Below are 461373 nucleotides of genomic sequence, written 5' to 3' on the forward strand. Positions count from 1 at the left end.
TTCTTTAGCCTTTGCTATTTCTTGGGCTTTCGCTTCTTCTTTAGCCTTTGCTATTTCTTGGGCTTTCGCTTCTTCTTTAGCCTTTGCTATTTCTTGGGCTTTCGCTTCTTCCTTAACTTTTTCTACCTCTTTTACTTTTGCTTCTTCCTTAGCCTTTGCTATTTCTTGGGCTTTTGCTTCTTCTTTAACTTTTTCTACCTCTTTTACTTTTGCTTCTTCCTTAGGCTTCGCTATTTCTTGTACTTTTGTTTCTTCTTTAGGCTTCGCTATTTCTTGCACTTTCTTTTCTTCCTTACCTTTTGCTACTTCTTGTACTTTTACTTCTTCCAGCACTTTTGTTGTTTCTTTCGTTTTTGCTATTTCCTGTATTTTTGCTACTTTCTGCGTTTTGTCTTCTTCCTTAGCTTTTACCGCTTTTTGTACTTTCGCTACTTGCTTCGTTTTCTCTCCAGCTTTCTTTTCACTTGGTGCTGTACTTGATAGGAAAGAAACATTTGCATAAGCTGTTTTTCCTTTATACTCAAATTGTAGCCATCCGTCTTTTGCTTGATGCGTTGATTCAATTACATCATCTTTTTTCAGTCTACCAAGAATTTCTGATTCTGTGTTTGCTTCAGAGCGTACATTTAACAAGTTTGCTGTTACATGATAAATATCTTTTGTAAACTCCGAACTTACAAACAATTCTTTACCATTTAAATCAATTTTTGACCATCCTTCTTCGGTATTTATTACTTTTAACTTTTGTCCTTCTTTTACTTTTTCGATAACTTTTGATTCCGTAGTTGGCTTTTCACGTACGTTGAGTACATCCGCTGTTACGATCGTTTCTGCGATAGCAGATGTAGTAAAAGCCCCCAATCCAAAAACTGTTGCTGTTGCTGCGCCAATTATTTTTTTCATATTAGCCTCCATTGCTTTTTTTGGGTTTTATGAAATGCTCCCATAAAATTAGGTAATTTCACGGAATATCAAAACATTTGCAACGATATATTTATACTGCCTAATATACCGTTATTAAAACCCTTTACTCCAATAGTATCAAATTCTCATTTTTAATTCTATAAATTATCAATCTCTTTATCTTATATAAACGTTTCTAATCCTTTTTCTTTTTACTAAATAGTCGTTGCAATTCCTGCCAGAAATAAACTTACAATTGCTAAAAATGAAGTACCGACTATAGCCCCTCTTAAATGGAACATGTAATCTTTATATCCCTTCATCCCATCCGTACAAGGAATAACAACAAACCTCGGAGTAATCCAGCAAAAAATAAGCCAATCAATTATAATTAAATCTACTAAATTGAAGATCATTAAAATTCCTAAAGTATGTAAATAAGCTTCAATATACAATAATTTTTCTTGTTGATGTAGTATATATGTAGAAACGAAAGGAGTACCGAAAAGAATTATATTGTATGCAATATTAAAGTAAATCGTTTGCTTTTTTTCATGAATTGATTTCGGAAGAACTACCTTTTGAATATCTTTCGGATAATCATTTAATGATAGACGAGGATTATAATATACAGACCCCAATATCATTACGGAAAGTACAATAGACATAATGACACCCACGTACATCATTTGCTCAAATTGACTCATAAGCCTCATTCACTCTTTTCTGTAATTCCTATGTAAGTCATTCACTTAATTACACATTGTATGTACGGACACAACTAAAAATTAAAAATTATCTTTTTTGCCAAATCAAATTCCTTGTAATATAAATACAGTTTTTATACAGTGAAAGCCTAATTAGTACAGATAGGATTGGTGGAACCTATGAAAATTGAACATATCGCAATTTGGGTAAATGATTTAGAATTAATGCGTGATTTTTATATAAAATACTTTAACGGTAAATCAAACTCTTTATATCTTAATGAAGCGAAACAATTTGAATCTTATTTTATTACGTTCGAATCTGGAGCAAGGATCGAACTAATGCGTAAAAAAGGTATAGAAAACCAGCCTAACCTTCATATAACTGGCTATGCACATATGGCTTTTTCTGTCGGTAGTGAAGAACGTGTAAATACATTTACTACAACATTACAAGATGATGGTTACCCTTTATTAAGTGGACCTCGTTTCACTGGAGATGGATATTACGAAAGTGTGATAGGCGATCCGGAAGGTAATCAAATTGAAATTACGATTTAGCTTACTTCTTCTTTTCTGAAGAACAAATAAAAATTGGTTTGGAGGAATATTATGCAAAAGCTATATTTTACTAAATATGGAGCAACAGATTTCAATCAATATTTCCAACTCGTATCAAATGAAGAAGTGATGGCGCAAATTACCGAGCGTGCCATTCCGTTAGATGAGGCACAAAATAACTTTGAAAAATTGTTAAAGCGCAACGAAAAGCATCGGCTATTTGGCTCCTATAAAGTGTATGACTCTATTACAAATGAATATATCGGCCTTGGACACGTTACACTCAGTGAGGAAAATGAAAAAGAGGCTGAAATTGGTTATATGATTTTGCCAGGATACTGGGGAAAGAGATATGGTAGTGCGATTGCAAAGGAATTAATGCATATAGCGAAGCAAACAGAAGTAAACGTATTAAAAGCAATTATTGATCCGAATAATATCCCCTCTCGTAAAATATTATTAAACTTCGGTTTTACATCTGAAAAAATTTGCGAGATTGATGGATTGCCTGGGGAGATTTTGAGTACATATATTTAACTATATAAAAAAGCAGTGCTACATTTGAACTAACCGTAGCATTGCTTTTATCTTTTATTATTATAAAAGTCCATTTTCACTTTAATACGAACTAAATCATTATTTCTTTATCTCGTCTACTACACTTTGAACTAAAGAGATAAGAGCTTCCTTTGTATCCTCATCTGTTACCTTTGCATCATCACTAAATTTAGTGCGCACTGATGGGATTAATAGCGAACCATTTTGAACGACAATTGTATCTAGCATACCTAGCGTAAGTAATAATGATTCATGAGCTTTATCCCCTCCAGCAATCGACGGTGAAGCTGTTATAATAGCAACTGGCTTTTTATAAAGTTCCACTGATGAAACAAGCCATTCTAATGCATTCTTCAAAACTCCTGGAATACTTTTTGCGTACTCTGGTGTACAAATAATAAGTGCATGTGCCTCACTTAATGTCTTTCGAAATTTTTCAACAACAATCGGTGCTCCAACTCGATCTACATCCGGATTAAAATGAGGTAGTTCCCCTATCCCATTATAAATAGTGTAATCTATACCTTCTGGAATAAATGCTGCTAAAGTTTTTAATACGTTTGTGTTGGATGACCCTTCCCTAATACTTCCTGAAATCGCTATGACCCTTTTGTGTTTACACATATGATCCCCCCTAAGAACATCATACTGATACAGCCATAAAAAAATCAAAAATATTGAATCATTTAACAAATGTACATCCGTTAAATTTGTATACATAATAATATTATGAGTATAAAAAACGAATCAGTTATTACTTTCACCGTTTTTCATGTAGTCTCTACATACCACGCACTATTCCACCACCGAAAGTAAAACTTTCTCAAGCTCTTTTTTAGACAACATACTATCGTTTATATACACTTGGTATGCATTTCTTCCTTCTTTTGCAGGTACTACTATTTTTTTATTTTAACATGCTGGATATGCATTAGAACCCAAATAACGTTCTTTTATAATTTGACGATGATGAAGCTCATGACCAGCGATAATGTTTGCTAATGCAAGAACCGTGACTTCAGAATTGTTCGCGATTCCCCTTTGTAACCAGGCTTCTTTATCTAAACTTTTAAGCAAATGCACAGTAGATTGGCGAACAACTGTTAAATTCTCAAGAAGATCTTGAGCTGCTCTAAGAACATACATATCATCGTTATATCCAGGAAGTTCTGCTGTCTCGCCTCTTGCTATGGAAAGCAATCGATATGCCATAATACGTTCAGTATCCACAATATGACCGATTACTTCTTTTATACTCCATTTATTAGGAGCATATCGAAAATGTCCCTCACTATCAGGAATATCTTTCAATAAAAGATTTGTTTCCTTCATTTGTTGCTCTAGAATACGTATGATATCTCCATTTGGTATTAAATTTATGTACGTTGAATAATACGGATTATATTCATTTGCGTCTGGTCTCTTTTGCATGCTTATCATCCTTTTTGTCTTATCTTTATATACAACTTATCATAAATTATTATCATATTAATCAGATAATTTAAATTCTAAAACAAAAGGTCCCCTTCCTATAGAATTACATTAACAAAGCGACTCATCCCCAAGCTTCCAACTAAACCATCTCCCATGCCCTTCCGTTTCCCCAACAGTTTCACGATATTCGTTTCCGTTAATATAATAATCAATATGAAGATCACGATCCCACATGTTGTTATATAGGTGGAATACATCACGTTTTGCACCAATTTCTTTAATTTGTTTTTCTAGCGTATGTTTTACATTTTCAGGTATTTGGTTTGCCACATGTGTATGGAAAATACAAATAACAGCATCTTCCCTTATTTGATTTACAATGGCCGGAAGAAGCGCTACACCGTCACCTTCAATTAATTGCACTGATTTTTCTTTTACAAGCATCGCTGCTTGGTCAAACATTTAAAGCCTTTCTTTATGTTCTGGCCAAATGAGTGCACGTAGCCATAAATAATCTTCTTCATTATGTAAATCATTCACATGTAAATCAAGCCCGATTCTTTCTACGACAGGCGGACTTTGTTTTAGAAAACACGGCACATTCTCCCCTCTTATTTCAGAAGTTACATGCACATTTGAATTTACACTTCCGTACATTTCATCCGTTCCGTACGAATAACGGTATTGGTCCCAGAGCAATTGTAATCCAGAGCTTGTCCCAATTTCAATTAATGCTACTGGTTTATTCACTTTGTTAAATATGTAACAGAAACTTGGGTATAAGTATGCACACCTTCTTACTTCATTTGTTTGAACGAGTTTTGTTTGTAACAAAGTAATGATTTCTTCTCGGTATTCTTTACAGAAACCTTTAAAATAATCAAAAGCTTTATCTAAATTTGTTTCGGCATTTTCAACTAAACTACTATAATACGTTTTTAAATGATGTTCTTTCCCTGCAAGCAATAAATAATGTACTGCACCTAATAATAAGTTTGGGACTGGTTGACCTACCTGAGCATAGGACGATAGTGTAAGTACTTCCTCATCTTCAGCAATTTTCATTGATAAATATTCATATAAATCACTTGACCCTTTACATTCCTTTATTGAAAAGTTTCGAAATAAGTTTGAAATTTGCTCTTTTGTACGCATTAAAGTCCCTACTTTTCATTTTCCAGAATAATCTCACCATTACCAAGAGAAAAATCCCATAAAAAGGTACTCGATTTAGTCACTTAAGGATACGTAAGCTTTTTCGAGATAATTTCAAACTTTAATTTTTTTCTATTCATTAACTGAAAAGTGCTTGTTAAATAAGAATTTTGGCAAATAAAACGTTAAATAGTTTAAAATTATCAGATAACACTAGATATTTTAGTCTATTAATTATTATAATAGAGTATGAGATGGTTATATAATTGAGACAAAAAAGGTATACACCTAGGTGGGGCCTAGGCGGTGTTTCTCTTTTACGGCTTAGACATAGAAAACACCTACTCTTTTTTGCCAATATAGGGGATGGAGAGATTATCATGAGCAACATGCAGCAAAAAACAGACGTTATCTTAATTGGTGCAGGAATTATGAGTGCAACGTTAGGCTCATTACTAAAAGAATTAGCACCTGAATGGGAAATTAAAGTTTTTGAAAAACTCGCAAGTGCCGGGGAAGAAAGCTCTAACGAATGGAATAATGCAGGTACAGGGCATTCTGCGCTATGCGAACTGAACTATACTTCCGAAAAATCTGACGGATCTATAGATATTAGTAAGGCTGTAAAAGTGAATGAGCAATTCCAGCTTTCAAGACAATTTTGGGCATATCTTGTAAAAAGCAAATTAATTCGTAATCCACAAGATTTTATTATGCCACTTCCTCATATGAGTTTAGTAGAAGGGGAAAAAAATGTAGAGTTTCTAAAAAACCGTTTTGAAGCGCTTTCAAAAAATCCACTGTTTCAAGGAATGGAGTTTTCTGATGCTCCTGAAACATTAAAAAAATGGCTTCCTCTCATTATGGAAGGTCGTACATCTAATGAACCGATGGCTGCAACGAAGATTGACTCTGGAACAGATGTTAACTTCGGTGCATTAACACGTATGTTGTTTGATTACTTACAAACGAAAAATGTCGAGCTAAACTACAAACATAGTGTCGAAAATATTAAACGCACGAAAAATGGTTTGTGGGAAGTAAAAGTACACGATATGAATAGTGGTAAAATTGAGCATCATACTGCAAAATTTGTCTTTATCGGTGGCGGTGGCGGTAGCCTACCTCTACTACAAAAGACAGGTATTCCTGAATCAAAACATATCGGTGGATTCCCGGTAAGTGGACTATTTATGGTATGTAAAAATCAAAAAGTAATTGAGCAACATCATGCAAAAGTATACGGTAAAGCTAAAGTTGGTGCTCCACCAATGTCTGTACCTCATCTAGATACGAGATATATAGATAATAAAAAAGCTTTACTGTTCGGACCGTTCGCAGGGTTCTCACCTAAATTCTTAAAAACTGGTTCAAATCTTGACTTAATCGGTTCTGTAAAACCGAATAACGTCTTAACGATGTTAGCTGCTGGTGTAAAAGAAATGGGACTAACAAAATACTTAATTCAACAAGTTATGTTATCACATGAAAAACGTATGGAAGAATTACGCGAATTCATTCCGAACGCAAAAAGTGAAGATTGGGATATTGTAGTTGCTGGGCAACGTGTACAAGTAATTAAAGATACTGATGCTGGCGGTAAAGGCACACTTCAATTCGGTACAGAAGTTGTAAGTGCAGCTGACGGGTCAATCGCTGCATTACTAGGTGCTTCACCAGGTGCTTCTACTGCCGTTCACGTCATGCTTGAAGTATTAGAAAAATGTTTCCCTGATCGTATATTAGGATGGGAAGAAAAAATAAAAGAAATGATTCCTTCTTATGGCATTTCTCTTACTGAAAATCCAAGACTATTCCAAGATTTACACACTTCAACTGGACGTACACTTGGATTAAACGAAAAAGAAACTGTTCATAATTAATGAATACATTCACAAAATGACATAATAAAAACGTCCGATATATTCGGACGTTTTTTCTTCTTTAAAAATTATACTTATCAATATTATCTTTCGTAAAGACAACTCGCTCTGGTAATACGATAATTCCGTTTCCTTCTGCCTCATAGTCATATCCTTGTATGGAGTTAGGCTCTACTTTCACTTTTCCGATACCTTTTACTTCGAAGCTATCCCCTACTTTTAACTTCTTCCCTTTTACAACAATTTCATTTGCTACATATGTTGCGAGAGCCCCTTGCTGTTTTACATCCCATAATCCAAATTGTTGTACTGTTCCTCGTTTTACATAATCACGCATAACGTTCGGCGTAGAAAATCCAGTTACAACTACTTTTTTATCCATTTTTAAATTTTCTGCTGCTTGTGCCATTGCTGGAAGTGCTGTTGCATCTGGACAAATGACTGCGTTTATATCAGGATACGTTTTTAATATGTTCTCCCCTACTGACAAAGACTTTTGCGCATTATTTTCACCATACTGAGTCGTTACAATTTCCCAGTTCGGATATTTCTTTTTAATTATTTCTTTCGCCTTCGTTACCCATTGGTTTTGATCCGTTACAGTTGGACTTGAATAAAAGAATGCTACTTTTCCTTTATCTCCAATTTGCTTTGAAGTCATTTCAATCAATACATTAGCAAGTTGATCTGGGGTTCCTTGACTTATATAAAAAGAACGATCTTTCGGATTCACATCAGAATCCCACGTTAACACTGTCATCCCTTTTTTCTTAGCACGTTGCAGTGATTGTGATAGGCCGTCCACCGACGTAGAAGAAACCATTAGTGCATCATAGTTTTGGTTAATAAAATTGTTTATATATTTTACTTGTCCTGATACACTCGCTTCAGACGGTCCATCATATTTTACTTGTACACCTAGCTTATCCCCCATCTCTTTCGCGCCTTCACCACCTGATGTGAAGAAACCAACTCCAGTTAATTTCGGGATGAATGCAAATTTTACATCATCAGCCTTTTTCTTATCTGCTGTTTGACTAGAGCAAGCAATTAAACCGATTAAACAAATACATACAATAATAACAATCCCCAGTTTTCTCTTCATGACATTTCCCCCTTATGCAAATTCCTTCTTTTTCCCGCTAAGAATGGATGTACTTTGAAATGCCTCATAATAACTGAAAGAATAAGGATAATACCAATTACTACATTGGATTGTTCATTAGTTAAGCCTGTCATTTGCAAGCCATACTGCATTAGTCCTATAAATACACTCGCTAGTACAGTACCGATAATACTTCCTTTTCCCCCTGTAATAAGTGTCCCGCCTAATACGACTGCTGTAATGATCGGTAAAATCGTTTCACTTCCCATATCAGCACGTGCGGAACCAAAATATGCAGTTAAGAAAGCTCCCCCTAATCCACCTCCTAACCCAGAAATTATATAAGCGATGATGACTACTTTCTCCGTTTTGATTCCGGTGTATTTCGCTGTATTTTCGTTTGCGCCTGTTAATTTTACGTGGCGCCCATATATGGTACGATGAAACAATACAGTGCATAAAACAGTTAATACGATAAGGATCCATAATAGATTAGGTATTCCTATTAAACTACCATTTGCCAGTTGCACATACGCATCAGGTAAGCCACTTATTCCTTCGTATCCAGAAGCGCCCGCACCTCCTGAAATGACGAGCGCAATTCCTCCGTATAAAAACATCGTTCCGAGTGTAACGACAAGTGGTTCTACACCTGTCATTTTTATAATGATTCCGTTTAAAGCGCCTGCTAAGGAACTTATTATTAGGGCGATTATGACAGCAAACAAAATAGGTATTCCGCTCATCCAAAGTACACCAATCAAAATTGAAGTGAGCCCCATTATTGAGCCGACCGATACATCAATTCCTCCTGTTACAATAACGAAAGTCATTGGTATCGCCGCGATTGCGATAAATAGGAAATCATTTGTACTAAAAAGGAGATTACTAACGTTGAAGAAATCACTATTTAGAAAACTAAAGAGAATGAATTCTATAAGAAGGAATACGATTAGAACACCTTCCCATCTGTAAACATGCTTCATATATTCATCCTCCTTTCTGCTCTCCACTTTTTCATTACACTATCTAATATAATAATAAGTAATAGTAAAAATCCTGAAATAGCATTATTCCAAAATGCTGGTATTTTTAAAAAGACGAGTGAACTGCTTATTGCTTCTAAAAATAATGCTCCTAATGCGGCCCCAAATATAGAACCTGTTCCCCCTTTTAAATGAATTCCTCCTAGCACAGCAGCTGCGATAACCTGTAGTTCTATCCCTGTACCTGTTTGATTTGGAATGAACCCGATATTCATAACAAAAATGCAACCAGCAAGTGCCGCACTTATGCCCGATATAATAAACGCATTTATCTTCACTTTATTAACAGGTATCCCAATGAGTCTTGCACCATTTTCATTATCACCTACCGCATAAAAGTATCTTCCGTACGGCACTTTCATTAAAAAGAAATAGAGTAGTAGTAAAATAATAAGAACAATCCATACAGTTATCGGTAGACCAAGTATGACGATAGATGACAGCTGCTTAAAATCGTTTGGTATATCTTCAATCCACTTCCCGCCTGTGAAGATTAACATTGCACCTCTAATAATTCCTAGCATGCCTAATGTCATAATAATGGCTGGTACCCGAAACTTCGCAACGCCAATCCCGTTTACGAAACCGATAATAGTGCCAAGTATAATAGTAGCAACGATTGAAAAGAATGCACTATACCCGTTCGTTAACAACATTCCGCAAACCGCTGCGCTTAATCCCATAATCGAGCCAACTGATACGTCTATATTTTTCGTAAATAAGACGAAAGATTGGCCAATTGCTAGAACGACTAAAATAACGCTTGATTTCATCATTAAAGATAACGAGTTAAACTGAACAAAACTAGGATTTATCATTCCGACAATGGCTATATACATAAGTAGTAACAGTATGATAGACGTTTCGTGCATTTTATACATGCGTTTCATTCCGTTACACCCCCGTATGCAAGACGTGTAACTTCACCTACACTCATTTGTTCTTTCTCTAAATGAGAAACAAATTGACCATTTCGCATTACATATACACGGTTAGAAAATTGGACAATTTCCTCAATATCTGAAGAGATAATTAATATGGCGAGTCCTTCCCCTTTCATTTTTTCTATCGCTCCATACACTTCAAGTCTTGCTTTTGCATCAATTCCGCGCGTCGGTTCATCGAGAATAATAATTTTTGGGTTACATGCTAAATATTTCGCAAGCACGACTTTTTGCTGATTACCTCCTGATAAAGATGCCAGTTCTTCATTCATGTTTGGCACAACAATTCGAAACTGGTCTATATACGACTTCACTAAAGCGCTTTCTTTTTCTCGGCTAATAAAAAAACGATTATTTTGCTGTAAACATGCTGCTGTAATATTTTCTGTAACAGATGCGATTGAGAAAATCCCATTCCTCGCCCTATCCTCTGGCACATAAACGATTCCTTCGCCTAGCCTTTTATGCAAAGAAAATGTATCAATAGATTTTCCTTCTAATAAAATAGACCCTGTTTTTATAGATTTCAATCCAAATATCGCTTCTGCTAATTCAGTTCTACCTGATCCAACGATGCCAGCAATACCTACAATTTCTCCAGCGTGTACAGCGAATGATATATTTGAAAATGCGTGGCCAGTTACATTCGTTACTTCTAATATTTTTTTCGTCCTTTCTATCTCTTGAACTACTTCTCTTTTTTCTTCCTGTTTATATCCTTTTGGCAATAGTCCCTCCATCAGCATGTCATAAGTATAGTCACATACATCTCCTTGGCTTATAATCATTCCATCACGTAATATCGCTACTTTATTAGCAATTTCAAAGATTTCTGGAAAACGATGCGTAATGTATATCATCCCAATTCCTTTTTCTTGTAAACTTTTCATCAACACAAAAAGACTCTTCATTTCGTGAGTTGTTAATGTCGATGTTGGCTCATCTAAAATAAGAATCTCGGCTTCTCGTATTAATCCCCTAACGATTTCTACTAATTGTTGCTGCGCAATGGATAACGATGCTCCTAGCTCATAAAGGGCAATATCCCAACCTAAACTGTCCATTAATTGCTGAATCTTTACTTTCAGTTCCTTTTTCTTTCTGTTTAGCCCAATACATATATTTTCTTCAATAGTCATATGCGGAAAAATGAGTGGTTCTTGTGGTATTAAATACATACGTTCTCGATGTGCTTCTGACGGATTTGAAAATTGTTGCCTCTTTCCTTTTACATACATTTCTCCACTATCATACGAATATAACCCCGTTAATATTTTCATTAATGTTGATTTTCCAGCACCATTTCCCCCAACTAAAGCGTATATATCTCCACGCTCTACTTGTAAGTTCACTTCTTTTAGCACAAGTTGATTTGAAAACGCCTTACTCATTTTCTTTACTTGTAATAAGGGCATGTTCTCCACATGATGTCACCTGCCTTTATCCCGCTATTTACTACCCGTTCATGCCCGATTGGTGCGGGCTGAAAATCAGTGGAATGAATAAAACCCCCACTAATTACAGTTTCACTTTATGCAGAACATTTTTTGAGAAAATGATTATTTGTTCTACTTGTTTTGTAGCATTGTATATTCCTTTTTTCATATCTAGAACACTTTTTTCACCAGACGTTTCATCGTTTCAACTGGAATAAACAAAATATGTGGCACATATGTTTAAGCATTGGTCAATTGTTGAAAGGGATGAAGAGTATGCCACAGCTGAACTTTGAAGAAAATTTGTTAACAAAAGTCGCTTGGTACTATTATAAAGATCAATTAACACAACAAGAAATCGCTTCACTTCTTCACATTTCAAGAAATAAAGTGGTTCGGTTATTAGATAAGGCGCGCAGTGAAGGAATCGTTACTTTTCACGTAAAAGGGACTGGTTTACACTGTTTGAGCATTGAGCGTGACCTAATGAAAAAATTCAACCTAAAAGATGCTTTCATTATCCCTACTCCAATAAACAATTATGCCACTTCTCTCGGAAAAGCTGCTGCACAATATTTAGAGACTCAGCTCCAGCAAGGCGATTTACTCGGTATTGGCTGGGGAGAAACGATTAGCAAAATGCTAGAAAACATTCATTTTGAAAGTTCTATTAATCTTTCAATCGTAACGCTAACAGGCGGAGTCAACCACTACCTCCCAAGAAAACAAAATTATTTACATTACATGCAAGGTGATCTTCATATTATCCCCACTCCTTTTCTTGCATCTACTACTGAAATGGCAAAAAGTATTTTATCAGAACCGAGTGTGAAAGATATGCTTCATGTCGCTTCACTTGCACAAACGGCAGTTGTCGGTATTGGAGGGTTATCTCAAGATGCTACCATTGTGAGAGAAGAAAAATTAACACTACGTGAAATGACATATATTCGTAGCCAAAACGGTACTGGCGATATTTTAGGACAGTTTTATAATACGAATGGCGATTTATTGGAGCTTCCGCATCACAATCGTCTTATTGGCACGCCGCTCTCTATTCTTCGCAATATGAAACATGTCATTGGTGTTGCTGGAGGTACAGAAAAGATAGATGCAATTTATGGTGCCTTAAAAGGAAAGTTCATTCATACATTAATTACAGATGAGGAAACAGCCCTCTCCTTATTACGAAAGGATGGTGATTGTTAATGTCTACTTTATTAGCTTTTGATGCTGGTACGGGAAGTATTCGAGCTGTACTTTTTGATTTACTCGGTAATCAAATTGCGGTCAGTCAAAAAGAATGGGTTCATAAAACCGACCCTCTTTACCCAGGATCTATGAATTTTGATGTAATTGAAAACTGGGAGCTAGTACAACAGTGCACGAAAGAAGTTCTACAAAAAAGTAATGTCTTTCCTTCTTCTATTCAAGCTATTAGCGCTACTAGTATGCGAGAAGGTTTTGTTTTATATGATAAAGATGGGCAAGAAATATGGGCTTGTGCAAATGTTGATGGGCGCGCATCCGCTGAAGTTAGTGAACTAAAAGAAATTCGGTCACATCTTGAAGAAGATTTATATACAAGATCTGGGCAAACTTTTTCATTAGGGGCTTTACCTCGCCTACTTTGGATTAAAAAACATGAACCTGAAGTCTATAGCAATATTCATTCTTTTACGATGTTAAATGATTGGATTTTATATAAATTAAGCGGCGTACTGCAAATCGACCCTTCAAACGGTTGTACGTCCGGAATTTTTGATTTACACAATAGAACTTGGGATAACGATGTCGCTAAAGAGTGCGGGATAACTTTACCGTTTTCACCAAAAGTAAATGAAGCTGGCACCGTGATTGGTAATGTTACAAAAGAGTGTGCAGCATTAACTGGTTTACGCGAAGGAATTCCTGTAATCGCCGGGGGCGGAGATGCTCAAATGGCATCACTCGGAACTGGAGTCGTGAAGCCTAATCAAACATTAATATGCGGGGGCAGCTTTTGGCAACAAGAAGTGAATATTACTAAACCAATAACAGATCCGCATGCTGCGATTCGCGTAAATTGCCACGTCGTTCCAAACCTATGGCAATATGAAACGATTGCCTTTTTCCCAGGTCTCGTTATGCGCTGGTTTCGAGATGCCTTTTGCCAAGAAGAAAAGAAACTTGCAGAAAAACTCGGTGTAGATGCTTATGAATTGTTAGAAGAACAAGCGAAAGACGTACCGGTCGGTTCACATGGCATTATCCCTACTTTTTCAAACGTCATGAACTACATTTCTTGGCGTCATGCCGCACCTTCTTTTTTAAATTTAAGCTTAGATGCTGACAAATGTGGAAAAAAAGAAATGTTCCGCGCTATCGAAGAAAATGCCGCCTTCGTTACACTTGGTAACTTAAAATTAATAGAAAATCTAACTGGTACGTTCCCTTCTGAAGTTATTTTTGCTGGCGGCGCCGCTAAAGGAAAACTTTGGCCACAAATTCTTTCAGACGTACTCGGAATTCCTGTTAAAGTACCTGTTGTGAAAGAAGCAGCTGCTTTAGGAACTGCGATTGCTGCTGGTGTTGGTGTTGGCATATATTCATCTATAGGAGAGACTGCCGAACAGTTTGTACAGTGGGAAAATACATTCGAACCAGTTACTGAAAATCACGAACTGTATAAGGCGTTCTATGAAACTTGGAAAACTGTGTATGACAGTCAGCTCACTTTAGCTGATATAGGACTTACATCACATATGTGGATCGCACCAGGTGCACTGTAACACATTACATAAAGGAGTGAAATGTATGCGAAAAGCGAATGAAAATGATTTCTCCTATCGCTTCGGTGATAACGGGCCGAAATATTTAATACAAGGTCCAAATATTGATCTTGGCCTTGTTGTCATTCAGCCTGGGCAAGAGTTTCAAAATCATTACCATACAACATGCGAGGAAGTCTTTTATGCATTAGAAGGAGAAATAGACTTCTATGTAAATAATGAAAGAGTTCCAATTAAACAAGGTGATGTCTTACAAGTTCGTCCTCATGAATCTCATTATCTTATTAACCATTCTGACAAACCTTTTAAAGCTGTTTTTATAAAGTCACCATATTTACCAAATAAAGATACTGTACAAACGGAAAATCCAACATTAACGAAGGAGTGATTTCGAATGACTTGGGGATTTAAAAATCGATTAAATACAATTTTACCTGATGGAAGAGCGGTTATGTTAGCGATCGACCATGGCTATTTTTTAGGACCGATTCACGGACTAGAACAACCATTAGAAACAGTTAAAAACTTACTTCCTTATACAGATTCCCTTTTTTTAACGCGCGGTGTACTTAGCTCTTGTATTCCTGAAAACTGCAGCACACCGATGGTTATGCGTGTATCTGGCGGAGCTACTGTCGTCGGTAAAGATTTAGCGAACGAAACTATTGTTACACCTGTGAAAGAAGCAGTAAAACAAAACGCAATTGGCGTCGGCGTTTCTGTCTTTGTTGGATCAGACTATGAAACACAAACGGTTTCAAATCTCGCAAACGTAGTTTCAGAAGCTCATGATTACGGATTACCAGTTCTCGGCATTACCGCGGTCGCAAAAGAACTACAAAAAAGAGAGGCACGCTTCCTCGCACTCGCTTCCCGCGTATGTGTTGAAATGGGTGCTGACATTATTAAAACGTACTACTGCGAAGGATTTGAAAAAATAACGAGCACATGCCCTGCCCCAGTCGTCATCGCCGGTGGACCGAAACTAGATTCAATCGAAGACGCATTAAACATTACGTACAATGCACTGCAAGAAGGTGCAATTGGAGTAGACATGGGCCGAAACATATGGCAATCCGAACACCCCGCTGCGATGATTCAAGCGATTCATGGTATTGTGAAGAACGGATTGAATGTGAAAGAGGCGCTGGAATTATATGATGATGTAAAAAACTAAGGTAAAAGATAGACTATTACACTTAAATATATACAAAATCAATATTTACTATTAGGAAAAGCCCATATCTAACATATGGGCTTTCTTTTACATTTTTAATTGTTCCGAATCTAATCCGATTTCTACAGATCGCGTACGTTCCAAACAATCTCACCTCGTTCACCAAACGTACTGTGATGCCGCTTAAATCCTATCTTTTCTAATACCCGGAAGGACGCCGTATTCCAAGCACCTACAGTTGACCAAAGTCTTTTACGACCCGTAGCAATCGCAGCCTCCAGTACCGCTGATGCCGCCTCTGTCGCATAACCCATGCGATGAGCACTGCGGAACAACTCATATGCAATCTCCGGCTCTTCAAGCGTGGAACGACCGATAATTAAGCCGCAGTATCCGATAAAATCGCCTTCGTCTCGTCTACGAATAGTGAGAAGAGAAATACCATTTTCAGCTGCTTTCTTGCGCTTCTCAATAAGATCGTTACGAACAGATTCAACGGTTGGCATTTCCACTCCACGTTCACCAATTAGTTCTCTAAGCCAGACTGCATCCGATTCCTCCCACATATTCAGATCGAGTCGTTCCGTTCTTAGATGGAACGCCATATCTTTAAATACAGATGTCATAGTAGTAACCTCCTATTTATATCACTGTACTACTTATAATAGTTTTGTACTGTACCATATGGGAAACCTGCTTGATTCTCTAGATTTTTTGCATTAAGAAACATTATTGCTATTTTATGCATAAGCAATTCCTTTGCAAAATAGACCTTGTTATGAAACTTCATTTTAAATCTACAATATTTGATTTATGAATAATTTTAAGTTTTCACTTAATTTTTATATTTAAAAATGTATCATTATTTCTTTTTTGTTAAAATGAAGAAAAGGAGGAACGATTATGAAACGAATGTCTTTTGAACGCCCTACTGATTATTACGATGAAAAATTATATACTATCGATGAAAAGATTTGCGCCCTATTAAAAGAACGAAAAGAACTTTCATGTGGTAATCCAGGTTTTCCACATGATGAAGCAATTTATAAATGGGCAAAGCAATACGGATTTTATCCAGACTATCTAAATTCATTATTCTCTACCCTGATGGACGAAGCGGAATTTAAACCTCGCGTTGCACCAACTAATTTCAAAAAACATATACCTGTTTTTAAAGCTTATGAACATAAAGGCATCATGTATACGGTAACTTTTATTCGGCAATATGCCAATGCTAGTGTAATTTATTTATATAGCGATTGGGATTCCACAAATGAAGCTATTAATGCAGAAAAGCCTCTTAGTTTCTTCCAATTATCAATAGATGATACATATGATTGCTGGCCAGAAGGTGGTGGCGGAACTGATGGACATATGAATCATCAATATGTTGTATCTCCTGCCCTTCCTGATAATTTGTCTGGAATAAGCTTACGATTTAAAGAACTCAATATGCCGTTTAGGAAAGATCAAGCTGTGCTTGAATTTGAAATTCAGATAGATTAATAAAGATACTATCTCACAAATCGTTTTCCAAATCCGCTTATTTTTACTTTTATGTCCCTTAAAATGATCCAGCCCCTTTCCAAACTGGATAAGGGGCTATACTTACTTCTTCATACAATTTACTCTTGTTAATTGTTATTAAATTTTCTTACCGTCTTTATAGTCAAGGCAAGACACTTCAATTAACAATCCATTAAACATTGTAAAATAAAAACCATAACTACTTCCTCTCATTGCATACGGTTCCTTGTCTATTTCAATACCACCAGCTACTAAACGATTATATGCTTGATCAACTTCATTTGGAGTATCCACTAAAAAACCAATATGAAAAGCTTCTGGATACACCACTTCCTTATTCCCCTTAAATGCTTTTGGATCACTTAGCACAAGTATAAATCCACTCTCATCGCTCATCACTACAAGTGCCTTTCCTTTTTGCTCCAAAAATTGAAAATCAAAAAAAGTTTCAAAGAAATGTCTCGCTTCTGATAAATCATCAACACATAGATTCAAATGATTTAACTTCATTCACTCATCTCCTTTTAAGTACAGGGTATGTAGACTCATTTTCATAACACTTAAATATGTAAGGTAAGATATTCAAGCGTTCCATCTAAGACTATGCTTTATAGTCTAATACTTTTCTCTATAGCCTAGAACGTTTTTTTAATATGAATGCAATTACATGAATCATTCGACGTGCAATATTAATGTACCTATATATAATAGCCATATTATTTACTTTTCAAATTGTGTAAAACCCACTCAATCAAGAAAATTGCTGAAGAAATACGCTTTATTGTATCCCCTAAAAATAATTTATGAAGTAATGTCTCCAAATGGATTGGTTTATTCGGCAACGCTTGAATATACCTTAAAACAGATCCCGCTGGCGGTGTAGGTTTGTTATTAATAGCCCATATCCCTTCTATCAATGTCCAAGTTGACGTATGAACTATGTATGAAGCTTTTAACTCATCATTTGCTTTCAAAGCAGACTGAATTTTAATGAGCGAACTATGTAACCAATGAGAAATGCCCTTTACTTTATCACTAGCAACTCGATAGTTTTCAAATTTTTGTTTTGCTATTGCCTTTAATTCTTTCAATTCACCGCTTTTATCAAACAAAATTTTCCCTTCTAAAAATGAATATAGTTCCATCTGATTATTTTTAAAGTTTACTTGTATTTGATTAAAATCAGCATACTTATATTCAACTAAAATATCTTCTCTCATTTCAGAATAAAATCGCTTCTTTTGTCCGTCTTCTAAAAGAATATATAAGTCTAAATCCGAATCAGGATATGCATCACCTCTTGCGACAGAACCGATGAGCATAAATCCGGTTACTTTTTCTATAGATAAACATTCGTTTAAAATTATTTCCACTATTTCTTTATGTTTTTCATATGTAATAAATGAAAGGTTTTCTATCACTTACATCCCTCCAGTACTAAAAAAGAGGATACATGTTAATTTCTACAACATGTATCCTCTGCTTATATTTTACGACTGCTGATAAGCCGCTTTCGATGATTTCACATAATAAACACCGTGTTCAACGTTAATGATATGATCTGGTTTTGGTTTACCACGGCCCGCTCTATGTCCAGCTAAATGTTCTTCACTCGTTTCCCAGTTTTTCCATGCCTCTTCAGATTCCCAGCGAATCATAACGACAACTTCTTCATCGCCGCGTCTTACTTTTTTCACAAGAACACTTAAGTCAATGAAGCCTTCAAATTTTTCAATTATGCCTTCTCCAGTGAAACGTTCTACAACTATATTTGATGTACCTTCTTTTACAGTAAATGTTTTCGTTTCGATAAACATATATCCCACTCCCTCTTTGTAATTCGAATACTAGTATTCTTCTATTATAGTTGATTATGATAATTATTTTCAATTACAAAGTTTTAAATCTTTTGAATTATGCTGTTTTCTCTTCAACTGCCTCATCTGAAAATTTAAAATATGGGAGTAATATTCCTATTAAAGAAGTGACACATATAATCGCACCGATGATAAGGTATAGTGCTCTAACTCCCCACATTTCACTTAGTATGCCTCCTACTAACACACCTAACGGCATAGCGGATCGTATGAAAAATAGTCGAACTGAAAATACTTTTCCTATCATATTGTTCGGGACAGTTTGTTGGCATATTGTCGTGTTATGAACATTGAAAAATGCGATGCAAACACCTGCAATCACTTCAGTTATTACCGCAATTATTATACTATGATTGAACCCTAGAGAAATGTATGTGAGCCCTCCTATAAACAATCCACCAAGCATAAGTATACGCCGGCTTTTATATATTACTTTTCCGACTAGTATAGATCCAACTACATAGCCAAGCGGGAAACCAGCCATAAAATAACCAAACTCCGCATATCCTGCGGACAACTCGTCTTTTATATAAGGAAGATTTGTAACCATCGTTACCCCTACTCCAAACTGTACGAAAGTAAGAAATACACCGAGCCAAACGATGATTGGTTTTGTGAAAAAGTATGTAAAACCGTGAAGAAACTGTTCTAGCCACGTTTTTCTCAATTCTTGTTTTACTCTTTTTTCTTTTATGAAAAGTAACAATCCCCCACTAATGAATAGACAAACACAAACGAACAACATTGTTAATTTGATTCCAATGAATGTAATAACGATACCACCTAATAGTGGCGCAAGAAACATCATAAGACGAGTCATTCCATCAATATACGCATTTGCATCTTGAAGTTGTTCTTTACTTACAATGCTCGGTGTAATTGCTTGACTTGCAGGTGTATAAAGCGGTGTAATGAGCCCAATTATAATTTGAACGACATACACGTGCCAAACTTCTATATTACTAGTAACTACCATGACTAAAGGTAGTAAGAAAACAGATGCCCGCATCCATTGCGAAAAAATCATAATCCACTTTCGGCTCCATTTATCAATAAATGGTCCGCTTATTAGTTGCAGTATGAGAGATGGGATAAAATATAATAACCACATACTACTTAATGCTGTTTTTGATCCCGTTAACTCATAAACAAGAATTGAATTACACAACGTCCCGAAAGCTCCGCCTAATTCCGAAATTGCGCTACCAATCCACATAAAAAAGAATGAACGATTTTTCAATACACTCTTCACTATAGCTCACCAACTTTTCTATTTAATTCCTCCCTTTATGTACATTCTCGTTGTATATTATCTATTTAAAAATACATCTAATTCTTTCGCTAACGACTGCACTGCTTTTTTTCTCAATACATATTTTCCGTCATGTATATCAACTAACTTAGCCGAACGTAATAATTTTAAATGATGATGCACTGTCGATTTACCAAGTTGCAGTCTCTCCGTAATTTCCTGCAATGTACGTTCTTTTTCAAACAACATTTTTACAATTCGTAATCTCGCTTCATCCCCAAGTGCTTTATGTTTTTGAACTAAAAAATAATTCGGCTCATACGGATCTTCTGGATGTATACTTTCATTTGCGACAGGATAATGAAACACTTTCGTATCTTCAATATCAGCTTCTATATTCCACGGCCTGTACGTCAGTTGCGGGATAAGAAGTACGTAATGAACACTTGGCTCTGGCATATAGTTAACGCCACCAGTCGCCCACTCGACAAACTCTTCCGGTTTCATCTTTTTATTCATTTCATTCTTTTCTTCATAGTCTCGCTTTAATATAGAAAGTAATTGCTCTTCCTCTTTTTTAATAACACTCTCATACCATCCTGTCATAACGGCGATAAAATGGTCCTTTAGTTCTTGTATATCACTATTACATATAAAGCTAATATACGTAGAGAAAAACTGATGATCCTGTGTCAGTTCCTTTAATTTTTGTATTGCAGTTACGTCTCCATTTCCTGCTAAACGTCTTTTTTCTTCATACTTCTCTCCTACAAAGGGTAAACATATATACTTTAAATCTTCTTCTGAAAGCGAATCGATATTCGCAATAAACTGTGATAGATTTTGAAAATCTCCTTCATACAACAACTGAAGCAGCGCTTTCCACGTATTATGCTCTTCTACAAACTGTAAGTGCTCCCTCATTTCTTCTGTTAATGATTGTCTAATTTCTTCCCATTCGCTTTGGGATTTTTCAAGTGTGTCTATTAACCTTTTATGAGTAATTGCCGCAATGCCAAGTGCACATTCGAAAAGTATCGAATACTTCATTTGAATATGGTACGTTTCCCTCTTTCTACTCGTTACATGAAAGACTTCCATTTGATCCCCTCCTTATTGGCTATATATTTAATTCTATAATTATCGAATAATACCTTCTATATTTTTAGAATTATATTACAATTACCGAAAACTAAAGACTATGATAATCTTTTTAATCCTTACTCCATTAAAACGCCGATTGTTAAATACCTTATTAATAATGGAGGTTCCTTTTTTTAGCTCTTTTATACGTTGCAGTTCATATTCTTGTTCTACACTATAGGGCAGGCATATTGAAGAGAAAGGAGAATGTATTACATGGAGAAAAATAATGTAGAAAGCGTATGTTTATTTTTGCAATTACTAAAGTTAAGAGTACAAAAGATATTTATTAAAAAAGAATTAAAAAAGTATACTTGGCAACAAACAGTAAAGCGAACGCTTCAAGTACATGATGCCTTACAATCTTCATTAACATCTCTTCAAGAAGCAGAACTGGATCAACCGATTCCTTCTCTACCTGTTTGGCAACAATATATGAATATCCTTTTGCACGATGCTTATCATACAGGACAAATTATACAACTTCGGAAACTCCAAGGTTCATGGCCAACTCATCGTTCTTATTTATAAATAATGATTAAAATTGCTTAAGTTTAACATGCCACAAAACAATTGAACGCAGTTAACTGTTACATCAATTTCTCTCCCGTAATTACTACTATTACCCAAGATAAAGTAATAAGAAAAAGAGCATCGTAACAGACATAGTCTAGATACGAACCGAAAGAAGTGAAAACGTTAGGTTTTATAAAATTACTTTTATTGCTACAGATAATAAGTGGGAATCTACCGAAGGACCTTTTTATATCAATGTCCCACATTACAAAGAACTAAATGGGCCTGCTGTAGATAATGGACAATTATTTGATTTTACATTAGCTGAATAAATTCAAAAAAAGCAAATGAGATGCTAGCTCTCATTTGCTTTTTTGTAAATCTATGTTTATTAATAGTATAAAATATTAGCCCAAACCAATCGGGTATTTCCAGACCGTAATCCCCCATCTAACTTCTTCACATGCGCCGCTTATTGATTCATTTGCGCATCGTTCAATAGCTCAATTATTTCACTTAACATTTCTTCTGTAAATGCGCCTGCACTAAAGTTTACTAACGCTCGTAACGGCATGTAATTTAGCATAGCATCCATCATTTCAGAGGCATCACTATCCCCTTCAGCCATACTTGCAAACGGGCTGTCTTTTAATGTTTTTTCCATAAGCTCTTTTGCAATTGGTGCTAACATTCGGTCCGTAAATATGTCCCCTAGTAACGTATTCCGATGCACTGTTTTTTTAATTATAGTCGTTGATTGAACGAATATGTTATCTTGTAAAACAATCTCTCTTGAAGACTTTCCTACTAAAATTTCGAATTCACCTGTTTCAACATGCCAGTCCTTCAATTCAACATTATAATAAGCAAATGACCTGTTATTTAAAGTAAAACTAACCGTTTTTTCTTCTCCCGGTTGCAACTCTACTTTTTCAAATCCTTTTAATTCTTTTTCAGGACGAATCATACTACTTTCAACATCTTTTATATACAGCTGAACAATTTCTTTCCCAGCTATACTACCAGCATTTTTCACATTTACAAGAACAGAAACAGTATCCGTATCCTTTATCTCGTTTTTACTTATTGAAAGTTTACTATACTCAAAGTTTGTATAACTTAACCCAAAGCCAAATGGGAACAATGGTTCAATATTTTTTGCATCATAATAACGGTATCCAACGAACACGCCTTCTTTATATTCTACTTTATCACCTTCACCCGGGAAGTTTAAGTAAGAAGGATTATCGCTTAAAACTTCCGGGAATGTTTCTGCTAGTTTCCCACTTGGATTCGCATCACCAAATAATAAATCAGCAATTGCTCCGCCTAATGCTTGGCCACCTAAATAGCCTTCAAGTATTCCTTTTACTTTACCTATCCATGGCATTTCAATTGGCGCACCATTACTTAAAACTACAACGATATTACTTTGAACTTCAGCAATAGCCTCAATTAATTGCACGTGATTTTCTGGCATTTGTAAATGTTTTCGATCAAAGCCTTCTGATTCATAACGATCTGGAAGCCCAACGAAAAGGACAGCTGTATCTGCGCTCTCAGCTATTTTTTTTGCTTCATTAATCAAGTTTTCATCTACGTCATCGCTTGCAAGATCATAACCTTGTGCAAATAAAATGTTCGTTTTTTCACCTGATACCATTTCAAGTTCTTCAAAAATACTTTCAAGCTTTGTTGGATTAATATGAGAGCTTCCGCCGCCTTGATAACGTGGTTGCTTTGCAAATTCTCCAATTACCGCTACCATCCCCTCTTTTTTTAGCGGAAGAATGGAATCTTCATTTTGTAACATAACCATACTTTCACTTGCAACTTCCCTTGCAAGCTGATGATGCGTGTCCTTACTATACGTAGCGTTTTCTAATTGATTATCATAAGCTTTAAAAATAATGTAAAGAAGACGCTCAACTGCTTGATTAAGCTTTTCTACACTTAGCTCACCACAATTAATTGCATCAATAATTTTCTTCTCACCAATTCCAAAGCTTGAAGGCATTTCTAACTCTAAACCGTTCGCTAAACTTGCAACACGTTCATTTACTGCGCCCCAATCAGATACGACAAAGCCTTCAAATCCCCATTCATCTTTTAAAATATCATGTAACAAATAGTTATTTTCCGAAGCGTATTCACCATTTACTTTATTGTAAGCACTCATTACTGTCCAAGGCTGTGCTTCCTTAATAACATCTTCAAAGCTTGCAAGGTAAATTTCACGTAAAGTTCTTTCATCAACAATTGCATCTACAGACATTCTGCGATGCTCTTGATTATTAGCTGCGAAATGCTTTAATGACGTTCCAACGCCTTGACTTTGGACGCCTTTAACATGATTTATAGCCATTTGCGATGATAAATACGGGTCCTCTGAAAAATATTCAAAATTTCTTCCGCATAGCGGTGAACGTTTAATATTTGCACCTGGTCCAAGGAGAACACCTACATGTTCAGCCTGACATTCTTCTCCTAATGCAACTCCTACTTCATGTATTAAGTCTTTATTCCATGTACTTGCTAACCCTACTGCTGAAGGGAAACAAGTCGATGAAATACTGTTATAAATCCCTAAGTGATCTGCTCCCTCTGCCTGTTTTCTTAGACCATGTGGTCCATCAGTTACCATAATTGATGGAATCCCTAATCGTTCAATCCCTTTTGTATTCCAAAAGTCTAATCCAGAACATAGACTTGCCTTTTCTTCTAGCGTCATTTCAGAAATGATTTTCTTAATATCTCTTTTCATGATAGCCCTCCTAAAAAACATATAAGTAAACGCTTTCTTAATGATATTATAGTTATTATCTTTTAGATATTATGGTATATTTTTTAGAATGCTTGTAAAAATTTTAGCTGTTTTTTAAAGAATAGAGGTTAAAATAATGAATTGCTCCAAACGAGAAGATCTATATTATATTTGTAAGCTAGTCTTTGATCTACATAAAACACCTATCTATTTTCTTACTAACAAAGGAGATTTAGTATTTGAAATCTCGTCCAATATTCTGCATAACCCTATGTATTCTTCCAAAGAGGCAATACTGAATGAACTATATAAGGAACAGCCTTCCTATACTTTTCCGTCACTAGTAGAGACCGCCTTTCTCGAAAACTTTTTCGCAATTCATCTGCGTTTGAACGACCAAATTAGTGGGAATATAATTGTTGGACCAGTCCTTTATTCCAGGCTATCAGAAACATCAATTAACGGCATTATTAATGATCTTCAACTAAAAATAAACAAAGAAGAAATGATTCGATATTATCGTTCTCTACCCGTATTAAATAATATGAGTTTTTTAAATGTAAGTTTAGTGCTTTATTACATGCTATATCAGAAACAGTTGGACATAGCTGATATACTGCAAAAAAACATGCTAATAAAAAAGGTGGAATTTGAAATTGAACAGCCTGATGTACATATATCAGAGCAACGACAAAGTACATTAACTCATATCGATCCACTAGCCGAGAGGAAAATATTTGAATGTATTAAGCAAGGGAAAAAGGAGGAGTTAATTAAAAATCTAAGGAGATTACCTGAATCAGGAGAACTTGGGGTGTTATCAAAGACAAGTCACCTGCGAAGCCAAAAGAATTCTGCCATTGCAGCTATTACACTTGCAACTAGATCTGCTATTGAAGGCGGAGTTTTCCCTGAAATCGCATATACTATTAGTGATTTATTTATACAAAAACTCGAAGAAATACATAAAAATGAAGCAATACCCCCTTTTTTAGAGAATGCTTTACTTGAGTTTGCAGAACGTGTCAAAAATAGTACAATGCAGCAACATTCAAAACATATAAACGTATGTCAAAATTATATATTCACTCATCTTTATGGTGATATTACACTAAATATCCTTGCAGAAATAGTCACATTAAACCCTAGTTATTTATCTTCCCTTTTCAAAAAAGAAGTTGGAATTTCTTTAAATGAATATATTCAGCGTGCGAAAGTCGATGAGTCAAAAAAGTTAATGACATATACGAGACATTCTATATCCGAAATTTCTACATTACTAAATTTTCACGACCAAAGTCATTTTACAAAGGTATTTAAAAAACATAATGGTATTTCGCCTAAACAATTTAAAAATGGATGCAGTTATTAGTTATCCTTCGTTCCGTCAATAGATTTAATTTGTTGCTTTACATTCCTAATACATATACTTTATAAAGCGAAAACATTAATTGGTAGTACATTAATTGAAATAGATGAATGCTAAACATAATTCACATTCTTCATAACTCCTGATCATAATCCAAATTTGGAAGAATAGAGGCTTTTTTATATACAAATAATAAGCCTCAAGGAGTTGTTGACATGCATTTCATATTAAATATGTTAGGGATTTTTGTTGTAATATTAATCGTCTTCCTTTGTTCGCCTAATAAAAGAAAAATAAAATGGAGACCAATCGTTATTCTAATCATATTGGAGCTTTTTATTACGTGGTTTATGTTAGGCACCAAATTGGGCAGTATTATCATTAATAAAATTGCGTCATTTTTCAGTTGGCTACTATCGTGCGCGAATGAAGGTATTCGTTTTGCATTTCCTTCAGCTATGGAAAATCAAACAGTTGATTTCTTCTTTAGCGCCTTACTTCCTATCATTTTTGTTATCACTTTTTTTGATATCCTTTCCTATTTTGGAGTCTTAACTTGGATCATTGATAAAGTTGGTGCACTTATTTCTAAGATTTCTCGTTTACCAAAGTTAGAAAGTTTCTTTTCCATTCAAATGATGTTTTTAGGAAATACGGAAGCACTTGCGGTTGTTCGTGATCAATTATCTGTTTTAAAAGAAAATCGTTTGTTGACTTTTGGAATTATGAGTATGAGTAGTGTCAGCGGATCCATTCTTGGTGCTTATCTATCAATGGTTCCAGCAACATATATTTTCAGCGCTATTCCTTTAAACTGTATTAACGCATTAATTTTAGCGAATGTTTTAAATCCTATTGAAGTTACGAAAGAAGAAGATGTTGTTTATAAACCTTCAAAAAATGAAAAAAAAGATTTCTTTTCTACTATTTCAAACAGTATGTTAGTCGGAATGAATATGGTAATCGTTATTTTAGCTATGGTAATTGGATATGTAGCTTTAACAGCATGTTTAAATGGTATTTTAAGCTTTTTTGTAGCAGGTTTAACAATTCAAAAAATCTTCTCCATTATCTTTAGCCCCTTTGCTTTTTTACTCGGTTTAACAGGTAAAGATGCTATGTATGTAGCTGAATTAATGGGAATCAAAATCACAACGAATGAATTTGTTGCCATGATGGATTTAAAATCAAACTTAAAGTCTTTACAACCGCATACGATTGCTGTTGCAACTACATTTCTAGCCTCTTTCGCTAACTTTAGTACAGTAGGTATGATATACGGAACTTACAATTCATTATTTGGCGGAGAAAAATCATCAATAATCGGTAAAAATGTTTGGAAGCTTCTTGTTAGCGGAATGGCTGTTTCCTTGTTAAGTGCTATGCTCGTAGGGCTTTTTGTGTGGTAAATCAATACTTATAATAACGAAAGACACCTAAATGAAATTGGGTGTCTTTCGTTATTATTTCACTTTTTCTTTTATAATTTTTTATCCCCGAATCTGTCCATTCCCACGAATCACATATTTTGTAGAAGTTAATGCAGGAAGCCCCATTGGTCCCCTTACGTGTAGCTTTTGCGTACTGATGCCAATTTCTGCGCCAAATCCGAATTCAGATCCATCCGTAAAACGAGTCGATGCATTATGATAAAGTGCTGCGGCATCAACGGATGTGAAAAACTTGCTGACGTTTTCCTCGTTTTCTGAAATAATCGCTTCAGAATGCATAGATCCATACGTATTTATGTGATGAATCGCTTCTTCTACTGTAGAAACGACTTTAACTGCTAGCGTGAGAGATAAAAACTCAGTTTCCCAATCCTCTTCTGAAGCGAATGCAATAGAAGAATCAATTGCCAATGCTTTCTTATCACCACGTAGCTCCACGCCTCCTTCCTTCAATAAAGAAAACAGTTCGCTACCAAATTGCTGCGCCCACTTTTCATGAAGTATAATCGTTTCAATTGCATTACATACAGATGGACGCTGCGTTTTTGCATTTATAATAATATTAAATGCCATTTGTTTATCCGCTGTTTCATCAATGAAAATATGACAATTTCCCGCACCTGTTTCAAGTACTGGAACAGACGCTTCTCTTACTACAGTATCGATTAATTGCTTGCCACCTCTTGGGATAAGAACATCCAAGTAGTCATTTAATGTAAATAACTGCTTCGCGCTATCTCGCGTCGTATCTTCTATGAGCTGTACACTTTCTTGAGGCAAGCTCGTTTGTTTGAGCGCTCGGTGAATTACAGCAACGATCGCTTTATTAGAATGGATAGCGGAAGAGCTACCACGCAATATGACTGCATTTCCTGTTTTCAAACAAATTGTAGCAGCATCTACTGTCACATTCGGCCTTGCCTCATAAATCATCCCGACAACACCAAGTGGTACTCGCATCTCCTGAATAGATAGTCCATTTGGTCTTTCCCATGCACTTACACATTCCCCAACAGGATCACGTAAATCAATTAGCTGCTTAATTCCCTCAGTCATATCAATGATACGTTGTTCATTCAGCATAAGACGATCAAGGAGTGACTCAGAAAATCCTTTTGCCTTACCTTCTTCAATATCCCGTTTGTTTTCCTCTACAATATAAGCTGTTTCTACTATCAACTGATCAGCAATTGCGGTAAGTGCTTCATTTTTTTGATTTGTAGATGTAAGCACAAGTTCTCTAGCAACCTCTTTCGCTTTTTTCCCCTTTGCCAACACTTCATTCATTTTTATTTCCTCCTTTTTAAAGGTTAATCAGTATATTATTTGAGAACCATTTAACACGAGTATCTAAAACTAACCTGCCCATTCAAATTTGCGTGCTCTCTTTTCTTAAAATGAAACCCAATGATCTCTATGGATGACTTCATAATTATGCCTTTCGCCTCTTGCTTGAATATCTTGGCTTTGCATACCTTTTAAATTCCTTAGTTCCTCCGCGCTATATGTGCATTGTCCTTTTCCTATTACGCGCCCTTGTTGCGTAATTACTTCCACGACTTCACCCACTTGGAAAAATCCTGACACATTTGTAACACCAGCAGGAAGAAGGCTCTTTCCATGTTGAATGATAGCAGTAGCTGCCCCGGCATCTACTTCAATTTGACCGCTAACAAGCGAATGCAAGGCGATCCATTGCTTGTTCATTTTAATTACTTTTTGAGGAGCATTACCGATATACGTTCCATCACCTTTGCCCTTCAAAACATCTAAAAACTTTTCCTGTCCACGTCCTGTTCCGATAAATACACTCACTCCAAGAGATAGTGCCGTCTTTGCAGCATCGATTTTTGATTTCATACCGCCAGTCCCAAGTTTTGAACCAGCATCTCCAGCAAGAGAAGCGATTTCTTCCGTAACTTCAGGAAGAAAATAATATTTTTTCGCATCCGTATTTTTTTGAGGATTTTTGTCATATAAACCGTTCACATCCGTAAAAATCATAAGCATATCTGCCGACACAAGTCCGCTTACTAAAGCTGACAGCATATCATTATCACCGAACGTCAGCTCCTCTAAAGAAATGGAATCATTTTCATTGATGATAGGAAGAGCGGAACGGTTTAGTAGCTCTCCTAAAGTAGCGTACGCGTTACTGTATTGTTCTTTTCTAGAAAAATCACTTCTCGTTAATAAAAGTTGTGCAGTAACAATATCATATTTACGGAACTCCTCTGTGTACGCCTGCATTAATAAACTTTGTCCGACAGCTGCTGCAGCCTGTTTCCCTTTAGTTGTCACTGGTCTGCTAGGATACCCAAGAGCAGAAAAACCTGCTGCGACGGCTCCAGATGTAATTAACAAAACTTCATGCCCTTCCTGTTTCAGTCGTGCCAATGCGGCAACGTGATCTGAAAGTTGTTCTTTAGAAATGCCTCCATGACTATCTGCCAAGGAACTACTCCCTATCTTTACAACAATTCGTTGTTTTTTCACTTTTGTAACCCCCAAGTCTAAAATCAAAGTTTTTATACATTACACTTCTATTCATTCAGTTTGCAGCTATATTTATTCTCATCCATGCTGCCCTGTAGTATGAAAGAGCAAAATAAAAATGACCGCTTCGCCCTTAATAAAATAATAAGGACGAAACGGTCATTGTTCCGCGGTACCACCTTGATTGATATACATAGATATCCACTTGACGCCTATAACGCAGGCGAACGCCTAAACTTTCATTTAAGACTCAGGGATAGGTTCGATACATTCTATACGAGGAATCTTTCAGCCGGTGAATTCCACTCTCTTTCGTAAGAAGACATATGTACTAATTCCCTTCAACGATTTTCGATCTGATTTTTTTATATTATGCGATATAGTTCGATTCGGTGTCAAGAGGTATTTTTAAAAATAAATAGAGCCGCAAGTTACTTGTATGAAATTATCGCCCTACTGAATGAAAATAAAAATTGATATAAGTTTAACTCATATTCATAAGCATAAAACCTTAAATTATAGTGTATATATTTACATAATGTCGAATATAATTAATTTTTATCTTTTAGTGTTGCAAAAAGGAATATATTCTCTTAGAATGTTTCTTTATATTGCACAGGGATGTTATTCTTATTCTAAGATAATAATATCAAACCGATATAATTAATTATAAAAGGAGCAAGATCGAGTTATTATGAACAAACAAATTGGATTCATCGGATGCGGAAATATGGGGATGGCTATAATTGGCGGTATGATAAACAATAATATAGTATCTTCAAATAAAATCATGTGTTCAGATTTGAACACTATGAATTTAAAAAATGCTAGTGAAAAATACGGGATAACTACAACTACTGACAACAATGAAGTAGCTAAAAATGCTGATATTTTAATTTTATCAATCAAACCAGACTTATACTCCTCCGTAATTAATGAAATAAAAGAAGTAATCAAAAACGACGTTATCGTCGTAACAATCGCTGCAGGGAAAAGCATTAATAGTACTGAAGATGCCTTTGATAAAAAATTAAAGGTTGTGAGAGTAATGCCTAATACTCCTGCTCTTGTTGGAGAAGGAATGTCTGCTTTATGCCCTAACGAAATGGTTACAGAAAAAGATTTAGAAGATGTACTAAACATTTTCAATAGTTTTGGTCAAACAGAGATCGTAAGCGAAAAATTAATGGATGTTGTAACATCTGTAAGTGGTTCTTCGCCAGCATACGTATATATGATTATAGAAGCGATGGCAGATGCTGCTGTACTAGATGGTATGCCAAGAAATCAAGCATATAAATTCGCAGCTCAAGCTGTGTTAGGTTCTGCAAAAATGGTATTGGAAACAGGAATACATCCAGGTGCATTGAAAGATATGGTTTGTTCCCCAGGCGGAACGACAATAGAGGCTGTAGCAACATTAGAAGAAAAAGGCTTGCGAACAGCCATCATTTCAGCTATGCAACGTTGCACGCAAAAGTCTATTGAATTATCTAATCAAACTAAAAAGTAAACACTAATTACAAACTGTTTTTGACTATATACACATGTAGTTTACATACCCCTATTTTCGCCAAAAGATAAACGGACAAATTCATAAATGATTGAGTTTGCCCGTTTTGTTTTTATTATATTAAAATAATTATATTCAAATCCTCTTTTTGGCTTCTATTTCTATACCTTCTGAATGTTATGTTTTCCATTCATTCACTTTTATACACACCTAACTATGACTGTGTAATTTTATTAGATACAAGTAATTTTTCAATACATATCGGTAACATATCGAATAGCGTTTCAAATGCGTAATTTACGTCTAGACGCTCTGTCCATTGATGTGCATCTTTTCCTACCGGCCCCATATTTAATACTGGAACGTCAAACTCTTCTAATTCCTGAAGTGGAATTGAATAGCCTTTATCCCATAATGGCATATTGTCTACAAGAGAACTCATTGAATCCAATGGGTTCTGTAAGCCCACATAGCTTAAATCTGAAATTCCTCCAAAATAATTTTGATTTTCAAATGTAATGCTATGATTGTATTGGGCATACTTTTCCATTTCTACAACTACCTCTTTAATGAAAGGATTGTTGCGTGAACTCACAGCTGGATAGTACGGCGGAGCGAAGAAAAGTACAATCATCGGCGCTTTTTCTTTACATAATATAGCTAATTTATCAACTAAATCGATTGTTACTGCACGATCATCTTTATCTTCTCTATTTTTTATAATATTAGATTGAATATCATTTATTGTCTCTTTTCCATGTTGTTCAATTGCATACGCGATAAGCTCTTCATACGTTAATACATTTACTTTAAGATTAGGAGGTATGAACGGATTATATTTAGAAAAACGATATGCTTGCTTCTCGTAAGACTCTTCGATTTTCTCTGCTACTTTCGTTACTTTTTGACGCAGCAACGAAACGACATCTGTCATCGATTTTTCTAGTAAAAACAAATTAAATAGTGTGACTGCACGATGCGGAATTTGTACAGAATAGTCCTCTTTTAAGTCTCTTTGAAGCAAGTTAGTTGGTGGAGGACTCGCTTCACCATCTACAATATCACAAAGGTCCGTATTCAACTCTAATTCTGCTGTTAATAATGCAGCCATATAACTCCCATTTAAGCCTGCAAAAGGTTCACCTACATGTGTCTCTTTTCCATAGCAAAGGAAACCAGGTAACACCTTCCCAATAGAACCAGTATAAATATACTTATTTTGGTCCCCAGGATGCCTTGAAAACATAGGCTCTGAATTTAGAACCGTTTTAAATTCTAAATCATGTTCTCTTGCTAAATCTAATAATCTCGGAACAGCTGCTCTCATCCCTACGGAGTTCACTTCTTCATCTGGAACAGCTAATAAAAGAACATTCCCATCAAATCTTCCTTCACAAGCTTGCTCAACCATTGCCATTTGTAAAGCTAGACCACATTTCATATCCATTGTCCCTCTACCAAATAGCCAATCTCCCTGTTCTATATCTTCACGTACATGATCTGGTAGTTCATCTTTATGAGAGTAAAACATAGATGTTAACTTTTTAGGATGAAATGCATCTTCTTTCCACACTCCATAATCTTGTACATCTACAACATCAAAATGACTAACAAGAATTACAGTATTTTTCGTACTATCACTTTTCTTTACTAGGGCGGTAACAAAATATCGTCCATCCCCCGTCGGATTTTTTTGCAAATGATGCGGATTTTGTTTGAAATACTGTAAGTCAGATAATTGTTCTACAACAAAGTCTGGTAATATAACTTCAGCTTCTGAACCTGTAATACTAGGAATTTCAACAAGATTGCTTAATAACTGAATCAATTGTTCTTTTGATTGCCACTTTGACATAGTACCCCCCCTATTTTTCCGCATTATGAAAATCAATTCCAATATATGAATAAAAAATAACGACAGTTATCAAAATTATAATTCTGATGTACTGCCGATTTTTATTGAAATTTCATGAGCTGCTTCTTTTACCTTACTAATAAGAAAAGATAGTCGATCATCATTAATACGATGACTAATTAACCCAACACTTAATGCTCCTACTACTTTATGATTGAATCCGATAATAGGTGCAGCTACTGAAGCTGTCCCTTCTGTTTTTTCACCATAACTTACAGCATATCCTTCATTTTCTATTTGTTTTATTTGATTAAGAAGAATTTGCTTTTGTTCTGGTAAAGAAGAAAGTAATTGTTCTACAATGTATTCCATTTCATTCGTTTTCATATTGGCAAGCATCGTTTTATTTGCGGCGCCAATCGAAAGTGGAATCTGTTCCCCTAAGTTATCGATAACCCGAATTTTTAAAGGGCTATCAATTCTTTCAATAATAATAGAATGAGTTCCATTTGGAATGTTCAAATAGACACTTTCTTCCACTTCAGCGGCCAATCGCTTCATCACTTCCCTTGCAACAGATCTATAGTCTACCTTCTCCAATTGACGTAATCCTATTTCCATCCACATTGGCCCAATCTTGTACTGCTTTGTTTCTGAAATTTGTGTAACTAACCCATGCTCCATTAGAGAATTAAGTAATCTATGTACTGTACTAACCGGAAGATGTGTTCCATCAGCTATATCAGAAATAGCCCAATACTCTTTTTCATTTGTAGAATTTAATAGCTTAATAATACTTATCGCTCGATCAATGGACTGTACCATAATTCGCCTCAACTTTACTTGTAGTATGTTTAGCTTAATTAACTATCAATTTATCAAAAATTCAAACTGAAATCAATCAATTTATTTAATTTTCAAAATAAACAAAAGATACGCTATCAACATTTTGAAAACGCAAACAAAAAAATATTGACTTTTCTTTTTAATTATCTGAAAATTAGAACAATATTTCACATCACGGAATACATTCCATAATACGGAAAAACATCAATTTTCATACTACCAATTTTGAAAGTGAGGAAAACAATGACGCAAGTAAACAATACAAACAATGAATTAAAGCGCACAATGAAAAGTAGACATTTATTCATGATTGCACTCGGTGGTGTGATTGGAACGGGGTTATTTAACGGATCTGGTTTTATTATAAGTAAAGCTGGACCTGGCGGATCCGTACTTGCCTTTATGGCCGGTGGATTATTAATGTATCTCGTTATGCTATGTCTTGGTGAGCTTGCTGTAGCCATGCCTGTTTCAGGTTCTTTCCAGGAATATGCCACCAAGTTCATTAATCCTGCAACTGGGTTTACAATCGGATGGTTGTATTGGTTAAGCTGGGCGAATACGACCGGTCTTGAATTTACAACTGCCGGAATTACGATGCAGCGCTGGTTTCCTGATATTCCTGTCTGGGTTTGGTGTTTAATATTTGGTGTTACCATATTCACTATAAACGCATTATCTGCTCGTAGTTATGCAGAAACAGAGTTTTGGTTTTCAAGCATTAAAGTATCTGCCATTATCGCTTTCATTATTCTTGGCGGCGCCGCTATGTTCGGTTTTATTGATTTAAAAGGAAACGAACCAGCCCCGCTATTTTCAAATTTCATAAATCACGGTGGTTTATTCCCAAATGGACTTGCCGCTATCCTATTAACAATGGTTACAGTCAATTATTCCTTCCAAGGTACAGAACTTGTCGGAATCGCAGCTGGTGAAAGTGAAGATCCAGCAAAGACTTTGCCTCGTTCTATTAGAAATATTATATGGCGCACGATGTTTTTCTTCGTTTTAGCAATTTTTGTTCTCGTAGCTTTAATTCCTTGGGAAGAAGCAGGATTAACAAAGAGCCCATTCGTTGCTGTTTTTGATAATATCGGTATTCCGTATGCAGCTGATATTATGAACTTTGTTATTCTTACCGCTGTTCTTTCTGTCGCAAACTCAGGACTGTACGCCGCAACTCGCATGCTTTGGTCATTATCAAAAAATGAAATGGCGCCAGCCTTTTTAAAGAAATTATCATCACGAGGAATACCACTAAACGCTTTAATCTTGACGATAGCTATTTCTGCTTTTTCTCTTTTGACAAGCGTGGTAGCTGCTGAAACGGTTTATTTATGGCTTATTTCAATTTCTGGAGTCATTACAATCATTGTTTGGATGTCAATTTGTGTTTCTCAATTCTTTTTCCGTAAACGCTATTTAGCTGAAGGTGGAAAATTAGAAGACTTAAAATTCAAAACTCCACTTTATCCACTTGTACCCATTCTTGGTTTTGGATTGTATGGCATTATATTAGTAAGTCTTATCTTTATCCCCGATCAAAGACTAGGAATCTACTGTACTGTACCATTTATCATCTTTTGCTACACTTACTATCACTTTAAGATTAAGAAAAAAATCACCAGTAGCACTCATAAAGAAGGTAAAATTAGCGAACCTTTGTAGTACTGTACGATACAGAGAAGACCGCGCATGGATTTCACCTCATGTGCGGTCTTTTATCATTCCTTCATTCATTTTCTCAGGAACAATTCCCCTATTTCTTCTATACTATTGAAATGATTATTTATAGCACTTCGTGTTTTGAATTGTTCAGGAGGTTTTTGCGTTCAAGTGTTATCCTCAAACGGGTCAGTATTGCTACACTCCTTTCCTTTACTTTGGTTTCAAAGATGATGTCGGTATAATTAATGTAGGAAATGCTGTTAGCAATTATTATTTTTTTATTGTTCATAAGTTAATGCTTTTCCTTACTATTACCACTTTGTTTTGATATATTAAATTTATACTACGTCACATTAAAAATTTTAAAATAGACAGGAGTTATATAAGATGATCAAAGGATTCGGAGGAATATTTTGGAGAACTAAAAATATTGATGTTATAAAAAAATGGTACAGCGAAGTATTGAAGATTGAAATAGAAAATTGGAATGGGACTGTGATTAAACCCGAATCAGGAACTGAGACTATCTTTTCTTTCTTCAATGAAGATGACAATTATTTTCCAACAGAACAACAAGTGATGTTAAATTTCCAAGTACATAATCTACATGAGACTATTCACCATCTTGAACAAATTGGTATACCTCTTGAAAAGAAAGAAGAGGTTAGTGAATTTGGAAAGTTTATTTGGATTAAAGATCCTGAAGGACGACTCATCGAGCTTTGGGAGAAATAGTCGATTGTAATCATTCGCTATTAAGATAACGGATAATTTCGTTCAGCCGATGTCTTCGGCTATCCATAATAGATTCCTGTTGCAAATTTGTAGCAGGCTCTATTTTCACTTCATCATTTTCATTTAAACGAGAATCAATTATCCTTAACGACATTTCCTAATCCTTCGTAATTACAATTTGAAATCCCCTCCTCATCAATCATCTACTATTTAAACAAAAACTCCCCTTAAATCAAAAATGATTAAGGGGAGTTTTTCATATGCGATGAAGTTATAGTTCAGATTTCACTCGAACAGAAACATTATTTTTAATTATATTTTTGACATCTTTAAAGCTAACAAAATTGTTACTTTTCTCATCCCAAAGACGGAAACGTAGTGATTGTAAGCTTGTAGCAAGCGTAATCGTTGGTACATTTTTTAACGGAAGCGTATTATTATGTGCCTCTTCTAGTTTATAGTTAGGTACTCTTGGGCTTAAATGGTGAACATGATGGAATCCAATATTACCAGTTAAGAATTGCAAAATTTTTGGAAGCTTATAAAAAGAACTTCCTTCCACTGCCGCTTTCACATATTCCCAATCTTTATCCTCTTCAAAATAAGAATCCTCAAATGTGTGCTGTACGTAAAACAGCCAAATACCTATTGAGCCTGCTATTAAGAATATAGTACCATGTACGAAAAGGAACGATTGCCATCCGATTGCCCAGCAAAGTACCCCTATTAAAGCAACGATTAATATATTCGTCAAATAAGTATTCATACGTTCTTTCTGTCTTGCACCTTTTCGGTTAAATCTATTTTTAAGCAAGAAAACATAAATCGGACCTAATCCAAACATAACAAATGGATTGCGATATAAACGATATGCTAAACGAAGTCTAAATGGTGCAGCTACATATTCATCAACTGTAAGCGTCCAAATATCCCCTGTACCCCTCTTATCCAAATTACCACTCGTAGCGTGGTGAATAGAATGCTCATGCCCCCATTGATCAAATGGGAATAAAGTTAAAACACCCATACATGTTCCAACTATTCTATTTGCACGTCGACTTTTAAAAAAGGAATAATGGGTGCAATCATGAAAAATAATGAAAATTCGTGTCATAAATCCAGCGGCTAACAGAGATGGAACTAATGTTAACCAATAAGAAACTGACAAACTTTTATAAGCAAGGTACCATAAAATAATAAATGGAACTATTGTGTTGATAAGTTGCCAAACACTTTTTTTAATCGTTGATTTTTCAAAAGGAGCAACTTGTTTTTTTAAATTTTTAGTATTTTGTAAGGTCATTTTTCTAATTCCTTTCCTGTATGTTGCTAATTCATATTATAGCATACTATTAGTATCAGGTGTTATGTGTAGATATAATAAATATTTTATACAATGAAAATCTCTTTTTTCTTACTCATTTCTTACAAATTACTTACGTCCAAAATAGCTTCTATAATAATAAAGAAGGAGCATTTGTGCCGATAATTCGAGTTTTTTTTCCAATAAATACATAAAAAAACACAGTGCTTTTTCACATCTGTGTTTCTTATGTTCATTCCAATGAAAACCAAGTAAATTTAGGATTTATACTTTTTTGATAAAAATAACAATTACATACATTCTATACTATATAATCTATGGGTTTACCATATTACTCAATATTTTCATTATTACAAGCTAAAAGTGGTTCGTACATCATTATAGCGTGATTCTCCGTTACATATTGATCTTCTATAAACTGCTTCTGTTGATTATATACTCTGCGTTGAATCACATTATGTCGTATATAACCACCCCAGTATGCAGGCTGAATGGCGTGTTCTTTTTCATAAACTTCATATTGATAAAGTTGCAGAAAGACTGTTCTACAAACGAAATTCTTTATTTTAAGAAAAAAATAAAATTTCCCTTTTGCATTTATATAAGTCTCATCCGGAAAATTTTGCGGCAGCATCCAAACATCACTATTTACAGGACACAACATAATAAAATTGCCAACCAGTTAGCTTAGCAAGGTTAACTAGTTGGCAATTTTTTAACGAGAATGCTTTACAAATAATTGAATTGCTTCTTCCGGTACATAGAACTTCCCATTACTCTCTACAATAATACTTTCTAATTCATACTCTTTATCATTAATACGAATTATATTTTTATTAACACTTAATTGAGCTTCCACTTTATTATGATTTACTACGAGCACTGGGTTTGCTACATCGGTTTTGTCGATTGATACAGTGGCACCAATTCTCTTAAAGGCTTGTTCACTCTCTAAAAATATTTTATTTGTTACTTCTTCTAAGTTAAAGCCCATTGCTTTCGCCATCGTCTTCGCAATGTCTATATTTTGGATTAAGCCTTCTGGTTTTTGTGGTCCATAAGAGTATAAGAATACATCCTCACCTGTATGTCCTCCTGTCGTAAAGCCAATATTTGCACGATTAGCCAATAACGTAGTAAGGATTCGACCTACATCCATTTTCTTTTTTGCCGCTTTTAACTTTTCTTTTTCATCATGAGTTAGATTGTCCAAACCGTATAGTTTAGCTACACCTTCTACATTTGATAAATCAGATTTCAGTTTATTTGTAGTCCCTTCAAGTGTCATTTTCGCCTTTTTCAATGGGGCAATGTATGCAGATACAGGTGTAGTATTATATCCCTTTGTCGTATTCATATTGCCAATAGAGATACCACTGTTGCCATGGTCAGCTACAGCAATGAGCATCGTATTACCGTCTTTCTTCGCAAATTTTAATGCTTCTGCAACCGCATTATCAAATGCCAATACATCACTAATAATCCCAATCGGATCATTCGCATGGGCTGCCCAATCTGGCTTACTTCCTTCTACAAATAAAAAGAAGCCATCTTTATCTTTTGATAATGTTTGAATTGCTTTTTCCGTCATTTGAGAAAGTGTTGGTTGCTCTGGATTTGTTGCTTCACGATCCATATCGAACGCAAGGGCATTATGTGAGAAAGAGCCCCAAATTTTATCAGATTTAGAGTTCAATAATGCATCTTTCGTTTCAACTAAGTCGTATCCTTTATCTTGAATCACTTTTACTAAATCTTCACCATCTTTACGGATTCCATTTCTTTTCACAGGCTGTAGTGCTGCTTTTCCCCCGCCTAATACGACATCTATATTTTGATACACTTGCTGCTTCGCAATTATGTCAAAATGCTTGCGGTTAGCATGATGGGCTGAGAAACCAGCAGGAGTAGCATGTTGAATTTCAGATGTAGCAACAATTCCAGTTGCCCGACCAGAGCGGTTTGCACCTTCTAGAACGTTCGCAACTGGCCGCAGCTTCTCCTCTTCTTTAATTGGTTTTAAGCCAGGTGAATTCACAATAGATGGCAATACACCTACATATCCTGAATTCGATTTATTCCCTGTCGCTAAAGCTGTAGCTGCTGGGGCTGAGTCTGTAATAGCCGATTCTGCTGAATACGTGCGAACACCTCCTGTTACGATTTCATCTAATGCAAGCGGTGCACCTTTATACAAGCGAGCTAACGTTGTTGCTGAAGAGCTCGTTCCATCCATAACCATCATAATTATATTTTTTGGTTGATGCTCTACTTGTTCCACCTTAGCTTCGGCCGCCTGATAATTCATCATGCTTTCAGTACTTAATACACTTAATGTTACAGTTGATACTAATAATATCCCCTTCACTTTTTTACTCAATTTCATCATTTTTGTTCCTCCATAAACTTCACATTCATTTATATACAAGATCCAATTTCCCATTACGTTTATACAAACTTATATATGTTCTTTTTTATTAGTTCCCTATTGTCATAAAGCTAACAACAATTACCGTCACTTTCGTTCATTAATTAAATAATGTTATATGTCACAGCCCTATATTCTCTACTATTAAAGTGTCATTATTCTCTTCATCATATAAAAATTTGTTTATCAATAAAAACACGATTAAATGAAATAAAAATTTATTGTTAAACAATAAATTACATGTTAAATTATATAGATAATAATTAAATGAGGTGCTTTTTATGAAACAAGGATCAACACTCTTTTTAAAGACGGCTGTTATTCTTATGGGAATTCCTGTTCTTGCTATGTGCATTTTTTTAGTTCCTAAAATAGGGAATTTCGCTGCAGAATTATATCCTGATATTGCATATATTAAATATCTTGTATTTATCAACTTATACGCAACAGCAATACCTTACTATTTCGCACTGTACCAAACGTTTAAGCTGTTAAACTATATTGACAAAAACAACGCATTCTCAAAATTGTCTGTAAAAGCGTTAAAAAATATTAAGAACAGTGCATTAACAATTAGTGTATTATATGTATTAGGCATGCCGCTTTTCTATCTCGTGGCAGAGAGAGATGACGCCCCGGGCATTATTATTATTGGAATGATTATGATTTTTGCTTCATTGGTTATCGCTGTCTTTGCTGCCGTTCTCCAAAGACTATTAAAAGATGCTATTAATATAAAATCAGAAAATGATTTAACGGTCTGAGGTGAATAATATGGCAATAATAATTAATATTGATGTAATGTTAGCGAAAAGAAAAATGAGTGTAACAGAGCTTTCGGAGAAGGTTGGAATTACAATGGCTAACCTTTCTATTTTGAAAAACGGAAAAGCAAAAGCGATTCGATTTTCAACTTTAGAAGCAATTTGTAAAGCATTAGAATGCCAACCAGGAGATATTTTAGAATATCAACCTGAAGATACCGAATAAAAAGAGTCCTTCTCACATGAAGGACTCTTTTTATTGCACATTACGGTGCGAAATTAATTTGACCAGTAAACAATAAGATAATCGTGATAATCCAAAATATAAAAAATGATGAGGACAGTATGAATGAAAGAATACCTATCCCCTTCTTCTCTGTTTTTTTCGTCATTATAATTATTGAAAGTATGATACCTACGCCTGTAAGAGCAATGGTAATATAATCTCCCACTATATTACTCACATTCGCTATCCTCGTTGGAGTTATAAAAACGAATAAAAGACATAAAATTCCGATAAGTAAAGATATATAGCTTATTATACTGTACTTCTTTTTGGGGACTATTTCGATTTTCATCATAACCCACCCCTTCTGTATAGCTATGATTTCATACTAGCACGAATAACCATAATTTGATTTTATTTTACCGCCTATAGTGCTTTTATTGAGTTAATTTCTTTTTAATACTTTTTTAAAAAAGCATATTGGACCTACTACCAAATATGCTGGGTTTGATAAGAAAGTCGGCTTCTTACCTTCAATTGCATGACCTACAAATTGAAAAATCCATCCTAATATAAATAATGATAGCCCTAATTTCCAATTCACAAATAAAATGAATATAGAAGTGATAATCGTAGGAATACCAATAAAGTGAAAAAATTTATTCATTGGATGTTGATGGTCGTCTCGATATTTTTTAAACATTTTTTGAAAGTCCATATCTTACCCCCTCTCCATTATTAAAAATCTTATTTTAATTTGAAACTAACGAAAGTAAATTTTCTTCTACTAATATATATGCAGGTGTACCATGAATAACCTATACAGCCAATCTTTTTAAAAAAACTAAAAAAGCTTCTGAAATAATTAACCTACTACATACAAAACATAGAAAATAACCTCTACTTTTTGTATGAAAAGTAGAGGTTATTTTCAAACCATTTATAAAGAAACCTCTCTATCAATCACTATCTTAAAAAATTCCGAGTAATGTGCCAAAGAATAATCCGCTACATCACAAATCCCTTGATACATGCATGTTGAAATACCTAATTCCTTTGCCGGTAATAAATCTAACTCTCTATCTCCAATAGCTAAATCAATATTGTACTTTTTATGTAAATAATTATACGCTAAAGAATTCGGTTTTCGAGGGAAACCATCGTCAATTGTAACCATATCGACGAAATATTTGTCCCATCCGTAATATTTTAAAATTTCCATAACCCCTGCTTTATGTTTATGGGTCATGATTACATTTTTATCTGCAAATTTCAAAACCTTTTCGACACCAGCAAAAGGCTTCATATCTTTTGGAGTAAATTTCTTCTTCAAAATTTTAATCTTTTCTTCCTGCTCACATGAAATATTATAATAATGAATTGCGTGAGAATATGATATTTTCAAGTTTTTGTATATTTCTTGTTCATCTACTGTATCACCTAATATTTCAGAAAGCATCTTCGTATATGCAGGATACGTATCAAATAACGTCCCATCAAAATCCCACAAAATATTCATTGTATTCACCCTTCTATTTTCGAATCATTGTATGACTAAATCCGCCCTATCCTTCGGCAATTCCATTTCTAAATAATACTCCTCTGCTTTCCAATACCTGTTTTGAAACTTTGAAAGTTTCTTTTGTGTCTCTTCGCTTTCACGCTGAAACCTTGTTTCCCTTGGACAGTCCAAATACACCATATAATGAAAGAAATCTCTCCATTCTTTTCGCTGTAGAAAAACTCCTTCAATTACAATTACACCTACAATAGGGATCTGGACTTTTTTCATTTCACATGAATCTGTATCATCATAATAGAAAGGCAATTTCAATTTCGTTTCATGTTGTAACTTTTGAAAAAATTTCTGCCGCAAGTATGCAATATCCCACTGTAAATAATAGTACTCATACCATTCTTCATATCCTGTATGATAGCGTTTATTACGCTCCACTATATGATCATCAATATGGAAAATATGAAACGGAATGCCTTCTTGTTTCATATTTTCTTTTAATTTTGTTGCGAATGTTGTTTTTCCTGAACGACTTAAACCATCTATTCCGATAATGAATCGGTTTTCTTTATGTTTCTTCATTATACTTATAATTTCACTCGTACTCATTGCTTCTTCCACTCTTCTTTTAATAAAGAAAATAAAATGGTATCATGAGCAACTCCATTTTGAATCATATGTTTTCGAAGTAATCCCTCTTCTTGAAACCCTGCTTTTTTTAGCAATTTTTGAGATGCCTTATTTTCTACATATACGACAGCTGCGATTCTTATAAGTTGCAGCTTTTCAAATCCGTAAGTTAAGATGGCTTGTAATGCTTCGGATGCATATCCCTTTCCCCAATATATATCATCTAATTCATAACCAATTTCAGCTCGTTTATGATGATTGTTAATTAAATGAAATCCGCACGTTCCGATTAATTGGTCCGTCCCTTTTTTCTCTATTCCCCAGCGAAACACATTGCCTTCTTCATAACGATTTTTAAACGTTTGAATCGTTGTTTTCGCTTGCTCAATATTTTCGAAAGAATCCATTCCGAAATATCGTATAACAGATTCTTTCGAAAAATATTGGAACATCATTTCTGCATCTAATAGTGTAAGTTCTCTTAAAAGTAAACGTTCAGTTTCTAGTTTCGGAAATTCCATCTCTTTTTCTCCCTCTATTCTAATGAACTGCAAATTTCAATATAATTTCCATCTGGATCAGCAATATAGGCAATTGTTTGTCCCCACGGTTTCACAATTGGCTCAACTAAAACTTTAATGCCTTGCTCTCTGAAATGCTCAATTGTTTCTTGTACATTCTCAACTACGAATCCCAATTCGAAGTGAGAAGATTGTAATTCACCTTCTGTAAGCGGTAGTCCTGTTAATTCTTTCACGTCTTCTCGTGTATTCATCGCTAATATTGTAGATCCAGTATTAAATTCAATATATGTACCATGCTCAGCTTTTATAGGTAACTGTAAAGTATCTTTATAGAATCTTAAACATTCTTCAAACTTTTCTACATATAAAATGATGTATTTCATTTTTAAATTCATGTTACATCCCCCTTTTGTATTCATCCCTAAAAATTCGACAAAAACTACAAAAAAACCTTGTTCTTCCTACAAATGAACATAAAAAAATGAGGCCGATTTCTCGGCCTCCCAGCTTATTGGCATAAAACAGGAGATTTGGTTTGGACATAACCAGTTCGTACTTTTATTATATTTTATTTTTTCTGAATTTTAAATACTTTAAACACCTATTTATATTGAGAAAGTTTTTTTACTTGCATAAAATTATACTGTTTAAGAAATGCTACAAATGGAGGTGTATACATATGGAACCAATGCTTTGTCCAAGCTGTAAAACAAATCGTACTCGCTTTAACATTCTTGAGCAACAAGTAAAACCAGTAAAGTTAAATCCTCAAACTGGTCAAGTAGAAGAAGAGTACACTAATGAAACGATGAATGCTTTTCATATGGCTTATCAAGGACCTACATACCGAGTCCAATGCGCTGTATGCGGACTTGTTGAAAACCCTGAACAATTTATTAAACCCGCGCAAAATCAGTCTTTCTAATAAAAACATGATTGTCCCTTGTAGAAATAGACTTTTCTATAAGGGATTTTTCCGTTTAATATGGTAACAAAAAACGTATTCCTTCCTTATTATATGTTAAACCTCATACCCTTTTAGTAATATTTACAGAAGAGAATTAAAACAAATGATTTTAAATAACAAGTGAATGATTCCATCTACATTTCTACTATTAACTTGTCACATAGTAATCTTTTACTTTTGGATCTTCGATTGGAAGAAAATAACGACTTCTTACGGTCTAACAATATGGATTCTTTCTACTATTTGTGGTCTTTTACTTTATTACCATTTTAAAAATCAAAAATCTAATAAAGTGATATTAATTGCTAGTTCGTTATTATTAATTATTTCTTCTTCATTTATGATTTTTTTAGGTATTGTTACTGGTAGTTATCTTTGTAACTTTTAATTCTATGACTTAAAAAGGTCGTCTTTTATTATGTAAAAAAGAATGAACAAAATAAATATATATAAAGATTTGAGAAGATGATTCCTAGACAATAATTATCTTCTCTAATAATATCACTCTTTGTTATAATATTTCCTTTTTCAACTTTTTAATCTTCAAATATAAATTAATAAGTATATATACATATACGAAACCAAAAAAGCCTACCATACCTTTATATAATCCAGATTCTGATATACCAAGAAAACATAAGTAAAGCGCTGGCATTAACGTTACAAACATAATCGCAACGAACTGTTACAACTCAGTAAGTTTTTGTACCCTCGTTTCCTTGTCTGAATATATGTCAGGCAACTTATTTTCCTCTTCTACTTCTTTACAAAAATAATTCCATTTCGCAAAACTCGTTACATGTTTCCACCCACACATTTCATATATTTCAATATATTCTTTTTGTTTTTCTTTTGTATCTTTATAATCTAATCTAAAATCTGCTTTATATATTACATCTTTCGGTTTTGTTTCCTTAAACGTATACATTATATTATATTTTTGTAATGCCCAACCTTGTTGATGCATTTTTCTTAAAAAGGCTTCCTCTTTTTCTAAACTCCATCCAGCGAAAAATTTAAATACCTTCTTTGTCTCCATCTTCCATTCACTCCCCTAATATCCTATTTCCATTCCTTACAGATCTCTGTAACCTGTTATATTCTAGCTCTAACACTTCTCTCCCAAACGACGTTAACTCATAGCACTTCTTTCTGTCTGTAGAGGCCACTTCAACAATTAACTTCTCTTTTAGTAACTTCGTCGTATTCCCATATAAAGTACCAGGACCGAGCTTTACTTCCCCTTTTGTCATCTCTTCAACCATTTGCATAATTCCATATCCGTGCATTGGTTTCACTAATGACAAAAGTATGTAATACGTCGCCTCTGTTAACGGAATATATTTTTGTGCTTTTGCATTCATTATACCTACCTCCGATACATCGTCTTATGATATATCGATTTACGATACATCGTATAACGATATTGTATAATCATATTCCAAAATATACAAGTATAATTTAATAATTAAATATCCATTTCTTTAAATTGAAAAATACTACCAATTTTCAGAATAATTTGTTAAAATGTAGAAACATTAACTCTTTTATACTGAAAGGAATGATACATATGATTCATAAATTAAAAGAAAATATAAGGTCTGTGTTTGTTGGTAAGGAAAATGTTATTGATCTACTACTCGTTTCTCTACTTGCTGATGGACATGTACTGCTTGAAGATGTGCCTGGTACTGGGAAAACGTTACTTGCGAAAACAATTTCAAAAAGTATTGGTGGTAATTTCTCTCGTGTTCAATTTACCCCTGATGTACTTCCGAGTGATGTAACAGGTATTGAATATTTCAACCCAAAAACGAGCGAATTCGAATTAAGACTTGGACCAGTTATAACGAACATTTTACTAGCAGATGAAATTAACCGTGCTATGCCGAGAACACAGTCTAGTTTGTTAGAAGCGATGGAAGAACGACAAGTGACGCTTGAAAAGCAGTCCACTCCTCTTCCGAAACCGTTCTTTGTTATTGCGACGCAAAATCCAATTGAATCACAAGGAACTTTCCCTCTTCCTGATGCACAGCTCGATCGTTTTTTAATGACAATTTCAATCGGTTATCCGGCTCCAGAAGATGAGCTACAAATGATGCGACGTTTTCGTAACGATACACCATTAGAAAATGTAACCTCTGTAATCTCTTTAGAAACTATTTTAGAAGCACAGAAACGAGTAAAAGAAATTTTCGTATCAGAACCGTTGGAACATTATATAATTAAACTTGCTCACGCTACAAGAAATCATGATTACATCACTAACGGTGTAAGCCCGCGTGCCACTTTATCTTTAGTACGCGCTGTTCAAGCGTTAGCCTTTTTACGTGGCAGAGAATATTGTACGCCTGAAGATATACAATTTTTAGTTCCTTCTGTTTGGAATCACCGTATCGTCTTATCGATGGAAGGTGCATTACGCACAACAAAAAATGAAATTATGCAAAGAATTTTAAAAGAAGTTGATGTACCAGTGGAGATTGAGCAAGCATGAATGGTCAACGCGTTGTAACTGTACCTTTATTTTTTCAGCTTCATATTATTCAATTAACTGTGCCCGTCGCGTTACTTTTCACATTCTTTTTCCCGCAACGCATGCTTATGTTTCTCTTTTTCTTTTATTATTTATTTGCGATTTTCATTTATAAATACGTCGCTTTCATAGAGAAAAAGTTTCAAGTTATAAATGAGAAACAAACGACTCGGCTATTTCCTGATGAATCTGGACAGTTTTTTATTCATTTGAAAAACGGGGGAAGCATACCACTCGTTAATGGTGTTTGTTATTTTCATTTACATTCATCTCTTATACCGCATAAAGATCAAGGAATTGAACAAATATCAAAGACGTTATTTTCTTTCCCATTTTCACAACCTGCACATTCAGCGCAAAAATGGGATTTAACATTAACTGCAACGAAGCGTGGTGTGTTTCAAATTGAACAGTTCGAATGTGTATTAAAAGATCCATTTCATCTATTGACTGTACATTTACCTGTTTTTGATAAATTAAGGACAGAAATTATTGTGTACCCTTCTCCTACAGAAGTAGCAGGTTTGCAAGAACTTCAGCAACTATTAAATGGTTCATATCGAACGAATTTTTCTTTTTACAATGATGAAACATCTATTATCGGTGTGAAACGATATGAACGTGAATCATTCCGCTCTATTCATTGGAAAGCATCTGCTAAAATGCAGGAATTACAAGCAAAGCAATATGAACCCGTAAAAAATTATAGCTGGACGATTTGTCTTTCTTTAGCAGCGAATCGCGGGTTTGGTTGGAGAGATAACATAGAAGAACTTATTTCATATGCAACATACATTTGCCAATACGCAACGAAGCATCAAATACCGTTTGAATTGTTTATAAGTGTATTAGCAGAAGGCGGTGCATTACATTTACCGTTAAATGAAGGACAAGCACATTACGGAAAGGCATTAGAGGAATTGGCGCGTATTTCAGATGATAGTACGCTTCTTCCGAAACAAGGATTTCTTCACTATGTGACGAGAAAAAGAGAACGCTCGTCTACGATGATTTACATCGGTATACAGAAGAATGAGCTCCCTCTTCTAACGCAACCTACATTTCTCATAAATATTGAAGGGATGGTGGAAGCAGTTGAAAACTTGGCTCTATCACGTTAATGACTTTATTCTGCTGCTTCTCCTTTCGTTATTAACGGAAAGAGACGAAATAGTTGGTATTGCTATATTTTTAGCGACCGGTTATGTAGGAGTACTTCTTATTAATAAATTAATGAAGAAAAAAACAACAGGATTTGTAATACTGTTAGTTGCTCAAATAGTCGGTTGTTCTTTCATCCTACCTTTTTCTCTTTTTGGCACAATTATGTTACCGCTTTTCTTCTTTATCGTACATGCAATTGGACCTGGGTATCCGGTGCAAAAGTCGTTAAGCGGTATTTTATGGTTTGTATTTTCAGCTATATTTCATGCCCCTTTTCCACCGTTATGGAAATTGTTATTATTAGTTTTACACATTATGATTACATTTTGGCAAACAGGTTCAAATCGTAATCAACAGCTATTACGTTTCACTTCTATTATTGCTATTGGAACAATTAGTGCTTTACTTATTCCGGTATTCCCTTATATTCGTCTTGTTTTTTCTTATATCGTTCAAGTAGTTGCGTTAGGATTCGGATACGCTATCAATCCGTTGTTTTCGGCAGCTGCATTAAAAGAAACAGATGATTTTTGGTCGAATAAAGGGAATCTAAAAGATCCTACTATTAAAGATGATCTGGAGCCACTTCCTTTTGATCCAACTCTTATAAATAGCATAACCATAATAGTCTGTACCACCATCGCCATTTATATCGTTTGGAAAATAATAAAACATCGAAAACATTTAAGTTTACCAAATATACCAGTCTTCGAATCTACAATCATTACTGATAAAGAAGGTATGAGCCAAAAACGAATGAAGCGAAATAAACCACCACATAATGAAATTCGAAAAGAAATTTTCAAACTTGAAAGTAAATTATCCCCTACTTTAAACCGGGAACGAGGAGAAACAGTTGAAGCGTGGTTAGAAAGAATTCATGATAATGAAGGTATACATATTCAGAGGGATATTATTATAGATGCGTATAATGCAGTACGTTATTCAAATGATGAAAACACTGTACTTCTGAATGAATTTAAGGAAGAGGTTCATAAGCTTTATGCGTATGAGAAGAGTTTGAAGAAAAAGAGAAAATGATGTATACAAAAAGACTCCTATTAAACTAGGAGTCTTTTTGTAAAAGTCCACGTTGCTTTTCACAAATTATGCTTTTTTTCCTGCTTCAATTTCTAAAGATTCTTCATGCCACCAAAGTGTTTCTTCCGGATCCTCTTTAGCGATTTGGCGTGCTTCTTTTTTCGATTCTACTGTAGGATATGAACCTTTTAGCGCACGTCCTGATGTTGTAACGAATAGTACACTAAATACGACTAATCCAATTATACTTACACCTGCTAAATAAAATGCTGGTGCGAGCGGATTACCGGTTGCATGAACTAAGTATGAACATACGAGCGGTGTTGTTCCACCGAATATAGATACAGAAATATTAAAGGAGATCGAGAGTGCTCGATAACGTACATCGGTGAAAAAGAGTGATGGTAATAACGAAGGTAGTGTTCCTTCATACACACTTAGGAAGAAACCTAATACGAAAATACCTGCAAATATAGCTGCAATATGTCCGTTACCTATTAGTAAAAATGCTGGAATTGCAAATACGCTTAAACCAAGTAAACCAATTTGCACGACGCGTTTATTACCAATTTTATCACTTAATTTACCGAAATAAAGTGCTAATGGAATCATAAGTGCCATCGTAATTGAAATAATTAATAAGCCAGTTGTTTCTTTGACTTTAAGTACTTGAGTTAAATAAGAAGGAATATACGAAAGAATCATATAATTCGTAATATTAAAGAAGGCGACAATTACTGTGCTTAATAAGAAGTCTTTTTTGTGATATTTAATAATATCCATAAATGAAAATTGTTCATTGTCTTCAGATTCCTCTTGTGCTTTTTCCATCTCTTCAAAGATGGGAGATTCATCTAAATGACGGCGTAAATATAAACCGACCAAGCCTATTGGTGCAGCTATTAAGAAAGGAATACGCCAGCCCCAGCTGAGCATTTGCTCATCTGTTAACAATAACGTTAAAATGGTAACAATTACCGAAGCAGCAATGTAACCTGAGAGTGTTCCAATTTCAAGACCACTACCGAGTATACCACGCTTTTTATCTGGAGAAGATTCTGCGATATAAACCATTGCTCCTGAATATTCGCCTCCTGTAGAGAAGCCTTGAATCATTCGGGCAACTAAAAGTAGTATTGGTGCCCATACACCAATTTGTTCATAGGTTGGTAGTAATGCGATGAATAATGTAGAAAGTGCCATTAAAATAATAGTAGTACTTAATACGATTTTTCGGCCATACTTATCTCCTATTCTACCAAAGAATACACCTCCGATTGGTCGAACGAGAAAGGCCGCTGCAAATGTACCAAATGTAAGTACAAGCTGCAAACCACTATTATTAACACCTGAGAAGAATAATTGACTTAAAATTACCGCTAAATACGCGTATAATCCGAAGTCAAACCACTCCATTGCATTCCCTATACCAGTAGCAACCACTGCTTTCCTGGCTTGTTTAGGATTGACAATATTAACGTCTTGAGGTTCAAAATTTAAATCATTATTTTGTTGCATATAATAAAACAGCTCCTTGTTTAATTTAACTTCTTTAAGCACACCTTCTCTTATTGAATAAAATTAATTCGAAGCACTTAAGGAAAATTAATGTCTCCTTATCTGTTATTATTGTTTCACATAATTAATTATTTGTCCAATGAGATGCTCTCTATGTTAAGTAATTTACTATTTTAAAAAGCTGAAGAAGGCGCTAAAATAGCGCCTTCTTCAGCTTTTTATATTTTTTTAAATACTTGCTGTAGCTGCTATGCTATGAACACAGGAAATAAACTCATAAGTGAATGCGTCAATTTCCTCTTTCGTAATAATATACGGCGGAAGTAATCGAATAATATTCCCTTGTGTTACATCAACTAACATTCCTTTATTCATTAGCTCCATCTGTAATTTCTTCACATTTTCATTCGTGTCATTCACACTTATCCCAAACATCATCCCCGCATGACGCACTTCCTGAATATAATAAGAATTTTCTTTCTGAATGTCTTGCAGTTTGTCATTCAAATATAGTGACGTTTCATAAGCTTCTTCCATTAAACCATCATCAATTAATGTTGTTAATACCGTTAAACCTAAAGCTGTTCCCATTGATGAATGAGCAAATGTTGTGCCATGATCTCCGGGTGAAAATACATCGCATAGCTTTTCACCTACAATAATTCCCCCTAGCGGTATTCCTCCTCCTGCACCTTTACCAATTTGAATAATATCCGGTGTAATATTGGAATTTTGATAAGCGAACAATTTCCCCGTTCTCCCCATGCCACTTTGTACTTCATCAACGATAAGCAGCACATTATATTTATCACAAAGATGTTGAACACCATGTAAATATTCACTTGATAAAGAATATATCCCGCCGCTTCCTAATACAGGCTCTAACATAATTGCAATAGGCTTTTCATTTAAAATTGTTTCTTCTAATTGCTCTATATTCTCACGCTCTACTTCGTATACAGGAATAGATGTTTTAGGGAAACTTTGATATACATTTTCTTGTCTCGTAAAATGAAGTGCCCCTAACGTTCGCCCGTGGAAACTACCTTTGAGCACAACGACACCTTCTCGCTCTTCATTCGTAATAGATCTATATTTATCAATTAATTTCAACGTTGTTTCTGTCGCTTCCGTACCAGAGTTTGTAAAAAATACTTTGCCGTTTTTTAAAGAGTACTCAACTAATTTCTTTGCATACTCAATCGCAACTGGGTTTAAAAAGTGAAATGGAAGATGCAAAGATTTCGTAACTTGCTCCATTGTCGTTTGCACAATTTTAGGATGATTGTATCCTAATACATTTACTCCTACGCCAGAAAACATATCTAAATACTCTTTTCCATTCACATCATACAGTTGACAACCTTCTCCTCTTTCTATTGCAACCTCCGTACGGCAATACGTAGGCATCATATATTCTTTATCTAATTGAAACCAATCCGACATGTTCATTTCCTCCTAGTTATTTTTACTATTTTTTTAATGACCATTATCTATAAAGTTATTTATCAATTAATTTTTAAGATTAAAATTTTAATAGTGTGTTTTCTCTTTCCGATATTCATTTTTCCATAATTTCTTCTATTTCAACAGGTCCACTCTATATGCGTTTTTTTCATCTAGCGGTATGTTACTACTTTGAACTTTGTATGTAATACATAATCAAGGCTATAGAATCATATTTAGTAACAATCGAAGAAAAAATTTGGAGGCTATATCGATGAATGAAAAATATAATAAAAAGAGGCAACCCTTATTAGGAGAAGACCTTAATCAAAATCGAGAACTTAATGAACAAGCTACACTTCACTCTCAAACAGTCGGTTCACGTGGACCTGTTCTCAAGCAAGATAGTGTACTGCATGAAACCTTACAAGAATTTATACATGAAAAAATTGTAGAAAGACCTGTTCATGTAAAAGGTTTTGGGGCATTCGGTTATTTTCAAACGATCTATCCGATGTCTGAACATACAAAGCTAAGTTTTTTACAACATTCTAATGAGAAAGTTCCTGTTATGGTACGGTTTTCGTTAGCTGTTAGTACGAAAGGAACACCAGATACTTCTAGAAATGTACGCGGCTTTTCCACAAAATTTTATACAAAAGAAGGCGTTTTCGATCTTTTATGTAATCACATTCCTGTCTTTTCCGTTCGTGATCCGATGCGTTTCCCTGAAACGATTAAAGCGTTGTTGCCTTCACCTAAAAATAACTTAATAGATCCGGATAGATTTTGGAATTTTGTCGCTAGAGCACCCGAATCCATTCATTTTGTTGTCCGTTTATACTCTAATGTCGGTACGGTAAAAAGTCTTCGTCACATCCCAGGACATAGTGTAAATACATACGTTTGGAGAAATGCTGAAGGCAATCGAAAGTACGTAAAGTATCATTGGTATCCTTTTGAAGGTGTACAATTCATTACTAGTAAGGAAGCTACTAAACTAGCTGCTGAAAATCCAGATTATAGTGGGAAAGATTTATATGATGCAATTGAGGCTGGTAAATCAGTGGAGTATGGTTTATATGTCCAGCTCATGGATCCAAAAGATGAAGTACATCTTTCTTATGATCCGCTAGATGATACAAAAGTATGGGATGAAAAGATGTACCCTCTTATACCAGTCGGTAAAATGGTATTAAATAAAAACCCTGAAAATTATATGGAACAAGTAGAAAAAGTCGCCTTCTCCCCTTCTAATTTACTAGATGGTGCAGAACTATCTGATGATAAAATGTTGCAAGGGCGTGCTAACATTTATAGCGATTCTCAAAGAAGAAGAATTGGACCTGAATTTCGAAAATTAGCGATTAACCAACAGCAAAATTGGACACCTGCTAATCAAATAACAAGCGGTGATGGAAGGTATGTTGAAGGTAAACTTGAAAGAGCTCCTATAACGAAACAGAATGACTTTACGCAGGCTGGTGAATTTTATACGCAGTTAAAACCAATAGAAAAAGAATATCTTGCTGAAAATTTAGCTAATGATTTGAAAGGTATATCTGATGATATTAGGAAGATCGTTTTGGAGTATTTCAATCGAGTATCCACTGATTTGAAAACAAAAATTGAGACAAAAATGAAAGAGCATTAAGAAGATTAAAACATACTTTCCGAATGAGAATTCAAATCTATATTAATTATTTTCTTGTCAAAATCCAATGAGTTTATTTAATTAAAAAATGTAAAGCCAATATATCCCTGTTCTATAATTAGAACAGGGATATATTGAAGTAGTTTAATGTTTAACATTAAATACTTTATTTCGCTAAAAAATGCAATAAGTAGCCTTTCAAAACAAACTATAGTAAACTACTTTACTTGTACCGTATAATTCCCTGTTCCACCACCATACTTATATACACTTAAGTAATATTTCCCTGGCTTTGCATTATAATTTCCAAGCAATTTGTTTCCATCACGTTTTGTTGCATAAGCTACATAATTGTTTAGATCTGATTCAGAATATAATACCCAGTTCAGTCCAAGATTTTGTTCGTTCGTAACAGAAATTTGTAAATCTTTTTGATCCTTTACATCAATAACAAATTTATCTCCCTGATCTTGATCACTTAAGTTTCCTCTTAATAACGTATTTAAAAATAGTGGATTGGCTGTTTCAAATGAATTATTCGGCTCTTTTTCTACAGCCGTACCTTCTTCCGTATTTACTCCGCTAAACACAACATCATATTCAAATTGTCCAGCATGATTAACACGGTAATTTATAAAATAAGCAGTCAATGTTTTATATCCAGTCCACTCTTTTCCTGAAAGACGTTTCAACATATCATTTGTTGCTTCATTCATCACTTTCCAGTCCTCAACTTCTCCTTTAGCCACACTTCCTGTATATGTCCCCTGTAGTGTAAATGTATTAAAGAATTGTGATTTATTCTTTGTTACTTTCACATCTTTTAACTTTGCTTCATTCGTAATATCTGAAGTAATGTCCGAAAGCGATTTTGGATCATGCTGCGCTAAGTACTCATCTGATACTTGTGGGATTGTATACTTATCACGATTATCTATAAGCATTTGCATATAAGATTGATATTCTTCATTTAAGTTGTTATCTTTGCTTAATGCAGAACGGTATGCGTCGTAACTTGAAACATCATTTGCACGAATTAAATCATGCACTTTATCGAACATTTCAGGACGTTTATTATACATATATGATTGCAATGCAAACGAATAGTTATAAAAATCCCACGTTCCATATTTCGCATTTAATGTTTGGGATGCTGTATAACGTTTTGCAGGATCATTAGATAACCCACCAATTATACTTTTTCGCGGTACTACACTATTTAATCGCGTTGAACCTGCAAAGAACTCTGCATTTCCTTCTTCAAACCATGTTAAACGTTCATTTTGATACATTTCCCCTTGGCCCCATAATCCCTGAACCTCGTACCTTCCTTGTAAGTAGTGTGTAAATTCATGGCGGAACAATTCTTCCAAACTATAAATACTTTGCTCTGGTGTACGTTCATAAGTAAAGAAAGTTCCCGTTCCTTCAATATAAATTCCACCATTATTCGTTTCATATCCGTACAGTTGACGATTAAATTGATACTCATCTGGACTATTATAAATAACCATCGTTAATACATCATCAGCATGTCCACTTTCAAGTGGTTTATCGCTACCAACTGTACGATAAAATTGAGAACGTACTTCTTTTGCCGCCCAGTATAGACGTTTAATTTTCTCTTCGCTAACTTTATCCCCAGCTTTAAAGACAATTGCTCCATCATCAAACGTATACGTTTTCGGTAAATATTTCTTTTTACCCTCTTCTCGAATTTGATCTAAATTTACAGTTTTTCCGTTCGCATCTATTCCTCCATAATTTGTAGTAATTTGTTCTGCCGCAACAAAGTATTGCTCTCCTAAAAATGGATAAATTCGCATTGCATCTGTAACAACTTGTTGTCCTTTTGTCGGCGTGCTATGAAGCTTGCCCAATCGGCCAGCATAGTAAATTCCGTTATTTATTAACCATCCATTTTTATCTGATACAGTACCAAGTAGTGCGAAACGACTTACTTCATTAATAAAGTTATCGATATTTCGATACCATATCGTATCTTTCGGCTCTTTTCCAGTCGTGTACATATCCGTCTGAATATCAAAGTCAATTCCCTTCATCAACTCATATATAGCGTCTCCTTTTGTTCGGTCTTCAATGAAAGTTGCAAGATTATCGTTATATTGTTTAAAAATTTCACCTGCATATAAAACCGTTTCAACATCTGCTGATGCATTTCCAATTAATTTTCCATATGATGAAATTACTTTATTTTGTTCTGATGTACCAAGTTTGAAATTTGGATTTTTTGCAATTGTTTTTAAAGCTGGTAAACATTTATCATGGTAGCTACGCTCATTTAGTTTGCTTAATTCATCATGGTAAAAACCTAAATAAAATGCTGCACGTAGCGCTTCTACTAATGTTTCAATCCCTTTTGAGTCATCTTTCGTATAAGCTTGTCCTTGTTCTGCTAGTTTATTAATAATCGCTTGCATTCGGCTATCATCTTGATAGAATTTAAGACTATCACTATTAAACTGAAATAATTCCGGAATTTGATACCATTTAATAGTCACAAGAAGATCAGTTAATTGTTTGTTACTTAATTGATTTAACTCAGCCATCGAATACTTTTTTTCTTCAGCTAACGGTTTAATATTATCGGTTGGTGCTAGTGGACGCTGCGATAAATCCGCTAACTTTAACCGTTTTGTAAAAGATGCATTTTCTTGTACTTTTGAAGGGTGCGCCAATTCATCAACAGATTTCTGTATGCCAACCGGCTCCATTTGTAATACGTTCTTCACATTTTTCTCTTTTGTCTCTGCTTGAATTTGCAAACCATTACATGTTATTGTCACTAGTCCAACACCAAGAATCCACTTAGAAATTTTCGAATATTTAACCATACCATTACCCCCTAATAATTTTAAAGAAAATTCTGAATTTTATATTTAAAAAACCATTTATTTGTATGTATTTACAGTTCCGCTATAAATACAACTATGATCAATAATGCAATAGCAGCTTGTTTTATACTATTACGAGTACAGATTCCTTACATACAATCTCCCTTCCTTACATGTAATACAAGCAAAAACTGTGCCAATCATATTTCTTATGAATAGCCAACATTCTTTTATAAATACTGTAGAATAAAATATACATAGGTGGTTCGGCAATGTATAAATCATTTGACACAAAATCTAATGTTTATGAAGAACAAATGCATTGAATGTTATAAGTTCATTAGCCAGTACATAATTTCCAACTAACAACATCCCAAATTATTAATTCTCACAAAAAAAGGTAAACAAACATATTCCATAAAGCTAATATGTTCGTTTACCTTTTCCTATTTCAAATCAACAGCGAAATATCGTTGAATAAAAACAGCACTAATAAGTATTTTGTTATTCATTTCTCTTTTTCAGATAATCTTTTTCACATTGCAACGGCTTGAATTTCACTTTTTTCCCTTTCTTCTTTTTCGTTTTTATAACGAACCATTCCCCTTTTTCAACGTCTAGTTTTAGGCGTTTCATTACATTGATATTATCGTTTTCTTTATAAAATAAAAATGCCTCTTGCGCCCTCACAAATAAGCTGGGCTGCTCGCTAAATCCACCACTATCATAAATTTTAGTTAGCGAATTATAATAAGAATCTTTTTCCTTTCCACCATACATCAAATGGGCAGCCTCCAGATCTCTTTTACTTACTTCCCAAAAACTATGTTCATCAATATTTAAATTAAATGTGGATTTAATGTCCTGTATTATATTCTTCACATACTTTTCATCTCGAATTTTCCTTTTTTCAAGACAATCCGAAGATAACCTTGGTGCATCTGATTGGGAATGTACAACATGTTGTATCGATACACACAGAATAAATATGCTTAAAATGTAAAATATTTTTTTCATATTTACATATCACCTCAAATGATTTAGATACTATATCATTTGAGGCTTACAATATTCTTATGCTAATAATAAGAAAGATCCTATAAAATAAAATTTTTATAGGATCTTTCCTTTTAATATTGCTTTATCAAATTCACGGGCGGGGCAACTACCTTACTACTTTTCACATCATATAATCCTATAGGTGTTACTCGTATAAAAGGCAAGTGCGTCGCAGAAAAGAATAAAATGGTAAATGCCGGATCATTATAAGCATAGCCTCGCTCTTGTAGTAATTTCACCATCGGTTTCTCTTCCTGTATTAATTCACTCATTTTTAAATTAGACATAATACCGAGCAACGGCAATGCTATTTCGTGTAACACTTCATTGTTTTCTGCTATGACCAGTCCACCACCGAGCTCTTTTACTCTACGAAAAGCTGTAAGCATATCTTCTTTCCTTTTTCCGATAAGAATGATGTCACCTGTACCAGAATAAGAACTTACAAGACCTCCTAATTCATTTACAAAACCTTTCACAACTGTATTCACTCGCCAAGTACCATCACGGGCAATCATCATTAGGAAACATTCATCATGTTCCATGGAAAGTTCATCACAGTCTAAATCGATTTCGCTAACATATGGTTTTGTTATAACATTGTTTAACAAATGTATACCCGTTTTATCAGAAAAAATCATATCTTCTTTTTCTATGGTCCAGTCTAAAGTTAATGGAGTTACTTTAAAGTTACTCCACTCTATAAGTAATGAATCATTTTTGTTTACTCCGTCACGCTTCACCCATTTTCCCTTTGCAATTATACTAATTGGCACCGGATTTTCTTTACTTTCCAAAATATTAATATTGGCGATTCTCCCCGTTGCAATGGAGCCATGTAAATGCTCCATATTATAATAACGAGCAATGTTATAGCTTGCCATATGGTAAGCATCTATTGCCGGAATTCCTTGCTCAATCGCTATTTCTATCAACCTATTCGTCATTCCATTTTCATAAAATGACGGATGTGAACCGTCTGTTGTAAAAATGAATCTATCAAATTGCTTAACACCTAATTCTAGTAGTTCTTTCAATAAAACTTCTAAATCTGGACGGATTGAAGAATTTCTAAGGGAAACAGTGTAACCTTGCATAAGGCGAGTGAAAGCTTCCTGTCCTGTCATCGCTTCATGATCGCAATCCGTACCTAACAACTTTAACTTTGCTAAAGTCGTTTCAGACGCTCCTGGAAAATGACCTTCTACTTTCTTCTGTAATCGTTTTGTTTCCTGTACCCAATTTAACATTTCCTCATCGCCATGTAGTAGTTTTGGCCATGCTGTTAACTCACCGCCTTGAAGAACTGCTTCATGCTTTAGCCACTCTATTATTTCTTCACTATTAAATACAGATTCCCCGTTTTGCAGCTCAGTTTGTCCATCAAAACGACACCACCAATACATACTTGCCGGAATCTTTTTAAATTCATCTAATAAACGAAATGCTTCTTCACGTTGTAATGTGAAAAATAAAGTTAAATTATCATTAATAAAAGTTGTCGTCCCAAATTGCATCGCATGATTCGCTAACGTCTCTGGATTATACAATTGATATGGATGTGCATGTGGTTCTATGTAACTAGGAACTACATACTTTCCATCGCAATCAATCACTTCACATTCACTTAGTTGCTCTGGCAGTTGCTCCCCTACGTATACAATTCGATCATTATATATCCAAATGTTCGCTGTCATCCACTCGCACATATAGGAATTTAAATACGTTGCATTCTTTAATAAAATGTGCGGACTTCTCTTGCCATCTAATACTTCGACATGCTCTCGTAATTGTTTATTACTCCATTTAAAATGATTTTGTCCCATTGTATTCAACTCCAAATCAACTCATAATTATTTTGATTAAAACGAGAAATATTTAACTAACTAAAGTATTTCCCATTCATAACTCCCCAATTGGCACCCCTATATCCTTCATTATATGGAACAATTTCAAAAATAACAATTTTCAGAACTATCTGCATACCTCTTTTATCTAAAATAAAAAGAATGTCATGCAACTGACATCCTTTTTATTTTTATCGTAAGCATTAAGATTGATTTTAACTTTGAAATACACTTGATGCCATATCATAAATGCAACTACTGTCCATAGTTGCGAACTTAAAAAAGCACCTCTTTTAAATACAACTATAACAAAATTCCATTCATTTTCTTTTCATCTATTTATTAAATTCAATTTGCATCATTTTATTAAACTGCGAAACAATATCGACCTCATCTAAAGAGTTAATACTGACAGCCAATGTATGTTTACCACCAATTACTCCGCCAGCAAAAGTTGTAAACCCGGGAATTCCTCCTCCGTGACCCCAAACTGAAACACCGTTTGGAAGTTTAGTCTCATAGATTCCAAGACCATACCCATCACCAACCGCTTTTCCTTCTACAGGAACTGTAGTAAGCATTTCTTTTAGCTCTCGTTCCTTCAATAACTTACCACTGAGTAAAGATGAAAAGAATTTATTTAAATCATCCGCATTAGAAATCATATCTCCAGCTGAATTAGCTAAACTCGGATTATAATACGTAATGTCTTTCAACTCGCTCGTTCCTTCGGTTTTCACATACCCACGAGCATGATTCTTTCCTGGGATGACAGGTGAATTACCTGGTAAAAACGTATTTGACAAGTCCAAAGGTTCAATAATTCGCTTTTCGATTTCTTCCGCATAACTATTACCAGTTATTTTTTCAGTAAGCATTCCTAGTATTACGTATCCTGTGTTTGAATACGACCAGCCTTTACCTGGCGAAAAATCCGGAGGCAGCGCAAGTCCTATTTTCACTATTTCTTCTGCTGTATACGTTTTTTTCGAATTCATTATGTCAGCATCTTTTGACTTTAAATATTCAGCTATACCACTCGTATGATTCAAAAGTTGGCGTATCGTAATTTGATTACCATCATACCCATTTCCTTGAATGAGGCCCGGTAGCCACTTTTCAATTGAATCGTCAAGTTGAACGCGATTTTCTCCAACTAATTGCAGAACAGTCGTGGCAGTAAAAGTTTTCGTCACACTACCAACCCGAAAGCGATAATCTGATTTCACCGGTTTCTTTGTACTTAAATCTGCTACGCCAGCAGTATAACTACTAGTTTTTCCGTTATTATACGCCTTAGCTAATATCCCTGGAGCGCCAAGCTGTACTGTTTCCTGCATTACTCGCTTCCAACCATTCCGATTCTTTTGATCATGCGCTTTTGACAAATTAGAGATATTTTGAGTAGACTCCGCTTTCACAGTAAAACCTGGTGTGATTAGAGTAGTACCCGCCAATAAAACTGCCAAACTTGCTACCTTAATTGAATTACATTTTTTCATAAGGCTTTCTCTCCTCCATTAATATCGGATTGATTCAAGCTATACTTTCATCCTATATGATAAATCTCTCTTTTTTCTTATCCATTCCTTACGAAATACTTACGTTTAAATTTAAATACGGTAAACTGAGGAAGAGTTATGCATGCAAATAAAAAGAGAACATGTTTTCATTTTTTATGTAAACATGTTCTCATAAACATTTAAAATTCTATATCAACTTGTCATTCTATTCTTTACACAACTAATCTAAATTCCTTTTTACCAGCCCGCACTAGCATTCATACCATTTCCAATAATAGAAAGTAATAGCGGCCATAATACTGGTCCCAATGTAAGAAATACATTTAGAAGTATGAGCATTTTATATCCAACGGTGAAATTGTGATTTTTACGATTAACAAATACTAAACTGATTAATGATATTATAGTCGTTAAAAATAATACTAACATTAGCAACCAATACCACACCATTAAACTAAGACTCCATGGTGTTAATAGCTCATGTATGATACAAAATGAGATTCCTAATACAGCAAAACTAAAACTAGTCACCGATGTTTTTATAAGCCATTTATTTATTTTTTTATCGTATGTATTTTTACAATATAAATCTATTAAAGTATATAAAGATAAATATGCCATTAATACACCTATCCAAGACAATAACCAGTCTCCGTCCCCTTTGAATAATACGTACAGTAACCAACACATACCTACTGCAGAAAAAACAAAGGAAATAAGTATGCTTTTTAATACCGATTTCATTACATTTTCACACCCTTAAAAAACCAAAAATTAATTATAATTTATAAAAATTAAGTATAGGTTAACATGTAATGAAGTATAAGTAAATAAAGTTAATTTTGTTTACCTATTTGAATACGGTTTCATATAAGAAAATAATTCATGTTAATCAAATTTCCATATAAAAAAGAAAAGGTGGATATTTATGTATCCACCTTCCCATCTCCCTCTACCCACTTCATTATTTCTTCCACATCTAAATCCGTATACGTCTTTTCACCATAACGAACAGACTCATATAACGAGATAATATCCCTTGTTCTACAAATTCTTTTTAACCATTGTTGCATCGTTTCATAGGACCTTCTCTGTTCATGAAATGGTAATGTTCTTTCCCATTCAACTAACGTTTTTCTTATCTTATCTGTCGGTAACGGCTGTTCTAACTGATGAATGACTTTTTCATTCTTTATGCTTCTTACCGCAGTTTGCTTTGTGATCGATTCTTTCTCCTGTACTATTTCTGTTTTCGTCAACCTTTTCCTAATATACTTGTAGATGGCATATATAATTGATATTGCGATTATTACATAAAAAACTATAGTAATCCATGCATTTGAAAGAACAGAAAGCACGTCACTCCATAGACTTTCTCTTTCGAAAGGCTGAAATTTTCTATCCGTTTTCGTTCTTATACCTGTATCTCCTACTTCTTCATCTTCATCTTTTTCGGACTCATCTAAATTTCCCCCTATACTAGTAACATCATAATTTCTTTCCGATATTGTCTTAGTCTCACTGGAAAAACGTTCTTTCACTATATCTTGTATATACACCACACCTTGTGATAACGTGATTGCACTAACCGCAAAGAAAAGTATAATTAAAGCTCTTACACTCCACAACTTCACTTTCATATGTCGCTCTTTATTAGCCATGAAATAAACCCCTTCTTATTCTTTCATTACAACCCATTTATTCGTTCTACTGTATTTCTTTGGTGAAGTACCAATAATTAAAGGAACCGCATCCAGTTCCTTTCGACGAAAACCAGCTGTGTAAAAATAAGAAGAAGATATAGGCGTATCTTGGTCTGATATCGAGGCAAGTATCCTTAATACATTTTGCAAATGTTTCCGATTATCCCCATTTTTTATATGTAGCAAACCGTTATCTTTTACACTATTGATCCATACTTCAAATGAACAGTTTTGCATGAGCAATTGTTTACATATACCCGCCGTTAATTCGATTAGTTCCTCTGTATCATTTCGCAAAGAAACACCACTTTTATTTTGCAAGTTGAGATAAATCGCGTATTTATCACATTGTGTTCGCTCATACTTTTTCGCAGTTATCGTCCCTGTTTTCGCCGTTGCACTCCAGTGGATGGAACGAAAATCTTCATTCTCATAAGACTTCACTCCCATTACTTTCGTTTCATCATATAGCGGTGATGACATCGCTTTTCGAAATCCTCGTGACCATTCTTGTAATTCCGGAACTTGTATTTTCGGAACAGCTGGTAAGACTAAATAAGAGGGCGTATCAACTTGTTTATATGTTATATGGTTCGTTATAAATCCAAAGAGATCGGTAATCACAATTTCAACTTCTTCCCATTTCGCGATGCCTCTTTTTAACGCTACAGCTTGCAAATCAAATGAAACTGACTCCTTTCCTTTTAAATTAAAATTCATATAATAATTTGAACCTGTACTATGATTTTTGTTTATTTCATCATGATTCCAAGTTAGCTTATTTTCACATTTAAATCGAAATACGATATTAAGAATAGGAAATATCGACTTGTTTGAAATTTTCATTTTGCACATATTCGTTTCACCTATAAAAACGTTCGAATTCCCCTGACTGTATTCCCATTCAACACGAGATACTTTACGTATATATACATGTATAGCACCTATTAAAATTACATATAAAAATACGAGAGATAAAAACAGTAGATTACTTGAAAATACACTTAAAATAACGGCTACAACTGACATAACCCCCATTACGAAAGGCTCCGCTAAAGGTGTATACACAAGCTGTTGATTCATCGTACATTCTCCACTGGCACACTAATCGTATGAAGAATTTCTTTCATAATTTGTTCTTTCGTCGTTTTCATCTCTCCCTCAATCGTTAACGTTAAACGATGAGCACAAACTGATGCAGCGAGCGTCTTAATATCATCTGGCGTACAGTAATCTCTTTCATTTAATATTGCCCGTGCTTGAATTGCTCTCATAAATGCCAACGTTCCCCGAGGGCTTACACCAATTTCAATTAACTCATGGTTACGAGTTGCTTCAATAATTTCAAGGAGATAATCTTGCACATCATTCCCTACTAACACTTCTCTTGCACGCTTTTGCATCGTAATAATTTCTTCACTTGAAATAATAGAATGTAACGTTCCTAATGGATCATTCATTTGAAACCGATTCATCATTTCCTTTTCAGCTTCTCTCGTAGGATAACCTTGGCGTATTGTGAGTAAAAACCGGTCTAACTGAGCATCTGGTAACGGAAATGTGCCCGCTGATTCGAGTGGATTTTGCGTTGCTATAACTAAAAAAGGTTCTGGTAATGAATGTGTCTGTTTCGCAATTGTAACAGTACGCTCTTCCATAACCTCAAGTAACGAAGATTGTGTTCTCGGTACAGCCCGATTAATTTCATCCACTAATACTATATTTGCAAAAATAGGCCCTAACCTTGTTTTAAATTCTGATTCCTTCACATCTAAATATTCGAGTCCAATTACATCTCCAGGTAAAGTATCCGCTGTAAATTGTATTCTTTGAAATTTAGCGTCTACACTTTTAGCCAAACTTTTCGCTAATGTTGTTTTCCCAGTCCCAGGTACATCTTCTAATAAAATGTGCCCTCTTGCTATTAGAGCAATGGCTGCTAGTTCTATCGATTCGTCTTTTCCTATAATAACCTTCGAAATATTGTTAGTAATTTTCTTTAATGTACTCATATAGTAATCTACCACCTTTTAATTATCTAAAAATTAAGAATATATTTTTTCCAAATTATAACATGTATTTCAAAGATGAAATAGAGTGAAAATGAATCTTTTATTTTTTCTTCATTGCACGCAAAAAAGCACCTATTGTCGTATATTGACAATGAGGTGCTTAACTCACGTAATTTTCATATTGGGTATTTAACACCTTATATACATTCACTATCTTTCTATTTCACTCCAAATATCAATATCACTTTCATTTAAAATCGATTTAATTTCGTCTTTCTCAAAAACTACTAAATAATTATAAGGTAAAGCTAGTACTTGAATAATTGCAGGTTTCATTTTTAATAATTCGTAGGCGTATATGGTCTCTAATTCTCCTGATACTTCTTCATTGATAGGACCTATATACCAACCCGAATCATCTTCATCACAACCACTAGATCTTTGTAAATAAAACTCTTCTTGTTGCAACACGTCTTTCGCTATCACAATCTTATCATTAAATTTTATTAATTCCCCCTCCATATTTAATCGGCGTAAGCAATATGATTGCTCAAGTTGTACCCATAATGCAATCGTTAAGTCTTCCGTCGTATCTTTAAAAGGATTTTTAGTATAATCCCGGGTAATAATTTGATAATACTCTTCATACTTATATAAACTATAAACAGACCATCCAATTTGTATTGAAAATCCATCTATTAATTTATCTTCTACTTTAGATAATAAATTAAATAGTGTTTCTACATGAAAAATTAAAGGTTCTTCTACTTTAGCTTTTATATTTTTATTACCTATATTTTTGATTATTGTTTTCAAATAAATGTTCTCCACTTCTATTGAATTTGCTCACTCAATCTACATTCCTCAACTTGCCTTATATAGACTTTCGTTATAAACACCAATAATATTTCTAATATTAAAACTCTTCTCCCCACACTACTGTATTTCCTATTTCTAACTCGACATAATATTCTCGACCTTCAATTGGATTTTCTCCATTCCAACTACCTTTTCTATGTCGTGCCAACTACTACGTTAAAACTTACGAATTTGTACGAGTTCATTAGTTTAATATACATTCCATCTGTTTATATTCATCCCCCAGTAAAATATCATCTTGCCTAAGCTCGTACTTCTTTTTCTTTTCTATCATTGTACATAGTACTCTATGATGGTTCAACCATCATAGAGTACTGACTTTCAAACACCCTTTCACTTTCTTATTCCACTTAAAGACTCTCTTTTTCACTCTTGATCATCATAAGCATCTCCAAGCGATTCAAATTCACTCTTTAGCCAATACCAATATTGTCCATTGTTCTTAATAAGTTTTTCAAGTAATTCAGTGAATGAAGTTGCGATAATTTGCGTCTCCCCAACTATTCCATGTCGATCAAAGAAACTATCATAACATCTACCTAATCTCTCTTCACTAAGATCTATTGTTAAATATTCACCCTTACCATCATTGCATATAATATACCAATTTGATGAAATATCTTCTTCACATAACTCTCCTACAATTACGGGATTAGCCAAAATAAACTCCTCTGGGGTAACAATATGAATAGGATATTCCTCATTTTCAAATAAAGTTAGACCACCACAAAGACTATAAAATTCTTTTAAATCGCCTGGTAGCATATGCTTATTCTTATCAATTATCGGTAATTCTGTAGGCTCCTGAACTCGACAATTAGGTAATGATTTTACTTTTTTAATCAACTGATTAATATTTTCCATCTAAATTACTCCCTAAAATTATATTGATTAAAGGCCCTTTAATACTCTTGTCTAGCTAAACGTGGTACATTCGCAGCATTAAACATTTTTTCCGTCAATTCTTGTATTTCTTTTGGTGAAACAGATTTCCAATCTACTTTACCTCCAACTTTTTTCCCTGTTTTTTCAAAGAGTCATTGTCTATAAACAGCTTTAGTAGCATTGTGTTGCTCTTTAGTTAAAGCTTGGAGTATTCGCCCCTCTACTAACATAATCAGGGACATTATGTTTAGCCCATACATCCATAACGCCATGATGATTTTCTAATGGTGAATTGCTTGGCCTATACGGTACTATATCGTATGGTTCTGTAGTCTTACCATCTTTAGACTTCGCAAACTTATAATAAGCTTCTATCAATTCGCCTTGAGGTATTTTGGTTACGAAAGTTCCACCAACACTAGAGAATGCATAGGAAGCATTTCTCTTAAATGATTGTAACATTTCAAACGTAGTCTTCAATTCTTTCGCTAGTTTTACTGCATTAGCAAATGTACTTACTCCACTTGATGCTTTTGCTCCTTTTGTGATATGGCCTACTTTATTTAGTGCCCTATCGCCTAATATTGTGGTAACTATTTGTGTTAATCTCAGGAGTAATATAATATTTGTTTTAAAATGGTAGAAAAAGAAATCAACACTTATGAATTGTAGTTTCATTTAATAGATAACTATTATTCTGTAAGTTTTGTCGCTATATTTGAATATCAATTTACTATTATAAGTTTTGATTTACATGTGAAATTTTCAAAAAGTAAAACCTTTTAGTTTACTAAAAAACCTTGAAAGGCATTTAGCCAGTCAAGGTTTTTAACTTACTTTAAAAAATCTAATATTGAATTTACACTTTCTTCAAAACGACTTGGGTTTCTTTCTTTAATACTAGTTAATTGAGAAACAACATATTTCTGAATATCATTGTTTAATGTAGGGATGATTTTTTTATAAATATTCCTCGATGGTTCATGATTCAATATTCTTTTGTGAAGTATCTTTAACCATTCCTTAGCATGAGGAATCATCTTAGGAATAGAATTAGCTAACACTTTCAGCGAAACTTCAGAACTAACAATCTTGTCATACGACTCTATAGCATGAATTAAACCAAACATTACTTCATCATTTTCAGTTAAATCATCAAAGCCTTGACACAATACTTCTATATGGTTAACATCCTCCATTTCTAAAATATTCCCAATAGATTTTTCAAATTTTTCTACTTCATTCTCATCTCTTAATAAACGACTATTCTTTAATTCGGTAAGTTCGACTAAAATGTCCAACTTTCCCCACCTCCTATTGTCTGTCAAAAATATTTGGGTACTTTGTTTTATTTAATTTTATTACTTCCAATAGTCCTGAACGTATCTCAGGAGTGTAAAGTCCTTCTTTTATATAAATATTCCTTGCATCAATTATATCACGTGCTAAAGCGTCACGTGGTTCAAGGTTAAGATAGGCATCTAATTTCTTACCAGTCATTCCGTATGTTTCAGTTTGACGGTGTCTGCCCCCTTTCCCTGGATGAGGGTGCTCCATATTCATACTTACTCCATCATTTTTATGTACCTCTGCTTTTGTTTTCATATATTTTGCAGACGGCATATGGTGAGGAGTTATATTGTCTCCACGTGTTCCTGCATCAATTAATTCTTCATATGTTCCAACTTTCCCTTCACCTGGTAGTAAAGGATTATCTATCCCCTTAGCAACCCCCGCACTCCCAGACGTTGCTTTCTTCACATCTCCAACCTTTTTTAAATCATGAAGTTTATCAACTATTTTTACACCTTTCCCATATGGAGTCATCATCCCAACTGCTAGGAGTTTTTCACCATAGGTAGCTTCTGGGTCAAAGAGTGTGAAAAGATCACCAAAGAGAAAATCGAATCCAAACTTCGCCACACCAATTAAAAAAGGATCGAGTACTGGTCTTTTACCACCGACTGGCTGGCCAAAAATGTTATGCTCCATTTCATAATCATCGGTTTCAACTTGGAAATCCTCACCTATATTCCCTTTTATTGTACCATTTTTAATTCCTTCAAGATATTTTTGTGTCGCTTGTATCTCTTCTTTTGTAAATCTATTGTTGATAGATATATTTTCGCTACTTATTCCTTCAATGTCGTTATACACATTGTGCTCTAAGTCTACGCTTTTTCCAATACCATTGTCAGATTTCCGTATTTTCTCTTCTATAATTATTTGAATTTGCTTTGCCCATTCCATATTTAACTTTTCACTATGAAACGTCCCACTCACAGGACTAAATCCTTTCCCGCTTTGCACTTCAGCGAGTCCGGCTGTGATGCTAGCTGCTAATTGGAGAGCGGTGCTGTAGTTGTTGCTGGATGAATGATTGAATTCATATAAATGCTCTAGTTTTTCTTCCAGTTTTTTTCTCATTGTACCTAATACCGTTACAATTGCACCTACTCCGGGCATTGGTGTAAGTACTTCTATTGCTTCTATACTTGTAATCGATTGATTAATTCCCCTTATTTGTTCTCTTATTTCTTGTTCAATCACATCTGTCGAAGCAACTTTCGCTTGGAACTCATTTGGAAATGCTTCATTTTGGCGAATTAATTCTTCACATAAGCATATGATTCCTTGCGCTAATGGCCGAAATGTTTGGACAAGGTAGGCTTTTGCACTACTGTATGTTTGTCCTTGTAATACTGTGTCTATCGCAAATGCATCAATAGATTGAATGGCTTGTTCCATACTTTGAATCGTAGCATTACATATAGCGTTCATTCTTTGAGTTTGACTTTGTACTTCTCCCAAATACATGTTTAAACTCATGTATTGGCCTCCCTTTGTAGTTGCTGCTATTCATAGGAAAGGTCGTTTTCTTTCTCACTGAGATGCCGTTTTTCTTTAAGCAACGTCTCCTTTTCATTTTCTAATTCGAATGTAAGTTTTCTTTCATACTGTCCGATTTCTTGCCGCATATTCGTAAAAAAGTGAAATACTTCTTTTTCGCCGTGCCAAGTTTCTAGTATTCGGTTAAATAAACGATTGCTTCTATTTTTCCATTCATGAAAACTAGCCTCAGCTCGTTCTTGATTTTGCAGCGCAATTCGGTTTTTATTTTGTTCTTCAAATATAATTCGTAATTTTTGATTACATTGACTGATTCTCGTTTCAATTTCTTGACCCATCTTTTCTCCCTACCTTTTCCCCTTTACGTAGGCTGTTACATTATTGAAAAGTCTTTTGAAGTCCTGTATCCATTTTCTCAAATTCATTTGCTACGGAATGGATATTATCAATTGTTTGTTGAAAAGCAGCACAAAATTGTTTCGTGATCTGTAAATTTTGTTGATTTGCTTCTTGTGCTTTGAAGTTCACAGATAGTGTAGTACGCGTTGCCTTATTTATAGAGCGACTAGTAGCACTTTGCATTCTATTTGAAGCAGTTCTCATTTTCGTTGCAAGTTGCGTTGCTCTATGCAAATTACTTTGAAATTCTCCCATCACTTACTCCCCTCTACCTTTTATTCACAAGAAAATTATACCATGGAAAAATATTCCAATAAACTGAATGTTCGAACTTGACATTCAATTCATCGATGTTAGTAAGGAGAAAAGCAACACTTATCTTTCAACATAACTGTTTCGAAAGTCGCTTCCACTTATACAAAAAAAGATGACCTCAGCCATTCGCTAAAGTCATCTTTTTCTAACTTATTATTTCACTAACTCTCCATTATAAGCTTTTATATCAAGCGGAGCAGTTAAAAATTGTGCTGCTTTACTAACGAAAGATGTGAAGTGTTCACTCGTATTATGGCTCGCAACTGCTGCTTCATCTTTCCATACTTCTACCATCGTATAAACACTTTCTTTTTCTGAATCTTTATATAAGTCATAAGATACATTTCCACTTTCTTCTCTTGAACCATGAATGAGTGGCTGAATTTCTTCTAAAAATGCTTGTTGTTTCGCTGGATCTACTTGAAATATTGCGTGAATAATAATCATGGTGCTTCCCCTCTCATCTTTCACTTATTGAAGTTCTTTTATAAAATTATTTCCACTCTGCAACTTTTTCAATTGGAAGACGCACTGATTGGTAACCACTGTCAGCAGCTTTCCCGATTGAAATTAGCATTACTGGTACGTAGCGTTCTTTATCTAATCCGAAAGCTTCTGCAATTTGGCCTTTTTCAAATCCACCAATTGGACAAGTGTCATAACCGTGCGCACGAGCTGCTAGCATAAATTGCATCGCTACAAGACCACCATCAATTAATACTGTATCTTTCATTACTTCTGGTGTAACCATAGAGAAGTAAGCTGAAAGTTTTTTCATTTGATCTTCTTTTACTTCTGCTGGCATAAGTCCACGCTCTACTGCTGTACCGTAAATTTCTTCTGCGTTATCGAAGTTGTTTAAATCACCAAATAAAGCGATCATTGCTGAAGATGTTTCTACTTGAGATTGATTGAATTTCGCAAGTGGCGCAAGTGTTGCTTTCGCTTCGTCACTTTCAATCACTACGAATCTCCATGGTTGCATGTTTACTGAAGATGGTGCAAGTGTTGCTTCTGTAAGAATTTCAGTCATTTCTTCTTTACTAATTTTCACTGAAGGGTCGTACTTACGAATAGAACGGCGTCCTGTTAAAATTTCGTTAAAATCATTTGTTTTTACTGAGTTAGTCATAGTTGTATTCTCCCTTTTTTATAATTCTTTTATATTTTCTTGAATGTGATTTAACATATTTAAAAGATTATCGCGTTCTTCCTCACTTAATCCTTTAAAGGCAGATGCTGCAAAACGTTCTTTTTCCTCTTGAAACGCTTGAATTTTATTTCGCCCCTCTTCAGTAAGAGAAACTAACGTAATTCTGTTATCATCTGGATTTTTACGTCTTACAATCATTTCATTTGCTTCAAGCTGCTTTAAATGCCTTGTTATCGCAGCATTATCAATATTCACTTCTTGTTGAAGTGCTTTTTGACTAATTTCACCTACTTCAAATAATTGAAGTATAAGTTCTAATCGAGACTGGCTCATACCCGTACACCCTTCAAATTTCGAACTTACTTCTTTATTTAGAAAGTGTAATTTATATAAAATAATCGCTTCTTTTGAGCATGAACTTGTCAAATTACCCCTCCTTTACATCCAAATCAAAAACGTTTGATGTATCAATAGTTGATATGTCAATTAATATAATCTATATCGATTTAGAATGCAAGCATTTTGTTTTCATTCTATTTTTTCCAAATTAAGGCGCTTTGTAGCGTTACAAAAAATGTAAATTACATTATAATAGTAATAATTTAAATGACTGGAGAGTGATTGTAATGCGGCAATACACAAATAGAAATGAGGAAATGAAAATGGAAAATGAAATGAGGATATTTATATATGACAACAATAAATATAGGGATTGTCGCGCACGTAGACGCTGGCAAGACGAGTTTGACTGAGCGTATTCTTTATGAAACGAATGTGATTAAAGAAATTGGCCGAGTTGATAGTGGTAATACGCAAACTGACTCAATGGAATTAGAAAGACAACGCGGAATTACGATTAAAGCATCTGTCGTTTCTTTCTTTATTGATGATGTAAAAGTAAATGTCATTGATACACCTGGACACGCTGATTTTATCGCTGAAGTGGAGCGATCATTCCGCGTTCTAGACGGTGCGATTTTAGTTATCTCTGCCGTTGAAGGTGTGCAAGCACAAACAAAAATTTTAATGCAAACATTACAGAAACTAAGCATACCGACTATTTTATTCGTTAATAAAATTGATCGTAGTGGCGCAAACACCGAAAAAGTCATGAAACAAATAAAAGAGGTTCTTTCAAATGAAGCATTCCCCTTCTACTCTGTTCTAAACGAAGGAACGAAAGAAGCCCGGATCATTGAATACAAATCATATGACGATTGTATGGAACTGTTAGCACCATTTAATGAATCATTACTTGAATCATATGTAAATAACGAAATAATACCGGACGCACTATTAAGAGAAAAACTAGAACAGCAAATACAGCAAGCAAATGTGTATCCAATCTTTTTCGGCTCAGCAATGACAGGTATAGGAGTAACTGAACTACTTGAAAAACTTCCTGCCCTAATGCCAGCTCATACATCGGTACAAGAGGAACTATTATCCGGTGTTGTTTTTAAAATTGAACGTGAACCTTCTGGAGAAAAGGTTGCTTATGTAAGAGTTTTTTCAGGTAGCTTACACGTTAGAAAATATGTTGATATACAGCGCAGTCAGTCTCTATCTCACAAAGAAAAGATAAAAAAAATGTGCCTATTTCATAATGGAGATGCCGTTCAAACTTCTACCGTTCCTAGCGGTGAATTTTGTAAAGTATGGGGACTGAGTGATATTAAAATTGGTGATATTATCGGTGAACGGACAGATTATATAAAGGATATTCACTTTGCCGAACCGCAAATGGAAGCTGCCATTGATGCTGTACCTAAAGAGAGAATTCATGATTTATACGCTGCACTTATGGAACTATGTGAAGAAGATCCACTTATTAAAGTGTGGAAAGATGATGTTCATAATGAACTTTATATTCGCCTTTTCGGTGAAGTACAAAAAGAGGTTATCGAAACAATACTTTATGAGAAATATAACTTACAGGTTACTTTCTCAAATACGCGAGTTGTATGTATTGAAAAGCCAATTGACATTGGAAATTCCGTTGAAGTCATGGGTGAAAAAGCGAATACATTTTACGCAACAGTCGGATTCAAAGTTGAACGTGGTGAACTTAATTGTGGCATAACATATAAATTAGGTGTTGAGCTCGGCTCACTACCTTTAGCATTCCATAAAGCGATTGAGGATACGGTATTTCAAACGTTAAAACAAGGATTATATGGATGGGAAGTTACAGATATTATCGTCACGTTAACACATACTGGTTATGCTAGTCCTGTTACAACAGCGAGTGACTTTAGAAATTTGACACCGATCGTATTAATGGATGCTTTAAAGCAAGCTGAAACATATGTATATGAACCAGTAAATGAGTTTGAATTAACTGTACCGGAGTACGCAATTAGTACTGCAATGTATAAACTCGCTGCCGTTCCAGCAACTTTTGCAGAGCCTATATTCAATAACAATGCTTATCAGTTAACAGGATCATTACCTGTTGCGAAAACAGAGAGTTTCAAACGAATACTACATTCATTTACAGAAGGAGAAGGCATATTTACAACGAAGCCAGCTGGTTTCACAAAGCTTATGGCTCCCTTCCCTACTCGAAAACGTGTTGACTTTAATCCGCTGAATCGAAAGGATTATTTGCTTCATGTGTTGAAGGCTTATTAATCCAAACAACTAATAAGCGCCCTCTAGTATGATACTTTTCCTTACTAGAGGGCGCCTTTTTATATACAAACTTAAGGTAAAGCTGGTTCAAACTCTCCTGTAATTGTTTGAAATCCATTATTGCTCTCATATTCCTGTTTCCGCTCTAACCCGAATTTTTCTAAAATCGGAAGGTCATTTGTGGAAAATACATAACTAGTTTCAAACGCAACGTGTTCGTGCCATGCCCAGTTTGGTACAACAAAGAAGTCTCCTTTAGACCAATCGAAGCGAACACCATTAATAATTGTATATCCTGCCCCTTCATGCACATGGTAGATTGATGCATGTGTATGGCGATGTGCTTTTCCTCTGAATCCCTTCGGCAATTTTTGCATCCAAGCTGCAATCGTTGGACATGCTGTCTCACCGTTTGATGGATTTATATATTCAACCGCATAACCATCGTAAGCATCTGGCTCAAAACGGCTTAATCCGTTAAGCGCTGCTTCCGTTCCTGCCCATTTGTAGGAACTAAGAGGGGCTTTCTTTGTATATCGGTCCGAAACCGGTCGAACCATTCCACCTTCATAACGCTGAGCAGTATAATTATCCGGCACATTTGGCTGTTCAATTTTCTCTGGATACGGCTCAAAGAACGTACCACCGAGATAATAAATAGTCGGTATATCAAGGCAATCCATCCAAATCATCGGTTTGTCACCTGTGTGGCCATGTCCATGCCACAGTCCATTTGGAGTTGTTAAGAAGTCTCCTCGTTCCATGAAAATACGCTCTCCTTGCACAATTGAGTAAGCCCCTTCTCCTTCCATGACGAAACGTAACGCATTTTGAACATGCCGATGTGACGGAGCGGTTTCTCCAGGTTGTATTAATTGAACCGCAGCATATAACGTTTGGGTAGTCGATGCCCATCCCCAAGGTTTTCTATAATTAAGTCCTGGATTTTGTAAATAGATGGCCCGGCGTTCTCCACCACGATCTGGTGTAAATATTTGCGTCGCTTCTGTTAACTTTTTATGGAGTAATTCCGCTTTCCAAAGGTATGCTTGTGCATGAGGTTCTGGTGTATGCTTCATTAAATCTGGAATAGCGTTCCATAGCGGGCCTAGATGGTATTGTTCGATATCACGATTGAAATCTTGTACCAAATCACTTTCATAAAAAGTATTTTTTTCTGCCATTTTATTTTCCTCCTTTATCCTGGTTATACTTCGATACATTCCGCTCGATTTGTTTATAATGCTTTTCTGTATGTTCTACGATGAGGTGATTCACAATAAAGTTAATCGGTTTGTTTTCGAAACGAGGATTGCGACTTGGAGCTTGTATATGTAACTCTTCGTCAGTTAATGTATGAAGTACATTTTCTATCGTGATTGGTATAGAAGAAAGCTGCTCTATGACTTCTTCTACTGTTTTCCTATTTATATTCTCTTCTGAAACTGCTTGCAGGCGCACTTCATCTGTTAAGCCGCGGCCCCATAAGTTTTCATTACTTAATTTAATATTGCTTATTTCCTTTGCCCAATACGGAATTGCTTCTGCTACATGTGTAATAATTTGCATTACTGACCATTCATCTTTTGAAGGTTTCCAACGAATTATTTCCTCTGGTAACGACTTAACAATCGTTTTTACCTTATTGATTGAGTCATAAATAGATTCGACCGCATAGATTTGCACGTTTTTCGTCATAGTACTGGCACCTCTACTGTTTGTCTTACTCTATTTTCAAGTACGCCTACTCGATCAATTTCAATTCGAACGATGTCTCCATCTTTAAGAAATACTTGTGGATTACGGGCAACACCTACCCCACCCGGTGTCCCAGTTAATATGACATCCCCTGGCTCTAATGTCATTAAACCGGATAAGAATGAAACGAGATATTGTACCGAGAATACTAGATTAGCAGTATTAGACTGTTGACGTTTTTCTCCATTCACTGTTAAGACAATGTTTAGTCCAGATGGATTCGTTAATTCATCTGAAGTAAGTAACCAAGGACCCATTGGAGCGCTACCTTCAACTGTTTTTCCTTGAAGCCATTGAATTGTACGACGCTGAATATCACGGTAAGTAATATCATTCACAATTGTGTAACCTGCTACATAATGAAGGGCGTCTTCTTCTGAAATATTCCGGGCACGCTTTCCGATTACGAAAGCAAATTCAGCTTCGTAATCTAGTTGTTCTGAAATGGGATAATACGGAATATCATCTTCTGGACCGACTACCGTATTCGCAAACTTCGCAAAGATGACCGGAAATGCAGGTAATTCGCGTTTCATTTCCAAAATATGTTCACGATAATTGTGACCTACACATATAATTTTTCCTGGCGCAGGTACTGGAGCTTCTATTTTTACTTCGCCTTCCTCAAATACCAACTTATCTTCATGTTTTTTCATAAGTGCATAAGCGATCGTATCTTTTGCTAGATTCATACTTTCTGTTCCGCCTTGTAAAAATCCATTCATATCCTTTGGTATATACGCCTCTGCAATTTGAGCAGCCCGAAGATTTCCTTCACTTATTAATTTCGCTTTAAAAGCAGCATGCAAATCAATCAATTTCCCATTTTCTAAAGCAGCAATTCTTGTATCTCCATTATGTGTAAAAGTAACAAGTTTCATATTACTCATCCTTTCCTATAAAACAAGTGAAATTCTACCTTCTCAAATAATCGAAAATGATAATAATGTATGACTTTCCGGCCCTACTCTTTGTTATAAAAGATAAAAAGTATTTCCTTCTGGTCCAAGTGGCACATGTCCCATTTCTATTAACTCTATAATTGGGAGACACACATTCTTTTCTTCAGCTAATTCAGCAGCACATGCAAGAACACTTACGTACATCGCATGCCCGACGAGAAATTTCACTGTTTTTTCCTCTCCAAAAATTTCGAACGCTTCTTTATAAACACCATGAAAGATTGCTTCTGGTACTTTATCTACTACATCTACAAGAAGTTTTTCGTTACCAGCGCGCTCAATTTTTTCTTTCAATTGATCAGGCACTGCTGCTAGTGCCCCCCATAAATCGTTATCTTCAAATGAAATCCGCTCAATTTTTTCATTTAATTGTTTTCTTGAAATCCATTTGATTTCATATTCACTAATGTTTAGACAACTCATAAATTGATCAATTTTCTTCTCAGCCTCTACATTTTGCTGTCCAATGTTGCAATACCAGTTCATCGTCATTAACCGTTCAATCATTCCATTTGTAGAATGTGCATGTGAACCATACTTTTCTTCATTCATGAATTGAGACAAAGCCATTTCTTATCGCTCCTTTCATATTGTTCATATTACCGATCTAACTTTTAATATTTCGTTGTCAGTTCAGGAGGTCCAAATTTCGGTCCGTACGGTCCCTCATCGAGCCACCTTCCAAGCCTTGGAACAATTGATACCATTGATGCTGCAATATCACGTTTCATGTTCATTTCAGGAGAGTTCCCCTGAAGGTGATGAAGTGCAGTAGTTGAAGCATCTCGGTTCCATTTAGCTGCAATTCGGCGTTCGTTTGCAGCTGCTTCAACCGCGTTTATCCGCTCTTCTTCAGAGTTAGATTGTAGCGCCTTCTCAATACCTCGCGCAGCAAGAACAGCATCTGGAATTCCAGAATTTAATCCACGTGCACCAAATGGGGCAAACAAATGCGCAGCTTCTCCAGCAAGAAGGATACGACGTTTTGCATCAGTAAATGAATTTGCCACTACTTGATGGAAACGATAAGAAGACACCCATGTAATCCTCTCCGCATATTTCGCATCCATTACTTTCGGCAACCATTTCTTAACACTTTCAATATTTGTATAATCATCTGGGTTATCTGACTCAAGCAATTGTAAATCTACACGCCATCCACCTTTAAACGGAACAAACATTACATTTCTTCCCTCCATAGCTGGATGTTGATAATGGAATATTCTTTCTAAAGGAAGTGGATTTGTTTCATCTTCTTTTGCATCTACGACGATAAAAGTATCTGCTGTACGTGGACCTTCAAACGTTAATCCCGCTTGCTCTCTTACAATTGAACGTGCTCCATCACATCCAATTACATACTGCGCCTTTATGATTTCGTCATTTGTGATTGTTACTTCTACTTCAAAGTCTGTAATGTGCAACTTCTTAACTGGGGCATCCCAAAGGAATTCCACGCCGGCTTTTATACACGCCTCATACATATGCCTTTCGATCTCATCTTGATGAAGAGCTGTGAAATGAGGCAAGCGGTTTGACTTAAGGTTTTCATCCTTACCATAATCTCGTACATATACTTCTTTTCCTTTATAAAACGTTCGTTTTACTGGCCAAATAATTCCGTTATGAGCAAGTGTAAAACCAAGACCTTCTGCAGTCTCCTCCAGTAGCTTTAACGAAGCACTGTGCAAATAAATTGCTCTACTTCCTGGACGTGGTCTTCCGAATGAATCTCCCTCTATTACTAATGTTGATATGCCCTTCTTTTGTAATGAAAGTCCTGCTACAAGTCCTACTGGGCCCGCACCAACAACAATGGCATTATATTTTTTTTCTTTTCCCATCACTATCTCCCCTTCACTAACAATTTCCCATTATGATATCCTTACTTGTTCTTCTTTAACTTCCTACAGTTTTTATCTCTGGCATCATCTTCTTCCGAATATCCTCAGGTATTGGATACGCTTTTGCTTTTTCTTTGAAAGAAGTCCAGGCACGAGTTTCATAACCTTCTGCCACAATCTGTTCCCCTTTTACAAAAACATGTTGAATTGTAAAAACTTTATTACGCAATTCGTTGACAGTACTTTTCACAACTACTTGGTCTTCAAAACGAAGAGGTGACTTAAATTGGCATTTTGCTTCTAGTAAAGGCAATCCAATTTGTTGTTCTTCGTAAAGTTCGACTGAAGGAAAACCAATTTTTTTAAAATATTCATGGGTCGCTTCGTCCATCCATTTATAAAAGTTAGGATAATACACAATGCCCGCAGCATCAGTATCTCCCCACCTTACTTGAAAAGTATACTCTTCCATTACGCCTTCGACTCCTATCTATTAAACTGTAGGACTACTATTTGAAGATACTTGTTCTCTCAATTTCAACTTTTGAATTTTCCCACTTGCTGTGACAGGAAATTCCTCTGTAAAGATTACTTTCTCCGGTAGTTTATAAATTGCCATTTTCTCTTTAAGATAAAGTTTTATTTCTTCTTCGGAACTTACTTCTCCATTTTTTAACCGTATGACCGCACATGCGACTTCTCCCAGTACTTTATCTGGAAGACCTACAACTGCTGCTTCTATTACTTTTGGATGTTTCATAATGACTGCTTCAATTTCTTGAGGATAAACGTTAAGTCCACCCCTTATAATCATCTCTTTCTTTCTTCCTACAAATCTTAAATATCCTTGAGAATCAAGTGTGCCTAAATCTCCTGAATAATACCAATCTTCATTATCTAAAACCTGCTTTGTCTGTTCAGGCATATTATAATAACCTTTCATTACTCCAAATCCCTTAACTGCGATTTCTCCCACTTCCCCAGGCGGGAGCGCTACTCTATTTTCATCTACAATTTTTAATGTTACTCCTGGGATTGCCTTCCCGAGAGTTTCTGTTATATTCTGCTTTGTATCATCATACGAGGTCATCGTAATCGAAACCGTTTCAGTTATCCCAAATGATTGGCAAAGGTTAATGCCCATCCGTTCTCGAATCTCCGTCACTGTTTTTACTGATATAGGTGCTGCACCAACTAACCCGGCACGTAATGAAGATAAATCATATTTATCAAAGTCCTCTAACTCTAGTTCCTTTATAAACATAGTTGGTACACCTTTTTGGATAGTTACCTTTTCTTGTTCAATTAATTGTAAAGTTTCTCGCGGGTGGAATTTTTCTTGTAATACGATCCTTCCTCCCATCGCTACTGCGCAAAGCATATTAATTGCCATACCGAAAATATGAAATAGTGGTGCTGAAATAATAAATACATCCTCTTGTGTACAATGCAGCTCTATTCCTATCGTTTGCGCAGATTGTACAACAGCACGGTGTGTAACCATTACACCTTTTGGAGTTCCCGTCGTCCCTGACGTATATAATATACAAAACAAATCTTCATTCACATTTATATTTACTGGTTCAATATTCATTGTTTCCGTACGCATTAACTGCTCATATGAACAGTAATTTTCTTGCGAAAACCGTACTGTAATAACCTTTCGTACCTTGTTAAAAACTTTTTCAAATCCAAAATTCTTTTCAAATTCCCCTGAAGCTATTAATAGCTTTGGAGCTGAACTTTCCAATATATATTCAATTTCATATGATTTATATTTAGGGTTAAATGGAACGATTATCGCTCCTAATTTCGCAGCTGCAAAATAGATAACTACTGTTTCGGACCAATTTGGTAGCGATACGGCGATACGGTCTGCTTTACCTACTCCTAGTCTCTTAAATGCCATAGCTAAACAATCTACTTCCTGTTTCAATTGTTTGTATGTAATTCGCCTCGTTACATCATATATTGCTTCTTTTTCACCGTAAGTTGCAGTAACCGTTTCTAACAGCTCATACACCGATAATAAGTTTTTATCCTTTTTCATTGTCTCACTCACTTTCTATCTTCTTACCAACTAGCCCGAATCTCTCATCACATACTGATAACATGAGAAACGATGTAGCTAAAACCAGGAAGGACTCTTCCTGGTTTTTTCTCTAGTACAACGCTTCCCAAATCGCTGCAATTCCTTGACCTCCGCCAATACAAACAGCCGATACTCCATATTTTTTATTTCTTCTTCTTAATTCATAAATTAAGGATAGAGAAATTCTCGTTCCACTCGCAGCAAGTGGATGGCCTATCGCAATTGCCCCACCATTTACATTTGCCTTATCAAGGTCGAATCCTAATTCTTTTTGACAAGCTAAGTACTGCGCAGAGAATGCTTCATTAATTTCAATCAAATCTAAGTCTTCTAAAGTTAAATTCGCTTTTTCTAATGCACTTTGAATAGCTGGAACCGGTCCGATTCCCATATACTTCGGTTCCACTCCAACAACAGCCCAAGAAACGAGCTTAGCAATCGGTTGTAATCCTCTATCCTTTGCAAAGTCACTAGATGCTAAAACAACTGCTGCTGCACCATCCACCATGCCGCTTGCACTTCCAGGAGTCACTACACCATTCTCCACAAAGCGTGGCTTTAACTTTGCTAATTTTTCTAAACTCGTATGACGGATATGCTCATCTTCTTCAATTACCTGTTCTCCTTTTCTTCCTTTCACCGTTACAGGAACAATTTCTTCTTTTAAATACCCTTTCTCTCTTGCCAAAAGAGCGCGCTCATGACTAGAAAGTGCATGCTGATCTACTTCTTCTCTCGTTAAGTTATATTTTGCAGCCAAGTTTTCTGCTGTTTCTCCCATCGTACATTTGCCGTACGTATCATAAAGGCCATCCCATAACCAATCTTCTATAGCTGGACCACCGAGTGGGCTTCCCCATCTCATTCCGGGTATTACGTGTGGCACTTGGCTCATATTCTCCGTTCCACCGGCAAGTGCAACTTCTGCTTCTCCGCTTAATATATAACGAGCAGCCGTTAAAATAGATTCAACACCCGTTCCGCAAAGTCGATTGATCGTCAAAGCAGGGACATGAATAGGCGCTCCGGCTTTTAAACCAACATGCCTCGCCAATAAATGTGCGTCTTTACTAGATTGCTGAACGTTACCAAATACAACTTGATCAATATCTTCAGCAGATATTGAAGCTTTTCGTATGGCTTCCTTAGTGGCAATTGCCCCTAATTCTGTTGCATTCATCCCCCGAAATGATCCCGAAATTTCAGCAAACGGAGTCCTCGCTCCCTCTAATAAAACAATTTCTTTCATATCCTTTTCACCTCATTATTTCCCTAAATAAACTGGTTTTCTTTTTTCAACGAATGCTTGTAATCCCTCTTTACGATCCTCTGTTGCGAAAGCATTTCCAAAACAGGTACTTTCAATGATTAAGCCTGTTTCAAGATCAGCATTACTTCCTACATTTACTGCCGTTTTTAACATTTGAAGTGCTACTGGTGGTTTTTTTGCCAATTTATATGCCCATTCCTTTGCAAACTCAAATAACTCTTCCGCAGGTACTACTTTGTTAACAATATGTAAATCGAAAGCACGCTCTGCATCAAACATATCTCCGAAGTAAAGTAATTCTTTCACTACACCTTGGCCGACAATCTTTTGAAGACGCTGTGTCCCCCCGCCTCCAGGAATAATTCCGAGTCCTACTTCTGGAAAGGCGAATTTTGCTTGATCCGAACAAATGCGTAAGTCACATGCGAGTGCAAGTTCAAAACCACCACCAAGAGCTAATCCATTTATCGCAGCAATAACTGGTTTTGACATATTTTCAATTTTGCTAAATACTGTTCGTGAAGTTTTATTCATTTTGTTTACACCGACAAGGTCAAGTGCTGCCATTTCATTAATATCAGCGCCAGCGACAAAAGCTTTCCTTCCGCTCCCTGTAAGAACAATTACTCGTACTTCTTCATTCGCCTCTAATTCGCCAAATAGACTGGAAAGTTCATGAAACACTTGTGTATTTAGTGGATTTACAGGTGGTCGATTAATCGTAACGATCGCAACTTTATTTTCAATTTCACAAATTAAAAACTCATAATTCATAACTTAATCCCCCATTCTTTATTCATAATCATAAAAACCTGCACCTGATTTTTTACCGTGTCTACCTGCTCTAACTAGTTGTTTTAAAAGAAGCGGCGGCGCGTATTGATCATTATTTAATTCTTCTTTGAAGTACTCCATCACATGATACCCAATATCTACACCTGCAAAATCTTGTAGTGCAAATGGACCCATCGGATAATTGAGGCCAAGTGTAACAGCCTTATCAATATCTTCTGCAGAGGCAACCCCATCTTCAAGCAATTTAATTGCTTCAATAAATTGCGGAATCATAATTCGATTTACAATAAATCCAGGTGAATCTTTCTTTACTTCAACTGGTTCTTTCGAAAGTTTTTTAGATAACGCTTTCAATTCTTCAACTGTTTCATCACTCGTTTTATAGCCACGAACAACTTCTACAAGTTTCATAAGTTGTGCAGGGTTAAAGAAATGCATACCTGCCACACGTTCTGGACGATTCGTTGCTGACGCAATCTCTGTTATTGACATAGAGGATGTATTTGTCGCCAATATAACCCCTTCAGGAACGATTCGATCAAGAGCTGCAAACACTTCCCTCTTCAAATCTAACTTCTCTAACACGGCCTCAATAACTACATCCGCATTCTTCATATCTTCTAAAGTTGTAGTGAGTCGAATTCGGTCAAGTGCCTTTTCTTTATCTTTTTCCGTCATCTTTCCTCTCGTAACACTTTTCGTCATAAAACCATTCATACGTTGCATTGCACTATCTAAATAACGCTCTTCAATATCATGTAAAATAACTGTAAATCCATGTAATGCAGCTAAATTTGCAATGCCAGAACCCATAGATCCTGCACCGACAATACCAATTGTTTGAATTGCCATTTTGCTACCTCCTTGAATAACTTTTTAAATGTTCTGTAAATAAATTATATCTATATCCAAAAAGTTTTTGTATATACATAGTGTAGGAAATACATATATTTCTTTCGTGCATTTTGATGGTATCCACTTCGGTGCAAACCGCTTTATTTTCCATTTAGTGAGAAGTACAGTTATTTTTCATATAAAAAGTGCGCACCTCAAAAGAAATAATGTTTTCTTGAGGTACGCACTCTATGATGTGAATTTCGAAACTATATGTTATCGTTCTTTACCATTTGATGAAATAACTTCTTTATACCAATAGAAGCTCTGTTTCTTTATTCTTTTTAAATCTTTTAAATCGTCTTCATCACGATTTATATAAATAAAACCATATCTTTTTCTAAACCCTTGATGCGTAGAAATTAAATCGATTGCGGCCCAAGGGCAGTAACCCATTACATCCACTCCATCTGCAATTGCCAATTCCATCTGTTCAATATGTTTTTTCAAATAATCAATTCGGTAATGATCTTGTACAGATCCATCTTCATCTACTTTGTCGTAAGCACCTATTCCATTCTCTGTAATGATAATTGGTAAGTGATAACGATCATTCACTTCTCTTAATGTAGCTCGGAAGCCGATTGGATCAATCTCCCAACCAAAATCGGTTAATTCTAGAAATTCATTATCATTACCCATAAAGAATCCTTCTTCACCCACTTCAATCTGTTGATCACCAGCATCATCAATTACAAAGTTTTCATCATACTCACTAACAGTAATAGAAGAATAATAGTTAAAAGCGATATAATCTGGTTTTGAACTAGCTAGAATCTCCATATCTCCCTCTAGAATGACTGGTTCTATATTTTTGCTTTTCATGAAATTCCACGCTATATTGTTATATCGTCCATGTACAGCCATATCTAGATATAGCCAATTACGAATTGCATTACAATTTTGAGCTGCAATTATATCATTCGGCTTACATGTTTTCGGATACACATAACTAATATTTGGTGCTGGACCAATTTTAGCGTCTTGTATCATTTTGTGACATAAGTTCGTAACCTTAGCCTCTGCTAAAAGCATGTGATGATTTTGCTGATATAACTCTTTTTGAGATAATACAGATGTACCAATAGCACCACCATGTAAAATCATCATATTTTGCTCATTAATTGTTAACCAATTCTTAACCCTATCTCCAAATCGTTCAAATAGAATTTCACAATATGTAACAAAAGCATCGATGGTATCTCGATTACTCCAGCCACCCTTTTTCTCTAATTCATACGGTAAATCAAAATGATACATCGTTATTAACGGTACGATATCATGCTTCAGCAATTCATCAATAAGATTGCTATAGAATGTAATACCCTTTTCATTCACTTCTCCAGTACCATTTGGAAGAATACGAGTCCAGGCTATAGAAAAACGATAAACGTTTAATCCTAATTCTGCAAAAAGCTTTACATCTTCTTTAAAATGATGATAATGATCACTACAAACTTTAAAATCTGATGTACCTTCAGGAATAACTTTCACATCTTGAACAGAACGGCCTTTTCCATCTTCATTATAGGCACCTTCTACTTGATAGGCGCTTGTCGAAGCGCCCCATAAAAAGTCTTTTTTAAATGTAGTATTGAGCATATTTACCTTTCCTTTTCAAAAATAGTATTGTTATCGTTTATTTCTACTAGTTTTGTTTCACTAAAAATGTTTCATAAACACTTATAAGCTCTTCTGCAATGATTTTAAATCCTTCTGCACTCATTAATTGATCTTCTGCATGCGCCAATAATAAGCTTACTTCTACTTTTTCACCAGCTGCTTCTTTACTAATCAATCCAGCATGTGCTCTATGGCCTTCAATAAAAGTTTCACTGCCTTCATTCATCAATTGTCTTGCTTGTTCAAAGTTACCCATTTTTGCTTCTTGAATTGCTTCAATATACGAAGATCGTGCGCTACCTACAGCTGATATAATTTGAAATACTACTAATTCATTTTGTTCCATAACGATTCTCCTAACATTTTTTTATTTTTATAGTCTTATAAATCGAGATTGCAATCAGTGAAGTCCATCCCCACTGATTACTATCCCGTCCAATCAAACTTTTGTGGAATAAATTATTATTGTTGTGATGCTGCTTGTTGTTCTGCCTCGTAAGCTTTCCTATCTCCCATTTTAAAGAACGGATAATATAATAGAATTTGAGAGACAATAATTAATACTGTCATGATGAATAGTAACCAACCACCAGAAATATAAGCTGCAAATGGTGCTGGTGTTACCCATGGTAATTCAATAAGTGGATTAAAGTTAGATAAAATCCCTGTAATGTTAAGGAATACGATACCAATTAATCCGCCTACTATTGAAGATGTTATTAATGGAATAAAGTAGATTGGATTTAGAACAAGTGGTAAGCCAAAGACAATTGGCTCATTTATATTAAAGATATTTGGGACGATACCAATTTTTCCAAGTGATTTATATTGCTCTGATTTCGCAAATAATAGATTTATTGCTAAACCTAACGTATTTCCTGTTCCACCAATAACGACTGCAAAATGCATTAAAGTAAATGCTAAGTAAGGAATTTCTGAAAAAGGTGTTCCTGAAGCAAAAGCTGTAATAGCTGCCGTAAATAATGGAGCTGTCGCACTATACCATACATTTATGATTGGTGCTGGGTGTAAACCGAAGAACCAACATATATTCATGAATGTAAAGATAGCAATTACTGACCATACAGACGATCCGATGAATTTTACAGGTAACGCTATAACTTGACTTACAAAGTTAAAAATATTTTCATATGGCGTATAGCCAAATATTATTCTTATAAAGAAGATAAGCGTGAAAATGATGATTGAAATAAACACTGGATTAATCGCATCAGCTACCATAGGAGGTACTGATTCTGGCAATTTCACTCCAATATTTTTTCTTTTCAATGAACAATACAGTTTACTAGTGAAAACACCGACAAACATAGCAACGAATATGCCATCACTACCTAAGTACTGATTTAATATAGCAGAAATTTGTTCTTCTCCTACCTTAATAGACATTGGCATTAAGCATAAGAAACTGCCTAGCGCTATAACAGCAGCTGTCATTCCATTCATGCCTTCCTCTTTTGCATAGGAATAAGCGATAATGACAACCATATATACTGCTAACAAGCTTAATGTCGCACTAATCATGTCTTGCATATGCGTATATATACCAATTTGGATTAAAAATTCTTTCCACCCTTCAAATGGTAGATTACCTAAAATAGCAAACAATGTAACACCGATCGTAACAGGAATTGTCATCATCATCCCTGATGTAATCGCATTGACTACTTTGCTATTTCCGAGATAATTAGTTAGTGGTGTAATGATTCGTTCTAGTCCGTTTTTAGTCCCTTCTAACAGTTTCATAATTACCTCCAACATTTACATATTTTATTAAGTCTATTTTTTACCTTTTTCTACATAGCTCATATCATTTACAGAATGAACTTTATATTTCCCATCTTTATATACAACTTTTGAAACACTTGCATTTTCTAATCCTTCTTCAACCTCATTTAAAGATTCAGGAGATATTGAATATAATAGATCCATTAAAGATATACCATGTGATACAACAAGAACTTTACCGCCGCCATCTTCTGCTACTTCTTTTGCCATTTGATCAACTTCTTTTTTCATTCTCTTTGTGACAGTTTCAGTATCTTCAGCCTGTTTACTCGTATCAATCTTCGCTGTAGTTTTTTGCATAATATCGATGTCGAAATTATTCATAAATTCTTCATAGGTCATATTATTTGCTTGTGCAAGTTTTTCCCTGAACGTATGATTTAACTCCCCTTCAAACTCACCGAAACACACTTCACGTAACTTTTGACTTTGATTAATATTCATATCTTTATTTCCACTTTGATCTAACACAATTTTCGCTGTTTCTATTGCACGTCCACTATCGCTACTATATGCTTTATCAAACTTAGTCCCTTTCAAACCTTTTCCAAGGTATTCCGCTACTGCAACACCATCTTTCGTAAGTGGTGCATCCGCCCAACCTTGTACTCTATCCGTCGTATTTAACATCGTTTTTCCATGTCTTACTAAATAAAACTCAACTGGTTTTTCTTCTTTTTTCTCCTTACCTTGTTCTGTTTTATTAGGTGAACACCCAAATAGAGAAACGGTCAAAGAAGCTATCAGGCAGAACGACAACATTTTTTTATTCATTATGAACTCTCCTTAAGGGCTTATGGGCTTATAAAAATATGCATACACCACATGAGTAACATGATATTTTTATAATAAAGATATTTAAAAATTATTTTGACTGATTAAACAACCAATTTATCATCTCTTTATCTTGCAAAGCTGGTACCCAAGAAAAGTGTCCCATTGGTTTAACGATTCCAATTGGATATTCTGTATATTTAACAAAAGAACCACCTAGTTCTTTAATAGCTTGTACAGCATCTCTGCTATATCTCACATCAACTAGCGGATCATCTTCTGCATGGAAAACCCAAATCGGCATATCTTTAATATCCTTGAATACGGAATTATCGTGCATCGGTTCATATTCACCAACAAGCGTATTTCCTGGCAAATCTCCTATTCCACAAATCGGAACAGCAGCTGCGAAAAGATTCGGGTTCTTCTTAATAACATTCCAAGTCCCAATTCCACCATTGGACATACCGACAACATATATGCGATTTTTATCAATATCATATTTATCGATAGTTTCTTTGAGTAAATTCAACATAGTAGTATAGTTAGGTTCCTCGGTCCAATACGCTGTAAGAGTTTCAGCTGCTTCAACCTGAGGAGCTAACACATAGGCAGGATTTTTCTTTTGCTGTTCTGGATTCGCCCACGCTACAGCGCCCTCATTTCCTACGACTTGCATATAGTTGTCATTTCCTCGTTCACCTGATCCATGTAAAAATAAGACTAATGGATATTTTTTGTTAGATTCTTTTTTAGGCTCAAAAAGTCTGTATTGCATTTTGCTTCCAGATGCATCTTGATATACCCCTTTTTTAAAATCATCTACAACAGGAGTAACTACTTTTGCAATTTTATTCTTCTGTTCGGATGCTTTAAAAGTTGTCCCTTCTTTTGTTTTAATTTCTTTCGTAAGAGATAACTTATAATCTAAGTTATCTCTTGTACTTAAAAATTTTTCTTCATTAAACGTTGAGGTAGATGCATGTTTATCGCTTTCATCTAATTCGATTACGACGTATTGTCCGTCTTTTGAAGTCTCTGATACTTCAGCTTTATTATTTGTATACACTTTAGTTATTTTTCTATTTTGAGGTTTCCCATTCACTTCCACCTCAACTTCAAAACTATCTTTTGTTAATTTTGAGCTATCTATTGTATCTCCAAAATCACAAACGACGGTAGCCCCTACTTCTCCATACGGAAGAACATTCGTAATAAGTGTTATATCTGAATCTTTTAAAGCCTTATCTTTGCTTTCTGATGTACATCCTGACAGTACCAAACCACCTGCCAGGCTCCCTACTACCATACATAAAATTGGAAATTCCCTTATCTTTTTCAGACGATGACCTCCCTCAGAATATGTACTTTTCAAAACTGACATAAATCGTGTAAGGCTCGTAAATCGTTCCCCATGTATAAACTATTAATCACCTAAAACCTTTTTCACTTGTTCAATTACTTTTTTCCCATCTAACATGCCATAAGCTGCCATATCAATCACTTCAATATGCTTTTCTGGCAATTGACTTTTCACATTATTTAATGCATATCGAACTTGTGGTCCTAATAAAATGATGTCTGCCGCTTTCCCAACGTTTTTCGCTTCAGTTAATGCATAAGCATTAATTTCACAGTTATAATTCGCTGATTCTGCATATCCTCTCATTTTGTTCATTAACATACTTGTAGACATACCTGCATTACATAAAAGTACAATGTTTCTCATAATAAAAACCTCCAATATTTATTTTAAGTGCTTTGCATACTCTCTATTTCTGCAAGCGCTTTCTTTATAGATTCAATATAAACTATGGTCTAAGACTAGGGTCAATAGCTTAATTTAATTAATCCATTTATTATGTATAATTTGTATAAATCGCAACTTCAATCAACGGGATTTTGTTCATTCCCCACTGATTATCAGCCCCTACCAATCGGGCGTTTACTGCCCACAAATAGCTGGGTAAACCTAGCTAAACACCGTGTGAAAACTCTTTTGTTTCAAAAAAAATGCATGTAACTGTAGACTGTGTCTAACAATTACATGCATTTTTTTCATGTCCTTCTCTACTTCAAGTCAGTTTGTACCGTTTGATTTAATAATAGGAATCATAATAATATAATGTTCAACTGTTTTGTCTTGACTCTTTGTTTCACAAACATATCGACATAAGACATCTCCGTTAAGAGCGTATCCCTGTTCCTGCATAATATGGAATGGTTCATCTAATATCAAAGATGATAACGGTTCATCCACATTTTTTTCATATAAATAATGCAAGCACTCTCCCATAGGTATTTGAATAACCGAATCATCCATAGGTAATTGACATTCTTTCACCTTTGATTCAGAGATCGCCATTACCCAGTAACTATTCTCTATATTTTTCATTTTATATTCTTCAAGTGGAATGCATAATGCCGTGGAAACTGTTGGCAAGAAATTTAACCATGTCTTTAATAGAGGATTTACACATAACGTTCCTTCATTTAGATGAACATGTTTGAGAAAATAATAAGTCTCAGCTTGTTTTATAACCCATCTCCTATCTTCCCGCTTATATTCTTGTAATAAGTTCATAAATTCATTTATTTGCTTTGTTTCTAACTCTAACTGTTTTATCGCTTCATTTTTTTCAGCTATTTTATCATTACATTTTTTCATTATGTCATCATATTCTAAACCGTTAAACACCGATCCAATTTCCTTAACATGAAATCCCATTTGTCTAAAGCTTCTAATTGCTAAAAATACTCCAAAATCCTCATATGTATAAAATCTAAAACCGTTATCTTTGTCTTTTTGTGGTTTTAGGAATCCTTTCTTTTCATAAAACCGTAAAGCATCTATTGAAACTCCAAATTCCTTTCCTACTTCTCCTATCTTATATTTCTTCATGCATATCACCTTCAACTCTATAATTCCTTTACATACTTATATATTTTAACAAGTTTTGAAAAACAATTATATAAAAATAAAAGGAGATTTCGTGCAAAAGCAAACTCTCCTTTTATCAAATAGAACATCACTGAAAATATAAACTTCTATTACCCTACTACTTCACCATGCATATCATAAAGCTTTAGCGCCATCATTAAATTAAATCTCACTTCAGCATCATTTAAATCAACTGAAATGAGTGATTCTATTTTTTCTAACCTGTACAAGAGAGAGCTTCTATGAATAAAAAGTTCTTCTGCAGCACTTTTTACATTTCCATTGTTTTGTAAGAACACGTGTAATGTGTTATATAAATCAATATTCTTCCCTTCGGAATATTCAATTAATGGACCAATTTGTTTCTTAACAAAAAGATCTACGACTGTTGAATGATTTAAATGATGTAAAATAGCATATGAACCTAGATCCTCAAATAGCGCAAATCCCTTTTTTCGGAAGCGACTATCTAAAATATTTAGAGTCTGTATAGCTTGCTGATAACTAGTATAATAGTCTTCCAATTGTTTTGTAACACCGCCAACTCCTAATAAAACTCGACACCCAATAGGTGATGAATATATCCATTTTTGCATACTAGAAAATACCGATTCCCAAAATGTATTAATTTCCTTCTTCTGCTCTTCTATTGGAACAATTAAAAGTTGTTCATCATTATGGGATACTGCTAAAATGCCTGTCCCTAGTTCTGGAAGACGAGTCTTAATCAAGTCCCATATAAGTGACTTTTTCGCTTGTTGTTCGAGTAGGTTTCCTTTCTTTAATTCGTTCTCATCGAGTGAAATGGATAATACCCCGACTCGATGTTTTGTGAAAAGATTCCATTGATATAAGTTAGCATATTGCAAAATATTATCTCGGTCCTCAATTTTTTCAGTTAATAATTTACTAATAAAGCTGTCTTTCATCTGTTCTTTCGTATCTAGAACGAGCTTTTGTTTAATAAACTGGATGGAGCATATATTTCGGGCTAAATCGACCGTTAATTGATCAAATTCATCCATCCCCCCATTCGCTCTTCGTACTGCTAAATATCCTAAAAAATTACCGCCCCCATTAATAATCCAAAATGAAAAACAATAATCACTATTATTCGGATCATGAATTTGGAACGTATCAGTAAATCTTTTCTTTTTACGCTCTTCTCTTGTTAATTCAGCTAATTGTTCCGCTAAGCGACTATCCTTTTCATCATGAAATGCTATTGGTTGCATAAATCTATCAAAAATAAACACTGTATCTTGAAATAAACTACCGAGCATTGTTGTAATACCTTCAAAATTATTATCATCGACCGTTTCTTTTAATAAAGCTTGCTGATAATCTAATAGAAAATGAAGACGTTGCTTATGTTCTTTCTCACCATTATATAACCTTGCATTATCTAGTATAGTTGCTAAATGATTTGCAATCATTTCAAGTGATTTTGAATCTGCCTCCGTAAAAACCCCTTCGCATTCCTTTTCAATATGTAATACTCCAATTGGTTTCATATCAATAATGATTGGAGCAGTATACTGTTCACCACCAATCGTTTCAAAAAATGGAAAGTGTTCTTTTAATACATATTTATCCTCAACCATAATTTTGTATGGCTTTCTCATTTCTCCATATGCAGGTGCTTGAAAAACAAAACAGTTTTCAGTCTCGTTATATAAATAAACACATGCAAAATTCGAATTTGTTTCATTTCCGGCTTTAGAAGTTACCTCATAAACATGCTTTTCTAACGGAACATCTAACGACAGGTTTTTACTGATCCACCCAAAACCTTCAATCTTTTTCATCTGCGATTCTTTTTGTCTAGCCACAGCTATCGCCACTGCTATATCTCTTCCAAACTCTTCAAATGATATTTCCATATCTAAAAGTGGAACGTAACTTGAAAATGCAACAACACAAAAACCAAAATGCTGGATATCATCCTTTAATGGGACTGTAAACCAAGTCTCCACCCCAGCACTTTTCAATGTTTCAGCTAGAAGACACACTTCTGGTAAATCTGCCGTTTGATCCGTTATGCTTTGATATTGTAGTTTAGAAGAACATTCATCAGAATGAAGCGGAAACGCTGAAGCTAAAGAAGTTAAATTACCACTCCAAGCTTTTGGCAAAAACTGTCCACCTTCATTAAAAATGACAGCTACGAAATCACAATGTAATTCTGCACAAAAGGAATGAGTTAAATACTGAAGTGCCTCTTCTTCCGTATCGATTTTAATAAGCTGGCGTGATGTATTTCGCAAATGATATTCTATTCTTTTCCTTAATCTCTCTCTCTTATTACTAGACACGCCCCATCCCCCTTTTCTCTCTATTGTATAAGAAACGTTACACAAAAGAAAAGCAAACATTCTAACTATTAACTAAACAAATACGAATCCCGAAGAAATATATCCCCGGGATTGATTATTCACTATTTTGCTGTAGTTACATTGTTATTTCCACTAGCAATTTCTTTTTTCTCTTTATAATAAATTCCATGTTCTTCTTTAACAAATAACAATGCTATGCCACCAATTACAGCAGCAGTCGCAATTGCTGCAAAATTATATTGAGGCAATAAATGCATGGAAAGAAGAATACCTACCAAAGTTGGAGCTACCACACCTCCAAGACGCCCAAAAGCCATTGTACTTCCTACCGCTGTTGAGCGCATATTACTAGGATAATATTGAGAAACAAATGCATTTGACATATTTTGTAGTCCGACAGAAGAAGCACCAATGACTGAAATTAACAAAAATCCAATAAACATATTATTTACAAATCCAATGAGTGATAACGCAATTGCTCCACAGAAAAATAATGGGACAAGTACTTTTTTAAATCCGATTTTATCTACTATTGGACCGAATATGAGTGTTCCAATAATAGCTCCAATTTGCATGACAGCTGTAAATGTGAGACTTGATTTGAGATCGTATCCTGACTGCATCATAAGCCTTGGTAACCATGTACTCATAGAATAAATGAGTACGAAAGCACTAAAACATGAAATCCAAAACATAATTGTACTTACGGCGCGCTTCTCCTCAAATAATTTAACTACAGGAGATCCAGCTTCTTTAGTTGGTGATATTATAAATTCAATTGTCACATCTTTACTTAATTGTGGATTTATCTTCGCTATTACTTTTTTAGCTTCTTCTATTTTTCCTTTCATTAATAGAAAACCAACAGACTCAGGAATACTTTTCATTAAAAAGGGGATAAACAATAATGGAACTCCCGCTAACCAAAAAACAGGCTCCCATCCTGCTGTTGTAAGAAGGGAACGACTTGTAAGCGCCGCTGCCATTGCTCCAATTGAATATCCGCAAAAAACAAAAGATACGATAGCAGTTCGAACTCGTTTCGGTGAGAATTCTGTTGCTATAGCAATTACATTCGGCATAACTCCACCAAGCCCTATACCTGCGATAACACGGAAAACCGCAAACATTACAGGACCGTTCGCAAAACCAGCTAAACAGGTAAATAGACTGAATAAGATTGTAGTTACTATTATGATATTTTTACGACCTATTTTATCAGCTAATAAACCAAAAAAAGCAGCTCCAATTGCTGTTCCTATAGCTGTATAACTACCAATTGCCCCTGCTGTAACATCCGATATTCCCCACTCCTTAATGAGCGAAGGTACTGTTGCTCCATAAATAACAGCATCATATCCATCAAATGCAATTACGATAAACAACCAAAATATTAACCAAATATGCATGGAATGAATACGACTCTCGTCTATCACATTCATCGGGTTAATCGATTTCATCTTAATAGCCTCCTTATATGAGAATGTTCCTTTCTTGTACCCCAACAACAGTAAACGCTTTCAATACCCCCCTCTCGAGTTCCTAAAGATTCTTCTGAATTTTATGTATTTAAATTGTAATAACTATAACTAAAAATTGTTATCCGTTTTTTATAGGAAATAGAAAAGTAATATTCCTCTTTAATGCGGGTGTTGCTTCATAGGAATTAAAGCTTGAACATAAAAAAAAGAGGTGCAATAAGCACCTCTTTTACATGTATATTACTCATTCAAACTGTAATTATTTCTTCAAGTTTCCTTATCATTTTTGCTATAACTGTAATTGAATTCTCTGTTTCAAATTCCCCAACATTTAAAGAATGGTTAGCGTTCTTAACAACATCAATTCTTAAATTCGTTTTATATAATTGATTAATTTGATCTACATTGTATTGGTGATCTTTATCCCCAATTACCAATAGCCCTTCGTGTCGACTATGTAAGATAGAATCAAAAATCGAATTAAAAGTTAACAATGGTGTAAGTAATATCATTTTTGACTGTGAAAATTCTTCTCTCTTCATTAAATCATTCGCAATTGGAATTGTTCCAAGTGATTTTCCTAAAAACATCGAATCGTTGTATTGTCCACTTTTTAGCACTTCATTAATGATAGGGTTAATATCATCCATCATTACTTTCGTTACTACTTCCATTGGTTTTTCCATTAATTGTCCATCGTAGGAATAATGAATATGTACTACATCTATTTTATGTTCAAGCATTAACATCGTTGCATAATAAAATAACGGCTTGTCATAATTATAGCCTGAACCTGAGAACATAAAACAAATTATATTAGAACCTTTTTCAATATGTGTGTAACGAATTACTTTATCATCTTATATGTATCTCTTTTTTAGTCCCCTTCACCGTTTTCCCCTCCGGACATGTTTACTTTTGTAAAACGATATGTTCTGTATGAACTGGTAAATCCTTTACTTTCTCTTTTATAAACGCTGGCTGTAAGTTGTATGCATCTAACTCTTCTATCGGCACCCACTTAAACATATATGTTCTATCCTCTTCATTCAGAATATATTGATCTGCCCCATTTGCAGGTAATTCTTTCAGCTCTACTTCATAGTAAAAACTAATTTCATGGAACTTTCGCTCAGAAAGTGTAAAGAAATTTTCTACTGACCATATTAATCTCTTTACTTCAATTGGAACAGCTAGTTCTTCAGCAAGCTCTCGTTTTAACGCATCTTCACTATTTTCTAGCATTTTCACGCGTCCACCCGGTACGTACCAAAAATCTTCACCGTCACCTTGCAGAATGAGTATTTTATTATCATGTTTACAAATTGCTCCGACTCGGTAATTAAAACATGTTTCCTCTACTTTAAACGTAAGGTCCATCCCGAATTCCCCCTATTTATTAAATATCGAATTATTGCAAAACAATTATGTAATTACTGTAAAGATAAGGTTACTAAATTTATCCACTTCATTCAATCATTTTCGAATTTTCCAAACGCTTATTTTTCATCATTACAAGTGTATATACATATGTTACAATCACATTGCATACTAGAAAAATATGATGGGGGTACGAATGGAAACGTTATTAATCCAGCAAACTGAGAAATCAAATAAGTTTTGGAAAATCGTTGTGAAAGAAAGCGACTACGTTGTGTTTTACGGGAAAATTGGCACAGCTGGTAGCGTGAAAGCGAAAGAGTTTGAAACAGAAGAAGAGTGCATAAAAGAAGCTAACAAACTAGTTGCTTCCAAACGTAAAAAAGGATATACAAACCCGTGCCCTGGGGAAGATTATATAAAAGAAAAAACGATAACAGAAGAAGAATTTTGGGGGCTACTCGCTCGCGCTAAAACGAAAGGTGAAGACCAGGAAGAACAAATAGAATGGCTTACTTCTCATCTCTCTAAGCGTACAGTACATGAAATTGTTGCTTTTGATACACATATGCATCATATATTAAAAGCTTCCTATACATCTCGCTTATGGGCAGCAGCCTATATTATTTTAGGCGGTTGTTCGGATGATTGTTTTGATTATTTCCGCGGGTGGTTATTATATCAAGGAAAAGAAACTTACGAAGCGTGTATTGAAGATCCAGAACGGTTAATACATGTATTAGAAAATTTGAGTGAGTATGACGTACCAAACATTGAAGAACTTTCTCTATATTTCGGTTTCACTGTATATGCAGAAAAAACTGGAGATGAAGAAGACACTTACTTTACACTTTACCATGTACTAACTGATGAAAGAGCTCATAATGACGACATTGAATTCGACTGGGATCAAGATGACGAAGAAGGTCTGAAAAAGATGTTTCCTAAGCTGTGGGAACTGTACGGAGAAGAACCGATTGAGTGGTAGATTTACATACGAAAAACGCCTTGTTTTTTTAGTAACAAGGCGTTTTTTATTGATACTATGTTTAAATTGTTATCTTCCCACTCTCCCACCACTCCATAAAAGGCTTTAAAGAAGGAGCAATCCACGTTCTACTATCATTTTCATGATTCCACACATATATATCATCTCTTTGTACCATTCCATTCAAAATAGAATAGCCAAACAAATCACCATTTCCGCCATCAGCAAAAAATAATAAACAGTCAAAAGGCATATATAAATCTTTAAAATCCACTATATTTCTCATATTCATATTTTCAGTTTTAATTTTTGAAGCTGACCATATAAAGTCCCCGTACTCACCTTCTATACCGTTTGTTTCCTGTAATAATTGATATAACTCATTAGGTAACTCCACGTGTAACCATTTTTGTATATCAGCAAGTTCATCCTTCGTTGCTGGGTTTTTCATACTTAAGTTTAAAGAAATACTTCGAATGATATTTTTCCACATAACCTTTTATCCTTCCTATAGTCCTTCATGTTCAATCAAGTTTATACCAATAATCAAATTGGGTATGTACTTGGATTATATATGTTATTATCTCTGGATCACTAGGTTGTTTTTCCTTCTTTTTATCTCTAATATCATATTCATTTACATAACGAGTATCTCCTATCTTATCTCGGTAATAATTCCCCTTTTCGGTTTCTACTACTGTACTATCATCTAAAAAATAGAGCTGAATTTCTACACCAGCCTCGTTAGAATTTGGATACTTTAACTTCCCTTTTTTTTGATAGAATGAGATTACTTCTGCCTTCGATTGCTTCGTTTCTATAACACGATTCGCTACCACTTCCCAATATCCGCCATTTGCTAATTCAATCCAATTCTTCTCATCTGCTTCATAATCTTTAATTAGCTTACTATCCAAAGGCATCGGCAATTGAAAAAATTCAGAAGAAAAGGAATGAGAGATATACCACGTACTATTTCCTACGAGAATGACCGTTAGCAAGAGCATTATAACTGTTGAAATTGTCGTCCTTTTTCTAACCTTTTTTAATTGACGTATCATATTTCTCTCCATTCCTATTATCTATAAAAACTATCCATTCCACTTTTCTAATAATTCTTTCTCCCTTTCAACTGAAATACCTGCCTTTAATCCCCTCTCTTTCATTTCATTCACCCAGTCATACACATCTGTAACAGTATCTTCTAATCTTCTAAAAGTAAGCCCTGCTTTAACAGCATTCTCAATACTAATAGAAAATCCACCTTTCCACGGCTTCGTTTCCCCTTCTAATGGAAAAGTTTCCGGAAGCCATAAAGGCATCTCTGTCCAAGGCTGTGCTTTATGTTCCTTCATAAAAGATTCATCGACCCAAACGAATTCAGCATCACTATTCGTAACCTTTTTACACGTATTTAATAGCTCTTCCATCGTCAATTCATCATTTGGACCCGTTATATTGAATGTACCGGCTTTATTATTTTCTACCATGTTTAGTCCAAAGCTTGCGACGTCTTTTATATCAACTAATTGCACTGGACGATCTTTTCTTCCTGGTACTAACACTTTCCCTCCCTTTGCTACACGCTGAACCCAGTATGGAAGGCGATCTGTATAATCAAACATTCCCGAAAGAAGTCCTGCTCTTACATGTAAAACACGCCCCGGCCAATACTTCTCTGCTTCTTTTTCACATAATACCTTTAGCGCACCATAATGCTCATAAGGCGATATTTCACCATTCTCTACAGCCTTTATCCGATCACTTGTTGGTTCAGGTTGTAATATATAGTCTTCTTTTATATGATGCAGAATCCAATCTTTATATACGGAAAGGCTTGAGATGAATATATAATGCTTTACATTATCTTTTAATACTTCGCCAACATTCCGAATATGGTGCGGAGAAAACCCACACATATCTATGACAACGTCCCATTTTCGATTTTCTAAACTTGAGACATCATTATTTCTGTCACCGATTAACTGCTCTACTTCAGGAAAAATTTCTTTATTTGTTCCGCGATTAAATAATGTAACTTCATGCCCTCTTTTTAAAGCCTCTTCTACAAAAGCTCTTCCTAAAAATCGCGTACCACCTAGAATTAAAATCTTCATAGTTCTCCCCCATTCGTGATTGAAAATCCTTTCTTTTGTTAAACGAATTTTTGTTGTGAAAAGTTACGGGGTTGGTCTAACTTTTTTCACAAGTTCAACATATGTAATTTCCATTTCATATATAATTAAAATATCGGATATTTGATTAATCACTTATACAAGTAAGTAGGTGAAAAATATAAATAGAAATATAGTTTATCATTCAACTCTATGTATTTATTTTCTTACATCGTTTGTATATATCATCTTACTGAACATAGAAAATGGTCGTAATTATTTAGGGTTTACGATGGTTATTCCGCTTTTAGCTGCTATTTTATATCAGAAATTATATAAGAAACAAAAAATGGTTCATACATTTGGAATTTCACGTCCAAAAATAAAACCATTAATTTTCTCCATATTATTGCCACTACTTCTAGGGCTATGTCTACATTTCTATTTTTATATTTATAATATAAAATTCTTATTTAATCATTGTAATGAATTGGGATTTCTCCTACTCATTGGTCTTACAATTGCTGCTTTGTCTGCATTTTTAGAAGAAATCATATGGCGCGGAAATTTTCATTACCATTTACGAAAAAAATATTCATTAAAACAAACAGCAATCATTACTGCATCGCTTTGGTCTTTATGGCATTTACCAGTATCAATCTTTTATAAAAACTATGAATTATGGTTTGTAGGAATATTAAGCTATCTCTCGTTATTATTTATTTTATCTATAATTTTGACGTATACGAGAGAGTATAGCCATTCTGTGATAACACCTGCAATTTTACATGGCATGTTCAATGTATTTTATTTAACAGATGGAGTAGAAACAAAATGCGATATTAGCCTAATGGAATTAGTTAAATTTAGCTTGCTGGCAATTGTGTTTTGCATGATTTATCTAATACATCGAAAAGTTAAAAAATAGTTAAAAGTGCCTAAACAAATTATAAAGCACTTCAACACCTTGCAATTATTCAATAATCGTATAGGTGTTGAAGTTTTCTAACTATAGTTGAACAACTTTGTTCTCACAACACTTATTTCAATCATGGAGAATATAACAAGTATAACTTAACCTTTTATTCTTATTTTTATAAAAATAACCATATTAATCTTTTAAATAAGGAAATATGGACTCTTTAATTAACTTCCATCTATCCTCTGCATTCGGTATGACTTCAGAAGCAATCACCACAACCAATTCCTTCTCCGGTACACAACAAATCACATTTCCACCATCGCCCATGGCACAGTATGAAAAGATACCACCCTCTTCTCGTAACCACCATAAGTAACCATATCGATTTGGATTCATCGCCGTTGATTCTTGTATCCACGACTTTGAAAGAATTTGCTTTCTATTATAAGTACCTTCATTCAAATACAAACGTCCAAACTTAGCCATATCCCTAACCGTTAACGTCAGTCCCCATCCGCCAGTTGTAATATCATTTGGATCGTGAACCCATCCTTTTACATCTTTTCCGAATAAGTCATCAAATCCAAATGCTTTCATATTGTAGTTTGGAATTTCTCTCATACCGAGTGGCTGAAATAGCTGTTCATTCGCAAATTCACGCGCACTTTTTCCTGTTGCACTCGAAATAATTGCTGATAGTACATGTGCTCCTGCAGAAGAATATTTAAAAGATCCAATTTCTCCGCCGTTCCCCATTCTATTAAGTGTATACTGTACCCAATTCTGTTGTGTACATAGTTCTTCTAACGGTTCTTGCCAGTCTACAAAAGGATATGGAGCTGTCATTGTAAGTAGGTGTCGCACTGTTACTTCTGATGACTTAACGTTATATTCAGGAAAAAACTCTATTACTTTTTGATCAACACTTTTTATATAGCCTTTATCTATACATATCCCAATGAGCGCAGAGATTACCGTTTTTGTGACAGACGCTACATGGTATGCATCATCTGGACCGTAACCATTATAATAGTTTTCAAAAACAACATTACCTTTATGCACTACTAACATACCGTTTATATTTTTATAGTCTTCTTTTATCTTGTAATCCAACTCTTCAAAAGTTTTCATCATTCTTCCCCCTTAATCTATGATTAAAAAGGTTCGATCGGTACATATATATCCACTATATGTTTATGTTCTGGATGCTTTCTTGGATCATTTCTATATACTTCAAAAGGATACGCATCTCTCGGTTTATATCCGCTATTTGGGAGCCATTCGCCGTATAAAAAGTCCCATGCACCTTTATATTCATCTTGACGTATTTCAAAATGGCCTACCGCATATTTCCCTGAAGGTATTACCATTATTCCAATATCACTCGTTCCTACTGCGGATTCATCTGGAATTGTTATACATAAACTTGTTCTTAAATGATAGTCCTCAGTAAACTCATGATGGTCATGGTAAATTGTTAATACTTTCGTATCCCCAAATATATGATAGTTTTGCTCCGCTGCATAACGAAATAATTTCTCTATCATTTTTGGAAAAACTATAGTTAACTCTTCATATGTACCGATATGTCTTATGTATGCGACGTTTCTATCGTCCGCTGTTACAATTTCAACATTTCCTCGAACCTTCTTACATTCATTGTATTGAGAAGGTTCACTTACGTCTTTGCAATTCTTGCTATTGTAGTTTCGATATTGAGATGGACTTACTCCGTAATAATTTTTAAATGTACGGGAGAAAACTGCTGAATCTGTGAAACCGAAGTGATACGCAATGTCTGTGATCGTCATATCCGGACGATATGTAATAAGGTGAGTTGCCCTTTCTAGTTTCAAGCGATTTACATACCGAGATAACGGCTCATCTACTATCCCTTTAAAAATTCTATGAAAATGAAACTTTGAAAATCCTGCTACATCGGCTAACGCTTCAATTGAAAGTGCATCATTTATATGTAATTCTATATAATCTTGCACTTTATAGATGCGACGTAAGTACTCATCTTTACTTTGAACACTCTCCATATACTTTCCTCCTCACAACAAAAAGGCTAACTTCGCGCTAGCCTACTTTACACATGTTTTAAAAATAAAACTCTACTCCCGCCATTCCCATCATAATTTGTATGTACGGATACACCTTCTATTTCATCATCCCCAGCCTCAATTCGAAAGCCGATTTCTTGATGAAATAGTATCGATTTTTTATTTACTGGTGACGTGATTGCTTTTACAACTTTACGGTTGCTTGCACGAGTGACATCAAAGAAATAAGAATACAATGTCGATGCAATTCCTTTTCTTCTATATTTCGGATTGACACCGATAAAATGAGCGTACGCTTCCTCTTTATGTGTTTGTGAAAAGAATCCGCATAAGAAACCTAACGTTTCGCCATCTTCTTCAATGATAAAACTCGTTTCTTGAAAATGAACGAAAAATAATTTTGGCAACATAGCAGCCATGTCTCTCCCGCCCCACCATTCATTTAAAACAGAATGAATCTTTACATAATCTTCCCCTTGGATGTTTCTTACTCGCATATGTTTCTCCCTCTCACTCACTTCATTTTTTCATAAATTTTAATGACTGTTTCTACTAATAGGATGAATACCCATATCCCGCAAAATACAAGAACAGACTGGAATATCGATCCAATTATCATAACACCAACTGCACCTGTTATTGAAAATGTTATTCCGCCAAGTCCTGGATCCTGTATAAGTGCTCCGGCAGAAAAAGCTGTTATAATAGATATGATTAAATAAATAACACTCATTATTTTTAATATTTTTATAGAAAGATAAGAATTTTGTCCTTTCTCCACTTGTGATAATTCGATTTCCCCGCTCGCAATTCCTTTTTGAAGACAATCTTCACACAAAAATTCTTCCTTAATTTTTTTAGCCCCATGTATTGTACCCGTTATTTCTTTACACCTTGAACATTTTCGATTTATCATTTTGATATCACTCCAATCAACAAGGATTACCTTAATACAATTCGTCATTTACCTTATTATCCCTTTTATGTATTTTATAGAGAAAGGTCGTGTTTTATGATTTCAAAGCTTACATTTGGTTCTAAAAATCCCACTGTTCATTATGTATTACAGCCTAGTTGCTATGCGGTTATTTTCCATTCATCTTCTTTAATGATTGCTGTTATCCAAAAAGGAGACCGTTACTTTTTACCTGGTGGCGGTATGGAAGGTAATGAAACAAAAGAAGAATGTTTGCACCGCGAACTACTAGAGGAATTAGGATGGACAATTGAAATTAATCAATATATTGGTAATGCAGCTCGATATTTTTATGCAGAAAAGGAAGATACATATTATTTGAATGATGGGTTCTTTTATATTACAAACATGGTGCAGAAACAAACTGAAAACTGTGAGGAGGATCATGTTCTAAGGTGGATATCTCCATTGCATGCTGTAGAATTTCTACTTCATGATCATCAAAAATGGGCCATTGAACAAGCTCTTTTATTACGAAAACAAAAATGATCTCCTTCTATATGAAAGAGATCATTTTTACTGTTAACTTACTTTTTTCAAATTGAGAGCTGGCTTTTTGATTCCGCCTTTTTTTACAACATATAAACCCACAAATATTATAAGTCCGCCAACAAGTTGCATCATATTGATTTGCTCTCCAATTGTTACAGCTGCAAAGATCACTGCGAATAATGGTACGAGATACATATAAACCATTACTTTTGTTGAGCCTATTTTACTAATGCCGACATACCACATCGCAAGTCCGAAGATTGTCGCAAAGATGATTGAATATGCTAGTGAACCCCAGCTTGGCATGTCTACTGGCCACGTTAATGTGTTTACGTTGAATAAACAATATATAACAAGAGGTACAATTCCAATTAATGTAGACCATGATGTAACTCTCATTGCAGAGTATTTTGTAATAAGAGGTTGTGCTAAAATTGGATACCATCCCCACGCAATTGCTGCGACTAATCCAATTATATTTCCAAGCCACGCATACTCGTAAGTAGCTCCTCCTGTATGCCCTGTTAATAAAACGAATGCTGCACCAATAAACGCTACTATTGAACCAATTTGTACTTTCATCGAAAAACGTTCTTGTTTGTGTAATACCGCTAATATCCCTGTAAAAATAGGTGACATCGCAATTAATAATGAGGCGTTCGTTGCTGAAGTATATTTCACAGATAACATAAACATCGTTTGATACATTGTCGTTCCAACGATGCCGACTGCTACTAATCGTAACCAATCATTTCTTTCAATACGTAATGAGCGTTCCATTAAAAATGTAATAAGTAATAATACCGGTGATGCTACTAAAAATCGTAAACTATTAAATTGAATGGATGACATAAATGCCACGCCATACTTTCCAATTGTATAATTTGCTCCCCATACTAATGCTACTGATACTAGGAGCCATTCCATTTGCCATCTTTTCATCCGAATCTCCCCTTCCATATTTAGCATAGTAAAATTGGCTGGATATAACACCGTCCAATTGGCTGTTTTTTTACCCAGCCAATTTGCTATACTGGATTTATATAAAAGATACGGAGGCATTTTTATGGAATGGAAGCTAGATAGTGACAGTAAAATCCCTATTTATCAGCAAGTTGTTGACTTTATTGAAAAACGTATTACATATGGAGAACTTCCTCCAGGTAGCTTCCTCCCTTCCGAACGGAAATTAGCTACACAGTTAAATGTAAACCGAAGTACAGTAACGACTGCTTATAATGAACTACGTGCTATGGGAATTGTAGAAAGTACAACTGGTAAAGGTACACGTGTAAGTACACATATGTGGGGTGTTTCTCCAACATTAACACCAAACTGGAGAAACTTCGTAGAAGGTGGTACGTTTTTACCAAACTTACCGTTACTTCGCCATATTCGGGCAGAAGTACAACAAAATGAAAATATTATAGATTTTGCAAACGGAGAACTCGGTTGTAATCTCTATCCTCATGATCAACTACAAGCGATTTTGCGAGAACAACCGTTAACGCATTCATTAAGTTATGATCACCCGCAAGGTTATCTCCCATTAAGACAAGCGGTAGTAAAATATATGAAGGAATATTTAAAAGTGGAAGCGACTGAACAATCCATTATGATTACATCCGGCGCTCAACAAGCACTTCATCTTATCGTACAATGTTTATTAAATCCAGGTGATGCTGTTGCTTTCGAAAGTCCTTCACACTGTTATTCCCTGCCTCTATTCCAATCAGCAGGTATTCGTATTTTCCCATTACCTGTCGATGAACATGGGATTAACCCAGATGATGTACAGGAGTTATATAGAAAACACCGTATTAAAATGATCTTTTTAAATCCAAATTTCCAAAACCCTACGGGAACGATGCTTCATCCAAACCGTAGAAAAAAACTATTATCACTTTGCGCAGATTTACGAATTGCAATCGTTGAAGATGATCCATCCAGCTTGCTTACGTTAGAAAAGAAACAACCTTGCCCTAGTTTGAAATCGATTGATGAAAATGGAACAGTCATTTATGTACATTCCTTATCAAAGATGATTGCACCAGGATTACGAGTCGGCTGGCTCGTCGCCCCGCAGTCTGTAGTAGAAAGGTTATCCGACGCAAGGCATCAAATGGAATTAGGTATGAGCATTTTCCCGCAGTGGCTTATGCAACAATTTTTCGAAACTGTACCATTTCAGTCTCATATCGTACCGTTACGAAAACAATTAGCGGAAAAAAGAGACGTTATCGTTCGCGCCTTAAATGAGCAACTTCACGACAAAATCTCTTTTTCAAACCCGACCGGCGGTATATACATATGGGGAAAATTAAACGAACCGATAAACGAAAAACAACTCATTATGCAAAGTTTAAAACAAGAAATCGCCTTTATGCCAGGCAGTATTTTCGGCGCGAAAGATGGTTATATTCGTTTATCTTATGGAAAAGTGAATATTAATCAAATTGAGGAAGGGATTTCTCGTTTACGTGAGGCTATTTTGGTTTGCGGGAAATAAAATAACTTTTTAATACATTTAAAACTTCTTTATTCATTAACTCCAGATAATAAGTTAGCAAAAAATAATGAAAAGAAGCTTCATTCCAAAATTAAATTATAAGAAAGCTCCTGATGATTGATACAGGGGGCTTTCTTTTCCAAATTTTTCGTTTTTCTCTATATTTCTTCCCTACTTCTAAGAATGATTCTTATAAATTGTAACTCATTATGATTAATTCACCTTTCCGCCCATCCTTAATAGTCCTCTTTCATATTCCTAACTACACATTTATTATAAATAGAGAAAATCAACTCTCCATTCTCACAATCTAGCTGTATACTTAATAAATACTATGGGATTTGAAGTTTTTATCTCCGCATTCTCACCCTCAAATATATATATTTGTTTATTTTCAATATCAATAAATGCCATAAGTCCATTCTCATTATATGCTTCTGAATATTCACCATCTATTTTTATTCTTTCAAAAGAAGAAAAAGGAGAATGTACTACTTGATATTCGGAAAGCTTCATCATTCGCTTTCCTTCCGGTACGTGTACAATTTTCGGATCATCATCGGGTAAATATTCTAGTCCGATTTTATTCGGCGCAACGAAAATTAATAGATGCAATGGTTCCATTTCATTATTTTTATAGCCATGTATATGGTTCTTCCATCCAAACACTACCTCTCCTTTTGATGCACGAATTATTTTTTTATTTGAAATATAATAATCCAAATGACCTGACAACACAACGGCACAATCTTCTCCAAACGGATGGCTATGAGGTGGTATTCCTTCTTGCAATTGAAAAATCACTTCATACACCCAATACTTATCATCATTCGTTTTATAAATAAGATCATTTTTTGATATATTAATAGTTGTTTGTGATAAATCTAAACTCCTCATTCGGCCCTCCTGATTAATTTCAGACTTACTTATCTTTTGAAACCATTGCATAGAGCAGTAACATGAAATGATCCTCTAATTTAAAATACATTTTATTTATATATATTCAATCGCCATTTTATCCAAATAAACGCTATTAAAAATCAATCCGCAGAATGAAATTCAATTAAAACTTCCTAATACTTTCGTATTAAGAAATTTTCACATCACTACATATAACCACTTATTAAAATCTATAGTACATTCGTTATTTAGTTCGAAATATTCGTTTATCTTATAAAAATACATACGTATTAAATTGCGGAAGATATTACTCGTTTGACAAAACCTAAATCTACCATTATTATCAACACGAACCTAGTTATAGGAGTGATAATAATGAAAATTTACGTTGATGCAGATGCTTGTCCTGTAAAAGATGTAATTATTTTTGAAGCTACGAATGCAGAAATCCCTGTAACCCTCGTTACTAGCTTTTCTCATTATTCTAATGCGGAACAACCAAAAGGTGTGGAAACAATATATGTTGATTCCGGAGCAGATGCTGCAGATTACCGAATTATGCAATTAGCAAAAAAAGAAGATTTAATCGTAACACAAGATTATGGTCTTGCTTCACTCGCTTTAGCAAAAGGCTGTATCGTACTACACCATAAAGGCTATAAGTATACGAATGATAACATTGAACAATTGTTACAAACACGATATTTAAGTGCAATGGTTCGAAAAAGTGGTAAACGTACAAAGGGACCGAAACCATTTACAGCAGAAGATAAAGAGAAATTTAGAGCACTCTTTAAAAGTATGATCGCACTTTAAAAATGAATCGTCTATTTGCAAGGAAAACTTCGCAAAACAAAGAAGAGAATCTCCAAATGAACATTCTCTTCTTGAGGTTTACCCGTTTAAAATGAAGGTAAATTATCTAAATTATTTTCTTTTATTCCATCAGGTTCACTACGTATAATATCTCTGCCATACTTATGAAATACATCCACATGAGCTAACTTCCCTGATTTTGCTTCACTAAGAGCAGTCATATAATCTAACTCTCTCCCGCTACTTGTTTTAAACGCTATTAAATCACCATCATCATTTTTACGAACAGCAACAATTTGTTCTGCTCCTGAAGTAACTTCCTGAGCTATTTCAAATTGAGCTTGCTCTTCTCCTTGATGTAAATAATCATTATACACTTTTTCAAAGTCTTTTTTGTCCATAAAACTCACCTCCAACACATTTTATTAGTATGGTTGGGATGTAGTGGTTTTATGTACTTTTCTCTTAGAAAAACGTATTTTTAATACCTACGCAACCCCTTCAAAGTCTCCAATATATCATCTGTAAAGGCTGTACTACCTTCTGTCTCTAAAACTCTGAAATAAAAACTTCTTAGGAAAGTTCTAATGTTTTGTACTAAAATAGCATGCTGCGGATGTCGGATGTCTTCAACAGTTGCTATGCTATGTAGCCAATTGCTCCACTCTTCTTCAGTTAAAAGATTTTGGTTACGTAACGACATAATTGGCGCTACTAATCTCTCATCTTCAAAGTGGACATATACGTAATCACTTAATCGAACCTTCTGACGAACAGCAGCTAGTATTGCATATGAGAACTCACGATTTTGGATTGTACGTGCTAAAGCATCGAGTGCATCTGCTGCATGTGCAATAGAGTGTGCCCAGCCTTTTCCTTCTACGTAGCCTCTTACATCTTCTTCTAAATATACATATTCCAACACTTGTTCTGCCACACTGTACAATTGTTCTTCCGATAACAACGGTTCTCTTTCATGAACAGATAAAATAAGTGGTGGAATTAATACAGAGAATGCACGTTTAAAAACAGAGTCTGTTCCCTTTTCACCAATTTTATAAAATAAATAATCAGGGCTAATTGCTTGTAGCATTAACCCTCGTAATTCTTTTTGTCTAAACACATCATTTGTAATCCATTTGTGAAGCGTACTATATATCAAATCATCACGCAGTTCAGCATCAGGTGATCCGATATAATCTAACATCCACTGTGCATATGGATATGCATCTACGTCTTCTGGTACAGCATAATTATTATTTTTAATTTGTAGTAGTTCTTCTTTTAGTTCTAGTACTTCATTCATTATATTTCTTGTCCCCTTTTTGCGTTTTTTATTGTCTTATCCCCTTTTATTTGCTTCATAAAATTAATTTAATTATAACAATAAACAAAAGGCTATACATATATTTCTGATTATGTATTACGCTCTTTCATGAAATATAACTTCTGGATTTCCTAAATCACTATTCTGAAATATAACATCCGTACACTCTTTCGGATTATGCTCATCTATATACATCTTACAGGCCGCATGATATCTGTTTAAAAACATCTTCTCTGCTTCTTCATAACCTCCAAAAGCTTCAGTTTCCCGCTTAGCACCACGTTTTCTCGCAATCTCAAAATCTGTATCTACAAAGATTTTGTAATCAAATAAATGTGCAACGTCTTTTTTCAATAGAAACGTTCCATCTACTATTAATATCATATTTTGTGTGGCCAATAGCGGCTCATTATGTACAGGCATATCCGTTATTAAGTTATGAGAAATCGTTTCATACTGTAAATTCCCGTTAGGTCCTAAAGGCATTAATAATCTTTCTTTGAAAGCTGTATAATCGTGTGCATCTTCATAATACCCTCTTGCAGATTCTTTTCCTTTTGCATAGCGAATCACTCTTGGATTATGAAAATCATCAATGCTGGCGCGTGTTACTGGTAATCCTCGTTTTTTTATTTCTTCCGCTAGTTCGTTTGCAAATGTTGTTTTTCCTGATGCTGTAATACCACTTACTCCAACTCTTGTTGGATAGGTTAAGTTTAGCTTTACAATATGATCTGCAATTTCTTTGATTCGTTGTTTTCGGTTCATGATATCTCCCTTTATAATTAGTTTACATAATATAATTATAAGTAATAATTCGTGTCATTATTTGTCGGTAAATCGATATCTTTTGTCGAATCGTTGATATATTTTAAGTTATGATAGATATATTTGAAAAATCGTTGATATATTATTAGCTTACTTCCCCTTAAACCCTCGATATAAAGCAGTCCGTAATTCTTGTTTGTATTCTTCAATTTCTGGCATATCGAGTTCTTCTGCTAGCCTGATAGCTAATTCAATATCATACGGTACTCGTACGAATTGGATGGAAAAGCTCGCTGCTTCTTTGTCATTGTAAGTTCCTTCGAATATTAAATAAGAAGCTTGTGTAATTTCAAGCGGATTTCCTACGCTACCAGCATTACATAGCGTTTTCCCTCTGAAATTTTGAACGAACGCTTGGTGAACGTCACCGTAGCAAACGACATCTGGTGTTCTTTCCCCTTCTATATTCTCTGTGAGATCACTATTTTCGAACATACTAATACGTTCTTCTCTTGAAGCGTGTGGTTGAATTCTTTCATATAAACTTCTTGGTGAGGCGTGGAACATACGAATGAGTTTTCCGCTCATAAAAAATTCGATCGAAAATGGTAAGCTTCTTAAATATTCATTTTGTTCTTCCGATAATTGTTTTTGATGCCATTTTAACGCTTCAAATTCAGTCGGTTTTGTAATGAAATCATCCCAATTCCCCATTACAACGCCTTCGCATTCTTTACGAATGATTTCAATTACTTCGCTTGAATGAGGGCCTTTTCCTACTAAATCTCCAAGACAAATAATGCGCTCGATTCCTCTTAATTTAATATCTTTCAGCACAGATTCTAATGCCGGAATATTACCATGAATATCTGAAATTACCGCTATTTTATCCAAATGAATCCCTCCGTTATTTATTTTTCATTATATCCATATGATAGGATTGATACCATCTTGGAACATAGGACGAAAAATGATTATGTTCTTCTAAAATTCCATTTAGTCTTTCCTTCATATCAATTACTAGGTGCGGTGTACTTCGGTTTGTCCAAACGATGTCCGCTGGGAATGTCATTGCTGCATATAAGGAATACAGTTGCCAAAAATGAAGCGACGGATTACCTCCGCAATAACCGTGAACTTGTCCAACCGCAAATGGTTTACTTATTCTTGTAGTAAAAATCGCTACATTATAAAAATCGTGTATTGGATCACCAAAATCATATCCTCCAAAATCGATAACGATAAACTCCTTGTTATGAATCATACTATTTGCTGGATGGAAGTCATCATGTAAAAGTGTAACTGGACGATTTTTTAATAAGTCTTTATGGTTTTCTACAAAGGTTAATACTGGCTTCAAATCCAGAAAATTCACCTCGTAATCTGCTAGTGTCTCTATGTATTTTTCGTATTTATTCCATCTAAATGTTTCCCATTTATTACTTGCACTTTCTCTTTCAATTGAGTGAATTCTCCTTAATACTTCTCCTGCTTTTCTTCCTACATCATACTGTTCTTCCACCGATAGCTTCCGTAAGCTCTCTTCACCATTTACTCCGTCAATCCATTCAAATACTTGAACACATTTATTTAATTCTTCAAGTTTTATAAAATGAATTAACTTGGGCGTTGGAATATGTAATAACTCTATTTGTTTCATATACGTATATTCTTCTAGTTTTCGTTCATAATTAGCAGAATCACACACTTTTACAAAATACGTTTCACGATTCTCTAGTTCAATTTTATATTTCTCCTCATACGAAAAACCTTTTGTAATGGCTATACATTTTACAATACAGGGCCACTCTAGTTTTCTTTCTATCTCTCTTACTATTTCTTCCAAAATATCCCCTCTATTCATATATGTACAAACTACCTAACACTTCATACTCTCGTTTATTCTCCCCTTTAAACTCCACTGCAAAAGGATATTCACCATTCCTAATCAAGTGTTCTTTCACTAGCCCTTCCCCAATCGGTTCACAAAACTGTACATGAATGTCACCAAACGCTACACTTTGGCACTCAGCATTCCATTTTTCATTTTTTGTGACTGAACTTGCAGTTAGCCCCATTACTTCTTTCCACTTTCGCACTGTGTCTCGAACATTTTTCACTGCATAATGGATCACTTCAATGTGTTGCACTTTGTTTTTATGTTCCGTGATCGTCCCTATGTTGCGTAAGTCGTTTCTTCTTTCTTCATCGGTTTCATTCCACTGTATAAAGAAAGGTAATCTCGGCCCGCTTTCTTCTTGCTTTACAAATAACATTTTCCATTCTAAAAGCCGGCCATCTTTTCTCATACGTTTCCCTTCAAATGGCCCTATCGTATGTAAGCCATGCTTACTAAACTTAACTGCTAGTTCTTCAATTGCATCTGTTCGAATTGCAATTTGTAGCATTCCTTCTCCATTTTGTAATTTCACCACCGTTTCTTGTACTAATGGATTTTCTGCTTCTTTCGCTTTTTCTTCATGCTGCACAGCTAAAAATTCTATGTATGATAAATCAAAATAACATAAACTATTCCAAGTTCCCCAGTTCGTATGCTCTCCGCCTAATACAGTATGAAATCCACGCTCTTGCATTTGTTTTGCTGCTTCCTCCGGTGTACAAGGCACTGCGTGAACGAGATGATCAAATCGTAACATGTCTTTCTCCCCTTTCTCTCCATCCTTTTATTGTATATTTTATTTTTCTTTCATTCAATTCAAAAAACTTAAAAACCTAGTTGATTTATATGATTAATATGTATTATAATGAAACAAATTTAATTATTGCTGATTGGAAAAACCAAAGGCACTTTTCTCATACGGGAAAAGTGCTTTTTTCATTTATTATTACAGGGGGATTATTTATGCAGAAATTAATTGTCTTTGCTATTATTGGATTTTTCGCTCAATTGATTGATGGGGCACTTGGAATGGCGTATGGGGTAACATCTACCTCACTATTATTAATGTTTGGTATTGCACCAGCTGTAGCATCCGCATCTGTTCACTTAGCTGAAGTCGTTACAACCGCAGCTTCTGGTGCATCGCACATCAAATTTGGAAACGTTGATAAATATACAGTTTCCAGATTAACATTACCCGGAGCAATTGGGGCATTTGTTGGGGCATGTTTTTTAAGTAATTTACCTGGCGATGTGATTAAACCGTACATTTCAATATTTTTATTCACTTTAGGCGTTTATATTTTATTACGATTCATTATTCAAAAACAAATTGTTACTTCCAAAAAGCGCATGTCTGCCAAACAACTTGTGCCACTCGGCTTATTCGCTGGATTCGTCGATTCAACTGGTGGCGGTGGCTGGGGTCCAATTACGACACCTGTACTGCTAGCAAGAGGAAATGAAGCTAGAAAAGTTATTGGATCTGTAGATACGAGTGAGTTTCCTGTTTCACTCGCTGCAACAATTGGTTTCTTCATCTCACTTGGCTGGGAACAAGTAAGCTGGGTTTGGGTATTCGCCTTAATGCTTGGCGGTATTGTCGCAGCTCCAATTGCCGCATGGTTAGTACGTATCGTTCCACCTCATTTACTTGGGGTATTAGTTGGTGGCCTTATTATCTTTACGAATATTCGTACACTACTTACAACATTTAAAGTGGATCCAACTATTATTTCACTTTCTTACGTGGCAGTTGGTCTTGTCGTTATTATTTCTATTTTCATTGCTGTCCGTAATCATTCCAATCGTTCTAACGCATCAACAGGCGGCTATCCGAAAGATCAAAAACAAATGCTACCATAATGATAAAAAATACCGCTCGAACTATATCGAGCGGTATTTTTTATTTTTCTATTTTCCAATTAATCATCGTATCTGTTGTATCTACTCTCTTCATATGTAATTTCTCTAATACACGAATCGAACTACCATTTTCAAAGAGTGTCTCCGCAATAATTGTATCTACCTTTCCTGTCTGGAAAGCCCACTTTATTAATTCATCTACAGATTCTGTAGCATACCCTTTATTCCAATATTTCTCAATAAAACCGTAACCAATTTCTACTGTACGTTTCTCGTTCGGTTTCCCTTTAAATCCTATATCCCCTAGTACGATGTTATCTTCTTTTCGAATGACATACCACGCACCCCACGGTAATACATCCTTATCTTGTTTTATATTTTCTACATGCCCTGCAATATGCGGGCCGCTATTGTATCCTTGATTCTTCGCAATCTGAACCCATTCTTCCGTACACGGGATAATATGTAATCTTTCTGTTTCTAATTTCATAACGATGTCCCCTTTTTAATTAAACAGTACTTCAATTTTACCACAAAAAGAAAGAATATTCACTCTTTTGATTTGCACATATGTTTTTTCTTTGGAACAAAATAAAAGAAGTGATACCCTTCAATCGTTATGTCGAATTATATTTTCTGAATTTTCTTTTAATTTTAAAGGGTTTTTCATTATTTTTTGCGAAACATTTGTATAACAATTTTTTCTTTGTTTATTGCTACATAATAGTAGGTTCGGGTGGAGTTTTGCAAGCGTTTCCTATACAATAACCGATATTTTTTGACTTTTCCTAACAAAATTCCTTGCAATATATTCAGAAACTCATTACAATTGCCATATATTAAATATCTTAGCAATATATAAATCCTCATCAATCCGATGAGGTAGAGGTTGCGACTTTTAAAAGTAAGACGGACGAGACACAGAGAATGTCACTGACTCCGTTTGAAAGGAAAAGTTGCCGAAGTTTGTATTTCTTCTCTGGAAGTATGAGCTGGGGCTGTCTCCGAAAGGAACAGAACTGTCACGTTTACAAAATTACCGTGTAAACGTGGGGTGCTATCTTAACGGAAGGGTATGATGGGGTGGTTATTTGTGAAACGTTCCGCCTAATTCCTTTGGCGGTTTTTTGTATTTTTCTCCCCCGCTCCTTCCTAACCTACAAGAAAAGGAGTGTTGAACATGAATAGCGCAACAAATCAATCTACCTCTAAAACGCAAACTACACAAGGACAAGGTGAATTAAAACGCGGATTAAAATCTCGTCACCTTACGATGATTTCTCTCGGTGGTACAATCGGTACCGGACTATTTCTTGCCAGCGGTGGTGTAATCCATTCAGCTGGTCCTGGCGGTGCACTAATCGCATACGCCGCAATTGGAATTATGGTGTATTTCTTAATGACAAGCTTAGCTGAACTTGCAGCATACATGCCTGTTACTGGATCTTTTAGCACGTATGCAACAAAATTTGTTGATCCATCACTTGGCTTTGCACTTGGATGGAACTATTGGTATAACTGGGCGATTACAATTGCGGCAGAACTAGCGGCCGTAACATTAATTATGAAATTTTGGTTCCCTGATACCCCTTCCCTCATTTGGAGTGGATTATGCTTAGCTATTATTTTTCTCTTAAACTATTTATCTGTTAAAGGTTTTGGTGAATCTGAATATTGGTTCGCACTTATTAAAGTAGTTACTATTATTATCTTCTTAGTTGTCGGCTTCATGATGATTTTTGGAATTATGGGCGGCGAATCTGTCGGCTTTAAAAACTTCACTGTTGCAGATGCTCCATTTAACGGCGGTATCATGGCAATTATCGGTGTATTTATGGCTGCTGGTTTCTCCTTCCAAGGAACTGAATTATTAGGTGTAGCTGCTGGTGAAACGTCTGATCCAGAACGCAATATCCCAAAAGCAATTCGTTCGATCTTTTGGCGCATTCTTTTATTCTATATCCTTGCAATTCTCGTTATCGGTTTATTAATTCCTTATACAACTGAAAGTCTTGCAGCAAGTGATGTTACAGTAAGTCCATTTACACTTGTATTTGAAAAAGCGGGCGTTGCCTTTGCTGCTTCTGTTATGAACGCTGTCATTTTAACGGCAGTTTTATCTGCTGGTAACTCTGGCATGTACGCATCAACTCGTATGCTTTGGGATTTAGCTCGTCAAGGAAAAGCACCGAAGTTTTTAGGCAAATTAGATAGCCGTGGTGTACCTGTTAACGCTCTAATCGCAACATCAGTAGTTGGTAGCGTCGCTTTCATCGCTTCTTTATTCGGTGACGGTGTTGTATATATTTGGTTATTAAACGCTTCTGGTATGTCTGGCTTTATCGCATGGGTTGGTATTGCAATTAGTCATTACCGCTTCCGTAAAGCATATATCGCACAAGGAAAAGATTTAAAAGACTTACCATATAGAGCAAAATGGTTCCCATTCGGTCCAATCTTCGCATTTACACTTTGCGTCATCGTAATTTTAGGACAAAACTACGGCGCATTTATGGGTGAATCAATCGATTGGAACGGCGTACTCGTTTCTTACATCGGTTTACCGCTCTTCTTAGTACTATGGTTAGGATATAAATTTACAAAGAAAACAAAAGTGATTCCACTTGATAAATGTGAACTAAAATAAAGTAGAGCGAGCAAACAATTTTGTTTGCTCGTTTTTTTACAATTCTCTTTACTTCCCTATTTCTTTTGTTTTTGCAATAATAAAAGAAATAAAAATAAAGGTTGGGATACAATGAACATTCGTATTACTGATGAAGCAAAAGCAGCTATACATAGATTAGAACGTGAAGATAAAAAGGTCATTCGCATTAGAGGAACAATGACAAACTCTTGTAGCATTTTCGTTGATGTTGATTTAGTTTGGGATACATACAATGCAGATGATATTGTATATGAGGATGAAATGCTTATTGTACAAATGGACTCATTCACGAAAGATTACACTGGTGATACAGTGAAACTTGATTATAAGACGACTGGTTTTAGTATTACGACTCCTAGTGAGACGTTAGTTTATGGATTGTCGATTAAAAAATAAAAATTATTTTCAACTGACCAATGAGGTGGAAAAATGGGTAAATACGTTCCATTAAAATTTTTATTTAATGATGAATTAGCAGAAAAAATGGCTGATTCTATTTGTAAACACGATTCTACTTTCTCTAAAAAAAACTTTATAGCCTCCGTAACATGTAAAGTTGAAGGTTTAGAGTTAAAGCAACGGATTGAAGTAATAGCAGATGAATTACACAATGCTTTACAAAAAGATTTTAATGAAGCAATACATATATTACTGAAAACATTGGGACCAGAAAATACAACAGAAGTAGGTACATTTACAAACGGCTATATGTACATGCCTATCGCAAAATACGTTGAAAAATATGGGCTTAACGATTTTGACTCCTCATTCCACGCAATGTATGAAATAACAAAAAGGAATACTGCTGAATATGCCATTCGGCCTTTTCTTGAAACGTACCATGAAGACACACTAAATATTTTACAACAGTGGATTCATGACGAAAACAGCCACATTAGGAGACTAGTTTCTGAAGGTACAAGACCAAGACTTCCTTGGGCAAAAAAAACAGGAGCTCTAAAAGGTAACTTTAAGAACAATTTACAGCTTCTTGAACCATTAATGAATGACCCTTCTAAGTATGTTCAAAAATCTGTAGCCAATCATATTAACGATATTACGAAGGAAGATAAAGAACTCGTTTTTCAATGGTTGCAGCAATTACGTGATAAACAGCATCCTGTTAACCCTTGGATTATAAAACATGGGTTAAGAACGGTGATAAAAAATGGTACTTTACCAAAAGATTTTTATTTTTAAGTATTTTTAAATGAAAACGGCCAAAACAAAAACGCTTATGCTTCAAGAATGAAGTATAAGCGTTTTTTCTCTTTAAAACATTATCCCTGCCTTAAAATATTTTGAAACATTTCCGGTTTATTTTGTTTAAAACTCTCTATTATTTCTTTTCCAAATATCGTTATACTCTTCTCCCAAGGATGGCCTAAATACCCCCACTTAAAGTCTTTCTGAATAAAGAAATAGTAATCACCATTCGGAAATATTGGTATACGCCACTCATAAAATTCATTTCTTTCAAACTCTAAGTGTGGATTTACCCAATAACACTCATGTTGCCAATCTAGTGCCATCATATATTCATTCAATGCTGTATTCTCTTTGAAAACTTTTAATGCTTTTTCTTCAAGTTCATCATATACATTTAAATCTACCGATTCTCCAAAATAATGAGAGATGTCATATGTGATAAACGGTCCTGGTACTTTAAACGATGGAAATATTGAAACACTTGGTGAAAATTCATAGTCACTATATACTTTATCCCAAATTCGATCGTACTCTTTATCTGTAAACTCAATCCAATTTTTCATTAAATATCTACCTTCTCTTTATATTTCAAAGGAATTCCACTCAAAAATCCCGAATATATAAATAATCATTCTCGCAAGGAGCGAATTTATATGCATCTATTCGAACACGAAACGTAAATCCGTTTCACTTTTATAAGAGGTCCTCCTTTTTACTTTTCTCATCATATCATTCATTTACAAAATAGGAGGGTACAATTATGAAACGTGATCCATTATTTTTAACTTTATTAGACAGTGCAAATACAAATTTTAGCGGCTGGGATTTTTCTTTCATTTCAGAAACGAGTCGAATGAAAAGTGAGCCTTTATCGTGGTCGTACGGTAGCACTGCTTTCCAGCTTATACAACACGCAAAATCAATGCTAGATATGGGCACTGGCGGTGGAGAGCTTTTATCTATGTTACAACCGTTCCCGCCAACTATTTATGCTACTGAGGGCTACGCTCAAAACGTGCCAATTGCCCGAAAGAAATTAGAGCCTTTAGGGGTTATTGTTGTAGAAGTAAAGGATGATGATGCCCTACCGCTTCAAGATGCTCAATTTGATTTAATTGTGAACCAACATGAATCCTATGCTGCTTCTGAGGTAAACCGAATCCTTTCTCCTAATGGAATATTTCTTACACAACAAGCTGGTGGTCTTGATTGCGCAGAACTTAATAAGCAGTTTGGCACACCACTAAATAGCGAATTTGCAAGTTGGTCACTCGAAACTGCCTGTAATGAGCTAAAGGAAAATGGATTTACTATTTTAGATGCAAAGGAAGAATTCCCTCTTCAACGCTTTTATGATATTGGCGCTATCGTCTATTATTTAAAAGCGATTCCGTGGCAAATTCCTGATTTTACTGTCGAAAGGTATTATGAGGAATTATATTGCATACATGAGATTATGTTGCAAAAAGGCTATTTTGATGTGAAGCAACATCGCTTTATCATTAAAGCGATTCGCAACTAATCATGGAGCATACGAAAACAAAAAAGAGATGGATATGCCATCTCTTTTTTGTTCTAATTTAAGTAACGAAAGTTTGTGTTACAACTTTGGCTAATAAAGTATATTTTTTCAGCATGTAATCACCTAACATATATATTTTTTCAACTAAAGTATAAGTGTAGTTTTTCATCCTATCTTCTATTGAGAAACGAGTTGTTTTTCATATCGTTTGTTCGCATCATCTTCTGTCAAAAATGCAGTTGTGTAATTAATAATATTCCGGTTATCGTACGTGAATATATGCTCTAACATATTTTCTTCTGTTAATATTAGCGGTAAGTATTTTGATAAATTACTAACTACACCTCTATTATTCTCATCTAATATCCATCCAATTTCCTTCCACTCTAATATACCTTCATCAGTACTTAACGGTGTATCCATTTGTACTCCCTCTGGCAAATCAGCAAGGAATACGTACATCCCTTCACTACCTCGAGGCTCGTCCTTACTTTTAAAAATCACATTCCCTTTATACGTTACACTTGGAAGACCTATGCCTGTTTCCTCAAGCGTTTCTCTAATTATTCCTTCATATGGCGTTTCATTATCTTCAATTTTTCCCCCAACACCATTCCACATTCCCATATTCGGCTTTTTATTTCTATTTAGTAAGAGTATTTTATTTCCTTTTCTAATGAAGCAAATTGTGTATGTATACATACTATTATTTCCTTTCAATTACACCTTCTTTTGTAAACAATTGATTTTCCACATGAGTTATTTGGCTTATTTTCAAGTGAAAACACTCGCCTTACAATTCCTTATCACATAATATATAGTACAACTTTCATACGTAAATACTTTACGTCAAACGAAAGAATCCTTTTTAGAAAGGAGCATTTAAAATCGATACTACAAGCAGTGAATTTTTAAAACAGTATTACGACAGCCACGTTTGGTTAAAAGATACCTACTGGTTCGGTGTTCCCATCTGCAAACTTCCCTCTGATCTCTTTTTGTATCAAGAAATCATTTATGAATTAAAGCCCGATTTAATTATTGAATGCGGGACTTTTCATGGTGGTAGTGCACTGTATTTAGCTTCTATGTTAGATTTAATCGGAAAAGGTCACGTACTTACTATCGATATAACTCCGCAGCCAAATCGGCCATCACATAATCGGATTACGTATTTAACAGCATCTTCTGTTTCTGTGCAGGCCGTCCAAACAATAGTAAGTATGCGCAAACCTGATGATGTGATTTTAGTTATTTTAGATTCTGATCATAGTAAAGAACATGTATCAAAAGAACTCTTACTTTATAAATCTATTGTAACCACTGGTAGTTACATTATTGTAGAGGATACATGTATTAACGGAAATCCTCTCCTTCCAGATTGGGGCCCTGGCCCGATGGAAGCCGTGGAAGAGTTTTTAGCTAAAAATAACAATTTCATAATCGATGAATCTAAACATAAATTTTTCATATCTTTTAATCCAAAAGGTTTTTTAAAGAAAATAAAGTGAAACTTTAATAAGTGGGGCTTTATGAATTCCCCACTTATTCTATAATTTTCATTTTTGAAAAAGGATAATACACAAATTCTACTTTTCCTATCACGTTATCTTCTTCAATATATCCTAAGCCATTGCGACTATCCCTACTAAGTTCACGGTTATCTCCCATGACAAATAGCTTATTTGGTGGAATCTTTGTCTTTTGGAAATTGTAAAATACTTGTGTATTGTTGAATAAATCTTTATTTGTATACGGCTCTACTTGTTTTTTATCATTTACATATACAGTTCCATTCGTTATGTTAATTACGTCACCAGGTAGCCCTATTACCCTTTTCACATAATATTTCGATTCGTCCTCTTCTTTAATAATGACAATTTCCCCGTGCTGTATGTTAGAAAAATGTACTGCTGCTTTATTTACAAATACGTAGTCTTCTTCATTTAAAGTCGGCTGCATGGATTTCCCTTCTACCTTACATAACGTAAAAGAATGATAGGCTATTACCATAACAAGTATAAATAGTATGTACTTCCCCCAACCTCTCTTAATCTCCTCTTTCATATCCATTCCCACCTTATAAAATAACTCAAAAAATATATCACTGCACAATATATTCCTGTGCAGTGATATTATTTTTACTGGGCCTTGTTCGGCTGTTCTACCGGGACTGAATTTGCATTTGATCTTTTCGCTTTCAAGTCAAAATACGCATCCAAAATTTCTTTACCAATCGCGGAATTAACCCCTGATTTATCATTATTCACCCATGGTACAACAACTGAAAAAGCTACTTCCGGATCAGCATCATATGGCGCATAGCCGGCAAGAGTTAAATTATAACATTTTTTTCGGTTATAGTTCTCATCTCTTCCAATATCACTTTCTCCACCATATACCGTCTCAGCTGTTCCTGTTTTTCCAGCTGGTTTATACGGTAAGCCTTTAAACGTTCCTGTACCTGTTCCGTCAGCTTCTTGAAAAACTCTTCTAAACCCTTCTTTTACATGATTAATGTATGACGTGTCCATATCCACTCGATTTAAAACAACCGGTTCAATTGATCGAATAACTTTTCCGACATCCTCTGGGCGGTTTGGCTGCTCTCTAATTTCTTGCACAATTTGTGGTTTCATTCGGTAACCGCCATTTGCAATTGTTGAAATATATTGAGCAAGCTGTAGCGGTGTATATGTATCATATTGTCCAATTGCATAATCAAGTAAAAAGCCTGGTATATTATCAGTTCTACCCATTTGACCAATTGATTCATTTGGCAAGTCAATACCAGTCGATACACCTAAACCAAATTGTCTAAAATAGTAACGCATTTTATTAAATGTCTCTTGTTTAATATCTAACGGATTGTTTGGCACATAATTAATCCCCGCCATTTTTAATGCTGTATTAAACATATAAACGTTCGACGAAACTTGTAAAGCTCTTAAATCATCAATATCACCAAAATCTTTCCATGATTTTTTCGGCTTAGTGCTTCCTTTAAAGTACATTGGCGCATCAAAGAAATGCGTAAACGGTTTAATCGCTTCTGCTTGGTATCCAGATAATAAAGTAGCCCCTTTCACAGTTGATCCTAACTCATAGGAACTTGTCATCGTCCCTAATGCGTAGTCTTCTATTTGCATCACGCCATCTTTATTTACAATTTTCTTTCCTGCCATTGATAAAATTTGACCGTTTTTCGGATTCATCATTACAACGAAAGCACGATCCATCATCGGTTCTGAAGAATGATACGCTCGTAAATTTTTTTCAAGACTTTCCTCTACCTTTTTTTGCAAATCCATATCAACCGTTAACATTAAGTTATTTCCACTTTTTCCTTCAGTCACTTTTTCAGTCCGAATAATATTCCCTGCTTTATCTGTAATATTTCTAGATTGTTCTTTCGTTCCATGTAATGCATCTTCGTATTGCTTTTCGATGTAACTCTTACCAATACGATCATTTCGGTTGTAATCACGAACTAAATAATACTCTAATTGTTCTCTTGGCAATCCCTCATTTTCATTAGAAACGCTACCAAGTATAGAACGAAGGATTTTATCATTTGGATATTCACGTTCCCAATCTACTGTCGTATCTATCCCCGGCAAGCTTGCTAATCTTTCACTAACGATTGCATATTCATTTTGACTTACATCTTTTTTAACGATTTGCGGCGTCATTTTATATCCCGCATTCATTTTACTTTTAATTGTTAATACTTCTAAATCATCTTTTGAAAGCTCCTTTAATTCTTCTTGTGTAATTCTCTCCCGACGCAACTCTTCTACTTTTTTATCTAATTCTTTCCCTTCTATTTCCTGCTTCCTAAATTTACTCTCATCTGCTTTCGTTACTTTTTCTGCAGCCCTTTTTTCATTTAACTGCATCCAAAAATCTTTTTTATCTGTCTCTGTTAACTTATCCATATCCTCTTGCGACATTTCAATTAGCCCTGCTAACTCTCTCGCTACTTTTAAAACTTCTTTCGAGTCTACTCCTTTCATTTTCGTATATGTAACGGTTCGTAGCGGTTTGTTATTTACAATCACTTTGCCTTCTCGATCAAACATTTTCCCTCTAGGAACAGGCGTGCTCACCGTCACATCTTCCTTTTTATTCACTTCATTTCGATACGTTTCTCCATCAATGATTTGCACTTTACCTAGTTGAATAATAATAGCTGAAAATAAAAGAAAGACGATAAAAAATAGTACATTTAACCGAAATGGAATATGAGTCTTTTTCTTTTTCGGCTGTTTCTTTTTCTCCTTGTTCTGTCTCATTTCGCTCCCTCGCTTCATTCTATTAACTTCTACGCATAAATTGAAACTTTAAACAGAGTGGTCCTCTGTTTATTAGCCCACACCAATCGGGCTTTTACAAGCAGGTAATCTTCCACCTAACTTCTTCTCCTGTGCCGAATTTTTCAGATGGGGAGTCTTACTGCTCGCAAATAACGGGATAACTCATTATGTATCAAATTTATTTATATGATATATATAGAATTTTATATTAGTTACAAAAGAAAGAAAAGATTTAATTTTCAGTTTTCAGATTTTGCATCCTATTTATTACCATTCCCCTTACAATACAATATCATGAATACAAAAAACTGAGGTAGATACATTGCACCTCAGTTTTTTTACGATAACTTATTTATTTGAAGATAACCCTTCAACAAATTCACCAATCTTTTGTCGAAAAACAAAATCAAAGTTATATTCCTGCCCTGTTAACTCTTCATTTACTAAAATGGTTGTTGCTCCAATTTCCCTCTTTGCAATTTCCGGGAATGATGCGACAGGCTGTACTTTTAATGACGTTCCCATAACGAGAAACACATCTGTTTCATATAAACGTGTAATCGCATTTTGATATTGCGGCAGTGTATCTCCGTATAAAACAACATCTGGATTTAAAATGAAATTACACTTCTCGCAGCGCGGTACTTCATGATCAATCATATATTGTAAATCATAACCCGTTTTACACTTCGGACAATGTGCTGTTTGAAGTGTTCCGTGTAAATCAATGACATGTTTACTACCACCTAATTGATGTAAACCGTCGATATTTTGCGTTAAAATTGTTATATCTTTCCCTTGTTCTTCTAGCTCAGCTAAAAAGCGATGTCCACGATTAGCTTTATATTGATGAAACGTATTAATTTGAAATATTTCTTTATAATGCTTCCAAAACTCTTTCGGACTTCTGTTATAGTACCCTCTCGATAAGTACATCTCCACATTCGCATCAGCATACAACCCATTTGCTGAGCGAAAATCTGGGATGCCACTTTCTGTACTGGCTCCTGCGCCTGTTAATACAGTAATTTTCTTCGCTTTTTCTAAAATTGAACGAACTTCTTCAAATTGCACAAAAATCACCTCTATGTATATTCCTATACTTATTATACCAGTTGTTTACAGGAGGTGTTGTATGATTCGTTTTATTTAATGCGTCGCGCCCCCAATTTCTACAATATCTACCTCTACTTCCGCCGTTACTTCGATTGCCAATTCTATCCCTTTACTAATAGTAGAAAGTGACATACTCGGTTGCCCTGGGTAGCTACTCGCTTGTTCTGGTAAGAACGGAATGTGAATGAATCCGCCTTTTATTTTCATATCATGTTTTTCTAGTTCATACATAAGTCCATAGAATAAGTGATTACAAACGAATGTACCTGCCGTTTGTGAAACAGATGACGGTATGCCTTCTTCGCGAAGTTTTTTTACGATTGCTTTCATCGGAAGCGTGGACCAATAGGCAGCAGGTCCTTCCTCAACAACCGGTACATCCACCGGCTGATTCCCTTCATTGTCAGCAATTCTTGCATCATCAATATTAATTGCGACACGCTCTATCGTAATATCTAGTCTACCCCCAGCTTGTCCGATACATATAATCATTTCCGGCGACAGTTCTTCTATATATTCTTTTAAAACTTTTATTGATTTATGAAATACAGTTGGAACTTGTTTACTTATAATCTTGTACTCTCCGATTGTTTTTTCATGTAAGCTTTTTGCGACTTCCCAAGCTGGATTGATACTTTCTCCGCCGAACGGATCGAACCCTGTTAATAATACTGTTTTCATCGTTTTCCCTCCTAATTAGAAACGATATACTAAGCCGTACATAATAAACATATTTATGATAAAGATTGAAAGCGCGATGGGTACTTGCGCTTTAATAACAGCATTTTTATCTTTTAACTCTAAAAGCATTGCTGGAACGATATTAAAGTTTGCTGCCATTGGCGTAAGCAGTGTTCCGCAATATCCAGCAAACATGCCGAGTGCGGCCATAATCGCTGGATTCCCACCGTGCATTTGAACAATTAAAGGTAATCCGATTCCGCCAGTGATTACTGCAAACGCTGCGAATGCATTCCCCATTACAACTGTGAAAAGCATCATTCCTAAACAGTACGCCATAACAGCAACGAATGGATACTCTGTCGGTAACACTTTTCCAACTAAATCAGAAACGACTTGTCCAACACCAGACTTCGCAAAAATACCGCCAAGTGCTGCTAACATTTGTGGTAAAATAACTGCCCAACCAACAGCTTGTAATAATCTACTTCCTTCTTGAACAGGCGTCGTTATTTTCGATTTTGTAATACGCATCGCCGCAACGAATGCGAGTAATGCTCCTAACGCTAATGCAACTAACGTTACTTTATCTGGATCTACAAGGGATACATTTCCCCATTTGATTTTCCCTAACGTTAACGTACCGATAATTGTAAAAATAGGAATTAAAAGTGCAGGCATGAAAATTTTATTTTTTAATTTCTCAGCATGTTTCACACGTTCTTGTACAGGTACTTCTTTCTCCTGAGATTTTGTTACTTTATTCAATGAAGCTAACACGACCATAGCGAGCACGATACACCCAACGTAAAACGAAGGTATTACATTTCCGAATAAAAATGTAACTGCGAATAATGCCCAAAATAAGCTAGAACCGAATCGGTTTGGATGTTCACGATCGAATGCGATACGCACAGCGATAAAGGCAACGATTATACCTAATACATAATAAATTGTATCCATAGTTATGATGTTCATCTTATATAGCCTCCTTCTCTTGTTTTCCTTCTGCCTTCATTGTTTTCGCTATATATTTATCAAACCTTCTGAATCTAATCCAGCTTACGATTAGTGCGGATATTGCTGTTGGAATACCCCAAAGCGCCATATCCCATACTCCGACATGCATACCTACTGAATCGAAGAATCCTTTCATTAATAAAATCGCACCAGTTGCGATAAAAATATCTTCTCCGAAAAACCAAGCTGTATTTTCCGCAGCAGCTGCGTTTGCTTTAATCTTTTCTCTTAATTTTTCCGGAAGTTTACCGTATTTACCTTGTGCCGCTCCTTCTGCCATTGGTGCAACGAGCGGTCTTACTGTTTGCGCATGACCACCAATATTCAGCCCTAGTGCCGCTGATGATTCTCTTATTGTAAAATATGACATTAATACTCTTCCAGTTGTTGCCCCTTTTGATTTCGTTATAAGTGCTTCTGCTCTTTCTTTTAAACCATAACGCTCTAAAATTCCGATTACAGGTAAAGTTAGTATAATAGGCATAGACATATATCTATTTTCTATAAAAAATTTACCGAACATACTGATGACGTCATAAAAACTTAATCCTGAAACCATACCAGTAACAATTCCCGCAACCATTACTACTAATAGTGTATTTAACCTAAATAGAAAGCCAACTGCAACAAGTAGTATCCCAATTAATTTAATCATTTCCAGCACTTCCCCTCATTTTTTATTTCGGTGCACATATAGAAACACCATTAAGTTCGAATGTTCTGTATATTCTCTCCGCAAATTGTACCGCTTTCTCTCCATCGCCATGCAAACAAATTGTTTGCGCCTGAACTATTACTTTCTCTCCATTCACCGCTTCTACATATCCTTCTTTTACCATTTGAAGCACTTGTTTTATCGCTTCGCCTTCATCTGTTATAAGTGCATTTTTTTCTGTACGACTTGTTAATGTCCCATCTTGCTTATACGTACGATCAGCAAAAACTTCTTGCATGAATGTTACTCTATATTTTTCTGCAGCTTGTATAAACGCCTCGCTATTTGCTAATCCGTAAAGTAATAGATCCGGGTTCATATGAGAAATTGCCTTTACGATTGCATCTGCAATTGCTGGGTCAGTTGCCGCCATATTATATAGGGCACCGTGCGGTTTCACATGATGCATCTTCGCGCCTGCCGCTTTCACAAACCCGTCTAATGCACCAATTTGATATAAAACGTAATCATATACTTCACTTGCTGAAACATTCATGTTTCTTCTTCCAAATCCAATTAAATCAGGAAATCCAGGATGCGCCCCTATTGCTACGTTATGTTTCAAAGCTTTTTCAACTGTTTGACGCATAACGATCGGATCACCCGCATGAAAACCACAAGCAACATTTATAGAGGAAACGAACGGAAGAATCTCATCATCATTCCCCATTTTATAAGCTCCAAAACTTTCTCCTAAATCACAATTCAAATCGATTGTCGTCACGATATTTCCCTCCTACTCTCAGCTTCGTAAAGCGATGAACTTCTTTAATAGTTTCATATTTTCTTCCTGCTCTATGTACAATTGCTCCGCTTCTTCTATAGAAACTTTTTCAAAAGTTACATAGTCCCCTGGTTTCAGCTGGGCAAGCAAAGGTAAATCTACTGAAATGACATTTCCGATTCTCGGATAGCCACCTGTCGTTTGCCTATCTGCCATTAATATAATAGGCTGCCCACCATTTGGAACTTGAATGGTTCCAAATGTAACAGGACTTGATAGAATTTCTTGTTCTATTTCTCTATTTAAAACTTCCCCATCAAACCTATATCCCATGCGATCAGCATAATTGGACACTTTATACTCTTTCATAAAAAATGACTCTTTACTTTTTTCTGTAAACTGATTATATTCAAAATCTGTTATGACACGAAGCGTAGGATGCTTCTTATATTTTGGTAAGACGTTATTACGAATTGCCCATTTTGTTTTTATTCGCTCTTCCTTTTGTAAGTTCTGAATGAAACCACTCGCCATTTCTGCGTGCGTACCAATTTGAAAATAGTCACCCTTTTTGAGCATCCTTCCTTCAATCCCGCCAATAGCAGCTCGCATATATGTACCTTTACTTCCCATTGTATGATCAATATGAATACCACCCGCAAATGTTACATATGCTCTGCACCCACGTTTCGCTTTTCCAAAACAAAGCATGCTGCCTTCTTCTGCTAAAATAGGACGCCATAACGGAATTCGTTCTCCATTCAATAACGGTTCCAAATCCGCTCCGCCAATCGCGAGCAAAGTCGTTTTCTTTAGTAACAATTTAGGTCCCATTATCGTCATTTCTAAACCTGCTTCATTTTCTTCATTACCGACTAACATATTGATTAGCCTAAGTGCATTTTTATCCATCGCACCGCCAACTGGTACACCATACTGTTGATAATGAAATCGTCCTAAATCTTGGACTGTTGTAAGCATCCCCGCATGTAAAACCTCTACATCCATTCTTTAGCCCCCTCTAGCGATACGTATTCTTCCTTTGTTACCGGGATAAAACGTAAATACATACCACTTTGAATATAGGTAGGTGATTCTTCTCTTGGATTAAATAATGAAATCGGTGTTCGGCCGATAATATTCCATCCACCCGGTGTTTCAAGCGGATAAATACCTGTTTGATTTCCACCAATCCCTACCGAACCAGGAGCAATTTGTAACCGTGGTGTTTCTTTTCTAGGTGTTTCTAATTTTTTTGATAGTCCCCCTAAATATGGAAATCCTGGTGTGAAACCTAACATATACACAAAATATGTTGTTTCGCTATGTATACGAATAACATCCTCTACTTGCAAACCTTGATAATGTGCGACCTCTTCTAAATCCGGCCCATATTCGCCTCCGTAGCAAACTGGTATAGAAATATGTTTCACTTTCTGGTTCACTTCTTCTTTATATGAATCACACAGCTCCTGTATATATTGGCAAACGTAATCATATGACCTTTCACCTCTCTCATTTTGCATCCATACTTCGTACAAATTATAGTAAATTGCTAATGAAGTAAACGATGGCACACATTCAACCATTCCTGTAAATGGATGTTGTTTCAACGCTTGAAATAATCGCTGCACTTTTCCGTATATATCCATCCTAATTTCTTCACCAAATGTAACAATAATTGCTTGATCCCCTAACGCAGAAAATTTCATCCCATTCCCTCTTTCTATGCCAAAAAGCCGAGTTCTTTCGAAATGCGGTATGCTGTTTCTTTCACTTTCGCAGTAAAATATGAAATGTTACTTTCGCCATACTCAATTGCTAAACCTGAAATACTAATACCTGCTACAACCGTTCCATCATTCGCAAAAATCGGAGCTGCTATAGCCGCTGTATGATTTTCTAATTCAGAATAACTAATTGTGTAACCTTCCTTTTTCGCTAGTTGTAATACTTCTAGCAAATGTTCCTTATTCACAATTGTTCCATCCGCAAACTGTTTTAAATCGGTTTCCTCTATGTACTTCCTTTTCTCTTCCTCAGAAAAATAAGATAGTAAAATTCTCGGACATGCCCCCGCATAAAGAGGTGCTCTTCTTCCAACTGCTGTATAAACACGTACCGTCTGAACTCCTTCCATCTTTTCAACGTAAATTGCATCATTACCATCTTGAATAATTAAATTAACTGCCTGCCCTAAACTATCTCTAAGCTCTTTCATATATGGAATCGCAATATTCCTTACTGATAATCTTTGTGAAACAAGTTGCCCAAACCGTAAAAAAACGAATCCAAGACGATATTTCCCCTTCTCATTTTTTTGTAAAAGCTCCATTTCTTCTAGCGAACCGATTAAACGATAAACAGATGTTTTCGGCATATTTGTAAGCTGAACCATCTCTGTTAAACTTAACTCTTCATGCTCATAAAATAACTCTAAAATATCCATTGTCTTCACTGCCGTTTTATTTATACTCATCCTATCTCCTTTTTGTTCCGAATTTCGGAACTTCAATTCCATTTTTCGAAACAAAGATATAATTTAAAATTATAAAATATTCTTTCAATTCTATCAATATTTTTTTCACGTACATAATCCGATATATTTTGTCCGCTATTAAAAAAACACAAATAATAAGTGATTTATATAAAATGAAAGGCTCTTGAATGATTGACAAAACTTTAACACGTGAAGAACGAACTATTAGAATAAAAGTTACAATAAAAAGTACGGAAGTTTAGATTTGAAATAAAATTTGATCACTTTTCATTAATAACACTACTATAAAAGAAAATATAAAGAGCATGTTTGAATCAATTTTTGATCAAAACATGCTCTTCTCATTGTTATTCACAGTATTCTTTTTTAACTTGATTGATTGATTGATTGTTCCTTCGTTCAACTAACAAGTCTATTAGGTACATATTACTTATTTTTCAAAATCGTTCTTTTAGCTTTTTTAATAATTCTACTAGTTGATTTTATGTCAGTATCCTTTTCCCATTCTTCACACAGGTCCATTACCCAATCCGGTTTCGTTTTACTTGCATCATTTAACCAGTTTCCAACCGAATCTTGGACATATTTTGATGGATCTGATTTAAGTAAATTAAGAATAGGAAGTGCTTTTTCAGGTTCTTGTTTTAATATTTCAATATGTTTACTCCATACACCTCGAGGACGAATAGATTCTACAGAGAACCTACGAATATTCTCATCTTCACTTTTTGCCCATTCTACTAACAACTCCACACTTTTTTCTATATTCTGTGAAAGATCTTCTCTAATAGACATCCAAGCAATTTCTCGAACACCAAAATGATGATCCGCTGCAAAAGGTCGAATGTACGTTAATGTATCTTTTAATGTGTTATTTGATTTTTTATTCATAAACGCTGCCCAACATCGTACACTATCTGAAATATGATTAGATAATTTTAACAATACATCTTCCTTGTTTCCTTCATTCTCTTTGAGTATAATTTCATCCAATAAAGTTCCTGTTATTCGTATGACTTTCATTCCTGTTTCCACGTTCTGTTTTTCTAATTCAGCTACTATGCTTTCCAAACTATTCTTGAGTCCTATTGATGGTAAGACATTTTTGAGTAGTTCAATATGATTTATAGCCAGCCATTCTGTTAGATTAACACTTTCTAATTTCCCTTGCTGTAGTAATTGTAAGACCTCTTTAGGAATTTCGTTTACTTTCCTGGCTCCTTTCCTGTTTAAGATAACTTCTGCTTCTTTCGTTATCATTTAAATTCCCTCCTTGCAACACTATCTTCAAATAAACAGAGGCCATTTTGAAAAATAATAATCAAAATGACCTCTGTCTTTCTTAAATGAACATTCAGTTTTACAAAAAATGTGATTTAAATCCACAAGAAGAACATTTCTCCCATACTTGCTCTATAATGCTCTTACTTGTTTCAACGGCCAAAAAACAGCTTGTCCTTTTCCGACAATTTCATCTTCTGAAATAAATCCGAACATACGACCGTCTTTAGAAACTTCACGGTTATCTCCTAAAACAAACACTTGGCCTTCTGGCACTTTCGTTTTCCCTGTGATTTGTTCTAATGTAAAGTCTGGAGTTAATACACGGCCAGCTGCTTTTTCTTTAAACTCTTTTAAATACGGTTCTTCCATCGCTTTTCCGTTTACGTATAAAACATCGTTTTTATACTCAACTGTATCACCTGGTAAACCAATTACTCGTTTTACTAAGTCGTACCCTTCTTTTCCGTGGAAGACGATAACATCGAAGCGATCTAATCCACTTATACTATAACCAATCTTATTCACGAGAACGCGCTCATTATTTTCTAACGTTGGCATCATCGATTCACCTTGCACTAAAGAAGGTGTAAATAAAACACCGCGAATAATTACAATTAGTACAAGGGTAAACCCTATTGTTTTAACCCAAGAGAATAATTCTTTCTTCGTATTTTCCTTCATCGTTTCTCCTCTTTCTTATGCACTTATTTTATTATTTCAACTAATTCTCGCACTAAACTTCGATCAATTTCAGAAAAACATGATTTACCTTCTCTTACCGCTGTACCGACATGAGCTTGCGAAATTCCAGTTTCATCTAATAACTGCTTTATATTTTCTTTCGTTACACCACTTCCAGCTACAAGTTGAATTTGACCATCGCTTACCTTTTGCATATCTTTAAGCACTGGAATATTATCTACTATATTTCCTTGTCCACCTGAAGTTAACACGTGAGTCACTTTATGGAATTCCTTTAAAGTTCTCATCGCTTCTACTAGGTTTTCTATATCATCTATCGCACGGTGATACGTTACATTTATTCCATCTACAACAGATAACAAATCTGCTAGCTTCTCTTTATCAACTTCTTTTTGTTCGTTTAATACGCCTAATACAACGCCTGCTGCACCTAACTTCTGCGCAACGCTAATGTCTTCTTTCATCATTTCAATTTCTTCTTCCGTATATGTAAAAGACTTCGCATGCGGACGAATCATAACGTGAATCGGTATATTTACTGCTTCTACCGCTTTTTTAATAAATGCATAACTCGGCGTTAATCCACCTTCTGTATAAGATGAAATTAATTCAATCCGCTTCCCACCCGCGCTTTCAATTCGTTTCACATCTTCTAAACATGTTGCAATAACCTCTAGCATGAGATAACCTCTTTTCGTGCTTTTTTCTTATTATACATTAGTAAAAATAAGAAGCCTAGCTTTCTCCTATAAAACTATAAAAAGAAGAATGAAAAGAAAGATTTTTTCAATTGATAACACTTATTTGTAATGTGCTATTTTTCATGAACAATACTGCTAAAAAGAGAAAAAGATATACATCTTACAAAAGAACATTCCATTATCTCTCGTTCAGATGTATTTTTTAGAATTGAGTTCTTCGAAGCTATTCAAGGGATGCTGCCCATTGCTATCAAGCTAATATTTTGGAGCATCCTCAAAACAAAAAATTGTACATCCTCATCTGGAGATGTCAATTTTCTCGCTTTGGAGTAGTTGCTCTTCTTAGTTTGATGAGCATAGGGTAGCTCAGGAAAATACGAATTTACAACGTTAAAGAAATTCCAAAATTAAAAGCCAAATTTCTCAATATTAAAATTAAGGAAATTGGCTTTTTTGTCGCTCTGGAGAAGCGCCCTTTTATTGAATAATAAATTTCTTCAAATTGAGAAGAATTAGCATATAACGTTTTCACAGAGAAGTTGCCTGAATCTCTTCCCTGCTTCTTCCCCGGCGACCAAGTGGTTCGGAGAGTCCTGTCATGACGTACCATACTTCTTAAAGTTACTTTCACACCACTATTCTGTTTCAATTTTCACTTCAGTAATATATTTCAGTAAAGTTTTTTATAAAACTTCACTTTCTTATTTGTTACCGAGTTGTTCCGCCAAACCGATTAGAATCCCTTCGGTTCCACGAATGTAACAGAGTCGATACGAGTCCTCGTACTGAACCACTTCGCCAACGAGCTGAGCACCACACTTAGTCGTGAGTCTGTATACCATTTCGTCAATGTCTTCAACAGTGAACATGACGCGTAAATAACCGAGGGCGTTTACAGGAGCAGTCCGGTGATCTGATTTAGTAGGTGGGGTGAGAAATCGCGAAAGTTCAATTCGGCTGTGGCCATCTGGCGTAACCATCATAGCAATCTCTACGCACTGGGAGCCCAGTCCGGTTACGCGACCAGCCCATTCACCTTCGACAGTAGCTCGCCCTTCGAGTTTCAAGCCAATCTCCTCGAAGAAAGAGATTGCGTCATCAAGAGATTCTACAACGATACTGACATTGTCCATTCTTAGTAATTTGTTCTTTTCCATAGTTTTATCTCCTTAAGTGTAAACATTTATTATCTAATCATCTTCATAAATTATTCTATTAAAAGTTACAAATTCCTTCCCAACAAAAAACACCTTATCACCGTTTACATTCAAACTGCGGTTTTTCGACGTACAAGGGATTACCTACATTATTAGTCACTGTCTAAATTGTAATCCTCGTTTATCATTTCTGTTCCTGTTTTTTAACTTTGCAACAGAACTATGTTTAGTTTCTTACAGAATGAAACCAAGGCAATTGTTTAATATATGTATCGCCATGACATATGCAATGGATCTTTTAGAAATAAGATAAGCAATAGTAAGTATCACCGCACCAGGTAAATAAATAGCAAGATCCGAAAGCTTGTTCGTATGAAGAACTGTAAAAATTATAATCGAAATGATAGATGCAATAGCAGTACCAATATAATTTCAAGCATTTCTTTCTTCAGTTTTCATATCAATATCTAATTGATTTTCCAATAATTTTACGCCCTTCTTTGTAAGATGAACCGCTCGACTCTTATCCGTTTTTGTAATCCATCCCTGTTCAAAAAACAGTTTTGCTATTTCAGACCCTAACCAACCAGAAATATGGTAGCGTCGTTCACTCCAATCAAGACAAGGTTTTGCAAATACTCTCCTTTTTGTCTCTGCCTTTTCAATATTTATTCCAAAATTCAGAAACCATCCTTTCCCTTGTTCCGTTACAATATATTCTCCATCTTTTAAAGTTATTAATTCCCTAACTAGTAATTTTTCAGCTATCTCTACACCAAGTTTGCCTGCAAGATGATCGTAACAAGTTCGAGCATAACGAACTTGTTTTAATTGACCCGATTGTTTTAAAGAGCGAACTTGAACTGTTGGTGCGATTGTTCCTAACTTTTCAAGAACTTCCGCTACCTCTTGATTAGCAAGTCGATAGTAACGATGTCTACCATGTTGTTCAACTGTAAGTAGATTCCCCTCTACTAATTTAGAAAGATGAGAACTAATTGTTGGATGTGACACTTTTGCCATATAAGCTAATTCACTAGCAGGCAGCGCCTGATTATTCATTAGACAATCTAAGATGATTGCTCTTGTAGGTTCAGCAATTAATTTAGCTACATATGAGATATTCGGATATACATTCATATTTCGATGATACCCTAACTGTTAAATTGATACAATTATTTTAAATTTAATTGTAAAGGGGATTTTAAAATGAATGCAATTGATCTTAGTATTTTAAATTTAAAAGAAACGAGAAGACGCTCAGAAAAATTATGGAGTTCTCTTCCCAATAACTTTCTTACTTGGAAACCTGATAATGAAGCTATGTCCTTTGGTGAGATGATTCGTCATGTATGGAGCTCAACTTTTTACTATCATATGATTTTAAAAAACATCGGATCGATAAACGACATACAAATTCCGTATGATAACGAACCAATTATTTGTGTTAAAAAAGAGATTGCACTAGCACAATCATACTTCACTGAATTCATAGAATATGTTCAATCAATAAACGTAACAGAGTTAAATTCAACACTTATTGATCGAAGCGATGTTGGCTATCAACGATATTTAGGAGATATGCTTTTACGAATTGCCTATCATGATGCAGTCCATGCAGGTCAATTTTTACAATATTTGCGAATGATAAATTTGGAAAGACCCTTAATTTGGGATTAAATCTAGTAAGTATTTACAAGATTTCCAAACCGGCATTACAATAAATATTTTTCATCTAGGAACATTCATCAAATCATGATAATCATTTATATGAAAACACTACATTTCAAACTAGGATGGCAAACAAATAAAAAGCACGTGTTCGATTACTAATCAAACACGTGCTTTCAAAACAACTATATTGTCCATAAACAATAACATTTAAATTCATAAGCTCTATCCCTAAAACATCACGACCGAAATGCTGCATCCGCCAGTATAGACAATGTTGCATCATCCATCGGCGGATTGTGTAAACCCGCTCTGACATTTAAGTAATAACGATGAAGTGGATTTTTTTCTGATAAACTTTTTGCCCCTACGATACGCATTGCTTTATCTACTATAGATATCGCCGCATTTGTTACTGCGTATTTCACTGCCGCTAGTTCTGCTTGTAGTGATAGTTTATCTTCTGCCTCATCGTACTTTTTCGCAATTTGATATAAAAAGACGCGAGCTTGCATAAGCTCAAGCTCTATTTCTCCAACTAATCTTCTAACACTCGGTAATAAACTAATAGAATGGTTTAAACTATTTGGCTTGTATGATTCCGCAAACTGAACTGCATAATTTCTTGCTGATTGTGCGATTCCTAAATAACATGCTGGTATATGTAGCAACCAGCCAATACCCTTTTGTTTCACTTTCCCGCCCAATACATTCGTAAAGAAGCGGTTTTCTATTTCCACATTTTTTAAGACAAGGTCGTGGCTAGCAGTTCCTCGCATCGCAACGCTATCCCATGTTTCTTCAATTGATACACCGAGCGCATTTCTTGGAATGACAAACTCACCAACTTCTTCTCGGCCTTCCATACTTGCTGAAATAATAAAATAATCAAGTACTGGTGCCATCGTTGTAAAAGTTTTCCTTCCATTTATAATCCACTTCTCGCCTTGTTGCACCGCGATTGTTTCTGGTTTACCACCACGCGTCGGACTTCCTGTTTTCGGTTCTGTTGCTGCCCGATTAAAGAGTGCACCATTACGCACTTCTTCGCAAAACCATTTGAACATTCCATCATTCCAAGAGCGATTTTCAGCTAGCTCTTTTACAATACCGATATGCCATCCAATCGATAATGCAGTAGCTCCACAGCCTTCTGCAATTTTCTCTTGAAATAAAACGAAGTCATATAAAGAAATCGCACTACCACCAAATTCCTTCGGTAACGTTATTTTCGTATATCCGATATCTTTTAAATTATTAATATTTTCATACGGAAATGATCCTAATTCACTTAATTGATGCTCCCTTTCCATGAACTTCGGAATCAATTTATTTATTTGTTCAATAATGAAAGATTGTTCTTCTGTTTCAACAAATGAGAGTGCCATACTATAATCTCCTTTATCCCGCTATTTGCGGGCAGTAAAACTCCCACCCAAAAATTCAGGTGGAGCAAAGAAGTTCAGTGGGAGTCGGGCTGCCCGTAAATGCTCGATTCATAAACCGTTCATTTTGTCATTATGATTATATGAAGCTACCTCTCTATTGTTTCACTATTCCGATAAAAATACAATGTTTTTGGATTATAAGAAAAATCCCTATAGAAAAACAGGTCCTTTTCTTATATTAATCCCCCTTCAATGCCTTTAGCGGCAAAGAGGTTACATATCCAATATACGAGAATAATTCTTTAAAAAAGAATGGAATTTCTGTATCTAACGTTTTATATGCTGATGTTGGAGTCGGTGAAGCATATGCCTCAATGTTAATATGTTTTGCGATTCTCATTGCGCGTTTCATATGAAGTGGATCACTTACAATCGTGTATGAGTGTATTCCGTTCTCTATTCCAACTTCCTTCGCATTCTTTAAATTTTCTTCAGTGAAAAGGGATTTTGTTTCAATTAAAATATCCTCCTCTTTTACACCTTGTTTCAATGCATATACTCTAGCAGTGCGAGCTTCCTCAAGCTCCGCTTCAAACTTTGTACCACCTGTAAAAATAATTTTCTTAATGTTTCCGTTTTTATATAGAGAAATCGCGTGATTAATTCTTTCCTTAAATACAGGAGATGGTTTTCCGTTCCATGAAGCTGCTCCTAGCACGATACCAGCATCTGTCTTCACATCATCATCCGTTTTAAAGCGATAACTCCAAATATCGTAAGCTGCATAGCTCACGTACAAAATAGCAGAACAAATCATTAATAAAAACACTTGAAAGATTCGTCTTTTTTTACTCTTCTTATTTTCTTTCATTTGTAATTGCCTCCGTACATCATCCATACTTCTATAAAAAAACATTTATATCAAATCGTTTTGTTTGAGTTTGTTTAAAAGAAGGTATTTTACTTATTATATATAAAAGGGTTTTCATTTAAAATTGAGGATTATCAATTCATTTTTCATTTGCGGTTTACATTACAATTTTAATTCATTAGTTTATTACCATACAACTACATTGTAACGAATTTTTTCTCAGAAGGGAATGATGAAACAAAAGTAAATTAAATAAGTTAGTGTTTTGTAAGAAAAAAAGGTATATTATTCGCAAATTACGATCATATACCTTACAAAATACGAATTATAGCTTTTCTTTGTATAACTCTAATTTTTCTAACAATTCTTCTTTCACGCCTGACCATTCACTCGCAATAATACTGTACACAACTGCATCTCTCACATGACCGCTCGGCAATCTTCTTTCATTTCTTAGCACACCTTCTTTTACCGCGCCTAACCTTTCAATTGCTCGTTGTGCTTTTTCATTTCTTACATCCGTCTTAATTTGCACTCGTAGCATATGCAGTTTTTCAAAAGCATACTGAAGAAGCATATACTTACATTCTGTATTTATACTCGTACGTTGCACACTTGGATGGTACCACGTCTGCCCTAACTCCACTGTTTTATCTTCTACTGAAATATTATATAAACGTGTACTCCCTACAATCTTGTTCGTCTGTTGATCCACTACAGCGAAAGGGATTTGTGTACCCTTTCCATAACTCTTTATCGCTTTTTGAACATATTGCTGCATATCTTGAACAGTTTCCATTTTAGAGATTAAATACGCCCAAATTTGCCTATTTCCTTCTACAATCGAAAACAAAGTTTCGACATCACCACTATCCATTAACCGTAATTTTGCTCTTTCGTGAATGATTTCCATTTGTAAGCCCCCTTCTTTTGTTACTATAACATACGAATTAAAATCGCAAAATTAATATACAATGATTTTAACAACAAAAACCCTCGCTCACATAGAAAGCGAGGGTTTCCAATTAAAGCACCAAATAAGCAATCGGCGTAATAATAAGCAACGTTAATATCGTTCTCTGCACGTACAAAATAATAAGTTCAGATACTTTTAACGGAATATCTGTCGATAATATACAAGGGATTGAAGCGGAGAAAAACAAAATAGATGATACCGAAACAACCGCAATGACAAACTTTGTCACGAGCGGCGCACTTACAACTAATAATGATGGTAAAAACATTTCTGCAATACCAACTGATACCGCTTTAGCAGCTAAGTCTGCTTCTGGTAATTGTAAAACCCATGTAAATGGATAAAAAATATAACTGATCCAATCAAATATTGGCGTGAACTTCGCTAAGACGATACCAATTAACCCTACTGACATAATAGATGGTAAAATTCCCATCGTCATAATAAAACCGTCTTTTAAGTTCACTGCAATATTTTTCATAATGCTCGGTGCAGATTTTGATACTTCTAATGCATCTTCCCAAGCACGTTCTAACATTTTTTCCTTATAAACGGGCTCTGGGAACCCTTCTTTCGTAATATATGTATCGGGTTTTCTACTAAGAGGTGGGATTCTTACGGTGATAGCAGTCACGATGAATGTTACTATAAGTGTAGTCCAAAAATAAACATTCCATAAATGCATAATGTCTAATGTTTTTGCGATGATGATCATAAATGTTGCGGATACTGTAGAAAATCCTGTAGCGATAATGGCTGCTTCTTTTGTCGTATACTTTCCTTCTTTATATACGCGGTTCGTAATTAATAAGGCTAGTGAATAACTTCCAACGAAGGAGGCAACCGCATCAATTGCCGATCGTCCCGGCGTATTCCATAAAGGTCTCATAATCGGACGGCAAAATGTACCGATAAATTCAAGCAACCCATATCCGACTAATAACGCTAAAAACGCCGAACCAATTGGAACGAGTAAACTTACCGATATAACTAGTTTCTCATACAAAAACGGCCCAACATCTGGTGCAAAAAACCAAGCTGGTCCCACTTTAAAACAATATAATACGCCAAAAACAACACCAACTACTTTTAAAATAGAAAAGCAAATGTCTACGATAGATGCATTCCATTTCTTCGTATAAAATGGATAAATCGCACCAATCACCATAACAAACAATGCATAATAAGGTACTACGCCCGGAACTGAAGTACGGATCCACGATACGATATGATCAATCATAATAGAAGAAGCTCCATTTATCGTAACAGGTACGAAAAACATAAACATCCCAACGAGACTAGCGAGTATAAACCGAAGAATCATACTCCTCTCTCTTCCTGTCTTAATTACATTACTTTTTAATTCAATTTCACTCAAAATTCGACACCTCCTATTATCTAAATATTCTGTATAATATAGTTTTTTTCCTTCTTTTGATCTTGAATATTTAATCATATGAAAAAGCCTAATTTGAAACATATCGATCAAATTAGGCTTTTTATATACTTTTTAGATATTCTCATTTAAGGCACAAAGTAGAGTTTAAAATCATCGCTCAAAGTAGGAGTCTTTCTTACTATGCTTCAATATAAAACTCCCCATCTCAATCGCTAAATCTTCACTTTGAGGATAGACACCTACATTATCTCCATACGCGTGCCCTAAACCACGATAGAGAATCGTTTCAGTATCCACTCCTTGTTTCTTCAATTTAGCTGCATACGCTAAACATTCAATCATTAAAAAATCATGTTCTCCTACCGTAATAAATGTACTTGGATAATCTGAAGATACATCAACGTATGGACTTAAATACTTCGAATGAATGTCTTCCGTACCAAGTATTTCTGCCATCCCTCCGACCATTGCATGCATCATATTAAGCATTTTTTCTAATCCTTTTTTATATTTCGGAGCAATCTCATATTTATCTATACTCCAAGAATAAAACTCGTCTTCATAGTCACACATGTTAAGTGTAGGATACAGAAGTAATTGCCCTTTAACGAAGTTTCTACCATCTTCCATATCTCTCGTTGTACAATACTGTGTTAAGTTCCCTCCAGCACTATCACCCGCAACAAAAATATTATTCTTATCACCGCCGAATGCTTCAGCATTCTCATAAATCCATTTTAAAGTAGTGTAACAATCTGTATGTCCAGTTGGAAAAGGATGTTCTGGAGCTAATCGATAATCTACAGAAAAGGCTAGTATATCTGTTTTTTCTACTATTAATTTCACAAGTTCTTCTACCACATCTGGTGATCCTGCCATAAATCCGCCACCATGAATAAAATATAAAATTGGTGCGTTCTCTCGTTTTGAAATACTATTATAAATCCTTATCGGAATGTCATATCCATCTTCCGCTTTAACTGTTTCATTCGTAATATTTATATCTTTCGTTACGATTGGAACGCTTTTAATACCATTAAACTGCTTTCTCATATTCTTTACCGATTTTTCGGAAGCGTCCATTTTCATCATATTTTTAGGCATAAACCTCATTATATTCATTTGAACCTTCATATCTTTATAAAGACGTGGATCCATTGCTCCCTTTTCATCGCAATCTGGTATGTTTTTCACTATTACTTCTGCGCCTTGTACATTGATGGTTTCTTGTTTTTCTTGAATCTTTTCTAATAAATCTAAGCTATATTTTCTAGACATTCACTATTCCCCCATCTCTTTTTTAACGCTTTCATTTTCCGAAAAATTATATAACCGTATACATTTCCATTTACTAAATAAAAATACGTTCCATGTACAAAATGTAACATGGAACGTATTTTTATTGTTGTTCATATTTGATTCAATTATTGTCATTTTTTGATATAATATTTTTTCTATACTGTAATGGTGTATACCCATATTTCCCTTTAAACTGCGAAATGAATGACTTCACATTGGGAAATCCATGTTTCACTGCTATATCTTGTATAGAATTCGTACTGCTAATAATATCTTCATACGCTTTATGAAGCCTGTATCTCGTTAAAAAAGAGGTGAAATTTGATCCGAAAGATTTCTTGAACATCCGAGAAAAATGTTCCTCACTTACAAAAAAGTGTTTCGCTACATCTTTCATTTTAAGCTTTTCATCATAATGTTCATACATATATGTAATTATCTCTTTTTGTTTATTTCCAAATTGAAAATCATTATCTTCTTTTTTTCTATCTTTACAGTGGCGCAATAGAATATAAACAATCTCATAAATTAAACTATTCATTTTTATATAACTTAACTCATCAAAATTTGTGACTAACTCCTTTAATTCATAAAATATTTGTTGGAGCTTTTCTTTCTGCACAAATGATGCTTGTAGAGTAAATCTATATTTATCAAAATCAGCATTTAGCTCTTTAAGAAATTCATACGAAACTATTAACATCATTACTGCACAACTTGCATTCTCAACTTTTTCAAATTCGTGCACATCTCCACTGTTTACAAAAATAAACTCGCCAGCTGATACTTTCTTTTTTTGCCCATTTACATACAAAAAAACGTCTCCATATATTACCAAACTAATTTCAATACTTCTATGCCAGTGTGGAGGGATATAGTAGTGAAAATCAGCCGGAAGTCTTGTGCTCTCTATATATTCAACCATACCTGGAATTCTATCACGCAATTTTACCTCTTCATATTTCCCTTGCCTGACTTTCAATTATGTTCCCTCCTTTTTATTGCATAGTAAACGTCAAATAACTTCAATCAAAACTTGTGCTACACATTACTATTTTCATCTCATTTTATAATCATCCACAATCACTTGGATTACACGATATGCTTCCTCAGCTACTTTTTCATTACTATTTCTATTCGCATCATATGTAATTAACGCCTTCCAAAGCGCCCATCCTCTCGCTCTATCCCACGTTTCCTCATCCATCCTCAACACTTCTTTAAATACATTTCTACTATTTTCATCAAAAAATGTCCATGCCATCGCCGCGTCACACGAAGGATCACCTACTCCTAGTATACCAAAATCAATTACGGCACAAAGCTTTCCATCTTTAACGAGTAAATTCCCTGGCGCAACATCTCCATGAATCCAAACTGGTGTGCGTTCCCATTTTGATCGGAGCGCTAAATCCCAAAGGTGCTTTAACAATGCCTCATCAAAAGCGTCTTTATTGTTTTCAATAGCTACTCTCGCTTCTTCATCGTATACAGATATAAACCCGCCTCGGTAAAAGTTATGCGTTCCAGCTATTGGTCCGTTACTAGAATCAATGGATTGCAATTCTAGTAGAAATGATCCTAAGTCCGCTGCGAATTCATGTAAGTCACGAACATTTTCTTTCGTAACTGTCTCTCCCTCTATCCACTTATTAATAGACCATGGCCACGGATACTCTTCAGACGGATGCCCTTTTGCAATTGGTGCAGAAATTGGTAAAGAAAGTTCCTTATTTAATATAGGAAGCCACTTGTTTTCTTTCTCTACTTGCGGTGCATATGCTGCATCACTTGGTAATCTAACACTCATCTGATCTCCTAAGTGAAACGTTCTATTATCATGCCCACTAAACTTTACAGGTTTCACTTCTAAATGTGCCCATTCAGGAAACTGTTTCTGTATTAACTTCTTAACTAAACTTACGTTAATTGGATTCATTTATTTTCTCCTTTTCTTTTGAAACTTACTAAGCCCATCCGTACTGCCCACATACTCAAAATCATTTTTCTTATAAAAATCATTCAACGTACGATTATGTCCCACACAATCTAACTTCAAGTACTCTTTATCACACTGTACATTTTCTTCTACCCACTGCAAAATCGATTCTCCTATTCCATTCCCCTTATACTTCCGTCTCACCGCAAATCTATGAATATATACTGAATCCGAAACTTCCTCTTTGCCAAAAATATGTTCATCCCATTCATTTTGTTTAGGAGATGCTGTAATCGTACCAACAATTTCATCTTCTTTCATAACAATATACGTATATTTATTTCTTATACATTCTAATATTTCAGCTGTAGCCTCTCCTCCTAACAGATACTGCCATTGGTCTACTTCTTTATGTTGTAACCACTCTGCTACTTCTCTTAATAGAGTAATAATGCTATCGCTCTCCTCTTCAGTAGCAGTTCGTATCGTATATTCTTTAACTGTATTTCTCTCCATATTGCCGTTCCCCTTTCAAATTACTACTATACTGATAAACGCGTTCTACCGTCATTTTCGTCTGTAACGTATTCAACATAAAAACCTTGATTCAGTGCGTTTTCATACATCAATTCAATCACTTTTTGGTCTTTCGCATAAATGTGTATATAATCACCGTCCGCTACTAATACGACTACTTCACACTTGCTCTCTGTGAACTCTTCATATGTTTCAATCTCTTCTAATACTTCTCCTTTTGGATACGCTTTTAAATCTGCAAAAATGAGATAATATATGTTGTCTTTTATTAATTTTTTCAATTCTAATCCACTCATTACCTTGTTATCTTCTGAGAATAATTCTGATCCTAATCCATCAGGTAATCTGAAATAAGATTCCTCATTTTCCACTCGCCAATCAAATAACGTAATATCGATCGGCTTTAACACTTTCCAAAGTAGATTATCATATTCATTTGGAATATCTACAATAATTCCTCTTTTCATTTATTTGCTCCTAGCTTATTTATTTTCGTTTTCATTTCATACATTATATACCAAATTCAACTACTATATTTTGACGATACCTCTGTAAATTGTATTTCACCGCGAAAAAACCGTCCCACTACTTATGAAACGGTTTCTTTCTGCTTATATTTAAGTTTTTCATTCAATTGTTGCACTGCGCTTTAAAATAATTTCTAATATATTCATCACATCAGCCATCATTCTTTATATTTACTTCGTCTTCACAAAATAATATAAAAACCACACCGCATGGTTTTGCTCATCAGCAGCTATTCTGCGCAATAACTCTTTCAAATGTGCATCCGATGTTTCATCTGAAATTTCTAAGTAAAAATCTACTGTCTTCTGTTCATCTTGTATAGCGAATTCTAATCCTTGTAAGTGCGTATTTGGACATTCTTCCGTAATTTGTGGTTTCGGCTGCTGACCAGTTAAATTTGTATAGATTTGTACAAACTGATGAAAATGCTTTATTTCATCGTTACGAATTTCAAGAATTTGATTTCGTTCCGCCGCATTTGGAGCCATGTTGGCTAATTTTGCGTAGCAGCTTATAGCGCTATACTCTCCGTTTATAGCTTTTTCAATATCACTTATCAACTTATCATTTTGCCTATACCAATCATGATAATTCGAATTATACATCGTATCCCCTCCATAATTTCGCATAACATTTTATGCACTTTGAAATAGTAGGAGCATGTATACAAAAAGAACCACAAATACGAACTTTTCATTTCCCTATAGACTAATAATCATTTCACCACAAAAAAACGCTTCACTACGAGTGAAACGTTCTTTTTTCTAAGCGTTTAATTCTGTTTTATGTTCCTTTATTGCACTACGTTTGAAAGCAGTCACTAAAATAATAACTATACTTACCACACCAATCCAAACGAGCACAGTAACAGGTGTATTCCAGCTTAACCCTTTTCCGAAGAAGAAGATCTCCCTGAGTCCTTCGATCATAAATTTCATTGGTAACCAAGGATAAACCCAATCTTGATAAAATGGCGACAACATTTCAGGTGCTAATGATAATAACGGTGCCCCGAAGAATAGTAAGAGTGCGAATAAACCGATACCTTTTAGCCCAACTAATGAAAGTACCGCCGATATCATTAAGAAGAAGCTAAAAGACGTGATGGATAAGAACAACGCTGTCTCCGTGAAATTCGAAATATTTAACCCTACCATCCCATCTGCAATCCACGTAAGGCCAAAACCAATTACAAGTGTCGCAACTGCTCCAGCTACTATTTGTTTTAGTTTTAATCCAAAGTTTTCTTTTCTTGTACGTACCGGCATTTTACTAATCGCAATAAAAATAATTGCTGCGCTAGCTAAACTTGCAATCCATAACGGCTGGAATAATGACATTGGTGAGTTACCGTTCGCACTGTTTTTTCCGACCTCATTCACATTTTTCACGTGCTTTACAATAGGTGTTACTAATTTCGAAGCTTGATCTGTTGTTAAAGTAGCTCCCCTTGCTTTCAATCCATCTAATATTTGTGTGCGAACATTGTTGCTCATATTATCCACTACACCATTTAACATTTGCCCTGCCATAGTTGATGCAGCCATATTCATTCCTTGATTAATTAATATTTCTACTTCTGGTGAAGATGGCTGCGGTGTTCGTAATGAAGCCTGTTTCATACTAAATTCTTTCGGAATGACAAATGCGGCATAATACTCTTGATTATTTAAACCTTTTTGAACTGCTTCCTTATTTTTCACTTCTACCCACTTCACCGCAGGTTCTTCATCTGATTTCGCTGTTTTTTTGATATTATCAACAATTGTTTGCCCCATATTCATTTTCGGTTGATTTGGAACTTCTACACCTTGATCCTCATTTACAATTGCTATTGGCAAGTTTTTTGGCTTTGGTTGAACAGTTGGGAATAATGTTAATGAAAAAATAAAAACAACAAGTAGTGCAATAACTGGTGCTAACAATAAAAGTTTGTTTTTAAACATTTTCTTTTCTCCTCCTTTAATTTTCGTTACAATAAATGAACAACGTGTTGTTTATTTATATTTTGAATTATATGTTTGAGCTAAATCTTATTCAATAATCAAAAATCGTGAATGTGTCGGTTATAAGACACTTTTGCTAAATGTGTTGAGTAAAATTAAGGAGGGACATGCTTTGCGTGATAGTAATTTAGATTTACGTGTTATTCGTACGAAAACGGCTATACGAAATGCACTAGTGGAGCTTATTGAAGAAAAAGGTTTTGACGCCATTACAGTAAAAGATATTACAACGAAAGCGAACATAAATCGCGGTACATTTTATGCGCACTATCAAGATAAATTTGATTTAATGACGAAATGCCAAGAAGAAATTATGCATGAGTTTTCTAGCATTGCCAAACAAAAATTCCCTGAAGTGATTGCCGATCTTGGCTCAAACCCTTCCCCAACGACGCCATTTGTACTTATCGCTTCTATTCTTGAATTTCTAAATGAAAATAGTGATTTTATGAAAGCTGTGTTAAGTCCAAAAGGAGATTTATCTTTCCAAACAAAACTGAAAGACTTTATGTGGAAAACACTATTTGAAGATACGAATGGGGCTCTTATTGATAAAGAGAGTTTGCTTGTTCCAAGCGAATACCTAACTTCTTATATGGCATCTGCTCATATAGGTGTCATTCAGCAATGGTTAAATAATGGCCAAAAAGAAACACCTAAGGAAATTGCTCGTATTTTATCAACTATCGCAGTTCACGGCCCGTTTTATGCGGCTGGTTTAAAGAAGTAAGCCAACCTGCATAGAAATATATTTTAATCAATCTGGACATCAACTAATTGCTTAATGAAATTTATGTTTCTATGAAAAAAGCTGTTGAAAGGAATCCCCTTCAACAGCTTCTCCATTATTAACGATATAAACGAACTGCACCTGCAGAATTATCATCTGCTTGTCCAACTACTTCAAATTTCAATCCAAACTTCGGTAATTTACGTCCTGCATCTGGGATTAAATCATTTATATACAATTTAGAATCATCAAACTTCGTTACACCTGGTAATCCTTTGTAATCATATGTTCCGCGTGTTGGAGATACAACTTTCCATGCTGGCGTCTGGTTAAAGGAGAATGCAGCATCTGCGATTTGGTATCGTGTACTACCTTGAACAGTTGGTTTGCCGTTTAGCGTTCCAACAATTGCCTCTGGGTGAGAGTCAACAACCCCTAAGAAACCTTCTCCTGGATGAATACCAACCCAATTATCTGTAAAGCTAGAGTCTGCATACCATACAACAAGACCTGTATTATACGGTACACCGCTGCTATATTTTAATGCTTGGTCAGCACCAGCGTAGTTTCTCCACTCTAAATAGTAGTTATGTTTCTTCTTATCAAAACCGTTTGCTACAACGAAACCATTTAATTTTAATTTCGATTCGCCTTCTGCATCATCAGAGAAGACAACATTTCCATCTACAGTTAATGTAGCGTTATCAAAAGTAAAACCGTTCGGTGCTAAGCCACCATCTGTAATGTATTCAAATACTAGTTTTACTTTTTGACCTTTAAATTTGCTTAAGTCATATGACTTATCTACCCATTTACCATCCGTTGTATCTAGACCATTTTTCACATTATTTTCGCCAATTCGATCGACTAACGTTTTCTTATTATCCTCTGTCACTGCATATACTTCAAGGAAGTCATAATCTGTTTCAATTTCATACAATGACTTGTAATCAAACTTCGCCAGTGTTGCATTTGTTAAATCAAACACTGGTGTTTCTAATGTTGTATGAAGATTATCGCCTTTTGTACTATAGTAATATTTCTTACCGAATGCAGGCTGAATACCTTTCACTTCTTTATCTGGTAAGTTAACGCGAATTAGACCAGGACGAGCTGATTTCGTTACACTTTGGTCTAAGTACGTTGCAAAACCGATACCACGATTTAATTTATCATAGTCTACCTCTACAATATTTGCCCAGTTTCCACCCATGTTCTTTTGAAAGAACTCTTTGTTTTGCGGAGAGAAACTCGGTGGCGTTGTACCTGCAATTTTACCAGCCCAGCTGCCGCCACTCATAACAGACCAAGAGTTAATTGGCTCCCCTGCTCCTGAATACTTCGTATCATACTCATCCGGAAGGCCTAAATCATGACCAAATTCATGTGCGAATACACCAACTGCTCCGTCTTCTGGCTCAATTGTGTAATCGTACGCTGCCATTTTACCGCCCCAGTTATCAACTTTTGCTTTTGTTCCTTCAATTGGATATGGTGTTCCAAGGTGCCAACGATGCGACCAAATTGCATCATCACCTAGTCTACCACCGCCTCCATCTTGCCCAACTCCAGCGTGAATGACCATTAAGTGATCAATCAGACCATCTGGTTCATTTTTATTGCCATCACCATTATTGTCATATTGATCGTATTCGTCAAATTCAGATAAATCAATACCACTTTCTACAGCCGCATTTAATGCTTCTTTTACAAAATCACGAGGTCCTTTTGGTCCTTTATTATCATGGCCGCCATCTCCTGCATCTGCGCCATAATCTGCCGCATTACCAGGAACTGTCAACCACTTTGTTACTGTGCCATCTACTGTATAACTACCACCAGATTGCTCTTCATAATATTGTTTAAATGTTGGTACTTTTGAACCATCAAAGAGTGTAAATGGCTCATTACCAAATAACATTTTTTGATAATGTTCTGGATTAAAATCATTTGAATACATATAACCTGGTACTTGATCAATATTGTTATGCTTAAAGTCAGCAAACTCCACCAACAATACAAGCACTTTATCTTTACGGACATCACCATTATATTGTTTTTGCTTCGCTGAAGTAGTTGGTACTTTGCCGTTTAATCCCCCTTTAACCGGCTCTTGTCCAACTACCAGGCCACTAGCAGGTTGATCAGCTTTTTCTTTCGCATCTGCTTTTGCATCTTTCACTTTTTTCAAAAAGTCAAACGCTTCTCTCGAGACACTATCCCCTGTTGCTGGTTCTTTCCCAGCATTTTCGCCTTTTTTCTTCTCTACATATTTTTCAACAGCTTTTAATGTGTCTTCTTTCGACGCAGAATTATTAATTACACCGCGTTTCTTGAGCGCATCTGCTAGACGGTCCTCTTGAATTAAATTTTCATCAATCGGACTTAAAGATCCTACATTAGACGGCGTTGCCGCATAAACAGATTGACTACCTACCCCAAATGTGCAACTAAGCACTGCTGCCGCCGCAAGCGTAGACAGCACTTTAAAAGGCTTTTTCTTCATCCCTATTCCTCCCCAATATTAAATACGTTATAACGCTTATATAATAATGAAAATTCAGATAATTTACAATATGTTGTCTGAATTTGTAATATTTTTGAAAATATTCTTTGTTTTAGATTGATGTACATTCTAATTCATCAATCTTCATGGTTGCTTCTTGCATGTGAATGAGTATCGTAGCATGTATGTCTCCTTCTACGACAGGGGCATTCAAAGAAATCCAATTCATATGCTCATTTTTATTTTAATTTTCAGTTTCAGGTGGGTGATAGCAGCAAGCTTAAAATCATAAAAAGATCGTCCGCTATATTTAGTGGACGATCTTTTTATTTAAAATATAACTACACTATCTCAATATATCCTTCTGTTCCATGTACCCGAATTCGTTGCCCGTCTTTTATTCGTTTCGTAGCATTCTCTACCCCGACGACTGCTGGTAATCCATATTCACGCGCAATCACTGCCCCGTGTGTCATGAGTCCGCCAACTTCCGTAACTAACCCTTTTATCGACACAAACAATGGCGTCCAGCCAGGATCAGTAAATGCCGTAACTAATATATCTCCATCTTCTAAACTTGCATCTTCCATATTTAAAATAACCCGAGCTCTCCCTTCTATCACTCCAGAAGAAACAGGCAAACCTACTATTGCTTCGGTAGGGAGATTTTCTCGTTTATATTTACCTATAATAATTTCACCATCAGAAGTAATAACACGCGGAGGTGTTAGTTTTTCATATAATTTGTACTCATTTTTTCGTCTATGAATAACTTTGTAATTCAGTTTATTCGTGCGGACGACTTCGTGAAGTTCTTCAAAAGTAAGATAGTATATATCTTCTATTTCAGTAATAACGTTATTTCGCACGAGTTGCTCGGCTTCTTTTAGTAATGCCTGCTTATATATGAAATAGCGATTAATCATTCCGTATTTTGGGTATTCACGATAGCCAGCGAAATTCCGAATTATACTGATCATTCGCTTCGTCTCTTCTACTTTTTGTTCGCCATCTGCTAAATACTGCAATTTGTCTAATAACTCTTCTTCTCTTTTTAAAGCCTCCTGCAGCCCTTCTTCAAACTTCCGCTTACTAGCACCAGCTTCAAAATCTCTTATATTATTTAAAATCATCGGGATAATTGTAGTTGGTTTTTCACTCCAGCGCGTTTTCGTAATATCGATTTCGCCGCTGCATCTCATTCCGTATTTATTTAGAAACGCCCCGATTGCATCTCGAACTTTTTCCCCGTCTTTAAACTGAACTAGTTCATCTAAAAAGCTGTCATCTTCTATATGCTGTAAATACGCAATGACTTCTGGATACGGACGAATCACATCTGCGACATCCAATAATGCTAAACCCATTTCTGAAGTAATATTATTTTGTACAGATTGAGAAAGTGTGTCTGCTGCATTTTTTTCTCCTAGCCATTGCTCCATCTTTTCATTGATCCATGATAAAGCATTCATACCTGCCATAATGACAGCCATACTTTGCGGGTGAAATAATATTTTCTTTAATTGCTGAATATCTTCTAAAATAAAATCAAGTACATCTGATCCTGATTTCGTTTGAATACTTTGTTTTAACTCTTCTATCGATGCTTGACTGTTCTTGATTAAATCCGTAACGATTGTTGGGTCGTTTTCGATTTGTGGTTGCGAGCTTGCAGGTGGCATACTTTTACCAAGACTTTTTTCTTCTTCATCCGGTAACAATTTAATAAAATTATCTCGCTCTATTACAGTCATTAATGCATCTTTAATAAGCGGCTCTGATTCTCCTATTGTATTTAATAAAAATTCTCTACTAGCAGGTGAGGCCAATCTTTGTGCAACATCAACAAACAGCCTTCCCCCAGCTTGAAACCTCGGTCCAAAGGATGTTAACTGGAATAAAGACATTCCTAATGGCTTCAAAGGATCCGTCATCATTTGCTGGTGACCGACCGATACATACACATGATTTTCCTGATCATTCGCTTCTGGAATTGGATACAAAGTCGTTATCGGCCTACTTTGAACAATATAAAATGTATCATCAACTAAACACCATTCAATATCTTGCGGACAACCAAAATAAGCTTCAATCTGTCTTCCGATGCGTGCTAGTTGTAAAATTTGTTGTTCAATAAGTGTTTGAACTTTTTGCTGATTAGGAGCAATTTTCTTTGTCTCTGTTCCGCCTTCTTTTCGTCCATAGATGGCTAATTTTTTCGTTGCGATGACCTTTTTGACGATTTCGTCTTCTTTTACCTTATAATTATCGGCAGAAACCAATCCAGATACTAGCGCCTCGCCAAGTCCAAAGCTGGCATCGATTGATAACACCTTCCTATTAGAAGTAATCGGATCCGCAGTAAATAAAATCCCTGAAGCCACAGGGAAAACCATTTTTTGAACGACAACACATATAGAAACTTGATTATGATCAAAGCCGTTTTGCATTCGGTATATAACCGCTCGATCTGTAAATAAAGAAGCCCAACACTTTCTTACATGCTGCAAAACCGCTTCTTTTCCGATGATATTTAAATACGTATCTTGCTGACCAGCAAACGAGGCATACGGTAAATCTTCAGCAGTAGCACTAGAACGCACTGCATATGCATGTTCATTTCCAAAACGCGAGAGATAATGAGCTACTGATTCCACTACATCAACTGGAATTTCCACTGCCATAATGGCTTCTCTAATTTTCTTACTAATTTCACTAATTTGATCTCGGTCCTCAATTTTTAGTATGGCTAGTTGATTCAACAAAGTATGAAACACTTCAATTTGTTCAATGGCTTTTTCATACCCTACTGTTGTAACACAAAATCCTTCTGGCAATTGTATACCTTGAATGTTTGATAACTCCCCTAAATTCAATCCTTTTCCACCAACGAGAAAAAGCTGCGTTTTTTCTATTTCCTGAAAATCGAGAACGAAAGAACTCATTTAACATCTCTCCTTACTAGTCATGTGTTCTTGATTTTAGCAGTAGTAAATAAGAATAAACAGTCTATTTCGAACGTTAATTACATGATATAATTAAGTTAGGAAGAGATATAGAAAATAAAAATGGATTCACCTAAGCTGACTTACTATTATTGATTTAAGAAGCTTCTTATTAAAATATAAAGTTACTAAAAGAAAAAAAACAATCCAGACAGATTGATAATGTAAAAATATCTATTGAAATAAAAATAAGAACAGCCTTCTTCGTTGAATGGCTGTTCTTATTTTTGTTACCATTATTTATGGCTAATCCCTTCAAATAACTGTATCGCACAGATTACTTCGATTTTTCAATTCATTAGTTAGCAAAAAGGTTTTTATTTTAGTTAACTCTCTTTAACCTTCTATATAAATAAGCTCCTATCAACATTAATCCACCACCAAAAACGGATAACCAATTCGTATCATGTCCTGTAGCAGGTAATATCTGTTCCTTCTTAACAATTTGTTTATTCAATGCGTTATTTTTAGTAATTTGCGAATTCACTCGATCTGTTCCTTCACCTTTTGGATCTGTCACTTCCCCTTTGGGATCTGTTACTTCACTTTTCGGATCTGTCACTTCTCCTTTTGGATCTGTTACTTCTCCTTTTGGTTCTGTTACTTCTCCTTTTGGTTCTGTCACTTCACTTTTCGGATCTGTCACTTCTCCTTTTGGTTCTGTTACTTCTCCTTTTGGTTCTGTCACTTCTCCTTTCGGTTCTGTTACTTCTCCTTTTGGTTCTGTCACTTCTCCTTTTGGATCTGTTACTTCTCCTTTTGGTTCTGTCACTTCTCCTTTTGGTTCTGTCACTTCTCCTTTTGGTTCTGTCACTTCTCCTTTTGGTTCTGTCACTTCTCCTTTTGGTTCTGTCACTTCTCCTTTTGGATCTGTCACTTCTCCCGATACTTTATCCACAACATTTTGTATTACTGTACCAGTGTAAAAGATGCCTGTATCAGCAAATGGATCTTTTACTCCAAACTCATATACTTTCTCACCTAACGTATTCCATGTAATTACACCATTATTATAAGTGCCGCCATCACTTTTTAAACGGATTTTTGTAGAGATTTCACCGTCTTTTTCATAAATAGGTACTTTCACTTCTTTATTTACTTCTACGTCTTCTAAAAAGACCTTTTGATTTTGAATATTAATGTATGCTTGCTTACTTAATTCGATAACAGGTCTAACGTCACGAATTTCATTCGCAACAAGGCTTAAAAACGTTAATTTTTTCAACTGACTAATTGGTGATAAATCAGAAATATAATTTGCCTCTAAATCAAGCTTTTGCAAGTTTACTAAATTTGATAATGGAGTAATATCCTTTAACTCATTATTAGGTACATCTAATACTTTAAGATGAGTCATTTTAGTAAGTGGTGTCACGTCTTCAATTTGATTTTTCCCAATCCATAATTCATCTAATTGATTCAATTGGTCAATGCCCGATAAATCTTTAACCTTATTACGCGTTAATACTAAATCTTTTAAAGGTAATGCATATAACGGTGTAATATCTTCAACTTGATTACCCGCTAAAGTTAAGTATGTTACATTTTTTAACGATCTTAATGGAGCAACGTTCGTAATTTTATTATTTGCTAAATTCAAGTAATCTAGTTGTCCCATTTTTGCTAATGCTGTTACATCTTCAATTTGATTGCCTGCTACATATAAACTTTTCACATTCTTCATTTCAGTTAGTGGTGCAACGTTCGTAATTTTATTATTACTTAAATCAAGAGATTCTAAATTATCCATTTTAATAAGCGGTGTTACATCTACAATTTCATTACCGCGCAAAGCTAAATGGTTCAATTGTTTTAAGTTCGCAAAGAACGACGGATCTGTTATCTTTGCATTAGCAACTGTTAAAGACTTTAAATTTGGCATATATTTCAATCCACTATAGTCGAGGATCTCATTCGTATTTAAAAATAAGTTTTTTACTTGTAATAACTCTTCTTTCGTAATTGGTGTATGTAAATCTTTTCTATTAAATACTTTTTTATTAACAAGTTCCCTTAATTTTTTGTCCGTTATCATATTTTGACTATCAATTTGATGATCCGTTTCCTTATCACCTGCATTAGAATTATCATCTGGTTTCTCAGTTTCTTTGTTATTTGCTGTCGGATCTGAAATTTCAAATTGAACTTGATATTTATGATCATATCCAATAGCAGGAATGAGAATATGCATTTGCATATTATATCTCTTCGAAAATTCTCCTATTTCAAACTGAACTACTTTCGTCCCATTTTTCCTCTTATCTTCTGACAATACTTTCACATCGTGAAATACACCTGGTTGATTTCTATCTTCTATTCTAAGATATTGGAAATAATCGCTATCTTGTACTGTTGCAGTAACAACTTTTTTCCCATTTTCAATCTTAACTTTGGGATCTTTTATGTATTGAGACACCATGGATGGCTCATCTTTTTGATCTTTATATATTTTGATTTCAACATTATATACACGATCTGTTACCATAACTCCTGCTTTATTTTCTGCTATTTTTTCCGCTGCTTGCACTGGGCTAGAATAAACAGCAAAAGGAATAGCTAATGTTGTAGCTACTACTAACGCTCTCATATTATTTTTTTTCAAAGCAATATCTCCCTTTATACAAATAAATTATCTCTCAAATAAATGATAATGATTTTCATTATCATTGTCAATGAGATTTTTTCTTTTTATTTCTTGAAGTCCACACTTTAAACAAACCGTTAGAGTGTTTAAAGTGTGGCCCTCCATGCTAAAAAAGCTATTCTATTCCATTTCAATTAAATCACCGAATTTAAAAGTACGTTTATGCCCAAAAGCATCTGTACAAATAATCGTCTCATTTAATGGATTAATATCAACTACTGTTATATAATTTTTATATAAGTAGCCACCTTTATAATATGTAAGTAAAATCTCTTCCTCACCTAAATAGGAACATAACAACTTATTTTCAAGCACTTCTTTTGCATCCTCTGTTAAGATCGGACGCGTGACTTTCGTTTTCGCATGTATCATTTCTTTAATAACTGCGAATTGCTCTGGCATACTAGCGAACGGTTGCCACTTTACCATCCATCTTTCTTTTGGCATATTAGCATTCTTCACGGTTTATGTCCTCCTAATAATGTGTTTCTATATCTTGCTGTTGCGACGCTTGTGTAGGAAATCCCACGTAAAATACTGTTCTTACCAAACCGTGTTCGAATTTCATCCATAACTTTCGTTAATCGGATTTCTTTTTCCCTTTGTACAATGTTATCGAAAAGCGAAATTTGCTCTTCACCTTCATTAATAAGGTTTGTTAATGAGACACTTAACGATCTAATCGGTTCTCCTGTATAGCGCTCATATAAAAAATATGTACAAACATTGTAAATATCCATCGTTACATTTGTTGCCCGATTTAACGTATGCGCCTTTTTTATTCCCCCATCGTATTCCTTGCTATATCCAATTGAAAAATGAATTGTTTGTGCATATTTCTTTTCTCTTCTCAACCTATAACAAACTTCTTCTATATGCTCTAATAAAATAACTACGAACTCTCCTATCGAATAATCCCGTAATAATATTTGGCTTTTCGCTATAGATGTTGTAGCTGGAACGTATTTCACTGCTATTCTGCTAAAATCAATCCCGTTACTATGTAAATGTAATTCTTCCCCTATTACACCGAAAGATTGCTTTAAATATTTCAAAGGATACTGAGCTAATTCTCCAATTGTATGTATACCTTTTCGATTCAATTTCATTTCAGTTTTGTACGATATACCTCAAAATTTACTGAGTGGTCTAATACTCCATAACTTCTCGGGTATATCGTCATACGTCCAGTGCGCTATTCCATCTTTACTCTTTTTCGCTTCAATATCCATCGCTACTTTACTCAATAATAAATTAGCCCCTATACCAATCGTACTTTCAATCCGTGTACGTTCATATATTTCTCGCTTGAGCTTTAATGCGAATTCGCGCGGATTACTCGCAAACAAATGAATACTTGCAGTCATATCCATGAAAAACTCATCGATACTATATTGATGAAAATCTTCCGGCGCAACATACTGCAAAGCTAAACTAGTTATGAAAGTTGAACATTTCATATACGTATGCATAATCGGATTTACAATAATAATATCTGGCCACTTCGGTATTTCGTACAACCTGCCATTTTCTTAATCCCTAACGCTTTTAATGGCGGTGTTGCTGCTAATACGATTGATCCACTCCGATTTACATCTCCTACGACAGCCAATTTTGTATAACGTGGATCCAGTCCTTTTTTAATACATGACACACTTGCATAGAAGCTACGAAGGTATACACAAAGAATAATACGATTCGGTAAAAGAGAATAATCATACAAGGTTATCACCCCTAATAAAGAACATTCGTTCTTATTACATGCGAACTAATGTTCTTTTAAAGGGTATTTCTATGAAAATTTTGGTTAAAATAACCGTAATTTAATAATTTGTTTAAGAAAAACATAAGGAATTCCCTTCTATATTCATAAGAGGTTTTTTCTATACTTAAAAATATAAATAGATACAAGGAGAAACAACTGAATTCTTCTTGTATAAGCAAGGTATTTTAGAACCCATTCTTTTGTATTCAAAAAAGTCTTGTTTTTAAATAGATATGTTCATAGTAGCAATATACTTATATAAGAAAGACTTATTTCGAAAAAAATACTATTTAGCAGTACTTTTTATAGAAAATAAAATATTATTGGTTATTTTCTCACCGTTGTTTTTCTAGTTTTATCATTCAAATTTAGACACATATTTATCTAACCTACATAGACTAAAAGCGTATAATTACATACTTTATAGATTTTTTATAACAATATCTCGAACGGACTATCATGAATCATAAATTTAATAACTCGAATATACTAATCATTTTCGAATAAATTCTAAATATTTAAATAATATAACGTACATTTCTTTTAAAATAAACATTGAATAAATTAAAATTACAGCCTGTTTTTTTAATGTTGAAGAAAGATTGTTTATCTGTATTTCATCAATCAAATCTCTAATTACATAATTTTGTACGAGAAAGGGATTGAATTTATGCAAAATTTTAATTTCATTTGTGAACAATTTGCTACAATACTTAAAGGGAAAAGGAAAATAAGTCAAGGTGGTTGTTCGGTGTCTTTTCACCGCGATTTTAGGGTGCTTGTTCAAGGAAAACCGAGTACCTATGTAGTACCCGTCGGAGTAAGTTTTGAATCGTTGGATCAAAATGGTAATGCATTAAATTTAGGCGAAATCGCTATTCTACAAGAAGAGACTCCTGCATTTATGAAATCAATTGTACAACAAGGAATTATTGTAAGTGCTTTACATAATCACTGGCTGTACATGAATCCCTTAATTATGTATATTCATATCCAATCTGTAGAGCCTCCATTACATTTTGCACAAAAGTTAGCCAATTCTTTTTTGTCCTTAAGTAGCTATCCTATCGCTAATAATGAGGGGCAATAATTGGTGTTTAGGATATATTTATACATTACACTTTTCATATGTACAAACATAATAAAATCATTTCACTTTATACTCAAAGGAAAAAAACTGCCTATCAAATTTTTAGATAGGCAGTTGTTCAATCTATTAAAATAAAGTACCCTACTATTTTATAAAATACTATCCTCCAAACAAAAAATACAGATTTCCAATTCACTTTAGCCTTCTTATCTCATATATTCCCCTAAAGTTAGTTTTTCCTTGTATATTTTTTCAGCATCATCCCCTACATAGCCAATGTGCCAAGGTTCATACGCATAACCAATTACATTCTCTTTTTCCTTTGGATAGCGAATAATAAATCCTGCACGATGCGCATTTTCTTTCAGCCATTTCCCTTCCTTCGTCTTAGCAAATGATAACTCTAGTTCATTATTTATATTTTTAACATCCATCGTTAAGCCTGTTTGATGTTCGCTATGTCCCGTTTTTTCAAAAAAAGACTCCCTGTATGTACAGGATATCGACTTTTGTTTATTTCAATTTTTTTCGGCACTCTGCATCTAGACGGTATAGCCATTGGCCACAGTAAGACTCTATTTCAAATCCAAAACAACTAGATTACCTGCACACTAAAAAGTACAGGTAATCTAGTTGTTTTTAAGATTAATAAAAAACTAATTTATTCTTTGAATTCTTCCATCAATAATAGGTTGAATTGGTTCTTTTGATTTTTTTATATAATTTACTAATGCTTCAAAATCAGTTGGTCCTGTTTCAGCATCTTTCCCATTTTTAAAGGACACAAATCCATCTCCACCTGACGCTAGAAATGCGTTCGCAACGACGCTGTAAGTTTTAGAAGTAATAATTTCTTCTCCATTTGTTAAGCGAATACTTGTTACTTTTTCTCCATTAGGCTTGTTCGCATCCCAAGTGTATTGGATCCCTGAAATTTGAAGCATTCTTGTTATATCTTTTTGCCATTGTTGATTTAAAATATCACGAATGTCTTGACCTGTTAAATTTACTTTTATTAATTGATTTCCGAATGGTTGAATACCATATATCTCTCCCCATGTAATATCACCAGCATCTAAGTCATTACGAATACCACCAGGATTCATAAGTGCAATTTGGGATTGCATTGTTGCACGCTGGGCATCAGCAACCAAATTTCCGAGAGTAGATTCACCAGCCGCATTGAGTTTGCGATCCAGTGGAGCAATAGACTTACCTACAACTTCATTAACAAGAGGTGCGATTTTTGCTTGATATTTCTCCATCTTCTTCTTTATTTTTTTATCAGGCTCCATGCCTTCATGGTAAGTTGTAACAATTTCTGCTTTTTTCTCAACAATATCTTGTGTCTTACGATCAATCTTTACATCAACATCAGCAAAAGCCATACCATAAGAATTTGCTTGTACGACAAGTTTATTATTAACAGTTCCATTTACATAAGTGTGGCTATGGCCACCAAAAATAACATCGACTTCTGGATCAGTCTCATTTGCTAATCGGACGATATCACCATTTGTTACGCCGTTCCCATCTGTTGTACCTCCGTTATGTGCAAGAACAACGATAGATTTAACGCCTAGTTTTTTTAATTGCTTTACGGATTTGTTAATAGCTTCAACTTCATCTGTAATTTCTACATTCTTTAGCATAGTAGGCATAACAAGGTTAGGAACATCCGTTGTTACGACTCCGATAAAGCCAACAGGAACTCCTTGTACCTTTTTTATAGTGAATGGTGGTAAAAATAAACGACCGGTGGATTTATTATAGAAATTCGCAGCAACATATGGGAATTTTGCTCCTTTAAAATTACCTGTTTTCTCATGGTATCCACCATAAATAAGGCGATGCATTTCCTCAACACCTTCATCAAATTCATGATTTCCTATCGTTCCAACATCGAATTTCAAATCATTTAGAAATTCAATTGTAGGTTCGTCTTGTAATAATGCTGAAACAGGAGTACTTGCTCCAACAACATCGCCAGCATGTACCTTTAATGTATTCGGATTTTGTTTTTCACGATCACGTAAATAAGCCCCTAAGTACTCGATTCCCCCTGCATCTTTATTGTTAATTTTTTTTACAGTGTCTAGTTGCCCATGAAAATCGTTAATACCGAGCATTTGCACATCTATGTAGCGGTTTTGTTCTGTACTTGCTTGGATTGAAGGCGCAGCAAATACACTAGTAAAAGTAACTGTACTTAATGCTAAAGCAACTGGAATGATTTTTTTCAACATAAAATTTCTCTCCCCTAATTAAAATCTGACATAATACGATGTTATTTTAATATATTAAGAGAATTATTTCCATAAAAATTCTACCAATTATAAAAATTAATAAGATTTTATTGTTTTCTGACAATATATTTCTTCCTCAAAAAAATGTATATTTCTTTGTTTTGAGGATTATTCAAAATATTATCTTGATAGTAATATAACAATACTTCTAAGAAATCTAAAAACTCTAATCAATACATTTTAGCTGTTAAGAAGAGTATTCAATCCAAAATTAATGGAGATTTATCAGCCTAACATCTCAATATCACCATTTAAAAAGATGCTCCTGGATTTATCCAAGAGCATCTTTTATAAAGCTTTATTTTTTACTTGTTTATAATTTATCAACTAACAATTATATAGTTATAATCAGTCCTTTAAAAATAATAGGAGTGCTTCATTAAATTCTTTAGCATGCGTTGCATTTAGCCCATGTGGACCACCCTTTATTAATGCTACTTTAGAATTAGGAATTGCTTCATGTGTTAATTTCCCACTATATTCATATGGTACAGTTGCATCTGAATCACCATGAATAACAAGGGTAGGTATATTAACCTTGGCTAAATCGCCTCTGAAGTCTGTTTTGCTGAAAGCAGCGATACAATCTAGTGTTCCTTTAGGTGATGCACCCGCAGCGATATCCCTATTGTAAAGTCGAAATGGTTCACTAACTAAGTCAGTTCGATCTCCAGCAGCAAAAAATCCTTTCGTAAACTCATCAAGGAATGCTAGGCGATCATTTTTTACTCCATTTTCAAATCCTTGAATTGCTACATCATCTAATACACCCTCAGGATGATCTGCTGACTTGTAAAGGTATGGTGGTACAGCTCCTGCAAATACAGCCTTCTCTACTCTATTGGTTCCATATTTTCCAATATACCGGGCTACCTCGCCTCCACCCATAGAAAAACCAACAAGTGTGACATTTTGAAGCTCTAACTGTTCTAATAGTTGATGTAAATCAGAAGTAAAGGTATCATAGTCATACCCTTCCCACGGCTGAGATGATTTTCCAAATCCTCTACGATCATATGTTATAACTCTGTATCCAGCCTCAACAAGAGCGGGAACTTGGTATTCCCAAGATCGACCACTTAACGGCCAACCATGAATTAGTACAACTGGTTTTCCTATGCCATGGTCCTCATAATATATCTCAATTGGTGCTTGATTTTCGGTTCCTACAGTAATTTTAGCCATGCTTCTACCTCCAAAAAATATTCTAATATGTATCCTTTTCTTCAATGAATCCGGATGAATCTCATAACCTATTCATGCACGTTTATGTTGTGAACTCTAAGTATGAAACTCTATTGTTCCAATGCATTCATTTTCTCCTTTTGGAACAATCCCCCCTCTAATACCTTTTTCATCATAAAATAATTACTGAACATTCCTCCTATTCAATTCTAATAACAAAAATAGGTGACTATCAATATCGTTCTATCTATAGAATGTATAGGTAAAATCAATCTATTTTATAGTGAAAACAACTATAGTTACGACCTATACGAATTATAGATAATTTAGAATTGATTAACGAATCAGTTTTCAAATACTATAAATTTGTATAGCACTTCATGTTCTGTGAATGCTGCTATAACTCATATTAACGGTCAGTTTAGTTACAAACTAATCGTAACAAACGAAGAAATTTGGTAATATTCTACTGTTTAAACTTTCTTCGATTACTTAATTTTTAGGAGGAATACATAATGACTGATCTCTATTCTCGTATTAACAAAGATGATGCTGTTGTGCTTTTAGTAGATCATCAAACTGGTCTTATGTCTGGACTAGTACGTGACTATGGTGTTGATGAATTCAAAAACAATGTTTTAGCTCTTGCTCACACTGCTAAATTTTTTGATTTACCAGTTATTTTAACAACAAGCTTTGAAAACGGACCTAACGGACCTTTAATGCAAGAATTGGTTGATCTCTTTCCTCACGCACAAAAAATAGCTCGACCTGGACAAATTAACGCATGGGATAATGATGATTTTGTAAAAGCAATCGAAGAAACTGGAAAAAAGCAACTTATCATCGCGGGCGTAGTTACGGACGTTTGTGTTGCTTTCCCGGCACTTTCCGCTATAAAAGCTGGATATGAAGTATTTGCTGTTACTGATGCTTCGGGAACTTTCAGTAAACAAGTTGCAGATGCTGCAAATACTCGCATGGCACATAGTGGCGTGCAACTTATGAACTGGTTTAGCGTAGCTTGCGAATTACAACGCGATTGGCGCAACGATGTCGAAGGTTTTGGCAATTTGCTTGCTAGTAATCTTCCAGGCTATCAAAATATAATTGGAAGCTATATGGGCGCGCAGCGAGATCTTAGTAAACAAAATGCATAATAACTTTTCTTTCAAAAAAATAGATAGTATACATTTAGTGCTGATTAAATCAGCACTCTCTTTTAAATTAAAAGGTATAGCAAATATTTTATTTTTACGATTACAGGTTTAATTAACAGAAAATATATTTTTTCAATAATATTAATTTTAAACAATTAAAAAAGGAGCTGTTTATTATGAGTAATTTAGAATTGTTAAATCCGGAGAACAGTGCATTAATTTTAATTGATTTTCAACCTCAAATGACTTTTGGAGTTGCAAGTATTGATAGACAAACATTGATTAATAACGTTATGCTGCTTGCTAAATCAGCAAAAACTTTTAACGTACCTACTATTCTTACTACAGTTGAAACACGCAGCTTTTCTGGTTATTTTTGGCCACAAATTCTTGATATATTCCCAAACCATGAAATTATAGAACGTAGTTCAATGAACTCTTGGGAAGACCCGAAATTTGTTGAGGCAGTTAAAGCAACCGGTAGAAAGAAATTAATATTTGCAGCACTTTGGACTGAAGTTTGCCTTGCATTCCCTGTGCTTGAAGCAATTAAAGCTGGCTATGAGGTATATGCAGTTGATGATGCTTCAGGTGGTACTAGTTTGACAGCACATAACGCTGCTATGCGTCGTGTAGAACAAGCTGGTGCAATTCCAGTGACAGCAATTCAAGTTTTACTTGAATACCAACGTGACTGGGCACACAAAGACACTTATGATGCTGTAATGGAGATTGTAAAGGAACACACTGGTGCTTATGGTCAAGGTGTAGAATACGCATATACTATGGTGCATGGCGCGCTTCCAAGCAGGAAAATATGAAACAAGAAGGAGTAGCTGTCGAAGAGACTTATACAGGGAACACGATGGATGCCGGCAATCCAGTAACAACGATTGTTACATGGGAAATTCAAGAAGGTAGAGAAAAACAGTTTGAAACATGGAGACATGAAATTGAGGCTGCGGCTACTAAATTCCCAGGACATTTAGGTGTAAATCTAATAGTCCCAAGTAACGAATCCAGAGAGTATACTGTTATTTTTCGCTTTGATACGTATGAGCATCTATGTGCTTGGCAAGAATCAGATGTTCGCCGGGATTTGTTAAAAACGGCGGAGCAACTTCAAGCCACTAATCCAACTTACAAAACTGAAAGCAGTTTGGCTTATTGGTTTGTTACTCCGAAAACGCCAGTTCCACCGCCAAAATGGAAAATGTCTATCGTTACCCTTCTGGGTGTATGGCCTCTTAGCATGTTAGTTCCTAAAGTGATAGGACCTATTATAAAACATATGAATCCTATTATGTCAGCTTTTTTTGTTTCTGTATGTATAGTGTCCTTGCTATCATGGGTAGTCATGCCGATTTTCGGTAAATTATTTCATCCATGGTTACAAAATAATAGAAAGTAGACGAGGTGTGAACATGAATTTACCGGATATGATCTTATACAACGGAAAAATTACTACCCTTGACCCTTCTCAGCCTGAGGTATCTGCTATCGCCATAACCGATGGTTTAGTCACTGCAGTAGGTGGAGATGAGCTTCTTAATAGTGCTACGGAAAAAACAAAAAAAATAGACCTAAAAAGAAAGAGAGCTATTCCAGGCCTGAATGACTCTCATATACACGTTATTCGTGGTGGTCTGCATTATAATATGGAATTACGTTGGGAAGGCGTGCCATCACTTTTTATTGCTCTAGAAATGCTCAAAGAACAGGCAAGGCGTACACCTGCTCCTCAGTGGGTAAGAGTAGTTGGAGGTTGGTCTGAATTTCAATTTAAAGAGAGACGGATGCCAACATTAGAAGAGATTAATGCTGTTTCTGAAGACACGCCTGTCTTTGTGCTACATCTTTACGATAGAGCACTTGTAAATCGTGCAGGGCTACGTGCACTGGGATACACGAAAGATACCCCAGACCCTCCAGGTTGTTTAATTGAACGGGATAAACGAGGTAATCCAACGGGCCTTTTAATTGCAAATCCTAACGCTTCTATTCTTTATTCAAGTTTGGGTAAAGCTCCAATACTTAATTTTGACGACCAAATTAATTCAACTCGCCATTTTATGCGCGAATTAAATAGATTAGGTATTACAAGTGCCATTGACGCAGGTGGTGGTTTCCAAAATTATCCTGATGACTACAAAGTTGTTGAACATTTAGCCGAGAAGGAACAATTAACTTTGCGTATTGCTTATAATCTATTTACACAAAATCCAAATCATGAATATGAAGACTTTGCTTCATGGACAAAAATTGTTTCTCCAGGTCAAGGAAATGATAAGTATAAAATGAATGGTGCCGGAGAAATGTTAGTATTCTCGGCAGCCGATTTTGAAAAATTTCAAATGCCACAGCCCGAACTAGCTACGATGATGGAAGCTGACTTAAAGAAAGTAATTTCTCTATTGGTAGAAAATCGTTGGCCATTCCGTTTACATGCAACTTATGACGAGTCAATCACACGATTCTTAAATGTATTTGAGGAAGTCAACAAAGAAATTCCTTTTAATGGTCTACGATGGTGGTTTGACCATGCAGAAACAATCTCAGATCGTAGTATGGAACGTGTTAAGGCTTTAAATGGCGGTATTGCTATCCAAGACCGCATGGCTTTTCAAGGTGAATACTTTGTTGATTTATACGGAAAGGAAGCTGCAAAGCGTACTCCTCCGATTTATCGTATGTTAGACCTAGGTATACCTGTTGGCGCAGGGAGTGATGCAACTAGGGTTTCCAGCTATAACCCTTGGGTCGCTCTTTACTGGATGGTTGCCGGAAAAACCATTGGTGGTCTTTCGATATACGACGAAAAAAATAAACTTGATAGAAAAGTAGCTCTGGAATTATATTCAAAAGGAAGTGCGTGGTTCTCTGGTGATGAAGGTAAAAAGGGAACCCTTGCAGTAGGTCAGTTTGCTGATATTGCTGTATTGTCTGCTGATTACTTTACTGTGCCAGAAGAAGAAATCAAAGATCTTGAATCATTACTCACCATTATGGGTGGGCAGGTTGTTTATGGAAATGATGAATTTAAAAATTTATCACCTGAATTGCCGCCAGCATCCCCTGATTGGTCACCGACGGGCGTTTATGGTTATGGTGGTGCTAACCTAGACAACACTATACTTTCTCACGATTCCTATGATAACAAGTTACATAGTTGTAGTAACCCTCTCCATCAACACACTCATACCGTAATAGGAAAAGATGGAACTAAATGGGGTATTGGTTGTACTTGCTTTGCTTTCTAAATCAAAACCACCGGTATAATGCCGGTGGTTTTCTTTCTACAATAAGGATATATAGATTCAGAATAGCAGTGTATATCCCTATATGGAATCTGTTACTATGCGATAAGAGCGAAGAATTAATTGATTAACTTGACTTGTTTTTAACAGCCTTCTCTCCTTGCAAAGTCTGCCCTTTTTCCCTTAAGTAAAAGTCCATGGTATTCCCTTTTGAAGCGACTACACCACACATATAAATCTACTTGCCCTTTGACTGTAATTTGGGTCTTATCCTAAGAATTATGTATCATTTTTAATTCCCACACTATAATCATTATTATTTCTATTATACTAATACTTTTTTAGGTTCATTTAACTTCTGCATAAAGATACGTGCTGCAAAACTTAAAAATTTATCATCAAAGTGAATAAGATTAATATTTTGACTTGGTGTTGGGTCAATAATACGAACTATGCTCAAAGTATCATTATTAACGAAGTTAACCAGTGAAAGAGGTATTATGGCAACCCCATGTCCATTGTATACAAGGCTCAATAGAGAAATAGAAGATTTTGTTTCTATATTTGCTTCAGATAAAGATAACCCTAAACTCTCACAATATATTTTAATAGATTCACGACAACTACATGAAACCATTATTCTACTCAGTCCTACTAATTCTCGAAAAGAAACAAATGATGTTTCATTCAAAGGATGATTTTTTGGAATGACAAGGACAAGCTCTTCGCTATACAAAAGGGTGCTTGTTAATGTGTCTGGAATTTGAGCACTACGCGTGATGCCTATATCAATATTTTTATCAACGATTTGATTTACAGCAACTTCAGATTCTATAATTTTTACTACGATGTTAGGATAATGTTGTTGAAACTTCATAATATAAGGTGTTAAATAAGTGAGATCCTCTAATAAACCTCCTATAGTAATTACCCCTCTTTTTACCCCCTTTAATTCAAAAATTTCATTATAAACGTCATCAAATTGTTGCATGATAAATTTTCCTTTATCAAATAGCAACTTACCCGCTTCTGTCATTTTGATACCTCTTCCAACTCGATGAAACAAGGGTGTATCAAGTTCACCTTCTAACACACGGATTTGTTGGCTTAAAGTCGGCTGTGAAATACCTAGAACTTCCGCAGCTTTAGTAAAACTATTATTATTACAAACTTGAATAAAATACTCTAAATGACGTAATTCCATTCTTGATACCCACTCCCACTCTCCGCTTTATGAAAGATTTATAATGAAAAGGACAATATGTATACGTTATGCATAACAACTATCTTTCCTACTATATCAATTGCAATTACATAATTTCTTTATTTTGTACTACAATACATTTACTACTATTTATTAATTTTCCCTCCTATTTATTTAATTTATATTTAATTAGGATATTACTAAACAGAAATAACCTCTAAAAACTTACAATTTCTGTGCGTAATATCCTAACTTTTTCAACTGTTTCATTATCATTTTTTCTCAATATAGTCCAAACTACCAAATATTTGCCGAATCCCCTCTTTATGCTGAGGAAAAATTAGTGTCACCAATTCAATACTTTCTGAAGTAATTAATGCATACGTGACACGGCGGTCTTTAGGACATGGTTTCACCTCTTCTTTTCCAACCTATCCACTACATACGTGATACAAAAACTTGCAAGTAATATTTTGGTCTCCAAGTTTTTGTATAGGCTGATCGCCTTTACTGTATAGTAGCTTAAGCACTGCAAATTCAGTTGGATTAAGTCCATAAATTTTTATATCCTTTTCAATACGTTTAGTGATTGGCTGTAATTCCCTTGATAATATAACAAATAACTTTAAAGATAGGCTCTCATCGTTAATCACGCTCTTAATTACCAATCCTTTACAAATTATCTTGAATTCGAGATTTATTATATTATCGTCAAAATATTATGTCAATCATTCATTTTAGCTTTATCAACCCACTTATAATTTATTTCTCAACATATGACATATGGAATTAGAAGAAAACAATTGTTACTATATAAGTATCTCAATTACGTTATTTCTTTTAAAGAGAGCTTGTTTTTAATCGCAAGTTCTCTTTTGCCATATTCTAAATTGAATCCGGACAAATTTCAGATGATGAGTCTGCCCCCATGTATATGATATAGTTTTTAAACAAAAATTAGAGCCCTCCTACAAGAGGGAGAGCTCTAATCTTTCATATAAATATTCACCATTTTTATCATTGCGGGGACATCAAAACTTTAACTTGATGGGGATATGGTACTACCTCAATTAATAAATATTACAAACCATATATCTATGGTTAATATCTATCATATTTTTTATAAACAGGATTAATTAGATTTAAAAAATGATTTCTTTTTCTTTACTCGTAATAAGTCACCTGTCCATCCTTTGAATCGCATATACATATACATACCCCCTGTTGTGAAAATAATAAATAAGAGAGCGATTAAATAGCTATATTTCCATTCTAGTTCAGGCATGTATTTAAAATTCATACCCCATAATGCTCCTAAGGCTGTCAAAGGCGTACTCACAGCAGTTAATACAGTAAGAGCTTTCATAATTTCATTCCCACGATGAGAAGAAACAACTTCTTGTAAATGAATCATCGTGTCTAATTCTTCTTGATACTCTTTAACAAGTTGTAATCCACGCTCTAATTTTACCTGTGTTTGTTTATAACAAAGGGTGTTTGTTAGGTTTTCTAACCAAGCTTCTTTCAGGCCTTGTAACACTTCTTGTATTAAGCGAAACACATGTGTGTTCATAAATAATTCATGACGAATATGATAAATTCTTTCTAAAACTGCTATGTTATTATGATGATAAAAATCCCATAATACATTTCTGAAATTGTTTTCGAAATAGTCAACCTTTCGTAAGTAGTGAGATATAAACATTGATAAGATAGCACATAATCCTTCAGCGGAACTATTACAATTTTTTACACTAAAAGAGGAATTATGTATTAATTTTTGAAAATCCTCTTCCTCTTTTTCTTGGACCGTTATCAGTATTCCATGAGCTACGAAATAATGAAGAAAGTTTTGAATTTTGGCGTCCTTTTTATCTTGATCATATAAAAACGAACCATATACACAAGTTTGACTTGGTGATAACGTATAAACATATAATCCATTTTCACAGGGAGAACTTATTTTCTTTACAAATTGAGAGAAATGAGATGTTACATCACGAGGGATTATAGAAGAAAGATTTTCAAGCTCACTAGTTTTCACATGATACCAACTCCATTTCGGCATTTTTAGGCATTCCATATTATTCTTCCTTTCTAAATAGTTTTATGTTCGATCGAATCATATCCGTAATATGAAATTTGTATGTAGGTATTCATGTCTTGGAGGAAAAGTTTTTTGATCAACTAAATTACAAAATAAATGGCATAGGAGGTCTTATTCTGTTAAAAGGAAGACCCCCTATATATTAGCTATTTTTATTCTCAATTTTAAACATTTCCTCTATACAAGCACTTTTTATCTTTTCTTATAAAGAATTTATTATATGTGGAAAAGAAGCTACATAATTTGGTACGTCTATTCAACAAACTCCATTTCGGTCGTTATTAGAATTTAGATTCATATGCAGATTGATTGGTGATGTCGTCAAATACTTGACTTCCAATAATGTAGTATCCATGAAGTGCAGCTTCTTTCGAAGCGTCTACCATACGGAAAGAAGAAATTTCACCTTGCATTTTTTCAATTCGTTTTTTGTGGAGATCTACTATTCCTCCTGTCCAAATAATAGTATCATACTGTTCTAACTTAAATTGTTCTTGTAATACACGCATGACGTCTTGGAAGTGTGCATCCAACTCTTTTTGAATCAAAGTATGAACCTGACTTGTCTGATGATTTTCTTCTCGACATCCATATCTTTTTTCTAATATTTTTGGCATGTCGTTAATATGCAAGTGATTACTTTCACCCGCATGATTCTGCAGGATATTCTTAATATTTTTCAAAGGCTTGTTACATCCTAGTTCCGTCTCATAATGATTTAAAATGACATTCTGTTTCATATCTGTCATTTCTAATGTACGAAATCCACCATCAATAATTAAGATACGATCTCGTTCCTGAATGATTCCCTCTTTTAAGAAATAGGCATGTAAAGCGACTGGTTGCTGAAGAATCAAAGCATTTTCCACCGTAATATTAATAAATTTCCCATCAATTTGCACGGAAGTTTCTTTTTTTAGTGCACGTTGTAATTGCTCATGCTGACTACCAAAACAAGTAACGGGAAGCCCGGTAACAACTAAAGGTAACACGACATTTTCTTTATAATCCTTTGCAATGCAACCAAATATTTGTTGTTTGAACCGTTCGCTTTCATAATAATTTTCTATTTCTTCGTCAAATGGAGGAAGAAATGATGCGTCAGATTGATGTGCTTCATTTCCCATGTAGTATGCAAAATCTAAGTCTATAAAACTTACTTTTGTTAAATCTTCACTTTCAGCATGATTAGGTACAGGGGCTAGCGTGGAAGCTTCACTCTTAATCGTCACCTCAGAATCTACATCCTGTCGATATGCCCGCTTGGTAAAACCAATTCCTACATCAATCGCATACAGAGATTTCATACTTTTTTCCTCACTTTCTCTTTTTAGAATTAAATCTAAGCACTCTCTTCTTTCCCTTCTTTCATATATTTCTTTTCATTTTTCGTTTTTTCTCCGTCTATGTCCTTACTATTTTCATTTATTTCGTAATCCTGTTCATCTTTTTTCTTTTTGTTATTTTCGTTTTCTGTTAAATCTTTAATGGTAGAAATGACAACTGGTGTGGCTGTAAGCAGTTGTGGTAATGTTTGTTTTGCAACATTAGCTGCAGTTACAGAGAATTGTTTACTTGTCTCAGTTACCTTCTCTAATGTTTCCTTTATGTTTCCTTCCTGTAGTTTGTCTTTTACGCTTTTTCCTGTAGTTTGTATAGCTTTCCGGTTTTCTTTTTTTAATAGGGAGACCATGACTCCAGTCGTAATCCCAATCACAGCATATTTAAATATTGTATGTTTCATTTTCCTCATCCTTCTCTACTTTTATTTTTTTCAATGCTACAACCTAAAATAATTACCTTACCTATTTATCAGATGTTGCCAATCTATTAGAGAGAATGATAGTTTTGCGTCTGCCTATCACTCGCCGTTGGTGTTTCAGCTGTTACTAGGAGTAAAATTCTCCCTTGATCTAGTTTTTCTTCATATAAGTTAGCTTCCTCCTTCGACAACCCCATTTCCCCCATTTGATTTCGGAGTTCGTCCCCTTTTTTGGAGAAAAAGTTAATAATACTTGTGCCCAATCCTTGTTCTTTTACTCCAATCGTATTTGTGTTTGTATCATCCGCAATCCTTTTTGTTAAATGTTTGTCATGTGCTAAAACATAAAGTGAAACTTTAATCAGTGGGGTTTTGTTCATCCCCCACTGATTATTAGTTGAACCAATCGGGCTTTTACGGGCAGTTAATCCCCCACCTAACTTCTTTGCTTCCACTGAATTTTGAGGTGGGGGTCTTACTGACCGTTAATGCGGGATAAATATCATCTTGGCGAATCCCTTGCAATTCTAGCTCTTTTACTTTCATAACTACTTCCTGCTCATTTTGATATTCATGAACCACCGGGTTTCTTTCATTCTTATTCATGGTATTTTTCCTCCTTTAGATTTTTTATTTAGTTGTTATGTAATATGTAATACACCTATTTTAAAGATGTTAAACCTAAATTTTCAAAAAATTTAATACAATAGGTTATTAATGTTTTTGAATATCAAAGTGATGTCACGAGAACTTTGCTTTGATAAAAGTGTTACAAATAACGATTTGTTTGGAAGGCAAGCCCTTTATTTTATAGAAAATTTCTATATAGAAAAAGTTACAAAAGGAGTACAAGATACTTTTTTCGTTAATTAAATCCAAGAAAAATAAAAAACCAAATAACCTACCATCAAAAAATAAAGAAAACAGGTTATTTGGTTATTCATTCCGTAAGCTTAATGCTCAAGTTAGTCTTTTTTCACACGGTTAAACTTTATTAAGAAAACATTAAGAAATTTCCCTCTATATTCATAAGAATTTTTTCCTATACTTAAAAATAAGTAAATTAACAAAAGGAGAAACAATCATGAAGAAATTTTTACTTTGCATATTAGGAATAGGCCTCCTTATATACTTACTACCGTTCATATTACGCGGGGATTTGGACCGATTTAATCCACTTGCTGAAGAAAAACATGTATATGCCGTTGCGAAAGGGTATGGTGTTCCAGATTACCATCATAAAGGAAGAGCTATATACTCACTAAAAGGTATTGATGAATCCGGGAATGAAATAGAATATACAGTAGGAACAAACACTCCTAATGATTTTATAAGAAAAACGTACTTAAAGGTTCATGTGAAAGGCAAGTATGTCTATTCTTACGACGTTATTTCTGAAAAGGACATTCCGGAGAAACTAAGAGGGAAATTGGAGATAGAAGTTAAATAAAAGAGCCTACTCGTATGAGTTGGCTCTTTATTACCTCTCCCGTCTATCATTGTTTTAACAACCATTCTTCCATTACTTTAACTGTTTCATCTTGTTGTGCTTTTGACGTAATTAAGCTAGCATTATCACCTTTTTGCTCGCCATACATGCCGAAATTAGCATGATTCCCCCCTTTTATCATGTGCATAGTTGTATTCTTTGACATTAACTTTTTATTGTTCTCTATTTTTTCTACAGTTGCTAAAGCATCTACTTCTCCATAAATAGATAACATTGGAATCGATTTGGTAGAGAAATCATCTGCGGGATAAGAACCTAAGAAAATGATTCCATCTACCTTTTCTTCATGCTGAAAAGCATATTTAGAAATCATAGCTCCGCCCATTGAATGCCCTGCAACATACCATTTCTGAACTTCAGGATACTGTTCCATTACACTGTCTACTGCATTGATTCCAAGTATCGCTAAATTTAATGGTAACTTAGGCATTACTACAAAATGCCCATCTTTTGCAAGAGCTTCTCCTAAATAACTATAAGCTTCAGCTTCTACTTTAGCTCCTTGATAAAAAATAACTCCTATTTTAGCATCTTTCTCTCCAAAAACTATATTCTCTTCATCTTTTTTATTATCTACTAGAGACAAAGCCTCTTTCGTTGGTTTATAAGTAAACTGAGACCAAGTCAAAAAAGTAATACTTCCGATAATTAAAATACCTAATACAGAGTACAGAACAATTTTTATCCATTTCTTCACATATATGACCTCCCTAAGATGTGTATATTCTATACTTTAGATTATCATTAATAAAGTGAAAATTTAATCAGCCCTCACCAATCGGGCTTTTACGGGCAGCCCGATCCCCACCTAACTTCTTTGCTTTCGCTGAATTTTGAGGTGGAGGTCTTACTGCCCGTTAATGCGGGATAAACATAAAAACTCGAGCATTTTTATTATGCTCAAGTTTTCATTTACGTCTTTAATTTATACTATAAATTGTCCAAGATAAATATGTAGCAAATGCAGCCCATAAAAAATATGGGATTAGCAACCATGCCGATACTTTAGATAAATTGGAAGAAAACATAATGAGAAGTAACGTAGTAATAGCGACTAGTAAACAATCTACTGTTGCTAAAAACAAATTCTTTTGGCTAAATTGAAAGTAGCTGAACGCTTGATTGAATATATAATTTAAAAAGAATAAAAACCAAAATGTTTTTGGCTTGAATCCATAGTTGTTGTAAATAATTGCAACTGATAATGCAATAAGTCCAAATAATACAGCCCATATCATTCCGATTGTCATACCAGGAGGTGTCCAAGACGGCTTTTCTAACGCATTATACCAAGTACGATCAATAGGGAATAAAACACTAGAAACATAAAACAAACCATATGTTAGTAAGAACACTATAATACTAGATTTTTTCATAAACATTCTCCTTTTTTACTAGAAGGTTTTAGAAACTCTATATGATTCGTATGTTCTTTCAATGAATGCAACTTTAATACACAAATAGACATTCTTATACTTTTCATTATACCCTTTACATATCAAATTCATATTGACTCGTGTATTTTATATAAATTCTTTCATACTTTTATATGCACAAAGTGCTCTCTCCCGCGCTGCCTTATGATCAACAACTGGCAAAGGATATGTATGACCAAGCTGTATATTGGCCTTTTGTAAAATATGCTCAGGTGCTTCCCACGGCTTATGTATATATTTATTCGGTATATCTCTTAATTCTGGCACCCATCTTCTTATATACTCCCCATTTTTATCAAACTTTTCTCCTTGTGTAATCGGGTTAAAAATACGAAAGTATGGTGATGCATCCGCTCCACTTCCAGCAACCCATTGCCACCCCATTGTATTATTTGCAATATCAGCATCTAATAGTGTATCCATAAACCATTTTGCTCCTTCTTGCCATGGGATTAATAAATGCTTTACAAGAAAAGAAGCTACAGCCATTCTTGCTCGATTATGCATAAAACCTGTTTGCCACAGTTCCCGCATTCCCGCATCAATAAACGGATAACCAGTTTCACCTTTCTGCCATACTGTTAATAACTCATCTTCATTATTCCACGGAAAATGTTCAAAGCTCTTATTAAGAGGTTTATATACTGTAAACGGATAATGATATAGTAAATAATAAGAAAACTCTCGCCAAATTAATTGACGTATAAAGCTATTCACTTGTTTTTCAAAAAGACTACATTGTCTTTCGGTACTTTTATTTATTAAGTAATGATACATCAACCTCACTGATATTTGACCAAATGAAAGATAAGGTGCCAACATCGAATGAGCATTTTGATTTGGAAAATCTCTTCCTTCACTATAAGAGGCTAATTTGCTAGAGAAAAATTTCTTACATGTTTTGTATGCCCCTTCTTCTGTAGGCTCCCATATTGATTCAATATGAGATGTCCACGGTATAGTAGGCAGCAAGTGTAATTCTGAAACAGATAAGCTTGCTGGTAAAGAGTTTCCTCCCTTTATACTCTGCACTTTACTAATAGGTTTAGGTATTATCTGCTTTTGAAATGCATTATAAAAAGGCGTAAACACCTTATATTCAGTGTTATCTTTCTTTTTAATAATCCACGGTTCTAATAATAAATGCGAATTAAATTCCTTACAGATAATACCTTTATCCTCTAACATCATTTTCATTTTTTGATTAGATTGTAATCTGTCCGGATCATAACAAATATTCCAATATACAGCCGTTATACGTAATTGTTCTATGAGAGAACGTATTTCTTCCTCCGTACGTCCTTTACGAATTATTAAAGTAGAGCCCAATGCCTCAAGTTGCTTCTTTACATCTATTACAGCATGGTGCAACCACCACTTTGATGCACTTCCCATTGAAAAAGTTTCGTCATGTACATATACCGGAACAACCTCACCGGACTGAGCAGCTTCAAATAAAGCTAGGTTATCATATAAGCGAAAATCTTTTTGAAACATAACAATAATTTTGTTTTGCATAACTATCCCTTCTAATTCTTAAAACATATTAAATTTTATTATATAACAGTAATTTATACCTAAGAATTTATTTGTCCCTAATAGATTAGTTAATGTATTCAACTACTTTATTAGCAGAAACTTTTGCAACCGTTTCTTTTCCACCTGTTCTATCAATCATGAAACCATGAACTTTAATATCAGAAGGTACTAACGGATGCTGACGAATCATATCTATACTCTTCTTAATATTTTCACTAACATTTTCTTGTCCACTTAGCCATGCATTCAGGCTACCACTTGAAAATTCAGGCATGCAATTTTTAAAGAGATAGTCTAATTCTATATTATCTTTTATGAAATCATGTTGAGTTTGTAGATTAACTGAAGAAGTTTCTTTATCCTCTATTCCTACAACAAAAATTTCTTCAACATTTTCTTGATAAATAGCAATAATAATAGATCTCATTATATCTCCATAAGGATGTACAATTACAGAATCGTAGCTGTGTATAGTCAACATGTTTTCTTGTTGAATGTTAGTTACTTGTTGGATAATAGGCTCTATTCCATGTTCAATGTCTGTTAACAATAAAACTTTTTTATTCTTTGAATTCATATGGAGCACTCCTTCTTCATTATTGTATTTATGAAATTTTTAAGCTAGTAACAATAGTTGATTATGCATTGCATGATTGTTACCAGTTTTTCCAGCGTCCCTCTGGATCAACACTTGCAAGTCTAACCCATCTATTTTGAACTTTTTCTCGAAATGCGAAATCATTATTTAGCAAACGCTCTATATATTCAATAGGCGCTTGAATTACAATTAGTAAACGAAGTGGTGAATGATACGTCTCACTATCTGACTGCATAACGGATTGCCAAGGTAAGCCTGTCAACAAATCACTTGCATTTCCCTGCATAACACCAAGACCCGCCGTTACGGTTTGGGTTGTTTTGTTTCCACTACCATAATAATGAGGAGCTACAGTTGAAGCGTAGTATTGTAGATTTATCCACTGAGCTACTGTTCCTGGTCCTGCAATAATGTTAGCTAATATATCGCCACTTTCATCCTGTTTCCAATCATAATTATGGAGGAAAGCCCTACCTTCTAAGTCACAATCCTGAGTTAATTCTCGTTGCCCGATAATAAAAGATGCATTACGAGCTAATCCCCATTCTGGACGTATTTCACTCCAATCTTCTGCAAATCGATGCGCCTCTTTACTCGCATTTTTTATTTTCGTTTTAAAATTTGGTAATTGCGTTAAACGCTCTCTACTTGCATGTTGGCTCACATTTGGCATAATCGACTCGATACAATCAAATGCTTCTTGCGCAGTTTCCGAAAGTTCTGGGACGTAAATCCATTCCAATTCATCCACTGTTGTTTTATGTTCAGCTGCTGCAAAAATGGTATCCTCAGGAATTTTAATACCTTCAGCAAACAACGCCTCTCTCACTTCTGGAAGATTACATAAAGTAGCAAAAACTCTTGCATTGAATCCCCCTGCTGCTCCGCCACACGCACCACACTCAAGTGCTGCAGCATAAGGATTGTTCGTACTTTGACTACTATGTCCGCACATTACAACTAAAGGAGCAAATTTTTCTGTCAGTCCCACCATTTTTAAAGCTTGACGCACATAGTTCACTTTTTCTTCTTTAGTAAAACCGATAGGTATCTCACCCTTTGTGTCATGAACATGATTAAGCGAGAATGTTGTATCAGGTTTTTGTAACATCGTTTTACGAAGGTTACGAATGAAACCACCAACTCCTCTTGGGACAAAACTTCTTGTCACCATCTGTAGACCAAGTAAAGGACCACTTAACTCAGGTAGCGCCATACTTGTCAGTACGTTCTGTTTCATCGTTTTAAATGTATAACGTATCGAACTGCCTACCCTCTTACGTTGCTCATAAGATTTAAGTTCATTTTCATTTGTGAGCTCTTTTATTTGATGTTTCGGTTTGAGTATAACTGGCAAAGAAGGATGATTGTTATTACTACCTAGTTCACTAGTTGCAATTGGTAAGCCAAAGAAACCAGCTATCCCAAATGTTTCAAACGGACCTAATTTTTCAAGATGGCGACGAAACGGTTCTGAACGTACATCAATACAGAATGCTAATTGAGCTAATACACGCTTTTTATCATCGGTTGCACGTTGTTTAGAAGCAATCTTCTCCCTTAATTGCTCTGCATGCGTTTGTTCCCAAGCTTCCAGCCAAAGTTTTCTGCGAATATTTTCATCAAAACGATAAGCGAATACTAATAATTCACTTTGTTCAGCAGTAGGCATTTGTAACCATTCCCGTGTTGAAATATTCCCCCAATAGATCCAAGAAGCTATAAGTGGGACGATCGAAACTTTTTTCTCAACCTTTTGATTTTTTAAAGGTAAATAAGGTTTTGCAATAGCCAGCTCCATAGAAATTCGAACTGCTAAATATTCTATGAGAAGTTCCTGTTCCTGAATTGATTGTTGTGAGCGCCATCGTATCATTCCTGCCCACCCAGGCAAAGAAAGTAAGTGCCCTTCAAGGTAAGCTTGTATATTAGATTCAGAAATTCCTAGTTCAGATAATGCTCTCGCTAAAGCTACTTCGGCATCTTGTGGCCAATCTTTTACAACTTTACGCTCATTTTTACTGAGCGCTGGATCAAATTTAATAAGGTGGTGCCATGCACGATAAAAACCTTTCTCTCGATTTGGCATCGTCCAACTTGATCCGGAGTCATCAAGATATAATTTACACCATTTAATGATATGATAATTAAGAACATCAGATAGGTTTTCACTATTTTGATTCTCTATAAGCGAACTTATTGGCTGCATAACAGAGGCTTTCATACTTGCTGTATTTATATAACTCATTTCTTCTGCCAATTTATTTACTTCTGGCGATGATAATAGACTAGAAGGTAATTTTTCTAACTTTAAAGCGGCTTGGCAAAATCGCTCTGCTTTCTCTCGCGGAATATGAAAAGATTGTGAATCAAGCCAACGAGACAAGCCAATTTGTAAAAATGATTCCTCAATCTCACCTTTTGCCTTTGCCGAATGAATCATGGAGGCACTAGGATAAATATCTACATTACGAGCTTCTTTTAACCAATTTGCGACTTGTTCAAATGATTGCTTTTCAAGCCCCATCCAAGGGTGATGAGCCGCAAACGTAGAGATAGGCCAAAGTGGTGCAATAACTCGGCTAGCAGATGCAACTAAATCATTTATAGTATTTTCTTGCATATCAATGTTTGTATCTTTCTTTAATATTGATGGTATGCTCATCACGAATTACCTCCCTTTGATACATAATGTTTCAGATAGCTTGGGTGACTTTCTACTGACTTTCGTCTCGCCTCACCTACTCGAACTAACCAAAGATAAAGTACAGCGAATAAAGTAGAAGATTGATGACGAGTAACGAAAGTACTAATAACACTACTAAATAGTAAAATACATATAACAAAGATAACGGCTGGAGCTGAAGGTTGAACACTTTGATAAATATTAGTATGCAACCATTTATAAAGAGAATTATGAACAGTAAAGTAAATTTGAGAGAATCCAATCAAAACAATTAAGCCAGCAATTCGTCCCATTCTTCCCTCTCCAAAAACAACAAGCTGTTTCCATGAAAAGTATAGTGACCACCCTAATATTAACGCACTAACTAGTTGATACCCCTCTCCAGAAGTCATAAACCAGAAAGTAATTGCTATAAATAATCCTAAAACACGCCCGACTATAATCCATAAATTGGACATCTTTTCATTAGACTGCTTCACTACCCCAAAACGTTCTACTGAAGAACCAGCTTGTAAAAACAGTGTAGCTTTAAACAAACCATGTAAAATTAAATGAATAACAGCCGCTAAATAGGCGCCTAATGCACATTGAATCAGCATAAATCCCATTTGCGCAATAGTTGAACCTACTAGCTGACGTTTATAATCAACTTGGACTAAACTAATTCCTGTACCTATTAAGACAGAAATACTAGAGAAAATTAGTAAAATGATTTGTGCAATATCATCATGAAAAAGAGGTGAAAATCTAGTTAACATGATACCGCCAGCATTTACTAAACCCGCATGCATAATAGCAGAAACAGGAGTTGGAGCAACAGCAGACTCAATTAACCACCTTTGAAAAGGCCATTGTGCTGCTGGAATCATCACAGCCAATATAATTAATAAATTGATTGCTGTTCTTTCCAATGTTCCATGTTGCACTAAATTTTCATTCGCTAAAACTGATGTTAACTGCCACTGTCCAGTTATTTGAAACAGCCAGATGATAGCTGATAGTAAGGCAATCCAACTTATTGTAAATAAATAGCCAGAGATTTTTGTTGCTTCACTAACTACTTTCCACCCTTTATTTAGCCCTATGAGTAGAACCAATCCTATAAGCGTTGCGCCCCAACAAATAATCATTATACGAAGATCATCACTTAACCATGCAACAGAAGATACACCTGTAGTAAATGTAAAAAGTGCAAAGTATTTTCGATATGAGCGATCCCCCATTAAGTAACGTACAGAAAAGCGCTGAATGATTAAACCAATTGTAAGAACAAAGAAAGCCATTAACCAAGCTAAAGTATCTAGACGCCAAGGCCCCACAACTCTATCTCCATTGTTATTAACAAGTGCAAGCAAAGAAACCAATGAAGGCACAGCAGCGATACCAATATGGATATGAACAAAACGTAAAGGCATCCTTGCATTTAAAAACAATAATCCACTTAGCCAAGAAGCACTAAGCGCGATAAAAAATAATGTTAACAGTGTTAATGAACTTAGCGAAATTAACATGTAAAATACTCCCTTCCAAACGAAAATAACCTATAAAAATTCCTTTTAATTACGATAGTTTTTTTAATTTCAATTTTTATTCACTCTTTTTAGTACATCGTTTTTTCCATAAAAAAAACCGACAACTTCCATAATTCAATGATTTTATATCATCATTGAATTATGGAGATTGTCGGTTTCACTTCAACTAACTTCAATAAAGTTTTTTGAAGAGCTCCCATTTTATAGAGGATAGTAATGTATGTATTACTCCTATTAAAAATAACAGTATATCTCTGATCTCCTAGATTATGCAATCAATATATCAATTTATGTTATGCGCTATCTTTCAATTAAGAAACTTTTTCATTTAGTCAATATTACATATTAAAAAAATGCTAAAGCCTTAATTATAGCAAACAGTTAAAATAAGCATCTATTAATTTTTAAAACAATTATAAGATAAATCATATTAAGCAGTTTGTCAATTTATTTATCCATTTTTTCAAGCGTTATTTCAATGAAAATTCATTATACGTAAATAATTTCAAGTTTTTAATTATTATCATGTTAATAAATGTAAATAAAGTGCAAAACTTTTAGGCTTCTTAATTCTCCCACTACGTTTTTAATTTATCTTCCCCTAACCTTAAGATGTTTTTTATTTTTAAAATTTTTCTTCAAGATTATGAAACAATTTAAAAATCATTACTCGTTCACCTGTACGAGAACTTATATCAGTATGAAAGCTTTTCACTTTTTCTCCAGTCAATTCGAGTATAATCTCTTTCAGATCTTCAATTCCAGATTCAACTAACTCCGAACGATTTTTCTTTATCGTTAACATACCGTCTTTCGTTTCGCAAACAGTATATTCAGCCGGCGTTAAAATTCCTTGTAAATTTACGATAATCATATCCCGTAATATATCTGTCTTAACGGATATAGATCCGCGTCCTAGGTAGTCCTTTTCCCAGTGAGTAATTGCTTTGCTTATCTCTGATTCAATAGAGCCTTTTGAGTTTTTCATCTATGTATCCTCCTTCAATAAAATGTAATTACATTTATAATTACAATAACAATATAATAATCTGGATTGATTTTATTTTCAATTATTGAGAAAAATTTATAGGAATCGTTGTAAGGTATCCTTTAGGATTAAACTAATTTTTCATATTGCAATATATGTTTTTTGGGGTTATTCCCAACAAGATACTCTTACTATAAAGACTCTGTTGCATGCATTTCTAAAAAGGACATTCCGGAGAAAATAAGAAAGCTCTTGTAACGTAATATATAAACGAAATAGCCTACACTGGTGAGTAGGCTATTTCTCTTTTTATTTTAGTCAAAAAGCTATTCATACCCTCATTCGAACACATTATCCGATTAGGTTTATGCATATTTCCTTCGAATTTTACCAACCACCAATAATAGTAAAGGAATTCCTAGCTCATAGACGGGAAATGCAATTGGAATTACAAAAAATATGTAGTAATAATGGGTAAATGTTTGGATATTTTTAACTGATACAGCTATGATGAACGAAATAGGAGCAAGAACCAAAGCTACTTTTCGCCAATCCTTTAAATGAAATATTTGTGCTGTTCCATAACAAGCGATAAACATGTATAACGCCAGTTTAACAAAAATACTAAAAAACCAAATAATAACTATCAAAATATCTACATTTTGAATGAACTCCATGACGGATATGTACCGGCTCAAATCGTAAACCGGATACAAAAAACTTGAAGATAGATTCGGACCGAATGTTAAAATGACCGCTAATGTTCCGATCGTTACCATGAAAACGGCCAGCCCTACTCCCCACATCGCCCGCGATGACGCTTGTTCTGGTTTGTCCATAAAGAAAACAAACATCATCATCATGACAGCCTCCCCGAAAAATGCAGCTACAGGAGTATAGGAGCCTTTAAGTATGGGAAGCCATCCAGAATCATGATAAATAGGCCGCATATAATCCCAATTCATATTGCCAACATTCAAAATGATTACAAACGTTATCATTAAAAGTACAATTGGCCCTATGATTTCACTTAAACGTCCAATACCTTCCACCCCGCCTTGGTAAATAATAAAAATGAGCAATAACATTGCAGTCAAGACAATAACCCACAAAGGTGTATTATGAAACAAAGCGATAATAATGAACTCACCAAATTCGCGGACGGTTATCCAAATTATCATGTACCATCCAAAGAAGTAAGGAATCATCAGTATCTTTCCTATCCATTTACCAAGAATGGTTTGACTAAATTCAATTAGCGTTTGTTTCGGATAGAGCGAACCAAGTGTAGTTGCCAAAAAAGTAAGAGCAACCCCTATCCCCCCTGCAATCAAGATCGAAATCCATGCATCTTGTTTGGCAGTGCGAATCGTCGCTGGAATAACTAGAAGGAGTGATTGTCCCACTTCAAATGTGAACATCATCCAAAAGATTTGCCTGCCAGAGATTTTCATTGAATTTCTCACACTCTATATTCCTCCTTATTTTTTCATTTCATTTTTCTTTAACTGCAACGGTGGTCCAGTCAGTCCTACTCGCCGAATAGTAAGCTTTGTATGAACAGAAACCTGCACTTTTCGAAATTGTTTACTCCAATTCTTTTTTAGCCCTTTCCATTCGGATGGATATTTTCGATGAATGGCTTCCCCAAATCCAAAGATATCGGTTCCGTATTGTTTTTGAACCTTTTTAATAGTTTGGAGAGCTTGCTTTTCAGATTGTTTTTCCAATACATGTTCTAAAAGAGTTATATTTTTTGGCTGCGAAAGATCTAAATTCGTATTATTCTCCTGAATTGTTCCTTCGCCAGAAAAAACAATATCACACTTAATTGTGTCCCCTTGTATAGTAGGTATAATTTTTCTATTGATTTTTGTCATATATAAACTTGCACTACCATTTCCTTTAGAGGCGCTTGCTGTAACCGTCTGTTTACTTAAACGATTCACTATCCAAAGAGTAGTTAACCATTCCTGCATGTTTATATACCCTACCAATTTGAAATCGTTGTTAAATATAGCACCACCTACAATTTGAAACCCTTTGACCTCAGTTTTTCCTTTTTTATGAGACACATTTAGTTTAATAACAGGTAAAATCGGAGTGATTCCATCACTCGTACTAGCAATAAGAAAATTTAATAAAGACATATCTCCTAACGCCTCTATTTGCATATGCTCTTTCAGTGCCCCAAGTGCCGGGATAGATTCTAAGGGGATGGATGCTTTCAAAAACTCTTTTGCAGTATGCCCCTTTATTACAAACGCATCTGCTCGTAATCGAATGTCAGGATCGCGGCTATATGCATCTAAAACTGAAGCGAGGCCATTTTTAGCCATTTTTTCTCCAATCAATATTACACGCTGGTGCCCTCGAAAGATTTCTCTCGACATTTTTGTTTGCATCATTTGTACAGCTTCATGTGTATCCTTTCCAATTCCTGATTCTATAAAAACCGATTTTCCTGCATTACTTCTTCCACTCTGTCCCATTCCCATTTTTGATGGGATAATAAACTGAGCACTAATTTCAACCTTATTATTCTTCGCTTGATCAAGTCCCCACCCTAATTCAATCGCCAGATCATTTAACTCCGTACGATCCCAACATCCCGTCAAGAAGCATAATGAAACGACCAGTATCATACAGAGCGCCTTGTGCAGACTCATTCCGTTTCTCCTCCCCGTTTCGCATCTGGCTTTTGTCCATCTGGAAAACGAACTTTCTCTTCACCAGATACCATTATTGGGCGGTGTGTCATATTCCAACGAGGTGTTCGGAGAAAAACATCCTTTAAATCACGCGGAGTCTGAGGCGCAACTGGACTTAAATACGGAATACCAAAAGAACGAATATTAGTTAAATGAATCAAAATCGCAAGGGTACTTATTGCTATACCGTATAGCCCAAGCATCCCTGCCAATAACAGCATAGGAAAGCGTAACATCCGGTAAGCTGTTCCTAGGTTGTAGCGCGGGAACGCAAATGACGCAATACCGGTTGTCGCCACAACAATAACTAAAGGTGCGGAAATAATACCTGCTTGGACAGCAGCTTGCCCGATAACAAGTGCCCCCACAATGCTAACTGCCGATCCAACGGGTTTTGGTAACCGAACGCCCGCTTCCCTCAAACCTTCAAATAAAAATTCCATCATTAGCGCTTCTATAACGGCAGGAAAAGGAATACCTTCTCGCGCAGCTGCAATACTAATAAGCAAATTTGTCGGAATTAATTTCGGGTGAAAAGTTGTAATAGCAACATAGAGAGACGGAAGAAATAATGAAATATTAATTAATATTAAACGTATCCATCGAACAAAAGTCGTGTAGATGGAGCGCTCATAATAATCCTCCGCTGCTTGCAAACCTGTCCAAAATGTCATAGGAACGATTAAAACGAAAGGTGTATTATCGACTAAAATGGCGACTTTCCCCTCTAACAAACTTGCACAAACTGCATCTGGCCGCTCGGTATTTTGAATTTGCGGAAAGGGAGAAAAGGGTTGATCCTCGATAAACTCTTCAATAAAAGCTGACTCCAATACCCCATCAATTTGAATTCGCTTGACCCTTTGGCGAACTTCATCCAAAATCGAATCGGGTGCAATGCCCTCAATATAGGCAATTACCACATCTGTCTGTGATAATTCCCCAATGGAATAAGGCTCCATTTTTAGTTTTTGACTCCGAATCCTTCGGCGAATTAGGCTCGTATTCACCCTTAACGTTTCGGTAAATCCGTCCCGAGGGCCACGAACAGAGATCTCGGCAGCCGGTTCTTCAATACCTCGTTTTTCAAACCCTTTTAAATCAGCGACTAGAGCTTGACTCTCTCCTTCTGTTAAAATGACGATATTCGCTTTCAATATCGCTTCTATAACCTCATGAACTTTTGAAATCGTCTTTACTTGAGAAACCGCAATAAGCTGTTTTTGTATAATTTCTCCTACCGAATCCTCACTCTTTACTCCACTAGGCAAACCTTCAAACATCATTGGTTTGAAAACAACTTGTTCCACAATCTTAGTGTCAATTAATCCATCTATATAAATAAAAAGAATTTTAGTTTGACTATTTATGAGAAGTGGACGAAATACAATATCGGAACAATTTTCAAAAACTTGTCTCAAAACTTCTTCATTCGCACATACACTCTGCTTGAGTTCACACTCTTGATCATTTTGGATCTGCATACTTGCACTCTCAAGTTCCTGAATATCTTTTCTCAAACGATTTCTACTAAGTTTTTTCATCATACTACCCCATTTATCGAATGGTTTATGTTTTTATACTTAAACTTTAGTGTTAGTGATTTCTTGACAGAAAAGCTTTAGTGACCGTTCCACCACATGGTTTTTGGGTAAGTAATCATTTGTCTAGAAAACAACAGGAAAATATCCCCTCTATCTCCTTCTTAAAATCTCCTTACACATGAAAATTATTCAATTTTTTCTATAAGTTAGTTATTCTAAAATGAGGTTCCATAAAGTAACTTGTAACTGATGATTTGTTAAATTGGTACTAATACACTTATAGAAACGAGCAAAAAAAGCATGCTCTGAAGAAAGATAAATCAGAACATGCTCTTAATTTATTTAATGGAATCACTGTTTTAGAAAAAACTAGGATCATTTCTTTAATCCTTCTTTCACTAAAATACTCTTTAATGAAATCATCTCATTTTTTAATAACCTTGTTGATACTATAGACGTTGATCTTTCTGGAAGTTTAGACGAAAATGATTCGCTTCATTTTAAACAATATTTTCATACTAGCATGCTAGTATAAAGATAAAATACAGAGATAGCCTTACTATTGAAATTCTATTATAATTTTGTAATTACAATTCATTTGAATCAAATAAAAAATCAGAAGAAATAACATTATTTGGAGGTACTCCGATGAACCTTTTAATTAGAAAGTTAGAAAAAAATGATTTAGACAATTTCCCGGAGATTGATGATAGTTTTATAGTGAATGCTCGGTTAATTCTTTCTCTTTCCAAAGTAAATAGACGCATAGAATATACAGTAGAAGACGTTCCAAGTTATGAAAAAAGTTATTTACAAAATCAATATGATAATGAAGAACTTGCTTACAATGACTATATAAATAAACCGAATCAAGTAATTTACATAGCACTGTTACATAACCAAATCATTGGATTCATAGTATTGAAGAAGAATTGGAATAACTATGCTTACATAGAAGATATAACGGTGGATAAAAAATATCGTACACTCGGGGTTGGTAAAAGATTAGTTGCTCAAGCAAAGAAGTGGACAAAAGAAGGCAATATGCCAGGTATCATGCTTGAAACGCAAAATAATAATGTCGCAGCATGTAAGTTCTATGAAAAATGCGGATTTGTAATTGGTGGATTTGATTTTCTTGTTTATACAGGTTTGGATAAGACAAGTGATGAAGTTGCAATTTATTGGTATTTGCATTTCGAATGAAACTGTTTTTAACATGAAACAAAGTCAAAATAAAAACCCCAATCTCTCTATATTAAAACTGAGAAACTGGGGTTAAGTTACTTAACAATATTTTTCATTTAAAACAAGTAACTAATTAACAATCCTGCTGATAATAAGAAGCCAAAAATCGTATTTGTCATCGCTGTTGATTTCATTGCAATGCGCATATACCCAGGATTCTTTTTCCCTTTTTGGAAACTTTGAATTGCAGAAATTGGCTTTTTCAAACCTAGGAACATAACTAATGCCCAAGGGCTTATATAACCCATTAATACAATTACAGCAATCCATAAATAAGCAATGAAAAAGGCTATAGCCAGTGTTACCACTGCTTTTTCCCTCCCAAGGAGGATTACCAATGTCTTTCTTCCACCTTTAATATCTTCTTCGATATCTCGGATGTTATTTGACATATTGATTGCACCTACTAAAATTCCAATTGGAATGGAAATCAATACACTTTCAATCGTTACAGTATTCGCTTGGATAAAGAAAGCAATGAGTACAAAACATGTCCCCATTAACAATCCAGAAACTAATTCTCCAAACGGGGTGTACGCAATTGGTAATGGACCGCCTGTATATAAATAGCCAACTGCCATCCCAATTAAACCAATGACAACTAACCACCAGCTGCTATTCATACAAATATAAATGCCAATAAAAGCTGCTACCACATACAATAAAAGCGCAACTGTTAAAACATTTTTCGGCTTCAATCCATGACGGACAATCCCGCCACCAATTCCAACAGAATCAGCAGTATCTAATCCACGTTTGAAATCATAGTACTCATTAAATAAATTCGTTGCTATTTGCAATGCTAAACATGCAAACATCATCGCAATAAATAAAAGCCAATGAATCTCGGCAACATAAAGTGATGCCACAGTCCCTAATATTACAGGAGAAAACGTGGCCGTTAATGTGTGTGGGCGCGTCATCTTCCATATTAATTTAGCGGAACTAATCTCTTTTTCTGTCCCCATAACTCTGTTCAATCTCCCTACATTTTAAGTATAAAATCGCTAGAAGTATCTTTCTATCTATTGCCTACTTCACATCCATTCATTATATCAATTAATGATTATCCTTTCTAACAAATCTACTATTAATAAAGTAAAAAGTTATAAAATGAAACTCTAATCAGTATGAGTTTTGTCATCCCCACTGATTATTAGTACATATCCATTGGGCTTTTACGGGCAGCCCTCCCTCCCATTCGCTGAATTTTGAGGTGGGAGTCTTACTACCATTTAAAATAGGATAAAAAAGAAGTCAAATTACTTCCAGACAACACCTCGCCTCTCATATTCCATTCTATATTCAACGGCAGCTGCAATTTTAGGATTTGCGAATCTTTCCGTGATCCAAAGTCCCAAATCAACTCCTGAAGTGACCCCTCTTGCAGTAATAATATCGCCTTGATCCACAATTCTGTAAGGAAGAAGTTCTGCTCCATATTTATTAATTTCACTCTGCGCCAAATGATGCATTGTTGCCTTTTTATCATTCAATATACCGGATTCAGCTAGTAGCATCCCTCCTGTACAAACGCCAGCAACAATCGTTCCTTCATTGTGCATCGCCCTAATCATTTTAGTCACAGTTCCAAGCTCTGCTTGCTTTCGTGCCCCATATTCAGCTTTATGATTCCAGCCACCACCAGGTACAATTAACAAATCTGGACGGTTATCCATCCGTAAAAAATCATGTACTTTAACTGCAACTCCAAACGAAGTAGTAACTTCTTGTTTTGGTTCACTCGAGACGAATTCAATCATAAATGGAGCCCCTTCTTCTATCGCTCTTTTGAGTACCTCAAATGGTGCGAATGAGACAAGTTCTCCAAAACCATCAAACAATATAATTTGTAATTTCATTTTTAGAACACCTCATATGTTTTGTTTTATAAATCTCAAAGGAGAAGAAAGGTTATCTACAAATTAATAATGAAGACAACCTCTCTCCCCTTACTCTATAAACTTTCAAATGCTCCTCTAACCGCCTCGCATCATCTAATACACTTAGCGTTTTCTTTACAAAATTCCAATTCAAACTACCGGATAACCATAACAATGAAGAAAGTCTCTCATAATCATTTGGTGTTAAAATATTATGAGCCTTATATCCTTCTAAAAATGAACTAGCAACACTTGAACACACTTCATGTGACTGTATTCCTTCTGTTCGAGAATACCATTTTATTAAAAAGGCTAGTCCTTCAATGCGATCTACATATCCAATTGATTCAAAATCTACAATTCCTTTTACCTGTTGATTTGAGTCCCATAAAACATTCAAAGGATTTAAGTCTGTTTGTACGATAAACTCTAATTCACTCGTATATGCGCACTCTATATGATATTTAGCTAGATTTATATACTCCCGTACGTCTTTACATGCGCTCGCCTTACTTTCTAACATACTTTTAAACTGGGCATACCCATCCAAATGAGATTTCTTTTGAAAAATCGAGCTTTGAAATGTACTAGAAATATCATGAATCTTTCTTGCCGTCTTTCCAAACGATTCTGCAATAGATTCTGTGCCGTGTGTAAGATGCTCTCCTTTAATCCAATTTGCCAATACAAATCGGTACTGTTCATCATTCCAAGTGACTACTGTAAATGAATCCCCTGACCTATTCTTGTTAATTTTCATAAAAGGAATTCCATGCTCACGTAAATAATATGTAAAGCGTACTTGCTCTTTCAATTGTTCATTTGATAACGTTCCAAAAGCTGGATTGATTGTTCGTTTACTATTTATAAACCTTGCGGAATATCGCTTTCCATTCACCTTAATTTTATAGTGTAAATCTGTATTCCAACTATTATTATGTAATTCTTCTTCGAGTACTAATGAGTCGATTTCTTTAAAATAATTTATTAATACATTCCTAATTATGTGTTTCACCCCGTTCTCTCCTTCCATACAAAAAATTAGGGTACAAGCAATTCATCCTATTCCCCATAGCAAAATTTATTTCACTTAATTAAGCATAGCTAGGATATTTCAAATAGGAAATAGAATTATAGAAAATAGTAGATGGGAGGCATATTATTGAAGACCTTAAAATTCGGTATAATTGGAGCATTAAGTATCACCTTATTAATTGGATGTACAAGTAATTCAAATGAAACGAAAGCTTCCAATAAAGAAGCATCCACAGCAGTGAAAGAAAAAGAAATTGTATATGAAAACGTTATGTTTGAACAAAAAGAAGTGAGAAAACTTGAGATTAGTCCTGTAAATTCAAAAAGTAGTAATCAAGTAGTAAATAAAGAAAATATGAAAACAATTTTCACAAGTATGGAAAGCGCAGAGAAAAAAACACTCCTTCTAGATCAAGAGGCCAAAAACTATATACATTCAAAAATGAAGGTTACTTATCAAAATAATTCTATACAAGAATTCTTTGTTTGGATAGAATCTGATGGTGACATCGTAATAGCAAAAGCGAGCGATGAAACGCACGGCGAAGGTTATGATCTACGTGAGGATAATTCTAAAAAAATCATTCAGTTTTTCAAAAAAGAATCCTAAAACTAATTACGACACAAATAAAAAAGCCGCATTTGCGGCTCATAAACTTATAGAACTAACTCATGCCTATCGTTTCATCGCATCAACAAATTATTCATCAAATAGAAAATAATATCCTACATAGTTACATACATTTGTAAACCCTACATTTTCCACAACTGCGACAGAAGGCTTGTTCAATTCCATACAGTCCCAATATGGAGTAATGTTATTCTCTAAACAATCTTTCACAAAACTATGAGCTATCTTTTGAGCTAATTTTTTCCCTTGGTGCCCTTCTATTGTTTCAATATCTATGCAGTGTATATTGTCAAATACAAACCCTGAAAAACAAACACTCACAATTAGATCATCATAGACAATGCAATAACCGATTCCCTCATTGAAAAAACGATCCGGTGAAGACCAAAACTCTAAAATTTTTGATTGTAAAAATTCAATATTCTTCAATATGTTTCCTTTATTTTCATAGAGAGCTTTACTCATTTTTAGCACTGTATATCCTTCTTCAATTTTAGGTCCATAATGATCTTCATAATCTTCTTTTTTTTGCGTATACACTCTTTGATTCCAACTCTTTAAGTTACGGTGCTGAAATATTCTTTCAATTGTTTTGTTCCACTTTGAATGATTACCAATTGCTTCAAAACAATTTAGTCCAACCTTTCTCGCCTCAGGCTCTATCACATTATCAATAAAACTATTAATTTCATTATTAAACTTTTCATTTTCTGCACTTCCTATAAAAAAGAAGCCATCATTATTGCCTAACCAAATAAGACCCGAATTAGGGGAAGATATGTTATCTACAAATATACGACCAGGATTCATCCCTGCAATTACAGCTTTGACTTCTACTTGGCCTTGTTCATTTATTAAACTACTACATTTATAAAAATCATCCTTGCTTAATTCAGAAATCATAAGTTAAACCACCTTTATGAAACCGCTTTATTCTAACTTTACCACTATGACAGAATATTCTCTATTCTTTTTAATAGTTGTTTTAAACCAATGAAATATATAATAAAAAAGAGCCAATCTCCAACACACTAGAAGATTGACTCTTTTCTTTATTTACTCCCCTGTTTCAGAAAATCGTTTTATACGTTCTCCAATTTCATCGCGAACACGTTGAAATTCAGACCATTCTTTTCCTGCTGGATCATCAAATCCCCAGTGAACACGATTCACATGCGGCGGAGTAGATGGGCATACAGCATCTGCATGACTACAAAGCGTAACGACTAAATCAGCACTATTTAAAATGTTTGCATCAATTATATCTGATGTTTGATTTGTTATGTCTATATTTACTTCATTCATTGCTTTAATTGCGTTTGGATTTACTCCATGTGCTTCGATTCCTGCAGAATACACATTCCACTTATCTCCTAAATATTTCTTTCCCCATGCTTCTGCCATTTGGCTTCGGCATGAATTTCCTGTACATAAGAAATAGATTGTCTTTTTGTTTTCCATGGTATTTTCCACCTTTATTTTTTAATTTAGACTGGTTGGTCATTAAAATATTTACGTTTAAACCAAAAAGCAACGTTTACAAGTGCAATCATTACAGGTACTTCAACTAAAGGACCGATAACAGCTGCGAATGCTGCGCCCGAATGAATACCAAACACACCAACTGCTACAGCAATCGCTAATTCAAAGTTATTACTACCTGCTGTAAATGCTAATGTTGTAGTCACCGGATAATTTGCACCAATTTTTCTTCCCATAAAGAAAGAAACAAAAAACATTACAATAAAATAAATGAGTAATGGAATTGCTATTCTTACTACATCTAGTGGTACGCTAACAATCATTTCCCCTTTTAAAGAGAACATAACGATGATTGTAAATAGTAATGCGAGTAGTGTAAGTGGACTAATCTTAGGTATAAATACCTTTTCATACCACTGTCTTCCTTTTAGCTTAACTAGTACAAAGCGTGTCAACATACCTGCTATAAAAGGAATTCCCAAATAGATAAATACCGATTTTGCTACTTCAATCATTGTAATATCGACAATAGCACCTTCAATTCCTAACCATTCTGGAATTACGGTTACAAACACGTATGCATAAACTGAGAAGAATAACATTTGAAATACCGAATTAAAAGCAACTAAACCTGCCGCATACTCTTTATCTCCATCGGCAAGATCGTTCCAAACAATGACCATTGCAATACAACGTGCTAACCCAATCATAATGAGACCAACCATGTATTCTGGTTTATCAGGAAGAAAAATAATTGCTAAAACAAACATAAGTACCGGACCAATAATCCAGTTTTGTACTAAAGATAGAACTAACACTTTAACATCTTTAAATACTCGGCCCATTTCCTCATAGCGAACTTTCGCTAATGGTGGATACATCATTACAATTAAACCAACAGCAAGTGGAATAGACGTCGTTCCAACTTGTAATGTATTCAGTCCGTCTACTACACTAGGAAACACAAACCCTAAACCAATCCCAACAGCCATCGCTAGAAAAATCCATAGTGTTAAATATCGGTCTAGAAAAGATAAACGTTTCATTTTATTTTCCATCTCCTACTAACAACAAGAATTTTTAGCTACCTCATTTGAAGTCGTGCAACAAGATGATTCTTCTATTTTGTGAACATCACTATCTGCTTTCGTATAAAAGAATTCCCACTCATTCCCATCAGGGTCTGTTAGCCAAAACTTATCTTGAACCGCATAGCAACAAGTTGTATCCATCTCATCACGCGCAAAGAAACCTTCTTTTTCTAATCTTTCTTTATGTAATGTGATTTCTTCAGCTGTATCCACTTGGAAACCAAAGTGATTTACCTGATTTCCCTTCACCTCATCTCGTACGTTCAGCGTAAAATTAAGCCCTGGCGTCTCTAATAAAAATTTTGCATAATCCGTTTTCACCTTAACTGGTGAAACACCAAATACCTTTTCATAAAATTCAATAGACTTCTCTAAATTCGTAACGTTTATACCAACGTGAACATATCTCATACCTTATTCCTCCTCTTTATATATCATTAATCAATTTTTTTTGATTAATAAATTAAAATTTTAACAGCAGCTACCTTTGCCTGTTTTTCTAAAGATACAACACAATTCTTCTGATAATAAATTATTTACTTCCGCATCATTTAAATCATAATAACTCCACGTACCTTTTGTTTCTTTTACAATTAAACCTGCATCTAATAAAATCTTTAAATGATAGGACAACTTAGATTGTGTCATTTCAAAAACTTCAGTTAAATCACATACACACGTCTGGCCTCGCTGACAAAGCTCATACATGATTTCTAAACGTTTTTGATCTGCCAACGCTTTAAATTTTTTCTCATAGAGCTGAAAATCTTGTGCCACTTTAGTTCACTCTCCCTTCATCAACTTTTTTTGATGTTTATAGTATATACACTGTTTAGTTCTTTATGCAACTAATTAATCAATTTTTTTTGATTTATAAAAACCTCCCTCGCATCATATCTTTGCTACAATTAAAAAGACCATAGCTTTTTCAAAAGTGAAAAACTACGGTTCTTTTTACAACTTAATAGTTACAATATTTCGGAGGAATGGAGTCTTTATAACTGTTTTTAATTTTAATTTGACCATTATAGAGTAGTGCCCCATCACTATCAAGCTAAGAAAAACAAATACCCCCTAAACGAAAAAATAAGCCGTTTTCTATTAAAAATACACGAAATTTTCATCCTGGGGGTGTTATAAAATTCTTAAGTTGATGGGTATGGGGTGGGACCCCAATAAGAACGGTATCTAAGGTTGTATGAGAGGTGTTTGTTCCATTCCAGAGATCTCAGCTGATGATTAACTCAAGTACCGGTTTCGGATGCCCCCCATGTGATGAAGTTCGTGTCCTGCGATGCCGTACGCGAGGGCGCGCGCCGTAATGCTTAGGTTGTTGGCTGTGCCCTTGCGGGTCCACGCCTCCGCCGGTAGCCCGCGCAGCAATGTGATCGTTGATTGCCGTACGGCCCGGTAGTCTTCGGCCAATTGCGCGGTTGTCCAGCTTCCGAAAGGAGGCATGAACAATTCCTGATCGAAACCGGTCAGAGACGTCTGGTCCCCTCTTGCGAACCGGAGCAGGCGGTAGGTCATGACGCGTTCCGCGTCTGCAATGTGGCCCACGACTTCTTTCAGCGTCCATTTTCCTTCCGCATACCGATATGCGGCCTGGCTTTCGGTCAACGATGCCAGGAGCTCGGTCATTTGCTTTTCCTGGGCGAGCAGAATGTCGATGATGTTACCGTCCGGCACCAAACGGATATATTCGCCGGAGCCCCCGGCGTATTCTTCTTCTGACGGTCTTTGATTCATGCGTAGTCACCTCTTTATGTAGATATAGAAAATTATAGCACTCGTCTATGTCTAATCAATTCGCGAAATGATAGAACTTCCCTTCTAATAATTGAGGATAAGCAACTATATAGTCGGTCGCCACACTATCCTGATTCGTTAGCACAATAAACAATGCTAATCATAATGCATAAAAATTTTCTGTTATACAATATTTCGAAGTTATTAATATATAAAGGTAACACCTTCTTTTTTTAATTTAAAGATGAATTTTCAATTATATTTTGAAATGAACCGAAGTAAAACACACTAGTCTAACTACTTTTCTATACAAGATTTTATGCAAAAAAGAATAGCGAAGATCCCTAGAATCCCCGCTATATCAATGATGTATAAAATCTTGTATAAGAGATAGATAGACATAGAGACAAAAAATTTAGTAAAAACAAGGATTCTATGAAAAACTTGCTACCGATAATGAGACGTTATGTTAATTAGATATGTATAGGATATACAAGAATAAAAGGTTTTCCTTACTTTTATCAAGAATATATTTATGTTCTTGATTTGTTAATTAAAAAGGAGCGTTAATAATGAAATTTAATAAATTATTTTTATTTATTATTGGAGTATTTGTATCTAATTTAATATTTAATTTTGTTACAGGTAAATTTGAATGGAGTATTTTTTTCTTATTGACACTAGGAGCAATTTTAGGTTATCAAATCGGTAAAAATGAAGTCGAAAATAAGTAAACAATATAAATTTAAAAAAGAAAAAGGCAAATTCCTTTTGAAAGTAGAGATTCGTCTTTTTCTTACTACCAATAACGAGAATTATGTAAATAAGCTGTCCATGTGGACAGCTTATTGTTTTTTTTTTCTTAGCGTGCAAAATTCGCGTCTTGTTGGCAGTACTCCATGTCCATCAACCTAACAGATCAGGTTGCCCCAAAACGATAAAATGAACTTCATTGCTATAAAAGACTCAAATTTTTCGTTTTGGAGCATTATAAAATTTTAACTTGATGGTGATGGGATGGGACCCCAAACAGTACAATTTTATTTCAAAGACACAACGATCTTACTACACACTTTTTATTTATCCCACACTCTCATCTGCTAATATTACTATTTTTTATTACTAATGTTGCCGTTTCACTCGGATGGCTAAGAGGAAAATGATGGCCATATGGAACAAAATCAACCTTACCAAGATGCGATGGAGCAGAATAGCCTCTGTCATAATCCCCCCAAATAATGTGAAGATTATACTTTGTTACTTCATTGAAATCACCTTGATCGTTTTTCAGTAGTAAACTGTTAAGCTGAACCGTAGTATTTAAAATTCTAGGAGAAGTAAAACTGTTACTTATTTTTTCAATATACTGTTCAGGGATGCTCTCCATACTTTCAAACAAACCATTACTTAATAAATAACGCCCTATCAAATTAGTAGTTGCCAATTTTAATGTCCATTTGTTCATAAATTGAGGAATATTTAGCGATTTAGCATTTTTTTTAGCAACAGGTGGCTGAAGTAAAGTGATTGCATACTTCTTATCTATGTACTCTTGTACCAATGCTTCCAGAAGAATAAACGCACCGAATGAATGGCCAATTAGATGTGCACCATTAGTAGCTTTCTCCAATAACTTTTTCACTACATTCAAATAGATATCTAGAAGATTTTTCTCTAGTTTAAAAGGAGAACGTCCCAAACCTGGAAGATCCAAGACCCATACAGGTTGACCAGTTTTTTCATGAAGCTCTTGTGCTAAAGGAAATAAATCTTCTCCATCGCTCAATAAACCATGTAATAAAATAAACGGTTTACCCTCTCCTTGTAATTGGTAAAGGGTAGTGTTATCGCATAATGTTCGTTTAAATAAATGATTATGCTGGCCATTTTGATACATCATTCGATAATCCAGATCAGCTACTACGGCAGGGAAAAATTTCATTACACTCGCCTTCTTAAACCAATCTCCTCCCATAATTTTTTTCGCTGAAACATTTGAAAATTTTCGTTTTGTAATAAAATTCAGTCCATCAGAAGGAATTTTTGTTATTTTACTTACTCCACTATTCATAATTGCTTTCATAAGTGGCATTGGGACAGAGATTTTTGGTGCCCTCATATTCATACTTTCCGACATAATACTTAATAATTCAGCAATGTTCTGATCGTGCTGTTTGTCTTCAACAAGTGTATATGTTTGAATAGTCGGTTGTTCCAATCTGAAAACCTGCACAATAAACTTCGCAAGCTCATCGTTTGAAATAAGTGGTAACCTATATCCCTTACCCCCAGGAATCACTGGCATGAGCCCTCTTCGCATGCTCATCACAAGCAAACCTAATCCTGCTATCTGCTCTGTACTCCCTGTTTTACTACTACCGACTACAGTTGGCGGATTAATTACAGAAAGCGGATAACCTACTGCTGCTGCCTGGTGACGGATATAAAGATCTGCTAAAAATTTTGTTCTCTCATATGGATTTTTTATTTTCAAATAATTGTTTCCTTCTTGAAACACATCAATTGCAATCTTGCTATTTTTATCATCAAAGGGGCTCATATAACCTACAACATGAATAAATTGTTGCAAGCCCTTCAATTGATGAATACTTTTAGCTAATTCACTAATATGTTTTGCGCCATTTAAAAATACGGAAGCTGCCTCTTTACTTGTCGCTTGAATATCCATGGGGCCTCCTGCGTGAATAATCACATCCGTTTTCAATACCCTCTCCTTATCTTCAGCACTTAGACCTAAATCTATTTTCGTCAAATCACCTTCAATAAAGTGCATAACTTCCTTTTTTAAGATGCCTCTTTCTTGAAAAAGGCGTATTGCTTTACTTTTCGACCTCACTAAAAGAAGAATTTTAACATCCTCTTTGGCTAATTCTTTCACTAATTGCTTTCCAATAAAGCCTGTTCCACCAATTAAAAATACTGTTCTCATATAAGATCTCCTTTTTAGTACTAATCAGTACTAATTTGATGTAAAAAAAATGCTTCTTTTATCGAAGCAATTTTAAAAAATGATCTGCTGTTTTCGTGATTACAGTTGCATCTTTCAATGTTTCTGAAATAAATAACGCTCCTTCAAGATTTGTAATAAACAGTGATGCAACCTCATCAATATTAATCGTATTTCTGAATTCTCCATTCTCTACCCCTTGTTTAAGTAATAGAGAAACTTTCTTTTGTAATCCTGTAAAAAAAAGACCTATTTTTTCTTTTATTTGCGTGGCCTGTTTAGGACTTTGAATATAAAGAGTAATAAATGGACAGCTCCCCTTATACTCTCTCGATTGAACTCCTTGTGATAATTGCTTTAAAAACAGTTGGATACGATCTTCAACTAAAAATTGGTTCTGAGAAAGTACGTCATCAATTGCAGATTGATACATTTCAATCCAATAATCAACGACCCCTTCTAATAATACTTCCTTATTAGAAAAATGATAATACACATTAGACTTTGAAACTTTGCTTACACGTACTAATTCATCCATACTTGTATAAGCAAACCCTTTTTCTAAAAATAATGTTGCAGCTACTTCAATCACACGTTTTTGATTCATTAATTTTACCTTTGTCATAACTAGAACTATATAGTACTAATCTAAACATTGCAAGTATTTATGTTAATTTAGAAAAAAATTTGATAAAAAAATTCCACTAACATTGATTTTACTGTAAAGAAATCTTATTTTGAATAAAGTTGAACTGAACCCCGAAATTGTTAATTCACTATCGTCTAATAGAAGTCACCATACATGCCCATCAACTTAAGAAAAAGAAATGCCCCCAAAACGAAAAAATGAGCGGCTTCTCAGAATAGCTATCTGTAGAGAAAGAAAATTTTAATTTAGGGGGATATGAAAGTATTAGCTTGATGGTGATGTGGTGCTTCCCCATCGCTATCAAGCTAATATTCTGAAGTACGTCCAAAATGGGAATTTTATATTTCTATGGTTAATTAGATCTTAGTTATTTTAGGAATCTTAAATTTCCTCAGTCCAATTTAGAAGTTCTTTTCAAAAAATAGGGTTCTTAAGATACTTATCTTAAGAACCCTATTTTTTGATTTAGCATGGAAAGTATAATCTTTTCTAATTCAGCTTTATTTAAAACATCCTCAATAATTACAACTTGACAGGCATTGTCCTTTCCTTTTGCAGGAACAATCATTTTCATCCCCTTTATATTCCTTCCAGTTCATAATTCTCTATCTTGTCATTGTCATTAATCATAAATAAAATGGATCTTCTCCTGGTTCTATAGTGATGGTTTTTTCCTTGTTCTAAAATAGCGGATTGATAAATAAATTTTCTTAAAATTAAAGAAATTGAGCGCGCAAGCAATGAAAATAAACTATTCTTTTCATAGAAATATATAGAAAGTTCGACAATCCTAATTATAAAAATTCACTCCTTTATCATTGACAGAAAATTCAAATTTATTATATAATTTTGGTATTACCAATGTCTTGAACATGTATTACCATAAAATAAAGGAGACGATGACTTGAAAGAAAAGGAACGCACCTCAGATAAAATTGTGAACGAATTAATTAAATCCATATTGGCCGGTGTTTATTCTATAGGAAGCACTTTACCGCCGGAAAGAGAGCTTGCGAAAGAATTTGGTGTTGGTCGCCCAACTATTCGTGAGGCGCTTCAACGTTTAGGAAGAAGTGGATGGATAACAGGGAGAAAAGGAATGCCATCGATTATTAATGATTATTGGAGCAATGGTAATCTAACGACTCTTATTAATATTGTTGAGAATCATCATACCATTACAGATGAATTTATTATGTATTTATTAGAATTTAGAAGTTCGTTGACTCCGACTTATATTCGTAATGCTGTTACGTTTAATCAACCTAAAGTGGTTGCTCTCCTTGCTAATCTTGAGCAACTTGAAGATAGTGCAGAAAGCTATGCAGCATTTGATTGGGATTTGCAAAAAAGGTGTGCTGGGCTTGCTGCCAATCCAATCTTTCTACTCATTTTAAATAGCTTTGATTCCATTTATGTAGATATGGCAAAAAGGTATTTTTCTGTAAAAGATCATCGTGAGTTATCCTTCAACTATTATCACGATTTATTAAAAGCTGCATTAAAGGGAGATGCGATTGAAGCAGAAAGATTGTGTAAGACAACATTGGAGAAAAGCTTGGCTCTTTGGAAAGATAGAAAAAAAATAAAGAAAGCTGGAGGCGTGATAAATGAAACTAAAATATTTTAAAGAATATTTTTCCTATCCTGATATTTTGATTATGAGCTGTCTTTTCCTCACTAGCTTTGGATTTATGATTTTACATTTAACCTCTATCGGAATTTGGGGTGCTTTTATTTTGGGAATGATTATGTATTCCTTAGCTGAGTACGCTACTCACAGGTTTATTTTTCATCTAAAGCCACCAAAGAATGCATTTTTATTAAAAACGCTTAAGCGCCTACATTATGACCATCATACAAATCCGAATGAATTACATTTATTATTTTTACCCTTATGGTATAGTGTGCCAAACATTGTAATTTCAGGAGCGATTTTTTATTTTCTTTCATCCAGCTTTGTCATGACAAACGCATTTATTGCAGGTATTATGCTCTTTTTATTATTTTATGAGTGGAAGCATTATATCGCGCATCGCCCCCTTCAACCAATATCACCATGGGGGCGATGGATGAAAAAAGTTCATTTATGGCATCACTTCAAAAATGAAAATTACTGGTATGGTGTTACGAATCCAGCCTATGATTTTCTCATGGGAACCTTTAAAGACCAAAAAGATGTTGCCCAAAGTAAAACTGCTAAAAACCTAGAGAAACGTGGTGACCAGAAAATAGAATTATAAAAAATAATCCATTGTCATCATCCTGGAAATGTTGAATGAATTTTGCAGATTCGACATTTCTCAGGGAGTGGCAGGCATTTTTTCCTATTGAGTAGTACGCATGGTAATAGATTGCGTAAGGATCTTTTGAAAGTTTGTTCTGATTATTTACGAACTTACGTTCTTTTTAGAGGTATTTGTTGGAATGTCTATTGATCAATGAAAGATGAAAAATGAATGTGAAAATAAAAAAGAACTCTTTCATCTGTTGAGGAGTTCTTTTCATATAAATTACGATTGTGGTACCGTCACATCACCATCAAGCTAAGAAATGCAAATACCCCCAAAACGAAAAATAAGCTGCCTTCTGTCAAAAATACACGAAATTTTTAGCTTGAGGTGTTATAAAATTTTTAAGTTGATAGGTAGGGTCAATACCCCATCGCCATCACCTTAAGAATTCAGAATTACCCCAAGACGAAAAAATGAGCGTTTTTGTTACAAGTTAACACAAAATTTCGTTCTGGGGGTACTATAAAATTTAAGGTTCATAGCGATGTGACGGTACTCCTATTAAAGACATTTCTCCTTCTAAAGTAGACAGTACTTGCAATCTTAGTACGAATCACAGTTGAATTCATGTTACTTAATCGTTCCCATTCCGCCAATTTTAATGTTAACCTTGACGTTTACATCACCCTTTGCTAATTCATTATTCCATTTATTTTGGACTTTTTTCCATTCTGGATATGTGTAAGTTCTTGCATATTCTCCAAGCCCAATAGGATCAATTTTGGCGGTTTGTATTTTTTGTATTAATTGCTTGAAATCAGCTTCAAGCTTGGTTTCAATTGCCTTTTGTAATTTTTCTGCGTCCTTTCTTGTATTAAAGGAAAAAAGTCGTTCTGTAATACCAATTCTCATCTTTACATCTATATTAAATATAAAATGCTCATCATATCTTGTCTTTGTCTTTACTTTAATTCCGTAGGCAGTAAAACTTATCAAATCTTTATCTTGACTATCCGAATTTAGCTTAATTGGAACTGTAAATGAAAACTCCCCTGTAGTTCCTTGTTGCAAAATGCGTAAGAGTTTGTTTTCATCAGGTTTTAGCGTTAATTTATATTTTCCTTTTTCATCCAATAAAGCGGTACCTGTCACCCATATTTTATTCTTTTTTTTCACTTCAGTAATATTTGCTGTTAGCCCTTTGTCTGCTCTTTGCTCATATAGTTCTTGAAGAGTTGTTTTTACTGTGATATTTCTTAAAAAAGCGGTATCAACTAGTTTTGTTAAATATATAGGAAGTCGTGGCTTATCCTTTGGGCTATAGAAGATAACGTCCGAAACAGGTCCATCTACAGCGAGAACCCTTGCAGTAACTGTATTTTTTGGATCACGGTAAAATGGATCGAGGTAATTTTCCCAGTTTTTTTGTTTCAGTAACCTTTTTCCAACTAAAATAACCTGTGTTTTACTTCCCGCAGTAAGCGCCATAACCGTAGCATCAAATTGGTCTCTAGCTTTTCGGACCGTAGCAGATTTCACACCAGTTGTTTCTTCTTTTATTTTTGCTTCTTTATTGAAAACAGGGCTTGATATATACACTAATAAATTATCATTACGATCTAAATCGAGACCAAGAATAAGAGTAAGAGAAACATCTTCAACATTTCTTTGATCGAAGCATCCAGTCATCATGAACACCAATAACAAAATACAACATAGTACTTTTCTTTTCAATGTATCCTCCCCTGGCGAAACTTCTCGTATAGACAGCAATATAGCCACAAAATAATAGGTGATATATATGTTAATCCTAATCCAGCATTTGATAATACCTGTTGCCAAATTTCGGCTTCATTCCAACTAGGATGAGTCCAAAATGTGAATCCGATAATAAGTAATAAGAGAACAACTACATGAGAGCTGTGATCTTGTTTTCTAAGTAATTGGCTTGAACAAAATACAGAACAGTATAGGGCAGGAATCCATGATGTTGAAACAATGGTTAAGTAAACAGCCAATAAAATCATGTCAAAACGTTCTAAAAAACGAAATTCAATTACTTTCAGTAAATTTATTACCGGTTGATTATATTGCGTAATGCTATCAGGGCTAAAATAGGCAAAGCAAACAATAGTAGCAAATAAATAAAATAACATCGTTAAGGTGTTTGCTATAATCATTCCATGGACTGCATACTGTTTTTTTTGTAAAAACGGATATAAAAAGAAAGCAATATCAAACCCTAAATAAGCAAAAACAGTGCTTGGTACAGCCGTTAATATCGGTTTCCATCCTTCTTTTAAAAGCGGAAAGAAGGGCATCCAACTTCCATTCTCTTTAAGAGGGATCAAAAAAAATATCGGAATCCAAAGCGCCATATAAAAGAAAAGTTCTGAGTATCGCCCTAGAATGCTAGGACCGTTACGTGCAACAAAATAGGTAGGAATCGAAAATAACAAGATAACTATATAGTCAGGTGTTTTCGGGAGAAGCCATCCCTTAAGGTAAAGCATAGCGTTTATAAGAACGATACAAGAATAAAAAGCGAAGTACATCATGTAAATAACAACGAATGCTTTCCCTACTATTTTTCCAAACAATCGTATAAGAATATCATAAATCGTATCCTCAGGATATCTTGCAGCTGTTTTCACTATAAACACACCTGATATTGTGGAGAAAATCCAACCAATCAATATAGCTATCCATCCATCTGTTCCAGCCTTTTCTGCAAGCACACGTGGAAGCGATAAAACGCCAGTGCCCACCTGCACTCCATTAATTAAAATAATATACTGCATAAGAGTGATTTCATTATAGGCATACTTTTTCATAATTTCACCTTTTATTACGATTCTTTCCTTGTCGAATAGTTTGATTGGTTCCATTCCCCTTAGGACGCCTTCTTATTGTTCAGACTGAAACAAGGATCGTTTCATATCTAGTAATTTACTTGATTAGCTTGATGGGTATGGAGTAGTGCCCCTATAAACAAAACCCTCCAGAAACATCTATAATCTGCCCCGTTACCCAGCGGCTATCAGAAGAAGCAAGGAATGCTACTGCATCTGCAATATCTTCAACTTGTCCTATTCGTCCAAACACAGATGAATTCGTAGCAAAATTTCGTATTTCCGGATTAACTAGCAATTTCACATTCATATCAGTCTTCGTATATCCAGGCATAATTGTATTCACTGTTATACCTCTTTCTCCAAGATGTTTAGCTAGAGGAAGTGTCATCGTATTGAGTGCACCTTTACTTAAACCGTATGCAATGGATCCTGTAAAACCAAGTCTTACTTCAGCTGATGAAATGTTAATAACGCGCCCCTCTGCTCGTAGTAACGGTAATGTTTGCTGAATTAAAAAGAATGGCGCCTTAATATTTACGGCCATAATTTCATCAAAAAATTCTTCTGTCGTATTTTCAATCGTTCCTTGTGTACCTATCCCTGCATTGTTTACTAGAATATCAATCTCTGATGTACCAACTCTTATTTGTAATTCATTTTTTAATTGTTCTACTAGCTTTTTGACACCATCCATTGAATTGAGCTCAGCTTCAATTAAGAACGCTTTTCCTCCATTAGATTCAATCTCACTAATCGTTTCATCTGCAGCTGTTTTATTTCGGCCGTAGTGAATCGCAACTAATGCACCATCTTTCGCCAATCTCATTGCAATGGCACGGCCAATGCCGCGACTCGCTCCTGTTACTAACGCTACTTTCCCATCAAGATTCTTCATTTTTTCCATCCTTCCTAAATTTCCGTTTGATAAAAACCTATACTTATATTTTCATGCAAACACCAATCATTTTAAATATAGATTTATAGGTAATTTAGTTCGTTCACTTATGATATTATAGTTATAATTTGTGATTCACTTAAAAAACAAAATAAGGAGGCTACACAATGCAAAACGCAGTAAAATTGGATGAAATTGACCATAAAATTATGAACTTGTTATATGAAAATGCGAGAATTTCCGTTTCAGAAATCGGACGGATCATATCCATGACACAGCCTGCTGTAAAGGAACGTATGAATAAACTTGAAGATCAAGGAGTTATCGCAGCTTACCGAACAAAATTTGAGCCTTCCAAAATTAATAAAAACATTCAAGCATTCATCATGTTTAAAACGAGCCAATGCTCTGATTTTATCCAATATTGTAATGCCGCTCCTGAAGTAACAGATTTATATCGAATTAGCGGGGAATTTAATTATATGATGAAGGTCATGAGCGATTCGATGGATTCTCTCGCTACATTTTTAGACTCGTTAATGCAATTCGGATTATCATCTCCTTTAATTGTTTTAAAGAGTGAGTTTGAGGAGAAATTGTCGTTCTGATAAAGGGATACGTATTATCTCCCGCTAACAGTAAAAGTTTTTCCTTTATGAGAAAAACCAACAAAATCAATGATTAGTAAACAAAAAAGAACATTGATATTTCAATGTTCTTTTTTTATATCTCTACTTATTAATTAGATTGCTATTCGAAAAGAGCACCTTAATTCCCTTATCCCTGGTTCCTCTGCGCCTCTCTAAACTCTTCCTTCACCTTCTCTAACAACCCTTCTTCCGTAATTAATCGATACGCCGTATTTGCTAATGCTTTTGCCGATGTAATTAACGCTTTATCTCCTAGTTCTGAACGGGCTGCTTCTCTAAATTCATTCGTATGCGCAATTAAGTCATCTGGACCGATTTTAATGTACGGGTGAATAGTCGGTACGACTTGACTGACGTTTCCGGCGTCGGTTGAGCCGATGCCGATTCTTTCTTTACGATTTACCTCTTCACCTAGTAGTTCTAGTTCTTCCGCTACGATGTCGTTATATGTTTTTGTTACGAGTAGTTCATCGATTTCATTTTGGAATTGATGAATTTTTACTTTTGCACCTGTTGCTAACGCTGCTCCTTGTGCTATATTTCTTACTTTTTCTGTTACTTCCGCACATCTTTTTCGCGTAGCTGCACGGATGAAGAACCTTGCTGCGGCGTAGTCAGGAATAATGTTAGGTGCTTTTCCGCCTTCTGTAATGACGCCATGAATTTTCACGTCTGAGGGAAGTTGTTGGCGAAGTGCATTAATACTGTTGTAAAGCTGAATCACCGCATCTAATGCGTTAATCCCTTCTTCAGGTGAAGCTGCGGCATGAGCTGTTTTTCCGTAAAAATGAAAATCAAGTGGATCGACTGCTAGTGAAGGGCTCGTCGTCGCTGTCTTTCCGCTCGGATGAATCATAAGCGCCGCATCAATGTTTTTAAATAACCCAGCTTTTACATAACTCGACTTTGCGCTACCATTAGGCCCGCCCTCTTCTGCTGGTGTTCCAAACACGACAACTTCTCCGCCGATTTCTTCAAGCGTTTCTGATAATGCGATTGCTGCTGCAACGCTAATTGTGCCAATTAAATTGTGACCACACGCATGACCGAGTCCTGGTAAAGCATCATATTCCGCTAAAAATGCGATAACTGGTCCTTGTTTTCCTGAACTTTTTCGTGCGATAAAACCTGTTTCATGCCCAGCTATATTATGCTGCAGCTGAAAACCAGCACTACCTAGTAATAAACTTAACGTTCTTGATGCATAAAATTCTTGATTACCAATCTCTGGATTCGCATGAATATCATGACTTGTTTTTATGTACTTTTCCTTATTTCTTTCTATGCTCTCTTCAATTGTTTTTCTTTGTGACGTTACTCCTGTCGCTCCCATTTTTCTTCCTCCTTTTATTTTCACGTAAAAAAGCCTCTTTCTAAAAGATAGAAAGAGGCTTCTGTATATACAGTCAAAATGAGCTTCTTTCTTATCTTTCAAGTTACCTTGCTGGAATTGGCACAGTATTCGTAAAGAATCCGCTGCCGAGGTGTCATAGGGCCAGTCCCTCAACCTCTCGTGATAAGAATTTTCATAAAATTGTATTAAATTATTTTCATTCTAAGTTCATTCCAAGCAAAAGTCAAGGAATTCCTATGCGAATTTACCGAATATCTAAAAATCCTTTTAATACACCAATTGTCTCAGGTGCTTGTAGTCTTGCACATATGTACGGAAATTCCGTACTACCTTCAAACATCATTTGAGATGTGAGTGGTGCCCCTGCCCAAAAGATTTCATCATCGATTAATACAAATGGGAATGCTTTATTTTGTCTTTGTAACTTTACATTTTTCAATGGAACTGGTCCATCACTATAAACCGTTATTTGTGCATTTGTACGCATTAACGCTTGCCATACTCGTTTATCTACTTGCTTCGTACTTGGAAGTGAAATAATGATTTTTCGTTTTGCGGCTAAAATATCTTTTAATAGCCCTTTCGTTTCCTCCAGATTCATTTCCATAAACCAGCGTAATCGTTTCGATATTTTCCGCTCCCATAATTGTCTGGATGTCGTGCGATCATACACATCCCCGTGACGTTCTATATGAGCTGTTAATTGTGATAACGCTTGTTTTCTCGAAAGATTTTTACGCATATAATGGCAATCCGATAATTGAATGAACTTCCCTCTCGCTCTCGTTACTGCTACATTGACGAGGCGATGATTTTTATGGTCAAAGAATAACACACCAGGTCGTTCTTGTGGATAACTATCAACTGTATCAAAGATCATCATATCTCTTTCAGAACCTTGAAACTTATGAACTGTCGCCGCTAATACTGGTATCTTTTGATATTTCGTTCTCTGCAACATTTCCCTGATACACGTTGATAAAAAGCGTGACTGCGCCCTGTAAGGCGTAACCACACCGATAGATTGCACACCATCTAGCAGTCCGATTAACATCATTTGCATCGCTACTAAACCAGACATAATATTAAAACGAGAACCCGAAGCAGCATCTTTTAACGAAAATGCTCCCATTAAACTCGTATCAAATAAAACACTCGCCTCATTTGCGAACGGCTGTAACTGTGCAAGTTCTTTACGCTCTGAAACAGACGGATGATCGTATACTCTATTTTTATAAATAAATGAATTCGTAAACTTCGATATGTCCGCATGCATACGTCTTTGTTCCTGCAACATAAAAAGGTTGGGATGTGCTTCTGATTTATTTACAGAATCAACAATGCCGGCATGATAAAACATTTCTTCGCCGAGCCATTTGCGAACGAGTTCATGGTTCGCCATCGCAATCGGAGGTAACTGTAAAAAGTCACCACAAACGACGATACGTTTTCCGAGTGAAGCAGCTAATGCGATTTGCGGAACGAACGCCATACTCACTTCATCTACGACAACTAAATCAAATGTACGCTCATAAATAAGTGAATCAATTGCACATTTTGATAAAGTCGCACCAATTACTTTCGCATTTTCAATATATTCTTTTTCTACTTCTTTAATTTTCGCTTTTTGCTTTCGAAGATCACTTTCAATCTCTTGTATACGCTTCTTATCAGCAGATGTTGCTTTATACGATAAAATCTTTTCACGAAGTTCTTGGCGTGTTTCTTCTAAGTAGAGTCTTTCCTCACCCCATGATCCGTTCGTCGTTTCAACTAACTTCGACGCAAGTAACGTTTCATGATTTCGTATATGTTCATGTTGACTATAACCGTAACGAACAATTTCGCCAGGCGTCCATTTCTTTTTCTTTTCAATTTGCTTCGTTACTTCACTCATTAATACGTCCACTGCCGCATTACTATGAGCTAACACAAGTACCGACTTTCCTTTTTGGTAATGAGCCGAAATAATACGTGATAAATTGTACGACTTCCCTGTTCCAGGCGGTCCCCATACGTACGTTGTCGGATTGTAAAATGAACGATACGCCAATTCATTTTTCGTATTTTTCATCTTCTCAATATGCTTGGGACTACTCGTCCCATCGACAAGACGCTTTATACGATTACGTTTCAGTTTATCTTTTCGCGCTTCTTTCAATCTCTCTTGCAGTTGCTCTAACAATTGCCACGGTTCACTATATAAAACCGCTTCTCTTATTTCGCCTTGTATATAATCATTTAATTTCAGTTCTATTTCTAATCCATGTACAGATAATACTTCCCCTGTCGCTTCCTCACCATCGAACTCAATTCGAATTGGTGAACCTTCAGGTAAGCTTACTTCCGAAATAAGCTGAAATACATACACTGTATTTTCATAATCTGTATATAAAAAACGACCGTTCATGATAGAAATTTTACTACCGCCTATCGTTTTCCAATGTTTAATTTCATATGCTAATGCATAATGCCACTCTTTCATCGTTTCCGATAATGAAGGAGTTTGAGTAGGTGTATTCATCGTATAATCTCCTTCCTTCTCCCCAAACATACTTTCTCACTATACCATATAACACGCTAAAATTTGTAAGGTTTTTATCTTGCTTATTTTCTTAATTTTCAATATCATTTTACATATAAAATTTTCAGAAAGAAGGAATCTACATGCCAGTTAGAAGAATAGAACACGTTGGACTTATGGTTGCAAACTTAGAAACATCTATTACTTTTTATGAAAAAGTAGTCGGCTTACAGCTCATTAAACGTATGGGGCACCCGAATCCAGATTTAAAACTCGCCTTTTTAGGTGTGGAAGAATCGAAGGAAACGATACTGGAACTCATCGAAGGTTATAACTCTTCTCTTCCAGCAGAAGGAAAAGTACATCATATTTGCTTTAAAGTGGATTCATTAGAAGATGAAATTGAAAGAATTCAAAAACACGGCGTAACATTTTTACTAGGAGAAGAAATCGAAACATTACCAGATGGAACACGTTACATATTCTTCGCTGGCCCTGATGGCGAGTGGATTGAGTTTTTTGAGACGGAGAGATAAAGTAAGACTTTATTTTGCAGGATAGAAAAAGAGCCGGAATTCCGGCCCTTGTTTTTAACCAGTAATAAGGAAACATATCTTCAATCCGAAGAATGAGCTATATTAAAACAATCATTTTATTAGGAGTAAAGAATGATAAATATAATCTATATTATTGTTTTTTGGATTCTTATACTATTCCCTATTCTGTATGTAATTAAGATAAAGCATTGGAATTTAAAAGTAGTTGCCGTATTTGTTGGAAGAATCCTATTAAGTATTATCTTTTTCATAAATGGAATGGTGTTAGGACTGCAGCGAAATTGGGTAGAACCTCCCTATGAAACAGAATGGGATTTCTTTGTAAAGTCTTTACAACATGGGAAAACTGATGCGCTTATAGAAGTATTACTTCTAATTATTATCATCATTTTTGATTTACTAATTATATTTTATTATAAAAATAAAAAGAAATAAGTTAATTTCTTTCCTTTCATCTTGGACCATATTGATGAGCGAGAGAAAAATTCCCCCACAGTACTTTCACGTCACTTTCACAAATGTAAGAACTCTCATATATTACACTTCATACATCCTTTTCCAAGAAACAATATACCGATACACAAATCCCCTCACCATCAATTTAAGAATTTAAAAAAGAGGGGATTATCCCCCTCCTTTTACGCTTCCTCCGACTGTCGAAATTATTTAATATACCCACGATTCAGTTCCGTTAACTTTTCATTGATGTTAAAAATTCTTACTCTAATATTTTTAACACCAACTGCTTCAAGTCTGTTCTTGTGCATTTCAGCGTATTTTTCAGCATCTTGTTTTTCCTCAAATACATAAATGCCTCCAGCTTCTTTTGTTTCTTCATTCTCAGTCCATATTTTCCAGTGGAATCCTTCTTCTTCGTTAATACTATTTGCTAAATCCCAAAATGCTTCTTCCATTTCTTCACCAAAAGGACCTTCAAACGGAAAATCAACTTGTAATAAATACGCCATTTTTACTCACTCCTATTTTTAATATAAAATTCATCAGGAATTCCTTTGTATAAAAATCCTTCCCATTCTTTTACTAATTATGATTCGAATAATAGTAATGTCTAAATTCGTATTGCTATTATTATTCAAGCATTAATTTGAGAATCCCCCTATTTGTAAAAAAATCACAAAATGTTAGCAACTTGAACTCATACAGTTTAACGGCTTCAGGTTATGTTTAAAAAATATGATAACAACTTATTCCTATACTAAGGACAAACAAAACAAGTGCAGGTATCGCTTTCTTAAAGGAATCTCTCGCTAATACAATAAGAGTTAATGCAGCTGCAAGCATCGTACCGCCTAACAATAATCCTGCTAATAAAGCTACTATTGGAATCCAAATTCCTATCAACATTCCAATTGCTCCTACAATTTCAAAAGCTCCAGTTAAGAAATTAAAAAACGAAGGTAAACCAAATCGTTTGAACTCCTCTGCCATTTTCCCAGAAATAATTTTCGTACCTGTCATTAAAAAGAACACAAACAACAAAACTTTTACAATATTGATGAAAATTAAAATAGTAATCACACCTTTCTTATTATTTGATCAAAACTCAGTATTGTTCAGGCAGTAGTCACTACCTATACCCTATTTCCTGAGATTGATCATAGAGAAATTGCTTCAATTTTAAAGGAGTGAAAATTATATGCTATAGCATATATAATACAGAAATTTGACTGGTACTAGATAAAAAAGTGATCCTGAATCACATATCATAGAAAATAAAGCTACCTTCTCCTTCCTCTAAACAAATGAAATTATATGCTATAGCATATATAATACATAAAACAAAGTTTGTTCCTTATGAATAGCATAGTATTAATAAGGAACAAGTATTAATAGCGTGTATCATACAATTTGTTTAATAATGATTGTAATACTTTAATCTCTTCCTCGCTCAAATTACTCGTAACGAAATGGTGAGCGTCTTTCACTACAGGCAAGATGGTTTTCTTTAACTCGTCACCTTTTTCAGTTAAAAAAAGGTTATGTGAACGCCTATCTTGGTCATTCAAAGCCTTCTTTACAATCCCTTTTCTCTCCATTGACTGTATCATTCTTACGACAGTAGTTTGATCTTTATCAATAGCTTCTGCTAACTCTTTTTGAGTAGTGCCCCTTTGGCTACAAAGAACACTAATAATTCCCCACTGCTCTGGTGTAACTCCATAAGGCTTTAATTTCTTAGTAAAATAATTAGTCATTTTCACATCAGTACGATGAACAAGATAGCCTATTAAATCATGTAAGTTCATGGATCACCTCTATAAATTAAGATATAAAAGGATATAGCATACCAGTCAATTATTCACAGTGAATGTATTTGTTTCACTATTTATATGCTATGACATATATATTAAATTAGGTCATTTTAATTGTCAAATGAATTACCTATTGTTTTCAAAGTCAAAATCTATTCCATACATTCCTCTGGTGTGATTTCTGCTGACTATTTCTTCTCCATTCTACAGAAGTTCCGTAGATCTCCCCGCTTAATATGACCACAGTAATTTTTAGCGCTTCATCCTCTTTCTTTTTATGATGTTCTTATAACATTTTATAAAATTTGATATCTACAGGCAGCCACACATTTTCCACCGACGAATCCTTCTTGTCCGCCGATAATTCTTGCAAACTGTTGACAAATTGATTCCTCATTAATCGCCATACCTTTCATCATCGCCCCTTTTACTGTTAGGTTATGAATGAATACATAGGTCTGAAACGGTAATGAATCTATGCTATTATAAAAAAGACGATGGGAATCTAACGAAATCTATTAGCTCAATTATTCTTGATCATTTGTATTGTTACCAGAGTTTAAATGGTGCAGAATTTTTATTTTATCCCGCAGTAACGGGCAGTAACGCTCCCACCTCAAAATTTAGTGAAAACAAAGAAGTTAGGTGGAGGATCAACTGCCCGTAACAGCCCGATTGGTGAGGGCTAATAATCAGTGAGGGATATACACCCCACTGATTAAACTTTCACTTTATAAGGTGTTTTTCCTTTTATGCTTGCTGGGCGACTGAAGATAAAACTCGGCTATTATATGTTAAGATATTTTTAGAGGGCATAAAAAAACACCCTAAGGTGCCATCCTCTGACTTGAGAATCATATCTATGTATGGAAAAAATCAGAAAAAACAAATACAAAAGAGAAGCTTCTAACTATAATTTATAGAGTTCTTATGGCATTAATTACTTACATACATATTTCATTATTTACCGGAAGAAGAATCCCCGTTATATTACTTTCTAATCAGTCTCGTTAAAGCCATCCCAAGAAATCCAGTACCCATTCCTATTAGCCATCCAGTTTGAGTACTTCCTAACATAGATCCCACTCCTCCACCAAGAAACATGCAGCCAACGAATACTAATCCTCCAATTCCCCAATTCGGCCTTTCCATAATTCAAACACACCCTTTCAATAAAACATATGCTATTAGCTACCTAAACTTTCTTGCATAGGATATGTTAATTATTTCTCTAGAGAGGGTATCGTTATTTAGCTTAAGTTTAGCAACTTTCAGGGAATTCAAAAGACGCGGAGATTGACCGATTTGAAGGGATTACAGGAGAAGATTTTTTGTATTATAATAACTTAATGGTTGTGGAACAAATTCTTCTTCAACTAACCAGCTAATAAAAATCTGGAGGTTTTCCACAATCGAAGCTCATCGCCATCAAGTTAACATACCTCACCCAGTTCTTATTGTTGCAAGATAAGCAGCATATAATCAATTAAAATAATGTAACAGCCGACATTAGCGGCAAAATTATTAAGAAAAGACATTCCAAATATGGAACGCCTTCTTTTTTATAAAATCATTCACTTAAATTTATTCTAAAAAATTCCAATTAATAAAATCAAACATTTAACGAAAGAAATTTGTTACTTGCATAACGCTCTTCTAACTTTTTTTGCGAAAATTAGTGGATCATCAACGTCTTCGATATTAACGTAAATCAAATTCGGATTATCACATAACCATTCATTGTGTATAGACGAAACAACTATACCTTGTTTAATAATTGTAGCAACAAATTCAGTAACTTCCTTTTGCAAGAGTGCTACTCGGCCTAGGCATAATGCCCGTCCAGTTTTATGATCTCTTGATTCAAATGAGAAGGAAGTTGTTACTCTAAAACGTTTTCCTAAGATTGTTGCTCGTATTTCCTCCCGATTTATTGTTGCTACACATTTTCCACCGGCGAATCCTTCTTGTCCACCGATAATTCTGGCAAACTGTCGACAAATTGATTCCTCATTACTCGCCATATTTTCAATCATCCCCCTTTTACTGTTAGGTTATGAATTCATACATAAGTCTGAAACGGTAATGAATCTATTCGGTTACAAAAAGATGATGGCACTCTAATAAAATCTGTTAGCCCAAGTATTCTTGGTTATATGAATTATTACTAGATTGTAAATGATGGGAGTTTTACTACCCGCAAATAGCGGGATGAATTTCCAAAAGTAAAACCCCAGAAATCCAAAGGTCTCTGGGGCTTCATTATATATTTAGCTCTTTTTGCTTTTTATTTTGTTTATGTCTATAAAGCAATTTTCGACTTATGAGAGAAATCAGTAATAAGATCAGTACTAGTACGAAAAGTTGCATATATGATAAATTAAAATATTTAGCACCTGTAACAAGTAAAAGTGTAGAAATCGTACCTTTTACAATGAAAAAAATAATAATCCATAATCCGCCTTTTTTCCAGTTCATTTTTACTTACCCTTTCCTACGTTTAAATTCATAAAAAAATTAGTGATAGTTCTTGAAAGTGACATTTTAATTGAAATCTATTACATTAATAAAAAAGTAGACTTTTTTTCACAAAAATCATATCCAATTACATGGGACGATTCCATAATAAATGCAAATGATATTCATTGTCAATTTTATTCAACATTTTTAATTCCGATCGTCTACATTGTTCTTTCAGATAGTGACATTTCTTTTTTGTTTCTACAACCGCGACACATCTTTGCAGAAGGAAATCACTTATCTATTTTCACAAGCTGTTTGCCTTGTTCTTGTAGCTTATATGCTAATTATACTTCATTACATTGCTTGGAAATATTAAAAATCACAAGGAAAAGAAGCTAACAATAAATTGTTAACTTCTCAGCTTAAGGAAAAATAGTATCTTTCCTTATTTTTTAATATCTAGGTTGTGATTTAATATTGGTAAGATGAGCATCAAACATATCAATGATTTCAAGAAATCTATCCGCTTCACGAAATACATGATCTGCTAATAATGGATGAATGATACTCTTTATTTTACATTGCTCAATTAAATCACGTGCCGTTTTCTTAAAATCCCGAAGAGATGTGACTGACACACGATTTTGATCTAAAAATTGATCTAAAAGAGAAACTGTTTGAGATTGTGGTTTCATAGATTCTAAGTCAATTGCTTGATACATTAATTCATCAAAATCATTGCTAAAATTCCGTGCTGTATCTACAAGCTTTCTTTCCGATGGATCAAGAAGATGACCAATAAATTTAGCATGGTCTGCCATAATCCTTAAAAAGAAAACATTTTCTTTAATAATAGCATCAGGAAGGGCATCTAATTTATCTTCATTTAATTCAATTAAACGTTTTCTAAAATAATCAGCTTCCCTACTTGTATGATCAACTAACAGTGGAAAATTATTTTGCCCTGGCAATTTACACGTGAGAATTAATCCTAAAATTTTTCTTTTAAATCCCCAAATATTAGTTGCAGCTTGTTGTACTTCTGCATTAAATCTTTTTATTTGCTCAGGATCTGTTTCATTTGTATAGGAATACGCTATTTGTTCGATATGTTCAAACAATCGATAAAATTGATTAGCTTCTTCGATTAGTTGGGTATCCTCACATCTAAACCCCAATCGAAGAAAAAAAGAATGCTCCTTCATGATTCTAGACCAAAAACGAATTTCATTTAATGATCGTTCAACAAACATGACAGACGTAACACCCGTATCAGGATGTAATGAGGTCTCATCCCTATTCATTCTTAATCCCCCCAGTAAATACTAAGCTAGTTCTATTCTTATGAGTAAAAAAATATATAAATGCCATCAATAAAAATTCATGATGATATTAAGCAAGTTCTTTTGGAAATAAAGAAAAGATACCATCAGATGCCTTTCTCTGAATTGATAACCACATGTTATGTTTAAATGTACCTAGATAACAGTTCCCCCCGCACACGAGAAGTACATAGTATACATAATAAAAAAGAAGCAGAAAATCACTCACGATTTTCTGCTTCTTTTTTTAATTTAAGTTCTTCTTACATACATCGCTTCACGCAAGATTGCTATTTTCTAGTACACGATAACTGGATCATACGTGTTCAAATTATCATACACAGTTTTTGCAACATTAGGAAGAAGGTTAACACACCCACCTGATCCCCCTGTTAAATAGGCATTATTCGCCCAGTTTGTTCGCCAGCCAGCATCATGGAATCCTTGACCGCTATTTGTGAATGGTACCCAGTAATCTACTTTAACTGCATAATCAGCTTTACCTACTGCGCTGCCTTTCAACGTGTATGGTGTTCGTTTATACAGAACGTACCACACACCTGGTGATGTATCTTCACTCGTGCTATGTTTACCAGTTACTACATTTGTTGTGACTGCTAATTTGCCATCTTTATAAATCCAAATTTGTTGATCTGCAATTGAAACTTCCGCATACGTGTCTCCAATACCGTTATTCGCTGTTGTTTCATAACCGATACCTTCCTTCTCCCAACCATTTCCGTGAATATTAGAAGCAGATAGCGATTTTTCACCCTTTTCAAAAGCTTGTTGAACTTGTTTTGTTTCTTTTTCAACATCTAGTGCCCAGCCGTAGCCTTGTCCTTTTACTGATATAACCGAACCGGAATGGGTTTTAAAGCTGAAATTTTTATTTAATGTTGATTTAGCATTATTAATTTCAGTAATCTTTTTCTTAATGTCACTCGCATCGATTGTCACTTTCATATCCTTTGACATAGAGGCATTTTGAATTAAATCTTTCGCTTTTAAAGGATACACTTCATTCTGTACTTTATATTCAACGGACTGCCCAAGAAGATTCTGTAGTGCTTGCTCCTCTTTTTTGATAATTGGATCGTCTTCTTTAATAGGCTGTATGTATGTAGACTTCAGATGAATTTCGCTTTTATATTTCTGTTTGTCGTAATCTTTCAATAGACTAGTAACGTCATACTGTTTTCCATCAACGCTCTTCGAAATAACAATTTTTCCTTGTTCAAGCTTCGCCATAGCATCTTCAGGTGCTTTTAATTCTTTATTCATAGAAACGAGCTTTTCTTCTACAAGTTTTTTCATCGTTTCACTACGATACTGATCCGCCTTTTCCGGTAGCACTGAATAATTTTTTTCCTTTGAGGAAGGGAAAAATGTCCACTGGCTTTTTAATAGTTTCTTAACTTGAGGCAAATCTTTTTCCGTAAGTTCTGTTTTTGTCTCTTTTTCATCTAAAATTTGTTGTTGATCGACATAGACTTTATTTGCTAGTCCAGATGTTTTTAATTTCTGTATTGCCTGATCAGCACTCATACCACCAACTTTGGTGTCATTAATCGTAACATTCGAATTGAAGTGAGTTGCCTGATAATAACTCACTCCCCCAACGAGAAGCGCAATTATACCAACACCCGCTGCGATAAATTTCCAATTCGGAGAACGTTTTCTTGATCTTACTCGTTTTTTATGAACTTCTTCAACTGATTCATTTACTGTATTGTTGTTCATCAATTTTTCCCCCATAGACATTAACGTCAATCGATTTTAAACCAAAACCATTGACTAGTGTACCTTATTTTTCCTGAAATTTCATTATTTTTGACAAGATTTTATCGCATTTATTTAATCAAACTTAGTTTTTTAATAGAACGGCCCTACTCTATGTGTAACACTCTAATTTAGTTTCATATGAGATTTTTTCTTTTTCTACAATATCAGTCCAGCTTATTAAAAAATAGAAAAATCCCGTATTCCATAAAAAATACGGGATTTTTATCCATACGTTTATTTTGTAAAGTAACATTTAGTCGAAAGAAGTTCATTCGTTACATATTACTTATCTAATTAAGGATCATTTATATTCCAGTCCAAACATCTTTCCCGTATCGTCCTTCATGTTGCAAATGATCCAACCAATTCCTTGCTTCTTGTTCACTAACTTCATGAATTTCTTCATATGCTTGACAAAGGGTATCTTCTACATCCGGAGCCATTTTACTTCCATCACCACATATATAAAGATGAGCTCCATTATCTAATAACGAAATTAAATTGATTCTATCTTGTTTTATTAAATGCTGTACATATGTTTTTGGATGTCCCTCTAGACGAGAAAAAGCTGTGTGTAAAGAGATTAATCCATCTCTTTCATCATTTTCTAGTTCTGTACGATAAAGATAATCTTTTTCAGGATGACGACAACCAAAATATAGATGCGCTTGTCCTAAGTTAATACCTTTTTGCTTTTGAACACGACGCGCTTGTAAGAATCCACGGAATGGTGCAATTCCAGTACCTGGCCCCACCATGATAATTGGTGTTTCTGGATTTTCAGGCAATTGAAAGTTTGATTGTGGCGTTCGAATGAAACAGATAATTTCATCTTTATTATGACGCTGAGCTAAATAATTAGAAGCGACTCCTTCATATGTCCCTTCCCCACTCCATGCAGGTGCATTAACAACACCAACCGTAATGCTCAGACGATCCTGTGCAACGAGTGGCGAGCTTGAAATAGAATAGTAACGCGGTTTGAGCGCAGGAAGAAGTTCTAAAAATCGTTCAAATCGGATTTCACAAGCCTCATACTTTTCAAGAAGATCCAACATTGAAATACGTTTCTTTAATATTCTTTCATGATAAACTCCTTCTTCCAATAATGATTCCAATTCCTTTTTATGAGGAGGGCATGCTGTGAATGTCACCATTTCTCGTATTTGTGCTCGAGTGGCTGCTTCTTGCACTTCGACACTATAACTAATAAGGTCAAACAAACTAACAGGACTGTCTAAAGGTATGTGATTTACACTGCGCCCACTTGCGCTCAGTATGACTTGATCCTTCCCATTTAATCCAAAGCGTTCTAAAATTCGGTTAACATTTTTCTCGCTATTAATTGGCAGCACTCCAAGGTGGTCTCCTTCTTGATACGTAGCCCCTTCTGGCAAGGATACCTCGATATGCCGCGTACTTCTATCACTGCTGGATGATTGGAGTTCACGATTTTCTAGTATAGATGCATAAACTGCTTCATATGTTCGGGCAAGAGGAGATCCTCCAAGACGACTAACAAATTGCAGACTCAAAGTACTGCGCTCTTTTTCCATATTTTTGTTAAGTTCTAGTCCAAATGCCCTCATCGCATCAGACCACATGCTTTGTTTCCATTGCTCGAGTTGTTCCTCAAAATCACCACTTGCATCTGCTTCTCCGCGTTTAGAAAATCTTGTTGCTCCTTTTTGAGCCATTTGCTCATCAATGTATCTTGGAATCCGCTGATAAGTACTAGCCCAATTGTGATCTCCACAACCAAAAACTGCGTATTGAACACCTTTTAGCTCATCCGATTTTAATTCCTCCAACCACTGCACAAACTGCCCTGCATTACTTGGCGGCTTTCCATTATAAGAAGAAGTCACAATAAGAACTGCTCCTTCTTTTGGCAGACTTCCAATTCGCTCGTTAAGAGCTACCACTTCCGTTTGAACACCTTCTAAACTAGCTGTATCTGCTAGTTCTCTTGCAATACCTTCTGCTACCCCTGTATCCGAGCCATACAGAACAAGCAGCGAAAGATTATCAGCTCCAATAATAGAAGGAGTCTTCTGAACTTGCTGCTTGATTTCATGGTCTTTCTGCTTCTCTTCTATAGGTGCAAGGACAGTAGGATGGCTGATCGTTTGATTTCGGGCAAGGATCCTAATCTTAAAATCACCGGGCTTTAGCGTTAATGTTTGTTTTACGTCCAGCTGATAGTTTTGATAATCGATTAATTCAAAATGTTGAAGAAGCATTCCCATTACGAGAGTGGCTTCATGAAGTGCAAACTGCATACCGATACATGCTCGTTGACCATTTCCAAATGGCTTATAAGCATGATGAGGAACCTTATCCGGCTCTTCAAATCGTTCAGGTTGGAATTCTTCCACATTGTCTCCCCATGCGTCTTTATCCCTATGTAGCTGTGGAATAAGAACAGAAATACGATCTTCTCCTTTCTTAATTGGATATTTCCCACCAATTACTGTATCTTCTTTTGCATAGAGACTGAATGCTGGAGCAGTAGGCCATAGACGTAGCGATTCATTTAAAATCATCCGTATGTACTTAAGTTTCATAACTTGTTGATATGTTGGAGTAGGATCTGTCAATACCCGATCTACTTCTTCATAGGCTTTTTTCAACTTATCCGGATTCTTTAATAAAAAATAGATTGCAAAAGATAACAATCCACTTGTTGTCTCATGCCCAGCTATTAAAAAAGTGATAATTTGAAAACGAATATTTTCATCATCTAATTTTTCACCAGTTTCCGGATCCTGCACATTTAACATACGGGCAAGTAAATCATTTTCTTCTTGATTTCCATTACTTTTACGTTCAGCAATAATATTATCTACTAAAGAAAACATGGATTGGATATCATGCTGAAATTGACGTTTCGTTCTCCACATGAGTTTGTCTTCTATATCCAGTCGCTGTAATTGGTGCATCGCTTCATCTAGAGCACGGCTCATGCTAGTGATAAAAGGATGAGAGGTCTCACGATAAAAGCTATTAAATCGGTAATTAAAACCACATAGACCAATTGTATCCAATGTAAGGCGGGTCATATCCTCCGGAACATCTACGTTTTCATTCGGATTCAGTCTTGCCCATTTTTGAACGAGTTGTACAGCAATATCAACCATCATGCCATGATAATCTTTCATTGCCCGTTGGCTGAATGTAGGCATCAAAATATTATGAGCTTTTTTCCAGTTAGGCTCGTCAGTCTCACTTGTAAATAACCCGTCCCCAGCAAAGGCGCGAACTTTTGCTAAAGCACCATCTATACTTTTATCGAACCGTGTTTCGTCACAGACTTCTGCTACCAGTTCATGTCCAGAAACGACAATGATAGTATCACTTAAAGTTTGAATTTGAAAAATAGGACCATACTCTTCCGCTATCTTGATAAAAGATAAGGTCGGTTTATCTTTGTCGATTAATGGGAGATTCCCCAGCGGTCCATATGTTTTCGGCTGAGGAATGGCAGATACTTTTTTATCCATTAAAAACACCCTTTCAAAAAGCATGAAATAAAGTGAAACTTTAATCAGCCCTCACCAATCGGGCTTTTACGGGCAGCCCGACCCCCACCTAACTTCTTTGCTTCCGCTGAATTTTGAGGTGGGGGTCTTACTGTCCGGCAAATAGCGGGATAAAATATCCCATTCAATAAAGAGCAGATAGCAAGCAATCGCCTGGGATACAGATATGTAATTGATTACCTTATTTTATCTTTTCCCTAACTATTCATGATTATGATATTGCTTATAAGGTTGGTAATCTAAGTTGTTTGTTGACATTAGATTTATAATTTGCAGAAAAAAATACTAACTTACAATGAAGCAAATTATTATAATTGGAGCATTATAATGTTGGTGTTAAAAGATAATCTAAAAACTCCCCACATATTTTGATCACACTTTATTTTACAGCTACAGTTGCACTACATATCCGTCAAGCTAAGAAAAGCGAATACCCAAAACAAAGAAGTTGATGAGCTTAAGATTGTAGTATTTGGAAAGCCCATAGTTTTTAATGTCCAGTCAAACAAATACGATAAGTAAGTAATGTTTGACTAGTGAAACTATTCCCAGAGAGTTCCGATGCTAAAAAATAGTTCGTCTCTTGCTTTATAGTAAATTTATCCAACAACATTTATACGTAGTGCTTTCCATGTTACAATTTACTATAAGTGAGGAAGGTGTCTTATGAAAATATCTGTTTATGTTGCAAGTGCATTTAGCAAGGATCATAAAGGCGGAAATAAAGCAGGATTGGTATTTATGGAGAATACATTGACCACTACTCAAAAAATGGCAATAGCCAAACAACTGGGCTATGCGGAAACCGCATTTATATCAGAATCTGAAATTGCTGATTATAAAATTGAATATTTTACACCAAAAGAAGAAGTTGATTTATGTGGGCATGCCACAATTGGCTCTTTCACGATACTGATGCATTTAAATAAACTTTTCAAGAATCGCTATACGATTGAAACGAACAGCGGTGTTCTTACTATTACCATAAAAGAGGACATCATATTCATGGAACAAAACGAACCGATATTCTATGATGTTATATCTCCAAATGAGTTTATCGACTGCTTTGACATTAAAGATATAGACAATAAATACCCAATTCAAATTGTCTCCACGGGCTTAAAAGATATTTTAATTCCTATAAAAAGCGAAACACAATTACATACAATGCAACCTAATTTTGAAAAAATTAAAAAAATCAGCAAGTATTATAATGTTGTCGGGATGCATCTATATACTTTTAATGACAATCGAATTATATGCAGAAACTTTGCTCCACTATACGATATCAATGAAGAAGCAGCGACTGGAACTTCAAACGGTGCATTAGCTTGCTACCTTTATGAACAGCACTACTTACAAAAAGAAGTCTATGTATTTGAACAAGGTTATTCTTTACACTCGCCTTCCGAAATATTAGTTAAATTAGCAACCAATAGCAAGAATGAAATAGAAAAAGTTTATGTTGGCGGCAAAGGCTATTACTGTGAAACTAAGTGTTTACATGTAGAAAATATTGAGTAAAAATAAAAAAACACCGAATAAAAAGGTTGAGAAGGATAGAGAAATAGATAAAAAACAAACACATTATTTAATTGAACAATGTGTTTGTCTTCAATCTGAAAGGATCTGATATGAATATTAGATCCTTTTTACTATATGTAATTATTTCACTGGTTCTTTTCCAGCTTTAAATACCGACGCCTTAGCAACAAAAAATTGTATTTCTTCACAGCCTAACTAATCAGCAAAAAACTTATAGGAATCATTATCAAGAGTTTTTTTGCTTTAACGATTTAACCTCTCGACAGCTTCCGCACTTGTATCTACACGTTTAACGAAAAAAACTAATAGTAGTGCAACAACATTCATGCCAAGCGCTACATAGAATGAATGCTGAATTCCGGATAATAAAGCCTTCTGCGTTAACATTGCCTTCGTAGCTTCTGTGAAGGTTGTTGGATCTACATCAGCCATTAGACTTTCAGCTTTTGTTTTTGTTACAGAATTCATAATCGTAATAAGAATAGCAGTACCAATCGAACCGGACACTTGTTGAGCTGTATTATTAACAGCTGTACCGTGCGGATTTAAGCGAGTTGGCAATTGATTAAGACCATTTGTCATAAGCGGCATCATCACCATCGCCATCCCAAACATCCGCAGTGTGTAAATAAGAATAATATGCGTGTGACTAGAGTCGAGTTGTAGGTTTGCCAGCATATAAGTTGAAACAGCTGTAATGGAAAGTCCTACTATGCCAAGAATCCGAGGGCCATATTTATCAAATAGTTTACCTGTAATTGGTGACATAACCCCCATTATTACCGCACCCGGAAGCATCATCAGCCCAGAGTTCAGCGGCGAAATGCCACGGACGTTTTGTACATAAGCTGGTGTTAAAATCATACCTGAAAACATGGCCACCGCATTGACAATTGCAATTACAGACGCAAGTGCAAACATTGGGTACTTGTAAACACGTAAATCCAATAACGGCTCATCCATTTTTAATTGACGAATAATGAAAGCAATTAGGGCAATAGCGCCTATGATTAAGGTTGTTAAAACAACTTTATTCGTCCAACCATCGGAGCTTGCAGAACTGAATCCATATAACAAACCGCCAAAACCGACAGAAGATAATAGCAATGAGAGATAATCAAGTTTTGCATTTTTATTTTGTTTCATGACATTTTCAGATTTCCAAACCCCTAATAGTAAGCTAATGATTGCTAACGGTAAAATCATTTCAAAAAGCAAACGCCAGTCATAATACTCTACAATATAACCTGATAGTGTCGGTCCAATTGCTGGAGCTGTAATCATAACTAGTCCAAAAATCCCCATTGCTGTTCCCCTTTTTTCTCTCGGAAAGCTTACTAGCATAATATTCATTAACAAAGGTCCCATAACTGAAGATCCTGCCGCTTGAACCATCCGACCAGTAAGTAATAAACCAAAGTTCGGTGCTACAGCCGCTAAGGCAGTACCAAGAATAAAAATCACCATAGATGTAATAAATAAGCTCCTATTTGAGAAGCGGGTTATTAAAAATGCTGATGCCGGAATTAATATACCACTAACAAGCATATATCCTGTAGAAAGCCACTGGATCGTTGAATAATCTTGAATGTCTAAATCTTTCATTATTGATGGCAAAGCTACATTTAAAAGCGAGTTATTTAGAAATGAAACAAAGGCCCCAATAAAAAGAATTACAAGCATTAAATATGGTGGTTTTCTTTTATGTAATGTTTCACTCATATATTTGTTTGCTCCCTCATTATAAATTTCATTGATTCGTTTAAATCGTTTGCATATCTGCACAAGAATACTTTATCCTTGCAGTATTTTGCCAAACTCTTCGAATAGATATTCTCTTTTTAGCAATTCCCTTTTCTCAACATAACATTTTAAAATCTTCTTTATTGACTAAATCCTTTATACACATGTAAATAAAATTTTGAAGGAATATATAAATGAACTTTTTTTGAAAATGACAAAATATTTAAGTAGGCCACATAAAACGATCAATCTTTTTTATAAAAATGTAAAGAATCTAAAATTAAAACCCAAACATTTTGATTAAATTGTTTGGGTTTCTTCTATTTATAAAGTCAATATTTGTAGCAATACTTTAATCAAACTAACACCTATAACTTTTTAAAACTTATTGAATTTATCACTTGCTAATCTAGTAATAAAATACTGAACATCAAACAAAACAGTAGCAAACAGAACGAACTTTATACATACTAAGGCCCATCTCATAACATTTTTAAACAATCAATTATAACGATATCTGAATTACTTTACATTTGAACCCATGTAATCCACTTCTCACCTTCTAACAATTCCGCTATATAACAAAAAAAAGCATTGGATACCCAATGCTTTTTACACTTACGCAAATAGAGATGTGTTCGCATATAAAGCTGGCGAGCCACCTGAATGTACGAATAAAATGTTATCTTCTTTATTAAATGTACCTTTTCTAATTAAGTCAATTAGTCCCGCTACTGCTTTACCTGTATACACTGGATCAAGTAAAATACCTTCAGTTTTCGCAAGTAACTGTACTGCTTCAACCATTTCTGGTGTTGGTAAAGCGTATCCTGGTCCTACATATTCATCAAAGCATGTAACGGCTTCGCGCGGGATAAAGTTTGGGATACCAACGTGAGCTGAAGTTTCATCTACAAGTTTTGCTACTTTCTCTTCTTGCTCAGCTTTTCCTCTACTTACGTTAATTCCGATTACAGGAATCTGGCTTTGCGTTCCAGAAAAACCAGTAATTAAACCAGCATGCATACCCGCGCTACCACTTACACAAACAACTGTACTGAAATCAATTCCTTGCTCGAATGATTGCGCCATAATTTCTTGCGCACAAGCAACGTATCCCATTGCGCCAGTAGGGTTTGATCCACCAACCGGTATTACATATGGTGTACTACCTTTTTCACCTACTTCTTTTGCTATCTTCTGCATCTCTTCCATAAGATCTGCTCCGTTTGGTACAACAATTACGTTTTCAGCACCTAATAAGTGATATAAGAAATAGTTTCCGTTAAAGTCTGGCTTCTCTTCTGGCTCAAGCCCTTCCTCTAAAACAAGGATACATTTCATTTTCTCTTTTACCGCAGCTGCCAGTGTCAGGCGGCAATGATTTGACTGAATACCACCAGCTGTAATTAACGTATCTGCACCCTTTTCCTGTGCATCCGCAACTAGAAACTCTAACTTTCTTGTCTTATTACCACCAGCTGTTAAACCAAGTAAATCATCTCGTTTAAAATAAATAGTCGGCCCACCAAGTACTTCAGAAAAATTGTTTAACTTTTCAATTGGTGTATATGATTCTGTATATTTTTTTCTCGGGAATTTAGCTAAATTCATTGTAACGCTCCTTTTGTACTTCTTTCACAATATATGTAACGTTACTATTATTACACGTAAAAATGATGAAGTCACCTTTCTGGGTTAAAAATGTATTAGAATTTCATTTTGATAAGTAAAACCGTATTAATGATTTTAACTTAATTACGGTACATGAAATTTATATCAACGATTTTTTAAATATATCGTTCATTACTTACAATATATCAACGGTTTTTCAAATATATCGATCGTAACTTGCAATATATCAACGATTTTCTTAATACATCGATCTATCGACAAAAAACGACAGACAAGCACCCATTTCTCATCAACAAAAAAAGAGCCCACACATTCAAATGTGGACTCCCTCCAATCACTTATTTACCGAAAAACGAAGTAACTGCGTTAATCCCGGCTCTAAATTCATTTCACCTTTATGACGTACGTATACAGTTTTATCTCCATCAAATTTCGGAGGATTTGCTTTATTATACGTATACCACTCATTCGTTCCTTCTATAGAGTACTCCATGTATTCAGTTGCACCGGCAATTACGTTTTTACTATCATCAGCTGTTACATTTGGTGCCATTTGCGCAACTTTTGAATCACTAACTAATAATTTCTTAATATCCTTATCACGTTTATAATCGTAAGCCGTTACGACAACATCGTTACCGTATGCTTTCACTTGCAGTCCTTGTTTAAATGAATATCCATCAGGAGCAGTTTTCTCTCCACCATTTGGTCCTGCTGACATCCAGCCTGTTTCAATCCCGCCCGTATTTACAACAGTGAAACCTTTTTCATCTCCGCCTTTAATTTTCTTTTTACCAGCCCAGTCAGGTAAGTTTAAATCCCAATGCGTATGACTCGTGAAGAAAACAACTTGCGGATAGTCTTTTAATATATCGTACAATTTATCCACGTTTAAATAATCTTGTAAATATGGTGATTGTTTCGATCCGGATACCGTATCAGGTAAAACGTGATGAGAGAAAATGAAAATTGGTTTATTTTTATCTTTTTGACTATACTCTTCTAAATTTTGTTTAAGCCAACCTAATTGCTCATCACTCATATATACTTCGTCCCACATTTTTGAATCGTGGTATTTCATATATTTTTCAGTTCCTAAAAATAAAAGCGGATAACCGTCTAATTCTTTTTTATGATATACCTTTTCTTGCCCACTGAATTTCAGATAACGGTTAAATAGCGTTTCCTCAGTTACACCATTTGGCCATGTATTTTGAGAAAATTTCCCATCAGCTGTCCATTTACCAGCATAAAACTCATGATTCCCAACAGTTGACCATACATTTTCTGGATGCTTATTTTTGTTTAACACACGCTTCACATCATCATATTGTGACTGTTGTCCCGTTGGCGTTATATCCCCATTCATAATAAGCGCTCTAGAAAGTGGTGTCACTTTGTTCATATCCTTTAATACGTGATCAAAATCCCCCAAATCCCCTTGAATATCACTAATAACGTTAAAAGTTGTAGCTGATTTTCGAACTTGCTCTTTCCCTTCCGCATGTGCTGAAAATGTCGGTAATAATGCCGCCATAACAGCTAATGAAGCAACTGTCTTTTTCATACAAATTCTCCCCCTACTAATAGAATGTGCAAACTGACATGTTCTGCTTTCTCTTAGGTGCTTGTCCAATTCATATTATAGGGAGAGATTGTAAAGGCTGATGGAGTGAAAAATTAATTGTTTTTTAAGAGATTTTGTCTTTTCATTGCACTCCACAATTCGAGATTCGCGCCAATCTAGCTTTCTAGCCTTTAACATTACATACATGTAAATTTTGATGTTAAATCTTTTCGTTTCATACGTTGTTTTTTATTACTTTTAATTTTCGGGAAAAATCCACTAATTACTAATGTTATAATCCATACCATTATTAGAATAAAATTTATTGTATTACCGGAATTCAAGCTGAAAACTCTCCACAAATAGGCAGCACAAAATACGAGGATAGCAGTAATAATAAGTAAAAATGTCCTAACTACTAATCCGATGTAGGATCTCTTCTCTTGCTTAAAAATGAAAGTTCTTCTACCTTTGTATAATCTAATCACAAATAGCAGCAAATATAAACCAAGTGTGGCTCCAATAACAATTGATGTAATAGAGTTGTTTTTTCTCTGCTCAGCTAGAGAGAAGTAACTTTCAGGTAATTTTCCCGTTTCATATTCAATCCATGCGTGGTAAATATCCTGTCGTAAGTCTATACCACCTTCACCATTTGTAAGGATTACCAATCCATCCTTTGTATTAGGAATGAAACCATAAAAAGAATGCCAGCCTCGATTGTCACCAGAATGATAAAGTAATTTCCATTGATTAGATAGTTTTTTTTCAAATATACCTAAACCATTCTCCCCTAATACTAGCTTTTGCATTTCTTCAACATGTTCACTTTTGATGACACCATTCCCTTTATTATTTGCATCCATGCTTGCAAGTATCAATGTCATCATATCCGTAACATTTGTCTTAAGACCTGCAGCAGCCTGTTCGGTAAATTGGTAACTAGGGAGCTCCTCTCCAAAATATCCATAAGCTTTCGAAAGGTTATGGTTTTCAGGACGTTGTAAGAATGAACTAGATTTTATTCCTAAAGGTTTCATAATTTGTTCTTCCATATAACGATCAAACGGTATTCCGGTAACCTCTTCAATTACAAGTTGTAAAATTGTATATCCGCCACCAGAGTAAATTGTTTCTGAACCTGGTTTATTGGTAACCTCCACTGGTTCATTAAGCCATCCTTTTCCAGACAGAGATTCCTCAATAGAGTCAAGATGTTTCCCTGGTGCAACCCCGAGGTATCCTTTATGTGCAGACAGCCCTGCTGTATGACTTAACAATCTTCTTATCGTGACTTCATTATTATTAAACTCTGAATTAGGTAATTTCCATTTGGTCAGATATTTTCCAACGGGATCATCTAGTGATAAACGACCTTCATCTACAAGATGCAAGATTCCCCACGCTGTAAGGCTTTTAGATATAGAACCAGCTTGAAACAATGTATCATCACTCACCGCTTTTTTTGTCTTTTTGTCTACATAACCGTAGTTAAGTGTATAAGCAATACGCCCCTCATGTACGATACCTATTGCAGCCCCTGGTACCTCATAATTCTCCTGCCATTTTGGTACCTGTTCATCCATCTTTTTTTTGAAATTCTCTATACTCCTATCAGTCAACGTGCCCGATTCTGCCCTCACCACATTTGTAAACCATGCTTCATTCATAATGAATATACAAATCATTAAACATAAAATACTTTTGCATATTATCGATGCTTTTTGTCTATTCTTCATTTGCTACACCCCTTTTTTTCAGAATATTCTACCCATCGATTAGAATATCCCATTCTAATATCCTATTCTATCGATTTTTATTACTTAACCTTACAAAATTGTAATAAAAATCAAAGAGCTGAAGTTTTACTGTTCTTTATCTAAAGACAATGAAATTCATCAACAAGATAGACATGAGGTTATATTTATGGTTTCAGTTAATGTCCCTAAAATACTAGTTCGGTTAATCAATTGGGTATATTCCACACTACAAATATTCATTTTATAAAAAGAAGAACCCCACACATTTTGATTAAAATGTGTGGAGTTCTTCTGGCTTCCCTAAGTTTTTATGAAAAGATTGATTATTTTATGTAGCTTACTAAAAAAACATTTTGTTCAATCAACTAACAAAACAAGATTAAACACTTATAACTCCTACAAATTATGAATCTTATTCCTTTTTTGCTTAAAAGCGATGTTTTTTTGCCATCGGTTCTATATATGTATTTAATATCCACATTAATACTTTCCATACCTTTTGTTGGCTAGGTGGTAAATGAGCGTTATATACATAACTGTATTCAATTTGCTGTGTTGCACCACGATTTCGTTTGAACTCTCCAGCCCCAGCACTACAATGACAAATTAAATCTTTTTCGATAGAATCCATTGTAATAAGGAGGGAAAGTATACGGTATAAACCTTGTTGCTGGTCAGAGTTTGTATGATAGCCAAGGATTGGCGTTGTCATAACTCCATCCCTAATAAAATAAGCAATGACACCATCAATTGTATCCCCTTTTTTTATGGCCTTTATCTCAAATAAACGATGCTGAAGAGCATTCCATAAATAAGCGGGTGTAAACATTGGGTTATGGGCGGAATATTTTTCAATATATAGTTGGTTGTATAGCTGGGAAATTTGTAAAATATCATCTTTTGTTAATTCTTCATTCGTAATAATTTCATAATTGCTTTTCTCTAATAAACTTTTATCATTTAATAAGTCTTTTCGTTTTTTTCGATTCATTTTTTTATAGTGTTTCGGATCAAATAAGTATATAGAACGAGACATAATTTTATTGTAACCGACTGTAGATAGTGCTTCTGTCGTTGCGGGATATAATTTGTTATTTAAAGAGCGAAATAGAATGGTATGCTCTGGAAATTTCTCAACTAATACTTTCGTTATTTGTTCGATCTGTTGTTCGTTGATAGAGTGATAAAGATTTGTTGAAAGCATCCAATTATTTACGACAATTACTTTATTAATATTCGTTCGTCTTAGCCAATTTCCCATAAGATGAATCGGATAGGTTAATAGCTTCTCTAGCCATGTTTTTTTCAACTCCCATAGCTCTTCTAACGCATAAGATATGTAATGTGTATAAGGAGAACATACATATGAATTTTCGAACTCTGCGTTATTAAGAGTGACTGGCAAGATGAGATCATCAATTTCTAATAGAAAGAGCTGCGTGTTAACATTTTCAATAAATGCTGTAACGCCCTTTTGAAAAAGAGGCAAGAAACTATCTCGTACATACGCTCCATCTTTTTTGGATTCCCAATCAATGCTATCCAAAGAATGAACATCATGTAACTGAATCATTTATGTTCACCACGCTTTACAAAACTTTCTATTCTTTTTAATTTTTTATCATATACTTGAATATCGTAATGTGAAAAGAAAAAATGTGGTATCGCACACTTTTTAGTAGACCATAGTGTATGTAATTCTTGCATTACCTTTGATTGACATAATTCGAGATTTTCAGGTAGTGCTTTAAGTTTAATTTCAATTTTGTCTACGCTATGTTGTATTACTTTAAATTCTTGAATGTCACTAGATGCAAACAAAATTGCTCTTCTAATGAAATCTGGAAAAATAAATATTTCGCTATGATCCACTTCACTTATTCCAATAAATATATCGTCACATCGACCATCAATACGTTCTAATGCTAAGAAAGGTGAGCCACAGCTGCACGGCGTCTTTTTCTCAATTAATATGTCATTGAGACGATATCGTATAATCGGCTGTGTTTTCCTCATGAAATCAGTAATAATGGGAACAAATATCCCTTTCTCTTGATCTAAGTATTCTTTTTCAATATGAACGAGGTCTTCATTCATGTGTAATGTCCCCTGCTTGCAGGTGGTAGCAAGAAAACCTTCTGTACATTGGTAAACTTGGTGTACTGTCTGCTTGAAAGTTGCAGAAATAAAGTCTCTATCAATATCTTCAAGCACTTCTGCTACAGAGATAATTTTCTTAGGACAAATTGTAATCAGTCCTTCTTGCTGCCAGTAAGCAATTTTCCGTAACATAGACGGAGGTGCAATTAAAATAGATGGCTTTACTTCATTTAATCGCGTGATATGCTGTTGAAACGGATCTAGTAAATCAAAAAAATGAAATGAGATTCGCTTATTTTTTGTCGCTTCGTATAAATTGCTATTTGCACGTAAGAAAAAAGCAATCGTGTGTTTATGTAGAATGCTAGAAGGAAGCACCTTTCCAATAATCGAGCCAGCCCACAACGTTTGTTCTTCCTCGGAAACGAGAAAAACCCCACGATTTCCACTAGTTCCTGATGATAAACCGACAGTTATATTACGAATGGTTGGTGAGAAATTCCGGGTCTTTTCTGCTTCAAATGCTACATGAAACGCTTCTTTCTTTGAAATATGTACTGTATTTAGTGTATCAAAATGTTCCATCATTACTTCTTTATCAATAATGGGGAGTGCAGACAAATTCCCTTTTTGAATTTCATGTAAAAACGGCTTATATAACTGGCGATAAAAAGGCGACGCCTCTATCGTGAACAAAAGTTGTTTTTCTATTTGTCGTTTATGAAACTGTTCCAATTGTTTGCGATTTGAAAATCTCAAGCCATATTTTGTTTTCAAGTATTGCTTGAGAATCCGTAGTTTATTCATAGTACACCCCTGCTTTAATTTTATCCCATGTATGTTCACAATGAGTTGGTACAATTTCAATCTCAGGTGATGTTTGTGATAAATGGTGTAACTTCTCAATATTCTTCCGGTAAGACTTTGGATGGCTCGTTAAAAGGTTTGCAACCTTACTAGGAAATACAAGGTTTTGATACGTTTTACTTAGCCACACTGCGTCTGCACAAAGAAAGACAATTTTATTACTCTGTAAATGGACGAATATACCAAATTGACCAGTTGCATGTCCTGTTAAGTCAACAGCAAATAATGAGCCATCATCAAATACATCATAGCCCTCTTCAAACTTTCCATATGTAGAAGGTAAGTTAAGGGATGGAGTTTGATCAATGAATGACATCCTCTGCTCTAAATCCACCGGCAGTGTATCTTTTAAACACCCTTTTAATAGAGCACCAAATTTACTTCTCTTTTTAATATCCTCATAAGCTTTTGCGAAGGTTAATATTTTCGCTTTTGGAAAATCGGGTAAACCCGCTGTATGATCGCCATGAAAATGAGAAAGAATAATATATTTAATTTCTTCTGGCTGAATACCATCAAGAAGAAGTTGCCGTTTAATAGATTGCTCTTCCGTAAAATGAACAGGCGTCAGTTTTGCATATACAGAGTAAGGGAATTTTTTTGTCGCTTCTTTAAAGTGTCCTGCATATCCAGTATCAAATAAAATATATCCTAATTCTGGATGCTGGAGTAATCCTACTGTTGCTGGAAAACAGATTTGTTTCCAACTGCCCTTGGAATATGCGATTTTTTCTGGATGTGTGCAATATCCTGTATCATATAGCTTTAAAGATTTGATTTTCATTGTATTTTCCACCAGTCTACAAATTTTGTAATTCCTTCTTCTATACTGACCTTTGGAGCATATCCTAGTTCTTCTTTAGCTTTATCAATACTTAACGTCTGGCTTTTTGAAAGGACGCTAACAGTATACTTTGTAAGAATAGGTTCTTTTCCGAATAAAATAGTTTTTGAGATTCCTTCTAATATAGCCGCTAGTGTAAAAGCAGTTTTGTAGGAAATTTTTTTATATCGTACTTCCTTATCAAGACGCTTCATTACATTTTCTATGACCTCATATAAATTGATACGTTCGTCATTTGTTATATTGTACTTTTGCCCTAATGTATGTTTTGGCGAATGCATACAAAGAAGTAAAGCATCTACAACATTCTCAACATACGTAATATCAACAAGAACATTTTCTGTACCAATTCTCGGTAAAGCCCCTTTTTCACATACTTTAATAAGACGAGGAAGAATCGCGTTATCTCCTGGTCCAAATAAAGCGCGCGGGCGTATTGTGATAACTGGTAAACCATGCGCGAAAGCTTGATCAATAGCTTGTTCAGCCATGTACTTCGTTGTTGCATAGTGATTTACAAACGTATCAGGAAGTTTCGCATTTTCTACTACATTTTGTCGCTCATCATAATAGAAATAAATGCTTGGTGTTGATACGTGGATAAGGCGTTTTATACCGTACTTTTGACTTCCCTCGATAATATGTTTCGTTCCTAACACATTTGCATTATAAAAATCTTCATATTTGCCCCAAGGGGAAGAAAGTGCACCGCTATGAAAGATATAATCTTTATCTTTACAAACTTTTAGCACACGCTCCCTGTCTTCAAGAGGACAATGAACAAACTCGATTCCATTTTGTTCTAATACCTTACCGATTGTTTTATTTCTTCCCGTTGCCGTTACTTCATAGCCCATATTCTTCAGTCGAAAGGCGAGTTTTTGTCCTAGAAAGCCCGTTCCACCAGTTACTAGCATTTTCATAAATCTTCACCATCCCACGATATGTCATATGTTGTTTGCTCTAAAATAGTCCGTTCATATTTATAACTTTCACGCCATAATTTATACATGCTAAAAAACTGATAAAAAAATGGTTTCCAATCATTGTGACGATAAACGATATCTGGATAAGAGCATAGAACTTTTAACCATCGTTTACGTTTTTGTTTACTTTTTAAATAAGGAAATCCATATAGAAGCATCGCTAACCGAATTGCACACTCTGAATTTTGTTTTGGAATGAATGAATTGTTTACTTTTTCATTAAAAAAAGCGGGCAATATTTCCTCATCGAATAAATGTAATCCACTTGTAGTACGTGGATTACATTCAATTGGAATCGCATCTCCATTCTGTGTAACGATAAAATCAAAGGCAATTTGTCCTGAGAAATTTAACTCTTTTACAATATGCGTAACAAACTGATCAATTTTAGGATGATTCATATGCTGAAACGCAATGGTAGCACCTAAGCCTGCCGTGAATTCCGTTTTATACGTAGAGTGAGCTAACACTTCCCCAGATTGTGCAATACTGTAGGAACAATGCTGCGTTCCTTGTATAAACTCTTGCATAATATAATTCGACTTATGTATCATGCTTTCTTTTAGAGCAGCCTCTTTTGTAATAAATTCCACTTTATCAGAAAACCGGGAGTAAATCGGCTTTAATACAAAAGGAGTATGAGCTGGTGTTTTGTGCATCATTGACCTTATCGCTTCTTCATTATTTATTCTATATGTTGCAGGTACTTGCCACCCTAAATTTTCTACGAACTGAATAAATTCCCACTTATTATGCAGTAATAAAAGTTTTTGAAAATCATCTACTAATACATGACAAAATGCACTTAATTCCTCTTTATATTTAGATATATAAAATACTTCTTCACACGTTGGAATAAGCAAATCTACATTGTGACGTTGAATAATGGATAGTAGCGCACGGATACTTTCATTTGTTTTCCACTTTGGAGATGGGATTTCATAAAAGTAATCCGTACTCTTTGAAACTTTACTTAACGGATAAGGAATACTATCTGCAATAATAACGGTATGTCCAGCGTTATTAAACAGTCTGCATAAATGCAAAGTTGCTGGTGCACGTGCCCCTGTAATTAATACTGTTTTCTTAGTATTCAAGAAGGATGCCCCCGATAGAAAGTCCCGCAGAAGTACCTAATAATAATATTTTATTTCCACGTTGCACTTTCTTTTGCTTAATCGCTTCGAAAAGAGCGACTGGAATAGATGCGGAAATCATATTACCGTAGTCTTCAAAAATAGTCATAAAGCGTTCTTCATCTACCCCTAATTTTTTACGAATGAGTCTCATAGCTGGTCCACTTGCTTGGTGAGGAACAATTAAATCAATATCGGCTAGAGAATAACCAGTATCCATAAGGAGCTTGTCGATAAACTTCATTAAATACTTAGAAGATAGTTTAAAAATGGCTCTTCCATTCATATCGAACAAGAAGTCTTCTTTTCGTTCCTCACTATACTCCCTAGGATGAATCATCGTTCCACCGCCACGAATTTCTGATAAATGCGCACCAGAGCTATATGTTTCCATATGGGAAGCAATAATAGAAGATGAATGATCGCCTTTTGTTATGACAACAGCTGCCGCACCGTCACCGAATAAAATACTGCTTTCATTTTGTCCCCAATTTAATCCAACAGAAGAAATTTCAGAAGAAATAATAACAACATTTTTGTATCTCCCGCATTCAATTGCGTATGAAATTGTATCAAGTGCTGTTATGAAACTTAGACATGTTGAATTGATATCAAAACATGGAATACCAGAATACTGTAGCCCGAGCTGTTCTTGCATAAGTGATGCAGTAGAAGGAATCGCCTGTTGAATCGTTCCGCTTCCGCAAATAATACAATCGATATCATCCCATGTTAACTTCGCATCTTCTACAGCTTTTTTTGCAGCCTCAGCCCCCATATAAGAAGATGTTTCCCCATCAACAAAGTATCGTGTTTTTACCCCAGCTTTTTTTAATGTCCAGCCTTCTGGTACGTCTAACATGTGATCTATTTCAAGAGAATCTACTTTTCGTTTTGGAAGATATGTGCCAATTCCTTTTATACTAATATATCTTTTCATTTTCTATCGCCTCTTAATCTTTTTATAAATTTAAAAATTCCGTCATATATAACTACTGTTGTGGATACATACAGATTTTTTTGTGGAATTCTGCTATCCCATTATGTACATCTAATCCTATTTCTCTTCAACAAAGAGCCAGTTCTCTACTTGAGAACTGGCTCTTTTCGCATGAGAATTCTTCAAATACATAATCTAGAAAAAACTTTTATATCAATTTAATTATAACAATTATCCGAAAATAATTAATAGTATTTTTTGTAAATAAAAGTGAATATGTGGTACAAACTTATGTGAGATGATAGTTTATTGAGCAGCAAATATAAATATATGGAGCGTATATACATGTAATTTTAACATCTTCTATTTTCTCTTTTGTTTCCAAAAAAGTTACTGTATTTTAAAAGCTAAAGTATGCATCTTCATATCTTTTATACTTTATACCTATTTACTTTTCTATCGAGATTGAAATGTGATAAATCCAACATTTGTTTCTAACTCTTTGAATCTATTACCATAATATTTTGTAGCTTTTTCTACCTTTTCTTCTTGAGTCATATTATCCGTCACCCCTGTTATATCGCATCTATCTAAATCTATAAAAATGCTATTGAATTTACCTAAAATGCCTAAATCAACAGTTTTACTCCAGGAGCCTTCACCATCATTATCGATTATTATCATAGTATCCTCCATTCTGCTTTGTTCGTTGCATAAGAAAAAGTGACTCTTTCTTAATAAGAATCACTTCCAATATTATGTAACTCGTCTCTCATTAATCCTCAATTTCAATTCCAGCTTGTTTAAATGGTTCTAATACTTTTGGGTAACACATTGAAATATATTCCACTGTTTTTAGATTTTTTAAATTTTGAAATCCTTCAACAGATATTACATCAAATAAACTGTCTTCACCATCCCAATCTGGCTTTAAGATATGATAAATTTCATTTCCTCCATCAAGGGATTCAATCTTTTCCAAATCACTTGTTTCCAAAATTAACTCTTCTAAAAAAGCTCTAATTTCAACAATCGGGCCAGCTCCTGAATACCATTCAAAATTATTCGTATACTTATCTATTAAGTCTTTTAATTCTTTTAAAAATAATGGCTCTTTATCTAATAAAGCTTCAATTACTACTAATTTAAAATTAAAATCTTGAAACATTTCACTCTTCCCCATTTTAACTTCCTCCAATGTTATAACATCCTTATCCAAATTATTATAAGTAAAACATATCCAATTGCACCTTCTTTATTTCTTTCAATATCACATTAAAAAGGGATATGCTTAATTGCATGTCCACAATCGAGAAAATATACATTATACATATTACTAATTATATTCTTTATATACTTACCTTCGCTTCTCTAGCATCCTGTTTCTTAATTAAGTCTAAGTAAAAATGCGAGACAGTCGTGTTGTAATAAGGGGAAATGAATATGAATGACAGATTAAATGTAAACATGCCTATAAATGCAGTTAATAAAAACCAGCCAATAAAAGATAACCAAAGAACAAATAATTTAAACTTATGTCCTTTCATTATTCTTTTACTCTCCCTTAACGCTTCACTTGCTGTATAATCCGGATTCTCTATTAAAATATAATATGCCATTGAATAAGAAAAATATTTAATAATACCTGGAATAATTAATAACAGACTCCATAAAAATAGAAAAATAGACTGCAATACTCCTAATTTCATTGATCTAAACAAATTGTTCTTCCTAAACCCTACAAATACATCGTCCACCTTAGCATCTTCATTTTTACCTAAGCGTAAGGTGAAAACAGAATACCCATAATTAAAGATACCTTGTATGACACTGTAAATTAAAAAACAAATCAGTCCTATAAAAAAATAACTTAGAATAAGTAAAACTAGTGCTGTTGGATCTACTTGTGGTTGTCCACCAATTGAATAAATAAAGAAAACATCCAAACCAATTACCCCAATAAACAGGCCAAATATTAAATATATAAAACTAGCGATTGCTGATGCACTTAAAGTTGGTACAAAATAGTATAACGCCGATACCCCTATGCTTACTCCCCATTTCCCATCTAACGAATTAAGTGCTGCTTTCTTTAAATTTCTTATCAAACTTACACCCTCCCTTTTTCCATATTTTATCCAATAAAATTTTTACAAATAAAAGAACTTGTAGCAAGCCCCACTACAAGTTCTTTTAGCTAAACATTTTAGCTTATCAAAACAAAATATAATTTCTACACAATCGGAGCTAATTTCTAAAATATGGTTTATTAAAATCATTATATAACATAATTGTTAATTTTTGTTGAATATTCTGTTTTTTATACAAATATACCCTACATTCTTCCTGATATTCATTTAGATGTAGTAACTCTTGTAGCAATATACCTATCATTATCTTTTTCAATAAATCCCATCCTCTTGTTTTCCACAAAAAAAGACACAGAGATTCCTCCCCATGCCTACTAATTCCTACTTCTTCACCGCATGCACATAATGCACCGTCTCGAAAGCTTTTAAATAATCGTTTCGTCCTTCAAAATAGAATGTATTAATGTCTTTTGGCGATAAATGCTCATAAATGAGTAAGCCCGCCTTCTCTAACAGTGCTTCCATTTCGGCATAAGAAAAACATGATTTCATCGGTTCTCCGCCTATTGCAGCCATTTTCACCATATTTTCCACTCGATTGGACAGTCCCTTTTCTGTAAATAAGTTTTCATCTGGATAATCGAAAACGATAGAGCTCCCTTCTGGAACCATCGCAAATAGACATTCTATTAAACTAGAAAGTTCCTCTTTCGTTAAATAGTACGTTACACCTAATAGACTAAAGAACGTCTTTTTATTTTCAAATCCTTCATTCTGTAACTGCTCATAGGAAAATCCTTTCGTGAAATCCATCGAAATAAAATGAAGGTTGTTTGGAATTTCAAACTCTGCTTCTTCTATTCTCTCCTTCTTAAACTGCTGTGTAGAAGGATGATCCACTTCAAATATTTCTATTTTATTTTCTAACTCTCGGTGTCTGAAACTGAATGTGTCTAAGCCGGCACCGAGTATGACGTATTGTTTCGCGCCTAGTGCAACTTCATGTAGTAATACTCTTTCACAATATGCCGCACGTGCTAAAGGTGTTGGTGATAATTGCACTTGTGTAATCCATTTTAATATTTCTTGTGGATTATCTTGAAACTGCTGTGCAATGTCTGTATTGAAAAAATGTATTCCTTGAACCATATTCATTTCAATGTCGTTACGTTCTTTTTGAGAAATGAACTCTTTAGCTACATAATCATCAAAGATTTTCGGATTATCAAATTCACTATGATATGCCCTTCCGAAAGCTGATACAAACGACGTTATACTTGCTTCACCTTTTTTCACGCACATACACTCCTTCATTTTCACAACAAAAATAGGGTTCCCCTGACCAGGAGAACCCTATTATACACTTTATTTTTATATTGGTAAATTATAGCATAAATAAGTTTTTTTGTCAAGTTTTCAGCCTACTATCACTTCGGCACTTTGTATATTCTCTAGCAGGAAAATTGTCGATCCACACAGAATATTCCAGATTATAACAATACACATGGAGGCCAATATGAAACGATTCGTCATTATTACAGTAGGAAAAACGGACGACTATATTTACTAAACGAATTATTTCCACAAAATGAATATGTACGCATACTCGTTCACTTTGACATTCCAGATGATGTACTTTATGAAAGAGTAGCTCGAAGCACGCGAAGTACCAATATTTTTAGAGGTGGTTATTCTAATTTCAAAGAAGTACTCGATCGACAACAGGCTGAATCGCTACATGAAGATGTGGTGGATCCTATAGAAAATGAGGCTGATTATTTGTTTGTTATTCACGATAGTAAAGATGTGAACACTACTATAGAGGAAATTGTTCATCTAGCTAAAGATTTGTCCCCTATCCCCAAATAAGAGATTATAAAAATTACATAATCATAGATTATTATGCAAATCCTTCCTCTGAGCGCCTAACATGGTATATAATAATAAAATAATCTACTTCTATATGCTCAATTCTACACAAAACAGCTCATGCATATGAAAGAAAAGAGGTACAAAAATATGAAAACAAAACAAACAATCGCTGCGTCTACACTAGCTTTAGCTATGATTGCAGGCGCAAACTCGGCCCATGCGGAAGTAAATGATACTACTCCACAGCAAAATACAGGAGATCGATTAGCTGAAATTAAGCAACATAGACAAGAGTTAGATGCGAAATTACAGCAGCACAAAGAAAATGTGGATCAAACATTAAATGAACTTAACCAAGTTAAGGAAAATGTTGATACTAAGGTGAATGAACTACATGAACGTAAGCAAGTTGCTGATGAAAAAATTAACGAAATGAAACAACGTAAACAAGAGTTAGATGCAAAACTTCAGCAAGACAAACAAATCGCCGAGGATAAAATCGCTGAAATTAAAGAGCATAAAAAACAAGTAGATGACAAAGTTGCTGAAATAAAAGAACATAAGGAAAATATTGATACAAAGGTTAATGAGATTAAAGAACATAAACAAACTGTAGATGAAACAGTAAATGAAATTAAGCAACATAAAGAAAACATCGATCAGAAGGTTAATGAACTTAAGGAAGTTAAAAAACAAGTAGATGAAAAATTAGCTGAGTTAAAGAAAGCGAAACAAACTGCTGAGGATAAACTTGCTGAGCTAAAAGAAAATAAGCCGAATACTGGTAACACGTTAGAAGAACTTAAGAAAATTAAAGGCAATTTAGATAGTCTTTCCGCTAACTTAGAACTAGCTAAACAAGATGTGAAAAATAAGCTAGCTGAATTACAAAAGGCTAGACAAAACTTACTAAATAAAATTAACGAAATTAAACAAGCGAAACAAACTGTTTCAGACGATTTAACAAAGAAAAAACAAGACTTAGATATTAAAATCAACGACTTTAAACATACTGAGAAAAAAATTGATGACAAATTAGCTGAGTTACATACAACGAAGCAAAATGTTGATAACAAAATTAATGAAATATCACAATCGAAACAAACGCAAGCAGATAATAGCACTAAAAACAATAACGCTAGAGAACTTCCTAACGCTGGTAGTGAGCAATCAAATAATATGGCTTTAGGTATGTTATCTGTATTAGGCGGCGTTTTATTAGTAACACGAAATAAAATTAAAACGTTATTCTCAAAATAAAGCCATTATACTTATTAAAAACAATTATACAAAGGCCAACCGCATGTGCGGTTGGCCTTTTTCTTTATATTAACTGTCCATCTCTAAGCGTCAATATACGATCACATACATCAAGCATTCTTTCATCATGCGTAATCATAATGGCTGCTTTTTGACTTTCTTTCACTTCGCGTTTCATCATTTCAACGACTTCACGCGCACGTTTTGAATCTAAGCTTGCCGTTGGTTCATCTGCTAGTATTAAATCTGGGTTGTTCATGAACGCACGAGCGATTGCCACCCTTTGTTTTTCTCCACCAGATAGTTGATTTGGATAATGATTTTTTCTTTCTCCTAATCCAAATGCCGCTAATAGGTGATCCGCACGCTTTTCAGACTCTTGTTTGTTGTCTTTTTTCAGCTTTGCAATATAGAGTAACTGTTCTTTCACATTTAAATACGGAACAAGGTTTGCGAACTGGAAAATGAAACCGATCTTTTTCAAACGTATATCTGTCATTTCCTTTTCGGATAACTGCGTAATATTTTGTTCACGAATGTATATATCCCCTTTTGACGGCGATAATAAAGCACCCGCGATTGATAATAACGTACTTTTCCCTGATCCAGAAGGACCGACGATTCCAATAAATTCTCCGGCTTTCACATCAAGCGATATCGGATGAAGGGCTGTTACTTCCGTATGCCCTTCTCCGTACACTTTACTTACATTGTCTAATTTTAATAATGAAGTCATTACATCCCGCCTCCAATCGCTTCTAATGCATCAACTTTTAATACTTGATATAACGAAATAAGTGTTCCTAAAATACTAATGACGATAAAGATTGCTGCATATTGTGCAATCATCGGTGTTGTTAATAAGAACGGCATACCTGCTGGTAAAATTTGTTCTAATCCTTGTACAAGAACAATACTGATTACCATCGCAACGACTGATAAGAATAACGCCTGCACGACTAAGCTATTTGCTAAATAAGAGTTTTTCGTACCGATTGCTTTTAATACACCTAATTGCTGTGTTTTTTGCAACGTAATGACGTAGAAGAATACACCGATTAATAACGCAGCGATAACAAGTAAGAATGCAATGATCATCGTTAATGTTCCTTGCTCTTCTTTAAATCCTGGAATACTTTGCAGTACTTCTTTTTTATCAATAACATGAGCATTTTTAATCTCTTTATCTGTATTAAGTGCAATCGCACTATAATCTTTTTGATTTGGTTGCGAGATAGCGCCCCATACATCTTCGTTTACATATACAACTGGTGTATGGCTAAACATTTGGTCTTTCGTAAATCCAACGATTGTAAATTCTTTCTTTGAAACAGGATCGATAATTGTATCCCCAATATCGATTCCTTTTTCTTTAATTGATTCGTCAGCAACCATTTCATTATTCGCTGTACCTAATTTCTCACCTTTTACAATGTTCGGTTCTAAAAATGTATCACGTTCACTTGAAAAAATAGCGACATCAACCTTTTTCGAACTATCCTTCTTTTCATACGTTGAAACTTTTACACGAAACGGAACTGCTTCTTTCTCGCCTACTTGATTTACTACGTTATCTACATCGTCTTTCTTAATTTGTGAACGAAGTAATTTATTTTCCGCATCATCTGCTAAAACGAACTTATTTGCCTCCATATTTTGAATCGATGACGCATTATCATATGATAATCCATTTGCTAATCCTGAAATAACAAGGACTAAAAATGATAATAACACCATAATAAGTCCGATTAATCCGTATCTTAATTTTGATTGTTTCAATTCACGCAGAGCTAAAAACATTTTGCTCGCTCCTTCCTCTTTCTTTCTATGCACTTATCATAAAAAAGAAATATGAACGGAATATGAACAGAAGATTACAGCGGATACTTTTGAGCTTCGGTTTAAGGAAGAACAGGTGAAAGGTACTGCCTTATAGCAAAAAAAGAAAATATTTTCTTTTTGCTATAAGGCTCAAACAGGCATAACCCCATTCTAAATTTAGGACGGGGTTATGCTTGTTTACTTTTGGATGTAAGATACTAAAATAAACATATAACAATAAGTTCATTTAAAAAATCTAAATTCCATTCAACAACAGCGCCCATGAACGGAATAACTAAAACGTTCAGTTAACGATTTGATGGCCATGCACCCTGCATTTTCCTTAATTGAATAATTTGGCCAGTATGATAAGCATCGTGAAGCATAATATCCAGTAACTTACCCTCAAGTGAATTTTGTTCAAGTTCTTTTTCAGAAATTGCACTTAATACCAGTCTTAAATTACATTGAGCATTTTCAGAACGTTCAACGACCTCCTTCCATTCCTTATCACCATTAGATTGCTTAGTAAGATAAAAGGTTTCATCACCGTCGAGATTATGTGTCCATTCACGGCCTTCCAAGTTTGCAGCAAGCCTCTCTTTGTAATAAATGAGATGATTAACGTTCTCCCAAATGGTATTCGTTGCCTCACCAGATGGTTTCCACATAGCCTGTTCGGCTGTAAGTCCTTCTATAGCATGTTTAAACGGTGCATACCAACTCTCTTTATCGAATGTTGAATCTAGTGCATTTAATAACAAATCAATTCGTTTCAAAGTAATTTCCTCCCTAAATAGCTAAAGTTTCAATAAAATCCTTATAACTCTGTAGAGATTCTACATTTTCAAATAAACTTCCTCCTGATTTCACGCTACAAACTCGTCCGATTATGCAATTAAAATGACTCATATTTTTTCACTTTACACGTATACTAGCGATAAAAAAAGAAGAGGCTGCTCCCAAACAGCCTCTTCTATCTATTTAGGAAGTTCAACCCGAACAGTCGTCCCTTCCCCTTTCGTACTATACACTGAAACGTTTCCATGATGCAGTTCAACAATCTTCTGCACAATCGATAACCCTAATCCGCTACCTTCTACGTTTCTTGCCCTTGCCGTATCTACTTTATAAAAACGATCAAAAATACGTTCCATCTCCTCTTTTTCCATGCCGATTCCGTTATCGGATATAGAAATTATAACGCTAGACTCTAACTCTTCCACGAAAAACTCAATCGTTCCAGCATCGTTTGAAAACTTAATGCTATTCGTAAAAATGTTACTCCACACTTGATGTAGTAAATTTTCATCACCTTTTATAGTAATGTCCGGCACATCAAATTCAACAGCGATATCTTTCTCACGCCATTTCCATTCGAGCATAAAAATGACGTCTTTAATTTGCTTTTGTAAATTGAATTCTTTTATTTGCAACACTTTCTCTTCTTTATCTAATGAAGCGAGCGTAAGTAACTGTTTACATAAACTAGACATTCGCTTACTTTCACCTTCAATAATTTGTAAGTAATGATTTCTTTCTTCTTCACTCATCTTTTCTGTTTGCAATGTTTTCGAAAAACCTTGTATGGAAGAAAGCGGTGACTGGAATTCATGTGAAACGTTCGAAACAAATTCTTGTCTCATTTCATCTAACTCTTTTATACTTTTCGTCATCTTTTGGAAGCTTGTAGATAACGTTCCTATTTCATCTTTTCGTTTTACGTCTAATTCAATTTCATATTCACCACTTGCAATTTTTTGCGTAGCTTTCGTAAATTTACGAATTGGGCGAACGATATATCCTGCTGCAATCGCAATAAAAATAATACTTAATAACACGATAAAACCAAGTAAAACCGCTAAGAAAATTCTCATTTCACCAAATTGTTGCTGAATGTCAGGACGAATAAATAAAGCGTACTGTTTATCACCGTGTTTTAACGGTACACCGACACTATTAATTAATTCATTATCGAAGAATCCTGTAATAAAGAGCCTTGTTGGATATGTGGAAACACCATTAAACGTTTCCCCCTGCAATACTTTACGAACCGTATCATCACTTATCGTTATTTTACGAAACGCGTTGCCGATACGCTTTCCATTCATTTGGTCGTCTACAATATAAATTTCATATCCTAACTTCGCAATAGATTGTAAATAATCATATTTATTTTCTTCACTTTGCTTTTCATATAACGATTTAACTTCCTCAGCATAGTTTAAAATCTTTTCACTATTATACGGTTTTAACTTCACTTGATAATATACATTCGTTAATAAAAAACCGATAATACTACTAAGTAGCATAATGCCGACCGTCATAAAAACAAATCTAGAATATAGTGATTTCATTTTATTTCAACTCCAACTTATAGCCGAGTCCGCGCACTGTCGTAATTTGAAAATCATCTGTTCGTTTTGAGAAACGATCTCTTAGTCGCTTCACATGAACATCAACTGTTCGTTCATCCCCTTCAAAATCCATTCCCCATACTAACTCAATTAACTCTTCTCTTGAAAATGTTCTCCCAGGATAACTAGCCAGTTGTGATAATAATTCAAATTCCTTTAACGGAAGTAAAATCGTCTGGCCGTTACACTTCACTTCAACACCTTTACGATCAATTGTCGTCCCGTGAAGTGTAATTATGTCAGCACTCAGCATTTGATAACGACGTAGTAATGCTTTCATACGGAAAATGACTTCAGCTGGCTCAAATGGTTTTACAATATAATCGTCCGTACCAGAAATGAATCCTTTTTCTTTATCGACTAATTGATCTTTTGCGGTTAATAAAATAACAGGTATATCATGATACTTCCGAATTTCTTCACATAACGTATAGCCATCAACAAACGGCATCATAATGTCTACTATCGCAAGATGAATATTTTCCTTCTCTAAAACGTCTTGCGCTACCTTTCCATCTTCCGCTTCAAAAACTTTAAACCCCTCTTTTTGTAAATGGTAATGTAATAACTCTCTAATATGCTTATCATCATCAGCTAATAAAATATGTATCATCTTCATTAAACCCTCTCTTGTTCATCCTTCTACATCCTTACATTAAGAAACAATTGGATTTTTTGCAAGAAAAAGAAAAACAAACCAACATTTTAAGATAAATAAAAAAGAATCTATTTTGAAAAAAGATTATTCAAAATAAATTCTTACGTTTTAGTATTAAGATTATTTTAATGAAAAGTAATTTCTATGCTTTAGAAATATCAACAAATCCTTCTCCGAACACATCACGAACATCGTGTATAGCGATGAACGCAGCCGGATCTGTAGTTTGAACAATCCGTTTTAGCTTCACTACTTCTTGCTTATTAATAACAACATAAAGAATTTCCTTCGGAGTTTTCGTGTAATAGCCATGACCTGAGTACACAGTAACCCCTCTGCCCATTAAGGTAGTTACCTTCCCGGCAATTTCATTCGGGTTATCAGAAATAATCGTAATGGCTTTCTTCGGATTTAAACCTTCAATTACAAACTCCATCACTTTCGTTGCCACATATAGCATAATAATTGTTATCATCAGTTTTTCTGCACCAATGATGAAATAAGATGAAAACGCAACAATTAAATCGAAGAACAGTAAACCATAGCTAATGCTCCACCCTAAATATTTATGCGTCATCCTTGCTAAGATGGTAGTACCTGCTGTTGTTCCGCCAACGCGAATAATAAGACCAATCCCGCACCCAATAAATATTCCACCGAAAATAGCATTTACGAGCATTTCATCAGAAGTAATCGTCCAACCTTCTGTCAAATGAAGAAATAGCGAGTTCGTAACTACAGCGATAATCGTATAAATTGTTGTGATCTTGTTTAAAAATTTATAACCAGCTATTAACAAAATCGCATTTAATATTAAGTTGACTAAACCTGGTGACCACTCAAATAAATAGTACGTAATAATCGTGATACCTGTTACCCCGCCCTCACCAAACTCGTTCGGGATAACAAACAAATTGACACCTAACGCAAATAGAAATGCACCAATAATAATAAAAATAATGTCTGTCGTTCTTTTTTTCATACAGTACCTCACTTCTTATGTAAATATTTCTTCAGATATAAACTCTCACCATTATATCGTGGAATATTCAAATCGAACAGTGGTCTTTCTTTATTTTAATATAAGATAATAAACAATCTTTATTCTTTGTCCACATGTAAACTTTCTTCGTGAAATGTATCATACATATATATGATTTATTTCCTTTTATCCTAATGGTAGTGTAAATAAAAAATACCCATCTAATTGTTATACACATGATAATTAGATGGGTACTTTTTATTTTGTTCTTACTCTACATATATATTCGGTTTATACATTTGTTGTTTAGAGAAAATTGCAAATAACGACTTATACTCGCCTTATTAAGACCAGATCCATACATCATCATTATTTTGCGTATTGTTCTTTGCTTCATGAACTTTTTCGATATGATCAACTGTGTTCCAGTTAATAGAACTTCCGCCCCATCCTACAAACTTCATATCAATTTTTACTTTCTCACCAGTATGAAATACTTGTCCCTTTGTTAAGAAAACGTCAATACTATCTTTCTTCCCATTTAGTGATGGATACTCAACTACGACATACTTAGTAGAACCGTCTCCCTCATCTTCCATCGTTCCTACTTTTGATACTTCGCCAATTACATAATCAGGTGAGCCATCTTCTTTCATGTGCATACCTAACTTGTTTGTTGTATTTTCAACTGCAGTTGCAACCATATATTCTGTAAAATTACGCATCATAGATCCAGTCGCTTTTACTTCGTCTCCTACTTTCACGTTTGAAAGTGAATCCATATACACACTAACAGGTTCCTCATATTGCTTAGATTTCACAATAATTACACCGTTATCTACTTCCACTACGCGTCCTTCTAACGTCGAGAAATTCGATTCGATAGAAGCTGCACTTGCTTTTGTTACTTCTAATCCTGGTACATTCGTTCCTGATAATGCTGCGATACCTAAAGCACCTGCTAAAATTATTTTTTTCATACCCATTATGTACATCTCCATTCATGATGATTTTATTTGTTTGATTGGCTACGACCAACCTGTAATCATTATAGTTACAGGTTGTAGAAATAACAACCACTTTTCTCATGCAATGTTGCATACTGTAATTTTCAAATATTAATCGACTATTCCTATATTCAGCACTACTGCTAAATTCTTGAATAACAGCAGGTAAACGGATTGATGATGAAGAAACTACTGTCATGCATCATATTTTTCAATGCTACGGTTTGTATAATCGTAGTTCATTACATTATGTAGAGGCGGAGTTCATATGTTAATAAAACCAAACAGATTACAGGCAGGAGATATTGTAGCAACAGTAAGTGCTTCATGGGGAGGAGCGGGTGATTCTAAGCTAAGATGGCGTTATGAGCAAGGAGTAAAGAGATTAGAAGAAGTATTCGGGCTTACAGTTATCCCAATGCCAAATAGTTTAAAAGGTAGCGAATACCTTTATAACAATCCAGGGGCTCGTGCGGAAGATTTAATGACAGCATTTAAAGATACGCGTGTTAAAGCAATTATTACGAATATTGGTGGCGAAGATAGTATCCGTTTACTACCTTATATTGATTTTAATGTGATACGTGAAAATCCGAAAATCTTTATGGGGTACTCTGACGATACCGTTTCACATTTATTTTGTCATAAAGCAGGAATTTCCTCTTTTTACGGTCCAGCAATCTTAACCGATTTTGCTGAAAATATAGAGATGGATTCATATACGATTGAAACAGTGAATCGAACTCTCTTTTCAAATGAGATTATTGGTGAAATTCAACCAGCTAACGAATGGACGAGTGAGCGTTTAGAATGGATAGAAATAAATAAGGATACAAGACGTACGATGCAGCAAAACAACGGATATGAGGTCCTTCAAGGATCTAGGACTGTACGAGGGCGTTTAATTGGTGGTTGTATTGAAGTATTGGAATTCGTAAAAGGAACGGAACTTTGGCCTGAGAAAAAGCATTGGGAGAATAGTATTCTATTCTTTGAAACATCTGAAGAACATCCAGAACCAAATTATATAAAGTATTGGTTGCGAAATTATGCAGCGCAAGGCATTCTGCAAAAAGCAAAGGGAATCATCTTCGGTAAACCGAAAGACGAAACATATTATGAAGAATATAAACAGGCAATACTTAAGATTATGAAGGAAAATAATTTAGAAGATTTGCCGATTCTTTATAATTTAAATTTTGGCCATACTGAACCGAAGTTTATTTTACCTTACGGTGCGATGGCAGAAATTGATTGTGAAAATGGATCTTTCTCTATTTTGGAAAGTGGAGTGGAGTGAAACTTTCAATAAGTAAAGCCATAAGTTTTATAATTATGTTTTCCTGATCCTAGCGTATTTTTATTTTATTAGCTTGATAGCGATATGGCAGGACTCAAATCAATAAAAACACTCCTATGAGATATGACTGTGAATTGTTACTTTTTAAATGATATGGAGATTACTTATCTAATGATAAAGGGGGATTTACGTGTATGGAAGTAACATTTACAGTAAGGAAATGGGATGAAAAACCAATTGATGATACTAGAAAAGATTTCCCTATTAATATTGCCCATGTTGAATATGATATTGATGGGGAATTAAAAGGAAAAGCTTTTGTTGAATACTTATTATATTATTTAGACTCAAATATAAATGATGGTCACTTGGCTACTGCTAAAATTTCTGGATTTTTACACTTTGAAGGAATTTATAAGGGGCAACAAGGAACATTTACAGCTATAGAGCAAGGAATATTTGATAAAGGAAATTTAAATTCCCCAGGAACAATTATTAAAGCTACCGGTAACTTAGAAAGTCTGAGAGGGTCCTATAACTATCAGTTTACAGGTCAAACCAGTAAACTAATTTTAGAATTTGAAATTTAGCAAAATACCCTATAATTTAGTGGAAAGGACATTTCTTGTAATACTAAGAATGTCCTTTTTATTGACGAGCTTATTCAACTATTTTCTAATCGTTAAGAAAAGAACAGAGTATAATACATAAAATTTTCGTTATGGGTGGGAATTAAAACTCTAAGCCTGAGAGGCATGGGCCCCCACTTATTCATTACTTCTCCTACCAATTAAAGAATAATCCCTGAAAAACTCCCCTTCAATACTTCTTTTTCAAGTTGATTCATACATGTAAACATCGCAATAATCTTCGTACGATTTTTTTCATCGGGTTCAAATTTTTCAATTGTTACGTCACATCGAATCGTATCCCCACTAAAAACGGGACGTAAAAATTCAAAATCCATCTTGCGAGCTAGTACGTTATAATCACCGCCAACTTTCGTAGGCAGTGTTGATGTTAAAAGTCCTTGTACAACAAATCGCCCTTGTTCATCAGGTGTAACATGATGAACACCTTCATCTTTAGACACTTCCGTAAATAACGCAACATCTTCTCTTGTAAACGTTCGCTCAAAGGTGATTTTTTCGCCTACTTGCAATTTCATTGATACCCCTCCTCGAAAACACTTTTAAAATAAGAAAAACCGAAACTAAAAATCATTTCGGTTTTTCAATCTAAAGAAGTCTATATTTACTTTAAAGAATGTACAAACAACCCACTGCGCAGTTTCGGTTCAAACCACGTTGATTTTGGCGGCATGACTTCCCCAGCGTCTGCGATTGCTAATAAATCTTCCATTGACGTTGGATATAATGAGAACGCTGCTTTATATGCACCGCTGTTCACAAGGCGCTCTAGTTCTTCTAACCCGCGTATTCCGCCTACAAAATCGACGCGTGAATCAGATCGCGGATCATGTATTTCAAGTACTTGGCTTAATAGATGGTCTTGCAGAATAGACACATCTAAACCTTTCACAAGATCGTTCGCATCAAACGTTTCCTCTTTCACAGTGAGCTTATACCACTTCTCGTTTATATACATACCAAATGTTTTCGGCTCATTCGGTTTATACGGAGAAACATTTGCTTCTTCTACATAAAAATACTGCGTAATTTGCTTTAAAAACTGTTCCTCTGATAAGCCGTTTAAATCTTTCACAACTCGGTTATAGTCCCAAATTGATAATTCATCGTGAGGGAATAGAACGGATAAGAAGAAATTAAATTCCTCTTCTCCTGTATAATTCGGATTTTGTTCTCTTCGCATAAGTCCTACTTTTGCTGCTGATGCAGAGCGATGATGTCCATCTGCAATGTACAAGTTCGGAATATCTTCAAATGCGTTTACTAAAGTGACAATTACACTTTCATCTGCAACCTTCCAAGCAACATGCTCAACGCCATCTTCTGCAGTAAATGTATAAATTGGCGCATGTTCTTCTTTCCAGCTGCTAATGAAACGTTTCACTTCATCTTTTGTACGGTACGTTAAAAAGATAGGGCCCGTATTTGCATCACACACATCAACGTGACGGATGCGATCTAATTCTTTTTCATGACGCGTTCTTTCGTGTTTTTTAATTGTATCATCATCATACTCATCAATAGATGTACAAACGACAAGTCCTGACTGCGCTCTTCCTTGCATCGTCAGCTCATAAATGTATAATGCTGGCTCCTCATCTTGAATGAACACTTCTTCTCGTATAAATTGCTTTAAATTTTCACCCGCTTTTTCATATACGCGATCATCGTACGGTGAAAGTGCCGGATCTAAATCGATTTCTGCTTTATCAACGTGTAAGAAAGAATACGGATTGCCTTTTACAACTTCTCTTGCCTCTTCACTATTTAATACGTCATACGGTAAAGCCGCAACTTGTGTTGCTTTTTCTTCTACTGGACGAATGGCCCGAAACGGTCGGATTTTTGCCAACTTCCTCTCTCCTTTACACAATCATTCGAACGGCTACAACACCTGAAATTTTGCTTATATTTTCCACAACATTCTCTTTAATTATATCATCAATTCCGTTATCAATATCAATCATTGTATACGCCCAAGAATGTTTACTACGATTAATCATATCCGCAATATTTATATGATGTTCTGCTAAACATCCTGTAATTTGTCCTACCATGTTCGGAACGTTTTGATGCATAATTGTAATACGTTTCTTTCCGATATACGGAAGTTCTACGTTAGGATAGTTGACTGAATTACGAATATTTCCTGTCTCTAAATATTCACGTAATTGACGTGCAGCCATTACTGCACAATTTTCTTCCGATTCAGATGTAGATGCACCAAGATGGGGCGTCGCTGTTACATTTTTCATCTTAATCACATTTTCATTCGGGAAATCCGTTACGTAATGTGTAATAACATCTTCTTCTAATGCTTTTTGAAGAACATTTTCATCTACAAGTTCCCCTCTTGAGAAATTGAATAGACGCATTCCTTTTTTCATCGTCTCTATAGCATGTTCACCAATAAGCCCCTTCGTTTGATTCGTAAGAGGAATATGAAGTGTAATATAATCACACGTTGCAAAAATTTCATCTAGGCTAAACGCTCTTTGCACATGTGTAGAAAGGCGCCAAGCTGTTTCAACTGAAATGTAAGGATCATATCCGACAACGTCCATTCCTAAAGCTAGCGCATCATTCGCGACTAAAGCACCAATTGCACCAAGGCCAATAACCCCTAGACGTTTCCCCGCAATTTCTGATCCAACAAATTGTTTTTTCCCTGATTCAACAAGCTGAGGTACTTCTTCACCCTCTAGATTTTTCGTCCAGCTTACCCCATTAATAATGTTACGTGAAGACATAATAAGACTTGCGATAATAAGTTCCTTTACGGCATTCGCATTAGCCCCTGGCGTGTTAAATACTACAATTCCCTTTTCCGTACATCGATCGACAGGAATATTATTTACACCCGCACCAGCTCTTGCAATCGCCTTTAAATCTTTTGAAAACTCTTCTTGATGTAAAGAATAGCTGCGAATTAAAATGCCGTCTGGATGATCCATTCTATCTCCTACTTCATAGCGCTCCCCGCCAAGAACTTGCAAACCTTTTTCTGCAATTTGATTTAACGTTTGAACACGAAACATATCCCCATCTCCCTATCTATTTTCAAGCTCAAATTCTTTCATATAATCTACTAATTGCTGCACACCTTCCACTGGCATCGCATTGTAAATACTAGCGCGCATGCCACCTACTGAACGATGTCCTTTTAACGTAACGAACCCGCGTTCCTTCGCTTTTTGTAAAAACTGATTATTTAATTCTTCTGACGGTGTTGTAAACGGAATGTTCATAAGTGATCGATACGTAGGATCAACTGGTGAAGTAAACAATTTAGATTCATCTAAGAAATGATAAAGAAGTGACGATTTCATTCTATTTTGTTCTTCAATCGCAGATACCCCGCCTTGTTCTTTTAACCACTCTAGTACAAGCTTCGTTACGTAAATACTAAAGGATGGCGGTGTATTATATAAGGAGTTATTTTTACTATAAGTTTCATAGTTTAGCATTGTAGGACAAGAGCAATCTGCCCCGCCAATTAAATCTTTTTTTATAATAGCAATCGTTAAGCCCGCTGGCCCTAAATTCTTTTGTGCTCCCGCATATATGAGGCCAAACTTCGTAACATCATATCGTTCTGATAAAATATTTGAGGACATATCCGCAACTAGCGGCACTTCTTCGAGATGTGGAATATCCACATATTTTGTCCCCTCAATTGTATTATTCGTTGTTATATGTACATAATCTAGTTTTTCATTACCGAGTAAACCATCCAATTTAGGAATCGTAGTAAACTTCTCTTGTTCAGAAGAAGCAATCACTTGTACTTCCCCTATTTTTTCTGCTTCTTGCAGTGCCTTTTTAGACCATGAGCCAGTCAGTACATAACCTGCTTTTTTGTACGTATTCATTATATTTAACGGTATCATAGAAAATTGTAATGATGCACCGCCCTGTAAAAATAAAACTTCATACTCATCAGGAATGTTCATTAATTCACGAAGCAGGCTACTCGCTTCATCAATAATACTTTGAAAATAAGAAGATCGATGACTCATTTCCATAATAGACATGCCTGTCCCGTTATAATTTAAAAGCTCCTTTTGCACCTTCTCTAAAACTGGCAAAGGGAGTATTGATGGTCCTGCAGAAAAATTATACACTCTCTCCATCACCCGGATGACCTCCCTATTTCTCATTTTATTATTTTTTAAACTTTCTGAATTATAACCCACAATACAATATACGGTCAATTTCTTTTCTATTATTATGTCTCAAGACGCGATGGAATCGCTTGCACGTGCATACTATATGTAAACATATAAAAAAGTGTTAAGTACATAATCGTACTTAACACTTTAATAATAGAAGAATAATAGCTAATTGTCCGTAAAGAACCGATCAAAAATTTGATAAATAGCAGAAAGACCAAAGAGCCAATAAATAGTGTCCACAAGCGCCGGCATAGAACCAAACCATTTATCAACTACATTGTAATCTAACGCTACAAACAACCAATTCAAACCGCCAAGAATCACCAAAATTACTGTAAGGTAAGACAAAAATTTCATTATGATTGCCCCCTAGGTGATAAGATGGTGAAAGGCCTTTCACTAGAAATATATGTAGGAAACTTCAAAACTTACCTATTTTATAAAATTTATTTTCGATACCATCCGTTAATAACCGCCTCTGCTTCTTTACTATGTATTTGATACGCATGTGTACTATCATTAGAGCCAATAAACCAAATTGAAAAACCTTTAAAATATGGTTTCGGTTCTAATACATCTCGGTAAGCGCGCCAGCCATTTAATTGTACATCTTTTGAAAATACATTTGAAACATCTGGATTCCATGGATTTTGTAGTCCTAGTTCACGCGCTGGTACGTTAAATCCACCAAAATAAACTGGCTTTCCTGTTGCATTATGTAATTGTTCCAGTTGTTGAACAACATTTTGTCCACGATTATATACTGTTGTCGCGAACAAACTTTGCTTCACTTCTTCGTATGATGGATTCCTTTTTCCTGAAACTTCAAACCAACTATCGATACTAACAATATCCACCTTTTTTAAATACGGACGATTTATTTTCTCTTTAAACTTCGCTTCATAAGAAGGGTCCCAGCTTGCTGTTAACCACCAGTTCATTTGATACAAAACATTTCCTTTATACTGCTGACGGACAAAATTAATCGTATCGTTCCAATATCCTTCTGCATATTCCATATTAACGAAATTAGAAGCAATCTTTAGTCCATACACATTGTATTTACTTGTAATAGAATTAAAAATATCTTGTAGAATAACCGTTTTCCAATTCCAGAAGAAATCATTAATATTACTTGGATTCCATTCTGTTTCTCCAACATTCCCCTGCTGAATATATGGGAACGGTTCCACTATAACTTGAATATTACGCTTTAATAATTCTTGAATTAAAATGATAGCCTGTTTCTTTTGCGCCTGATTAATTACCATGTTAGTAGAAGTCACATTCGGAATGTCTACTTGAATCGGTACATTTACTGTATTTAAATTTAAGCGCTCTACATCAGCTAACACTTTCGCTACATTTCCAACTTCCCATACCGTTACGTTTCCTGATTTTATTTTTCCAGGTTGAACAGTATTTACCTCTGCCTGTACGTTTCCTTGAAAACAAAAAGAAAACAACATAATAAACACTCCTAAAAAACTTATTAAACTCTTATTTTTCTTCACAACTTTCCCCCTATAATTTTTGGCTTTCTTGATTATTTTATACAATGTTTCACATATATTCTAGAAAAAATTACATGAAGTTTTCATTAATAAAAGCATTATTCATATAATTCTCCTAAAAATAGTAAGATAAATAAAAAGAGCGGATTTCCGCTCTTTTTATCCTTTTACAATTGAAATTATTGAATCCCTTCTGGTAACTTAATTGAATCAAATTTTTCATATGAATCAATCTTTATACTCACAACTGCATTCAACTTTTCCTTATCTGTACTAGCTTTTTTATCTGCGTTACTTTCACTCACTTTTATAGTTGTTCGCATCTCTTCAAATTTATAATCTTTTGTTATTATATATTCAATGTTAAACGCATCCATACTAAATCCTTCCGTTAATTTTTTCATATCTCCATTAATTTTTTGTAACGTATCTACTGCTTCTTTTCCCTTTAATTCAAGTGTAAGTTTATATGTGTCCTCATCCTTCTTTGCTTTCATTTTCTTAGCCAAAGCTTCCGGTAAATCTAACTCATTCAGTAAATTTTTACTGACCATTACATCATTTACATTAAATTGATCATTAGGTATCGTAACTAACTCTCCTGTATCAGGGTTTTTCACTTGAGCAGCGACCTTTCCATCTACTTCATACGTTACAATATCTGTACCACTTATTTTCATTTCAGCTCTAGAATTCTTCAGTTTCGGCTCCATCTGTATTTTCATTTTAATCTCTTCTGATTGGCTGCTCCCCTTCATTGACATAAGAGATGTCAATGTAAGATATTCCTCTTGTTTTAATCCGTCAGCTGCTTTTTTAAAAATATCCTTCGCTACTAACTCTTTTTCTTTTTTTACAGATACTGTTTTAGGTCCACTTGTTTTTTCACTGCTACAACCAGTTGTTAAACCTACTATTAGAGCCAAACTAGATATTACAACCATTTTCTTCATACTGATTCTCCCCATTTCCCGCTTAAAAATATTTTCATTTCATGTATAGTAAACCAACTGAAATAAATAAATAAATATATATACAATAATTATTTAACCTCTAAACTAAACCAGTTATTCAATCCGTATACTAACGTAACTAATGCTCCTATTACACCAAAAACAACAATATTTATACCAATTGATGAACCGAATAAAACAGCCATCATTGACACCATCAGTAATAGCATGGCGATACTATTTATCTTAATTTCTACTATGTCGCCATCCTTTACTTTCTTTTCTTTACTTCCAAAAAAAAATTGTTTTACTTTAATATTCGCTTCATCTAATTCAAAAGGAAGCGTATATTCTTCGTTATTCTCAAGTTTCATTACTACTTCGTTATCTACCTTTACTGCAACTCTTGCTGCTCCGCCCATTATCCCTGTTGCTCTTATTACTTTAATGCTCATATTAAATCCCCCTATTAGATTTCACTGCAACTATTAAGAAATTCCCCTTGTTGCACACTACTTCATCCTCCGTTTAATAAACATAATATTCCAAAAGGTATTATAACAAGTCCCTTTACAATATTTTGTCAAAATTTGTCGCGTTTCTACAAAAAGGATATTTTATCCATTACCGTAGAAAAAAGACTCTTACAATAGTAAGAGTCTTTTTTCTACAGTAACACTTTCATTAGCGGAAGGATTATTACTTCATTAAGCAGTCTCACCCGCAAACAAAAACATACTATCACTTCGGCTGTAAAGTTAATACTTTCCCTTCAATTCCATCTGTATTTAAAGTAGTCATATGATACGTGCCATTTACCCAATCATCTATTTGATCATGATACCAATCGCTTCTAAAATGTCCTGACTGTCCTGGCCCTACGATATGATAACCGTTTGACATATCTTTCGTATCTATGACAAATCGCCAAGAAGCACCATGATTTACAATACCGTTATCTCCATAACTCGCTGCTTGAACGGTAACTTGGCTTCCGCCAATTGGAACTGGCTTCTCACGATTAAAAGCAAATAACGCTAACATACTAGATGATTTCGAAATTGGATGTGTAAAAGCAAGTTGATGGTAATCGCCCCACTTCCACTCTGCAACATCGGTTCCATACTCCTTCTGCAATTTCTTCATTACATTCTCGTACGATGTATGCACAACTTTTGTGAAGCCTCCATACTTAGAAAACCATACACTATTTTCCCTGGCTACTTGTTTCCGAATCAATTCATCAACAACTTGTGACTTTCCTTCAAATAACTCCATCACATCTTTCGGTATTTCTTTTGAAAATAACGTATTCGAAATCTCTTTCATTAACAAATGGAATATTAACGGTGCCGCTTCATCTTTACTATCGTAAAAATTCCACTTTGTTAATTGTTTTACGCCTTCTTTCTCTACTTCATTTAAAGCTGTTTTATGTAACTCTTTTAAAAATATAGGGACAAATTCTTTCCCGTATAAATTTTTTTGATCCATCTGTAACTCTTCTAAATCTTTCACCGTATACTTTTCTTTCTCTTGTAAAAACTCTTGAATACGCATTTGTCTATATGGCTGCGCCCACGTATTGCTAATATGGTATGGATAATTATCATCCACAATTTTATTATTCGCAGTTGAAATAAACCCTTGTTTTGGATTTATTACTTTTGGCAGTTGATCATATGGGATATATCCTTCCCATTCATATTCATCAGTCCACCCTGGCACTGGCAAACTCCCATCACCTTTTTTACGCACTGGTATATTTCCATTCGCTTTATAAGCAATCGTGCCATCGTTTGATGCAAATACAAAGTTTTGAGTTGGTGTATGAAAATCTTGAAGTGCCGTTTCAAACTCATTCCAATCTTTCGCTTTATTCATATTTAATACAGCCTTTAATTCAGCAGAAGGCTCCAAAGCAGTCCATTTCAAAGCGAATACTGTTTTCGTTTTCTCTTTTCCTTTATTCGCAAACTCTGAAATGACTGGACCATGCCTCGTAACCGTCACATTATACGGAATTGTTTTCCCGCCTTTTACTTTAATAGATTCGTCAACAACAGTAGCTTTTTCCCATTTATCGTTATACAAAAATTCATTTTCATTATTAGGGTTTCTCTTTTCAATATATAAATCTTGCACATCAGGACCGGTATTCGTAACGCCCCATGCTATTTTGTCATTGTGTCCTAATATAACACCTGGCACTCCAGCGAATATAACGCCACTCACATTTAAATCTTTCATTTCAAGTCTCGTTTGATACCATATAGAAGGTGTCGCAAGAGATAAATGAGGGTCATCCGCTAAAATTGGCTTACCTGACGCACTCTTCTCACCGCTCACAACCCAGTTATTACTACCGTTAAACTCCGGCGGAATGATCGTTTTTGAAAAACTTTGTGCTACGTCCACATTTGTATTTTTCAGTTCAGCGAGCAATCTAGGGGCATCTTTCGGATATGTAGGAAATAGCTCATTTGCTTGCTCTTTCGGAAGATTTTTCAGCGCCCAATAACGAAACGCTTGCCCGTGCCAATGTCCTCCTAAATCAAACGCCATATACTTCCCAATCGTTAAAGTATCAACAATTGACCATTCAGCAGGTTCATAACCTAATATAGTAAACGCAACTGGCAATCTCTTTTCCGCTTTCGCTTCACGTATAAAAGCGTTCACCCCATCAGCAAATGACTGCAAAGCAAATTTTGCTTCCCCATCATATTGACTAACAGACGCTTCTGCTGCTCGCCGTAAACCGAGCGTTCGAAACAATTTATCTCTATCAACGGCTGCTTCTCCAACAACTTCACTTAACATACCAGAAGCTTGCCTTCTACTTAAATCCATTTGAAATAAGCGATCTTGTGCTTGCACATACCCTTGCGAAAAATATAAATCATGTGCATTTTCCGCTTTAATATGCGGTACCCCGTTACTATCTCGTTTCACCGTAACAGCATGTTGTAAATCCTCTAGCTTTTTCGTTCCATCTATCTTTGGCATAGATCTCAGCGTATATACGTTCAAAAAAATCACACTGCAAATAATCAATAAAAGAACGATACTACTAGACCAAATAAAAATTCTCTTACCTCTAGTTCGTTTCTTCTTTATAACAACTTCCATATAACCCCTCCTTTCTCAAACTATTCGCTTCTATTTTGAAAGAACCTTTTAAAATAGAAAAATCCTTATATGCTACGGATCATACAAAATGAATCCTTCCTTTTCTTCACTTAAATCTACTTGCCCTTTCTTACACCAATTCCTCAAAATCCCCTTCACATAAGCGAACGTTCGCTTATTATGTTCAAACGCAATTTTAAGTGCTTCTAGTACTACCTTTCCTGAAACTCTTTGTATCCAATCCTTCAATTCCTTCACGATATATGGGGATAAACTACTAATATGTTGTTCATAAAACTTGTACACTTTACTATTGGGAACGGCCTCTTCTATACTTTCTACTTCTTTCTCTTCAATAACTTCTTGTAAACTACTAGTATCCTCTTCTTCAGGCATACCAAAATGCTGCAATAACAATGGAATCTTCCATTCTTCTTCAAGACATTTACGTAAAAACGTATGTATGAATTCTTTATTTTTCACAGTCTTTAACTCACGTAACACACACTTCTCTACATTCGTATTTAAAATAGGGTTATAGTGTAGCCAATTTAGTATGTATAACTCTTTCGTTTCCGCATCGTATAAAATCTTTCCGTATGCAACAAACCTATTTAACAGCTTCTCAACAGTCTCCATACTGTAGCCCGTTTCCAGTTCTGCCACACGCTTCGGTAATATGTAAATTCCACATTGCTTCGTTTTCGTACCAGTTAACAAATATATGTAAAAATAACGCTCCTCTGGCGTTAAATCTAATATGAATTCATCTTGCCAAAAGTTCACCTGCACATTACGGTACACCGCCATCTATTTCCCTCCACTCTTTGCTAGCAAATAAGAAATCCCAATCCTTCAATATAAATATAGGAATGTGGGAGCCGTTTTGGCATTCGAATTACAATTTTTTTTACTACTTACTGTAAAGTAACAAAAAGGTTATTTAATCTTGCTACCAAAAATACAATAGACATCTGTCTATGTAAATGACAGATGTCTATTAAAGTCGTTTAAAAATCTAGTTGTTTCATAGACAATGGATTTTTAGGTGAATAATAAAGTTGCTTCATTTGAGAACCAAATAATGAAAATGAACCCTCATAATAAACATAACAAATAGAGTATTTGCATTTAAACTTTATAAAACTCAAATGTATTTTTTTCTAGACATATTGCTTCATCGGAACTTTTAATAATAATATCAAAACGTTGACTGTATGGATGCATAAACACTTTATACTGAATCCGACGTTCTGCATGAGACCGCCTTAAATAATTGATATCGGCTCCCCTTTCAGCAATATCTCGGCTAGACCTTCTCATTAATTCCGTTTCATCATCTGTATAGAAGTAAATTGTTAAATCAAATAGATCGGGATTAATAAATGCGACACACATTCCTTCTACAATTGTCACTTTGTTTTTTGAAGAAATTAACTCGCTTTTCATATAATGCGTATCTATCGTATAAAAATCTAAACCAGCCCTTACCATCTGAACATCTCTTTCTAAAGCAGACAAATGATGCGCTGATGGATGACAAGCCGTCATTTTATAATGATGATTTTCGTTTTGATATGTATAGTCAATAATTGCATGCTTTCGTATGTCTGAACTAACAATATATGGATCTGTATTAATATAATTCACTTCATTTTGATCTAGTAGGTCTACAAGCATATTAGCAAACGTTGTTTTTCCAGCAGCGCCATGTCCTGAAACACCAATAACAACCTGTTCATTAGTCCTACTAATCCAATTTATGATTTCTTGCAATAACTTATCCATCCTTCTCCCCCTTTTACTGATATACTGCCCTTATTTTAATTAGTTAAATATTGAGATGTCCCCTCATCTTATTATACATGAAAGAAAAAATAGCATAATTATCCATCGTACCATCTCTATTTTTAAACAACTATATTATTCGTGAGCACTTACAACGACGTTTTTATGTTTTCGCGCTTGTTTTGTTCTTGTAGTTGTTTTTGTTTTGTTTTTTCTTAGTGATTTATTACTTGGTAGGTGCTTATGAGGGACTTGGAAGGGGCTATATAGCGTTTTATTCTCGTCTAATTTTTAATTACACATGCCCCCTACAATCTTCTTATACTGTGTACACCTATAAAAGTTTATTATTTCCGAAAATAAAAGTACTGAATTTTCTTCGTATATCCTTTTACTCTTCGTATCTTTTTTATTACATCGGAATTTACCTACTCTTGAACAGAAAAGAATGACAACTATGCCTTACCGAAAATTAATACGTTCTGTTCTCTTATTATTTGTAGAAGAACGACTCTTACGGATTCGCGGAATATTAGCATTGCTCATTTTCGCTTCATTCAGTATTTTATGGACTTCTTTAGTATTACCTCTAAGTGCTACACCTCATAATCTATCACATACAGCTATTGGTGCATTCGGCCTTGCTGGAGTTGCAGGTGCATTAGCTGCTACGAAAGCGGGACAATTAGCTGATAAAGGATTAGGACAACGAACAACTGGCATACCCTTATCTTTATTAGTACTTTCATGGCTCCTAATTAAATTTATTAACTACTCTCTATTGTTACTAATTTTCGGCATTATCCTTTTAGATTTAGCTGTGCAAGCTGTACATGTCACCAATCAAAGTATGCTTTTCACAGTGCGCCCTGAAGCAAGAAGTCGAATTACTGCCAGTTACATGATTTTTTATTCTATCGGTAGTGCAACGGGTGCCATTCTTTCAACAAATGTTTATGCAAAATATGGATGGAACGGAGTATGCCTATTAGGTGTATCCGTTAGTACTTTTGCTCTTTTATTTTGGGCAATGACCTTACGGCAATCATCACAACTAAAAAAAGAATAATTCATTTATATATTTTCTAATATGCATTTTTCTACAAGACTATAGAATACCATTTACTTTTTAAAATAAATCAACGGCATTTTCATATTAAAAATGCCGTTGATTCCAAACTTTTATGTATGCGATTCGCCATGTCATGTTAATGGTTCCTATACTAACGAAATACCTCTATTACAAATTACCTTTAACTTGTCCAACAATCTCATTTATCGTATTTCGATCAAACTTATCACTAATTTCGTATGGCTTACGATCTTCTACTAATTGTACCCCTACGATGTCTTTTCGGTCTTTACCATATTGCACTTCAATAATAGATCCACGCTCTATTTGTTTCCAAATGAGACCTGCTTCATCTTTATTATCTAAAATAATGCAGTCCTCAATATTTTCGTCAATCCCAATTAACTTATTATCATCCATATATCCAATCTCGTATCGTTGCCGTTCTTTCGCTTTGCCACTTACTAATATACCTTTGCTACCATATGAATAATCCGTATAGTCCTTTTTCTCCTTTTGTACCTCTTTCGACTTTTGTGCTTCCGTTTTTTCAGCAGCTCCACAACCTGTAATAAGACTGATTGGCATAACCGCTATTAATACAACTCTAGTAAACTTCTTTATCATTTGTAACCAACCTCACATGTTTAACTTTAAATTCCATTTATCCCCTTACCAAATAATAACATAACACTACAGAGAAGATGCCAAAGATAAAATATTATTTACATTCTCCCACTTTAAAAACCGATGCGGAAAGTTATACATCTATTTTGTCTCTTTCCCGTTTACCTTAATGTAATATTCTCATGATTATAATTAGATGGAAGGTCAAAATCACAAACTGAATTGCCAAGGAATTATAGAAAGTAGACATCCTACTCACATACGATTAGTATTAAATTTGAGAGGTATGGAAAACTCGATAAAAAATATAAACTATATCATTACAATTAAAATGGTCTTTATATTAAGGAAGGAAGTGCACAGCTATGGATTTTAAAACAGTTATGCAAGGGCTTGAATCCCTCGGTAAGGAAAGAACGAAAAAAATATACATATCTAACGGTGCACACGAGCCAGTTTTCGGCGTAGCTACGGGCGCTATGAAACCAATCGCTAAGAAAATAAAATTAAATCAAGAGTTGGCTGAGGAACTTTATGCCACAGGTAACTACGATGCTATGTACTTTGCAGGCATTATTGCAGATCCAAAATCTATGAGTGAGTCTGATTTTGATCGCTGGATGGACGGGGCATATTTTTATATGCTATCCGATTATGTAGTGGCAGTAACTTTATCAGAGGCAAATATTGCACAAGATGTTGCTGATAAATGGATTACAAGTGGGGATGAGCTTAAAATGTCTGCAGGCTGGAGTTGCTACTGCTGGCTTTTAGGGAATCGCAAAGACAATGAGTTTTCTGAAAGCAAAATTTCCGATATGCTTGAAATGGTGAAAAATACAATTCATGATTCACCAGAACGAACAAAATCCGCTATGAATAATTTCCTAAACACTGTGGCAATTTCATATGTACCGCTACACGAAAAGGCAGTTGAGACTGCAAAAGAAGTTGGTATAGTTGAAGTAAAACGTGATAAGAAAAAAAGCAGTTTACTAAATGCTTCAGAAAGTATTCAAAAAGAACTTGATAGAGGCAGACTTGGTTTCAAACGTAAATATGTAAGGTGTTAAAAGTATGAAGGTGTCAATCTAAGTGAGATTGACACCTTTTTTTATGGACATTACTAGATTAATGGGACTCAAAGTTAAAGAGAACCAATCATTCATTTCCCTCTATACATCTAAAACTTCTTCTTTCAATTTATATACTCTATCTCTTTTCTCATCATCTTTGATAAAAATAAGTTTTCCTTCTTTAACAAAACCTTCTAATATTAAGCATACTTGACCATATGCTTTAGGCTTATTTGTTGTGAATCTTTCATCGGGTATTTTACCAGATTGTATTAATCGTTCGCATAGCTCAAGTGCACTTATTTCTTCAGAATTAAGTAATTCCAAAATAGCTTTTTGCAATGGCGATAACGGTACGGGTATCTCAGCTACCTCCACCTTCTCTTTTTCTTCTTCAAATAAATCTTCAAATGAAATTTGATTCATTACATCTTTTCCTTTCTCACAATTGATTTATATAACATGAACTGAATCCTATATGTACTGGAACTTTAAATATTATGTATTGTTATGTAGTACTTACCTTATTACATGAATTTCAAACTCATGTCCGTAATCCCATATAGTATGTTTCGATTATACCAAATATACGTTCTGTCTTCTATTGTAGAATTTTTTATAACAGGAATGAAAGTAATAGTGAACATTTATCTCCTTTTCAGTTTTATAAACCATGTAAAAAAACAGAAGAAGTTCACATAATAAAATTATAGTTCCTCATTAATTTTCTACGCTAAAACGCAAAAAAGCACTTGTTGCCTTTAATTGACAATCAAGTGCTTTAAGTTTCATCTGTTTTTAAACAGCATAAATTTGTAAGTTTTGTAGTAACAGTATGACACCTTTTATATGTGGTAACAACTACTACGTTAAAACTTACGAGTTTGTACGAGTTCGCTAGTTTCATGCACATTTCATGTGTTTATATTCATCGCCCAATAAAATGTCATCTCGCCAAAGCTCGTACTTTGTTTTCTATTCTAGAATTGCACATTGTACTCCATGATGGTACAACCATCATGGAGTACGTATTTTCAAACACCCTATTATTTTTCCTGTCTACTTCACATATACTTTATTTTTTATTCATGTATGTGGTTATAATACTTACAAAATCACTATGTTTTTTATATTAAGACCGCTCTTCTTCATACTTTTTCATTCTTGCCATCAGTTCTTTGTCTATTTCATCTGTTAGTTCTCTATTTAAATATTTATACTCAAAATATTCAATTCTATCTGAAGGTCCAAATTCTGAATCATTCCAGTTAACATAACTAAACCGAACTGTTAATTTCCCTTCACCATTCACAATCATTGTAACTGAAAACCACGCCTCTTGTTGATTATCAATAAATACTTGTTGTAATTGAACTGTCAAATCAAATAATTCGTGCAGAAATTGATTATAAATTTTTCTATCAACATTATACATTCTAGGTATATAGTGTGAATATTTATATTCTTGTTTTTCATCTAAGGTTGTATAGAAAAAATAAACTCCTCCTTCCCCATCTTTCACCTCACCATTGAAGTAAAACTCTTCCCATTCAACAGGTATCATATCGTTTATCTTTTCAGCAATTTTACGATAAAGTTTATTTAATTCATTTTCAAATGACATATTATTTACCTCCTGCTTTATTTAAAATTTCACGTATAACCGGTTTCTTCCCTTGAATTTGATATTCTACCATGAACGAATTTGGTCTCATTGATTGCCCACTATATACTGGTTCAATCTTTACTGTCACTTTTTCAGGAGGCTTTCCACCTAATGCATTAGCCCATTCTTTCTCCATGTTATACCATTCTCCACCTGACCGATTAATCTGTTTATTTTGAGCGACTAAATTATCAATGTCACCGGATCCATGGAATTGCGTCCCTATCAAGTGCCCACCATCATCATCAGGCAATCGATCTTCTCTTCCTGCAGCCACTTGCATTCCTGTGTTTCGTTTTCCTTTTTGAAGTATTAATCCTTCCGCCTCAACATCTACTATTCTACCAAGCTCATCTGTTGTATATTTATAACCATCCTCAGTGATATAGCGTACGTTTGGCGCAAGTTCTTTCCTTCCATTTTTTCCTTTAACAATGTGCTTCCCAAGATCTTTCTCTTTTATTTCAGTTATCTTAGGAGTTTCACCCGTACCCTTAGCAAGTTGATAAGCGTCATCCTTAGCTGCCGCACTTGCCTTTGTAAACTTTCCAGTTACTTCTCCAACAGTTGAATATTCTATATAAGGAAGCTTCACTCCCATTCCAGTACCTGCTACCCTAACTGCTACTGGAATGTTTGTGTTTTTCATAGCATCTAGTGCATTCTTTAAAGTCTTATTTTCCTTAAGCGATTGTACCACATTATTTCTACGCTAAAACACAAAAAAGCACTTGTTGCCTTTCGTAGACAATCAAGTGCTTTAAGTTCATATGTTTTTAAGTAGCATAGATTTGTAAGATTTGTAAGATTTATAAGATCTGTAAGTTTTATAGTAACAGTACGACACCTTTTACATGCTATGAACTACTAAGTTAAAATTGACAAGTTTGTACGAGTTCTTAGTTTAATATACTTTCCATGTGATTATATTCATCACCCAGTAAAATGTCATCTCGCCTAAGCTCGTACTGCTTTTTCTATACTAGAATTGCACATAGTAGCCCCTGATGGTACAACCATCGTGAGTCATTATTTTCAAACTCCTTATTGTTTTCCTGTATCATTCAAAAATCTTTTTGGAGTTCTTTTATCTAGTTTTAATCATGTGATTTATCTAGATAGATGTATTAGTGAAGCATACCCATAAATTCATCGAATGTATCTGCCACATGATGACTTACTGGTTCAAGTTCAGCAGAATTCTCATGATCCCACACACAAACTTTCGGGTTACTTCTTGATTCTCTAAAATCTAAACATAAAAAATCACCGGCAAATAATACAGCAATTGGTAATAAAGCTACTCCCAGTAAATCTCCATCATCTGTAAGTCTCTCATCTAGCTGGGTCCATGTTACATCAATATCAAACATACCTATTTCAATATTTTCTGGGGCTTCAAGAATACATAAAAACCTAATAACTGCATAGCTATGGTTATTACACACAAAAGATTTCTTTTCTGGGGAACCACCATTATTAAATTTTATGAAATTCTTATAATCTACCGGTAGTTGAACTCTCCAAAATTCTTCTTTCTTTAATATTAAACTATCAGACGGTAACGGATAAATTATAGATTCTTTTTTAATTTCCATTCAAAACACTCCTTTTTTTATTATCTTGGCGCATCTGACCACATTCCTTTAGTCCTTCCACCATTATGAACAGTAATACCATGGATTCCATAAGGAACTAGTTGCATTTTCCCTGGTACTTCAGTATGATGCCACGTATAAGAACCATTTTCCACCATAGCCCTTATATCTTCTGGAAGTCTGTTGTTCAACCAGTCAAATTGCTCCACATCTCTTTTTAACCATAAATCTTTTGGAAGTTCATCTTTATGTACTACTAGACCAAGTCCTTCAAAATCAGCAAATCCATAGCGCATACCTTCTACTTTTTTCACTTCAACTTTCGGGATAAGATCTAGTTCTTCAGCTCGTTGTTTTATCATTTTCCTTTTATTACTTGTTAATTTGTTTCCACCTTTAATATTATTGGCCCAAGACCAGTTTTTAATATCTATTACCTCAATATAATGTCGAGCATAATCATCTAATACATCATCAAAATTCTTAGTTCCGTTAATAAAATCATCTATATTATTTAAATTAACTTCACTTGCTGTCTTACTTCTATTACCCGTACCCTTCGCAAGTTGATAAGCGTCATCCTTAGCTGCCGTACTTGCCTTTGAAAACTTTCCAGCTACTTCTCCAACAGTTGAAGATTCTATATAAGGAAGCTTCATTCCTATTCCAGTATCCACCGTCCTAACTGCTACTGGAATAGGAGTATTTTTCATAGCATCTAGTGCATTTTTTAAAGTCTTATTTTCCTTAAGCGATTGTACCACATTTTTACCCAAATTTGGATTAAAACCAGGGATTCCTTCTTTGAATTTTAATAATTTCGCTAAATCAGCTAATTCACTCGTGCCTTTGAATGCTTTTACTCCTTTTCCTACTGCTCCAACAACTGGGATTGCATCTAATCCGCCAAAAATGATGTTTCCTACCCGCTCTTCTTGGCTCAATTTCCGGTGTGTTCCCCAGTCTTCTCCGTCGATACCACTTTTGATTTGTACAGCGCCGTATACTACTGCGGCAGCGGCCCCGAGTGGTGGGCAAAGGATTGTTGTGATGATGATTCCTACGCCTATTCCTATGTCTCGCACCATTTCTAGTTTTTTCTGTTCATCTTCTATCGATTTGTATTCAAATCCTCGTGTGGATGGGACTACTTTCTTATATTCTTCATAATTTAGTTTTGCATCTGGATTTTGTTTTTTTAGTTCTTTGTATTCCCCTCTCAGTACGTTATCAAATGCAGGTGAATCTTTAAAAATATCTTCTACAGTTATTTTATCTTTTTTTGTTTTTATTGTTTGCGGTACACTTCCGTATCCCGCGTGCGCATCTGGTAATACTGTCGTTGTTGTAGAGCCAATTCGGTTATTTGTTTCGAAGCTAAGAATAGATGTATCTCTCATTTTTTGAGCGAATTTATCCATTTCTACTAAAAAAGGTTTATCTATATGTTCAGAGACCAATCGCCCTGCTTCTCCGCAATATTTTTGTAATGTCGTATAGCTTTCAAGTAATTCCCCGATTTTTTGCGATTGATCTTTTGGGCTAAAATGTATACTACCATCTGAGTCTAAATCTCGTATTCTTCCATCAATTTTTTTTAATGATTCATTTGCGTGCCGTAATTTTATGAGTGCATCTTTTGTAATTCGATTCATACCATCTCCCATGTTTTGCCATGGTTCAGGTCTATATTTCACATCCATTTCGTTTTCATCCCCCAGCCGTATGGTGATTTCTACAACTTACTTAATCTTTCACGTAATTGTTCGTCCTTTTCAAGCATTTCCACGCATACATTTCCTACAACTTTCGCCGACCTCAAATAGTGTTCAGACAATTCAAGTGTTTTGTGTAATATATCAGGATATTTTTCAATTACTCTCATCGCTTCACCTTTTTGATAAAAATCACTGCTTAATAAACTCTCAATATTTGTTCCAATGACGTCTACATGGATTTTATATATATTTTCTAACTTCATTACTATATCAAGTAGTTCTTGAAAATTAACTAATACTTCTTCTCCACCACCAGAACCACTATCTCCCATTGAAACTTGCATTATTGAATACCTCCTAACGAGAATTGTCTCGGGTCAATTAACTTTTTATATGGCATTTTTAACACGTCATACAATTTCTTATTAACCGCATAGAGGCTCACCCAGTCATATCGATTACGATCTACATCTATTTGAACGAAATCTTCTCCTTCAGTGAAATATAAGAAACATTCCCATTTTCCTCCTCTATTACTTCGAGGCCTCGTATACGTTTCTATCGCTATAACGTCTTTATTTGATAAATCTTTTCCCTCAAATGTTTGTTGTTCTGCCTCTGTCATTCTCTTTGAGAAAAATGTATCTTCTATTTCTCTCGGTTCTCTCAATAAGAAGGGTATGCGTGTTAATAATGAAAAATATACGTCCGGTTTTGGTATGTAGTCGATCTCGTATTTTTTATTTGGTTCTATTTCTGTTAATACAGCCACTCGGTCTTTATCCTCTTTTAAAAAGCCAATTAATACATTATTCATTCTCGTGTATTCATGACAATTTTCATATTCCTTTAATAGCTCAATTATTTGAAAAGCTGCAGGGGTAATTCCGTTTTCACTTGTAAGTAGGCCTTTTTCTTTTAAACTCATAGTTGCTTTCGTGACACATTCTTCATCAAGTAAAATAATTACGTCACGGTTTGGCAATCCAAATATATCCGTAACCCCGGCTGCACCTGCGAGAACATATAATTCAGCTGGTGCAAAATTCCTTTCTTTTCCCATTCTTTTATCCCTCATTTCTCCATCACAACTGTTTTATCGCCCTTACTTCCGATCTATCTCCGTACGTTTGAATACTTTTATCTAACTCTTTCAAAGCTTTCGTATGTCCTTCAAATGCATCTACCAGTTCTGAGTTATATTGAATGATTAAATCTAGATAACTTAAAAAGGCATCTCTCGTTTTTCCATTCCAGTTCGCACATGTAACGTATGCTTTTAAGTTTTTCGCTTCGTTTAAAGAATCCTTCATACCATTTTCTATGTTTTGTGCGTAAGAAATGGCACTTGCAGTGTTACTTCCTATAATTTCAACCTCTTTACCACTCATGTAGATTCCCTCCATTCTTTGTATGCTTAATGGATAAGTTTTTCAATTTCCTTTTTCTTTTCTTCAAAAGCCTTAGTCGCTGCAGCGTATGCTGACGCTTTCTCCGCTTCTGCTTTAGCTTTATACTCCAAATACTTTGCATAAGCTGTACCTTTTGCAGATCCAACATCGCTTAATGCACTTTTAAAATAGGATACTAATGTATTTAATTCCTCATCCTTTTCATGACGTTTTTGTTCAAATTCAACTGCCGGAATTTTATTAGCTTCCAAGCCATTACTTTTACTTTCATAATCTCTCTTCGCTGATTCAGCCTCTTGAATGAATTGCTTTAACTCTCTTTCTTTATCTTTTAAATAATCATGTAAATCATCATACCGATCTCGTTTCCTCGCACTTTCTGTAAAACCAGACGCATTTAAAAAAGCATTGTACAATTCATCTAACATCTTTCTCCCCCTTTATTACAATAATTATGTAGTTAAATTCGTATATATAAACATGAATATTCATTACATTAAGAATTAACAAATAATTATTTTTGCATATTGCTATTTTATCAAAGGGGTTTTAACATTTCCATATTTTATAAATAGCTTTCGCATTTTTCTTCAATTGTAATACCTGAAAAGCAGGCAGTCTTTAAGGCCTAATTAAGTAAGTATTCTATGTTACGAATGAAAAAGGATCTGATATAAATATCAGATCCTTTTTCACTGCTTCTTTTATAAATTTAATTTCTTAATACATACATCGTTTCACACGATAACTGGTTCATACGTGCTCAAATTATCATACACAGTTTTTACAATACTAGGCGGAAGGTTAACACATCCTCAGATCCACCTTTTCCTGTGGCAGTGCATAATGTTTAATAGAATCAAAGCATATTTTTACTTGCCTGACTTAATTTTTTCGCTATACTCTTCTAAAGTTAACCCTTTTTCTTTTAGATACACAGCAACTTCTTTTCCTACATAACGATAATGCCATGGCTCATACTTAATGCCAGTAATATTCTCTTTATCTTTCGGATAGCGGAGAGTAAACCCATACTCTGCAGCATTCTTATCTAACCATTTGAATGCATCAGTCGTTTCAAATTTTGCATTTAAATCTTCTACCGTATTCTGCCATTCAACTGAAATAATGTCTAACGCTAATCCCGTATGATGTTCACTTGCACCAGGATACTGAAGATATTCCAATGCTTTAGCACTAGCCTCTTTATCCGACAAACCTTGAGATTTATAGCTTTTAACTGAAGCATCATAATAAGTTTGTTGTAATTTTATAGCTCGATAACCTGATCTTAAATAAAGATTGATTCCCTCTTTTTTTGCAGCTGCTACCATATCCTGATAGGAAGTTGCAATTCTACTATCTATTTTCATATTTGGCTTCGCATTTTGAGTAATACTTGTTAATTCAATTCCTAGTTCCTTTGATAACATATGCTCTCTATTTACAAGAATAATTCTCCAATCATTAACATCAGAGATAGGTAAAACATCTTTTTTATTCGCATTTATCTCATTTTTATTTTTATCGTTATTATTAGTAGTTTCCTGAGATGTTTGCTTTCCACTACAAGCAGCAAGGCTCCATCCCATTGCCAATACCAATGCTAAAATTATAAATTTTTTAATTGTATCTCATTCCCTTTTTGTTTATTAGTCTTTATACCAATTTCCCAACACATCTCTAGGAATCTCCTTGAAATCCTCTAAAGAAACGGGGCCGACAAATTTTTTAATCCCATGATTTTTAGAATCTTCATCCGAATAATCTTTTAAAAATTGAATTTTAAATTGTTTCTTACCATCAGCATAGTCGGTTACTGTCGGTACGAGTGCCGCTTGTCGTATACCAAAAGTTTTATCTTCATACTTAACAAATTGTATATAAGATAATCCTCCTACCAATGTTTCTAATTTTTCTTGAGCAGAAATAAGATTTCCAAGAGAATAATAGATTAGCGTTTCATGTCCATCTTTATTTTGTTTCCACTCAATTGGTTGAATTACATGTGGATGATTTCCAATTACTACATCTACACCTAAATCTGTTAAATATTGAGCAACTTCTTTTTGTTGCTTTGAAGGTGTAGAGGTATATTCTACTCCCCAATGCACCATAACAATCACCATATCAGAGCTACTCTTTGCCTTTTCCACATCATTTTGGATCGCTTTTTTATCCATTACATTTAATGCCCAAGACTTATCAGCTGGAATTTTAATTCCATTCGTACCGTATGTATAATTTAGTAACGCAAAACGAATACCATTTTTTGTAATCGTTTTTATTTCATTACGCTCATTTTGATTCTCATTAATGCCTAATGGGATAACATCCGGATATTTCTTCCAGTATTCTCTTGTATTCGCAACACCTTTAATACCCATATCCATAGCGTGATTTGTCGCTTGCGTCACTATATTGAATCCAGTGTCCACTAAAGATTGACCTACTTCTTCAGGTGTATTGAAAGTCGGATATCCCTGTACTTTTAGATTATTTCCTGCTATTGGAGTCTCCTGGTTCACTATAGCAAGATCACTTGATTGAACAGCTTTTTTGATATTTTCATAAATATAGTGATAATCATATGAACCGTCTTTTTGTTTGCCATCTTTAATTACTGCATCATGATATAAATTATCACCCGTTGCCATTACATTCACAACCGATTTTACTTTTTTATCTTCAATAAAATTAGGAGACTGTTGAATGGGACTTTTCTCTACCCAGTTTGGTGCTTTTAATGATGTATCTATATTTGACTGAGCCGGTGGTGATGAAGCTTTAGATGACTTAACATCTGTATTATCACAAGCGGTTAAAAGTACTAAAAAAATAAGACATAATAAAAATTTATTTTTACTTCTCTGTAAATTATGTAACATGTAATCCTCTTTTCTGTTCTATTACTTATAACCAATTTTAACAAATAACTTTTTAAACAACGTATTTTGGTTTTACACTTCATTATGGAAGGACACTTTGTTACAACTGCTTCGGAATATACGGATAACCATTTTCCACTTTCTAGCAATCTATCGATTCTATTAGAATTGATAGATTGCTAAAAAAGCATTATCCACCAGAATGCCGACTAGATTCCAATCAACATCCTCCATATATTGAATTTGATATACCTCTTCCAATTGTAGTAGCTGGTTACTCTAAACAATAGAGGAGATATAGCCTCTTCTCTTGCTTTACATTTGTGAGTGGCTCCAAAAAGAGGGAATCGTTGCCGTCCCCTCTTTAGATAGTGCAAAATTTTTGTACCTATTTTCTTTAAGTCGAGCGACAATCATTATACGAATCACAATAAGTAAGACCCAAGAACTTATTTTACCAATATATTAAAAAAGTAGCAATATCACCTGCGATTCATATAAAGAAGCCAATTAGGAGAAATGAAAAAGGAAGTCGTTATCTCTATCGTACAATTGATAAAGATGATGTAGCTTAAGTATTAAAAAAGTTAATCTGTACTATTAGCAACAGTTAAAAGAAAAAAATAGTTATTTCCTATATCGAAAATTATGTAAATGAATACTGTTATGAAACGACTATACGATGGCACCGTTATATTTCCATAAAACTAACAAACTAAAATACCACGTAACATTACAAGAGTTACGTGGTATGTAAACGATGAAATATTAAATTTTCACTGATTTTTCTTCTTGATAAATAATTTCACCATCAATAATAGTTATTTCTACTTTTAAATCTTTAATTCGGTTTGAATTCACACTTAAAATGCTGTCATTTAATATAACTAAATCCGCCAACTTTCCGACCTCTATGCTTCCTTTTATCTCTTCTTCAAAACTCGCATAAGCGCCATTCCATGTGTATAGTTTAATAGCTTCCATTACACTTATAGATTGATTCACACCAACCTCTATTCCAGACTTCGTTTTTCTATTGACAGCAACATGAATTCCTAATAAAGGGTTATAGTCGGTAACTGGTGCATCCGAACTACCTGCTGCAATGATGCCTCGATCAATATAATCACGAGCAGCGTACATATGATTAACACGATTACCATAGTGCCGTACATATATCTCTCCGAATTCATATGGAAATGGAGGGTTTGGAATTGGAACTATCTCAAGTTTTTTCATTCTCTCTTGTAAATCTGGTGAAGAAATTCCCGCGTGCTCGATTCGATGACGATGATTTTTTCTTGGTGATTCCTCTAACGCCCTTTCTACACAATTTAAATACATTTCAATAGCTTTATCACCTTGTGCATGCACAGTGATTTGATAACCTTTTTTGTGTGCTTCGCCTAACACTTGATAAATTTCTTCCTCATTATAATAAAGAATGCCATAATTGTTTCGGTCACTCGAATACGACTCACGGGTTGCAATTGTAGGTCCAGTACTACTTCCATCTGTAAACAGTTTAGCTGGTCCAACCTTGAATCTCTCATCTCCGGTACCAGTTATCACACCAGCTTCGACCATTTTATTAACAAATTCATGGGAGTTATTTATTTGACATATCATTGCATATATTCGGACACGAATATCCCTACTCTTCACAGCTCGTTGTAGTAAACGAAAACTCTCAGGTCCATCTCCACCTGCGTCATGTATACTCGTTATACCAGCTGCAACGAAATGATCTGATGCAATTTTCACAGCCTTCATCATTTCACTTTCTTTATAACTTGCAACTTCACTCATCTCCATATTTGCTGCTTCAATTAACCTTCCTGTAAGCTTTCCTGCCTGATCCTTTTCAATAACTCCCCCACTCGTGTTCGGTGTGTTCTCGTTAATTTGCGCAATTTCTAATGCTTTGCTGTTCACTACGCTTATGTGGTGACAAGTACGAGTTATAATAATAGGATGGTCAACTGAAATGTCATCCAGCTCAGTAATTGTTGGATAACGCTTTTCCTTCACAGCGGTTTCATTAAAGCCCCAAGCACGTATCCATTCACCTTTTGGCGTTTCTAATGCCTTCTTTTTTAGGTCATCTAACAAAGCTTCGATAGAATCAATATGTTCAGCTTTACAACTGACAGCCAACTGATTTTGTCCATAAGAAATGAGGTGAAGATGGGAATCAATGAATCCAGGAAGAAGCGTTTTTCCTTGCAAGTCAATTACATCCGTTTTTTCTCCTATAAAACTCTTAACCTCCTCATTCGAACCAACAAATGCGATACGATTATTTTGTATTGCCACAGCTTCGACTACTGTATTCTTTTGGTCGACTGTAATAACTTCTCCATTTAACAAGACAACATCAGCCTTCATAAACTCAACCCTTTCGGAATTACCCTTTTCGAGTAATTCATTCCGTATTTACAGTTACATCTCTCAATAGGATTTTCCGCTTTTTTAACAAATTAAAGTTGAGCTAAACACTCTTTTATTGTTGTAACGATAAAAGTAAAGTCTTCCTCTGTAATGCTTAATGGAGGTGCAAGTTGCAAAATATTATTGTAACCGGCAACAGTGTCACCATTTTTACCGATAATTAGACCTTTTTCTTTACAAGCATTGATGACTTTGTTCATCTTTTCAATGGAAGCCGGTTCTTTTGTTTGCTTATCTTCCACTAGTTCAATACCTAAAAGAAGACCTTTTCCGCGAACATCTCCTACGTTTGGATGTTCTTTTACATCCTCTAGTTCATCTAACAGTCGTTCACCCAATTCCTTGGAACGGTCAATGAGTTTCTCATTCTCCATAATTTCTAAATTTTTCAAAGCTAAGGCGCAAGCTGCAGGGTTTCCTCCGAACGTATTCACATGGCGAAATCGATCATAATCTTCGCTGCCTACGTACGCCTCATAAATCTCTCGTTTAACTGCTGTTGCCGACAAAGGAAGATACGCACTTGTAATACCTTTTGCCATCGTAATGATATCTGGTTTGACACCGTAATTCATAAATCCAAACGGCTTCCCTGTCCGCCCAAATCCACATATTACTTCATCACAAATGAGCAACGCACCGTGCTTCTCGCAAATTTCTTTTACTTTTGCCATATATTCATCAGGAGGCATCAAAATGCCGCCCCCAGTAATAATTGGCTCCATAATTACGCCGGCTACTGTTTGACTTAACTCCCATGTCATGACACGATCGATTTCATCAGCACTTGCCAGTGTACGAACATCTTCTGGATTACGATACGTATCAGGCGGTGCTACATGCAAGAATCCTTGCCCAAGTGGTTCATATTTATACTTTCTTTGTGCTTGTCCTGTTGCCGCAAGAGCCCCCATTGAATTACCATGATAAGCACGATAGCGTGAAATAAACTTATAGCGTCCATGATCACCTTTTTGCTGATGATATTGACGAGCAATTTTAAACGCTGTTTCATTTGCTTCCGATCCACTGTTAGAAAAGAAAATAACGTATTCATCATCAAGCCATTCATTCAATTTCTCTGCTAATTTAATAGCAGGAACATGACTTTGTGTCAGAGGAAAATATGGCATTTCTTCCAGTTGTTCAAAAGCCGCTCTTGCAAGCTCTTTACGGCCATATCCAACATTCACGCACCAAAGACCGGACATACCGTCTAAATAACGGTTTCCATCAATATCCGTCACCCATGCTCCTTCTGCTTTTGTAATAATTAAATTCGTTGGATTAGGGGATGCTCCTTTCATTGCATGCCAAAGGTACTTTTCATCTGCTTGTTTCAAACTTTGTGTTTGCTCTGTCGCTTGCACAATCACCAACTCCATTCTATCCGTTTATGATTTTCTATCACTCTATCAATAACGAGCCGTAAGCATTTTCTTGCGCGTATAAAATTCTACGCCATCTTTTCCATTTGCATGGAGATCACCATAGAAGGATTTCTTATAACCTGAGAATGGGAAGAATGCCATTGGAGCAGGAACCCCAAGATTGACCCCAAGCATACCTGCATCAATTTCTTCACGGAATTCACGAATTGCTTTCGCGCTATCGGTGTATAGGCATGCACCATTTGCGAACGGTGATGCATTAGCAACATGAATTGCTTGCGCCAAGTCTTTTACGCGTATAATAGAAAGAACCGGTGCGAAGATTTCATCTTGCCAGATCTTCATTTCCTGTGTCACATTGTCAAAAATCGTTGGACCGACAAAATAACCGTCACCGTTTGCTGCATCATCTTCACGTCCGTCACGAATAAGTGTCGCTCCCTGCTCTATACCAGATTGAATGTATCCGAGTGTACGCTCTTTATGGCCGTCACGAATAACGGGACCAAGGAAAACATCTTCTTCCAGACCATTACCAATCGTAATTGCATTCGCCTCTTGAAGCAGTCTATTAACGAGCACATCTGCAACGTCTTCTTCCACGACAACAACAGCCGCCGCCATGCATCTTTCACCCGCTGAACCGAAGGCAGCACTTGTAATTTCTTTCACTGTAAAACTAAGGTCCGCATCTTTTAATACGATCGAATGATTTTTTGCACCTGCAAGAGCTTGTACACGTTTGCCGTTTGCTGCTGCTGTTTTATATATATACTCAGCGACAGGTTGAGAACCAACGAAAGATACAGCCTTCACATCCTCATTGTCAAGAATGCCATTCACGACGTCATGTGCACCATGTACAACATTTAGTACTCCATCTGGAAGACCTGCTTCTTTAAACAGTTCAGCTATGCGATTCGCCAGCAACGGTGTTCTTTCAGATGGTTTTAATACAAACGTATTTCCGCATGCAATCGCGAGTGGGAACATCCAGCATGGCACCATCATCGGAAAGTTAAATGGCGTTATTCCTGCGATTACTCCGATTGGATAACGATACATCCCTGATTCAACACCAGTAGCAATATCAGGAAGTTGCTCTCCCATCATTAAAGTAGGTGCACCTGCTGCAAATTCAACACATTCAATCCCTCGCTGTACTTCACCGTAAGCTTCTTTATAACTTTTTCCATTTTCCAAGGTAACGAGTTTCGCTAACTCCTCCCAGTTTTCAATCAAAAGCTGTTGGTAGCGAAATAGAATCCGAGCACGCCGAGGTACAGCAACCTTTTTCCATGTTTGGAATGCTTCTTTCGCAGTTGCTACAGCTCTATCCAAATCTTCTTTAGTCGAAAGCGGCACACGAGCAATAGTCTCTCCTGTTGCTGGATTTGGTACATCTTCCACTTGTTTACTTGTGGATTCTATCCATTGTCCACCAATATAATTTTTTAACGTTTGTACATTTTTCGTTACTACCATGGTGAAACCTCCTAATTTTAAGATAGCCGTCCTATGTATGTATTGCATTCACAAAAAGAAAGCGCATTCATTCGACGGTATATAAACTTATTTATATACATTTCTCTAACATTACTAATCTTACTCTTATCGATTACATATGCAGGAGCAGTCATTTGCTTAGCATTTGTCCACTCCCCAGTTCACATTATTTCAGATTAATCTCATGGTTCATCTTATAATTCTTTTTCAAAAATACTGGGCAATCCCATTCACAAACAAGGTCCTTATCCAAGGAAACAACCCAGCCCTTTGTAACATGATACTTTTTTCCATCAACAGTAATAAACACTTCACCGTCTGTCACATAGAAAACTTCCTGTTCTTCTACATGCCACGTTCCTTTATTCGGTTCACCTACCCATGGTTCCCATGTGTTGGCACCTAGTTGCTCTGCTTCTTCTGCTGTAATTTTTTTCGCAAAAAACATGATGATAACCCTCTCTCTTATTAGTAATTTTGACGGAATACGTTCCTATACATCTACTGTTTTAACATTGGTAACCTTTAAACGTTTGAACTCTTTTCTCATAAAGTATATGGCAATGAGAACACCTGGAATTTCTGCAGCAGGAGCAGCGTACCATACACCTTCTACACCCCAGAATTTCGGGAAAATAAATAGAAACGGTATCATGAACAACAATATTTTGCTAACACTAATAAACGTTGCGGACCAGTTTCTCTCCTGTGATTCAAAATAACCAGAAACAAGCAAGCTAACTGCACTAAGTGTAAATAAACAATTGAATACAACCGTCGTCCAAATGCCCAGTTTTTGCAATTCAGGATTACCACCGGAAAAAAATGACACAATTGGATCTGCAAAAATGATTAATATGGCCGTCACAATTACAAAGAAGGAAACTGTAAAAATGAGTCCCATCTTAATTGCTTGTTTCACACGATCAAGGTTGCCTGCACCGTAATTATAACTAATAATCGGTTGAAGCCCTGTCATCCCACCGAGCGCCGCTAAAGCGAGAAGATTTGTAATGTAACCATTTTGAATCGTGAAAGCTGCAACGTGCAGACCACCTCCGTAGCTTTGCAGTAAATTGTTGGTGAAAATAATTGCAATAAACATCATGAACTGACTAGAGAAAGATGCAAACCCCGTCCAAACTACTTCACCAATCTTCTTAAGATTAATCATCACATCTTTCATTTTTGGCTTCAGTTTTGTTTTACCAAACCAGAAATAAAAGATTAAGAGAACAGGAATCGATTGCGAAATCGTATTAGCCCATGAAGAACCCATCATCCCCATGTCATACTTCACTACCATAATCCATTCCATAACTCCAGCAACAACTGCTGCGACTAACCAACTGTTCATTGACAATATAGGTTTTTCATCGATATTAGCTAAAATACTTAATACAACGGCCAATATCGTTAATGGCAACGAAATCCATAATAGTCGGCTATATTGCACCGCATACGGAAGTGCTTCATCACTTGCTCCAAATAGAATCATAATATCAGTTTCAAAGACCAATCCAAGTACAGCTATCAAAGTGGAAAGGAAAAGAGTAAACCATAAAGTTTGTCCCATAATACTTCTAGCTTCTTCTATCTTCCCTTTCCCCATTCGAAGTGAAATGACCGCTCCGGCTCCTATCCCCAAAAGAACCCCAATCATACGGGTAATAACCATGACCGTAAACCCAATTCCGATTCCCTCGATTTCTAGCTCCTGAAAGCCACTGACGAAATAGCCATCAATAACCGATACAACTCCTAGAATTACATTAGCCATAATTCCTGCCAAAGCAAACCGTAAATATAGTAACGGAATACTTTTGGTTCCGAGCACTGAATCATCCACCGACTTATTCATTCCTTCTGGCTTCTCTATGTTCGATGACGGACGGTTGTCCACTATTTTCATGAGCATATCCCCTTACAAATAATTTATATAGCAAGTTAAGCTCAATTAATTCACATACCAACCTACAGGCTTGGCATGCTGGTGGATATTGATTTGCTTCGTTTCCATAAAATGCTCCAGCCCGGCAACACCTAAAGCCCTACCGATTCCACTTTGCTTATACCCGCCCCAAGGACCTTCAACATAAGCAAGATGATAACTATTAATCCAAGTAATTCCCGCACGCAATTTACTAATGACACGTTTTGCTCGGTCCATATCTTCAGTAAATACAGCACCGGCTAATCCATAAATGGAATCATTCGCTTTTTGGATCGCATCTTCCTCATCTTTAAATTTCTGTACAACAAGGACTGGTCCAAAAATCTCTTCCTTAACAATACGCATATCTGCATTTACATCAGCAAAGATTGTTGGTGCGATAAAAAAACCTCGATCAAGCCCATTTTCTGTTAAACGTTTACCACCACAAACTAATTTTGCACCTTCTTCCATTCCACTCTTTATATAATGTAAAACGTCATTCATATGAGACTCGGTTGTGAGAGCTCCCATTTCGATATTCTCGCTTTCTCCGTTTCCAACTACAATTTTGTTCGCACGCTCGGCCAATCTTTCAACAAACTTATCGTAAATGGCCTCTTGTACAAGCAAACGGGATGCAGCTGAACAAACTTGCCCAGCGTTGTGGAAAATACCAAACATCGCATTATCGACAGCAGTTTCAAAATCCACATCGTCGAACACAATAAGTGGAGATTTCCCCCCTAGTTCCAGTGTAATTTTTTTCATATTGCCCGCGGCTGCTCGCATAATACTTTGACCTGTTTTTGTTCCACCTGTAAAGGCAATTTTGTCAACATCATAGCTCTCTGCAAGCTCATTCCCAACCTTTGAACCAGGTCCCAACACTAAGTTTGCCACTCCGTCTGGAAGCCCAATCTCTTCGATAATTTCAAATAACTTGAATACGCTTACAGGAGTGACGTCAGCAGGTTTAATTACAATTGTATTTCCTGCGGCAAGTGCAGGAGCAATTTGCCAAACAGCTAGCATAAGCGGGAAGTTCCAAGGTACAATCAGTCCACAAACCCCAATCGGTTCATGAATAACAATCGTTTCTGAAGAATCATCACGATTGTAAGATTCCTTTTTTATACCTTTAATCAAGTCAGCATAATAGCGGAAGCATTGAACCGATACTGGAATATCTACATAGGTTGTTGCACGAATAACCTTACCGTTATTTGCAGTTTCCAAACGGGCAATTTCAGCTGTCTTCTCTTCAAGACGATCTGCAATCTTATATAGATAATCAGCTCTTTCATCAGCCGATAAATCTGACCAAATTCCGCTGTCAAACGCTTTACGAGCCGCCTTTATTGCTAGTTTCGCATCATCTGCTGATCCATGAGCGGACGTTGCAATAACCTCTTCAGTTGCAGGATTGATAATATTTCGTCTAGCACCCGATAATGCTTCTACCCATTTTCCGTCAATGAACATGTTTATTTCCATAAACACCTCTCCTTTACGCAATAATATCTACCAGCTTGAAACCAATATGTGCTATATTGACCAGCATCGTTTTCTGATTATAGAATGGGAATGATTTGAGACGTTCCTTTTCAAATCGATATCCACCTGCATTCCCCGTAACGATCCATTGTGCCAATAGCTTACCAAACAATGTTGAGAGAGACGCGCCGTGGCCTGTATAACCAGTTGCAAAATATGCACCTTCTTTAGATTTACCGATAACCGGGAACGTATCAATTGTCACACCGATAAATCCACCCCACCTGTAATCTATCTTGCTTCCTTCTAGTTTTGGCATTATTTTAACCATAGCATCGTACACACTTTGATAAACGGCATCACCTAAGTTCGGACGAATATCACCACCGCCAAATACGATTCGATTATCTGGTGTACGCCTGAAATAGTAAAGGAAACTACTCGTATCAAAAACCATGCGATCTTTAGGAATGACGCTATTCAAAAGTGTTTCTGAAAGCTGTTCAGTAGCAATAATGCGTGCCGAAATTGGCAGTACGCCTTTATTCAATTCAGCCATGATTTTTCCAGAGTAACCATCTGTAGCAACAATAATGTCTTTTGCTGTAACAGTACCTTTTTCTGTAACAACTTTCACACTATTTCGGCCGTACTCAATAGATAATGCTTTCGAATGCTCAAAGATTTTTGCACCAATTGATTTCGCTGCTTCTCCCAAACCAATTGCATAGTTCAGTGGCTGGAATGAGTAACTCGAGTTGTCGACTAAGCAACCATAATATTGCGGGGAATCAATTTCTTGATGCAACTGACTTCGATTAAGCACGCTACATTCATATCCAAAATTTTTGTTTAAGTACTCACTTTCATGTTTCAATCCTTCAAAATGCTTGGCTTTGTAAGCTGCCACAATGTGACCTGTCTTTCTAAAATTACAGTTGATTTGATGCTCGTCGATAATGGTCTTAACTAATTCAACACTAAGCAGAGAAAGATCGTTAAGCTGTCTCGCCTCTTCGGTACCATACTTTTTGGCAAGCTCCTGCATCGTTGACTTATAGCCCGGCAGTACCATCCCGCCGTTGCGACCGCTTGCGCCATATCCGATTGTTTCCTGCTCAAGGACAATGACACTCTTTCCTAATTTTTGCAAATGATATGCAGAAGAAAGACCTGTGAAACCTGCGCCAATAATGACAACATCCGCCTCTTCATTTCCTTCTAGAGGTTTTCCTTTATCATAGCTGTTTGCAGTCGCTGTCCACAGAGAGAGCGTATCCATTCGATCCATCTTTTCCATAGCTAATCCTTCTCCTTTCGTGACATGTATGTTACAATACAGTCAAAAATATTCGCAATATTCACTCTTATTGAATTAATAATATGATTTGGAGTTTCCTCCAAGTCAATAGTCATTTAAGAGTTTTTTGAATTCATTTTACGAAAAAAGTGGAGTAACTCCACTTTTTTCATCGGAGGGACACATCTATGAAAATTGGTGCATTTGCAAAACTTTTTCATGTTACGACTGATACCGTTCGTTATTACATTGAACTTGGATTATTAATACCAGACAAAAAAAACACCCAGTATCAAATGAACCAATTGTGTTTCGACGACATGGCTTTTATTACCGAGTTGAAAAAATTTCATTTTTCATTGTTAGAAATCCAACGAATTTTATCGTATCGGCGTGTTACAAGCTTCTCGGACCATGAAGATATCGACTACTACAACAACTTGCTCACTGATAAAAAGAACGAACTGATTCAAAAAAAAGAAGACATATCAAAAGCTATCCAATTGATTGAAAAAGCGGTTCAAACCAGTTCGCCTTCATCCAAAGAAGAGAATATTACAGGAATCCCGCTTGACTTTGTAAATCTGCTCTATTGTCCGAAATGCCAAATTCCCCTTGAAATGAAAGATGTAACGATTAAAAAAGTTTACATTCACACGGGAAGTTTAACTTGTACCTGTGGATACGAAGCAGCTATCGAGGAAGGTATTATCATTACCGCGAACTTGTATGAGACGTCTCCTTATCCATCTTATTTTTACGATAAAGAAACGATTAAAGAGATTAATCCCAAAATGATTAACTTATTTGAAAAAATTAATTTTCAATTTCAAAAAGTTCTACAAAATATAGATTTGAAAAACAAATTAATTGTGGAAACAAACGTTGACGCTTTCGTGTCACTACCTAAATATATCGATGTTCTTGAAACGGGCGCATCCTATGTATTCAGTGGCTATTCACTTGAGATGCTCAAGAAGGTTCGAAACAGAATTGAGCGTATGAATCCGAAGCCACGCGTCCTTTATATTTTGAATTCCGATTTAAATTTGCCATTGAAACCGCTTAGCATCGATGTTTTTGTAGATAGTTTTTCAGTAACTGATTTTTCATTGCTCAATCCGCAATTCCCCATTCACGTTCTAAAAAACTATTTACATAACAGTTCAACAATTGTCGGCGGATACTCGTATTATGATAGCTCGGCCAAATCCTTGAAAAACATTTCAGGCTTATATCCAAATTCCAACGAGCATATTTTGTATCCCAAATACTTAGAAAAAAATTTATCAGTCAATGGATTTCAAATTACGCAAAGTGAAAATATCGGTTACTGTACAGATCCAGGACCTTATTTCGATTATCATGTAATAGACGAAAAATTCCACATGCTCATGTATTTGGCTAATACGAACAAATAGCATACACCGAAAAGCATGCTAGTTCACAAATGAGTTGCACCTTTGTAGCTAAAATGGTAGTGCTGGTATCAGCACCCGCACTACCATTTTCGATTTGCCAATTTCATTCTACAACGTTTACATATCAATCTTATTTAAATGAATTATAGTCACGGCTCTATAGTTCCTGTCCCAACTCCAAAACTCTATACGTTTAGCATTCTTCGGACTACTATTAGATTTTTTTATTTAGTAAAGGTCTCACAGTACTACCTTTACTAACGAAGACAGCGCAACTCATTTTTATTCGTTCTTCCCAGAAAATATCTCTTCATTCTATCCCCCTCCTAAAATCCCTTTTCCTCCATTGACCAGTCGTAAAAAAAGCCATCCAACTCGAACGAATTGGATGGCCTTATACTATAAAGAAAATGTTCTATTTGTATTACTTCAATTTTCCCTCAAAAACAATTTTTCTACCACACGGTTCAACTACTGTTTTTCCGTCTTTCTTCACTTCATGAAAGATTGGCTCTTCCATACGACGAGACGGGGCGTATCCTTCTTGTTCCATGCGAGCTAAGCAGTCTGTAATTGCTTCGTTTTCGAGTACTTCAAATTTCTTTTTATTAGGTTGTTTTGTCATGCCCTAACCTACTTTCTATTTTTCTTGATGCGAATTGATTCTTCATGTAGATCATATATACCATTGCGAGAATCCCTATTATAAGCATAACCGCAATAAAAAAGCTTGTATACTGTATTTTTTCTATAAACACGCCTCCTAATACAGGCCCCATAATACTTCCTAAACTAAAGGCGATTCCAGATAATATATTACCTGCTGGTAGTAAGTGTCTCGGTAATAAATCTGTCATAAATCCAAGTCCTAAAGAGAAGCAAGATCCAATGACCATACCAGCTAACAGCATGCAGGCAAAGACTATCCAGTAATATTGATCAAATACGGCCGCAAGTAGAAAAATGCTCGTACCTATGCTGAACGTCCACGTTAATATACGGTCCCTTCCGTATTTATCACTTAATATACCGAGAGGAATTTGTGTAATAATGCCCCCAACTGCAAACGCTGGCAATAAGAAGGAAACTTCTGATACAGACCAACCTTTACGAAGTGCGTATACTGGTAAGTTACTATTTAACATTGCTTCAAGCACACCGTATGCAAGTGGTCCCAGTAATGCAATCCACCCTAATCCAACAACTTGTTTATAACGAGAAAATGATGATTCACTCTTCACTTCTCTTTCATCTTGTGCTGGGAATGCATTTTTCGTTGGAAGTAGTAAAAGCCAACCTATTAAACAAAGTATAGTAGATATGATAAATGGTGTTGCAAGACCGTACTGAACAGTGCTTGCTAGATACGGGCCGACGGCAAAACCAATTCCGAAAAATACACCGTATATCGATACTTGTCTACCTATTTTACTCGGATCCGATGTTGTCGTAATCCACGTTTGCGTTCCAACATGAAGCATATGATCTCCGACTCCAACTAGAAATCTAAGGATAAACCATACCCAAAACGAAAATGTTTGTGTAAAAAAGAATAATGAAATAATAACAAGAAACCCACCAATGACGATAATTGGCTTCATTCCAAACTTTTGCATCGGTTTTTCAAGAAACGGTGAAATAACTAATATCCCAATGTATAATGCCGTCGCATGAATACCATTAATACTTGAACTAACCCCTTCTTGTTCAAAAATCATTGCAATGGCAGGTAAGAGCATCCCCTGTGATAAACCTGAGATTGCCACAATCCCAACCATAATCCAAAAAGTAAAACGCATCGACATCCTGTTCCCTCTCCTTCTCACGCTTTCCACTTTTCATTATAAACGGTTTCTTCAAATGCGTGTACGAATATTAACAATAAAAAGAAGCTAAAAGAATGAGCCTTTTAGCTTCTTATCCTTCCCAAACTTGTGCTTTCACATTGTAATGAAAATGTTTAAAATATGGATTTTCATAAAATGAAGGGCCATATAAGTACGGATGTGAATGAGCGATTGGTGGCTGCTGTATTTGTAAAGGAACTACAGCTGGTGAAACTTGCAAATACATCGGGCTTATCATTATTTTTGCATATAAGTGATGATTATATGGCGAATGCGCAATTAAAAACGGTTGATGCACTAGTAATCTCCCCTTTTACCTACAAATGTTATAGTATATGCAATACTTTTGCTTTCGGGGACTATTTCTGTTCTAACCAATTCTCTACATGATTTATAAATACATCTAAACAATCAATAAACGGTGAGTGCCCGCACTCTTCTAACACCTGCAACTTTGCATTTGGCAAATGTTTTGCTAATTCCTCACCGACTACTTGCGGTACGACGTAATCCCTGTCACCTTGTATGACGAGTGTAGGAGTTTTAATACAATGAATTTGTTTATTTCCCTCTACCACACCATTATGTTCATCCGAAATATTAAATGTGATGAGCGCATAATTCACATCTACGAAATTACGCTGCGTTAACATATCATCTAAATACTTCTCATAACGATCCGGTTCCGGTTGATTGTGTGTATATATTAATAGATTCCACACTGTACGATAATATAATTTATTCATATTTTTTATCGCATCTAGTACTGGAGCGATTTGTACGGGATCTTGCGCGATTTCTTCTTTCGTCTTTACTAAACTTGATACGATCGGTTCCCCGTTAATATCTTTTTTAAAGATTGGATAGCCTTTCATCCCTACTGATTCTACTAAAATTAACTTTTCTACAAAAGTTGGGTGACTCGCTGTAAATTGCATCGCAACACCACCGCCCATTGACCATCCCATTAACGAAAACTTCTCTAGCTTTAATTGATCGATAAATAATTTTACATCTTCTGCGAAGTCTTGTAATGAATCTATCGACTTATTATACGTCGATTGTCCAAATCCTCTTAAATCAAGAGCGTAAATATGGTATTGATTTTGCAGCTTTTCGATAACTAAATCAAAGTGTTGTGACGATGTCATGTTCCCGTGAATGAGTACGAGAGTTTCTGTATTTCGCCTTCCAACTTCCTGATACGCAATCGTTTCTCCATTCGATAGTGAAACAAACTCCATTGTTGCAGGCTTAATCATCACAAGTTCCCCCATTCTTTTTAATAGAAAGAAAATTCTTTATATAATTAAAGAATAACACACAGAATATATGTTCTCAACATAAAACCTATGCGAAATTTTTACATAAAACAACATGCCTATTACTAGACAACTATAATAAAAAAAGATATAGTTAGCTAGGTAACTAATTTGAAAGGATTAAAATATATGGACGAAAAACAACATTTTTTTCACATCGTCAGCCAGACTTCTCGAAAGTTTACGAAGAAATTTAATGAACGCGTATCTCCAACTGGGTTATTTAGTGCGCAGTGGGCTGTTATTTTTCGTATTAATCAAACCGGTTCTTGTACACAAACAGAATTATGCCAGTATTTAAATGTTGAATCACCAACGATGACTCGTACGTTGACACGTATGGAAACGATGGGCTGGATTATTCGTACAGAAGGAAAAGATCGCCGTGAGAAGCTTATTTCTTTATCCGAAACAGCTATAAAAATGATTCCAGTATGGCAAGAAGAAGTGGATACTTTTGAAGAAAAGACGCTAGATGGTATTAACGAAGATGACTTACATCAAGCATTTCAAGTGTTACAACAAATTATTAAAAACTTAGATTAAATTGGAGGGATGACGATGCAAAGTGAAAAACTTTGGACGAAGGATTTCCTCGGAACTTGTTTTAGTAGTCTATTTCTCTTTTTAACATTCTATATGCTTATGACTACTTTACCTGTCTATGTAATAGACGGCCTAAAAGGAAAACCTGAGGAAATTGGTTTAGTTGCAACTGTTTTTCTTATTTCTTCTGTTTTATGTAGACCATTTACAGGAAAATGGCTCGATGACTTAGGAAGAAAGAAAATATTATTTATTTCACTTTCATTATTTTTAGCCGCTACTGTTATGTATTTCGGTGCGCAAAGTTTATTTTTATTACTTGCCCTTCGCTTCTTACATGGTATTGGCTTTGGGATGGCGACGACAGCAACTGGTACGATTGTAACTGATGTTGCGCCAGCTCATAGACGAGGCGAAGCACTTGCTTATTTCGGCGTATTTATGAGTCTGCCGATGGTAATTGGTCCTTTTTTAGGTTTAACAATTATTTCTCATTTTTCGTTTACTGTACTATTTATCGTTTGTTCCGTATTTTCATTACTTGCATTTTTATTAGGATTACTTGTAAATATTCCACATGAAGCACCAGTGAAAAAACAAAAACGAGAAAAAATGAAGTGGAAAGATTTAATTGAACCATCTTCTATTCCAATCGCTCTGACAGGATTTGTTTTAGCCTTTTCTTATAGTGGTATTTTATCCTTTATTCCTATATATGCGAAAGAGCTCGGTTTAGCCGATATTGCAAGTTATTTCTTCATTGTATACGCACTTGTTGTTGTAATTTCTCGTCCATTTACAGGAAAGATTTTTGACCGCTACGGTGAAAACGTACTTGTTTATCCAGCTATTATTATTTTCACAATTGGGATGTTCACATTAAGTCAAGCGCAAACTCCATTTTGGTTCCTAAGCGCAGGTGTATTAATCGGTTTAGGTTATGGAACATTAATTCCAAGTTTCCAAACGATTGCAATTTCTGCGGCGCCAAATCATCGACGTGGTTCTGCGACAGCTACGTACTTCTCATTCTTTGATAGTGGTATTGGCTTTGGTTCTTTCATTTTAGGTATCGTCGCAGCGAAATCAAGTTATCATAATATGTATTTTATCGCAGCTATTATCGTTGCGTTCACTTTACTTCTATATTATGGATTACACGGTCGAAAACAAAAATTCAAGAAACAACGTACAGACGGACAAATTTCCGCTTAACGTTAATAAGGAAAGTAAACTTCCCCGTTTACTTTCCTTATTTTGTATTTCTTTCAAGACGAGCGTATACTTATAGTAGCAAATAAAGGAGGGACCTATATGAAACTAAAAAAATCTCCCCTACTCTTACTTATACTAACATGCATATTTGTAATTACAGGGCTTGGTTTTACATACTTCAAACATAATAAAACAACCCCATCAAAAAATAACGTGACAAAGGAGAATTGGTTAGATGATCCTTACTTACGTTGGTCGTACACACATATGAAAGAATTCACTTTAATTAATGAAGTCAAAAACAATCCCGACCAAGTGGCTCACTTCCCTACTGCGTTACAAAAATTAGATGATTTTGCTGTGGAGCGTGGATTTGGAACTACGACTCCTTTAAGAAAACTTTTAGACGATAACAAAACAGATGCTTTTGTCGTTGTACATAATGGGCAACTTGTATATGAACGATATTTCAATGGATATAACGAGAGTGAACCGCATGGTATGGCTTCATTAGCAAAGGTCTTTACTGGGGCAATGATACAATCTCTCGCTGAAGAAAATCGTATCGATTTAGAGAAAACAGCTGACACTTATATAAAAGAATTAAACAATACACCGTTCGGTAAAGCTACACTCCAGCAATTAATGGACATGCAAGTTTCTGTAGAGTACCCTACTCATGGATATGAACATCCAGCGTTAGAAAATCAAGATGCACAACTATATTTAGCGAGCAATATTTTACCCCGAGGTAAAAACTACGACGGTCCGATGAAAATTTATGATATGTTACGAGAAGCAGAAGAAACTGCACCGCCTGGTTCCGGTTTTTCTTACGATAACGGATCAGCGGAAACACTCGCTTGGGTTATTCGAACTATCACTGGTAAATCATTAGCTGAAAATGTTAGCAAACGAATATGGTCTCAAATTGGTATGGAAGAAAATGCGTATTACGTTACGGACGAAACAAAAGTAGAACAAGCAAGCGCTGGTTTAAATGCAACTGCTAGAGATATGGCAAGATTCGGTCAACTACTATTAAATAACGGGGAATATAACGGAAAACAAATCATCCCTTCCTCCATTACAGAAAGTGTGGAAAATGTACAAGAAGGTGAACTCGCAATTGGCAATGGCGCTTCTATTTCTTATCATAATCAATGGTGGATTCCGCACAATGAACAAGGTGCTTTCGAAGTGTTAGGCAGTTACGGACAAACGCTTTATATCGATCCGAAAGCAAATATGGTAATCGTCCACTTCTCTTCTAATGCTACACCTAGTAATGAAATACATTCGGTTTATTCCGATATGTATGTTGATATTGCCCATCATTTGGAGAAGCTTTTACAGTAGTGGAAGCAGGAGTTTAAGCCTTACATGAATGACTATTTGGTTGAACAATCGATATGTTGTGCTGAAACGTCAATATAGTAAAAAAGGATCTCTCTTGATATAGAGAGATCCTTTTTTTACTTCTTCTTCTTTTCTGTCGGTTGGCTTTGTTTAGCGAAATTAGATGAATCATCGAAATTTGGTTGCTTTTTACCAGCATTATTACTTCTACCTTTTCCCATATGTAATGCACCTCCCTCCTCCTTACTATTCCCAATAAAAAAATCCTCTTGCATCCAAGAGGATTTTTTGTTGTGCTATTATTAATAATGCCCAACTGTTACCGCAGTACTTCCAATACGGTCCTATCCTAACTTTTAACCATGGTGTTGATCGTGGCCATCAAGCCTATGATTATCTATCCGTCTTGGCGTTTTTCTTTAAACGATACCCTAGTCTTCGATCGCTTGGTAGGCCGTGGTCCAGAAGTCTTGGATAAGATGCGATGGGGCCGGAGTGGACATCCCAACCTGGGTGAACAGAATTCCAATAAACTGTTTATCTGGATCAGCGTAAGCTGAAGTACCGGTTCCGCCATCCCAGCCGAATTGACCGATAGACGCGTAGTCTCCAAGATAGGTACGCACCGCCATCCCAAAGCCCCAGCCACCTTGGATTCCTTGTCCGAACGACAAATGGACGTTATTTTTGGCCAAATCGTCTCGGTATACTTGTTGTTCAGGAGTAAGACGGTTGGTGGTCATCAGCTGGACTGCGGGCCTAGACAGGATCCGTTTAGTACCATGCATCCCTTTATTCAAAAGCATCTGCAAATACGCGTGATAATCGTCGACGGTTCCAAGCAGTCCACCACCGCCTGCTTGGAATGCTGGAGGTTTGCTGTAACGTCCGCCCACACCTTCATCCCACACGATGAATTCACCTGTCTGCGGATCGGGGTTGAAGGCTGGTGGAAGCCGGTCAATCTTGAGCTCAGGTACGTAGAATCCAGTGTCCTTCATTCCTAGCGGATCGAATATGCGTTCGCGCAAGAACGACTCGAACGTCTGACCCGTGACCCTGGCAACAAGAACACCGATTACTTCTAAACTGATATGATACTGCCACCGCTCTCCGGGCTGATAGCTTAGCGGAAGTGCGCCTAGGCGACGCATAAACTCATCTGGATCGGGCATATCCTGCCCTGGCGTGTCGAATATCCCACTCTCGAAGAACGCGTTCATGATTGGAGAACCCATCAACGTGAGATCCACTCCGAGCCCGAATGTGGAGGTCAACAAGTCTCGTACAGTGATAGGACGCCGTGCTGGGACGGTCTCTTCTAGCGGGCCATCGGGCTGTTTCAACACTTGCCGGTCGGCGAGTTCCGGTAGCCATTTGTCTACTGGGTCGTCTAAATGCAGTTTGCACTCATCGAGCAAAACCATTACTGGTGAAACTGCGATTGGCTTGCTAGTGGACGCCAATCGAAAAATCGTGTCCCGACGCATTGGTGCACCGCCATCATGCCTCATTGTTCCAAGCGCTTCGACGTGCGTCTCGCCGTTTCGGCTGACTAAGGCGACGAGTCCAGGAATCTTTCCAGAATCGATATGCTGCGCCAATACATTGCGCATTTTGCGCAATCCTGTTTCAGAAAAGCCCTTATTGTTTTGTCCCATTTTGTTCTCCTTTAGTTTAGATTGAGATTTCTAATACATATTGACAATCAATTATTAGTTCTTCAAATAGAAAAATTCCCCTTTTTAATAATTTCGACAAAATGTATTTATATACATGGGGACACCATGCATCACTATCAACCTAAGATAGGCTACATTTATGGGGATTAAATAATGGAGAATGCAATCATTAAAAACATTGATACATCCATTTAAAAATATGATTACAAGATTTGCGAATTGATTATGATACATCTAAAAACACCGATATATTTTCAAACAAGTAAAAAAGCGCCCTGTAAACAGGGCGCTTCGCTCCAACCTAATGACTAATATTAGCAGTTGGGTATAATGTCGTTCCTCCAATTGAAACCTTTATTTCATTTGTTAATGGAACATTTTGTTCATTAATAATTGTTCTCCACCATTCCCATGCAAGACCTGTACATTCTCTCGCTACGACTTTTACATTTTTTGAATTCGGTGGAAGTGGTATAACTGTAGAGAAGTGAGCAGTTTTATCTCTGCCGCTTCCTTCCCAAGTTTTATGTGTTAGTACTTCTTTCCCATTTTGATCATATGAGAATTCATCCCAAGATACATCAAATTGAGCAACATATGCACCGTAATGATCAAGCGTCATTTTAGCACTTGAATATTCTGTAGTTGTAGTCTCAACATAATCTGTATTGTTATGAACAGCAGCAGTTGCATTATCTTTTAAGAAAGTGCTCGTATATGAAATTGGGTATGCTGGATTTTTTTTACTTAACTCTGCATTATCTTTAATGATATTTCGGATTTCATTAAAATCTTTTGTAACAACCTTGTTATGCTCTTTTGCATCTCCGCCTAATACTACAGCGGTAAAGGTACTTTCTTCAAAAATATCTTTGTACTGTCCACTCGTTTCGACGCTGTTATTTTTAAGTAACGCTTTAAAAGCAGCTTGTACATCTTTGCTCTTAGATGTTGTTTCTAATTTCACATAAATGGTTCTGCCATAGGCTACATTTGACACCATAACAGGCGGAGCCGCATTACTTATCCCTTTACGAGTTAACTCACCGAAAGTAACACTATTATCAAAAAGATCTGATGGATTGTTAGGTAGTTCAGCACTTACGGTATAAAATATTTGCTTATATGCTGCAACCATCACTTTTTTCTCTCCATTTGCAACGGCATTAAAGTCAATGTTTAGACTGTTATCAAGATATTTAGCGTTGACATTAAGAGCACTTGCGATTTGTGATTTACTATACACCATGGACTCTGTATACTGCATTCTTGCAGGTAACGAATGTGTTGATGCATACTTCTCATTCCAAGTAGACACTAAATCATCTACTGCTCCAGACACATTACCATATGTCGGATTTTGCACAGATATCGTATTTTCTTTCCTCATTCCAGGTAAGTCTATACTAATATTTAAAGGTTTTCTCTTAGCCACTAATAAACTAGGTTGATTATCGGCAAAAGCTTTATTTGCAAGTTGTACTGCTCCTGGATACGTACGATTAGCTACAGAATCAATAATGGAAATATCGACCGGTGACGTTGTAAGTGATTTTTTTTCACGCTCAACTACTACAAATTTACCATTTGAATTGATACTTTCTTTCGGAACAAAACTCTCTACTTTATCACCATTTACTGCTAAAATATCTCTACTATCATACTTTAAATTTGCTATACCATTATTAATGTCACTAGCATTTTTTGTTGCATCAGTTGCATTACCTGTTTGCGTTTCCGCGAAAGAAATAGATGAATAATGAATAGTGCATAAACTAACTAATACACATGCTAGGAATTTTATTTTTTTATTATTTTTCGTAATTTTCAGAAAAATCACCCCGTTCTTTTTTTATATTAAATATGATAATGATTGCTAATTAATAAACTTACATAAATGCTTTTAAAAGTTCTTGAACTAACGGAATTACCCCACCTAAAAATTTCAAAACTGCCATTGCGATTTCCATATTACTTCCTCCTCTTTGTTGTATTAAAGATGTGTTGAATATTTATGTCTTCATTATAATAAGCTTTTACATTTGCATCAATTCATTTTTATATGCAATATTACATATTGGAGGAAGAACATTTTTTTGCTAGATTGATGATGGAATAGAACCATATGCCCATCACCCTGAGCTTTTGGTGTCCCCCACAACGATAAAAACAACTCACTTCATGTGACACCTAAATCCAACGTTAAGATTAGTGCACAATTTAATAGAACTTGGAGATAATAGTGTCTAGTATTCAGCAAATGATTTTGAAACAAACATGCGCACAATATTAGCCATTGTGGGATAAACAGCATAAGTGAATCACTTTATTTTGAAGCCCCTCTAGTTATGCTCCCTTTAATAAATGATCAGCACACAATCGCTGGACGAGTATACGAACTTGGTGCAGGGTTTATGTTACATATTCAGCAATTATCGGTCGAGGATTTAAAACATGCCGTCAATGGGGTGTTACAGAGCCCTTTTTAACTAAGGTGCTAGTCTGACAAATTCATCTATAAATTCCATAATCAAAGCATAAATGATAAGACTTATAGGTAATACATTTACAACTAAAGCGAAAATTCTTTTACTTAATTTCTCTGTGCTGAACATTGAAAGAATGCTTACAGGTACACTAAATATAGAAAGATAGAATGTGAGTAATACTAACATTCTTATCATATAATTCCCACTATCGTCTACACTACTTAATAAATTGTAAATTGGTAAGATAATAATCGTAGCAATCGCTGTCAAAGAGGATATTTTAGTAAATACATTCAAATTTCTCCTTACCAATCCTTTCACCTCTCTTTTATATTCATTACAATGCTCCTATAAGTTCATTCATTTTTTTACAGGTAGAAATAAGCATTTGCTCCATTCGTTCCTCTTATATTGAAAGGCATGTAGTACTCCCCCTCTTAAAAATATTTCAAATCAAAATGAAAAAACGTTTTGAAATATAAATTCAATCTATCAATACATTACAACAAAAATCTATAAATATCAGAATTTTCTATTCATTAAAGGTTATCCTCCAAACAACCTCGAACATTGTAAGAAACATACATAAGGAGGTTGATCTATTTTGTTTCGTTCCTTTACAAATGGTTGCGTCGCCTTAGTGCAACGTTTCTTGCCAGAACCGTTTATTTTATCATGTTTATTAACTGTTTTTGTTATCTTCTTCGGCATGTTTGCAACTCACCAAACACCGGTCGAAATGATTAATCATTGGGGTAATGGCATTTGGGGACTTCTCGCCTTTTCTATGCAAATGGCACTAGTACTTGTCACTGGATCTGCTTTAGCGAACGCTCCTCTTATTAAAAAGGGGTTAACGAAAGCTGCCAGGCTACCGAAAACGAATGGCCAAGGTATTATTGCCATTTCAATTGTAAGTTTACTTGGTGCATACATAAACTGGGGATTTGGTATTGTTGTATCTGTTTTATATGCAAAAGAAGTTGCAAGACAACTTGAAGGATTAGATTACAGATTAGCAATTGCTTCTTCTTACTCTGGATTTCTCATTTGGCATGCGGGTCTTTCCGCTTCTATCCCTCTTACGTTAGCTACGGGCGGTGAAACGTTAATTAAAACGACAGCTGGAAGTATTAAAGAAGCGATTCCAATAACAGAAACGTTATTCTCACCATACGCTCTCGTTCCAGTTATTATCTTTCTCATTACGATGCCACTCATTAACAGGGCAATGCATCCCGATGAAAAACATACGGTAACAGTAGATCCTAGCGTATTTCATGAAGAAGCTGCTGCTCAAGAAGTAGAGCCAAAAACAGTCGCTGAGAAAATGGAAAATAGCATCATTATTACACTTTGCGTTGGGTTATTAGGTCTCATTTATATTTTCAATTACTTTTATACGAAAGGTTTTAACCTTACACTCGATATCGTTATTTTTATGTTATTAATTGCTGGTCTTATTTTTCACCGGACTCCGATTCAATATATTCGCGCTTTTTCAGACTCTACAAAAAGTGCTTCTGGCATTCTACTTCAGTTTCCGTTTTACGCAGGAATTATGGGTATGATGATTGGAGTAAATAGTGAAGGACTTTCTCTTGGAGGAGCTATTTCTAATTTCTTTATTAGTATTTCAAACGAAACGACTTTCCCACTCTTTACTTTTTTAAGTGCTGGCATCGTTAATATTTTTGTTCCATCTGGTGGCGGTCAATGGGCTGTACAAGCACCCATTATGATTCCAGCTGGTGCTGAACTTGGTGTACCTGCTGCAAAAACAGCAATGGCAATTGCGTGGGGCGATGCTTGGACGAATTTAATTCAACCTTTCTGGGCATTACCAGCGTTAGCGATAGCTGGTTTAGGTGCTCGTGATATTATGGGATTTTGCGTTGTGAACTTACTATATGCAGGATTTATCATTAGTCTATGCTTCTTATTTATTTAAACGAAAAGCTAGTTTTATACTAGCTTTTTTACATAATAAATCACTTATTTCCCATGCAATTTACAATCGTTTCCCACTCTATATCGGTAAGATGTAATGCCTCAAATGCAAAAAAATCTTCACATATCTTTTCAATCAGATATGGATTTTCCCTCAAGAAATTCCACTGTAACGCTTTAGGAAGAAAATACGTTTCATACTCTTTACTTCCTCTTACTACCTCATCGACTTCTCTTTCACAAATCCCTCTTATTAAATAATCATTTCTTAATTGGATCTTCATTTGTTGAAACGTTTCACTATATTTCTTCAATTGGATTATGCAATTAATATAGGTACGAAAAAGTTCGTTATCATACTGACAACAATTTATAATACGATCAATTTCATTCATAATGTACGAGCCTTTTCTTCTATTTGTAATAACCACTTTTCCCGCTTCTCTCGTTTACTCGTTTTCACAGATTGAAAAACAGATCGTTTTATATCGCGAATGCCGCAAAAACGTAACACACCTCTCTTCATCATAATCCAATCTGCTGATCGATATAATAGGGCGACGTACCATAACGGTGAATCTAACGTGTTAATTACCCACGCCTTCTTTCCTTTCAATAAGCCCTTCGGCAAGGCACCTTCATATTTATAAGCAAATCCAGCTACGAAAATGCGATCAATAAACCCTTTTAAAATAGCAGGCATCCCCCACCACCATATCGGATATATGAATAAAAGAGTATCTGCTTCTGCCACTAACGTTCTGTACCAAGCTGTTTCTTCTTCATTTACTAAATCGCGTCTTTTTTTCTCTTCATTAAATACAAGGACTGGATCAAATTGTTCCTTATATAAATCAAGTACCGTAACCGAATGATTTGTTTCTTGTAATCCTTTTTGCACATGCTTTAAAATCGCCGCGTTAAAACTGGAAGGACTAGGATGAGCGTATACAATTAGTACATTCACTACAAAACAACTCCCTCTATAGTTAAAGTTTCCCCTTCTTTAACATCTTCTCTACAATTTGTACGTTTTTCGAACTTTGTAATAAACGGTTTAATACGGTAAGTAACTCTTCCTTGTCTAAATCTTTCAGTTTCTCTTTCACCGTACGTTCACCAGCACCTTGAATATCATAAACAACTGCCGCCATATGCTTGCAAAGATTCTCATAAGGACACTCGCAGCTACTTTCTGTAAAATCTTCAAGATCAATAATTATTTCATAATTCCCTGCATTTCCAGTAACGAAAGCAATTACTTTCTTGTCTTGTATTTCAACATCTTCTACATGTCCATCTTCATAATATTCATATCCCTTATCTATAATGTACTTTGGGATCCATTTCGTTATATCTTTTAATAAGTAAGTGTACATATTTGCACCTCTTCCTTTAATTCCCTTTTGACTTCAAAAAACCTGCATGTTATTCTAATAACTGTCAAGTAGCGAGTCTACGTGACAAAACGACTGACACCTATTCGGCGGAGGTGTCTCTTTTCATTTGCAGCCGATATGAATTGCCTCTTTCAGGCACATTCAATTTTTGACACTACACACTCAACACCATTCCCTGTATCAGGCTGCATTAGCAGTCTTTTACTCTACATACTTCGCTATTTCAAGAAAAAAAGAGAGACTAGCTCCCTTTTCTCGCCTTATAAAATACCCCTTTTTCAGTATAGAGATATTCATCATCAGCTAATGTAATTTTCCCATCCAGTTTGAGTTCATCTAATAGTCTTGATAAATAAAATTGATGTAACATTTTTTTCGTGAATTTTCCTTCATGATGCGAAACGATATGTTCTTGAATATCTAACAATGATATTGGCTTATCTTGCTCTATCATATATTCATAAACTGTACTACGCAGTTTTACGTATTTTTCGAGTGTCACAGTAATCCGCAACCCCTTTCTTCTTAATATAAATTTTCGTAATCGGTTTTTTTGCAACAAAAAAACCTCTCCGATAAGAAGAAGTTACGTATATATCTTCGTCTTATCTCCCAGAACAAATATGTTCTGCTGGAATTAGCACCTGCATCGCGGTTGCTGGGTTTCATCGGGCCAGTCCCTCCACCTCTCTGGATAAGAAAATATTCACTTAAATCTTACTATACGTAATTTCATTTCAATTGTCAAACAAATACAACAAATTATATTTTCTTTCTTCCTGTTCATACTATACATATATGAATATGCAAGGAGGATTATGAAATGCACGAAAATGCTCGCGGATATGTACAAGATTCTTTTCAATCATTACAAGAAGCAAAACATTGTTTAGAAGAAGCATTACAGACTGTCGAAAAAGATTTTAATCGTGCTCGTATTGAGCAATCTCTTTATGCGATCGAACAAGCTATTCAACGCTGTGATTACACGGTTCACATTTTAGAACAAGATTGAAAAAAACTTCCCATCATAAGGTGGGAAGTTTTTTCAAATGGCATACTTCATAATTATTGCCGTTATGATTAAAAAATATACAGAATTAACAATTTCTAAAATCCCTACTTTTATGATAGAAATTTTTTTGCCATACAACATAATTGCTCGAATGACACTTGGTATAAAAATAAGAGAGCACCATGGATTGATAGCAAATATAATTATCGTTAATACGATATGATAACCCCATGATATAATACGATACTTCGGATTATTTTTTTCACGAATCATTGTCTTCACATAAAACGTACTTCCTAAAAAATATAAAAATGAAATAAGCGCAATAAATAAAGCTGTTTTATCTATGAGTTTCATTGAAAAATAATAACTAACTAAACCACCTATACAGAAAACGATGATTGCGCAAATGTCATTTAGCAGTGCTCTTTCATTCTTTTGACGAGCGTAATACATATTTACTATAAATAATGGAATCATTGCTGCTACGAATAAAAGAATTCGCCATTCATATAATAGAGAAATCATCCCAAATACGAACGCAATAATAAAATATACAATTGCTGCATGTAAAAACTCTTTTTTTCGTTTTTGTTTTATGTATATGAGAAATGGATACGTAGCTAAATAGATAAAGAACCAAGCTAAAAACAATGGAATATGATAAAAAGTAGGTTTCCCAAGTATGACACTTAATAGAAATGGGATAACAAGCATGGCCCATGCACCATGTTGCTTCGGAATAACTAACTTCATTAACTATACACCTCCCTCTTGAAAGAAGTTCTCACCTACTATTATACAAATAATTTTATATAATAACGGATGTATATTGGATCTATTTTTTGACAATAAAAAATGCTCCTTACAATATGTAAGAAGCATGAAAGAGGCAAACGAATATGTAAGTCGCGACCCTACCTTATATAAGTATGCTTTTCTATGTCATGTTATGCTCATCTAATATACCGTATTTCTTTTTAAACCTTGTGAGAATCGTAATCCATGACGTACTAAATAGTAGTAGGAAAATAACATTTGAAATCGCATGACTTAAGTCAAAGTAAAAACTCGCGACATAGTACGCAATGACGGTTTCCCACGTTGCTTCTCGTATAAAACCGAGAAGTCCCCAGAAGTTCATAATCCAACCAAATAAAAATCCAACAATTAATCCGTATAGGAGTCTTCCCCATAGCTTTTTCATGAAAAATGTATTACGTAATAGTCCAGCTATAAAACCAATCATACCCCACGAAAACATTTGCCACGGCGTCCACGGACCTTGTCCTAAAAAAATGTTCGATACGATAGCGGCTGTTGCCCCGATCATAAAACCAGTTTCACTCCCAAACACGATTGCAGAAACGATAATGACAAAGGAAGTTGGTTGTACACTTGGTAAAATAGAAAATGGTACGCGGCTAACCGCAGCAATTGCTGCTAACACGGCAACGAGAACAATTTCACGTGAAACAAACGCCTTCCTTTCAAAACGGATATAGAAAGGTAACATAATAACAGCTAATAAAAACAAACTACTTACCATGTAATAGCCGTCCATGAGGAGTGTAGTAAAGAGTAATGTGCCTATTATAAACGCAAAAATACATATTATGAATGCAATATATCGTTTGGACACGCTTCGTACACATCCTCCCACGTTAATGCATATGGCAATTCTTTTCGAATGAATCGATTAATAGATGTTGTATAAAAGAAGTTACCGCTAAAAAATTCTTTCGGTGCATCATTCATAATGACTGTTCCATCAAATAACATCATGCACTGATCAACATATTTCGCTGCGAACTCAATATCATGCGTTGCCATTACAATGGTTGTACCTTCTTTTTGTAATTTCCTAAATAGCTCCCCTACTCTTTCTTTCTTCCATGGGTCTAACCCCTTTGTCGGTTCATCAAGTAGTAATAGCGTTGGTTTTGATAATAACGTTGTACATAATGCAAGTAGTTGTTGCTCTCCCCCGCTACAATCATGTGGATGGCGCTCTTTAAGCGAATGTAACCAAAACTGTTTCAACATATCTTCTGCTATTTCTTTTCCTTGTTCTCCATATAATTCACGAGCACGTTCATAAACTTCTTGCCACACTGTATCAAATGTAAAATGATAATACGGATGCTGTGATACATACCCGATCCATTTAAATCGTTCTTTCGAATCAATTTTATGTATCACTTTACCATGCCACTTTACTTTCCCTCTTCTCGCTTTTTGCAATCCTGCTAAAATCGTTAACAGTGTAGACTTCCCAGTACCATTTTTCCCAACGAGCGCTACCCATTTTCCTTTTTCAATCGCAACTGTTAAATCTCGTAAAATAAGCGGACTATTTTTTTCATATTGAAAAGAAATGTGTTCTGCACTTAACATTACTTCTTGTTTTTCACGTTGTACCATCTGCTCATTCACATATGATATCGCTGAAAAGTCATTCATTTTCATTTGTGCTTCTCGCACTGTAAACGGAATATCTCTCGCATTCCATTCTAAAAACAACCTTGGAATTTGCGGAATAAATGGACGGAAGTTTTCTACTTTCCACATTTTCGCTATAACTGTTTTAGGACTACCATCATAAACAATTCGGCCGTTATCCATACAAACAACGCGTGTTGCAAGTGGTATCACTTCATCTAAACGATGTTCACTTAAAATAATCGTAATTCCAAGTTCTTCATTAATACGTTTTAACAATCCTAAAAACTCTTTCGCAGCAATTGGATCTAATTGCGCTGTCGGTTCATCTAATAATAATAGTTTCGGCTGCATAACTAATACCGCAGCTAAATTGACAAGTTGTTTTTGCCCACCAGATAACGTATGAACAGATTGATGCAATAAATCTTGAAATCCTAAGAAGCTAATGAGCTCGGCTATTCGTTTTTGAATAATGTGTGATGGTAATCCGATATTTTCTAAAGAAAATGCTAATTCTTGAATCACTGTATCCATTACGAGCTGATTTTCTGGGTTTTGAAATACCATCCCAATTTCTTGGGCAGATAATAAGTCAGGTACTTCTTCTAATAATACATCTTCATAAAACATCTCTCCCGAACGCGTACCAATTGGAAGTAACTCCTTTTTAAAATGTTTTAATAATGTCGTCTTCCCAGATCCCGATCCTCCAGCTAGCGCTATAAACTCTCCTTTTTGAATAGAAAGAGAAATATGCTGTAACGCTTTTTCATTTTCATCAGCATATACAAATGATAAATTGTTTATTTCTGCATGCGCCACCATATCCATTCCCTTCCTTCCATTATGATTGGTAAACTAATAAACAGCGTAAATGCTACAAACATCATTCCATCGTATTGCTGGAATAGAATAGATTCGACTTTCGGATAAATGATCAATTTTCCTCCGCCATACTTACTACATATGATAGCAGTTATAAATAAAATCATTAAATAACTGAGCGTATACCAATCACGTTTTTCCATTCTATACCGAATATACGTCGTACGTTTCGTTACACCAAATCCACGAGCTTGCATAGAATCTGCCGTTTGAAGTGCATCTTCTAACGAGCAAATTAATAATACTTGCAGTAACTGCATGCCATTTTTCACTCGTTCAACAATTGAACCTGAATCTACCTGCACACCTTTTGTCTTTTGGACGAGTGTTATTTTCTGTAATCGTCTAATAAACAAAGGCACAAACCTCACTGTAATCATCGTTAACAATGCAACTTTCGGTGAAATTCTCGAAAACAAATATAAAAATTTATGACTTGAAATAATATCATTATACGAAGCAAACGTAAACATAATCGCAACTAGTAATAACCCCATTACTACTCCAAACATAATTGCCTCCAGCTTAATACGGCTATCACCTAACCAAAATAACGTAGTTCGACCTCTATGCGTTAATAACGAATTAAATAAAATTACCATAAAAAAGAATACGATTGTGCTCGGTAACATCTTTCTTATCTTTTCGCTATTCCCTTGCATCACATTTAATATAACGATTAATAAAATTGCTCCAATTAAAAAAAGAGGATGAAGACACATCATACATAGTATCATCACCCCAATATAATAGAAAAAATTCACAAAAGGATGTAAAGAAGAAAAACTTATTTTCATAGTCCTTTACCGAATGCCTTTCTTATTTTAATACATATACCCACTCAATTGTATCTCCTGGTTTTACTGTAACTACACCAGCACTACGGTTCGGAAATGCACCATTCACACGATATTTCCATCCACTAGTATCAGCAATATCTTTTTCATATAAATCATTAATACCTTTTACATAAATACTATCTTTTGATCCACTTGCATCAACATCTAATCCTGTACGCTGCAACACTTTATAAACAGTATCACCTTCTTGTACATCAACCTTTTTCGCACCTAATAAGTATCCTTCATGTCCTTTTACGGAGATAGTAACTTGTTTTGCTTGTGGTTTAGGTACCGTTACAGGATCTGGTTTTGATGGTTCAGGAGTTGGTACGGGCGGAGTCGGTATCGTTTTATTCTCTTTATTCGGATCTACCTTTTGCTCCTGCTTTGGTGTTTCTTTCGGCTGATTGACAACCTTTGCTTCTTCTTTTACTTCCTGTGCTTTCGGTTGCTGTTGTTTCTCTTCGTTTGCTTTTTGTTGTTCTGGTTGTTTAGTAGCAGATTGCTCCTGAGGTTTCTCTTCTTTCTTTACTTCAGGTTGTTCCTGCGGCTTTTCCTCTTTCGGCTTCTCTGCTACTTTTTGTTCTTGTTTCTCTTCTTGTTGTTTCTGTTCCGGCTCAGCTTGTTTCTCTTCCGGTTTCACTTCTTCTTTCGGTTCTTCTTGTTTTGCTACCTCTTCTTGCTTTGGCTCTGCTTTCTTCTCCGGCTTTACAGCCGCCTCTTCACATCCGGCAATTAGCCCGAGTGAAAGCATTAAAGAAATGAACCACTTCATCTTACTCATGTTCTCTCTCACCTTTCATATAAAAATTAGGAGCAAATCATTGCTCCTAATTTTTGTTAAGCTGCTTTACGTCTCCATAATACATATGCAGAAGCAATACATAATACACCCATACCTACTTCTGTAGCTGTACTATGAGAAGATGCTCCTGTTTTCGGTAGCATGTTTTCATTATTAACTGGTTTATTATCTACAACAAGTTTTACATCTTCATCTTTTGTTTCTTGTTGTATTTGTTTTTGTTCTTTCGGTTCTTCAGTACTTTCTTTTTCTATTACCTTATTTTCTGGCTCTTCAATCGGTTTCGGCTTAATTACTTCATCATCGCCTACATTAGACCAGTCATAAATAGACTTTCCGATTTCTTTAAATTGAACTAACGCTAAAAGAGCTTGCTCTGTAGCCATTCCGTTACCATTTTGATCACTTGGTAACCATTTAAATTCACCATTTGGAAGTTGATATGACAGCAGACTTTGCACTGCCTTATGAAGACGATTTTGATTTACATCTTTAACAAGTGATAATCCAATAATTGCTTGCGCAGTACTATTAGAATTTTCTTGTCCATCAGCAGAAAAACCACCATTTTTTAGCTGTTCGTTATATAAATACGCAACAGCTTTTTGTACAGCTGGTTTCACATCTGGTCGATCTTGATAAGGTGCTAACGCGGATAAAACCATACCTGTTACATCGACGCTACTAGCACTATCTTTACTACCTGAACTAGTATAAGTCCAGCCACCATCTGTATGTTGCGTGTTTAAAATTGCATCTACTAAAGCAACTCGATTCCACTTTGCTTTGACTGGAATCTCATATTTATTCGTATCAAAGGCAAGTAACGCAAATGTATAACCTGTAACAGAATTTACTTTATCAGATTCATACAATTTTTGAACTAAGTTATGTCCGCCTACCTTTTTAGGGTCTGCACTCATTGCATTCATCATAATAATCGTTCTAGCTAAATCTGTTGCTGAAAAACGATTTATACGCTTTTCCACTTTTTCTGTTACTGCCTTAACATAATTTAATTGCGCCTCAATTGGTACATTCTTTCCAGAACGAGAAAGCCCTAGAGCTACCCAATCACTCTCTATTCCATCTTGTAACATCTTTTCAGACGTTTTAGAAATTGCTTCGTTTACTTGCGCTGCTGGAACTTGAATATTCTCTTGCTTTGGTTGTTCTGGTGTTTTTGTTCCATCTGGATTTTCCTGTTTTGGATCATCTGCTTTTGGCTCTTCTGGTTTCTCTTGTTTTGGATCATCCGTCTTTGGTTCTTCTGGTTTCTCTTGTTTTGGATCATCCGTCTTTGGTTCTTCTGGTTTTTCTTGTTTTGGATCATCTGTTTTTGGTTCTTCTACCGTTTTACAAGTACCAAATTTATCTAATGTTTGTTGTAATGTTTCTTGACTCATATTGCTCCAGTCTGAAACAAAGCGGAAGACAACAACATCTCCAGATTTTAATTTATAACTATCCGCTCCAACTTCTGCAGATTTATCATTTACATCATACAGCCAGCCACTTGTAGCCCCGGCCATTAGCCCATCAATGCCTTTTACATACGTTCCAAACGACATCGTTTCAGCTTCTACTTTGTCCCCCATGACTTTTTGCAGCAAACTTAAAGCTGTTTCCCCATCTTTAATTTGCTCTTCTTTCGGACATAACATAATGCCATTTTGTGATTCACCAACAATTGCAAGTTTTGCTGTATTTCCTTCAGCAAACGTAATATGTACTGTATTCGCAAAAGAAACAAATACAAGTATAACTGCCATTAACGACGTAAGCAGCCATTTTTTCAACATTGCCATCCCAAAATTTCCTCCCTTACTACCATTTACACAAAAAAAGGCCCTTCAAGGGCGTGCGATTGACACTCTCTTTTTGTAAGTGTCGAACAAACTGTGCAACACCTCCTACCCGCATCATTCGCGGCTATATTTGTATAGGAAAAATAATTTTGTTTATGAACGTATCATTGTGATAACATTCACTTTTTTAGGCACAACTTACTTCCATTTAAGTTATCGTAAAACGATAAACCTATACATTCTGTTAATTTTAAATTTCTGTATTATTTTACTATTGACAAAGAATTTTGTCCATGCTTTATCGGATTTATTTTCTAAGAATAGTAACTTACTAACCTTTAACGACGCAAACTTTTTTCTCTAATAATGATGCCATCTTCATCCACATAAACATAATCATTTGGCTTCCACTCCACTTGTCCAAATTGCAATGTAATATTTCGTTCTCCCTTTCCTTCTTTAACACTTCTATTTGGCATCGTTCCTAACGCTAAAATACCAATATTAATATTTTTCAACTCACTAGAATCACGAACATATCCATTTACAATAATTCCTGCTAGCTTTCTTTCTTCTGCAATAGCTGCCAAATTATCGCCTAGTAACGCACAATTAGTAGATGCTTCTCCATCAACAACTAATACCGTTCCTTCTGGTAATGTTTGCAATCCTTCTTTCACTAATACATTATCATCCTTTACTTTTACCGTTGCAATTTTCCCATGGAATTGTTCTTTCTTCCCAAAAGATCGAAAAGACTGGCGACATATTTGTAATTCTTTTTCAAACTCATCACATAGATCAGTAGTTTTCCACATCTTTTTCCCTCTTTTCTTTTTTCCTTCTATATAACATATTCTTGGATTATTTTCGTTTCCCTGTCTAATGTTGCAATAATTTGTATGTGTAGGAAAAGGATACAGAAACTATTGCCTTAAGAAGCAAGCTTTATTATAATCTATTTCACAGATAAATTTCAGAATATTAAAAATTAACCAAGTGAAAAAGGAGGAGTTTTATGCAATTACAGACCGAGGCAAAAAAACAGACTAGTAAACGAAAGTTTAAAATGCCTGACGCGTACGTACTACTATTTTTTATTGCCTTACTTTGTGCCATAGCTACTTATTTCGTCCCTGCTGGAGAGTTTAAAAGAGTTACAAACGGTACTGTTACAACGACAATACCAGGAAGTTACCATTCTGTTCCACAATCGCCAGTAGGGTTTGTTTCTTTTTTTACCGCTATTGAAAAAGGAATGACACTTGCTGCTCCTATCATCTTTTTAATTTTATTTACAGGTGGAGCCATTGCCATTCTTGAAAAAACAGGTGCTCTTGACGGTTTAATCTATCATGTGATTAACAAATTTCGGAATCAGCAATTACTTTTCATTTGTATTGTCGCCGCACTCTTTTCTCTTCTCGGAACGACTGGCATTATCGTTAACTCAGTTATCGGCTTTATCCCCATCGGCATCATCGTTGCACGCACATTGAAATGGGATGCTATCGTTGGCGTAGCAATTATTTATTTAGGTACTTATGCTGGTTTTAATGCTACTATATTATCTCCCTCACCTTTAGGCATTTCACAAAAAATCGCAGAACTTCCGATGTTTTCAGGGATTGGGTTACGTACAGCAATCTATATCTCTTTTTTAATTGCTACCATTTTGTATATTAATTGGTATATAAAACGTTTAAAAAAATCGAATAAAGGAAGCATACTCGGCGATAACTGGTTTCCAAGTAATGCTCTTTCAAGAGAGAGAGAAATAGAGAAAACTGAAGTTCCTTGGACAATACGTCACAAATTAATTTTACTCGTCTCAGCTTTATCATTAATTGTATTTTTAATAGGGGCTTTTCGACTACATTGGACAGATGCAGAAATGACCGCTACTTTTATTTTCATCGCAATTACAGCAGGAATATTCGGCGGTATGAAAGCGAACGATATCGCTTCTACTTTTCTAGCAGGCTGCCAAAATCTCATATACGGTGCTTTGATCGTCGGAATGGCTCGTTGTATTTCAGTCATTCTAGAACAAGGCAAATTACTTGATACAATTGTTAATCAACTCGCACAGTCTCTCGAAGGACATAGCCCTGTATTTGGCGTTATCGGTATGTATGTAAGTAGTGCCGCATTACATTTCCTCATTTCATCTGGGACAGGAGAATCTGTTATTTTCATTCCGATATTAGCTCCATTAGCTGATTTCATGCACATTACACGCCAAGTTACAGTACAAGCTGTTATGCTCGGCGAAGGTGTAGTGAACTGCTTAAATCCAACTTCCGGTGTTTTAATGGGCGTACTCGCAGCGAGCGGCATTTCTTACGGAAAATGGATTCGATTTATGGCTCCTCTTGCATTCATTTGGTTTATTATTGGACTTATTTTTCTTATTATTGGGGTGAATATTGAGTGGGGACCGTACTAAAAGGTTTACAATATACTTAACTTGATGATACAAAAACATCTATTCTATTTACCTCTCCAATCCTATGAAAATTATTGATTCTAGTATAGATGTAAGAAGGGATTAATCATTATGATCAATCCCTTCTTACAAAATATAATACCTTTACAAATCTTAGTTCCAAATTTTATTTACCCATTCCGGATGATCAATAAAAGGATTGCGATTATGTTGATATTTTGTAAAAATTATTTCATTACGCTTTCGCTCTAAATCATCGACCGGATCTTGTTCATTCCATTTTAGTAATACAGATAGTTTCCCCATGTACGGATCTTTATTGTTATTCACCTTTTCATTTAGTTCCAAATCTATTTCACCGCTATCCCCTTCGTAACGAACAGCCATGTAAAACAGCATTCTAGCGATGTCTCCTTTTACACTATCACGAGGTTCCCAAGAATCACTATCATATTTACATTCTGTCGCTTCCGAATGATTTACACCACCATTATCAAAATCCAGATTTCCACGTGAACTATTTACAGATACATCCGTCGCTCTTAAATGATGCAGATCTGTTCCAGGTCCTGCAGCCGTTCCAAAATCACCATGAGATTTTGCCCAAACATGCTCTCGATTCCAGTTATTAACTCCTGAACCATTCGTAAGTTTCCCTTGCGAACGCCCAGTATATAAGAGTATTACATTGTTTTTATTATTTGGATCTTCATCCGTATCTCTTAGCGCTTCCCAAACCGCACTGTATGATAACTTTGTATGATCATCAATAATATTATGAAGTTCCTTCTTTAATTCCAAACCCGTTTTTCCTATTGCATTATTATAATATGTATCGTCATAGCTTTTTACAGTCATCTCTTGTGGTGATACAGAAGCTACTTCACCATGTATAGTATCTGTGAATGATAGAGATGCAGAACCTAAAATAAAGAATGAAGATAGTGTAACCATAGCAAGCTTTGTATTTCGAAACTTCATATACCCATTTCCCCTTTAAAATATAATTTGAAGTCATTTACTAAAAATGGTCTCCCTAAAACTACGAAAACGTTTAAAACTCCATTCCCCTTCTCTTTTTATTTAATACAAAACCCTAATCAGTCTGTATCATTTCCATACTTTTGGTTTATCTACTTTTCAAACAAATTCACTTTTCACAAGGAATATCCTTCCCTAGTAAAGATTATTAAACTATTCTTTACAATTAAAAAGTAGTTTAATGTTAACTTATAAATTTCAATTTTTTTATGCAATTATGCATATTTAATAAATTTTTCAAAGAAAACCGTGCAATAAAACAGATAGAGTCTAGGACAGCAATCGTACAAATCGAGATGATAGCTCGGCTCTTCCTTTTTCCATAACTGTCTTTATTTTTTGTGTAAAACTCTTCTTTCTCTAAAAAATAAGTACAAAAATAGATTGGATACCATGTAGGCACCAATCTATTTTTATTAAAGAAACTGTGTTAATTCTGCATTGACAACACGTTGTGCAGTAATGATAACACTTTCAGCTGTTATTCCATACACACTATATAGTCCACCAGGTTGATTAGGAACAATTTGAACTTCATATTCTAATGCTTGTCCAAAAGCAGGATGAACTAAACTTAGAGTTTCAATAGTAGAAGCATTAGAATTCACATTGAAATTCACCTGTTCAATTAATACTATTGAACCGTCAAGTCTAAAAACTCTAGCTACTCCAGTAAGCGGGCCAGCAGTACGGTTAAGGATTTTCACCCTAACTCTATTTGCATTAGCAGGTTGATTTCCCAAGTTTTCAATAGGACCTGTAGTAAAAGCCATTTTACATTCACCTCCATTATATTATTACGATATTCAATGTTATATATTAACGTTATAAACTAATTACTCAATTTTTTCTAAATAAAAAAGCTCATTTCTTATATTTTTCAATAAGAAACAAGCTTTTCTTTTTCAACTATCATTCCTAAGGTAAATCTATCTGTCTCGGAAACTTTTGGAGCTAATTGACGTTTATGTTGAGCATACAACTACTTCTATTTATTTGGCATCGAAGCTATATACTTTTTAACTACTTCATATACATATTCTTGATTTGCCGCTGCTGTATTTGGATTGTATTTTCCGCCGTTTGTTTTATTGTTAGATAATACTCTAATTCCTAAAAATGGTACGTCATAAGCTTTTGCGATTTGTGCTGCAGCAGCGCCTTCCATTTCTTCTACAGATGTACCGTATTTTGTATGGAACCACTTAATTCTATCAACTTCATTATTCCAAACGTCTGCTGAACCTATCGTACCCTCAACCACTTTACCTTTTGTATATGTATCTTTCACTGCATTAGCTGCTGCAAGTAAATCCTTATCTCCCTCGTAGTATCGGATTTTCTCAGCATTTGGATCTTCTCCTGCACTTCCTTCAGAAGCCATTAAATCCATAGATATCCATTTTGTTGGCTCAATCCCTTGATTCTCATCCATATTTGTGGTTTTTAATGAACCTATATTTGCAACTTGTTTTCCTAACACAATATCAAATACGTTTAAATTAGAATCATGGCCACCCGATGTTCCTTGGTTAATAATCGCTATAGGCTTATATTTTTCAATAGCCACTGCTGTAGCAGCTGCTGTATTTTCCATTCCTTTACCTGTTTTCGCAACGATTACGGGATAATTGTCGACAGTTCCTTTATAAAATACAAATGTTCCAGACTTTTCTTCTTTCACATTTTTTAACCTTTTCGCAAATTTTTCTGCTTCTATCGGCATTGGACCTTGAATTAAGATAGGCTTTTCGTTGCTTTTTGCCTCAACAACTTGTTTTGGACTCGCATTACATCCCGCAAGTATTGAGGATGACAATGCAATAGTAGTTACTAGGGCAGCACATTTTTTTAACATATTGTTCTTCATAAATAATCTCTCCTCTTTCTCTTGTTGTTTCATATGCTCGATGTTTTCGCCCAAAGAAAAAAGTTCTAGAAATTGTAGAAGAATCTCTACTTTCTAGAACTACGGTAGTCAAAGTTAATGAAGCAAAAGACGAGGTCAATGCTACATTATAGAACGGTAGCTGCTCCATACACAAACCGACCGAATACTTTAACCCGTAGTCCAGTTCTTTCATTGGGAACTAGGTAGAAACGCTCGGACCATATTACCGAGTATATACGAGTGATGTTATTCAAAATTATTATATGGATAATATAACAAACTATTAGTGTAGACGCAATATAAATATGAACATTATTTCATTTCACTCTAAAAATGTTCGTCTTTAAAATGTTATATACTGAAAAATCTTTTTTTTTGATGTTTTATACCGTAAAAAGCAGAATCCGTATACTTAATTAGATCATCCTACAGCAACCGTTAAGAAACATCTATCTAAAATAAAAAGAAGTTCCATAATATTTAGAACTTCTTCCCCTATGTATATTTACTTCGTTATCTCACCAAACTGGGCTCTCGTCACTTTCGCTAAGTCATCCACTTTAAGTTCAATTTGTATACCAATTTTTCCGCCGCTTACAATGATCGTTTCAAGTGATTGAGCACTTTCATCGATACATGTAGAAAATAACTTCTTCATTCCGACTGGTGAACAACCGCCGCGAATATACCCTGACACTTTCGTAATATCTTTAACAGGTATCATTTCAATCTTCTTTTCACTTACTGCTTTTGCGGCAGCCTTTAAATTCAGTTCCTCATCTACTGGAATAATAAACACATGATAATTTTTACTATTCCCTTGAGCGACTAAGGTTTTATATACTTCTCTTACTTCTCGTCCAATTTTCTTGGCTACTGACACGCCATCAATTTTCCCATCGTCTGGATCATATGACATCATCGAATATTCAATTTTTTCTTTATCTAATATTCTCATCGCATTCGTTTTATCTTTTTTCATGTGCTTCTCCTTAAAAGGTTATTTCATATTATTAAGTTTTCTTTTATTATACACCCTTTTCCATTTCTCCTACATAACTTCACGCATTTTTCAAAACTGAAAATATTGATATTTCAAAAACCATCTGATATAATTTGGAAAAACTTATGTTAAGGAGAGATTTGTAATGCGAAATTTTAATACTTCTTTCCAACTTCATCATCATACGTAACGCCGTGTATCCGAAGAAAATTTTTTCTTCGTGGGTACAGGGCTTTTCCTGTTTACCCACGAAGCGTTCATAAAGCTATGTGGGTATTTTTATACCCGCATAGCTTTTTTTAATTTAAAAAAGGAGTGATTACAGTGGAAATGAAAAATGTAAAAGGAACAAAGGACTATTTACCAGAGGAGCAAGTGCTGCGAAATAAAATTAAAAGAGCGTGTGAAGATACGTTTGAACGTTATGGCTGTAAACCGTTAGAGACACCTACGTTAAATATGTATGAACTTATGTCTTACAAGTATGGCGGTGGTGATGAAATTTTAAAGGAAATATATACACTTCAAGATCAAGGAAAACGTGAGCTTGCTTTACGTTACGATTTAACAATTCCATTCGCAAAAGTCGTGGCGATGAATCCAAATATTCGCCTACCTTTTAAACGGTATGAAATTGGGAAAGTATTTCGAGATGGTCCGATTAAACAAGGGAGATTTCGTGAGTTTATACAATGCGACGTTGATATAGTCGGTGTTGAGTCTGTAATGGCAGAAGCTGAACTTATGAGCATGGCGTTTGAACTATTCCGAACGTTAAACTTAGAAGTAACAATCCAATATAATAACCGAAAATTATTAAACGGTATTCTTCAGGCGATTAACATCCCTACTGAATTAATGAGTGACGTAATATTATCATTAGACAAAATTGAAAAGATTGGGATTGATGGTGTACGGAAAGATGTATTGGGGCGTGGAATTACTGAAGAAATGGCTGATACGATATGTAATACCGTATTATCTTGTCTAAAGCTTACAATTGCTGACTTTAAAGAAGCTTTCAATAATCAACTCGTTACCGATGGAATAAACGAATTACAACAATTACAGCAATATTTAATTGCTCTTGGAATAAACGAGAATGCTATATTCAATCCGTTTCTAGCACGAGGACTTACAATGTACACAGGTACCGTATATGAAATCTTTCTAAAAGACGGCTCGATTACATCCAGCATAGGTAGTGGTGGTCGTTACGATAATATTATCGGAGCATTCCGTGGTGATAATATGAACTATCCAACAGTCGGTATTTCATTCGGTTTAGACGTTATTTATACAGCACTCTCACAGAAAGAAACAAAATCCTCTACAGCGGACTTATTTATTATCCCACTCGGGACAGAATTACAATGCTTGCAAATTGCCCAGCAATTACGATCCACTACTTCATTGAAAATTGAACTTGAACTAGCAGGACGCAAACTAAAACGCGCCCTTAATTATGCCAATAAAGAGAACATCCCTTATGTACTTATTATTGGTGAAGAGGAACTTAGTGCAGAAACCGTTATGCTAAGAAATATGAAAGAAGGTAGTGAGGTGAAGGTTCCTCGTGCTTCTTTAAGTAATTATTTATAATAAAAACCACCCTCGTTTGGGTGGTTTTTCTATTTTATAGATAACCTATAATTAGTTTACATAAAATGATTATAATCTACTCAAAACTACAAATATATAATATCCAATCACCTATTATTTTTGGTAAGATATAGATTGTTTTAGGAGGATTAACTTTGAAAACCTACATCCAAGCACTAAAATGGACTACAGGGATCTATCATCTTTTATTACTTCCTTGTTATTATTTATTTCAAAGTCTTGTTAACCTATATGGGATACCTTTACTACTATTGATTGTTTTACATATCACTACTTTTTTATTAGCTAAAAAAGAAGGCATGAATACGTATCCTCATTATATCGGTATTATCGTTACTCTAGTTGCCTTCTTTCCTTATATAGCAATCGTTCTACATATTATAGCAGCAATCTTCCTTTTATTAGACGCTACTTCCACTACTAAAAATGAAGTTTGTAATTCATAGTAGGATAAAGCGAAACTTTTATTACGGATGGTGTTGTCTATATTAGCACACACCAAAGTCTTTTTCACAAGTAGCACGCCTCCCGCTAACTCCTTTGCTTCAGTAAAGTTTTGAGGTGAATCGGCAAAGAGCAAAATCAGTAGCACACTCTAGCCTTATTGCTAATATCCAAAAAGGATTTACTTTTTAAGTAGATCCTTTTTTAATAGAAAAGCGAATTCCTTACTTTGGATTAATGAAAGAATATTCCGATTTATTTTTATAAAATTCTAAATATTTACAATAAACCTAAATTAACATACATTTTAGTTACACAAAAAAATCTAAGTTTAAAGGAGATGAATTCATGCTTAAAAAGTTGGTAGTAGGTGCAGTGTTAGCTGCTTCATCATTAACTGTAGGATTGGGATCAGTATTAGCTAGTACCGAAAAGGATTATACGATTGCCTCTTTCGAATATGTAACTGTAGATGAAAAGGCTGTAGATTCGTTTAACAAATTGGGTGCTCCATCAAAGGAAGACGTAAAAATAACTTTAGTTCTACCGAAACAAAATCAAAATGGAGACTGGTTATCTTATGGATTTTCGAACAAAGAAAGTTTAGAGTCTTTTATTGAAAAAGATAAACAAAGGTTGAATCATACAATCACTCCCCTTGGTGTTGGAGGGAGCGGACCTGGTAGTACAGACTTCTATAAACGTACAGGTAGCGAGTATTTTTCTCTAAGTAGCGGTTATAAAAACTTGTCTGCTAGTTGGCAAAATCAAATTGTTTCTGTACGTACAGCAGCTCCTACTGCTAGCTATTCAACAACGCTATGGGAACGTACTTCAACTGAAGGATATGGAAAAGGTGTTGTTTTTAGACACGCTGATTGGTATGGTAAAACTGCAAACTTGAGTGACTTTGCAACTTCAGCAGTTGAAGTTAAAAAGTAAAAAACATAGAAATAAAGTGAAACTTTAATCAGTGGGGGTTTTGTTCATCCCCCACTGATTATTAGCCTTCACCAATCGGGCTTTTACGGGCAGCCCGACCCCCACCTAACTTCTTTGCTTCCACTGAATTTTGAGGTGGAGGGCTTACTGCCCGTTAATGCGGGATAAAAGGTGTTTCCACATATGGAAACACCTTTTATTTCTACAACTATTTCACATATCTCTCCTATATCCATTTCAACTCTTAACTTTTATTTTGTGTATTTCTACTTTCCAAAACTTTCTCCATATTATGAGTTGCCCATTCCATCATTAATAGAATCATTGGACGAAGTGATTCACCAAGCTCAGTTAACGAATATTCTACTTTTGGAGGTACTTCGCGGTACACTTCGCGATGTATGATACCATCTGCTTCAAGTTCTCTAAGCTGCAGTGTTAACATTCTTTGTGTGATATTAGGTTTTAATCTTTTTAATTCATTAAACCTCTTTGTACCATCTAATAAATGATACAAAATAACCCCTTTCCATTTCCCTCCAATGACCTCAACCATCGCTTCCACTGGACAAGAATATTTATTTAAAAATGGGTAATTTATATTATTTTCTTTTGAACAATCCATAATAAATCCCTTCCCTTAACATTAGTATCTTTTTTGATACTATACCACATAAATGTGCGTACTTGTTTCCATGTTACTTTAAAAATATAATTTACTTACAAAATAAATTAATGAAAAGAGGAACTTTTATGACAAATACAAACCAAATGACAAAAGAAAAAATTATGGAGGCTTTTCATTTCAGACATGCATGTAAAGCGTTCGATCCTATGCAAAAAATTTCAGAAGAGGATTTTAATTTCATTTTAGAAACAGGCAGATTATCTCCTTCTTCTTTTGGATATGAACCTTGGAAATTTGTTATCGTACAAAATAAAGAAGTAAGAGAAAAACTACAACCATATTCATGGGGTGCTGGTGGGCAACTTGCAACAGCAAGTCACTTTGTCATTGTTCTTTCAAGAAACATTAAAGATATGCATTATGATGCAGATTATATTAAATATATGATGAACGATATTATTGGATTACCTGAAGACACTCAAAAAATTAGATATGAATTCTTCAAAAAGTTCCAGGAATCAGATTTTAACTTATTACAATCCGACCGTGCTGTATTTGATTGGGCATCAAAACAATCTTATATCGCTTTAGGTAATATGATGACGAGTGCAGCTCAAATTGGTATTGACTCTTGTCCAATAGAAGGATTTGATAAAGAGAAAGTAGATTCTTTACTTCGTCAAGAAGGCATTGTAAACGACGATAATTTTGAAGTATCCGTTATGGCTGCCTTTGGTTACCGTAAAGAAGAGCCAAAGCGTGATAAAACAAGACAGACTATGGATACAATTGTTGAATGGATTTAGTAATATAGCACTCAAAAAATATTCCTCCTTATTGCTGGATACTCATACTAAAGAAGTAGAATTTGATTTTTCTTATGTATGAAATTGATTTTCCATGGAAAGATATGTTAGTATGTATGCAGTTTGAACGCTCTATTTTTTAGAGTCGAACAGGAGGAGAATGAATATGTCTGATATTGAAGTTGGCGAAGTGTTTACTCTTAGTGATGAGAATAACGAGGATCAGGAAGTAGAAGTACTTGGAGCGATGGATGTCGAAGGCGCAGAATATATTGCAGTTGCCTTCGTAGAAGACATTCAAACCGAAACTGAGGAAGACATTGATATCTTCTTTTTAAAAGTAGAAGAAGATAATGAGTTTTCATACATTGAAAATGATGAAGAGTTTGATAAAGTATCGGCTGCTTTTGATAAGATTTTGGATGAGCAAGAAGAGCAAGAGTAATATTCGTTAAAAACTCGAGGGGGATGCATATCCGCCCTCTTTTTTTATTCATCACTTACCAAGCTACATGTATTAAAGAGACTTATGCAGCCATTCCAGTACATCTTTCATCGCAAAAGGACCATCTTTTTTTACATGCTCCGCAAATTCCGAAACGAGACGTAGTGTTCTCACACTTTCGATTGGATGCTCTCCTGATGCACTTTCAGCAGAAAGCATCACTGCATTCGTCCCGTCTAGTACAGCTTGAAAAACATCGGTGACCTCTGCCCTTGTAGGAATAGAATGATCTACCATAGATTGAAGCATTTGTGTTGCTGTAATAACATATGTATTCGTTCGATTACATTCACGAATCATCATTTTTTGTAAAAGCGGAATAATTTGATACGGCAATTCCACTCCTAAATCCCCCCTTGCAATCATAATTCCGTCTGCTTCTTTACATATATCTTGAAAATTCTCGATTGCTTCCATCGTTTCTATTTTTGCAATTAAACTTGGAGACGTTTCTTTATGCTCTTGTATAAAATTTCGTATTTCCTTTATATGACTAGGTTTTCGTACGAAAGAACACGCGATAAAATCAACACCCTCCTTTAAAAGAAATTGAATATCTTTTTTATCTTTCTCTGTAATAGCCGGTAAACTAACTGTCGCACCTGGTAAATTCACCCCTTTATGAGATGAGATATTACCACCTGTCTTGATCTTTGTTTCTATTCTTTCCTTACTTACCTTTTCAACAATTAATTCAACCTCTCCATCATTAATCAAAATTCTACTGTCTACTTTCACATCATTCGCAATACCTACATAATCCACACTTGCTTCTGTATTACTCCCTATGACTGGTTGCGTATGTAAAAGAAAAGAATCCCCGGCCTTAAGTGTAATTTGATCTTCCTTCATTTCACCTAATCTTATTTTAGGACCTTGCACATCACCTAAAATTTTAATAGAGTCATCTAAAGATTTCACTAAACGAATGATGTCTTTATGACTTTCATGCGTGCCATGTGATAAATTTAGCCGAACAATTTTCATACCATTCTTTATTAACTGCACTAACGTTTCTTTATTATTACTTGCTGGTCCTATTGTACACACTCGATCAATTGTCATTCTTGCCACCATCCTTTTTCAGATAGGTTTCCCACAAAAATTTAAAAATAACATAGGGAATACAATAACAACTTTAAACTTTACAAACGAAGTAATCCCACATACAAACGTAAAATTGCTTCGTACATGATTGATTTATACCGTGTTTCGTTTTTACCGTTAATACTCTCCTTTACTATCTTTTCTTTTTCCGCCGCTACAATTAATGAATACATAATCCGATTTTTTTGTATTACATTCGATGCGATGCTTCTAACCACCTTTCATTACCACCCTACTTTTCATTCATGTGCTCTTCTATAAGTGTAAATCTACATTTACATGAATTTCATATTGGTAACCCTATTTTCATGTTCGCTAAGCAATTGAAGCTATATTCAAATTATTAAAATGAAGATATGTTAAATCAAAAGTAAAAGAAAAGTTAAGTATCGGATAGATTATTGAGAGTTTCGAAATTTTCATATATTGTATGAATTGAGTTCGAACTCAAAAATTTAAAAAGGTGGGAAAATTAGTGAATATGAAAAAATCTTTATCGGTGACAACTTTAGGGTTAGCGGTTTTAGGTTTTGGTTTTACTAATAACGCAAGTGCCTCAGAGGTGGGTGCTGCAGACAAGCAGCCTGTTTTAGTTGACTTTGATACAATTCAATCAACAAAAACATCCAATGTTTCTAGTTTGACTGTTGCAGCTGCACCTAAGAATGATTCTAACATTAGCGTCTATACTCCCTTTTTTGGTAACCCATATGCAGTTGCTCAATCTAAATCAACTACGACCGAAGACTATATTTATGCAAAAGCAAGGACTTTCAATGGCGATGGCTCATTAGTGAATACGAAAAGTAATAATGCAAAAAAATCATCTTATGTAAGTGCAACAGCGACCAACACAAGCGTTTATTATGGAGATGATTACGCTATTGGTAATCATACCTATAAATTAAATGGTTATAATGATGTGAATCACGAAACAAAAGCTTCCTGGTAAGAAAGAGAAAAAAGATATGCATCTTGCATATCTTTTTTCTCTTATATTTTAAATAGATTGAGGTGTTATTTATGAAAAAAATATATATCATTATCGTTTGTTTACTTATTTCGTTCATTACAATGTATGTTTTGTTCCATGCTTCAATTATACAACCTTATACACTTTCCAAAGAAAATAAGAGAGAGAAACAAACCAATACTATTTCATACGGCTTAAAGGATAATCAAGGCCAACATATTAACAATGGTAGTGAAATTACTAGTGAGAATAATACAATTAACGTATCGTTATCATTTATACATAATATTGACGAAGACCGAAAGTATGGATTAATTGTTCTAGAAGATTACGTACAAAAACCTTTTAAAATAGAAAATACTGTAAATGAACTGTCACACTACTCTTTCGATATGAAACCAAATAGTTCGATTACTACGAAAATCTCTTTACACACTTCTCCTAACGCAAGCGAATTAGCCTTTTTGATTATTAAAAAACCCGAATATAAATTAAAAGATAATGACTTACATAAAGCGTCTATACTAGAAGAGATTTTAAGTATGCGATATTCAATACATCATCCTCATAAAGAAAGTGAAACATTAAATTCTACCCATATACAGCCAAATACTATTTTAAAAGATGGTCTTTATGAGCCATTATTTGTTACGAGCAATGAAGAGAAATTGCAAACGGTATTTTCTGAAAAGGAAGGTGAAGCATTAACTCTATCTAACGGTAATGAAACAAAAGATGAAATACCTTATGCAATCGTGGCCTTTAAAGATTGGGAACAAGTTGCATTATTCCATAATAAAAACGTCGCTTATACTACAGTCGCACCAGAAACGAGACAAACTTTTACTTTCACACTACCTGCAGTGGAACAGGAAAGTAATTTCCAACTAGTCGCATTTCCATTTCCTTATAAAGTTAGTGAAGATCATTATGTCAGTCAACAAGCATACGGTTCATTTCGTATCGTAATTGAAAATAAAAAATAAATATGTTCCCACTATATACAATTACGACAACGTAAAAAGCCTACTCACACAAGTAGGCTTTTTCATACTACGATAACTTCGTCAATAACTGATTTAAATCTTTTTTCGTTTTCGACGTTAACGACTTCATTTTCGTAATATCGATCTTTTCTTTTTCCGCGCCTACAATTAACGGATACATACTTTGACCGATTGTTTTAGAATCCGTCGGATGTGATGCTTCCAACTCTTTTTCAATGACATCCCACTTCTCATTAATTTGTTTTCCAAGTTTATTTACTGTTTCTAATTTAGGGTTAGCAGCTAATTGCTTGTCTAAGCTTTCAATTAATGCCACAACTTCTTTTACATTTGTTTTCACAGCTACACTTTTCTTCGGATCTTTAGTAGTCTTTCCACTTGTCGTTTGGTCTGTCGTTTTCCCGCTAGTAGTTTGATCGGTTGCTTTGCCACTTGTAGTTTGCTCATTCGTTTTTCCTGTCGTTTCTTTTTCTTTTGTCGTTTTGCCGTTATTTTCTGTTCCAGATGATTCTTTTGTATTTTTTGCATCCTTATCTGTTTTTTCATTTGAAGAAGTATTTGTTTCTTTTTCAGTATCTTTCGTTGTTTTTGACGCTTCATCTGTACTTGTCGTTTTTGTTTCTCCTTCATTTTGTGCTGTTACTTGCTCTTTCTTTTCTGCCTCTTTATCTGCTGATGGACTACAAGCTGCCATAGTAAGCATTGTACCAATTGTTATCGATGCGATAGCGACCTTTTTCATTTTCATATAAATCCCCCTATGTTTACTTAATTTATCCTCCCCTTTACGATTCTATTTCCCCTTAAAAAATCCCTTTTCATACGAATCACCATCTTTCCGACAGTAATCTTCATAATAATACGTACAAAAACTGATAAACCGATTTGAATATTCGAGTTTCTTCTACTTCATTTTTCCTCTCTGCTGTAAAAGAAAAAGAGTATATTGTCACATCAAGAATTACTATCCTCATATGACGATATACTCTCCTATCAAATTTTTCTCTTTCTTGACATTTTATTTATACAAAAAAATATAAATATCTTAATTTTTTTGTTTCTCAACTATTGTTAACATAATATTTTTATGAGAAACCACCATTCGAATGAATGACTTGCCCAGTAATCCACTTCGCTTCTTCACTTACTAAAAAAGATATTAGGCGCGCAGCATCCAATGATTCTCCAACTCTACCTTGCGGGAATTTCCATACTAAATAATGTTCTAATTCCTCTGTAATCCACCCCGTATTCGTCGGTCCTGGATCAACGGCATTAACGGTAATCCCCTTCTCCATCGCAACTGGTGCTACTGATTTTGTAAATGCTTCAATTGCCCCCTTCGTTGCCACATATGCTAGTTCATCTGGCATTGGATCTAATGACTGCCCTGAAGTAAGATTAATAATACTTCCACTCTTCTTGTATGCATAATGTTTTATAAATAATGAACTTAATAACATAGTTGCCCGAACATTCACTGTATAATGTTTATCTAACTGTTCTACATTTAATTCCTCAATTCTCGTATGAGTAGCATACGCTGCATTATTAATTAAAATAGATGGATCACCTAATCGTTCTGATACCATATAAAACAAACGATTTGGTGAATAAGACTGTGATAAATTGATTTCTGCCATTTCACATCGAACACCGTAACTTTCAATCTCCTTCTTCAACAAAAAGGGCTCTTGATCATTCATTCCCCATGGCATCGCTTTATCATACTGAGACCAGTATGTGAAAAAAATGTCTATCCCTTTTTGAGCAAGCACCTTGCATACAGCTGCACCAATTCCATTCAGACGAGTTGCCCCTGTTACAATTGCTATTTTCTTCACCTTTTCTCCTCCATCTATGGATAAATCCCCTGCACGAATACAGAGGATCTACCTTCTTAATTAATATTTGACAATATACGTTCTGCACCTAATTTTAAAATTTTAATAAAGATATAATTTACAATCGTAAACATTGCAAATAAAACGATAAACATAACCCAAAGTCCGACTTGAAGGAAGAAGTATAATACACTTACTCCGGCTACAATAATTAAAGCTATTAAAATATTAGCTAAAAAATTCCACAAAGTTGTATATCGACTTTTAAATAATTTCTGCTCTGTATCCCAATGAATATCTGCAGTTTGTGCGTCCCAGCGTGTTCCAATTAAATTAATTAATAACAACCCGTTCGCACTTAGTAAAAACCACAGTATCATGAAGACTGGAGAAATTCCAGCTACAACTGCCATCGTAATACCAAATACTGCTAAAATAATCACATTAATTAACCAAGCAGTGATCGCTTTCGCAAAAAAGATATCCGAAGCTTTTACTGGTAAATATCGATTCACAAACCATGAGTTTCCATCACGTGAAAATGACGTCGTTGCAATGACGTTACTACCCATCAAAAATAACGATGCACAAAGACCAACACCGATTGCAAACCCCGTTGTCTCTGGATTGTTAATATACTCTGTAATAAACTTTAAATTCCCATCTTGTACAAATAAAATAAAGAACAACATAATCGGCATAACGAAAGTTTGTACGATACAATTTAAGAAAAATTGTGGTGTACGGAATAACGTTTTAAATTCTTTTTTCACATACGCTTTCAAATGTGAACTTTGTACGGTTGATTTCTGTAAACCTTCTGCTGAAATGACCTCTTTTTTTGCTGTACTCGTTGAAAGTCCAATAACCCCTTTTAAATATGTACGCTCTGCAATGTAATAAAACAACACAAAGAAGACAAATGAAATAAGGGCAAAGATCATTACATATAAAGGTCCCTTCCAATTTGCACTTTCTACTAATGCCACTGCTCCAAAATATGTAGTTGGAAAATAATTTGTCATTTGTACTATAAGAGAAGATTGATTATTTACAAGATATTCCGCAGCCCCATCTCCAGAAAACGCACTTTTATTTCTCCACTGCATAAATACGTTAATTCCTACAATAAATAGTATACTTACGATTCCAATAAATATATTTCCTCGATCTTTATTTTTTGCTATATTTGTATACCTCATGATTACTGTCATCAGTAACGAAGCTAATACTAACGGAACGATCGGGAAAAGTAAGTAAATAAAAATCATATATATGTAATATGTAATAAACGCGCCACTTTTTAAACCGTACGTAATGAAGATTGGTAATAAAATGAATGAACTCATTACGTATTGTGTAATTAATACCGTTAAAAATTTTGCCGAAATAATTTGCGCTGGTTTTAATGGTAACGGCAGTAACATTTCAATATCATTGCTGTAGTAAAATACAGTTAAAATGTTCGTAATACTCATTAAAAATACCCATATACTCGCAATCGCCAATCCCATTGCGATAATCATTCCTGGGTCTTGCCCTAATTGTTTCATACCTTCATACATTCCGTGCGTCATCGAACCAAATATTAAAAAACCAACAAATAAAATAGCTGCAAATGAAAATACATATGCCCATCGCTTCTTCTTATCTGTTATGAAATCTGCATAATTTAATTTCAATAATACTTTCGTTAACGTCCAAATTTTACTCATTGCCCGTCATCTCCAAGAACATTTTTTCAAGTGATTCATTGGATTTAAAATGATCTCTCATTTCATTTAAATTTCCTTTAAACTGCAAATTCCCCTTATTAATAATAGCAACCCGGTCACATATTTTTTCCGCGACTTCTAATACGTGTGTAGAGAAAAATACAATCTTTCCTTTATCCGCATGCTCTCTCATCATTTCTTTTAAAATATAGGCAGATTTCGGATCAAGCCCTGTTAACGGTTCATCTAAAATCCATACATCTGGCTCATGCACGAGCACACCAATAATAACAATCTTTTGTCTCATACCGTGTGAATAACTTTGAATTTGATCAGATAAAGCATTATAAAGGTCAAATTTCTTCGCTAAAGACTCTATTCGTTCTTGGCGTACTTCTTTCGGCACTTCATACATATCTGCCATAAAATTTAAATATTCAATTCCCTTTAATCGTAAAAACATATCTGGGCTATCTGGAACATAACCAAACGTCTTCTTCGCTTCCATCGGCTCTTCCATAATATTTTTGCCGTTAATCGTAATAGTCCCTTTGTCCACCCCATGAATACCAGTAATCATCTTAATTGTCGTTGATTTACCAGCACCATTCGGTCCTAAAAACCCAAAGATTTCTCCGCTAGGCACAGATAAACTTAAATCTTTTACTGCATAGGTAGACCCATTATAACTTTTTGACACATTCGTAATTTCAATCATTACATCCAATCCTTTCCTTAATTACCAATTAACTATATTGATATTATAGCATACTTCTATTTTAAGATTTTTACATTTTTCAGTTTATTTAACCTTTAAAATAAATGTACACCCCTAATCCAACAATTAAAACGACGGCTAATATAATATAAATCATCGTAAGACGTTTAATATTTCCTTTTGTCGCTTTACTATAATTCGCATCACCATTTCTCCCGATTAACACCGTCGCAATTACAGTAATCACTACAAGTAATACAACAATCATGATCCAAGTTAGCATTCCTTCCTCCCCCTCCTTACAATCATTTTACAATATTATCCTCTTTATTACGCAGTATATTTCCTCTTTTTACTATTATTATGAAAAGAATTGGAAAACTATTATAACCATACATCTCTACACGTGATATATTTATAATATAATGTGATTTATTTCTAACATAATAAGGAGGATGTATTTATGAAAACAACTTGGATTAAATATTTAGGATTCCTCGGTTTCTTCGGTTTTCTCGGATTTTTTTATGAAAAAGGATTGTTTACTATGTTCTGTTTCTTCTCCTTCTTCACATCGTATAGAACGGTTCAACACGATGAACTGTTTGAACAAATTGTCAATAAATCGTGCCGCAATGCATTTATCGTTACATTACTAACTACCGCTATCATTATGTTTATTGAAATGTTATTTCCAAACCCTGCTTTACAAGAGATTGATATTGCTGTTATTTTCGCTACACTCATTCTTACGTTCGGTTTCTCTATGTTCTTTTACGATAAACCAGTTGATGAAATGGAAGATGCACCATGGCGTTCTTAACGAAAATAAAAGAATACCGCGCCAAATCGAATATGACACAAGAAGATTTAGCAAAGAGCGTTGGTGTACGCCGTGAAACAATTAGCCATCTTGAAAAAGGAAAGTACAACCCTTCCTTACAACTTGCTCACGATATAGCGAAGGCACTACATAGTACGATTGATGAGATTTTTATTTTTGAGGATTGATTAAAGGCATCCTGTCACCAGAATCACATAAAAAAATACCATCATTCTTTCCAAAAAGAATGACGGTATTTCTCATTGATTATCCATATAAAACTGCATGAAATACGCCTAACAGTAAGTATTGATCCTCTATATAATCATCATCATACACATTCATCTCGATGTAATACATATCTTCCTCAAGACGAATATTCCAATCTGCGATTACATAGCCCTTTCGTAATAACTTTCCAAGCCCAATTGAAGTTTTGTGAACAACATATTCTTCTCTCTTATATGTAAAGGTAAATAAGAAATTTGCGTCTAATAACTTTCCGTCACATACAAGTATTTCATGCTCTGCATCATTATTATCTTTGTACGTTACTAAAATCTTTCTTTGGCGCTGCCTACTTACATCCTTTGCAATGACGCGAATATTATCCTTACTATCCTTTATTTCATAAATGATATTACTACCGATTTTTGGAATGAAGTCTAGTACTCTCATCAACGTATTTTTATAGTAGCCCCGTACTACGCCTACTTGTTTGCTTTCATTATAAACTTCTATTGATATCGTATCCGCTTTACTATCACACGGTCGTTTGTAAGAAAGCTGCATCATTCGCTCTCCTCTTAAGTACTGATCAAACGTCACAGGATATTCTATCGCACGCAGTTCCTCATTTAGCTTATATAAATAACGCCCAACGCTCTCTATTAATACTGTAGTAGATATACGTTCCTGAAGTTCAAATTGTTGCCAACTGGAATAAATTCTCCACTGATTTTCCTCTTCATAGGAAAAACCAAGAATTATCTCATCACGGTCAGCCGTTTCATAATTCATATGTACGTTCTGCCCGTATTGAACTTGTTCCATCCACTGTCCTAAATAAATGCCGAGCTCTGCAACCTTCATGCATGACTTTTGAAAAAGTACTCTTTCACTCGCGCAAATCGTTACATCTCCTTCGATAAAGCCCTTTGAATAAGCATCATACCGTGGCTCATCCTTCTGCGGGAGACTTTTGTCTAACTCAAATAAAAACGTTAACATCCTTTATTCACCTCTAGTTGTTACACTAATCATACATGACATCGCATTACTCTGAGAAACTATTTATATACGTATATTTAATTCACGCATTATAACACGTGAATGACCTTGTATAGTAGCGCTATTTTTTATTCTATATCTTAGTATATGAACTTATATGAGCGATTTTTCTAATATATCTATCGTAACTTACAATATATCAACGATTTTTTTAATATATCTATCGCAACTTACAATATATCAACGATTTTTCAAATATATCTATCAAAACTTACAATATATCAACGATTTTTTCAATAAATCGATTTTTCGACAAATATCAGCACAATTAAAATGAAGCTACCTTTTCTTCCGCCACTTCCCCAATTTCTAAAATTTGTAGCAGACTCTCCACTTCATAAGTCGGCTTAACACCCGTCATATTTTCTTTCAAACTCGGATTATACCAACACGTATCAATGCCGTAATCTTCTCCGCCTTTCATATCAGAAGTTAGCGAATCTCCAACCATTAGTACACTTGATTTATCCGTAATCCCAAACTTTTCAAACGCATAATCAAAAATCTCACGTGCTGGTTTTTGATGCCCCACTTCTTCAGAAATAATAATATGTTCAAAGAAGTTACGTAAAGGCGAATTTCCAATTCTCGATTGTTGCACCTTCGTATATCCATTCGTAATAATACCTAGCTTGCAATCTTGTAGATTTTCACATAATTGCACTGCACCTTCAATAAGATGTACTTCTTTCCCTAAGTTTTCAAGGTATACATCACTAAATTGCTGCGCATCTACTTCTATATGATGAAGTGCAAATAATTGTCTAAATCGATCTACTGCTAATTCACTTAGCGTAATCATTTTATTCTCTAAATCTCTCCATAACCCATTACTAATCTCTTTATAACTTGCAAGATAATCATTATACCCTGTAGGCATGCCGAACTGCACAAACGCGTTATGTAATGCGTTTCTTTCCGTTTCAGGGAAATCTAATAATGTATCGTCTACGTCAAATAATATAACTTTGTATTTCATGATGTTTTCCTCAACTCCTATTTTCAAAACTTCATTTTCATAGCTTAATTATAAACTTTTATATATTTCATTATAAAGTGCTTTGACTCGCTCTTTATAGAATACACCTTTATCCTTTATTTTCAAATGTGCTATAAATAAGTTTGCTAGCATGACCGCTGTATCTATTCTATAAAATAAATTAACAATATGAGGGGTAGCATTAAAGATACTATCATTCTTATATCCATCTTTAAATTCATCCCAACTAACCTCATTTGTTTCAGCTATTCTCATAAGCTCCAATAATGGATGACCAATTAAAGCGTTATCCCAATCAACTATTGCTTTAACTTCTCCATTATACCCAATTAAATTGGCTGGTCGAATATCCATATGTAATAAACACTTTACATGATTAGCTGTACTAAGAATATGTTCAATTGTTTGTGCATCTGGAAGTTTAATACCACAATTCGTAATTGTATTAAAACCTTCTACTCGTTTCACAATGCGTTCCGCTATATACTTACTAATTGGCTCTTTAATATTCTGCTCGTAATGTAAACCTTCAATTGGCATACTATGAAGCTTGCTGACTAACTCCCCTATTTCGTATGCCGAAATTGGCATATGATCCGTAGCCACATAATCCGATATTAAAAAATCAAGTTCGGTAGAAAGATGCAATCTGTGTATACTTGGTACTGGAATACTTTTTGAATGACAATACTTAGAAAGCTCTGCTTCCTTTTGCAACGAAATCCGACTATTAAATAAATCTTCATTTATATTTTCTACTTCTCTTTCCCACGGCACTCGAAATGCTAAAGGTCCCTTTCCTGAATCTCCGCGAAAAACAATATTTTGCACTCCAGTTCCAATCACCTTTAAATCCTGCACAGCTAATTCCTTATATTCTTGACTTAATATTGTTGTTAAACTTTCCCTTAACTCCTCTGCTTTTAAACGTGTATGGATCATTTTATCCCCCGATTCGTAAGTTCTTTTCATCCATTTTCTCCTCGGTGCACAACATCCTCATAAACAAAATTATATCAACAATAAGAAAAGGAGGCTAATCCAAATCAGCCTCCCTTCTTCTTATTTTTCTTCTAACAATAACATTTTCATTTCCTCTAACGACTCTTTCGTAAAGCCAAGAGCTTTTTCAGCGTATACTTCAACTGATCCGTATTGCTTATGGATTCCATCAATCGCAGCTTGTAAATATTCGGCGCGTGCTTCAAACATTGCACCTAATATCGCTCTACTCTCATCGTTTTGTAGTTTTGCACCTAAAAAGGCCATCATTTTCTCGTTTAACTTTTCACGGAAACCATTACTTAATAAATAATCTTCCATTACTGTTTTCTCTGGTACACCTAGTAAAAGTAATAATAATGCTGATCCAAATCCAGTACGGTCTTTTCCAGCCGTACAGTGGTTTACTAATGGTAAGTTTTCCGGATTTTGTGCAAGTTGTAAGAAGCTCACGAACGCCTCGTTACCACTTACGAAATCTTGGTTCATTTTCACAAGATATTCACCTGGTTTCCCCAACAGAGAAAGGTCACCAACTTGGAAAAACTCATTTATATTTAAGTCTTTCGCCAAGTCTTGCATAACTGGTAAGCATACTTGACGAGCACCTGTAATCTCTGGATTTGGCTTATGCTTCACTTCAAAGTCTGTACGATAATCACAGATTAACTTTAATCCAGCTTTCTGTAAATACGCAATATCCCACTCTGTTAGTCCCGCTAATTCTTCAGAACGGTACAATTTGCCCCATTTTACTTTACGGCCTTCTGTCGTTTCATATCCTCCCATATCACGGAAGTTAAACGCTCCTTGTAGTGGCAATCTACGCTCAGCTACTGTCACTGCTTGTCCATTACTTCCTACTAGTCTAAAATATGGGCGTTCATTTTCACTCGGGTTTTCAATAGTGCATGATGATTCCCCGTTTACAGTTACAAGTAATTCTCCATTTTCTTCAATATAATCTGGTGAAGTACTCCAATAAATGCGTACTTCTTCTATATTATTTTCCCACTTTATATGTAACATATCATCTTCATTTCGTTCTACAGTTGCTTGTAGCCAATTTTCTTGCTGCTCCATTCTTTCACCAACGCTTTCTCTTATAATCAAATCTTTCTCTATTGTATTATAGGAATATCTACTTTGTCGTTCTCATTTTTCTTTTTATCTTACAAACAGGCAAAAAGTTCTTTTACTTGTTCATAATTTGTACACGGATTGCCTCGAAATGAGTTCGAGAGAGTACATCATTCATCCTCCTAAAACTTCCTCACATATCGATCAGTAGAACTAAGCAGCTGACATCCATTCTTCCCAAAAACATCCTTAATCCACTCATTTTGTACATTTGTCTCGCCAATATAATAAGATGCACCTATTTCCTTTAAGACAAACATTGCACCTGTAAAGAATGCTGCTTCGTACCCTTTATTTCGCATATTTGGAGCCATTACGAAATACATAAGTTTCCCTTCTTCTAACGTACCTTTCTCAATATGCGGGATTACAATTCCTATTGGCTCTTCGCTTGCAACTGCTGTTAAACAATGTTCTTTCCATTGCTCACCAATTTCTTGTTCCATCATATGTACAAATTGATTATAGTCGACTTGTTCTTCCGTCATTTCGTTCCAAAAAGAATAAAAAGTATCCTCTCCTACTTCTTCAATCAGCTTAAAATCAATTTCACTTTCTACATCTTCTACTTCATATATATCCTTAAATACAATCATGTTTTCAGTAACATATTCAAATGAATACGTTTCAAAACATTTCTTATACACATCATAATTTGGACTTTTTGAAGAGATCTCAAAATGTAATTTTTCTACCCCCTCTTTTTCAGCCTCAGCAACGCAATATTGCATGATCTCTTTTAATTGCTCTTCTGTAAAAGCCTCTGCATTATTTTCTTTTATCATGATAGAAGAAGCACTTCTTCTTATTTTAAAATGTTTTTCTAACTGTTCTATTGTCGTCATATTCTTCCCTCATCTATGTCATACTCGAATTTCTAATGGTTCTCCTTGCATGAGCAGGATTGTCCTTGAATATATAGAATACTAGAAAAGATCGCATCTTTAAAGTGCGGAGGAGGTTCTCCATTGGATATTACAGCATTGCAACAACAGTTAGAGCTTATACAACAAAATGACTATACGCAACTGCATCATATAAATGTAAATGAGTTAACTTTGAACATGCTTCAGTACATCGGAACGACTGATAGTTACGTTCGTTACCAACTTATATATAAATGTTTTGCGCATTTCATTCATCATGAATTCCTTATGGACGATCAGCTGAAATTACTGTTGCAAACATGTTTAAGTGATGAGTATTTATATTGTGACATTTACTCCCCACATACAGATGGGGTTTTCACACGTTCTTACACTGTTTCTTTAATTGCGTTAATACTTCAATTCGCTAACTCTCACTACTTTTTTACAGAAGAGGATATTGAAGAGATAAAAAATAAAATCATTACATATACAAACTTAGAAATGGACTTTCGAGGATATATCGAAAATAAAGGATGGGCTCATTGTATCGCCCACGTATCTGATGCTTTCACTGAAATTGTTCATAATTCACATACGACTTTTGAGTGGTATGAAGAGCTCATTCATTGTTTATTAAATAAAATCTTCATTCCATCTGATATTTTTCATAATAACGAAGATGAGCGTATTGTTACGCCATTAATATCCATGCTGTATCATGACTTCCAGCAAGATGAGTTAATTTCAATTATTTATAAAAAAATAAAAAGGCTTCCTCAAATTAGAAAACGCCTTTCGCTTAATGAGTATTGTATTTTATGTGCCAACATTAAAACCTTTTTACGCACATTATTTTTTAGAACAAAAGATGATCATAACTTAGCCTATACAGCACGTAAAACAGAAAAAATGTTAAAAGAACTTCCAAACTATTATTAAATACAAGGAGAAAAATTATGGGTTATATTGAAGACGTAAGAAATCTAGTAGGAAATCATCCACTTATATTAATAGGCTCACACGCCATTATATTAAATGAGAAAAATGAAGTATTACTACAGCTCCGAACAGACTTTAACCGTTGGGGTATTATTGGTGGTGCCTTAGAATATAACGAGACGTTAGAAGATGCTTTAAAACGAGAAGTATTTGAAGAAACTGGGCTTATCATTAAAAATCCAGAACTGTTCCGTACATACTCAGGACCAGATTTTTTTCAAATCTATCCAAACGGCGATCAAGTACACGGTGTACTCGTTATTTATATTTGCCGAGAATTCCACGGTGAACTTATATGTGATCAAGCTGAGTCAAAAGAATTACGCTTTTTTCCGCTTGATAGGTTGCCTATTACTCTTCATCCAGTCATTGAGCGGATTATTAAAGAGTTTCAGCACTCTAATTAAAAAACATTACAAAATAAGTACCTTATATTTTATATAAAAATATAACAACCTCATTTCTCGTCATTACAACGTGAAATGAGGTTGTTATCGTTCACCGTAAATCCCTATTTCCCCAAAAAATAATTAGATGATTTAACGTTCTTTTTCTACAGCTTTATATCCCTTTACAAATAAAATAGTTATATAAGAAATAATGAATGAAAAAACAGTATACATGCCCACCCAAAAGAAAAATGATGGATCGTACAATGTAACATTGAACATAAGAAAAATAAGAAATGTTACCATCGGCATCACGTAAAATGTACCTATTTTATATGTCACAGCTATTGAAAATATACAAATAAGCAATGGATATATACAGAAAATAAAAATTGACTCACTCAATGTTATGTCCCCCTTTCTGAAGAAATAATAGCTTTCTCTTAAACATTTTGGGGAACAACAAAGTTTTATATTTTTATTCGTTATTAGTAAATAAAATGTTAGATTGTTATCTCGATCTGATTTCCTTCAGGATCACTTACTACACTTTCATAATAACCATCTCCTGTAGTGCGTGGGCCATTTAACAGAGGATATCCTGCTTCTCTTAACCTATCCGTTAATTGGTCCACTTTTTCTTTGCTACCTACAGAAAATGCCATATGCGCATATCCTACTGTTTGTTTTTTTATTACATCGTCTATCCCTACCTGTCTCATAAGTTCTAGACGCGCACCACCTTCAAAAGTTATAAAGTGAGATTCAAACTTTTTTTTCGGATTGTGATACAATACATTCGCTTCACCATTGAAGTACTGTTTATAGAAATCACGCATGCCTTCTAAATCATTCACCCAAATTGCTACATGTTCAATTCTCATAATCCACACCTTTTCTTTTTATGGTATTCAACCAACAATTTGATATTTAATTTTCTTTGCTTGTTCTTGTAATCATAAGATCAAGTCCAAGGCTTTTTAATCCATATAAATAATCTTCTTTCCAATCGCTTACTGTTATTTTCGGAATATGTTCCGCCGGAATGTACTGTGGACAACTTTTTACAATTTGATCTATTACAAATTGATTCACTTCATCATCACAGAAAATAAACGCATGTGGATTAATAATAGCTATACATGTAGAAATTAATCGAGTAATAGCATCTATATTATATTCCTCTGGATTATTCGAATCTCTCACTTCATCTCCACTTCTCAAAGCTTGTAAGAAATTTTTATTATCATACTGCGGAACAAAAGATATCTCTCCCGAGAAAAATGTACTTCCTCGGACTACATCCCCATTTATCATAATACCCGCACCTGGACCATTTTGACCTGAATACAAATATACAAGAGAGGAATTGTCATGGTTTCCAGTGTTTTTATAATAACCAAGCACTGCGGCATTCATATCGTTCTCTATTACTACAGGTATAGAGAACAGATCCTCCAAATGACTTTTTAAATTAAAATTTTGGAACTTTTCATAACCAGGTATATAAAAAATACGACCATTATCTACCGAACCGGGCACACCAATTGATATAGAGCTTATTTTCGGGAATGTAGCGATAAGACTTTCAATATGTTTAGATAATAGGTTTACGCCAGTATCAATTAATACACTTGAAGTACTTCCTTTTTCTTTTACTTCCCCTAAACAGTTAAAAATCGTATAGTTTGTCTCATTTTTTTCTAAAAATATCGCTAAACCTAACATATATTCCGGATTATAAGCATATCGTTTCGCTCTTCTTCCACCACTTGAATCATCTAAACCGACTAAAGTGACTTCACCGTCTTGTTTCATATTTTCTATAAATTTACTTATCGTTGGAAAACTGATTTCTAATGTATTACTAAGTTCAACTTTCGTTGCACTACCTCGCTCTAGAAGAGCTGTACGAATGCCGCGAAGGATCGTCTCTTTAATCGATTTTTGAGTAACAAATTGTTCACTCAAATCGCTCACCACCTTAATCAACATACTTATTAAACACTTTTAATAAGTTGCGTTGACAATATATCACACATCATTTTCTAAAGCAATAGAGATGATATATTTCCACCGCATGCACTCCTTGTTTAGCTCGATTTATTCTCTCTCGTAACAGACGATACAATTCCAGATAAGAGAACAAATAATAAAACAGCTAGCAAGGCATTACGTATTCCGAATGATTCCCCTAGTATACCTAAAAATGGTGGTCCGACTAAAAAAGCTGTATAACCGATGATAGAAACTGCAGCAACATTAGAAGTCGCATTTTCACGATCATCTCCAGCAGCAGAAAGACCAATTGGGAAACCTAACGCCGCACCAATCCCCCACAGCACTACACCAACTGCTAGAAAATACGAGTTACTCCCAAATATTACGATTAAAATCCCTATAATCGCCACCATAATAGTAGCACGTACGACAGCGACACGACCGAATCGATCAAGGAAATAACTACTACACATACGAGCTAACGTCATTGCCAATACAAAAATTGTGTACATAATAGAACCTGTCACTACACTTTGCTGATGTCCATCTACCATCACGATAGGCAGCCAATCATTTGCACTTCCTTCTGCAAATGCCATTCCAAACACAAAAAGACCAATTAAAAGCACCTTTTTTTCCATACGTAAGGAAGTACGCTTCGCTCGCTTTTTGTTCTGCGATTTCTCTTTCTTTCCTGTTCCGTGCGGAAGATAACGATACACCATACATACAAGTAATAAAAACACGGCCGAAATCGCAAGAAACTGATACAGGATTGGGATGTGAAGCGAGGCGGCGACAGTGCCACTGAGCGCGCCTACTAAAGTTCCTACGCTAAAAAAACCGTGGAATTTCGGTAGAAGTGTCATTCCTAATTTCTGCTCTATTGAAGAGCCTTCTACATTCAATGAGACTTCTGCCAACCCATATCCTACTCCAAATACTAGTAAGCTACCAAAAGCCCCTATGCTAGAAACAAAATAAATATTAATACCTAAACAAAGTAATCCAGCAATTATTAAAAACATACTGCCTATAATAACGTCCCTAGCTCCCTCACAGTCAATAAAATGACTTGCACTCAGTAAACCAATTATTGAACCGACAGATAAACCGAACAAAATCCAGCCCATTTCTGCATTTGAAACTGCTAAAATATCTCGCGCCGCTGCTGTTCTAGAAATCCATGTAGCAAACGCGACACCTGGCAAAGCAAATAAGAGAAAAAGAGCGTTTCGAGAGGCAAGTAATGTCTTTGTATGATTGCCCGCACTATTTTTCTTCATATGAAACACCTTTCACATTGTCTATACGATACGACACCAGTTTATTCAAGCATCCGTGAAAAACGATTTCTATAAGTCTATCATTTTCATAACTTTGGCTGGGTTACCACCAACAACTACATTACTAGGTACATCTTTTGTCACAACTGCTCCTGAAGCAATTACAGCATTGTCTCCAATTGAAATACCAGGGTTAATTATAGCTCCTCCGCCAACCCAAACATTGTTACCAATCTTTACAGGTTTCCCATATTCTTTGCCAGAATTCCGTTCTACTGGATGCAACGGATGCGTAGCAGTGTAAATGTGAACACCAGGTGCAAACATACAATTATCACCGATTCGAACTTCACAAACATCTAAAATCACACAATTAAAATTTGCGAAAAAGCTCTTTCCAACATGGATATTGTAACCGTAATCACAACGAAAATCAGGATTAATGTGGGTTTTCCCATCAGCTGAAGAACCTAAAAGCTGATTTAATAACGTAAAACGTTGTTCATCTCCTGTCTCCATTGCCTCGTTATAAAGGCGTGTTAAACGTTTTGCCTCCACCCTATCAGCCACTAATTCTTCGTCATCCGCAATATACATTTCTCCCGCCAACATCTTTTCTTTTTCCGTTTTCATAGAATCATCTCCTTTGTAATCAAATGAGCCCTACTTATTAAACTTCTTTAATAAGTGACTTTAATTACACTTATTAAATACCTTTAATAAGTACCCCTATATTAACATACTTTTTAAAATGTGCAATTAATAAATTTAGAAAGACGATGCGAATTCCTCATTTTGCATGTAGATATAACGAATAAATAATTAAAATTCATATAGAAAAAACAAGGGAACGCTTAACGTTCCCTCTCAAATCCAATCCGTTTTTTAATTTCCACCAAATTCACCTTCGCAATAGTCCCTGCCCTCTCAGCACCTTTTTCTAACGCTTCATATAGTAAATGCGGTTCATTCATATACGTTGCGTATTTTTCCCGAGGTCCTGCTAACTCACGATCTACAACGCGAAATAACTCTTTTTTTACATCGCCCCATCCGATTCCAGTTTCATATTTTTCACGCATTGACTGAATTTCATCTTTTGTCGCGAATTCTTTATAGATTGTAAATAACGTTTCTAGTTCTTTCGGTTCATTTGGAAGTGAAGAATCTGTTTTTATTTTTAAAATAAGCTTTCGTAGTTTTTCTCGCTCTGCAAATAACGGGATAACATTCCCATAACTTTTACTCATTTTTCTTCCATCAAGACCAGGTAAAATTGCCCCTTCTTCTTGCACTACATACTCTGGAAGCGTAAATGTCATGCCAAATGTATGATTAAAATACGTCGCAATATCACGAGCGATTTCAATATGCTGAATTTGATCTTTTCCAACAGGTACATGAGTAGCTTGAAATAATAATATATCAGCCGCCATTAAAATCGGGTACGTATATAACCCCATATTCACACCTGCATCAATTTCTAATCCCGCTTCTTTATTTTGCTCTACCTTCGCTTTATATGCATGGGCACGATTCATAAGCCCTTTCGGAGTTAGACAAGCTAATATCCAAGCTAATTCCAAAATCTCTGGCACTTCTGTTTGTCGATAGAAAATAACATCTTCTCCAAGTCCGAGTGATAACCATGTAGCTGCTACCTCTTTTGTATAACTACTGAACTTCTCTGGATCATGCACTGCATTTAACGCATGATAATCAGCTATAAAGTACAATGCTTTTCCTTCATTATTTTTTGACATTTGCAATGCAGGTTTAATTGCACCAATATAATTTCCTAAATGCGGATAACCTGTTGGTTTAATTCCTGTTAACATTATTTTTTCGCTCATACTAACTCCTCCTTTCTCAAAATAAAAAACAAAAAGAGTCTCTCATCCTTAAAAAGGACGAGAGACTCCCGCGGTACCACCTTTATTAGCTATCATTAGCTCACTTCATACTTCGATAACGTGAAGTAACCGTCTTTACCTACTCATTTCAGTTAGAAGCTCCAGAGCCCATTCCATATTCATCCCTTACTGATTCCCACCACATATCAGCTCTCTGAAAAGTTTTGAACATGTACTCTTCTCTTTCATTGCTTTTTCGTTTTTTACAGTTTATCACATTACCTTTCCAATTAAACCCTAATTTTCTGTTTTATATAGCAGGAATTTCCACCTTAATTGTCTAATAATATATAGGTTTGCAGAAGTAATCGAAACAACTTTGGAGGTTTTTTCATGGTAAAATATATATCCATTTTAGGTTCAACAGGATCCATTGGCACATCTGCATTAGATGTCGTTTCCGCTCATCCTGAACATTTTAAAATCGTCGGTTTAACCGCAAATTATAATATCGATCTTCTCGAAAAACAAATTGAATCGTTTCAGCCTCGTATTGTAAGCGTAGCGACAAAAGAATTAGCGGACACATTACGTTCTCGTATTTCAACAAATACAAAAATCACATATGGAACTGATGGTTTAAATGAAGTATCTACCCATCCTGATACAAATCTTGTATTAAGTTCAGTTGTCGGTGTTTCAGGTTTACTCCCAACAATTGAAGCATTAAAGGCGAAGAAAGATATCGCCATCGCTAACAAAGAAACTTTAGTTGCCGCTGGTCATATCGTAACTGAACTAGCGAAACAAAACGGATGCCGCCTAATTCCAGTCGATAGTGAGCATTCAGCTATTTTCCAATGTTTAAACGGAGAAAATAATAAAGAGATTGAGAAGTTAATTGTCACAGCTTCTGGCGGCGCTTTTCGTGATAAAACACGTGAAGAAATGAAAACATTACAAGCGAAGGATGCTTTAAAACACCCAAACTGGTTAATGGGAGCAAAACTAACGATAGATTCTGCCACGTTAATGAATAAAGGGTTTGAAGTGATGGAAGCTAAATGGCTGTTCGATATTCCTTATGAAAAAATTGATGTTATGATTCATAAAGAAAGTATCATTCACTCTTTAGTGGAATTTATTGATGGATCAGTCATGGCACAGCTCGGTGCTCCAGATATGAGAATGCCGATTCAATATGCGTTTCACTACCCTACTCGACTACCTTCATCCTATGAAAAATTAAATTTATTAGAAATTGGTAGTTTACATTTTGAAAAACCAAATTTAGAGAAGTTCCCCTGTCTACAATACGCATTTGAATGTGGCAAAATTGGCGGTACAACTCCAGCCGTATTAAATGCAGCGAACGAAATTACAAATGCACTATTTCTTAAAAATGAAATTGCATTTTTCGATATCGAAAAAACAATTTACAATACAGTTGAAGCTCATCATAACGTAAAAGATCCTTCACTCGATGCTATATTAGAAGCTGATCAATGGGCACGCCAATACGCAAATCAATTATTAATAAAAAAGAGCTAAAACAGTTTTCTCTGTTTTAGCTCTTTTTTTACGTATTCAATTTTACAAATCTATAACCATGTGTAACTAACACTTTTAATATCGCATATCCTGGAATTGCTAAAACTATCCCCATAATACCGAATAAGTTACCGGCAGTTAAAATGATAAAGATTATTGTAATTGGATGGATATCTAGCTTTTTCCCCATTACTTGCGGGGAGATAAACTTACCTTCTGCTAATTGCACAACCATCATAACGATAATTACCTTTAAAACCATTCCTGGCGAGTCAATAAATGCGATAATTAACGCTGGAGTTATTGCAATAACTGGACCTACGTACGGAACGATATTTACAATCATCGCTAAAATAGCAAGTAATACCGCATATTTAATACCAATAATAAGATAGCCAATTAATAGCATGATACCGATAAACAAGCTAACGATAATTTGCCCTCTTATATACGAACTAATCGCATAATGCATATCATCTAGTATTCTCATTGCTGCCGGTTGTCTTTGCTCTGAAATAAACTTCAAAAAGTGATTCGGTAATTGTTCACCATCTTTTAATAGATAGAACAATATAAACGGAACCATGACAAAGGTTAAAACAACTTCTGTAAGTGTACTTAAAAATCCAGTTACATTTCCAGTCACTGATGATAATGACTTTGTAAAATCAACTGTATAGTCTTTTACTATATTCGCTACATCAATATTTAAATTCTCCTGAATTTTACCAAGTAAATTACTTTCCCCAAATCTACGTGCTGCTCGTTCGATTTCATGACCGAAATACGGTAAGTTATCTATTAATGCATCAATTTGATCTTTAATAATAGGGATAACCGTTACAACTAAAAACACAAATAATCCTAGTACTATTAAATATATCGAGGCTATCGATACGATTCTTGAAACACCTTTCTTTTCTAAAAGTGAAACGAATGGGTGCAAGATATAAAATAGCACTCCGGCTAATAATACCGGGAAGAATATTGTTTTTAAAAAGACGATAAACGGAGTAAAAACGAAAGAAATTTTTGTTAGCAATAATATGTTAATGAACAATAATGCAAATCCAAGTAACACTGCTAAATAATTTTGTTCCCTAAAAAACTTTTTTAACTTGTCTCTTTTTCTTATATTTACTTTTTCCAATGAAACCACCTCTTTGAATGATGAAAAGCCCTTACTCAGGGCTTTTCATCATTATCTATATCTTTATTTCCTTGCAGCTTTCACTACAAATGATACAATAAGAATTAATACGATTGCTCCTAATAATGCTGGCACGACATGAATTCCACCAAATGATGGCCCAAACGATCCAAATAATCTACCACCTAACGAAGCACCTAATAAACCTGCGATAATATTTCCGAACATACCGCCTGGGAAATTTTTACCTGTTATAGAACTAGCAATTGCACCTATAATAGCACCAACTATTAATGTGATAATCCATCCCATCTTTAGTCCTCCATTTCTATTATAGTCTGTATGCTCAAATACAAGAGTAGCAAAACCCTTATATAAGATTACAAATTCATTTACACTAACCATATTCTACTATAGAAACAAACGAAAGAGTAATATATGTAAGGAGATACATATATTATATGCAAAAAAGAAAATCATTGTCAAACTTACCCAAAAATCAATTATATTAATATACCATATTCAAAGGAGGCTTCACTATCTATGATTCTTAAGTTAAATGCCACTTCTTTTGAAGTTGCATCATCCATTTTACAAGTTCAAATTCCATCTTATAAAGTTGAAGCAGATTATTTAAACAGTGCTGCAATCCCCCGTTTATATGATACTGTAAACGATATTCAAAATTGCGGTGAAACATTCTATGGATATTTTTCTGAAAATAAACTTGTCGGCTTTATTTCTTTTATGCAAGAAGAACAGCTAATTGATATTCACCGACTAGTTGTATCGCCTGATTTTTTTCAAAAAGGAATTGCAACGAAACTCTTAATTTATATATTTAACATGTTCCCTTCTTCCATGGCATATATTGTACAAACAGGTAAAGCGAATACTCCTGCTATTGCACTATATAAAAAACACGGTTTCATTGAAGTAACCGATATAACAATTACCGATCGTATGATTCTTACACAACTAAAGAGACAGAAAACATAAAATAGTTTGACTCATTAGTTTATTTATGTTATCTTTTACTTTATAATACCTTTTGCTGAGTCCAAATTTTGGAGCGGGGGAACCATTTTTGTAGCAATGCTACTTGGGGCGAATCTTTTTTAAGTAGGGATACTCTCACTTCCCGAGTCCGACAGCTAACCTCGTAAGCGTAATGGGAGAGGAAGGTGCTTTTTGCCTATGTTACACAGTATACCTCCTTAACTATAAAATCTGGAATCGATATCATTTTAGAGACCTATATTTATAGAAAAGGAGAGATGTATTATGTTACGTTTATCTGATCACGCAATAAAAATGATGGAGCAAAGACTTCGACTCGAACAACACCGCACATATCAAGCAAATAAAGTTGTAGATAACTTACATCACAAATACTTTTTCCAACATATTTTTCAACCAAAAAGATAAGTACTGATCTTTAACAAAATACAGCGCACACTAAAAAAAGTGTGCGCTGTATTTTACATTTTCTTGCCTTCACAATAAAGTAGTTGGCACCATTCTAGCTTTATATTAAGAATAATATTTCGTAGAAGGTTCAGCTATTTCTTCATCTAATATACTTGACGGTTCAGGCTCTTCTATTCTCTCAATTATAAATCCCGCTCTATTTAACTCATTTATGTATGTGCTTATTTTCCTCTTATATAATGTTTCTTGTACTTCTTCTCCTTTAAATGTTTCAAACGTAATAGGCATTTCCTCATGATAAGAAGACTTTATAGCAACTTCTTCTGTACCATACTGTAAGTTTGAATATACTGGGTGCTCCCAACTAAAAATAAAACTTCCTCCTGGCTTTACATATGAATAAATCAGTTCCAACGTTTTTCTTAAATCCGAAGTCCAACCTAATGCATAAATGGAATATACAATATCAAAATACCCTTTCGGAATATTTCCTTCCTCTTCCATTGCTCCGCATATTAACTTTGGATTCCAATCCTTTAACGCCTTATTCGCTATTTCAATTTGTGCACTCGAAAGATCAAGCCCCCATAATTCCTCTGCCCCTTGTTCCGCCATATATTACAACGAATGCCCACTTCCACATCCAATATTAAGTACCTTTTTATCTTTAATTGAATCGAACAAATGAATCTCATCTTCAGACGCCGTATACGGTCCATATTTCGGTAAACAATCCACTTGAAAGAAATAAGGTGCAACTGTATCCCAACACTTTTTATTTAAAGCTAACATTTGCGTACCTTTCATATTCTACATTCCCCCATCCATTTTGCTTTCTCTAATATTAATTACATATCATAACCAGATCGCCCTTTTCTCTTCGCCCGGTAATTTTTCACTTTCGCAATTGTACCACAAGCTCTTCCTCCTTCATCCCCAGCATACATACCGCACCATCTTTTACTTCCATTTCGCGAATGATCATAAAATACCCAACGACAATCTGGACAGGCCTTTAACTTTCCCCACAACTTTTCTTGAATCGCCGTTAACACAATACTCAATACTTTTGTATACACATTCTCTTCTTGCACCGGTTCATATGTAACACTTTTCATATCTTCCTTTACATGTACATGAAATGGGTATTTCTCTAACCACTTTTGCAATGATTCTCCGCCTTCAATTGCCACCCGAATATCTTCTCGAAAACTTTTTAATTCCTCTATCGTATGAAATGGAAGCTCTTCATGAAAATATTCTTTCATAAAAAGCTTTATATCCTCTTCTGTTTGCAGCAAATCAATTGCTTCTCTCGTATCGTTTGGTATTCTCCATGTATTTAAAAATTCTCGAATATATTCTAATTCATGTGGTGCGTTCTGATTCAATTCCATTCACCTTCTTCTTAAAATTTACTTTTTTCTGACTTTATGTATAATTATAATATAAAATAGTTAACCATCAATTAGTTTTATTGGTTACATAATTAGGAGGCGTTCTATGAAAAGTTTCTCAATACCGATACGTTTCATGCTTATTTCTTCATTTTTTATGTCTTTTGGATATTTTGCAGTATACGCATTTTTAGCTATTTATCTATTAACCTTTCTTCATTTTTCAGCTATTCAAGTAGGAACCGTGTTGACGATTATGACAATTACATCACGAGTTATCCCTTTATTCTCAGGATTAATTGCTGACAAAATCGGCTATATCATTATGATGATAGCCGGATTATTTTTAAGAGGAATCGGATTTATCGCTTTAGGAATATGTTCTGATTTCTATACAATTTCTATTTCTTCTGCACTTATTGGCTTCGGAACTGCATTTTACGAACCTGCTGCTCGCGCTATATTTGGCTCACAACCAGCTCATATGAGAAAAAATTTATTTACATATTTAAACCTTAGTTTTAATTGCGGTGCAATAATTGGACCGATTGCAGGAGGATTCTTACTCTTACTCGATCCCATCTATGCTTTCTTTCTAACAGGATCACTTATGCTGTTATTCGCTTTTATCTTTTACTTACTTAAAAATCACTTCCAAGTCACTACTGAAAACACATCTATTACATTGGGCATACAGGCTATCTTACAAAACAAGCCTTTTCTTCTGTTTTCATTTATCATGATTTTCTTCTATATTATGTTTACTCAGCTTACTGTCGCACTTCCACTTCATATGAAAAACATTAGTAATAGCAACCAGCTTGCTACACTCATTATTACGATAAATGCAATAACAGGCGTTATATTTATGGTGTTATTTCGAAAACTATTTCACAAATACAACACGCTGTCGATTATTAAATACGGTATTTTATTAATGGGCATTTCCTTTTTACTCATCCCTTTATTCCAGCACCCCTATTGGTTATTTATTTGTGTAATTTTATTTACAATTGGTGAAACACTCGTATTACCTAACGCTGATATCGCTATTGCAAATTACAGTAACGAATCATATACAGCTACTTACTTCGGATTCTATCAACTATCACTCGCATTTGGTTTTATCATCGGTAATTATACCGGTACATCTTTTACATCCAACTTAAACGGAATGTATACACCATGGCTTATTTTCGGCGGAATAGGACTTATTGGTTTTATTTCACTACATATTTTAAACATTAAAAAAGGGGTCTCTAAAGAGGATAATATATTTATGTAATGATACAAAACATCTTTAACACATTACAATTGAGATGGTACCTTTAGACAAGCGACCTATAATAAAAAAATTCGACCATCATATGTGACAGTCGAATCTTTTTATTTTTCATATTCAAGATGATTATGTCTTTTACAACCAAATAAATAGCAAGCCCCTATATAATCAGTTTCAAATTCTAATCCTGGAACGTATCCAGATTTGATACGTTCTATCATTGTTTTATAACAATTATTCTCTTCTGTATATTCCTCAATTAACTCTTTCTTATCGTTTTCTGTCCAGTTTTCTTCTACTTCTTCATTCTGAACATCTTCTATTTCTGCTGTTTTCGCTTCGATAGATTCCCGTATAACTTCATTTATACGCGTGAAATTATTAGCTTTATATAGAGCATAAACAAATCTACCCATCCAATTTGGGCTTTTCCAATATTCTTTGTATCCCTTTTCGAACCATTCAATTGCTTCTTTATAGCAATTCAACTCAACATATAAATCTGCTACATTAATTTCCCCTACAAAATTATCAGATTCCCTGTTAAAAGCATCTAACTTCTCTTTCGCTTCTGTCGTTCGCCCTAAATCAATTAAACATTTTACATAGTTATACATTATAATGTCCGAATCCCCTGCAACTCGCAAGAAAAATTCCGAAGCTTTTTCCAGCTCTCCAAGGTTATAATGAGCTACAGCTACATTGTGATATGCTTCATTGGATGGTTGAATCGAAATAGACTTTTGTAATACTTCTTTCGCTTCTTCCCACTTTTTTTGTTTTATGTAAATTTCCCCTAAGATGTTATAAGGAAAGTATGAGGAAGGATTCAACTTAACAACTTCTTTTATTAATTCAAGAGCTTTATCATCATTCTCTTCCTCATAAAAGTACATCCAAGCAAGATTATTGAGAGATTGTACACCTCTAGATTCATGTACCGCTCGTTGAAATAGTTCCATTGCTTTCTCATATTCATTTTGTTCAAACATTTCAATTGCTTTCTCGTTAATGTTCAAGTAACTACCTCCGAAGTGAATGAATTCATCTATTCCATATTATTATTTTAAAATGTAACAATTTTAATTTCCATAAAAAATAAGTTCACTTCGTATTAAGTTCTTTCTCCTATCTACATTTCATCATATATTTGGATATCCAATTCGTAATGATTTTAACAACACCGCTTTCGAAAGAAAATATATATCTACTGTAAAAATACTGATTTACAACAATAAGTAAACTTTTCAATCTCTCTTAAACTGGATATACACCCTGTTGCATTTTACATATTATGGTACAATTAAAATAAGTACTAGCTAAACATTTACGCTCCACACTAGCAGTCTAGCAATGCCAAAATCAAAAATCACTTGAAATTGGGGGATGTTATGAAAAAGAAATTAATTGTTCTTCTATTCATCGGAATCATATTATCAGGATGTTCAACTATAGCAGAAAATTCTTTAGAAACCGGAAACGGAAGTATGGAATTATTAACACCAACGATTACAACAAAAGATAATGAATTAAAAATTAAGACGGAAGGTATTGATGAAAATAAAGTAACTTTTATTTATGTCGCTAATAAAAAAGTATTGGAACAAAAAATAAAGAATAGTGAATCCTACAAACTTGATATTACAGGTATCAATGATGCTCATAGGACAGACTACAAGCCAAAAGTTCAACTTTTGCAGACTAAGGATGATAATAAAGATGGAGAGATGATAACTTTTAAGCAAGTTAGATATACAGTTAAAAAAAATTAATTTTAGAGTTATTTCATTATAAATGTAACGTACGAAAATATACTTTTAACAGAGGGTAAATGTAAGGGGTGCTAACATGAAAAAAACGATGGATTTCTTGGTGGATTGGTAACATATTTTGGATTATCCTTTTTGGAGTGTGGGCAGCTATTATTTGGCTACGAGATGTCAATGGTGCTGGTGTTACTCAAACATCCGAAATTAAATCAATATCACTTATTGTTTTATTAATCGCGTTTATCATACCGATATTTATTCAAGTTATATGGCTAATCATTAATTTGAGGGTTAGTAGAAAAAACAATTATACGATTTAGTTTTTTAAATTAACAGATACATACTTTTTATAAAAAAGAGAGGAATCTAATTCGATTCCTCTCTTTTACATATGTGATTATGCCGTGCTTTTAAAGCGGCACTATTCCCTTTTTACGATGCATGATCGCCTTTCTTCTTCTTCAACAACGCTCTCTTCTTCATCGCCTTCGTTAAATATCCGCCTTTAAACGAACGGATTTCATAAGAAGACATAAACGCTTTCGGTGCAATTTCATTAATAATTTCTAAAAGTTCTTTCTCTCTAGAGCGCTTTGCAACGATATCTAAGCGATAACGTATAGAATTAATTCCTTCACCCTCAAATACTGTAACGCCAAATCCACAGTGACGTAATTCATCTACTAATTCATTACAACGGTCTAGTAAACTAACTTGATACGTAATATATCCAATTGCTAATTTATTCTCTATATAACCGCCTAATAATAGTCCCGCACTAAAGCCGATGACATAGGCAACGATGTTCATCCAATTTGATAAATCTTGAAACACAATCCCTAAACTGACAATGTAAATAGCTCCTTCTAACAATCCTACACCAGCAGCGGATCTTGTTTGATTCTTTACAAGCAAAATCGTTCGGATTGTTAATACTGGAACATATATAATTTGAAGCACAAAAATAAGTAACGCTTGTAACATTGGTATCCACCTCTTTCAAAAAGTCTTTTGTCATGATAACATACATAAGCTTTAGAAATCGATGGGTTTTTAAATTTTTTCAAATTATTTTTCGTACTATTGAAAAACCGAAAAAAGAAGCGTATTATATTTGTCGTTAATTTGATTCCTGTCATTCACTCGCTTAAATAAAAAAGGAACCCCATTAGGCCCCTTTTATTATAGCTCTATGTTTTTAGAAGCCTTTTCTCTTCGCTTCTCTTCTTCCTTTACTAACTGTATATTTGCATAAGCTAAATTCGCAATCATTAAAAAGTGACCACCTAAAATACCTGTACCAAATGCCCACATTTCCATTTCATGCTCAATTTCATACATAATGATAGCCCCTAAAATTGCAGCTGCAAATCGGTTTAAAACCCCTAATCCAGGGGCCTTTTCTTTCAGTACGATACTTCTTCCTAGTTTCTCCACTCTACGAGCTAATAACCAAAGACAGTATGCACTTACAGCTAATCCAATACCGAACCCTGTCACTTGTTTTCCAAACGGAGTAATCGTCCACATAAGTAGTAAACCACTAAAGATCGCATACAATTGTAATCGATATACACGTAAGGCTACTTGAATCAAAATATCCGCTCCTAATTCCTCATTTTTTATACTTTAGAAGAAAAGCAGCAACTTACACAGTTGCTGCTTTCTCTTCTTCTTGTTCATAATCCATTTTGCGAATTTCAACACGTTTAATTTGATAAGCGTCTTTTTCTAACACTTTAAATTCATAACCTTCTGCTTCAACATGTTGTCCTTCTTCAATTTCATGATTTTGCATCATAATCCATCCACCGATTGTATCCACATCTTCTTCTTCAATGTGTAATCCAAACAGATCTTTTACTTCTGAGATAAGCACTTTTCCATCAACAATTTTATGGTACTCGTTCACATGTTGAATTGGTGGTGCTTCATCTTCATCATATTCGTCACGAATTTCGCCGACGATTTCCTCCAAAATGTCTTCAAGCGTTACAATTCCTGCTGTTCCTCCGTACTCATCATATAAAACAGCCATCGGAATTCGCTTTTTCTGCATTTGCAGTAATAAATCGTGAATTGGAGTCGTTTCCATCACTTCAATAATCGGACGCATATACGAGCGAATTGATGATAAATCTTTTTGATCCTCGGTCATATATCGAATAAAGAAATCTTTTACATTGACCATACCGATAATATCATCTTTATCTTCTCCAAAAATCGGATAACGTGTATATCGCTCATTTTGGATTACTTTCATGTGTTGTTCTACTGAATCTTCAAGGTAGAAACCAACGATTTCTGTTCGCGGTACCATAATCTCTTTTGCAATACGATTATCAAATTCAAAAATGTTATTTACATACTTGTATTCAGCTTGATTAATTTCGCCACTTTCGTAACTCTCTGAAAGGATAAGGCGTAATTCTTCTTCTGTATGAGCTACTTCATGTTCTGAAGCTGGTTTTAAACCGAATAAGCCAGTTACAACACGAGCTGAGCCGTTCAATACCCAAATAAATGGATACATGATTTTATAGAACATCATTAACGGCGCCGCCAATAACAACGTTACTTTTTCAGCCTTTTGAATTGCCATCGTTTTCGGAGCTAATTCTCCAACTACAACGTGTAAATATGTCATTAGCATAAAAGCAAGACCAAAAGTTAATACTGATGAGATAGAAGGGTTTATGTTCCATTTCTCAAATAACGGGTGTAATAACTTTTCGATTGTCGGTTCACCTAACCAACCTAATCCCATAGCTGTAACTGTAATACCTAATTGACAAGCAGATAAATATTCATCTAAATTTGTTGTTACCTTTTTCGCTGCTAAAGCACCGCGTTTCCCTTCCGCAACAAGCTGATCAATACGACTTGAACGTACTTTTACAATCGCAAACTCTGCTGCTACGAAAAATCCAGTAAATGCGATTAAAATCGCAACCATGACTAAATTAAATATTTCCAATGAATCCCCTTAGTTAAAAAACTAAGGTGTCCACCTCCTGTATACTATAATGTTTTCTTATTTGTTCGTTAGAAAACATAGCCCGATACAAAAATTAAAGAGGTCGGATTTCACTTATTCTATAATAATAGAGCAAGTGTCTGTATTAAAGCTGTCGTTTGACATGATAAAGATTTCGATATTTTTTCACGTTGTGAATCAGTCAATCCATCTAAAAGCGGCTTTAACTCTGTTAACTCTGCTTCTAATCGATGAATATGGTCTGTCACTTCATTCACTTGTTTCGAAACGTGTTCATTGATACCGAGCAGCTTCTTCTTCTCCTCGATTTTCTCTTTAATCTCACAAAGCGGCATATGCATTTCTTTGCACTTCTCAATAAATTGTAATGTCTCAAATGCTGTTTCGTCGTAATAGCGATAATTAGATTGAGATCGCTCCGCTTTCAAGATACCTAGATTCGTATAATAATCAATCGTTCGTTTCGACACGTGAGCCATGAGAGCCAACTGTCCGATTCGATACACCTTCCCAACGATCTTCCCCCCTTGTTTATATTACTACAATCATACAACACATAAACTGTACAGTCAAACGTGACGGTTTGTTGTTGACAATTTATACAAACTTACAAGATCCACCTACTATTACACCCGTAATTTACGGCTATACAATAAAATTACTAAACTATTACCTAATCACTATATAGCCCACACCTTTTAACCTTTCTTATTTAAAAGCATATCCTACTAATAATGATTGCCTGTATAGGAGGAGATTGACATAAAAAGGACTATCATTTCTCATTTTTATAACGAAGAGTATTTACTCCCATGGTGGCTTATGCATCACACAAAAATATTCGATCACGGCATTTTAATTAATAGAGGTTCTACTGATCGTTCCGTAGAGATTTGTAAACTACTCGCACCCCACTGGGAAGTGCGAGACTCCAGATTTCTTGAGTTTGATCCAACTAATACTGATATTGAAGTGATGGAAATTGAAAGAGAAGTTTCAGGTTGGAAAATCGTTTTAAATACTACAGAGTTCTTTTGTTGTAATAATAAAGAAGAGTTTTTCTCATCTCTTCATACACTAGGACAAAATATGTATGCGATTAGAATGATTTTAATGATAGATAGTCATATTTACAATTATTCAAAGCCAAGATATTCTATCCCATTAGTAGAACAACGATACCACGGTGTCTTCCCTTATAACCCAAAACTCGGGTGTGCTTGGAGATTTATTCATAATCATCTAGATGGTGCATATTTACCTGGTAGACATTATTCACGGCACGGGAATATAGTTTATGACTACCCTTCATTTATTTTAAAATTTTATTTTAGCCCTTGGAATGAACAATCCAAGGCAAGAAAATTACAAATTACACCTACCCTTTCAAAAATGGGTATTCAAATGGGACTTCAAACACATTACGGTCAATCTCCTGAAGAATTGGAAACCCGTTTTTTAGAACTTAGTAACGTAACACAAGACCTCCGTAATAATCCTGAATATCAAGAATTATTTCCAAAGTTCAAACCTTAATGTTTTCTGCCTTGTCATCATCTCACACAATTTCATCCGTTTAATCAAAAACAATCTCATTTGCATAAAATATGAATACTGTATATATAATAAATTTTTATTTTAGGAGGAAAAAATGAAAGCTGTTATTCTTGCTGGTGGGTACGGTACAAGAATTGGGGAAGAAACACATTTAAAACCAAAACCTATGATTGAAATTGGAACGAAACCTATTCTATGGCACATTATGAGTTTGTATAGTCATTACGGGATTACTGAGTTTATTATTTGCTTAGGCTATAAAGGATATGCAATTAAAGAGTTCTTTCTAAATTACAACTTACACATGTCCGATTTCACAATACATTTAAGCGATAACACAATTACTAGCCACTCTCATCGTGTAGAACCATGGAAAGTTACATTAATCGATACTGGTCTTAATACCGAAACGGGTGGACGAGTGAAAAAGATTCAAAACTATGTCGGAGACGAACCTTTCTGCCTCACTTATGGCGATGGATTAAGTAATGTAAATATAAAAGAACTGATTGCATTTCATAAAAAACATGGAAAAATGGCTACTGTTACTGCCGTACAACCTCCTGGTAGATTTGGTTCTCTCGTTTTAAATAAACAATCTGTCACATCCTTTCAAGAGAAACCACTAGGTGATGGTGGATGGGTTAACGGTGGTTTTTTTGTTTTAAATCATGATATTTTCAATTACATTAGTGGAGATAAGTCTGTTTTTGAAACCGAAACTTTAGTTCAGTTAGTCAACAAAAATGAACTGGCAGCATTTCAACATACTGGTTTTTGGCATCCAATGGATACATTACGTGATAAGAATAAATTAGTCGAGCTATGGGAAAATAATAACGCTCCATGGAAGGTCTGGTAATATGACTTCATCATCTTTTTGGAATAAGAAAAAAGTATTTATTACAGGACATACTGGCTTTAAAGGCTCATGGCTCACCCTTTTTTTAACTTCTTTAGGCGCAGAAGTAATCGGCTATTCTTCTCATCCTCCATCCATCCCTAACCTTTTTGAACAATGTAACTTAGCGAAAGAGTGCACAACAATGAAAGGAGATATTACAGATTACGATTCTTTATTACATGCCATTGGGCAACATAAACCCGACATTATATTTCATTTAGCAGCTCAACCAATCGTCACCACTTCATACAAAGATCCTATTGAAACATTTAAAACGAATGTTTTAGGTACTGTTCACGTACTAGAAGTAGCAAAGTACGTCGAAAGCGTACGTCTCATTATTAATGTGACAAGCGATAAATGTTATGAGAATGATGGGAGCGGTAATCGAGCATTTGTAGAATCCGACCGTTTAGGGGGCTATGATCCATACAGTGCTAGTAAAGCTTGTGCTGAATTAGTTGCAACATCGTATCAAAAATCTTTTTTTCACACGAACACCCTTTCACTCGCCTCAGTAAGGGCAGGCAATGTCATCGGTGGTGGTGATTGGGCAGAAAATCGCTTATTCCCAGATATCATTCGTGCATATTTACAAGACCATCCTTTAAGTATTCGAAACAAAAATGCTATCCGACCGTGGCAACATGTTTTGGATCCTTTACATGGATATATCCTTTTAGCTGAGAAACTTTGGAAGCATAAAGAGTATGCAGAAGCATGGAATTTCGGACCAATTAACGAGGCTAACAGAACCGTCCATGATGTCATTCAATCTGTAATAAAATTATGGAATAAACCATTAACAATACTTTCTCCCACTATAAATACTCCTTATGAATCACCTATTTTAACACTCGATAGTACAAAAGCAGTAAATAAACTAGGCTGGACTCCTAAGCTATCAACAGAAACTGCTATCACTTGGACCGTTGAATGGTACGAAAAACATGCATCCGGTGAAAATATAGAATCGTTCACACGACAACAAATCGAAGCATTCAAAAATTTATAAGGGGGCTATAAAATGGAACAGAAAGAATGCCGTTTTTGCCACTCATTACTAACAAATACGTTTTTAGATTTAGGCGTCTCCCCTCTCGCCAACTCATTTATAGCTCCAAAAAACTCATATAAAATGGAACCTTTTTATCCGCTGCACACATTTGTTTGTAATTCTTGTTTACTTGTGCAATTAGATGAATTTGAATCGCCTAATAATATTTTCCATGATTATTTATACTTCAGTTCTTATTCCTCAAGTTGGCTACAGCATGCCAAACAATACGTAGAAATGGCAATTGAGCGATTCCATTTAACGAAAAATTCGCAGGTAATTGAAATCGCAAGTAACGATGGGTATTTATTGCAATACTTTCTTAAAGAAAACATCAATACGTTAGGAATTGAGCCAGCAAAAAATGTAGCAACAATCGCAATTCAAAAAGGAATTCCTACAAATGTGAACTTTTTCAGTAACGACTTAGCAAAAAAATTACCACAAGCTGATTTAATCGTCGCAAATAACGTACTAGCACACGTTCCGAACTTGCATGATTTTGTCGCTGGCCTAAAAACATTATTAAAACGAGATGGTACGATAACAATTGAATTCCCCCACCTATTAAACCTTATATCCTTTAAGCAGTTCGATACTATCTATCATGAGCACTTCTCCTACTTCTCACTTATAAGCCTTCAAAAAATTTTAGCTCATCATCATTTACAAATTGTTGATGTAGAAGAACTTTCAACTCACGGTGGTTCATTGCGTATTTTCATAAAACATCTAAGCGCCCAATCAACTATCCATTCCAATGTTACAAATTTAATCCAAAAAGAAGTAGATCACGGGCTAGATACATTAGATTGCTATCTCCTTTTTTCTAAACGAGTGGAACAATTGAAAATAAATATTTTAAAGTTTTTTATTGAAGCGAAAGCTTTAAACAAACAAATTATCGGCTACGGCGCTCCAGCTAAAGGAAACACCCTTTTGAATTATTGCGGGATAGGTAAAGAATTTCTAGCGTATACAGTAGATAAAAATCCTCACAAACAAAATCTCCTTTTACCAGGAACTCGTATTCCAATAAAGTCTCCAGAAGAAATTAAACGTACAAAACCAGATTACATTCTCATACTTCCTTGGAATTTGAAAGACGAAATTATGAAGGAATGCTCTTTCATTCGTGAATGGGGTGGCAAATTTTTAGTAACTGTTCCAGAAGTTGAGGTGATTGAACCATGAAGAAGATCCTTGTAACAGGTGGTAGTGGATGGATAGGTAAATATGTTGTACATTCCCTTATACAAAAAGGGTATGAAGTTCACGCCACATATAATAGAAATAAACCGTCTCACCTTTCCTGCCATTGGCATAAAGTAAACTTGCTTTGTGATGACGAAGTAAAACAATTTATTTCAGACATTAAGCCTAGCGACCTCATTCATTTAGCTTGGGAAGCGGTTCCTCCTGCATGCTACGTATCCATTAATAATTTCTATTGGCTAAAGTCCAGTATCTCATTGATTCAACACTTTACAGCATGCGGTGGAAAACGTGTCGTTGTAGCAGGTACTGGCGCAGAGTACGAGTGGTTTAACGGTATTCTATTTGAAGATTCTCCGCTTCTTTCCTATAAAAACCCGTATTCATTATGTAAAAATGCACTACACTCCTGGTTACATTCGTATGCACAACAAACCAGCCTCAGCGTATGTTGGGGACGAATTTTTCATATGTATGGCCCTCATGAGCACGGCAATCGACTCATTTCTAACATTATCACTTCTTTATTAAAAAACGAGGAAGCTCTATGTACACATGGAAAACAATCAAGAGATTTCCTCCATGTGGGTGACGTCGCTAACGCTCTTGTCACATTATTAAACTGCAACGTTACAGGCACAATCAATATCGCTTCTGGTAACTCTGTACAAATTAAAGAATTAGCTTCTATCATTGCTAAAAAAATAGGAAAAGAAAATTTAATTAAACTAGGCGCTATCCCTTTTCCTAAAGATGAACCTTTATTCGTCGGCGTGAATGTGGAACGTTTAACAACTGAAGTAAACTGGAAACCAACATACGATTTAAATACAGGAATTGAAGAAACAATTTTATGGTGGGAATCATTTATACAAAAACATACCGATATGCAGCACTAAAACGTAAATCTTGCGTTCCTCTCGCTAAATCCTTATACCATTCTTCTAATTTTTCCGGCGTAATAATATGGTGCGTTCCCATTCCTCCATGCTTACTAGCTTCAGAAAGCGTCGGACCAATTTGTAACTTTCTCTTTCTCATCGCATCGTTCCACGGACTAAACCCAAACCATAATATACAAGCAAGAGGCGGATAGATCATAGATTCATGCGCTGATAAATGTCTTCCAACCGTATAACTTCCGTGTTCATGATTATGAATAAATCTACCTCTTCTCCATAACGGCCAATCTTCTGGTAAATAACCGTGAAATCGCTGTTTCATTAAAGGGATTCCAAAGTTAAGGTCCGGATAATTATAGTTAGGATCATCAACCATAATAAGCCCTTCCAGCCAATACATCCTCCCTCCCAATTCATTTAGCGATTTCCAAAACTGATTTTTATCTTGCACACAAAGAAACTCAGTCGTATTTAAAATCATTTTCCATCCTTTTACTTCTTGTTCTACCCTCATCACTTCATGATCTGTCGCAAATGCATCAAACTCTGGATTTACAGAATCTCGTACTTCCCAATGCGGTGCGAACTTCTTACAAATTTCGACTGAACGATCTGTAGAACCTTTATTAATTAAAATGCCATGATCAAACAGTTTCGTATGATGAATAAGCCACCATGGTAATAAATACTCTTCATTATAAAAATGAGAGATAACGGTTGTAGTAATGTAAATCTCCTCCTCTTTCTCTATCAATCTATTTTTTCATACTACTCTTAATATACTTACCAGTTATGCAATTGGTTTCTTTTATTTTAAAAATATGTTTTTCTACCATATACTATGCTTTCTTAGACAACCACCGTTTCCATTCTCTAAAGATTCCACTCCGTACAACAATAAACATCCAAATAAACTGAAAATTAAGTTATAATATCATTATAAAATATGAAGGAGGAATGCACTCATGTACTACAACACTTCATTCGAAAACGATCAACCTGTAGGCCGTCTATAAACTAAGACGGGCATTCATATAACGAATACACTATGCCTCGTCTTAGGGAACTCATAATACCCTAAAAATAGACGGAGGTACTTCAAATGAAACAAACAATTTTAGGAGCTATATGCTTATCACTAGCAGCAAGTATATGGGGCGGTATGTATGTTGTTAGCAAATACGTACTCGACTTTATTCCACCACTGACACTCGTTTGGCTACGCTTTATTATCGCTTTTGTTGTTTTGTATGGTATTTTGAAAATAGCAGAGAAAAAACAAAAGAAAAAAGTAACCATTCGCAAAAAAGATTGGCTACTCTTCGCTTGGATTGGATTTATCGGATATTTCATTTCAATCACATCTCAATTCATCGGAACAAAATTATCCGACGCCCATACAGGCTCTTTAGTAACATCCGCAACACCTGCATTTATGGTTATATTTGCAGCAATTATTTTAAAAGAAAAGCTAACCGCTCGTAGACTTTTATCTACTATAATAGCGACAATCGGTGTCATTATCGTAATCGGATGGGATATTGAAATTGGCTCCTATTTTATCGGTACCATCATATTAGTGGGAGCCGCTATTACGTGGGCTTTACTATCCATTTATGTAAAAATTGCTTCAGCTCGGTTTTCATCTTTAGTTATTACAACGTACGCCATATTCTTTTCACTCTTTTTTATTACACCTTTTATGATATGGGAACTACAAGTAGCCTCTATCGGAACCGTAAATACGTACGTAATACTAGGCGTATTATATTTAGGAGTCATATCAACGGCAGGTGCCTTTTTCCTTTGGAATAAAGGATTAGAACTAATGGATGCAAGCATCGGTTCCTTATTTTTCTTCTTCCAACCTATCGTCGGATCATTACTTGGCTGGCTCTTATTAAATGAGACATTAAATAGTAACTTTTTTATTGGTGGTATTCTTATTATATGTAGCGTTTTAATTACTACTTTTGAAAAGAAATAAAAAAACAGGCAGAGATTCTTAGTCTCTGCCTGTTCGTATAAACTCACTGTTTACGCACTCCAATGCGCGGGACGGGATAACAATTCCGGCAATTTCGTATGTTTATCCCCTTTCGCCGCATTAATTTGAACTTGCGTAAGAAAAATACTATTTGTAAAGTCTGCACCGCGAATATCTGCATCTCTTAAATCTGCTCCGATGAGATCTGCTCCTCTTAAGTCTGCACCATTTAAGTTCGCTGCAATTAAATAAGCACCCCTTAAATTCGCGCCTTGTAAATTTTTCTTTTTCAGGTTTGCTCCCATAAGATCTGCTCCGCGGTGAATGATTCGTTTCTTACGCGTCGCATTCATTTCCTTCCAAACTAGCTCACTCGTTTCTAAAAGTAAAACATTTACTTCTGCACGGTGTAATGGAATATTTACTTTCATTAACTCGTCCGCATTTAAATTCGAAAGTCGCTCTGTCTCTGCAATCGCTTTACTTAGTTCTTTATGAATTGGCTGCGTCGCCTTTAATAGAATCGCCTCATTCAAATACCAAAGCATTTCATGGAGCTGATGCATAACCGAAAAAGCATCATACATTTTTCTCGCATGCTTAGCATCTTTCCGCCAATCAATCCCTTTAAAGGTAACTTGAGAAATCTTCTGCCCAGCACCGAAACATTCAAATACTGTACACCCTTTATAACCTTTTCCTCTAAGATTTTTATGTATACTACATTTAAAATCTGATTGTAAATTGGAACATGGTTTACCACCATCTTTATTCACTGCAAAATCTACCGATGCTGCGAACGGTAACGCCACGCAACATAGACCGAAGCATTTTTCGCAGTTTGCTTTTAAATGATCGTTATGATTAGTCAAAATGTATACCCCCTGTTGTCTTTTGACTATTTCATAATATTCCAACTGCACAAAATAATCAATTTTAAAATAAATTGGCATCTTTCATTTCAAATCACAACTTTATCATTCGATTTCCTTTCAATTGAAAAAGACTAATTCTATCTAATGAATTATAATTAAATTATAAATTTTCAAACAAAAAGGAGAATTACTATGGCACTAGAAATGAAAACAAACTGTCAAATTTGCGATCAATCGCTGGAGCAAGATTCTGAAGCTTACATTTGCGTGTATGAATGTACGTTTTGTGCACCATGTACAGAAGAAAGACATAACGTTTGTCCAAACTGCGGCGGCGAGTTAGTACGTAGACCGAAAAAGAAACAGTAAAAAGCAAAGCGATATCGCTTTGCTTTTTTTGTTTTCTTGATATATAAAATTATATCAGCGATTTTTCAAATATATCGAACATAGCTTAAACATTTAAAAATTTAACACAAACAGGCTCTGGCACAACAACATCAGATTGTAAAAGAGTTAACTTTCCTGTAGATTCATTTCTTGAAAATAACACAAGATTATGCGACTTTTCATTTGTAGCAACAAGGAACTTTTCAGTAGGATCTAATACAAAGTCTCTTGGCCAATTTCCTTCTGTAGATGTATGTTCAACAAATGTAAGCTCACCTGAATTTTGATCCACACTGAAAACAGCAATACTATTATGGCCACGATTACCTGCATATACAAAACGGCCGTCAGAAGAAATATGAATCGCACTTCCTTGACTATTTTCATCAAACTCTGCTGGAATAGTAGAAATATACTGTAATTCTGTAAAGGTCCCTTCTTCCGCATTATATGTTAATACGATAACCTCTGAACTCAGCTCAGTCATCACATACGCATACTTTCCATTCGGATGAAAAGTAATATGTCTCGGCCCACTTCCTGGATTTACAGATAAGCTATTCACTTCTGTTAATGCACTACCTTTTATTTCATACGTAATTATTTTATCTATCCCTAAATCAACGCCCACTACATATTTTTCATCAGGAGTATATCCCGCATAATGTGCATGTGGTTTTTCTTGTCTTTCTTTATTCGGACCTGAACCTTCATGCGCCATAATAGATGAAGCATGATTTACAGTTCCATTTTCTTCATTTATTTCAAAAGACTCAATCGTTCCTTTATGGTAATTTGCTGTAACTACCGTATGATTCCCACTATCAACGCTCACATGACAAGGAGAAGCCCCTTCTACTACTTGTCTGTTTTCTGCCTTTAAATCTCCAGTTTTACTATCAATTGAATAAGCAGCTACACCACCAGATTCTCCTTCCTTAACAACGGAATAGAGATATTCATTATTTCGGTTAATCGTTACATATGTAGGGTTATCCAGCTTAGCCGCAAGTGTTACATTACTAATTTTTTTTGCTTCTGTGTCTAAAGTAAACTTATATATTCCCTCACTATTTTCTTTCGTATAAGTTCCAACATATCCAATAAACTCTTTGTTATCCTTCATTTTCATAACCCTCTCTCCCTATATTTTTCGTTCATCATACTTCTTAAAATATTTTATGTTGAAAGAGTATCCTAAAAAAATTGGAGTACCTCTTTATACGTTACCATATTTCTCTGCTAAATAGCCTTTAAACCCACTTTTTTTGATACGCTGCTATACTTTCATATTCTTCTTCCAAGTGACGGGACAGACGAATATAGATTGGTGTTAAATCTTTATATTTTTCCACACTTTCCATGTTTGGTTCATGGTGGAAATTCGCACCTACCATTTCAGAAACTACATGTAACGTATCTACTTCACCTAAACTATATAAACCGAGGATTACAGCTCCTAAGCAAGAGCTTTCGAAACTTTCAGGAACATATACGTCTTGATGAAAAATATCCGCCATCATCTGTCTCCAAAGTTCTGACCTTGCAAAACCGCCTGTTGCTTGAATTTTTTTCGGTTCGCCAATTAGCTCTTTTAAAGCGAGAAGAACGGTATATAAGTTATAAATTACTCCTTCTAATACAGCACGAATAAGATGTTCTTTCTTATGATGTAATCCGAGTCCAAAAAAAGATCCTCGCGCATTCGCATTCCATAAAGGAGCTCTTTCCCCTGCTAAATACGGATGAAATAATAAACCGTCAGATCCAGGATTTACTTTTGCTGCTATTTCAGTAAGCACTTCATATGGATCTTTCCCTAAACGCTTCGCAAGCTCAATCTCCGAAGTGCCTAATTGATCACGAGCCCATCTGAAAATCATACCACCGTTATTAACTGGTCCACCGATTACCCAATGGTCTTCAGTTAAGGCATAACAAAAAATTCTACCTTTTGGATCTGTCACAGGACAATTTGTTACAGCACGTATCGCACCGCTTGTACCAATTGTAACAGCCACAACCCCAGGATCTATTGCATTTACGCCTAAATTCGATAGCACTCCATCACTCGCTCCCACTACAAAGGGCGTAGAAACAAGTACATTCATCTCTTTTGCAAGTTCTTCATCTAATCCTATTAAGCTGTGCGTCGTTGGAACAAGTTTAGAAAGCTTTTCATCTGAAATCCCTGCAACACGAAGAGCTTCCTCATCCCATTTTAAAGATTTCAAATTGAACATTCCTGTTGCTGATGCTATAGAATAATCAATTACATATTCTTTATATAATTTATAAAACACATATTCTTTAATAGAAATGAATTTATAACTTTTTGCAAACAATTCTGCCTGCTCATTCTGTAACCAAACTAATTTCGAAAGTGGTGACATAGGATGAATTGGTGTTCCAGTACGCAAATAAATTTCATGACCATTCATATCACTCTTTATTTTCTCTGCCCAGCTTGCACTTCTATTATCTGCCCAAGTGATACATCTCGTTAACGGTTTTCCCTTCTCATCTACAGCAATGATACTATGCATTGCCGAACTAAAAGAGACACAAAGAATATCATTTGGCTGTACACTACTTGATCGTACAGTTTCTTTAATCGTATTTATTACTGCATGAAAAATTTCTTCTGGGTCTTGTTCTGCTATTTCAGGCGTAGGAGAATATAAAGGATATTCAATTCCATGACTTGCAATAACAGATCCATCAGTAGAAAATAGAACTGATTTTGTACTAGTTGTCCCAATGTCTACACCAATCATATATTTTGAGCTCACCATTTCTTCCTCCTAACAAAAAATTGCTACAGTATCCCACCATAAAAATAAATTCCTTTTATCTACTGATAACGTTGTATGCCACAATTATCTAAATAGAAACATCTTTATTTTAAACAAACATATCGAGTAGTAAAACACCTCCAAAAGCGATAAATGAAAGTAATGTTTCTAATACCGTCCATGTTTTAAATGTTTCTTTCACTGTTAAACCTAGGTATTCTTTTACCATCCAGAACCCAGCATCGTTTACGTGTGAAAACATGAGTGCTCCTGCACCTGTTGCAATGACGAGTAACTCTAAATTTACACCTGTCGTATTTTCAACGATTGGAGAGACGATGCCCGCTGCTGTTGTTAAGGCGACTGTCGCTGACCCTGTCGCAATTCGAATTAATCCAGCTACTATAAATGCTAATACAATTGGAGATAGAGCTAAATGTTCAGACATTTGAGCAATAGCATTCCCTACGCCACTATCGATAAGAATTTGCTTAAATCCGCCGCCAGCACCAATAATCGCAACAATAGAACCGATTGGTAATAAGCTATCTTCTGTTACCTTCTTAATAGCCTTTTTATCGATACCTTGACGAAATCCAAGAAAATAGAAAGCTGCAAAACATGCAATCAATAGCGCAATTATAGGACTACCGATTAATGTGATAATCTTCATCAAAGTATTAGAAAGAGGCACATAAGGAGCTGCTGCAGCTAAAACCATTAACATAACAGGTAACAATATAACTAAAAATGAAACTCCTATTCCTGGTAATTTCGTTGATTTTGTATTTACACGAATCAATTCTGGCTCATTTTCAGGAATTACACGTTTGTGAATCCACTTAGCGAATATAGGACCTGCAATAATCGCTGCAAAAAATGTAATAATGAGTGAATAAAGAAGTACCTTCCCAAGGTTCGCTTTATAAATACCAATTGCAACGATTGCCCCTGGATGCGGAGGAACAAGGCCGTGTACGACAGATAACCCAGCAATTGCTGGTAATGCTATCAATAAAATATTTTGTCTCGTTGTTTTATGAATAGAAATTACTAACGGCAATAATATTAAAATGCCTACTTCAAAAAACACCGGAATTCCAATAATAAAACCTGCAATTAACATCGCCCATGGTAAGTTTTTTATTCCAAAGGATTTAATAAAGAACTCTGCCACCTGCATTCCAGCACCTGACTCTGCCATCATTTTCCCTAGAATTGTACCTAATACTAAAATACCTACTAAATGCCCGAGAACACTTCCCACTCCTGTTTCATAAGCACTCACTATTTTATCCATTGGCATTCCAGACATAATTGCTAAAAACAAACTTGCAATCGTTAAACTAATAAACGCATGCCATCTCCACCACGATACCCCTAAAATAACAATTACGATTGATAATAATGTAATCATTAAAAGGTACATATTCATACTCAGTTCCACCCCTTTATGTAAACCCTTTCAAAATTGCTATACAATTAAGAGAACCTATATAGTTCTTTCATGAGTAAGAATTTATATATCGATATACAAATCATCTTCACAAAATAATAATTTATACAAAAAGAATCTCCCTTATCAGAGATACATGTTAACTACTCTCTCTGATAAGGGGATTTCTCTTTCATAATTATAATGTTATTTTATACATGCTTCATACGAGCATATTTTCCTTCTTCAAAAGTGAATGACACTTTCTTCTCTGCTGTTTTCACGTAGTAAGACTCCTAACTCAGGATCCAAGTTAAACGATGAAGTTACCTAGGAATCTGTCCTCTCATGAAAAGCAATTTTCGGAAAGCCTCCTTCACTTTCATATATTATAATTTAGGTGCTTTCGCCCAATCTGCAGCGAACTTTTCAATACCTTGATCTGTTAATGGATGCATAGCAAGTTGTTCAATTACTTTATAAGGGATTGTTGCAATGTGAGCACCTGCCATCGCTACACGAGTTACATGATCTGGGTGTCTGACAGAAGCCGCAATAATTTGTGTATCTAATTGATGAATATCGAATAGCTCAGCAATTTTCGCAACTAAGAGCACACCATCTTCAGAAATATCATCTAAACGTCCTAAAAATGGAGAAACGTACGTTGCACCTGCTCGAGCAGCTAAAAGTGCTTGGTTCACCGTGAAGATAAGTGTAACGTTCGTTTTCACACCTTTTTCAGTAAGATAGCGACAAGCTTCTAATCCTGCTAGCGTCATTGGAAGTTTTATCGTGACGTTTTTATCGCCACCGTTAATTTTAATTAATTCTTCTGCTTGAGCAATCATTTCTTCAGCTGTAACAGCATCTGGCGTTACTTCTGCCGAAACAGACTCAACTTTAGGTACTGCCTGACAAATTTCTGCGATACGGTCTTCAAACTTAACGCCCTCTTTTGCTACTAAAGAAGGATTCGTTGTAACACCAGCCAAAACTCCAAGTCTATATGCTTTTTTTATGTCCTCAAGATTTGCAGTATCAATAAAAAATTTCATGATCAATTCCCTCCAGTTTTTAAACGTTGATGAGTTACTTGTTTAATATGCTTATCCCGTAAAAGCCCGATTGGTGTGGAATAAAGCCCCTACTTATTAAAGTTTCACTTTATTTCTTTTCTACTGCATGTCCGCCAAATTCATTGCGCAGAGCTGCTACTACTTTTCCTGTAAATGTATCATTGTCTAATGAGCGATAGCGCATTAATAACGACATTGCGATAACAGGAGTTGCTGTTTGAAGATCTAATGCTGTTTCTACTGTCCATTTCCCTTCACCAGAAGAATGCATAACACCCTTAATTTCATCCAGTTTTGCATCTTTAGAAAACGCATTTTCTGTTAATTCCATTAACCAAGAACGAATTACTGAACCGTTGTTCCATACTCTTGATACTTTTTCATAATCGTAGTCAAATTCACTTTTCTCTAGAATCTCAAATCCTTCACCAATAGCAGCCATCATACCGTATTCAATTCCGTTGTGAACCATTTTTAAGAAGTGACCACTACCAGCTTTTCCAGCATATAAGAATCCATTTTCTACAGCAGTATCGCGGAAGATAGGTTCAACGATGTCCCAAGCTTCTTGATCTCCTCCGATCATGTAACAAGCACCATTACGAGCGCCTTCCATTCCGCCAGAAGTTCCTGCATCCATAAAGTGAATGCCATCTTTCTTTAATTGCTCATATCGGCGAATAGACTCTTTATAATGTGAATTACCCGCTTCAATTAAAATATCTCCTTTTGAAAGCAATGGTGTAACCTCATCAATAACAGAATCAACTACAGCGTGTGGTACCATTACCCAAATAATTCTTGGTGATTGTAATGACTGAACAAGTTCACTTAAACTAGATGTACCTGTAGCCCCATACTCTTTCATTTCTTCTACTGCGCTCGTATTTAAATCAAATGCTGCTACTTCATGTTTATGATCCATTAAATTTTTCCCTAAATTTAATCCCATTTTACCTAAACCAATTAAACCTACTTGCATAATATAATTCCTCCTCAAATCATCTTTTATTAAAAATTCATATCACTACGATCTTGAATATCTTTCAGCACTGATAAGTTGATTTGTCTAGAAAAGTATTCACTGTCATAGCTTAAGAATTCAATACATTTTTTGTAATTTGAACAACATTTTCTGTCGTAAATCCAAATAGATTCATGACTTCAGCTCCAGTGCCTGAAGCTCCAAATGTTTCAATTGATAGTACTTTTCCTTCCTGCCCTACATAACGCTCCCAACCGAGAGATACACCCATCTCAAGCGATACTCGTTTCGTTACAGAAGACGGAAGAATTGATTCTTTATATTGTTTCGATTGGCGATCGAATAACTCCCAGCTCGGCATTGCAACGATGCGAACAGAAACATGATCTTCTTCTAATTTTGCTTTCGCATTAGCAGCTAAGGATACTTCAGAACCTGTCGCAATTAAAATCACATCCGGATTTTCATTTGTTTGCGTTAATACGTAAGCTCCTTTAGAAAGATTCTCTATATTCGCTTTCGTTTCCTCAAATACCGGTAAATTTTGACGGCTAAGTACTAAAACGACTGGACCATCCGTTTGCTGTAAAGCATATGCCCAAGCACTCGCTGTTTCATTCGCATCTGACGGGCGGATAACTGTTAGACCAGGAATTGCCCGAAGAGCTGCCAATTGTTCAATTGGTTCATGCGTTGGACCATCTTCTCCTACAGCAATCGAATCATGTGTGAATACGTAAGTAACTGGTAACTTTTGCAGTGCAGCAAGTCGAATTGATGGACGAAGATAATCGTTAAATACAAAGAATGTACTTACGAACGGTTTTACTCCTCCATGGAGAGCCAGTCCATTCGCTGCCGCGCCCATTGCATGTTCACGTACACCGAAGTATATATTTCGGCCAGCATACGATTCTACTGCATACACTGCTTCACCTTTCATATCTGTCATAGTAGAATGCGAAAGATCTGCACTTCCACCAAAAATAGAAGGAATCGATTTCACATAATGGTTAATAGCTTCCCCACTTGCAACACGAGTGGAAATCGTTTTTTCAGTATCAAAGGATAGAATGTCTTTCGCTTCGATTAAAACCTCACCTGTAATCGCTTTTTCTAATTCATCTGCTAGTGCAGGGTTCGCTTCTCTGTATAAGTTGAACTGCTCATTCCAGTCATTGTCTTTTTCAATACCTTTTTGTTTTAGTTCATTAAAATGAGCTTTTACTTCTTCAGGTACAAAGAAGTCTTCCTCATAATGCCAACCATACACTTGTTTTGTAGCTGTCGCCTCTTCTACTCCAAGTGGGTTACCATGTGCTTTGTTTGTTCCAGCAACTTTTGGACTTCCATAACCTATAACTGTTCTAATTTCTATAAGAGTAGGTTGGTCCGTATTTTCTTTCGCTAATGTAATGGCTTTTGTAATAGCATCGACATCGTTTCCATCTTCAACTCTTACATATTGCCAATGTACAGATTCTGCCCTTTTCTGAATATCTTCAGAAAAAGCAATGCCTAATTCACCATCAAGTGAAATTTCATTTGAATCATACAGTACAATTAACTTGCCAAGTTTCATATGTCCTGCCATTGACATCGCTTCATAAGCGACACCCTCCATTAAATCACCATCTCCAACTAAAGCATACGTATTGTGATCTATAATAGAGTGACCATCCTTATTAAACTTCGCTGCTAAATGAGCTTCTGCCATTGCCATTCCGACAGCATTAGCAATCCCTTGTCCTAACGGGCCTGTAGTCGCTTCAACTCCAGGAGTATGACCAAACTCAGGATGTCCTGGTGTTTTACTATTTAACTTTCTGAAGTTTTTCAAGTCATCAATTGAAACGTCATATCCAGCTAAATGAAGTAGGCTATATAATAGACTAGATCCATGTCCCGCCGATAAAACGAAACGATCACGGTTAAACCATTTTGGATGATTAGGATTGTGATTTAAATGATTCGCCCATAGTGCATAAGCCATTGGTGCTGCTCCCATCGGAAGACCCGGATGACCTGAATTTGCCGCATTTATAGCATCAATCGATAACGTACGAAGTGTATTCACTGCTAATTGATTTATGTTTTGTGTCATAGTAATCGTCCCCCTAAATGCTTTCATTAAAGAAAGTACTTATTTTTCCGTCTCTTGATCTAACCACCATTTAAATCCACTTTCTTGCAATAATTCATTAGACGCATCTGGACCATATGAACCAGACTCATATTCATGAAGTGGCAATAAGTTCTCCTCGAATGCTTCAAGAATTGGCTGTACCCATTCCCATGACAATTCAACTTCTCTCCAATGCGCAAAGAATGTAGCGTCTCCACTTACAGCATCATGAATGAGTCTTTCATACGCTTCAGGTACTCCCACATCCACTTGCTCGCAAGTAAAGTTAATACGGATTGGTTCAATTTCTCCATTTTTCAATGGATTTTTACTATTTAACTGTAATGAAACATTCTCACCTGGGCTAATTTCAATTATTAATAAGTTAGGTTCTGCATTTGGATTATTATCTTGATATTGCTGTTTTAACGTATTTTTAAATTCGATTACAATACGAGTAGACTTTTCTTTCATTCGTTTTCCTGTTCGTATATAGAAGGGAACGCCAGTCCAAAATGGATTATCGATCCACAAACGAGCAGCAACAAATGTGTCTATGTTAGAAGAAGGATTTACTCCTGGCTCCTCTTTATACGCTACAACTTGCCCACCTTTTATCTCTCCTGAAGAATATTGACCGCGAATGATATGGCTTTGAACGTCTTCTTTTTTTACTTTGCGAAGCGTCTCCATTACCTTTCGTTTTTCCTCTCTAATTTCACATGCGTTAATTTTTTCCGGCAGATTCATAGCAGTCATCATTAATATTTGTAACATGTGATTTTGAACCATATCTCGAATGGCTCCTGCGTGATCATAATATCCAGCTCTTTCTTCAACCCCAACCGTTTCACTAGCTGTGATTTGTACATTTGCTATATGTTCTTTGTTCCAAATCGATTGGAGAACAGGATTTGCAAATTCTAGTGCTTCTAGGTTTTGAATCATCGGTTTACCTAAATAATGATCAATACGGTATATCTCGTCTTCTTCAAACGTGCGACTAAGCTTATCATTGAGCTCACGAGCAGATGTAAGGTCGTGCCCAAACGGTTTCTCAATCATTAGGCGTTTCCATCCATCTGTTTTATCAAGTCCGCTTTCCTTAATATTTAAAGCAATGGTCTCGAAAAATTCAGGAGCAACTGAAAGATAGAACATTCTATTTCCTTTTATATGTAGTTCCTCTTCCCTTTCACGAACGACTTGTAATAACCTCTCATAGTCTTCCGGTTTACTCACATCTAATGGACAATAGCGAAAATTATCTAAAAAACCTTCGAGTTCCGGAGTACCTTCTTCCCTCTGACGAGAAAACGTCTCTATTGATTCTTTTATTCTTTCTTGAAAATCTTCATGAGATACTTGACGTCTTCCAAGCCCGATAACAGATATTTGCTTTGGAAGCTTTTGATCTCTATATAAGTTATATAGCGCGGGGTAAATTTTGCGTTTCGCTAAGTCCCCTGTCGCTCCAAATAAAACAAAGGTCATTGATTCCAAGTTCAGTCCCCCTCTTGTTGTATAATCCTCGTCAATATACTAAAAATGAATTGTACAGAAGCTCATACTCTTATACTTCCTGTTTTTATAAAAAACAAAGAGTTATCTAATTCCAATTCTTTTTATACCTTTCGCTCTCTCATTGTCCCCAATATTAATAGTGGCAATTCAAAGCATTTCTACTGCAACTTACTTATTTATAGAACTTAACGAAATATTTTATATTTGATTACTTTTAGTAATTAAATAATCTTATGTCTAGTATATTAACTACATAAATTATTATCGTCAATAAAAATGTCTTGAATTAAATACTATTTATTTCGTAATACTTTTCTAAGTGTATTCCTAATTACCATTCATTTTCAAAGATAATGATCAATATAATAAATATCAGCCTCATCAAAATATTCAATTAATTTTCTGTTAAACTCGCGAGCAGACGTTACATTATAATTAAAAGGCTTCTCTATAATAAGACGGTTTAATCCTTTTGTAGCCCACAATCCACTCTCCTTAATATTTGAAGCAATCACATCAAATACTTCTGGTACAACAGATAGATAAAACATACGGTTTTCAGGAATGTTTAGTTCTGTTTCACGCCTCTTTACAAGACTCAACAAATCTTGATAGTCCTCTATATTCGCTGTATTTAATTGACAATAACGAAATGTACTAATAAATTCTTCTACTCCTGATTCATCATTAGTAGATCTTCTAGCAAATGTAGCAAGGGATTGTTCTACCTTTGTTTGAAATTCCACATCTGACATTGCCCTTCTGCCAATACCGATAATTGAAATAGATTGCGGTATATTTTGATTACTAAATAGTTTGTATAAAGCAGGGTAAATTTTGCGTTTCGCTAAATCCCCTGTCGCTCCGAATAAAGTGAAACTTTAATCAGTGGGGGTTTTGTTCATCCCCACTGATTATTAGTTGAACCAATCGGGCTTTTACGGGCAGTTGATCCCCCACCTAACTTCTTTGCTTCCGCTGAATTTTGAGGCGGGGGTCTTACTGCCCGTTAATGCGGGATAAAAGAAATGTCATTGAATCCATTTGTTCTCTCCCTTTTAAAACAATTGCTAGAATAGAATATATAAGCTCATTCGCTACTTAGTACAATACTGTCTCTATAACCTCATACTTTACCAATGTTTCTTCAATACAATTTTGCCAAGAGCACGTTCTGACTCACTTATGTGGTGTGCTTTTTTTACACCTTCTACCTGTAAAGGCAACACATGCGTTACGACAGGTTTAATCTTCCCGCCCTCAATTAATTCTGTAATAAGAGAAAGTTCATATCCGTTAGGTTCAGTAAATATATGGTCACTCTGAATATTTTTCTCTCTTGATATTTCAGTTTGCGAAATTTCCATACCTTTCGGACCATAAATAGACGCCAACTTTCCATTTGGTGCAAGTACTTTATAACTATCCTTTAGTACATCCTCGCCTAACACATCAAATACAATATTGTAATTATGCAGGAGCTGAGAAAAGTCTTCTGTTTTGTAATCAATGACAGTATCAGCACCTAGATCCTTTACAAACTGTATATTTTTCGTACTAGTCGTAGTTGCAACCTGTGCACCGAAGCTTTTCGCTAGCTGAATAGCAAACGTACCAATTCCCCCGGATCCAGCATGAATTAAAACCTTACTACCTTTTTGAACATTTGCGAACTTCACTAAACTTTGCCAACTTGTCAAACCTACTAGAGGGATTGATGCTGCTTCCTCAAAAGATAGATTTCTCGGTTTTTTCGCTACATACTTCTCATTTACTGCCACGTACTCTGCATAAGTACCATTTCGTTCAATATCTGGACGACTATATACTTCATCCCCTACTTTAAATGCTGTTACGTTTTTCCCTATATCAGCTACTACACCTGCAACATCCCATCCTAAAACAAGCGGGAAGTCATAAGAAATTACGTCTTGAAGTAAACCTTCACGAATTTTCCAATCCACAGGATTTACACCAGCTGCATATACTTCAATCAGTATATCGTTGTCTCCCAATAGCGGTTTCTGCATTTCAATCTCTTGTAGTACACTTTTATCTCCATATTGCATAAGTCCTATCGCTTTCATTCTTTACACTCCTTTACAATGCTGGGAAATGAGGTAGTACTTCTTCTCCTAGCTCATCCAATACTTCGTCAGCTGGACGTTGACCATCAAATAGAGCAAGGAATAAATGATTCACACCAATACTTTTATATATATCAATTAATTCAATTAGTGCCTTACGCCCTGTACGGTAACCTAAACGGATCGGTGTAGGACGTTCATTTGGATCTTCAGATAAATCTAAATGCATCGGTTGTATAAATGGTTTGAATACATCTGGATGATAATCCTCTACTAGTTCTCTCCATTGTCCAATTGCTCCCGCTTGATGTACTGGACTACGTGGATAATACATCCATCCATCTCCATGTTCAGCAAACCAGTCCATATTTTGCTGACTAAAACCTGTAATAAAGGTTGGAATATGCTTAGACGGTTTTGGAACTAAATTCGCACCATGAACTTCTCCTAGTGTCGACTGGATAGACGGGAAGTTTTTATACAAAATTTCTTCCAAGTAAGCAAACGCTTCTCTAAACTTTTCACCTCGTGTTTCATGACTAACACCTAACGCCTTGAAATCAGCACGTCTGTCACCGGATGAAACGCCAAGCATAATTCTTTCTGGAAATAGTTGATCCAATGTAGCAATTTCTTTCGCCACACGCAATGGATGACGAAGTGACAATACAGTTGCCGACGTTCCAAATGCGATTTTCTCTGTTTTGCTTGCTAAATATGTCAAATAAATCATCATATCGTAAATTTGACCTGTTGCAGGATCACCAAAATCAGGGTCTTGCAGCAATACATCGCGAAGCCATACACCTGTAAAACCGTATTGTTCCGCTTTTTGTACTAACTCTACTTGTTTTTCCATCGTTGGAGCATGAAACTGATAATTTTCAATCGGAATGTGAACTCCTAATGTAAGTTGATCTTTTGCAAACATACGATTATATCCAAAATGATTCACAAACTTTTCCATGTGTTTCACTCACTTTCCTTCATTCATATAAATCTATACTTTTCTTTACTCTTGATATTTCTTTTCAAATTTCATAGGCAATTCTGTAACATCACATTGTTGCCGATTGAAATCGTTATAACTTTCTTTGTGCTACGAGTGTTATTATAAATCGGCCATAACATGAATAACAGTACGTACTTTAAAGTGATGTAGGCACTTTAAAGTACCTATAGTAAGTGAGTAATAATAAATCATGCTGCAAAAATAACATCTACCCTTTCTTCAAAAAGCTTTACAGTAGTTTTTGGAAGTACGTTACATTATTTCATTTCACGCACTTTCCTCTTCTTTATATAAAATTCTCACTAACCAAATTCAAAATATTATACTTATTTTCCGTACTTTGCTATGCTATAACCACAAACAGGAGGTATAAACAATGAAAGCACAAATTATCCATTCTTTTGGGGACTCATCTGTATTTCAATTAGAAGAAGTTTCAAAACCGACACTTTTACCAGGTCATGTTCTAATCGATGTAAAAGCAACAAGTGTAAATCCAATCGATACAAAAATGCGTAGTGGCGCTGTTTCAGCAGTCGCTCCTGAGTTTCCAGCTATATTACACGGCGATGTGGCTGGTATTGTTATTGAAGTAGGAGAAGGTGTTTCGAAATTCAAATCAGGGGATGAAGTATACGGATGTGCCGGAGGTTTTAAAGAAACTGGAGGTGCACTTGCAGAATTTATGCTTGCTGATGCACGATTAATTGCTCACAAACCTAAAAATTTAACAATGGAAGAAGCAGCTGCTCTACCATTAGTTGCAATTACAGCTTGGGAATCTTTATTTGATCGTGCAAATATTAAATCTGGTCAAAATGTTCTCATTCATGGAGCTACTGGTGGCGTAGGACACGTAGCCATTCAACTAGCTAAATGGGCAGGCGCTAAAGTTTTTACAACCGCTTCTCAGCAAAGTAAAATGGAAATAGCCCATCGTCTAGGAGCCGACATAGCTATTAATTATAAAGAAGAATCTGTTCAAGAATATGTGCAAAAGCATACGAATGGAAACGGATTTGAAGTTATATTTGATACAGTAGGCGGCAAGAATCTTGATCATTCTTTTGAAGCCGCTGCAGTCAATGGAACTGTTGTAACAATTGCAGCTCGTTCAACTCATGACCTCTCTCCTTTACACGCAAAAGGACTCTCTCTGCACGTTACTTTTATGGCATTAAAAATATTACATACAGATAAGCGTAGTCATTGCGGAGAAATCTTAACGAAAATAACGCAAATTGTAGAAGAAGAAAAACTTCGCCCATTGCTAGATTCTAAAACTTTTACGTTTGATGAAGTTGCTCAAGCACATGAATATTTGGAGTCGAATAAAGCAATAGGGAAAATAGTGTTGAAAAACGTTTGGTAACTATAATCCGATAAAAAGAACGATTACTCATTGCTGGAAAGTACAGAGTAAATAAATCTTCTTTATTGTGCTAGCATCATTTATCAAATTTCATGATGCTAGTGATTGTAGAAAGAACAATAAATTTGCATAAAGATCAATTTATGCAAATTTATTTATTTTAGTTTTGTAATACCCTCTATATGTATTTTGTGTACATATCAAATGGTAAAATCATTACTATATTTATATCAATAAAACTTTTCACAGGTGTTCCTCTTCTATAAGAACCTGCATATTTAAAGTTGGCTGTTGAACTCTCTCCCCCACAAAACCAAAGTTAACCTCTTACAGAAACAATAGTCTATCAACTGTATTTTTTACATTTAACATACGGAAACAACTCATATTTTGAGGACCTCAATCGCACTCCATTATCTGAATAAAAAATAAAATTAAACTCATAAATTTAATATGGTATTATGTATTGAACTCTTCATGAAACTATCATTCATATTACTATTTAGGAGGATTTATGAGCAATCAAAATAATAATGAAGCACCATATAAAATGGAAATCATAGTCATGATTTTAGGACTATTTTTACCACTCTTCCTTCCTGCTCTTTTAATGTTAGCATTAGGAAAATGGATGCCAGATGAAATTGCATATCCTGGGTTCATGTCATTATTTATTCTATCCATTGAGTTATTCATAGTAGCTGCTATTTTTACTAATATTTTAAGTGTATGTGGATTACCTGAAAAGAAACTTGATGAATTAGGATTTTTAGGATTTACGATTTCAGTGGTTACATCATTTTTAGCTACTTATGTAGGATATTTTGGAATAGCTAAAGTTGGATTAACTTCGGTTCAACTTTCACCTCATGGCATTTTAATTGTAGCGATAGTATCCACAATTATCTTAACTATTTTATTAAAGATTTTAGAGAAATTTGATAATCAAGACGATCTAGATACAAATAAGTAAAATTGTAAACTAAAAAGGTATGCTTCAAATGGAGCATACCTTTTTCTTGATTACCGATTTAACATGAGAGATGCCACAGCGCTAAAATCTCTCCACCCTTTACAACAAGTAAAAAAATAACAGCCGAATTTTTCTTATAGTAGAAAATTCGGCTGTTTGCATGTCGCAATTTGCTTTTTGTATATTTCCATTAATAGATAAAATACAACTCATTTGCCTTACCATCTTTACCTTCAACAGAATATTATATTGTTTTTAATTTTTTAAAACACACTACGTACTAATCCCCCGTCTATTCGTAACGCGGAACCATTAATTGCTGAAGAAAGTGGGCTGCTTAAGAAAGTGACAAGATTGGCAATTTCTTCTGGTCGAATAAGTCTTTGAATAATAGAGGTTGGTCGATTCTCTTTCATAAATCGCTTCTCAGCTTCTTCTATTGTCAATTGCTCATTAGGATAAAGACTATTTAACATAGTCTCCACTCCTTCCGTTAAAGTCGAACCGGGCATTATAGTATTAACAGTCACATTCGTTCCTGTCGTCAGCTCAGCTAAACTGCGAGAAAGTGAGAGTTGCATCGTTTTAGTCGCACTATAATGAGCCATTTCTTGAGATGGCATAATAGCTGCTTCGCTAGCAATAAAGATGACTCTTCCTTCTTTTCTTTCAATCATTTGTTTTAAATACGAGCGAGTAAGTCGAACACCACTCATAATATTGACTTCAAACAATTTAAACCAATCTTCATCAGGAATATCAAAATATTCTACAGGTTCAAAAATTCCTAAGTTGTTAATAAGAATGTCTACTTCAGGGTACTTTTTAATCACATTTTGGCACCCTTGTTCTGTCCCTAAATCAGCTACTACGGGTTGAAGGATAGCATCAGGATACTGCGCTCGAATTTCGTTTATCGTTTGATTAACATTTTCTTCACGGCGTCCATTAATAAGTACAGTAGCTCCTTCCGCTACTAATGAAGTGGCAATTGCTTTTCCAATCCCTGCCGTAGATCCAGTAACCAGTGCTGTTTTTCCTTTTAATTGCATATGCATATAGATCCCTCCAAATTCATGTGCTAAATGATTGACTTACGTTTGAATAAATAATTACGTTTATATTGTGGTTCACTTCTCTTATCTTTAACAGAAAATAAGCAGATCCACCCTTTTTTCGAAAAAGTATAAACGAAAATTATGTAGCTATTTCACTCTGTACGGAATTAAAAATCGAAATTATCATCATTTAGATCTACTCGATAATTCTGATTCTAATCATTGTCATGTTAAAAAATCACATCAACAGCAGAGTAAAGCTAAAACCAACTAATAAATACCATTATGATATATATTAACGATAAAGAAAATTACGCACTTTAAAGTTCCATAGGAACAAAAAAGTGCCCTATATACTATAATTTTCAACTTTTTATATTTATTAACGTAGTATCCTTTTCTATCACAGAAAAGAGTGTAAAATCACACATTCTTACATACATTTATAGGATTATTTTTATCCTAATTAACTAAAAACCATATAACACATTTGTAAAATAAAATTCTAAAAAAACCTTGCAGAAAAATTCTACAAGGTTTTTGCCTATACACACAAATTAATCACTATATTAAAATAAAAGGGTTTATAATTCATCAAAATAATATTAAATATAAGCTGCTTTAAAGGCTTGTTGGACAGCTTGTACTTCTAATGAGTCTTTACCATGTAAGTTCGTTGCTACACGAATACAAGCTTCTTTTAATTCTTTAAAGTCAGAAGTCATATTTAATTCATCCGTATTTGCATAATAGAAAATATCAAACATTTTATCTTCTCCAATGCCATGTACGTTTACTCCATTATGGTTTCCACCACTAGCAATCAAGTAAGCTACTTTATTAATAATGCTAGAGTTCGTGTGTACACCACCATGATCGTGGTCAGCATCAATAGGTAAGTTATTATAATGTCTATAGTCCTCCGGATATCTAGAAGAGATAGATGATGGGGTTTTCATATCTCTAAAAATACGACCTGATTGTTCTCCCATTGTCCAATTGAACTTTCCGTTATTGGCATACTTTTCAACTGCTACTCCTAAAATATCAGATAGAGCCTCATTAATTGCACCAGCTTCTCCTGCATACTCAAGTCCAGACTCATTTCTTGTAACCGCGTGTGTAAATTCATGTCCTGCCACATCAAATGCTCTAACAATTGGATCTCCGTATACTAGCATAGCTCCATTACTAAATGCATTAAACCACTGCTTAGGATTTCCTTTATTCGTACCATTTGTGTTCCAACCATGAACGACAGAAATTACTTTTTGCCCATTATTATCAAAGCTGTTACGGCCATATTTTTCTTGATAAAAATCATATACTTTCGTTGCTAAATAATGGGCACTAACTGCTTTAGAATCGGTAAAATTTGTAGAATTACTTGTTACTAGATCATCGAGATAACCCCATACATTTCTTCTATAATTATTATAATCTTTATAATTAGCAGTATATGTTTCAATTCCCTTACCACGAGAATAATCTGCAAGCATGTACGTTCCATTACTTCGCTGCGTAATTCCAAACGTACGATTAATACCTAAGTCATCTTTTCCTGTACCTGTTAATTTTGAAGGATCTTGTGATTTATTTGCTGTCGCAGATTGGACAATACTACTATCTACTTGTATACCCAATTTTTGAACGAGTTCTTTTAATAGATTTCCACCAAAAGCATCAATTAATACTGTACCAGATACATATTCAGGTGTAGATGCACTAAAAGTAATTTGATATGCATTTGTAGCTTTATTTGTATTTTCATCTACATATACCACTTGTTTAATTTCTGGTTCTTCAATAAATGTGAGATCATTTCCATAGATGTTGAAAAGCTGTTTCTTTGCATCCTCTTCTGATAAAGTAATAGGTTGTTTCAAATCTTCCTGTTGTTGTAGATTTTGGGCACTATCCCCCGAAACGCTCGTAAGTACACCATCATCATTAATATGTGCCGTTAGTTGATATCCGTATACATCACGTCCTTCATATGTTTGTTGAAGACGTACCAATGTAGTACCATCATAAGATTTACGACTTTGCGTAACATTATAATTAACTTTGGATTCCGTATTAACTTGCTTTGATGATAATGCTTGTTCTGTTTTTCCTTTTAGTGCATCCTTTGCTACATTTTCTGCCGAATTTTGAGAAGGCGCTGTTAAATTACCTGTTCGGAACGTATCTTCCTTTGTTTCCACTTTTAAATCTTCTGTTTCCGCATGTACTCCTCCATAGGGCATAATCGCCGATAACACCACTCCTGTAGTTAAACCGACCTTTACGAAATTATTCATATTCTTACTCCTTTATAATCTTATTATTTGATTAAATAAATGTATTTTAGAATTTTAACCCTAGATAAAACTTTTAGCTATAGTCAATCGATTTTACATATATACGTTAATAGATTGGTTTGCTACTTTTTTAGATTCATTTCATTTCTCAAAAATTACTCATTATATAAGCTATCTTTATATTTATTTATATACGTTATTTTTTGTGGTTCTGATAACATATTTATAGCCATCCACACATTCTTTTTCATTTCTAATTTTTGCATTGGTATCTCTTTTAAAAACGGATTGCCTATAATCGCTTCCATTTCTTCATCAATTCTTTGTATAAGATTTTTTTCTGGATTATTTTGCAAATAAGTATTTTTCAATCCCCATTTTGTCATTATAAATTCATTTGTTTTATTCATAGGATTAATAATAGTAGCTTTACTAGTTAATCGTTTTTTTACTTCATCATGATAGATTTTAATTTTATATCCTTCTTTTAGTGGAATGGTATCTTTTACAATCGTTACATTTGTCCCTTCCATTTCCTTCGTATAAATTTTTTCACCTTTCTCATTAAACAACTCTATTGATGCATATTTTTCACCTGCATAATAGCTATGAGGCGTTTTAGTAGTAACCGTAAAAACAGCTCGCTTTTGCTCTAAGTCTGTATTTAATTCGGCAAACTGGTCATCTCCTAATCCTAGGAATTGAATTGTTTGATTTACCAACTTACTCACTTTCATTTCGTTAACATCAATCGTTAGACTATTATCTTTTTCTTTTACATAGGCATAATACGAACTAAAATGGTACATACTATCCGTTTTCCCACCTGAAATTTCAACTGTATAAACTCCATTTGGTACGTCTTGTAAATTGATATCTGTTTTTTCAATTGTTTTCTCTTGAACAACTGTATTCCCTTCTTTTAATTTAATTTTTCCTCCTTTCAATGTATCTATTTCATTTGTATTTAAATGGATATGCAAATTCCCTTTTAGCCCAAGTGAAGCAATTTGCTGATTTGTAACTATTTCAAAGTTGGAGTTTATCGTAATATCAGAATCAACTAGAGCTCTCGCTTTAGCTAATTGTGATTCAGGCACTATATAGGCTAAAGACGTAACAGCCGGATAACCTTTCGCCCTATTTATCTCAACTTGTTTATTATTAAGCTTAAAGCCCCATCTTTCAAAAACGGGTGTAAAATCAACTTGTGCATTCTCACTATAATATTGATTCATTAAATCTGGTAAAGAATGGTCACCTTTTTTGAAAGCAGCATTGCTAGCTAGTTTTCGATAACCTTGATACATTTTTGCAAAAGCTTCATCGCCAGCTTTTTGTTTCGCCATCGTTAAAAGAATAAGTTTTTGTCGTAAATCTAAGTCATCATAATTTTTATTTTCTTTCATTAAAGCATTATATAAATTCCGTTCTACTTGTTCCTTTTTCCCGAAATTAAACAACCAACCAACTTGATCTGCTTTTTTTCCATATTTACTATATTGATATTGAACACCGAATAGATTATTAGAAACTTCTCCTGTAAATATTCCTTGATTATCAAAACCAGCTTGGTATCCGTGAGCGATTTCATGTAAAGTTCCCCAACTCAGTTTATCTAACCACATTTTTGTACTATCTGAACTATTCGCTGTCCAATTTGTGCCATAATAGGCACCGCCAGCACCAGATATATCTGCTTTTAAAAAATAACGATTTTGACTTTTTTTATTTTCAACCGCTGAACCATCTAAACCAATAATTGAATCATACATCGCAAAAATATCTTCATAATACGCAATTAACTCATCCAATGATTGAAAATCTTTTAAAGACCTTACTATTTCTTTATCTTTTTTAGGTACAAATAATTGGAAACTTTCCCCTTGAAGTAATGCATACTCTCCATCAAATTGATCCCATGTACTAAAAAATTGAGATACATTTCCTTTTTGTTTATAAATTGGAAGAGGTTTAGTAGCACTTTCATTCCCTACTTGGTACTCAAGTACAGCGTGCTCTTCACCATACGGAGTATCTATGAAAGGAACTAAAGGCGTATCACCTTGAATGGTAACCCATTCATTTCCTACTTGTATGGATTTTTCATTTTTTGAGTCATTAGACAATAAACGTAATGTTAATTTGTCTTTAAAATTAGGATTCGTTTGTCTTACCTTTAATGGTGTATTTCTCTGCAAAATAAACCCTAAATCTTGTCGATCATGATATTTCCCCTTACTTATGCCCGCCTGAAATATCCAAGTAGGCTCTTCTAAACTAGTAATTTCTTTTACATTTGTTCGTTCATCAGCATGTAAGTGTATATTTCCTATGAGGAAAAACATTGTATACATTATGCCTATAACAAGTAATCTTTTCATTTGCATATCTCCTTTTCTATTTTTTATATACAAAATACAATAAAACCCTCCTTCTTCACTTATAACTATGGCCAGTAAGTTATTTATCAGTGTAATTATTATAGTTACATTAACTCGTGATTATCAATCATTAAACGTATGTAATTTTGCATATACGAATACTTAATGACAATTCCAAAAGTATCGTATAATTATCAATATTTTTTCAGACATTATTCAAAAAAAACACGAAGACCCTTAAGTCTTCATGTTTTTTTATACATGTTATTAAACTTGTGATTGAATTAATTACTAAAATCTTTTTAATCGCGAAAAATCAATTATTTTTAGGCTGATAGCCATACGTAAACTTTTATGATTTACTCATCCTTTTTGTTCTGTAATATTAAATTTTGAAACCAGTTCCGTTAATTCTTCCACCTTTTCTTTCATTTTGTTGGATTGGATTGATATTTGTTCAATTGATACGGCCTGTGATTGAATTGAATTTACTGTTTGAAGAGTCTCCTTTTTCACATCCGTTGCAGTTTCAGAAACTAGCGAAAGAGAAGCATTTACTTCTTCTGTACCAGCAGACATCTCTTCTGTCGCTGCGGATACTTCTTGAATTTGACCTGTAATCTTATCAATATCTCTCATAATAGACAAGAAGGTTTGGTTCGCTTTGTAAGCAGCTTCTTTTCCTTCTACTGCCTTTTGTTGTCCTTTTTGCATGACATTAACTGTATCTTGGGTATCTTTTTGAATCGATTTTATTAAATGATTAACCTCTTTCGCAGATTCTTTAGACTGTTCAGCTAAATCTCGAACTTCTGCGGCAACCACTGCAAACCCTTTCCCATTCTCTCCAGCACGTGCCGCTTCAATAGCGGCATTTAAGGCAAGAAGATTCGTTTGTTCGGCAATATTAGTAATTGCAGCGAGAGCTGTATCAATCTGTTGTGTACGTGTAACAAGTTTATTTATTACTTTTGATGTTTCCTCGACAACATCATGCACACTATTCATTTGAAGAATAGAGTAATTTATCACTTCACTACCAATATTTATTCGTTCTGTAGTCGTTACTGCTACCTCAGCGACTACTGCTGAAGATTCAGCTACAGTTTGCACCCCGGTTGTAATTTCTTCCATTGAGGATGAACTCTCTTGAATACTAGTTACCTGTCCTTCTATTTTTGTTTTTACTTCTAAAACAGTCTGTACAACCTCATTTGAAATACTAGACGCTCGATTTGTATCTTGTAATACGCCCTCCGTAGTAGAAATAACCTCTTGTGTTGTCATCTTAACATTCGCAATTAATTGTTGAAGGTTATCTAACATACTATTAAAAGACTGAACAATATGCCCTAATTCATTATTTGCTTTATAAGGAGTACGTGTTGTTAAATCTCCAGCTGCTACTTTTTCCATATTACTTTGTAGTAACGCAAGTGGTTTTCGGATAGTTATTTTAATAATATATCCAATTAATATAATTACTAAAATTGCTAAAATCGAAATACTAACAAACATTATCATTGTATTTTGAGCACTATTATTATTTTCCTTCTGTAAAAGCTCTGCATTATTACTATTATATAAAATCAATTCACGAATTGATTTTATTGATTTTTGCATATTAGGTTCAATCTCTTTTAGGTAATATGCATATGCTTCCTCATTATTAGATTTCCCTAATTCTTGCGCTTTCTTCATTTGAGTCCTTAATTCATTAAATGTTTCATGAAACGTGTTATATAATTCTTTTTCTTTAGTAGAAATAACTTTAGCCTCAAACTGCTTTAAAAGATGATCATTTTCCTTACGAATTCCATCCATTTCTCTTATTAATTCGTTCATTCTTTTTTCATCTTTTGATAACATTATTTCCATAAAGTTCATATTAACGTGATAAAAATTAGATTCTACAATCCCAATCCACTCAATTGGTAGTAAATTATCCTCATACATATTAGAGGAAGTACTTTTCCCTCTTTCTAATCCCCAAAACCCTATTAGGGATAATACTATACATGCAATACTTGATATAGTTATTAATATGTTTAGTTTTGTACCAACCTTACTGTTTCTTAATAATTCCAATTCCATATTCCCCATTCTAATATATAGTTTAAGTAATGTATTTTATAATAAGAATCCAAAAATTACGATGTTTATTTTGCGATATGCAATTTTGCATATCATCAACTACTAAATCAAAATAATCTAACATTGTAATTTTAGTTTTCCAAAAATTCATGATTATGAAAACACCCCATTAAATCTTGAACTTCTCATCCAAAATATCCACAAATATTGTGGCACCAGGGGAACCCATCATTGATATATAAATTATACTTCCATACAAGACTAGCTTAAAAATATTTTTCTTATTGCTCATTTTTCTATTTTCTCTCTATTAGAAGTACTCCTAGTACATCACACTAATAAAAACGATAGTATTAAAAAAATAAGGAAAGACATAACACCCATGTCTTTCCTCTAAAATTGTAACACTCAATATGCTCTTGGCTCTATTTGATTTTCCAGTTAAATCCTCACATTTCTTTCTTTATAATATTTCCTAACTCCGTCCAACTTGTAATACGCGGGATATTGAGATGTTGATTGTAAGAAGTAGTTTTTGCATACACATTTATCGGTTTTCCTATTAACGTTTCTAAGACTGCCGGCTTATCATCAAAGAAATAGTTTAATTTTATTTCTTGTATGAAGTGTATTTTTTCTTCATCCTTCATTCCATAGAAAAAGCGATCTTCATGTACCGGAAAACCTTTTTCTATTAACCATTTTTTTGTTTGCTCTCCATGCTCTTTAGGCCGAGCTGTTATATAGTATATTTCATGTCCCTGTCTTTCTAATTCTTGTAATGTCTCTACTGCATATGGAAACGGTGAACAAGAAGTATAATAAATCTCATCCAGCAAACTATTCCACATATGACTGCCTTCCTCCGAAGTCATGCCAAATGCTTCATGAATTTCAATTGTTTTTAAAGAATGAAATACATCCAATCCTACTTGTTTGTTTAATTTCTTATTATATAAATGAAAAGCATGCTGCCTTAAATCAATTAATGTATCATCGATATCAAATCCAAACTTCACTCTTCATCGCTCCTTTCTGCAATCCATTTATCGGAACATATAAGTAGTTTTTATTCTCCTTATTTCTCATCTTTCCGATATGCTGGATAGCCAATAAATCTATAATCTTTTCCAACCTGGGTAAATGATATATCCTTAAATTCAATTGCATCTTTCATTTTAGTAATACCAGTTCCCTCTACAAAACTAGGCGCCAATCTGCCTCCAATAATTTTAGGTGCGAAATATAAAATAATTTTATCCATTAGTTTATTTTCAATAAACGAAGCATTTACTTCTCCACCACCTTCAATAAGCAGGGAGGAAACTCCTTTTTGTCCTAAAACATCAAGCATTTCATGTAAGTTTATATGCTTTTCTCCGCTAGTAACAAATACTTTAACTCCTGCATTTTCTAATGCTTTCTTTTTTTCCGCTGCATGATTACTTGTTGTAAATATCCAGGTAGGAGCTTCTCCATCTGTAACAACGTTAGCTTCCATCGGTATGCGTAATGTCGAGTCCAATATTATTCGAATTGAATTTCGTCCATTTGGAATACGAGTTGTCAATGATGGATTATCCTTTTGAACAGTATTCGCTCCTACTAAAATAGCCGCATTTTCGTTTCGTATTTGGTGTACTTCTTGTCTTGCTTCTGTAGATGTAATCCACTTGCTATCCGATGAAGACGTAGCGATTTTCCCATCTAATGTAACTCCTGATTTAATCGTTACAAATGGGCGCTTTGTCATAATATATTTATTAAAGACTTCATTCATCTTTTTAGATTCTTCTTCACACACTCCTACAAGTACTTCAATACCAGCATCTTGCAGGATTTTAATTCCACGTCCAGAAACAATTGGATTTGGATCAAGTGTAGCAACTATTACTCTCTTAATTCCTGCTTGTACAATTGCTTCTGCACAAGGCCCTGTTCTTCCATGATGAGAACAAGGTTCAAGAGTTACATAGATTGTACCACCACGTGCTTGTTCTCCAGCCATACGTATCGCATGTATTTCGGCATGTGGTTCTCCGGCCTTCATATGTGCTCCGACCCCTACAATTCGATTATCATTTACAATTACAGATCCAACCAATGGATTTGGAGTCGTTTGTCCCTTCATAGCCTTGGCATTTTCTAGTGCTAGCTTCATATACAATTCATGCTCAAGCATGTAAGTGTCCCCCTTCAAAATGTCCAGAACGCTGAATCTTCGTTTGCAAATATTTCTCATTAAACTCTGAGACATCACCCCATAACGGTTCACGACTCGTAACATTTAATCCAGCTTTTTGTAAAGCTTCTAATTTTTTCGGATTATTTGTAATAAGTTTTACAGGTTTTGAGCGTAACGCTTTTAATACTTCAATTGTATCATCATAGTTTCGAACATCATCTTCAAAACCTAGGTTCAGATTAGCTTCTACTGTATCTAACCCATTTTCTTGCAAGAGGTACGTCATTGCTTTACTAAACAAACCAATTCCTCTTCCTTCATGATTCGCTAAGTAAAATAAAGCACCTGAACCATGTTCTGTAATCATTTGTAAAGACTGCTTTAATTGGAATCCACAGTCACAACGTTTACTACCAAAGATATCACCGGTATGACAAATACTATGCATACGAATTAGGGCATCTTCAGAATTCTCAAAATCACCATATACAAGCACACTAGATTGCTGCATATCAGCTAAATTAATAGATGAGAGTTTTTCGATAATTCCTTCTACACTATTTGTAACCTCATTACATTGTAACCAAGAATACCATTGGAAAACTTTAGTCTCCCCATATAAATTAATTGGCAATTTGATAGGACCTACTAAATAAATATCCTTTTCATCTTGATGTATAAATTGAATTTTATCTTCTAACATATGAATTGTATCTGTTGTAACCATTAGGTACCTCCTAGTATAGAGAATCTCTAAAAATTCTCTTCCATTGTTATATTTTTTATTGTTTAACTTACACAACGTAAGTGTTTTTACAGATGCTATTCTTTTTTCTCTCAGCTTATATGCAATATGTATCATTACAACTTTGGCCATTTAAAGAAAAGAGTTTTAGTTACATAAAACAACTTAGTTACTTTATGTAAGTTAGTATAAATTCGTAATCAATTTACGTCAAGTAATTAATTATAAAAACATTTGTTGCTAATAGTAAGATGTTATATAATTTGTTTTAGGAGGTGAAGGAAAATGAATGATTCTACATTATGCCCTCGCTTTGAAAAAGGAATGAAATTTTTTAGCCAACGATGGACAGCACTAATTATTTACCAACTTTTTTCTGGATCTCAGCGCTTTTGTACGCTTGAATCTTCTCTTCCTGTTAGCGGAAGATTACTTTCAGAAAGATTGAAAGAATTAGAACTAGAAGGAATTGTCGAACGTAAAGTCTTTCCTGAGACACCAGTTCGTATAGAATATTCTTTAACTCAAAAAGGATTTGCTTTAGAAGCTATTATTCGCGGAATAGAAGAATGGTCACAGGAATGGATAGAACTTGAGGAATAACATAAAAGCTTTTTCGTATATAGTTTTAAGTAATCAAATTACAGATACCTATTATTAAAACGCTAGTTTTTCAAGCATTGATGAAAAACTAGCGTTTTTTAATGAATAAAATAAAATTTAAGAAATGAAACAAGATGATCAAACCGATCACCTTGTTCCTTTAAAGATTAAAATAGTGATTTTAACAACTTTTATTAATACATACTCGATTAACAGAAATAATAAATAGAATTTTTGTAACTAAACAGTTTTATTTTCGCAATACAGTTAGCTTATCCCGCTATTTGCGGACAGTAAGACCACCACTGATTAAATTTCTATTTTATTACATTTGAATATTACTTATTAAATTTCACACGCTCTTCAAGTGGTTGAAATTCTTTTTCACCTGGTGCAGCTGTTGGATTACCAAATGGCATTTGTGCAATTAGTTTCCAATTAGCAGGGACATTCCATTCTTGTTTTACCTCATCGTCAATTAATGGATTATAATGTTGTAAAGATGCCCCTAATCCCTCTGCTTCTAAACCTGTCCACACGACTAATTGGTGCATACCTGATGCTTGGTGTGACCAAATTGGGAAGTTTTCAGCATATGCAGCAAATTTTTCTTGAAGCGATTTAACGATAGCCTCATCTTCAAAGAATAGTATTGTTCCATAACCAGCTTTAAAAGAATCCATTTTTTGTTGCGTTCCTGAGAAATCTCCATCTCCAACTACTTTTCTTAATGTTTCAGTAGTAATATCCCATAATTTATCATGAGCTTCACCAAATAATACAACTAATCGCGCAGTTTGAGAATTGAAAGCTGATGGAGTATATTTCACAGCAAACTCCACGATTTCTTTAATTTTTTCATCCGATACTTGTACCTCTTTGTTAATTCCATAGTAAGTACGTCTTTCTTTCAGTGCAGTATAGAAATCTTTTGTCATAATTCATTTCCTCCTAAGTTTTAATATTCTTCAAAATGATACATTGCGAAGATAATATGAGTTGAAATGAGTTCATTTTTGAACCATTGAACTCCCTAACACCAATTGCTAGTCACTCTGAATCTAAACCACTGCTTCTTGCTTCAGTTTCCCTAAAAAAACTCTTATAGCATCATTGATACAATCTAGTGATTATTCGGTATTATTTTACCCATTCTCTATTCATGTATCCTGCTTGTTTCATATTTACACAAATATGAAAATAACCTTAAATTGCTGGTCAAAAAAGCCAGGTAGCATGAATAACACATTACCTGGCTTTTTACATTTTTAATTTACATTCAACTAAACATTACCAATGAATAGTAGTAAAAACTATACCCGTCACTTATTTAATAATTAACATCTCATATGGATGTTGTTCCATAAATCTATTCTCCCAAAGAATCTCTAATGATGTCCAATTTGAACCACCGTCTACTGACTGATACACTCCTTTATTGCTAAACAGATAAAACGTTCCATCACTTGTTGCCTTTAATACTGGTATGATTGTCCCTTTAGGAGTTGGTAAACCTGCATTCATTTCTGCCCAAGACTGATTTTTTTCTTTCTTATAAATAAATGATTCACAATTTCCATTATTGTAATCATGCGCTACGTGTGGATTTGAAGATGTCGCGATGATAATATTTTCTGGATCATTTGGGTTAACTGCCATTTGATATGCGTAATGATGCTTTAGCCCACTACACATATAGTTCCAAGTCTTACCTCCATCATTACTCTCCGCATACTCTTGACCTGGTTCTTTCAAGAATGAATCACCTAACACCCCGTATAAACGATTTGGGGCATTGCGATGTGATTTAAGAATGTGAATATCTTGAGGATAGTTCCCCTCTTTTTCCTCAGTCCATGTCTTACCTCCATCTACACTTTTAATTAATCCGCCTACCTCAATAGTCGTATAAATAGTTTCTGGATTATTAGCATCAATTTCAATATGTTTTACATGGTGTGTATATGTTCTTTGAGGAAAGAACCATGATGAATATGATGGCATTTGTCGATAATCTGTTAGCAGCTCAAAACTGTCTCCTCCATTTTTGGATACGAACATTGCGCTCGGTTCAGTTCCTACATATACAATCCCGTTACCGTCATCCCCCTTCGCTGGAGATACAGAAACTGCTGTAATAGCTCTCATATGAATAGCATTAGCTGGGAACACTTCACCAAATGAAGGTAACGCACCAATTGCTTCCCATGAACTTCCTCCATCTTTACTTCTCCATAATCCCCTATCAAAAGTACCACAATACATTCTTTCTGGATCGTATGGATCTGAAGCTAACGCAACTGGATTCGCACCTACAAACTGCGATTGGACGCTCCATGTTGAGTCTTTTTTTTCTGCAATTACAAGTTCTCTATCAAACGCTAATATGAATTTTTCCATAACTAAAATCTCCTCGTTTCATAATATATCTTGTATTATTTGAATCTTTACCATTACAAGTTAAGAGGTGACATTTATATGCTATAGCATATAAAAGATAAATTTTATAAGCAATATGTGATTAAAAACTTACATTATATAATTTGTTAACTTCACATCCGTATGATGAACAAGATGTCCTGTTAACTCATATAAGTCCATATGCCACCTCTAAATAAATCGCAATTTACATGCTATAGCATATATAATATAGAATGCATTATTTTATGTCAAACTTTAATACTGTTAATCAGTTCTTTAGCTCGCCTAAAGTAATTTAAAAGTCATAATATAAACAGAAACATTTTATTGAATAGAAAATAAAAAAAGAGTGCAATTTTTGCACTCTTTTTACTCATTTCTATTAGAAATCAAAGTTATCAGGATCTGGACCAACGCGGTGATTTTGATTTAATGCATCGATTTTTTCCATATCTTCTTTCGTTAATTCAAAGTTAAATACATCGGCATTTGCAATAATACGGTGCTCTTTCGTTGATTTTGGAATTGTGATCACTTCATTTTGAAGATCCCAACGTAAAATGACTTGTGCTGTTGTTTTACCATGTTTCTCAGCAATTTCTTGTAATGTTTCGTTATCTAATAATTGACCTTGCATAAGTGGTGACCATGCTTCCATTTGAATACCTTGTTCTTTACAGAAAGCTTGTAATTCTTTTTGTGTTAAACGAGGATGGTATTCCACTTGGTTGATCATTGGCTTAATTTCCGCATCTTTTATTACATCTTGTAAGTGATGAATTTGGAAGTTACTTACGCCAATTGCACGTACACGCTTTTCTTTATAAAGTGTTTCTAACGCTCTCCACGTATCTTTATATTTCCCTTCTACAGGCCAGTGAACAAGATATAAATCTAAATAATCTAGTTTTAATTTTTTTAAACTCTCTTCATATGCCGCAATTGTTTCGTCATATCCTTGATCTGCATTCCAAACTTTTGAAGTAATAAATAATTCTTCTCTTGAAACTCCTGTTGCTTCGATACCTGCACGGATTCCCTCACCTACAGCTGCTTCATTTCCGTAAATCGCCGCTGTATCGATGCTACGGTATCCTGCTTTAATCGCTGATTTAATTGCTTCTACAAGTTCTGGTCCTTCTTCTACTTTAAATACTCCTAAACCGAACCAAGGCATTTCTACACCGTTATGCAATGTTGTTGTACTTTGTAAGTTTTTCATTTTATTTTCTCTCCTTTTATTTTACTTGATCTCGTTTTTCTAATGCCATACTCCACGCTGTTAAAATAACAGCACCTACTACCATAATGCCGCCTACCCAAGCTGTATGAATTAACCCTAACGAGTTCGTTACAATACCACCTAAATAAGCACCAAGGGCAATCCCAGCATTAAACGCCGCAATATTAATTGCCGATGCAACATCGACAGCACTCGGTACAAATCGTTCAGCTAACATTACGACATATACTTGTAACCCTGGAACATTCATAAATGCGAATAGCCCCATTAAAATAATAGTGATTAACCCAGCTACCTTAAATGGTGCCGTAAATGTTAAAACAAATAATATAATCGCTTGAATAAAGAACATGTAGAATAGCGCTCGAATTGGATTATGATTCGATAATTTTCCGCCAATCACATTCCCTATTGCAATGGCGATTCCATACACTAATAAAATGATAGTAACCGTATTAGCTTTAAATCCTGTTACTTCTTGTAATAACGGAGATAAATACGTAAATGTTACGAATGTTCCCCCATATCCTAATGCAGTAATGATGAAAACTAGTAACAGTCTTCCGTTCGTAATCAATTTAAACTGATCGCGGAATGATACAGACGTACCTTTTTTCATATTAGATGGAATGAGAATACTATTTGCGATTAAGGCAATAATTCCAATTACTACAATTGCTAAAAATGATGTTCTCCAGCCAAATTGTTGACCAATAAATGTTCCAATTGGTGCCCCTGTAATAGTCGCAACTGTTACGCCGGTAAACATAATTGCAATTGCACTAGCACGTTTATTTTCTGGGACAAGTGCTGCAGCAATCGTTGAACCAATTGACATAAACACACCATGCGAAAGTGCAGAAACAATTCGCGCAATAAGTAATACAGTGAAACTTGTTGCTACCGCTGCAATTCCGTTACCAATAATGAAAATAATCATAATCCACATTAATAACGTTTTTCGTGACATATTAGCTGTTAATGACGTTAATACTGGAGCACCAAACGCTACGCCTAACGCATATAAAGAAACTGTTAAACCAGCTGTTGTAACCGACACATGTAAATCTTCAGAAATAGATGGTAATAAACCGACACTAACAAATTCAGTCGTCCCAATCCCGAACGCACTAATTGCTAGCGCTAATAACGCAAATATACTTCTTCGATTCGTCTGAACTTTTGAAGACGATGCTGTATATGAATTCAATTAAGTTTCCCCTCTTCCCTATAATTCCTATCATAATAGTGCGATAAAAAGGCCCTTTTATCTTCTAAAAAATATATTTAATCTCTACAAACGCTATTATGAATGGTTGCATTCTCTTTTTAGTACCGTAAAGCTTGTCTCTCTCCTACATGTACTATTATGAAATATATTTAACATAATGAATAGTACACACTTTAAAGTGCTGTAGGTACTAAAAAGTAACATAGTTAATTGCTCGTACCATAAATCTTGTTTCCCTCTCACATGTGCTATTATGTATGATATTTAACATAATAAAAAGTACGTACTTTAAAGTACTATAGGTACTAAAAAGTAACATTTATATAACCTAGCTTATTTTGCTCAAAAATTGAAATCTACATTCCATGAAAAAGACTTTCAAATGAAGAAATACACTTTTCCCGTAGAGGCAACTTTAGAGGACATTACTTAAACATATAAAGGATTATGTTCATTACCACAGACAAATAATAAAAAGGCAAAAACGAACAGAAATGTGTTCATTTTTGCCTTTTTTATTTAACGATTAAAATGTACGACTTTTGGAAAGGAAATCTGCATTAGCTCCTGTTACACCACTTTGTCCCCAGTTCCCTGGAATCATTTCGCGAATAAGAATTAGTACTTTATCCAAAGGTGCATGAGTATATTTAGATGTTACTTGTGTAAGTTCGTTTACCCACTTATCCTTTATCTCTTGATCAAATGTATTCCATATATCAATCTTAATAATAGCCATTCCATTAACGTTACGACCTGGTGTATCGTAAGACTCTTTTGTCTCCCAATTGGACACCCTACTTTTCTCAGCAAAGGTAGCATCACTTGCGACAGCACCAGCTTTCCCCCAATTTTCTTTCTCAAGTTCAGTTATCAACACTTGAATTTTGTCAGGGACAATTTTTAATAGTTTTATTGTAAGTTCCGTTACATTATAAATGAATTCCTTCTTTTCTTCTGTTGACATGGTTGGCCAAGTATTTAGTTCAATTAATGGCATAGTATTGCCCCCTAAAATTAATTATTTATTCATTAACTACAACGATTAGTTCAAATGATTTTTAACTGCTCTTACTACCAATTCGTGATCTTCTTCTGGTGGTAATCCTGAAACTGTTATCATTCCAATAACCCCTACGTTTTTTATTCTGATAGGAAAACATCCACCAAACGCAGCGTATTCCGAAGTATCTAAAAGATATTTTTCATTATATGAGATTCCAGTTATTTCACTTTGTATCTGCATATAATACGAGCTATGATCATGCAAGGAAACGACTCGTTTTTTCCGCTCAATCCATTTCGTATTTTCCTCATTTGTCCCCGTCATCTTAAAATGAAATAATTGCACACCATTTTTTGTTATATCAATAGCAATCAATTTTCCCTCTCGCTTCGCTGTTTCAACGATAAATAAACCTAGTTGCAAGGCATCTTCATTTGTAAAAGAGGAAAATTGAAGTGTTTCCTCCTCTTTTAAAATTTGTTTACTTATTTCATTCAAATTTGAAGTACTCATATCTTTAACCTCCATAATTGTTTTATGCCACACCGACATTTTCCCGAAATTATTAGGCCATATAGTACAACCTTTCAATCAATCTGACTCTAAATAAACTGCTGTAACATCGTTGGTAACTAGTACCGTAAATCTTGTTTTCTTCTTACTGGTGTTATTATGAATGATATTCAAAGTTATAAAAAGTACGCACTTTAAAGTGCTATAGGTACTTTAAAGTACTATTCTACTTATCTCTATCTTACAGAGACTATTATGAAATATATTTAACATCTTAAAAATGTATGTACTAAAGAATAATATTTTTAATCACTAACTTTTTTGCTCAATGGTTGTAATTCATCAGATACAGAAATAGACATACAAAAACGCCATCCTTTCCTATGATTCTACAGAAAGAATAGCGTATTTTTCAAAAATGAGTTCTTTTATTGAGAAACTTTGATTCTATATCATACATAAAAGGGCAACCAGTGCTAAAACAGCTGGAAGTCCTTGTTTCACAATAATTGATTTATTAGATGTGAAACCTCCAAAAATAGCTGCTATCACCACACAAATCACGAAAAATAATTGGACCATATAACCAATTGGATTGAGTCCAAGTACAAGTCCCCAAATGAGACCAGCCGCTAAAAATCCATTATATAAACCTTGGTTTGCAAACATAATGGCTACGTTTCGATCTCCTTCTAAATGCTTCGGTAATTTGAAAGCACGTTTCGCTACTTTTGAATCAATAAAAAACATTTCAAGGATCATGATAAACAAATGTTCTAATGCTACGATCCCGACTAAAATAGTTGCGATTATTTCCACACTATTCTGCCCCCTACACTCTCTATTCTTTAATATTCTCTACATTTTTTTGCATCTGTAATAGAACATGAATAAGTATTTTTCTTTCTTCTCCACTGATATTTACAAACATTCCCTTCATAAAACGTTCCTTTTCTTTCTTGGAAGACTCGATTTGTTCTCGTCCTTTCTCACGTGTTATACGGTTATCCTCAGACTGTTTTCTTCTTAATACAATTCCTTTGGCTTCAAGCTGCCTAAGGTGTCTGGTGATGGCTGCGCCATCAATATTCACTCCTTCTTTCTTGTCAAAATATTAATTGATACATCAATTATTGATACGTCAATTAATATACATCTCTCTTTTTATTTTTGCAAGTTTTTTTGCTCAATTGGTTTTATTTTGTTCCAACAACTTTAAATTAACACCAAACATAAATTCGCATTTCTAGAAGTCATAATTACTTTAAGTTCATTTTGACAATCATATTTAACTAAATATATATAAGAATTGAGTTATATCTCCATCAATTTATAAAAATTAATTTTTTCTAAAAACAGATACTTTACGTTTTTTATAGTAATAAAAATCATTTTTTGTTTCAGAGGCAATCCATTTTGTTAGCTTGATGGCATAGGATAGTACCCATATGACGAACCAATTATCTTTCAAGAAGACGGCTAGAAATCTGGATTTGGTACAGGCGTTGCCTACTTCCGTGATCCAGATGGTACTAATTTAGAGCTTATTGTTCCAAAAGGTCCATTTAGACGTGACTAATTAAAATATATTAATACTGAAAAACCACCTTTATGAGAGGTGGTTTTTTGTTGCTAATGGTGAAGATTAATATTGAGGTCTGATTGAGACCTATTCCTTTTCCATATCTTTCATCATACCATCGAAAGAATAGTCTTATAGCTATTTCAAATATTTCGACAGCACTATATCGCTAGCAAGCTAAAATTTCATGGTACTCCCCAAAAAAATCTGCTGAATCATAACCAAAAGTTCATTTTATCATTTCAAGGTAATTCGAAATTCTTAAGTTTTTGGGCACGGGGTACAGCTGAAAAACAGTGTATATTCATTAACTTCAAACTAATTTTGATGTAACAAAATTGTATTTATACCTTTTTAACAAATTCAGATTTTAATTTCATAGCTCCAAAACCATCAATTTTACAATCAATATCATGATCTCCATCAACTAATCGGATACTCTTTACTTTTGTACCAATTTTTACAACTGATGAAGTTCCTTTTACTTTAAGATCTTTAATTACTGTTACAGAATCACCATCGTTTAAAATATTTCCATTTGCATCTTTAATTACCTTTGTATCTTCACTATTTTCAGCTTCTAATTCTAAAGTCCACTCATGAGCACATTCTGGACAAACAAAAAGATTCCCATCTTCGTAAGTGTATTCTGAATTACATTTTGGACAATTTGGTAAATTAGACATATTTTTATTTCCTCCACTCGTTTTCGTGTATTCTATTAAATAAATATTATTTTTAATTTCCCTTTTTCGTTTAAATATACGGAAAATATTCTCTTCTTACTGTTTGATACTTATTTGTTGAATGTATAAAAAAACTACTTGTTCACACCTTGTAAAAAATCTTCTCCACATTCTCCAAAGCAAACTTTCTTCTTCTCTATTTTTTAATAAAATGATGAAAAAGTAGATTAAATCAAACAAACTTTGTATGTGAAGTGAAATTTTTAAAAATCTAATGCATTTACTTTATTCTTTATTGTATTGATTTCCTGAGATTGCTGAGAAAGCCCTGTACACTCATGAAAAGCAAAATGCTTACACCCTATACATTTTTTTGTATTTAGATGTCCTAAAGCACAATTAATTGCTTCCCCAGTATGATCAAAAAAGTTTTCTTTCCCAATCTCAGCATACAATCCATTCTTATCTAGATTGGCTTTTAGCTCTGATTGAATTCCAGAAATAAGAAGTACGCCACCTTGTTTTTTGAAGTGCTGAACAATATTCCTAAAGTAAGACTCTCCTGTGGTATCAATAAAAGGAACTTTTCCCATACGTAAAATTAAAACTTTAGGTTTATAATGAATAGTCGCTAAAATATTTTGTTCAAATGTTTGAGCAGCCCCAAAGAATAATGGCCCTTCTATTGTATAAATACTAATTTGTGGGCAATCATGAGCTTTATTTACCACATGCGATAACAATTTTTCATTCTTTTTTGTATGATCAGGAAGCACTTTAGATATAACAAGCATATTACTCATACGTTTTGTAAACAAAATAACAGCTAAAATAAGACCGATCTCCACAGCTGTTGTTAAACTAGTAAATACAGTAAGTAAAAATGTTACTAGTAATACAAGGGAATCTCCTGTCTTCATTTTGAGTATGTGATAAAAATGTTTTTGTTCGCTCATATTCCAAGCTACCACCATTAAAATGGGAGCCATACTAGCAAGAGGAATATGTGAAGCATATGGAGCTAACAGTAAAAGTGTCAATAACACAAATCCCCCATGAATAATACCCGACATTGGAGATACAGCCCCACTCTTAATATTAGTCGCTGTACGAGCAATTGCTCCAGTCGCTGGAATCCCGCCAAATAACGGGGTAACAATATTTGCAATCCCCTGACCGACAAGCTCTTTGTTACTGTTGTGTTTACTATTTGTCATACCATCTGCCACGACAGCGGATAAAAGCGATTCAATTCCACCGAGCATCGCAATAACAAATGCAGGACCAATTAACTGTTTTATACGTTCTAATGTGATTTCTGGTATATCAAACTGAGGAATTGTATTTGGAATCGTACCATATGCTGTACCAATAGTAGGTACATGACCTGAGAAAAATACAGTTGCAATTACAGTTGAAATAACAACACCTACTAATGAACCAGGCACTTTTGGTAAAATCTTTGGTGTTATGAGTATAACAAAAAAGCAAATCAAAGCAGTTATAACACTATAAAAATTGGTAGTACTGATATGAGTGAAGAGTTCCTTCAAATTCGCTAGAAATTCCTCATGCTTTTTTATACCTGTTAAACCTAAAAAACTAGCAATTTGTCCCGTAAATATAATAACAGCAATACCTGAAGTAAAACCAATTGTTACAGGACGTGGAATAAACTTAATTAAAGAGCCTAGTTTGAAGATTCCCATAAGACATAAAATAATTCCAGCTAACAAACCCGCGAGTAGTAAATTTTCGTATCCATAGGTAATTACAACTCCTAAAAGAATCGGAACAAAAGCACCTGTAGGTCCTCCAATTTGATACTTCGAACCACCAAACAGTGAAATGAGTATTCCAGCAATACAGGTTGTATAAATCCCATACTCTGGCTTAACACCAGAGGCTATAGCAAAAGACATAGCAAGTGGAATCGCAACAACTCCAACAATCATTCCTGAAAGAAGATCCTTTTGAAAATGTGCTAATGAATATCCTTCAAACCTTCCTGTAAATAACTTTCTCATTACAAACCCTTCTTTTCTATTTTTAATAGATCTGGATTACAAATGTATTTCTCGGTCCCTTATACAGAAAATTGTCCTTTTCACAAAAATAAAAAACATCCTAATATTTACTATATGTTTTACTTAAATGACACTCCAATTCACCTATATCTCCACCTTGTTGTACATAGGATTTCAATCTTTCTGCTAGACGTTCTCCGGCTCGACTATCTAGCTTTTTCGTATCAATAAACGATCTAATCCTTACCTTATCTGGAGTAATATCTCTACGAAACATTTGTCCTGGAATTTCACTCCAAAAACGATTCCATTCATCCAGTAATCCTAATTGATCAAATAAAAAACCTTGAATTCCACATAACCAAGCTGTACAAGCAGTATTTCTTTTTCGACATCCAACTCCATCTTGTAAATGTTGGCATGAAAAACAACAAGAATTTCCACTTTTTATACAAACTTCACAAACGTAATGAGCTCCTAATGAGCGAAATGTTTCAATCCCATGTTGGATGATATCTTCTTTCTTAACCTCAATACTCAACCTATCCCTCCTTGGCCATCATTTCACTTTCTGCTTCATCTAGCTCTTCTAACATTGAAATCGTATCGATTAAATGGTTGTTAAAAATCTTCCGTGCAACCACCAATAAATCCACAATAATAGGGTCTCGTAAAGAATATAAAACTCTTTTTCCATCTTTCCTACCAACAACAATATTTTTTGAACGTAGTACACTTAATTGCTGAGAAACAGCTGAACCTTCCTTATTTAGAATATCTTGAATTTCGTTTACGCTTTTTTCACCTTCTGACAATAATTCTAAGATACCTATTCGCAAAGGGTGTGCTAAGGCTTTAAAGAAATCTGCTTTAAATTGTTGCATTTCGTTTCCCATTGAAATCCCTCCGTTACTTTTCCTCAATTTCAAAAAGTATCATATACATCTTCAAATGTTTGAATATGTATATGATACTTTTAAAACCTCGAATTTTCAATACAAATTTTACAATATTAAATAAGCATCAAATAGAGAAATATACTATTCAAATTTAGGTTCAAAATTTATTATCCAAAATAAAAGCGCCTAACATATTAGGGATATATAATACGTTAGGCGCTTGATATTTAAAATTTTTCGATTTAGGTCTTGATAATATTGGATGAGTATATGGCCAAAACGCTAGATGACTAATATGAATAAACTTATTTGTAAAATTAATTGCTTAGAATATTTTAAGAGCAAGTTTTGAAAAAAACTATTCAAAACTTGCTCCTTATTTTCTCAGATCCAATTATTTTGATACTAAAACCAACAGTAGTGAATTAGAATAATGACTTAATACTTGCTAAAACTGTAAGTACACCTACAATAATAACAAATACGTTACTCATTTTCCCTTTGTATTTAGCTAGTACTGGTACTTTATTGATTGCATACATCGGTAATAGACATAAGATAGCAGCAACTAATGGACCGCTTAGAGAATCAATAAGTCCAAGAATACTTGGATTTGTATAAGCAACAAACCAGCATGATAATACAACAAAAGTAAGGACGATTGTCTTAATTGTTTTTTCTTCTATATCTTTTCCACGTGATTTACCGAACTTAATAATCATGTCACGCATTACTTCAAATGCTCCGATATAATGGCCAAGGAAAGATTTTGTAATAGCCACAAAAGCAATGATTGGAGCTGCAATCGTGATTACAGGTGAATTAAGCTCATTAGCAAGATATGAAAGGATTGATAAGTTTTGCTCTTTTGCCATTTTTAAATCCTCTGGAGTCAAGCTTAATGTACTACTCCAAACGAAGAACATAACTACAGCGAATGTCATGATATAACAAACTTTTTGTATTTGCGCACATTTAGCATCAGTAGCTTCTATTCCATACGTAGCTCTCTGTTTCACAACAAATGATGAAATCATAGGTGAATGATTAAATGAGAATACGATGATTGGTAGAATCATTAATATCGTTCCAAAATAGCCTGTACCTGTTGAAGCAGTAGAAACAGCTGAAAAACTAAGCATTGACGTATTCCACTGTGGAATTAAAGATATTGCGATAAAAAGTAGAGAAGCTATGAAAGGATACACTAGCATACTCATTACCTTTACAGTAATATCTTGACCAAAATTCAGTATAGCGATAAGACCAAGAACTAATACAAGTGATAAAATAGCCCTTGGAGGTTCTGGCATGTGCAATTGATGCACGATAAAACTACTTGCAGTATTTGTAAGCGCAACCGAATACATTAGTACGATTGTATAAATTGAACCGAAATATACGATGTTAAAAATGATACTCGCTTTATTTCCGAAATACTCTCTAATTGTACCTGTGATCCCCTCATCAGCAGAATTAGAAGCGTATATCATTTTAGCAAGTGCCCTATGTGAGTAATACATAACTGGATATGCAAGCAATGTAATTAGTAGTAATGATAATAAACCACCTGAACCTGCATTAATCGGTAAAAAGAGCACCCCTGCTCCAATTGCAGTTCCAAATAGGCTCAATGCCCATGTAGTATCCTGCTTATGCCACTTTTTCGGATCTGCATATTGCTCATTTTTTAGTGCGGTATTTTCAGCTTGAACTTCTATTTTCTTTGCAGTATTCCCGTTCATATAATAACTCCCCCTTGTATCCTATTCTTACGTCTCTCTTTATAGCTAACGAATATCTTCCTTTTTTGGAAAATGAATTCCTTACAAGTTGCCCCACATTGCATGTCCTTCATCATAATGAATCCAAATTGAAACATTCGCTAGTTAGCGTCCTAATATAATTGTTAGCGTTAACAAAAAAGTTTACTCGTAGTATCCGCTCTTTATATAAAGAACCCTTAAGAGAACAATATAGAATAGACTTCATAAATACGTTGCAACATTTCTAATAACAGTGTATTACTTTAGTGGTTTCTCTTTTTTTACTTATAACAGTAATTTCAGCTAAACCGGCCTCTCTTCATTTATGAGGCATTTCTTTCTCAATTCTACACATCACTTTAATAACTTCGGCAGCATTTATGGTATTGATTACACAAGCCACTGAAGCACTTTACATACATTTCCGCCTCTAATCACACACCTTTCTTACTAGTAATCGCATTTTTTATATTTTCTCCAGAGATAATAAAATTTCTCTCGACGCCCTCATTATAACGTGTATATTTATAAAATTAATATTTTTATATTTTCAGATTTTTTACCAGGAAAAATTTTCAATATATAATGAATTTCAGCCATAATGCAGTAATTTTTTCCATTACTTTAAGATATACCAGTTACTTAATACATTCCACCTCATATACTAAAACTATTGTAATAAATAATTAATGAATATATTTCCAAAATAGAAAAATAAATTTTGGGATATATATTATTAATATCGAATTTATATACATTTATTGGAAAGGTATATCTCTTTTCCACCAAAGTTTTCTATAAGAATTGAACTCATTTTTCGGACAATACGTTTTTTAACTTGATGACAATAAGGAAACCCGCTAGCATTTTACAAAAACTACGCTAAGCCGAAAAATATAATAAGCCCCCCATATGGAAGGCTTATTTACAAAATAATCATTGTCTATTTTTATTGATTCTCTTCGTCTCTTTTATACTCCAAAATATCACCTGGTTGACAATTCAAATTCTTACATATCGCTTCTAATGTTGAAAAACGAACCGCTTTTGCTTTCCCGTTTTTCAAAATAGAAAGATTTGCCATCGTAATCCCAACCCTCTCTGAAAGCTCCGTTACGCTCATTTTTCGTTTTGCTAACATCACATCAATATTAATAATGATTGCCATATCCTCCACCTCAGACCGTTAAATCATTTTCTGATTTTATATTAATAGCTTCTTGTAAAAGTCTTTGTAGAACAGCAGCAAAAACGGCAATTACCATAGAGGCGAAAATAATAACCAATCCAATTGGTATAAAACTTGGAGGGTCAACTCTTGCCGCCATAAGATAGTAGAGTGGCATACCTAGCAAGTACAAGGTACTAATCGTGATGGCACTGTATTTAATATTCTTTAAAGCCTTTACCGATAATTCCGAGAACGCTTCGTTCTTATCAATATAGCTTAAAAGTTTAAATGCTTGATACAGAGCAAGGTAAAAAGGTATCGCTGCCGCGTACATATCGATTAAAACGAGAGATTTCATATAAGCAATATTTGGATACAATTCTCCAGCAAAATCCCCAATCTTAGGCACCAATAATATGCACAATACAAGGACTAGGATTCCTATAAAAATAATAGCTAGCTTTAAAAAGAGTGTCGTAACTTGTTTCATAAAAGCACCTCGCTTATTTAATAACAAAATGATTTTATCACATCATTTATTGTTTAACAATAAACATTAGTTGTTTTTTATTATATTATTATTGTTAATAAAATATCCTTTTCATTTCAACAAAAATAAAAACATTTCTCATTACAAAGAAATGCTTTTATTTTAAAATATTAATTTTATAAATCATGTTATTGAATTTCTCCTGAACTCCCTAATTTAATGGGTTTTTTTCACACAAAACAATTGATTTTATCACAACTAAAGATACCAAAAAAAATTATATTTAATATAATTTTTAAACTCCCCCATTCACTAGCTCGTTTATCGAATTTAATTTTGAAGAAAGCTTGATAAACCATTCTTCATCCCCTGTTAATAATGCAAGATCTATAAGATAAAGGATTTGTTCCTTGTTTATTGCTTTTGATTCAGGGAGTTTTTTTACGTGTTTACTTAAAAAGGACATTGTTCTACTTATTGTATCTCTGTTGTCACATTTAACAACATTAACCTTAACTACTTCCCCTACATGATCAAATGATTCAATATAACCAAGTATTAATTCACCCTCTACTGATATTCCTCGAACCCAATCTCCTACTTTTAAAACAGGATTATTTGACATCATACTTTTTCACCTTCCTACAAATGATTTTAGAATTAATTTATTAGGATTCGTTCCTCGTTTTTTAGAGACGACAAACAAGATAGACAAAACAACTCTAACTGTAATATTTTCCATTACATTTAGATATTAAGAACTCCACGGCCATATAGAAATTAAGCCGTTTATCGTTCTTGATTGATTAGATCGACTACTTCTTTCATCGTATAGTTCTTTAAATATTCACCTAGATGTTCTTCAGCACCTAAGAAAATAGTGAAAAGAACTTTTCGCATATTCGAACCTACAATACACTGGTCATTCGATTCTGGACATTTAGGTTGCAAAGCACCTTCAGAGGTTATTTGATAAATATGCCAGAGATTAACTTCACTTAAATCTCGAGCGAAAATAAAACCTCCACCAATTCCCTCTTTTGATTGTATAAACTTATGTTTTTTTAACAAACTTAGCACTTTGCGAATGCGTACTGGATGAACACCTGCACTTTCTGAAATAGCATTGCTTGTTGACATCCGGTCTGGCTGTAGTGCTAAATAAGTTAAACTGTGAATGGCCAAGGTAAAGTCACTGTTCATGGTCTTCCTCCTACGATATAAATTGCTAATCACTTTTCAACTTACTGTAACTATAAATATTACAGATAGGTTTGTCAAACGTTAAGATTTATAAATAATTTTTACTATGAAGAAATACATTCATTTATATTCTATACGAGCTCACCGATGTCTATTAGTTACATTTATCTTTTTGAACTACCTATTATCATTTATGTTTTTTAAGTCTAAAAATAATTTTAAAAATCCCACTGTTTCTTGACTTGTTCTTCTGCCAACTGTTTAATTTTTGTCCAGATTGTATCTTTGCTCACAATAACATTTGTTTGATAATTTCTATTTTTATAATTCACTGTAACGCATACTTCAATCATCTCTTGCTTCCTCCTTTCAAAAAAATTTCACTTATTTATATTTAATCCCTGAAAAGTTTTGGATTTAGCTAGAATCTCTAACCTATAACTTCATTTTTTTAATAATCAAACTTAAAAACCCCACTGTTTCTTAACTTGATCTTCTGCCAATTGTTTAATTTTTGTCCAGATTGTATCTTTGCTCACAATAACATTTGTTTGATAGTTTCTATTTTTATAATTCACTGTAACGCATACTTCAATCATCTCTTGCTTCCCCCTTCCAAAAATTCCCTTTTAAAAATATTACTTATTAATTAGCCAACTTTTGCAATTCTATGTTCAGAACTGTTCGAACGCTACGTGGTAAAAATTTACGAATTTCTTCCTCGTTAAAACCAATCTGCAATCTTTTTTCATCCAACATTATTGGGCGGCGCAACATTTGAGGATACTCAATTATTAATTTATAAAATTCATTAAGCGAAAGCGCCTCGATATTTATATTTAATTCCTGAAAAATTTTGGATCTAGTTGAAATAATTTCAGTAGCCCCTTCTTCAGTTAAACGAAGAATTGATTTAAGTTCATCGACTGTAAGAGAGTTTGATACGATATTTTTTTCGGTATAATCAATTTGATTCTCTTCAAGCCATGCTTTTGCTTTTCGGCATGAACCACAGCTTGCTGTCGTATATAAAATCACCATACTTTATTCACTCCTTTAATGTTCTTTATCAAACGTACAATTATTTTAAATATGGATTATTGAAATGTATTAAAAAAAATTACAGTTTAGAATCAAATACACATAATATTATTTTTTCGAGAATATTTAATTTATCTACATTTTACAGACGATAACAACTCACTTCTAAAAACTATACTGTAATTTTAAACTTTACAGTTCTATTAATCAAATGTTAAGTCTTGGATATATTCTATTGAACGTAACAAATTATTTGTTTTATATGAATGTCCCTATAGTGTTACGCTAACCAATTCCCAATGTACTTTAAAGTACATTTTATTCATTTCTTGCTTACATGTGCTATTATGAAATATATTTAACATAATAAAAAGTACGCACTTTAAAGTTTTATAGGCACTAAAAAGTAATAATTTTGGCACGAAAACATATGTAACCCCAAAACGGAAATCTAAACTCATCAAAGGAGGTTTTTTTATGAAAACATACAATATTCCTGTAGAGGCGACTTTAGAAGTTATTGGCGGAAAGTGGAAAGTTGTTATCCTTTGTCATTTAAAAAAAGGAACAAAAAGAACGAGTGAATTAAAACGTTTAATGCCTGGTATTACGCAAAAAATGTTAACGCAACAATTACGGGAACTAGAAGAAGATGGTGTAATCCAAAGGAAAGTATATGACCAAGTACCACCAAAAGTAGAGTACTCTTTAACGGATTACGGTTCGTCTTTAGGAGCTATACTCGATTCCCTCTGTTCCTGGGGAGAAGTTCATCTTGAAAAAAACGGGAACACATCCATGCTGATTACAGCCGATGAATAATAACTGCTCCTACTATATGTGTAAATTCTATCGAGGTTATAAAAAACCGGTTGAGACAATACTTGCCTCAACCGGTTTTTATGTCTCTTTATAATTTTTTGCCGTAATGACTGTTTCAAACTCAAAGGTTTCCGGTAGATGATCTGCGTAAGAGTATTCGAAGGTTCGTCCATCCGTTAAGTAGGCCACTTGTTCAACTCTCATTAAGAAATCCTGATTTGTTAAATTCATAAACTGCTTTTCCCTATCATCTGGGCGAATTCCTTTAACCCTGACAACAGATGTCCCTACTTCAAAACCAAGTTTATTTTGAATATGTGAGTATATCGACTCCTCTAAAACAGAAGCCTCAACACCTGGGATAATCGAAATTGGCATCCATGTATGCTCCATAATCGTTGGAATGCTGTGAATGATGCGGAGGCGAATGATTTTATAGACGAAATCACCGATTGAAACTCCCAATTTCTCAGCAACTACTTCATCAGCACCAACAATCGCAAACTCGATAATTTTACTTTCTACCTCACTACCGTAAACAGCTTTCGTACCTGTTAAAGTTTGAATCATTCGTGCTTTTTCCTGCTGACGCCAATCTTGCACCACTGTTCCACTTCCGCGCCGGCGGATGATGTAGCCGTCTCTAACTAATAGATCCAGCGCTTTTTTAATAGTAAGTGCTGAAACATCGAATTCTTCAGCAAGGACGGGGCTACTCGGAATTTTTTCGTTGATTTTATATTCACCGTCTAAAATTTGCTGTTTAATCTTTTGATAAATGCCGAGGTATTTTACTTGTGTTGATCCGCTTGCCATTTCCATACCTCCTTTATACTGCAAACTCTCTTCTATTCATTCAAATGTAAAGCCTCAAGTTTGTAAACTGAAGGTGATGGGGCAGCAAATCCATTTTCTAAGATTTCAATATTCGTTACCGCTTCTTCATCTTTCACAAGTTTTGGTGCACCATTTACAATTGTGTCATAAGCTGCATCATAGAAACGACCGTAATCACCAAGCGGCGTTTTAATTTGTTTTTCAATCCAGTCACCATTTGCATTACGATACTTAGCAATTCCATAATACATCGGCGAATCTTCACCAAATCCTGCACTCTCAGGCATAATACCCGCTTTCAAATCATTTTCCTGCTGATCTTCACCGTATTTAATAAATGAGCCATTTGTTCCATGAACGATAAAGCGTGGATAATCTTTTGCTACGACATGGTTTGTTTTCAGCTTAATCTTCAACTGATTTCCATAATGTAGACCAACATCGAAATAGTTATCAACCGCACCTTCCACTTCATTATTACGAATATCGTATGTCACTGTATTTGGACGGCCGAATAGTGAAATCATGCGGTCCATCGTATGAATACCTAAACTGTAAAATGAACCTTCTTCTTTTGGAGCTTCATGAGTGATTGAACCAGGACGGAAATAATCAATATGTGATTCAATCTCAATAATATCACCAAGGAATCCTTGTTCAACTACTTGCTTTACAGCTAAAAAATCACCATCAAAACGACGGTTTTGATAAGGCATAACGACTACACCTTTCTCTCGTCCTAAAACTAATAATTCTTTCGCATGTTCTACTGTATCGCAAAATGGTTTTTCAACGATAACTGATTTTCCGGCTAGTATAACTTTTTTTGCTAATTCATAATGCGTATGTGCTGGCGTACAAATCGTCACTACTTGAATTTCTTTGTCATTCAGCAATTCGTCCAAATCAGTAGTGAAGTAAACACCTTTTTCCTCATATGGAGCCGCTAATTCTTCATTTATTTGACGCACAAAAATCGTTTTTACTTTTATATTTTTACGTGTCTTCAGATAAGGTAGGTGATAACGGTTAGCTGATTTTCCAAATCCAATAAAGCCCATTGTTAATGTCATGTTCTTCAACTTCCTTGCTCATAAATTTTCATTTCTACATTTATTATATATTTTTATTTTTAAAAGTATATAGTTTTGACTTTAAAATTATATATTAAAAAGTCGAGATAGAAATCATTTTCTGATCCCCATCTCGACTTTAAGTTATAGACTTATGTCCTATCATCATTTTATTTACACTCGATGACTAGAGAGCTCCTTGGTTACATGCTCTTATTCATATATATAAGAACGTGTCATCGGAATTGTATCATTAATCCCTTTTGTAAATACAAATTGATGTAAATCAATATTACCTGTAAAGAATGAAGCTGCACATGCATTTAAATATAAACGCCACATGCGGATAAATCGCTCATCTTTCGTTTTGCGAACTTCCTCTAGTACGTTTTCAAAATTTTGAGCCCAACGTTGTAATGTATTCCCGTAATGTCTACGTAAGCTTTCCACATCAACAATGAAAAATTGTTCGTTTGTCATGTTCGTGATTAATTCGTTAACAGCAGGAACATACCCACCAGGGAATATATATTTTTCAATCCAACCATTCGTAGCACCACCATTAGCCGGAGAAGTAATACAATGCAGCAGAGAAATCCCGCCATCATTTAGTAGTTTGTTAACTGTTTCAAAGTATTGCGAAATGTTGTCTTTTCCTACATGTTCGATCATACCTACACTAACAATTTTATCAAATTTACGATTCTTAATATCGCGGTAATCAAGTAAAGATACTTCAACTAAATCCGTAAGTCCCTCTTGTTTAATTCGCTCGGAAGTCTTTGCAAATTGTTCCTCACTTAATGTTACTCCCATCGCTTTCACACCGTACTGCTTAGCGGCAGCTGTAATGAGCTCACCCCACCCGCAACCGATGTCTAATAGCGTATAACCTTTTTGAAGGTTCAACTTTTTCAAAATATGATTCACTTTATTATGTTGAGCTGTCGTTAAAGAATCTTGTTCATTTTGGAAATACGCACAAGAATATGTCATTGTCTCATCAAGCCATAATTTATAGAAATCGTTCCCAATATCATAATGGTGAGCAATATCTTCTTTATTTTTTTGTTTTGAGAAATTCCATTTACTTTTGAAATATTGCAACTTACTATCACCTAAAAAGCTATCCTGCCTTTTATAAATAGATTGAATTGCTTTTTCAAGATTCCCCTCTATTTCAAGGTCCCCATTCATATATGCTTCACCGAATGCAATAGAAGGATCCTTAGCAATTTCTTTTTTTGGGAGCGGCTTATGGAATGTTATATGAAATTGAGGTTCCCCTTCGCCATATTGTATTGTTTCTCCATTCCAAAGTGTAATTTGAACTGAATCTGAAAACAGATTTTTAAGTATTTTTTTATAAAAAAGTTCTTCAACCATAAAAACATCTCCTACTAAAAAATTGAACAAAAAACTTTACTAGTTAATAAGTCTTTTTGAACATAGCTTAAAATCGTTATGACTTCTTGCTACGAGTGTCATTATAAAACGGTTATATTATGAAGCATAGTACGTACTTTAAAGTGATGTAGGCACTTTTAAGTACCCATGACTGAAACAGGTCCTCAAAAATTTTACTTTTCATCATAAAAATTTTCTGAAGTTTTAAAATGAAAAACACCACCTCGTCATTAGGTGGTGTTTTCAATATTACATATAGAGATTTCACTTAACTTCTGTGTTTTTTCTATCTATGCATCGTTCTCCCCATGCGGTTAATTGATTTAATACATTTTGTAAAGACCACCCATAATCGGTTAGGGAGTATTCCACTCGAGGGGGAATTTCTTTGTAAATTTCACGTGTAATCACACCATCTTCTTCCAGCTCACGTAGTTGCTGCGTTAACATTCTCACAGAAATTTCAGGAATTAGACGTTGCAACTCACTCGTTCGCTTCGTCCGATACGATAAACTTAACTAAATCTATACAATTCAATCAAATTTACACAAGTTAGTGCTTCATCGTGTTCTCGCAGCCCCAAAGGGACGAGAGGTATAACACTCCACACGAGGCAGTATCGTTACCTCCTATTATCAAGTATTTATTTTACCCATCTTGATAAATTTATCGCAGCATTTACATCCCTATCGTGATGGCTATTGCATGAAGCACAACGCCACTCACGTATTTTTAAACTCCACTGTCCTTCTGGTTGAACTGAATGGTCGTATTTCATGCCGCAACATGAGCAAATCTTGCTTGATGCGAACCATTTATCAGCTTTTATATACTCAATGCCATACTTCTCGCACTTGTATGATAAACATTGAAAGAAGAAGTTTAATTTTTGAAATAAAAATGCTTTCGATAGTTTTTTGTTTTTTAACAGGTTTGAGATAGGTAAGTCTTCCACAACAATCCTCATTGGTTTGTTTTTCACCAATTTAGCTGTTGCTTGATGGATATGGTTATTTCGGATATTCGTAATTTTCCTAGATAACCGCAGGTGCTCAGCTTTCGCTTTTTCATATCCGGCAGATTGAATTTTCACACCTTTTTTAAATCTCCTAGACATATCTCTTTGTGCTGATTTTTTCCTTTTCAAAAGCTTTTTAACCTTGGCATCTTTGTTTATATTTCGTTCTTTCGTACCATTAGAAGCTACAAATAGCTCTTTTAAACCCACATCCACACCAATCGACTCATCGGTTAGTTCTTGTGATTCAAAGTCTTCTTGGAATCCTACACTAATCCACCAGTGACGACCATCAAAGGTAACTCTTGGATTGGATGGTTTTTTGTTTCTTGGTAGTTGTTGGCTTGTTTTTACTTTTCCAATAGACTGAATATGAACTACTTTCTTTCCTATAATCAGTCTTTCATAATTGGCATAAAATCCTTGAATCAAATCTTTTTTGGATTTATAAGAAGTGTGAGAACCATTTTTGTACTTTTTGAACGAATTTTTTCTCGCCTTATCAAAATCTTTTGAAGCCTGTTTAGGAACTTGTGCGTTGATGTCATTTAACCACTCATATCTCTTTCGCTTCTTGATCTTTGTAAATCGTTTCTGTAAAGCTAACTGTGAAACAGATTTTCCAAATAGCTTATAATACCTATCACTCATTCTTTTACAATAGTTATAAGCGAATCTTGCAGCACCAGCATGATTTCTAAGCACTTGTTCTTGTTCAGGCGTTGGAATTAGTCTAACTTTCTTCGCCAATATCATCAGAAGCCTACTCCTTTACTGTGCGATTATTCGGACACTCACCTTTTAGATAATGAAAGATGGATTCCTCTGAATAGTAGCGTGTTCCACCAGCATTCTCGTAAGACTAATCGGATGCAAACCTGTTAATTCTGATACTTGACTAACTCGTAAAAATTTCATTATTATTCTTACCTCATTGAACCTAACATAGCACATACGTTCGATATATTCAATGAGGTTTGATAGATTTAATTAAATTTATCTCGTTCAACTAAGGGCGCAATTCCTTAGCCAGTTCTCTTATGAACTTCTCATGTTTTCACATGAGCGCAGACTATATGTTTATCTCTTTAGAGATAGAGGATTTTTCCATCACCATAGGCTTGTGATGTACTCTCGTCAGTTATACGAGATAGTCGTTGAACGTTCATCCTATCAATTTTGACTTAGATGATTCGAGGCGGAAGACCCATTGTTCTAGTGTTTAGGATTTAACCTTGCACGATCTGATTGATTTTTTCTGCTTTCGCAACATTCACGCTCGCTATTTCTAGCCACGTTGTAGTTCAATCAGCTTTAGGGATTGCCCGCAGTTAACCCTCACTACTAGCCAATCACTTGACTAGCAGGGCTTACTGAAATATTTAATTAACTTTCGTTATAATTGGTTAAATAAATCGTAACAGTTAGTTACCCTTTCGTTAAGTGACATAAAATGACGACCTTCCACTTCCCACCGATAATTTCTAAAGTTGCTTCTATAGGTATATTATATTGTTTCACGCGATCTCCTCTCCTTTTTTATAAATTCCTTATCTATTGTTACGTAAAAATAAATAATTTTCTATACGGCACATTTTAGTTCCTACAGCACAAAAAAGTACCTATATTACAAAAAAGTAATTATGCTGCTTAAAAATCTCCCTCTATACAAAAAGAAAAAACGAACGTATTCTCGTTCGTTTTTTCTTTCTTTATTCAGCTGCGGTTATAAGCATAGACGTGTTACCATTCTTTTCAAGATGATTTTCTCCCCAGTTACAAAGAGTATCGAGTATAGAATCTAAAGAATGACCGTAATCAGTTAAAGAGTATTCTACTTTTGGTGGCACTTGGTTATACACTTTTCTCTCGATTACACCATCTTCTTCTAATTCACGTAATTGTTGCGTTAACATCTTTTGTGTAATACCAGACATTAATTGTTTTAATTCGCACGTTCTCTTTTTGTCTTTCTTTAAATGACAAAGGATAACTACTTTCCACTTTCCACCGATAACCTCTAAAGTTGCCTCTACAGGAATATTGTATGTTTTCATATAAAAATCTCCTTTAATAATTTTATAAGACAAATAAGCTAAAATATTTAAATATTACTTTTAAGTATCTATAGCACCTTAAAGTACGTACTTTTTATTGTGTTAAACATGTTTCATAATAGCATACGTAAACAGCAGATGAGTAGTACGGCACCAAAAAGTACCTGTATTACTTTTTAGTATCTATATCACTTTAAAGTACGTACTTTTCATTATGTAAAATACATTTCATAATAGCATTTGTAAGAGTTGAGTGAGTCATGCAGTGTTAGAAATTACCTGTTAGTACCTGTACTTTAAAGTGAGTATTTTTATCATACATTTTGTCAGACGATGAAATGACATGTTTTCATTTTCACATCCATTCACAATGAATAAATAATTTTCAAATACATTTTAGGAGGATATCTATAATGAGTAAATTACTAAAAGAAAAAATCGGGTTTGGTACAGCACCACTAGGAAATATGTACCGTAATATCCCAGAGGAAGAAGCAATCGCTACAGTGGATGCTGCTTGGGAGAATGGCGTTCGTTACTTTGATACAGCTCCACTTTATGGATCTGGATTAGCGGAAATCCGTCTTGGTGAAGCACTGTCAAAAAGAAATCGTGATGATTACTTTTTAAGCACCAAAGTAGGTCGAACGATTTCAGATGAACTAGAAGATCCATCTGCACGTGATTTAGGTGAAAAAGGCGGACTTTTCGAATTTGGTCGCAAAAATAAAATGATCAATGACTATAGCGCAGATGCAACACTTCGTTCTATCGAGCAAAGTTTGAAACGTTTAAAAACAGATCGTCTAGACTTTGTTTTCATTCATGATTTAGCACAAGACTTTTATGGTGATGAGTGGATTTCACAATTTGAAACAGCTCGAACAGGAGCATTCCGTGCGCTAACACGTTTACGTGAAGAAGGAGTTATTAAGGGCTGGGGGCTTGGAGTAAACAAAGTAGAATCAATTGAACTTATGCTTGATTTAGAAGAAGCGAAACCAAATATATCCTTACTAGCTGGTCGCTATTCATTATTAGACCACGAACGTGCATTGCAACGAGTAATGCCTGCAGCTGTAAAGCATAATATGGATATTGTTGTTGGTGGCCCATATAGCTCAGGTATTCTTGCTGGTGGCGCTCACTTCGAATATCAAAAAGCATCGCCAGAAATTATTGCAAAAGTTGAGAAAATCAAAGCTCTTGCAGATCGTCACGAAATCAGCATCAAAGCTGCTGCACTACAATTTTCACTAGCCAATCCAGCAGTTGCTGCTGTTGTTCCTGGTGCAAGTAAACCAGAACGCATTGTAGAAGACCAAAATGCCTTAAACACAGTAATTCCAGCAGCATTCTGGGAAGAAATGCGCGAACAAAAATTAGTAGCACCTAATGCACCACTACCAATCAACGTAAAATAATAATATAACTTTAATCAGTGGGAGCATCCCCCACTGATTATTTACCCGTAAATACCGGGATGAAAAGGAGCGTAATGAATATGGCACATACTACTACATCTATGGAAATTTTTGCTTCACCTGAACAAGTATGGCAATTAATCGGAGGTTTCAACTCCCTTCCAGACTGGTTACCTTATATACCTAGCAGTAAATTAACTGAAGGCGGTCGTGTACGTCATCTAGCTAATCCAGATGGCGATACAATTATAGAACGATTAGAAGTATTCAATGATAAAGAGCGCTACTACACGTATTCAATCATGAATGCACCGTTCCCAGTCACTAATTATTTATCTACAATCCAGGTTAAAGAAGGTACTGAAAGTAACACATCGTTAGTAGAGTGGTCTGGTACGTTCACTCCTGTTGAAGTTAGTGATGAAGAGGCAATTAATCTGTTTCATGGCATTTACAGTGATGGACTGAGAGCATTGCAGCAAGCATTTCTAGATTGATTCATGTAATTGATTGAGACAAAAAAGTAAATTAACAGTCAAATATTCGATTTTTTTAGTTAAATTCATTATGAAAGATAAACAAATACAAATTTCATGCCTGCTTGTTAATGACAAGAAATAAAAAATACTACCTCCAAATGGAAGGTAGTATTTTTTTATTAATCAGGAAAAACAATTAATCCCTCTTCTTTTTCCTCCTGTTTTAAATCTTCTTCTGGGAAGGTTACAGTTGAATTTTTATCACCTGCTCTTTTTGTTTCTTCACCTGGAAATACGAAGGTTGAATTTTCTTTTCCTTCATTTTTTTCTACGTTATCTGGAAATACCATAGGATCATTGGTAGTCAAATCACTATGAAATCCAAGGTTAGACAAAATCGCTTTTAAATCTGGTAAAACCCCTATTTTATCAGATGATGGGTTATTAGACTTTGTGCCTGTATTAGGATTACTTAAAATTGCTCTCAATTCTTTTGGTGTATATGCCTTACCCAAATGTTCTTTAGCAATCCCTTGAATCGATACAGCAGCCCCAGCAATTATAGGCGAAGCGCTAGAAGTACCACGAAAATTAGAAGTATAACGATTAATTATGTTCAGATCTGTAACTTTTTGTCCTTCATTATTTTGATTTTGATATGTATCTAATGTATCAACATACTCTCCCCAACCATATACATCAATTCTACTACCATAGTTAGAGAAAGCTAAACGTTTATGAGGAACTCTCGCAGTAGATGCTCCAACTATAATAGCTCCTGAATCTTTAAAGTCTTGACTATTTCGATTTAAAATCTGTTTACCATTACGGTCTTTAAATTCATCTAAATCAATCCCACCATTACCAGCTGCTTCTACAATAATAATGCCTTTATCTGTACCTTTGCGAATTGCATTAAATATACTCGGGTATACTTCTACTGGTAAAGGGTCATCTCCATATCCATCATATTTAAAGGACTCTTCTATTAATAAAACATCTCCAGCCTGTAAAGAATCTACGGCACTTAAAATAGCATCTCTTACATCAATTCTCCCATTATCTCGGATTACTGAAATTACTTTTGCCTTTGCTTTTGGTGCAATCCCAATGTTCCCAATCCCATTGTCAGCTGCAGAAACAACACCTAGAACTGAAGTACCGTGAGAAAGATCATTACTCATTTTTCCAGACATAAATTCAATATTTTGACCGACTAAATCTTCATGATTTAATAACCAGCCTTCTTCCAAATCTACAAAAGTTGCTCCCTGACCATTTCCTCCTTTAATTCCCCAAGCATAAGGAGCATTAATTCCTAAAGGTGCCTCTTCAAGATATCCCTGTCTCGAAAATCTAGGTTCATCATAAGGATTGACTGATAGTACAGGCAATCTCGAGCCAGTTGTTGTATTTATACTCTTATTAGAACGAACTTGTATTTTACTAGAATCGTTATTAGCAGCATATACTGTATTTGTTACAAATGTCGTACCTATCCCAGCAAAAGTTGTAATTGCAAGTGATGATATTAACATACCTTTAAAATCCTTCATTTTTCCACCTCTAGTTTTCTATTAGAAATAACATATTTAATAATGTGTATGACTCGAAAAATATTTTATCTTATTATAAAAATTAAAAGATTTTTATAACTTTTTGATTTACATAAAAACTCCCTTCATTCTTGTAATTCAATGTGTACATTTCAAAACAACGCATTTACTGTAACTATTATAGTTACACCTTTATTAATTTTCAACTACGAAATATAAATTTTTAAAAATAAATTTATATTACTTTAAAACAGCACTAGCCTTTTACGTACATAAAGTGAAACTTTAATCAGTGGTTTTTTTGTTCATCCCCCACTGATTATTAGCCCTCACCAATCGGGCGTTTACGGGCAGTTAATGCGGGATAAAAATGCAAAATATCCGTCCAAATTACAGCAATCAATAAGTTTATGGACTACGAAAGAAATACGAAAAAGCAAAGCACTAAGTGCTTTGCTCCTTATAAAATCCCTTTTAACTTTTCACCAATTAACTTCGCTACATACTCATAACCTTCTGGCCCAAAGTGTAGTCCGTCTTTTTCATCATTTTCTACAAATCTTTTATAATCCTGTTCTTGAATCATTTCAGCGAATACGTTTAGAAAATAACTTCCTGTTTCTCTCGCCACTTCCTCCACCACGTCTGCATACTGACTAAGCACTCTATTTGTTCTATTATGCTGTCTTTCTTCATCAACTGGTGCAGGACTAATCAGTAGTACTTTATCTGATGAAACTTGGTTCACAATCTTCTCTAAGTTTTTTTTATATACTTGTAATGACACTTGAGAAAAAGAAACTGCATCATTCGTACCAAGAAAAACTGTTACGAAATCTGGTTTATATGATATTACATCTTCTTCAATTCTATTTAACGCATTGAATGTATTATCACCTGGAACACCTGCATTCACTACTTTCCAATCTGGAAACATTACTTGTAACCTTGGCGTTAATCTAGGTATCCCATCAAAAAATACATCATCAGCTGTAATACTATCTCCAAAACATACTAACGTTTTCATTAAGCTACTCTCCTTTTACGTATGAAATAACTTTCCTTCTATTGCTTTTATATATCTGTCAGCAGAACGTTCAACTGCTTCATTTGCATTTTCTTTTACTACTCGATGAAAAGCGTTATATAAACGATTAAACTGTAATGGCTTCACTCGATTCACCATTTCTTCCACTTTTCTCGCTGGTAATGGAATTAAGTTTGGATAGCTGTACATGAAACTCACCCACCGCTCATCTGCTACAACTTGAATAATATCACCTGTTAACAAAATCCCTTTTCCGTCATTACCTTCTTCCCAATGTAAGACAGATCCACCTTTAAAATGTCCCCCTAAACGATGAATGACTAATCCATCAGCTAATTGTAAAGACTCACCAGACCAATAAATAATACGACTACTCGAACGCATCACCCACTCTTTATCATCTTCATGTATATAAATTGGTACATCAAATGTCTCTGCCCATTCTACTTGCGTTGAATAATAATGAGGATGAGACAATGCAATCGCATCTAATCCGCCAAGCTCTTTTATTTTCGTAATTGTCGTTTCATCTAAATACGTAATACAGTCCCACAGTAAACGATATGACTCTGTTTTCACTACAAATGCCGTTTGGCCGATTGCAAATCCTGGTTTTGTTGTAATGCTATAAAGTCCACCTTCCTCTTCGATTATTTCATTTTTATATGTATCACCAATTTGTAAGCTTTCTAGTGTCGTCCAAGATTGTCCTTTGGGATTCACATATTGCCTCTCTTCATCACAAATATGACAGCTCACCGGTTCTTCTACACTCGCTGCATACTGCACGCCACACGTTGTACAAACGAAATTTTTCATAATAATTTCCCCTATCCCTATATTTTTATTAAGCTGATTTTTGTTGATAATGATCTGCTTTTTTATTTTCAATTAATAAACTTATAAAAGTAAGTAAATAGACAACTGTAACCGATAACGGAATTACAGTAAATCCTTTTTCTGCAAAAAGAATCCCGCAAACTGACGTTACAAATACAATCCCTACTGACAATAAACCATAACTTTTACTTTCATAAATCCATACGTACGGAATAAAATGAACACCTATTAACATCGCTACTACAAAAGGTAACCATTCTGGAAATTGAAAATAGGCAAGTAATACAAGTGGAATATTCAATACATTTATCCCACCAATTAAGCCTGCCAAAACCCCTAACGGATTTCCTTTCGCAAACATATCAATTTTCAATATAGCAGCTATCATTAAGCCGAAAGGAAACACACAGCCCATACCGATTAAATATACCCACACCACTTGTTTTTCAGAAAGAACAAATCCCGTTATACTCATAACTATCCAAAATAAAACGCCGGCTAATATAATCGGTAAGCCTCTCTTCGTTTTGATTGCTAAATCCTTTTTCGCTTCTGCAACATTCATCTCACTATCTCCCCAAAAATATTTGTACTATAAAGTCACCTCAACCTCACCCATCCAATAACGCCAAGCTTCTAAATAATCTTCTAAATCTTTCGGGTGGTGCCGTAAACACGTATCTATACGTAAATATAAGCCTATGACTATTTCTTCATATAAATCACGGTCTTTTTTATGAAATACACATTGTTTCATCGCATAATCGATTGTTTCTTTTGTTAAATTTTCCGGAGTTGAACAAAACGCATAAATTAAATCATATATAGGATCTCCTAACACTGGTAAAGGATCAATTACACCGTGCAGCTCATTCTCTTTAAATATAAAGTTATGAAATCCAAGATCACCATGCAATAAAAACGGCTGATTTATTCCAGCGTCCCTATTCGCTAACTTAAGAACCGTTCTATACTCTTCTTCACTTATGTAACGCCTTACATTTTCATGAGCTTCCATCACATTTGTCGTTAAAAATTCACTCCAAGATTGAACCGGATTTTCTTTCCATCCCCAGCCATCAACCTCTGTAGCTACTTCATACTCATTGATAACTTCTTTTACAAGTTTACAAAGAACACTCCGTTTATAGCCTAGTTTGCAAGAAGTTGTGCCCTCAAGGAATGAGTAAACAATATAGCGATTTAAAGGTTCCTTATATAAAAGCTTTGGAAATAATTCGTCCTTTTTATAAAACTGAAGAAAATAAGCTTCTTCACGTATGACATCCGATTCATTCAACTTTACAACGTATTGTTCATCTAACAAATATATAGTACTTGCCGTTCCCCCGTTTAATGCTTTTACGCTATTTGGATAATGTGAAATAACTTTTTCCTTAACTAGTTGTGCAGTGATTATTGAAATGTCCATTCTCTCACCCTTTAATTCGGAAGATTCCCTTAATTCAAAAGACAACTTTACTATTATTTGACAAACGCAAGGAAAATCCTCCCAACCATCCTAATATAACAAACAACAATTTTATTTTATTACAATGGCTTTCTTCAATATCCCATTTATGATAACGTGATTTTATCACTCTAAATGCTCTTCATATACTCTAATAATTTCTATTGCAGGGTCTATGTCTTGTAATTTATGAGCCAAACTTTCTACACCAAACACTTCTGTAAACGTATGACTGCCTACAATTAAATTAATCCCTTTAAATTTCGCATGTTGAACTGTATATAATGTTTTTTCACCTGTTATGTACGTGTCACACCCTTTTTCTAATGCACGTTCAATCAAATTTGTATTGTTTCCTGCACCGGTTAAAATCGCAATCCGTTTTACTGGTTTATCGTGATTTCTCCAGCTCTTCACTTTCTCTTCCATTTTTTCTTCAAGTTTTCCAACTAAGTTTGAAAAAGGAATCGCTTCTTTATATTCTCCTATTCCCGGTAGTTCTTCTTCCTCATACGTGGAATATTCCAGTATTGTATCTATCCCAATTCCGTTAAATAACGATGTACACGTGCCAAACTTTACAAAATCTAACGGCAAATGAACCCAAAAATGATTCATTTCATATTGCTTCAATTTCTCAATACAAGCCTCTTCCATACCAAATAAAAAACTCCACGGCGCATGATGTGTAACTATCATATCGACTCCATTTCTATACGCTTCTTCAATAGTTTCTAACGTTAAATTTGTTGTGTAACCGATTTTGTGAAATTCATCTTTACTTATATGAGTAAAACCATATTCATCATCGCCGTATTTATGAAGATGCTCTCCAAATAGTGATGTTATATGTTCGTTAAACTGCTTTATATTCATTTTATTTCTCCTTTCATTTACTTTTATATTTCAAAAATGAGGAAATACTAAATAAAAACGTTACATACATATAGGAGGACACCATGAAACCTGAATTTTTAAAAGCTGTACATGATGCCATTGGAAACGTCGAACATATTCATATAGAAGAAAGCGGTGCTGACAGCTTACTTATCCATCATGATGATGCACAGCAATTACAACAAGTCGCTAAAACGCTAGAAAATAACAATTTTCGCTCTGCTTTAAGAACAACCGGAGATGCTTCGTATATTGAAGTGTTGAACAGATAATGAAAGTCCGGATGTATGCCGGGCTTTCTTTTTTATATTAAAACTTCAAACTCTTTCACATACACCGCTGTTCCAGCAATATCTATTTGTAACTTTTCGTTTTCTATCCCTTTCGTTACATAAACAGTTACACGACCATCTTTATTTATTTCCTGTCCTTGCTCAACGATTAAGTCCAATTCATGTTCAAAATCTTTCTCTAAATACTCCGCATAATACGCTCCCATTACACCTGAAGCTGTTCCTGTCACTGGATCTTCAATCGTCCCAGCATAAGCTGATGAAAAATGACGGCCGTGCATTTGTGCTAGTTCATCATAAGTTTCTAGACAAATTGGATGAATAGAAGCATTAGGTATTTCTCTTAATACTGATGGAAATGTATCATTACTAGGTTTCATTCTCTCACACGCATCTAGATTTTTAATCGGTACAATTACAGTCCAATTCCCCGTACTTCCATATACAATCGGTAAACTTTCATCTAAATCATTTACTTCTAAACCAATACTATGAGCTAATTCTTCTTTTGAACCTGCAAAATCTTTAAACTGAGGTGCTGTCTGCCTCATTTTAATAAAGGTTTCTCCATTTTCATTTACACCTATTTGTATTGGTAAAATCCCTGCCTTCGTTTCAATCGTAAGGTTACTTTTCTCTTCTAATAAACCTTTTTCGCACAAGGCATATATCGTCCCTACTGTCCCATGACCACATAAATCCATTTCAAAACCAGGTGTAAAATAGCGCATTCTTATATCTCCTACTTCTGAGGAAAGAACAAAAGTTGTTTCGTTATATCCAACTTTTTCAGCAATAATTTGCATTTCCTCTTCCGTTAATCCATCTGCTTCTAATACAATACCTGCTGGATTTCCCTTATTTGGTTTATTCGTAAATGCGTCGTAATGAAATACGTTTATAGTCTTCATTTTCTTTTCTCCTAATCTACTTTAAAAATTTTATAATAAAGCTCTGTCTCCGTTTTCACCGAACAATAATTTCTCCAAAATATCCTCTGCATCTTTTCATTTGAAGTATGTGTACTTCCGATGTAATAAGTAGCCCCCATTTCCTTTAACATATGCAACGATTGAAAATGCATATGAGAAGCAATTCCTTTCCCACGATAATAAGGCATTACTCCAAAGTAAAATAATCGTCCTTCACTTTCTGATCCAGTTTCTATATGCGGTATGGACATACCAATTGGCTCAGTTTTATCATAAAAAACAATACATGACTTTTCCCAACCCTTACCTAACTCTGTTTGCACTGAATAAAAATGTTCATCGATAGTTAAAATTGAAGTTTGATTCCCTGAACCCGATATACATTGTTCCCAAATATATTTAAATTCTTTTTCCGATAACGTTCCTTCTGCTATTGATCGATATGTATATTGTCTTTCAAGCTCTTCTACATTGTTCAATTCTCTACATACTTCTATCTTTGCGGCATACAAAGAAAAACCGGCATCAAGTAACACTTTCACACTTGAGTTATAACTACGAAACCTTTTGTTTAATACAATACTTGCTCTTTTTAACTCCCAATTAAAACAAACCTCTTCAAATCTACTTATCTTTTCTTTATATGTTTGTACGTTATACAAAACATCTTCTTCTATTTCTTCAATCGTTACTGCCTTTGGTAAGCCATTTAATATTTTTTTAGAAGGGCCAAATAAGTTTTTGATGACTGTAAGATCGTACTTCACCACTGCACCTCCAATCTACAATTTCTATCCGTAATAACCACTCTCATATACTCATCTCCTTATTTTTAAAATAAATAAGAAAATCCATCCACTTACCATTCTCTAATGAAAACGCCTCTCTCTTGCATTCAAATGAAAAACCTGCTCTTTCCGCAAGACGCACTGATAGCTCATTCTCAACACGTATATGTAATTCGATTCTATGAAAATCAAGGCCATTAAAAAATAACGATAAGGCAGCTTTCACACTTTCAACACCATATCCATTTCTCCAATATTGATTATGAATAGAGTAGCCCATCATTGCCCATTGATAGTCCATACGTAAAATTTTTATTAGCTCTAGCTTTCCAATATTAGCCCCATCTTCTTTACGAAAAATACCTAATACATACATCTCATCTCGATGCACTGCTTCATCAAAACCCCTTATCCATTCCGTGAACCATTCTTTTGTTGATGATGCCATAACTTGATAGCCATCATCATATTTATACTGCGATGGCAGTCTCTTATTAAATCCATCTAACCAACTTTCGTAATCATCTTTTTGAAATGGACGGATCATAAGTTTCTCTGTCTCTACTTGTAATAGCGGCAGCTTCATTTACATCTCTTCCTCCAGTAATTGATTGAATATTCTTTGTTATCTTACACGAAATACAAAATCTAGTAACAAACCTTATGCCCATCAACTTAAGAAATCGGTAGTTCCCCAATACGAAAAAAATAAGTCGAATTCTATAATTAACTGTACAAGGGGAAATTTTTCATTTTGAGGTAATTCCAAATCCTTGGCTTGATAACGATGTGACGGTCGCCCTCCTTAGGAGAATTACTTGGATTCACTAAAGAAGAAATTATACAAAAACGTCATTTTAAATAATCAAGTCAGATTATCTATTTCTAACTTGATTATTTAAAATATAAACCTTTGCCCACTGGCTGAACAGTTTCAAGCACAGTGTCAACCATTTCTTCATTAATCAAGGTTCTTATAATCCAAGCTGAGAGATCTTGAGCAGCAAAACAACCTGCGGCAGTCGAGATATTCCCTTCATTTACGAAGCTTTGTTCAATAACGTCTACATCAAATTCTTTAAGTTGTTCTACTACAGATGGATATGTAGTTGCTTTTTTGCCAGTTAACAATTTTTTAGCTCCTAGTAGTAGTGAACCAGAGCACATAGAGCCTATTAATTGTCTTTGAAGATCTACATGAATGCTATTAAGATATTCTTGATTTTGATATAAACCTTGGACCCCCTTGCCACTTGCAAATATTACTGCGTCAGCGGAAGGTATATCAGATATGCTTCCTGTCATGGGGATACGTAAGCCAGACATGGATATATGAGTTTTTTCCGTTCCTAATAGCTGGACAGTCCAATCAGAAATACCGCCAACTAAACGTACACGATTTAATAAATCCCATGGTAAAAAAACATCTATATCAGTAAAGTTATCGAAACAGACTATCGCAATTTTCATTCTCTAGCTCCCTAATTATTGAAATATTAAAAACATTTTAATTATAACAATTTCAAGTGGAGGTAGCGAGGTTTAAATTGCCTAATAACCGAATATCGTTCGAGCGTTACCAAGCTAAAAAATTGCATCAAAAAAACAAAAACGTTTATACTCTCCACTAACAGAAACATTAACAAAAACCCAGTCATGCTTTATACATAACTGGGTTCTCCATCGTTTCATAATTTTCTATTTCACAAGAACTACATCTCGTAATTCCCTCTTCAACACTTTTCCTAAAGCGTTTTTCGGTAACTCATCTATGAATACCACTTCTGGTATTTTGTAACTGGCTAATTTCTGCTTACAATACTGAGTAATACTTTCTTCTGTTAATATTGTTTCGCTATCCTTCACAATGAAAGCTCTTGGAACCTCTCCCCAAAAGTCATCTAGAACTCCAACTACTGCAACTTCTAAAACACCATGTATTTCATGAATAACATCTTCTACTTGATCTGGATATACATTGTCACCACCGCGTATAATCACGTCTTTATATCTTCCCATAATATGCAGGAATCCATCGTCATCTATCATGCCAGCATCACCCATGTTAAACCAGTTATCTTTTACTACCTTCTTTGTCGCCTTTTCATTATTCCAATACCCTTTAAACATGTATGGACTTTTCACATGAATCTCTCCAACTTCATTTGTTGTTAGTTCATGTCCTGTTTCCGGATGAACAATTTTCACCTCTACATTTTTCAAGGTTTTTCCTACAGAAGACATCTTTTCTTTTCCCATCATTGGATGCCATGAGGTTACAACCCAACCTTCTGTACTACCATAGCCTTGCACCATATATATTCCTTTTTCCATATATTTTTGAATGAGTGTTTCTGGCACTTTTGTACCACCGCTTTGTGCTACTTTAAAGGTTGAAATATTACGTTCTTTTTTATTTAATTCATCAAGCATGTAACTATAAACAGCTGGGAACGCAAGCATCGTAGTAATTTTCTCTTCTTCAATCTTATCCCAAATAAGAGTAGGGTTCGAATCAGCTAAGAAAATCATTGTAACGCCATGATAAATACAATTTAAAATAGAAAGCACGCCACTCATATGGAACAATGGATGCACAGATAAAAAGCGTTCACCTGCTGGGATTTCTCTTTGTCCCGCAATTTCAGCAAAATAATGATGTAAGTTTTTATGTCCAATTACACATGCTTTCGCCTGTCCAGTCGTTCCTGAAGTAAATAAGTAAATGGCATCGTCTTCTTCATGAACTTCTACGTTCAGTTCTGTCGTTGGCTGTTTTTGCAACTCTAATTCAAATGAACCAAAGCCTTCTTTTGTCGTTTGAATTACATAAGGGATTTCTTTAACAGCATCAACCTTTAATAATACTTCACTAAACTCTTCATCAATAACTAACACTTTTAATTTCGCTTCTTTTACAATCGTTTCTAATTCATAAACAGTAAGCTGATGATTTAGCGGAATAAATACCGCTCCAATTTTTAAACTTGCCATCATAACGCTTGGAAATGGGTGATTATTTTTGCATAGTATTCCTATACGATCTCCTCTTTGCACACCCTTATGTAACAAATATTGTGCAAGCTGATTTACTCGTTCATTATATTGCTGAAACGAATATCTATTCTTCCCCCCTACAAGCGCTTCCAAATTTGGTGACTGCATTGCTCTCTTTTGTAATAATTGTCGCATCGTTCTCAAGTAAAACTCCCCTTTATATATGTTAGGTTTTTTATTTTACCAGATTAACTATTAATTTACTAAAGATTACACTTAGTGAATATAAGAAGAATATAAAATAGCCATTTACTTCACAAGTAAATGGCTATTTTTCATTATATATTAGAATACTTCTTGTTCATCACATATTGCACATACTCAGGTGCACTTTTATCAATCTCTTCATCACTTAGTTTATATTCTGCACCATATAAATAAAAAGAAGGTATAAATTCCATACCTGTATATAAGCATGTAGCTTGGAATGGTTTCGTCAACTCATCCATTGTAATCCCACTATTTTCATAGTCTTTTTCTAATCCACCTATAGAAATAGCTACACCAAATTCTTTCCCCTTCACTTTATCTCCTTGTGATCCGTATGCAAATCCATATGTTAATACATCATCGAACCACTTTTTTAATAATGGTGGTGTGCTGTACCAGTAAAGCGGAAATTGAAATATATATCTGTCATGCTCTACTAATAACTTTTGCTCTTCTTCAATATTAAACTCCCAATCCGGTGCCACCTTATATAATTCATGCACCGTAATTTCATCTGAATGTTTCTCAAGTTCTTCTATCCATCTTTTATTAATTTTTGATTTTTCAATATGAGGGTGTGCTACAATTACAAGTGTTCTCATCATTTTCCAGCCCCTTTATAAATTAATCAATCCTTTACGTATTAGTATGAATGAGTTACATATAATTGAAAAGTACGTACTTTCAGGTACTATAGGAACCTTGAAGTACCTTTGGAGGTGTTATATGAATCAAAATGATAATTGTCCAATTGCAACAACACTCGATGTAATCGGTGGAAAATGGAAAGTTCATATTTTATGTATTTTGTCGGATGGAAAAATGCGAACAAATGAAATTAAACGAGAAATCCCAAACATTACACAAAAGGTTCTTACACAACAACTTCGGCAACTTGAAGCTGACGGGATTATCTATCGTACCGTATATCAAGAAGTACCACCAAAGGTTGAGTACACACTAAGTGAATACGGAAAATCTTTAATGCAAATAATGAATAATCTGTTTGAATGGGGAAAAGATCATCAGATTAAAAGATTACATGACTAAAAAAGCACTATATACTTTGTTTAATCCTCTACGTTCATATTTTTTATTTTTATAAAGTTTATTTTCATCATTTTTTAGCTAACTTGTTTTCTTAGATTGATGGACGTGACCCCACATCCATCAATCTAAAAAGATACAATTAGAAAAATGAGATTTCTATAAAGTTTCGCATATAAACACTACTTCCGCCTCATTAAACGCTCGCTCTACTTTTTCTAATCTCAATTGTACGTAAGCTATAAAGAAGCACCCCTAAACCAAGAATTTTTTCATTATTAGACGCATTAGAACCTAAGGTAATAGTAGGTACATTTAAGCCCATAAACCTTTCACTCCATTCTATAGGCATATATCCCTGCTTACCAATTGCTAATGTACGTCCATCTATTGTACGGAGAGTACTTTGAATAAAATCAAACTCAACTTCTACATCTGACAATTTTGTGGCTTTATCTGTCATCAAAGTACCACGTATCATAGTAAATCCTTGTATCATTTTTTCTTTAAACATACCAATTTGGTTATAATTCGAGTCATAAATTACCCAATCATATCCGTCCACTTCAGTATGAAAATAAGCTAGAATTTCCCCGCTACTCGTTTCTAATCCATAAACATCTTTATTATGTAAAAAAGGTATTACTGAAAAAAGAATATTTGATGAAACCATCTTTGTTCCTGCTATATACTTACCATCAGGATGATATAAACCAAATTGCTTGTTTCGTTTAGGTAATTCTAATACAACTAAAGTATCAACATCCCAAAATGTTGCATTACTTTTTATCATATTCTTTTGTATCAACTTTCCTTTTCTTAACTGCCAAAATCCGATTCCAAAAAAGATAGAAGCAGCGATAACAAAAAAGATAAACTGCCCCCAATTAATATGTCCCCAATCTTCATATACAGCGCATAAAGCAAGAATAAAAATACCCGTTCCAATTAACAGTTTCATCTTTCCTTTTCGCTTATAGTAATCAAATAATTCCATTTCTATATCCCCCCCCTTATTTCTGTTCCCCAGCTATTAATATATCAAAAACATAGAATACCCTCTATTCAAAAATATAAGTTCTTCCACTGTCCAGTTCATTGGAACAAAGTGATAGTCGGCCTTTTGAGCTCAAACTCCTGAGAAAGAATAAAAGCGAAATCAATATTTTTGTATTTTAGAGATAATACCCTATCACCATCAAGCTAATAAAAAGATACTCCTTAAAAGTAAAAAACGCTATTCTCTCTGTAAAATCATAGAAAAGAATAGCGTTTTTTATTTTGAAATAGAAGTCATTATTTAAACTAAACATGCTAATATCGCTTTTGTACGATTGTCCGTTACCTCATAATAAATTTCTAATCCTTTTCGAGTACCTGTTACGATTTTAGCAGCCTTTAGTTTGGATAAATGTTGACTAATTGTACTTTGGGGCATTTGTAAATTCCCATACATTGTTGTTACATTCGTAGCGCCTTTTGCAAGCATTATTTTTACTAAGGATAAACGGACAGGATGTGCCAATACCTTTAATACTTCAGCGATTTCTACATACATTTCTTTTTTTTCTTTCATGTTTCTTTCTCCCCTTTTATATAAATATTAATGATATCCATATATATAATTCGAAAGCATATACGTTTTTGTGTCCGTCATTTTAAAAAAATATAAAAAAACCTTACCCCGAAAACAAAGGAGTGCCTTAACATAACGTTTCACTATCAGTAATGAATAGAAATTTCGTTATGGAAGCAGAAGGTTTTATGTTACTACTCTATATTCAACTAGCTAAAATCAATGAAAAAGAGAGCAGATAATCTGCTCTCTTATGATGCCTCCTTATGTTCCGTGGAATGTTTAACACTCCCCATTCTCTTTAGTTTATTCCACCCTACTGCTACTCCTCGAATCGATGAGAATATAGATTTAATGGCAACATACGTCATAAATTGACGATAAATAAAGCGTTGTAAAATTAACCATGCTAATGGTTTTGGATTCTCTTTCTCTAATTTAAATGCAAATAGTGAAGCGAGAAGATCTATGACAAAGAATACAAGATAAAATCCTAATACTTTTAGCGGATTGCTACCAAAAAGCCCCATAATCATTAATATATCTGCTAAAGGTGCAATAAATTGCAGAACATATTGGAATAACCACATATTGGGCAATGCAATAAATCCTAATGCTTTATGTTTGGAATGAAACAGCGCTTTTCGATGTTTCCAAAGACATTGGAGTGTACCGTATGACCAACGATATCGTTGTTTAATGAGACTTTTCACATCTTCAGGTGACTCCGTAAAAGCATATGCTTTTTCTTCATATACAATTCTATGTCCTTGACGTAAAAATGTAATAGTAAGATCCGTATCTTCTGCCAATGTGTCTTCGCTTAAATAACCAGATTCAACTACATTCTTTTTACGCCATGCTCCAATCGCTCCAGGAACAACTGTAATACAATTTAACTCATCAAAAGCTCTACGTTCTAAGTTAAATCCTGTAATATACTCAACATGTTGCCAAGTAGTCAATAAATTCCGTCTATTCCCAACTTTAACATTCCCTGAAACTGCCGCTACATTATGATCTTCAAAGTGTCTAATCATTAAAGAAATAGCATCTTGTGCAATAATAGTATCCGCATCTAACGTAACAATGATTTCTCCTCGTGATTGCTGAAACCCTAAATTCATTGCCGATGATTTTCCGCCGTTTTCTTTCTGAATTAAACGAACTTTAGAATGCTTATAAAATGTTTCTTCCATTACTTTTGACGTACCATCTGTCGATCCGTCATCCACAACAATAACTTCAAATTCTCTATAATTACTATCCAAAATTGAGTGAATCGTCTTGGCTATCACCTTTTCTTCATTATATGCTGCTATGACAACACTAACAAAAGGTTGATAGGACGAATTAATATAGCGAGATAACATTTTTCTTTTCTGCTTCCATGCAAAATAAATTAAGAATAAAAATCGAAAAATCCCTAATCCAATAGCAATATAAAAAATAGTAGTTAATATATGCTTAAAATATCCAGCTCCTGAAAAGACAGCTTTATTGTAAAGTAAATATTGCTTCCCCTCAGAAGAAACAGGAGGCATAATTTCATCTCGTTCTTTATTCATTAAATCTGAAATTGTTACAAAACTATATCCATGCTTTTTTAGGTCTTTAATAATGATCGGGAGCGCCTCTACTGTATGGGTACGATTCCCTCCCGCATCATGGAGAAGAATAATATTTCCCTCTCCCTTATAAATAGGATTAAGAGCACGTCTTACTAATTCATTTGTTGATGGTGTTGCCCAGTCTTCGGGATCAACTTTTTCCCCTACCATTGTATAGTTCATATTTTGTGCACGTAAAATAGGCAATATTTCATTTGATGAATCCGGGTTAGCATCCGCTTCATATGGTGGTCTAAATAAAACCGTAGAATGTCCAGTTACTTCCTGAATTAAACGTTGCGTCGTATTAAGTTCTACTTTCGTTCGTAATAAAGACGTATCAGCTATGTTAGGATGCTTGAAAGTATGATTGCCAATTTCATGCCCCTCATCGTATATTCTTTTTACAATACTAGTATTTAGTTGCGCGTTTTCACCAAGTACAAAAAAAGCAGCATTTATTTTATTCTCTTTTAATATATCTAATATTTCTGGCGTATATTTCGGGTCTGGTCCATCATCAAATGTTAGTACTACTTGTTTTCCATTTGGTTTTCCATATCGTTGCACTTCATATGCAGATGGTAAGGATTGATATACTTCATCAGTAATATAACCATCTTTGCCTACTTTAAAATCTCTCAATCCATTTTTTCTTTCATTCTCAATCTGTAAAATTTCACCTTGTCCAGAATAATTTACTTCATCTAAACTATTGATTTTATGTAATACATTAGGATTTTTTTGTACCTCAATAGGATTTTTTAAAACTTTCCATATTGTAGGATCTTCTGCTCCTAGTCTCCATAATGCAAACCCCTTTGCATTGTTATCCATTGCGATTTTCACTTGATTATAGAGAGTAACACCGTCTAAGAACCAAGCAGTATGTTCTTTCTCTCCTGTTTTATATCTAAAATATGGGTTTCCACTCATCTTATCCCATTGTATTTTCACATTTGAATCATGAGCCATTGCCATAACTTCTGAGAAAGTTAAAGACTTCGCAGCTACTTTACTATTTACTTCCCAATCATATCCATAGTTACCGAAAGCAACTACAAGCTTATTAGACGGAATATTCAGTTCTTTCAATGTATGTTGGAACCATTTATTTGAAGCAATTGGTCCTGGTTCCCCAGCTCCATAGTGCTCATCGTACATCATTACAATCATTCGATCTATTATTTTTGCTAACGCACTATAATCAAAAGCCTTATCATTAGCTGGAACATCTTGTGTAACGAGTAAATCATGTTCATGAAATTCCGTAGTAAGTTCTTTCATAAAATTTGTTAAGTTTTCTCTATCACTTTCAGGTACAGCCTCAAAGTCAATATTAATACCTGAAAACTGATTCTTTTTAACTTGGCTTACTAAATCATTAATAAACTTTGTCTTTACATCGTTTGAAGAATTCAGTAACTTATGAATTAGCCCACTATCAGGACCAGAAGCTTCCTCAGTATAGTTAGTAAGCAAAGGCATAATCTTCACTTGATTTTTTTCTGCCAACTTTACTATCTCAGGTTTTATCTCACTTCTAATCGTTAAATCTGCTTTTAAATGATACCACTCTGGTACTAACGTAGTTAATGAATCGATATTTTCTTTTAAAGAAGCGGTACTATTTTCATCCCAGTTTACATAAAAACCATACACTTCTTTAGGTTGTTTACTATCCTTCGGCGAATTCACCAAATTTTTATTATCCTTCGTTTCGGTATTTAGTTTAAATTCTTCCTTCTTTAACTGCTGATCACTAAGTTTTTGATTAATTGGTACAAGTTTAGTATCTTGTTGTACAGCGGTATTCATATTTGGAATTTCTGGTGTTGAAAAAATACTTTGAAAGAAAAAATAAAATACAACACTTACACTAACTATTGAGATACATAGAAACCAAATAAAGGCTATGTTTCTCCTTCCTTTCGGATCATAAAAAACAGGTTTTTCTTTATCTTTCTCTTGTTGAATGTTTTTCTCCATTATATTTTTCACATACTCCTTCTTAATAGAACTATAGAATAATAAAGTGCAACTTTAATCAGCCCTCACCAATTGGGCATTTACAAGCAGCTCAACTCCCACCTAACTTCTTTTCCCAAGCCAAATTTTGAGATGGGAGTTTTACTGCCCACAATAGCGAGATACATCCTTTTAGCTTTGAAATGAATCTCTCACTTCCAGATTCTATTGATTCTTCTTTTCATTCCCTTGCTGGTGGCCTCTATTTTCTTGTTGAGACCCCCTACCGTTGTTCCCTTGCTCGTTTCCATCATTTTCTTTCTGGGATCCTCTTCCATTGTTCCCTTGCTCGTTTCCGTTATTTCCCTGTTGAGATCCTCTTCCGTTGTTCCCTTGCTGATTCCCATTATTTCCTTGTTGAGGATCTCTTCCATTGTTCCCTTGCCCATTTCCATTATTCCCTTGTTGAGGCCCTCTTCCATTGTTCCCTTGCTCGTTTCCGTTATTTCCCTGTTGAGATCCTCTTCCGTTGTTCCCTTGCCCATTTCCATTATTCCCTTGTTGTGATCCTCTTCCGTTGTTCCCTTGCTGATTCCCATTATTTCCTTGTTGTGATTCTCTACTGTTATTCTCCTGTTGATTCCCTCTATTTTCTTGCTGTGATCCTCTTCCATTGTTTTCTTTTATTTGCTTCGATGGCTGTTCCTCTGTTTTCTTTTGTTCTTTCTGCTCTTGCTTTTCATATTTTTTTTCGTCTACAGGAGATAAATCCATTGATGCATCAGGAGATGACTCCGGCTGTGATTGCACCTCTTCTTCATTTTCCACCGGATTAGGCGGCGTGGCAGGAGGAGTAAGCGATTTGTTTTTCTCATTCTCTTGCTTTATATAGACACCTGTACCAATTCCAGCTTTTCTAGCATTCTCTCGTACTTGCATCGTGCTACTTTGATATTCAACTGTAATATGTTTTAACTCATATTCTTTCTTCAATTCTTTCATTGCCTTTTCTAACTGTGGTTCTAGCGCCTTGTCCTTTGCAACAGCTGTTAGCATAACTTGCTTATCATTCGTTAAATACTTATCCTCTTGGCTTTGCTGTATAATAGTACGTACTACTTCTTGCAATTGTTTATTTTCCCATTGCTTCAATTCTTTTAAAATACGCCTTCCATCATCATTACAAGCCTGCAAATCTATAACACGGAAATCCTTCGTTACGCTCACCTCTAAACTTGGATTTATATCAACTGAGACGTAAGCAAATACTTTTTCTTCTGGTTGGTTGTAGAAAAACAGCACTGCAAATAGAAAACAAGCAACAAGTATTGATGCAGGTTTTAAAAAGGAAGGGATCGAAAAATGCGATGCTTTTTGTTCTTGCTCATCAAATGAGATTTCCTCCCCGATTATGCAAGAATCCCCTTTTCTTTTACATGTAATAAACTCTCCATTTGGTGTTAAAACAACTACGCTATGCTTTTTTATATCCATCACAATTCCTTTATTCATCATGCTTTTCCCCTCTTATGTAATCCAGAATATATGTATAGTTGTTTGCAAAAATAATACACATTGCAATAATGTATTTTCTATGTCGTTCCAACGTTTTACGACTCACCCTAACACGCGGTTCAATATGTTTAAGCGGTAACTTTTTCTTTCGGAACAGCTCTTCCATCATTTCCTCTTCTTTTATAATAATTTTCACAATTTCTATTAAGTGCTCACGCGTATCACGATGCTTAGGAGATTCTTTAGCAAGCTCTGAGAATGTGATTTTAAACTCAGCTAGCACACTTTGAAAATGAAGAATTTCCTCCTTACGGTTACTATTTTCCATCTCTTTCATATACTCCGTAAGCGACACTTGCATTTCTAACATTTCCTCTTGCTCATCTTCTTTTAAAAAGACAAAGTTATGTTTAGACTCCTTACGTATATAGTCAATTACATCTCTTTTTATAAGAAGATCAGCAAACGCTAAAAAGGATTTTCCTTTTGTATATGAATACTGTTCAATTGCTTCGTTAAACGCAAACAATCCAATGCTATATTCATCATCCTGTTCTGTAATATATCGGCGGCAGACAGATGAGATTGATTTTCTAATAAAAGGCTGATACTGTACGATAAATGCTTCTTTATCTTCTTCGTTGTTTTGTATGTTACATACGATATCTTCTATTTTCGGTTTTCTTAAGATCTTCATTACTAAACTCAACACTTGTAATCTCCCAGCCTCCTTCAAATAGCAAAATGGCCACTACAAAAGTGACCATTTAACCAGATTTTCTTGGTACTTTTCTTCGGTCTTGTTTTCTTGCTGTTAGTTATATTTTTCGAGTCTAACTTTTTCCAACGTTTTCTTAATGATTTTCCTTTTCTCTCGGCACTAAAGTTAAGTTTGTATTTTTATCTACTTTCTTATTTTCTACCGTTCGTTTTGCTTATTCTTTTTCTATTTTATCTGCAATCCTTGAATAACTCTCCTCTATGCCATTGGTAATTTCATCCTTTTATTTTGGATACCCACTTAATCTAGTAATTTTATTAATGCTTCTATATTCTTTCCTAGTCATTTTTCTTCTATATTATTTTCTTCACTATACATATTCGGAGGAATACATAGTTTTATGGGGGTCAAAAAATACTTTTATAAAAAAATACATATTTATTTATAAAATAAAAACCATCAATTTGAAAAAGGATAAGCAAATTGATGGTTTTCTTATAATATCTATTAAATTAAGTTGGATTCTCATTATATCTAAAAAAGTACTAGCTATCCTCTGCCGATTTTCTCCATTTTTATCTTTCTTGGTTATCATAATATGTCTTATCTGCGTATTTTCTATCATTTCCTTTTAAATAAGCTAAAATTACTTTTGGATTTTTAAGTAAAGTCCAGTCTCCATATGTATCAAATCTTCTGCATGAAGTTTTCATTCCATTTTTAATAGTACCGAATTTCTTATTATTTTTCTTTCCCCATTCTTTTAAACGTTTAGCGAAATCTGCATCTTCTGCCATAAGCATGTTTTCATTAAATCCGTTGATTGCCATAAAATCTTTTCTATAGCACCAAAAAATCCCTACAGATATAGCTCCGTACTTAAAAAGTAAAGGGATTATGATTAACATTGCGGAGAGAAATATTCCTAAAGATATTCTTTCAAACTTCCCATTCACCCCACCACCAATGTATGTACCTGAAGCTAAATATTTATCTACATTAGACAACGTAGACTCTGTCATTATGGTATCAGCGTCTATAGTAACGATTATTTCTCCACTAGCTATTTTAGCCCCTGCATTTCGAATTTTAGATAAGTTTTTATCGTTATTTTTCAATGTAATACAATTATAAGATTTTGCTATTTCCTCTGTTTTATCTGTACAACGATTTAAAACAACTATAACTTCCGTTTGCTCTTTATATGCCTCTGATGCCTTTGCAATTGAATCTAAACATTTTCTAATGTACTTTTCTTCATTATGCGCAGGAATTATAATGGAAAACTTCACATCTTTTTTCAAATTGACTCCTGAAAATTCGTTTGTCTCAGTCATAATATTCCCCCCTTATTTTATAAGGTAAATATCTGCTATACATAACTTATATTAATATTTATTAGGTTATATTATAGAAACTGCAGATAAAGAGGCTCTTACTGTCGACGTTCAAAAGCAAGACGTACAGCAAGCCCCGTTAAAACACTTGCCATAAGCCAACGCTGTACTCGTAGCCATGTTGGGCGTGTGCCAAACCATTTTGCAATTTTACTTGCTGTACATACAATTACAAGGTTAACTATAAAGCTAACAGTGATTTGCGTAAGCCCCAAAACTGCACCTTGAAAAAGCAACGATCCCTTCTCTGGATCTTCAAATTGAGGTAGAAGTGATACATATAAAATAGCAATCTTTGGATTCAGAAGATTCGTCATGAGTCCCATCAGAAATAATTTCCTTGGTGGCTCATTAGAAATCATACGAGGTTCCATAATAGATGTAGCACCCGGTTTTATCGAATTCCAGGCGAGCCAGAGCAAGTAAGCAGCACCTGCCCACTTTACTGCTTCATATACAGCGGGAACAGCAACGAATAGAACTGTAAGTCCAAACATAGTTGCGATTATATAGATTACAAATCCGAGCATGATGCCCAATAAAGAAATAAATCCCGCCATACGTCCCTGCGTAATGGAACGGGAAATGAGGTAAATCATATTAGGCCCAGGTGAACAAACCATACTAAGCGAAACAATTGCAAAAGCTACCAAGGTACTCAAGCTGACCATAAACCTTCCCCCTTTATGTTACATAAAATTTCCTATTGTACATTTTATCATGATTGAGGAGAGAAAAGATTCATACTTCTCGCTCCCTTAAGTAAAACTTTAAAATCTCCTTGAATAAGTCTATTTTTTTAAATGAAATATCAACGGCATTTTATGTCTAATTCGTATAGGTGTTAGCAAGTTCGTTTGCAAACTTGTTAGCACTTTTTATTTGATTGAATACCAATGGTTATTTACTACACCGTTTAGCTCATCCGCTAATGCATCCAATCTTCCCCCTTCCCCTTTACCAAGTTCTTTCAAATAATTTTCATGGTAATTTCTTTAAATCATTTTATTACATCCTATTCTTGTAAATCTAATTATTTGAATGTAAAATTATAAATAAGTTTTAACATTTTGAATCGAGGTGAAAATCATGAGAAGTTTTGGCTCATTAATGATCTCTACTGTTTGTTCAGTACTTCTTATAATTTGGAATGTCTATTCCTTCTATAACGGATTCACAACAGGACGCACATACTACTGGATTAATGGCATCGCAGCTGTTATCTTCCTTTTATTCTTTTTCCTCAACATGCGTGATTTTAAAAAGAAAAACTACAGAGCCTCATGACAATAAGAGTTGATACATATGTGGAAAAGAATTAAGAATTATAGATTGAGCTTAAAAGATTTAAAGTTCATGTTACGGTTGTTCAGTATAACTTGTTTTATATACAGCTACAATTTCATTACAGGATTAGCTTTTGACCACAAATTCCAAGTCTATTATTTAGGTGGTGCTATAGCTACATACGCCGCATTTATAGATACTAAAAATAGGATTAAAAATAAAATTTATAAGACAGCGTAATTTAAAAGGAATCCTTTATGGTTTCCTTTTTTCTATGCAAAATAAAAAAGAAGCGGATTCGCTACTTTTACTTGTTCCAATCTTTAAAATCGGTATATTTACTATAAGCTGTTTCGGTTGCATTTCCTTGCCAACGATTCTTAGCGTTTTCTCTTTTATCTTTCACATTAAGTTCGCTTATATCTTCATTTTCGCTTAGCCATTCTGGATTATCATAGCGTATTTATTGTTGAACATCCCTGTTTTAACGTTTTGAATCGTTCGCCTAAAATTTATTATACAAAATAAAAATAGCTATTCTTGAAAAGTTTCACATTTTATTTTAAATTAAATGCAATGTAATAAAATACACCTCTCATACATCGCTGTTTTTTCGTTTATTGAGTCCGTTTGTTTTGTACAAAAAAAGCACCTAAATGGGCGCTTTTCACCGAATCATCTTTTTTTATATCTTTTTCTTCTGCTTCTTTTTACTTCCTTCATTTCTTCTTGCATAACTAGTTTTTCAAGGTATAAACGTACTAGCTTATAATCACTCTCTTTTCGCTGCTTTTCTTTCTCTTCTTTTTCTCTCTGCTCTCTTCTCTTTTCCTGCTTTTCCTGCTCTTCCTGTTCTTTCTCTTTCTGCTCTCTTCTCTTTTCTTCTTGCTCTTTTTTCTGTTCTTTCTCTTCAATACATATGTCAACCAGTTTACTAAAGAAAATAATCTTACTATGCTTCTTTTTACCAGGTCTCAATACGAAAAGAATAAAAGTTATGATTGTAAAAATCCAGAAACCTGTTACGGTAAATCCACTAATCTGCATAGAATTAGTGGATCCATTAATCATCTTTGCATTAACGAAAAATCCAGTTGCAAGTACAGAAAATAAAACCGTAACAGCTGGTAGAATCATTGAATCCATTTTAAGTGGATCATGGTACTCAGATAAACTTTCTATTCTTGCTTTCACATACTTTAAATCATTTTTTTCTAACTCCATTAATTTATCCTTATTAGATAAACTATCAGTATCATTAGAAAACTCCTTGGTATGTACATAACTATCCACGATAAATTCAACAAATTTCTTATCTTTTTTATAAAGCAGATTTTTTTTAAAACCCTCTTGGTCCTGTTGTGTAAATTTAGACACTAGCATTCACCCTCAATTTCGACATTTAAAATTAATCAAAAGTAATACTATCTTTTTATCTAAATTTTAAAGTAATATTCAAAAAATGAATAGCAAAATCTTCACTATTACACTATCCTTGTATCTAAAGTTAATGAGAAGTAACCTTTTTTATAAATTCCTTAATATCACTTATGAATCTAGTATAGAAAACACTAAACTCAATAAGAAACACAAAAGCCACGACACTCACGCACCGTGGCTAAATATTTAAATGTAATTGGTCTTTTAGTCCTTATTGCGGATTCTTACCGCCCATACCAGTTCTCCAGTAACATTTTGAAAAGCGGCTATGATCATTGATTATGAGCGCATAGATACGTTATCCCCACGTTATGCTCTTTTCAAAGAACGAGTAACTGTAGGAATATCGTATCATCGATTCCAATGTAAAAAGGCACCTGATTTAGTGCCCAAAATAGTGCCCTAAAGGGCGATACTGGGCCGCCTGGCATTATTTCACTGACATTTAACCAAAGTGATAATACTGCAACTAGCCCAACTACCCTCGTATTACCAGCTATTAGTGTAGGCGTTAATGAAATAGTAAAGTTAGAAGGGGTTTTCCGAACTAATTATACTTCTCTAATTCCTCTCACAGAATTTAGTGTATCTTCAATTCTTATTCTGAAAAGAGATGCCTTTATTATTACGGTTCAGTCAGAATCTCAAGATAATATTCAAAAACCAGCGAATGTTTCAACTAATTGAACACACAATGTTTCAGTAGTCTGGATAGATACCCCTCCCCCGGCACTTATATATACAATCTAAATCTGAATGCCTCGGGAATTGGTACATCAACTAACACTATTAATGAAAGTAATTTAACTGCTACAGTAATTAACATTTAAAGTTTAATTACAACGTTAATTTATTTTATCTTTTACGACTTTAAGTTGTACCCTTATGCTAGAAGAACTCCTAGCCTTTTTTGTTCACCCAACACAATCTTACAGTAATTCCCTTTTATCAGAATATAGTGTGTAGCTGACTATAAATATTATGTTCACAGAAAAAAGGCCAACAATACAAGATCGTTAGCCTCTACTTTCCATATTCGCACCTTTTATCACTTTACTTCCTAACAACCGGAATCCACATTTCACCAAATAATAAGCCATTTCTCTGCCCCATCTCAACCGTTGTATTCGGTCCACCAACATAGGCAAAATCCTTTGCTTCTGGTAAAGCTTGACCGAAGGCGATGCCAGTAAGCTTATTACTTAGCTCTTCAGCCGTCTTACCTTCACCTTTCACTACTACATATTCCCCCTTAGGAAACTGAATCACTCTAGATTCTTCTTCTATTTGTGCTTCTGTCATGACACCCGCATAATACATCATTTTGTTATTCACCGCTTCGCTCACGGAAAAAATGTATTCATTTGTAGCTAAAGCTTTTAAAGTGTCCAGCCTTCCATCTTCTTTAACAGCCGACCAAAAGTCTTCCTTTTCTTTATTTATTCCAGCAAAGTCTGTGTATTCACTCTTAATTTCAGTTCCAATACCTAACACGATAAAGCTATCTTTTTCTTCTATAGTATAATTTTTCATCTGCAAAACCTGCCTCTTTTTTATTAATCAAACGATTTATCTTTTCATCTGATACGTTTATAATACCTTTAAACCATGTCAAAAAATGATACTGTTTAGGAGACCAAAATGAAAAAAGTCGAACGGATTAATACAATTATGCGGTATATCAACAACCGCTCCCACTTTACAATTTCTGAAATCATACGAGAATTTAACATCTCACGATCGACAGCTATTAGAGACATTAGAGAAATTGAAGCTATGGGGATGCCACTTGTCGCTGAAGTTGGAAGGACCGGAGGATATTTTGTTATGCATAACTCTATCCTGCCCGTTGTTCGCTTTACTGATAATGAAGTGAAAGCTCTTTTTATTGCCTTTATGGCTACGAGGAATCAACAACTTCCCTATCTAAAAAGTCGTCAGTCATTAGCAGAAAAACTACTAGGACTCATTTCAGAAACCCAGCAAGATGACCTTGTTCTTTTAAATCAACTCTTGCTGTTTGAAGGGACTAACCCTCATAATCCCGATCTACTTGAGCTTTCTGACCTCCCCCATCCTATGTTAGAAAAACTCATCCAACTCCTTCTTTTGGATAACCATTTATTGATTACCATCAAAGAAGAAGAGGAAATCAAATCTTATCCAATTTATCTACTACACCTTTATCAAGAAAAAAGCCATTGGATCATTGAAGGGTTTGACTTAAAAGAAGAAAAGAAGATAATGTTTCCTGTCGATGACCTCACCAATATCGAACCATACACGACGAAAAAAAGGCTAAATAAGAAAAAGATTTTAGAAAAACTAAGTAAGAAGGACGAAATAATCAACTTGGTACTTGAACTTGGACCAAAAGCGATTGCCCAGTTCAAAAAATACCATCCTTTAAAAGGATCAATATCTTATACAAATCCTTACCAGTCTACAGCCATTTTAAAAACTTTTATCAATGTTAACAATCCCGATGAAGTGACGGAAATAACAAATTGGCTACTTTTCCTAGGGAAGGATATTAAAATCAGGGAAATACCCGATGAAGTATTAGCAGATTTACAAAAACGAGTGTGCTTATATATTCCATAAGCAGTGAGCCTCAAATATTAAGCTTTATCACTGGACAATCATCCTATTTTTAAATACCATTTCATTTACTACAATGAGAGCATGAAAAATAATAAAAGCACGGAAAATCTCCCGTGCTTTTCTAAACGTATATATTATTCCTGAAGGTTTCGTTTATCTCGTTTCTTACCCTAACTGACGTTTAAATGCTTTACTGGCGAAAATGTAAGAGATAACCATTATACCTACGCACCAAGCGAGCGCAATCCAAATGTCGTTGCCAACAGTTCCTTCATATAATAAAGCACGGATCGCATTCACGATTGAAGTTACAGGCTGATTCTCAGCAAATGCACGAATAATTTTTGGCATCGTTTCAGTAGGTACGAAGGCCGAACTAATAAATGGAAGAAAGACTAGCGGGTACGAGTAAGCAGTCGCCCCTTCCATAGACTTCGCTTTCAATCCTGGAATGATAGCTAGCCATGTTAGCGCCAGCGTAAACATCCCAAGTATCCCAGCTACCGCGAGCCAATCTAGAATATTAGCACTAGAACGGAAACCCATTAAGAGTGCAACAAGAATAACCACCACGATAGTAAGTACATTAGCAACTAGAGAGGTTAAAACGTGAGCCCACAATATCGATGAGCGCTTAATAGGCATCGTAATGAAACGTGCCATCAGCCCACTCTTTACATCCGAAAATAGTCGCACAGAAGTGTAAGCTACACCGGATGCGATAGCCATTAGCAAAATTCCCGGCAATAAATAATTAACGTAGTTTTCCGTTCCAGTTTTTATTGCGCCGCCAAACACGTAAACAAATAATAGCATCATCATAATCGGTGTAATCGCTACTGTAATAATTGTATCCGGACTGCGCATAATGTTACGCATTAAACGACCTAGTAATACACCTGTTTTACTTTTCATTTACATCCCCTCCTTTTTACCGATAATCGCAAGAAAGATTTCTTCCAATGTCGGTTGCTTTTCGATATACTCTACTTTTGCTGGCGGGAACATCTCTTTTAGTTCAGCAAGAGTACCTGTCGTAATAATTTTTCCGCCATGCAAAATAGCGATACGGTCTGCCAGTTGTTCTGCTTCTTCCAAGTACTGAGTCGTAAGCAATATCGTTGTGCCGCTACCAGCAAGTTCCTTGACTGTATCCCACACTTCGATTCGCGCTTCAGGATCAAGTCCAGTCGTTGGTTCGTCAAGAAAAATAACTGTTGGCGCCCCAAGCAAACTCATCGCAATATCAAGCCGGCGCTTCATCCCGCCTGAATACTGATCTGCCCTTTGGTTTGCCGCATCAGTCAGGCTAAATCTTGCAAGTAGATTGTCAGCAACTTGAGCGGGATTGGAAACACCACGTAACTTGGCGATCATTATCAAGTTTTCCCTCCCAGTCAGCATACCGTCTAAAGCTGCGAACTGCCCTGTCAAACTGATACTTTGACGAACATGATCTGGTTGACGCTGTACATCAAATCCGCAAATACTTACTTCACCGCTATCTTGCTTCATTAGTGTCGAAAGGACGTTGACCGTTGTCGTCTTTCCCGCTCCATTTGAGCCTAGCAGCGCGAAAATTTCTCCACGCTGCACCTCAAAATCTACCCCTTTTAAAACTTCCTTGTCTTTAAAGGATTTTTTCAAGCCTTTTACAGAAATCGCTGCATTACTCATACTTTTTTCCTCCCTATAAAGTGAAATTTTAATCAGTGGGGGTTTTGTTCATCCCCCACTGATTATTAGTTGAATCAATCGGGCTTTTACGGGCAGTTGATCCCCCACCTAACTTCTTTGCTTACGCTGAATTTTGAGGTGGGGGTCTTACTGCCCGTTAATGCGGGATAAAAATGTTTTGCGAAGATAATTTATTTACCTCTATCTATTTAGTATCACTGATATTCTGTATTACTTAGTACCGAGTTAAAAATATAACTGAATAGCTATGGTGGCAATTCATATGTGTAACCAGCTAATCAGTCGGTACTACTTATTCCATTTATTTTTTTCTCAATTTCTTCATAATACTTTCATTCAAATCTTCACGATACTTGGAGACGTAAGTTTTAGCGTTTGCCACTAGTTCGTCAGCAAAGGAAGCCACGTCATCCCCAGTAATGTCAAGCACTTGTCTTTCTTCCGCTGCACCCGCTTCGAACAAATCGATTAATTCATACTGTATGTGTAACATATCCATCCCGTTACCCGCTGAGAAATTCCACATGTAGTTTTGAATTTTCTTAAATACAAATTGGTAGTCCTCTGGCAGAGCCTCAACTCGTGCCATCATCATTTTGTACTCTTTTTTATCACCAATTAACTTTTTGAACATTTCTAACATCTTATTTTCCTCCTTTTTTATAAAACCGAACAAGAAATTCCCAAAGTATCGGCCAGAACATTTTATCTTATGAACCTATTTTGACTTCAAGACGTTAATTTTTGACGATACAAAATCCCATTTTTTCCAAAACAATTCAAGCTCCTGGCGGCCTTCTTCATTTAATGAATAAAACTTACGAGGCGGTCCCATATCTGATGGTTTCTTTTCAATATTTACAAGCTTTTTCTTCTCTAATCGTACGAGGATGGTATACACCGTACCTTCCACAACTTCTGTAAACCCAAGATCATTCAGGTGGCGGGTAATCTCATAGCCATACGTTTCACGGCGACTAATGATTTCCAGTACACACCCTTCCAGTGAACCTTTCAGCATTTCAGTTAAATTTTCCATGTCCTGATCCTCCTTTACCCCCTATTCTGTCTGACTTATATTCAGTATCACAGAGTACTAAGGCGAATTTTTTACTGAGTAGTTTTTTTGAATTCATACTATTCAGTATCACTTATTACATCTACATTGTATGACTAAGTAGAGATAGATGTCAACTGCTTTTCAAATTTTTTCTAAAATCCGCTATTACCTATTTTCTACTGAAAATATTTTGAGAAACAACACTACTCAGTATTGCTTATTACAAGTACATTGTATGACTAAGTAGCGATGAATGTCAACTCGATTTTTATATTTTTTCTAAAATCAACTATTACCTATTCGATACAGCCTATTTTCTTTTTTTATTTTGCCCCATACCTATCCCACTAAGAAAAGAAAATACCCCAAAACAAAAATTCTACATTTTTATTTTGGGGCGCTATACTATACCAAAGTTAATGAATATGGCTAGCTCTTCTTATTAATAAGACAGATCATTTTTTGCTACGATAACATCATAGCCATATCTTCTGCTGCATTTGTAATTAGTTTTAAACCAAATGTTTCTTGTAATACATCAAGCACGCCAGGTGAAATAAATTCAGGAGCCTTTGGACCGATGCGGATATCTTGAATTCCAAGACTAAATAGCCCGAGCAAAATGGCAACTGCTTTTTGTTCAAACCATGATAGGACAATACTTACTGGCAATTCGTTCACTTCACATTGAAAAGCATCTGCTAAAGCGGCCGCTATTTTCACTGTAGAAATGGAGTTGTTACATTGTCCTAAGTCAATGTAACGCGGAATTTCCGTGCCAGGTACAACACCGTAATCCACATCATTAAAGCGGAATTTCCCGCAAGAAGTTGTTAAAATAACTGTTTCTGGTGGAAGTGATGTTGCTAATTCACGATAGTATTCCCCACCTTTCCCTGGTGCATCACAACCGGCGATAACAAAGAAACGCTTTATTTTCCCTTCTTTTACTGCATCAATAATTTCTGGAGCTAATGATAATACTGTATTATGATGAAACCCTGTCACTAACTGTTCATCCGACTCCATATGTACTTCTGGAAGTTCTAGCGTTTTTTGAATTAATGGTGTAAAATCATCATTTTCAATTTTTTGTACACCTTCTAAACCTGCAATGTCATATGAAAAGAATCGATCAGAGTACGAGCCTTTAATTGGCATAACACAGTTCGTTGTAGCTAATATGGCACCAGTAAATTTTTCAAAAAGGCGTCTTTGATCATACCATGCCTTACCGATGTTTCCTTTTAAATGTTTATATTTTTTCAGCTGCGGGTATCCGTGTGCTGGTAGCATTTCAGAATGCGTATAAATATTAATGTCTTTTCCTTCTGTTTGCTTTAATAGTTCTTCTAATGCAAATAAATTATGGCCCGTAACTACAATTGCTTTACCTTCTACACGATTTTGTGTAATTTGTACAGGTTCTGGCACACCAAAATGATTCGTATGTGCCTCATCCAATAACTCCATCACCCGTAAAGCTGATTTCCCAACTTTCATAGCCATATCAATATGCTCTTGTTCGTTAAAATTAGAATTTGTTAATGTCATATATAAAGCTTCTTGTGTTGTAGCATCTACAAATGCATCCGTATACCCTAGCTGAGCAGCATGTGTGCGATAAGCTGCAATTCCTTTTAGCCCAAACACAATCGTATCTTGTAAACTCGCAATCGTTTCATTCTTGCCACAAACACCCATTACTTTACAACCGCCTGTTGGCGTTTGTTCACATTGATAACAAAACATATCATCCCACCCTCTCCCAATCATTCATTACACCTTAAGCATAATACCCATTGAAAAAAAGTGATGTGATATCAATCACAATAATATATAAAGATTTGTGACAGTTCATATTGTTGACATAATATTTTTATTGACATCCAAAAATATACATTAGTGTGCACACATCTTTCGATACTTTTAAATAACTAAATAATTAATTTGGAGAAATATATACAATGAAAAAATTTTTTTGAATCCCTTATACAAATAGTTGCAATTCATCACATATGAAAATAGACATAAAAATACGCTATTCTTTCTATCATTCAATAGAAAGAATAGCGTATTTTTTATTTTAAGGAACTATCATTTTTTTATTAAAGCCTTTATTGTAAACCTCTTTATTTACAATACATTTACACTATCTTAACATTACTTACATTATTTATATGATATATTTATATAGAAGCTACTTAAGAAATTTCATATACATTTTATCTTTATGATCTCTAATCTAATCAATAAAAAGATCATGTTATATTTTTATAACAGGGGTGAATTACGATGACTGAAACTTTAAAAACACTTATAATGCTTGATGCTACTTACGTTGTTATTGCAATTATGACAGTACTAGTATTTGTATACTTGGAATTAAAATCTCAGTAATATATGCTGGCGTAATCGACAGATTCAGCATTTAAATATAGTTAGAAGAACGAGAGGAGAAAATTATTTCTCCTCTCGTTTGTATTTCTACAATTTCTTATTTTAATAAATCCAATGTATGTAAAAGTAATCCCCTGTCTCCTACTTCCCCGTGACCAGGTACTACCAAATTTATATTTCTATATCGCTTCAGCATATTCTCAATCGATGTGGACCATTCATTTACGTACGCATCCGCAACATTTCCTAAATTTTTAGCTTCCGCAGATTTTACTAAACAGCCTCCAGCTAAAATTTGATATTGTGGCAACCAAACAACAATATTATCTTCTGTATGTCCTTTCCCTGGATAGAACGTTTCTACTTTTGTATTGCCAAACTTCAAACTCGTAATTGTTTGTAAATCTCCAAGCGGTTCTTCATATCCACTTTTCTTTGCTAGTTCTGCGGTTAATGCTGTACCATGCGCTTTAATGCCTCTTTCTTTCAACGTTTTTATTCCGCCAATTCGATTAGCGTGCGCATGTGTAATAACGACATCCGTTACGCACTTCTGAAATTTCTTTTCTACCATTTCTATTAGTTCCTTCGTTAATTTATCATCCCAAGAAGAATCAACAAGTACTAACCCTTTAGAAGTATTAAGAACTAGACCGTTCGAAGGAACTGCTTCTCCATTAAAATAACCTAACTCCGTATGAACCCATACATTCTTGTTTAACTGAGATATTGAAATGGTTCCCGTCTCATTTTTTATTACTTTTTGCTCTACCTTTTGTGATGCTTGTACAGAAGAAATCGTGCTAACAAATTGAGTTGTTCCTAGTAAACTTACACATAATCCTACTTTTAACAACGTATTCTTTTTCATGTTATCAACCCTTTCTTTCAAGCTAAATAGTTATTACCTATATTAGACAATTCATCTCAAATGTTTGTTCCATCTTCATTTGCATACTTTTATGTAATTAACAAAAAAGCGTACAAAATTTTGTACGCTTTAAAACTTAATCTTCCATTCCATAATTCTCAAACTCTTCCTCATTCCCATAAAACACATTTAAATCAATATACTTTTCTTTTCCATTATAACCACTTAATCTCCCACGGTTCGTGTATTGCCAAAACGTCCATTTTCTCTCATCAGATAAACTCGGTTTTGTAAGAACACTACGAATCCATATATCACATTTTGGATACGCATCCTTTATATATAAATCATACGCCTCTTGCGTTGCATATAATATTACTTTCTTATCGTAATGTTTTTCCAGCATTTCAATCATGACCGCCAACTCTTTCGTAACATCTTCACGCTTAGGCGGATTATCTTTTTTGTTAGCGTAAAACTCAACATCAATTACGGGTGGCAGTGCTTGTTTATATTTTGGAACAGTTCGTATAAATTGCTCTGCTTGTGTTTCACCCTTACTATCGAAACTAAAAAAATGATACGCTCCGATGCGCATATCTGTCTTATTCGCATTCGTCCAATTTTTCGAAAAGTACTCATCCACAAACGAGCTTCCTTCAGTCGCCTTTATAAACGCAAACTTCATATTTTGCTTTTCCAACTCTCTCCAATCTATATCCCCTTGATACGATGCGACATCTACACCTTTTATTTCATACTTATCAGCACTTATTTGATTCGGAATGAATATGCCTTGAAAAACTAAGTAAACGACAACACTTATTACACTAATTAAAGTAAAGATTCCTCCTATAAAAAGCTTCTTTTTCATTCATATCACCCATCTTTACAAATTAAAATTCTACTTACCATTCACGCTTTTTATTAATTTTCATTTTTTCTTCAAACGCCTTCTCTAAATCAACATTTAATTTATTTGCTAAATCACATACATTCCAAATTACATCAAACATTTCTAAACCGATCTCTCTTTTCGCATCTTGTATTGTATCACGCTTTAATATGACTTCCGCTAATTCACCTAATTCCGCCATCGTATATATGGTGCGCTCTTCAATTGTTGTATCTTGAAATCCTTTTTCTTTACTGAAATTTGATACATACCTCTGAAACTCCACAATATTCATACTTAATCTCCCCTCATTACCAATACTCCATTTTTCTATTACACTTAAAACCAAAATTATATTTTGTTAAATTATAACATTCGGACTATAATTTATTTATAGTCCATTAACGGAGGTGTTTGCAATGACTCTCTTCGCTTCCCCATCATTATTCATAGTGGCAATCCTTTCATTTGCACTAGCTTATTTCATTGGAGTAAAACAATACACTTGGCTCTTATCAGGATTCAACGAACGCCGCGTGCCTGATAAAGTGAAGTTATCAAAAATAGTTGGTCTTTATAATTTAGTTGCTGGTGTCATTGCCACAATCGGTAGTGTCTTCACTACTCCTAATGTCACGATCGTTATTCCTATCATTATAATTGGACACTTTATTATCGCCGCTTATGTAAATACACGCATGGTGCAGTGAAAAAAGATCACCCAAATGGATGATCTTTTTTATAATTTATCAACATATTGCTTCGCTTCTAGTAAGGAAAAACCAAAAGCTTCTCTTACTCTCTTAACTGCTGTAATTTTTTTGCCTTCTTCTACAAGCTGGCGTAGTTCTTTATTAATTTCAGGTTCTCTTTCTATAATTCCCATTTCTTTCGTAATTAATTGTAATCTATCTTCAATTCTCTTTAAACGCGCATCATTTTTCTTTTCAATTGTAGTTAATTTTTCAGCGATATAAATGAAACCAAAGGCTACTATCGGTATAACCATCCAGAATTCCATGAATGTTGCCCCTTACTAACTTTCATTTGTTTTATTTCACTAACTTATGTAAATTTTACCACTTCAAACATTTAATGTATAATACTACTATATCAAACTGTTAATAAAACCTATTATTTTAGGGGGACACTTTATGAAAAGATTTTTAAATACGTTACTTCAATTTGTAGTTCTTTCAATCGTGCTACATTTATTATTTGATATAGTTGGTTGGCTTGTTTTCAATGCACCAATTAAAAACAAACAAATCATTATTTCTTTAATAACACTCTCATGGGTTATGTACATGTACCGAGACAAATTTTTTCAAAAGTTCACTTCAAACTAACTAAAAAAAGAAAACACTTCATTGGTGAATGACGAAGTGTTTTCTTTTTTTTACTACTGTATAATAAAAATAATATTCTGTCTTTAAAGAAAGGAGTCACCATGAACTTAAAAAGTAGCAATATATACGAGAAAATGAATCAATATTCCGTTGCAGGTTTAAGCCTCGCTGTTATACGTAATGGCAAACTAGATGAAGCGACTGCCTTTGGAACACTTGAAGCTGGAACAACTAGAGCTGTTACTACAAATTCTCTCTTTAATTCTTGCTCTATCAGCAAATTCATCACTACAATGCTCGTACTAACATTATCAGAGCAAGGTATCGCATATTTAGATGAAGACGTAAATGATAAACTCACATCTTGGAACATTCCTACCAATCTATTTACTTCACAAAAAAGCATCACTTTGAGAAACTTATTAAGCCATCAATCTGGACTCATTGATCCACCTAATAGTTTTGAACATTATACACCTGCAAAAGGATTACCTAATATGTCTGAGCTCCTTTCCGGTAAAACACTATATTGCCCCGTACCTATAGAAGTAGCTTATAAACCAGAAAGTGAATTTCATTACTCGGACGCAAACTTTTGTATAATCGAGCTACTACTAGAAGATATTACAGGAAAATCATTTAATCAGTTATTAGAAGAACATATCTTCCAGCCACTACAAATGAAAAATAGTACACTCTTCTCTCCAAAAGACATAGATAAAACTGATGTTTTTGCTTGCGGCCATAATAAAGATGGAACTGTAGCAAATGAGAGATTTCCATTTTATCCATTCGCAGCTGCTTCAGGCATTTGGACAACACCAACTGACTTATCAGCTTTAGTCATTGAAATCATTCATTCCTTACCAGGAAAGGGCAAACTAAAACTTTCTCAAAAATTTGTACTAGACATGATTTCTCCTCAAGGTTGCTCAAAATGGACTGGATTAGGTGTTTTTCTAGATGATTCTAATGAAGAATTACAGATTTATTCACTCGGATGGGGCGTCGGATTTCAATGTATGATGGTTTGTTATCCATACTGTGGGGATGGTGCTGTTATTATGACCAATTCCGATTTAGGTGTTCATCAAATGGAAGGGATCATTGGTGAGGTTGTAAAAACGTTATCCTTATAATGAAAATAAAGAAGCTGTTCCTTCCAGCTTCTTTATCTATATAACATTTTTCGCAACAATTTTTATATGTTCTGGTGCGATAATTTCCGTTATACTTTCTTGGAAATCTTCCCGCAACATTTCTTCCAAATGTTCTAACTGCACTTCAACATGAGTGCATTCTAAATTATGTATATTTAACAGTGCATAATGATCTTTTTTCTTAATTACTAAATATTGATTTTCCTCTGTCACAAGTACAGAACCTAATCGAACTCCTAGTAAGCGTTGATCATCAAACTTCATAATTACTTCCCCTTTCTGCTTTAAAAATGTAATGACTACAAAAACCAATTTAAGGAAATAAATCCTATATTGACTATATCACACTTTAGTAAAATATAAATATCATATTTCCTTTTACTAAAAACCCCCTATTCTTTCATATATTTCGATACAAAAAACTTTCTCAACATAAAATTAGAATTTTCAGTTTTTATTCTTATGAAAATCAATTATAATAAAGTTAATAAATGTTTGACCTCTCCTAATTCATGTACATATGGATGATCAGTAGTCGCTGCTACTGATCTATTTTTTTGATTTCAGAAAGCAAATATGCTGCATCCTTTCCTACACCACAAATAAGTGCAGAACCCCTTTGAGATTGCCACGGCAATCCGATATAATACAATCCTTTTACTGGACTTATTCCCTTTATATGATTAGGAAATCCTTTCTCATTCACTGCTTGTTCAATTTCAATCCAATTATAATTTTGAACAAAACCAGTTGACCATATAACGCTTTCTGCACTATATGTTTCACCGTTCTGAAACATAATGTTATTTTCTGATGCACTTACTACTTTTTCCTGTAGTTGTATTGCTCCATTACGAATGAGTTCCTTACCTTCAAATCCAAAAATAGGATCCTTTCTCTTTTGAAACCATTTCCCCCTCTTTGTATTTACTTCGGCGTACAATAAACACAATTCTTCTAACCAATTGAAAATACTTTTTCTAAAAAGATGTAACGGTAAATACGTTAAAGGATGACTAATAGACATTGTAACTTCATGAGTCTTTGCAAGTTCTACTGCAATTTGCATTCCCGAATTTCCTCCACCTACTACTAGTACTTTTCCCTTAGGAATTTGTGATGGTGATTTATATTGTGATGAATGTATTTGATAAACATGCGATGAAAGATGTTGTGAAAATGAGGGGATGTACGGTTGCTGAAAACCACCTGATGCGATAATAACTTTTTTCGATTGTAAAATTTCTGTAGGAGTGTGCAATTCAAATATTTCTTCCTCCTTTCTTATTTTTATAACTTCCGTTTGCAATTGTACCGGTAGTTGAAAATACTGTGCATATTCTTCTAAATACATTGCAATTTCATTTTTATGTGGAAATTCATTCTTTTCTCCTTTTAATATCATCCCTGGTAAACTACTATATTCCCTTGGTGTAAAGAGCTGTAAAGAATCATATCTATTTCTCCATGAATCACCAATTCGGTTTCCTGCCTCGAGTAGTAAAAAATTATATTCTTCTTGCTTCAAGTAATGTCCCATTGTTAATCCAGCTTGACCCGCTCCAATAATAATTAGGTCTTTCATTCTAATCCCTCCTTCTCTTACATATGAATACTTGTTCATATGTTCATACGTTTCCATAATCATAACATTTTATTTTTATATAATTCAATATCTACTCAAAATAAAAAAGAGCAGTTTACCATAAAGTAAACTCCCCTTCATTCTATCTTCCCAGTCTTTAGCGCCTGTGCCCAGTCATATCTTTCTTGTTGAACAGCCAATTCAGCAGCTTCTTCCCAATTATAAGGAACTGAAATTTGTTCAATTGTCCATTCTCCCAAAACCTTTTCTATCACTACATATTTTGCATGCGGAGTTCCTGATTCCATTTTATGCATAACAGGTAACTCATCTTTGTATGCTGGAAGTCCTACACTTCCTGGATTTATAATGATCTTTCCGTTCGCTAAATAGACAACTCTAGGAATATGCGTATGTCCACACACTATTATTTTTTGTTCTATATTTTGGAGTTGATCCATTATATTTTTTTCATTCTTTAATATTGCACCATTTTCGTCCATCTCTTCTAATAAATACACCTCATCCGAAGTCGGCGTACCGTGACAACATAACATATCGTCTACAATAAATTGTGAAGGATGTTGTTTTAACCAACCTATATGATAATTTGTTAATTGATTTTGAACAAAAGTTAGTGTAGTAGATTGCTCTTGTATAGGTTCCCAAAGCATGCGATCACAATTGCCTTTAATATGTATCATCTCGCTATTCATTAATATTTCCATTGTCCCTAAAGGATCTAACGGCCCATACACACTATCTCCTAAATTTATTATCATTTCGACCTTGCGACGTGTAATATCTTTTAATACCGATTTTAAAGCGTGACTATTTCCGTGGATATCTGAAATTATAGCTATTTTCATCTTAATCCCTACTTTAATATATTATTTATAAACATCCGCAGCCAATTCCCTCAAAACTTCTACATTCACTACTTCAAAACAACCATTGTTTTTCTTGATTATATTTTTATCACAAAAGAGATTCAAAGTACGTAATAAATGCCGATAACTCGTTCCTAACAATTCCGCTATTTCCGTTAAATTCCCACTAAATACAATTCTATTTTCATGCTGAACTGCTCGTTCCCCTGCTGCTAACATGTAACTCGCAAGTCTATTTTCAAGCGGATACAATAAATTAATTGTACTGTTTTTTGAAAGTCGGTTTAATTTATGTGCTAATGATCCGCAAATACATCTTAAAAATTTCGCATCATGAAATAGCTTATTTCTCACTTTTCCTAAAGGTAACCCCACACAATACGAATCTGCCATCACTTGTACGTTTGAAGTGATTCTTTGAGAATGAATTAACTCCACATCTCCAAGTAACTGCAAACTATCGTAAAAACATAATAATACCGATTTCCCGTTACTTAATGTGTTAAACGCTTTTGCTTTTCCTTCAACAAAGAAATATAAATAATCTATCTCTTCATTTTCTCTACAAATAAACTCATTCTTTTTAAAAAATATAAGTTCCATATATGGCTTCATATCATGACTAAAAAATGAATCAATATTATTTTGCTTCATATACTCTGCTAATTTAATAGAATTACATACTTTCTTCATAGTCCCCCACCTTTACAACTCATCCCCATTGTAATCAAAATTTTCTTCTTCCACTATGACATATGTCATAACAATACACAATTTCAGCATGATACAGTCATTACAAATATGAAATATAAAGGGGATATTACATTGTATAACTTTCTTTCTGTCTTTATTGGTGTGCTCATCGCCGTTATGCTTCCATTGAATGGAATTTTATCCGAGTTAATTGGGAAGTATACAGCAAGCGTTGTCATTCACCTTGTCGGTTTAATTGCAGTTATTTTCATTTTAATCTTAAACAAACATAAAATTCATTTCGATAAAAGTATTCCGCTTTTTTTATATAGCGCTGGAGCAATTGGAGTATTCACTGTTCTTTTTAATAATATAAGTTTCTCCGTCCTCGGTGCCTCTATTACAATCGCGTTAAGTTTACTCGGTCAATCTATTACTTCCATCGTTATCGATCATTTCGGCTTATTAGGAATGAAAGTTGCAAAGTTTGAAAAGAAAAAACTAGTTGGATTGGCATTCATCTCTTCTGGGATTATTATCATGACAATATATTAATGGGGGCAAAAATATGTTATATATTACGATCGCTATTTTAGCTGGTGTTTCTATCGTCGTTGCTAGAATTATTAACGCGAATTTAGCAAAGGAAATTGGAAACTGGGAAGGCACGTTTTTCAATTATATTACTGGATTATTTTTCTCTATGTTATTTTTAATTTTCAGTTCAGATTCATTGTATATTCCTATTCATACGTTGCAATCTATTCCTATCGCCGTGTACTTAGGTGGATTAGTAGGCGTTATCGTTATTTCATTATCCAACTATATTACTCCTAAAATATCAGCCTTTTATTTAACATTACTCATCTTTATCGGACAATTATTTGCGGGGACTATTATTGATTTCTTCCTGACAAATGAACTCTCAATCGGTAAAGTTATTGGTGGCATTTTCGTATTAATTGGGCTCACTTACAATTTACTCATAGATCGCCCGATAAAAACTGTGAAGCATAACCAAGTTCAACTATAATACTTTACGCTTACCTATCATATATTAATAGAAAAGCTCTTCACACGAAGTAATAGAGAGGAGAAAACCCTATTAAAAAAATTATTTTATTGCTAGGTAGCGTATTAATTATTTCTGGAATTGTATGGTTTATAAACTCGGGAAAATCTATTCAAGATCTCTATACTGCAAATAAACCGAAAAAGAAAGCTACTATTATTTCAAGCTCGCGAGATCCAAATGAGCCCCCTGTTTTTTTAGGAAAACAGGAAATAAAAGATATACATGTAGAATCAATTAAAACAAAAAAGGATATCTTTCTCACAAAAACAGATGAATTAAAAACGTTTATTAACAGTATGAATACCGCAAAAAAAGGCAAATTAACATTAGATGAAGAAGGATCAGATTTAATAGATTGTGATATGTGGATTACTTTCGAAGATGGAACTTATAAAAAATATTTCGTATGGATAGTTGACCATCATAGTAACGAAGTGATGATTGCTCAGCAAGATACTCCTGATGATGTAAACCTTACGTACTATCAATTAAATGAAGATAGCTCAAAAAAGGTTTATAACTTATTTAAAAAAATTATTTAAACGAAAAAGTCATGAGCACGTAAGCTCATGACTTTTTGCACTATATATATTCCGGGAACACTTTACAGCTCTTTTCCTGCTCTATATCATGTCCAAAGAAAACAATTGGGTTCTCTTTCCTAACAATTTCTTTTAAACGCTTAATTGAAGATAAAGCTAATTCCGAATCAACCCCCGCGAACGGCACTTCATCTTCAAAATTCTCTTTCGTATACGATGCATCGATCGTTAATAACACTGGGCCAGAGTTTTCCGTCTCAATGAATAGTGACTGATGTCCTGGTGTATGTCCTGGTGTATACAATAATTGAACACCTGGTACGACTTCATAATCCCCTTCAATGATTTTGTAGTTTAAATTCGGCAATATACATTCTTTCAAATATTCTTCACTATGTTGTGCCGTCTCATATTCAGCACGCTGCACAAGAATCGGTGTATTTGTAAAAGTACCATTTCCCCCTGCATGATCAAAATGCAAGTGAGAACTAATAATATAAAGAAGGTCTTCCGGCTCATAACCAACGCGTTTTAAAATATTCACGATCCTATCTTCTTCAGTCATTTTCGGTAAAATCTGCCCTTCAATAAATGTACCGTCAAATAAATTTTCATTATTAACCGCACTTTCTGGCATACCTGTATCTACTAAAATTGGCCCTTCTTCTGTCTCCAATAAATAACACCATACTGGTAAGTTTAATAAATTCCCCGGTGTGAGCGTACTATTAACAGAAGAATGATCTAACATACAACGACCAGCTGGCACGAAATAAAGCTTCTTTACCGTCATTATGTATCCACCTTTACATTTCGTTTTGAATAAAACAATACAGTAAAAAATTCTACTTTTTAGAAATAAACTCCTTCTACTCTTTCATTCCAGCATACAAAAAAATGTACTTTTTACATAACAGCATTTCACCATCTATAATAAAGGAGTAAATGATTCTTACTTTAATGGAGGGACTACAAATGAAAGCAATTGGTTTACATGAATACTTACCTATTGAAGAAGAAAACAGTTTAATTGATATTGAAGTTGAAAGACCTGTTGCCGTAGGAAGAGATATACTTGTTAAAATTAACGCGATTTCCGTTAATCCAGTTGATGCAAAAGTTCGCTCTCCGAAAGATAAAAAAGAAGATGTAGCGAAAATACTTGGCTGGGATGCTAGTGGTGTTGTCGTACAAACTGGCGAAAGTTGTACGTTATTTAAAGAAGGCGATGAAGTGTTTTACGCTGGAAGTATTACGAGACAAGGTACATATAGTGAATACCACCTAGTTGATGAAAGAATCGTTGGTAAAAAACCTAAAACTTTAAGTGATACTGAATCTGCAGCAATTCCTTTAACAGCTATTACGGCGTGGGAAGGTTTATTCGAGCGTTTAGGCATTAATTACGCTAAGAAAAGCGAAAATACATTTAAAAACATTTTAATTATCGGCGGAGCTGGTGGTGTCGGTTCAATCGCAATTCAGCTTGCGAAATGGGCTGGATTAAATGTAATCGCAACTGCGTCTCGCGATGAAACGATAGCATGGGTGAAAAACTTTGGAGCTGACCATACAATTAACCATCATAAACCTTTAAAAGAGCAACTACAAAGCCTTGGATTCAACGATGTAGATTATATTTTCTGCTTAAATAATACAGATCAGCATTGGCAAGGTATAGGTGAAGTAATTAAACCACAAGGTAAAATTTGCTCTATCGTAGAAAATGAACATCCTCTTGAAATGGGCATTCTAAAAAGTAAAAGTGCGACCTTTGTTTGGGAGTTTATGTTCACAAAGCCGATGTATGAAACTGGTGATATGATTACGCAGCATGAACTATTAAATAAAGTGAGCGAATTATTAGATGAAGGTATGTTAAAGACCACTTTACATGAAACATTAGCACCAATTAACGCTGAAAACTTAAAGAAAGCACATGGACTACTTGAAAGCGGGCACACCATTGGAAAAATCGTATTAGAGAAATTTTAATCATGATAGTGACAGATAGTATGTGAAATTATATCAACGATTTTTCCAATATATCTACCACAAATCAAATTATATCAATAATTTGACAAGATATATCGATTTATCGACAAATAACAACAATAAGAAAAGGCTGTTCCAGATGAACAGCCTCTTCTTTATTTACTTGAAATTTCTTGATCATTTTGAGTATCTAATGGCGCTCGCTTCCCTATTCCGAAAGCATAGAAACTAATTGTAACGATAGCTAAGAAAACAATACCTACAACTAGTGAGATACGAGTATCATCGTTAAACCACATTCCGATTAATACCATAATTAAAAAGGCAATCGTTAAATAGTTTGTAACAGGAGCAAATGGCATTTTGAACGGATGATCTTTCATCTCTGCCCCTTTTTCTTTTCTAAAACGAATTTGACTAATTAAAATGACGAACCATGGTACCATACCTGGAAGTACACTCGCACTATACACATATACGAATAAGTTTTTTGGCGCAATATAACTTAAAACTACACCAACCGCTAAACCAATTATTACACCAACTGTACCAAATAATGGAACACCGTTACTAGAAATTTTCGTAAAGTATTTCGGTGCTTGTCCATTTACACCTAACGTATACAGCATACGTCCAGCACTATAAATACCACTATTACAACCAGACATCGCCGCTGTAATAACAACGAAGTTAATAAGTCCAGCAGCTGCCGTAATACCAACCTTCGCAAAAGTTGCCACGAACGGACTACCAATTGTACTTAATTGATCCCACGGATACACAGTTACAATAACGAAAATAGCACCAATATAGAATATTAAAATACGCCAAATTGTACTTTGAATCGCTCTTGTAAGTGTCTTCTTCGGATCTTTCGCTTCACCAGCAGTAATCCCAATTAATTCCACACCTTGATATGCTCCAACTACAAGTGATAATGCAAAGAAGAATCCTGAAAAACCACCTGTAAAGAAACCGCCATTTGACCAAAGATTAGATATGCCAATCGCTTCTCCGCCGTTACCAATTCCGAAGAAAATAAGGCCAAATCCAGCAATAATCATTAATAAAATTGTAACGATTTTAATCATCGCAAACCAAAATTCAAATTCACCAAATGACTTAACAGAAATTAAGTTAGCTGCACCAAGAATAACCATTGCAATCACACCTGGTATCCAAGCCGGTAGACCTGGGAACCAATATTGCATATACGCTCCAACTGCGATAATCTCTGACATCCCAACGATAACCCACTGGAACCAGTTACTCCACGCTGTCATATAACCAGCTAACGGGTGAATATACTTATGACCGAACGTCGCAAATGAACCTGTACTTGGTTCCATATACAACATTTCTCCCATGGCACGCATGATGAAGAAGATAAAAATACCTGCAATTGCATAGGCAAGCATTACTGACGGACCTGTCCACTTAATCGTGCTAGCTGAACCCATAAACAAACCAACACCAATTGTTCCGCCTAAAGCAATCATTTGAATATGACGTGCTTCTAAACCTCTTTTCAATTCTTTGTTTGCCACTTCACTTCCCCCTCTTAGATGATTCATAGCCGCATTTTAAAACAAGATGCTTTCCCCTAATTCCTTTTGGCCTGAAAATGATGAAGCAAACGTCATTTTACACTAGCTTTAAAGCTATCCTAAAATCGTTTTTTGCCTCTTACAAAATTCTCAAAACCTTTCATCTTCCAATATTCTATAAATCTTAAAATTACTTATTTTATATTAATTCATTTATCTGAAAAATTCAATTATTTTTTCAATAAATTAATATGCATAATGATGTTTAATTTTTAACTGAATTAGCAATAAAATACATCTATTCAAAATGGTGCCGATATGAATATTATTACAATATAAATAACCGAGGAGAGCAGTTCTCCCTCGGTTTCATATATCATATAACTCAATATTTATAGTTGCTAACGTATTTTAAAAGAATTTCATTCCTATTGCTACTACCATTTTCAAAATTTATTTTCATACTTTTTAAACACTCTATTAACATCTCAAACAAGAATATAATATATTAGTAAAGTTACATACCATATACACCCTTAGCAAGGATCTCCTTATCAAAGCGAACAAATTTACTCTGTACTTCCATTCCAGCTGCTTCATATACGCGAGGTGCGCCTGTAATATTTTCAGAATCTACATTCAGTTGAACTTTTAAAGTCCCTTCTTCGTACAATTGACTAAATGCATGGTTTAATAGTGATAATCCTAACCCTTGTTTCCGCTTAGAACATCTTATACCTAGATGCGTAATTTCAGCTTTATTATCAGTACCCTTTTTACTAAATATAAAACCAACTATCTCATCCCCAGCCATTGCTAGTGACCATAATGTAGGATGAAACCCATCTCTTTCAGTACGTTGCAAAAACTCTTCTAACGTAGAAGGTTGCGAATTCCAGTGCTCCGCAAAGGCTTCATTAAAAGCTTGATGTGATCTCCCATCATCCACACCCGGTATGTAATGTCGCACTGTAACCCCATTTGGCCATATTGGTGATGGAACATTCCCCTGCAATTCAATCCCCATCCCCCACCAAATACGAGTTGGAATAAAACCAGCTTCTTCTAACATTTTTTCCTCATAGAAATTATTTGCTTGTGTTACAATCGTGCCATTCGAGCAAGACGAATTACTAACAAGCTCCTTAGCCCACCCTTCAAGCTTTGACCATATTATTTGTTCAATACCTTGATTCATATAATTAGAATGAATAAGTACAGCAGATGGAAACTGTCTTTCACTCCCTGTCAAAATACCATAAGTAATTATTTCTTCTTCTTTCATAACAACGTAAGAACTTTTACTAACATCAATACCTTTCCATGAGTTCGTAATATCCTCTACCGTTGTATCAACTTCACCGTAAATGGCTTGATCATAAATTGTACATAGTTTTAAAATTTGTTGTAAATCTTCTTGTGTAGTTGCTTTAACATTTAGACCGTTCATATTGTACCTTCTTTCTTTTTAATTAACTTAATTTTAAAACTATTCTAATGATTTATTAAAAAATAATAAAAAAGAGCCTCATTTTCCAATGAGACTCTTTTCCTAATACATAATTAAACTGCTTTTTCAACTCGTTTACCAACAATAAACACCTTAGTAAACACCAACATGATAGCTACAATAGCTAGAAAATAAAGTGGCATCACCAGTAACGAGCCCGTATGAAGTTGACTCATTCCCCAAATTGTCACCGTCACTATTATATAGTACCCTAAGCTAAACAATGCTCCAGCTGTACCAATGACATCTTGAAAATCTACTAATGCTAAACTTAAACAGTTAGGTAATGCTACCCCAATTCCTAATAGCAATATAAACATCGCTACTAAAAATCCAATCATATATATTATGTTTGGATTTGATCCAACTGAAGTAATAATAGATAAAGCGACTGCTCCACCTGTCATTACAAAACAACCGATATATATAATTTTCTCTGGTTTATAAGTGGTAAGTAACCGCTTTGAAACTTTCGCTCCAATAATAGAAGCGGAAGCAACAACAATTCCTAGAAATCCGTACATACTAGGCGATAACTGAAAGTATTCAATAAAAATAAACGGCGCTTCTGCATAATAGCTAAATAACACGCCATTCGCTCCTCCAATTAATAGCCCATATGTTACTACTTTCGGATTTGTAATCAACCGTTTTAAAACAGAAAACACATTTATCTTATCCGTTACTGCACCCGTTTTTGTTTCTGGAAGAGAAACAAACGTATACAGCAAAATTCCGATACTCATAACTACTAAACTTAAAAATACTATTTTAAATCCAAACATTTGATCAAGAAAACCACCAATTAACGGTCCTATTGCTGGTGTAAAAGCAATGACTGCCGAAATTTGAGCAAACATAATGTGACGTTTATGCCCTTCTACACTTTCACGAAGAATCGTTTGCGTCACAACTGATCCTGCACTTGCTCCAAACGCCTGAATAAAACGACTTAACAATAAAAATTCAATGGAACTTGCAATAAAGCATAAGAAGCTCCCCGCGCCATATATGACAATTCCAAGTAACATCGCCGGGCGACGACCAATTATATCGGATAACCATCCAATAAAAAATACACCTAAAGCAAATCCAGCAAAATAAACACTAAGCGTTAACTGCACCTCATTATTACTTACATGTAACGCCTTTGAAATGTCTGGTAAAGACGGTGTATAAATTGTTTCACTAATTTGCGGAAATGCTACAAGAATAATCATTAACCAAAGTGATGGTACTGAGACTTTTTTCATTTTTCATACCCTCCTATAACTTTGAAAATCTCAGAAATAAAAAGACTTTCCTAAGCTACGGAACAGGAGGGGCCATTATAGAAATCCGATCATAAAACAACAAAGAAAACACCTCAATTACGTATGTTAATACTTATAGGAGGGTAATATTAACATTGATTTTTAAATATACTTTTTCAATTATATTACATATTATCTCTACTTTTCTAGTGTTGATGCCTTGATTATTTGTTAGAAGATTATCATTTTTATATTATCTGAAAACTAATTCATTTCGAAAAACAGTAAAAAGAGCTGATTCAAAATATAGTTTAAGTCAGCTCTTTTCTCTCTTTTTTAGTACTCTTATGCTGATCTATTTTGTTTTTCTCGTGTTGCAAATTGTTTTTCACTACGATTCCCCATAAATCTAAAACATAAAGATAGGTGCAATCAGAGAAAATTTAACAAAAATAATTTATGAAGCATTTGAAGATAAACTTTTATCTGGAGTAAGGCCTTTCCGTTAAATATAGCGTTTATAAAAGGGATTAGCCGTACATAAGACGAGCGCCTAAAATACAATTCTGTTAGAAAATTTTGCGCTATATTGTCTTTTATTTTATTTATGATAGCTGATTAATAACACATTCTAAAAATTTGTCTACCTTTTCTTTTGATGTCTCCGGCGCATGATAACCAATCGTAAATGTAAGTCTTCCATTATAAGTGCTTGCTCCCATTGAAAAGAATGGTGCATACATAATGGGTGATGTCATATACCCGTCCTCAGCTTGAATTTCACCAAACTGAATAGGTTCATCAGCGATCACCCCGAAATTTGTCAGTAATGGCAACGCCATCCCCATCTGTACAGCCTGCTCGTATTGCTGATTATACATTTCCTTCACCGTAGATAGCTTCATACCTGCCAGTATCTCCATTCCTGCCGCTGAAGAAAGACCTGGATTTTGGCCCTTTATTTTATCCATTGATTGTTTAACTCGAACAAGAGTCTGATTAAATGATTCATCATCTTCCATTTTAATCACTGGCATTTCCATTCCGGATAAGTTGCAAATAGCACCAGTCGTATAATTAGGCAGATATCGACGTAAATCAATTGTCAAACCGATCATTTTTTCTGCGGTGCGAGGTTCTGCATACACAGTGAAATGTGATAAAGTACGGAAGTATGCAGTCATGATTACATCATTCAAGGTAGCCTGTTGTGCTTTTGTCCATTTGGTTAGACATAGAGTTTGCTCACGGCTCAACCGCCCTACAGACATTTTTGGGGATTTATTTTTGTTGGGTTGAGATGGAAAAGACCATAACGATGCCTGCTGTTCTTGGTTAGGACGATACGCACTTTTTACGTCCGATATTCCAGCATATTTGAATACATGTGATTGATCTCGAAAACTCTCATTTCCCTCACCAAATTCCTTTATAATTTGATCCTTAGATCCTCCTAAGGAAAGGTGCGTATAAATTGCTCCAAGCAAATTAATATATTCCTTGACTCCTGCACCATCTGAACATAGATGAGATAATTTCACAACTAACATATCTGTTGTAGTGCCTCGTAATAATTTTGTTTGAACCATAGGCCCCTGAATACGATCACCAGGTTCCTTAATAAAATCTATTGCCATTATTTCAAGTTCTTGATCATTTCCTTCTGCAAAAAAGCAAATAGATGAGTTAGTGCCAGATGAATGTTCCTCCCAGTAAGGAGTATCATTTTCTACAAATCGGCTATTCAAAACTGGCTGCAATTGTAACGTTATCCTTACTGATTGTTCAAGTATTTCCTTTGATAGACCTACAGGAAAATAAAGAACCGCATTAATTTGTTGATCTGCAGAATAAAGACCTAATAAATAATTCATTCGATCTTGAGGTGTTACTGAATACTTTCCTTGTTCCATAATTTTGTCCCCCTTTTAAGATTTTTTGTATAACCTTATTCTCCATCTAGTTGTAACTTTTCTAGTCATTTTTCTTCAAAAGCTAATAATGCTTATTTTTTGAATTTTTTCACGAAAGCACCTTTTCCATACTGCTTCCATTCTTTTTGCAGCTCTTTGTAGGTGATATGCCCATTATTTTATTGTTATCGATATCCCCTACCTTTCAATAAAATCAAACAAAAACGTTTTAAGTCTATACATATACAAACATAATATAATAACGTTTACAA

Annotated in this window: 444 protein-coding genes, 22 pseudogenes, 5 riboswitches and 2 other annotated features; of the genes and pseudogenes, 109 read left to right on the forward strand and 357 right to left on the reverse strand. The window is 34.8% G+C overall.

Annotation, left to right across the window (positions count from 1 at the left end):
• Both ACS2MN_RS08315 and ACS2MN_RS08320 read right to left on the reverse strand, forming a co-directional pair.
• On the reverse strand, positions 1–903 hold a 903-nt coding region (locus ACS2MN_RS08315), incomplete at its 3' end, for an SH3 domain-containing protein (protein ID WP_438894681.1).
• A gap of 215 nt (positions 904–1118) precedes the next feature.
• Positions 1119–1610, reverse strand: coding sequence for a hypothetical protein (locus tag ACS2MN_RS08320; RefSeq protein ID WP_000077243.1), 492 nt, complete (start codon positions 1608–1610; stop codon positions 1119–1121).
• Positions 1611–1790: 180 nt separating this feature from the next.
• Here ACS2MN_RS08320 and ACS2MN_RS08325 point away from each other — a divergent pair, with 180 nt between their 5' ends.
• Together ACS2MN_RS08325 and ACS2MN_RS08330 are read left to right on the forward strand one after the other, a co-directional pair.
• On the forward strand, positions 1791–2171 hold the full coding sequence (locus ACS2MN_RS08325; protein WP_346994533.1) for a VOC family protein: 381 nt from the start codon (positions 1791–1793) through the stop codon (positions 2169–2171).
• A gap of 51 nt (positions 2172–2222) precedes the next feature.
• Positions 2223–2708, forward strand: coding sequence for a GNAT family N-acetyltransferase (locus ACS2MN_RS08330; protein WP_346994532.1), 486 nt, complete (start codon positions 2223–2225; stop codon positions 2706–2708).
• A 99-nt stretch (positions 2709–2807) separates the two neighbouring features.
• On the opposite strand, the gene ACS2MN_RS08335 is transcribed toward ACS2MN_RS08330, so the two are convergent.
• From ACS2MN_RS08335 to ACS2MN_RS08345, 3 genes and pseudogenes are all read right to left on the reverse strand, one after another.
• On the reverse strand, positions 2808–3353 hold the full coding sequence (locus ACS2MN_RS08335) for an NADPH-dependent FMN reductase (protein WP_087949187.1): 546 nt from the start codon (positions 3351–3353) through the stop codon (positions 2808–2810).
• A gap of 288 nt (positions 3354–3641) precedes the next feature.
• Complete coding sequence (locus tag ACS2MN_RS08340) at positions 3642–4160, reverse strand: DinB family protein (RefSeq protein WP_001172117.1); 519 nt, start codon at positions 4158–4160, stop codon at positions 3642–3644.
• Positions 4161–4271: 111 nt separating this feature from the next.
• Positions 4272–5318 (reverse strand): annotated as a pseudogene (locus ACS2MN_RS08345) (DUF2332 domain-containing protein).
• Positions 5319–5698: 380 nt separating this feature from the next.
• Here ACS2MN_RS08345 and ACS2MN_RS08350 point away from each other — a divergent pair.
• Entirely contained in the window at positions 5699–7201 is a 1503-nt protein-coding gene (locus ACS2MN_RS08350) for a malate:quinone oxidoreductase (protein WP_000069153.1), read from the forward strand.
• Between the two features lie 61 nt (positions 7202–7262).
• On the opposite strand, the gene lsrB is transcribed toward ACS2MN_RS08350, so the two are convergent.
• The 4 genes from lsrB to ACS2MN_RS08370 are packed head-to-tail and all read right to left on the reverse strand — an operon-like array spanning position 7263 to position 11720.
• A complete protein-coding gene (gene lsrB / locus ACS2MN_RS08355) occupies positions 7263–8306 on the reverse strand; it encodes an autoinducer 2 ABC transporter substrate-binding protein LsrB (RefSeq protein ID WP_000823645.1) in 1044 nt (347 codons plus the stop codon).
• Complete coding sequence (locus ACS2MN_RS08360) at positions 8303–9292, reverse strand: ABC transporter permease (RefSeq protein WP_000683488.1); 990 nt, start codon at positions 9290–9292, stop codon at positions 8303–8305. Before ACS2MN_RS08360 ends, lsrB begins: the two co-directional genes overlap by 4 nt.
• Positions 9289–10242, reverse strand: coding sequence for an ABC transporter permease subunit (locus tag ACS2MN_RS08365; protein WP_000827680.1), 954 nt, complete (start codon positions 10240–10242; stop codon positions 9289–9291). Before ACS2MN_RS08365 ends, ACS2MN_RS08360 begins: the two co-directional genes overlap by 4 nt.
• On the reverse strand, positions 10239–11720 hold the full coding sequence (locus ACS2MN_RS08370) for a sugar ABC transporter ATP-binding protein (RefSeq protein ID WP_000429594.1): 1482 nt from the start codon (positions 11718–11720) through the stop codon (positions 10239–10241). The genes ACS2MN_RS08365 and ACS2MN_RS08370 overlap by 4 nt, the downstream gene beginning before the upstream one ends.
• Positions 11721–11990: 270 nt before the next feature.
• On the opposite strand from ACS2MN_RS08370, the gene ACS2MN_RS08375 reads away from it, so the two are divergent.
• From ACS2MN_RS08375 to lsrF, 4 genes are read left to right on the forward strand one after another with little or no spacing between them, the layout of a single operon-like run.
• Positions 11991–12941, forward strand: coding sequence for a sugar-binding transcriptional regulator (locus tag ACS2MN_RS08375; protein ID WP_015000641.1), 951 nt, complete (start codon positions 11991–11993; stop codon positions 12939–12941).
• A complete protein-coding gene (gene lsrK, locus ACS2MN_RS08380) occupies positions 12941–14503 on the forward strand; it encodes an autoinducer-2 kinase (RefSeq protein ID WP_142344945.1) in 1563 nt (520 codons plus the stop codon). Before ACS2MN_RS08375 ends, lsrK begins: the two co-directional genes overlap by 1 nt.
• A 25-nt stretch (positions 14504–14528) precedes the next feature.
• A complete protein-coding gene (locus tag ACS2MN_RS08385) occupies positions 14529–14891 on the forward strand; it encodes a cupin domain-containing protein (RefSeq protein ID WP_001224017.1) in 363 nt (120 codons plus the stop codon).
• A gap of 6 nt (positions 14892–14897) precedes the next feature.
• Positions 14898–15680, forward strand: a complete 783-nt coding sequence (gene lsrF, locus ACS2MN_RS08390) for a 3-hydroxy-5-phosphonooxypentane-2,4-dione thiolase (RefSeq protein WP_000219772.1) — start codon at positions 14898–14900, stop codon at positions 15678–15680.
• A 122-nt stretch (positions 15681–15802) separates the two neighbouring features.
• Here the strand turns inward: lsrF and ACS2MN_RS08395 are convergent, their stop codons facing one another.
• Complete coding sequence (locus ACS2MN_RS08395) at positions 15803–16306, reverse strand: GNAT family N-acetyltransferase (protein WP_000204928.1); 504 nt, start codon at positions 16304–16306, stop codon at positions 15803–15805.
• 277 nt (positions 16307–16583) lie between these two features.
• Between ACS2MN_RS08395 and ACS2MN_RS08400 the strand changes: the two genes are divergently transcribed.
• Positions 16584–17186, forward strand: a complete 603-nt coding sequence (locus ACS2MN_RS08400) for a hypothetical protein (RefSeq protein ID WP_088054806.1) — start codon at positions 16584–16586, stop codon at positions 17184–17186.
• A gap of 138 nt (positions 17187–17324) precedes the next feature.
• Here ACS2MN_RS08400 and ACS2MN_RS08405 read toward each other — a convergent pair whose 3' ends face one another.
• The 5 genes from ACS2MN_RS08405 to ACS2MN_RS08425 form a co-directional block, all read right to left on the reverse strand.
• Positions 17325–17717, reverse strand: coding sequence for a VOC family protein (locus ACS2MN_RS08405; RefSeq protein ID WP_438894682.1), 393 nt, complete (start codon positions 17715–17717; stop codon positions 17325–17327).
• 206 nt (positions 17718–17923) lie between these two features.
• A complete protein-coding gene (locus ACS2MN_RS08410; protein WP_087949195.1) occupies positions 17924–18628 on the reverse strand; it encodes a nucleotidyltransferase family protein in 705 nt (234 codons plus the stop codon).
• Between the two features lie 69 nt (positions 18629–18697).
• Positions 18698–19024, reverse strand: coding sequence for a heme-degrading monooxygenase HmoA (hmoA, locus tag ACS2MN_RS08415; protein WP_000469501.1), 327 nt, complete (start codon positions 19022–19024; stop codon positions 18698–18700).
• Positions 19025–19121: 97 nt separating this feature from the next.
• Complete coding sequence (locus ACS2MN_RS08420; protein ID WP_438894683.1) at positions 19122–20336, reverse strand: MFS transporter; 1215 nt, start codon at positions 20334–20336, stop codon at positions 19122–19124.
• A gap of 57 nt (positions 20337–20393) precedes the next feature.
• Positions 20394–21437 carry an ArsR/SmtB family transcription factor gene (locus tag ACS2MN_RS08425; RefSeq protein WP_000451629.1) on the reverse strand — a complete coding sequence of 348 codons (1044 nt, stop codon included), beginning with the start codon at positions 21435–21437 and terminating at the stop codon, positions 20394–20396.
• A gap of 258 nt (positions 21438–21695) precedes the next feature.
• Here ACS2MN_RS08425 and ACS2MN_RS08430 point away from each other — a divergent pair, with 258 nt between their 5' ends.
• On the forward strand, positions 21696–22010 hold the full coding sequence (locus tag ACS2MN_RS08430) for a hypothetical protein (RefSeq protein WP_000414473.1): 315 nt from the start codon (positions 21696–21698) through the stop codon (positions 22008–22010).
• A 457-nt stretch (positions 22011–22467) separates the two neighbouring features.
• Here ACS2MN_RS08430 and ACS2MN_RS08435 read toward each other — a convergent pair whose 3' ends face one another.
• Positions 22468–24759, reverse strand: a complete 2292-nt coding sequence (locus ACS2MN_RS08435) for a glycoside hydrolase family 3 C-terminal domain-containing protein (RefSeq protein ID WP_103591483.1) — start codon at positions 24757–24759, stop codon at positions 22468–22470.
• Positions 24760–24895: 136 nt separating this feature from the next.
• Between ACS2MN_RS08435 and ACS2MN_RS08440 the strand changes: the two genes are divergently transcribed.
• Positions 24896–26131, forward strand: a complete 1236-nt coding sequence (locus ACS2MN_RS08440; RefSeq protein ID WP_000995837.1) for a helix-turn-helix domain-containing protein — start codon at positions 24896–24898, stop codon at positions 26129–26131.
• Positions 26132–26343: 212 nt separating this feature from the next.
• Entirely contained in the window at positions 26344–27537 is a 1194-nt protein-coding gene (locus ACS2MN_RS08445; protein ID WP_000545491.1) for a nucleoside transporter C-terminal domain-containing protein, read from the forward strand.
• Between the two features lie 81 nt (positions 27538–27618).
• On the opposite strand, the gene ACS2MN_RS08450 is transcribed toward ACS2MN_RS08445, so the two are convergent.
• The gene (locus ACS2MN_RS08450) at positions 27619–28866 is read right to left on the reverse strand and encodes a glutamate-5-semialdehyde dehydrogenase (protein WP_001006646.1); all 1248 of its coding nucleotides are present in this window, start codon (positions 28864–28866) and stop codon (positions 27619–27621) included.
• A 105-nt stretch (positions 28867–28971) separates the two neighbouring features.
• Entirely contained in the window at positions 28972–30075 is a 1104-nt protein-coding gene (gene proB / locus ACS2MN_RS08455; protein WP_000744733.1) for a glutamate 5-kinase, read from the reverse strand.
• A gap of 143 nt (positions 30076–30218) precedes the next feature.
• Positions 30219–30429: a binding site (T-box leader), on the reverse strand.
• A gap of 340 nt (positions 30430–30769) precedes the next feature.
• On the opposite strand from proB, the gene proC reads away from it, so the two are divergent.
• Positions 30770–31588 (forward strand): pyrroline-5-carboxylate reductase, encoded by an 819-nt coding sequence (gene proC, locus ACS2MN_RS08460; protein WP_001041316.1) that lies wholly within the window; start codon positions 30770–30772, stop codon positions 31586–31588.
• A 214-nt stretch (positions 31589–31802) separates the two neighbouring features.
• Here the strand turns inward: proC and ACS2MN_RS08465 are convergent, their stop codons facing one another.
• Together ACS2MN_RS08465 and ACS2MN_RS08470 are read right to left on the reverse strand one after the other, a co-directional pair.
• Positions 31803–33443, reverse strand: a complete 1641-nt coding sequence (locus ACS2MN_RS08465) for a M20/M25/M40 family metallo-hydrolase (protein ID WP_000049536.1) — start codon at positions 33441–33443, stop codon at positions 31803–31805.
• A 75-nt stretch (positions 33444–33518) separates the two neighbouring features.
• A complete protein-coding gene (locus ACS2MN_RS08470) occupies positions 33519–34268 on the reverse strand; it encodes an IclR family transcriptional regulator (protein WP_000250754.1) in 750 nt (249 codons plus the stop codon).
• A gap of 264 nt (positions 34269–34532) precedes the next feature.
• Between ACS2MN_RS08470 and ACS2MN_RS08475 the strand changes: the two genes are divergently transcribed.
• Together ACS2MN_RS08475 and ACS2MN_RS08480 are read left to right on the forward strand one after the other, a co-directional pair.
• Complete coding sequence (locus ACS2MN_RS08475) at positions 34533–35957, forward strand: amino acid permease (protein WP_000195517.1); 1425 nt, start codon at positions 34533–34535, stop codon at positions 35955–35957.
• Between the two features lie 387 nt (positions 35958–36344).
• Positions 36345–36692 (forward strand): VOC family protein, encoded by a 348-nt coding sequence (locus ACS2MN_RS08480; protein ID WP_000589583.1) that lies wholly within the window; start codon positions 36345–36347, stop codon positions 36690–36692.
• Positions 36693–36702: 10 nt separating this feature from the next.
• On the opposite strand, the gene ACS2MN_RS08485 is transcribed toward ACS2MN_RS08480, so the two are convergent.
• The 4 genes and pseudogenes from ACS2MN_RS08485 to ACS2MN_RS08500 form a co-directional block, all read right to left on the reverse strand.
• Positions 36703–36846 carry a hypothetical protein gene (locus ACS2MN_RS08485; RefSeq protein ID WP_000058621.1) on the reverse strand — a complete coding sequence of 48 codons (144 nt, stop codon included), beginning with the start codon at positions 36844–36846 and terminating at the stop codon, positions 36703–36705.
• Positions 36847–36963: 117 nt separating this feature from the next.
• Positions 36964–37995 (reverse strand): fatty acid desaturase, encoded by a 1032-nt coding sequence (locus ACS2MN_RS08490; protein WP_000174972.1) that lies wholly within the window; start codon positions 37993–37995, stop codon positions 36964–36966.
• 352 nt (positions 37996–38347) lie between these two features.
• A pseudogene (locus tag ACS2MN_RS08495) lies at positions 38348–38563 on the reverse strand (VanW family protein); the annotation flags it as partial.
• A gap of 168 nt (positions 38564–38731) precedes the next feature.
• The gene (locus ACS2MN_RS08500) at positions 38732–40405 is read right to left on the reverse strand and encodes an alkaline phosphatase (protein WP_000977073.1); all 1674 of its coding nucleotides are present in this window, start codon (positions 40403–40405) and stop codon (positions 38732–38734) included.
• A 320-nt stretch (positions 40406–40725) separates the two neighbouring features.
• On the opposite strand from ACS2MN_RS08500, the gene ACS2MN_RS08505 reads away from it, so the two are divergent.
• Both ACS2MN_RS08505 and ACS2MN_RS08510 read left to right on the forward strand, forming a co-directional pair.
• Entirely contained in the window at positions 40726–41208 is a 483-nt protein-coding gene (locus ACS2MN_RS08505; RefSeq protein ID WP_000809100.1) for a DUF2975 domain-containing protein, read from the forward strand.
• 10 nt (positions 41209–41218) lie between these two features.
• Positions 41219–41434 carry a helix-turn-helix domain-containing protein gene (locus tag ACS2MN_RS08510; protein ID WP_000974611.1) on the forward strand — a complete coding sequence of 72 codons (216 nt, stop codon included), beginning with the start codon at positions 41219–41221 and terminating at the stop codon, positions 41432–41434.
• 40 nt (positions 41435–41474) lie between these two features.
• Here ACS2MN_RS08510 and ACS2MN_RS08515 read toward each other — a convergent pair whose 3' ends face one another.
• The 6 genes from ACS2MN_RS08515 to ACS2MN_RS08540 all read right to left on the reverse strand — a co-directional run bounded on the left by ACS2MN_RS08515 (position 41475) and on the right by ACS2MN_RS08540 (position 44499).
• The gene (locus tag ACS2MN_RS08515; RefSeq protein ID WP_346994547.1) at positions 41475–41786 is read right to left on the reverse strand and encodes a hypothetical protein; all 312 of its coding nucleotides are present in this window, start codon (positions 41784–41786) and stop codon (positions 41475–41477) included.
• A 93-nt stretch (positions 41787–41879) separates the two neighbouring features.
• On the reverse strand, positions 41880–42152 hold the full coding sequence (locus tag ACS2MN_RS08520; RefSeq protein WP_000347331.1) for an Mpo1-like protein: 273 nt from the start codon (positions 42150–42152) through the stop codon (positions 41880–41882).
• Between the two features lie 222 nt (positions 42153–42374).
• A complete protein-coding gene (locus tag ACS2MN_RS08525; protein ID WP_098709470.1) occupies positions 42375–42953 on the reverse strand; it encodes an HAD-IA family hydrolase in 579 nt (192 codons plus the stop codon).
• Positions 42954–42977: 24 nt separating this feature from the next.
• Entirely contained in the window at positions 42978–43559 is a 582-nt protein-coding gene (locus tag ACS2MN_RS08530) for a kinase (RefSeq protein ID WP_000107734.1), read from the reverse strand.
• A complete protein-coding gene (locus tag ACS2MN_RS08535) occupies positions 43556–44101 on the reverse strand; it encodes a GNAT family N-acetyltransferase (protein ID WP_000395622.1) in 546 nt (181 codons plus the stop codon). The genes ACS2MN_RS08530 and ACS2MN_RS08535 overlap by 4 nt, the downstream gene beginning before the upstream one ends.
• Before the next feature lie 14 nt (positions 44102–44115).
• Positions 44116–44499 carry a VOC family protein gene (locus tag ACS2MN_RS08540; RefSeq protein WP_001049857.1) on the reverse strand — a complete coding sequence of 128 codons (384 nt, stop codon included), beginning with the start codon at positions 44497–44499 and terminating at the stop codon, positions 44116–44118.
• A 284-nt stretch (positions 44500–44783) separates the two neighbouring features.
• Here ACS2MN_RS08540 and ACS2MN_RS08545 point away from each other — a divergent pair, with 284 nt between their 5' ends.
• Positions 44784–45029: a hypothetical protein gene (locus ACS2MN_RS08545; protein WP_000433609.1), complete on the forward strand. Its 246-nt coding sequence runs from the start codon at positions 44784–44786 to the stop codon at positions 45027–45029.
• Positions 45030–45195: 166 nt separating this feature from the next.
• Positions 45196–45472 (forward strand): annotated as a pseudogene (locus tag ACS2MN_RS08550) (hypothetical protein).
• 110 nt (positions 45473–45582) lie between these two features.
• On the opposite strand, the pseudogene ACS2MN_RS08555 reads toward ACS2MN_RS08550, so the two are convergent.
• Positions 45583–46110: pseudogene (locus ACS2MN_RS08555) on the reverse strand (DUF2812 domain-containing protein).
• Positions 46111–46117: 7 nt separating this feature from the next.
• Positions 46118–46435, reverse strand: coding sequence for a PadR family transcriptional regulator (locus tag ACS2MN_RS08560; RefSeq protein ID WP_000991886.1), 318 nt, complete (start codon positions 46433–46435; stop codon positions 46118–46120).
• A gap of 206 nt (positions 46436–46641) precedes the next feature.
• Here ACS2MN_RS08560 and ACS2MN_RS08565 point away from each other — a divergent pair, with 206 nt between their 5' ends.
• From ACS2MN_RS08565 to ACS2MN_RS08575, 3 genes are read left to right on the forward strand one after another with little or no spacing between them, the layout of a single operon-like run.
• Complete coding sequence (locus ACS2MN_RS08565; RefSeq protein ID WP_000581423.1) at positions 46642–47571, forward strand: AAA family ATPase; 930 nt, start codon at positions 46642–46644, stop codon at positions 47569–47571.
• Entirely contained in the window at positions 47568–48731 is a 1164-nt protein-coding gene (locus tag ACS2MN_RS08570) for a DUF58 domain-containing protein (protein WP_001014409.1), read from the forward strand. The genes ACS2MN_RS08565 and ACS2MN_RS08570 overlap by 4 nt, the downstream gene beginning before the upstream one ends.
• Positions 48706–49815, forward strand: coding sequence for a DUF4018 domain-containing protein (locus tag ACS2MN_RS08575; RefSeq protein ID WP_098709472.1), 1110 nt, complete (start codon positions 48706–48708; stop codon positions 49813–49815). The genes ACS2MN_RS08570 and ACS2MN_RS08575 overlap by 26 nt, the downstream gene beginning before the upstream one ends.
• A 66-nt stretch (positions 49816–49881) precedes the next feature.
• On the opposite strand, the gene ACS2MN_RS08580 is transcribed toward ACS2MN_RS08575, so the two are convergent.
• Together ACS2MN_RS08580 and ACS2MN_RS08585 are read right to left on the reverse strand one after the other, a co-directional pair.
• Positions 49882–51333, reverse strand: coding sequence for an MFS transporter (locus tag ACS2MN_RS08580; RefSeq protein ID WP_001186948.1), 1452 nt, complete (start codon positions 51331–51333; stop codon positions 49882–49884).
• A 228-nt stretch (positions 51334–51561) separates the two neighbouring features.
• Positions 51562–52779, reverse strand: a complete 1218-nt coding sequence (locus ACS2MN_RS08585) for an aspartate aminotransferase family protein (RefSeq protein ID WP_001286452.1) — start codon at positions 52777–52779, stop codon at positions 51562–51564.
• Between the two features lie 274 nt (positions 52780–53053).
• On the opposite strand from ACS2MN_RS08585, the gene ACS2MN_RS08590 reads away from it, so the two are divergent.
• The gene (locus ACS2MN_RS08590) at positions 53054–54433 is read left to right on the forward strand and encodes a catalase (RefSeq protein ID WP_001003631.1); all 1380 of its coding nucleotides are present in this window, start codon (positions 53054–53056) and stop codon (positions 54431–54433) included.
• A gap of 218 nt (positions 54434–54651) precedes the next feature.
• On the opposite strand, the gene colA is transcribed toward ACS2MN_RS08590, so the two are convergent.
• The 18 genes and pseudogenes from colA to ACS2MN_RS08680 all read right to left on the reverse strand — a co-directional run bounded on the left by colA (position 54652) and on the right by ACS2MN_RS08680 (position 72339).
• Positions 54652–57288, reverse strand: a complete 2637-nt coding sequence (gene colA / locus ACS2MN_RS08595) for a collagenase ColA (protein ID WP_000241877.1) — start codon at positions 57286–57288, stop codon at positions 54652–54654.
• 504 nt (positions 57289–57792) lie between these two features.
• The gene (locus ACS2MN_RS08600) at positions 57793–58305 is read right to left on the reverse strand and encodes a hypothetical protein (protein WP_000719369.1); all 513 of its coding nucleotides are present in this window, start codon (positions 58303–58305) and stop codon (positions 57793–57795) included.
• A gap of 113 nt (positions 58306–58418) precedes the next feature.
• Positions 58419–60173, reverse strand: coding sequence for an adenine deaminase C-terminal domain-containing protein (locus tag ACS2MN_RS08605; RefSeq protein WP_346994529.1), 1755 nt, complete (start codon positions 60171–60173; stop codon positions 58419–58421).
• Positions 60174–60529: 356 nt separating this feature from the next.
• Positions 60530–61696 carry a serine hydrolase domain-containing protein gene (locus ACS2MN_RS08610; RefSeq protein WP_198130386.1) on the reverse strand — a complete coding sequence of 389 codons (1167 nt, stop codon included), beginning with the start codon at positions 61694–61696 and terminating at the stop codon, positions 60530–60532.
• A gap of 258 nt (positions 61697–61954) precedes the next feature.
• Positions 61955–62461, reverse strand: a complete 507-nt coding sequence (locus ACS2MN_RS08615) for a DUF3902 family protein (protein ID WP_000843837.1) — start codon at positions 62459–62461, stop codon at positions 61955–61957.
• 182 nt (positions 62462–62643) lie between these two features.
• The gene (locus tag ACS2MN_RS08620) at positions 62644–63378 is read right to left on the reverse strand and encodes a hypothetical protein (protein WP_001284443.1); all 735 of its coding nucleotides are present in this window, start codon (positions 63376–63378) and stop codon (positions 62644–62646) included.
• 15 nt (positions 63379–63393) lie between these two features.
• A complete protein-coding gene (locus ACS2MN_RS08625) occupies positions 63394–64503 on the reverse strand; it encodes a DUF58 domain-containing protein (RefSeq protein ID WP_001075935.1) in 1110 nt (369 codons plus the stop codon).
• On the reverse strand, positions 64500–65432 hold the full coding sequence (locus ACS2MN_RS08630) for an AAA family ATPase (protein ID WP_000105671.1): 933 nt from the start codon (positions 65430–65432) through the stop codon (positions 64500–64502). Before ACS2MN_RS08630 ends, ACS2MN_RS08625 begins: the two co-directional genes overlap by 4 nt.
• 210 nt (positions 65433–65642) lie before the next feature.
• Entirely contained in the window at positions 65643–66248 is a 606-nt protein-coding gene (locus tag ACS2MN_RS08635) for an immunity protein Imm33 domain-containing protein (protein ID WP_000848823.1), read from the reverse strand.
• 429 nt (positions 66249–66677) lie between these two features.
• Entirely contained in the window at positions 66678–67175 is a 498-nt protein-coding gene (locus tag ACS2MN_RS08640; protein WP_016134801.1) for an SMI1/KNR4 family protein, read from the reverse strand.
• A 38-nt stretch (positions 67176–67213) separates the two neighbouring features.
• Positions 67214–67556 (reverse strand): annotated as a pseudogene (locus ACS2MN_RS08645) (sugar-binding protein); the annotation flags it as partial.
• Between the two features lie 473 nt (positions 67557–68029).
• The gene (locus ACS2MN_RS08650) at positions 68030–68497 is read right to left on the reverse strand and encodes an Imm30 family immunity protein (protein WP_000353837.1); all 468 of its coding nucleotides are present in this window, start codon (positions 68495–68497) and stop codon (positions 68030–68032) included.
• 13 nt (positions 68498–68510) lie between these two features.
• A complete protein-coding gene (locus ACS2MN_RS08655) occupies positions 68511–70025 on the reverse strand; it encodes a T7SS effector LXG polymorphic toxin (RefSeq protein ID WP_269755916.1) in 1515 nt (504 codons plus the stop codon).
• Between the two features lie 26 nt (positions 70026–70051).
• On the reverse strand, positions 70052–70384 hold the full coding sequence (locus ACS2MN_RS08660) for a DUF3958 family protein (protein WP_098709480.1): 333 nt from the start codon (positions 70382–70384) through the stop codon (positions 70052–70054).
• Positions 70385–70424: 40 nt separating this feature from the next.
• Positions 70425–70700, reverse strand: a complete 276-nt coding sequence (locus ACS2MN_RS08665; protein ID WP_000503631.1) for a TIGR04197 family type VII secretion effector — start codon at positions 70698–70700, stop codon at positions 70425–70427.
• Positions 70701–70913: 213 nt separating this feature from the next.
• Positions 70914–71207: a putative quinol monooxygenase gene (locus ACS2MN_RS08670; protein WP_000583803.1), complete on the reverse strand. Its 294-nt coding sequence runs from the start codon at positions 71205–71207 to the stop codon at positions 70914–70916.
• Between the two features lie 46 nt (positions 71208–71253).
• On the reverse strand, positions 71254–71892 hold the full coding sequence (locus ACS2MN_RS08675; protein ID WP_103591472.1) for a nitroreductase family protein: 639 nt from the start codon (positions 71890–71892) through the stop codon (positions 71254–71256).
• An 18-nt stretch (positions 71893–71910) separates the two neighbouring features.
• A complete protein-coding gene (locus ACS2MN_RS08680; RefSeq protein WP_000204162.1) occupies positions 71911–72339 on the reverse strand; it encodes a MarR family winged helix-turn-helix transcriptional regulator in 429 nt (142 codons plus the stop codon).
• A gap of 264 nt (positions 72340–72603) precedes the next feature.
• Between ACS2MN_RS08680 and ACS2MN_RS08685 the strand changes: the two genes are divergently transcribed.
• Positions 72604–74547: a translation factor GTPase family protein gene (locus ACS2MN_RS08685; RefSeq protein WP_346994527.1), complete on the forward strand. Its 1944-nt coding sequence runs from the start codon at positions 72604–72606 to the stop codon at positions 74545–74547.
• 71 nt (positions 74548–74618) lie between these two features.
• On the opposite strand, the gene ACS2MN_RS08690 is transcribed toward ACS2MN_RS08685, so the two are convergent.
• The 21 genes and pseudogenes from ACS2MN_RS08690 to ACS2MN_RS08790 form a co-directional block, all read right to left on the reverse strand.
• Positions 74619–75731 (reverse strand): cupin domain-containing protein, encoded by a 1113-nt coding sequence (locus ACS2MN_RS08690; protein ID WP_087970854.1) that lies wholly within the window; start codon positions 75729–75731, stop codon positions 74619–74621.
• A gap of 1 nt (position 75732) precedes the next feature.
• Positions 75733–76245 (reverse strand): DinB family protein, encoded by a 513-nt coding sequence (locus ACS2MN_RS08695; protein ID WP_098805271.1) that lies wholly within the window; start codon positions 76243–76245, stop codon positions 75733–75735.
• On the reverse strand, positions 76242–77186 hold the full coding sequence (locus ACS2MN_RS08700; protein ID WP_098805270.1) for a fumarylacetoacetate hydrolase family protein: 945 nt from the start codon (positions 77184–77186) through the stop codon (positions 76242–76244). Before ACS2MN_RS08700 ends, ACS2MN_RS08695 begins: the two co-directional genes overlap by 4 nt.
• Before the next feature lie 93 nt (positions 77187–77279).
• Complete coding sequence (locus ACS2MN_RS08705) at positions 77280–77837, reverse strand: hypothetical protein (protein WP_346994525.1); 558 nt, start codon at positions 77835–77837, stop codon at positions 77280–77282.
• A 44-nt stretch (positions 77838–77881) separates the two neighbouring features.
• Positions 77882–79111 (reverse strand): FAD-dependent oxidoreductase, encoded by a 1230-nt coding sequence (locus ACS2MN_RS08710; protein ID WP_346994524.1) that lies wholly within the window; start codon positions 79109–79111, stop codon positions 77882–77884.
• 55 nt (positions 79112–79166) lie between these two features.
• Positions 79167–79583, reverse strand: coding sequence for an acyl-CoA thioesterase (locus ACS2MN_RS08715; RefSeq protein ID WP_000393464.1), 417 nt, complete (start codon positions 79581–79583; stop codon positions 79167–79169).
• Between the two features lie 21 nt (positions 79584–79604).
• Positions 79605–81161, reverse strand: a complete 1557-nt coding sequence (locus ACS2MN_RS08720; RefSeq protein ID WP_346994546.1) for a class I adenylate-forming enzyme family protein — start codon at positions 81159–81161, stop codon at positions 79605–79607.
• Positions 81162–81273: 112 nt separating this feature from the next.
• Positions 81274–82452, reverse strand: coding sequence for an acetyl-CoA C-acetyltransferase (locus tag ACS2MN_RS08725; RefSeq protein WP_346994523.1), 1179 nt, complete (start codon positions 82450–82452; stop codon positions 81274–81276).
• A gap of 15 nt (positions 82453–82467) precedes the next feature.
• Positions 82468–83247, reverse strand: a complete 780-nt coding sequence (locus ACS2MN_RS08730; RefSeq protein ID WP_098805265.1) for an enoyl-CoA hydratase/isomerase family protein — start codon at positions 83245–83247, stop codon at positions 82468–82470.
• An 18-nt stretch (positions 83248–83265) separates the two neighbouring features.
• Positions 83266–84120: a 3-hydroxyacyl-CoA dehydrogenase family protein gene (locus ACS2MN_RS08735; protein WP_346994522.1), complete on the reverse strand. Its 855-nt coding sequence runs from the start codon at positions 84118–84120 to the stop codon at positions 83266–83268.
• 258 nt (positions 84121–84378) lie between these two features.
• Positions 84379–85764: a glycoside hydrolase family 1 protein gene (locus ACS2MN_RS08740; RefSeq protein WP_098805264.1), complete on the reverse strand. Its 1386-nt coding sequence runs from the start codon at positions 85762–85764 to the stop codon at positions 84379–84381.
• Between the two features lie 46 nt (positions 85765–85810).
• On the reverse strand, positions 85811–86131 hold the full coding sequence (locus tag ACS2MN_RS08745; RefSeq protein ID WP_000437092.1) for a PTS lactose/cellobiose transporter subunit IIA: 321 nt from the start codon (positions 86129–86131) through the stop codon (positions 85811–85813).
• Between the two features lie 116 nt (positions 86132–86247).
• Entirely contained in the window at positions 86248–87549 is a 1302-nt protein-coding gene (locus ACS2MN_RS08750) for a PTS sugar transporter subunit IIC (RefSeq protein WP_438894684.1), read from the reverse strand.
• 33 nt (positions 87550–87582) lie between these two features.
• The gene (locus ACS2MN_RS08755; protein ID WP_346994520.1) at positions 87583–88365 is read right to left on the reverse strand and encodes a histidine phosphatase family protein; all 783 of its coding nucleotides are present in this window, start codon (positions 88363–88365) and stop codon (positions 87583–87585) included.
• A 91-nt stretch (positions 88366–88456) separates the two neighbouring features.
• Positions 88457–89749, reverse strand: coding sequence for a prolyl oligopeptidase family serine peptidase (locus ACS2MN_RS08760; protein ID WP_346994519.1), 1293 nt, complete (start codon positions 89747–89749; stop codon positions 88457–88459).
• 42 nt (positions 89750–89791) lie between these two features.
• Positions 89792–90094 carry a PTS sugar transporter subunit IIB gene (locus ACS2MN_RS08765; RefSeq protein ID WP_098805261.1) on the reverse strand — a complete coding sequence of 101 codons (303 nt, stop codon included), beginning with the start codon at positions 90092–90094 and terminating at the stop codon, positions 89792–89794.
• A 351-nt stretch (positions 90095–90445) separates the two neighbouring features.
• The gene (locus tag ACS2MN_RS08770; RefSeq protein WP_098805260.1) at positions 90446–91267 is read right to left on the reverse strand and encodes a MerR family transcriptional regulator; all 822 of its coding nucleotides are present in this window, start codon (positions 91265–91267) and stop codon (positions 90446–90448) included.
• Positions 91268–91416: 149 nt separating this feature from the next.
• Positions 91417–93621: a helix-turn-helix domain-containing protein gene (locus tag ACS2MN_RS08775; protein WP_098805259.1), complete on the reverse strand. Its 2205-nt coding sequence runs from the start codon at positions 93619–93621 to the stop codon at positions 91417–91419.
• A gap of 122 nt (positions 93622–93743) precedes the next feature.
• Entirely contained in the window at positions 93744–95102 is a 1359-nt protein-coding gene (locus ACS2MN_RS08780) for an MFS transporter (protein ID WP_346994518.1), read from the reverse strand.
• Positions 95103–95371: 269 nt separating this feature from the next.
• A pseudogene (locus tag ACS2MN_RS08785) lies at positions 95372–96014 on the reverse strand (alpha/beta hydrolase).
• A gap of 21 nt (positions 96015–96035) precedes the next feature.
• On the reverse strand, positions 96036–96503 hold the full coding sequence (locus ACS2MN_RS08790) for an NUDIX hydrolase (RefSeq protein WP_098137967.1): 468 nt from the start codon (positions 96501–96503) through the stop codon (positions 96036–96038).
• A 196-nt stretch (positions 96504–96699) separates the two neighbouring features.
• On the opposite strand from ACS2MN_RS08790, the gene ACS2MN_RS08795 reads away from it, so the two are divergent.
• Positions 96700–97491, forward strand: coding sequence for a DUF4240 domain-containing protein (locus ACS2MN_RS08795; protein ID WP_098137969.1), 792 nt, complete (start codon positions 96700–96702; stop codon positions 97489–97491).
• A 61-nt stretch (positions 97492–97552) separates the two neighbouring features.
• On the opposite strand, the gene ACS2MN_RS08800 is transcribed toward ACS2MN_RS08795, so the two are convergent.
• From ACS2MN_RS08800 to ACS2MN_RS08810, 3 genes are read right to left on the reverse strand one after another with little or no spacing between them, the layout of a single operon-like run.
• Positions 97553–97984: an SMI1/KNR4 family protein gene (locus ACS2MN_RS08800; RefSeq protein ID WP_000265757.1), complete on the reverse strand. Its 432-nt coding sequence runs from the start codon at positions 97982–97984 to the stop codon at positions 97553–97555.
• A gap of 31 nt (positions 97985–98015) precedes the next feature.
• Entirely contained in the window at positions 98016–98552 is a 537-nt protein-coding gene (locus tag ACS2MN_RS08805; protein ID WP_000621041.1) for a hypothetical protein, read from the reverse strand.
• 30 nt (positions 98553–98582) lie between these two features.
• Entirely contained in the window at positions 98583–99608 is a 1026-nt protein-coding gene (locus ACS2MN_RS08810) for an SDR family oxidoreductase (protein ID WP_098709484.1), read from the reverse strand.
• 169 nt (positions 99609–99777) lie between these two features.
• Here ACS2MN_RS08810 and ACS2MN_RS08815 point away from each other — a divergent pair, with 169 nt between their 5' ends.
• The gene (locus ACS2MN_RS08815) at positions 99778–100533 is read left to right on the forward strand and encodes a CPBP family intramembrane glutamic endopeptidase (protein WP_015000654.1); all 756 of its coding nucleotides are present in this window, start codon (positions 99778–99780) and stop codon (positions 100531–100533) included.
• 183 nt (positions 100534–100716) lie between these two features.
• On the opposite strand, the gene ACS2MN_RS08820 is transcribed toward ACS2MN_RS08815, so the two are convergent.
• The 4 genes from ACS2MN_RS08820 to ACS2MN_RS08835 are packed head-to-tail and all read right to left on the reverse strand — an operon-like array spanning position 100717 to position 103509.
• Complete coding sequence (locus tag ACS2MN_RS08820; RefSeq protein WP_000846445.1) at positions 100717–101658, reverse strand: serine hydrolase domain-containing protein; 942 nt, start codon at positions 101656–101658, stop codon at positions 100717–100719.
• Positions 101659–101681: 23 nt separating this feature from the next.
• On the reverse strand, positions 101682–102572 hold the full coding sequence (locus ACS2MN_RS08825; protein ID WP_000446743.1) for an AraC family transcriptional regulator: 891 nt from the start codon (positions 102570–102572) through the stop codon (positions 101682–101684).
• A 47-nt stretch (positions 102573–102619) separates the two neighbouring features.
• The gene (locus ACS2MN_RS08830; protein WP_088054835.1) at positions 102620–103090 is read right to left on the reverse strand and encodes a GNAT family N-acetyltransferase; all 471 of its coding nucleotides are present in this window, start codon (positions 103088–103090) and stop codon (positions 102620–102622) included.
• Positions 103091–103107: 17 nt separating this feature from the next.
• Entirely contained in the window at positions 103108–103509 is a 402-nt protein-coding gene (locus ACS2MN_RS08835) for a DUF3980 domain-containing protein (RefSeq protein ID WP_088054859.1), read from the reverse strand.
• A gap of 96 nt (positions 103510–103605) precedes the next feature.
• Here ACS2MN_RS08835 and ACS2MN_RS08840 point away from each other — a divergent pair, with 96 nt between their 5' ends.
• Positions 103606–104058, forward strand: a complete 453-nt coding sequence (locus ACS2MN_RS08840; protein ID WP_000624014.1) for an NUDIX hydrolase — start codon at positions 103606–103608, stop codon at positions 104056–104058.
• A gap of 33 nt (positions 104059–104091) precedes the next feature.
• On the opposite strand, the gene ACS2MN_RS08845 is transcribed toward ACS2MN_RS08840, so the two are convergent.
• Complete coding sequence (locus ACS2MN_RS08845) at positions 104092–105003, reverse strand: DMT family transporter (protein ID WP_000832950.1); 912 nt, start codon at positions 105001–105003, stop codon at positions 104092–104094.
• A gap of 124 nt (positions 105004–105127) precedes the next feature.
• Here ACS2MN_RS08845 and ACS2MN_RS08850 point away from each other — a divergent pair, with 124 nt between their 5' ends.
• A complete protein-coding gene (locus tag ACS2MN_RS08850; protein WP_438894685.1) occupies positions 105128–106570 on the forward strand; it encodes a PLP-dependent aminotransferase family protein in 1443 nt (480 codons plus the stop codon).
• Positions 106571–106873: 303 nt separating this feature from the next.
• Here the strand turns inward: ACS2MN_RS08850 and ACS2MN_RS08855 are convergent, their stop codons facing one another.
• Positions 106874–107467 carry a cupin domain-containing protein gene (locus ACS2MN_RS08855; RefSeq protein ID WP_001257076.1) on the reverse strand — a complete coding sequence of 198 codons (594 nt, stop codon included), beginning with the start codon at positions 107465–107467 and terminating at the stop codon, positions 106874–106876.
• 378 nt (positions 107468–107845) lie between these two features.
• On the opposite strand from ACS2MN_RS08855, the gene ACS2MN_RS08860 reads away from it, so the two are divergent.
• The gene (locus ACS2MN_RS08860; RefSeq protein WP_000708761.1) at positions 107846–108286 is read left to right on the forward strand and encodes a YaiI/YqxD family protein; all 441 of its coding nucleotides are present in this window, start codon (positions 107846–107848) and stop codon (positions 108284–108286) included.
• A gap of 86 nt (positions 108287–108372) precedes the next feature.
• On the opposite strand, the gene ACS2MN_RS08865 is transcribed toward ACS2MN_RS08860, so the two are convergent.
• The 6 genes from ACS2MN_RS08865 to ACS2MN_RS08890 all read right to left on the reverse strand — a co-directional run bounded on the left by ACS2MN_RS08865 (position 108373) and on the right by ACS2MN_RS08890 (position 113038).
• Positions 108373–108687 (reverse strand): DUF3892 domain-containing protein, encoded by a 315-nt coding sequence (locus ACS2MN_RS08865; protein ID WP_087949609.1) that lies wholly within the window; start codon positions 108685–108687, stop codon positions 108373–108375.
• 80 nt (positions 108688–108767) lie between these two features.
• Positions 108768–109592: a DUF2785 domain-containing protein gene (locus ACS2MN_RS08870; protein WP_088054836.1), complete on the reverse strand. Its 825-nt coding sequence runs from the start codon at positions 109590–109592 to the stop codon at positions 108768–108770.
• Between the two features lie 117 nt (positions 109593–109709).
• A complete protein-coding gene (locus ACS2MN_RS08875) occupies positions 109710–110381 on the reverse strand; it encodes a uridine kinase (RefSeq protein WP_001080559.1) in 672 nt (223 codons plus the stop codon).
• 150 nt (positions 110382–110531) lie between these two features.
• Entirely contained in the window at positions 110532–111275 is a 744-nt protein-coding gene (locus ACS2MN_RS08880; protein ID WP_000357626.1) for a metallophosphoesterase family protein, read from the reverse strand.
• A gap of 13 nt (positions 111276–111288) precedes the next feature.
• Complete coding sequence (locus ACS2MN_RS08885; RefSeq protein WP_346994516.1) at positions 111289–112227, reverse strand: aminoglycoside phosphotransferase family protein; 939 nt, start codon at positions 112225–112227, stop codon at positions 111289–111291.
• Between the two features lie 10 nt (positions 112228–112237).
• Positions 112238–113038 carry a VOC family protein gene (locus ACS2MN_RS08890; RefSeq protein ID WP_088054837.1) on the reverse strand — a complete coding sequence of 267 codons (801 nt, stop codon included), beginning with the start codon at positions 113036–113038 and terminating at the stop codon, positions 112238–112240.
• A 98-nt stretch (positions 113039–113136) separates the two neighbouring features.
• Here ACS2MN_RS08890 and ACS2MN_RS08895 point away from each other — a divergent pair, with 98 nt between their 5' ends.
• Positions 113137–114147, forward strand: a complete 1011-nt coding sequence (locus tag ACS2MN_RS08895) for a sulfite exporter TauE/SafE family protein (protein ID WP_043323018.1) — start codon at positions 113137–113139, stop codon at positions 114145–114147.
• 40 nt (positions 114148–114187) lie between these two features.
• Here the strand turns inward: ACS2MN_RS08895 and ACS2MN_RS08900 are convergent, their stop codons facing one another.
• On the reverse strand, positions 114188–114637 hold the full coding sequence (locus ACS2MN_RS08900) for a GNAT family N-acetyltransferase (RefSeq protein WP_000764585.1): 450 nt from the start codon (positions 114635–114637) through the stop codon (positions 114188–114190).
• Between the two features lie 385 nt (positions 114638–115022).
• Positions 115023–115215: riboswitch (Lysine riboswitch) on the forward strand.
• A gap of 112 nt (positions 115216–115327) precedes the next feature.
• On the opposite strand from ACS2MN_RS08900, the gene ACS2MN_RS08905 reads away from it, so the two are divergent.
• The 3 genes from ACS2MN_RS08905 (at position 115328) to ACS2MN_RS08915 (ending at position 118015) form a co-directional block, all read left to right on the forward strand.
• Entirely contained in the window at positions 115328–116794 is a 1467-nt protein-coding gene (locus ACS2MN_RS08905) for an amino acid permease (RefSeq protein ID WP_001083390.1), read from the forward strand.
• Positions 116795–116905: 111 nt separating this feature from the next.
• Positions 116906–117211: an iron-sulfur cluster biosynthesis family protein gene (locus tag ACS2MN_RS08910; protein WP_001026192.1), complete on the forward strand. Its 306-nt coding sequence runs from the start codon at positions 116906–116908 to the stop codon at positions 117209–117211.
• A gap of 33 nt (positions 117212–117244) precedes the next feature.
• On the forward strand, positions 117245–118015 hold the full coding sequence (locus ACS2MN_RS08915; RefSeq protein ID WP_000521687.1) for a DNA alkylation repair protein: 771 nt from the start codon (positions 117245–117247) through the stop codon (positions 118013–118015).
• Between the two features lie 80 nt (positions 118016–118095).
• On the opposite strand, the gene ACS2MN_RS08920 is transcribed toward ACS2MN_RS08915, so the two are convergent.
• Positions 118096–118587: a DUF2716 domain-containing protein gene (locus tag ACS2MN_RS08920; RefSeq protein WP_000800378.1), complete on the reverse strand. Its 492-nt coding sequence runs from the start codon at positions 118585–118587 to the stop codon at positions 118096–118098.
• Between the two features lie 197 nt (positions 118588–118784).
• On the opposite strand from ACS2MN_RS08920, the gene ACS2MN_RS08925 reads away from it, so the two are divergent.
• Positions 118785–119546 carry a class I SAM-dependent methyltransferase gene (locus ACS2MN_RS08925; protein ID WP_000817562.1) on the forward strand — a complete coding sequence of 254 codons (762 nt, stop codon included), beginning with the start codon at positions 118785–118787 and terminating at the stop codon, positions 119544–119546.
• Between the two features lie 177 nt (positions 119547–119723).
• Here the strand turns inward: ACS2MN_RS08925 and ACS2MN_RS08930 are convergent, their stop codons facing one another.
• Positions 119724–120266, reverse strand: coding sequence for an NUDIX hydrolase (locus tag ACS2MN_RS08930; RefSeq protein ID WP_142285895.1), 543 nt, complete (start codon positions 120264–120266; stop codon positions 119724–119726).
• 167 nt (positions 120267–120433) lie between these two features.
• Here ACS2MN_RS08930 and ACS2MN_RS08935 point away from each other — a divergent pair, with 167 nt between their 5' ends.
• Positions 120434–121057, forward strand: coding sequence for a cephalosporin hydroxylase family protein (locus ACS2MN_RS08935; protein WP_073990597.1), 624 nt, complete (start codon positions 120434–120436; stop codon positions 121055–121057).
• Between the two features lie 34 nt (positions 121058–121091).
• On the opposite strand, the gene lepB (ACS2MN_RS08940) is transcribed toward ACS2MN_RS08935, so the two are convergent.
• The 16 genes and pseudogenes from lepB (ACS2MN_RS08940) to ACS2MN_RS09015 all read right to left on the reverse strand — a co-directional run bounded on the left by lepB (ACS2MN_RS08940) (position 121092) and on the right by ACS2MN_RS09015 (position 135602).
• Positions 121092–121613, reverse strand: coding sequence for a signal peptidase I (gene lepB / locus ACS2MN_RS08940; protein ID WP_000656825.1), 522 nt, complete (start codon positions 121611–121613; stop codon positions 121092–121094).
• Between the two features lie 74 nt (positions 121614–121687).
• Positions 121688–123841, reverse strand: a complete 2154-nt coding sequence (locus tag ACS2MN_RS08945) for a peptidoglycan D,D-transpeptidase FtsI family protein (protein ID WP_224993067.1) — start codon at positions 123839–123841, stop codon at positions 121688–121690.
• Positions 123842–124210: 369 nt separating this feature from the next.
• Complete coding sequence (locus tag ACS2MN_RS08950; protein WP_001159146.1) at positions 124211–124936, reverse strand: NAD-dependent protein deacylase; 726 nt, start codon at positions 124934–124936, stop codon at positions 124211–124213.
• 75 nt (positions 124937–125011) lie between these two features.
• Positions 125012–125659, reverse strand: coding sequence for a pyroglutamyl-peptidase I (gene pcp, locus ACS2MN_RS08955; protein WP_000859719.1), 648 nt, complete (start codon positions 125657–125659; stop codon positions 125012–125014).
• Between the two features lie 15 nt (positions 125660–125674).
• The gene (locus tag ACS2MN_RS08960) at positions 125675–126637 is read right to left on the reverse strand and encodes a DUF979 domain-containing protein (protein WP_001021667.1); all 963 of its coding nucleotides are present in this window, start codon (positions 126635–126637) and stop codon (positions 125675–125677) included.
• A 1-nt stretch (position 126638) separates the two neighbouring features.
• Positions 126639–127334, reverse strand: a complete 696-nt coding sequence (locus ACS2MN_RS08965; RefSeq protein ID WP_000593386.1) for a DUF969 domain-containing protein — start codon at positions 127332–127334, stop codon at positions 126639–126641.
• 22 nt (positions 127335–127356) lie between these two features.
• Positions 127357–128118 carry a 5-oxoprolinase subunit PxpA gene (gene pxpA / locus ACS2MN_RS08970; RefSeq protein ID WP_000207308.1) on the reverse strand — a complete coding sequence of 254 codons (762 nt, stop codon included), beginning with the start codon at positions 128116–128118 and terminating at the stop codon, positions 127357–127359.
• Between the two features lie 18 nt (positions 128119–128136).
• Positions 128137–129126 carry a biotin-dependent carboxyltransferase family protein gene (locus tag ACS2MN_RS08975; RefSeq protein ID WP_000382261.1) on the reverse strand — a complete coding sequence of 330 codons (990 nt, stop codon included), beginning with the start codon at positions 129124–129126 and terminating at the stop codon, positions 128137–128139.
• Positions 129117–129830: a 5-oxoprolinase subunit PxpB gene (gene pxpB / locus ACS2MN_RS08980; protein ID WP_000672290.1), complete on the reverse strand. Its 714-nt coding sequence runs from the start codon at positions 129828–129830 to the stop codon at positions 129117–129119. The genes ACS2MN_RS08975 and pxpB overlap by 10 nt, the downstream gene beginning before the upstream one ends.
• Positions 129831–129844: 14 nt before the next feature.
• Positions 129845–130597: an IclR family transcriptional regulator gene (locus ACS2MN_RS08985; RefSeq protein WP_000026374.1), complete on the reverse strand. Its 753-nt coding sequence runs from the start codon at positions 130595–130597 to the stop codon at positions 129845–129847.
• A 447-nt stretch (positions 130598–131044) separates the two neighbouring features.
• Entirely contained in the window at positions 131045–131878 is an 834-nt protein-coding gene (locus ACS2MN_RS08990) for a DNA alkylation repair protein (protein WP_000628825.1), read from the reverse strand.
• 153 nt (positions 131879–132031) lie between these two features.
• The gene (gene lepB, locus ACS2MN_RS08995; RefSeq protein ID WP_000662506.1) at positions 132032–132583 is read right to left on the reverse strand and encodes a signal peptidase I; all 552 of its coding nucleotides are present in this window, start codon (positions 132581–132583) and stop codon (positions 132032–132034) included.
• A gap of 23 nt (positions 132584–132606) precedes the next feature.
• Positions 132607–133284 (reverse strand): copper homeostasis protein CutC, encoded by a 678-nt coding sequence (locus tag ACS2MN_RS09000; RefSeq protein WP_000895104.1) that lies wholly within the window; start codon positions 133282–133284, stop codon positions 132607–132609.
• Positions 133285–134006: 722 nt separating this feature from the next.
• Positions 134007–134462 carry a VOC family protein gene (locus ACS2MN_RS09005; RefSeq protein ID WP_088054841.1) on the reverse strand — a complete coding sequence of 152 codons (456 nt, stop codon included), beginning with the start codon at positions 134460–134462 and terminating at the stop codon, positions 134007–134009.
• Between the two features lie 234 nt (positions 134463–134696).
• A pseudogene (locus tag ACS2MN_RS09010) lies at positions 134697–134894 on the reverse strand (CPBP family glutamic-type intramembrane protease); the annotation flags it as partial.
• The gene (locus ACS2MN_RS09015; protein ID WP_001103833.1) at positions 134895–135602 is read right to left on the reverse strand and encodes an ArsR/SmtB family transcription factor; all 708 of its coding nucleotides are present in this window, start codon (positions 135600–135602) and stop codon (positions 134895–134897) included.
• A 69-nt stretch (positions 135603–135671) separates the two neighbouring features.
• Here ACS2MN_RS09015 and ACS2MN_RS09020 point away from each other — a divergent pair, with 69 nt between their 5' ends.
• Positions 135672–136142: a DinB family protein gene (locus ACS2MN_RS09020; RefSeq protein ID WP_000991287.1), complete on the forward strand. Its 471-nt coding sequence runs from the start codon at positions 135672–135674 to the stop codon at positions 136140–136142.
• 230 nt (positions 136143–136372) lie between these two features.
• Here ACS2MN_RS09020 and ACS2MN_RS09025 read toward each other — a convergent pair whose 3' ends face one another.
• The 11 genes from ACS2MN_RS09025 to ACS2MN_RS09075 form a co-directional block, all read right to left on the reverse strand.
• On the reverse strand, positions 136373–137521 hold the full coding sequence (locus tag ACS2MN_RS09025; protein WP_001218349.1) for an acyl-CoA dehydrogenase family protein: 1149 nt from the start codon (positions 137519–137521) through the stop codon (positions 136373–136375).
• Positions 137522–137759: 238 nt separating this feature from the next.
• Positions 137760–138392 (reverse strand): YdcF family protein, encoded by a 633-nt coding sequence (locus ACS2MN_RS09030; RefSeq protein WP_000662220.1) that lies wholly within the window; start codon positions 138390–138392, stop codon positions 137760–137762.
• 325 nt (positions 138393–138717) lie between these two features.
• Positions 138718–139305, reverse strand: coding sequence for a GNAT family N-acetyltransferase (locus ACS2MN_RS09035; RefSeq protein WP_000402593.1), 588 nt, complete (start codon positions 139303–139305; stop codon positions 138718–138720).
• Positions 139306–139417: 112 nt separating this feature from the next.
• Entirely contained in the window at positions 139418–140746 is a 1329-nt protein-coding gene (locus ACS2MN_RS09040) for a YjiH family protein (RefSeq protein WP_001289428.1), read from the reverse strand.
• Positions 140747–140917: 171 nt separating this feature from the next.
• Positions 140918–142045, reverse strand: a complete 1128-nt coding sequence (locus ACS2MN_RS09045) for an alpha/beta hydrolase (RefSeq protein ID WP_000088549.1) — start codon at positions 142043–142045, stop codon at positions 140918–140920.
• Between the two features lie 142 nt (positions 142046–142187).
• Entirely contained in the window at positions 142188–143048 is an 861-nt protein-coding gene (locus ACS2MN_RS09050) for an AraC family transcriptional regulator (RefSeq protein ID WP_000868383.1), read from the reverse strand.
• A gap of 75 nt (positions 143049–143123) precedes the next feature.
• Complete coding sequence (locus ACS2MN_RS09055) at positions 143124–144005, reverse strand: aminoglycoside phosphotransferase family protein (RefSeq protein ID WP_001068237.1); 882 nt, start codon at positions 144003–144005, stop codon at positions 143124–143126.
• Positions 144006–144521: a GNAT family N-acetyltransferase gene (locus ACS2MN_RS09060; RefSeq protein WP_000440853.1), complete on the reverse strand. Its 516-nt coding sequence runs from the start codon at positions 144519–144521 to the stop codon at positions 144006–144008. It lies immediately after the preceding gene.
• 26 nt (positions 144522–144547) lie between these two features.
• The gene (locus tag ACS2MN_RS09065) at positions 144548–145009 is read right to left on the reverse strand and encodes a DUF2691 family protein (RefSeq protein ID WP_000820176.1); all 462 of its coding nucleotides are present in this window, start codon (positions 145007–145009) and stop codon (positions 144548–144550) included.
• Positions 145010–145240: 231 nt separating this feature from the next.
• Positions 145241–145675 carry a ferritin-like domain-containing protein gene (locus ACS2MN_RS09070; protein ID WP_000282811.1) on the reverse strand — a complete coding sequence of 145 codons (435 nt, stop codon included), beginning with the start codon at positions 145673–145675 and terminating at the stop codon, positions 145241–145243.
• A 159-nt stretch (positions 145676–145834) separates the two neighbouring features.
• The gene (locus ACS2MN_RS09075; protein WP_000475855.1) at positions 145835–147016 is read right to left on the reverse strand and encodes a YhgE/Pip domain-containing protein; all 1182 of its coding nucleotides are present in this window, start codon (positions 147014–147016) and stop codon (positions 145835–145837) included.
• Positions 147017–147188: 172 nt separating this feature from the next.
• Here ACS2MN_RS09075 and ACS2MN_RS09080 point away from each other — a divergent pair, with 172 nt between their 5' ends.
• The gene (locus tag ACS2MN_RS09080; protein ID WP_001205673.1) at positions 147189–147806 is read left to right on the forward strand and encodes a TetR/AcrR family transcriptional regulator; all 618 of its coding nucleotides are present in this window, start codon (positions 147189–147191) and stop codon (positions 147804–147806) included.
• 118 nt (positions 147807–147924) lie between these two features.
• Here the strand turns inward: ACS2MN_RS09080 and ACS2MN_RS09085 are convergent, their stop codons facing one another.
• The 3 genes from ACS2MN_RS09085 to ACS2MN_RS09095 form a co-directional block, all read right to left on the reverse strand.
• Positions 147925–150312: an immune inhibitor A domain-containing protein gene (locus tag ACS2MN_RS09085; RefSeq protein WP_346994514.1), complete on the reverse strand. Its 2388-nt coding sequence runs from the start codon at positions 150310–150312 to the stop codon at positions 147925–147927.
• A gap of 341 nt (positions 150313–150653) precedes the next feature.
• Complete coding sequence (gene ppsA, locus ACS2MN_RS09090; protein WP_088054843.1) at positions 150654–153257, reverse strand: phosphoenolpyruvate synthase; 2604 nt, start codon at positions 153255–153257, stop codon at positions 150654–150656.
• 382 nt (positions 153258–153639) lie between these two features.
• Complete coding sequence (locus tag ACS2MN_RS09095; protein ID WP_438894691.1) at positions 153640–153963, reverse strand: LPXTG cell wall anchor domain-containing protein; 324 nt, start codon at positions 153961–153963, stop codon at positions 153640–153642.
• On the opposite strand from ACS2MN_RS09095, the gene ACS2MN_RS09100 reads away from it, so the two are divergent.
• Positions 153845–154243 (forward strand): hypothetical protein, encoded by a 399-nt coding sequence (locus ACS2MN_RS09100; protein ID WP_346994545.1) that lies wholly within the window; start codon positions 153845–153847, stop codon positions 154241–154243. The two genes, ACS2MN_RS09095 and ACS2MN_RS09100, sit on opposite strands and share 119 nt — an antisense overlap.
• Here ACS2MN_RS09100 and ACS2MN_RS09105 read toward each other — a convergent pair.
• The 3 genes and pseudogenes from ACS2MN_RS09105 to ACS2MN_RS09115 form a co-directional block, all read right to left on the reverse strand.
• Positions 154144–155904 (reverse strand): annotated as a pseudogene (locus ACS2MN_RS09105) (leucine-rich repeat domain-containing protein); the annotation flags it as partial. The gene ACS2MN_RS09100 and the pseudogene ACS2MN_RS09105 overlap by 100 nt on opposite strands.
• A 177-nt stretch (positions 155905–156081) precedes the next feature.
• Positions 156082–156423 (reverse strand): YolD-like family protein, encoded by a 342-nt coding sequence (locus tag ACS2MN_RS09110; protein WP_000786240.1) that lies wholly within the window; start codon positions 156421–156423, stop codon positions 156082–156084.
• Positions 156420–157684 (reverse strand): annotated as a pseudogene (locus ACS2MN_RS09115) (Y-family DNA polymerase). The gene ACS2MN_RS09110 and the pseudogene ACS2MN_RS09115 overlap by 4 nt, the downstream one beginning before the upstream one ends.
• 712 nt (positions 157685–158396) lie before the next feature.
• Here ACS2MN_RS09115 and ACS2MN_RS09120 point away from each other — a divergent pair.
• Positions 158397–158816, forward strand: a complete 420-nt coding sequence (locus tag ACS2MN_RS09120; RefSeq protein WP_098709432.1) for a DUF1259 domain-containing protein — start codon at positions 158397–158399, stop codon at positions 158814–158816.
• A 206-nt stretch (positions 158817–159022) separates the two neighbouring features.
• Here the strand turns inward: ACS2MN_RS09120 and ACS2MN_RS09125 are convergent, their stop codons facing one another.
• The 3 genes from ACS2MN_RS09125 to ACS2MN_RS09135 all read right to left on the reverse strand — a co-directional run bounded on the left by ACS2MN_RS09125 (position 159023) and on the right by ACS2MN_RS09135 (position 162307).
• Positions 159023–159319: a M15 family metallopeptidase gene (locus ACS2MN_RS09125; RefSeq protein ID WP_080595599.1), complete on the reverse strand. Its 297-nt coding sequence runs from the start codon at positions 159317–159319 to the stop codon at positions 159023–159025.
• Between the two features lie 153 nt (positions 159320–159472).
• Entirely contained in the window at positions 159473–161062 is a 1590-nt protein-coding gene (locus ACS2MN_RS09130; RefSeq protein ID WP_198130372.1) for a bifunctional metallophosphatase/5'-nucleotidase, read from the reverse strand.
• Between the two features lie 408 nt (positions 161063–161470).
• Entirely contained in the window at positions 161471–162307 is an 837-nt protein-coding gene (locus tag ACS2MN_RS09135) for an alpha/beta fold hydrolase (protein WP_346994513.1), read from the reverse strand.
• 515 nt (positions 162308–162822) lie between these two features.
• Here ACS2MN_RS09135 and ycaC point away from each other — a divergent pair.
• From ycaC to ACS2MN_RS09155, 4 genes are all read left to right on the forward strand, one after another.
• A complete protein-coding gene (gene ycaC, locus ACS2MN_RS09140; protein WP_000131221.1) occupies positions 162823–163467 on the forward strand; it encodes an isochorismate family cysteine hydrolase YcaC in 645 nt (214 codons plus the stop codon).
• A 176-nt stretch (positions 163468–163643) separates the two neighbouring features.
• Entirely contained in the window at positions 163644–164288 is a 645-nt protein-coding gene (locus ACS2MN_RS09145; RefSeq protein WP_000067162.1) for a hydrolase, read from the forward strand.
• Entirely contained in the window at positions 164285–164878 is a 594-nt protein-coding gene (locus tag ACS2MN_RS09150) for an antibiotic biosynthesis monooxygenase (protein ID WP_098805235.1), read from the forward strand. Before ACS2MN_RS09145 ends, ACS2MN_RS09150 begins: the two co-directional genes overlap by 4 nt.
• Before the next feature lie 13 nt (positions 164879–164891).
• Complete coding sequence (locus ACS2MN_RS09155) at positions 164892–166727, forward strand: amidohydrolase (RefSeq protein WP_142344943.1); 1836 nt, start codon at positions 164892–164894, stop codon at positions 166725–166727.
• Between the two features lie 322 nt (positions 166728–167049).
• Here ACS2MN_RS09155 and ACS2MN_RS09160 read toward each other — a convergent pair whose 3' ends face one another.
• From ACS2MN_RS09160 to ACS2MN_RS09190, 7 genes and pseudogenes are all read right to left on the reverse strand, one after another.
• The gene (locus ACS2MN_RS09160) at positions 167050–167928 is read right to left on the reverse strand and encodes a LysR family transcriptional regulator (RefSeq protein ID WP_000423199.1); all 879 of its coding nucleotides are present in this window, start codon (positions 167926–167928) and stop codon (positions 167050–167052) included.
• Positions 167929–168153: 225 nt separating this feature from the next.
• A pseudogene (locus ACS2MN_RS09165) lies at positions 168154–168581 on the reverse strand (MarR family winged helix-turn-helix transcriptional regulator).
• A 479-nt stretch (positions 168582–169060) separates the two neighbouring features.
• Entirely contained in the window at positions 169061–170011 is a 951-nt protein-coding gene (locus ACS2MN_RS09170) for a magnesium transporter CorA family protein (protein WP_000388990.1), read from the reverse strand.
• Between the two features lie 305 nt (positions 170012–170316).
• Positions 170317–171342 carry a ParM/StbA family protein gene (locus ACS2MN_RS09175; protein WP_346994512.1) on the reverse strand — a complete coding sequence of 342 codons (1026 nt, stop codon included), beginning with the start codon at positions 171340–171342 and terminating at the stop codon, positions 170317–170319.
• A gap of 35 nt (positions 171343–171377) precedes the next feature.
• Positions 171378–171779, reverse strand: coding sequence for a hypothetical protein (locus tag ACS2MN_RS09180; RefSeq protein WP_016108727.1), 402 nt, complete (start codon positions 171777–171779; stop codon positions 171378–171380).
• 86 nt (positions 171780–171865) lie between these two features.
• Positions 171866–172177 carry a general stress protein gene (locus tag ACS2MN_RS09185; RefSeq protein ID WP_430384453.1) on the reverse strand — a complete coding sequence of 104 codons (312 nt, stop codon included), beginning with the start codon at positions 172175–172177 and terminating at the stop codon, positions 171866–171868.
• Positions 172178–172280: 103 nt separating this feature from the next.
• A pseudogene (locus ACS2MN_RS09190) lies at positions 172281–172403 on the reverse strand (general stress protein); the annotation flags it as partial.
• Positions 172404–172514: 111 nt separating this feature from the next.
• Between ACS2MN_RS09190 and ACS2MN_RS09195 the strand changes: the two are divergent.
• Both ACS2MN_RS09195 and ACS2MN_RS09200 read left to right on the forward strand, forming a co-directional pair.
• A complete protein-coding gene (locus tag ACS2MN_RS09195) occupies positions 172515–172670 on the forward strand; it encodes an acyl dehydratase (protein ID WP_080119719.1) in 156 nt (51 codons plus the stop codon).
• Positions 172671–172881: 211 nt separating this feature from the next.
• On the forward strand, positions 172882–173247 hold the full coding sequence (locus ACS2MN_RS09200; RefSeq protein WP_000714081.1) for a YxeA family protein: 366 nt from the start codon (positions 172882–172884) through the stop codon (positions 173245–173247).
• Positions 173248–173293: 46 nt separating this feature from the next.
• On the opposite strand, the gene ACS2MN_RS09205 is transcribed toward ACS2MN_RS09200, so the two are convergent.
• From ACS2MN_RS09205 to ACS2MN_RS09250, 10 genes are all read right to left on the reverse strand, one after another.
• Positions 173294–174004: an alpha/beta hydrolase gene (locus ACS2MN_RS09205; RefSeq protein WP_000758850.1), complete on the reverse strand. Its 711-nt coding sequence runs from the start codon at positions 174002–174004 to the stop codon at positions 173294–173296.
• Positions 174005–174227: 223 nt separating this feature from the next.
• Positions 174228–174683: a TspO/MBR family protein gene (locus tag ACS2MN_RS09210; protein ID WP_000749758.1), complete on the reverse strand. Its 456-nt coding sequence runs from the start codon at positions 174681–174683 to the stop codon at positions 174228–174230.
• Positions 174684–174830: 147 nt separating this feature from the next.
• Entirely contained in the window at positions 174831–176261 is a 1431-nt protein-coding gene (locus ACS2MN_RS09215; RefSeq protein ID WP_346994511.1) for a cryptochrome/photolyase family protein, read from the reverse strand.
• A gap of 85 nt (positions 176262–176346) precedes the next feature.
• Entirely contained in the window at positions 176347–176859 is a 513-nt protein-coding gene (locus tag ACS2MN_RS09220) for a carbonic anhydrase (protein ID WP_346994510.1), read from the reverse strand.
• Between the two features lie 79 nt (positions 176860–176938).
• Complete coding sequence (locus ACS2MN_RS09225) at positions 176939–179545, reverse strand: DUF2309 domain-containing protein (protein ID WP_346994509.1); 2607 nt, start codon at positions 179543–179545, stop codon at positions 176939–176941.
• Positions 179545–181077 (reverse strand): NADH dehydrogenase subunit 5, encoded by a 1533-nt coding sequence (locus tag ACS2MN_RS09230; RefSeq protein WP_000908892.1) that lies wholly within the window; start codon positions 181075–181077, stop codon positions 179545–179547. Before ACS2MN_RS09230 ends, ACS2MN_RS09225 begins: the two co-directional genes overlap by 1 nt.
• 646 nt (positions 181078–181723) lie before the next feature.
• Positions 181724–182086: a DUF2294 domain-containing protein gene (locus ACS2MN_RS09235; RefSeq protein ID WP_000798162.1), complete on the reverse strand. Its 363-nt coding sequence runs from the start codon at positions 182084–182086 to the stop codon at positions 181724–181726.
• Between the two features lie 365 nt (positions 182087–182451).
• Complete coding sequence (locus tag ACS2MN_RS09240) at positions 182452–183540, reverse strand: GerAB/ArcD/ProY family transporter (protein ID WP_346994544.1); 1089 nt, start codon at positions 183538–183540, stop codon at positions 182452–182454.
• 27 nt (positions 183541–183567) lie between these two features.
• Complete coding sequence (locus ACS2MN_RS09245) at positions 183568–184755, reverse strand: Ger(x)C family spore germination protein (RefSeq protein WP_098710317.1); 1188 nt, start codon at positions 184753–184755, stop codon at positions 183568–183570.
• Complete coding sequence (locus ACS2MN_RS09250) at positions 184752–186344, reverse strand: spore germination protein (RefSeq protein ID WP_098710318.1); 1593 nt, start codon at positions 186342–186344, stop codon at positions 184752–184754. The genes ACS2MN_RS09245 and ACS2MN_RS09250 overlap by 4 nt, the downstream gene beginning before the upstream one ends.
• Before the next feature lie 645 nt (positions 186345–186989).
• Here ACS2MN_RS09250 and satA point away from each other — a divergent pair.
• Positions 186990–187547: a streptothricin N-acetyltransferase SatA gene (gene satA / locus ACS2MN_RS09255; RefSeq protein ID WP_001050468.1), complete on the forward strand. Its 558-nt coding sequence runs from the start codon at positions 186990–186992 to the stop codon at positions 187545–187547.
• A gap of 98 nt (positions 187548–187645) precedes the next feature.
• Here the strand turns inward: satA and menA are convergent, their stop codons facing one another.
• The 3 genes from menA to ACS2MN_RS09270 all read right to left on the reverse strand — a co-directional run bounded on the left by menA (position 187646) and on the right by ACS2MN_RS09270 (position 190505).
• A complete protein-coding gene (gene menA / locus ACS2MN_RS09260; protein ID WP_000536361.1) occupies positions 187646–188557 on the reverse strand; it encodes a 1,4-dihydroxy-2-naphthoate polyprenyltransferase in 912 nt (303 codons plus the stop codon).
• Between the two features lie 294 nt (positions 188558–188851).
• Positions 188852–189451 (reverse strand): DJ-1/PfpI family protein, encoded by a 600-nt coding sequence (locus ACS2MN_RS09265; RefSeq protein ID WP_000775810.1) that lies wholly within the window; start codon positions 189449–189451, stop codon positions 188852–188854.
• A gap of 52 nt (positions 189452–189503) precedes the next feature.
• Positions 189504–190505 (reverse strand): phosphotransferase enzyme family protein, encoded by a 1002-nt coding sequence (locus ACS2MN_RS09270; protein ID WP_015000683.1) that lies wholly within the window; start codon positions 190503–190505, stop codon positions 189504–189506.
• 129 nt (positions 190506–190634) lie between these two features.
• Between ACS2MN_RS09270 and ACS2MN_RS09275 the strand changes: the two genes are divergently transcribed.
• The gene (locus ACS2MN_RS09275; protein ID WP_000854079.1) at positions 190635–191117 is read left to right on the forward strand and encodes a hypothetical protein; all 483 of its coding nucleotides are present in this window, start codon (positions 190635–190637) and stop codon (positions 191115–191117) included.
• Between the two features lie 90 nt (positions 191118–191207).
• On the opposite strand, the gene ACS2MN_RS09280 is transcribed toward ACS2MN_RS09275, so the two are convergent.
• The 6 genes from ACS2MN_RS09280 to ACS2MN_RS09305 all read right to left on the reverse strand — a co-directional run bounded on the left by ACS2MN_RS09280 (position 191208) and on the right by ACS2MN_RS09305 (position 195460).
• Entirely contained in the window at positions 191208–192041 is an 834-nt protein-coding gene (locus ACS2MN_RS09280) for a GNAT family N-acetyltransferase (RefSeq protein WP_000622589.1), read from the reverse strand.
• Positions 192042–192194: 153 nt separating this feature from the next.
• Entirely contained in the window at positions 192195–192599 is a 405-nt protein-coding gene (arsC, locus tag ACS2MN_RS09285; protein ID WP_000428336.1) for an arsenate reductase (thioredoxin), read from the reverse strand.
• A gap of 26 nt (positions 192600–192625) precedes the next feature.
• The gene (gene arsB, locus ACS2MN_RS09290; protein ID WP_000826571.1) at positions 192626–193666 is read right to left on the reverse strand and encodes an ACR3 family arsenite efflux transporter; all 1041 of its coding nucleotides are present in this window, start codon (positions 193664–193666) and stop codon (positions 192626–192628) included.
• 18 nt (positions 193667–193684) lie between these two features.
• Positions 193685–194122, reverse strand: a complete 438-nt coding sequence (locus ACS2MN_RS09295) for an ArsI/CadI family heavy metal resistance metalloenzyme (protein WP_001271012.1) — start codon at positions 194120–194122, stop codon at positions 193685–193687.
• A gap of 60 nt (positions 194123–194182) precedes the next feature.
• Positions 194183–194488, reverse strand: a complete 306-nt coding sequence (gene arsR, locus ACS2MN_RS09300; protein WP_000046018.1) for an arsenical resistance operon transcriptional regulator ArsR — start codon at positions 194486–194488, stop codon at positions 194183–194185.
• Positions 194489–194950: 462 nt separating this feature from the next.
• On the reverse strand, positions 194951–195460 hold the full coding sequence (locus tag ACS2MN_RS09305) for a DinB family protein (protein ID WP_001076291.1): 510 nt from the start codon (positions 195458–195460) through the stop codon (positions 194951–194953).
• A gap of 572 nt (positions 195461–196032) precedes the next feature.
• On the opposite strand from ACS2MN_RS09305, the gene ACS2MN_RS09310 reads away from it, so the two are divergent.
• On the forward strand, positions 196033–196194 hold the full coding sequence (locus ACS2MN_RS09310) for a hypothetical protein (RefSeq protein ID WP_000671229.1): 162 nt from the start codon (positions 196033–196035) through the stop codon (positions 196192–196194).
• Between the two features lie 359 nt (positions 196195–196553).
• Here the strand turns inward: ACS2MN_RS09310 and ACS2MN_RS09315 are convergent, their stop codons facing one another.
• The 3 genes from ACS2MN_RS09315 to ACS2MN_RS09325 form a co-directional block, all read right to left on the reverse strand.
• On the reverse strand, positions 196554–198410 hold the full coding sequence (locus ACS2MN_RS09315) for an alpha/beta fold hydrolase (protein WP_001261107.1): 1857 nt from the start codon (positions 198408–198410) through the stop codon (positions 196554–196556).
• A gap of 58 nt (positions 198411–198468) precedes the next feature.
• The gene (locus ACS2MN_RS09320; RefSeq protein ID WP_001072320.1) at positions 198469–199035 is read right to left on the reverse strand and encodes a TetR/AcrR family transcriptional regulator; all 567 of its coding nucleotides are present in this window, start codon (positions 199033–199035) and stop codon (positions 198469–198471) included.
• Between the two features lie 481 nt (positions 199036–199516).
• Positions 199517–199645, reverse strand: coding sequence for a hypothetical protein (locus tag ACS2MN_RS09325; RefSeq protein ID WP_254905107.1), 129 nt, complete (start codon positions 199643–199645; stop codon positions 199517–199519).
• A gap of 336 nt (positions 199646–199981) precedes the next feature.
• Here ACS2MN_RS09325 and ACS2MN_RS09330 point away from each other — a divergent pair, with 336 nt between their 5' ends.
• Positions 199982–200707 carry a GntR family transcriptional regulator gene (locus ACS2MN_RS09330; protein WP_000659656.1) on the forward strand — a complete coding sequence of 242 codons (726 nt, stop codon included), beginning with the start codon at positions 199982–199984 and terminating at the stop codon, positions 200705–200707.
• Positions 200688–201320: a sterol desaturase family protein gene (locus tag ACS2MN_RS09335; RefSeq protein ID WP_000770122.1), complete on the forward strand. Its 633-nt coding sequence runs from the start codon at positions 200688–200690 to the stop codon at positions 201318–201320. Before ACS2MN_RS09330 ends, ACS2MN_RS09335 begins: the two co-directional genes overlap by 20 nt.
• Before the next feature lie 621 nt (positions 201321–201941).
• Here ACS2MN_RS09335 and ACS2MN_RS09340 read toward each other — a convergent pair.
• From ACS2MN_RS09340 to ACS2MN_RS09350, 3 genes are all read right to left on the reverse strand, one after another.
• Entirely contained in the window at positions 201942–203045 is a 1104-nt protein-coding gene (locus ACS2MN_RS09340) for a Ger(x)C family spore germination protein (protein ID WP_000824422.1), read from the reverse strand.
• On the reverse strand, positions 203042–204145 hold the full coding sequence (locus tag ACS2MN_RS09345) for a GerAB/ArcD/ProY family transporter (protein ID WP_015000689.1): 1104 nt from the start codon (positions 204143–204145) through the stop codon (positions 203042–203044). Before ACS2MN_RS09345 ends, ACS2MN_RS09340 begins: the two co-directional genes overlap by 4 nt.
• A 151-nt stretch (positions 204146–204296) precedes the next feature.
• Positions 204297–205061: an SDR family oxidoreductase gene (locus ACS2MN_RS09350; protein WP_346994507.1), complete on the reverse strand. Its 765-nt coding sequence runs from the start codon at positions 205059–205061 to the stop codon at positions 204297–204299.
• 167 nt (positions 205062–205228) lie between these two features.
• Here ACS2MN_RS09350 and ACS2MN_RS09355 point away from each other — a divergent pair, with 167 nt between their 5' ends.
• Positions 205229–205669, forward strand: coding sequence for an Lrp/AsnC family transcriptional regulator (locus tag ACS2MN_RS09355; protein WP_001178574.1), 441 nt, complete (start codon positions 205229–205231; stop codon positions 205667–205669).
• 169 nt (positions 205670–205838) lie between these two features.
• On the opposite strand, the gene ACS2MN_RS09360 is transcribed toward ACS2MN_RS09355, so the two are convergent.
• The gene (locus ACS2MN_RS09360; RefSeq protein ID WP_000501381.1) at positions 205839–207044 is read right to left on the reverse strand and encodes a M20 family metallopeptidase; all 1206 of its coding nucleotides are present in this window, start codon (positions 207042–207044) and stop codon (positions 205839–205841) included.
• An 88-nt stretch (positions 207045–207132) separates the two neighbouring features.
• Positions 207133–207234: riboswitch (SAM riboswitch) on the reverse strand.
• A 75-nt stretch (positions 207235–207309) separates the two neighbouring features.
• Positions 207310–209619 (reverse strand): AAA domain-containing protein, encoded by a 2310-nt coding sequence (locus ACS2MN_RS09365; protein ID WP_346994506.1) that lies wholly within the window; start codon positions 209617–209619, stop codon positions 207310–207312.
• Between the two features lie 113 nt (positions 209620–209732).
• Between ACS2MN_RS09365 and ACS2MN_RS09370 the strand changes: the two genes are divergently transcribed.
• A complete protein-coding gene (locus ACS2MN_RS09370) occupies positions 209733–210125 on the forward strand; it encodes a VOC family protein (protein ID WP_001145291.1) in 393 nt (130 codons plus the stop codon).
• Between the two features lie 132 nt (positions 210126–210257).
• Positions 210258–210581: a hypothetical protein gene (locus ACS2MN_RS09375; protein ID WP_098139113.1), complete on the forward strand. Its 324-nt coding sequence runs from the start codon at positions 210258–210260 to the stop codon at positions 210579–210581.
• A gap of 227 nt (positions 210582–210808) precedes the next feature.
• Here ACS2MN_RS09375 and ACS2MN_RS09380 read toward each other — a convergent pair whose 3' ends face one another.
• The 11 genes and pseudogenes from ACS2MN_RS09380 to cypD all read right to left on the reverse strand — a co-directional run bounded on the left by ACS2MN_RS09380 (position 210809) and on the right by cypD (position 221492).
• Positions 210809–211114: a monooxygenase gene (locus ACS2MN_RS09380; RefSeq protein WP_000323748.1), complete on the reverse strand. Its 306-nt coding sequence runs from the start codon at positions 211112–211114 to the stop codon at positions 210809–210811.
• 217 nt (positions 211115–211331) lie between these two features.
• Complete coding sequence (locus ACS2MN_RS09385; protein WP_044810070.1) at positions 211332–211682, reverse strand: DoxX family protein; 351 nt, start codon at positions 211680–211682, stop codon at positions 211332–211334.
• 311 nt (positions 211683–211993) lie between these two features.
• The gene (locus tag ACS2MN_RS09390) at positions 211994–212413 is read right to left on the reverse strand and encodes a MarR family winged helix-turn-helix transcriptional regulator (RefSeq protein ID WP_001048561.1); all 420 of its coding nucleotides are present in this window, start codon (positions 212411–212413) and stop codon (positions 211994–211996) included.
• Positions 212414–212739: 326 nt separating this feature from the next.
• A pseudogene (locus ACS2MN_RS09395) lies at positions 212740–212865 on the reverse strand (DUF1259 domain-containing protein); the annotation flags it as partial.
• A 544-nt stretch (positions 212866–213409) separates the two neighbouring features.
• A complete protein-coding gene (locus tag ACS2MN_RS09400) occupies positions 213410–213571 on the reverse strand; it encodes a hypothetical protein (protein ID WP_000441014.1) in 162 nt (53 codons plus the stop codon).
• A gap of 485 nt (positions 213572–214056) precedes the next feature.
• Positions 214057–214443, reverse strand: coding sequence for a DUF1259 domain-containing protein (locus ACS2MN_RS09405; protein WP_346994505.1), 387 nt, complete (start codon positions 214441–214443; stop codon positions 214057–214059).
• A 238-nt stretch (positions 214444–214681) separates the two neighbouring features.
• Positions 214682–214897 (reverse strand): hypothetical protein, encoded by a 216-nt coding sequence (locus tag ACS2MN_RS09410; protein ID WP_001104095.1) that lies wholly within the window; start codon positions 214895–214897, stop codon positions 214682–214684.
• A 209-nt stretch (positions 214898–215106) separates the two neighbouring features.
• Positions 215107–215226, reverse strand: a pseudogene (locus tag ACS2MN_RS09415) (RNA-guided endonuclease TnpB family protein); the annotation flags it as partial.
• Between the two features lie 108 nt (positions 215227–215334).
• Positions 215335–216186 (reverse strand): DUF2935 domain-containing protein, encoded by an 852-nt coding sequence (locus tag ACS2MN_RS09420; protein ID WP_346994504.1) that lies wholly within the window; start codon positions 216184–216186, stop codon positions 215335–215337.
• A gap of 315 nt (positions 216187–216501) precedes the next feature.
• Positions 216502–217947, reverse strand: coding sequence for a L,D-transpeptidase family protein (locus ACS2MN_RS09425; protein ID WP_001064113.1), 1446 nt, complete (start codon positions 217945–217947; stop codon positions 216502–216504).
• 347 nt (positions 217948–218294) lie between these two features.
• Positions 218295–221492: a bifunctional P-450/NADPH--P450 reductase gene (gene cypD, locus ACS2MN_RS09430; RefSeq protein WP_198130364.1), complete on the reverse strand. Its 3198-nt coding sequence runs from the start codon at positions 221490–221492 to the stop codon at positions 218295–218297.
• A gap of 705 nt (positions 221493–222197) precedes the next feature.
• Between cypD and ACS2MN_RS09435 the strand changes: the two genes are divergently transcribed.
• A complete protein-coding gene (locus ACS2MN_RS09435; protein ID WP_198130363.1) occupies positions 222198–223055 on the forward strand; it encodes a PhzF family phenazine biosynthesis protein in 858 nt (285 codons plus the stop codon).
• A 264-nt stretch (positions 223056–223319) separates the two neighbouring features.
• Here the strand turns inward: ACS2MN_RS09435 and ACS2MN_RS09440 are convergent, their stop codons facing one another.
• The 14 genes and pseudogenes from ACS2MN_RS09440 to ACS2MN_RS09505 form a co-directional block, all read right to left on the reverse strand.
• The gene (locus ACS2MN_RS09440) at positions 223320–224798 is read right to left on the reverse strand and encodes a DHA2 family efflux MFS transporter permease subunit (RefSeq protein ID WP_000005106.1); all 1479 of its coding nucleotides are present in this window, start codon (positions 224796–224798) and stop codon (positions 223320–223322) included.
• A 639-nt stretch (positions 224799–225437) separates the two neighbouring features.
• On the reverse strand, positions 225438–226433 hold the full coding sequence (locus tag ACS2MN_RS09445; protein ID WP_346994503.1) for a D-cysteine desulfhydrase: 996 nt from the start codon (positions 226431–226433) through the stop codon (positions 225438–225440).
• A gap of 355 nt (positions 226434–226788) precedes the next feature.
• Complete coding sequence (locus ACS2MN_RS09450) at positions 226789–228021, reverse strand: DUF4073 domain-containing protein (protein ID WP_346994502.1); 1233 nt, start codon at positions 228019–228021, stop codon at positions 226789–226791.
• A gap of 197 nt (positions 228022–228218) precedes the next feature.
• On the reverse strand, positions 228219–229760 hold the full coding sequence (locus ACS2MN_RS09455; protein ID WP_000797441.1) for a serine hydrolase domain-containing protein: 1542 nt from the start codon (positions 229758–229760) through the stop codon (positions 228219–228221).
• A gap of 448 nt (positions 229761–230208) precedes the next feature.
• Entirely contained in the window at positions 230209–231354 is a 1146-nt protein-coding gene (locus ACS2MN_RS09460; RefSeq protein ID WP_346994501.1) for a hypothetical protein, read from the reverse strand.
• The gene (locus tag ACS2MN_RS09465; protein ID WP_346994500.1) at positions 231351–232688 is read right to left on the reverse strand and encodes a F390 synthetase-related protein; all 1338 of its coding nucleotides are present in this window, start codon (positions 232686–232688) and stop codon (positions 231351–231353) included. Before ACS2MN_RS09465 ends, ACS2MN_RS09460 begins: the two co-directional genes overlap by 4 nt.
• Positions 232681–233532: an MBL fold metallo-hydrolase gene (locus tag ACS2MN_RS09470; protein WP_346994499.1), complete on the reverse strand. Its 852-nt coding sequence runs from the start codon at positions 233530–233532 to the stop codon at positions 232681–232683. Before ACS2MN_RS09470 ends, ACS2MN_RS09465 begins: the two co-directional genes overlap by 8 nt.
• Entirely contained in the window at positions 233529–234515 is a 987-nt protein-coding gene (locus ACS2MN_RS09475; protein WP_236803653.1) for an NAD-dependent epimerase/dehydratase family protein, read from the reverse strand. The genes ACS2MN_RS09470 and ACS2MN_RS09475 overlap by 4 nt, the downstream gene beginning before the upstream one ends.
• A complete protein-coding gene (locus ACS2MN_RS09480) occupies positions 234512–235675 on the reverse strand; it encodes an ATP-grasp domain-containing protein (protein WP_140154100.1) in 1164 nt (387 codons plus the stop codon). The genes ACS2MN_RS09475 and ACS2MN_RS09480 overlap by 4 nt, the downstream gene beginning before the upstream one ends.
• Positions 235665–236654, reverse strand: coding sequence for a beta-ketoacyl-ACP synthase III (locus tag ACS2MN_RS09485; protein ID WP_000833200.1), 990 nt, complete (start codon positions 236652–236654; stop codon positions 235665–235667). The genes ACS2MN_RS09480 and ACS2MN_RS09485 overlap by 11 nt, the downstream gene beginning before the upstream one ends.
• A 465-nt stretch (positions 236655–237119) precedes the next feature.
• Positions 237120–237338, reverse strand: a pseudogene (locus ACS2MN_RS09490) (hypothetical protein); the annotation flags it as partial.
• Between the two features lie 91 nt (positions 237339–237429).
• Positions 237430–237837 (reverse strand): DUF6892 domain-containing protein, encoded by a 408-nt coding sequence (locus ACS2MN_RS09495; RefSeq protein WP_346994498.1) that lies wholly within the window; start codon positions 237835–237837, stop codon positions 237430–237432.
• Between the two features lie 166 nt (positions 237838–238003).
• Complete coding sequence (locus ACS2MN_RS09500) at positions 238004–238762, reverse strand: DUF975 family protein (RefSeq protein WP_000620771.1); 759 nt, start codon at positions 238760–238762, stop codon at positions 238004–238006.
• 363 nt (positions 238763–239125) lie between these two features.
• Positions 239126–240040, reverse strand: a complete 915-nt coding sequence (locus tag ACS2MN_RS09505; RefSeq protein WP_346994497.1) for a class I SAM-dependent methyltransferase — start codon at positions 240038–240040, stop codon at positions 239126–239128.
• A gap of 246 nt (positions 240041–240286) precedes the next feature.
• On the opposite strand from ACS2MN_RS09505, the pseudogene ACS2MN_RS09510 reads away from it, so the two are divergent.
• Positions 240287–240613: pseudogene (locus ACS2MN_RS09510) on the forward strand (ATP-binding protein); the annotation flags it as partial.
• A gap of 150 nt (positions 240614–240763) precedes the next feature.
• The gene (locus ACS2MN_RS09515) at positions 240764–241876 is read left to right on the forward strand and encodes an LPXTG cell wall anchor domain-containing protein (protein ID WP_098710163.1); all 1113 of its coding nucleotides are present in this window, start codon (positions 240764–240766) and stop codon (positions 241874–241876) included.
• A 64-nt stretch (positions 241877–241940) separates the two neighbouring features.
• Here ACS2MN_RS09515 and ACS2MN_RS09520 read toward each other — a convergent pair whose 3' ends face one another.
• The 7 genes from ACS2MN_RS09520 to ACS2MN_RS09550 all read right to left on the reverse strand — a co-directional run bounded on the left by ACS2MN_RS09520 (position 241941) and on the right by ACS2MN_RS09550 (position 248740).
• A complete protein-coding gene (locus tag ACS2MN_RS09520) occupies positions 241941–242612 on the reverse strand; it encodes an ABC transporter ATP-binding protein (protein WP_000202614.1) in 672 nt (223 codons plus the stop codon).
• Complete coding sequence (locus tag ACS2MN_RS09525; protein ID WP_000477766.1) at positions 242612–243676, reverse strand: ABC transporter permease; 1065 nt, start codon at positions 243674–243676, stop codon at positions 242612–242614. The genes ACS2MN_RS09520 and ACS2MN_RS09525 overlap by 1 nt, the downstream gene beginning before the upstream one ends.
• A 329-nt stretch (positions 243677–244005) precedes the next feature.
• Positions 244006–244476, reverse strand: a complete 471-nt coding sequence (locus ACS2MN_RS09530) for a DinB family protein (RefSeq protein WP_000820988.1) — start codon at positions 244474–244476, stop codon at positions 244006–244008.
• A 201-nt stretch (positions 244477–244677) separates the two neighbouring features.
• Positions 244678–246054 (reverse strand): sensor histidine kinase, encoded by a 1377-nt coding sequence (locus ACS2MN_RS09535; protein WP_097859524.1) that lies wholly within the window; start codon positions 246052–246054, stop codon positions 244678–244680.
• A 1-nt stretch (position 246055) separates the two neighbouring features.
• On the reverse strand, positions 246056–246733 hold the full coding sequence (locus ACS2MN_RS09540; RefSeq protein WP_000781961.1) for a response regulator transcription factor: 678 nt from the start codon (positions 246731–246733) through the stop codon (positions 246056–246058).
• A gap of 181 nt (positions 246734–246914) precedes the next feature.
• Complete coding sequence (locus tag ACS2MN_RS09545; protein WP_000747489.1) at positions 246915–247754, reverse strand: YitT family protein; 840 nt, start codon at positions 247752–247754, stop codon at positions 246915–246917.
• Between the two features lie 344 nt (positions 247755–248098).
• The gene (locus ACS2MN_RS09550) at positions 248099–248740 is read right to left on the reverse strand and encodes a F0F1 ATP synthase subunit alpha (protein ID WP_000525497.1); all 642 of its coding nucleotides are present in this window, start codon (positions 248738–248740) and stop codon (positions 248099–248101) included.
• 289 nt (positions 248741–249029) lie between these two features.
• Here ACS2MN_RS09550 and ACS2MN_RS09555 point away from each other — a divergent pair, with 289 nt between their 5' ends.
• Together ACS2MN_RS09555 and ACS2MN_RS09560 are read left to right on the forward strand one after the other, a co-directional pair.
• The gene (locus ACS2MN_RS09555; RefSeq protein ID WP_000905883.1) at positions 249030–250061 is read left to right on the forward strand and encodes a S66 family peptidase; all 1032 of its coding nucleotides are present in this window, start codon (positions 249030–249032) and stop codon (positions 250059–250061) included.
• 194 nt (positions 250062–250255) lie between these two features.
• Positions 250256–250651 (forward strand): DUF3224 domain-containing protein, encoded by a 396-nt coding sequence (locus ACS2MN_RS09560; RefSeq protein ID WP_000454077.1) that lies wholly within the window; start codon positions 250256–250258, stop codon positions 250649–250651.
• Between the two features lie 200 nt (positions 250652–250851).
• Here ACS2MN_RS09560 and ACS2MN_RS09565 read toward each other — a convergent pair whose 3' ends face one another.
• The 11 genes from ACS2MN_RS09565 to ACS2MN_RS09615 form a co-directional block, all read right to left on the reverse strand.
• Positions 250852–251229: an enoyl-CoA hydratase gene (locus ACS2MN_RS09565; protein ID WP_000776364.1), complete on the reverse strand. Its 378-nt coding sequence runs from the start codon at positions 251227–251229 to the stop codon at positions 250852–250854.
• Between the two features lie 86 nt (positions 251230–251315).
• Positions 251316–252563, reverse strand: a complete 1248-nt coding sequence (locus ACS2MN_RS09570; RefSeq protein WP_346994496.1) for a DUF1015 domain-containing protein — start codon at positions 252561–252563, stop codon at positions 251316–251318.
• Positions 252564–252576: 13 nt separating this feature from the next.
• Positions 252577–253749 carry a 3-phosphoglycerate dehydrogenase family protein gene (locus ACS2MN_RS09575; RefSeq protein ID WP_000490240.1) on the reverse strand — a complete coding sequence of 391 codons (1173 nt, stop codon included), beginning with the start codon at positions 253747–253749 and terminating at the stop codon, positions 252577–252579.
• Between the two features lie 12 nt (positions 253750–253761).
• Positions 253762–254844, reverse strand: a complete 1083-nt coding sequence (gene serC, locus ACS2MN_RS09580) for a 3-phosphoserine/phosphohydroxythreonine transaminase (protein ID WP_000442908.1) — start codon at positions 254842–254844, stop codon at positions 253762–253764.
• Positions 254845–255051: 207 nt separating this feature from the next.
• A complete protein-coding gene (locus ACS2MN_RS09585) occupies positions 255052–255243 on the reverse strand; it encodes a DUF378 domain-containing protein (RefSeq protein WP_000670796.1) in 192 nt (63 codons plus the stop codon).
• 89 nt (positions 255244–255332) lie between these two features.
• The gene (locus ACS2MN_RS09590; protein WP_000739784.1) at positions 255333–256400 is read right to left on the reverse strand and encodes a glycoside hydrolase family 113; all 1068 of its coding nucleotides are present in this window, start codon (positions 256398–256400) and stop codon (positions 255333–255335) included.
• A 179-nt stretch (positions 256401–256579) separates the two neighbouring features.
• Entirely contained in the window at positions 256580–257353 is a 774-nt protein-coding gene (locus tag ACS2MN_RS09595; RefSeq protein WP_000738996.1) for a DUF6612 family protein, read from the reverse strand.
• 89 nt (positions 257354–257442) lie between these two features.
• Positions 257443–257808: a hypothetical protein gene (locus ACS2MN_RS09600; RefSeq protein ID WP_000025019.1), complete on the reverse strand. Its 366-nt coding sequence runs from the start codon at positions 257806–257808 to the stop codon at positions 257443–257445.
• A gap of 286 nt (positions 257809–258094) precedes the next feature.
• Positions 258095–260485: a penicillin acylase family protein gene (locus ACS2MN_RS09605; protein ID WP_346994495.1), complete on the reverse strand. Its 2391-nt coding sequence runs from the start codon at positions 260483–260485 to the stop codon at positions 258095–258097.
• 72 nt (positions 260486–260557) lie between these two features.
• The gene (locus ACS2MN_RS09610; protein WP_000312076.1) at positions 260558–261295 is read right to left on the reverse strand and encodes a DnaD domain-containing protein; all 738 of its coding nucleotides are present in this window, start codon (positions 261293–261295) and stop codon (positions 260558–260560) included.
• Between the two features lie 321 nt (positions 261296–261616).
• Positions 261617–262273 (reverse strand): uridine kinase family protein, encoded by a 657-nt coding sequence (locus tag ACS2MN_RS09615; RefSeq protein ID WP_098806320.1) that lies wholly within the window; start codon positions 262271–262273, stop codon positions 261617–261619.
• A gap of 385 nt (positions 262274–262658) precedes the next feature.
• Between ACS2MN_RS09615 and ACS2MN_RS09620 the strand changes: the two are divergent.
• Positions 262659–263342: pseudogene (locus ACS2MN_RS09620) on the forward strand (MFS transporter); the annotation flags it as partial.
• A 171-nt stretch (positions 263343–263513) separates the two neighbouring features.
• On the opposite strand, the gene ACS2MN_RS09625 reads toward ACS2MN_RS09620, so the two are convergent.
• A complete protein-coding gene (locus ACS2MN_RS09625; RefSeq protein WP_098806318.1) occupies positions 263514–263972 on the reverse strand; it encodes a hypothetical protein in 459 nt (152 codons plus the stop codon).
• 365 nt (positions 263973–264337) lie between these two features.
• On the opposite strand from ACS2MN_RS09625, the gene ACS2MN_RS09630 reads away from it, so the two are divergent.
• Positions 264338–265045 (forward strand): DNA alkylation repair protein, encoded by a 708-nt coding sequence (locus tag ACS2MN_RS09630; RefSeq protein ID WP_346994494.1) that lies wholly within the window; start codon positions 264338–264340, stop codon positions 265043–265045.
• A gap of 102 nt (positions 265046–265147) precedes the next feature.
• Here ACS2MN_RS09630 and ACS2MN_RS09635 read toward each other — a convergent pair whose 3' ends face one another.
• The 18 genes from ACS2MN_RS09635 to ACS2MN_RS09720 form a co-directional block, all read right to left on the reverse strand.
• A complete protein-coding gene (locus tag ACS2MN_RS09635; RefSeq protein ID WP_098806316.1) occupies positions 265148–265474 on the reverse strand; it encodes a DUF3895 domain-containing protein in 327 nt (108 codons plus the stop codon).
• Between the two features lie 706 nt (positions 265475–266180).
• Positions 266181–266672, reverse strand: a complete 492-nt coding sequence (locus tag ACS2MN_RS09640; RefSeq protein ID WP_000007322.1) for an immunity protein YezG family protein — start codon at positions 266670–266672, stop codon at positions 266181–266183.
• A 1-nt stretch (position 266673) separates the two neighbouring features.
• Entirely contained in the window at positions 266674–267414 is a 741-nt protein-coding gene (locus tag ACS2MN_RS09645) for a DNA/RNA non-specific endonuclease (protein ID WP_000250833.1), read from the reverse strand.
• Between the two features lie 427 nt (positions 267415–267841).
• A complete protein-coding gene (locus tag ACS2MN_RS09650) occupies positions 267842–268312 on the reverse strand; it encodes an SMI1/KNR4 family protein (protein ID WP_000403324.1) in 471 nt (156 codons plus the stop codon).
• A gap of 20 nt (positions 268313–268332) precedes the next feature.
• Positions 268333–270015, reverse strand: a complete 1683-nt coding sequence (locus ACS2MN_RS09655; protein ID WP_000382726.1) for an HNH endonuclease signature motif containing protein — start codon at positions 270013–270015, stop codon at positions 268333–268335.
• A gap of 32 nt (positions 270016–270047) precedes the next feature.
• Positions 270048–270374, reverse strand: coding sequence for an MFS transporter (locus tag ACS2MN_RS09660; RefSeq protein ID WP_070173503.1), 327 nt, complete (start codon positions 270372–270374; stop codon positions 270048–270050).
• Positions 270374–271093 (reverse strand): DUF5081 family protein, encoded by a 720-nt coding sequence (locus ACS2MN_RS09665; protein ID WP_000514188.1) that lies wholly within the window; start codon positions 271091–271093, stop codon positions 270374–270376. The genes ACS2MN_RS09660 and ACS2MN_RS09665 overlap by 1 nt, the downstream gene beginning before the upstream one ends.
• A gap of 22 nt (positions 271094–271115) precedes the next feature.
• Positions 271116–271421, reverse strand: coding sequence for a WXG100 family type VII secretion target (locus ACS2MN_RS09670; RefSeq protein WP_000014533.1), 306 nt, complete (start codon positions 271419–271421; stop codon positions 271116–271118).
• Between the two features lie 26 nt (positions 271422–271447).
• A complete protein-coding gene (locus ACS2MN_RS09675; protein WP_000883458.1) occupies positions 271448–271870 on the reverse strand; it encodes a hypothetical protein in 423 nt (140 codons plus the stop codon).
• Positions 271871–272314: 444 nt separating this feature from the next.
• Complete coding sequence (locus ACS2MN_RS09680) at positions 272315–273046, reverse strand: M15 family metallopeptidase (RefSeq protein WP_000241997.1); 732 nt, start codon at positions 273044–273046, stop codon at positions 272315–272317.
• 48 nt (positions 273047–273094) lie between these two features.
• Positions 273095–274330, reverse strand: a complete 1236-nt coding sequence (locus tag ACS2MN_RS09685; protein WP_000903055.1) for a CapA family protein — start codon at positions 274328–274330, stop codon at positions 273095–273097.
• A gap of 768 nt (positions 274331–275098) precedes the next feature.
• Entirely contained in the window at positions 275099–276718 is a 1620-nt protein-coding gene (locus ACS2MN_RS09690) for an amidohydrolase (protein WP_000642587.1), read from the reverse strand.
• A gap of 92 nt (positions 276719–276810) precedes the next feature.
• Positions 276811–278166, reverse strand: coding sequence for an aspartate aminotransferase family protein (locus ACS2MN_RS09695; protein WP_179192225.1), 1356 nt, complete (start codon positions 278164–278166; stop codon positions 276811–276813).
• A gap of 30 nt (positions 278167–278196) precedes the next feature.
• A complete protein-coding gene (locus ACS2MN_RS09700; RefSeq protein WP_000261832.1) occupies positions 278197–279657 on the reverse strand; it encodes a CoA-acylating methylmalonate-semialdehyde dehydrogenase in 1461 nt (486 codons plus the stop codon).
• Positions 279658–279844: 187 nt separating this feature from the next.
• A complete protein-coding gene (locus ACS2MN_RS09705) occupies positions 279845–280126 on the reverse strand; it encodes a cupin domain-containing protein (RefSeq protein WP_000464526.1) in 282 nt (93 codons plus the stop codon).
• A gap of 45 nt (positions 280127–280171) precedes the next feature.
• On the reverse strand, positions 280172–281590 hold the full coding sequence (locus tag ACS2MN_RS09710; protein WP_198130352.1) for an MATE family efflux transporter: 1419 nt from the start codon (positions 281588–281590) through the stop codon (positions 280172–280174).
• 45 nt (positions 281591–281635) lie between these two features.
• Positions 281636–283108, reverse strand: coding sequence for an aldehyde dehydrogenase family protein (locus ACS2MN_RS09715; RefSeq protein WP_087949542.1), 1473 nt, complete (start codon positions 283106–283108; stop codon positions 281636–281638).
• Positions 283109–283121: 13 nt separating this feature from the next.
• Complete coding sequence (locus tag ACS2MN_RS09720) at positions 283122–284408, reverse strand: NAD(P)/FAD-dependent oxidoreductase (protein ID WP_000413847.1); 1287 nt, start codon at positions 284406–284408, stop codon at positions 283122–283124.
• A gap of 188 nt (positions 284409–284596) precedes the next feature.
• Between ACS2MN_RS09720 and ACS2MN_RS09725 the strand changes: the two genes are divergently transcribed.
• Entirely contained in the window at positions 284597–285829 is a 1233-nt protein-coding gene (locus tag ACS2MN_RS09725) for a MerR family transcriptional regulator (RefSeq protein ID WP_087949540.1), read from the forward strand.
• 424 nt (positions 285830–286253) lie between these two features.
• On the opposite strand, the gene ACS2MN_RS09730 is transcribed toward ACS2MN_RS09725, so the two are convergent.
• The 4 genes from ACS2MN_RS09730 to phaZ all read right to left on the reverse strand — a co-directional run bounded on the left by ACS2MN_RS09730 (position 286254) and on the right by phaZ (position 288953).
• On the reverse strand, positions 286254–286454 hold the full coding sequence (locus tag ACS2MN_RS09730; RefSeq protein ID WP_000166300.1) for an NETI motif-containing protein: 201 nt from the start codon (positions 286452–286454) through the stop codon (positions 286254–286256).
• Positions 286438–287634, reverse strand: coding sequence for an MFS transporter (locus ACS2MN_RS09735; RefSeq protein WP_000062788.1), 1197 nt, complete (start codon positions 287632–287634; stop codon positions 286438–286440). The genes ACS2MN_RS09730 and ACS2MN_RS09735 overlap by 17 nt, the downstream gene beginning before the upstream one ends.
• A 112-nt stretch (positions 287635–287746) precedes the next feature.
• Positions 287747–287974, reverse strand: a complete 228-nt coding sequence (locus ACS2MN_RS09740; protein WP_000554163.1) for a hypothetical protein — start codon at positions 287972–287974, stop codon at positions 287747–287749.
• A 61-nt stretch (positions 287975–288035) separates the two neighbouring features.
• Complete coding sequence (phaZ, locus tag ACS2MN_RS09745) at positions 288036–288953, reverse strand: intracellular short-chain-length polyhydroxyalkanoate depolymerase (protein WP_015000717.1); 918 nt, start codon at positions 288951–288953, stop codon at positions 288036–288038.
• A 174-nt stretch (positions 288954–289127) separates the two neighbouring features.
• Between phaZ and ACS2MN_RS09750 the strand changes: the two genes are divergently transcribed.
• From ACS2MN_RS09750 to ACS2MN_RS09760, 3 genes are all read left to right on the forward strand, one after another.
• A complete protein-coding gene (locus tag ACS2MN_RS09750) occupies positions 289128–289544 on the forward strand; it encodes a MarR family winged helix-turn-helix transcriptional regulator (RefSeq protein WP_000343676.1) in 417 nt (138 codons plus the stop codon).
• A gap of 15 nt (positions 289545–289559) precedes the next feature.
• The gene (locus tag ACS2MN_RS09755; RefSeq protein ID WP_001190324.1) at positions 289560–290759 is read left to right on the forward strand and encodes an MFS transporter; all 1200 of its coding nucleotides are present in this window, start codon (positions 289560–289562) and stop codon (positions 290757–290759) included.
• 99 nt (positions 290760–290858) lie between these two features.
• On the forward strand, positions 290859–292118 hold the full coding sequence (locus ACS2MN_RS09760) for a serine hydrolase domain-containing protein (RefSeq protein WP_438894686.1): 1260 nt from the start codon (positions 290859–290861) through the stop codon (positions 292116–292118).
• 431 nt (positions 292119–292549) lie between these two features.
• On the opposite strand, the gene ACS2MN_RS09765 is transcribed toward ACS2MN_RS09760, so the two are convergent.
• A complete protein-coding gene (locus tag ACS2MN_RS09765; RefSeq protein ID WP_000531367.1) occupies positions 292550–293779 on the reverse strand; it encodes a serine hydrolase domain-containing protein in 1230 nt (409 codons plus the stop codon).
• A gap of 322 nt (positions 293780–294101) precedes the next feature.
• Positions 294102–295640, reverse strand: coding sequence for a thiol-activated cytolysin family protein (locus ACS2MN_RS09770; RefSeq protein ID WP_346994493.1), 1539 nt, complete (start codon positions 295638–295640; stop codon positions 294102–294104).
• Between the two features lie 448 nt (positions 295641–296088).
• Between ACS2MN_RS09770 and ACS2MN_RS09775 the strand changes: the two genes are divergently transcribed.
• On the forward strand, positions 296089–296289 hold the full coding sequence (locus ACS2MN_RS09775) for a glycosyltransferase (protein WP_195755606.1): 201 nt from the start codon (positions 296089–296091) through the stop codon (positions 296287–296289).
• A gap of 604 nt (positions 296290–296893) precedes the next feature.
• A complete protein-coding gene (locus tag ACS2MN_RS09780) occupies positions 296894–298240 on the forward strand; it encodes a short-chain fatty acid transporter (RefSeq protein WP_087950413.1) in 1347 nt (448 codons plus the stop codon).
• A gap of 40 nt (positions 298241–298280) precedes the next feature.
• On the opposite strand, the gene ACS2MN_RS09785 is transcribed toward ACS2MN_RS09780, so the two are convergent.
• The 4 genes from ACS2MN_RS09785 to ACS2MN_RS09800 all read right to left on the reverse strand — a co-directional run bounded on the left by ACS2MN_RS09785 (position 298281) and on the right by ACS2MN_RS09800 (position 300201).
• Positions 298281–298634, reverse strand: coding sequence for a hypothetical protein (locus tag ACS2MN_RS09785; protein ID WP_001002311.1), 354 nt, complete (start codon positions 298632–298634; stop codon positions 298281–298283).
• A complete protein-coding gene (locus ACS2MN_RS09790; protein ID WP_001101665.1) occupies positions 298631–299206 on the reverse strand; it encodes an NAD(P)H-dependent oxidoreductase in 576 nt (191 codons plus the stop codon). The genes ACS2MN_RS09785 and ACS2MN_RS09790 overlap by 4 nt, the downstream gene beginning before the upstream one ends.
• A 22-nt stretch (positions 299207–299228) precedes the next feature.
• Entirely contained in the window at positions 299229–299618 is a 390-nt protein-coding gene (locus ACS2MN_RS09795; RefSeq protein WP_346994492.1) for an SWIM zinc finger family protein, read from the reverse strand.
• Positions 299619–299880: 262 nt separating this feature from the next.
• Positions 299881–300201 carry a hypothetical protein gene (locus ACS2MN_RS09800; protein WP_073990648.1) on the reverse strand — a complete coding sequence of 107 codons (321 nt, stop codon included), beginning with the start codon at positions 300199–300201 and terminating at the stop codon, positions 299881–299883.
• Positions 300202–300241: 40 nt separating this feature from the next.
• Positions 300242–300340, reverse strand: a riboswitch (SAM riboswitch).
• A gap of 122 nt (positions 300341–300462) precedes the next feature.
• Between ACS2MN_RS09800 and ACS2MN_RS09805 the strand changes: the two genes are divergently transcribed.
• Positions 300463–300654: a hypothetical protein gene (locus ACS2MN_RS09805; protein WP_000545000.1), complete on the forward strand. Its 192-nt coding sequence runs from the start codon at positions 300463–300465 to the stop codon at positions 300652–300654.
• A gap of 33 nt (positions 300655–300687) precedes the next feature.
• On the opposite strand, the gene ACS2MN_RS09810 is transcribed toward ACS2MN_RS09805, so the two are convergent.
• The 7 genes from ACS2MN_RS09810 to rraA form a co-directional block, all read right to left on the reverse strand.
• On the reverse strand, positions 300688–301410 hold the full coding sequence (locus ACS2MN_RS09810) for a YwiC-like family protein (RefSeq protein ID WP_000779957.1): 723 nt from the start codon (positions 301408–301410) through the stop codon (positions 300688–300690).
• A 184-nt stretch (positions 301411–301594) separates the two neighbouring features.
• Entirely contained in the window at positions 301595–302296 is a 702-nt protein-coding gene (locus ACS2MN_RS09815) for an ECF transporter S component (RefSeq protein WP_002093568.1), read from the reverse strand.
• Complete coding sequence (locus ACS2MN_RS09820) at positions 302269–303930, reverse strand: ABC transporter ATP-binding protein (protein ID WP_346994491.1); 1662 nt, start codon at positions 303928–303930, stop codon at positions 302269–302271. Before ACS2MN_RS09820 ends, ACS2MN_RS09815 begins: the two co-directional genes overlap by 28 nt.
• A complete protein-coding gene (locus ACS2MN_RS09825) occupies positions 303903–304781 on the reverse strand; it encodes an energy-coupling factor transporter transmembrane component T (RefSeq protein ID WP_043322070.1) in 879 nt (292 codons plus the stop codon). Before ACS2MN_RS09825 ends, ACS2MN_RS09820 begins: the two co-directional genes overlap by 28 nt.
• Positions 304782–304803: 22 nt before the next feature.
• The gene (locus ACS2MN_RS09830) at positions 304804–305610 is read right to left on the reverse strand and encodes a DUF4430 domain-containing protein (protein ID WP_088054973.1); all 807 of its coding nucleotides are present in this window, start codon (positions 305608–305610) and stop codon (positions 304804–304806) included.
• Between the two features lie 56 nt (positions 305611–305666).
• Positions 305667–307439 (reverse strand): DUF4430 domain-containing protein, encoded by a 1773-nt coding sequence (locus ACS2MN_RS09835; protein WP_346994490.1) that lies wholly within the window; start codon positions 307437–307439, stop codon positions 305667–305669.
• Positions 307440–307777: 338 nt separating this feature from the next.
• Positions 307778–308257: a ribonuclease E activity regulator RraA gene (gene rraA, locus ACS2MN_RS09840; RefSeq protein WP_000266032.1), complete on the reverse strand. Its 480-nt coding sequence runs from the start codon at positions 308255–308257 to the stop codon at positions 307778–307780.
• Positions 308258–308457: 200 nt separating this feature from the next.
• Between rraA and ACS2MN_RS09845 the strand changes: the two genes are divergently transcribed.
• On the forward strand, positions 308458–309888 hold the full coding sequence (locus tag ACS2MN_RS09845; RefSeq protein ID WP_198130340.1) for a YfcC family protein: 1431 nt from the start codon (positions 308458–308460) through the stop codon (positions 309886–309888).
• Between the two features lie 153 nt (positions 309889–310041).
• Here the strand turns inward: ACS2MN_RS09845 and ACS2MN_RS09850 are convergent, their stop codons facing one another.
• The 4 genes from ACS2MN_RS09850 to ybaK all read right to left on the reverse strand — a co-directional run bounded on the left by ACS2MN_RS09850 (position 310042) and on the right by ybaK (position 313802).
• A complete protein-coding gene (locus ACS2MN_RS09850) occupies positions 310042–310869 on the reverse strand; it encodes an endonuclease I family protein (RefSeq protein WP_002044171.1) in 828 nt (275 codons plus the stop codon).
• A 476-nt stretch (positions 310870–311345) separates the two neighbouring features.
• Complete coding sequence (locus ACS2MN_RS09855) at positions 311346–311702, reverse strand: hypothetical protein (protein WP_000896124.1); 357 nt, start codon at positions 311700–311702, stop codon at positions 311346–311348.
• Between the two features lie 215 nt (positions 311703–311917).
• Complete coding sequence (locus tag ACS2MN_RS09860; RefSeq protein WP_346994489.1) at positions 311918–312799, reverse strand: 5'-methylthioadenosine/S-adenosylhomocysteine nucleosidase; 882 nt, start codon at positions 312797–312799, stop codon at positions 311918–311920.
• A 177-nt stretch (positions 312800–312976) separates the two neighbouring features.
• A riboswitch (purine riboswitch) is annotated at positions 312977–313080 on the reverse strand.
• A gap of 245 nt (positions 313081–313325) precedes the next feature.
• Positions 313326–313802, reverse strand: coding sequence for a Cys-tRNA(Pro) deacylase (gene ybaK / locus ACS2MN_RS09865; RefSeq protein ID WP_000710873.1), 477 nt, complete (start codon positions 313800–313802; stop codon positions 313326–313328).
• Between the two features lie 345 nt (positions 313803–314147).
• On the opposite strand from ybaK, the gene ACS2MN_RS09870 reads away from it, so the two are divergent.
• From ACS2MN_RS09870 to ACS2MN_RS09880, 3 genes are all read left to right on the forward strand, one after another.
• Positions 314148–315425, forward strand: a complete 1278-nt coding sequence (locus tag ACS2MN_RS09870; protein ID WP_088054976.1) for a histidine--tRNA ligase — start codon at positions 314148–314150, stop codon at positions 315423–315425.
• A gap of 155 nt (positions 315426–315580) precedes the next feature.
• Positions 315581–315892 (forward strand): hypothetical protein, encoded by a 312-nt coding sequence (locus ACS2MN_RS09875; RefSeq protein ID WP_000860716.1) that lies wholly within the window; start codon positions 315581–315583, stop codon positions 315890–315892.
• Positions 315893–316238: 346 nt separating this feature from the next.
• Entirely contained in the window at positions 316239–316832 is a 594-nt protein-coding gene (locus ACS2MN_RS09880; protein WP_000914494.1) for a hypothetical protein, read from the forward strand.
• Positions 316833–317076: 244 nt separating this feature from the next.
• On the opposite strand, the gene ACS2MN_RS09885 is transcribed toward ACS2MN_RS09880, so the two are convergent.
• A complete protein-coding gene (locus ACS2MN_RS09885; RefSeq protein ID WP_061529481.1) occupies positions 317077–317457 on the reverse strand; it encodes a winged helix-turn-helix transcriptional regulator in 381 nt (126 codons plus the stop codon).
• A 128-nt stretch (positions 317458–317585) separates the two neighbouring features.
• Between ACS2MN_RS09885 and ACS2MN_RS09890 the strand changes: the two genes are divergently transcribed.
• Together ACS2MN_RS09890 and ACS2MN_RS09895 are read left to right on the forward strand one after the other, a co-directional pair.
• Positions 317586–318266, forward strand: coding sequence for an NAD(P)H-dependent oxidoreductase (locus ACS2MN_RS09890; protein WP_000185744.1), 681 nt, complete (start codon positions 317586–317588; stop codon positions 318264–318266).
• Positions 318267–318426: 160 nt separating this feature from the next.
• Positions 318427–318711: a DUF1292 domain-containing protein gene (locus ACS2MN_RS09895; protein WP_002039126.1), complete on the forward strand. Its 285-nt coding sequence runs from the start codon at positions 318427–318429 to the stop codon at positions 318709–318711.
• Between the two features lie 72 nt (positions 318712–318783).
• On the opposite strand, the gene ACS2MN_RS09900 is transcribed toward ACS2MN_RS09895, so the two are convergent.
• Together ACS2MN_RS09900 and ACS2MN_RS09905 are read right to left on the reverse strand one after the other, a co-directional pair.
• The gene (locus ACS2MN_RS09900) at positions 318784–319848 is read right to left on the reverse strand and encodes a pyruvate kinase (protein ID WP_015000734.1); all 1065 of its coding nucleotides are present in this window, start codon (positions 319846–319848) and stop codon (positions 318784–318786) included.
• 68 nt (positions 319849–319916) lie between these two features.
• Entirely contained in the window at positions 319917–320096 is a 180-nt protein-coding gene (locus ACS2MN_RS09905) for a hypothetical protein (protein WP_000252449.1), read from the reverse strand.
• 257 nt (positions 320097–320353) lie between these two features.
• On the opposite strand from ACS2MN_RS09905, the gene ACS2MN_RS09910 reads away from it, so the two are divergent.
• Positions 320354–320830, forward strand: a complete 477-nt coding sequence (locus ACS2MN_RS09910; protein ID WP_088054978.1) for a XoxI protein — start codon at positions 320354–320356, stop codon at positions 320828–320830.
• Positions 320831–320901: 71 nt separating this feature from the next.
• Positions 320902–321837 (forward strand): hypothetical protein, encoded by a 936-nt coding sequence (locus tag ACS2MN_RS09915; protein WP_087950401.1) that lies wholly within the window; start codon positions 320902–320904, stop codon positions 321835–321837.
• A 67-nt stretch (positions 321838–321904) separates the two neighbouring features.
• Here ACS2MN_RS09915 and ACS2MN_RS09920 read toward each other — a convergent pair whose 3' ends face one another.
• The 5 genes from ACS2MN_RS09920 to ACS2MN_RS09940 all read right to left on the reverse strand — a co-directional run bounded on the left by ACS2MN_RS09920 (position 321905) and on the right by ACS2MN_RS09940 (position 326418).
• Positions 321905–322606, reverse strand: coding sequence for a hypothetical protein (locus tag ACS2MN_RS09920; protein WP_000782529.1), 702 nt, complete (start codon positions 322604–322606; stop codon positions 321905–321907).
• A gap of 337 nt (positions 322607–322943) precedes the next feature.
• On the reverse strand, positions 322944–323702 hold the full coding sequence (locus tag ACS2MN_RS09925; protein ID WP_000716978.1) for an SDR family oxidoreductase: 759 nt from the start codon (positions 323700–323702) through the stop codon (positions 322944–322946).
• Positions 323703–323758: 56 nt separating this feature from the next.
• Positions 323759–325417, reverse strand: coding sequence for a putative ABC transporter permease subunit (locus ACS2MN_RS09930; protein ID WP_000036865.1), 1659 nt, complete (start codon positions 325415–325417; stop codon positions 323759–323761).
• Positions 325410–326135 (reverse strand): ABC transporter ATP-binding protein, encoded by a 726-nt coding sequence (locus tag ACS2MN_RS09935; protein WP_000570205.1) that lies wholly within the window; start codon positions 326133–326135, stop codon positions 325410–325412. The genes ACS2MN_RS09930 and ACS2MN_RS09935 overlap by 8 nt, the downstream gene beginning before the upstream one ends.
• Positions 326136–326223: 88 nt before the next feature.
• Positions 326224–326418 carry a hypothetical protein gene (locus ACS2MN_RS09940; protein WP_000958861.1) on the reverse strand — a complete coding sequence of 65 codons (195 nt, stop codon included), beginning with the start codon at positions 326416–326418 and terminating at the stop codon, positions 326224–326226.
• A gap of 180 nt (positions 326419–326598) precedes the next feature.
• On the opposite strand from ACS2MN_RS09940, the gene ACS2MN_RS09945 reads away from it, so the two are divergent.
• Positions 326599–326958, forward strand: a complete 360-nt coding sequence (locus tag ACS2MN_RS09945; RefSeq protein ID WP_000859216.1) for a DUF3796 domain-containing protein — start codon at positions 326599–326601, stop codon at positions 326956–326958.
• Positions 326946–327146, forward strand: a complete 201-nt coding sequence (locus tag ACS2MN_RS09950; protein WP_000874964.1) for a helix-turn-helix transcriptional regulator — start codon at positions 326946–326948, stop codon at positions 327144–327146. Before ACS2MN_RS09945 ends, ACS2MN_RS09950 begins: the two co-directional genes overlap by 13 nt.
• Before the next feature lie 79 nt (positions 327147–327225).
• Here ACS2MN_RS09950 and ACS2MN_RS09955 read toward each other — a convergent pair whose 3' ends face one another.
• The 5 genes from ACS2MN_RS09955 to ACS2MN_RS09975 all read right to left on the reverse strand — a co-directional run bounded on the left by ACS2MN_RS09955 (position 327226) and on the right by ACS2MN_RS09975 (position 332235).
• Entirely contained in the window at positions 327226–328188 is a 963-nt protein-coding gene (locus ACS2MN_RS09955) for a tubby C-terminal domain-like protein (RefSeq protein WP_088054979.1), read from the reverse strand.
• Positions 328189–328516: 328 nt separating this feature from the next.
• The gene (locus ACS2MN_RS09960; protein WP_000875936.1) at positions 328517–329227 is read right to left on the reverse strand and encodes a YjjG family noncanonical pyrimidine nucleotidase; all 711 of its coding nucleotides are present in this window, start codon (positions 329225–329227) and stop codon (positions 328517–328519) included.
• Between the two features lie 48 nt (positions 329228–329275).
• Positions 329276–330220 (reverse strand): phosphotransferase family protein, encoded by a 945-nt coding sequence (locus ACS2MN_RS09965; RefSeq protein ID WP_088054980.1) that lies wholly within the window; start codon positions 330218–330220, stop codon positions 329276–329278.
• Between the two features lie 90 nt (positions 330221–330310).
• Positions 330311–331333 (reverse strand): tyrosine-protein phosphatase, encoded by a 1023-nt coding sequence (locus ACS2MN_RS09970; protein WP_043323065.1) that lies wholly within the window; start codon positions 331331–331333, stop codon positions 330311–330313.
• 179 nt (positions 331334–331512) lie between these two features.
• A complete protein-coding gene (locus ACS2MN_RS09975; RefSeq protein ID WP_098954780.1) occupies positions 331513–332235 on the reverse strand; it encodes an N-acetyltransferase in 723 nt (240 codons plus the stop codon).
• 123 nt (positions 332236–332358) lie between these two features.
• Between ACS2MN_RS09975 and ACS2MN_RS09980 the strand changes: the two genes are divergently transcribed.
• Together ACS2MN_RS09980 and ACS2MN_RS09985 are read left to right on the forward strand one after the other, a co-directional pair.
• On the forward strand, positions 332359–333198 hold the full coding sequence (locus ACS2MN_RS09980) for a DUF2785 domain-containing protein (RefSeq protein ID WP_000355435.1): 840 nt from the start codon (positions 332359–332361) through the stop codon (positions 333196–333198).
• Positions 333199–333215: 17 nt separating this feature from the next.
• Positions 333216–333665 (forward strand): NUDIX hydrolase, encoded by a 450-nt coding sequence (locus ACS2MN_RS09985; RefSeq protein WP_000540494.1) that lies wholly within the window; start codon positions 333216–333218, stop codon positions 333663–333665.
• Between the two features lie 132 nt (positions 333666–333797).
• Here the strand turns inward: ACS2MN_RS09985 and ACS2MN_RS09990 are convergent, their stop codons facing one another.
• The 6 genes from ACS2MN_RS09990 to ACS2MN_RS10015 form a co-directional block, all read right to left on the reverse strand.
• Positions 333798–334052, reverse strand: a complete 255-nt coding sequence (locus ACS2MN_RS09990) for a YbeF family protein (protein WP_098709503.1) — start codon at positions 334050–334052, stop codon at positions 333798–333800.
• A 98-nt stretch (positions 334053–334150) separates the two neighbouring features.
• The gene (locus tag ACS2MN_RS09995; RefSeq protein WP_001217525.1) at positions 334151–334531 is read right to left on the reverse strand and encodes a VOC family protein; all 381 of its coding nucleotides are present in this window, start codon (positions 334529–334531) and stop codon (positions 334151–334153) included.
• Between the two features lie 46 nt (positions 334532–334577).
• A complete protein-coding gene (locus tag ACS2MN_RS10000; RefSeq protein WP_000003044.1) occupies positions 334578–335618 on the reverse strand; it encodes an ROK family transcriptional regulator in 1041 nt (346 codons plus the stop codon).
• Between the two features lie 122 nt (positions 335619–335740).
• Positions 335741–336934, reverse strand: coding sequence for an MFS transporter (locus ACS2MN_RS10005; RefSeq protein ID WP_438894687.1), 1194 nt, complete (start codon positions 336932–336934; stop codon positions 335741–335743).
• 69 nt (positions 336935–337003) lie between these two features.
• Complete coding sequence (locus ACS2MN_RS10010; RefSeq protein ID WP_000845607.1) at positions 337004–337567, reverse strand: maltose O-acetyltransferase; 564 nt, start codon at positions 337565–337567, stop codon at positions 337004–337006.
• Between the two features lie 221 nt (positions 337568–337788).
• Positions 337789–338787: a tryptophan--tRNA ligase gene (locus ACS2MN_RS10015; RefSeq protein ID WP_001290873.1), complete on the reverse strand. Its 999-nt coding sequence runs from the start codon at positions 338785–338787 to the stop codon at positions 337789–337791.
• Positions 338788–338837: 50 nt separating this feature from the next.
• Positions 338838–339045, reverse strand: a binding site (T-box leader).
• Positions 339046–339180: 135 nt separating this feature from the next.
• Between ACS2MN_RS10015 and ACS2MN_RS10020 the strand changes: the two genes are divergently transcribed.
• Positions 339181–340338, forward strand: coding sequence for a 1-deoxy-D-xylulose-5-phosphate reductoisomerase (locus ACS2MN_RS10020; protein ID WP_346994488.1), 1158 nt, complete (start codon positions 339181–339183; stop codon positions 340336–340338).
• 28 nt (positions 340339–340366) lie between these two features.
• Here ACS2MN_RS10020 and ACS2MN_RS10025 read toward each other — a convergent pair whose 3' ends face one another.
• Together ACS2MN_RS10025 and ACS2MN_RS10030 are read right to left on the reverse strand one after the other, a co-directional pair.
• On the reverse strand, positions 340367–341488 hold the full coding sequence (locus tag ACS2MN_RS10025) for an AI-2E family transporter (RefSeq protein ID WP_000416922.1): 1122 nt from the start codon (positions 341486–341488) through the stop codon (positions 340367–340369).
• Positions 341489–341551: 63 nt separating this feature from the next.
• Positions 341552–341800, reverse strand: a complete 249-nt coding sequence (locus tag ACS2MN_RS10030; protein ID WP_000539733.1) for a GlsB/YeaQ/YmgE family stress response membrane protein — start codon at positions 341798–341800, stop codon at positions 341552–341554.
• A gap of 231 nt (positions 341801–342031) precedes the next feature.
• On the opposite strand from ACS2MN_RS10030, the gene ACS2MN_RS10035 reads away from it, so the two are divergent.
• A complete protein-coding gene (locus ACS2MN_RS10035; protein ID WP_098709502.1) occupies positions 342032–342487 on the forward strand; it encodes a GNAT family N-acetyltransferase in 456 nt (151 codons plus the stop codon).
• A gap of 43 nt (positions 342488–342530) precedes the next feature.
• A riboswitch (cyclic di-AMP (ydaO/yuaA leader) is annotated at positions 342531–342673 on the forward strand.
• A gap of 348 nt (positions 342674–343021) precedes the next feature.
• Here ACS2MN_RS10035 and ACS2MN_RS10040 read toward each other — a convergent pair.
• Together ACS2MN_RS10040 and ACS2MN_RS10045 are read right to left on the reverse strand one after the other, a co-directional pair.
• A pseudogene (locus ACS2MN_RS10040) lies at positions 343022–343726 on the reverse strand (class I SAM-dependent methyltransferase).
• A 41-nt stretch (positions 343727–343767) separates the two neighbouring features.
• Positions 343768–344310, reverse strand: a complete 543-nt coding sequence (locus ACS2MN_RS10045) for a CGNR zinc finger domain-containing protein (RefSeq protein WP_043323067.1) — start codon at positions 344308–344310, stop codon at positions 343768–343770.
• Positions 344311–344422: 112 nt separating this feature from the next.
• Between ACS2MN_RS10045 and ACS2MN_RS10050 the strand changes: the two are divergent.
• Positions 344423–345620, forward strand: a pseudogene (locus ACS2MN_RS10050) (MDR family MFS transporter).
• An 82-nt stretch (positions 345621–345702) separates the two neighbouring features.
• On the opposite strand, the gene ACS2MN_RS10055 reads toward ACS2MN_RS10050, so the two are convergent.
• Positions 345703–346617, reverse strand: a complete 915-nt coding sequence (locus tag ACS2MN_RS10055; RefSeq protein WP_001024441.1) for a tetratricopeptide repeat protein — start codon at positions 346615–346617, stop codon at positions 345703–345705.
• 372 nt (positions 346618–346989) lie between these two features.
• On the opposite strand from ACS2MN_RS10055, the gene ACS2MN_RS10060 reads away from it, so the two are divergent.
• Positions 346990–347370: a hypothetical protein gene (locus ACS2MN_RS10060; RefSeq protein ID WP_103591428.1), complete on the forward strand. Its 381-nt coding sequence runs from the start codon at positions 346990–346992 to the stop codon at positions 347368–347370.
• 92 nt (positions 347371–347462) lie between these two features.
• Positions 347463–347687, forward strand: coding sequence for a DUF3923 family protein (locus tag ACS2MN_RS10065; protein ID WP_438894693.1), 225 nt, complete (start codon positions 347463–347465; stop codon positions 347685–347687).
• Positions 347688–347799: 112 nt separating this feature from the next.
• Here the strand turns inward: ACS2MN_RS10065 and ACS2MN_RS10070 are convergent, their stop codons facing one another.
• The 4 genes from ACS2MN_RS10070 to ACS2MN_RS10085 form a co-directional block, all read right to left on the reverse strand.
• Positions 347800–348351 (reverse strand): DUF2179 domain-containing protein, encoded by a 552-nt coding sequence (locus ACS2MN_RS10070; protein WP_000938449.1) that lies wholly within the window; start codon positions 348349–348351, stop codon positions 347800–347802.
• Between the two features lie 198 nt (positions 348352–348549).
• Positions 348550–348963 (reverse strand): ATP synthase subunit I, encoded by a 414-nt coding sequence (locus ACS2MN_RS10075; protein WP_000616830.1) that lies wholly within the window; start codon positions 348961–348963, stop codon positions 348550–348552.
• Positions 348964–349015: 52 nt separating this feature from the next.
• A complete protein-coding gene (locus tag ACS2MN_RS10080; RefSeq protein WP_043322100.1) occupies positions 349016–350344 on the reverse strand; it encodes a hemolysin family protein in 1329 nt (442 codons plus the stop codon).
• A 119-nt stretch (positions 350345–350463) separates the two neighbouring features.
• On the reverse strand, positions 350464–350844 hold the full coding sequence (locus tag ACS2MN_RS10085) for a MerR family transcriptional regulator (protein ID WP_002044232.1): 381 nt from the start codon (positions 350842–350844) through the stop codon (positions 350464–350466).
• Between the two features lie 343 nt (positions 350845–351187).
• On the opposite strand from ACS2MN_RS10085, the gene ACS2MN_RS10090 reads away from it, so the two are divergent.
• From ACS2MN_RS10090 to ACS2MN_RS10110, 5 genes are all read left to right on the forward strand, one after another.
• Positions 351188–351901 (forward strand): hypothetical protein, encoded by a 714-nt coding sequence (locus ACS2MN_RS10090; RefSeq protein ID WP_000546526.1) that lies wholly within the window; start codon positions 351188–351190, stop codon positions 351899–351901.
• Between the two features lie 115 nt (positions 351902–352016).
• On the forward strand, positions 352017–352784 hold the full coding sequence (rfbF, locus tag ACS2MN_RS10095; protein ID WP_000648795.1) for a glucose-1-phosphate cytidylyltransferase: 768 nt from the start codon (positions 352017–352019) through the stop codon (positions 352782–352784).
• 1 nt (position 352785) lies between these two features.
• A complete protein-coding gene (rfbG, locus tag ACS2MN_RS10100; protein ID WP_000204566.1) occupies positions 352786–353841 on the forward strand; it encodes a CDP-glucose 4,6-dehydratase in 1056 nt (351 codons plus the stop codon).
• A 12-nt stretch (positions 353842–353853) separates the two neighbouring features.
• Positions 353854–355077, forward strand: a complete 1224-nt coding sequence (locus tag ACS2MN_RS10105) for a class I SAM-dependent methyltransferase (protein ID WP_087950385.1) — start codon at positions 353854–353856, stop codon at positions 355075–355077.
• A complete protein-coding gene (locus tag ACS2MN_RS10110) occupies positions 355074–355997 on the forward strand; it encodes an NAD-dependent epimerase/dehydratase family protein (RefSeq protein WP_000723098.1) in 924 nt (307 codons plus the stop codon). The genes ACS2MN_RS10105 and ACS2MN_RS10110 overlap by 4 nt, the downstream gene beginning before the upstream one ends.
• On the opposite strand, the gene ACS2MN_RS10115 is transcribed toward ACS2MN_RS10110, so the two are convergent.
• The gene (locus ACS2MN_RS10115) at positions 355966–356754 is read right to left on the reverse strand and encodes a glycosyltransferase family 2 protein (RefSeq protein WP_098139784.1); all 789 of its coding nucleotides are present in this window, start codon (positions 356752–356754) and stop codon (positions 355966–355968) included. The two genes, ACS2MN_RS10110 and ACS2MN_RS10115, sit on opposite strands and share 32 nt — an antisense overlap.
• 348 nt (positions 356755–357102) lie before the next feature.
• On the opposite strand from ACS2MN_RS10115, the gene ACS2MN_RS10120 reads away from it, so the two are divergent.
• Positions 357103–357987 (forward strand): DMT family transporter, encoded by an 885-nt coding sequence (locus tag ACS2MN_RS10120; protein ID WP_098709499.1) that lies wholly within the window; start codon positions 357103–357105, stop codon positions 357985–357987.
• A gap of 50 nt (positions 357988–358037) precedes the next feature.
• Here the strand turns inward: ACS2MN_RS10120 and ACS2MN_RS10125 are convergent, their stop codons facing one another.
• On the reverse strand, positions 358038–358859 hold the full coding sequence (locus ACS2MN_RS10125) for a pentapeptide repeat-containing protein (protein WP_346994486.1): 822 nt from the start codon (positions 358857–358859) through the stop codon (positions 358038–358040).
• Positions 358860–359054: 195 nt separating this feature from the next.
• On the opposite strand from ACS2MN_RS10125, the gene ACS2MN_RS10130 reads away from it, so the two are divergent.
• The gene (locus ACS2MN_RS10130) at positions 359055–359231 is read left to right on the forward strand and encodes a DUF1272 domain-containing protein (protein WP_001162789.1); all 177 of its coding nucleotides are present in this window, start codon (positions 359055–359057) and stop codon (positions 359229–359231) included.
• An 85-nt stretch (positions 359232–359316) separates the two neighbouring features.
• On the opposite strand, the gene ACS2MN_RS10135 is transcribed toward ACS2MN_RS10130, so the two are convergent.
• From ACS2MN_RS10135 to ACS2MN_RS10180, 10 genes are all read right to left on the reverse strand, one after another.
• On the reverse strand, positions 359317–360384 hold the full coding sequence (locus ACS2MN_RS10135) for a lactonase family protein (protein WP_098709497.1): 1068 nt from the start codon (positions 360382–360384) through the stop codon (positions 359317–359319).
• 121 nt (positions 360385–360505) lie between these two features.
• Positions 360506–362047 (reverse strand): gluconokinase, encoded by a 1542-nt coding sequence (gene gntK / locus ACS2MN_RS10140; protein WP_098709496.1) that lies wholly within the window; start codon positions 362045–362047, stop codon positions 360506–360508.
• A 109-nt stretch (positions 362048–362156) separates the two neighbouring features.
• Positions 362157–363482 (reverse strand): gluconate permease GntP, encoded by a 1326-nt coding sequence (gene gntP, locus ACS2MN_RS10145; protein WP_088054994.1) that lies wholly within the window; start codon positions 363480–363482, stop codon positions 362157–362159.
• 389 nt (positions 363483–363871) lie between these two features.
• A complete protein-coding gene (gene fsa / locus ACS2MN_RS10150; RefSeq protein ID WP_088054995.1) occupies positions 363872–364540 on the reverse strand; it encodes a fructose-6-phosphate aldolase in 669 nt (222 codons plus the stop codon).
• A gap of 109 nt (positions 364541–364649) precedes the next feature.
• Positions 364650–365543: a phosphogluconate dehydrogenase (NAD(+)-dependent, decarboxylating) gene (gene gnd / locus ACS2MN_RS10155; RefSeq protein ID WP_001195918.1), complete on the reverse strand. Its 894-nt coding sequence runs from the start codon at positions 365541–365543 to the stop codon at positions 364650–364652.
• A 112-nt stretch (positions 365544–365655) separates the two neighbouring features.
• Positions 365656–367650 carry a transketolase gene (gene tkt / locus ACS2MN_RS10160; RefSeq protein WP_088054996.1) on the reverse strand — a complete coding sequence of 665 codons (1995 nt, stop codon included), beginning with the start codon at positions 367648–367650 and terminating at the stop codon, positions 365656–365658.
• 39 nt (positions 367651–367689) lie between these two features.
• Entirely contained in the window at positions 367690–369174 is a 1485-nt protein-coding gene (zwf, locus tag ACS2MN_RS10165; protein ID WP_000445355.1) for a glucose-6-phosphate dehydrogenase, read from the reverse strand.
• A gap of 365 nt (positions 369175–369539) precedes the next feature.
• Positions 369540–370031 (reverse strand): glucose-6-phosphate dehydrogenase, encoded by a 492-nt coding sequence (locus ACS2MN_RS10170; RefSeq protein WP_088054997.1) that lies wholly within the window; start codon positions 370029–370031, stop codon positions 369540–369542.
• Between the two features lie 297 nt (positions 370032–370328).
• Positions 370329–371282 (reverse strand): NADP-dependent oxidoreductase, encoded by a 954-nt coding sequence (locus ACS2MN_RS10175; protein ID WP_000643791.1) that lies wholly within the window; start codon positions 371280–371282, stop codon positions 370329–370331.
• Positions 371283–371295: 13 nt separating this feature from the next.
• Positions 371296–372249, reverse strand: coding sequence for an LLM class oxidoreductase (locus ACS2MN_RS10180; protein WP_088054998.1), 954 nt, complete (start codon positions 372247–372249; stop codon positions 371296–371298).
• 421 nt (positions 372250–372670) lie between these two features.
• Here ACS2MN_RS10180 and ACS2MN_RS10185 point away from each other — a divergent pair, with 421 nt between their 5' ends.
• Entirely contained in the window at positions 372671–373666 is a 996-nt protein-coding gene (locus tag ACS2MN_RS10185) for a zinc-dependent alcohol dehydrogenase family protein (protein WP_087950376.1), read from the forward strand.
• Positions 373667–374180: 514 nt separating this feature from the next.
• Positions 374181–374639 (forward strand): hypothetical protein, encoded by a 459-nt coding sequence (locus tag ACS2MN_RS10190; RefSeq protein WP_000070819.1) that lies wholly within the window; start codon positions 374181–374183, stop codon positions 374637–374639.
• A 263-nt stretch (positions 374640–374902) separates the two neighbouring features.
• Here ACS2MN_RS10190 and ACS2MN_RS10195 read toward each other — a convergent pair whose 3' ends face one another.
• From ACS2MN_RS10195 to ACS2MN_RS10225, 7 genes are all read right to left on the reverse strand, one after another.
• Positions 374903–375697 (reverse strand): SDR family NAD(P)-dependent oxidoreductase, encoded by a 795-nt coding sequence (locus ACS2MN_RS10195; RefSeq protein WP_000551094.1) that lies wholly within the window; start codon positions 375695–375697, stop codon positions 374903–374905.
• Between the two features lie 605 nt (positions 375698–376302).
• A complete protein-coding gene (locus ACS2MN_RS10200; RefSeq protein ID WP_001058952.1) occupies positions 376303–378000 on the reverse strand; it encodes a M4 family metallopeptidase in 1698 nt (565 codons plus the stop codon).
• 155 nt (positions 378001–378155) lie between these two features.
• A complete protein-coding gene (locus ACS2MN_RS10205; RefSeq protein ID WP_346994485.1) occupies positions 378156–380384 on the reverse strand; it encodes a putative mucin/carbohydrate-binding domain-containing protein in 2229 nt (742 codons plus the stop codon).
• A 363-nt stretch (positions 380385–380747) separates the two neighbouring features.
• A complete protein-coding gene (locus tag ACS2MN_RS10210) occupies positions 380748–382472 on the reverse strand; it encodes a methyl-accepting chemotaxis protein (protein ID WP_346994484.1) in 1725 nt (574 codons plus the stop codon).
• Positions 382473–382927: 455 nt separating this feature from the next.
• A complete protein-coding gene (locus tag ACS2MN_RS10215) occupies positions 382928–383497 on the reverse strand; it encodes a 5' nucleotidase, NT5C type (RefSeq protein WP_000668234.1) in 570 nt (189 codons plus the stop codon).
• Between the two features lie 59 nt (positions 383498–383556).
• A complete protein-coding gene (gene ribD / locus ACS2MN_RS10220) occupies positions 383557–384660 on the reverse strand; it encodes a bifunctional diaminohydroxyphosphoribosylaminopyrimidine deaminase/5-amino-6-(5-phosphoribosylamino)uracil reductase RibD (protein WP_000889432.1) in 1104 nt (367 codons plus the stop codon).
• Positions 384653–385390, reverse strand: a complete 738-nt coding sequence (locus ACS2MN_RS10225; RefSeq protein ID WP_000258854.1) for a GTP cyclohydrolase II — start codon at positions 385388–385390, stop codon at positions 384653–384655. Before ACS2MN_RS10225 ends, ribD begins: the two co-directional genes overlap by 8 nt.
• Positions 385391–385693: 303 nt before the next feature.
• Here ACS2MN_RS10225 and ACS2MN_RS10230 point away from each other — a divergent pair, with 303 nt between their 5' ends.
• Positions 385694–386011, forward strand: a complete 318-nt coding sequence (locus tag ACS2MN_RS10230; RefSeq protein WP_001000104.1) for a winged helix-turn-helix transcriptional regulator — start codon at positions 385694–385696, stop codon at positions 386009–386011.
• A 338-nt stretch (positions 386012–386349) separates the two neighbouring features.
• Here the strand turns inward: ACS2MN_RS10230 and ACS2MN_RS10235 are convergent, their stop codons facing one another.
• From ACS2MN_RS10235 to ACS2MN_RS10270, 8 genes and pseudogenes are all read right to left on the reverse strand, one after another.
• Positions 386350–386949, reverse strand: coding sequence for a nitroreductase family protein (locus ACS2MN_RS10235; protein ID WP_088055002.1), 600 nt, complete (start codon positions 386947–386949; stop codon positions 386350–386352).
• A gap of 388 nt (positions 386950–387337) precedes the next feature.
• Complete coding sequence (locus ACS2MN_RS10240) at positions 387338–388411, reverse strand: WD40/YVTN/BNR-like repeat-containing protein (protein ID WP_000410431.1); 1074 nt, start codon at positions 388409–388411, stop codon at positions 387338–387340.
• Positions 388412–388814: 403 nt separating this feature from the next.
• On the reverse strand, positions 388815–389654 hold the full coding sequence (locus ACS2MN_RS10245; protein WP_000793589.1) for an aldo/keto reductase: 840 nt from the start codon (positions 389652–389654) through the stop codon (positions 388815–388817).
• 16 nt (positions 389655–389670) lie between these two features.
• The gene (locus ACS2MN_RS10250) at positions 389671–390885 is read right to left on the reverse strand and encodes an MFS transporter (RefSeq protein WP_001089903.1); all 1215 of its coding nucleotides are present in this window, start codon (positions 390883–390885) and stop codon (positions 389671–389673) included.
• 547 nt (positions 390886–391432) lie between these two features.
• Positions 391433–391906 (reverse strand): tautomerase family protein, encoded by a 474-nt coding sequence (locus ACS2MN_RS10255; RefSeq protein ID WP_001128296.1) that lies wholly within the window; start codon positions 391904–391906, stop codon positions 391433–391435.
• Positions 391907–391951: 45 nt separating this feature from the next.
• On the reverse strand, positions 391952–392464 hold the full coding sequence (locus tag ACS2MN_RS10260; protein WP_142285923.1) for a heme-degrading domain-containing protein: 513 nt from the start codon (positions 392462–392464) through the stop codon (positions 391952–391954).
• Between the two features lie 408 nt (positions 392465–392872).
• Positions 392873–393244, reverse strand: coding sequence for a DUF1304 domain-containing protein (locus ACS2MN_RS10265; RefSeq protein ID WP_000402501.1), 372 nt, complete (start codon positions 393242–393244; stop codon positions 392873–392875).
• Between the two features lie 22 nt (positions 393245–393266).
• A pseudogene (locus ACS2MN_RS10270) lies at positions 393267–393533 on the reverse strand (MarR family winged helix-turn-helix transcriptional regulator); the annotation flags it as partial.
• 336 nt (positions 393534–393869) lie between these two features.
• Here ACS2MN_RS10270 and ACS2MN_RS10275 point away from each other — a divergent pair.
• Positions 393870–394004, forward strand: a pseudogene (locus ACS2MN_RS10275) (VOC family protein); the annotation flags it as partial.
• 347 nt (positions 394005–394351) lie between these two features.
• Here the strand turns inward: ACS2MN_RS10275 and ACS2MN_RS10280 are convergent.
• The 12 genes from ACS2MN_RS10280 to spxA all read right to left on the reverse strand — a co-directional run bounded on the left by ACS2MN_RS10280 (position 394352) and on the right by spxA (position 403290).
• Complete coding sequence (locus ACS2MN_RS10280) at positions 394352–394693, reverse strand: zinc ribbon domain-containing protein YjdM (protein ID WP_000067658.1); 342 nt, start codon at positions 394691–394693, stop codon at positions 394352–394354.
• Between the two features lie 263 nt (positions 394694–394956).
• The gene (locus ACS2MN_RS10285) at positions 394957–396720 is read right to left on the reverse strand and encodes a SulP family inorganic anion transporter (protein ID WP_071739360.1); all 1764 of its coding nucleotides are present in this window, start codon (positions 396718–396720) and stop codon (positions 394957–394959) included.
• A gap of 100 nt (positions 396721–396820) precedes the next feature.
• Positions 396821–397261, reverse strand: a complete 441-nt coding sequence (locus ACS2MN_RS10290; protein WP_000021463.1) for a hypothetical protein — start codon at positions 397259–397261, stop codon at positions 396821–396823.
• Between the two features lies 1 nt (position 397262).
• On the reverse strand, positions 397263–397616 hold the full coding sequence (locus ACS2MN_RS10295) for an ArsR/SmtB family transcription factor (protein WP_000526187.1): 354 nt from the start codon (positions 397614–397616) through the stop codon (positions 397263–397265).
• A gap of 428 nt (positions 397617–398044) precedes the next feature.
• Positions 398045–399364 carry an aromatic amino acid transport family protein gene (locus tag ACS2MN_RS10300; RefSeq protein WP_001014167.1) on the reverse strand — a complete coding sequence of 440 codons (1320 nt, stop codon included), beginning with the start codon at positions 399362–399364 and terminating at the stop codon, positions 398045–398047.
• A gap of 970 nt (positions 399365–400334) precedes the next feature.
• Positions 400335–400553, reverse strand: coding sequence for a helix-turn-helix domain-containing protein (locus tag ACS2MN_RS10305; RefSeq protein ID WP_000974628.1), 219 nt, complete (start codon positions 400551–400553; stop codon positions 400335–400337).
• 10 nt (positions 400554–400563) lie between these two features.
• Positions 400564–401046 carry a DUF2975 domain-containing protein gene (locus tag ACS2MN_RS10310; RefSeq protein WP_000815890.1) on the reverse strand — a complete coding sequence of 161 codons (483 nt, stop codon included), beginning with the start codon at positions 401044–401046 and terminating at the stop codon, positions 400564–400566.
• Between the two features lie 295 nt (positions 401047–401341).
• A complete protein-coding gene (locus ACS2MN_RS10315; RefSeq protein WP_000987479.1) occupies positions 401342–401674 on the reverse strand; it encodes an IDEAL domain-containing protein in 333 nt (110 codons plus the stop codon).
• A 161-nt stretch (positions 401675–401835) separates the two neighbouring features.
• Positions 401836–402249, reverse strand: coding sequence for an Rrf2-family transcriptional regulator SaiR (saiR, locus tag ACS2MN_RS10320; RefSeq protein WP_001083461.1), 414 nt, complete (start codon positions 402247–402249; stop codon positions 401836–401838).
• 218 nt (positions 402250–402467) lie between these two features.
• Complete coding sequence (locus tag ACS2MN_RS10325) at positions 402468–402602, reverse strand: BA3454 family stress response protein (RefSeq protein ID WP_000573526.1); 135 nt, start codon at positions 402600–402602, stop codon at positions 402468–402470.
• Positions 402603–402713: 111 nt separating this feature from the next.
• Positions 402714–402848 (reverse strand): BA3454 family stress response protein, encoded by a 135-nt coding sequence (locus tag ACS2MN_RS10330; RefSeq protein ID WP_000573525.1) that lies wholly within the window; start codon positions 402846–402848, stop codon positions 402714–402716.
• Positions 402849–402894: 46 nt separating this feature from the next.
• Positions 402895–403290, reverse strand: a complete 396-nt coding sequence (gene spxA, locus ACS2MN_RS10335; protein WP_000236192.1) for a transcriptional regulator SpxA — start codon at positions 403288–403290, stop codon at positions 402895–402897.
• A gap of 477 nt (positions 403291–403767) precedes the next feature.
• Here spxA and ACS2MN_RS10340 point away from each other — a divergent pair, with 477 nt between their 5' ends.
• Positions 403768–404112, forward strand: coding sequence for a winged helix-turn-helix transcriptional regulator (locus ACS2MN_RS10340; protein ID WP_000860830.1), 345 nt, complete (start codon positions 403768–403770; stop codon positions 404110–404112).
• A 78-nt stretch (positions 404113–404190) separates the two neighbouring features.
• On the opposite strand, the gene ACS2MN_RS10345 is transcribed toward ACS2MN_RS10340, so the two are convergent.
• The 7 genes and pseudogenes from ACS2MN_RS10345 to ACS2MN_RS10375 all read right to left on the reverse strand — a co-directional run bounded on the left by ACS2MN_RS10345 (position 404191) and on the right by ACS2MN_RS10375 (position 410505).
• The gene (locus ACS2MN_RS10345) at positions 404191–404928 is read right to left on the reverse strand and encodes a GntR family transcriptional regulator (protein ID WP_000146275.1); all 738 of its coding nucleotides are present in this window, start codon (positions 404926–404928) and stop codon (positions 404191–404193) included.
• Positions 404929–404960: 32 nt separating this feature from the next.
• Entirely contained in the window at positions 404961–406022 is a 1062-nt protein-coding gene (locus tag ACS2MN_RS10350; protein ID WP_000176597.1) for an oxidoreductase, read from the reverse strand.
• A 213-nt stretch (positions 406023–406235) separates the two neighbouring features.
• Positions 406236–407408, reverse strand: a complete 1173-nt coding sequence (locus ACS2MN_RS10355; RefSeq protein WP_346994482.1) for a cyclopropane-fatty-acyl-phospholipid synthase — start codon at positions 407406–407408, stop codon at positions 406236–406238.
• A gap of 285 nt (positions 407409–407693) precedes the next feature.
• Positions 407694–407942: pseudogene (locus ACS2MN_RS10360) on the reverse strand (winged helix-turn-helix transcriptional regulator); the annotation flags it as partial.
• A gap of 131 nt (positions 407943–408073) precedes the next feature.
• Complete coding sequence (locus ACS2MN_RS10365; RefSeq protein ID WP_103591423.1) at positions 408074–409204, reverse strand: RNA-guided endonuclease InsQ/TnpB family protein; 1131 nt, start codon at positions 409202–409204, stop codon at positions 408074–408076.
• Positions 409205–409879: 675 nt separating this feature from the next.
• A pseudogene (locus ACS2MN_RS10370) lies at positions 409880–409969 on the reverse strand (winged helix-turn-helix transcriptional regulator); the annotation flags it as partial.
• 191 nt (positions 409970–410160) lie between these two features.
• Positions 410161–410505 (reverse strand): winged helix-turn-helix transcriptional regulator, encoded by a 345-nt coding sequence (locus tag ACS2MN_RS10375; protein WP_000860820.1) that lies wholly within the window; start codon positions 410503–410505, stop codon positions 410161–410163.
• A gap of 413 nt (positions 410506–410918) precedes the next feature.
• Between ACS2MN_RS10375 and ACS2MN_RS10380 the strand changes: the two genes are divergently transcribed.
• Entirely contained in the window at positions 410919–411929 is a 1011-nt protein-coding gene (locus ACS2MN_RS10380; protein ID WP_006924216.1) for an aldo/keto reductase, read from the forward strand.
• Positions 411930–412009: 80 nt separating this feature from the next.
• On the forward strand, positions 412010–412426 hold the full coding sequence (locus tag ACS2MN_RS10385) for an SRPBCC family protein (RefSeq protein ID WP_000951511.1): 417 nt from the start codon (positions 412010–412012) through the stop codon (positions 412424–412426).
• 161 nt (positions 412427–412587) lie between these two features.
• Here the strand turns inward: ACS2MN_RS10385 and ACS2MN_RS10390 are convergent, their stop codons facing one another.
• The 6 genes from ACS2MN_RS10390 to ACS2MN_RS10415 all read right to left on the reverse strand — a co-directional run bounded on the left by ACS2MN_RS10390 (position 412588) and on the right by ACS2MN_RS10415 (position 418199).
• Positions 412588–413964, reverse strand: coding sequence for a S8 family peptidase (locus ACS2MN_RS10390; RefSeq protein ID WP_088055350.1), 1377 nt, complete (start codon positions 413962–413964; stop codon positions 412588–412590).
• A gap of 460 nt (positions 413965–414424) precedes the next feature.
• Entirely contained in the window at positions 414425–414991 is a 567-nt protein-coding gene (locus ACS2MN_RS10395; RefSeq protein WP_088055351.1) for an SGNH/GDSL hydrolase family protein, read from the reverse strand.
• 15 nt (positions 414992–415006) lie between these two features.
• Positions 415007–415831 (reverse strand): hypothetical protein, encoded by an 825-nt coding sequence (locus ACS2MN_RS10400; protein ID WP_346994481.1) that lies wholly within the window; start codon positions 415829–415831, stop codon positions 415007–415009.
• A gap of 28 nt (positions 415832–415859) precedes the next feature.
• Positions 415860–416417, reverse strand: coding sequence for a DUF7010 family protein (locus tag ACS2MN_RS10405; RefSeq protein ID WP_001099745.1), 558 nt, complete (start codon positions 416415–416417; stop codon positions 415860–415862).
• Positions 416418–416444: 27 nt separating this feature from the next.
• Entirely contained in the window at positions 416445–417284 is an 840-nt protein-coding gene (locus ACS2MN_RS10410; protein ID WP_000355246.1) for a phosphotransferase, read from the reverse strand.
• 165 nt (positions 417285–417449) lie between these two features.
• Complete coding sequence (locus ACS2MN_RS10415; RefSeq protein WP_001022440.1) at positions 417450–418199, reverse strand: Nif3-like dinuclear metal center hexameric protein; 750 nt, start codon at positions 418197–418199, stop codon at positions 417450–417452.
• A gap of 83 nt (positions 418200–418282) precedes the next feature.
• Here ACS2MN_RS10415 and ACS2MN_RS10420 point away from each other — a divergent pair, with 83 nt between their 5' ends.
• The gene (locus tag ACS2MN_RS10420; RefSeq protein ID WP_000801653.1) at positions 418283–418492 is read left to right on the forward strand and encodes a hypothetical protein; all 210 of its coding nucleotides are present in this window, start codon (positions 418283–418285) and stop codon (positions 418490–418492) included.
• Positions 418493–418524: 32 nt separating this feature from the next.
• On the opposite strand, the gene ACS2MN_RS10425 is transcribed toward ACS2MN_RS10420, so the two are convergent.
• The 6 genes from ACS2MN_RS10425 to ACS2MN_RS10450 form a co-directional block, all read right to left on the reverse strand.
• Entirely contained in the window at positions 418525–419424 is a 900-nt protein-coding gene (locus tag ACS2MN_RS10425; protein ID WP_000849319.1) for a PhzF family phenazine biosynthesis isomerase, read from the reverse strand.
• Positions 419425–419435: 11 nt separating this feature from the next.
• Positions 419436–420212: a GNAT family N-acetyltransferase gene (locus ACS2MN_RS10430; RefSeq protein WP_346994480.1), complete on the reverse strand. Its 777-nt coding sequence runs from the start codon at positions 420210–420212 to the stop codon at positions 419436–419438.
• Between the two features lie 43 nt (positions 420213–420255).
• Entirely contained in the window at positions 420256–420819 is a 564-nt protein-coding gene (locus tag ACS2MN_RS10435; protein WP_200203179.1) for a GNAT family N-acetyltransferase, read from the reverse strand.
• 308 nt (positions 420820–421127) lie between these two features.
• Positions 421128–421703 (reverse strand): DJ-1/PfpI family protein, encoded by a 576-nt coding sequence (locus tag ACS2MN_RS10440; protein WP_000684450.1) that lies wholly within the window; start codon positions 421701–421703, stop codon positions 421128–421130.
• A gap of 228 nt (positions 421704–421931) precedes the next feature.
• The gene (locus ACS2MN_RS10445; protein WP_001259996.1) at positions 421932–423434 is read right to left on the reverse strand and encodes a class I adenylate-forming enzyme family protein; all 1503 of its coding nucleotides are present in this window, start codon (positions 423432–423434) and stop codon (positions 421932–421934) included.
• 134 nt (positions 423435–423568) lie between these two features.
• The gene (locus tag ACS2MN_RS10450) at positions 423569–424102 is read right to left on the reverse strand and encodes an NAD(P)H-dependent oxidoreductase (protein WP_016123075.1); all 534 of its coding nucleotides are present in this window, start codon (positions 424100–424102) and stop codon (positions 423569–423571) included.
• A 124-nt stretch (positions 424103–424226) separates the two neighbouring features.
• On the opposite strand from ACS2MN_RS10450, the gene ACS2MN_RS10455 reads away from it, so the two are divergent.
• A complete protein-coding gene (locus ACS2MN_RS10455) occupies positions 424227–424550 on the forward strand; it encodes a winged helix-turn-helix transcriptional regulator (RefSeq protein WP_001072982.1) in 324 nt (107 codons plus the stop codon).
• 193 nt (positions 424551–424743) lie between these two features.
• Here ACS2MN_RS10455 and ACS2MN_RS10460 read toward each other — a convergent pair whose 3' ends face one another.
• The 7 genes from ACS2MN_RS10460 to ACS2MN_RS10490 form a co-directional block, all read right to left on the reverse strand.
• Positions 424744–425544 (reverse strand): hypothetical protein, encoded by an 801-nt coding sequence (locus tag ACS2MN_RS10460; protein ID WP_000418471.1) that lies wholly within the window; start codon positions 425542–425544, stop codon positions 424744–424746.
• A gap of 303 nt (positions 425545–425847) precedes the next feature.
• Positions 425848–426123: an ArsR/SmtB family transcription factor gene (locus tag ACS2MN_RS10465; RefSeq protein WP_346994479.1), complete on the reverse strand. Its 276-nt coding sequence runs from the start codon at positions 426121–426123 to the stop codon at positions 425848–425850.
• Between the two features lie 251 nt (positions 426124–426374).
• Positions 426375–429722, reverse strand: a complete 3348-nt coding sequence (locus tag ACS2MN_RS10470; protein ID WP_438894694.1) for a glycosyltransferase — start codon at positions 429720–429722, stop codon at positions 426375–426377.
• A gap of 204 nt (positions 429723–429926) precedes the next feature.
• Entirely contained in the window at positions 429927–431216 is a 1290-nt protein-coding gene (locus ACS2MN_RS10475) for an anti-sigma factor domain-containing protein (RefSeq protein ID WP_087948715.1), read from the reverse strand.
• On the reverse strand, positions 431206–431928 hold the full coding sequence (sigI, locus tag ACS2MN_RS10480) for an RNA polymerase sigma factor SigI (protein WP_002082432.1): 723 nt from the start codon (positions 431926–431928) through the stop codon (positions 431206–431208). The genes ACS2MN_RS10475 and sigI overlap by 11 nt, the downstream gene beginning before the upstream one ends.
• Before the next feature lie 584 nt (positions 431929–432512).
• Positions 432513–433274 carry a glycosyltransferase gene (locus ACS2MN_RS10485; RefSeq protein WP_346994478.1) on the reverse strand — a complete coding sequence of 254 codons (762 nt, stop codon included), beginning with the start codon at positions 433272–433274 and terminating at the stop codon, positions 432513–432515.
• A 98-nt stretch (positions 433275–433372) separates the two neighbouring features.
• On the reverse strand, positions 433373–434005 hold the full coding sequence (locus ACS2MN_RS10490) for a LysE family translocator (RefSeq protein WP_023522590.1): 633 nt from the start codon (positions 434003–434005) through the stop codon (positions 433373–433375).
• 418 nt (positions 434006–434423) lie between these two features.
• Here ACS2MN_RS10490 and ACS2MN_RS10495 point away from each other — a divergent pair, with 418 nt between their 5' ends.
• Both ACS2MN_RS10495 and ACS2MN_RS10500 read left to right on the forward strand, forming a co-directional pair.
• Complete coding sequence (locus tag ACS2MN_RS10495) at positions 434424–434621, forward strand: hypothetical protein (protein WP_002104975.1); 198 nt, start codon at positions 434424–434426, stop codon at positions 434619–434621.
• An 18-nt stretch (positions 434622–434639) separates the two neighbouring features.
• Complete coding sequence (locus ACS2MN_RS10500; protein WP_346994477.1) at positions 434640–434861, forward strand: hypothetical protein; 222 nt, start codon at positions 434640–434642, stop codon at positions 434859–434861.
• 435 nt (positions 434862–435296) lie between these two features.
• On the opposite strand, the gene ACS2MN_RS10505 is transcribed toward ACS2MN_RS10500, so the two are convergent.
• Together ACS2MN_RS10505 and ACS2MN_RS10510 are read right to left on the reverse strand one after the other, a co-directional pair.
• On the reverse strand, positions 435297–435998 hold the full coding sequence (locus ACS2MN_RS10505) for a hypothetical protein (RefSeq protein ID WP_346994476.1): 702 nt from the start codon (positions 435996–435998) through the stop codon (positions 435297–435299).
• A 1116-nt stretch (positions 435999–437114) separates the two neighbouring features.
• A complete protein-coding gene (locus ACS2MN_RS10510; protein WP_000801034.1) occupies positions 437115–437594 on the reverse strand; it encodes a GyrI-like domain-containing protein in 480 nt (159 codons plus the stop codon).
• Between the two features lie 108 nt (positions 437595–437702).
• Here ACS2MN_RS10510 and ACS2MN_RS10515 point away from each other — a divergent pair, with 108 nt between their 5' ends.
• Positions 437703–438665, forward strand: a complete 963-nt coding sequence (locus tag ACS2MN_RS10515; RefSeq protein WP_000755054.1) for a helix-turn-helix transcriptional regulator — start codon at positions 437703–437705, stop codon at positions 438663–438665.
• A 165-nt stretch (positions 438666–438830) separates the two neighbouring features.
• On the opposite strand, the gene ACS2MN_RS10520 is transcribed toward ACS2MN_RS10515, so the two are convergent.
• The 8 genes from ACS2MN_RS10520 to ACS2MN_RS10555 form a co-directional block, all read right to left on the reverse strand.
• Positions 438831–439580 carry an ABC transporter permease gene (locus ACS2MN_RS10520; RefSeq protein ID WP_200203185.1) on the reverse strand — a complete coding sequence of 250 codons (750 nt, stop codon included), beginning with the start codon at positions 439578–439580 and terminating at the stop codon, positions 438831–438833.
• On the reverse strand, positions 439581–440342 hold the full coding sequence (locus ACS2MN_RS10525; RefSeq protein ID WP_346994475.1) for an ABC transporter ATP-binding protein: 762 nt from the start codon (positions 440340–440342) through the stop codon (positions 439581–439583). It abuts the gene before it with no gap.
• A 322-nt stretch (positions 440343–440664) separates the two neighbouring features.
• On the reverse strand, positions 440665–441006 hold the full coding sequence (locus tag ACS2MN_RS10530) for a DUF1048 domain-containing protein (protein WP_346994474.1): 342 nt from the start codon (positions 441004–441006) through the stop codon (positions 440665–440667).
• 75 nt (positions 441007–441081) lie between these two features.
• A complete protein-coding gene (locus ACS2MN_RS10535; RefSeq protein ID WP_000429488.1) occupies positions 441082–441402 on the reverse strand; it encodes a PadR family transcriptional regulator in 321 nt (106 codons plus the stop codon).
• Between the two features lie 486 nt (positions 441403–441888).
• The gene (hcp, locus tag ACS2MN_RS10540) at positions 441889–443175 is read right to left on the reverse strand and encodes a hydroxylamine reductase (protein WP_087948756.1); all 1287 of its coding nucleotides are present in this window, start codon (positions 443173–443175) and stop codon (positions 441889–441891) included.
• Positions 443176–443920: 745 nt separating this feature from the next.
• Positions 443921–444694, reverse strand: a complete 774-nt coding sequence (bla2, locus tag ACS2MN_RS10545) for a BcII family subclass B1 metallo-beta-lactamase (protein WP_200203186.1) — start codon at positions 444692–444694, stop codon at positions 443921–443923.
• Positions 444695–444830: 136 nt separating this feature from the next.
• Entirely contained in the window at positions 444831–445568 is a 738-nt protein-coding gene (locus ACS2MN_RS10550; RefSeq protein ID WP_000727669.1) for a glycoside hydrolase family 25 protein, read from the reverse strand.
• A gap of 34 nt (positions 445569–445602) precedes the next feature.
• Positions 445603–445884, reverse strand: coding sequence for a MazG nucleotide pyrophosphohydrolase domain-containing protein (locus ACS2MN_RS10555; protein ID WP_001028133.1), 282 nt, complete (start codon positions 445882–445884; stop codon positions 445603–445605).
• A gap of 124 nt (positions 445885–446008) precedes the next feature.
• On the opposite strand from ACS2MN_RS10555, the gene ACS2MN_RS10560 reads away from it, so the two are divergent.
• Positions 446009–446299, forward strand: coding sequence for a DUF3784 domain-containing protein (locus ACS2MN_RS10560; RefSeq protein ID WP_000171769.1), 291 nt, complete (start codon positions 446009–446011; stop codon positions 446297–446299).
• Between the two features lie 29 nt (positions 446300–446328).
• Here the strand turns inward: ACS2MN_RS10560 and ACS2MN_RS10565 are convergent, their stop codons facing one another.
• Positions 446329–446610: a hypothetical protein gene (locus tag ACS2MN_RS10565; RefSeq protein ID WP_000397728.1), complete on the reverse strand. Its 282-nt coding sequence runs from the start codon at positions 446608–446610 to the stop codon at positions 446329–446331.
• A 133-nt stretch (positions 446611–446743) separates the two neighbouring features.
• Here ACS2MN_RS10565 and ACS2MN_RS10570 point away from each other — a divergent pair, with 133 nt between their 5' ends.
• Together ACS2MN_RS10570 and ACS2MN_RS10575 are read left to right on the forward strand one after the other, a co-directional pair.
• Positions 446744–446938, forward strand: a complete 195-nt coding sequence (locus tag ACS2MN_RS10570; RefSeq protein WP_000819662.1) for a hypothetical protein — start codon at positions 446744–446746, stop codon at positions 446936–446938.
• 101 nt (positions 446939–447039) lie between these two features.
• The gene (locus ACS2MN_RS10575) at positions 447040–448077 is read left to right on the forward strand and encodes a serine hydrolase domain-containing protein (RefSeq protein WP_346994473.1); all 1038 of its coding nucleotides are present in this window, start codon (positions 447040–447042) and stop codon (positions 448075–448077) included.
• Positions 448078–448113: 36 nt separating this feature from the next.
• Here ACS2MN_RS10575 and ACS2MN_RS10580 read toward each other — a convergent pair whose 3' ends face one another.
• The 4 genes from ACS2MN_RS10580 to yeiL form a co-directional block, all read right to left on the reverse strand.
• On the reverse strand, positions 448114–448362 hold the full coding sequence (locus ACS2MN_RS10580) for a hypothetical protein (protein ID WP_000666948.1): 249 nt from the start codon (positions 448360–448362) through the stop codon (positions 448114–448116).
• A 277-nt stretch (positions 448363–448639) separates the two neighbouring features.
• The gene (locus ACS2MN_RS10585; RefSeq protein ID WP_346994472.1) at positions 448640–449683 is read right to left on the reverse strand and encodes a flavin-containing monooxygenase; all 1044 of its coding nucleotides are present in this window, start codon (positions 449681–449683) and stop codon (positions 448640–448642) included.
• A gap of 137 nt (positions 449684–449820) precedes the next feature.
• A complete protein-coding gene (locus tag ACS2MN_RS10590; protein ID WP_098805584.1) occupies positions 449821–450552 on the reverse strand; it encodes a metallophosphoesterase family protein in 732 nt (243 codons plus the stop codon).
• A 21-nt stretch (positions 450553–450573) separates the two neighbouring features.
• The gene (gene yeiL / locus ACS2MN_RS10595) at positions 450574–451266 is read right to left on the reverse strand and encodes a transcriptional regulator YeiL (protein ID WP_000754839.1); all 693 of its coding nucleotides are present in this window, start codon (positions 451264–451266) and stop codon (positions 450574–450576) included.
• A gap of 108 nt (positions 451267–451374) precedes the next feature.
• Between yeiL and ACS2MN_RS10600 the strand changes: the two genes are divergently transcribed.
• The 3 genes from ACS2MN_RS10600 to ACS2MN_RS10610 all read left to right on the forward strand — a co-directional run bounded on the left by ACS2MN_RS10600 (position 451375) and on the right by ACS2MN_RS10610 (position 452883).
• Positions 451375–451821, forward strand: a complete 447-nt coding sequence (locus ACS2MN_RS10600; protein WP_346994471.1) for a DMT family transporter — start codon at positions 451375–451377, stop codon at positions 451819–451821.
• Between the two features lie 13 nt (positions 451822–451834).
• A complete protein-coding gene (locus ACS2MN_RS10605) occupies positions 451835–452299 on the forward strand; it encodes a DMT family transporter (RefSeq protein ID WP_000965812.1) in 465 nt (154 codons plus the stop codon).
• Between the two features lie 89 nt (positions 452300–452388).
• Complete coding sequence (locus ACS2MN_RS10610; RefSeq protein WP_000901704.1) at positions 452389–452883, forward strand: hypothetical protein; 495 nt, start codon at positions 452389–452391, stop codon at positions 452881–452883.
• 40 nt (positions 452884–452923) lie between these two features.
• Here the strand turns inward: ACS2MN_RS10610 and aiiA are convergent, their stop codons facing one another.
• Positions 452924–453676, reverse strand: a complete 753-nt coding sequence (gene aiiA, locus ACS2MN_RS10615; RefSeq protein ID WP_346994470.1) for a quorum-quenching N-acyl homoserine lactonase AiiA — start codon at positions 453674–453676, stop codon at positions 452924–452926.
• Between the two features lie 182 nt (positions 453677–453858).
• On the opposite strand from aiiA, the gene ACS2MN_RS10620 reads away from it, so the two are divergent.
• Entirely contained in the window at positions 453859–454878 is a 1020-nt protein-coding gene (locus ACS2MN_RS10620) for a zinc-binding alcohol dehydrogenase family protein (protein WP_346994469.1), read from the forward strand.
• Between the two features lie 155 nt (positions 454879–455033).
• Here ACS2MN_RS10620 and ACS2MN_RS10625 read toward each other — a convergent pair whose 3' ends face one another.
• The 4 genes from ACS2MN_RS10625 to ACS2MN_RS10640 all read right to left on the reverse strand — a co-directional run bounded on the left by ACS2MN_RS10625 (position 455034) and on the right by ACS2MN_RS10640 (position 461101).
• The gene (locus ACS2MN_RS10625; protein WP_001284434.1) at positions 455034–456425 is read right to left on the reverse strand and encodes an amino acid permease; all 1392 of its coding nucleotides are present in this window, start codon (positions 456423–456425) and stop codon (positions 455034–455036) included.
• A gap of 517 nt (positions 456426–456942) precedes the next feature.
• A complete protein-coding gene (locus tag ACS2MN_RS10630; protein WP_346994468.1) occupies positions 456943–457875 on the reverse strand; it encodes a GNAT family N-acetyltransferase in 933 nt (310 codons plus the stop codon).
• 113 nt (positions 457876–457988) lie between these two features.
• Positions 457989–459188, reverse strand: coding sequence for a multidrug effflux MFS transporter (locus ACS2MN_RS10635; protein ID WP_346994467.1), 1200 nt, complete (start codon positions 459186–459188; stop codon positions 457989–457991).
• Positions 459189–459793: 605 nt separating this feature from the next.
• Positions 459794–461101, reverse strand: a complete 1308-nt coding sequence (locus ACS2MN_RS10640) for a condensation domain-containing protein (protein ID WP_000434827.1) — start codon at positions 461099–461101, stop codon at positions 459794–459796.
• Positions 461102–461373: the final 272 nt, after the last annotated feature.

Origin of the sequence: Bacillus cereus group sp. BceL062, assembly GCF_051780025.1 — a bacterium.
Lineage (GTDB): Bacteria > Bacillota > Bacilli > Bacillales > Bacillaceae_G > Bacillus_A > Bacillus_A toyonensis.

What these genes read in the sequence shown, in the direction of transcription:
- ACS2MN_RS08695 (WP_098805271.1), bottom strand. Translation starts at nt 76,245, where the DNA reads ATGACGAAAAACGTGCAAATCTATGCGGTCGAATCTATTTATGACTCA.
- ACS2MN_RS10585 (WP_346994472.1), bottom strand. Translation starts at nt 449,683, where the DNA reads ATGAAAGACCTAATTATTATTGGAGCGGGTCAAGCTGGATTAACAATG.
- ACS2MN_RS09405 (WP_346994505.1), bottom strand. Translation starts at nt 214,443, where the DNA reads ATGGCGAGTAATGAGGAATCAATTTGTCGACAGTTTGCCAGAATTATC.
- ACS2MN_RS09920 (WP_000782529.1), bottom strand. Translation starts at nt 322,606, where the DNA reads ATGAAAATGAAAAAGGTCGCTATCGCATCGATAACAATTGGTACAATG.
- pcp (WP_000859719.1), bottom strand. Translation starts at nt 125,659, where the DNA reads ATGAAAACAGTATTATTAACAGGGTTCGATCCGTTCGGCGGAGAAAGT.
- ACS2MN_RS08825 (WP_000446743.1), bottom strand. Translation starts at nt 102,572, where the DNA reads ATGGAGAGTGTTCAAAGTAAAGATGAGTACTTACGTCGCATCTATAAA.
- ACS2MN_RS08385 (WP_001224017.1), top strand. Translation starts at nt 14,529, where the DNA reads ATGCGAAAAGCGAATGAAAATGATTTCTCCTATCGCTTCGGTGATAAC.
- ACS2MN_RS08925 (WP_000817562.1), top strand. Translation starts at nt 118,785, where the DNA reads ATGAAACGTGATCCATTATTTTTAACTTTATTAGACAGTGCAAATACA.
- ACS2MN_RS10340 (WP_000860830.1), top strand. Translation starts at nt 403,768, where the DNA reads ATGAAAACATACAATATTCCTGTAGAGGCGACTTTAGAAGTTATTGGC.
- ACS2MN_RS09630 (WP_346994494.1), top strand. Translation starts at nt 264,338, where the DNA reads ATGGATTTTAAAACAGTTATGCAAGGGCTTGAATCCCTCGGTAAGGAA.
- ACS2MN_RS08870 (WP_088054836.1), bottom strand. Translation starts at nt 109,592, where the DNA reads ATGAATGAAGTACTAGAACTAAAAGAAGAACTACTACAAATTAAAAAT.
- ACS2MN_RS08705 (WP_346994525.1), bottom strand. Translation starts at nt 77,837, where the DNA reads ATGGCTTTGTCTCAATTCATGAATGAAGAAAAGTATGGTTCACATGCA.
- ACS2MN_RS09320 (WP_001072320.1), bottom strand. Translation starts at nt 199,035, where the DNA reads ATGAATCAAAAACGTGTGATTGAAGTAGCTGCAACATTATTTTTAGAA.
- ACS2MN_RS10555 (WP_001028133.1), bottom strand. Translation starts at nt 445,884, where the DNA reads ATGAATATTGTGGAGTTTCAGAGGTATGTATCAAATTTCAGTAAAGAA.
- ACS2MN_RS08820 (WP_000846445.1), bottom strand. Translation starts at nt 101,658, where the DNA reads ATGAAAACTTTTGAAGAGTTGGATTACAAGATAAAAGAAGACTATAAA.
- ACS2MN_RS08875 (WP_001080559.1), bottom strand. Translation starts at nt 110,381, where the DNA reads ATGAACCGAAAACAACGAATCAAAGAAATTGCAGATCATATTGTAAAG.
- ACS2MN_RS09350 (WP_346994507.1), bottom strand. Translation starts at nt 205,061, where the DNA reads ATGAAGAATCTTGATGGGAAAGTAGCGTTAGTAACAGGAGCGAGTCGC.
- ACS2MN_RS09575 (WP_000490240.1), bottom strand. Translation starts at nt 253,749, where the DNA reads ATGTTTCGTGTTCAAACGTTAAATCAAATTGCAGAAAAAGGTTTGCAA.
- ACS2MN_RS10015 (WP_001290873.1), bottom strand. Translation starts at nt 338,787, where the DNA reads ATGAGCGAAAAAATAATGTTAACAGGAATTAAACCAACAGGTTATCCG.
- ACS2MN_RS10550 (WP_000727669.1), bottom strand. Translation starts at nt 445,568, where the DNA reads ATGAAAAAGAAGCTTTTTATAGGAGGAATCTTTACTTTAATTAGTGTA.
- ACS2MN_RS10255 (WP_001128296.1), bottom strand. Translation starts at nt 391,906, where the DNA reads ATGCCATTAATTGAACTAAATACTTGGCCAACCATGTCAACAGAAGAA.
- ACS2MN_RS08350 (WP_000069153.1), top strand. Translation starts at nt 5,699, where the DNA reads ATGAGCAACATGCAGCAAAAAACAGACGTTATCTTAATTGGTGCAGGA.
- ACS2MN_RS08360 (WP_000683488.1), bottom strand. Translation starts at nt 9,292, where the DNA reads ATGAAGCATGTTTACAGATGGGAAGGTGTTCTAATCGTATTCCTTCTT.
- ACS2MN_RS10280 (WP_000067658.1), bottom strand. Translation starts at nt 394,693, where the DNA reads ATGTCTAATTTACCAAATTGTCCAAAATGTAATTCAGAATACACTTAC.
- ACS2MN_RS10325 (WP_000573526.1), bottom strand. Translation starts at nt 402,602, where the DNA reads ATGATTGAAGTATGCGTTACAGTGAATTATAAAAATAGAAATTATCAA.
- ACS2MN_RS10420 (WP_000801653.1), top strand. Translation starts at nt 418,283, where the DNA reads ATGAAACCTGAATTTTTAAAAGCTGTACATGATGCCATTGGAAACGTC.
- ACS2MN_RS08810 (WP_098709484.1), bottom strand. Translation starts at nt 99,608, where the DNA reads ATGAAGATTTTAATTCTAGGTGGTACGCGATTTTTAGGAAGAGCTTTT.
- ACS2MN_RS10590 (WP_098805584.1), bottom strand. Translation starts at nt 450,552, where the DNA reads ATGAAAATAGCTATAATTTCAGATATCCACGGAAATAGTCACGCTTTA.
- ACS2MN_RS09795 (WP_346994492.1), bottom strand. Translation starts at nt 299,618, where the DNA reads ATGTACACTTACTTATTAAAAGATATAACGAAATGGATCCCAAAGTAC.
- ACS2MN_RS09915 (WP_087950401.1), top strand. Translation starts at nt 320,902, where the DNA reads ATGAAAAAAATATATATCATTATCGTTTGTTTACTTATTTCGTTCATT.
- ACS2MN_RS09685 (WP_000903055.1), bottom strand. Translation starts at nt 274,330, where the DNA reads ATGTTACATAATTTACAGAGAAGTAAAAATAAATTTTTATTATGTCTT.
- ACS2MN_RS09900 (WP_015000734.1), bottom strand. Translation starts at nt 319,848, where the DNA reads ATGGTGGCAAGAATGACAATTGATCGAGTGTGTACAATAGGACCAGCA.
- ACS2MN_RS08670 (WP_000583803.1), bottom strand. Translation starts at nt 71,207, where the DNA reads ATGATTATTATTCACGCAATATTTCAAGTAGATCCAGCGAAACAACAA.
- gnd (WP_001195918.1), bottom strand. Translation starts at nt 365,543, where the DNA reads ATGCAAGTAGGTTTAATTGGTTTAGGTAAAATGGGATTAAATTTAGGG.
- ACS2MN_RS08690 (WP_087970854.1), bottom strand. Translation starts at nt 75,731, where the DNA reads ATGGCAGAAAAAAATACTTTTTATGAAAGTGATTTGGTACAAGATTTC.
- ACS2MN_RS09160 (WP_000423199.1), bottom strand. Translation starts at nt 167,928, where the DNA reads ATGGAATTACGTCATTTAGAGTATTTTATTCAAGTTTGTAATAATAAT.
- ACS2MN_RS09180 (WP_016108727.1), bottom strand. Translation starts at nt 171,779, where the DNA reads ATGAAACATACAATATTTAAATATGCTGTGATTGGGATTACGACTGGA.
- ACS2MN_RS08520 (WP_000347331.1), bottom strand. Translation starts at nt 42,152, where the DNA reads ATGGACTTTCAAAAAATGTTTAAAAAATATCGAGACGACCATCAACAT.
- ACS2MN_RS09025 (WP_001218349.1), bottom strand. Translation starts at nt 137,521, where the DNA reads ATGGCACTCTCATTTGTTGAAACAGAAGAACAATCTTTCATTATTGAA.
- ACS2MN_RS09595 (WP_000738996.1), bottom strand. Translation starts at nt 257,353, where the DNA reads ATGAAGAAAATGGTTGTAATATCTAGTTTGGCTCTAATAGTAGGTTTA.
- ACS2MN_RS08605 (WP_346994529.1), bottom strand. Translation starts at nt 60,173, where the DNA reads ATGGGACAAAATCATTTTAAATGGAGTAATAAACAATTACGAGAGCAT.
- ACS2MN_RS09515 (WP_098710163.1), top strand. Translation starts at nt 240,764, where the DNA reads ATGAAAACAAAACAAACAATCGCTGCGTCTACACTAGCTTTAGCTATG.
- ACS2MN_RS08425 (WP_000451629.1), bottom strand. Translation starts at nt 21,437, where the DNA reads ATGGAAGTCTTTCATGTAACGAGTAGAAAGAGGGAAACGTACCATATT.
- ACS2MN_RS08325 (WP_346994533.1), top strand. Translation starts at nt 1,791, where the DNA reads ATGAAAATTGAACATATCGCAATTTGGGTAAATGATTTAGAATTAATG.
- tkt (WP_088054996.1), bottom strand. Translation starts at nt 367,650, where the DNA reads ATGACACAAAACATAAATCAATTAGCAGTGAATACACTTCGTACGTTA.
- ACS2MN_RS08745 (WP_000437092.1), bottom strand. Translation starts at nt 86,131, where the DNA reads ATGGAACAAAATGAATTAGTAGTATTTCAAATTATATCAGCTGTAGGT.
- ACS2MN_RS10490 (WP_023522590.1), bottom strand. Translation starts at nt 434,005, where the DNA reads ATGGTCAGCTTGAGTACCTTGGTAGCTTTTGCAATTGTTTCGCTTAGT.
- ACS2MN_RS09700 (WP_000261832.1), bottom strand. Translation starts at nt 279,657, where the DNA reads ATGGTAGTAACGAAAAATGTACAAACGTTAAAAAATTATATTGGTGGA.
- ACS2MN_RS10600 (WP_346994471.1), top strand. Translation starts at nt 451,375, where the DNA reads ATGAAATATAAAGGGGATATTACATTGTATAACTTTCTTTCTGTCTTT.
- ACS2MN_RS09485 (WP_000833200.1), bottom strand. Translation starts at nt 236,654, where the DNA reads ATGAAAAGATATATTAGTATAAAAGGAATTGGCACATATCTTCCAAAA.
- yeiL (WP_000754839.1), bottom strand. Translation starts at nt 451,266, where the DNA reads ATGAAGAAAGTATGTAATTCTATTAAATTAGCAGAGTATATGAAGCAA.
- ACS2MN_RS10235 (WP_088055002.1), bottom strand. Translation starts at nt 386,949, where the DNA reads ATGACAAAAGATTTCTATACTGCACTGAAAGAAAGACGTACTTACTAT.
- aiiA (WP_346994470.1), bottom strand. Translation starts at nt 453,676, where the DNA reads ATGACGGTAAAGAAGCTTTATTTCGTGCCAGCTGGTCGTTGTATGTTA.
- ACS2MN_RS08920 (WP_000800378.1), bottom strand. Translation starts at nt 118,587, where the DNA reads ATGAAAAATTGGATTGAGTTTACAGATAAAGAGTACGATCGAATTTGG.
- ACS2MN_RS10575 (WP_346994473.1), top strand. Translation starts at nt 447,040, where the DNA reads ATGAACTTAAAAAGTAGCAATATATACGAGAAAATGAATCAATATTCC.
- ACS2MN_RS10365 (WP_103591423.1), bottom strand. Translation starts at nt 409,204, where the DNA reads ATGATATTGGCGAAGAAAGTTAGACTAATTCCAACGCCTGAACAAGAA.
- hcp (WP_087948756.1), bottom strand. Translation starts at nt 443,175, where the DNA reads ATGTTTTGTTATCAATGTGAACAAACGCCAACAGGCGGTTGTAAAGTA.
- ACS2MN_RS09245 (WP_098710317.1), bottom strand. Translation starts at nt 184,755, where the DNA reads ATGAGTCTGCACAAGGCGCTCTGTATGATACTGGTCGTTTCATTATGC.
- ACS2MN_RS09150 (WP_098805235.1), top strand. Translation starts at nt 164,285, where the DNA reads ATGAAACAAGAAGGAGTAGCTGTCGAAGAGACTTATACAGGGAACACG.
- ACS2MN_RS09755 (WP_001190324.1), top strand. Translation starts at nt 289,560, where the DNA reads ATGCAAAGTGAAAAACTTTGGACGAAGGATTTCCTCGGAACTTGTTTT.
- ACS2MN_RS10570 (WP_000819662.1), top strand. Translation starts at nt 446,744, where the DNA reads ATGAAAAGATTTTTAAATACGTTACTTCAATTTGTAGTTCTTTCAATC.
- ACS2MN_RS09825 (WP_043322070.1), bottom strand. Translation starts at nt 304,781, where the DNA reads ATGAAAATAAGTTTTTCTTCTTTACATCCTTTTGTGAATTTTTTCTAT.
- ACS2MN_RS10020 (WP_346994488.1), top strand. Translation starts at nt 339,181, where the DNA reads ATGGTAAAATATATATCCATTTTAGGTTCAACAGGATCCATTGGCACA.
- ACS2MN_RS09940 (WP_000958861.1), bottom strand. Translation starts at nt 326,418, where the DNA reads ATGCTAACTTGGATCATGATTGTTGTATTACTTGTAGTGATTACTGTA.
- ACS2MN_RS08480 (WP_000589583.1), top strand. Translation starts at nt 36,345, where the DNA reads ATGATCAAAGGATTCGGAGGAATATTTTGGAGAACTAAAAATATTGAT.
- ACS2MN_RS09640 (WP_000007322.1), bottom strand. Translation starts at nt 266,672, where the DNA reads ATGTCATTTGAAAATGAATTAAATAAACTTTATCGTAAAATTGCTGAA.
- ACS2MN_RS10120 (WP_098709499.1), top strand. Translation starts at nt 357,103, where the DNA reads ATGAAACAAACAATTTTAGGAGCTATATGCTTATCACTAGCAGCAAGT.
- ACS2MN_RS10305 (WP_000974628.1), bottom strand. Translation starts at nt 400,553, where the DNA reads ATGGCAATCATTATTAATATTGATGTGATGTTAGCAAAACGAAAAATG.
- ACS2MN_RS10195 (WP_000551094.1), bottom strand. Translation starts at nt 375,697, where the DNA reads ATGCATATGCAATTAAAAGGAAAAACAGCACTGGTTACTGGATCTACG.
- ppsA (WP_088054843.1), bottom strand. Translation starts at nt 153,257, where the DNA reads ATGAGTTCTTTCGTTCTCGATTTTCAGGAAATAGAAAAAACGCAGCTT.
- ACS2MN_RS09855 (WP_000896124.1), bottom strand. Translation starts at nt 311,702, where the DNA reads ATGGCTTTTACTACAGGTCCTATTGAAAACTTGGGAAATCAACCTGCT.
- ACS2MN_RS08630 (WP_000105671.1), bottom strand. Translation starts at nt 65,432, where the DNA reads ATGAGTACATTAAAGAAAATTACTAACAATATTTCGAAGGTTATTATA.
- ACS2MN_RS09445 (WP_346994503.1), bottom strand. Translation starts at nt 226,433, where the DNA reads ATGAATTTAGCTAAATTCCCGAGAAAAAAATATACAGAATCATATACA.
- ACS2MN_RS09270 (WP_015000683.1), bottom strand. Translation starts at nt 190,505, where the DNA reads ATGGAAGGAGAGAACGGGGTGAAACACATAATTAGGAATGTATTAATA.
- ACS2MN_RS09420 (WP_346994504.1), bottom strand. Translation starts at nt 216,186, where the DNA reads ATGAATAGGGATGAGACCTCATTACATCCTGATACGGGTGTTACGTCT.
- ACS2MN_RS08790 (WP_098137967.1), bottom strand. Translation starts at nt 96,503, where the DNA reads ATGGACCTTACGTTTAAAGTAGAGGAAACATGTTTTAATTACCGAGTC.
- fsa (WP_088054995.1), bottom strand. Translation starts at nt 364,540, where the DNA reads ATGAAATTTTTTATTGATACTGCAAATCTTGAGGACATAAAAAAAGCA.
- ACS2MN_RS09220 (WP_346994510.1), bottom strand. Translation starts at nt 176,859, where the DNA reads ATGAATTCAAAGAATAAAAAAGTTTTATTGTTAACAGACATTGAACAT.
- ACS2MN_RS10450 (WP_016123075.1), bottom strand. Translation starts at nt 424,102, where the DNA reads ATGAGAACACTTGTAATTGTAGCACACCCTCATATTGAAAAATCAAAA.
- ACS2MN_RS09135 (WP_346994513.1), bottom strand. Translation starts at nt 162,307, where the DNA reads ATGGCTAAAATTACTGTAGGAACCGAAAATCAAGCACCAATTGAGATA.
- ACS2MN_RS10180 (WP_088054998.1), bottom strand. Translation starts at nt 372,249, where the DNA reads ATGGAAAAGTTTGTGAATCATTTTGGATATAATCGTATGTTTGCAAAA.
- ACS2MN_RS08850 (WP_438894685.1), top strand. Translation starts at nt 105,128, where the DNA reads ATGGAATGGAAGCTAGATAGTGACAGTAAAATCCCTATTTATCAGCAA.
- ACS2MN_RS10565 (WP_000397728.1), bottom strand. Translation starts at nt 446,610, where the DNA reads ATGGAATTCTGGATGGTTATACCGATAGTAGCCTTTGGTTTCATTTAT.
- ACS2MN_RS10495 (WP_002104975.1), top strand. Translation starts at nt 434,424, where the DNA reads ATGAGAAGTTTTGGCTCATTAATGATCTCTACTGTTTGTTCAGTACTT.
- ACS2MN_RS09725 (WP_087949540.1), top strand. Translation starts at nt 284,597, where the DNA reads ATGAAAATTGGTGCATTTGCAAAACTTTTTCATGTTACGACTGATACC.
- ACS2MN_RS09945 (WP_000859216.1), top strand. Translation starts at nt 326,599, where the DNA reads ATGAAAACAACTTGGATTAAATATTTAGGATTCCTCGGTTTCTTCGGT.
- ACS2MN_RS10260 (WP_142285923.1), bottom strand. Translation starts at nt 392,464, where the DNA reads ATGTCGGTGTGGCATAAAACAATTATGGAGGTTAAAGATATGAGTACT.
- ACS2MN_RS10460 (WP_000418471.1), bottom strand. Translation starts at nt 425,544, where the DNA reads ATGGAATTATTTGATTACTATAAGCGAAAAGGAAAGATGAAACTGTTA.
- ACS2MN_RS09195 (WP_080119719.1), top strand. Translation starts at nt 172,515, where the DNA reads ATGTTTTTGAATATCAAAGTGATGTCACGAGAACTTTGCTTTGATAAA.
- ACS2MN_RS09690 (WP_000642587.1), bottom strand. Translation starts at nt 276,718, where the DNA reads ATGAAGGCTGATGTTGTCTTGTTAAATGGAGAAGTTATTACAGTCGAC.
- ACS2MN_RS10240 (WP_000410431.1), bottom strand. Translation starts at nt 388,411, where the DNA reads ATGGAAAAATTCATATTAGCGTTTGATAGAGAACTTGTAATTGCAGAA.
- ACS2MN_RS09965 (WP_088054980.1), bottom strand. Translation starts at nt 330,220, where the DNA reads ATGAAAAGAACTTACGAATCGGGGGATAAAATGATCCATACACGTTTA.
- ACS2MN_RS09735 (WP_000062788.1), bottom strand. Translation starts at nt 287,634, where the DNA reads ATGTCGATGCGTTTTACTTTTTGGATTATGGTTGGGATTGTGGCAATC.
- ACS2MN_RS09890 (WP_000185744.1), top strand. Translation starts at nt 317,586, where the DNA reads ATGACAAATACAAACCAAATGACAAAAGAAAAAATTATGGAGGCTTTT.
- spxA (WP_000236192.1), bottom strand. Translation starts at nt 403,290, where the DNA reads ATGGTGATTTTATATACGACAGCAAGCTGTGGTTCATGCCGAAAAGCA.
- ACS2MN_RS09075 (WP_000475855.1), bottom strand. Translation starts at nt 147,016, where the DNA reads ATGTTTAAAAACAAACTTTTATTGTTAGCACCAGTTATTGCACTACTT.
- ACS2MN_RS09970 (WP_043323065.1), bottom strand. Translation starts at nt 331,333, where the DNA reads ATGGAGCAGCAAGAAAATTGGCTACAAGCAACTGTAGAACGAAATGAA.
- ACS2MN_RS08805 (WP_000621041.1), bottom strand. Translation starts at nt 98,552, where the DNA reads ATGATACGTCAATTAAAAAAGGTTAGAAAAAGGACGACAATTTCAACA.
- ACS2MN_RS09730 (WP_000166300.1), bottom strand. Translation starts at nt 286,454, where the DNA reads ATGACAAAACAACCTAATAAAAAGAAATTTGAAGTACTCGAAAACGAA.
- ACS2MN_RS10205 (WP_346994485.1), bottom strand. Translation starts at nt 380,384, where the DNA reads ATGAAAAGATTACTTGTTATAGGCATAATGTATACAATGTTTTTCCTC.
- ACS2MN_RS09985 (WP_000540494.1), top strand. Translation starts at nt 333,216, where the DNA reads ATGGGTTATATTGAAGACGTAAGAAATCTAGTAGGAAATCATCCACTT.
- ACS2MN_RS10085 (WP_002044232.1), bottom strand. Translation starts at nt 350,844, where the DNA reads ATGGCTCACGTGTCGAAACGAACGATTGATTATTATACGAATCTAGGT.
- ACS2MN_RS10560 (WP_000171769.1), top strand. Translation starts at nt 446,009, where the DNA reads ATGACTCTCTTCGCTTCCCCATCATTATTCATAGTGGCAATCCTTTCA.
- ACS2MN_RS10425 (WP_000849319.1), bottom strand. Translation starts at nt 419,424, where the DNA reads ATGAAGACTATAAACGTATTTCATTACGACGCATTTACGAATAAACCA.
- ACS2MN_RS08395 (WP_000204928.1), bottom strand. Translation starts at nt 16,306, where the DNA reads ATGACATCTGTATTTAAAGATATGGCGTTCCATCTAAGAACGGAACGA.
- ACS2MN_RS08835 (WP_088054859.1), bottom strand. Translation starts at nt 103,509, where the DNA reads ATGATAAATCGAAAATGTTCAAGGTGTAAAGAAATAACGGGTACAATA.
- ACS2MN_RS08915 (WP_000521687.1), top strand. Translation starts at nt 117,245, where the DNA reads ATGGGTAAATACGTTCCATTAAAATTTTTATTTAATGATGAATTAGCA.
- ACS2MN_RS08440 (WP_000995837.1), top strand. Translation starts at nt 24,896, where the DNA reads ATGAATTGCTCCAAACGAGAAGATCTATATTATATTTGTAAGCTAGTC.
- ACS2MN_RS08750 (WP_438894684.1), bottom strand. Translation starts at nt 87,549, where the DNA reads ATGAAACTGTTAGAAGGGACTAAAAACGGACTAGAACGAATCATTACA.
- ACS2MN_RS09035 (WP_000402593.1), bottom strand. Translation starts at nt 139,305, where the DNA reads ATGGAAATCATTCACGAAAGAGCAAAATTACGGTTAATGGATAGTGGT.
- ACS2MN_RS08565 (WP_000581423.1), top strand. Translation starts at nt 46,642, where the DNA reads ATGATTCATAAATTAAAAGAAAATATAAGGTCTGTGTTTGTTGGTAAG.
- ACS2MN_RS10415 (WP_001022440.1), bottom strand. Translation starts at nt 418,199, where the DNA reads ATGAATATAAAGCAGTTTAACGAACATATAACATCACTATTTGGAGAG.
- ACS2MN_RS09710 (WP_198130352.1), bottom strand. Translation starts at nt 281,590, where the DNA reads ATGAAAATAGTGGACAACCGTCCGTCATCGAACATAGAGAAGCCAGAA.
- ACS2MN_RS09020 (WP_000991287.1), top strand. Translation starts at nt 135,672, where the DNA reads ATGAATGCAATTGATCTTAGTATTTTAAATTTAAAAGAAACGAGAAGA.
- ACS2MN_RS10175 (WP_000643791.1), bottom strand. Translation starts at nt 371,282, where the DNA reads ATGAAAGCGATAGGACTTATGCAATATGGAGATAAAAGTGTACTACAA.
- ACS2MN_RS10345 (WP_000146275.1), bottom strand. Translation starts at nt 404,928, where the DNA reads ATGGCAAGCGGATCAACACAAGTAAAATACCTCGGCATTTATCAAAAG.
- ACS2MN_RS08620 (WP_001284443.1), bottom strand. Translation starts at nt 63,378, where the DNA reads ATGGCTAATAAAGAGCGACATATGAAAGTGAAGTTGTGGAGTGTAAGA.
- ACS2MN_RS10010 (WP_000845607.1), bottom strand. Translation starts at nt 337,567, where the DNA reads ATGAAAACGGAAAAAGAAAAGATGTTGGCGGGAGAAATGTATATTGCG.
- ACS2MN_RS09230 (WP_000908892.1), bottom strand. Translation starts at nt 181,077, where the DNA reads ATGTTAATTTCGCTAAGTTCATTAACACTGTTAACATTATTTTTTATC.
- ACS2MN_RS09845 (WP_198130340.1), top strand. Translation starts at nt 308,458, where the DNA reads ATGCAATTACAGACCGAGGCAAAAAAACAGACTAGTAAACGAAAGTTT.
- ACS2MN_RS08700 (WP_098805270.1), bottom strand. Translation starts at nt 77,186, where the DNA reads ATGAAACTTGTTACTTTTACACATAATGGAGATACAAGAATTGCTGCT.
- ybaK (WP_000710873.1), bottom strand. Translation starts at nt 313,802, where the DNA reads ATGAAAAAAGATAAAACGAATGCGATGAGAATATTAGATAAAGAAAAA.
- ACS2MN_RS10400 (WP_346994481.1), bottom strand. Translation starts at nt 415,831, where the DNA reads ATGAAAAATTTCGTTTGTACAACGTGTGGCGTGCAGTATGCAGCGAGT.
- ACS2MN_RS10440 (WP_000684450.1), bottom strand. Translation starts at nt 421,703, where the DNA reads ATGAAAATTGCGATAGTCTGTTTCGATAACTTTACTGATATAGATGTT.
- ACS2MN_RS08890 (WP_088054837.1), bottom strand. Translation starts at nt 113,038, where the DNA reads ATGTTACGATTTGATCATCTCGTTCACGCAGTGCCTTGTACACCGGAG.
- ACS2MN_RS08405 (WP_438894682.1), bottom strand. Translation starts at nt 17,717, where the DNA reads ATGAAGTTAAATCATTTGAATCTATGTGTTGATGATTTATCAGAAGCG.
- ACS2MN_RS08625 (WP_001075935.1), bottom strand. Translation starts at nt 64,503, where the DNA reads ATGAATCAACAGCTTGTGTATACACCTTTAGCGGAGCCTTTCGTAATG.
- ACS2MN_RS10070 (WP_000938449.1), bottom strand. Translation starts at nt 348,351, where the DNA reads ATGTTACAAGCGTTACTTATTTTTGTGCTTCAAATTATATATGTTCCA.
- ACS2MN_RS09705 (WP_000464526.1), bottom strand. Translation starts at nt 280,126, where the DNA reads ATGTTTTTTGCGAAAAAAATTACAGCAGAAGAAGCAGAGCAACTAGGT.
- ACS2MN_RS09535 (WP_097859524.1), bottom strand. Translation starts at nt 246,054, where the DNA reads ATGAAATCACTATATTCTAGATTTGTTTTTATGACGGTCGGCATTATG.
- serC (WP_000442908.1), bottom strand. Translation starts at nt 254,844, where the DNA reads ATGGAGAGAGTGTATAATTTTTCTGCAGGACCATCAATACTCCCTTTG.
- phaZ (WP_015000717.1), bottom strand. Translation starts at nt 288,953, where the DNA reads ATGGGGGAACTTGTGATGATTAAGCCTGCAACAATGGAGTTTGTTTCA.
- satA (WP_001050468.1), top strand. Translation starts at nt 186,990, where the DNA reads ATGAACCTTTTAATTAGAAAGTTAGAAAAAAATGATTTAGACAATTTC.
- ACS2MN_RS08780 (WP_346994518.1), bottom strand. Translation starts at nt 95,102, where the DNA reads ATGAAATCGATTAACCCGATGAATGTGATAGACGAGAGTCGTATTCAT.
- ACS2MN_RS09345 (WP_015000689.1), bottom strand. Translation starts at nt 204,145, where the DNA reads ATGAAAAAGTATGCCTATAATGAAATCACTCTTATGCAGTATATTATT.
- ACS2MN_RS09950 (WP_000874964.1), top strand. Translation starts at nt 326,946, where the DNA reads ATGGCGTTCTTAACGAAAATAAAAGAATACCGCGCCAAATCGAATATG.
- ACS2MN_RS10500 (WP_346994477.1), top strand. Translation starts at nt 434,640, where the DNA reads ATGTGGAAAAGAATTAAGAATTATAGATTGAGCTTAAAAGATTTAAAG.
- ACS2MN_RS09765 (WP_000531367.1), bottom strand. Translation starts at nt 293,779, where the DNA reads ATGGGACAAAACAATAAGGGCTTTTCTGAAACAGGATTGCGCAAAATG.
- ACS2MN_RS09455 (WP_000797441.1), bottom strand. Translation starts at nt 229,760, where the DNA reads ATGAAGAATAGACAAAAAGCATCGATAATATGCAAAAGTATTTTATGT.
- ACS2MN_RS10090 (WP_000546526.1), top strand. Translation starts at nt 351,188, where the DNA reads ATGCATCACACAAAAATATTCGATCACGGCATTTTAATTAATAGAGGT.
- ACS2MN_RS08715 (WP_000393464.1), bottom strand. Translation starts at nt 79,583, where the DNA reads ATGGAAGAGTATACTTTTCAAGTAAGGTGGGGAGATACTGATGCTGCG.
- lepB (WP_000662506.1), bottom strand. Translation starts at nt 132,583, where the DNA reads ATGAAGGAAAATACGAAGAAAGAATTATTCTCTTGGGTTAAAACAATA.
- ACS2MN_RS08435 (WP_103591483.1), bottom strand. Translation starts at nt 24,759, where the DNA reads ATGAAAAGAGATATTAAGAAAATCATTTCTGAAATGACGCTAGAAGAA.
- ACS2MN_RS09360 (WP_000501381.1), bottom strand. Translation starts at nt 207,044, where the DNA reads ATGGGAGCGACAGGAGTAACGTCACAAAGAAAAACAATTGAAGAGAGC.
- ACS2MN_RS09750 (WP_000343676.1), top strand. Translation starts at nt 289,128, where the DNA reads ATGGACGAAAAACAACATTTTTTTCACATCGTCAGCCAGACTTCTCGA.
- ACS2MN_RS08845 (WP_000832950.1), bottom strand. Translation starts at nt 105,003, where the DNA reads ATGAAAAGATGGCAAATGGAATGGCTCCTAGTATCAGTAGCATTAGTA.
- gntP (WP_088054994.1), bottom strand. Translation starts at nt 363,482, where the DNA reads ATGAATATGTACCTTTTAATGATTACATTATTATCAATCGTAATTGTT.
- ACS2MN_RS08855 (WP_001257076.1), bottom strand. Translation starts at nt 107,467, where the DNA reads ATGAGGAGTTTAGATTTATCACAAACAACTATTAATATATCAAAAAAT.
- ACS2MN_RS09655 (WP_000382726.1), bottom strand. Translation starts at nt 270,015, where the DNA reads ATGGATGTGAAATATAGACCTGAACCATGGCAAAACATGGGAGATGGT.
- ACS2MN_RS09935 (WP_000570205.1), bottom strand. Translation starts at nt 326,135, where the DNA reads ATGATTGAAATTACGAATGTGTCAAAAAGTTATAATGGGTCTACCTAT.
- ACS2MN_RS08615 (WP_000843837.1), bottom strand. Translation starts at nt 62,461, where the DNA reads ATGAAATCGGTATTAAAAAGCATACTTATTTCCTTTGTTTTTTCTGCA.
- ACS2MN_RS09810 (WP_000779957.1), bottom strand. Translation starts at nt 301,410, where the DNA reads ATGAAGTTAGTTATTCCGAAGCAACATGGTGCATGGGCCATGCTTGTT.
- ACS2MN_RS08665 (WP_000503631.1), bottom strand. Translation starts at nt 70,700, where the DNA reads ATGGGAGAATTTCAAAGTAATTTGCATAGAGCAACGCAACTTGCAACG.
- ACS2MN_RS09605 (WP_346994495.1), bottom strand. Translation starts at nt 260,485, where the DNA reads ATGGAAGTTGTTATAAAGAAGAAACGAACTAGAGGTAAGAGAATTTTT.
- ACS2MN_RS08840 (WP_000624014.1), top strand. Translation starts at nt 103,606, where the DNA reads ATGATTTCAAAGCTTACATTTGGTTCTAAAAATCCCACTGTTCATTAT.
- ACS2MN_RS08540 (WP_001049857.1), bottom strand. Translation starts at nt 44,499, where the DNA reads ATGAATTTAAAAATGAAATACATCATTTTATATGTAGAAAAGTTTGAA.
- ACS2MN_RS09560 (WP_000454077.1), top strand. Translation starts at nt 250,256, where the DNA reads ATGGAAGTAACATTTACAGTAAGGAAATGGGATGAAAAACCAATTGAT.
- ACS2MN_RS08450 (WP_001006646.1), bottom strand. Translation starts at nt 28,866, where the DNA reads ATGAATGAAGTGTTGGCAAAGGGGAAAAAAGCGAAAGAGGTTGCTAGA.
- ACS2MN_RS10200 (WP_001058952.1), bottom strand. Translation starts at nt 378,000, where the DNA reads ATGAATAATTTCGTAAAGGTCGGTTTAACTACAGGAGTGGTGTTATCG.
- ACS2MN_RS08910 (WP_001026192.1), top strand. Translation starts at nt 116,906, where the DNA reads ATGAACATTCGTATTACTGATGAAGCAAAAGCAGCTATACATAGATTA.
- ACS2MN_RS08720 (WP_346994546.1), bottom strand. Translation starts at nt 81,161, where the DNA reads ATGAAAAAGGATAAAAACTTATTATCGGTGTATGAGCTGTTAGAAACG.
- ACS2MN_RS09665 (WP_000514188.1), bottom strand. Translation starts at nt 271,093, where the DNA reads ATGGGAAAAGAAAGGAATTTTGCACCAGCTGAATTATATGTTCTCGCA.
- ACS2MN_RS09850 (WP_002044171.1), bottom strand. Translation starts at nt 310,869, where the DNA reads ATGAAGTTTCGAAATACAAAGCTTGCTATGGTTACACTATCTTCATTC.
- ACS2MN_RS09390 (WP_001048561.1), bottom strand. Translation starts at nt 212,413, where the DNA reads ATGAACTTACATGATTTAATAGGCTATCTTGTTCATCGTACTGATGTG.
- ACS2MN_RS09005 (WP_088054841.1), bottom strand. Translation starts at nt 134,462, where the DNA reads ATGGAAAAGAACAAATTACTAAGAATGGACAATGTCAGTATCGTTGTA.
- ACS2MN_RS09550 (WP_000525497.1), bottom strand. Translation starts at nt 248,740, where the DNA reads ATGGGTATGAAAAAAATAATTTTAGCAGGTGCTTTAGGTATCGCAGCA.
- ACS2MN_RS10110 (WP_000723098.1), top strand. Translation starts at nt 355,074, where the DNA reads ATGAAGAAGATCCTTGTAACAGGTGGTAGTGGATGGATAGGTAAATAT.
- ACS2MN_RS10525 (WP_346994475.1), bottom strand. Translation starts at nt 440,342, where the DNA reads ATGAGTAATGCAGCGATTTCTGTAAAAGGCTTGAAAAAATCCTTTAAA.
- ACS2MN_RS08760 (WP_346994519.1), bottom strand. Translation starts at nt 89,749, where the DNA reads ATGTCAGTTTTGAAAAGTACATATTCTGAGGGAGGTCATCGTCTGAAA.
- ACS2MN_RS08685 (WP_346994527.1), top strand. Translation starts at nt 72,604, where the DNA reads ATGACAACAATAAATATAGGGATTGTCGCGCACGTAGACGCTGGCAAG.
- lsrK (WP_142344945.1), top strand. Translation starts at nt 12,941, where the DNA reads ATGTCTACTTTATTAGCTTTTGATGCTGGTACGGGAAGTATTCGAGCT.
- ACS2MN_RS09955 (WP_088054979.1), bottom strand. Translation starts at nt 328,188, where the DNA reads ATGTTAACGTTTTTATTTGAGTTAGACAAAAGTCTCCCGCAGAAGGAT.
- ACS2MN_RS09635 (WP_098806316.1), bottom strand. Translation starts at nt 265,474, where the DNA reads ATGAATCAAATTTCATTTGAAGATTTATTTGAAGAAGAAAAAGAGAAG.
- ACS2MN_RS09015 (WP_001103833.1), bottom strand. Translation starts at nt 135,602, where the DNA reads ATGAATGTATATCCGAATATCTCATATGTAGCTAAATTAATTGCTGAA.
- ACS2MN_RS10310 (WP_000815890.1), bottom strand. Translation starts at nt 401,046, where the DNA reads ATGAAACAAGTTACGACACTCTTTTTAAAGCTAGCTATTATTTTTATA.
- ACS2MN_RS09305 (WP_001076291.1), bottom strand. Translation starts at nt 195,460, where the DNA reads ATGAATCAAAGACCGTCAGAAGAAGAATACGCCGGGGGCTCCGGCGAA.
- ACS2MN_RS09585 (WP_000670796.1), bottom strand. Translation starts at nt 255,243, where the DNA reads ATGAAATTTTTGTCTTACCTTACAGTAATTTTGGTGATTCTTGGCGGT.
- ACS2MN_RS10030 (WP_000539733.1), bottom strand. Translation starts at nt 341,800, where the DNA reads ATGGGATGGATTATCACATTAATAGTTGGTGCTATTATAGGTGCAATT.
- ACS2MN_RS10605 (WP_000965812.1), top strand. Translation starts at nt 451,835, where the DNA reads ATGTTATATATTACGATCGCTATTTTAGCTGGTGTTTCTATCGTCGTT.
- ACS2MN_RS10535 (WP_000429488.1), bottom strand. Translation starts at nt 441,402, where the DNA reads ATGGAAAATTTAACTGAAATGCTGAAAGGTTCACTGGAAGGGTGTGTA.
- ACS2MN_RS10385 (WP_000951511.1), top strand. Translation starts at nt 412,010, where the DNA reads ATGGCACATACTACTACATCTATGGAAATTTTTGCTTCACCTGAACAA.
- lsrB (WP_000823645.1), bottom strand. Translation starts at nt 8,306, where the DNA reads ATGAAGAGAAAACTGGGGATTGTTATTATTGTATGTATTTGTTTAATC.
- ACS2MN_RS08660 (WP_098709480.1), bottom strand. Translation starts at nt 70,384, where the DNA reads ATGGGTCAAGAAATTGAAACGAGAATCAGTCAATGTAATCAAAAATTA.
- ACS2MN_RS09335 (WP_000770122.1), top strand. Translation starts at nt 200,688, where the DNA reads ATGAAACTAAAATATTTTAAAGAATATTTTTCCTATCCTGATATTTTG.
- ACS2MN_RS09235 (WP_000798162.1), bottom strand. Translation starts at nt 182,086, where the DNA reads ATGAAAAACTCAAAAGGCTCTATTGAATCAGAGATAAGCAAAGCAATT.
- ACS2MN_RS09650 (WP_000403324.1), bottom strand. Translation starts at nt 268,312, where the DNA reads ATGGAAATTAAAAAAGAATCTATAATTTATCCGTTACCGTCTGATAGT.
- lsrF (WP_000219772.1), top strand. Translation starts at nt 14,898, where the DNA reads ATGACTTGGGGATTTAAAAATCGATTAAATACAATTTTACCTGATGGA.
- ACS2MN_RS08340 (WP_001172117.1), bottom strand. Translation starts at nt 4,160, where the DNA reads ATGCAAAAGAGACCAGACGCAAATGAATATAATCCGTATTATTCAACG.
- ACS2MN_RS08975 (WP_000382261.1), bottom strand. Translation starts at nt 129,126, where the DNA reads ATGGATGTAGAGGTTTTACATGCGGGGATGCTTACAACAGTCCAAGAT.
- ACS2MN_RS09175 (WP_346994512.1), bottom strand. Translation starts at nt 171,342, where the DNA reads ATGAAATCTCTGTATGCGATTGATGTAGGAATTGGTTTTACCAAGCGG.
- ACS2MN_RS10475 (WP_087948715.1), bottom strand. Translation starts at nt 431,216, where the DNA reads ATGATGAATAAAGGAATTGTGATGGATATAAAAAAGCATAGCGTAGTT.
- ACS2MN_RS08730 (WP_098805265.1), bottom strand. Translation starts at nt 83,247, where the DNA reads ATGAATTATGAGTTTTTAATTTGTGAAATTGAAAATAAAGTTGCGATC.
- ACS2MN_RS09120 (WP_098709432.1), top strand. Translation starts at nt 158,397, where the DNA reads ATGCAAAATTTTAATTTCATTTGTGAACAATTTGCTACAATACTTAAA.
- ACS2MN_RS10035 (WP_098709502.1), top strand. Translation starts at nt 342,032, where the DNA reads ATGATTCTTAAGTTAAATGCCACTTCTTTTGAAGTTGCATCATCCATT.
- ACS2MN_RS09055 (WP_001068237.1), bottom strand. Translation starts at nt 144,005, where the DNA reads ATGAATCCAATTAACGTAAGTTTAGTTAAGAAGTTAATACAGAAACAG.
- ACS2MN_RS10350 (WP_000176597.1), bottom strand. Translation starts at nt 406,022, where the DNA reads ATGACATTAACAATGGGCTTTATTGGATTTGGAAAATCAGCTAACCGT.
- ACS2MN_RS08580 (WP_001186948.1), bottom strand. Translation starts at nt 51,333, where the DNA reads ATGCAACAAAATAATGATTTAAATTTTGAACCTCAAGACGTTAATATT.
- ACS2MN_RS08990 (WP_000628825.1), bottom strand. Translation starts at nt 131,878, where the DNA reads ATGATAACGAAAGAAGCAGAAGTTATCTTAAACAGGAAAGGAGCCAGG.
- ACS2MN_RS08330 (WP_346994532.1), top strand. Translation starts at nt 2,223, where the DNA reads ATGCAAAAGCTATATTTTACTAAATATGGAGCAACAGATTTCAATCAA.
- ACS2MN_RS08800 (WP_000265757.1), bottom strand. Translation starts at nt 97,984, where the DNA reads ATGTGGAAAAATATCATTCGAAGTATTTCTTTAAACTTAAGTATGAAA.
- ACS2MN_RS08320 (WP_000077243.1), bottom strand. Translation starts at nt 1,610, where the DNA reads ATGAGTCAATTTGAGCAAATGATGTACGTGGGTGTCATTATGTCTATT.
- ACS2MN_RS08655 (WP_269755916.1), bottom strand. Translation starts at nt 70,025, where the DNA reads ATGAGTTTAAACATGTATTTGGGAGAAGTACAAAGTCAAACTCAAAGA.
- ACS2MN_RS09625 (WP_098806318.1), bottom strand. Translation starts at nt 263,972, where the DNA reads ATGATAAAGAAGTTTACTAGAGTTGTATTAATAGCGGTTATGCCAATC.
- ACS2MN_RS09545 (WP_000747489.1), bottom strand. Translation starts at nt 247,754, where the DNA reads ATGAAAAAAAGAACGACAGACATTATTTTTATTATTATTGGTGCATTT.
- ACS2MN_RS08500 (WP_000977073.1), bottom strand. Translation starts at nt 40,405, where the DNA reads ATGATGAAATTGAGTAAAAAAGTGAAGGGGATATTATTAGTATCAACT.
- ACS2MN_RS09975 (WP_098954780.1), bottom strand. Translation starts at nt 332,235, where the DNA reads ATGACGACAATAGAACAGTTAGAAAAACATTTTAAAATAAGAAGAAGT.
- ACS2MN_RS10130 (WP_001162789.1), top strand. Translation starts at nt 359,055, where the DNA reads ATGGCACTAGAAATGAAAACAAACTGTCAAATTTGCGATCAATCGCTG.
- ACS2MN_RS09820 (WP_346994491.1), bottom strand. Translation starts at nt 303,930, where the DNA reads ATGGATATGGTGGCGCATGCAGAAATAAACAATTTATCATTTGTATAT.
- rraA (WP_000266032.1), bottom strand. Translation starts at nt 308,257, where the DNA reads ATGTGGAAAACTACTGATCTATGTGATGAGTTTGAAAAAGAATTACAA.
- ACS2MN_RS09555 (WP_000905883.1), top strand. Translation starts at nt 249,030, where the DNA reads ATGTTAATAAAACCAAACAGATTACAGGCAGGAGATATTGTAGCAACA.
- ACS2MN_RS08525 (WP_098709470.1), bottom strand. Translation starts at nt 42,953, where the DNA reads ATGAATATTTTGTGGGATTTTGATGGGACGTTATTTGATACGTATCCT.
- ACS2MN_RS09460 (WP_346994501.1), bottom strand. Translation starts at nt 231,354, where the DNA reads ATGATTCAGTTACATGATGTTCATTCTTTGGATAGCATTGATTGGGAA.
- rfbF (WP_000648795.1), top strand. Translation starts at nt 352,017, where the DNA reads ATGAAAGCTGTTATTCTTGCTGGTGGGTACGGTACAAGAATTGGGGAA.
- ACS2MN_RS08445 (WP_000545491.1), top strand. Translation starts at nt 26,344, where the DNA reads ATGCATTTCATATTAAATATGTTAGGGATTTTTGTTGTAATATTAATC.
- ACS2MN_RS09720 (WP_000413847.1), bottom strand. Translation starts at nt 284,408, where the DNA reads ATGGAAAAGATGGATCGAATGGATACGCTCTCTCTGTGGACAGCGACT.
- ACS2MN_RS08505 (WP_000809100.1), top strand. Translation starts at nt 40,726, where the DNA reads ATGAAACAAGGATCAACACTCTTTTTAAAGACGGCTGTTATTCTTATG.
- ACS2MN_RS08960 (WP_001021667.1), bottom strand. Translation starts at nt 126,637, where the DNA reads ATGAACATCATAACTATGGATACAATTTATTATGTATTAGGTATAATC.
- ACS2MN_RS08735 (WP_346994522.1), bottom strand. Translation starts at nt 84,120, where the DNA reads ATGGCAATTCAAACAATTGGTATTGTCGGTGCAGGATCTATGGGTTCT.
- pxpB (WP_000672290.1), bottom strand. Translation starts at nt 129,830, where the DNA reads ATGAAATTTTCTGCGTTAGGGGATCAAGCAATTATTGTTACATTTGGT.
- ACS2MN_RS08530 (WP_000107734.1), bottom strand. Translation starts at nt 43,559, where the DNA reads ATGAGTACGAGTGAAATTATAAGTATAATGAAGAAACATAAAGAAAAC.
- arsC (WP_000428336.1), bottom strand. Translation starts at nt 192,599, where the DNA reads ATGGAAAACAAAAAGACAATCTATTTCTTATGTACAGGAAATTCATGC.
- ACS2MN_RS08430 (WP_000414473.1), top strand. Translation starts at nt 21,696, where the DNA reads ATGGAGAAAAATAATGTAGAAAGCGTATGTTTATTTTTGCAATTACTA.
- ACS2MN_RS10635 (WP_346994467.1), bottom strand. Translation starts at nt 459,188, where the DNA reads ATGAAAAAAGTCTCAGTACCATCACTTTGGTTAATGATTATTCTTGTA.
- ACS2MN_RS09315 (WP_001261107.1), bottom strand. Translation starts at nt 198,410, where the DNA reads ATGAGAACAGTATTTTTAATTGGTGGAACAGGCTTTATTGGAAAGCAA.
- menA (WP_000536361.1), bottom strand. Translation starts at nt 188,557, where the DNA reads ATGGGGACAGAAAAAGAGATTAGTTCCGCTAAATTAATATGGAAGATG.
- ACS2MN_RS09885 (WP_061529481.1), bottom strand. Translation starts at nt 317,457, where the DNA reads ATGGATTGTTCAAAAGAAAATAATATAAATTACCCATTTTTAAATAAA.
- ACS2MN_RS10135 (WP_098709497.1), bottom strand. Translation starts at nt 360,384, where the DNA reads ATGAAAATGAAGGATAACAAAGAGTTTATTGGATATGTTGGAACTTAT.
- ACS2MN_RS09380 (WP_000323748.1), bottom strand. Translation starts at nt 211,114, where the DNA reads ATGGCGTATTTATTACAAGTTGATTTTCCGTTTGAAGGTCCTTTTGGT.
- ACS2MN_RS09325 (WP_254905107.1), bottom strand. Translation starts at nt 199,645, where the DNA reads ATGATTGTTCCTGCAAAAGGAAAGGACAATGCCTGTCAAGTTGTAATT.
- hmoA (WP_000469501.1), bottom strand. Translation starts at nt 19,024, where the DNA reads ATGTTTATCGAAACGAAAACATTTACTGTAAAAGAAGGTACATCAAAT.
- ycaC (WP_000131221.1), top strand. Translation starts at nt 162,823, where the DNA reads ATGACTGATCTCTATTCTCGTATTAACAAAGATGATGCTGTTGTGCTT.
- ACS2MN_RS09660 (WP_070173503.1), bottom strand. Translation starts at nt 270,374, where the DNA reads ATGCAAGTTTCAATGGGAGATAGTGGTTCTGGTGGTGGAGAAGAAGTA.
- ACS2MN_RS09240 (WP_346994544.1), bottom strand. Translation starts at nt 183,540, where the DNA reads ATGAAAATCTCTGGCAGGCAAATCTTTTGGATGATGTTCACATTTGAA.
- ACS2MN_RS08985 (WP_000026374.1), bottom strand. Translation starts at nt 130,597, where the DNA reads ATGAGTATAAATAAAACGGCAGTGAAGACAATGGATATTTTAGAGTTA.
- ACS2MN_RS10455 (WP_001072982.1), top strand. Translation starts at nt 424,227, where the DNA reads ATGAATCAAAATGATAATTGTCCAATTGCAACAACACTCGATGTAATC.
- ACS2MN_RS09130 (WP_198130372.1), bottom strand. Translation starts at nt 161,062, where the DNA reads ATGTTGAAAAAAATCATTCCAGTTGCTTTAGCATTAAGTACAGTTACT.
- ACS2MN_RS08585 (WP_001286452.1), bottom strand. Translation starts at nt 52,779, where the DNA reads ATGTCGGATTGGTTTCAATTAGATAAAGAATATATGATGCCTACGTAT.
- ACS2MN_RS09475 (WP_236803653.1), bottom strand. Translation starts at nt 234,515, where the DNA reads ATGAAAATGCTAGTAACTGGTGGAACGGGCTTTCTAGGACAAAAACTC.
- ACS2MN_RS09365 (WP_346994506.1), bottom strand. Translation starts at nt 209,619, where the DNA reads ATGTTTGGGGAGAAGGAAGGAGATTATACGATGAATACACCTACTCAA.
- ACS2MN_RS09370 (WP_001145291.1), top strand. Translation starts at nt 209,733, where the DNA reads ATGCCAGTTAGAAGAATAGAACACGTTGGACTTATGGTTGCAAACTTA.
- ACS2MN_RS09695 (WP_179192225.1), bottom strand. Translation starts at nt 278,166, where the DNA reads ATGGAGTTGGTGATTGTGCAAGCGACAGAGCAAACACAAAGTTTGAAA.
- ACS2MN_RS09375 (WP_098139113.1), top strand. Translation starts at nt 210,258, where the DNA reads ATGATAAATATAATCTATATTATTGTTTTTTGGATTCTTATACTATTC.
- ACS2MN_RS09785 (WP_001002311.1), bottom strand. Translation starts at nt 298,634, where the DNA reads ATGAATGAAATTGATCGTATTATAAATTGTTGTCAGTATGATAACGAA.
- ACS2MN_RS09805 (WP_000545000.1), top strand. Translation starts at nt 300,463, where the DNA reads ATGCACGAAAATGCTCGCGGATATGTACAAGATTCTTTTCAATCATTA.
- ACS2MN_RS10640 (WP_000434827.1), bottom strand. Translation starts at nt 461,101, where the DNA reads ATGGAACAAGGAAAGTATTCAGTAACACCTCAAGATCGAATGAATTAT.
- ACS2MN_RS09400 (WP_000441014.1), bottom strand. Translation starts at nt 213,571, where the DNA reads ATGGAAAGGCCGAATTGGGGAATTGGAGGATTAGTATTCGTTGGCTGC.
- ACS2MN_RS09675 (WP_000883458.1), bottom strand. Translation starts at nt 271,870, where the DNA reads ATGTTAGATGAATTGTACAATGCTTTTTTAAATGCGTCTGGTTTTACA.
- ACS2MN_RS09155 (WP_142344943.1), top strand. Translation starts at nt 164,892, where the DNA reads ATGAATTTACCGGATATGATCTTATACAACGGAAAAATTACTACCCTT.
- ACS2MN_RS09295 (WP_001271012.1), bottom strand. Translation starts at nt 194,122, where the DNA reads ATGAGATATGTTCACGTTGGTATAAACGTTACGAATTTAGAGAAGTCT.
- ACS2MN_RS09425 (WP_001064113.1), bottom strand. Translation starts at nt 217,947, where the DNA reads ATGAACAACAATACAGTAAATGAATCAGTTGAAGAAGTTCATAAAAAA.
- ACS2MN_RS10515 (WP_000755054.1), top strand. Translation starts at nt 437,703, where the DNA reads ATGAAAAAAGTCGAACGGATTAATACAATTATGCGGTATATCAACAAC.
- ACS2MN_RS10285 (WP_071739360.1), bottom strand. Translation starts at nt 396,720, where the DNA reads ATGAGAAAGTTATTTACAGGAAGGTTTGAAGGATATTCATTAGCACAT.
- ACS2MN_RS10530 (WP_346994474.1), bottom strand. Translation starts at nt 441,006, where the DNA reads ATGTTAGAAATGTTCAAAAAGTTAATTGGTGATAAAAAAGAGTACAAA.
- ACS2MN_RS09065 (WP_000820176.1), bottom strand. Translation starts at nt 145,009, where the DNA reads ATGAAAAGAGGAATTATTGTAGATATTCCAAATGAATATGATAATCTA.
- ACS2MN_RS08905 (WP_001083390.1), top strand. Translation starts at nt 115,328, where the DNA reads ATGAATAGCGCAACAAATCAATCTACCTCTAAAACGCAAACTACACAA.
- ACS2MN_RS08795 (WP_098137969.1), top strand. Translation starts at nt 96,700, where the DNA reads ATGGAAACGTTATTAATCCAGCAAACTGAGAAATCAAATAAGTTTTGG.
- ACS2MN_RS10405 (WP_001099745.1), bottom strand. Translation starts at nt 416,417, where the DNA reads ATGAATGTTGCAGAAGCGAAAAAGGATTTAGCAATCAAAACGAAGAGA.
- ACS2MN_RS10245 (WP_000793589.1), bottom strand. Translation starts at nt 389,654, where the DNA reads ATGAAAAACTTACAAAGTACAACAACATTGCATAACGGTGTAGAAATG.
- lepB (WP_000656825.1), bottom strand. Translation starts at nt 121,613, where the DNA reads ATGAAAGAGGAGATTAAGAGAGGTTGGGGGAAGTACATACTATTTATA.
- ACS2MN_RS08590 (WP_001003631.1), top strand. Translation starts at nt 53,054, where the DNA reads ATGAATGAAAAATATAATAAAAAGAGGCAACCCTTATTAGGAGAAGAC.
- ACS2MN_RS09265 (WP_000775810.1), bottom strand. Translation starts at nt 189,451, where the DNA reads ATGAAATTACAAATTATATTGTTTGATGGTTTTGGAGAACTTGTCTCA.
- ACS2MN_RS09880 (WP_000914494.1), top strand. Translation starts at nt 316,239, where the DNA reads ATGCTTAAAAAGTTGGTAGTAGGTGCAGTGTTAGCTGCTTCATCATTA.
- colA (WP_000241877.1), bottom strand. Translation starts at nt 57,288, where the DNA reads ATGGTTAAATATTCGAAAATTTCTAAGTGGATTCTTGGTGTTGGACTA.
- ACS2MN_RS09615 (WP_098806320.1), bottom strand. Translation starts at nt 262,273, where the DNA reads ATGGATAAGTTATTGCAAGAAATCATAAATTGGATTAGTAGGACTAAT.
- ACS2MN_RS09835 (WP_346994490.1), bottom strand. Translation starts at nt 307,439, where the DNA reads ATGGCAATGTTGAAAAAATGGCTGCTTACGTCGTTAATGGCAGTTATA.
- ACS2MN_RS10230 (WP_001000104.1), top strand. Translation starts at nt 385,694, where the DNA reads ATGAATGATTCTACATTATGCCCTCGCTTTGAAAAAGGAATGAAATTT.
- ACS2MN_RS10580 (WP_000666948.1), bottom strand. Translation starts at nt 448,362, where the DNA reads ATGAAGTTTGATGATCAACGCTTACTAGGAGTTCGATTAGGTTCTGTA.
- ACS2MN_RS09000 (WP_000895104.1), bottom strand. Translation starts at nt 133,284, where the DNA reads ATGCTAGAGGTTATTGCAACATGTTTAGAAGATGTGAAACGAATTGAA.
- ACS2MN_RS09520 (WP_000202614.1), bottom strand. Translation starts at nt 242,612, where the DNA reads ATGACTTCATTATTAAAATTAGACAATGTAAGTAAAGTGTACGGAGAA.
- gntK (WP_098709496.1), bottom strand. Translation starts at nt 362,047, where the DNA reads ATGGTGAGCTCAAAATATATGATTGGTGTAGACATTGGGACAACTAGT.
- ACS2MN_RS10355 (WP_346994482.1), bottom strand. Translation starts at nt 407,408, where the DNA reads ATGGTTGAAGAACTTTTTTATAAAAAAATACTTAAAAATCTGTTTTCA.
- ACS2MN_RS08895 (WP_043323018.1), top strand. Translation starts at nt 113,137, where the DNA reads ATGTATTATAATGAAACAAATTTAATTATTGCTGATTGGAAAAACCAA.
- ACS2MN_RS10630 (WP_346994468.1), bottom strand. Translation starts at nt 457,875, where the DNA reads ATGAACGGTCTAAATGTTAAAGCAACTACACAAGAAGATTTACAACAA.
- ACS2MN_RS08600 (WP_000719369.1), bottom strand. Translation starts at nt 58,305, where the DNA reads ATGAAAAAAATATTTTACATTTTAAGCATATTTATTCTGTGTGTATCG.
- ACS2MN_RS10005 (WP_438894687.1), bottom strand. Translation starts at nt 336,934, where the DNA reads ATGAAGAAAAATAGTGCGGGCAATCATACAAAGACATTACTTGCCTCT.
- ACS2MN_RS10620 (WP_346994469.1), top strand. Translation starts at nt 453,859, where the DNA reads ATGAAAGCAATTGGTTTACATGAATACTTACCTATTGAAGAAGAAAAC.
- ACS2MN_RS09200 (WP_000714081.1), top strand. Translation starts at nt 172,882, where the DNA reads ATGAAGAAATTTTTACTTTGCATATTAGGAATAGGCCTCCTTATATAC.
- ACS2MN_RS09225 (WP_346994509.1), bottom strand. Translation starts at nt 179,545, where the DNA reads ATGAGCATACCATCAATATTAAAGAAAGATACAAACATTGATATGCAA.
- ACS2MN_RS10060 (WP_103591428.1), top strand. Translation starts at nt 346,990, where the DNA reads ATGAAAAAGAAATTAATTGTTCTTCTATTCATCGGAATCATATTATCA.
- ACS2MN_RS08900 (WP_000764585.1), bottom strand. Translation starts at nt 114,637, where the DNA reads ATGAAATTAGAAACAGAAAGATTACATATTATCCCGTGTACGGAAGAA.
- cypD (WP_198130364.1), bottom strand. Translation starts at nt 221,492, where the DNA reads ATGGATAAAAAAGTATCTGCCATTCCTCAGCCGAAAACATATGGACCG.
- ACS2MN_RS09540 (WP_000781961.1), bottom strand. Translation starts at nt 246,733, where the DNA reads ATGAAGATGATACATATTTTATTAGCTGATGATGATAAGCATATTAGA.
- ACS2MN_RS09030 (WP_000662220.1), bottom strand. Translation starts at nt 138,392, where the DNA reads ATGAAAGAAAATAAGAAGAGTAAAAAAAGACGAATCTTTCAAGTGTTT.
- ACS2MN_RS08365 (WP_000827680.1), bottom strand. Translation starts at nt 10,242, where the DNA reads ATGAAACGCATGTATAAAATGCACGAAACGTCTATCATACTGTTACTA.
- ACS2MN_RS10375 (WP_000860820.1), bottom strand. Translation starts at nt 410,505, where the DNA reads ATGAAAACATACAATATTCCTGTAGAGGCAACTTTAGAGGTTATCGGT.
- ACS2MN_RS08945 (WP_224993067.1), bottom strand. Translation starts at nt 123,841, where the DNA reads ATGAGACAGAACAAGGAGAAAAAGAAACAGCCGAAAAAGAAAAAGACT.
- ACS2MN_RS10465 (WP_346994479.1), bottom strand. Translation starts at nt 426,123, where the DNA reads ATGAAAGAAAAAAAAGAAATGTATGTAGAAATCGCTGAAGTATTAAAG.
- ACS2MN_RS09250 (WP_098710318.1), bottom strand. Translation starts at nt 186,344, where the DNA reads ATGATGAAAAAACTTAGTAGAAATCGTTTGAGAAAAGATATTCAGGAA.
- ACS2MN_RS09070 (WP_000282811.1), bottom strand. Translation starts at nt 145,675, where the DNA reads ATGTATAATTCGAATTATCATGATTGGTATAGGCAAAATGATAAGTTG.
- ACS2MN_RS10225 (WP_000258854.1), bottom strand. Translation starts at nt 385,390, where the DNA reads ATGGTTACAACAGATACAATTCATATGTTAGAAGATAAAATTCAATTT.
- ACS2MN_RS09895 (WP_002039126.1), top strand. Translation starts at nt 318,427, where the DNA reads ATGAATATGTCTGATATTGAAGTTGGCGAAGTGTTTACTCTTAGTGAT.
- ACS2MN_RS08765 (WP_098805261.1), bottom strand. Translation starts at nt 90,094, where the DNA reads ATGAGAAACATTGTACTTTTATGTAATGCAGGTATGTCTACAAGTATG.
- ACS2MN_RS09715 (WP_087949542.1), bottom strand. Translation starts at nt 283,108, where the DNA reads ATGGAAATAAACATGTTCATTGACGGAAAATGGGTAGAAGCATTATCG.
- ACS2MN_RS10185 (WP_087950376.1), top strand. Translation starts at nt 372,671, where the DNA reads ATGAAAGCACAAATTATCCATTCTTTTGGGGACTCATCTGTATTTCAA.
- ACS2MN_RS09145 (WP_000067162.1), top strand. Translation starts at nt 163,644, where the DNA reads ATGAGTAATTTAGAATTGTTAAATCCGGAGAACAGTGCATTAATTTTA.
- ACS2MN_RS08335 (WP_087949187.1), bottom strand. Translation starts at nt 3,353, where the DNA reads ATGTGTAAACACAAAAGGGTCATAGCGATTTCAGGAAGTATTAGGGAA.
- ACS2MN_RS10300 (WP_001014167.1), bottom strand. Translation starts at nt 399,364, where the DNA reads ATGAACGGGAATACTGCAAAGAAAATAGAAGTTCAAGCTGAAAATACC.
- ACS2MN_RS09045 (WP_000088549.1), bottom strand. Translation starts at nt 142,045, where the DNA reads ATGTCTAGAAAATATAGCTTAGATTTATTAGAAAAGATTCAAGAAAAA.
- ACS2MN_RS09830 (WP_088054973.1), bottom strand. Translation starts at nt 305,610, where the DNA reads ATGAGTAAGATGAAGTGGTTCATTTCTTTAATGCTTTCACTCGGGCTA.
- ACS2MN_RS08755 (WP_346994520.1), bottom strand. Translation starts at nt 88,365, where the DNA reads ATGAATAAAAAAATGTTGTCGTTCTGCCTGATAGCTTCTTTGACCGTT.
- ACS2MN_RS08465 (WP_000049536.1), bottom strand. Translation starts at nt 33,443, where the DNA reads ATGTCAAAGTGGCAATCAAAAGAACAATTGATTCAGTTATTAAGCAAT.
- ACS2MN_RS09060 (WP_000440853.1), bottom strand. Translation starts at nt 144,521, where the DNA reads ATGGAGAGAAATACAGTTAAAGAATATACGATACGAACTGCTACTGAA.
- ACS2MN_RS09525 (WP_000477766.1), bottom strand. Translation starts at nt 243,676, where the DNA reads ATGTTTTTAGCTCTGCGTGAATTGAAACAATCAAAATTAAGATACGGA.
- ACS2MN_RS08865 (WP_087949609.1), bottom strand. Translation starts at nt 108,687, where the DNA reads ATGGACAAAAAAGACTTTGAAAAAGTGTATAATGATTATTTACATCAA.
- ACS2MN_RS09085 (WP_346994514.1), bottom strand. Translation starts at nt 150,312, where the DNA reads ATGAAGAAAAAGCCTTTTAAAGTGCTGTCTACGCTTGCGGCGGCAGCA.
- ACS2MN_RS09310 (WP_000671229.1), top strand. Translation starts at nt 196,033, where the DNA reads ATGAAATTTAATAAATTATTTTTATTTATTATTGGAGTATTTGTATCT.
- ACS2MN_RS10295 (WP_000526187.1), bottom strand. Translation starts at nt 397,616, where the DNA reads ATGGGAAACGAAATGCAACAATTTAAAGCAGATTTCTTTAAAGCCTTA.
- ACS2MN_RS08965 (WP_000593386.1), bottom strand. Translation starts at nt 127,334, where the DNA reads ATGATTAAATTAATTGGGATACTACTTGTTGCAGTTGGCTTTCTATTT.
- ACS2MN_RS08570 (WP_001014409.1), top strand. Translation starts at nt 47,568, where the DNA reads ATGAATGGTCAACGCGTTGTAACTGTACCTTTATTTTTTCAGCTTCAT.
- ACS2MN_RS09670 (WP_000014533.1), bottom strand. Translation starts at nt 271,421, where the DNA reads ATGAGTGGTAAAGAGGTTGAAATTATAGGAAGTAACACTGCAAGTGCC.
- ACS2MN_RS09930 (WP_000036865.1), bottom strand. Translation starts at nt 325,417, where the DNA reads ATGAGTAAAATTTGGACGTTAACGAAAGTATTATTGAAATTAAATTAT.
- ACS2MN_RS09215 (WP_346994511.1), bottom strand. Translation starts at nt 176,261, where the DNA reads ATGCAAAACAAAATTATTGTTATGTTTCAAAAAGATTTTCGCTTATAT.
- ACS2MN_RS09280 (WP_000622589.1), bottom strand. Translation starts at nt 192,041, where the DNA reads ATGATTTCTGAATTAAGCAAGGATGATTTTTATAAATGTAGTAGTTTA.
- ACS2MN_RS10190 (WP_000070819.1), top strand. Translation starts at nt 374,181, where the DNA reads ATGAGCAATCAAAATAATAATGAAGCACCATATAAAATGGAAATCATA.
- ACS2MN_RS08535 (WP_000395622.1), bottom strand. Translation starts at nt 44,101, where the DNA reads ATGGAATTTCCGAAACTAGAAACTGAACGTTTACTTTTAAGAGAACTT.
- ACS2MN_RS09495 (WP_346994498.1), bottom strand. Translation starts at nt 237,837, where the DNA reads ATGGGGAAGAGTGAAATGTTTCAAGATTTTAATTTTAAATTAGTAGTA.
- ACS2MN_RS09440 (WP_000005106.1), bottom strand. Translation starts at nt 224,798, where the DNA reads ATGAGTGAAACATTACATAAAAGAAAACCACCATATTTAATGCTTGTA.
- ACS2MN_RS08485 (WP_000058621.1), bottom strand. Translation starts at nt 36,846, where the DNA reads ATGTCGTTAAGGATAATTGATTCTCGTTTAAATGAAAATGATGAAGTG.
- ACS2MN_RS10330 (WP_000573525.1), bottom strand. Translation starts at nt 402,848, where the DNA reads ATGATTGAAGTATGCGTTACAGTGAATTATAAAAATAGAAACTATCAA.
- ACS2MN_RS09435 (WP_198130363.1), top strand. Translation starts at nt 222,198, where the DNA reads ATGAAAATATCTGTTTATGTTGCAAGTGCATTTAGCAAGGATCATAAA.
- ACS2MN_RS08545 (WP_000433609.1), top strand. Translation starts at nt 44,784, where the DNA reads ATGGAACCAATGCTTTGTCCAAGCTGTAAAACAAATCGTACTCGCTTT.
- ACS2MN_RS08860 (WP_000708761.1), top strand. Translation starts at nt 107,846, where the DNA reads ATGAAAATTTACGTTGATGCAGATGCTTGTCCTGTAAAAGATGTAATT.
- ACS2MN_RS09600 (WP_000025019.1), bottom strand. Translation starts at nt 257,808, where the DNA reads ATGAGCATTAAAGTAATAAGAGCAACAGGGATAATGGGCGGAGCAGCA.
- ACS2MN_RS08710 (WP_346994524.1), bottom strand. Translation starts at nt 79,111, where the DNA reads ATGGGAAAAGAAAAAAAATATAATGCCATTGTTGTTGGTGCGGGCCCA.
- ACS2MN_RS08770 (WP_098805260.1), bottom strand. Translation starts at nt 91,267, where the DNA reads ATGAAGAAATATAAGATAGGAGAAGTAGGAAAGGAATTTGGAGTTTCA.
- ribD (WP_000889432.1), bottom strand. Translation starts at nt 384,660, where the DNA reads ATGCTTGAGCATGAATTGTATATGAAGCTAGCACTAGAAAATGCCAAG.
- ACS2MN_RS09565 (WP_000776364.1), bottom strand. Translation starts at nt 251,229, where the DNA reads ATGAAATTGCAAGTAGGCGAAAAAATCACCTTTGAGCGAACGTTTACA.
- ACS2MN_RS08515 (WP_346994547.1), bottom strand. Translation starts at nt 41,786, where the DNA reads ATGAAAATCGAAATAGTCCCCAAAAAGAAGTACAGTATAATAAGCTAT.
- ACS2MN_RS10315 (WP_000987479.1), bottom strand. Translation starts at nt 401,674, where the DNA reads ATGATGTCAAATAATCCTGTTTTAAAAGTAGGAGATTGGGTTCGAGGA.
- ACS2MN_RS08470 (WP_000250754.1), bottom strand. Translation starts at nt 34,268, where the DNA reads ATGGTACAGTCCATTGATCGAGCGATAAGTATTATTAAGCTATTAAAT.
- bla2 (WP_200203186.1), bottom strand. Translation starts at nt 444,694, where the DNA reads ATGAAAAAGAATACGTTGTTAAAAGTAGGATTATGTGTAAGTTTACTA.
- ACS2MN_RS09470 (WP_346994499.1), bottom strand. Translation starts at nt 233,532, where the DNA reads ATGAAAATCAAATCTTTAAAGCTATATGATACAGGATATTGCACACAT.
- ACS2MN_RS09760 (WP_438894686.1), top strand. Translation starts at nt 290,859, where the DNA reads ATGAAACTAAAAAAATCTCCCCTACTCTTACTTATACTAACATGCATA.
- ACS2MN_RS10105 (WP_087950385.1), top strand. Translation starts at nt 353,854, where the DNA reads ATGGAACAGAAAGAATGCCGTTTTTGCCACTCATTACTAACAAATACG.
- ACS2MN_RS10435 (WP_200203179.1), bottom strand. Translation starts at nt 420,819, where the DNA reads ATGAAGCTGCCGCTATTACAAGTAGAGACAGAGAAACTTATGATCCGT.
- ACS2MN_RS10485 (WP_346994478.1), bottom strand. Translation starts at nt 433,274, where the DNA reads ATGACTGAGACAAACGAATTTTCAGGAGTCAATTTGAAAAAAGATGTG.
- ACS2MN_RS09210 (WP_000749758.1), bottom strand. Translation starts at nt 174,683, where the DNA reads ATGAAAAAATCTAGTATTATAGTGTTCTTACTAACATATGGTTTGTTT.
- ACS2MN_RS10470 (WP_438894694.1), bottom strand. Translation starts at nt 429,722, where the DNA reads ATGGAGAAAAACATTCAACAAGAGAAAGATAAAGAAAAACCTGTTTTT.
- ACS2MN_RS10410 (WP_000355246.1), bottom strand. Translation starts at nt 417,284, where the DNA reads ATGGACATTTCAATAATCACTGCACAACTAGTTAAGGAAAAAGTTATT.
- ACS2MN_RS10395 (WP_088055351.1), bottom strand. Translation starts at nt 414,991, where the DNA reads ATGAAAACGTTAGTATGTTTTGGAGATAGTATTACAGCTGATGATGTA.
- ACS2MN_RS09355 (WP_001178574.1), top strand. Translation starts at nt 205,229, where the DNA reads ATGCAAAACGCAGTAAAATTGGATGAAATTGACCATAAAATTATGAAC.
- ACS2MN_RS09170 (WP_000388990.1), bottom strand. Translation starts at nt 170,011, where the DNA reads ATGGAATGCCTAAAAATGCCGAAATGGAGTTGGTATCATGTGAAAACT.
- ACS2MN_RS08510 (WP_000974611.1), top strand. Translation starts at nt 41,219, where the DNA reads ATGGCAATAATAATTAATATTGATGTAATGTTAGCGAAAAGAAAAATG.
- ACS2MN_RS08490 (WP_000174972.1), bottom strand. Translation starts at nt 37,995, where the DNA reads ATGACCTTACAAAATACTAAAAATTTAAAAAAACAAGTTGCTCCTTTT.
- ACS2MN_RS08610 (WP_198130386.1), bottom strand. Translation starts at nt 61,696, where the DNA reads ATGAAAAAATGTAATTCAATTAAGGTAGCAAGTTTGGCAGTTTTATTG.
- proC (WP_001041316.1), top strand. Translation starts at nt 30,770, where the DNA reads ATGAACAAACAAATTGGATTCATCGGATGCGGAAATATGGGGATGGCT.
- ACS2MN_RS10380 (WP_006924216.1), top strand. Translation starts at nt 410,919, where the DNA reads ATGAGTAAATTACTAAAAGAAAAAATCGGGTTTGGTACAGCACCACTA.
- ACS2MN_RS09860 (WP_346994489.1), bottom strand. Translation starts at nt 312,799, where the DNA reads ATGAAGAACAATATGTTAAAAAAATGTGCTGCCCTAGTAACTACTATT.
- arsB (WP_000826571.1), bottom strand. Translation starts at nt 193,666, where the DNA reads ATGAAACGTTTATCTTTTCTAGACCGATATTTAACACTATGGATTTTT.
- ACS2MN_RS09450 (WP_346994502.1), bottom strand. Translation starts at nt 228,021, where the DNA reads ATGAAAAAGACAGTTGCTTCATTAGCTGTTATGGCGGCATTATTACCG.
- ACS2MN_RS08640 (WP_016134801.1), bottom strand. Translation starts at nt 67,175, where the DNA reads ATGGAAAATATTAATCAGTTGATTAAAAAAGTAAAATCATTACCTAAT.
- ACS2MN_RS08475 (WP_000195517.1), top strand. Translation starts at nt 34,533, where the DNA reads ATGACGCAAGTAAACAATACAAACAATGAATTAAAGCGCACAATGAAA.
- ACS2MN_RS10520 (WP_200203185.1), bottom strand. Translation starts at nt 439,580, where the DNA reads ATGAAAAGTAAAACAGGTGTATTACTAGGTCGTTTAATGCGTAACATT.
- ACS2MN_RS08675 (WP_103591472.1), bottom strand. Translation starts at nt 71,892, where the DNA reads ATGACTAACTCAGTAAAAACAAATGATTTTAACGAAATTTTAACAGGA.
- ACS2MN_RS09995 (WP_001217525.1), bottom strand. Translation starts at nt 334,531, where the DNA reads ATGAGAATTGAACATGTAGCAATTTGGGTGAATGATTTAGAAGGCATG.
- rfbG (WP_000204566.1), top strand. Translation starts at nt 352,786, where the DNA reads ATGACTTCATCATCTTTTTGGAATAAGAAAAAAGTATTTATTACAGGA.
- ACS2MN_RS09410 (WP_001104095.1), bottom strand. Translation starts at nt 214,897, where the DNA reads ATGAACTGGAAAAAAGGCGGATTATGGATTATTATTTTTTTCATTGTA.
- ACS2MN_RS09610 (WP_000312076.1), bottom strand. Translation starts at nt 261,295, where the DNA reads ATGGCGGTGTACCGTAATGTGCAGGTGAACTTTTGGCAAGATGAATTC.
- ACS2MN_RS08740 (WP_098805264.1), bottom strand. Translation starts at nt 85,764, where the DNA reads ATGCTCAATACTACATTTAAAAAAGACTTTTTATGGGGCGCTTCGACA.
- ACS2MN_RS09465 (WP_346994500.1), bottom strand. Translation starts at nt 232,688, where the DNA reads ATGAATAAACTACGGATTCTCAAGCAATACTTGAAAACAAAATATGGC.
- ACS2MN_RS10390 (WP_088055350.1), bottom strand. Translation starts at nt 413,964, where the DNA reads ATGAAGGATTTTAAAGGTATGTTAATATCATCACTTGCAATTACAACT.
- saiR (WP_001083461.1), bottom strand. Translation starts at nt 402,249, where the DNA reads ATGAACAGTGACTTTACCTTGGCCATTCACAGTTTAACTTATTTAGCA.
- ACS2MN_RS08725 (WP_346994523.1), bottom strand. Translation starts at nt 82,452, where the DNA reads ATGAAAGAAATTGTTTTATTAGAGGGAGCGAGGACTCCGTTTGCTGAA.
- ACS2MN_RS10510 (WP_000801034.1), bottom strand. Translation starts at nt 437,594, where the DNA reads ATGAAAAATTATACTATAGAAGAAAAAGATAGCTTTATCGTGTTAGGT.
- ACS2MN_RS08830 (WP_088054835.1), bottom strand. Translation starts at nt 103,090, where the DNA reads ATGCGAGTAAGAAACATCCAAGGGGAAGATTATGTAAAGATTCATTCT.
- ACS2MN_RS08400 (WP_088054806.1), top strand. Translation starts at nt 16,584, where the DNA reads ATGAAACGAATGTCTTTTGAACGCCCTACTGATTATTACGATGAAAAA.
- ACS2MN_RS09960 (WP_000875936.1), bottom strand. Translation starts at nt 329,227, where the DNA reads ATGAAATACAAAGTTATATTATTTGACGTAGACGATACATTATTAGAT.
- ACS2MN_RS08560 (WP_000991886.1), bottom strand. Translation starts at nt 46,435, where the DNA reads ATGAATGCAAAAGCACAAAAATATATTCCGTTAACAGAGGCGACGTAT.
- ACS2MN_RS09185 (WP_430384453.1), bottom strand. Translation starts at nt 172,177, where the DNA reads ATGAACAAAACCCCACTGATTAAAGTTTCACTTTATGTTTTAGCACAT.